The organism is Streptomyces graminofaciens, from assembly GCF_030294945.1.
Taxonomy (GTDB): Bacteria; Actinomycetota; Actinomycetes; order Streptomycetales; family Streptomycetaceae; genus Streptomyces; species Streptomyces graminofaciens.
The window spans coordinates 8,179,740-8,641,112 of sequence record NZ_AP018448.1 but is presented as its reverse complement, the minus strand read 5'-3'; the positions used below and the strand labels follow the sequence as shown (position 1 = coordinate 8,641,112).

386 protein-coding genes, 5 tRNA genes and 12 pseudogenes (2 of these 403 running past the window's edge) are annotated in these 461,373 nt (G+C 70.5%); 191 read left to right on the top strand and 212 right to left on the bottom strand.

Annotated elements, in window-relative coordinates:
- A protein-coding gene (gene leuA, locus SGFS_RS37980) for a 2-isopropylmalate synthase (RefSeq protein ID WP_286256722.1) crosses the window boundary here: on the bottom strand, nucleotides 1–594 show its 5' portion. 1,128 nt of this gene lie to the left of the window's left edge; 594 of the gene's 1,722 nt are visible here — the first part of the coding sequence; its start codon is at nucleotides 592–594; its stop codon lies off the left edge, out of view.
- Between the two features lie 422 nt (nucleotides 595–1,016).
- Between leuA and SGFS_RS37975 the strand changes: the two genes are divergently transcribed.
- The 4 genes from SGFS_RS37975 to SGFS_RS37960 all read left to right on the top strand — a co-directional run bounded on the left by SGFS_RS37975 (nucleotide 1,017) and on the right by SGFS_RS37960 (nucleotide 5,064).
- On the top strand, nucleotides 1,017–2,087 hold the full coding sequence (locus SGFS_RS37975; protein WP_286256721.1) for a M4 family metallopeptidase: 1,071 nt from the start codon (nucleotides 1,017–1,019) through the stop codon (nucleotides 2,085–2,087).
- Nucleotides 2,088–2,118: 31 nt separating this feature from the next.
- On the top strand, nucleotides 2,119–2,385 hold the full coding sequence (locus SGFS_RS37970) for a protealysin inhibitor emfourin (protein ID WP_286256720.1): 267 nt from the start codon (nucleotides 2,119–2,121) through the stop codon (nucleotides 2,383–2,385).
- A 79-nt stretch (nucleotides 2,386–2,464) separates the two neighbouring features.
- Nucleotides 2,465–3,805 (top strand): GH1 family beta-glucosidase, encoded by a 1,341-nt coding sequence (locus SGFS_RS37965; protein WP_434028118.1) that lies wholly within the window; start codon nucleotides 2,465–2,467, stop codon nucleotides 3,803–3,805.
- The gene (locus SGFS_RS37960; protein ID WP_286256718.1) at nucleotides 3,802–5,064 is read left to right on the top strand and encodes an MFS transporter; all 1,263 of its coding nucleotides are present in this window, start codon (nucleotides 3,802–3,804) and stop codon (nucleotides 5,062–5,064) included. Before SGFS_RS37965 ends, SGFS_RS37960 begins: the two co-directional genes overlap by 4 nt.
- A gap of 62 nt (nucleotides 5,065–5,126) precedes the next feature.
- On the opposite strand, the gene era is transcribed toward SGFS_RS37960, so the two are convergent.
- Together era and SGFS_RS37950 are read right to left on the bottom strand one after the other, a co-directional pair.
- Entirely contained in the window at nucleotides 5,127–6,089 is a 963-nt protein-coding gene (era, locus tag SGFS_RS37955) for a GTPase Era (protein WP_286256717.1), read from the bottom strand.
- 84 nt (nucleotides 6,090–6,173) lie between these two features.
- Entirely contained in the window at nucleotides 6,174–7,412 is a 1,239-nt protein-coding gene (locus tag SGFS_RS37950; RefSeq protein ID WP_286256716.1) for an RNA-guided endonuclease InsQ/TnpB family protein, read from the bottom strand.
- Between the two features lie 87 nt (nucleotides 7,413–7,499).
- On the opposite strand from SGFS_RS37950, the pseudogene SGFS_RS37945 reads away from it, so the two are divergent.
- Together SGFS_RS37945 and SGFS_RS37940 are read left to right on the top strand one after the other, a co-directional pair.
- Nucleotides 7,500–7,670, top strand: a pseudogene (locus SGFS_RS37945) (ammonium transporter); the annotation flags it as partial.
- Nucleotides 7,667–8,005 (top strand): P-II family nitrogen regulator, encoded by a 339-nt coding sequence (locus tag SGFS_RS37940; protein ID WP_286256715.1) that lies wholly within the window; start codon nucleotides 7,667–7,669, stop codon nucleotides 8,003–8,005. The pseudogene SGFS_RS37945 and the gene SGFS_RS37940, both read left to right, overlap by 4 nt.
- A gap of 19 nt (nucleotides 8,006–8,024) precedes the next feature.
- Here SGFS_RS37940 and SGFS_RS37935 read toward each other — a convergent pair whose 3' ends face one another.
- The 4 genes from SGFS_RS37935 to SGFS_RS37920 form a co-directional block, all read right to left on the bottom strand.
- On the bottom strand, nucleotides 8,025–9,041 hold the full coding sequence (locus SGFS_RS37935) for a WxL protein peptidoglycan domain-containing protein (protein ID WP_286256714.1): 1,017 nt from the start codon (nucleotides 9,039–9,041) through the stop codon (nucleotides 8,025–8,027).
- Between the two features lie 71 nt (nucleotides 9,042–9,112).
- Nucleotides 9,113–10,483: a beta-xylosidase gene (locus SGFS_RS37930; protein WP_286256713.1), complete on the bottom strand. Its 1,371-nt coding sequence runs from the start codon at nucleotides 10,481–10,483 to the stop codon at nucleotides 9,113–9,115.
- A 188-nt stretch (nucleotides 10,484–10,671) separates the two neighbouring features.
- Complete coding sequence (locus tag SGFS_RS37925; RefSeq protein WP_286256711.1) at nucleotides 10,672–11,181, bottom strand: hypothetical protein; 510 nt, start codon at nucleotides 11,179–11,181, stop codon at nucleotides 10,672–10,674.
- 301 nt (nucleotides 11,182–11,482) lie between these two features.
- Nucleotides 11,483–11,836, bottom strand: coding sequence for a cytidine deaminase (locus SGFS_RS37920; RefSeq protein ID WP_286256710.1), 354 nt, complete (start codon nucleotides 11,834–11,836; stop codon nucleotides 11,483–11,485).
- A gap of 220 nt (nucleotides 11,837–12,056) precedes the next feature.
- Between SGFS_RS37920 and hemA the strand changes: the two genes are divergently transcribed.
- Genes hemA through SGFS_RS37905 form a run of 3 tightly spaced genes read left to right on the top strand, consistent with a single transcriptional unit; the run spans nucleotide 12,057 to nucleotide 16,557 of the window.
- Nucleotides 12,057–13,301, top strand: coding sequence for a 5-aminolevulinate synthase (gene hemA / locus SGFS_RS37915; protein ID WP_286260269.1), 1,245 nt, complete (start codon nucleotides 12,057–12,059; stop codon nucleotides 13,299–13,301).
- Between the two features lie 54 nt (nucleotides 13,302–13,355).
- Complete coding sequence (locus SGFS_RS37910; RefSeq protein WP_350284046.1) at nucleotides 13,356–14,999, top strand: AMP-binding protein; 1,644 nt, start codon at nucleotides 13,356–13,358, stop codon at nucleotides 14,997–14,999.
- A 7-nt stretch (nucleotides 15,000–15,006) separates the two neighbouring features.
- Nucleotides 15,007–16,557: a long-chain-fatty-acid--CoA ligase gene (locus SGFS_RS37905; RefSeq protein ID WP_286256709.1), complete on the top strand. Its 1,551-nt coding sequence runs from the start codon at nucleotides 15,007–15,009 to the stop codon at nucleotides 16,555–16,557.
- Between the two features lie 6 nt (nucleotides 16,558–16,563).
- On the opposite strand, the gene SGFS_RS37900 is transcribed toward SGFS_RS37905, so the two are convergent.
- From SGFS_RS37900 to SGFS_RS37885, 4 genes are read right to left on the bottom strand one after another with little or no spacing between them, the layout of a single operon-like run.
- Nucleotides 16,564–16,923: an MmcQ/YjbR family DNA-binding protein gene (locus SGFS_RS37900; RefSeq protein WP_286256708.1), complete on the bottom strand. Its 360-nt coding sequence runs from the start codon at nucleotides 16,921–16,923 to the stop codon at nucleotides 16,564–16,566.
- A complete protein-coding gene (locus SGFS_RS37895) occupies nucleotides 16,920–18,230 on the bottom strand; it encodes a hemolysin family protein (protein ID WP_286256707.1) in 1,311 nt (436 codons plus the stop codon). Before SGFS_RS37895 ends, SGFS_RS37900 begins: the two co-directional genes overlap by 4 nt.
- A complete protein-coding gene (gene ybeY / locus SGFS_RS37890; protein ID WP_286256706.1) occupies nucleotides 18,227–18,724 on the bottom strand; it encodes an rRNA maturation RNase YbeY in 498 nt (165 codons plus the stop codon). The genes SGFS_RS37895 and ybeY overlap by 4 nt, the downstream gene beginning before the upstream one ends.
- 12 nt (nucleotides 18,725–18,736) lie before the next feature.
- The gene (locus SGFS_RS37885) at nucleotides 18,737–19,816 is read right to left on the bottom strand and encodes a PhoH family protein (RefSeq protein ID WP_286256705.1); all 1,080 of its coding nucleotides are present in this window, start codon (nucleotides 19,814–19,816) and stop codon (nucleotides 18,737–18,739) included.
- A 198-nt stretch (nucleotides 19,817–20,014) separates the two neighbouring features.
- Between SGFS_RS37885 and SGFS_RS37880 the strand changes: the two are divergent.
- Together SGFS_RS37880 and SGFS_RS37875 are read left to right on the top strand one after the other, a co-directional pair.
- A pseudogene (locus SGFS_RS37880) lies at nucleotides 20,015–20,605 on the top strand (enolase C-terminal domain-like protein); the annotation flags it as partial.
- A 184-nt stretch (nucleotides 20,606–20,789) separates the two neighbouring features.
- Nucleotides 20,790–21,902, top strand: a complete 1,113-nt coding sequence (locus tag SGFS_RS37875; protein WP_286256704.1) for a carbohydrate kinase family protein — start codon at nucleotides 20,790–20,792, stop codon at nucleotides 21,900–21,902.
- Between the two features lie 218 nt (nucleotides 21,903–22,120).
- Here SGFS_RS37875 and SGFS_RS37870 read toward each other — a convergent pair whose 3' ends face one another.
- Nucleotides 22,121–22,273, bottom strand: a complete 153-nt coding sequence (locus tag SGFS_RS37870; protein WP_286256703.1) for a hypothetical protein — start codon at nucleotides 22,271–22,273, stop codon at nucleotides 22,121–22,123.
- Between the two features lie 267 nt (nucleotides 22,274–22,540).
- On the opposite strand from SGFS_RS37870, the gene SGFS_RS37865 reads away from it, so the two are divergent.
- Nucleotides 22,541–23,734, top strand: coding sequence for an MFS transporter (locus SGFS_RS37865; RefSeq protein WP_286256702.1), 1,194 nt, complete (start codon nucleotides 22,541–22,543; stop codon nucleotides 23,732–23,734).
- A 24-nt stretch (nucleotides 23,735–23,758) separates the two neighbouring features.
- On the opposite strand, the gene SGFS_RS37860 is transcribed toward SGFS_RS37865, so the two are convergent.
- The 9 genes from SGFS_RS37860 to hrcA form a co-directional block, all read right to left on the bottom strand.
- Nucleotides 23,759–24,751 (bottom strand): adenosine deaminase, encoded by a 993-nt coding sequence (locus tag SGFS_RS37860; protein WP_286256701.1) that lies wholly within the window; start codon nucleotides 24,749–24,751, stop codon nucleotides 23,759–23,761.
- 20 nt (nucleotides 24,752–24,771) lie between these two features.
- Nucleotides 24,772–25,677: a ribonuclease Z gene (locus tag SGFS_RS37855; RefSeq protein WP_286256700.1), complete on the bottom strand. Its 906-nt coding sequence runs from the start codon at nucleotides 25,675–25,677 to the stop codon at nucleotides 24,772–24,774.
- A gap of 6 nt (nucleotides 25,678–25,683) precedes the next feature.
- Nucleotides 25,684–26,037: a histidine triad nucleotide-binding protein gene (locus tag SGFS_RS37850; RefSeq protein WP_286256699.1), complete on the bottom strand. Its 354-nt coding sequence runs from the start codon at nucleotides 26,035–26,037 to the stop codon at nucleotides 25,684–25,686.
- 144 nt (nucleotides 26,038–26,181) lie between these two features.
- Nucleotides 26,182–29,400 (bottom strand): S41 family peptidase, encoded by a 3,219-nt coding sequence (locus SGFS_RS37845; protein WP_286256698.1) that lies wholly within the window; start codon nucleotides 29,398–29,400, stop codon nucleotides 26,182–26,184.
- 79 nt (nucleotides 29,401–29,479) lie between these two features.
- Nucleotides 29,480–30,019, bottom strand: a complete 540-nt coding sequence (locus tag SGFS_RS37840; protein WP_286256697.1) for a hypothetical protein — start codon at nucleotides 30,017–30,019, stop codon at nucleotides 29,480–29,482.
- Nucleotides 30,020–30,152: 133 nt separating this feature from the next.
- The gene (locus tag SGFS_RS37835; RefSeq protein WP_286256696.1) at nucleotides 30,153–30,896 is read right to left on the bottom strand and encodes a 16S rRNA (uracil(1498)-N(3))-methyltransferase; all 744 of its coding nucleotides are present in this window, start codon (nucleotides 30,894–30,896) and stop codon (nucleotides 30,153–30,155) included.
- Nucleotides 30,896–31,981: a nitronate monooxygenase gene (locus tag SGFS_RS37830; RefSeq protein ID WP_286256695.1), complete on the bottom strand. Its 1,086-nt coding sequence runs from the start codon at nucleotides 31,979–31,981 to the stop codon at nucleotides 30,896–30,898. Before SGFS_RS37830 ends, SGFS_RS37835 begins: the two co-directional genes overlap by 1 nt.
- 202 nt (nucleotides 31,982–32,183) lie before the next feature.
- Entirely contained in the window at nucleotides 32,184–33,323 is a 1,140-nt protein-coding gene (gene dnaJ / locus SGFS_RS37825) for a molecular chaperone DnaJ (protein WP_286256694.1), read from the bottom strand.
- A 1-nt stretch (nucleotide 33,324) separates the two neighbouring features.
- Nucleotides 33,325–34,341, bottom strand: a complete 1,017-nt coding sequence (gene hrcA / locus SGFS_RS37820; protein ID WP_286256693.1) for a heat-inducible transcriptional repressor HrcA — start codon at nucleotides 34,339–34,341, stop codon at nucleotides 33,325–33,327.
- Nucleotides 34,342–34,621: 280 nt separating this feature from the next.
- Between hrcA and SGFS_RS37815 the strand changes: the two genes are divergently transcribed.
- The gene (locus SGFS_RS37815; protein WP_286256692.1) at nucleotides 34,622–35,356 is read left to right on the top strand and encodes an MBL fold metallo-hydrolase; all 735 of its coding nucleotides are present in this window, start codon (nucleotides 34,622–34,624) and stop codon (nucleotides 35,354–35,356) included.
- Between the two features lie 47 nt (nucleotides 35,357–35,403).
- Nucleotides 35,404–36,210 (top strand): DUF3097 domain-containing protein, encoded by an 807-nt coding sequence (locus SGFS_RS37810; RefSeq protein ID WP_286256691.1) that lies wholly within the window; start codon nucleotides 35,404–35,406, stop codon nucleotides 36,208–36,210.
- Between the two features lie 111 nt (nucleotides 36,211–36,321).
- On the opposite strand, the gene hemW is transcribed toward SGFS_RS37810, so the two are convergent.
- The gene (gene hemW, locus SGFS_RS37805; protein WP_286256690.1) at nucleotides 36,322–37,554 is read right to left on the bottom strand and encodes a radical SAM family heme chaperone HemW; all 1,233 of its coding nucleotides are present in this window, start codon (nucleotides 37,552–37,554) and stop codon (nucleotides 36,322–36,324) included.
- 163 nt (nucleotides 37,555–37,717) lie between these two features.
- Between hemW and SGFS_RS37800 the strand changes: the two genes are divergently transcribed.
- The gene (locus SGFS_RS37800) at nucleotides 37,718–37,846 is read left to right on the top strand and encodes a hypothetical protein (protein ID WP_286256689.1); all 129 of its coding nucleotides are present in this window, start codon (nucleotides 37,718–37,720) and stop codon (nucleotides 37,844–37,846) included.
- Between the two features lie 15 nt (nucleotides 37,847–37,861).
- Nucleotides 37,862–38,095 carry a hypothetical protein gene (locus SGFS_RS37795; RefSeq protein ID WP_286256688.1) on the top strand — a complete coding sequence of 78 codons (234 nt, stop codon included), beginning with the start codon at nucleotides 37,862–37,864 and terminating at the stop codon, nucleotides 38,093–38,095.
- 21 nt (nucleotides 38,096–38,116) lie between these two features.
- Here SGFS_RS37795 and SGFS_RS37790 read toward each other — a convergent pair whose 3' ends face one another.
- Nucleotides 38,117–40,333 (bottom strand): ATP-binding SpoIIE family protein phosphatase, encoded by a 2,217-nt coding sequence (locus SGFS_RS37790; RefSeq protein ID WP_286260267.1) that lies wholly within the window; start codon nucleotides 40,331–40,333, stop codon nucleotides 38,117–38,119.
- 235 nt (nucleotides 40,334–40,568) lie between these two features.
- Here SGFS_RS37790 and SGFS_RS37785 point away from each other — a divergent pair, with 235 nt between their 5' ends.
- Both SGFS_RS37785 and SGFS_RS37780 read left to right on the top strand, forming a co-directional pair.
- On the top strand, nucleotides 40,569–44,735 hold the full coding sequence (locus SGFS_RS37785; RefSeq protein ID WP_286256687.1) for a HAMP domain-containing protein: 4,167 nt from the start codon (nucleotides 40,569–40,571) through the stop codon (nucleotides 44,733–44,735).
- Nucleotides 44,732–45,304, top strand: coding sequence for a response regulator (locus SGFS_RS37780; RefSeq protein WP_286256685.1), 573 nt, complete (start codon nucleotides 44,732–44,734; stop codon nucleotides 45,302–45,304). The genes SGFS_RS37785 and SGFS_RS37780 overlap by 4 nt, the downstream gene beginning before the upstream one ends.
- A gap of 115 nt (nucleotides 45,305–45,419) precedes the next feature.
- Here SGFS_RS37780 and SGFS_RS37775 read toward each other — a convergent pair whose 3' ends face one another.
- Together SGFS_RS37775 and lepA are read right to left on the bottom strand one after the other, a co-directional pair.
- Entirely contained in the window at nucleotides 45,420–47,297 is a 1,878-nt protein-coding gene (locus SGFS_RS37775; protein ID WP_286256684.1) for an AMP-dependent synthetase/ligase, read from the bottom strand.
- A gap of 273 nt (nucleotides 47,298–47,570) precedes the next feature.
- Complete coding sequence (gene lepA, locus SGFS_RS37770; protein ID WP_286256683.1) at nucleotides 47,571–49,439, bottom strand: translation elongation factor 4; 1,869 nt, start codon at nucleotides 49,437–49,439, stop codon at nucleotides 47,571–47,573.
- Nucleotides 49,440–49,747: 308 nt separating this feature from the next.
- Between lepA and rpsT the strand changes: the two genes are divergently transcribed.
- Nucleotides 49,748–50,014 carry a 30S ribosomal protein S20 gene (gene rpsT / locus SGFS_RS37765; RefSeq protein ID WP_286256682.1) on the top strand — a complete coding sequence of 89 codons (267 nt, stop codon included), beginning with the start codon at nucleotides 49,748–49,750 and terminating at the stop codon, nucleotides 50,012–50,014.
- Between the two features lie 438 nt (nucleotides 50,015–50,452).
- On the opposite strand, the gene holA is transcribed toward rpsT, so the two are convergent.
- From holA to leuS, 8 genes are all read right to left on the bottom strand, one after another.
- Nucleotides 50,453–51,445: a DNA polymerase III subunit delta gene (gene holA / locus SGFS_RS37760; RefSeq protein WP_286256681.1), complete on the bottom strand. Its 993-nt coding sequence runs from the start codon at nucleotides 51,443–51,445 to the stop codon at nucleotides 50,453–50,455.
- Between the two features lie 82 nt (nucleotides 51,446–51,527).
- Nucleotides 51,528–51,773 (bottom strand): hypothetical protein, encoded by a 246-nt coding sequence (locus SGFS_RS37755; protein ID WP_286256680.1) that lies wholly within the window; start codon nucleotides 51,771–51,773, stop codon nucleotides 51,528–51,530.
- A 132-nt stretch (nucleotides 51,774–51,905) separates the two neighbouring features.
- Nucleotides 51,906–52,709 carry an arylamine N-acetyltransferase family protein gene (locus SGFS_RS37750; RefSeq protein ID WP_286260266.1) on the bottom strand — a complete coding sequence of 268 codons (804 nt, stop codon included), beginning with the start codon at nucleotides 52,707–52,709 and terminating at the stop codon, nucleotides 51,906–51,908.
- Between the two features lie 10 nt (nucleotides 52,710–52,719).
- Nucleotides 52,720–55,242, bottom strand: coding sequence for a ComEC/Rec2 family competence protein (locus SGFS_RS37745; RefSeq protein ID WP_286256679.1), 2,523 nt, complete (start codon nucleotides 55,240–55,242; stop codon nucleotides 52,720–52,722).
- Nucleotides 55,243–55,346: 104 nt separating this feature from the next.
- On the bottom strand, nucleotides 55,347–56,405 hold the full coding sequence (locus SGFS_RS37740; RefSeq protein ID WP_286256678.1) for a ComEA family DNA-binding protein: 1,059 nt from the start codon (nucleotides 56,403–56,405) through the stop codon (nucleotides 55,347–55,349).
- 600 nt (nucleotides 56,406–57,005) lie between these two features.
- Nucleotides 57,006–57,851, bottom strand: a complete 846-nt coding sequence (locus tag SGFS_RS37735) for a DegV family protein (RefSeq protein ID WP_286256677.1) — start codon at nucleotides 57,849–57,851, stop codon at nucleotides 57,006–57,008.
- 87 nt (nucleotides 57,852–57,938) lie between these two features.
- Nucleotides 57,939–58,709 (bottom strand): hypothetical protein, encoded by a 771-nt coding sequence (locus tag SGFS_RS37730; protein WP_286256676.1) that lies wholly within the window; start codon nucleotides 58,707–58,709, stop codon nucleotides 57,939–57,941.
- Between the two features lie 229 nt (nucleotides 58,710–58,938).
- Nucleotides 58,939–61,806, bottom strand: a complete 2,868-nt coding sequence (leuS, locus tag SGFS_RS37725) for a leucine--tRNA ligase (RefSeq protein WP_286256675.1) — start codon at nucleotides 61,804–61,806, stop codon at nucleotides 58,939–58,941.
- A 468-nt stretch (nucleotides 61,807–62,274) separates the two neighbouring features.
- Between leuS and SGFS_RS37720 the strand changes: the two genes are divergently transcribed.
- Together SGFS_RS37720 and SGFS_RS37715 are read left to right on the top strand one after the other, a co-directional pair.
- Nucleotides 62,275–63,675, top strand: a complete 1,401-nt coding sequence (locus tag SGFS_RS37720) for a cytochrome b/b6 domain-containing protein (RefSeq protein WP_286256674.1) — start codon at nucleotides 62,275–62,277, stop codon at nucleotides 63,673–63,675.
- A complete protein-coding gene (locus tag SGFS_RS37715) occupies nucleotides 63,672–65,291 on the top strand; it encodes an NADH-quinone oxidoreductase subunit NuoF family protein (protein ID WP_286256672.1) in 1,620 nt (539 codons plus the stop codon). Before SGFS_RS37720 ends, SGFS_RS37715 begins: the two co-directional genes overlap by 4 nt.
- Before the next feature lie 111 nt (nucleotides 65,292–65,402).
- On the opposite strand, the gene SGFS_RS37710 is transcribed toward SGFS_RS37715, so the two are convergent.
- The 9 genes from SGFS_RS37710 to SGFS_RS37670 form a co-directional block, all read right to left on the bottom strand.
- Nucleotides 65,403–65,475 (bottom strand) — tRNA-Ala (locus SGFS_RS37710).
- A 100-nt stretch (nucleotides 65,476–65,575) separates the two neighbouring features.
- On the bottom strand, nucleotides 65,576–65,809 hold the full coding sequence (locus SGFS_RS37705; RefSeq protein ID WP_005479297.1) for a hypothetical protein: 234 nt from the start codon (nucleotides 65,807–65,809) through the stop codon (nucleotides 65,576–65,578).
- A 413-nt stretch (nucleotides 65,810–66,222) separates the two neighbouring features.
- Nucleotides 66,223–66,295: transfer RNA gene (locus SGFS_RS37700), tRNA-Ala, on the bottom strand.
- Between the two features lie 132 nt (nucleotides 66,296–66,427).
- Entirely contained in the window at nucleotides 66,428–67,111 is a 684-nt protein-coding gene (locus SGFS_RS37695) for a histidine phosphatase family protein (RefSeq protein WP_286256671.1), read from the bottom strand.
- Nucleotides 67,108–67,554 carry a ribosome silencing factor gene (gene rsfS / locus SGFS_RS37690; RefSeq protein WP_286256670.1) on the bottom strand — a complete coding sequence of 149 codons (447 nt, stop codon included), beginning with the start codon at nucleotides 67,552–67,554 and terminating at the stop codon, nucleotides 67,108–67,110. The genes SGFS_RS37695 and rsfS overlap by 4 nt, the downstream gene beginning before the upstream one ends.
- A 179-nt stretch (nucleotides 67,555–67,733) precedes the next feature.
- Nucleotides 67,734–69,467: a LytR C-terminal domain-containing protein gene (locus tag SGFS_RS37685; protein ID WP_286256669.1), complete on the bottom strand. Its 1,734-nt coding sequence runs from the start codon at nucleotides 69,465–69,467 to the stop codon at nucleotides 67,734–67,736.
- A gap of 16 nt (nucleotides 69,468–69,483) precedes the next feature.
- Nucleotides 69,484–70,161, bottom strand: coding sequence for a nicotinate-nucleotide adenylyltransferase (gene nadD / locus SGFS_RS37680; protein WP_286256668.1), 678 nt, complete (start codon nucleotides 70,159–70,161; stop codon nucleotides 69,484–69,486).
- Nucleotides 70,162–70,219: 58 nt separating this feature from the next.
- A complete protein-coding gene (locus tag SGFS_RS37675; RefSeq protein ID WP_286256666.1) occupies nucleotides 70,220–70,387 on the bottom strand; it encodes a hypothetical protein in 168 nt (55 codons plus the stop codon).
- Nucleotides 70,388–70,534: 147 nt separating this feature from the next.
- Complete coding sequence (locus tag SGFS_RS37670; protein ID WP_286256664.1) at nucleotides 70,535–70,705, bottom strand: hypothetical protein; 171 nt, start codon at nucleotides 70,703–70,705, stop codon at nucleotides 70,535–70,537.
- Nucleotides 70,706–70,805: 100 nt separating this feature from the next.
- Between SGFS_RS37670 and SGFS_RS37665 the strand changes: the two genes are divergently transcribed.
- Nucleotides 70,806–71,951 carry a M48 family metallopeptidase gene (locus SGFS_RS37665; protein WP_286256663.1) on the top strand — a complete coding sequence of 382 codons (1,146 nt, stop codon included), beginning with the start codon at nucleotides 70,806–70,808 and terminating at the stop codon, nucleotides 71,949–71,951.
- A 50-nt stretch (nucleotides 71,952–72,001) separates the two neighbouring features.
- Here SGFS_RS37665 and SGFS_RS37660 read toward each other — a convergent pair whose 3' ends face one another.
- From SGFS_RS37660 to proB, 5 genes are all read right to left on the bottom strand, one after another.
- Nucleotides 72,002–73,072 carry an SCO2583 family membrane protein gene (locus SGFS_RS37660; RefSeq protein WP_286256661.1) on the bottom strand — a complete coding sequence of 357 codons (1,071 nt, stop codon included), beginning with the start codon at nucleotides 73,070–73,072 and terminating at the stop codon, nucleotides 72,002–72,004.
- Nucleotides 73,073–73,194: 122 nt separating this feature from the next.
- The gene (locus SGFS_RS37655) at nucleotides 73,195–73,794 is read right to left on the bottom strand and encodes an SCO2584 family spore wall biosynthesis protein (RefSeq protein WP_286256660.1); all 600 of its coding nucleotides are present in this window, start codon (nucleotides 73,792–73,794) and stop codon (nucleotides 73,195–73,197) included.
- Nucleotides 73,795–74,047: 253 nt separating this feature from the next.
- A complete protein-coding gene (locus tag SGFS_RS37650) occupies nucleotides 74,048–75,334 on the bottom strand; it encodes a glutamate-5-semialdehyde dehydrogenase (protein ID WP_286256659.1) in 1,287 nt (428 codons plus the stop codon).
- An 88-nt stretch (nucleotides 75,335–75,422) separates the two neighbouring features.
- Nucleotides 75,423–75,890 carry a hypothetical protein gene (locus SGFS_RS37645; RefSeq protein ID WP_286260265.1) on the bottom strand — a complete coding sequence of 156 codons (468 nt, stop codon included), beginning with the start codon at nucleotides 75,888–75,890 and terminating at the stop codon, nucleotides 75,423–75,425.
- A gap of 228 nt (nucleotides 75,891–76,118) precedes the next feature.
- Complete coding sequence (gene proB, locus SGFS_RS37640; RefSeq protein ID WP_286256658.1) at nucleotides 76,119–77,225, bottom strand: glutamate 5-kinase; 1,107 nt, start codon at nucleotides 77,223–77,225, stop codon at nucleotides 76,119–76,121.
- A 417-nt stretch (nucleotides 77,226–77,642) separates the two neighbouring features.
- Here proB and SGFS_RS37635 point away from each other — a divergent pair, with 417 nt between their 5' ends.
- Complete coding sequence (locus tag SGFS_RS37635) at nucleotides 77,643–79,739, top strand: hypothetical protein (RefSeq protein WP_286256657.1); 2,097 nt, start codon at nucleotides 77,643–77,645, stop codon at nucleotides 79,737–79,739.
- Nucleotides 79,740–79,940: 201 nt separating this feature from the next.
- On the opposite strand, the gene obgE is transcribed toward SGFS_RS37635, so the two are convergent.
- The 19 genes from obgE to SGFS_RS37540 form a co-directional block, all read right to left on the bottom strand.
- The gene (obgE, locus tag SGFS_RS37630; RefSeq protein WP_286256656.1) at nucleotides 79,941–81,377 is read right to left on the bottom strand and encodes a GTPase ObgE; all 1,437 of its coding nucleotides are present in this window, start codon (nucleotides 81,375–81,377) and stop codon (nucleotides 79,941–79,943) included.
- A 117-nt stretch (nucleotides 81,378–81,494) separates the two neighbouring features.
- A complete protein-coding gene (gene rpmA, locus SGFS_RS37625) occupies nucleotides 81,495–81,749 on the bottom strand; it encodes a 50S ribosomal protein L27 (RefSeq protein ID WP_286256655.1) in 255 nt (84 codons plus the stop codon).
- A 14-nt stretch (nucleotides 81,750–81,763) separates the two neighbouring features.
- Nucleotides 81,764–82,084 (bottom strand): 50S ribosomal protein L21, encoded by a 321-nt coding sequence (gene rplU / locus SGFS_RS37620; RefSeq protein ID WP_007381993.1) that lies wholly within the window; start codon nucleotides 82,082–82,084, stop codon nucleotides 81,764–81,766.
- A gap of 205 nt (nucleotides 82,085–82,289) precedes the next feature.
- On the bottom strand, nucleotides 82,290–83,522 hold the full coding sequence (locus SGFS_RS37615; protein ID WP_286256654.1) for a phospholipase D-like domain-containing protein: 1,233 nt from the start codon (nucleotides 83,520–83,522) through the stop codon (nucleotides 82,290–82,292).
- Nucleotides 83,523–83,954: 432 nt separating this feature from the next.
- A complete protein-coding gene (locus tag SGFS_RS37610; protein ID WP_286256653.1) occupies nucleotides 83,955–88,007 on the bottom strand; it encodes an Rne/Rng family ribonuclease in 4,053 nt (1,350 codons plus the stop codon).
- 250 nt (nucleotides 88,008–88,257) lie between these two features.
- Nucleotides 88,258–89,055, bottom strand: coding sequence for a TIGR03936 family radical SAM-associated protein (locus tag SGFS_RS37605; protein WP_286256652.1), 798 nt, complete (start codon nucleotides 89,053–89,055; stop codon nucleotides 88,258–88,260).
- Nucleotides 89,056–89,103: 48 nt separating this feature from the next.
- Nucleotides 89,104–90,279: a hypothetical protein gene (locus SGFS_RS37600; protein WP_286256651.1), complete on the bottom strand. Its 1,176-nt coding sequence runs from the start codon at nucleotides 90,277–90,279 to the stop codon at nucleotides 89,104–89,106.
- A gap of 90 nt (nucleotides 90,280–90,369) precedes the next feature.
- On the bottom strand, nucleotides 90,370–92,295 hold the full coding sequence (locus SGFS_RS37595; RefSeq protein ID WP_286256650.1) for a TIGR03960 family B12-binding radical SAM protein: 1,926 nt from the start codon (nucleotides 92,293–92,295) through the stop codon (nucleotides 90,370–90,372).
- Nucleotides 92,296–92,405: 110 nt separating this feature from the next.
- On the bottom strand, nucleotides 92,406–93,956 hold the full coding sequence (locus SGFS_RS37590; RefSeq protein WP_286256649.1) for a CYTH and CHAD domain-containing protein: 1,551 nt from the start codon (nucleotides 93,954–93,956) through the stop codon (nucleotides 92,406–92,408).
- Nucleotides 93,957–94,052: 96 nt separating this feature from the next.
- Nucleotides 94,053–95,249 carry a rod shape-determining protein RodA gene (gene rodA, locus SGFS_RS37585; RefSeq protein WP_286256648.1) on the bottom strand — a complete coding sequence of 399 codons (1,197 nt, stop codon included), beginning with the start codon at nucleotides 95,247–95,249 and terminating at the stop codon, nucleotides 94,053–94,055.
- Complete coding sequence (gene mrdA, locus SGFS_RS37580; RefSeq protein ID WP_286256647.1) at nucleotides 95,246–97,510, bottom strand: penicillin-binding protein 2; 2,265 nt, start codon at nucleotides 97,508–97,510, stop codon at nucleotides 95,246–95,248. Before mrdA ends, rodA begins: the two co-directional genes overlap by 4 nt.
- Before the next feature lie 62 nt (nucleotides 97,511–97,572).
- Nucleotides 97,573–98,241: a rod shape-determining protein MreD gene (gene mreD, locus SGFS_RS37575; RefSeq protein ID WP_286256645.1), complete on the bottom strand. Its 669-nt coding sequence runs from the start codon at nucleotides 98,239–98,241 to the stop codon at nucleotides 97,573–97,575.
- 22 nt (nucleotides 98,242–98,263) lie between these two features.
- Nucleotides 98,264–99,208, bottom strand: coding sequence for a rod shape-determining protein MreC (mreC, locus tag SGFS_RS37570; protein ID WP_286256644.1), 945 nt, complete (start codon nucleotides 99,206–99,208; stop codon nucleotides 98,264–98,266).
- Between the two features lie 175 nt (nucleotides 99,209–99,383).
- Entirely contained in the window at nucleotides 99,384–100,403 is a 1,020-nt protein-coding gene (locus tag SGFS_RS37565) for a rod shape-determining protein (protein ID WP_004931372.1), read from the bottom strand.
- Nucleotides 100,404–100,722: 319 nt separating this feature from the next.
- Nucleotides 100,723–101,136, bottom strand: a complete 414-nt coding sequence (gene ndk / locus SGFS_RS37560; protein ID WP_286256642.1) for a nucleoside-diphosphate kinase — start codon at nucleotides 101,134–101,136, stop codon at nucleotides 100,723–100,725.
- Nucleotides 101,137–101,211: 75 nt separating this feature from the next.
- Entirely contained in the window at nucleotides 101,212–101,571 is a 360-nt protein-coding gene (locus SGFS_RS37555; protein ID WP_286256641.1) for a DUF4233 domain-containing protein, read from the bottom strand.
- A 9-nt stretch (nucleotides 101,572–101,580) separates the two neighbouring features.
- The gene (gene folC, locus SGFS_RS37550) at nucleotides 101,581–103,098 is read right to left on the bottom strand and encodes a bifunctional tetrahydrofolate synthase/dihydrofolate synthase (protein WP_286256640.1); all 1,518 of its coding nucleotides are present in this window, start codon (nucleotides 103,096–103,098) and stop codon (nucleotides 101,581–101,583) included.
- Between the two features lie 312 nt (nucleotides 103,099–103,410).
- A complete protein-coding gene (locus tag SGFS_RS37545) occupies nucleotides 103,411–106,041 on the bottom strand; it encodes a valine--tRNA ligase (protein WP_286256638.1) in 2,631 nt (876 codons plus the stop codon).
- Complete coding sequence (locus tag SGFS_RS37540) at nucleotides 106,038–107,681, bottom strand: transposase (RefSeq protein WP_286256637.1); 1,644 nt, start codon at nucleotides 107,679–107,681, stop codon at nucleotides 106,038–106,040. The genes SGFS_RS37545 and SGFS_RS37540 overlap by 4 nt, the downstream gene beginning before the upstream one ends.
- Before the next feature lie 222 nt (nucleotides 107,682–107,903).
- Here SGFS_RS37540 and SGFS_RS37535 point away from each other — a divergent pair, with 222 nt between their 5' ends.
- Nucleotides 107,904–108,857 carry a hypothetical protein gene (locus SGFS_RS37535; protein ID WP_286256636.1) on the top strand — a complete coding sequence of 318 codons (954 nt, stop codon included), beginning with the start codon at nucleotides 107,904–107,906 and terminating at the stop codon, nucleotides 108,855–108,857.
- Between the two features lie 111 nt (nucleotides 108,858–108,968).
- Here the strand turns inward: SGFS_RS37535 and SGFS_RS37530 are convergent, their stop codons facing one another.
- Nucleotides 108,969–109,145: a hypothetical protein gene (locus tag SGFS_RS37530; RefSeq protein ID WP_286256635.1), complete on the bottom strand. Its 177-nt coding sequence runs from the start codon at nucleotides 109,143–109,145 to the stop codon at nucleotides 108,969–108,971.
- 35 nt (nucleotides 109,146–109,180) lie between these two features.
- Here SGFS_RS37530 and SGFS_RS37525 point away from each other — a divergent pair, with 35 nt between their 5' ends.
- The gene (locus SGFS_RS37525; protein ID WP_286260472.1) at nucleotides 109,181–109,495 is read left to right on the top strand and encodes a hypothetical protein; all 315 of its coding nucleotides are present in this window, start codon (nucleotides 109,181–109,183) and stop codon (nucleotides 109,493–109,495) included.
- Here SGFS_RS37525 and SGFS_RS37520 read toward each other — a convergent pair.
- Nucleotides 109,387–110,225, bottom strand: a pseudogene (locus SGFS_RS37520) (IS5 family transposase). The gene SGFS_RS37525 and the pseudogene SGFS_RS37520 sit on opposite strands and share 109 nt — an antisense overlap.
- On the opposite strand from SGFS_RS37520, the gene SGFS_RS37515 reads away from it, so the two are divergent.
- Both SGFS_RS37515 and SGFS_RS37510 read left to right on the top strand, forming a co-directional pair.
- The gene (locus SGFS_RS37515) at nucleotides 110,226–110,603 is read left to right on the top strand and encodes a hypothetical protein (RefSeq protein WP_286256634.1); all 378 of its coding nucleotides are present in this window, start codon (nucleotides 110,226–110,228) and stop codon (nucleotides 110,601–110,603) included. It begins immediately after the preceding pseudogene.
- A gap of 142 nt (nucleotides 110,604–110,745) precedes the next feature.
- On the top strand, nucleotides 110,746–111,522 hold the full coding sequence (locus tag SGFS_RS37510; protein WP_286256633.1) for a hypothetical protein: 777 nt from the start codon (nucleotides 110,746–110,748) through the stop codon (nucleotides 111,520–111,522).
- Nucleotides 111,523–111,853: 331 nt separating this feature from the next.
- Here SGFS_RS37510 and SGFS_RS51530 read toward each other — a convergent pair.
- The 6 genes and pseudogenes from SGFS_RS51530 to SGFS_RS37485 all read right to left on the bottom strand — a co-directional run.
- A pseudogene (locus tag SGFS_RS51530) lies at nucleotides 111,854–111,999 on the bottom strand (IS5/IS1182 family transposase); the annotation flags it as partial.
- A gap of 166 nt (nucleotides 112,000–112,165) precedes the next feature.
- Nucleotides 112,166–113,452: an ATP-dependent Clp protease ATP-binding subunit ClpX gene (gene clpX, locus SGFS_RS37505; protein WP_286256632.1), complete on the bottom strand. Its 1,287-nt coding sequence runs from the start codon at nucleotides 113,450–113,452 to the stop codon at nucleotides 112,166–112,168.
- A 227-nt stretch (nucleotides 113,453–113,679) separates the two neighbouring features.
- Nucleotides 113,680–114,360 (bottom strand): ATP-dependent Clp protease proteolytic subunit, encoded by a 681-nt coding sequence (locus tag SGFS_RS37500; protein WP_286256630.1) that lies wholly within the window; start codon nucleotides 114,358–114,360, stop codon nucleotides 113,680–113,682.
- Between the two features lie 75 nt (nucleotides 114,361–114,435).
- Nucleotides 114,436–115,044: an ATP-dependent Clp protease proteolytic subunit gene (locus SGFS_RS37495; RefSeq protein WP_286260264.1), complete on the bottom strand. Its 609-nt coding sequence runs from the start codon at nucleotides 115,042–115,044 to the stop codon at nucleotides 114,436–114,438.
- 381 nt (nucleotides 115,045–115,425) lie between these two features.
- Nucleotides 115,426–116,820 (bottom strand): trigger factor, encoded by a 1,395-nt coding sequence (gene tig / locus SGFS_RS37490; RefSeq protein WP_286256629.1) that lies wholly within the window; start codon nucleotides 116,818–116,820, stop codon nucleotides 115,426–115,428.
- A gap of 217 nt (nucleotides 116,821–117,037) precedes the next feature.
- Nucleotides 117,038–117,114 (bottom strand) — tRNA-Pro (locus SGFS_RS37485).
- 223 nt (nucleotides 117,115–117,337) lie between these two features.
- On the opposite strand from SGFS_RS37485, the gene SGFS_RS37480 reads away from it, so the two are divergent.
- Nucleotides 117,338–117,411: transfer RNA gene (locus SGFS_RS37480), tRNA-Gly, on the top strand.
- Between the two features lie 91 nt (nucleotides 117,412–117,502).
- On the opposite strand, the gene SGFS_RS37475 is transcribed toward SGFS_RS37480, so the two are convergent.
- The gene (locus SGFS_RS37475) at nucleotides 117,503–117,697 is read right to left on the bottom strand and encodes a hypothetical protein (protein ID WP_286256627.1); all 195 of its coding nucleotides are present in this window, start codon (nucleotides 117,695–117,697) and stop codon (nucleotides 117,503–117,505) included.
- 580 nt (nucleotides 117,698–118,277) lie between these two features.
- Between SGFS_RS37475 and SGFS_RS37470 the strand changes: the two genes are divergently transcribed.
- A complete protein-coding gene (locus SGFS_RS37470; RefSeq protein WP_286256625.1) occupies nucleotides 118,278–119,567 on the top strand; it encodes an acyltransferase family protein in 1,290 nt (429 codons plus the stop codon).
- Between the two features lie 6 nt (nucleotides 119,568–119,573).
- Here SGFS_RS37470 and SGFS_RS37465 read toward each other — a convergent pair whose 3' ends face one another.
- Together SGFS_RS37465 and SGFS_RS37460 are read right to left on the bottom strand one after the other, a co-directional pair.
- Nucleotides 119,574–120,122, bottom strand: coding sequence for an HD domain-containing protein (locus SGFS_RS37465; RefSeq protein WP_286256624.1), 549 nt, complete (start codon nucleotides 120,120–120,122; stop codon nucleotides 119,574–119,576).
- A 278-nt stretch (nucleotides 120,123–120,400) separates the two neighbouring features.
- Nucleotides 120,401–121,573 carry a PP2C family protein-serine/threonine phosphatase gene (locus SGFS_RS37460; RefSeq protein WP_286256623.1) on the bottom strand — a complete coding sequence of 391 codons (1,173 nt, stop codon included), beginning with the start codon at nucleotides 121,571–121,573 and terminating at the stop codon, nucleotides 120,401–120,403.
- Between the two features lie 203 nt (nucleotides 121,574–121,776).
- Here SGFS_RS37460 and SGFS_RS37455 point away from each other — a divergent pair, with 203 nt between their 5' ends.
- Nucleotides 121,777–123,009, top strand: coding sequence for a GNAT family N-acetyltransferase (locus tag SGFS_RS37455; protein ID WP_286256622.1), 1,233 nt, complete (start codon nucleotides 121,777–121,779; stop codon nucleotides 123,007–123,009).
- 16 nt (nucleotides 123,010–123,025) lie between these two features.
- Here SGFS_RS37455 and SGFS_RS37450 read toward each other — a convergent pair whose 3' ends face one another.
- Entirely contained in the window at nucleotides 123,026–123,838 is an 813-nt protein-coding gene (locus SGFS_RS37450) for an Fpg/Nei family DNA glycosylase (RefSeq protein ID WP_286256621.1), read from the bottom strand.
- A 161-nt stretch (nucleotides 123,839–123,999) separates the two neighbouring features.
- Nucleotides 124,000–124,485, bottom strand: a complete 486-nt coding sequence (locus SGFS_RS37445) for a ribose-5-phosphate isomerase (protein WP_286256619.1) — start codon at nucleotides 124,483–124,485, stop codon at nucleotides 124,000–124,002.
- A 209-nt stretch (nucleotides 124,486–124,694) separates the two neighbouring features.
- Here SGFS_RS37445 and SGFS_RS37440 point away from each other — a divergent pair, with 209 nt between their 5' ends.
- The gene (locus SGFS_RS37440; protein ID WP_286256618.1) at nucleotides 124,695–126,125 is read left to right on the top strand and encodes an amino acid permease; all 1,431 of its coding nucleotides are present in this window, start codon (nucleotides 124,695–124,697) and stop codon (nucleotides 126,123–126,125) included.
- Between the two features lie 93 nt (nucleotides 126,126–126,218).
- Here the strand turns inward: SGFS_RS37440 and SGFS_RS37435 are convergent, their stop codons facing one another.
- Nucleotides 126,219–128,096, bottom strand: a complete 1,878-nt coding sequence (locus SGFS_RS37435; RefSeq protein ID WP_434028233.1) for a serine/threonine-protein kinase — start codon at nucleotides 128,094–128,096, stop codon at nucleotides 126,219–126,221.
- Nucleotides 128,097–128,395: 299 nt separating this feature from the next.
- Here SGFS_RS37435 and SGFS_RS37430 point away from each other — a divergent pair, with 299 nt between their 5' ends.
- Nucleotides 128,396–129,127 carry a cell wall protein gene (locus SGFS_RS37430; RefSeq protein ID WP_286256616.1) on the top strand — a complete coding sequence of 244 codons (732 nt, stop codon included), beginning with the start codon at nucleotides 128,396–128,398 and terminating at the stop codon, nucleotides 129,125–129,127.
- Nucleotides 129,128–129,237: 110 nt separating this feature from the next.
- Nucleotides 129,238–130,548, top strand: coding sequence for an FAD-binding oxidoreductase (locus SGFS_RS37425; protein ID WP_286256615.1), 1,311 nt, complete (start codon nucleotides 129,238–129,240; stop codon nucleotides 130,546–130,548).
- A 123-nt stretch (nucleotides 130,549–130,671) separates the two neighbouring features.
- On the opposite strand, the gene SGFS_RS37420 is transcribed toward SGFS_RS37425, so the two are convergent.
- Nucleotides 130,672–131,274 carry a sugar O-acetyltransferase gene (locus SGFS_RS37420; RefSeq protein ID WP_286256613.1) on the bottom strand — a complete coding sequence of 201 codons (603 nt, stop codon included), beginning with the start codon at nucleotides 131,272–131,274 and terminating at the stop codon, nucleotides 130,672–130,674.
- Nucleotides 131,275–131,391: 117 nt separating this feature from the next.
- A complete protein-coding gene (locus SGFS_RS37415; RefSeq protein ID WP_286256611.1) occupies nucleotides 131,392–131,982 on the bottom strand; it encodes a biotin transporter BioY in 591 nt (196 codons plus the stop codon).
- A gap of 475 nt (nucleotides 131,983–132,457) precedes the next feature.
- Here SGFS_RS37415 and SGFS_RS37410 point away from each other — a divergent pair, with 475 nt between their 5' ends.
- From SGFS_RS37410 to SGFS_RS37375, 8 genes are all read left to right on the top strand, one after another.
- On the top strand, nucleotides 132,458–133,735 hold the full coding sequence (locus SGFS_RS37410) for an ROK family protein (RefSeq protein ID WP_286256610.1): 1,278 nt from the start codon (nucleotides 132,458–132,460) through the stop codon (nucleotides 133,733–133,735).
- 299 nt (nucleotides 133,736–134,034) lie between these two features.
- The gene (locus SGFS_RS37405) at nucleotides 134,035–135,411 is read left to right on the top strand and encodes an IS1380 family transposase (RefSeq protein WP_286253570.1); all 1,377 of its coding nucleotides are present in this window, start codon (nucleotides 134,035–134,037) and stop codon (nucleotides 135,409–135,411) included.
- A gap of 404 nt (nucleotides 135,412–135,815) precedes the next feature.
- The gene (locus SGFS_RS37400) at nucleotides 135,816–136,883 is read left to right on the top strand and encodes an ABC transporter substrate-binding protein (RefSeq protein ID WP_286256609.1); all 1,068 of its coding nucleotides are present in this window, start codon (nucleotides 135,816–135,818) and stop codon (nucleotides 136,881–136,883) included.
- Nucleotides 136,884–136,890: 7 nt separating this feature from the next.
- Nucleotides 136,891–137,733 (top strand): ABC transporter permease, encoded by an 843-nt coding sequence (locus SGFS_RS37395; RefSeq protein ID WP_286256608.1) that lies wholly within the window; start codon nucleotides 136,891–136,893, stop codon nucleotides 137,731–137,733.
- On the top strand, nucleotides 137,709–138,443 hold the full coding sequence (locus SGFS_RS37390) for an ABC transporter ATP-binding protein (protein WP_286256607.1): 735 nt from the start codon (nucleotides 137,709–137,711) through the stop codon (nucleotides 138,441–138,443). Before SGFS_RS37395 ends, SGFS_RS37390 begins: the two co-directional genes overlap by 25 nt.
- Nucleotides 138,440–139,810, top strand: coding sequence for an LLM class flavin-dependent oxidoreductase (locus SGFS_RS37385; protein WP_286256606.1), 1,371 nt, complete (start codon nucleotides 138,440–138,442; stop codon nucleotides 139,808–139,810). Before SGFS_RS37390 ends, SGFS_RS37385 begins: the two co-directional genes overlap by 4 nt.
- A gap of 20 nt (nucleotides 139,811–139,830) precedes the next feature.
- The gene (locus tag SGFS_RS37380) at nucleotides 139,831–140,721 is read left to right on the top strand and encodes a TauD/TfdA dioxygenase family protein (protein ID WP_286256605.1); all 891 of its coding nucleotides are present in this window, start codon (nucleotides 139,831–139,833) and stop codon (nucleotides 140,719–140,721) included.
- Between the two features lie 220 nt (nucleotides 140,722–140,941).
- Entirely contained in the window at nucleotides 140,942–141,175 is a 234-nt protein-coding gene (locus SGFS_RS37375; protein WP_286256604.1) for a hypothetical protein, read from the top strand.
- Between the two features lie 138 nt (nucleotides 141,176–141,313).
- On the opposite strand, the gene SGFS_RS37370 is transcribed toward SGFS_RS37375, so the two are convergent.
- Complete coding sequence (locus SGFS_RS37370) at nucleotides 141,314–141,967, bottom strand: DsbA family protein (protein WP_286256603.1); 654 nt, start codon at nucleotides 141,965–141,967, stop codon at nucleotides 141,314–141,316.
- A 244-nt stretch (nucleotides 141,968–142,211) separates the two neighbouring features.
- Here SGFS_RS37370 and pepN (SGFS_RS37365) point away from each other — a divergent pair, with 244 nt between their 5' ends.
- Nucleotides 142,212–144,815, top strand: coding sequence for an aminopeptidase N (gene pepN, locus SGFS_RS37365; RefSeq protein ID WP_286256602.1), 2,604 nt, complete (start codon nucleotides 142,212–142,214; stop codon nucleotides 144,813–144,815).
- 300 nt (nucleotides 144,816–145,115) lie between these two features.
- Nucleotides 145,116–146,171, top strand: a complete 1,056-nt coding sequence (locus SGFS_RS37360) for a hypothetical protein (RefSeq protein WP_286256601.1) — start codon at nucleotides 145,116–145,118, stop codon at nucleotides 146,169–146,171.
- A 113-nt stretch (nucleotides 146,172–146,284) separates the two neighbouring features.
- Here the strand turns inward: SGFS_RS37360 and SGFS_RS37355 are convergent, their stop codons facing one another.
- The 4 genes from SGFS_RS37355 to SGFS_RS37340 form a co-directional block, all read right to left on the bottom strand.
- Nucleotides 146,285–147,460: a serine hydrolase domain-containing protein gene (locus SGFS_RS37355; protein WP_286256600.1), complete on the bottom strand. Its 1,176-nt coding sequence runs from the start codon at nucleotides 147,458–147,460 to the stop codon at nucleotides 146,285–146,287.
- 31 nt (nucleotides 147,461–147,491) lie between these two features.
- Complete coding sequence (locus SGFS_RS37350; protein WP_286256599.1) at nucleotides 147,492–148,628, bottom strand: serine hydrolase domain-containing protein; 1,137 nt, start codon at nucleotides 148,626–148,628, stop codon at nucleotides 147,492–147,494.
- Between the two features lie 112 nt (nucleotides 148,629–148,740).
- Nucleotides 148,741–150,513, bottom strand: a complete 1,773-nt coding sequence (locus SGFS_RS37345; protein WP_286256598.1) for a TIGR03767 family metallophosphoesterase — start codon at nucleotides 150,511–150,513, stop codon at nucleotides 148,741–148,743.
- A 361-nt stretch (nucleotides 150,514–150,874) separates the two neighbouring features.
- Nucleotides 150,875–151,336 carry an NUDIX hydrolase gene (locus SGFS_RS37340; RefSeq protein WP_286256597.1) on the bottom strand — a complete coding sequence of 154 codons (462 nt, stop codon included), beginning with the start codon at nucleotides 151,334–151,336 and terminating at the stop codon, nucleotides 150,875–150,877.
- 184 nt (nucleotides 151,337–151,520) lie between these two features.
- Between SGFS_RS37340 and SGFS_RS37335 the strand changes: the two genes are divergently transcribed.
- On the top strand, nucleotides 151,521–154,847 hold the full coding sequence (locus SGFS_RS37335) for a S8 family serine peptidase (protein WP_286256595.1): 3,327 nt from the start codon (nucleotides 151,521–151,523) through the stop codon (nucleotides 154,845–154,847).
- 135 nt (nucleotides 154,848–154,982) lie between these two features.
- Here the strand turns inward: SGFS_RS37335 and SGFS_RS37330 are convergent, their stop codons facing one another.
- Entirely contained in the window at nucleotides 154,983–155,486 is a 504-nt protein-coding gene (locus SGFS_RS37330) for a hypothetical protein (RefSeq protein ID WP_286256594.1), read from the bottom strand.
- The gene (locus SGFS_RS37325) at nucleotides 155,483–156,202 is read right to left on the bottom strand and encodes a hypothetical protein (RefSeq protein WP_286256593.1); all 720 of its coding nucleotides are present in this window, start codon (nucleotides 156,200–156,202) and stop codon (nucleotides 155,483–155,485) included. Before SGFS_RS37325 ends, SGFS_RS37330 begins: the two co-directional genes overlap by 4 nt.
- 325 nt (nucleotides 156,203–156,527) lie before the next feature.
- Here SGFS_RS37325 and SGFS_RS37320 point away from each other — a divergent pair, with 325 nt between their 5' ends.
- From SGFS_RS37320 to SGFS_RS37310, 3 genes are all read left to right on the top strand, one after another.
- Nucleotides 156,528–157,508, top strand: coding sequence for a helix-turn-helix domain-containing protein (locus tag SGFS_RS37320; protein WP_286256591.1), 981 nt, complete (start codon nucleotides 156,528–156,530; stop codon nucleotides 157,506–157,508).
- Nucleotides 157,509–157,658: 150 nt separating this feature from the next.
- Nucleotides 157,659–158,066 (top strand): hypothetical protein, encoded by a 408-nt coding sequence (locus SGFS_RS37315; protein WP_286256590.1) that lies wholly within the window; start codon nucleotides 157,659–157,661, stop codon nucleotides 158,064–158,066.
- Between the two features lie 147 nt (nucleotides 158,067–158,213).
- Nucleotides 158,214–158,450 carry a hypothetical protein gene (locus SGFS_RS37310; RefSeq protein ID WP_286256589.1) on the top strand — a complete coding sequence of 79 codons (237 nt, stop codon included), beginning with the start codon at nucleotides 158,214–158,216 and terminating at the stop codon, nucleotides 158,448–158,450.
- A gap of 112 nt (nucleotides 158,451–158,562) precedes the next feature.
- Here SGFS_RS37310 and SGFS_RS37305 read toward each other — a convergent pair whose 3' ends face one another.
- Both SGFS_RS37305 and SGFS_RS37300 read right to left on the bottom strand, forming a co-directional pair.
- Entirely contained in the window at nucleotides 158,563–159,558 is a 996-nt protein-coding gene (locus tag SGFS_RS37305; RefSeq protein WP_286256588.1) for a hypothetical protein, read from the bottom strand.
- Between the two features lies 1 nt (nucleotide 159,559).
- Nucleotides 159,560–160,180, bottom strand: a complete 621-nt coding sequence (locus SGFS_RS37300; RefSeq protein ID WP_434028117.1) for an RNA polymerase sigma factor — start codon at nucleotides 160,178–160,180, stop codon at nucleotides 159,560–159,562.
- A gap of 398 nt (nucleotides 160,181–160,578) precedes the next feature.
- Between SGFS_RS37300 and SGFS_RS37295 the strand changes: the two genes are divergently transcribed.
- Entirely contained in the window at nucleotides 160,579–161,595 is a 1,017-nt protein-coding gene (locus tag SGFS_RS37295; protein ID WP_286256586.1) for an aspartate-semialdehyde dehydrogenase, read from the top strand.
- 96 nt (nucleotides 161,596–161,691) lie between these two features.
- Here SGFS_RS37295 and pepN (SGFS_RS37290) read toward each other — a convergent pair whose 3' ends face one another.
- Nucleotides 161,692–164,265, bottom strand: coding sequence for an aminopeptidase N (gene pepN, locus SGFS_RS37290; RefSeq protein ID WP_286256583.1), 2,574 nt, complete (start codon nucleotides 164,263–164,265; stop codon nucleotides 161,692–161,694).
- Between the two features lie 113 nt (nucleotides 164,266–164,378).
- Between pepN (SGFS_RS37290) and SGFS_RS37285 the strand changes: the two are divergent.
- Nucleotides 164,379–164,843: pseudogene (locus SGFS_RS37285) on the top strand (DUF1203 domain-containing protein); the annotation flags it as partial.
- Nucleotides 164,844–164,941: 98 nt separating this feature from the next.
- Here SGFS_RS37285 and SGFS_RS37280 read toward each other — a convergent pair.
- A complete protein-coding gene (locus SGFS_RS37280) occupies nucleotides 164,942–165,883 on the bottom strand; it encodes an EamA family transporter (protein WP_286256582.1) in 942 nt (313 codons plus the stop codon).
- Between the two features lie 177 nt (nucleotides 165,884–166,060).
- Here SGFS_RS37280 and SGFS_RS37275 point away from each other — a divergent pair, with 177 nt between their 5' ends.
- Nucleotides 166,061–166,579, top strand: a complete 519-nt coding sequence (locus SGFS_RS37275) for a MarR family winged helix-turn-helix transcriptional regulator (protein ID WP_286256581.1) — start codon at nucleotides 166,061–166,063, stop codon at nucleotides 166,577–166,579.
- A gap of 246 nt (nucleotides 166,580–166,825) precedes the next feature.
- Here SGFS_RS37275 and SGFS_RS37270 read toward each other — a convergent pair whose 3' ends face one another.
- From SGFS_RS37270 to SGFS_RS37260, 3 genes are all read right to left on the bottom strand, one after another.
- Nucleotides 166,826–167,077, bottom strand: a complete 252-nt coding sequence (locus SGFS_RS37270; protein WP_286256580.1) for a hypothetical protein — start codon at nucleotides 167,075–167,077, stop codon at nucleotides 166,826–166,828.
- A gap of 207 nt (nucleotides 167,078–167,284) precedes the next feature.
- Nucleotides 167,285–169,354 carry a 4-alpha-glucanotransferase gene (gene malQ / locus SGFS_RS37265; RefSeq protein ID WP_286256579.1) on the bottom strand — a complete coding sequence of 690 codons (2,070 nt, stop codon included), beginning with the start codon at nucleotides 169,352–169,354 and terminating at the stop codon, nucleotides 167,285–167,287.
- Nucleotides 169,355–169,570 (bottom strand): hypothetical protein, encoded by a 216-nt coding sequence (locus SGFS_RS37260; RefSeq protein ID WP_286256578.1) that lies wholly within the window; start codon nucleotides 169,568–169,570, stop codon nucleotides 169,355–169,357.
- Between the two features lie 196 nt (nucleotides 169,571–169,766).
- Here SGFS_RS37260 and SGFS_RS37255 point away from each other — a divergent pair, with 196 nt between their 5' ends.
- Genes SGFS_RS37255 through SGFS_RS37245 form a run of 3 tightly spaced genes read left to right on the top strand, consistent with a single transcriptional unit; the run spans nucleotide 169,767 to nucleotide 172,371 of the window.
- On the top strand, nucleotides 169,767–170,300 hold the full coding sequence (locus SGFS_RS37255) for a PadR family transcriptional regulator (protein WP_286256577.1): 534 nt from the start codon (nucleotides 169,767–169,769) through the stop codon (nucleotides 170,298–170,300).
- A complete protein-coding gene (locus SGFS_RS37250) occupies nucleotides 170,297–171,010 on the top strand; it encodes an ABC transporter ATP-binding protein (RefSeq protein WP_286256576.1) in 714 nt (237 codons plus the stop codon). Before SGFS_RS37255 ends, SGFS_RS37250 begins: the two co-directional genes overlap by 4 nt.
- Nucleotides 171,007–172,371 (top strand): ABC transporter permease, encoded by a 1,365-nt coding sequence (locus tag SGFS_RS37245; RefSeq protein WP_286256575.1) that lies wholly within the window; start codon nucleotides 171,007–171,009, stop codon nucleotides 172,369–172,371. The genes SGFS_RS37250 and SGFS_RS37245 overlap by 4 nt, the downstream gene beginning before the upstream one ends.
- 190 nt (nucleotides 172,372–172,561) lie before the next feature.
- Here the strand turns inward: SGFS_RS37245 and SGFS_RS37240 are convergent, their stop codons facing one another.
- Nucleotides 172,562–173,671, bottom strand: a complete 1,110-nt coding sequence (locus SGFS_RS37240; protein WP_286256574.1) for a mechanosensitive ion channel family protein — start codon at nucleotides 173,669–173,671, stop codon at nucleotides 172,562–172,564.
- Nucleotides 173,672–173,993: 322 nt separating this feature from the next.
- Here SGFS_RS37240 and SGFS_RS37235 point away from each other — a divergent pair, with 322 nt between their 5' ends.
- The 15 genes from SGFS_RS37235 to SGFS_RS37165 all read left to right on the top strand — a co-directional run bounded on the left by SGFS_RS37235 (nucleotide 173,994) and on the right by SGFS_RS37165 (nucleotide 194,018).
- Nucleotides 173,994–174,530 carry an HNH endonuclease gene (locus SGFS_RS37235; protein ID WP_286256573.1) on the top strand — a complete coding sequence of 179 codons (537 nt, stop codon included), beginning with the start codon at nucleotides 173,994–173,996 and terminating at the stop codon, nucleotides 174,528–174,530.
- 245 nt (nucleotides 174,531–174,775) lie between these two features.
- Nucleotides 174,776–175,612, top strand: coding sequence for a hypothetical protein (locus SGFS_RS37230; protein WP_286256572.1), 837 nt, complete (start codon nucleotides 174,776–174,778; stop codon nucleotides 175,610–175,612).
- Between the two features lie 165 nt (nucleotides 175,613–175,777).
- A complete protein-coding gene (locus SGFS_RS37225; RefSeq protein ID WP_286256571.1) occupies nucleotides 175,778–176,977 on the top strand; it encodes an ROK family transcriptional regulator in 1,200 nt (399 codons plus the stop codon).
- Between the two features lie 158 nt (nucleotides 176,978–177,135).
- Nucleotides 177,136–178,473: an ABC transporter substrate-binding protein gene (locus SGFS_RS37220; RefSeq protein WP_286256569.1), complete on the top strand. Its 1,338-nt coding sequence runs from the start codon at nucleotides 177,136–177,138 to the stop codon at nucleotides 178,471–178,473.
- 6 nt (nucleotides 178,474–178,479) lie between these two features.
- Nucleotides 178,480–179,421 carry a carbohydrate ABC transporter permease gene (locus tag SGFS_RS37215; protein WP_286256568.1) on the top strand — a complete coding sequence of 314 codons (942 nt, stop codon included), beginning with the start codon at nucleotides 178,480–178,482 and terminating at the stop codon, nucleotides 179,419–179,421.
- On the top strand, nucleotides 179,421–180,311 hold the full coding sequence (locus SGFS_RS37210) for a carbohydrate ABC transporter permease (RefSeq protein WP_286256567.1): 891 nt from the start codon (nucleotides 179,421–179,423) through the stop codon (nucleotides 180,309–180,311). Before SGFS_RS37215 ends, SGFS_RS37210 begins: the two co-directional genes overlap by 1 nt.
- Before the next feature lie 7 nt (nucleotides 180,312–180,318).
- On the top strand, nucleotides 180,319–181,584 hold the full coding sequence (locus SGFS_RS37205) for a 6-phospho-beta-glucosidase (RefSeq protein WP_286256566.1): 1,266 nt from the start codon (nucleotides 180,319–180,321) through the stop codon (nucleotides 181,582–181,584).
- Complete coding sequence (locus SGFS_RS37200; RefSeq protein ID WP_286256565.1) at nucleotides 181,575–182,552, top strand: N-acetylglucosamine kinase; 978 nt, start codon at nucleotides 181,575–181,577, stop codon at nucleotides 182,550–182,552. Before SGFS_RS37205 ends, SGFS_RS37200 begins: the two co-directional genes overlap by 10 nt.
- 342 nt (nucleotides 182,553–182,894) lie before the next feature.
- Entirely contained in the window at nucleotides 182,895–184,403 is a 1,509-nt protein-coding gene (locus SGFS_RS37195; RefSeq protein ID WP_286256564.1) for a hypothetical protein, read from the top strand.
- A 20-nt stretch (nucleotides 184,404–184,423) separates the two neighbouring features.
- Nucleotides 184,424–185,464, top strand: coding sequence for a glutamate ABC transporter substrate-binding protein (locus tag SGFS_RS37190; protein ID WP_350284045.1), 1,041 nt, complete (start codon nucleotides 184,424–184,426; stop codon nucleotides 185,462–185,464).
- A gap of 63 nt (nucleotides 185,465–185,527) precedes the next feature.
- On the top strand, nucleotides 185,528–186,856 hold the full coding sequence (locus tag SGFS_RS37185) for a hypothetical protein (protein ID WP_286256562.1): 1,329 nt from the start codon (nucleotides 185,528–185,530) through the stop codon (nucleotides 186,854–186,856).
- On the top strand, nucleotides 186,853–189,519 hold the full coding sequence (locus SGFS_RS37180; RefSeq protein ID WP_286256561.1) for a serine/threonine-protein kinase: 2,667 nt from the start codon (nucleotides 186,853–186,855) through the stop codon (nucleotides 189,517–189,519). The genes SGFS_RS37185 and SGFS_RS37180 overlap by 4 nt, the downstream gene beginning before the upstream one ends.
- Nucleotides 189,520–189,522: 3 nt before the next feature.
- Nucleotides 189,523–190,842, top strand: a complete 1,320-nt coding sequence (locus SGFS_RS37175; RefSeq protein ID WP_286256560.1) for a PP2C family serine/threonine-protein phosphatase — start codon at nucleotides 189,523–189,525, stop codon at nucleotides 190,840–190,842.
- A gap of 127 nt (nucleotides 190,843–190,969) precedes the next feature.
- Nucleotides 190,970–192,316, top strand: a complete 1,347-nt coding sequence (locus SGFS_RS37170) for a vWA domain-containing protein (RefSeq protein WP_286256559.1) — start codon at nucleotides 190,970–190,972, stop codon at nucleotides 192,314–192,316.
- Nucleotides 192,317–192,458: 142 nt separating this feature from the next.
- A complete protein-coding gene (locus SGFS_RS37165; RefSeq protein ID WP_286256558.1) occupies nucleotides 192,459–194,018 on the top strand; it encodes an FHA domain-containing protein in 1,560 nt (519 codons plus the stop codon).
- 24 nt (nucleotides 194,019–194,042) lie between these two features.
- Here SGFS_RS37165 and SGFS_RS37160 read toward each other — a convergent pair whose 3' ends face one another.
- Nucleotides 194,043–195,023 carry a methyltransferase domain-containing protein gene (locus tag SGFS_RS37160; protein WP_286256557.1) on the bottom strand — a complete coding sequence of 327 codons (981 nt, stop codon included), beginning with the start codon at nucleotides 195,021–195,023 and terminating at the stop codon, nucleotides 194,043–194,045.
- A gap of 109 nt (nucleotides 195,024–195,132) precedes the next feature.
- Between SGFS_RS37160 and SGFS_RS37155 the strand changes: the two genes are divergently transcribed.
- Nucleotides 195,133–195,546, top strand: coding sequence for a globin (locus tag SGFS_RS37155; protein WP_286256556.1), 414 nt, complete (start codon nucleotides 195,133–195,135; stop codon nucleotides 195,544–195,546).
- 16 nt (nucleotides 195,547–195,562) lie between these two features.
- Here SGFS_RS37155 and SGFS_RS37150 read toward each other — a convergent pair whose 3' ends face one another.
- The 7 genes from SGFS_RS37150 to SGFS_RS37120 form a co-directional block, all read right to left on the bottom strand.
- Nucleotides 195,563–196,258 (bottom strand): hypothetical protein, encoded by a 696-nt coding sequence (locus tag SGFS_RS37150; protein ID WP_286256554.1) that lies wholly within the window; start codon nucleotides 196,256–196,258, stop codon nucleotides 195,563–195,565.
- Nucleotides 196,255–196,665, bottom strand: a complete 411-nt coding sequence (locus tag SGFS_RS37145) for an acyl-CoA thioesterase (protein ID WP_286256553.1) — start codon at nucleotides 196,663–196,665, stop codon at nucleotides 196,255–196,257. Before SGFS_RS37145 ends, SGFS_RS37150 begins: the two co-directional genes overlap by 4 nt.
- A 6-nt stretch (nucleotides 196,666–196,671) precedes the next feature.
- Complete coding sequence (gene ettA / locus SGFS_RS37140) at nucleotides 196,672–198,336, bottom strand: energy-dependent translational throttle protein EttA (RefSeq protein WP_286256552.1); 1,665 nt, start codon at nucleotides 198,334–198,336, stop codon at nucleotides 196,672–196,674.
- A gap of 204 nt (nucleotides 198,337–198,540) precedes the next feature.
- Complete coding sequence (locus SGFS_RS37135; protein ID WP_286256551.1) at nucleotides 198,541–199,959, bottom strand: TQXA domain-containing protein; 1,419 nt, start codon at nucleotides 199,957–199,959, stop codon at nucleotides 198,541–198,543.
- Nucleotides 199,960–200,246: 287 nt separating this feature from the next.
- Nucleotides 200,247–200,738, bottom strand: coding sequence for a single-stranded DNA-binding protein (locus SGFS_RS37130; RefSeq protein WP_286256549.1), 492 nt, complete (start codon nucleotides 200,736–200,738; stop codon nucleotides 200,247–200,249).
- Nucleotides 200,739–200,990: 252 nt separating this feature from the next.
- Nucleotides 200,991–203,042 carry a GTP-binding protein gene (locus SGFS_RS37125; RefSeq protein WP_434028116.1) on the bottom strand — a complete coding sequence of 684 codons (2,052 nt, stop codon included), beginning with the start codon at nucleotides 203,040–203,042 and terminating at the stop codon, nucleotides 200,991–200,993.
- Nucleotides 203,039–204,649, bottom strand: a complete 1,611-nt coding sequence (locus SGFS_RS37120) for a dynamin family protein (RefSeq protein ID WP_286256547.1) — start codon at nucleotides 204,647–204,649, stop codon at nucleotides 203,039–203,041. The genes SGFS_RS37125 and SGFS_RS37120 overlap by 4 nt, the downstream gene beginning before the upstream one ends.
- 310 nt (nucleotides 204,650–204,959) lie before the next feature.
- On the opposite strand from SGFS_RS37120, the gene SGFS_RS37115 reads away from it, so the two are divergent.
- The 4 genes from SGFS_RS37115 (at nucleotide 204,960) to SGFS_RS37100 (ending at nucleotide 209,310) form a co-directional block, all read left to right on the top strand.
- Nucleotides 204,960–205,032: transfer RNA gene (locus SGFS_RS37115), tRNA-Arg, on the top strand.
- Between the two features lie 293 nt (nucleotides 205,033–205,325).
- Nucleotides 205,326–207,245, top strand: coding sequence for a TerD family protein (locus SGFS_RS37110; RefSeq protein WP_286256545.1), 1,920 nt, complete (start codon nucleotides 205,326–205,328; stop codon nucleotides 207,243–207,245).
- 423 nt (nucleotides 207,246–207,668) lie between these two features.
- Complete coding sequence (locus SGFS_RS37105; protein WP_286256544.1) at nucleotides 207,669–208,172, top strand: DUF4365 domain-containing protein; 504 nt, start codon at nucleotides 207,669–207,671, stop codon at nucleotides 208,170–208,172.
- A gap of 1 nt (nucleotide 208,173) precedes the next feature.
- The gene (locus SGFS_RS37100) at nucleotides 208,174–209,310 is read left to right on the top strand and encodes a hypothetical protein (RefSeq protein ID WP_286256543.1); all 1,137 of its coding nucleotides are present in this window, start codon (nucleotides 208,174–208,176) and stop codon (nucleotides 209,308–209,310) included.
- A 97-nt stretch (nucleotides 209,311–209,407) separates the two neighbouring features.
- Here the strand turns inward: SGFS_RS37100 and SGFS_RS37095 are convergent, their stop codons facing one another.
- From SGFS_RS37095 to SGFS_RS37080, 4 genes and pseudogenes are all read right to left on the bottom strand, one after another.
- Nucleotides 209,408–209,797 carry a hypothetical protein gene (locus SGFS_RS37095; protein WP_286256540.1) on the bottom strand — a complete coding sequence of 130 codons (390 nt, stop codon included), beginning with the start codon at nucleotides 209,795–209,797 and terminating at the stop codon, nucleotides 209,408–209,410.
- Nucleotides 209,794–211,046, bottom strand: a pseudogene (locus SGFS_RS37090) (IS256 family transposase). Before SGFS_RS37090 ends, SGFS_RS37095 begins: the two are co-directional and overlap by 4 nt.
- 518 nt (nucleotides 211,047–211,564) lie before the next feature.
- Complete coding sequence (locus SGFS_RS37085; RefSeq protein WP_286256539.1) at nucleotides 211,565–213,091, bottom strand: tyrosine-type recombinase/integrase; 1,527 nt, start codon at nucleotides 213,089–213,091, stop codon at nucleotides 211,565–211,567.
- On the bottom strand, nucleotides 213,088–213,288 hold the full coding sequence (locus SGFS_RS37080) for a helix-turn-helix transcriptional regulator (RefSeq protein WP_286256537.1): 201 nt from the start codon (nucleotides 213,286–213,288) through the stop codon (nucleotides 213,088–213,090). Before SGFS_RS37080 ends, SGFS_RS37085 begins: the two co-directional genes overlap by 4 nt.
- A 751-nt stretch (nucleotides 213,289–214,039) precedes the next feature.
- Between SGFS_RS37080 and SGFS_RS37075 the strand changes: the two genes are divergently transcribed.
- The 4 genes from SGFS_RS37075 to SGFS_RS37060 all read left to right on the top strand — a co-directional run bounded on the left by SGFS_RS37075 (nucleotide 214,040) and on the right by SGFS_RS37060 (nucleotide 218,502).
- Entirely contained in the window at nucleotides 214,040–214,882 is an 843-nt protein-coding gene (locus SGFS_RS37075; protein ID WP_286256536.1) for a helix-turn-helix domain-containing protein, read from the top strand.
- Nucleotides 214,883–214,888: 6 nt separating this feature from the next.
- On the top strand, nucleotides 214,889–215,578 hold the full coding sequence (locus tag SGFS_RS37070; protein WP_286260261.1) for a zinc finger domain-containing protein: 690 nt from the start codon (nucleotides 214,889–214,891) through the stop codon (nucleotides 215,576–215,578).
- Nucleotides 215,579–216,433: 855 nt separating this feature from the next.
- On the top strand, nucleotides 216,434–216,775 hold the full coding sequence (locus SGFS_RS37065) for a plasmid mobilization relaxosome protein MobC (protein ID WP_286256535.1): 342 nt from the start codon (nucleotides 216,434–216,436) through the stop codon (nucleotides 216,773–216,775).
- Nucleotides 216,772–218,502, top strand: coding sequence for a relaxase/mobilization nuclease domain-containing protein (locus SGFS_RS37060; RefSeq protein WP_286256534.1), 1,731 nt, complete (start codon nucleotides 216,772–216,774; stop codon nucleotides 218,500–218,502). Before SGFS_RS37065 ends, SGFS_RS37060 begins: the two co-directional genes overlap by 4 nt.
- A 129-nt stretch (nucleotides 218,503–218,631) precedes the next feature.
- Here the strand turns inward: SGFS_RS37060 and SGFS_RS37055 are convergent, their stop codons facing one another.
- On the bottom strand, nucleotides 218,632–219,318 hold the full coding sequence (locus SGFS_RS37055) for an SPDY domain-containing protein (RefSeq protein WP_286260260.1): 687 nt from the start codon (nucleotides 219,316–219,318) through the stop codon (nucleotides 218,632–218,634).
- A 346-nt stretch (nucleotides 219,319–219,664) separates the two neighbouring features.
- On the opposite strand from SGFS_RS37055, the gene SGFS_RS37050 reads away from it, so the two are divergent.
- The 9 genes from SGFS_RS37050 (at nucleotide 219,665) to SGFS_RS37010 (ending at nucleotide 225,087) form a co-directional block, all read left to right on the top strand.
- Complete coding sequence (locus SGFS_RS37050; protein ID WP_286256533.1) at nucleotides 219,665–220,498, top strand: alpha/beta fold hydrolase; 834 nt, start codon at nucleotides 219,665–219,667, stop codon at nucleotides 220,496–220,498.
- A gap of 9 nt (nucleotides 220,499–220,507) precedes the next feature.
- Nucleotides 220,508–221,389, top strand: a complete 882-nt coding sequence (locus tag SGFS_RS37045; RefSeq protein WP_286256532.1) for a helix-turn-helix domain-containing protein — start codon at nucleotides 220,508–220,510, stop codon at nucleotides 221,387–221,389.
- Between the two features lie 365 nt (nucleotides 221,390–221,754).
- Nucleotides 221,755–221,985: a hypothetical protein gene (locus SGFS_RS37040; RefSeq protein ID WP_286256531.1), complete on the top strand. Its 231-nt coding sequence runs from the start codon at nucleotides 221,755–221,757 to the stop codon at nucleotides 221,983–221,985.
- Nucleotides 221,966–222,475 carry a DUF6879 family protein gene (locus SGFS_RS37035; protein WP_350284044.1) on the top strand — a complete coding sequence of 170 codons (510 nt, stop codon included), beginning with the start codon at nucleotides 221,966–221,968 and terminating at the stop codon, nucleotides 222,473–222,475. The genes SGFS_RS37040 and SGFS_RS37035 overlap by 20 nt, the downstream gene beginning before the upstream one ends.
- Nucleotides 222,476–222,502: 27 nt before the next feature.
- Nucleotides 222,503–223,348 (top strand): helix-turn-helix domain-containing protein, encoded by an 846-nt coding sequence (locus tag SGFS_RS37030; protein WP_286256530.1) that lies wholly within the window; start codon nucleotides 222,503–222,505, stop codon nucleotides 223,346–223,348.
- A gap of 211 nt (nucleotides 223,349–223,559) precedes the next feature.
- A complete protein-coding gene (locus tag SGFS_RS37025) occupies nucleotides 223,560–223,835 on the top strand; it encodes a hypothetical protein (protein ID WP_286256529.1) in 276 nt (91 codons plus the stop codon).
- Entirely contained in the window at nucleotides 223,832–224,374 is a 543-nt protein-coding gene (locus tag SGFS_RS37020; RefSeq protein WP_286256528.1) for an NUDIX hydrolase, read from the top strand. Before SGFS_RS37025 ends, SGFS_RS37020 begins: the two co-directional genes overlap by 4 nt.
- 83 nt (nucleotides 224,375–224,457) lie before the next feature.
- A complete protein-coding gene (locus tag SGFS_RS37015) occupies nucleotides 224,458–224,703 on the top strand; it encodes a hypothetical protein (RefSeq protein WP_286256527.1) in 246 nt (81 codons plus the stop codon).
- Nucleotides 224,704–224,763: 60 nt separating this feature from the next.
- On the top strand, nucleotides 224,764–225,087 hold the full coding sequence (locus tag SGFS_RS37010; RefSeq protein ID WP_286256526.1) for a diaminopimelate epimerase: 324 nt from the start codon (nucleotides 224,764–224,766) through the stop codon (nucleotides 225,085–225,087).
- On the opposite strand, the pseudogene SGFS_RS37005 reads toward SGFS_RS37010, so the two are convergent.
- The 6 genes and pseudogenes from SGFS_RS37005 to SGFS_RS36980 all read right to left on the bottom strand — a co-directional run.
- Nucleotides 225,018–225,167, bottom strand: a pseudogene (locus SGFS_RS37005) (sulfite exporter TauE/SafE family protein); the annotation flags it as partial. The gene SGFS_RS37010 and the pseudogene SGFS_RS37005 sit on opposite strands and share 70 nt — an antisense overlap.
- Nucleotides 225,168–225,211: 44 nt before the next feature.
- Nucleotides 225,212–225,874: an ABC transporter ATP-binding protein gene (locus tag SGFS_RS37000; protein ID WP_286256525.1), complete on the bottom strand. Its 663-nt coding sequence runs from the start codon at nucleotides 225,872–225,874 to the stop codon at nucleotides 225,212–225,214.
- Nucleotides 225,867–226,778, bottom strand: a complete 912-nt coding sequence (locus SGFS_RS36995; RefSeq protein ID WP_286260258.1) for an ABC transporter ATP-binding protein — start codon at nucleotides 226,776–226,778, stop codon at nucleotides 225,867–225,869. Before SGFS_RS36995 ends, SGFS_RS37000 begins: the two co-directional genes overlap by 8 nt.
- 44 nt (nucleotides 226,779–226,822) lie before the next feature.
- Nucleotides 226,823–227,701 (bottom strand): ABC transporter permease, encoded by an 879-nt coding sequence (locus tag SGFS_RS36990; RefSeq protein WP_286256524.1) that lies wholly within the window; start codon nucleotides 227,699–227,701, stop codon nucleotides 226,823–226,825.
- Nucleotides 227,702–227,715: 14 nt separating this feature from the next.
- On the bottom strand, nucleotides 227,716–228,684 hold the full coding sequence (locus SGFS_RS36985) for an ABC transporter permease (RefSeq protein ID WP_286260257.1): 969 nt from the start codon (nucleotides 228,682–228,684) through the stop codon (nucleotides 227,716–227,718).
- Between the two features lie 20 nt (nucleotides 228,685–228,704).
- On the bottom strand, nucleotides 228,705–230,303 hold the full coding sequence (locus tag SGFS_RS36980) for an ABC transporter substrate-binding protein (RefSeq protein WP_286256523.1): 1,599 nt from the start codon (nucleotides 230,301–230,303) through the stop codon (nucleotides 228,705–228,707).
- A gap of 126 nt (nucleotides 230,304–230,429) precedes the next feature.
- Here SGFS_RS36980 and SGFS_RS36975 point away from each other — a divergent pair, with 126 nt between their 5' ends.
- On the top strand, nucleotides 230,430–231,188 hold the full coding sequence (locus SGFS_RS36975; protein ID WP_286256521.1) for a metallophosphoesterase: 759 nt from the start codon (nucleotides 230,430–230,432) through the stop codon (nucleotides 231,186–231,188).
- 56 nt (nucleotides 231,189–231,244) lie between these two features.
- Here SGFS_RS36975 and urtE read toward each other — a convergent pair whose 3' ends face one another.
- The 5 genes from urtE to urtA form a co-directional block, all read right to left on the bottom strand.
- The gene (gene urtE, locus SGFS_RS36970) at nucleotides 231,245–231,937 is read right to left on the bottom strand and encodes an urea ABC transporter ATP-binding subunit UrtE (protein ID WP_286256520.1); all 693 of its coding nucleotides are present in this window, start codon (nucleotides 231,935–231,937) and stop codon (nucleotides 231,245–231,247) included.
- Between the two features lie 5 nt (nucleotides 231,938–231,942).
- Nucleotides 231,943–232,740: an urea ABC transporter ATP-binding protein UrtD gene (urtD, locus tag SGFS_RS36965; protein WP_286256519.1), complete on the bottom strand. Its 798-nt coding sequence runs from the start codon at nucleotides 232,738–232,740 to the stop codon at nucleotides 231,943–231,945.
- Entirely contained in the window at nucleotides 232,737–233,885 is a 1,149-nt protein-coding gene (urtC, locus tag SGFS_RS36960) for an urea ABC transporter permease subunit UrtC (protein ID WP_286256518.1), read from the bottom strand. Before urtC ends, urtD begins: the two co-directional genes overlap by 4 nt.
- Nucleotides 233,882–234,769 (bottom strand): urea ABC transporter permease subunit UrtB, encoded by an 888-nt coding sequence (gene urtB / locus SGFS_RS36955; protein ID WP_286256517.1) that lies wholly within the window; start codon nucleotides 234,767–234,769, stop codon nucleotides 233,882–233,884. Before urtB ends, urtC begins: the two co-directional genes overlap by 4 nt.
- 90 nt (nucleotides 234,770–234,859) lie before the next feature.
- On the bottom strand, nucleotides 234,860–236,113 hold the full coding sequence (gene urtA / locus SGFS_RS36950) for an urea ABC transporter substrate-binding protein (RefSeq protein ID WP_286256516.1): 1,254 nt from the start codon (nucleotides 236,111–236,113) through the stop codon (nucleotides 234,860–234,862).
- 405 nt (nucleotides 236,114–236,518) lie between these two features.
- Between urtA and SGFS_RS36945 the strand changes: the two genes are divergently transcribed.
- The gene (locus SGFS_RS36945; protein ID WP_286256515.1) at nucleotides 236,519–236,992 is read left to right on the top strand and encodes a MarR family winged helix-turn-helix transcriptional regulator; all 474 of its coding nucleotides are present in this window, start codon (nucleotides 236,519–236,521) and stop codon (nucleotides 236,990–236,992) included.
- Here the strand turns inward: SGFS_RS36945 and SGFS_RS36940 are convergent.
- Nucleotides 236,949–238,064: a substrate-binding domain-containing protein gene (locus SGFS_RS36940; RefSeq protein ID WP_286256514.1), complete on the bottom strand. Its 1,116-nt coding sequence runs from the start codon at nucleotides 238,062–238,064 to the stop codon at nucleotides 236,949–236,951. The genes SGFS_RS36945 and SGFS_RS36940 overlap by 44 nt on opposite strands.
- Nucleotides 238,065–238,269: 205 nt before the next feature.
- Complete coding sequence (locus SGFS_RS36935) at nucleotides 238,270–238,911, bottom strand: superoxide dismutase (RefSeq protein WP_286256513.1); 642 nt, start codon at nucleotides 238,909–238,911, stop codon at nucleotides 238,270–238,272.
- Nucleotides 238,912–239,053: 142 nt separating this feature from the next.
- Here SGFS_RS36935 and SGFS_RS36930 point away from each other — a divergent pair, with 142 nt between their 5' ends.
- A complete protein-coding gene (locus tag SGFS_RS36930; RefSeq protein ID WP_286256511.1) occupies nucleotides 239,054–239,506 on the top strand; it encodes a Fur family transcriptional regulator in 453 nt (150 codons plus the stop codon).
- 230 nt (nucleotides 239,507–239,736) lie between these two features.
- Here SGFS_RS36930 and SGFS_RS36925 read toward each other — a convergent pair.
- Nucleotides 239,737–240,403, bottom strand: a pseudogene (locus tag SGFS_RS36925) (cobaltochelatase subunit CobN); the annotation flags it as partial.
- A 197-nt stretch (nucleotides 240,404–240,600) separates the two neighbouring features.
- Between SGFS_RS36925 and tsaD the strand changes: the two are divergent.
- From tsaD to SGFS_RS36905, 3 genes are all read left to right on the top strand, one after another.
- Complete coding sequence (gene tsaD, locus SGFS_RS36915; RefSeq protein ID WP_286256510.1) at nucleotides 240,601–241,674, top strand: tRNA (adenosine(37)-N6)-threonylcarbamoyltransferase complex transferase subunit TsaD; 1,074 nt, start codon at nucleotides 240,601–240,603, stop codon at nucleotides 241,672–241,674.
- On the top strand, nucleotides 241,674–242,240 hold the full coding sequence (locus tag SGFS_RS36910; RefSeq protein WP_286256509.1) for a GNAT family N-acetyltransferase: 567 nt from the start codon (nucleotides 241,674–241,676) through the stop codon (nucleotides 242,238–242,240). Before tsaD ends, SGFS_RS36910 begins: the two co-directional genes overlap by 1 nt.
- A 131-nt stretch (nucleotides 242,241–242,371) precedes the next feature.
- Complete coding sequence (locus tag SGFS_RS36905; RefSeq protein ID WP_286256508.1) at nucleotides 242,372–243,082, top strand: MucR family transcriptional regulator; 711 nt, start codon at nucleotides 242,372–242,374, stop codon at nucleotides 243,080–243,082.
- A gap of 117 nt (nucleotides 243,083–243,199) precedes the next feature.
- Here SGFS_RS36905 and SGFS_RS36900 read toward each other — a convergent pair whose 3' ends face one another.
- Both SGFS_RS36900 and SGFS_RS36895 read right to left on the bottom strand, forming a co-directional pair.
- On the bottom strand, nucleotides 243,200–243,880 hold the full coding sequence (locus SGFS_RS36900) for a class F sortase (protein WP_286256507.1): 681 nt from the start codon (nucleotides 243,878–243,880) through the stop codon (nucleotides 243,200–243,202).
- Nucleotides 243,877–244,701 carry a hypothetical protein gene (locus SGFS_RS36895; protein ID WP_286260256.1) on the bottom strand — a complete coding sequence of 275 codons (825 nt, stop codon included), beginning with the start codon at nucleotides 244,699–244,701 and terminating at the stop codon, nucleotides 243,877–243,879. Before SGFS_RS36895 ends, SGFS_RS36900 begins: the two co-directional genes overlap by 4 nt.
- A gap of 192 nt (nucleotides 244,702–244,893) precedes the next feature.
- Here SGFS_RS36895 and SGFS_RS36890 point away from each other — a divergent pair, with 192 nt between their 5' ends.
- From SGFS_RS36890 to SGFS_RS36870, 4 genes and pseudogenes are all read left to right on the top strand, one after another.
- A complete protein-coding gene (locus tag SGFS_RS36890) occupies nucleotides 244,894–245,628 on the top strand; it encodes a GntR family transcriptional regulator (RefSeq protein WP_286256506.1) in 735 nt (244 codons plus the stop codon).
- Nucleotides 245,629–246,348: 720 nt separating this feature from the next.
- A pseudogene (locus SGFS_RS36885) lies at nucleotides 246,349–246,561 on the top strand (low molecular weight phosphatase family protein); the annotation flags it as partial.
- Between the two features lie 232 nt (nucleotides 246,562–246,793).
- Complete coding sequence (locus SGFS_RS36875; protein WP_286256505.1) at nucleotides 246,794–247,753, top strand: D-2-hydroxyacid dehydrogenase family protein; 960 nt, start codon at nucleotides 246,794–246,796, stop codon at nucleotides 247,751–247,753.
- A gap of 365 nt (nucleotides 247,754–248,118) precedes the next feature.
- On the top strand, nucleotides 248,119–248,415 hold the full coding sequence (locus SGFS_RS36870; RefSeq protein WP_286256504.1) for a chaplin: 297 nt from the start codon (nucleotides 248,119–248,121) through the stop codon (nucleotides 248,413–248,415).
- 182 nt (nucleotides 248,416–248,597) lie between these two features.
- Here the strand turns inward: SGFS_RS36870 and SGFS_RS36865 are convergent, their stop codons facing one another.
- The 3 genes from SGFS_RS36865 to SGFS_RS36855 all read right to left on the bottom strand — a co-directional run bounded on the left by SGFS_RS36865 (nucleotide 248,598) and on the right by SGFS_RS36855 (nucleotide 251,320).
- Complete coding sequence (locus SGFS_RS36865) at nucleotides 248,598–250,412, bottom strand: hypothetical protein (RefSeq protein ID WP_286256503.1); 1,815 nt, start codon at nucleotides 250,410–250,412, stop codon at nucleotides 248,598–248,600.
- A gap of 244 nt (nucleotides 250,413–250,656) precedes the next feature.
- A complete protein-coding gene (locus SGFS_RS36860; RefSeq protein ID WP_286256502.1) occupies nucleotides 250,657–250,926 on the bottom strand; it encodes a hypothetical protein in 270 nt (89 codons plus the stop codon).
- Between the two features lie 154 nt (nucleotides 250,927–251,080).
- Complete coding sequence (locus SGFS_RS36855; RefSeq protein WP_286256501.1) at nucleotides 251,081–251,320, bottom strand: hypothetical protein; 240 nt, start codon at nucleotides 251,318–251,320, stop codon at nucleotides 251,081–251,083.
- Between the two features lie 475 nt (nucleotides 251,321–251,795).
- Between SGFS_RS36855 and SGFS_RS36850 the strand changes: the two genes are divergently transcribed.
- Together SGFS_RS36850 and SGFS_RS36845 are read left to right on the top strand one after the other, a co-directional pair.
- Nucleotides 251,796–252,158 (top strand): cold-shock protein, encoded by a 363-nt coding sequence (locus tag SGFS_RS36850; RefSeq protein ID WP_286260255.1) that lies wholly within the window; start codon nucleotides 251,796–251,798, stop codon nucleotides 252,156–252,158.
- Between the two features lie 162 nt (nucleotides 252,159–252,320).
- Nucleotides 252,321–253,697, top strand: coding sequence for an IS1380 family transposase (locus SGFS_RS36845; protein ID WP_286253570.1), 1,377 nt, complete (start codon nucleotides 252,321–252,323; stop codon nucleotides 253,695–253,697).
- A gap of 224 nt (nucleotides 253,698–253,921) precedes the next feature.
- Here SGFS_RS36845 and SGFS_RS36840 read toward each other — a convergent pair whose 3' ends face one another.
- The 5 genes from SGFS_RS36840 to SGFS_RS36820 all read right to left on the bottom strand — a co-directional run bounded on the left by SGFS_RS36840 (nucleotide 253,922) and on the right by SGFS_RS36820 (nucleotide 256,870).
- A complete protein-coding gene (locus tag SGFS_RS36840; protein WP_434028115.1) occupies nucleotides 253,922–254,548 on the bottom strand; it encodes a vitamin K epoxide reductase family protein in 627 nt (208 codons plus the stop codon).
- Nucleotides 254,548–254,769, bottom strand: a complete 222-nt coding sequence (locus SGFS_RS36835) for a DUF5949 family protein (RefSeq protein ID WP_286256499.1) — start codon at nucleotides 254,767–254,769, stop codon at nucleotides 254,548–254,550. The genes SGFS_RS36840 and SGFS_RS36835 overlap by 1 nt, the downstream gene beginning before the upstream one ends.
- Nucleotides 254,770–255,030: 261 nt before the next feature.
- A complete protein-coding gene (locus tag SGFS_RS36830) occupies nucleotides 255,031–255,321 on the bottom strand; it encodes a hypothetical protein (RefSeq protein ID WP_286256498.1) in 291 nt (96 codons plus the stop codon).
- A gap of 342 nt (nucleotides 255,322–255,663) precedes the next feature.
- Nucleotides 255,664–256,395: a hypothetical protein gene (locus SGFS_RS36825; RefSeq protein ID WP_286256497.1), complete on the bottom strand. Its 732-nt coding sequence runs from the start codon at nucleotides 256,393–256,395 to the stop codon at nucleotides 255,664–255,666.
- A 232-nt stretch (nucleotides 256,396–256,627) separates the two neighbouring features.
- Nucleotides 256,628–256,870: a chaplin gene (locus tag SGFS_RS36820; protein WP_286256496.1), complete on the bottom strand. Its 243-nt coding sequence runs from the start codon at nucleotides 256,868–256,870 to the stop codon at nucleotides 256,628–256,630.
- Between the two features lie 259 nt (nucleotides 256,871–257,129).
- Here SGFS_RS36820 and SGFS_RS36815 point away from each other — a divergent pair, with 259 nt between their 5' ends.
- The 9 genes and pseudogenes from SGFS_RS36815 to SGFS_RS36775 form a co-directional block, all read left to right on the top strand.
- Entirely contained in the window at nucleotides 257,130–258,233 is a 1,104-nt protein-coding gene (locus SGFS_RS36815; RefSeq protein WP_286256495.1) for a DUF3344 domain-containing protein, read from the top strand.
- Between the two features lie 41 nt (nucleotides 258,234–258,274).
- Entirely contained in the window at nucleotides 258,275–259,510 is a 1,236-nt protein-coding gene (locus SGFS_RS36810) for a glycosyltransferase (protein ID WP_286256494.1), read from the top strand.
- Nucleotides 259,507–260,946, top strand: coding sequence for an exopolysaccharide biosynthesis polyprenyl glycosylphosphotransferase (locus SGFS_RS36805; protein ID WP_286256493.1), 1,440 nt, complete (start codon nucleotides 259,507–259,509; stop codon nucleotides 260,944–260,946). Before SGFS_RS36810 ends, SGFS_RS36805 begins: the two co-directional genes overlap by 4 nt.
- A gap of 63 nt (nucleotides 260,947–261,009) precedes the next feature.
- Nucleotides 261,010–262,353, top strand: coding sequence for an O-antigen ligase family protein (locus tag SGFS_RS36800; protein WP_286260254.1), 1,344 nt, complete (start codon nucleotides 261,010–261,012; stop codon nucleotides 262,351–262,353).
- Nucleotides 262,350–264,008, top strand: a complete 1,659-nt coding sequence (murJ, locus tag SGFS_RS36795; protein ID WP_286256492.1) for a murein biosynthesis integral membrane protein MurJ — start codon at nucleotides 262,350–262,352, stop codon at nucleotides 264,006–264,008. Before SGFS_RS36800 ends, murJ begins: the two co-directional genes overlap by 4 nt.
- A gap of 58 nt (nucleotides 264,009–264,066) precedes the next feature.
- Nucleotides 264,067–264,759, top strand: a complete 693-nt coding sequence (locus SGFS_RS36790; protein ID WP_286260253.1) for a polysaccharide deacetylase family protein — start codon at nucleotides 264,067–264,069, stop codon at nucleotides 264,757–264,759.
- Nucleotides 264,760–264,763: 4 nt separating this feature from the next.
- Nucleotides 264,764–265,909, top strand: a complete 1,146-nt coding sequence (locus SGFS_RS36785) for a glycosyltransferase (RefSeq protein WP_286256491.1) — start codon at nucleotides 264,764–264,766, stop codon at nucleotides 265,907–265,909.
- Nucleotides 265,906–266,589: a YveK family protein gene (locus tag SGFS_RS36780; protein WP_286256489.1), complete on the top strand. Its 684-nt coding sequence runs from the start codon at nucleotides 265,906–265,908 to the stop codon at nucleotides 266,587–266,589. The genes SGFS_RS36785 and SGFS_RS36780 overlap by 4 nt, the downstream gene beginning before the upstream one ends.
- Nucleotides 266,590–266,618: 29 nt before the next feature.
- Nucleotides 266,619–267,731: pseudogene (locus tag SGFS_RS36775) on the top strand (GNAT family N-acetyltransferase); the annotation flags it as partial.
- A gap of 21 nt (nucleotides 267,732–267,752) precedes the next feature.
- Here SGFS_RS36775 and SGFS_RS36770 read toward each other — a convergent pair.
- Nucleotides 267,753–269,093 carry a glycoside hydrolase family 26 protein gene (locus SGFS_RS36770; RefSeq protein WP_286256488.1) on the bottom strand — a complete coding sequence of 447 codons (1,341 nt, stop codon included), beginning with the start codon at nucleotides 269,091–269,093 and terminating at the stop codon, nucleotides 267,753–267,755.
- Between the two features lie 176 nt (nucleotides 269,094–269,269).
- Here SGFS_RS36770 and SGFS_RS36765 point away from each other — a divergent pair, with 176 nt between their 5' ends.
- Both SGFS_RS36765 and SGFS_RS36760 read left to right on the top strand, forming a co-directional pair.
- Nucleotides 269,270–270,526, top strand: a complete 1,257-nt coding sequence (locus SGFS_RS36765; RefSeq protein ID WP_434028114.1) for a carboxylate--amine ligase — start codon at nucleotides 269,270–269,272, stop codon at nucleotides 270,524–270,526.
- A gap of 28 nt (nucleotides 270,527–270,554) precedes the next feature.
- Complete coding sequence (locus SGFS_RS36760; protein WP_286256486.1) at nucleotides 270,555–271,823, top strand: NAD(P)-binding domain-containing protein; 1,269 nt, start codon at nucleotides 270,555–270,557, stop codon at nucleotides 271,821–271,823.
- A 54-nt stretch (nucleotides 271,824–271,877) separates the two neighbouring features.
- Here SGFS_RS36760 and SGFS_RS36755 read toward each other — a convergent pair whose 3' ends face one another.
- From SGFS_RS36755 to SGFS_RS36745, 3 genes are all read right to left on the bottom strand, one after another.
- Complete coding sequence (locus tag SGFS_RS36755) at nucleotides 271,878–272,723, bottom strand: chaplin (RefSeq protein WP_286256485.1); 846 nt, start codon at nucleotides 272,721–272,723, stop codon at nucleotides 271,878–271,880.
- Between the two features lie 105 nt (nucleotides 272,724–272,828).
- Nucleotides 272,829–273,086 carry a chaplin gene (locus tag SGFS_RS36750; protein WP_286256483.1) on the bottom strand — a complete coding sequence of 86 codons (258 nt, stop codon included), beginning with the start codon at nucleotides 273,084–273,086 and terminating at the stop codon, nucleotides 272,829–272,831.
- A 216-nt stretch (nucleotides 273,087–273,302) separates the two neighbouring features.
- The gene (locus tag SGFS_RS36745) at nucleotides 273,303–275,249 is read right to left on the bottom strand and encodes an AMP-dependent synthetase/ligase (protein WP_286256481.1); all 1,947 of its coding nucleotides are present in this window, start codon (nucleotides 275,247–275,249) and stop codon (nucleotides 273,303–273,305) included.
- A gap of 111 nt (nucleotides 275,250–275,360) precedes the next feature.
- Between SGFS_RS36745 and SGFS_RS36740 the strand changes: the two genes are divergently transcribed.
- The gene (locus SGFS_RS36740) at nucleotides 275,361–275,975 is read left to right on the top strand and encodes a chorismate mutase (protein WP_286256480.1); all 615 of its coding nucleotides are present in this window, start codon (nucleotides 275,361–275,363) and stop codon (nucleotides 275,973–275,975) included.
- 185 nt (nucleotides 275,976–276,160) lie between these two features.
- Here the strand turns inward: SGFS_RS36740 and SGFS_RS36735 are convergent, their stop codons facing one another.
- On the bottom strand, nucleotides 276,161–277,105 hold the full coding sequence (locus SGFS_RS36735; protein WP_286256479.1) for an ABC transporter permease: 945 nt from the start codon (nucleotides 277,103–277,105) through the stop codon (nucleotides 276,161–276,163).
- Nucleotides 277,102–279,759: an alpha/beta fold hydrolase gene (locus SGFS_RS36730; RefSeq protein ID WP_286256478.1), complete on the bottom strand. Its 2,658-nt coding sequence runs from the start codon at nucleotides 279,757–279,759 to the stop codon at nucleotides 277,102–277,104. The genes SGFS_RS36735 and SGFS_RS36730 overlap by 4 nt, the downstream gene beginning before the upstream one ends.
- A gap of 237 nt (nucleotides 279,760–279,996) precedes the next feature.
- Here SGFS_RS36730 and SGFS_RS36725 point away from each other — a divergent pair, with 237 nt between their 5' ends.
- Entirely contained in the window at nucleotides 279,997–280,167 is a 171-nt protein-coding gene (locus SGFS_RS36725) for a hypothetical protein (RefSeq protein ID WP_286260471.1), read from the top strand.
- 141 nt (nucleotides 280,168–280,308) lie between these two features.
- Here the strand turns inward: SGFS_RS36725 and SGFS_RS36720 are convergent, their stop codons facing one another.
- From SGFS_RS36720 to iolC, 6 genes are all read right to left on the bottom strand, one after another.
- Nucleotides 280,309–280,584, bottom strand: a complete 276-nt coding sequence (locus tag SGFS_RS36720; protein ID WP_286256477.1) for a hypothetical protein — start codon at nucleotides 280,582–280,584, stop codon at nucleotides 280,309–280,311.
- Between the two features lie 214 nt (nucleotides 280,585–280,798).
- Nucleotides 280,799–282,301, bottom strand: coding sequence for a CoA-acylating methylmalonate-semialdehyde dehydrogenase (gene mmsA / locus SGFS_RS36715; RefSeq protein ID WP_286256475.1), 1,503 nt, complete (start codon nucleotides 282,299–282,301; stop codon nucleotides 280,799–280,801).
- 16 nt (nucleotides 282,302–282,317) lie between these two features.
- Nucleotides 282,318–284,201 (bottom strand): 3D-(3,5/4)-trihydroxycyclohexane-1,2-dione acylhydrolase (decyclizing), encoded by a 1,884-nt coding sequence (gene iolD / locus SGFS_RS36710; protein WP_286256474.1) that lies wholly within the window; start codon nucleotides 284,199–284,201, stop codon nucleotides 282,318–282,320.
- Nucleotides 284,198–285,046, bottom strand: coding sequence for a 5-deoxy-glucuronate isomerase (gene iolB / locus SGFS_RS36705; RefSeq protein ID WP_286256473.1), 849 nt, complete (start codon nucleotides 285,044–285,046; stop codon nucleotides 284,198–284,200). Before iolB ends, iolD begins: the two co-directional genes overlap by 4 nt.
- A 7-nt stretch (nucleotides 285,047–285,053) precedes the next feature.
- Complete coding sequence (locus tag SGFS_RS36700; RefSeq protein WP_286256472.1) at nucleotides 285,054–285,938, bottom strand: Cgl0159 family (beta/alpha)8-fold protein; 885 nt, start codon at nucleotides 285,936–285,938, stop codon at nucleotides 285,054–285,056.
- Nucleotides 285,935–286,885: a 5-dehydro-2-deoxygluconokinase gene (gene iolC / locus SGFS_RS36695; RefSeq protein WP_286256471.1), complete on the bottom strand. Its 951-nt coding sequence runs from the start codon at nucleotides 286,883–286,885 to the stop codon at nucleotides 285,935–285,937. Before iolC ends, SGFS_RS36700 begins: the two co-directional genes overlap by 4 nt.
- Nucleotides 286,886–287,009: 124 nt before the next feature.
- On the opposite strand from iolC, the gene SGFS_RS36690 reads away from it, so the two are divergent.
- From SGFS_RS36690 to SGFS_RS36680, 3 genes are all read left to right on the top strand, one after another.
- The gene (locus tag SGFS_RS36690; protein ID WP_286256470.1) at nucleotides 287,010–287,927 is read left to right on the top strand and encodes a sugar phosphate isomerase/epimerase family protein; all 918 of its coding nucleotides are present in this window, start codon (nucleotides 287,010–287,012) and stop codon (nucleotides 287,925–287,927) included.
- 373 nt (nucleotides 287,928–288,300) lie between these two features.
- On the top strand, nucleotides 288,301–288,501 hold the full coding sequence (locus SGFS_RS36685; protein ID WP_286256469.1) for a helix-turn-helix transcriptional regulator: 201 nt from the start codon (nucleotides 288,301–288,303) through the stop codon (nucleotides 288,499–288,501).
- A gap of 61 nt (nucleotides 288,502–288,562) precedes the next feature.
- Nucleotides 288,563–289,153 (top strand): GNAT family N-acetyltransferase, encoded by a 591-nt coding sequence (locus tag SGFS_RS36680; RefSeq protein ID WP_286256468.1) that lies wholly within the window; start codon nucleotides 288,563–288,565, stop codon nucleotides 289,151–289,153.
- Here SGFS_RS36680 and SGFS_RS36675 read toward each other — a convergent pair.
- Nucleotides 289,134–290,177, bottom strand: coding sequence for a zinc-dependent alcohol dehydrogenase family protein (locus SGFS_RS36675; RefSeq protein WP_286256467.1), 1,044 nt, complete (start codon nucleotides 290,175–290,177; stop codon nucleotides 289,134–289,136). The genes SGFS_RS36680 and SGFS_RS36675 overlap by 20 nt on opposite strands.
- A gap of 639 nt (nucleotides 290,178–290,816) precedes the next feature.
- Entirely contained in the window at nucleotides 290,817–293,075 is a 2,259-nt protein-coding gene (locus SGFS_RS36670) for an MMPL family transporter (protein ID WP_286256466.1), read from the bottom strand.
- A gap of 200 nt (nucleotides 293,076–293,275) precedes the next feature.
- On the opposite strand from SGFS_RS36670, the gene SGFS_RS36665 reads away from it, so the two are divergent.
- The 3 genes from SGFS_RS36665 (at nucleotide 293,276) to SGFS_RS36655 (ending at nucleotide 296,662) form a co-directional block, all read left to right on the top strand.
- On the top strand, nucleotides 293,276–293,965 hold the full coding sequence (locus SGFS_RS36665; RefSeq protein WP_286260252.1) for a TetR family transcriptional regulator: 690 nt from the start codon (nucleotides 293,276–293,278) through the stop codon (nucleotides 293,963–293,965).
- Between the two features lie 157 nt (nucleotides 293,966–294,122).
- Nucleotides 294,123–294,362 (top strand): heavy-metal-associated domain-containing protein, encoded by a 240-nt coding sequence (locus SGFS_RS36660; RefSeq protein WP_286256465.1) that lies wholly within the window; start codon nucleotides 294,123–294,125, stop codon nucleotides 294,360–294,362.
- A 32-nt stretch (nucleotides 294,363–294,394) separates the two neighbouring features.
- Nucleotides 294,395–296,662: a heavy metal translocating P-type ATPase gene (locus tag SGFS_RS36655; RefSeq protein WP_286256464.1), complete on the top strand. Its 2,268-nt coding sequence runs from the start codon at nucleotides 294,395–294,397 to the stop codon at nucleotides 296,660–296,662.
- Between the two features lie 578 nt (nucleotides 296,663–297,240).
- On the opposite strand, the gene SGFS_RS36650 is transcribed toward SGFS_RS36655, so the two are convergent.
- Together SGFS_RS36650 and recD2 are read right to left on the bottom strand one after the other, a co-directional pair.
- The gene (locus SGFS_RS36650; RefSeq protein ID WP_286256463.1) at nucleotides 297,241–298,530 is read right to left on the bottom strand and encodes a citrate synthase; all 1,290 of its coding nucleotides are present in this window, start codon (nucleotides 298,528–298,530) and stop codon (nucleotides 297,241–297,243) included.
- Between the two features lie 252 nt (nucleotides 298,531–298,782).
- A complete protein-coding gene (recD2, locus tag SGFS_RS36645) occupies nucleotides 298,783–301,047 on the bottom strand; it encodes an SF1B family DNA helicase RecD2 (RefSeq protein ID WP_286256462.1) in 2,265 nt (754 codons plus the stop codon).
- A gap of 224 nt (nucleotides 301,048–301,271) precedes the next feature.
- On the opposite strand from recD2, the gene SGFS_RS36640 reads away from it, so the two are divergent.
- The 17 genes from SGFS_RS36640 (at nucleotide 301,272) to SGFS_RS36560 (ending at nucleotide 323,453) form a co-directional block, all read left to right on the top strand.
- Nucleotides 301,272–302,312 carry a LacI family DNA-binding transcriptional regulator gene (locus SGFS_RS36640; RefSeq protein ID WP_286256461.1) on the top strand — a complete coding sequence of 347 codons (1,041 nt, stop codon included), beginning with the start codon at nucleotides 301,272–301,274 and terminating at the stop codon, nucleotides 302,310–302,312.
- Nucleotides 302,309–303,844: a sugar ABC transporter ATP-binding protein gene (locus SGFS_RS36635; RefSeq protein WP_286256460.1), complete on the top strand. Its 1,536-nt coding sequence runs from the start codon at nucleotides 302,309–302,311 to the stop codon at nucleotides 303,842–303,844. Before SGFS_RS36640 ends, SGFS_RS36635 begins: the two co-directional genes overlap by 4 nt.
- Complete coding sequence (locus tag SGFS_RS36630) at nucleotides 303,834–305,792, top strand: ABC transporter permease/substrate-binding protein (RefSeq protein WP_286256459.1); 1,959 nt, start codon at nucleotides 303,834–303,836, stop codon at nucleotides 305,790–305,792. Before SGFS_RS36635 ends, SGFS_RS36630 begins: the two co-directional genes overlap by 11 nt.
- Nucleotides 305,793–305,957: 165 nt before the next feature.
- A complete protein-coding gene (locus tag SGFS_RS36625) occupies nucleotides 305,958–306,950 on the top strand; it encodes a ribokinase (protein ID WP_286256458.1) in 993 nt (330 codons plus the stop codon).
- Nucleotides 306,947–307,336, top strand: a complete 390-nt coding sequence (gene rbsD / locus SGFS_RS36620) for a D-ribose pyranase (protein ID WP_286256457.1) — start codon at nucleotides 306,947–306,949, stop codon at nucleotides 307,334–307,336. The genes SGFS_RS36625 and rbsD overlap by 4 nt, the downstream gene beginning before the upstream one ends.
- Nucleotides 307,337–307,684: 348 nt before the next feature.
- Nucleotides 307,685–308,017: a hypothetical protein gene (locus SGFS_RS36615; protein ID WP_286256456.1), complete on the top strand. Its 333-nt coding sequence runs from the start codon at nucleotides 307,685–307,687 to the stop codon at nucleotides 308,015–308,017.
- A gap of 14 nt (nucleotides 308,018–308,031) precedes the next feature.
- Complete coding sequence (locus SGFS_RS36610) at nucleotides 308,032–308,340, top strand: pore-forming ESAT-6 family protein (protein WP_286256455.1); 309 nt, start codon at nucleotides 308,032–308,034, stop codon at nucleotides 308,338–308,340.
- A 30-nt stretch (nucleotides 308,341–308,370) separates the two neighbouring features.
- Nucleotides 308,371–308,643, top strand: coding sequence for a hypothetical protein (locus SGFS_RS36605; protein ID WP_286256453.1), 273 nt, complete (start codon nucleotides 308,371–308,373; stop codon nucleotides 308,641–308,643).
- A gap of 16 nt (nucleotides 308,644–308,659) precedes the next feature.
- A complete protein-coding gene (gene eccD / locus SGFS_RS36600) occupies nucleotides 308,660–310,009 on the top strand; it encodes a type VII secretion integral membrane protein EccD (protein WP_286256452.1) in 1,350 nt (449 codons plus the stop codon).
- A 15-nt stretch (nucleotides 310,010–310,024) separates the two neighbouring features.
- Entirely contained in the window at nucleotides 310,025–311,380 is a 1,356-nt protein-coding gene (locus SGFS_RS36595; protein WP_286256451.1) for a hypothetical protein, read from the top strand.
- Between the two features lie 58 nt (nucleotides 311,381–311,438).
- On the top strand, nucleotides 311,439–315,437 hold the full coding sequence (gene eccCa, locus SGFS_RS36590) for a type VII secretion protein EccCa (protein WP_286256450.1): 3,999 nt from the start codon (nucleotides 311,439–311,441) through the stop codon (nucleotides 315,435–315,437).
- A 55-nt stretch (nucleotides 315,438–315,492) separates the two neighbouring features.
- Nucleotides 315,493–316,914 carry a DUF6177 family protein gene (locus SGFS_RS36585; RefSeq protein ID WP_286256449.1) on the top strand — a complete coding sequence of 474 codons (1,422 nt, stop codon included), beginning with the start codon at nucleotides 315,493–315,495 and terminating at the stop codon, nucleotides 316,912–316,914.
- A gap of 128 nt (nucleotides 316,915–317,042) precedes the next feature.
- Nucleotides 317,043–318,260 (top strand): ABC transporter substrate-binding protein, encoded by a 1,218-nt coding sequence (locus SGFS_RS36580; RefSeq protein ID WP_286256448.1) that lies wholly within the window; start codon nucleotides 317,043–317,045, stop codon nucleotides 318,258–318,260.
- Between the two features lie 32 nt (nucleotides 318,261–318,292).
- Nucleotides 318,293–320,065, top strand: coding sequence for an ABC transporter permease (locus SGFS_RS36575; RefSeq protein ID WP_286256447.1), 1,773 nt, complete (start codon nucleotides 318,293–318,295; stop codon nucleotides 320,063–320,065).
- Nucleotides 320,058–321,179, top strand: coding sequence for an ABC transporter ATP-binding protein (locus SGFS_RS36570; protein ID WP_286256446.1), 1,122 nt, complete (start codon nucleotides 320,058–320,060; stop codon nucleotides 321,177–321,179). The genes SGFS_RS36575 and SGFS_RS36570 overlap by 8 nt, the downstream gene beginning before the upstream one ends.
- Nucleotides 321,180–321,415: 236 nt before the next feature.
- Complete coding sequence (locus tag SGFS_RS36565; RefSeq protein ID WP_286256445.1) at nucleotides 321,416–322,717, top strand: hypothetical protein; 1,302 nt, start codon at nucleotides 321,416–321,418, stop codon at nucleotides 322,715–322,717.
- Between the two features lie 16 nt (nucleotides 322,718–322,733).
- On the top strand, nucleotides 322,734–323,453 hold the full coding sequence (locus SGFS_RS36560; RefSeq protein WP_286256444.1) for a hypothetical protein: 720 nt from the start codon (nucleotides 322,734–322,736) through the stop codon (nucleotides 323,451–323,453).
- On the opposite strand, the gene SGFS_RS36555 is transcribed toward SGFS_RS36560, so the two are convergent.
- Both SGFS_RS36555 and SGFS_RS36550 read right to left on the bottom strand, forming a co-directional pair.
- Entirely contained in the window at nucleotides 323,401–324,168 is a 768-nt protein-coding gene (locus SGFS_RS36555) for a hypothetical protein (protein WP_286256443.1), read from the bottom strand. The genes SGFS_RS36560 and SGFS_RS36555 overlap by 53 nt on opposite strands.
- Before the next feature lie 51 nt (nucleotides 324,169–324,219).
- Nucleotides 324,220–324,714 (bottom strand): ATP-binding protein, encoded by a 495-nt coding sequence (locus SGFS_RS36550; protein ID WP_286256442.1) that lies wholly within the window; start codon nucleotides 324,712–324,714, stop codon nucleotides 324,220–324,222.
- Nucleotides 324,715–324,871: 157 nt separating this feature from the next.
- Here SGFS_RS36550 and SGFS_RS36545 point away from each other — a divergent pair, with 157 nt between their 5' ends.
- The 3 genes from SGFS_RS36545 to SGFS_RS36535 are packed head-to-tail and all read left to right on the top strand — an operon-like array spanning nucleotide 324,872 to nucleotide 326,897.
- The gene (locus SGFS_RS36545) at nucleotides 324,872–325,678 is read left to right on the top strand and encodes a helix-turn-helix domain-containing protein (RefSeq protein ID WP_286256440.1); all 807 of its coding nucleotides are present in this window, start codon (nucleotides 324,872–324,874) and stop codon (nucleotides 325,676–325,678) included.
- Nucleotides 325,675–325,863, top strand: coding sequence for a DUF397 domain-containing protein (locus SGFS_RS36540; protein ID WP_286256439.1), 189 nt, complete (start codon nucleotides 325,675–325,677; stop codon nucleotides 325,861–325,863). Before SGFS_RS36545 ends, SGFS_RS36540 begins: the two co-directional genes overlap by 4 nt.
- A gap of 8 nt (nucleotides 325,864–325,871) precedes the next feature.
- Nucleotides 325,872–326,897 carry a helix-turn-helix domain-containing protein gene (locus tag SGFS_RS36535; protein WP_286256438.1) on the top strand — a complete coding sequence of 342 codons (1,026 nt, stop codon included), beginning with the start codon at nucleotides 325,872–325,874 and terminating at the stop codon, nucleotides 326,895–326,897.
- 52 nt (nucleotides 326,898–326,949) lie between these two features.
- Here SGFS_RS36535 and SGFS_RS36530 read toward each other — a convergent pair whose 3' ends face one another.
- From SGFS_RS36530 to SGFS_RS36500, 7 genes are all read right to left on the bottom strand, one after another.
- A complete protein-coding gene (locus SGFS_RS36530) occupies nucleotides 326,950–328,530 on the bottom strand; it encodes a sodium/solute symporter (RefSeq protein WP_286256437.1) in 1,581 nt (526 codons plus the stop codon).
- Nucleotides 328,527–329,177, bottom strand: a complete 651-nt coding sequence (locus tag SGFS_RS36525) for a DUF485 domain-containing protein (protein WP_286256436.1) — start codon at nucleotides 329,175–329,177, stop codon at nucleotides 328,527–328,529. The genes SGFS_RS36530 and SGFS_RS36525 overlap by 4 nt, the downstream gene beginning before the upstream one ends.
- Before the next feature lie 309 nt (nucleotides 329,178–329,486).
- Nucleotides 329,487–329,939 carry a hypothetical protein gene (locus tag SGFS_RS36520; protein WP_286256435.1) on the bottom strand — a complete coding sequence of 151 codons (453 nt, stop codon included), beginning with the start codon at nucleotides 329,937–329,939 and terminating at the stop codon, nucleotides 329,487–329,489.
- 56 nt (nucleotides 329,940–329,995) lie between these two features.
- On the bottom strand, nucleotides 329,996–330,616 hold the full coding sequence (locus SGFS_RS36515; protein ID WP_286256434.1) for a hypothetical protein: 621 nt from the start codon (nucleotides 330,614–330,616) through the stop codon (nucleotides 329,996–329,998).
- Between the two features lie 72 nt (nucleotides 330,617–330,688).
- Nucleotides 330,689–331,486: a sugar phosphate isomerase/epimerase family protein gene (locus SGFS_RS36510; RefSeq protein WP_286260250.1), complete on the bottom strand. Its 798-nt coding sequence runs from the start codon at nucleotides 331,484–331,486 to the stop codon at nucleotides 330,689–330,691.
- A 29-nt stretch (nucleotides 331,487–331,515) separates the two neighbouring features.
- Nucleotides 331,516–332,667, bottom strand: coding sequence for a dihydrodipicolinate synthase family protein (locus SGFS_RS36505; protein WP_286256433.1), 1,152 nt, complete (start codon nucleotides 332,665–332,667; stop codon nucleotides 331,516–331,518).
- Nucleotides 332,664–333,815 carry a Gfo/Idh/MocA family protein gene (locus SGFS_RS36500; protein WP_286256432.1) on the bottom strand — a complete coding sequence of 384 codons (1,152 nt, stop codon included), beginning with the start codon at nucleotides 333,813–333,815 and terminating at the stop codon, nucleotides 332,664–332,666. Before SGFS_RS36500 ends, SGFS_RS36505 begins: the two co-directional genes overlap by 4 nt.
- 282 nt (nucleotides 333,816–334,097) lie before the next feature.
- Here SGFS_RS36500 and SGFS_RS36495 point away from each other — a divergent pair, with 282 nt between their 5' ends.
- The 4 genes from SGFS_RS36495 (at nucleotide 334,098) to SGFS_RS36480 (ending at nucleotide 337,634) form a co-directional block, all read left to right on the top strand.
- Entirely contained in the window at nucleotides 334,098–335,138 is a 1,041-nt protein-coding gene (locus tag SGFS_RS36495) for a LacI family DNA-binding transcriptional regulator (protein WP_286256431.1), read from the top strand.
- A gap of 117 nt (nucleotides 335,139–335,255) precedes the next feature.
- Nucleotides 335,256–335,447, top strand: a complete 192-nt coding sequence (locus SGFS_RS36490; RefSeq protein WP_286256430.1) for a CsbD family protein — start codon at nucleotides 335,256–335,258, stop codon at nucleotides 335,445–335,447.
- Between the two features lie 196 nt (nucleotides 335,448–335,643).
- Nucleotides 335,644–336,444, top strand: a complete 801-nt coding sequence (locus tag SGFS_RS36485) for a sugar phosphate isomerase/epimerase family protein (protein ID WP_286256429.1) — start codon at nucleotides 335,644–335,646, stop codon at nucleotides 336,442–336,444.
- Between the two features lie 200 nt (nucleotides 336,445–336,644).
- A complete protein-coding gene (locus tag SGFS_RS36480; RefSeq protein WP_286256428.1) occupies nucleotides 336,645–337,634 on the top strand; it encodes an MHYT domain-containing protein in 990 nt (329 codons plus the stop codon).
- A gap of 493 nt (nucleotides 337,635–338,127) precedes the next feature.
- On the opposite strand, the gene SGFS_RS36475 is transcribed toward SGFS_RS36480, so the two are convergent.
- Together SGFS_RS36475 and aroA are read right to left on the bottom strand one after the other, a co-directional pair.
- Complete coding sequence (locus SGFS_RS36475) at nucleotides 338,128–338,871, bottom strand: Type 1 glutamine amidotransferase-like domain-containing protein (protein WP_286256427.1); 744 nt, start codon at nucleotides 338,869–338,871, stop codon at nucleotides 338,128–338,130.
- A gap of 58 nt (nucleotides 338,872–338,929) precedes the next feature.
- Nucleotides 338,930–340,183 (bottom strand): 3-phosphoshikimate 1-carboxyvinyltransferase, encoded by a 1,254-nt coding sequence (gene aroA / locus SGFS_RS36470; RefSeq protein WP_286256426.1) that lies wholly within the window; start codon nucleotides 340,181–340,183, stop codon nucleotides 338,930–338,932.
- Between the two features lie 366 nt (nucleotides 340,184–340,549).
- Between aroA and SGFS_RS36465 the strand changes: the two genes are divergently transcribed.
- The 3 genes from SGFS_RS36465 (at nucleotide 340,550) to SGFS_RS36455 (ending at nucleotide 345,629) form a co-directional block, all read left to right on the top strand.
- Nucleotides 340,550–342,346 carry a glycoside hydrolase family 3 protein gene (locus tag SGFS_RS36465; RefSeq protein WP_286256424.1) on the top strand — a complete coding sequence of 599 codons (1,797 nt, stop codon included), beginning with the start codon at nucleotides 340,550–340,552 and terminating at the stop codon, nucleotides 342,344–342,346.
- Nucleotides 342,347–342,485: 139 nt separating this feature from the next.
- Nucleotides 342,486–343,136 carry a hypothetical protein gene (locus SGFS_RS36460; RefSeq protein ID WP_286256423.1) on the top strand — a complete coding sequence of 217 codons (651 nt, stop codon included), beginning with the start codon at nucleotides 342,486–342,488 and terminating at the stop codon, nucleotides 343,134–343,136.
- 87 nt (nucleotides 343,137–343,223) lie between these two features.
- Nucleotides 343,224–345,629: a protein kinase domain-containing protein gene (locus SGFS_RS36455; RefSeq protein ID WP_286256422.1), complete on the top strand. Its 2,406-nt coding sequence runs from the start codon at nucleotides 343,224–343,226 to the stop codon at nucleotides 345,627–345,629.
- Between the two features lie 74 nt (nucleotides 345,630–345,703).
- On the opposite strand, the gene SGFS_RS36450 is transcribed toward SGFS_RS36455, so the two are convergent.
- The 5 genes from SGFS_RS36450 to SGFS_RS36430 form a co-directional block, all read right to left on the bottom strand.
- Complete coding sequence (locus tag SGFS_RS36450; protein ID WP_286256421.1) at nucleotides 345,704–347,128, bottom strand: S28 family serine protease; 1,425 nt, start codon at nucleotides 347,126–347,128, stop codon at nucleotides 345,704–345,706.
- A gap of 267 nt (nucleotides 347,129–347,395) precedes the next feature.
- Nucleotides 347,396–347,770 (bottom strand): hypothetical protein, encoded by a 375-nt coding sequence (locus tag SGFS_RS36445; protein ID WP_286260248.1) that lies wholly within the window; start codon nucleotides 347,768–347,770, stop codon nucleotides 347,396–347,398.
- A gap of 176 nt (nucleotides 347,771–347,946) precedes the next feature.
- Nucleotides 347,947–351,633 (bottom strand): ABC transporter ATP-binding protein, encoded by a 3,687-nt coding sequence (locus SGFS_RS36440; protein ID WP_286260247.1) that lies wholly within the window; start codon nucleotides 351,631–351,633, stop codon nucleotides 347,947–347,949.
- 213 nt (nucleotides 351,634–351,846) lie between these two features.
- Entirely contained in the window at nucleotides 351,847–352,884 is a 1,038-nt protein-coding gene (locus SGFS_RS36435; RefSeq protein ID WP_286256420.1) for an esterase-like activity of phytase family protein, read from the bottom strand.
- A gap of 4 nt (nucleotides 352,885–352,888) precedes the next feature.
- Entirely contained in the window at nucleotides 352,889–353,818 is a 930-nt protein-coding gene (locus SGFS_RS36430) for a serine hydrolase (RefSeq protein ID WP_286256418.1), read from the bottom strand.
- A gap of 261 nt (nucleotides 353,819–354,079) precedes the next feature.
- Here SGFS_RS36430 and SGFS_RS36425 point away from each other — a divergent pair, with 261 nt between their 5' ends.
- The 5 genes from SGFS_RS36425 to SGFS_RS36405 all read left to right on the top strand — a co-directional run bounded on the left by SGFS_RS36425 (nucleotide 354,080) and on the right by SGFS_RS36405 (nucleotide 359,192).
- Entirely contained in the window at nucleotides 354,080–354,601 is a 522-nt protein-coding gene (locus SGFS_RS36425; protein ID WP_286256416.1) for a GNAT family N-acetyltransferase, read from the top strand.
- 85 nt (nucleotides 354,602–354,686) lie between these two features.
- On the top strand, nucleotides 354,687–355,466 hold the full coding sequence (locus tag SGFS_RS36420) for an SDR family NAD(P)-dependent oxidoreductase (RefSeq protein ID WP_286256415.1): 780 nt from the start codon (nucleotides 354,687–354,689) through the stop codon (nucleotides 355,464–355,466).
- A gap of 64 nt (nucleotides 355,467–355,530) precedes the next feature.
- Complete coding sequence (locus SGFS_RS36415) at nucleotides 355,531–356,532, top strand: aminoglycoside phosphotransferase family protein (RefSeq protein WP_286256414.1); 1,002 nt, start codon at nucleotides 355,531–355,533, stop codon at nucleotides 356,530–356,532.
- A 411-nt stretch (nucleotides 356,533–356,943) separates the two neighbouring features.
- Nucleotides 356,944–358,311, top strand: a complete 1,368-nt coding sequence (locus tag SGFS_RS36410; protein WP_286256413.1) for an FG-GAP repeat domain-containing protein — start codon at nucleotides 356,944–356,946, stop codon at nucleotides 358,309–358,311.
- 23 nt (nucleotides 358,312–358,334) lie between these two features.
- Nucleotides 358,335–359,192 (top strand): 8-oxoguanine DNA glycosylase OGG fold protein, encoded by an 858-nt coding sequence (locus tag SGFS_RS36405; RefSeq protein ID WP_286256412.1) that lies wholly within the window; start codon nucleotides 358,335–358,337, stop codon nucleotides 359,190–359,192.
- On the opposite strand, the gene SGFS_RS36400 is transcribed toward SGFS_RS36405, so the two are convergent.
- Together SGFS_RS36400 and SGFS_RS36395 are read right to left on the bottom strand one after the other, a co-directional pair.
- Entirely contained in the window at nucleotides 359,136–359,477 is a 342-nt protein-coding gene (locus SGFS_RS36400) for a hypothetical protein (protein WP_286256411.1), read from the bottom strand. The genes SGFS_RS36405 and SGFS_RS36400 overlap by 57 nt on opposite strands.
- Nucleotides 359,468–359,716, bottom strand: a complete 249-nt coding sequence (locus tag SGFS_RS36395) for a hypothetical protein (protein WP_286256410.1) — start codon at nucleotides 359,714–359,716, stop codon at nucleotides 359,468–359,470. Before SGFS_RS36395 ends, SGFS_RS36400 begins: the two co-directional genes overlap by 10 nt.
- Before the next feature lie 170 nt (nucleotides 359,717–359,886).
- Between SGFS_RS36395 and SGFS_RS36390 the strand changes: the two genes are divergently transcribed.
- Nucleotides 359,887–360,681 (top strand): helix-turn-helix domain-containing protein, encoded by a 795-nt coding sequence (locus SGFS_RS36390; protein WP_286256409.1) that lies wholly within the window; start codon nucleotides 359,887–359,889, stop codon nucleotides 360,679–360,681.
- Nucleotides 360,674–360,916, top strand: coding sequence for a DUF397 domain-containing protein (locus tag SGFS_RS36385; RefSeq protein ID WP_286256408.1), 243 nt, complete (start codon nucleotides 360,674–360,676; stop codon nucleotides 360,914–360,916). The genes SGFS_RS36390 and SGFS_RS36385 overlap by 8 nt, the downstream gene beginning before the upstream one ends.
- Here the strand turns inward: SGFS_RS36385 and SGFS_RS36380 are convergent.
- Nucleotides 360,870–361,223 carry a VOC family protein gene (locus tag SGFS_RS36380; protein WP_286256407.1) on the bottom strand — a complete coding sequence of 118 codons (354 nt, stop codon included), beginning with the start codon at nucleotides 361,221–361,223 and terminating at the stop codon, nucleotides 360,870–360,872. The genes SGFS_RS36385 and SGFS_RS36380 overlap by 47 nt on opposite strands.
- 99 nt (nucleotides 361,224–361,322) lie before the next feature.
- Between SGFS_RS36380 and SGFS_RS36375 the strand changes: the two genes are divergently transcribed.
- From SGFS_RS36375 to SGFS_RS36355, 5 genes are all read left to right on the top strand, one after another.
- Nucleotides 361,323–361,697, top strand: a complete 375-nt coding sequence (locus SGFS_RS36375; protein WP_286256406.1) for a DUF4180 domain-containing protein — start codon at nucleotides 361,323–361,325, stop codon at nucleotides 361,695–361,697.
- A 138-nt stretch (nucleotides 361,698–361,835) separates the two neighbouring features.
- A complete protein-coding gene (locus tag SGFS_RS36370) occupies nucleotides 361,836–362,159 on the top strand; it encodes a hypothetical protein (RefSeq protein WP_286256405.1) in 324 nt (107 codons plus the stop codon).
- Between the two features lie 324 nt (nucleotides 362,160–362,483).
- On the top strand, nucleotides 362,484–363,287 hold the full coding sequence (locus SGFS_RS36365) for an endonuclease I family protein (RefSeq protein WP_286256404.1): 804 nt from the start codon (nucleotides 362,484–362,486) through the stop codon (nucleotides 363,285–363,287).
- Between the two features lie 146 nt (nucleotides 363,288–363,433).
- The gene (locus SGFS_RS36360; RefSeq protein WP_434028232.1) at nucleotides 363,434–365,719 is read left to right on the top strand and encodes a mannosyltransferase YkcB-related protein; all 2,286 of its coding nucleotides are present in this window, start codon (nucleotides 363,434–363,436) and stop codon (nucleotides 365,717–365,719) included.
- A gap of 154 nt (nucleotides 365,720–365,873) precedes the next feature.
- A complete protein-coding gene (locus SGFS_RS36355; RefSeq protein WP_286256402.1) occupies nucleotides 365,874–367,370 on the top strand; it encodes an FG-GAP-like repeat-containing protein in 1,497 nt (498 codons plus the stop codon).
- Nucleotides 367,371–367,419: 49 nt separating this feature from the next.
- Here SGFS_RS36355 and SGFS_RS36350 read toward each other — a convergent pair whose 3' ends face one another.
- The 3 genes from SGFS_RS36350 to speB are packed head-to-tail and all read right to left on the bottom strand — an operon-like array spanning nucleotide 367,420 to nucleotide 370,472.
- Nucleotides 367,420–367,785 carry a DUF3349 domain-containing protein gene (locus tag SGFS_RS36350; protein ID WP_286256401.1) on the bottom strand — a complete coding sequence of 122 codons (366 nt, stop codon included), beginning with the start codon at nucleotides 367,783–367,785 and terminating at the stop codon, nucleotides 367,420–367,422.
- A 12-nt stretch (nucleotides 367,786–367,797) separates the two neighbouring features.
- Entirely contained in the window at nucleotides 367,798–369,486 is a 1,689-nt protein-coding gene (locus SGFS_RS36345) for a thiamine pyrophosphate-binding protein (RefSeq protein ID WP_286256400.1), read from the bottom strand.
- The gene (gene speB / locus SGFS_RS36340; RefSeq protein ID WP_286256399.1) at nucleotides 369,483–370,472 is read right to left on the bottom strand and encodes an agmatinase; all 990 of its coding nucleotides are present in this window, start codon (nucleotides 370,470–370,472) and stop codon (nucleotides 369,483–369,485) included. Before speB ends, SGFS_RS36345 begins: the two co-directional genes overlap by 4 nt.
- Before the next feature lie 156 nt (nucleotides 370,473–370,628).
- Between speB and SGFS_RS36335 the strand changes: the two genes are divergently transcribed.
- Nucleotides 370,629–372,164 carry a PucR family transcriptional regulator gene (locus SGFS_RS36335; RefSeq protein ID WP_286256398.1) on the top strand — a complete coding sequence of 512 codons (1,536 nt, stop codon included), beginning with the start codon at nucleotides 370,629–370,631 and terminating at the stop codon, nucleotides 372,162–372,164.
- A gap of 82 nt (nucleotides 372,165–372,246) precedes the next feature.
- On the top strand, nucleotides 372,247–373,035 hold the full coding sequence (locus tag SGFS_RS36330) for a phosphatase (RefSeq protein ID WP_286256397.1): 789 nt from the start codon (nucleotides 372,247–372,249) through the stop codon (nucleotides 373,033–373,035).
- 156 nt (nucleotides 373,036–373,191) lie between these two features.
- Here SGFS_RS36330 and SGFS_RS36325 read toward each other — a convergent pair whose 3' ends face one another.
- From SGFS_RS36325 to SGFS_RS36305, 5 genes are all read right to left on the bottom strand, one after another.
- Complete coding sequence (locus SGFS_RS36325; RefSeq protein ID WP_286256396.1) at nucleotides 373,192–373,506, bottom strand: hypothetical protein; 315 nt, start codon at nucleotides 373,504–373,506, stop codon at nucleotides 373,192–373,194.
- A gap of 9 nt (nucleotides 373,507–373,515) precedes the next feature.
- Nucleotides 373,516–375,162, bottom strand: a complete 1,647-nt coding sequence (locus SGFS_RS36320) for a M6 family metalloprotease domain-containing protein (protein WP_286256395.1) — start codon at nucleotides 375,160–375,162, stop codon at nucleotides 373,516–373,518.
- A 100-nt stretch (nucleotides 375,163–375,262) separates the two neighbouring features.
- Nucleotides 375,263–376,129, bottom strand: a complete 867-nt coding sequence (locus SGFS_RS36315) for an acyl-CoA thioesterase (RefSeq protein ID WP_286256394.1) — start codon at nucleotides 376,127–376,129, stop codon at nucleotides 375,263–375,265.
- Nucleotides 376,130–376,164: 35 nt separating this feature from the next.
- Entirely contained in the window at nucleotides 376,165–377,322 is a 1,158-nt protein-coding gene (locus tag SGFS_RS36310) for an acyl-CoA dehydrogenase family protein (RefSeq protein ID WP_286256393.1), read from the bottom strand.
- 376 nt (nucleotides 377,323–377,698) lie between these two features.
- Complete coding sequence (locus SGFS_RS36305; protein WP_286256392.1) at nucleotides 377,699–378,304, bottom strand: SACE_7040 family transcriptional regulator; 606 nt, start codon at nucleotides 378,302–378,304, stop codon at nucleotides 377,699–377,701.
- Nucleotides 378,305–378,390: 86 nt separating this feature from the next.
- Between SGFS_RS36305 and SGFS_RS36300 the strand changes: the two genes are divergently transcribed.
- From SGFS_RS36300 to SGFS_RS36285, 4 genes are read left to right on the top strand one after another with little or no spacing between them, the layout of a single operon-like run.
- Complete coding sequence (locus tag SGFS_RS36300; protein ID WP_286256391.1) at nucleotides 378,391–380,007, top strand: carboxyl transferase domain-containing protein; 1,617 nt, start codon at nucleotides 378,391–378,393, stop codon at nucleotides 380,005–380,007.
- Between the two features lie 6 nt (nucleotides 380,008–380,013).
- The gene (locus SGFS_RS36295) at nucleotides 380,014–381,933 is read left to right on the top strand and encodes an acetyl/propionyl/methylcrotonyl-CoA carboxylase subunit alpha (protein ID WP_286256390.1); all 1,920 of its coding nucleotides are present in this window, start codon (nucleotides 380,014–380,016) and stop codon (nucleotides 381,931–381,933) included.
- Nucleotides 381,930–382,874 carry a hydroxymethylglutaryl-CoA lyase gene (locus SGFS_RS36290; protein WP_286256389.1) on the top strand — a complete coding sequence of 315 codons (945 nt, stop codon included), beginning with the start codon at nucleotides 381,930–381,932 and terminating at the stop codon, nucleotides 382,872–382,874. The genes SGFS_RS36295 and SGFS_RS36290 overlap by 4 nt, the downstream gene beginning before the upstream one ends.
- A gap of 5 nt (nucleotides 382,875–382,879) precedes the next feature.
- On the top strand, nucleotides 382,880–384,040 hold the full coding sequence (locus SGFS_RS36285) for an acyl-CoA dehydrogenase family protein (protein WP_286256388.1): 1,161 nt from the start codon (nucleotides 382,880–382,882) through the stop codon (nucleotides 384,038–384,040).
- Nucleotides 384,041–384,094: 54 nt separating this feature from the next.
- Here the strand turns inward: SGFS_RS36285 and SGFS_RS36280 are convergent, their stop codons facing one another.
- The 8 genes and pseudogenes from SGFS_RS36280 to SGFS_RS36245 form a co-directional block, all read right to left on the bottom strand.
- Nucleotides 384,095–385,297 (bottom strand): NAD(P)/FAD-dependent oxidoreductase, encoded by a 1,203-nt coding sequence (locus SGFS_RS36280; RefSeq protein WP_286256387.1) that lies wholly within the window; start codon nucleotides 385,295–385,297, stop codon nucleotides 384,095–384,097.
- Nucleotides 385,294–386,703, bottom strand: coding sequence for an FAD-dependent oxidoreductase (locus tag SGFS_RS36275; protein WP_286256386.1), 1,410 nt, complete (start codon nucleotides 386,701–386,703; stop codon nucleotides 385,294–385,296). Before SGFS_RS36275 ends, SGFS_RS36280 begins: the two co-directional genes overlap by 4 nt.
- Before the next feature lie 515 nt (nucleotides 386,704–387,218).
- Nucleotides 387,219–389,297: pseudogene (locus SGFS_RS36270) on the bottom strand (molybdopterin oxidoreductase family protein); the annotation flags it as partial.
- Nucleotides 389,290–390,666 (bottom strand): nitrate/nitrite transporter, encoded by a 1,377-nt coding sequence (locus tag SGFS_RS36265; protein WP_286256385.1) that lies wholly within the window; start codon nucleotides 390,664–390,666, stop codon nucleotides 389,290–389,292. The pseudogene SGFS_RS36270 and the gene SGFS_RS36265, both read right to left, overlap by 8 nt.
- A gap of 48 nt (nucleotides 390,667–390,714) precedes the next feature.
- A complete protein-coding gene (locus tag SGFS_RS36260) occupies nucleotides 390,715–391,722 on the bottom strand; it encodes a methyltransferase (protein ID WP_286260245.1) in 1,008 nt (335 codons plus the stop codon).
- A 2-nt stretch (nucleotides 391,723–391,724) separates the two neighbouring features.
- Entirely contained in the window at nucleotides 391,725–393,383 is a 1,659-nt protein-coding gene (locus SGFS_RS36255) for a class I adenylate-forming enzyme family protein (protein ID WP_286256384.1), read from the bottom strand.
- 16 nt (nucleotides 393,384–393,399) lie between these two features.
- Complete coding sequence (locus SGFS_RS36250; RefSeq protein ID WP_286256383.1) at nucleotides 393,400–394,638, bottom strand: FAD-dependent monooxygenase; 1,239 nt, start codon at nucleotides 394,636–394,638, stop codon at nucleotides 393,400–393,402.
- Nucleotides 394,639–395,217: 579 nt separating this feature from the next.
- The gene (locus SGFS_RS36245) at nucleotides 395,218–396,501 is read right to left on the bottom strand and encodes an MFS transporter (RefSeq protein ID WP_286256382.1); all 1,284 of its coding nucleotides are present in this window, start codon (nucleotides 396,499–396,501) and stop codon (nucleotides 395,218–395,220) included.
- Between the two features lie 91 nt (nucleotides 396,502–396,592).
- Here SGFS_RS36245 and SGFS_RS36240 point away from each other — a divergent pair, with 91 nt between their 5' ends.
- Both SGFS_RS36240 and SGFS_RS36235 read left to right on the top strand, forming a co-directional pair.
- Nucleotides 396,593–397,072, top strand: coding sequence for an RrF2 family transcriptional regulator (locus SGFS_RS36240; RefSeq protein WP_286256381.1), 480 nt, complete (start codon nucleotides 396,593–396,595; stop codon nucleotides 397,070–397,072).
- Nucleotides 397,073–397,134: 62 nt separating this feature from the next.
- A complete protein-coding gene (locus SGFS_RS36235; protein ID WP_286256380.1) occupies nucleotides 397,135–398,181 on the top strand; it encodes a ParB/RepB/Spo0J family partition protein in 1,047 nt (348 codons plus the stop codon).
- Nucleotides 398,182–398,337: 156 nt separating this feature from the next.
- Here the strand turns inward: SGFS_RS36235 and SGFS_RS36230 are convergent, their stop codons facing one another.
- Nucleotides 398,338–399,114, bottom strand: coding sequence for an AfsR/SARP family transcriptional regulator (locus SGFS_RS36230; RefSeq protein WP_286256379.1), 777 nt, complete (start codon nucleotides 399,112–399,114; stop codon nucleotides 398,338–398,340).
- A 447-nt stretch (nucleotides 399,115–399,561) separates the two neighbouring features.
- Between SGFS_RS36230 and SGFS_RS36225 the strand changes: the two genes are divergently transcribed.
- The 3 genes from SGFS_RS36225 to SGFS_RS36215 all read left to right on the top strand — a co-directional run bounded on the left by SGFS_RS36225 (nucleotide 399,562) and on the right by SGFS_RS36215 (nucleotide 402,010).
- Nucleotides 399,562–400,377: a 2-amino-3,7-dideoxy-D-threo-hept-6-ulosonate synthase gene (locus SGFS_RS36225; protein ID WP_286256378.1), complete on the top strand. Its 816-nt coding sequence runs from the start codon at nucleotides 399,562–399,564 to the stop codon at nucleotides 400,375–400,377.
- Nucleotides 400,374–401,477 (top strand): 3-dehydroquinate synthase II family protein, encoded by a 1,104-nt coding sequence (locus SGFS_RS36220; RefSeq protein ID WP_286256377.1) that lies wholly within the window; start codon nucleotides 400,374–400,376, stop codon nucleotides 401,475–401,477. The genes SGFS_RS36225 and SGFS_RS36220 overlap by 4 nt, the downstream gene beginning before the upstream one ends.
- Nucleotides 401,478–401,560: 83 nt before the next feature.
- Nucleotides 401,561–402,010, top strand: coding sequence for a hypothetical protein (locus SGFS_RS36215; protein WP_286256376.1), 450 nt, complete (start codon nucleotides 401,561–401,563; stop codon nucleotides 402,008–402,010).
- A 190-nt stretch (nucleotides 402,011–402,200) separates the two neighbouring features.
- On the opposite strand, the gene SGFS_RS36210 is transcribed toward SGFS_RS36215, so the two are convergent.
- The 4 genes from SGFS_RS36210 to SGFS_RS36195 all read right to left on the bottom strand — a co-directional run bounded on the left by SGFS_RS36210 (nucleotide 402,201) and on the right by SGFS_RS36195 (nucleotide 406,176).
- Nucleotides 402,201–403,460, bottom strand: coding sequence for an MFS transporter (locus tag SGFS_RS36210; protein WP_286256375.1), 1,260 nt, complete (start codon nucleotides 403,458–403,460; stop codon nucleotides 402,201–402,203).
- Complete coding sequence (locus SGFS_RS36205; RefSeq protein ID WP_286256374.1) at nucleotides 403,457–404,743, bottom strand: JmjC domain-containing protein; 1,287 nt, start codon at nucleotides 404,741–404,743, stop codon at nucleotides 403,457–403,459. The genes SGFS_RS36210 and SGFS_RS36205 overlap by 4 nt, the downstream gene beginning before the upstream one ends.
- Before the next feature lie 63 nt (nucleotides 404,744–404,806).
- On the bottom strand, nucleotides 404,807–405,904 hold the full coding sequence (locus SGFS_RS36200) for a SagB/ThcOx family dehydrogenase (protein ID WP_286256373.1): 1,098 nt from the start codon (nucleotides 405,902–405,904) through the stop codon (nucleotides 404,807–404,809).
- A gap of 98 nt (nucleotides 405,905–406,002) precedes the next feature.
- Nucleotides 406,003–406,176, bottom strand: a complete 174-nt coding sequence (locus tag SGFS_RS36195) for a hypothetical protein (protein ID WP_286256372.1) — start codon at nucleotides 406,174–406,176, stop codon at nucleotides 406,003–406,005.
- Between the two features lie 527 nt (nucleotides 406,177–406,703).
- On the opposite strand from SGFS_RS36195, the gene SGFS_RS36190 reads away from it, so the two are divergent.
- The 6 genes from SGFS_RS36190 (at nucleotide 406,704) to SGFS_RS36165 (ending at nucleotide 413,943) form a co-directional block, all read left to right on the top strand.
- Nucleotides 406,704–407,750, top strand: coding sequence for an ABC transporter substrate-binding protein (locus tag SGFS_RS36190; RefSeq protein ID WP_286256371.1), 1,047 nt, complete (start codon nucleotides 406,704–406,706; stop codon nucleotides 407,748–407,750).
- A gap of 139 nt (nucleotides 407,751–407,889) precedes the next feature.
- The gene (locus SGFS_RS36185) at nucleotides 407,890–408,747 is read left to right on the top strand and encodes a siderophore-interacting protein (RefSeq protein WP_286256370.1); all 858 of its coding nucleotides are present in this window, start codon (nucleotides 407,890–407,892) and stop codon (nucleotides 408,745–408,747) included.
- 181 nt (nucleotides 408,748–408,928) lie between these two features.
- On the top strand, nucleotides 408,929–410,371 hold the full coding sequence (desA, locus tag SGFS_RS36180) for a lysine decarboxylase DesA (RefSeq protein WP_286256369.1): 1,443 nt from the start codon (nucleotides 408,929–408,931) through the stop codon (nucleotides 410,369–410,371).
- Nucleotides 410,355–411,632 carry a lysine N(6)-hydroxylase/L-ornithine N(5)-oxygenase family protein gene (locus SGFS_RS36175; protein ID WP_286256368.1) on the top strand — a complete coding sequence of 426 codons (1,278 nt, stop codon included), beginning with the start codon at nucleotides 410,355–410,357 and terminating at the stop codon, nucleotides 411,630–411,632. Before desA ends, SGFS_RS36175 begins: the two co-directional genes overlap by 17 nt.
- The gene (locus SGFS_RS36170; protein ID WP_286256367.1) at nucleotides 411,629–412,174 is read left to right on the top strand and encodes a GNAT family N-acetyltransferase; all 546 of its coding nucleotides are present in this window, start codon (nucleotides 411,629–411,631) and stop codon (nucleotides 412,172–412,174) included. The genes SGFS_RS36175 and SGFS_RS36170 overlap by 4 nt, the downstream gene beginning before the upstream one ends.
- On the top strand, nucleotides 412,171–413,943 hold the full coding sequence (locus SGFS_RS36165; RefSeq protein ID WP_286256366.1) for an IucA/IucC family protein: 1,773 nt from the start codon (nucleotides 412,171–412,173) through the stop codon (nucleotides 413,941–413,943). The genes SGFS_RS36170 and SGFS_RS36165 overlap by 4 nt, the downstream gene beginning before the upstream one ends.
- A gap of 129 nt (nucleotides 413,944–414,072) precedes the next feature.
- Here the strand turns inward: SGFS_RS36165 and SGFS_RS36160 are convergent, their stop codons facing one another.
- Nucleotides 414,073–414,762: a TetR/AcrR family transcriptional regulator C-terminal domain-containing protein gene (locus SGFS_RS36160; RefSeq protein ID WP_286256365.1), complete on the bottom strand. Its 690-nt coding sequence runs from the start codon at nucleotides 414,760–414,762 to the stop codon at nucleotides 414,073–414,075.
- Nucleotides 414,763–414,832: 70 nt separating this feature from the next.
- Here SGFS_RS36160 and SGFS_RS36155 point away from each other — a divergent pair, with 70 nt between their 5' ends.
- Nucleotides 414,833–416,314: an FAD-dependent oxidoreductase gene (locus SGFS_RS36155; protein ID WP_434028110.1), complete on the top strand. Its 1,482-nt coding sequence runs from the start codon at nucleotides 414,833–414,835 to the stop codon at nucleotides 416,312–416,314.
- 22 nt (nucleotides 416,315–416,336) lie between these two features.
- On the opposite strand, the gene leuE is transcribed toward SGFS_RS36155, so the two are convergent.
- From leuE to SGFS_RS36140, 3 genes are all read right to left on the bottom strand, one after another.
- Complete coding sequence (leuE, locus tag SGFS_RS36150; RefSeq protein WP_286256363.1) at nucleotides 416,337–416,993, bottom strand: leucine efflux protein LeuE; 657 nt, start codon at nucleotides 416,991–416,993, stop codon at nucleotides 416,337–416,339.
- Nucleotides 416,994–417,068: 75 nt separating this feature from the next.
- Complete coding sequence (locus tag SGFS_RS36145; RefSeq protein ID WP_286256362.1) at nucleotides 417,069–417,890, bottom strand: hypothetical protein; 822 nt, start codon at nucleotides 417,888–417,890, stop codon at nucleotides 417,069–417,071.
- A gap of 168 nt (nucleotides 417,891–418,058) precedes the next feature.
- The gene (locus SGFS_RS36140) at nucleotides 418,059–419,639 is read right to left on the bottom strand and encodes an acyl-CoA mutase large subunit family protein (RefSeq protein WP_286256361.1); all 1,581 of its coding nucleotides are present in this window, start codon (nucleotides 419,637–419,639) and stop codon (nucleotides 418,059–418,061) included.
- 228 nt (nucleotides 419,640–419,867) lie between these two features.
- On the opposite strand from SGFS_RS36140, the gene SGFS_RS36135 reads away from it, so the two are divergent.
- Nucleotides 419,868–420,725, top strand: coding sequence for a L,D-transpeptidase family protein (locus SGFS_RS36135; protein WP_286256360.1), 858 nt, complete (start codon nucleotides 419,868–419,870; stop codon nucleotides 420,723–420,725).
- 238 nt (nucleotides 420,726–420,963) lie between these two features.
- On the opposite strand, the gene SGFS_RS36130 is transcribed toward SGFS_RS36135, so the two are convergent.
- From SGFS_RS36130 to SGFS_RS36115, 4 genes are all read right to left on the bottom strand, one after another.
- Nucleotides 420,964–422,163 carry a hypothetical protein gene (locus SGFS_RS36130; protein ID WP_286256359.1) on the bottom strand — a complete coding sequence of 400 codons (1,200 nt, stop codon included), beginning with the start codon at nucleotides 422,161–422,163 and terminating at the stop codon, nucleotides 420,964–420,966.
- On the bottom strand, nucleotides 422,163–422,849 hold the full coding sequence (locus SGFS_RS36125) for an RNA polymerase sigma factor (RefSeq protein WP_286256358.1): 687 nt from the start codon (nucleotides 422,847–422,849) through the stop codon (nucleotides 422,163–422,165). Before SGFS_RS36125 ends, SGFS_RS36130 begins: the two co-directional genes overlap by 1 nt.
- A 383-nt stretch (nucleotides 422,850–423,232) precedes the next feature.
- On the bottom strand, nucleotides 423,233–424,102 hold the full coding sequence (locus SGFS_RS36120) for a hypothetical protein (protein ID WP_286256357.1): 870 nt from the start codon (nucleotides 424,100–424,102) through the stop codon (nucleotides 423,233–423,235).
- Between the two features lie 117 nt (nucleotides 424,103–424,219).
- Nucleotides 424,220–424,837, bottom strand: a complete 618-nt coding sequence (locus SGFS_RS36115) for an RNA polymerase sigma factor (protein ID WP_286256356.1) — start codon at nucleotides 424,835–424,837, stop codon at nucleotides 424,220–424,222.
- Between the two features lie 308 nt (nucleotides 424,838–425,145).
- Here SGFS_RS36115 and SGFS_RS36110 point away from each other — a divergent pair, with 308 nt between their 5' ends.
- Nucleotides 425,146–427,665, top strand: coding sequence for an FG-GAP-like repeat-containing protein (locus tag SGFS_RS36110; protein WP_286256355.1), 2,520 nt, complete (start codon nucleotides 425,146–425,148; stop codon nucleotides 427,663–427,665).
- 99 nt (nucleotides 427,666–427,764) lie between these two features.
- Here the strand turns inward: SGFS_RS36110 and SGFS_RS36105 are convergent, their stop codons facing one another.
- The 3 genes from SGFS_RS36105 to SGFS_RS36095 form a co-directional block, all read right to left on the bottom strand.
- Nucleotides 427,765–428,328, bottom strand: a complete 564-nt coding sequence (locus SGFS_RS36105) for a hypothetical protein (RefSeq protein WP_286256354.1) — start codon at nucleotides 428,326–428,328, stop codon at nucleotides 427,765–427,767.
- Nucleotides 428,329–428,568: 240 nt separating this feature from the next.
- Nucleotides 428,569–429,375 carry a DUF4328 domain-containing protein gene (locus SGFS_RS36100; protein WP_434028231.1) on the bottom strand — a complete coding sequence of 269 codons (807 nt, stop codon included), beginning with the start codon at nucleotides 429,373–429,375 and terminating at the stop codon, nucleotides 428,569–428,571.
- A gap of 203 nt (nucleotides 429,376–429,578) precedes the next feature.
- Nucleotides 429,579–431,255 (bottom strand): beta-N-acetylhexosaminidase, encoded by a 1,677-nt coding sequence (locus SGFS_RS36095; protein ID WP_434028109.1) that lies wholly within the window; start codon nucleotides 431,253–431,255, stop codon nucleotides 429,579–429,581.
- 145 nt (nucleotides 431,256–431,400) lie between these two features.
- Here SGFS_RS36095 and SGFS_RS36090 point away from each other — a divergent pair, with 145 nt between their 5' ends.
- The 5 genes from SGFS_RS36090 to SGFS_RS36070 all read left to right on the top strand — a co-directional run bounded on the left by SGFS_RS36090 (nucleotide 431,401) and on the right by SGFS_RS36070 (nucleotide 435,706).
- Entirely contained in the window at nucleotides 431,401–432,018 is a 618-nt protein-coding gene (locus tag SGFS_RS36090; protein ID WP_286256352.1) for a 2-oxo-4-hydroxy-4-carboxy-5-ureidoimidazoline decarboxylase, read from the top strand.
- 275 nt (nucleotides 432,019–432,293) lie between these two features.
- Nucleotides 432,294–432,674, top strand: coding sequence for a succinate dehydrogenase, cytochrome b556 subunit (gene sdhC, locus SGFS_RS36085; RefSeq protein ID WP_286256351.1), 381 nt, complete (start codon nucleotides 432,294–432,296; stop codon nucleotides 432,672–432,674).
- A 5-nt stretch (nucleotides 432,675–432,679) separates the two neighbouring features.
- A complete protein-coding gene (locus tag SGFS_RS36080) occupies nucleotides 432,680–433,171 on the top strand; it encodes a succinate dehydrogenase hydrophobic membrane anchor subunit (RefSeq protein ID WP_286256350.1) in 492 nt (163 codons plus the stop codon).
- Between the two features lie 19 nt (nucleotides 433,172–433,190).
- On the top strand, nucleotides 433,191–434,945 hold the full coding sequence (gene sdhA, locus SGFS_RS36075) for a succinate dehydrogenase flavoprotein subunit (RefSeq protein ID WP_286256349.1): 1,755 nt from the start codon (nucleotides 433,191–433,193) through the stop codon (nucleotides 434,943–434,945).
- Entirely contained in the window at nucleotides 434,945–435,706 is a 762-nt protein-coding gene (locus SGFS_RS36070) for a succinate dehydrogenase iron-sulfur subunit (RefSeq protein WP_286256348.1), read from the top strand. The genes sdhA and SGFS_RS36070 overlap by 1 nt, the downstream gene beginning before the upstream one ends.
- A 106-nt stretch (nucleotides 435,707–435,812) precedes the next feature.
- Here the strand turns inward: SGFS_RS36070 and SGFS_RS36065 are convergent, their stop codons facing one another.
- From SGFS_RS36065 to SGFS_RS36050, 4 genes are all read right to left on the bottom strand, one after another.
- Nucleotides 435,813–436,076 (bottom strand): TM2 domain-containing protein, encoded by a 264-nt coding sequence (locus tag SGFS_RS36065; protein ID WP_286256347.1) that lies wholly within the window; start codon nucleotides 436,074–436,076, stop codon nucleotides 435,813–435,815.
- 309 nt (nucleotides 436,077–436,385) lie between these two features.
- Nucleotides 436,386–436,784 carry a DUF2752 domain-containing protein gene (locus SGFS_RS36060; RefSeq protein WP_286256346.1) on the bottom strand — a complete coding sequence of 133 codons (399 nt, stop codon included), beginning with the start codon at nucleotides 436,782–436,784 and terminating at the stop codon, nucleotides 436,386–436,388.
- On the bottom strand, nucleotides 436,777–437,280 hold the full coding sequence (locus SGFS_RS36055; RefSeq protein ID WP_286256345.1) for a TM2 domain-containing protein: 504 nt from the start codon (nucleotides 437,278–437,280) through the stop codon (nucleotides 436,777–436,779). Before SGFS_RS36055 ends, SGFS_RS36060 begins: the two co-directional genes overlap by 8 nt.
- A gap of 146 nt (nucleotides 437,281–437,426) precedes the next feature.
- The gene (locus SGFS_RS36050; protein WP_350284043.1) at nucleotides 437,427–437,642 is read right to left on the bottom strand and encodes a DUF7737 domain-containing protein; all 216 of its coding nucleotides are present in this window, start codon (nucleotides 437,640–437,642) and stop codon (nucleotides 437,427–437,429) included.
- Nucleotides 437,643–437,774: 132 nt separating this feature from the next.
- Between SGFS_RS36050 and SGFS_RS36045 the strand changes: the two genes are divergently transcribed.
- The 3 genes from SGFS_RS36045 to SGFS_RS36035 all read left to right on the top strand — a co-directional run bounded on the left by SGFS_RS36045 (nucleotide 437,775) and on the right by SGFS_RS36035 (nucleotide 439,820).
- Nucleotides 437,775–438,341 carry a hypothetical protein gene (locus SGFS_RS36045; RefSeq protein ID WP_286256344.1) on the top strand — a complete coding sequence of 189 codons (567 nt, stop codon included), beginning with the start codon at nucleotides 437,775–437,777 and terminating at the stop codon, nucleotides 438,339–438,341.
- A 69-nt stretch (nucleotides 438,342–438,410) separates the two neighbouring features.
- Nucleotides 438,411–439,202 carry a LamG domain-containing protein gene (locus tag SGFS_RS36040; RefSeq protein ID WP_286256343.1) on the top strand — a complete coding sequence of 264 codons (792 nt, stop codon included), beginning with the start codon at nucleotides 438,411–438,413 and terminating at the stop codon, nucleotides 439,200–439,202.
- Between the two features lie 60 nt (nucleotides 439,203–439,262).
- Nucleotides 439,263–439,820 (top strand): hypothetical protein, encoded by a 558-nt coding sequence (locus SGFS_RS36035; protein WP_286256342.1) that lies wholly within the window; start codon nucleotides 439,263–439,265, stop codon nucleotides 439,818–439,820.
- A 57-nt stretch (nucleotides 439,821–439,877) separates the two neighbouring features.
- Here the strand turns inward: SGFS_RS36035 and SGFS_RS36030 are convergent, their stop codons facing one another.
- The gene (locus SGFS_RS36030; protein WP_286256341.1) at nucleotides 439,878–446,750 is read right to left on the bottom strand and encodes an RHS repeat domain-containing protein; all 6,873 of its coding nucleotides are present in this window, start codon (nucleotides 446,748–446,750) and stop codon (nucleotides 439,878–439,880) included.
- 484 nt (nucleotides 446,751–447,234) lie between these two features.
- On the opposite strand from SGFS_RS36030, the gene SGFS_RS36025 reads away from it, so the two are divergent.
- The 5 genes from SGFS_RS36025 (at nucleotide 447,235) to SGFS_RS36005 (ending at nucleotide 453,398) form a co-directional block, all read left to right on the top strand.
- Nucleotides 447,235–450,789 (top strand): DNRLRE domain-containing protein, encoded by a 3,555-nt coding sequence (locus tag SGFS_RS36025; RefSeq protein ID WP_286256340.1) that lies wholly within the window; start codon nucleotides 447,235–447,237, stop codon nucleotides 450,787–450,789.
- 116 nt (nucleotides 450,790–450,905) lie between these two features.
- Nucleotides 450,906–451,337 carry a VOC family protein gene (locus SGFS_RS36020; RefSeq protein ID WP_286256339.1) on the top strand — a complete coding sequence of 144 codons (432 nt, stop codon included), beginning with the start codon at nucleotides 450,906–450,908 and terminating at the stop codon, nucleotides 451,335–451,337.
- 100 nt (nucleotides 451,338–451,437) lie between these two features.
- Nucleotides 451,438–451,863 (top strand): hypothetical protein, encoded by a 426-nt coding sequence (locus SGFS_RS36015; RefSeq protein ID WP_286256338.1) that lies wholly within the window; start codon nucleotides 451,438–451,440, stop codon nucleotides 451,861–451,863.
- Nucleotides 451,864–451,868: 5 nt separating this feature from the next.
- On the top strand, nucleotides 451,869–452,495 hold the full coding sequence (locus SGFS_RS36010) for a thiol-disulfide oxidoreductase DCC family protein (RefSeq protein WP_286256337.1): 627 nt from the start codon (nucleotides 451,869–451,871) through the stop codon (nucleotides 452,493–452,495).
- A gap of 222 nt (nucleotides 452,496–452,717) precedes the next feature.
- The gene (locus SGFS_RS36005) at nucleotides 452,718–453,398 is read left to right on the top strand and encodes a TetR/AcrR family transcriptional regulator (protein ID WP_286260241.1); all 681 of its coding nucleotides are present in this window, start codon (nucleotides 452,718–452,720) and stop codon (nucleotides 453,396–453,398) included.
- Nucleotides 453,399–453,435: 37 nt separating this feature from the next.
- On the opposite strand, the gene SGFS_RS36000 is transcribed toward SGFS_RS36005, so the two are convergent.
- From SGFS_RS36000 to SGFS_RS35990, 3 genes are all read right to left on the bottom strand, one after another.
- Nucleotides 453,436–454,992 carry an ABC transporter substrate-binding protein gene (locus SGFS_RS36000; RefSeq protein ID WP_286256336.1) on the bottom strand — a complete coding sequence of 519 codons (1,557 nt, stop codon included), beginning with the start codon at nucleotides 454,990–454,992 and terminating at the stop codon, nucleotides 453,436–453,438.
- 213 nt (nucleotides 454,993–455,205) lie between these two features.
- The gene (locus SGFS_RS35995) at nucleotides 455,206–456,504 is read right to left on the bottom strand and encodes a metallophosphoesterase (protein WP_286260240.1); all 1,299 of its coding nucleotides are present in this window, start codon (nucleotides 456,502–456,504) and stop codon (nucleotides 455,206–455,208) included.
- Nucleotides 456,505–456,558: 54 nt separating this feature from the next.
- Nucleotides 456,559–456,801: an SCO4848 family membrane protein gene (locus SGFS_RS35990; RefSeq protein WP_286256335.1), complete on the bottom strand. Its 243-nt coding sequence runs from the start codon at nucleotides 456,799–456,801 to the stop codon at nucleotides 456,559–456,561.
- Nucleotides 456,802–456,970: 169 nt separating this feature from the next.
- Here SGFS_RS35990 and SGFS_RS35985 point away from each other — a divergent pair, with 169 nt between their 5' ends.
- The gene (locus SGFS_RS35985) at nucleotides 456,971–458,266 is read left to right on the top strand and encodes a D-alanyl-D-alanine carboxypeptidase family protein (protein ID WP_350284042.1); all 1,296 of its coding nucleotides are present in this window, start codon (nucleotides 456,971–456,973) and stop codon (nucleotides 458,264–458,266) included.
- Between the two features lie 83 nt (nucleotides 458,267–458,349).
- Here SGFS_RS35985 and SGFS_RS35980 read toward each other — a convergent pair whose 3' ends face one another.
- The 3 genes and pseudogenes from SGFS_RS35980 to SGFS_RS35970 all read right to left on the bottom strand — a co-directional run.
- Nucleotides 458,350–459,279, bottom strand: a complete 930-nt coding sequence (locus SGFS_RS35980; RefSeq protein WP_286256333.1) for a YihY/virulence factor BrkB family protein — start codon at nucleotides 459,277–459,279, stop codon at nucleotides 458,350–458,352.
- Between the two features lie 58 nt (nucleotides 459,280–459,337).
- Nucleotides 459,338–460,279 (bottom strand): decaprenyl-phosphate phosphoribosyltransferase, encoded by a 942-nt coding sequence (locus tag SGFS_RS35975; protein ID WP_286256332.1) that lies wholly within the window; start codon nucleotides 460,277–460,279, stop codon nucleotides 459,338–459,340.
- 396 nt (nucleotides 460,280–460,675) lie between these two features.
- Nucleotides 460,676–461,188, bottom strand: a pseudogene (locus SGFS_RS35970) (phosphatase PAP2 family protein); the annotation flags it as partial.
- A 143-nt stretch (nucleotides 461,189–461,331) separates the two neighbouring features.
- Here SGFS_RS35970 and SGFS_RS35965 point away from each other — a divergent pair.
- Nucleotides 461,332–461,373, top strand: partial view of an FAD-binding oxidoreductase gene (locus SGFS_RS35965; RefSeq protein ID WP_286256331.1) — the 5' end (the start) only. It continues 1,386 nt past the right edge of the window; 42 of the gene's 1,428 nt are visible here — the first part of the coding sequence; the start codon lies at nucleotides 461,332–461,334; its stop codon lies off the right edge, out of view.

Here is a 461,373-nt window from a genome sequence, read left to right as displayed (position 1 = left end):
CTCCAGGGCGAAGTCCAGCTCGGTGTCGGTGAAGATCTCCGGGCTGTACTGGTAGCCGAACTCGGTCTCCGGGCCCAGCAGCTTCTCCGCGTACTCCATCACCAGGCGGGTGCCGTCGACGGCGATCTGCTTGATGTCGTCCTTGGAGCCGCGGAAGACGACGCGGCGGAAGACGGGGGCGGTGGCGTTGTACAGGTGGACGGTCGCCCGCTTGGCGCCCTTCAGCGACTCCACGGTCCGCTCGATCAGGTCCTCACGGGCCTGGGTCAGTACGGAGATGGTGACGTCGTCGGGGATGGCGCCGGGCTCTTCGATGATCGACCGTACGAAGTCGAAGTCGGTCTGGCCGGAGGCCGGGAAGCCGACCTCGATCTCCTTGTAGCCCATCTTGACCAGTTGGTCGAACATCCGGCGCTTGCGCTCGGGCGACATCGGGTCGATCAGGGACTGGTTGCCGTCGCGCAGGTCGGTGGAGAGCCAGCGGGGGGCGGCGGTGATCCGGTTGTTCGGCCACGTGCGGTCGGGGATGTCGACCTGCTCGTACTGCCCGTACTTGTGGACCGGCATGGACGTGGGCTGCTGGCGGTTCGCCATGATGCGTGGGCTCCTCGATGGTCCGAAAAAGGACGGCCGACAAGCAACGCCAAAGCACCGCGGGGAGGGGGTCGGCCTCGACTACAGGCCCTCGCCGCGGCAGCTAAGGAGAAGCAGCCCGAAACGCATGATGCGACGCAGCCTAACCGAGTCACGTTTCCGAGGGAGGGCTGTATCAGTATGCGGGACGAGACCAGCAATGGGTTCAATTAGTGCAAAGGCTCACAATCACGCCCTTCAGGGGCGCGGGGCTGTATCGATTTGCGGCTCCGCCGCGTGGGCGCGAGCAACCACAACGCACGGAAAGCCCGAACACAACCCCAAGTAACACGGCGACCACGAAACGCAACCCATACGGCAACATTTCACCAATCACGGTTGCCCCTAGTGACATGCCCCTAACGGAGTGCAATCGTGCGGGGATGACGACAAACGGGGGCCATGAGCCCGTCTTCTGCACAGTCGTACCACCCCACGTCCTCGACAAGCTCGCCCAGGCCGAGGACTCCGCGCTCGCCGGCGCCGCGCGCCGGACCCTGGAGCGAGACGCCTTCGAGCGCACGCACCGACGGCTGACCACCGTCATCGGCGCCGCGGCCGTCGCCACCCCCGCCGGAGCCGAGGCCGGCAAACCGCACCGCTCGATCTACGACGCCGCACACGGCACGAGCCTGCCCGGCAGGAAGGTGCGCGACGAGGGCGAGGAGCCCGGCAAGGACGCCACCGTCAACCGTGCGTACGCGGGCCTGGGCGCGACCTTCGAGCTGTTCCTCACCGCGTTCGAGCGCGACTCGATCGACGGCAACGGGCTGCCGCTCGACGCGACCGTGCACTACGAACGCGACTACAACAACGCCTTCTGGAACGGCGAGCAGATGGTGTTCGGCGACGGCGACGGCGAGATCTTCCTCGACTTCACCCTCCCGGTCGACGTCATCGGCCACGAGCTGAGCCACGGCGTCACGCAGTACACGGCGAACCTGACGTACTTCGGCCAGCCGGGCGCGCTCAACGAGTCCATGTCGGATGTCTTCGGCTCGCTGATCAAGCAGTACACGCTCGGCCAGACCGCCGGCGAGGCGGACTGGCTGATCGGCGCGGGCCTGCTCGCCCCGCGCGTCACGGGCACGGCGCTGCGTTCGATGAAGGCCCCGGGCACGGCGTACGACGACGACGTCCTCGGCAAGGACCCGCAGCCGGCGACGATGGACGACTACGTCCGCACGGGCCGCGACAACGGCGGTGTCCACATCAACTCCGGCATCCCCAACCACGCGTTCTACCTCGCGGCCACGGCCCTCGGCGGCCACGCCTGGGAGCGGGCGGGCCAGATCTGGTACGACGTGCTCACGGGCGGCGAGCTGAAGCAGCAGTCGATGTTCGCCGAGTTCGCCACGCTGACGGTCGCGGCGGCCAGGGCCCGCTACGGGCAGGGCGACGAGCTGCAGGCCGTGCAGAAGGCGTGGGAGCAGGTGGGGGTGCGGACGCTGTAGTTCTCCGTCGATCCGTACTAGACATTGACCCATGCGTATTCAGGTGAGGCGCACGGGCGGTTTCGCGGGCATCGAGCGGTTCGCCGAGGTGAACACCTCGGGACGGCCCGACGCCTACGACTGGCACGCCCTGGCCGAGCGGGCACTCGCCGCCGGCCGGGGCACGCCACCGCTCGGCGTGCCGGACGGCTTCGCGTACGAGATCACGGTGGACGGGAAGACGGTGTACTGCGCCGATCCGAGGCTGACGGACGAGCAGCGGACGCTGATCTCGCGCGTGCTGAAGGAAGGGGCGTAAAGGACATGGGCGGGGCGTAGGTAAGGGGCGTAACGGGTCCTTCTCCCTGGGGCGTTGACTTCCGTTACCCGTGGTACGGATGATCCCGCCCATGGCGACGAACCCGATACCCCAGTTCCCGGCCGACTTCCTGTGGGGCGTCTCGACCTCCGCGCATCAGATCGAGGGCGCGGCGGACCGGCGCGAGCCCTCCGTGTGGGACGCCTTCTCGGCCGAGGCGGGCCACATCAAGGACGGCTCGACGGCCGCGGTGGCCTGCGACCACTTCCACCGCTACCCCGAGGACGTGGCCCTGCTGCGCGACCTGGGCGTGGGCGCGTACCGCTTCTCGATCTCCTGGCCGAGGGTGAACGCGCCGAACGGCCTCGACTTCTACGACCGCCTGGTGGACGAGCTGGCCGGGGCGGGCATACGCCCGGTCCCGACCCTCTTCCACTGGGACCTGCCGAGCTCTCTGGCCGAGTCGGGCGGGTGGCTGAACCGGGACACCGCCGAGCGTTTCGCCGAGTACGTGGCCGTCGTCGCCGACCGCCTCGGCGACCGCGTCACCAAGTGGATCACCCTCAACGAGCCAGCCGAGCACACCCTGCTGGGCCACGCGCTCGGCACGCACGCGCCGGGCAAGCAACTGATGTTCGACGCGCTCCCGGTGGCCCACCACCAGCTGCTGGGCCACGGTCTGGCGGTACGGGCGCTGCGCGCGGCCGGCGCCACGGACATCGGCATCGCGAACTCGCACGGCCCGACGTGGGCGGCGTCGCAGGAGCAGCCGGACGTGGAGGCGGCGGCCTTCTACGACCTGCTCCTGAACAGACTCTTCGCGGAGCCGATCCTCTTGGGCGAATACCCCGACGGAATAGGCGATTTGATGCCGGGCACCGACATCTCGTCGGACCTGAAGATCATCTCGGAGCCGATCGACTGGTACGGCGTCAACTACTACGCGCCGACGCGGGTGGCCGCCCCCGAGGGCGAGGACATCGAGTTCGGCGGCATCACGATCCCCGCCGAACTCCCCTTCACGGTGAAGCAGATCGAGAACGTCCCGACGACGGACTTCGGCTGGCCGGTGGTACCGGAGGGCCTCACGGAACTACTGACCACCTTCCGCGACCGCTACGGCGACCGCCTCCCCCCGATCGTCATCACCGAGAACGGCTGCTCGTACGAGGGCGTCGACGACCAGGAGCGGATCGCGTACCTGGACGGCCACGTCCGCGCCCTGCACCGCGCGTCGGAGGCGGGCGTGGACGTCCGCGGCTACTTCGTGTGGTCCCTGCTCGACAACTTCGAGTGGGCGGAGGGCTACGCACGGCGCTTCGGCCTGGTCCACGTGGACTTCGACACGTTGGCGCGGACGCCCAAGGCGTCGTACGGGTGGTACCGGGAGTTGCTGCGGGCGCAGAACGAAGGACGATGACGGAGGCCACCGAGCGCGACCCGTCAGCGGTCCTCGCAGAGCCCGTCGCGCGGGTCGGCCGGGGCTGGACGGCCGCCCTGTCCCTCGCCAACTGGGCGATCTGGGTGGGCTGGTACGGCCCGCTGCAGATCCTGCTGGCCGCCCAGGCGGAGGACTTCGCGCCCGGCGCCGGGATGTCGAAGGAGACGATGCTGGCGTGGGTGGCGGGCGCGGGAGCGGTTGTCTCCCTGTTCGCCACCCCGGTGTTCGGCGCCCTGTCGGACCGTACGACGTCCAGGTGGGGCCGCCGTACGCCGTGGATCGTGGCGGGGGCGGTGGGTGGCGCGCTGTCGTTGGTGCTGCTGGCCGGAGCGAGCGGGCTGTGGACGCTGATCGCCGGCTGGTGCCTGGTCCAGCTGGCCCTGAACGCGTCCTGGGCCGCGGTCACGGCGGCCGTACCGGACCGGGTGCCGCGGCTCCAACGGGGTGCCGTCGGCGGCTGGTTGGGCGCGGCGCAGATCCTGGGCGTGGTCGGAGGCACCGCCCTGGCCACGGTCGGGGGAAGCGTCGGGGCGGGGTACGCGGCGTGCGCGCTGTTCACCCTGGCGGGCGTGGCGCCGTACGTACTCGGCCACCGGGACCTGCGCCTGCCCCCGACGGCCCGGCCGCCCTGGTCCTGGCGGCGGTTCCTGTCCTCCTTCTGGCTGAGCCCACGCCGCCACCCGGACTTCGGCTGGGCCTGGCTGACCCGCTTCCTGGTCAACCTGAGCAACAGCATCGGCGTCCTGTACCTGCTGTACTACCTGCGGGACCGGGTCCACCACCCCGACCCCGAGCGGGGGGTGCTGATCCTGACGGCGGTGAACGCGGGGATGCTGCTCGCGACGGTCGTGGTGGCCGGTGTGTGGTCGGACCGAGAGGGCCGCCGGAAGCCCTTCGTGACCTGGTCGGGCCTGGTGATGGGGGTCGCGGCGGGAGTGATCGCGGCCTGGCCGACCTGGCCCGCGACGGTCGTCGCCGCCGCGCTCCTCGGCCTCGGCTTCGGTGTCTTCGCCTCGGTCGACTTCGCCCTGATGACGGACGTACTCCCCGAGGCCCGTGACCACGGCAAGGACCTGGGCGTCATCAACGTGGCCAACTCCCTCCCCCAGGTGGCCGCCCCGGTCCTGGCCGCACCGATCGTGACGTATCTGGGCGGCTACCGGACCCTGTACGCGGTGTCGGCGGTCATCGGACTGGCGGGGGCGGTGTTCGTGAGGCGGATTCGGGGGGTGGAGTAGGGACACGGGGGGTGAGGGTCCGTACGCCGAGGGCGCTCACACCCACGAAGACCGCGCCCGTCTCAGAATCCCAGTTTCCGCAGCTGCCTCGGGTCCCGCTGCCAGTCCTTCGCCACCTTCACGTGGAGGTCCAGGAAGACCGGGGTGCCCAGCAGCGCCTCGATCTGCTTCCTCGACTTGATGCCGACCTCCTTCAGGCGCTTGCCCTTGGGGCCGATGATGATGCCCTTCTGGCTGGGGCGCTCGATGTAGACGAAGGCGTGGATGTCGAGGAGGGGCCGGTCGGCGGGGCGGTCCTCGCGGGGGAGCATCTCCTCGACGACGACGGCGATGGAGTGGGGGAGCTCGTCGCGGACGCCCTCCAGGGCCGCCTCGCGGATCAGCTCGGCGATCATGACCTGTTCGGGCTCGTCGGTGAGGTCGCCCTCGGGGTAGAGGGCGGGGCCCTCCGGGAGGAGGGGGACGAGCAGGTCGGCCAGCAGGTCCACCTGCTTGTCGGCGACCGCCGAGACGGGCACGATCTCGGCCCACTCGAAGCCCAGCTCCTTGCCGAGCTGGTCGATGGCGATCAGCTGTTCGGCGAGCTGCTTGCTCTCGACCAGGTCGGTCTTCGTGACGATCGCGATCTTCGGCGTCTTCTTGATGGACGCCAGTTCCTTCGCGATGAAACGGTCACCGGGGCCGAGCTTCTCGTTCGCCGGCAGGCAGAAGCCGATCACGTCGACCTCGGCCCAGGTGGTGCGTACGACGTCGTTCAGGCGTTCGCCCAGCAGCGTGCGCGGCTTGTGGAGGCCCGGCGTGTCCACCAGGATCAGCTGGGCTTCCGGCCTGTGCACGATGCCTCGTACCGTGTGCCGCGTCGTCTGCGGCTGGTTCGCGGTGATCGCCACCTTCTGGCCGACCAGAGCGTTCGTGAGGGTGGACTTGCCCGCGTTGGGGCGGCCCACGAAGCAGGCGAAGCCCGCGCGGTGGGCGGCCTCGGCCGGCTGCTCGGATGACTGGGTACGCACGCTCATGGCGCCCATTGTCCCTGATCGACAGAGCCCCGCCGTACGCGAAGCCCTCTCTCGTACGTCGTGAGCTGGAAGTTCAAGGTCAACTACCCGGCGTTAAAGCGCCGGGCTTGCACAACGGGCATCACTGGCAGTGATGCGTCGCTTGCGTCCAGCTCCACCCGGCTGTTGTGGTGGTGGAGCAGGGGCCGTTGACTGGGCCCCGCGTCGCCACAATTCCCACGCACGGGCGCGGATGTTGCGGGAGCCGTTCCGGTCTGCGTGATCAACGAATCCGCACGACCGGCACGCGAACCAGGCCTGGGAGACCCGGTTCGCCTTGTCGATGTACCCACATTCGGCGCAGGTGCGCGAGGTGTACGCCGGATCGACGTACACCACCGGCACTCCCACCTTGCGGGCCTTGTAAGCGATGAACTGCCCCAGCTGGGCGAAAGCCCAGCTGGAGTGGGTGGCCCGTTGGGGCTTGCGAAGCCGTACCCTCTCACGGATCCCACCCAGGTCCTCCAGGGCGATACCACACGAGGTGCGTTCTGCCTCGGCCACCACATGTTTCGCGATCTTGTGGTTGACGTCTTTGGCCCGCCGCGCCTCCTTGCGCCGCCGCTTCTTCAGTCGGCGTTTGGCGGACGGAGTGTTCTTCTTCTGGAGTTTCCGCCGCAGACCGCGTTCCCGTGTCCGGACGCGGTTGAGTTCACGCCCGGCCAGGATCTCACCGTCCGAGGTGGTGGCAATGTTCACGATGCCCAGGTCGATGCCAAGGAAGTCCACCGGCTCGGTGTTCAGCGATGCCTCGGGCACCTCGCAGGTGGCGTTCAGGAACCACATGCCGTCCCGGTACACCAGATCGGACTCGCCCCTGCGGTGCTGGGCCAGGGTGGCCACCTGTTGTGCGGATGCAGTGAACGCCACCTCCTTCACCCGCCCCCGCACCGTCCAGACCGACACCGTGCGGTCGTGGATCTGCCATGAGAGCATGCGGTCGTCATAGGGCTGCGCGCCCTCGGGGCGGAAGGAGACCGGCTTCTCGGCCGCCCGGCGGTACCGCTTCGAGCCCGGCCTGCCCAGGTTCCCGGCCCGCAGGTTCGCCTTCAGAGCTGCGTACGCGTCGCATGTCTTCTTGATGACGTGCTGGGCGGCCTGCGCCCCGAGCCCCCACCGCTCCTTGGCCTGGTCACAGGTGGCCTTGCGCAGTGCGAAATTCTTGAACTCGCCCCGTGTGAAGGCGACCTCGCTCACCCAGGTGGCAGCCTCGTTGCAGGCGGCGAGGGTCGCTTCAAGCGCCGCCGCCTGCCCAGGCGTCGGCAAGAGTCTGACCTGCACCACCAGCTTCACGATCACCGAATGTACGCACCCGTGCGAGATGCCACCGGCGTTCGGGACCGATCACCGGATCGGGTGACGGCTGCTCGACAATGCCATGGCTTCCGTACGGACGAGGACGAGGAGCACACCGGTCTCGACCTTACGGTGCACGCCGAGACGGCATACGATCACGGCGTCCTGGGCCATGGCGCCCCGGTCAGCTCCTCCCTCGTGATCCCCTCCGCCCCCTCCGCCCCCTCCGCTCAGAAAGCCAAGAGCCAGGCATGAAGCTCATCACCGCGATCGTCAAGCCGTACCGCCTCGACGAGGTCAAGACCGCCCTGCAGGAAATCGGCGTGCACGGTCTGACCGTCACCGAGGCCAGCGGCTACGGCCGGCAGCGCGGCCACACCGAGGTGTACCGCGGCGCCGAGTACCAGGTCGACCTCGTCCCCAAGGTCCGCATCGAGGTCGTCGTCGAGGACGCCGCGTCGGACGACGTCATCGACGCGATCGTCAAGGCCGCGCAGACGGGGAAGATCGGGGACGGGAAGGTGTGGGCCCTGCCGGTGGAGACGGTGGTGCGGGTGCGGACGGGCGAGCGCGGCCCCGACGCGCTCTGAGACGGAGGCGTCATGGGGATCAGCGTCGCGGAGCTCGAGACGACACGTGAAGCGCCTCCCGCGGCTCCCCCGCCGGCACGGCGTTCGCGCTGGTCACGCTCCTGGCCGAGGCTCGCCTCCGCCGCGACCTGACCAGCAGGAACGTTCCTACGGCCGCCGCGGCCAGCAGGATCGCCGCCATCAGCCACGGCACCGCCAGGAAGGACGCGCCCGCCGACTCCCGGGTGTCCTTCGCGCTCGCCGTGAGCGTCACGTCGCCCCAGTCGAGCTGAGGCGCGCCCCGCCACTGTTCGCTGAGCCGTACGCTCTGGCCGGGCAGCAGCTCGGAGGGGACCTTCGTCAGGTCGCGGGCCAGCAGCGTACGGCCGAACAGGCCCTCGGCCCTCAGCTCCACCTTCGGGCTCAGGGTGACGTTGCCGGTGTTGTGGAGGGTGTAGGAGACCGTCGCCGTGCTGTCGCCGAGGCCGGGGACGAGAGGCTGGTGGCGGGTCAGGCGGAAGTCCTCGACGGCCAGCGCGGGGAGGGTCGGGCCGCCCACGCGGAGGTAGATCCGGGCGCCGACGGCACGTTGCACGCCGAGCGCCACCGAGCCCTCGCCGCGGTCGACCCGCTCGTCCAGCGCCACCAGCGCGCCCGGATGGTCGCCCGGTTCGGCGTCCTCGGGCACCCGGATCGTGACGGGAACGGTGACCCTGCCGTGGGCGGGCACGGTCACCCGGGACTTCGCGGGCTTCGCCCACGCCCCCACGCCCCGCATCCGCTCCTTCAGCGTCCGCACGGCGAAACCGCCGTCACGCGCGGTGTTGTAGGCATCGGCCGCGTACAGCCGGAAGGTCAGCGGCTTCCCCGTCTTGTTGGCGACGACCACCTTGTCCTCGACGGTCTGCCCGGGGTCGGCGGTGAGGACGAAGTACGGGCGCGTGGAGATCTGCGAGGAGATCGGGTACACGGACCAGCTGCCGTTGTCGGCGGCGTACGCGGGGCCGGCGGCGGCCGTGAAGAAGAGGCAGAGCAGCAGGACGTACAGCTTGCGCATGGGTGCGGACCCCCACGTGAGCGAGGACGGACGGGCGGGTGCGGACCCGTCGGGGACGGGCGCCCGTACGGTCACGTGAGCGTGAGGGTGAGGACGCCGGAGTACGAGCCCACGGGCGTGAACGCCGGTACGTCCAGGGAGAGCTTGGCGTCGACGGTGAACTCGCCGCCGGTGAGCGTGGCGTCGGGGGTGGACGCGAGGGTCGCCCCCGAGGTGCCGACCGTGCCGGCGGAACCGGCCCGGCAGGTGCTCGGGCTGCCCGCCTGGGTGACGCACGCCGGGGTCCAACTGAGCTTCCCGGCGTCGATCTTGGCGCCTGGACCGGTGAAGTCGGTGACCTTGCCGGTCAGGGACCAGCCCGCGGGGCCGCCGCGGAAGTCCTTGACGGTCACCGTCCGCAGGTCGCCGGTCGACGCCCCGCCCTTGCCGTACTCGACCGGTGACAGCTGGACGGTGTCCCCGGTCTGGGTCATGGAGAGGGTGCCCGCGCGCACGGTGGTGGTGATCTTCTGGCTCCCCTCCGGGACCGGGGTGTCGTCGACGACGACGTACACGGCGGGACCGGCGCCCTTCTCCGCGCTCCACGCGCTCCCCTCGTACGCGACGACACCGGTCGTCGTGCGGTCGTTGACGACGAGCGAGCCACTGAAGGCGCCCGAGCCGTCGGCGGTCACGGTCGCCGTGTCAGCGGTCTGGGTGTCCCCGGCCCGGCCGGCCAGGGTGACGGTGGCGCCCGGCGTGAAGTCGCTGCCCGTGACGGTGACGGCGTCACCGGGGGCGCCGGAGGCCGAACCCAGCTCGATGGCACGGGTGTTGGGCTGACCGACCTCCGTCGCGGTGACGCTCTCCGACACCGGGGCGGGCGGGTTGGTCACCGTGCAGGGGGTGTCCAGCTCCAGGATGTAGCTGGTGTGGATGTTGTAGTCGCCGGGCGACAGGGTGATCGTGCCCGGCTGGGTGACCGTGAAGGTGCCGGTCATCGAGAACGACGGGAAGGCGCCGCGGCCCGGCACCGGGTCGTTCTTCTTCGGGCCCGCGACCGTGACGTCACCGGTCTGCGCGCCGCCGAGGGCGACCTTGCCGGTGGGGGTCATGATGTCGGCCGGCAGGGCGAGGTCGGTGGGGTTGCTCGCGGCCGGTTTGACCACGGTGTAGGTGACGGTGACCGTGTCGCCGACCTGGGGCGTCGTGTCGCTCACGGCGATGTTCGCGGTGGTGGTGCCGTCGATCGCGGGGAGGCCCGCGATGGGCGGCGGGACACAGTGCGTCGCGAAGTCCACGTCGGTGGACTGGGCGGAGGCGGCGCCGGCCGGGGCGGCCAGCGTGCCGCCCGCGGTGACCGCGAGCGCGGTCGCGCCGAGCAGCGCGGCGATACGCCGTCTTCGGGCGGCCGGTGGCGGCCTCCCCGTACCCCTGGTGTCCCTTGTATCCCTAGTACCCATGGGAAGCCCCTCCTGAGGGATGCGTGCGCAGCGGCTCTTCTGCGCCGACAGGGGGCCATTGACGGGTGGGTCGGGTGAGAAGTCAATGGAGACGCGGAAATTTGGTGATGACCCGTCAGTTCTGGTGCGGAGGGCCCCGCGTCCCCCTCTCAGGGACGCGGGGGCTGATGCGTGGAACGGGGTCGGGCTCAGTCGAACACGAAGGGGCCGGGCAACTGCGGTCCCTGCGCCCTGCAGGTCACGGTGATCCCGAAGATGACCATCTTCAGGGAGCCGCCGTACGCGTCCAGGCTGTCGCCGGGGGCCACCGTGCCGGAGAGCGGGCCCACGGTGACGGCGTCGCCGGTGGCCATCGCCGGGTTCTTGGTGCCACTGAACACGGTCGTGCCGCCGCTCGCCTTCACAAAGGTGAGCGTCGAGGTGATCGAGTCCGCGGAGAGGGCGAGCGGGGCGGCGATGGAGGAGGTGAGGGTGATGGTGGCGGCCGTGCCGGACTGGGTCGCCGTGAGCGTGGCCTGGCCGGAGCCGTAGATACCGCAGTTCGCGGTGATCGTGGCGGTGGCCGGGGTGACGGCGGCGGCGCCCGGTGCGAACGCGAGGGCACCTGTGGCGAGGGCCCCCGTGGCGAGGGCCACGCCGAGGGTGCGGTGTTTGCGCGGGTGCGGGCGTGTACGTGAGCGGGTGAGTGAGCGTCTCATCGGTGGGCTTCCCTTTCCTCGTACGGGCCGGGTGGGGGGCCGTGCGGGACCTGCCGTGTGGGGACGGTGCAGCGGGTGGCCCGCGCGGAGCGGTCCGACGGTGGTCGTGGTGTGGCCTCGGGGGCGACGGTCCACGGCCAACTACCGCCGGTGGAACGGAATCTGACGGTCCGTCGGATCGGCGGGTTCCATTGAGACGTGGAGGGCCTGCGATTGCAAGAGACGGGGTGCGGGTTGTGGTTGCGGCGGGGAAAGTGGCCGAAGTCGTTCGGTGGGTGGGGGGCGGCGGGGGCGAGGAAACTCAACCCGCCGTGAGCGTCACCCGCACCACACCGTCCACCCCGGCCACCAACACCGGCGTCCCCACGCCACCGAGGTCCCGCACGGCCGCGCGGTCCTCCTCCGGGACGGTCCCCGCGTCCGTCACCACCGCCGCCGCCTCCAGAGACTTCGCCCCGGACGCCACCGCCATCGCCACCGCCGTACGGAGGGCGCTCAGCCGGAGGGAATCCAGGGCCACCGTGCCGGCGACATACGTACGCCCCGTGTCGTCGCGCACGGCAGCGCCCTCGGGCACACCGTTGCGGGCCCGCGCGGAACGGGCCAGGGTCACGATCTTGCGGTCCTCGGGGTCGAGCGCGCTGCTGTCGTTCATGAGCCGAGCATACGTAGCCGTACGGAACACTCCACCGCTCCCCCACCCCTCCCCGGACCATGAACCACCCCGCACGTCGGGCCCCGTGTCGCGGCCCGCGATACCCAGACGATATGGCCCGCCGGGAGAATCTCTTCCGACTCGGACAATGGTGACCGCCCATTGCCCAATGGTGACCCGCCCATTGCCGACGCAAAACGGGATGGAGCTGCATTTCGTCATGGCCCAGTACATGCCTGCCTTTTCCCAGCACATGAAGGAATTAGAGGCCGCCGGAGGAAAGCGGGAATTCCTGGAGATCGGCCGACTTGCCGGTCGCTTTCCGGCGGCATCGAGCACCCTGGACGGCACCTCCGCAGAGATCAGCGTCTGGTGCAGCAACGACTATCTGGGAATGGGACAGCATCCCAGCGTACTCACCGCGATCAAGGAAATAATCGACGAGTACGGCGCCGGAGCAGGCGGCTCCAGGAACATCGGCGGCACGAACCACTATCACGTACTGCTCGAAAAGGAACTCGCGGACCTGCACGGCAAGGAGGACGCGCTGCTCTTCACCTCCGGCTACACCGCGAACGACGGCGCCCTCTCCGTCCTCGCCGGGCGCCTGAAGGACTGCGTCGTCTTCTCGGACGAGCTGAACCACGCCTCGATCATCGACGGCCTCCGGCACAGCCGCGCCGAGAAGCACATCTTCCGCCACAACGACTGCGCCCATCTGGAGGAGCTGATCGCCGCGGTCGACCCCGACCGCCCGAAGATGATCGTCATGGAATCCGTCTACTCCATGGCGGGCGACATCGCGCCACTCGCGGAAATCGTCGACATCGCGAAGCGGTACGAGGCGATGACCTTCCTCGACGAGGTCCACGCGGTCGGAATGTACGGGCCGCAGGGCGCGGGCATCGCCGCGAGTCTGGGAATGGCCGACGAGTTCACCGTGATCATGGGAACGCTGGCCAAGGGATTCGGCACCACCGGCGGCTATATCGCGGGCCCCTCCGTCCTCATCGACGCCGTGCGCGGGCTCTCCCGCTCCTTCATCTTCACGACCGCGCTGCCCCCGGCATTCGTGGCCGGCAGTCTCGCCGCGGTCCGGCACCTGAGGAATTCGGACACGGAACGCGACAAACTGCGCGACAACGCCCAGTCGATGCACCGGCTCCTCAAGGAGCACGGAATTCCCTTCATCTCGGACAGGTCCCACATCGTGTCCGTCCTCGTGGGCGACGACACCACCTGCAAGAAGGCCTCCGACATCCTGCTGGAACGTCACGGCATCTATGTCCAGTCGATCAACGCGCCGAGCGTCCGGGTCGGCGAGGAGATCCTGCGGATCGCCCCCGGAGCCGTGCACTCCGCCGAAGAGGTGCGGAAATTCGTCGAGGCGCTGGACGGCATCTGGACGGAACTGGAGCTGCCCCGCGCGCAGAACCCCGAGCAGGCCTCGGCGGCACGGGTCTGACGTCGACTCGGCACGACCTCAAGCAGCCGACCTACGCCAGATCGGGACTCTTCCATGCCTGAGAACGAATCCATGCCCGAGGACGACTCCATGCCCAAGGAAGGATCCACGCCCGAAGACGGATCCACGCCTGCGCACGCGTCCATTTCCGCGCGCGAGACGTACGTCAGCCAGATCCTCGAGGTGATGTCCGCCGAACCCGAGCAGGTCGTCCTGTCGTGCCGCGACGAGACCTTGACCGGGGACGAGCTGACCCGCTCGGTCCGCTCCGCCGCACAGGTCCTGCGCCGACACGCCGGCGAAAGCTCTGATGACGCGGACGCACCCGTCGTCGCCATCCTGACCGTCACCAACTCCCCCGCGACCCTCATCCTCCGGTACGCGGCCAACCTCACCGGCGCCACCGTCGTCCATCTCCAGACCACCAACGCGGTCGACCCCGGCGACCGGATCGCCACGGACGCCAAGCTCACCATCCTCGCGGAGACGGGGGCGACACATCTGGCGGTCGACGCCGAGCACCTCGCTCTCGCCCGCGAGCTGTGCGACCGGCTCCCCGCTCCGCCCACCCTCCTCGGCTGGGGCGACCTCGCCGCCGACGTGCTCGACGTGACTGCGGGGGACGCCGACGCGTTCGACCCGTCCGCCGTCGAGATCCCGCTCGACCGGGCCGCCGTGGTGACGTACACCAGCGGTACGACGGGCAGGCCCAAGGGCATCGCCGTCGACTTCCGTACGCGCAACGGCTACATCACCGCCGGACTGACGATGGCCTGGCGGGGCGCCTATCTCGCCACGCTGCCGATGAGCCACTCCAGCGGCGCGCTGGCCGACGACTCGCTCGCGTCCGGCGGATCGGTGGTCATCCACGACGGCTTCGACGCGGGCGCGGTCCTGCGGGCCGTGGCGGAGCACGGGATCACCCGCACGCTGCTCTCGCCCCCGCAGCTCTATCTGCTGATGGACCACCCGGAGGTCACCACCACCGACCTCTCCAGCCTCCAGATGCTCTGCTACACCGGCTGCCCCGCGTCCCCGGAGCGGCTGGCCGACGCCGTCAAGATCTTCGGCGAAGTGCTCTTCCAGATCTACGGCACGAGCGAGGCCGCCGCGATCAGCATGCTCACCCCGGCCGAGCACGCGGACCCCGAGCTGCGGCTCACCGTGGGGCGCCCGATGGCCGGGGAGATCCGGATCCGCGACGAGCACGACCACACCGATCTGCCGGCCGGGGCGACCGGGGAGATCTGTGTGCGCTCGCCGTTCGCGATGCGCGGGTACGTGGGTGACCCGGAGCTGACCGCCCGTACGGTCAGGGACGGTTGGGTGCACACCGGCGACCTCGGCCGCGTCGACGAGCGCGGTTACATCCACATCCTTGGCCGGGTCGCCGATGTGATCAAGACCAACGGGATCAAGATCCAACCCCTGACGGTCGAGAACACCCTCATGGCCCATCCGGACGTCGTCCAGGCGGCGGTGTTCTGTGTACGGGACAAGGACCGGGTCGAGCACATGCACGCCGCAGTCGTCCTGCGCGACGGCGGCACCGCCACGGCCGCGGAGCTGAGCGACCATGTGAGCACCGCGCTCTCCCCGAAGCACGTCCCGGCCGAGATCGGCATCCGCCCGGAGCTGCCCCTCACCCGTGTCGGGAAACCGGACAGGGCGCGGCTGGCGGCGGGTGCGGGCGGCTGAGGCGCGGATGTCCCTGTCCGTAGCCGCCGTACTCGCCGAGTCCGCCCTGCGCCGCCCGGACCACCCGGCGGTCGTCTTCGACTCGCGGAAGTTCTCGTACCGCGACCTGTGGGCCGGCGCCCGGCGTTACGCCGCCGTGCTGCGCGACCACGGCATCGGCCCCGACGACAAGGTCGCCCTGCTCCTGCCCAACACACCGCACTTCCCGATGGCGTACTTCGGCGTCCTCGCCCTCGGCGCGGTGGCCGTACCGGTGCACGCGCTGCTCCGGGCCGACGAGATCGCCTACGTCCTGCGCGACTCCGGCGCGAAGGCGCTGATCTGCGCCGCGCCCCTGCTGCCCGAGGGCGGCAGAGGCGCGGCGGCCACCGGCACCCCCGTGTTCACCGTGGCTAAGGAGGAGAACCAGGAGAGCGGGGGTCCGCCGCGTCTCGACGCGCTCGCGGAGTCGGCCACGCCCATCGAGCGGTACGTCCCGCGCGCCCCCGGTGACCTCGCGGTCGTCCTCTACACCTCAGGCACCACCGGGCGCCCCAAGGGGGCGATGATCACCCATCTCAACGTCGTGATGAACGTGACCACGACGCTGCACTCACCGTTCGACTTCCGGCCCGACGACGTGCTGCTCGGCGCGCTGCCGCTGTTCCACACCTTCGGCCAGATCTGCGGGATGAGCACCTGCTTCCAGGCGGGTGCGACTCTGGTGCTGATGCCGAGGTTCGACGCACGCCAGGCGCTCGACCTCATGGGGAGCGAGCACTGCACGCTGTTCATGGGCGTCCCGACCATGTATCTGGCACTGCTCGCCGAGGCCCGGGCCGACCCCCGGCCGACGAAGCTGGACCGCGCGTTCTCGGGCGGCGCGGCGCTGCCGGTGAAGGTGCTCGACGAGTTCGAGGCGACGTTCGGCTGCCCGGTCTACGAGGGCTACGGCCTGACCGAGACCTCTCCGGTGGTGGCCTACAACCAGAAGGCGTGGCCGCGCAGACCGGGCACCGTGGGCAGACCGATCTGGGGTGTCGACGTCGAGATCGCCAGAGCGGACGTCGAGGACGCGATCGAACTGCTGCCCGCCGGTGAGCGGGGCGAGGTCGTCATCCGGGGGCACAACGTGATGGCCGGCTATCTGAACCGGCCCGAGGCGACCGCCAGGGCGATCGTGGACGGCTGGTTCCGCTCCGGCGACATCGGCGTCAAGGACGCCGACGGCTGTCTGACCATCGTCGACCGCAAGAAGGACATGGTGCTGCGCGGCGGCTACAACGTGTACCCCCGCGAGGTGGAGGAGGTGCTGACCCGCCACCCGGCGATCGACCAGGTCGCCGTCATCGGCATCCCGCACGAGGTCCATGGCGAGGAGGTGTACGCGGTGGTCGTGGCCCGGCCGGGCACGAAGCAGGACGCCGCGCTCGCCGCGGAGATCGTGGCCTGGGCGAAGGAACGGATGGCGGCGTACAAGTACCCGCGCGAGGTGCTGTTCGTCGACGCCTTCCCCCTCGGCCCCAGCGGAAAGGTCCTCAAGAGGGAACTGATCGCCCGGGTCGCCCACCCCGGGTGAGCGACCTCAGGGACGGTCCAGGCGCAGCCGGTCCGCTCTCGGCAGACCGGCCACGACCAGGTCGTACGAGTCCTCGATGAGCTCCCGGACCAGCTGGTCCGGGAGCTCGCCGTCGACCGTCACCGTGTTCCAGTGGCGTTTGTTCATGTGGTAGCCGGGAGCGATCAGACCGGGGTGCTCGCCGCGCTGCCGGACCGCGTCCTCGGGGTCGCACTTGAGGTTGACCTTCAGGGGCCGCTGGTCCGTCCAGCTCAGCGCGAACATCTTGCCCAGCACCTTGAAGACGGAGATCTCGGGGCGGAAGGGGAAGTCCTCGACGGCCTCGTTGAAGGACAGACAGAAGGCGCGCAGGTCCTCCGGGGTCACTCGGACTCCTTCTTCTCCCCGTCCACGGCTCCGGCGGGCCCGACCGGCTCCACCAGCACCGTGACGATCTTGTTCCGGCGGCCGGCCGCGGCCTCCGCCGTGAGCCGCAGCTCCCGCTGGTCCGGCAACTCGACGACCGACGAGGCGCCGGCGATCGGGACGCGGCCCAGCGCCTTGGCGAGCAGCCCGCCCACCGTCTCCACGTCCTCGTCGTCGTACGCGTCCAGGCCGTACAGCTCGCCGAGGTCGGTGATGTCGAGGCGGGCGGTGACCCTGTAACGGTCCTCGCCCAGCTCCTCGACCGGCGGCAGTTCACGGTCGTACTCGTCGGTGATCTCGCCGACGATCTCCTCGAGGATGTCCTCGATGGTGACGATGCCGGCCGTGCCGCCGTACTCGTCGATGACGACGGCGACGTGGTTGCGCTCCTGCTGCATCTCGCGGAGCAGGTCGCCGGCGTTCTTCGTGTCGGGGACGAAGACGGCGGGGCGCATGGCCGTGGACACCAGTTCACTCTCGGCGTCCCGGCTGATGTGCGTCTTGCGGGCCAGGTCCTTCAGATAGACGATCCCGACGATGTCGTCCTCGTTCTCACCCGTGACCGGTATGCGCGAGAAGCCGGAGCGCAGGGCGAGCGTGAGGGCCTGGCGGATGGTCTTGTAGCGCTCGATGGCGACCAGGTCGGTCCTCGGGACCATGACCTCGCGTACGAGGGTGTCGCCCAGCTCGAAGACCGAGTGCACCATGCGGCGCTCCTCGGCCTCGATCAGGGACTCCTTCTCGGCGAGGTCGACCATCGCGCGCAGCTCGGCCTCGGAGGCGAAGGGGCCGCGGCGGAAGCCCTTGCCGGGGGTGAGCGCGTTGCCGAGCAGAATCAGCAGGGGCGGGATCGGGCCCATGATGCGGGCGAGCGGCAGCAGCACGTAGGCCGCCGCCGTGGCCGTGTTCAGCGGGTGCTGGCGGCCGATCGTGCGCGGCGAGACGCCGACGGCGACGTAGGAGACGAGGACCATGACGCCGATGGCGATGGCCAGGGCCTGCCCTGTCCGGTCGAACTCCTGGAGGCAGGCGTAGGTGACCAGCGCGGCGGCGGCCATCTCGCAGGCCACGCGGACCAGCAGGGCCAGATTGAGGTAGCGCGTGGGGTCGGCCGTGACCTGGGCGAGCTTGGCGCTGCCGCGCCGACCGGACCGTACGGCCTCCTCGGCGCGGAAGCTGGACATGACCGCGAGGCCGGCCTCCGCGCAGGCGGCGAGCCAGGCGACGACGACCAGGGCGACCGCGCCGGTGAGAAGCGAAGCGCTCATGACACGGTCGGAGCCGGGGACGGGCCGGTGTGGCCCTTCTCCGCGCGCCAGCCGTCCACGATGGCAGCCTGGAGGCCGAACATCTCGGCCTTCTCGTCGGGCTCCTCGTGGTCGTACCCGAGCAGGTGCAGCACTCCGTGGACGGTGAGGAGCTGGAGCTCCTCGTCCATGGAGTGCTGCGTGGGCGCTTCCTTGCCCTGCCGTTCGGCGACCTCGGGGCAGAGCACGATGTCGCCGAGCAGGCCCTGCGGGGGCTCGTCGTCGTCCTTCGACGGCGGCCGCAGCTCGTCCATCGGGAAGGACATGACGTCCGTGGGCCCCGGCAGGTCCATCCACTGGATGTGCAGCTGCTCCATGGCGTCGGCGTCCACGACGATCACCGAGAGCTCGGAGAGCGGGTGGATGCGCATCCGTGCGAGCGCGTAGCGGGCGATGTCGAGGATCGCCTGCTCGTCGACCTCGGTTCCGGACTCGTTGTTGACGTCGATCGACATGGTCGTGCTGGTCTACTTCCCCTTGTGCCCGTGCCCGGACGCCTTGGGGCGGTCGCCCTTGTGCGTGCCGTTCTCGGTGCCGTTCGCGCTGTCGTACTTCTCGTACGCGTCGACGATACGGCCGACCAGCTTGTGCCGTACGACATCCTGCGACGACAGCCGCGAGAAGTGCACGTCGTCGAGGCCTTCCAGGATGTCCTGGACCTGACGCAGACCCGACTTCGTGCCGTTCGGCAGGTCGACCTGCGTCACGTCACCCGTGATCACGATCTTCGAGTCGAAGCCGAGGCGGGTGAGGAACATCTTCATCTGCTCGGGCGAGGTGTTCTGGGCCTCGTCGAGGATGATGAAGGCGTCGTTGAGCGTGCGACCACGCATGTACGCCAGAGGCGCGACCTCGATCGTTCCGGCCGCCATCAGGCGGGGGATCGAGTCCGGGTCGAGCATGTCGTGCAGCGCGTCGTACAGCGGGCGCAGGTACGGGTCGATCTTCTCGTACAGCGTGCCGGGGAGGAAGCCGAGGCGTTCGCCGGCCTCGACCGCCGGGCGGGTCAGGATGATGCGGTTGACCTGCTTGGACTGCAGGGCCTGGACGGCCTTGGCCATGGCCAGGTAGGTCTTGCCGGTGCCGGCGGGGCCGATGCCGAAGACGATGGTGTGCTTGTCGATGGCGTCGACGTACCGCTTCTGGTTGAGCGTCTTGGGGCGGATCGTGCGGCCGCGCGAGGACAGGATGTTCTGTGTCAGCACCTCGGCCGGGGTCTCCTGGCCGTCGCTCTGCCCGTTGTCACTGGCTCTCAGCATGGCGATCGAGCGTTCCACTGCGTCCTCCGTCATCGGCTGTCCGGTGCGGAGCACCAGCATCATCTCGTCGAACATGCGCTGGACGAGAGCGACTTCGAGGGCGTCGCCGACCGCGCTGATCTCATTGCCCCGGACGTGGATGTCGACCGCCGGGAAGGCCTTCTCGATCACGCGCAGGAGGGAGTCGCCCGAACCCAGCACGGTGACCATGGGGTGGGCCGCCGGGACGGTGAACTGCGCTCTCGCCTTCCCCTGCGCGGGGGTCTGAGCTGTGGGTGTCTGAGTCATGGGCCGGCTCTGGGGCCGCGGTTCCTCCTTGAAGCCGTGGGGCTCGATTGCCCTTTCCAGAGTACGACGAGGCACTGACAGTGCCGTAGGGCTTTTCGGCGGTACGGAAGAGCTCGGGGCTTGCCGCGGTCTTCGGGCTGCGGGCTGTGCGCGGCTGGGCGCGGACGGCTCTCAGCGCCAGATCGGCCCCCCTGACCGGAGACCTCCCTCAAGGTGGCGAAGGAGCTCGGGGAGGTCCTGGAGTAGATGGAGGACCCGGCGCTCGGTACGACCGCGATGGCCGAGGTGTCCGCCGGGACCGACGTCCCCCTCGCCACCAGACATGTGCGTGACGACCTTCGCGGAGATCAAGGAGGCGTTCGAGCGTGACGCCGTCCAGGTAGTCCTCTCCGACCACCACTACTGGGGCGGTCTGCGCAACACCCTTCAACTGGCCGCCATCTGCCGCACGTTCGAGGTCGGGGTGTCGATGCACTCCAACACGCATCTGGGGATCTCCCTGGCCGCGATGACCCATGTGGCGTCCACGGTCCCGGATCTCCACCATGCCTGTGACTCCCACTACCCCTGGCAGTCGGAGGACGTACTGGCCGAGCGCCTCACGTTCGAGGACGGGCGGGTACGGGTCTCCGACGCGCCGGGTCTCGGAGTGGACTCGACCGGGCCAAGCCGGCGTTCCTGCATCAGCGGTGGCTGGACGACGACGGTTCACTGCGGGAGCGGGACGATGCGGCGGCGATGCGGGTCGCGGAGCCGGGGTGGGTGACACCGACCGTTCCCCGCTGGTAGCACCGAGTCCTCTCCCGCCCCCGCAGCCCCTGCCCGTCCCCTCCTCCAGGGGCTGCCGCCCCCCTTCGACCCCGCCGACGCGTATGAGCTCGGGGGTGAAGACAGAAGCACGGCGTGACCGACGTCACCCCACCCCGCGATTGGTGCACACTGGCCTGATCCGCACCACGCCAGGGAGCACATCGTGACCGCGTCCAAGGGAGAGCGCCCGTACCTCCGGCCCCAGGTGGACCCCCTCATGGGTCTGCGAACGCCGGACGACCCGCCCTGGGACGTGTACCTGACCGGCACCGTCTTCCTCGACATCATCTTCACCGGCCTCGACTCCGCCCCGGTGCGCGGCACCGAGTCCTGGGCGCGCGGCATGGGCCAGAGCCCCGGCGGCGTCGCGAACATGGCCACGGCCCTGGCCCGCCTGGGGCTGAGAACCTCCCTCGCGGCGGCCTTCGGCGACGACCACTACGGCGAGTACTGCTGGGACACCCTGGAGCGCGGCGAGGGCATCGACCTGTCCGCGTCCCGTACGGTCCCGGGCTGGCACTCCCCCGTCACGGTCTCCATGGCGTACGAGGGGGAGCGCACGATGGTCTCCCACGGGCACGCGGCGCCCCCGGAGGAGCCCGCGCCGGAGTGCCCGCCCCGCGCCCGCGCCGCCGTCGCCTCCCTCGAACCCGGCGTGCACTCCCCCTGGATCACACAGGCCGCACGCGAGGGCACCCGGATCTTCGCGGACGTCGGCTGGGACGAGACCGGCGCCTGGGATCTGGCCGGGCTCGCCGACCTCGGACACTGCGAGGCGTTCCTGCCGAACGCCGACGAGGCCATGCGCTACACCCGCGCCGAGTGCCCCCGCGCCGCCGCCCACGCCCTCACCGAGCACGTACCGCTGGCGGTGGTGACGCTGGGCTCGGAGGGGGCGTACGCGGTGGACGGGCGTACCGGCGAGACCGCGGAGGTGCCGGCGATCGCCGTGGAGGCGCTCGACCCCACGGGGGCGGGCGATGTGTTCGTCGCCGGTTTCGTGGCCGGCACCCTGGCGGACTGGCCGCTGGCGGACCGGCTGGCCTTCGCCGGTCTCACGGCCGCGCTCTCCGTCCAGGAGTTCGGCGGTTCACTCTCCGCCCCGGGCTGGGCCGAGATCGCCGCCTGGTGGCGCCGGGTGCAGTCGTTGGAGGGCCAGGACCCGGCCGCCCTGCGCCGGTACTCCTTCCTGGAGGACCTGCTCCCGAAGGAGGCCGCCAAACCGTGGCCCCTGCGCCGCGCGGTCCCCACGATCGGCTTCCGCCACTCGGCCTGACGCCTGCCCGGCCCTAGGGCGTGTTTCGAAAGTCCCGTCTGCCCCGCGACGCCTGGCACGGCACCTCGCCGCGTTGTCGGGATCATCCGCGTACACCCACGCGGACGACCCTCCGCCCTGCGACGCACCGCACCAGACGCCGCGGGCCCCGCCCTCCGGGCCGACGACGCCACTTTCGAAACACGCCCTAGTGCGATCCGGGGCAGGCCGTCGCCGATTCAGAGCGTGCAGCGACGCATCAGCTCAGGCCGCTCCCGCAGGCGCCGCATCGTATCGGGGTGCCGGACGCGGGTCCGTACGGCGTGCGGCAGGAACACACAGGTGCTCATGTCGCCCGCGCCGAACGGGAAGGTGACCACGGCCGCGAGCATCTCCTCGGTCAGGGTCGTGCCGTCCCGCGTGGGGTCGTCGCGCAGTAACAGGCCGATGAGTCATGCCCGTTGGGGGCGGCAGGCGTGTAAGCGGCGACGCCATCCGCTACCCGGCCACGCCCACCCCAAACCCGACGTGCCCCACATCACACCCCCCGCTCTCAGTCCCTCCTCCACCCCTTGATACAAATTCTTCGCGCGTACCTGTCCGTCGACAGCCGCCCAGCCCCCTCAATGAGCCGCACCTTCGCACGTCCAGGAACGCCCGTGTCCCCCCGCGCCACCACCCCGCCGTGGCCCCTCGTCGCCCTTTTCACGGCTGGGTATCTCGCCGCGTATCTCCTGCCCACCACGGTGGGCAGACTCGACTCGGCCCTCCCCCTCACCGCCACCGAGGCGGGTGCTGTCGGCAGTGCGCTGCTGCTGGGCTCGGCCATGGCGGGCTTCACCCTCGCCGCCCGGGTGGACCGGATCGGCCCCGGTCGGCTCGCCCGCGCGGGGCTGCTGCTGGCCGCCGCCGGGTACGGCACCGCCGCGCTCACCACCGCCCTGCCCGTGGTCGTCGTCGGCTCGGTCCTCGGCGGCTTCGGCTCGGGCACGGCGACCGCCGTCGCCGCGAGGGGCATCGCCGCGCAGCGCGACCCGCACCGGGTCTCTACGCTCGGTCTGCTGGGCGTCTCCGCCCTGGCCGGCGCGCTGTATCTGACGATCCCCCAACTGGGCCCCGGCCACGGCCTCCCCCTGGCGGCGCTGGCCCTCACGGCCCTGCTCACCTGGCCCGCGACGAGCCGGCTGACCACCACCACGGCCGTCAGGGCCGCCCAGGACAACGGCCCCCTCCCCCACCGCCGTTCCGGCCTGACCCTGGCCGTCACCCTCCTGCTGTGGTCCCTCGCCCAGAACTCCCTCTGGGGCGTCAGCGGCCGTATCGGCACCACCCAGGCCGGGCTCTCCGAGGTCACCGTCGGCGCGGTGTTCGCGACGGCGCTCGGCGCGGGTCTGCTGGGTGTGCTGGGGGCGGGTGCGCTGGGCGCGCGTCTGGGCCGTGCGCTGCCCATCGGCGGCGGCACGGCGCTCATCGCGGCGTGCATCGTGCTGAGCGCCTCCGCGACCGGCCTCACGACCTTCGCGACGGGTGAGATCGCCTGGAACGTGCTCTACCCGGTCGTGCTGTCGTATCTGATCGGCCTCGCCGCCTCGCTCGACCCGCGCGGCCGGTGGGCGGTCCTGATCGGCTCCGCGTCCTCGCTCGGTACGGCGGCCGGCCCGTTGACCGGCAGCCTGCTCTCCGCCCACGCGGGCTTCCCGGCGATGGGCACGGTCCTGGCCATCGGCCTGCTGCTGATCGCGGTGCCGATGACGGTGGTCGCCCGGCGCACGACCACGACCACGCACGCCACCTACCGAGGCCAGGAAACCGTCGAACAGCTCGAACAGACCGAGTACCGCCCCGTGGCCTGAGGGACCGTCACTCGAACGCGACCGTCATCCGAACTCGTACGCCTCCACCTCCGCGAGATACCGCGTCCGCCGCTCCTCGTCGTGCTCCAGGAAGGACGCGACGAAGGAGTTGCGGGCGAGTTCGCGCAGCCGGTCCTCGCTCAGGCCGAGCGTGGCTCGTACGGCGTCGAAGTTGTCGCCCGCGTAGCCGCCGAAGTAGGCCGGGTCGTCGGAGTTGACCGTGCACAGCAGCCCGGCGTCGAGCATCGCGGGCAGCGGGTGCTCGGCGAGCGTGTCGACGGTCCGCAGCCTTACGTTGGACAGCGGGCAGAGGGTCAGGGGCACCCGGTCCCGGACCAGCCTGGCCACCAGTTCCTCGTCCTCCATGCACCGCAGCCCGTGGTCGATCCGCTCGACACCGAGGACGTCCAGGGCCTCGGTGATGTACGCCGGCGGCCCCTCCTCACCAGCGTGCGCCACCCGCCGCAGACCGAGCGCGGCGGCGGCCTCGTACACCTCGCGGAACTTCACCGGCGGATGCCCGACCTCGGCGGAGTCGAGCCCGATCCCGACGATCCGGTCGAGGTACGGCCCCGCCGCTTCGAGCGTCTCCATGGCGGACTCGGCGGACTCGTCCCGCAGAAAACACATGATCAGCTGAGTGGAGACGCCATGCCTCTCCTCGCTCTTCTCCAGCGCCCGCCACAGCCCGTCGACGACCGTGCCCATGCCGACGCCCCGGGCGAGGTGTGCCTGCGGATCGAAGAACATCTCGACATGCCGTACGCCCTGCGCGGCGGCGCGGGCGAGATAGGCGTCGGCGAGGTCGGCGAAGTCCTGCTCGGTGCGGAGCACGGCCATCAGCTCGTAGTACAGGTTCAGAAAGGACTGGAGGTCCTCGAACCGGTACGCCTCGCGGAGCGCGTCCGTGTCGGCGTACGGCAGCGCGACCCCATTGCGCGCGGCCAGCTCGAAAGCCAGCTCCGGCTCCAGGGTGCCTTCGATGTGCAGGTGCAGTTCAGCTTTGGGGAGGGACATCAAAGCATCGTACGGGTGTGTTACCGCCGTTTCGGCAACGGCACCCGCAGCAGGTCGTGCGCGACCGTCAGCTCCCCCTCGAACCCGGCGGCCCGCGCCTGCCGCTCGAATTCGTCCGGCTCGGAGTAGCGCTGGCTGAAGTGGGTGAGCACGAGATGCCGTACGCCGCAGTCCCGGGCGACGGAGGCCGCCTGGCCCGCGGTCAGGTGCCCGTGCTCGACGGCGAGTTCGACGTCCTCGTCCAGGAAGGTGGACTCGATGACGAGCATGTCGGCGGCGTCCGCGAGCGCGTACACGCCGTCGCACAGCCGGGTGTCCATGACGAACGCGAACCGCTGCCCGCGCCGCGGCTCGCTCACGTCTTCCAGCGCCACACCGTCGACGGCGCCCTCCCGCTGGATCCGGCCGATGTCCGCGCCCCTGATCCCGCGCGCGGCGAGCCGCTCGGGCAGCATGCGGCGCCCGTCGGGTTCGATCAGCCGGTAGCCGTACGACTCGACGGGGTGGGAGAGCTTGCGCGCGTCGAGGGTGTAGGAGGAGGTGGCGGCGAGTACGCCGTCCTCCTCGACCGGTGCCTCGATCAGCCGGACCGTCTCGCGGTAGGCGGTGGCGTAGCGCAGCCGGTCGAAGAAGCGCTGGCCGGAACGCGGGTAGTGGGCCGTGACGTCGTGCGGGACGCGGTCGAGGTTGATGCGCTGGATGACGCCGGCGAGGCCGAGGGAGTGGTCCCCGTGGAAGTGGGTGACGCAGATCCGGTCGAGGTCGTGCGCGGCGACCCCGGCTCTCAGCATCTGCCGCTGGGTGCCCTCGCCGGGATCGAAGAGGATCCCCTGTCCGTCCCAGCGCAGGAGATAGCCGTTGTGGTTGCGGTGCCGGGTCGGGACCTGGCTGGCGGTGCCGAGGACCACGAATTCGCGTACGGACACGGCTCGTTACCCGGGGGGCCACTGCAGGCCGCGGCCGCCGAGGACGTGGGCGTGGGCGTGGAAGACGGTCTGGCCGGCGCCGGGGCCGGTGTTGAAGACGATGCGGTAGCTCTCCAGCTTGTCCTCGTCGGCGACCGTCTGGGCCTCGCGCAGGAGGTCCGCGGCGATGGTGGGTTCGGCGGCGGCGAGTTCGGCGGCGGTCGGGTAGTGCGCCTTCGGGATGACCAGGACGTGGGTGGGTGCCTGGGGGTTGATGTCGCGGAACGCGACGGTCGTCTCCGTCTCACGGACGATCGTCGCGGGCACGTGTCCCTCGACGATCTTGCAGAACAGACAGCCGTCCTGCGGCTCCCCTGCCATGTGTTCCTCCTCGCGCCGCGGGTGATCGCGTACGGGGGGCATCGTATCGGGGGAGTTCGTCGACTGCGGCCCGGTGGCGGCTTGTCGCGCGGTTCCGCGCGCCCCTCGAAGGGCGCGCGGAACCGCGCGAGCGACCACGACGAACTACGCTCCCGGCAGCTCCGGTGCCGCCTTCGCCGGCCGTTCCTCCAGCCCCTCCAGCGCCAGCCGGATCGCCGCGTCCAGCTGGACATCCCGCCCGGCGGCATGGTCGTGCGGCGCCTGGACGACCTCCACGTCCGGATCGACCCCGTGGTTCTCGACGCCCCACCCGTACCCCTCCAACCAGAAGGCGTACTTGGGCTGCGTCACCAACGTCCCGTCGACGAGCCGGTAGCGGCTGTCGATCCCGACCACCCCGCCCCACGTCCGCGTCCCGACGACCGGCCCGATCCCGAGCGCCTTGATCGCCGCGTTCACGATGTCCCCGTCGGACCCGGAGAACTCGTTGGCGACGGCGACGACGGGCCCGCGCGGCGCGTCGTCGGGGTAGCTGGACGCCCGCATGCCGCGCGGCAGGTCCCACCCGACGATCCGCCGGGCCAGCTTCTCCACGATCAGCTGGGAGGTGTGCCCGCCCCGGTTCTCCCGGACGTCCACGACCAGCCCTTCCCTCGCCACCTCGATCCGCAGGTCGCGGTGGATCTGCGCCCAGCCGGGCGCCTGCATGTCCGGTACGTGCAGATAGCCGAGCCGGCCCCCGGACCGCTCGTGCACATAGGCCCGCCGGTCCGCCACCCACGCGTGGTACCGCAGCGGCTCCTCGTCCGCGATGGGTACGACGACCGCGTGCCGGGGGTCCCCGCCGCCGGACGGCGAGACGGTCAGCTCGATCGCCTTGCCCGCCGTACCGACGAGCAGCGGCCCGGGCCCCGCCACGGTGTCGACCGGCTGCCCGCCGACGGCGACGATCGCGTCCCCGGCCCGCACGGCCACCCCGGGCGCGGCGAGCGGCGAGTGCGCGTCGGGGTCGGAGGTCTCCGAGGGCAGTACCCGGTCGATGCGCCAACTGCCGTCCTCGTGCCGGGAGATGTCCGCGCCGAGCAGCCCCTGCCGCCGGTCGCCGGAGCCACCGCCGCCGCGCGGGGTGACGTACGCGTGGGAGGTGCCCAGCTCGCCCTGCACCTCCCACAGCAGGTCGACGAGGTCGTCGTGCGTGGCCACCCGGTCCAGGACGGGCCGGTACCGCTCCAGGACCCCGTCCCAGTCCACCCCGCCCAGGTCCGGCCGCCAGAAGTTGTCGCGCATGAGGCGGCCGGTCTCGTCGTACATCTGGCGCCACTCGGCGGCCGGGTCGACGGTCTGGCGTACGCGGGTGAGGTCGACGGTGATGTTGCTGTCGCTCTCGTCGTCGTTCGAGGCGCGCCGGTCGCTGGGGACGACCTTGAGCTTGCCGTCGGTCCACAGCAGGACCCGCTTGCCGTCGCCGCTGACCGAGAAGTGGTCGGCGTCGGAGGCGAGGTATTCGAGGCGCCGCTGGGCGAGGTCGTAGCGCTCCAGGGAGGTCTTCGGGTCCGGGTCGTCGGGCGTGGCCCGGGAGTGGCCGAGGACGCCGGTGACCGGGTGGCGCAGCCACAGCACGCCGTCCTTGGCGGCGCGGAGCGTCGAGTAGCGGGCGGCCTCGACGGGGAACGGGACGATCCGGTCGCCGAGTCCGTCGAGGTCGATACGGGTCGCGGGGGCGCCCTCGCTGTCCGGGGTCTCGTCCTTCTCGGGCGCCTCGAACGGGCGGCCGTGGCGCTGCGGCCCGAAGGGGGACGGGGTCGTCGCGGCGAGGGTGATGAGGTGCGGACGGGCGCCGCTGACGAAGTGCAGGTCGAAGACGTGTTCGTCGTAGACCGGGTCGAAGGCGCGCGCGGAGAGGAAGGCGAGGTGTTTGCCGTCGAGGGTGAACGTCGGCGAGTAGTCCTGGAAGCGCAGCGGGGTCGCCTCGGTGACGGACAGGTCGGCGGTGTTGGCGAGCTTGAGCTGGCGCAGCGGGCGCGGGCCGGGGTGCGACCAGGCGAGCCAGGCCGAGTCGGGCGAGAAGACGAGCCCGGAGACCTCCCCGTCCTCGCTCCGGTCGACCTCCCGGACCTCTCCTGTCTCCCGCTCGACGAGCAGGACACGCCCGTCGTGTGTGGCTACGGCGGCCCGGCTGCCGTCGGGTGCCATGGCGAGTCCGAGTACGCGGCCCATCTGTCCGGCGGCGAGGCGGCGCGGGGTCGCGCCGGGCCCGACACCGGTCGCCGGGGCGAACTCCAGCGCGTCGTCGCCCTCCGCGTCCGTCACCCACACCACCCACTCCTCGCCCTCCACCCGGAAGGTGCGGGGCAGCCGGGCGCGCACCCCGGGCTCGGCGGCGAGCGCGCGGGCGGGACCGGAGCGGTGGGTGACCCAGTGGACGGAGCCGCGCACGGAGACCGCGCTGCCGCGGGCGGTGTGGTCGGGCGCGGCTGCCCCGAACCAGCGCGAGGCGTTCACCGGGAACGGCTGGAGATCCACGCGCTGCCCGCCGAGCCGGATGTCGAGCCTGCGCGGCTCGGCCCCGTCCAGATCGTCGAGCAGCCACAGCTCACCTGCGGAGGCGTACACGACGCGGGTGCCGTCGGTGGCCGCGTGCCGGGCGTAAAAACCGTCGACGGGCGTGTGCCGCCGTAGATCGGACCCGTCGGAGAGGGAGGTGTAGAGCGCCCCGACCCCCTCGTGATCGGAGAGAAAGGCGATCCGCTCCCCCACCCACGACGGGTACTCGAGATTCCCGTCGAGATCGGCATGCAGCCGCACGAACTCGCCGTCGCCGCTGTCGCGCTGGATCCACAACTTGCCTGCCGTGCCGCCCCGGTACCGCTTCCACCAGGCGGCCTCGCGGCCCATCGGCGCGGACAGCAGCACGGTGGCCGGGCCGTGGGCGACATGGCCGACGGGCCCGTACGGCAGGGTCGTGGCCGGGCCGCCGTCGAGCGGGATCGCGCGGGCCCAGGAGCGGCGGAGGCTGGCCTGCCCCTGCGTACTGACCGCGAGGACCCGGCCGTCCGGGGTCCAGCCGCGCACCTGGGTGCGTGAACTGCCCCAGTACGTGAGGCGCTTGGCGGGGCCGCCGTCGATCGGGGCGATGTGCACCTCGGGCGCGCCGTCGCGGGTGGAGGTCCAGGCGAGGGTCGTGCCGTCCGGGGAGATACGCGGATGGTTGACGGGTACGTTGTCGGCGCTGACCCGCCAGGCGCGGCCGCCGTCGAGGGGGGCGACCCAGACGTCGTCCTCGGCGGTGAAGGCGACCAGATCGCCGTGCAGGTGCGGATACCGGAAATAGGCGGCGGATGCAGACGGTGCGGACTCAGTCACCTGACTCACTGTAGGCAGCGGGCGGGATTCTGGGGAGGGGTTTGGATCATGTCGCCCACGGAGGGCCTGTCGTGGGGCCTCACTTGCCCTCGGGCCAGCACTCCGGGTCCCTCTGGCACCAGATGGTCTGGGTGACGGTCACGGTGGGTCCGGGCTGGTTCGGCTGGTCGGTGACGGGCGAGTTGGGAGTGGGCGTGGCGTCGGGTGCGTTGCAGTTGCCCAGGACGTCGACGCGGAACCACTCCTTGCCGTCGACCTTCGCGGTGAGATCCCCGCGTACGCACTTGCCGCTGACCTCCTTGGTCACCTTCCCGGTGACCTTGATCTCGCGGCCCTTCTTGTCCTCGCCGGTGCAGTCGACGTTCGCGACGGTGTGGGCTGAGGGCGAGGACTTGTTCCCGGCCTGCTTGTCGTCGCTGTTCTTGCTGTCGTCGTACGACGCGGTGCAGGTGAGCCACCGCACGTCGAGGCCCTGCTTCTCCAGTTCCCTGGTCGCCGTCTGATCGGTCGTGAACGCGACCGCGCCGGTGCTGAGCCCGGCCCCCGGCTCACAGCCCACCAGAGCCACGACGACCCCGACGCCGACCACCGCACCCGACAGAACCCGAAATGCCCCCATGGACGGCAGCCTGCCACCACCCACCGGAACACGAAAGACCGCATGCGGCCATCTCTGGGGGCGCGCCCCTTCGGATGCGCGGGGAACCGCGCGAGAAGCCGCACCGGGCCGCGGCCGACAGACCGCTCCCCGCCTACGACCAGCGCCCCGTACGCCCCAGCAACAAGGCTGCCGCAGCCGTCCCGGCCGTCGACGTACGCAGCACGCTCGGCCCCAGCCGATACGCCCGCGCCCCCGCCTCCTCGAACAACGCCAACTCCTCCGGCGACACGCCCCCTTCAGGACCCACCACCAGCACGATCTCCCCCGAGGCCGGCAGTTCGGCAGTCGCCAGCGGCTCCTCACCGCTCTCGTGGAGCACGCCCGCGAACCCCGCCCCAGCCAACAGCGCGGCGACCTGCTTGCTGCTCGCCGCCTCCGCGACCTCGGGGAACCGCACCCGACGGGACTGCTTCCCCGCCTCCCGAGCCGTGGCCCGCCATTTGGCGAGCGCCTTCGCCCCCCGCTCGGCCTTCCACTGGGTGATGCACCGGGAGGCCGCCCACGGCACGATCGCGTCGACCCCCACCTCGGTCATGGTCTCGACGGCCAACTCGCCCCGGTCTCCCTTGGGCAGGGCCTGCACGACGGTGATCCGCGGTTCGGCGACGGGCTCCTCATGAACGGACTCCAGGTCCATGACGACCAGCCGGTCCTTGCCCTCGGCGGCCTTGACGACCCCCTCGGCCCACCGCCCGCGCCCGTCCGTGAGCACGACGTCCTCACCGGCCCGCAGCCGCTTCACGGAGACGGCGTGCCGCCCCTCCGGCCCGTCGAGCACGAACATCCCGCCGGGCAGACGCCCGAGCGAATCGACCACGAAGACGGGAGCGGTCATCAGCCCTCACTCCCGCCCGCACGCCCGGCGGTGAACTCGGCCTTCGCGGCGGCGAGTTCGGCGGCCAGCACCCGCACCAGCTCCCCGGCGGGCAGCGCGCGGGCCATCCGGTGCCCCTGTCCGGCCCACAGGGCCATGCCCTGCGCGTCCCCGGCCTTGGCGGCGGCCTTGCGCAACGGCGAGGTGAGGTGGTGGACCTCGGGGTAGGCGACCGGCGCGTACGGGCCGTGCTCGCGCAGGAAACGGTTGACCAGGCCGCGGGCCGGGCGCCCGGAGAAGGCGCGGGTCAGCTCCGTACGGACGAAGAGCGGGTCGGTCAGCGCCTGCTTGTGCACGGCCTGCGCCCCGGACTCGGGGGTGGCGAGGAACGCGGTGCCGAGCTGGGCCGCGCTCGCGCCCGCCGCGAGGAGGGCGGCGATCTGGCTGCCGCGCATGACGCCGCCGGCGGCGACGATCGGCAGGGCCACGGCCTCGCGGACCTGAGCGAGCAGGGCGAGCAGCCCGATGCCGGCGCAGTCCCGCTCGGGGTCGTCGCGGTGGGTGCCCTGGTGGCCGCCGGCCTCGACGCCCTGCACGATCACGGCGTGCGCGCCGGACCGCTCGACGGCCTGGGCCTCCTCCGCCGAGGTGGCGGTGACGAGGGTGAGCGTGCCCTTGCGGGCGAGGGACTCGATGACCTCGGGGGTCGGGCAGCCGAAGTGGAACGACACCACGGGCACCGGATCGTCGAGGAGTACGGCGAGCTTGGCGTCGTACCCGTCGTCGCGTCCGCTGTCGGGGTCGCCCAGCTCGGTTTCGTACCAGGTGGACTCACCGGCGAGTTGTTCGGCGTACACCTCGACGGCGCCGGCGTCGGCGTACTCGGGCTGCGGCATGAACAGATTCACACCGAAGGGACGCGAAGTGAGGCCCCTCAGCGTCTTGATCTCCTGATACATCCCGTCGGCCGTCTTGTAACCGGCGGCGAGGAACCCGAGCCCACCGGCCTCGGACACGGCGGCGGCCAACGGCGGCACGGAGACACCGCCCGCCATGGGGGCCTGCACGATCGGAAGCGGAACGAGATCGGTCAGCGCGGAGGACATGACGGCATGGTGTCATGCCCCTCGAACAACACCGAATTGCCCCCGCCAGCCGCGTTGCCGGATTGCGGCCCGGTGGGGGCTTGTCGCGCGGTTCCCCGCGCCCCTCAAAGGGACGCGGGACTGTCGACATGCGGCTCCGCCGCGTGGGCGCGAGCAACCACCGCGAGCAACCACAGGGAACCCGCACCCGCCGAACGACTCCTCAGCGCCCGTTGAACGCGTCCTTGAGCCGGGAGAACAACCCCTGCTGCCCGGGCTGGAACTGCCCCGTGGGCCGCTCCTCGCCACGCAGCACGGCGAGCTGCCGCAGCAGGCCCTCCTGCTCGGGATCGAGCTTCGCGGGTGTCTGCACCTCGACATGCACGATCAGATCGCCACGCCCCCCGCCCCGCAGATGCGTGACGCCCCGCCCGTGCAGCGGAATCGACTGCCCGGACTGGGTCCCGGGCCGGATGTCGACCTCCTCCAGCCCGTCCAGCGTCTCCAACGGCACCTTCGTGCCCAGCGCCGCCGCGGTCATCGGAATCGTCACCGTGCAGTGCAGATCGTCGCCGCGCCGCTGGAACGTCGGGTGCGGCAGCTCGTGGATCTCGACGTACAGGTCACCGGCGGGACCGCCACCGGGGCCGACCTCGCCCTCACCGGCCAGCTGGATCCGCGTGCCGTTGTCGACACCGGCCGGGATCTTCACCGTCAGCGTCCGCCGCGACCGGACCCGCCCGTCGCCCGCGCACTCGGGGCAGGGGTTGGGCACGATCGTGCCGAACCCCTGGCACTGCGGGCAGGGCCGGGAGGTCATGACCTGGCCGAGGAAGGACCGCGTGACCTGCGAGACCTCACCGCGGCCCCGGCACATGTCACAGGTCTGGGCGGTGGTGCCCGGAGCCGCGCCCTCACCGCTGCAGGTGGTGCAGATGACGGCCGTGTCGACCTGGATGTCCTTCGTCGTGCCGAAGGCCGCCTCGTCGAGGTCGATCTCCAGCCGGATCATCGCGTCCTGGCCCCGGCGCGTACGCGACCGCGGCCCCCGCTGGGACGCCGTACCGAAGAACGCGTCCATGATGTCCGAGAAGTTCCCGAAGCCACCGGCGCCGAAGCCGCCCGGGCCCGCGCCGCCGCCGCTCTGCGAGAGCGGGTCGCCGCCGAGGTCGTAGACCTGCTTCTTCTGCGGGTCCGACAGCACCTCGTAGGCGGCGTTGATCTCCTTGAACCGCTCCTGGGTCTTCGGATCGGGGTTGACGTCCGGGTGCAGCTCGCGCGCGAGCCTCCGGAACGCCTTCTTGATCTCGTCCTGAGACGCGTCGCGGCGCACGCCGAGTACGGCGTAGTAGTCCGTGGCCACTTTAGGACTCCGCCAGGATCTGTCCGACGTACCGTGCCACCGCTCGTACCGCTCCCATCGTTCCCGGATAGTCCATGCGCGTAGGTCCGACCACGCCCAGTTTCGCTACTGCCTCGCCGCCCGAACCGTAGCCGACCGAGACGACCGAGGTGGAGTTGAGTCCCTCATAGGCGTTCTCGTGACCGATCCGTACGGTCATGCCCGAATCCCCCGCCTCACCGAGCAACTTGAGGAGCACGACCTGCTCCTCCAGTGCCTCCAGCACGGGCCGGATGGTGAGGGGAAAGTCATGTCCGAAGCGGGTGAGATTGGCCGTTCCGCCGATCATCAGCCGCTCCTCGCTCTCCTCCACGAGTGCTTCGAGGAGCGTGGAGAGCACGGTCGCGACCGTACCCCGGTCCTCCACGTCGAACGCCTCGGGGAGGTCCTCGACCAGGCGCGGTACGTCCGTGAAACGACGGCCCGCGACCCGGCTGTTCAGCCGTGCCCGCAGATCCGCGAGAGACGTTTCTCCGAACGGCGCCGGGCAGTCCACCAGCCGCTGTTCCACCCGGCCCGTGTCCGTGATCAGCACGAGCATGAGGCGGGCGGGGGCGAGCGACAACAGTTCCACGTGCCGCACGGTCGAACGCGTGAGCGAGGGGTACTGCACGACGGCGACCTGCCGCGTCAGCTGCGCGAGCAGCCGAACGGTCCTGGCCACCACGTCGTCGAGGTCGACCGCGCCGTCCAGGAAGTTCTGGATGGCGCGCCGCTCGGGCGGGGTCATCGGCTTGACGCCGGCGAGCTTGTCGACGAAGAGGCGGTACCCCTTGTCGGTGGGGATGCGGCCCGCACTGGTGTGCGGCTGCGCGATGTACCCCTCGTCCTCCAGGGCCGCCATGTCGTTGCGGACGGTCGCCGGGGACACGCCGAGGTTGTGCCGCTCGGTGAGCGCCTTGGAACCCACCGGCTCCTCGGTGCCGACGTAGTCCTGGACGATGGCGCGCAGCACTTGCAGCCTGCGTTCACTGAGCAACGCGCACACCTCCAGCTCTCGTCTCTCCCGCCACTCCCCCTTGGCACTCGCCCCGGGCGAGTGCCAGCACTCCCGCGCCCAGTGTACGGCGGTGGGGTACGGCCACGGCAAGGCCGGTCCAGCCATGCCATGCCGACGTGTACCGACCTGTCCGGCGATGTCGCACCACTGCTCCTCCGCGTTCCGGCCGCTTTCCGGCCGTCTTCTACTCGCGAGTAGGTGATGGTTGTGGCGCTTTCGCCTCGGCGGGGTGCGGAGGGGCTACGGCTAGCGTCGAGGTATGACGGTGACTTGGGAAGAGTCCGGGTGGGAAGAGGTGACGCGCCGGGTCGGGCGGTGCCGGCTGCCCGTATGGGACTGCACGGCCGGGCTCGTGGTCGGGGACGGGGCGGTCCTCCTGATCGACGCGGGATCGAGCCTCGGAGAGGGCGCGCGGTTGCGCAACGAGGCGCGGCGGCTGCTGGGCGGCGCCCGTGTGACACATCTCGCGCTGACGCACTCCCACTTCGACCATGTCTTCGGGGCGGCGGCGTTCGCGGGGGTGGAGGTGTTCGGCGCGGTGGGCCTGGACAAGGCCCTCGCCCGCGACCGGGAGGAGCTGCGCGCCGACGCCGTACGCAACGGTCTCGACGCCGGGGAGGCCGCCGAGGCCGCTGACCTCCTGGTGCGCCCCCACCACCATGTCTCCGGCGAGTGGACCCTCGACCTCGGCGGTGGCGTGCAGGTACTGCTGGCGAACGTGGGCCCGGGCCACACGGCGCACGACCTCGCGGTGCTCGTGCCGGGTTCCCCTTCGTCCCCGGAGGTGGTGTTCTGCGGCGACCTGGTGGAGGAGTCGGGTGATCCGCAGGCCGGCCCGGACGCGGTCCCCTCCCACTGGCCGGCGGCCCTGGACCGCCTGCTGGACCTGGGCGGCGAGGACGCGCTGTATGTGCCGGGGCACGGGGCGGTGGTGGACGCGGCGTTCGTCAGGGCCCAGCGGGACGCGCTGGCGGTCCGCTTCGGCGTGTCGTAGGGCCTCTTCGACGGCTTCTCCGATCGTCATCTCCTATCGTCATCCGAATGCGCCAGTACTCACCGGACCTGACCCCTCCCTGGAAGAAGCCCAAGCCGGTACCGGAGGTCCCGGCCGACCCCGGTCTGGTGGTCGAGGAGCCCGGCACGGGTTTCTGCGGCGCGGTGATCCGCTGCGAGGCGGGCACGGTCACGCTGGAGGACCGCTTCGGCAAGCACCGGGTGTTCCCGCTGGAGCCGCGGGGCTTCCTGCTGGAGGGCAGGGTGGTGACGCTGGTACGCCCGTCCTCCTCGGCCCCGGTCCGCCCGTCCCGCACGGCCTCCGGGTCGGTGGCGGTCCCGGGTGCACGCGCGCGCGTGGCCCGCGCCGGGCGCATCTATGTGGAGGGGCGCCACGACGCCGAACTGGTCGAGAAGGTCTGGGGCGACGACCTGCGCATCGAGGGCGTGGTGGTGGAGTACCTGGAGGGTGTGGACGACCTCCCCGCGATCGTCGCAGCCTTCGCGCCCGGCCCCGACGCCCGCCTCGGAGTCCTGGTCGACCACCTGGTCCCCGGCAGCAAGGAGTCCCGCATCGCGGCGTCGGTGACCAGCGAACACGCCCTGGTGGTCGGCCACCCGTACATCGACATCTGGGAGGCGGTGAAGCCGTCGTCGTTGGGCATCCCGGGGTGGCCGCGCGTCCCTCACGGCCAGGACTGGAAGACGGGCGTGTGCCGAGCACTGGGCTGGCCGGAAAACACCGGGGCGGCGTGGCAGGGGATTCTGGGGCGGGTGCGGTCCTACAAGGACCTGGAGCCGGAGTTGCTGGGGCGGGTGGAGGAACTGATCGACTTCGTGACGGCTCCGCGGTAGCCGTCCTGTCCGACCTGGCTGCGGGCAGTCGTGCCGCTGGGGCGGCACGGGTGGGCGCAGCGGCACCTCGTAGCCGCCGAGCTGCGGGCCTCCCCGCCCCGCCCCGGCGCCTCAGTCCACCAGGTCCCGCACCACCGCGTCCGCCAGCAGCCGCCCGCGCAGCGTCAGCACCGCCCGCCCCTCCTCGTACGGACCGGCCGCCAGCAACCCGTCCGTCAGGGCCCGCCCGGCCGCCGTCAGCCCATCCGGCCGCAGCAGCGCCAACGGCGCCCCCTCCCGCAGCCGCAGCTCCAGCAGGATCCGCTCCACGCGGCGGTCCTCCTCCGTGAGGAGTTCGCGCCCGGCGCCCGGTGAGCGGCCCGCCGCGAGGGCCCCGGCGTACGCCCCCGGATGCTTCACGTTCCACCAGCGCACCCCGCCCACATGGCTGTGCGCCCCCGGCCCCGCACCCCACCAGTCGGCGCCGCGCCAGTACAACTCGTTGTGAAGGCAGCGGGCGGATGCGGACGTGGCCCAGTTCGACACCTCGTACCACTCGTAGCCCGCCCCGGACAGCGTCTCCTCCGCGATCAGGTAGCGGTCCGCGTGGACGTCGTCGTCCGTCATCGGGACCTCGCCCCGGCGGATACGGCGGGCGAGCTGTGTGCCCTCCTCGACGATCAGCGCGTACGCCGAGACGTGGTCGGGGCCGGCGCCGAGCGCGGCGTCCAGGGAGGCCCGCCAGTCGTCGTCGGACTCGCCCGGTGTGCCGTAGATCAGGTCGAGGTTGACATGCTCGAAGCCCGCCGCCCGCGCCTCCGCGACGCACGCCTCGGGGCGCCCGGGCGTGTGCGTACGGTCCAGCACCTTCAGGACGTGCTGCCGCGCGCTCTGCATGCCGAAGGAGATCCGGTTGAAGCCGCCGGCCCGGAGGGTCGCCAGGTACGCCGGGTCCACCGACTCCGGGTTCGCCTCCGTCGTGACCTCCGCGTCGTCCGCGAGGCCGAACTCGTCGCGGATCGCCCCCAGCATCCGTACGAGGTCGTCGGCGGCCAGCAGCGTGGGTGTGCCGCCGCCGACGAAGACCGTGCGGACGGGGCGCGGGTCGTCGCCGAGGACCTTGCGGGCCAGGCGGATCTCGTCGATCACGGTGTCCGCGTAGTTGTCGCGGGAGGCCAGCACCCCACCTGTGCCGCGCAGCTCGGTCGCGGTGTACGTGTTGAAGTCGCAGTAGCCGCAGCGGGTCGCGCAGTAGGGGACGTGCAGATAGAACCCGAGGGGACGCGCCGCCGCCCCGGCCAGGGCGTGCGCGGGCAGCGCCCCGTCGTCGGGGACGGGCTCACCGTCGGGGAGTGCGGAAGGCATGCCTTCCATTGTCCACGGTCCAGGTGCGAGCCCACAAACGAGGCCCTTCGAAAATCAGCGGATCATTAAGAGAATCCTGGATTTCATTGAGCAGCCTCCTGCCACGACCTACGTTTTCCTTGCTGTTGAGATCAAACTCTCGATCGGTTTCGCAAGGAGTGACATGTCGAATACCAGGAACGCGCTCCGGTACGCGCTGGCGGGCTCGATGCTCGCGTCGGTGCTGTCGGTGGGCGCGCTGGCGGGCCAGGCGAGCGCCGCCGACCGCTACTGCGGCGCGCCGAGCGGCTGATACTGCATCGCGGTCGTGAACAAGACGAACGACGTGCACAGCTGGCGCAACCCCCGCTGGAACAACCAGTGCATGCCCAACAGCGCGCCCGGGTCGAAGAAGTATTACCAGTCCTACACCGACAGGCCGTCGCTCGCCCTGATTCCGTACGCGGACGCCAATTGCGGAAAGGCGATCCACAACGACTACACCCGCGGTTACGACGCGGACGAGGGCCGCTTCGTCGTCCCCCGTTACTTCGCGCGCTGACCCGTCCCGGGCGGGTGAGCGCTACTCCGCCTGCAGCACCAGCAGCGCCAGGTCGTCCTCCGGCGGCCGTTCCCCGAACTCGTGCACGAGCCGCCGGATGCGCTCGGCGATCAGCTCGGCGCCGAGCCCGGCGCAGCCGCACAGCGCGTCGGCGAGACCGTCGCGGTCGTCGAACATGTGCGGGCCGGAGCGCCGCTCGGTCACCCCGTCCGTGACGCACAGCAGCGTGTCGCCGTGGCGCAGCTCGAACGTCTCGGAGGCGTACGTCTCGTCCTCGATCACCCCGAGCAGGGTCTGTGGCTCGGCCATGGTCCGTACCTCGCCGTCGGCACCGAGGAGCAGCGGCAGCGGATGTCCGGCCGAGGCGAGGGTGCAGCGGACGCCGCCGTCGAAGGGGACGAGTTCGCCGTAGAGGAGGGAGAGGAAGCGGGTCTGGGGGCCCTCGTCCGCGCCGAGCCCGGGTCCGCCGGCGGCCACGAGGGCGCGGGCGGCGGCGTCGGCGGCCTCGGTGGCGTCGTCGAGGAGGAGCTGGTTGAGGCGGTCCAGGACGTCCGGGACGCCGTATCCCTCGCGGGCGAGCAGCCGCAGCCAGGGGCGGGCGAGGCCGATGACGACCGCGGCCTCGGGGCCCTTGCCCTGGACGTCGCCGAGCGCGAAGCACCAGCGGCCCCGGCCCGCCGGGAACAGGTCGTAGAAGTCGCCGCTGGGGCCGCCCTTGTCGCACGGCTCGTAGACGAGGGCGCTCGCCACGCCGGGGATCTCGGCGACCGCGCCGGGCAGCAGCCCGCGCTGCAGGACCCGGCTGATGGTGGCCTGCCGGGCGTACTGGCGGGCCGCCCCGATGGCCAGCGCGACCCGGCGGCTGAGGTCCTCGACCAGGCCGGTGACCTCGTCCGGGAAGCGGAGCAGTCCGGCGCGGCCGATGACCAGCGTGCCGAGGGGGCGTCCGCCCGCGATCAGCCGGTAGGCGAGGGCGGCACCCTCCGCCTCACCGTCGCCGCCTGCCTCACCGTCCCCGGCCGCGTGACCCACCTCGCCCGAAGCCCTCTCCTGCCCTCCCGACCGCTCTTCCCACCGTTCTTCCGGCAGACCCGGCTGTTCCTCCGGCAGCCCCGGCCAGGGCACGACGACCGCCCGCGAGCGCACCGCGTCCGGCAGCCGGGGCGGGTCCTTCTCCAGGGCCCGCCGAAGCTCCTCGATGCGGTTCTCGCTGCCGTGCCAGACCCGGGCGAGCCGCTGGCCCGCCCCGTGCGACCCCTCGCCGCCGCGCCAGCCCAGGCCCTCGTCCTCCAGCCACACCGCGCACCAGTCGGCGAGGCGCGGCACCAGGAGCTGTCCGGCGAGCGCGGCGACCAGATCCTCGTCGAGCTGTCCGGCGAGCAGATCGGAGGCCTCGGCGAGGAAGGAGAGAGCACCGCGGTTCAGCCACTCCGGGTCGCGCTCGACACCGTGGCGGGGAGCGGGGGCGATGATGCCGAGCGGGGCCCGACCTGCGTCGAGGACCGGTTCGGCCGGTTCCGCCGGTTCGGCGCGTTCGGTGGGTTCGATCCGCCACGCCGGTTCCGTCCTCCCGCCGGGTTCCGTCGATTCCGTCCGGGCGGGCTCGAAGCCGTACGTCCCCGCCGCCCCTCCCTCCCGTTCCGCACCGGCGTACGCCCGCGCCCCCTCCCCATGGCCGCGCGCACCCCCGTACGCCTCCCCCGCCCCCTCGACGACCCCCATCCCGCCGTCCACCGACAACCGCGCCCACACGGCCTTCACCCCGGTGCGATAGGTGATCCCCCAGGCCTCGGAGAGGGCGGCGACGAGGCGCAGGCCCCGCCCGTACTCGGCGGCCTCATAAGGGCGTTCGACCAGGTACGGGCGCTCGGCGCCCTCGTCCCTTACGGGGCGGGAGGGGTGGTGGTCGGAGACCTCGACGACGAGGCGGCCGGGTGCCGTGTCGGGGTGGCGGTGGTCGTGGTCGAGCCGACAGAACAGTTCGACCTCGGTGCCCGCGTGCACGACCGCGTTGGTGACCAGCTCGCTGACCACGACGAGTACGTCCTCGGCGAGACGGGCGGGGAGGTCGGCGGCGCCGGGCAGACCGAGTTCGGCCCACTCCGCGAGCGCGGCACGGACGAAACGGCGGGCGGCTCCCGGCGCGAGCGGGCTGCCGGGCAAGGTCGCACGCGCCACCGCACGCCGGTGCACTCCGGCGCGCACCACCACGTCCCCCAAGCCTCCCGGGCCACCCATGTCCACCTCGACTCCCGTGCCGTCCACGCCTCCCACGACCTCCAGTTCCCCTCCGTGCACGCCCCCTTCCCCGTACGCGAGCGTGCCGGGAGCACACGACGCGCTCTCCCGTTGCGTCGGAACGGCACCCATTGCGCGGCTCCCCGAGAAGTTCGGACGAATGGGCCTCAGGTGGCACGGACAGAGTGACAGACTGGCCACGCCCATAAGCGCCGAGTTACCGAAGTGGGCCACCATGAGTGAGAACAGTGCTACGCGGGCACACGAAGTCGGTCAAAAAGACAGCGAAACGGACGACCGGATCCGCGCATCCGATCTGCGTGCCCTGCTCGCCGCGATGACCGCGGCCAGGGACGGCAGCTTCACCAAAGTGGCGGAAACGGGGCCCGCGCCGGTCGCGGAGCTGTGCGCCCTGTTCAACCAGATCATCGACCGGAGCACCCACTTCGGTACGGAAGTGCAGCGCGTCCGGCGGGAGTTGGTCCGCCACGGCCGCCTGGACGAGCGGCTTTCCGCCAGTCCCGGGCAGGGCGCCTGGGCCACCCGGGTCAATGACGTGAACCAGACCCTCGACGCGCTGGTCGCCCCGGCCGCGAACGCGACCCGTGTGCTGGACGCGGTGGCCGGCGGCGATCTCACCCAGCGCGTCGACCTGCACGACGGCAATCGCCAACTCCGGGGTGATCTAAGGCGGTTGGGCCGGGCCGTGAACAAGATGGTCGACCAGTTGTCGTTGTTCACGGGCGAGGTGACCCGGGTCGCGCGCGAGGTCGGTACGGAAGGGCGGCTCGGCGGTCGCGCCAAGGTGCGGGGGCTGTCCGGAAGTTGGCGGGATGTGACCGAGGCGGTCAACACCATGGCCGCCCGGCTGACCGCGCAGGTCCGTGACATCGCCCTGGTGACCACGGCCGTGGCGCGCGGCGATCTGACCCGTACGGTGACCGTGGAGGCGACCGGCGAGTTGCTGGAGCTGAAGCTCACGGTGAACACGATGGTCGATCAGCTCTCCGCGTTCGCCGACGAGGTCACGCGCGTGGCCCGCGAGGTCGGCACCGAGGGCCAGTTGGGCGGCCGGGCCCAGGTCAGAGGCGTGTCCGGGGTCTGGAAGGACCTCACCGACAACGTCAACTTCATGGCGTCGAACCTGACCTCCCAGGTCCGCAACATCGCCCAGGTGACGACGGCCGTCGCCAACGGCGACCTCAGCCAGAAGATCACCGTCGACGCCCAGGGCGAGATCCTCGAACTGAAGTCGACGATCAACACGATGGTCGACCAGCTCCTCGCCTTCGCCGACGAGGTCACCCGTGTCGCCCGCGAGGTCGGCACCGAGGGCAACCTCGGCGGCCGGGCCCAGGTCAGAGGCGTGTCGGGCGTCTGGAAAGACCTCACCGACAACGTCAACTTCATGGCGGACAACCTGACTTCGCAGGTCAGGAACATCGCGCTCGTCTCCACGGCCGTGGCCCAGGGCGATCTCGGCAAGAAGATCACGGTGGAGGCGAAGGGTGAGATCCTTGAGCTGAAGTCCACGATCAACACGATGGTCGACCAGCTCTCGGCGTTCGCGGACGAGGTGACCCGTGTGGCCCGCGAGGTCGGCACCGAGGGCAACCTCGGCGGTCAGGCCCAGGTCAGAGGCGTGTCGGGCGTCTGGAAAGACCTCACCGACAACGTCAACTTCATGGCGCTGAACCTCACCTCTCAGGTCCGCAACATCGCCCAGGTGACCACGGCCGTCGCCAACGGCAACCTCTCCAAGAAGATCACCGTCGACGCGCGCGGCGAGATCCTCGAACTGAAGGACACCGTCAACACGATGGTGGACCAGCTGCGCGCCTTCGCCGACGAGGTGACGAGGGTCGCCCGCGAGGTGGGCACCGACGGCCGGCTCGGCGGCCGCGCCCAGGTGCTGGGCGTGTCCGGTGTGTGGCGAGATCTGACCGACAACGTCAACTACATGGCCGACAACCTCACATCTCAGGTCAGAAACATCGCTCAAGTGGCCACGGCGGTGGCGCAGGGCGACCTCTCGAAGAAGATCGACGTCGACGCCCGCGGCGAGATCCTCGAACTGAAGACGACCATCAACACGATGGTCGACACGCTCTCCTCCTTCTCCTCCGAGGTCACGCGCGTGGCCCGCGAGGTGGGTTCGGAGGGCCAGCTCGGCGGTCAGGCACGGGTCGAGGGCGTGTACGGCACCTGGAAGCGTCTGACGACGAACGTGAACGAACTCGCGCTGAATCTGACCACTCAGGTCCGAGCGATCGCCGAGGTCGCCTCCGCCGTGGCCCAGGGCGACATGTCCCGCTCGATCTCGGTGGAGACGCGCGGCGAGGTCGCGGAGCTGAAGGACAACATCAACCTGATGGTGGCCAACCTCCGTGAGACGACCCGTGCGAAGGACTGGCTGGAGTCCAACCTGGCCCGGCTCGCCGCCCTGATGCAGGGCCACCGCGACCTGATGGAGGTCGCCGACCTGATCCTGCGCGAGCTGACCCCGCTGGTGAACGCCCAGTACGGCGCCTTCTACCTGGCCGACCCCGAGGAGGACGGCACGACCCTGCGCCCGGTGGCGCCCACCAAGGGCCTGGCCTTCATCGCCGGCTACGGCGCGGCACAGGGCGCGACGGTCGAGACCGGGGGCCTGCCGGTGCACGGCCTGGTGGCCCAGGCGGCCCGGGAGAAGAAGCGCATCCTGGTCGAGGAGGCCCCGCCGGACTACATCAAGATCAACAGCGGTCTGGGCGAGGCGGCCCCCTCCAGCGTCGTCATCATCCCGATCCTCTTCGAGGACACACTCCTCGGCGTGATCGAACTCGCCTCCTTCTCCCGCTTCTCCGACGTCCACCTGGCCTTCTTCGACCAGTTCGTGAACACGATCGGCGTCGCGATCAACACGATCATCGCCAACTCCCGTACCGAGTCACTCCTGGGCGAGTCTCAGCGCCTGGCCATGCAGCTCCAGGAGCGCTCCGACGAACTCCAGAAGCAGCAGGCGGAGTTGCAGCACTCGAACGCCGAACTGGAGGAGAAGGCAGCCCTGCTGGCCACGTCCTCCCAATACAAGTCGGAGTTCCTGGCGAACATGTCGCACGAGCTGCGCACGCCGCTCAACTCGCTCCTGATCCTGGCCAGGCTGCTCTCCGACAACCCGGACGGCCATCTCTCCGACCAGGAAGTGCAGTTCGCGGCCACGATCCACCGCTCGGGCTCGGACCTCCTCCAGCTGATCAACGACATCCTGGACCTGTCGAAGATCGAGGCGGGCCGGATGGACGTACGCCCGAAGAAGCTGCCGCTGATCAAGCTGCTGGACTACGTCCACGCCACATTCCGCCCCCTCACCCTCGACCGGGGCCTGGCCTTCGAGGTGACGGTCGGCGCGGACGTACCGCGCGAGATGTACTCCGACGAGCAACGCCTCCAGCAGATCCTCCGCAACCTCATCTCCAACGCGATCAAGTTCACCGCGTCCGGCCACGTCGAGCTGACCGTACGCAGGCTCAGCGACCCGGACCACCTCTACACCCGCGAGAACAGCGACGACGTGATCGCCTTCGCGGTCTCCGACACCGGCATCGGCATCGCGGCCGAGAAACTCCCGGTGATCTTCGAGGCGTTCCAGCAGGCCGACGGCACCACGAACCGCAAGTACGGCGGCACGGGCCTCGGCCTGTCCATCAGCCGGGAGATCGCGGGTCTGCTGGGCGGCAGGATCATCGCCGAGAGCGTCCCGGGCAGGGGCTCGACGTTCACGCTGTACGTGCCGGTCTACAGCCCCGGCCACTCGGCGCCGGGCCCCGCTCCCGAGGACCGCGGCGCGCTCGCCCTCGTGCCCGAGCAGCTCACCGCCGAGCCGTACCCCGCGGCGCACGACAGCGACGACACCTGGCCCGCGCCGACCAAGCTGGAGGCCTGGAAGTCGGGCCGGGCGGGCCAGGTCCTGCCCGGCCGCCGCGTACTGATCGTGGACGACGACATCCGCAACGTCTTCGCGCTCACCCATGTCCTGGGCCGCGTCGGCATGCCGGTCCTGTACGCGGAGAACGGCCGCGAGGGCATCGAGACCCTGGAGCGCAACCCGGACGTCGAACTCGTCCTGATGGACATCATGATGCCGGAGATGGACGGCTACGAGACGCTCTCCGCCATCCGCCGCACCCCGCGCTGGGCGGGCCTGCCCATCGTCGCGCTGACCGCGAAGGCGATGCCCGGCGACCGCGAGAAGTCCATCGCCCGGGGCGCCAACGACTACGTGCCCAAGCCGGTGGACGTCGACCAGCTGCTCACCGTCGTCTGCGCGGTCCTCGACCCCGACGGCACGGCTGGCCCGGTGGGCGCGGCAGGCACGGAACCAGAGAAACCCACCGAAGAGAACGAGACACCTTCACCATGAGCACTCAGGACCGGGCCGACGGACGCGCGGGAATACTCCTCGTCGACGACATGGAGGACAACCTGATCGCCCTGGAGGCCGTCCTGGCGTCCCTCAACGAGCCGCTCGTACGGGCCCGTTCGGGCGAGGATGCGATGAAGGCGCTGCTCAGACAGCGCTTCGCCGTGGTCCTCCTCGACATCCGCATGCCGGGCATGGACGGCTTCGAGACGGCCGCCAACATCAAACGCCTCGACCAGACCAAGGACGTCCCGATCATCTTCCTCACCGGCACGGACGCCGACGCCGGCTACGCCTTCCGCGGTTACGCGACGGGCGCGGCCGACTATCTGACCAAGCCGTTCGACCCCTGGGTGCTACGGGCGAAGGTGAGCGTGTTCCTGGACCTGTACAGGAAGAACCAGCAGTTGGAGCGGTTGCTGGCACAGCGACAGGAGCACGCTCAGCAGGTCACCGCGCGCTTGGCATCGTTGGAGAAGCACCTGACCGAGCCCGCACCCGACTTGGCGGAGCTGCGGACACAGGTCAGATACCTACGGGACTTGATAGCGGGCGATCAGGGCACGTGACCCAGGGGCGCGGGGCTGTGTTGAATGTGCGGCTCCGCCGCGTGGGCGCGCCCAGCCAGGTACGCCCCGCAGCCTGCCGACGGTCCGCAGTTCCCCTCGCCCCCCGAGCGGAGCGCTACGCCTCCCGCGCTCCGGCGTACATCTCGTCGATCAGATGCTTGTACTCCCGCTCGACCACCGGCCGCTTCAACTTCAGGCTCGGCGTCAACTCCCCGTGCTCCACATCCAGATCCCGCGGCAGCAACCGGAACTTCTTGACCGTCTGCCACCGCTGCAGCCCCTCGTTGAGCCGCTTCACATGCCCCTCGATGAACTCGACCGTCACCGGCGCCGCGATGACCTCCTCGTACGACTTGCCCACCAGCCCGTTCTCCTTGGCCCAGCCGAGGATGGACGGCTCGTCGAGGGCGATGAGGGCGGTGCAGAAGTTGCGGTCGGCGCCGATCACCATGACGTTGGACGTGAACGGGCACAGCGCCTTGAACTGGCCCTCGATCTCGGTCGGCGCGACGTACTTGCCGCCGGACGTCTTGAACAGGTCCTTCTTGCGGTCGGTGATCCGCAGATAGCCGTCGGGCGACAGCTCGCCGATGTCACCGGTGTGGAACCAGCCGTCGGCCTCCAGCACCTCGGCGGTCTTCTCGGGCAGCCCGTGGTAGCCCTCCATGATGCCGGGGCCGCGCAGCAGGATCTCGCCGTCGTCCGCGATGCGCACCTCGCAGCCGGGCAGCGGCTTGCCGACCGTACCCGTGCGGTACGCCTCGCCGGGGTTCACGAAGGAGGCCGCCGAGGTCTCGGTCAGGCCGTAGCCCTCCAGGATGTGGATGCCGGCGCCGGCGAAGAAGTAGCCGATGTCGGGGGCGAGCGCGACGGACCCGGAGACACAGGCGCGCAGCCGGCCGCCGAAGGCCTCGCGGAGCTTCTTGTAGACCAGCGCGTCGGCGACCTTGTGCTTCGCGGTCAGCGCGAAGGGCGCGGAGGCGGTGCCGGTGCGGCGGAAGCTGTCCTGGCTGGCCTTGGCGTACTCGCGGGAGACCTCGGCCGCCCACTGGAAGATCTTGTACTTGGCGGGGCCGCCCTCGCGGGCCTTGGCGGCGACGCCGTTGTAGACCTTCTCGAAGATGCGCGGCACGGCCGCCATGTACGTCGGCTGGACGACCGGCAGATTCTCGATGATCTTGTCGACACGGCCGTCCACGGCGGTGATGTGCCCGATCTCGATATGCCCCGAGGTCAGCACCTTGCCGAACACATGGGCGAGCGGCAGCCAGAGGTACTGCACATCCGCGTCGGTGAGCAGCCCGGTCGCGGCGATCGCCTTCGCCATGTACGACCAGTTGTCGTGCGGCAGACGCACACCCTTGGGGCGGCCGGTGGTGCCCGAGGTGTAGATGAGGGTGGCGAGCTGGTCCTTGGTGATCGCCGCGACCTTCTCCTGGACCAGGTCGGGGTCCTTCTCCAGCCGGGCCGCGCCCCGCTTCTCCAGCTCGGCGAGGGACAGCACCCAGTCCTCGGAGAGGTCCGCGCCCTCGGTGTCGATGACGACGACATGGGTCAGCTCGGGCAGCTCGTCCTTCTTCTCGCGCGCCTTGGCGAGCTGCGCCGCGTCCTCCGCGATCAGTACACGGCTGCCGGAGTCGGCGAGGATGTACGCGGACTCGTCGGCGTTGGTCTGCGGATAGACGGTGGTGGTGGCCGCGCCCGCGCACATGATGCCGAGGTCGCCGAGGATCCACTCGATCCGGGTCGCGGAGGCGAGGGCGACGCGCTGCTCCGGCTGCACACCCAGTTCGACCAGCCCGGCGGCGATCGCGCGCACCCGCTCGGCCGTCTGGGCCCAGCTCAGCGACTTCCAGTCGGCCGGGCCCTCGCCCGAGGCCGTCGGCACCGGGTAACGGAAGGCTTCGGCGTCGGGCGTGGCCGCCACGCGCTCCAGGAAGAGGGCCGCCACCGACGGCGGCCGGTTTTCGATCAGGGTCTGTGTGTCGCTCACGACATCCTCCGGGGCCCGCGACAGTGCGGCTGGCTCATGGACTGTGTGCACAAGGACTGTGTGCTCAGGGACTGTGCGGCTGGCTCAATGCGACTGTTGTTTAACTCGCGAGTAACTAGCGAGTGGTGATCAGGGTAGAGCGCGACTGGCCTGTTCGTAAGGGGCGGCGGCCCGTCACTTTCCACCGGGAACGACCGTACCGACGCACACGGCCCCGTCGCGTAGTGACGCGACGGGGCCGCACTCTGCCCAAGTTTCCGGAGTTGACGGCGACTACTTCTTGCCCTTGCCGCCACCCGCGCTGTCGTCGCTGGACAGCACGGCGATGAAGGCCTCCTGCGGAACCTCCACAGAGCCCACCATCTTCATCCGCTTCTTGCCTTCCTTCTGCTTCTCCAGCAGCTTCCGCTTCCGGGAGATGTCACCGCCGTAGCACTTGGCGAGGACGTCCTTGCGGATGGCGCGAATCGTCTCGCGGGCGATGACGCGGGAGCCGATGGCGGCCTGGATCGGCACCTCGAAGGCCTGCCGCGGAATCAGCTCGCGCAGCTTGGCGACGAGCCGCACCCCGTACGCGTACGCCGCGTCCTTGTGGGTGATCGCCGAGAAGGCGTCCACCTTGTCGCCGTGCAGCAGGATGTCGACCTTGACGAGGCTGGAGGTCTGCTCGCCGGTGGGCTCGTAGTCCAGCGACGCGTAACCACGCGTCTTCGACTTCAGCTGGTCGAAGAAGTCGAAGACGATCTCGGCGAGCGGCAGGGTGTAGCGGATCTCGACGCGGTCCTCGGAGAGGTAGTCCATGCCGAGGAGGGTGCCGCGCCGGGTCTGGCAGAGCTCCATGATCGAGCCGATGAACTCGGTCGGTGCGAGGATCGTGGCGCGCACGACGGGCTCGTACACCTCATTGATCTTCCCCTCGGGGAACTCGCTCGGGTTGGTGACGACGTGCTCGCTGCCGTCCTCCATCACGACCCGGTAGACCACGTTGGGCGCGGTGGCGATCAGGTCGAGGCCGAACTCGCGCTCCAGCCGCTCGCGGATCACGTCGAGGTGCAGCAGCCCCAGGAAGCCGACGCGGAAACCGAAGCCGAGGGCGGCGGAGGTCTCCGGCTCGTAGACCAGCGCGGCGTCGTTGAGCTGGAGCTTGTCGAGGGCCTCGCGCAGCTCGGGGTAGTCGGAGCCGTCCAGCGGATAGAGCCCGGAGAAGACCATGGGCTTCGGGTCCTTGTATCCGCCGAGGGCCTCCGTCGCCCCCTTCTGCTGGCTGGTGACGGTGTCACCGACCTTGGACTGACGGACGTCCTTCACACCGGTGATGAGGTAGCCCACCTCGCCGACGCCGAGGCCGTCGGCGCCGAGCATCTCGGGCGAGTTGGTCCCGATCTCCAGCAGCTCGTGCGTGGCGCCCGTGGACATCATCCGGATCCGCTCACGCTTGTTGAGCTGCCCGTCGATGACACGGACGTACGTCACGACACCTCGGTAGGAGTCGTAGACGGAGTCGAAGATCATGGCGCGGGCGGGCGCGTCCTTGACGCCGACCGGCGCCGGCACCTCGCGTACGACCTTGTCGAGCAGCGCGTCGACGCCCACGCCCGTCTTGGCGGAGACCTTGAGGACGTCCTCGGGGTCGCATCCGATGAGGTTGGCGAGCTCCTCGGAGAACTTCTCCGGCTGGGCGGCCGGCAGATCGATCTTGTTGAGCACCGGGATGATCTTGAGGTCGTTCTCCATCGCCAGGTACAGGTTGGCGAGGGTCTGCGCCTCGATGCCCTGAGCCGCGTCGACGAGCAGGACGGTGCCCTCACAGGCCGCCAGCGACCGCGACACCTCGTACGTGAAGTCGACGTGCCCCGGGGTGTCGATCATGTTGAGGATGTGCGTCTTGCCCGGATCGGTGGTGGGCGCCCAGGGCAGACGCACCGCCTGGGACTTGATGGTGATGCCGCGCTCACGCTCGATGTCCATGCGGTCGAGGTACTGAGCACGCATCTGCCGCTGATCCACCACACCGGTCAGCTGGAGCATCCGGTCGGCGAGCGTGGACTTGCCGTGGTCGATGTGGGCGATGATGCAGAAATTGCGGATCAGCGCCGGGTCGGTACGGCTCGGCTCGGGCACATGGCTGGGGATCGCGGGCACGCAGGGTCCTGATTCTTGAGGCGTCCGCATCGTCTGCGGTCTCGGGTCGGATCGATACGTAGGCTCCATGGTCCCACGGGTACGGGCCTGAAGCGGGTCCGGGCCGTGCGGGCACCCCCCGCCCGATCGTCACGGAGGCCGGTTTGGGCTGGCCGGAGGGCGACTGCTAGCCTGGGTGGCTGTGTCTCATGCCCTCTCAGCAGGAGGCACACCCCAAAGAAACCAAGCGGTTCCCGAGGCGTGTCCGGCAGTCCTGCGTGGCCTGTCTGTTCACGTCCTCGTGCACCAGTAGCTGAAAAGGCTCATTCGTGGCGAACATCAAGTCCCAGATCAAGCGGAACAAGACGAACGAGAAGGCGCGCCTTCGCAACAAGGCCGTCAAGTCGTCGCTCAAGACCGCGATCCGCAAGGCCCGCGAGGCCACTGCCGCGGGTGACGTGGAGAAGGCCACCGAGCTGCAGCGCGCTGCCGCTCGTGCGCTCGACAAGGCCGTCTCCAAGGGCGTCATCCACAAGAACCAGGCCGCCAACAAGAAGTCGGCGCTTGCTTCGAAGGTCGCCACCCTCAAGGGCTGAGGCCGGCGGAGCCACTACGGCTCCACCCCCTCCGACTTGACCGCCGGCTGGACCCAGAGCGGGCCCTCTCTCTCCGCTCCCACCCGGCACCCGAACCTGTACGCGGCCTGCGTTCGCCACGCGGGTACAGGTTCACCATCTTTGACCGAGACCCCGCTTCCCGCCCCTTCCCCGGGGTGGGGGTGGGGTTTTTGGGTTTGTGGGGTGGGGTGGGGTGGTGGGGGGGCTTCGGTGGTTGTGAAGTTCAGCGGGGCTGTCGGCGACTCGGATTGTGCCTCCGGGGCACGCCTTCCAGCCGGGTCCAGGCACACTCAGCCCGTCCGGCGTTCGAGGACGAGGCCGTCCAGGCCGAAGCGGGGGTCTGGGGGCGGCAGCCCTCAGGTTCAGGATGGGACGGGTAGGGGCGGCGGGGGCGACCCCCTCCACGCCAACCCCCCGCTACGCAGCCCCTCGCCGAGCCCGAGCCGCCCGAGCAACCGCCACAACCGCCTTCTCCAACGCGTACTCGGGATCATCCCCCCCGCCCTTCACCCCGGCATCCGCCTCCGCGACCGCCCGCAATGCGATCGCCACCCCGTCCGGCGTCCACCCCCGCATCTGCTGCCGCACCCGATCGATCTTCCACGGCGGCATCCCCAGCTCCCGAGCGAGATCCGCCGGCCGCCCACCCCGCGCGGACGACAGCTTCCCGATGGCCCGCACTCCCTGCGCCAACGCACTGGTGATCAACACCGGCGCCACCCCGGTCGCCAGCGACCACCTGAGCGCTTCCAGCGCCTCCGCGGCCCGACCCTCGACCGCCCGGTCCGCGACCTCGAAGCTCGACGCCTCGGCCCGCCCGGTGTAGTAGCGCCCGACCACGGCCTCGTCGATCGTCCCCTCGACATCCGCGACCAGCTGCGAGGCCGCCGAGGCAAGCTCCCGCAGATCACTCCCGATCGCGTCGACCAACACCTGGCACGCCTCAGGCGTCGCGGACCGTCCGAGCGCCCGGAACTCGCCCCGCACGAACGCCAGCCGATCCGCCGGCTTCGTCATCTTCGGGCACGCCACCTCCCGCGCCCCCACCTTGCGCGCGGCGTCCAGCAGCCCCTTGCCCTTGGCCGCACCCGCGTGCAACAGCACAAGGGTGATCTCCTCGGCGGGCGCCCCCAGATACGCCTTCACATCCTTGATCGTGTCGGCCGAGAGATCCTGCGCGTTGCGTACGACCACGACCTTGCGCTCCGCGAAGAGCGACGGACTCGTCAACTCGGCGAGCGTGCCGGGCTGCAACTGGTCCGGAGTCAGGTCACGTACGTCCGTGTCGGCGTCGGCGGCCCGGGCGGCGGCCACCACCTCCTGCACGGCACGGTCGAGCAGGAGGTCCTCCTGGCCCACGGCAAGCGTGACGGGGGCGAGAGGGTCGTCATGTGCGGTCTTCTTGGCCATCCCCGAAAGCATCCCACGACCCACTGACAACGCGACCCTCGCGGCAGCCCCGCCCCAGCCCGGCTCCAGCCCCGGCGGAGCGCTACGGCTCCTCCCGCCACCCGTCCCACTCCCCCGCGAACTCGTCCAACGCCGCCGCGTCGAGCCGCCCGTCCTCGTCCCGCAGCACCACGAGCCACTGCGCGTCCTCCGCGTCGTCCTCCCCGGCCAACGCGTCCCGCACCACCTGCGGCTCCTCGTCGACCGCGAACCGCTCCCGGAGCGCCTCCACCGCCTCTTCCGCGGCCTCACGGTCGGGCAGCACCAGCACATGTCTCACATCACTCACGAGAACATTTTCCGCTACGGCGGGGTCCCCTCATACCGGCCGGGTCACCTCATACCGGGGTGGGGGGCTCCCCCCTCCCCCTCCCCCGCGCCCACCCTCCCCATCACCCCTCCCCCACTCCCCACCCCTCCCTCACTCCCGAACCTCGGGCACCCGCCGAAGCTCCACCCCGAACCGCTCCCGGTACACGGTCAGGATCTCCTCGTCCGTGCCCAGGTCCGTCACCTCGCGGTCGCCTCCGGGGGACGTGAGGGTGAGCCGACGGCCGCCGAGGGTGATCCGGCCTCCGTCCTCGGTCACCAGTGAGCAGACGAGCGACTGGGTGAAGTGCGAGGCCGGCGACGTGCTGTGCCACCAGGCTCCGGCTCCGAAGTCGCCGAGTGCTCTCGGGCGCACCTCCAGCCGGTACTGCGGTGTGCCGTCCCACAGCACATCCAGGTCTCCGAACTCCCGTGCCTCCCCCTCCCCTTCCGCCCCGACCACGCGGAACGTGCCGCACGGGTCCTTCTGCTCACCCCGCTCCCCGAACCGCAGCGGGTAGTGGCTGTGCGCCCCGAACCCCACGTCGGCCAGCCATTCACCGCCGTCCACGGTCCGCACCCGCAGCGCGAGATGGTCGTACGGGATCCCGAGCCTGCCCTCGTCGCCGTACACCCGCGCCGCGAGCAGCGCCACGTCGAAGCCCAGTGCCGCGAGCAGCGCCGCGAACACCCCGTTCAGTTCGTAGCAGAAGCCTCCCCGGTGCTCGCCGACGACCTTGTCGAGCAGCCGTTTCTCCTCCAGCACGATCTCCTCTCCGAGGTGGATCGAGAGATTCTCGAACGGCACCGTCCGCAGATGGCGCAGATGCAGCTCACGCAGTGCGTCGGCGGTGGGCCGGGCGGGGCGCTCGGCCCCGATCCGGCGGAGGTAGGCGTCGAGCTGTGCGGGATACATGGACATGGACTCAGTCTCTCGCCACTCGCAGTTCCCGCGCCGTCCCCGCGACGGCGATCGCGCCGTCCTCGTCCGTACGCAGCACCGTGGCACCCTGGGCCCGGAGCGCCGCGACCGTGCCGGGGGCCGGGTGCCCGTAAGGGTTGTCCGAGCCGACCGAGATGAGCGCCAGGCGTGGGGCCATCGCACGTATGAGGTCCGGGTCCTGGTACGCCGACCCGTGGTGGGCGACCTTCACGACGTCCACGGCTCTCAGGTCAGCGGGCGCCGCCGATCTCAACAGGTCCCGCTGGGCGGGCGGTTCGAGGTCGCCGAGGAGCAGCAGGGTCAGTCCGGCGGACCGTACGAGCATGGTCACGCTGGCGTCGTTCGGCCCCTCCGGGACGGGCCCCGAGTCCGGTGGCGGCCACAGCACCCGCCAGGCGAGCCCGCCCGTGCGCCGCTCCTCTCCGGCGACGGCACGCGTCACCGGGATACGCCGGGCCGCGGCCTCCCTGTGCACGAACTCGGCCTGGTCGACGGGCTCCTCGTACCCGGTCGTCTCGATCGCGCCGACCGTGCGCCCGCGCAGTACGCCGGGCAGCCCCGCCACATGGTCGGCGTGGAAGTGGGTGAGGACGACGAGCGGCACTCTGGTGATGCCGAGGGTCGTCAGACAGCGGTCGATCAGCGTCGGGTCAGGACCGGCGTCGACCACCACTCCCGTGCCCTCGCCCGCCGCGAGCACGGTCGCGTCGCCCTGACCTACGTCGCACATCACGAACCGCCAGCCGGGCGGCGGCCACCCCGTGATCACCCTGGTGACCGAGGGTGGCTGCACCACGACCAGCAGGAACGCCACGAGGCAGATCCCGACCGGCCAGGGGCGGCCCACGAGCCGCCGCCCGACCAGTACGAGAGCCGCCGTGACCAGGGCCAGCAGCAGCGCGCCCGGCCAGCTTCCCGGCCAGTCCACTCCCGCGCCGGGCAGGGACGCTCCGGTGCGTGCGATGTCCGCGATCCACCCGGCGGGCCAACTCGCGCACCATGCGATGCACTTGGCCACGGGCATCGCCACCGGTGCGGTCGCCAGCGTGGCGAACCCCAGTACGGTGGCCGGCGCCACGGCGAACTCCGCCAGGAGGTTGCACGGCACCGCCACCAGGCTCACATGGGCCGACAGCACGGCCACGACCGGTGCGCACACCGCCTGCGCGGCCCCCGCCGCGGCCAGCGCCTCGGCCGGGCGCGGCGGCACCCGGCGCCGCTGCAGCGCGGCACTCCAGCGCGGAGCGAGGGTGAGCAGGGCACCGGTGGCGAGGACGGAGAGCAGGAAACCGTAGCTACGGGCGAGCCACGGGTCGTACAGCACCAGCAGCAGTACCGCAGTCGCCAGCGCGGGAATGAGAGACCTGCGGCGCCCTGTCGCGATGGCCAGCAGCGCGATCGACCCACATGCCGCGGCCCGCACCACGCTCGGATCCGGCCTGCACACGATCACGAAGCCGATCGTCAGCGCGCCGCCGACCAATGCGGTCACCCGCAACGAGATCCCGAGCCGGGGCGCGAGCCCTCTCCGCTCGGCACGCTGGGCGAGCCCGGGCGGCCCGATGAACAGGGCAAGCAGGATAGTGAAATTTGCTCCACTTACAGCCAGTAGATGAGTAAGGTCCGTGGCCTTGAACGCCTCGTCCAGCTCGGCCGGTACCCGTGACGTGTCGCCGACCACGAAGCCCGGCAGCAGGGCCCTTGCGTCCGGTTCCAGTTCGTCGGTCGCCTCTCGCAGCCCGGCACGCAGCCGCCCCGCGAGCCTCTGGGCCGCGCTCGGCTCCTCGACCACCTCGGGCGGGCCACCGCCCCGTACCCGCAGTACGGCCGCGACCCGGTCGCCCCCGGCCAGCGCCGGCACCGCCTGCGCGGCCACCCGTACCCGCGTGGAGGGCAGCAGCGACAGCCAGGGCGAACGGGCGCGCTCGTCCGGCGGGGCTTGCGCTTCCCGTCCGGGGGCCGAAGGCGGACCACTCCTTCTGCCCCTGCCCGATGACACGTCGACGATGACCAGGACCGGCGTCCGCGTGGCCGTCGTCCTCCCGTCCGGCCCCCGTACCCGCCGTACCTCGGCCTCGACGACCACGGCACTCGGAGCGGCGTGGTTCCCCTTGATCCGGGGGCGGGTGAGCCTCGGGTCGGCGGTGAGTTCGATGTCGGCGGTCACATGGGCGTAGTGGCGTGCCAGGACGGGAACGGGTCCACGGCGCAGATCCGCCCCGTGCAGCCCGGCCGAGGCGGCTGCCGCGGCGATGCAGAGCAGCATCGCGGCGACGGACACCTGCGTCCAGACCGAGCGGGTCCTGCTCCGGCGTCGAGTCATGAGCAGCGCCCCGCCCGTGACCAGGCAGACCGTCGCCACACCCGCGGTCCACCCGGTCGAGGCGTCCAGCATCAGCGCCGCCGTCCCCCATGCGGCCAACGCGGGTGGCACGAGCCGCAGATCCGTCGGCCCTTCCTGCCTCGGATTCGCCACCCCGAGCCGCGACGCGGAGGCCGCGTGCACGGCTGGGCGAGGGGAGTGGGTGCTGATGACCTCTGGTGCCGCATGAGTCTCGGAAGCACCACTCACCCCGGCCACCCCCGCCGAACCCCCGCTCTCCGGCGCCCTCATGGCCGGACAAGGTTTCGCAGATCGGCGAAGCGGCGGTCTCCGATGCCGTTGACCTCGCGGAGTTCGTCGACCGAGCGGAAGCCGCCGTGCTGGGTGCGGTAGTCGATGATGTGCTGGGCCAGTACGGGGCCGACGCCGGGCAGAGTGTCAAGTTGGTCCGTGGTGGCCGTGTTGAGGGAGACGGGCGCGGCGGGGGCCGCTCCGGCGGCGCCACTCGTCCCGCCCGCGCTGGCCCCGCTCCCTCCGCCGGGCCCCGGACCCGCCCCGGTCACCGGCACCGCACCGCCCACCACGACCTGTTCGCCGTCGACCAGGAGCCTGGCCCGGTTGAGTCCCTCGGTGTTCGTGCCCGGTCGCACGCCACCCGCTGCCCGCAGCGCGTCGGCGACTCGCGAACCCGCCGGGAGCCGTTGGATCCCGGGGTTCCGCACTTTTCCACTGACGTCCACCACGATCGGCGGTGCCGCGGGAACAGCCGTGGCTCCGCCCGCCGTGCCACCCGGTACGGCCTCCCGCTCGCCGCCCGACGCGCCGTGGGACACCACCGACCGCACCACCTCGGGCGCGCTCACCGATTGCACCCGGCCCGCCCAGAAGTGCTGCGCGGCGAACAACGCTGCGACGACCAACACCACGCTCAGCGCGATCACGCTCTTGCGTTCGAGACCGCACCGCGCCTGCAACCACAACGGCAGCCGCTCCCGCACAGCCGGCCCGACCCGCTCCCGCCAGGCCCCTCCGGGGCTGCGGCCCACAGCACCGTCCCCGCCGCCGACCACAGCCTCGCCGCCACCGGTCGCTTCGTCTCCACCTCCGACCAATGCCGTGCTCTCACGCGGAAGGTCCCGCTCCCCCACCTCCCCGAAGGCGCCACTCAGCCGGCCTACGCGCTCCGCGAGCTCCCTGCGCCCCGCGCGCTCGCCCCGGCCCACGCGCCCCGTGGCCTCAACGCCCCGACCCTCGTCGGCCCACGCCTGATCACGACCGAAGCTCCGAGCCACACCGACCCCCAGCCCCGTCGCACCGACCGGCTGCCCGAGCCTCGTCCTCCCCATCGCCTGCCCGAGCCCGGCCGCGCCCTCAGCGCCGCCAACGCCTCCAGCACCCACAGTGCCCTCAGCACCGTCAGTGCCCTGAACACCCCCCGCCTCCCCCGGCGGCCCATGCCCCCGTTCCCCCAACTCCCGCCGCTCCCCACCCCTCTCCGAGACTGCCCTCTCCGGGACCGCCCTCTCGGGGAACAGCGTCTCCACGCGCAACCTCAATGCCTCCGCCGAGGCCTCGCGGCGCCGCCCTGCCCGCCCCCTGGGCGGTCGGGACCGGTATCGGGAACGGCCGTCGGAGGCAGGTCCCCGGCCCGGCCCGCTGCTGACTGTCGCTGTACGTGAGCGTGATCGAAGTGCCATGCGACGAGGATGGAACGACTCCGCGCCCTCGCGATGATCATGCTCAATTTCCGTGGATTACCGCCCAGTTGTGGATAACTCCGTCACCCACACGAGCGATCGACCCTTCTGAATCGGACCCTCGGAATCGGCCCCTCAAGCGATCGACATCCGACTCTCAAGATCTGACCCTCAAGACCCGAGATCTGACCCCCGAGATCGGCCCTCAAAACAGCGGCACGAACCCAAGACCCACCGCAGCGTTCACCCTCACTTGGGCGAGACGACCGCCCCGAGCAACCCGGGCCCGGTGTGCGCCCCGATCACCGCCCCGACCTCGCTCACATGCAGATCGGCCAGCCCCGCAACCCGCGCCCGCAACCGGTCCGCGAGCGCCGAGGCCCGCTCCGGCGCGGCGAGGTGATGCACGGCGATGTCCACCTGTGCGCTGCCTGCCCGTTCGACGACGATCTCCTCAAGGCGGGCGATGGCCTTGGACGCCGTACGCACCTTCTCCAGCATCTCGATGCGCCCGCCGTCGAGTTGCAGCAGCGGCTTCACCGCGAGCGCCGAGCCGAACAGCGCCTGGGCCGCGCCGATCCGTCCGCCCCGGCGCAGATAGTCCAGTGTGTCGACGTAGAAGTACGCGGACGTGCCGGCGGCCCGCTTCTCCGCCGCCGTGACGGCCTCGTCGACCGTGCCGCCCGCCTCCGCGGACTCGGCGGCGGCCAGCGCGCAGAAGCCGAGCGCCATCGCGACCATCCCGGTGTCCACCACCCGCACGGGCACCGGGGCCTCACGAGCCGCGAGCACCGCCGCGTCGTACGTACCCGAGAACTCGGCGGACAGATGGAGCGAGACGATGCCCGTGGCACCGGACTCGGCGACCTCGCGGTAGGTCTGCGCGAACAGCTCGGGGCTGGGGCGGGAGGTGGTGACGGACCGTCTCTTCTGCAGTGCCTGGGCCAGGGAGCGGGCCGAAATCTCGGTGCCCTCCTCCAACGCCTGGTCGCCGAGGACCACGGTCAACGGCACCGCGATGATGCCGTGACGCTCCATCGCCGGCGGCGGCAGGTAGGCCGTTGAATCGGTGACGATCGCGACATGGCGGGACATGAGCTGGAGGTTACCCGCCAAGCCGCACCGACGGCAGCCCGGCCCCTCCGACCTACGGCCGGGCAATCACGCACAAGGGGACCGGCATCAAGTCGTGCTCTCCGGGCGAGGCTTCTTCTGCCACGGGTACGTGGGTTGCGGCTTCGGCGGAGTGATCGCGGGCTTCGGCGGCTCCCCGGCCTTACGAGACTCCGCCGCACGGGACTGCGAGGGACGTGGCTCCGCCGTCCTCGACCCGGCGCTCCCGGGCCAGGTCTGCCCCGTGGAAGCCATGGGCTCGGGCTTCGGTGCCTCGGGCCACACGGGCGTCGGCTCCGTCGTCCAGTGCCGCAGCGCTCCCGCCTCGACGTCGATCTGCGCGCTGAGCGTGTCCAGGTCGTCCTCGGCGAAGCGGCGGGCGCGGTCGTTGGCGGCCCAGCGCAGCGAGTCCGCCGACTCGATGACCTTCTTCGTGCGCTCCCGCAGGTCGGGCAGCCGGTCGGCCAGCTGGCCGCGGTTCGGCTCCGCCTCCAGGCGCTTGAGTTCGTCGTCCAGCTCCCGGCCGTGGCGGCTGAGCCGCTCGAAGAGGGCCAGGGACTCCTTCAGGGACTCGTCCTCGCCGACGCCCGCCCGCAGCGCGTCCTGGGTGGCGCGCATCGATGTGCGCAACTTCAGCCGCAGGTCGGCCAGTTCACCCGCCGGGCCCGGCTGGGCGAGGCTTCTCGCGCGCAGTGTCGTGTCCTCGACCGTGCGTTTGGCCTGCGAGATCGTACGGTCCACGCCTCGCTTGGCGGCGCCGACCGCCTTCACCGTGGCGTAGGCGCCCAGTACCACGAGCAGCACGAAGAGCAGGGCGACGACTGCGATCACGGCTTCCACGGCGCGCTCCTACCTCCGGCCTGCGACGACACGTCTCGATGTCTCGACACACATCCCACATCGCGACGCTCTTCAACGGTAAACGCAACGGGCAGATCCAGAGTTCCACCGGAACCCTGGATCTGCCCGGACACAACCCTGGCTCTGCCCGTAGGGGACGACCCTCACGGCCCTGACCGGCGCTTACAGCGCTTACAGCGCTTACAGCGCTTACAGCACCAATATGGATCTACGTGACGATGTTCACCAGCTTCGGTGCCCGCACGATCACCTTCCGGATGGGCGCCCCACCCAGCGCGGCCACCACCCGGTCGTCGCCCAGGGCCACCTTCTCCAGCTCCTCCTCGGAGATGGCCGGCGACACCTCCAGGCGGGCCTTGACCTTGCCCTTGATCTGGACGACGCAGGTGACGGCCTCGTCGACGACGTACGCGGGGTCGGCGACCGGGAAGTCCTGGTGGACGACGGAGTCGGTGTGGCCCAGCTTGCGCCACAGCTCCTCGGCGATGTGCGGGGCCAGCGGCGCGACCAGCAGGACCAGGGCCTCGGCGACGGAACGCGACACCGGCCCGCCGACCTTGGTCAGGTGGTTGTTCAGCTCGGTGACCTTGGCGATCGCGGTGTTGAAGCGCAGGCCCGCCAGGTCCTGGCGCACCCCGTCGATCGCCTTGTGCAGGGCGCGCAGGGTGTTTTCGTCGGGCTCGGAGTCGGCCACCGCCAGTGAGCCGGTCGTCTCGTCGACGACGTTGCGCCACAGCCGCTGCAGCAGCCGGAACTGGCCCACCACCGCGCGCGTGTCCCACGGCCGGGAGACGTCCAGCGGGCCCATGGCCATCTCGTACAGGCGCAGGGTGTCGGCGCCGTACTCCGCGCAGATCGACTCCGGAGTGACCGCGTTCTTCAGGGACTTGCCCATCTTGCCCAGCAGCTTGGAGACCTTCTCGCCCTGGTAGTAGAACGCGCCGTCGCGCTCCTCCACCTCGGCGGCCGGCACCGGGAAGCCACGGCTGTCGCGGTAGACGAAGGCCTGGATCATGCCCTGGTTGAACAGCTTGTGGAACGGCTCGGCGGACGAGACATGCCCCAGGTCGAACAGGACCTTGGACCAGAAGCGCGCGTACAGCAGGTGCAGCACGGCGTGCTCGGCGCCGCCGACGTACAGGTCGACTCCGCCGTGCGGCTGCCCCTCGCGCGGGCCCATCCAGTAGCGCTCGATCTCCGGGTCGACCAGCTTCTCGGAGTTGTGCGGGTCCAGATAGCGCAGCTCGTACCAGCAGGAACCGGCCCAGTTGGGCATGGTGTTGGTCTCGCGTGTGTACCTCTTGGGACCGTCACCCAGGTCCAGGGTGACGTTCACCCAGTCCGCGTTGCGCGACAGCGGCGTCTCCGGAGACGTGTCCGCGTCGTCCGGTTCGAACGTGCGCGGCGAGTAGTCCTCGACCTCGGGCAGTTCCAGCGGCAGCATCGACTCGGGCAGCGAGTGGGCGACGCCGTCCTCGTCGTAGACGATCGGGAAGGGCTCGCCCCAGTAGCGCTGGCGGCTGAACAGCCAGTCGCGCAGCCGGAAGTTGACGGTTCCCTGGCCGATGCCGGACCGCTCCAGCCACTCGGTGATGCGCGCCTTGGCCTCGGCGACACCCAGACCGTCCAGGGAGACGCCGTCACCGGTGGAGTTGATGATCTTCGCGTCGTACGCGCCGAAGGCGTCCTCCCAGGTGGAGGTGTCCGTGCCGCGGCCGTCCGTCGGCTCGACGATGCAGTGGATCGGCAGCTCGAAGGCGCGCGCGAACTCGAAGTCGCGCTGGTCGCCGCAGGGTACGGCCATGATCGCGCCGGTGCCGTAGCCCATCAGGACGTAGTCGGCGATGAAGACCGGGATCCGCTCGCCGTTGACCGGGTTGGTCGCGTACGAGCCGATGAAGACACCGGTCTTGTCCTTGGCCTCGGCCTGCCGCTCGACGTCCGACTTGGAGGCGGCCTGCGCGCGGTAGGCGGCGACGGCCTCGGCCGGGGTCGCGTGCCCGCCGGTCCACACGTCGTGGGTGCCCTCGGGCCAGGTGTCCGGGGTGAACTTCTCGACCAGGGGGTGCTCGGGCGCCAGGACCATGTAGGACGCGCCGAACAGGGTGTCGGGGCGGGTGGTGAAGACGGTGATCTTCTCGCCGTCGATCGGGAAGTCGACGCGGGCGCCCTCGGAGCGGCCGATCCAGTTGCGCTGCTGCAGCTTGATGGCCTCGGGCCAGTCCAGCTCGTTCAGGTCGTCCAGCAGCCGGTCGGCGTACGCGGTGATGCGCATGTTCCACTGGCGCAGCTTGGCCTTGAAGACGGGGAAGTTGCCGCGCTCGGAGCGGCCGTCGGCGGTGACCTCCTCGTTGGCCAGCACGGTGCCCAGGCCGGGACACCAGTTGACCGGCGAGTCGGAGGCGTACGCCAGGCGGTACTCGCCCAGGACGTCGGCACGCTCGGCGGCGCTCAGCTCGCTCCAGGAGTGCCCGCCGGGCAGCGCGCGCTCACCGGACTCGAACTGGGCGATCAGCTCGGCGATCGGGCGGGCCTTCTTCGCCTCGTCGTCGTACCAGGAGTTGAAGATCCGCAGGAAGATCCACTGGGTCCACTTGTAGTAGTCCGGGTCGATCGTGGCGAACGACCGGCGCTTGTCGTGGCCCAGGCCCAGCCGGCGCAGCTGGGACTTCATGTTGTTGATGGCGGCTTCGGTGGTGACCCGGGGGTGCTCGCCGGTCTGTACGGCGTGCTGCTCGGCGGGCAGGCCGAAGGCGTCGAAGCCCAGGGTGTGCAGGACATTGTGGCCGGTCATGCGCTGGTAGCGGGCGAAGACGTCGGTGGCGATGTAGCCCAGCGGGTGGCCGACGTGCAGGCCCGCACCGGAGGGGTACGGGAACATGTCCATGATGAACTTCTTGGGCTTGGCGGCCAGCTCGGGGTCGTCCGCCAGGTCACCGGTCGGGTTCGGCGCCGCGTAGGTGCCCTCGGCGTCCCAGAAGTCCTGCCAGCGTGCCTCGATCTCGGCGGCCACGGCTGCCGTGTAGCGGTGCGGCGCGGCCACCTCAACGGCGGCAGCGGGGTTCGTCTCGCTCATGATCCTCAAAGCTCCATCGATCGTCTCTGCCAGCGGCTGTGTCGTTCCGGAAACGAAAAATCCCCTCGCACAGGAGGGGACGCCGCGCCGATTCCGACCCATCCGGCTCACCGGTGGTCGGGACTGATCAGCGCGGCTCGCTAAGCAGAAGGCGTACGGCACGCATGCGATCAGGGTACCGCAGGGCCCGCGCGCGCCGCGACGCGGTTCCGGGCCCGCGCGCCCCCGGAACGCACACAGAATCCGCCCCTTGCCGACACGGACCCTCCGCGTTTCGGCCACGAGATCCGGCCAAAAAAGTTGAACAAGATTCAAATCTTACTTCGCGTAACAACCCCTAAGGGGCAAGCCGGATGTGAGATTGGTCTTTGATAACAGCGCAATAACTCAAATCTCGTACCGGCCGGTTTGCTCTCACTTACAGTGCGACGACGGGACCGCTTTCCCGAACTGTTCGGAGTTGCCCCCATGAACCCTCGTCGCAGTAACAGCTCGCTCCCCCCGGCAGGCCGCTCGGCCTACGGGGTGGCGACCGCTGCCGCTCTGCTGCTGATACCCGTAAGTGTGCTGGTCGGAGGTGATGCCTACCGGGAATTCATCAACTTCGGCGCGGGCGTTCTGTCGCTCGTCTCGCTGACATGCTCGGTGCTCTGGGGACTCGTCGCCCAGGACCGGTCCCTCCTCAACACGCGCCAGCGGATCGTCGGTCAGGCCATCCACCGGACGACCGCGATCGCCTCGGTCGCGTTCCTCGTGCTGCATGTGACCGTCAAGCTGGCGCTGTCCCACGTGTCCGCGATCGCCCTGTTCCCCTTCGCGCTCGGCGTCACGGGCGCGGGCGCGCTCATCGGCTTCGGCGCCCTCGCCGGATCCCTCATGATCTTCGTCGCCATCACCGGCGCGCTGCGCAGCAATTTCGCGTCCCCCGCGCCGGTCGCCGCGCGCTGGCGGGCGATGCACATGATGGCCTACCCGGCCTGGTGTTTCGCGCTGGTCCACGGACTCTACGCGGGTCGAGAGGCCAAGCCGGTCTTCACGATCCTCTACAGCCTGGGCCTCGCCGCCGTCGCCGGCGCCCTGCTGCTGCGCGCGGCCCCACGCCCGGTCAAGCGCCAGGTGGTCGACTCGATCACCGCGATCCTGGGCACGGGCGGCCAGCGGCCGCCCGAGGTCGAGGAGCTCGTGAAGTCCCGTTCGTCGCTGCAGTCCGGCGGAGAGCCGGGCGAGCGGCGCGAGTCCGGACGGCGTGACGGCGGCGAGCGCGACTCGGGCCGGGGCGGCGAGCGCGACTCGGGCCGGCGCGACACCGGCCAGTTCCCGCTGCCCGGCTTCGGCGGCCAGACCCCGTCCCCCGCGCTGGGCGACTCGCTGGTGCCCCCGCCGCGCACGGCCGCCGCCGACTCCGGACCCGGCTTCGCGGCCGCCTACCGCGCGGTGTCGATGACGCCCCGCGCGCCGGAGCCGATGGCGCCCTACCTGACCCAGTCGCAGCCGCCGCTGGACCTCGGCATGCAGCCCACGCAGGCGATGCCCCGCATGGACGACGGCTCGACCACGGGCAACACCCGCTGGCCGTCGCCGTCCCCGCCACCGGTCGGCGAGGCGCCCCCGTCGGCGTACGACCCGATGCAGGACACCTTCGCCGGGCAGGCGTTCACAGGTGGCGGCCAGACCTACCCGGGCCAGGCGTACGCGGCGGGTCCGGAAGTTTCTTACGGAACGGCTGAGACGAACGCCCCCTACGGCACGTACAACCCGAACGACACGTACAACAGCGGTCCCGCCACTGAAACGCTGCCCGGTTACGACGAGTACAACCAACCGGGCTCAGGCGAACCCTGGAACGCGCCTTCCGGAGGCTTTAAGTGAACGAGGCCCTTCCCGACGTCCCCGAGGTCCGAGTGGTGGGGCTCCCTCAGCTCACCTCGGGCTTCGATCTCGTCGAGAGACTCGATCTCCCCATGCACCTGAAGGTGCACGGTCCGCTCGAACCCATGGGCGGCGAGCAACTCGCCCAGCTGTCCGAGCGGATCAACCTCAAGGGCAGGGGGGGCGCGGGCTTCCCGTTCCACAAGAAGCTGCGCTCGGTCGCCGAGTCGGCGATCAAACGCGGCATCCGTCCCGTCGTCGTCGTCAACGGCAGCGAGGACGAGCCGGCCTGCCGCAAGGACACGGTGCTCATCAACCGTGCCCCGCATCTCATCCTGGACGGCGCCCTGCTGGTCGCGGAGGCCCTGGGCGCCCGCCAGCTGGTCATCGGGGTGACACGTGAATCCACCGAACGGTCGATGGAGGCCGCCCTCGCCGAGCGCGGCCTGAGCAACCGGCGCGGCGCGGCCATCCGCGCGAGCGTGCAGCGCAACCCGGTCCGCATGGTCACCGGCGCGGCCGGGTCGCTGATCCGTTCGATCGACGGCGGCCCGCCCATCCCGCCGGGCCGCAAGACCAGCGCGTCCAAGAGCGGTGTCGGCGGCGCGCCGACCCTGCTCTCGAACGCCGAGACCTTCGCCCAGCTCGCCATCGGCGCCCGCATCGGCTCCGAGCGCTACGGCAACACCGGTCTGTACGACGAGCCGGGCACCGTCATGCTGACGGTCTCCGGCGCGGTCGCCCGCCCCATGGTCATCGAGGCCCCCACCGGCGTGCCGCTGCGCTACATCCTGCAGCTCGCCGGCGCGCCGCCGGTCCCGCAGGGCGTGCTGACCGGCGGCTACCACGGCAAGTGGATCGACGCGGCGACGGTCAACGAGGCGGTCGTCTCGCGCAACTCGCTGGACGCGGTGGGCGGTGCGCTCGGCGCGGGAGCGATCCTGCCGATCAGCCAGGACACCTGCCCGCTCGGCGAGTCGCTCCAGGTCGCCAAGTGGCTCGCCGAGGAGAGCGCGGGACAGTGCGGTCCCTGCTACCTCGGTCTGCCGGCCGCCGCGCGCGGCATGGAGGACATCCTCAACGGCGGTGGCCCGGCCGCCCTGGAGGCCCTCAAGCAGGTCGCGAAGAACGTGAAGCGGCGCGGCGCGTGCTCACACCCCGACGGCTCCGCGATGTTCCTCGAGTCGACCATCAAGGCGTTCACCGACGACCTCGCGGCACACGTCCTCGGCAACGGCTGCGGACGCCCCGTGGAGGGCGTGCTGCCCCTCTTCGAGGGCGGCAGGATGCCGACGGGCATCCCGGGTGGCGCGGGCGCCGAGGAGGAGAACGGGGCCAGCCGCCAGAAGATCTTCGTCGACTGGACGCTCTGCCGGGGTCACGGCCTGTGCGCCGACATCCTCCCCGAGGTCTTCCAGCTCGGCGCCGACGGCTTCCCCACCGTCGCCCAGGCGAAGGTCCCCCAGTACGCCGAGGCCAAGGCCCTGCGCGCGGTCCGCCGCTGCCCGGCCCTCGCCCTGCGCATCGAGGAGGACACCCGGGGCTCCGCCCCGTCCCGCAACCTCCCGGTCCTCTCCCAGGGCCGCGGCCGCCGGGCACTGGGCAGCGGTCGCTGAGCCGAGCACGGACGAAGGGGGGCCACCATCCCGGTGGCCCCCCTTCGTCGTATCCGACGTACCGTCAACAACGCGAAGACCCCATCCGATTGGATGGGGTCTTCGTTTCTGTGGAGCTAAGGAGAATTGAACTCCTGACCTCCTGCATGCCATGCAGGCGCTCTACCAACTGAGCTATAGCCCCTTGCGGTCCGCCGCCTGGTCTCCCTGGCGACGACGCAAACATTACCGGTCCCCCGCGCCCACCACCAAATCGTTTCCGATCTGCGCCGATCAGTCCCGTTTCAGGCCGTCACGAACGAGTAGAAGCGCTTGAGCGTGCAGTGCTCTTCGAGGAGCCGGCCGTAGATCGGCTCGCCCTCCAGCTCACGGTACGTCTCGATCGGGTCGCCTTTTATGATCAGCGCCCGTGCGCATTCCTCGCACCAGTACTGGTAGTCGGCGTTGACGGGTTCCATGTCGCGGACGATCGGCGTGCCGCTGCCGCACCAGTCGCATTTCCTCCTGTGTGCACCCATCGATCAGCTCCAGCTGTGGCCGCAGGCCGTGCACACGTAGGAAACCCCTCCGTTGTCACCGAGGACTTGAGCGACGTGCAGCGAGCCGCAGGAAGGGCACAGGAGGGTGGTCTTGCTCCGTATCGCCACCAGTGCGGGGCAATCGTCGACCGCCCCACGGATGCTCTCAGGCATCGCTTCTCCCTCCCGTCGGGCCGCGCCCCCCTTCCGGCCGTTTGATTCTGCCACGGCCGGACCAATACGGTCAGCGACGCCTTCGTACCAGTTCCGGACAGGGCAGCCGGGATGAAGGTCGTCCGCGGAGGTATACGCCTGCGGGGCCACGACTGACTCAAGACGAGAGGAAGGTCACATGCAAAAGATCCCGCCCCCTGCCCGGGAACGGGATCTTCGAACTGATCTGATGCGATCTGTGGAGCTAAGGAGAATTGAACTCCTGACCTCCTGCATGCCATGCAGGCGCTCTACCAACTGAGCTATAGCCCCTCGTACCACGCGGCGTAAGCCGCATAGTGTTTCTGCCCCGCTCCGCGGTGCGAACAAGAAGAACTTTAGCCTGCGCCCAGCCGGAAAGTGAAATCCGGGCCCCAGCCCCCGCTACGGCCCTTCCACGGCCGCTCAGTCGTCGTCGCCGAGCACCGGTTCCGGCAGGGTGCCGGCATTGTGCTCGAGCAGGCGCCAGCCGCGGGCGCCCTCGCCGAGGACGGACCAGCAGCAGTTGGAGAGGCCGCCGAGGCTCTCCCAGTGGTGGGGTTCGAGGCCCAGAAGTCGCCCGATGGTGGTGCGGATGGTGCCGCCGTGGCTGACGACCACGAGGGTGCCGTTCTCGGGCAGCTTGTCGGCGTGCCGGAGCACCACCGGGGCGGCCCGGTCGGCGACCTCGGTCTCCAGCTCACCGCCGCCGCGGCGAACCGGCTCGCCGCGCTTCCACGCCGCGTACTCCTCGCCGTGGCGCTCGATGATCTCGTCGTGCGTGAGGCCCTGCCAGACGCCCGCGTAGGTCTCGCGCAGGCCCTCGTCGTGCGTGATCTCCAGGCCCGTGAGCACGGCCAGCTCGGCGGCCGTGGCGGCGGCGCGGCCGAGGTCGGAGGCGAGGATCGCGTCGGGCCCTAGGGAGGCCAGCAGCCGGGCGGCGCGGCGGGCCTGGCCGACGCCGGTCTCGGTCAGCGGGACGTCCGTGCTGCCCTGGAAGCGGCGCTCCACGTTCCACGAGGTCTGGCCGTGGCGCCAGAGAATGAGGCGGCGGCCACGGCCCTTCCGGTCGGCCGAGTCGACGCCCGCGGGGGCCTCGGCGGCGGTCAACGCAGCTCCCCGCCCAGCTCGGCCGCCTCCTCGGCGGCCCGCAGCTTGGCGTGCTCCTCGGCCTTGCCGCGGGTCGCCTTGGCGTCGGCGGGCAGCTCCAGCTCGGGGCAGTCCTTCCAAAGCCGCTCCAGGGCGTAGAAGACACGCTCCTCGCTGTGCTGGACGTGGACGACGATGTCGACGTAGTCGAGCAGGATCCAGCGGGCGTCGCGGTCGCCCTCGCGGCGGACGGGCTTGGCGTCGAGCTCCTTGTTCAGCCGCTCCTCGATCTCGTCGACGATCGACTTGACCTGGCGGTCGTTGGGTGCGGAGGCCAGCAGGAAGGCGTCCGTGATGGAGAGCACATCGCTGACGTCGTACGCGATGATGTCGTGCGCGAGCTTGTCGGCGGCCGCCTGTGCGGCGGTGGCGAGGAGCTCGAGGGAGCGGTCGGTGGCGGTCACTACCAGGACTTTCCGTCGGCGGTCAGGAACCCTCACGGGCTGCCTCAAGGGTCTCACGGACCACCGACAGCGCCCCACGGGTTTGCACTGGACCGACGGCGCGCCCCCGCTCACCCCCGGATGGGCCCCGAAGCGGCGCCGACACGGCGGCTCCGGGGCCCGTTCTCCGTGCGACGCGGTCAGCCCGTGGAGCCCGTCGTGTCGGTCGTCTCGTAGTCCTGGCCCAGTACGACCGAGACGTCCGCGTTGGACGTGGTCTCGCCCTTCTTGACGGCGCCGGCCGGCAGGCCGAGCGTCTTGGCGACCTCGACGGCGTCCTGCTTGCGGGCCGCGTCGGAGTAGGTGACCTGGGAGGTCGCCCGGGCTGCGTCGACCGTTCCGGCGTCGAGGAAGGTGTAGCCGCCGTTCAGCAGGACCACGCGGGCCTCTTCGGTGGCGTCCTTGTCGCCGGTGGCGTTCCTGATGCCGACCCGGACGGCGCTGCCCGCGTCGGGGCTCTTCGCGGTGCCGCCGAGCAGGTCCTTGACCACGCTGTCGGAGTCCTCGGCGCTGAGGGTGCCGTCCTGCTGGGCCGGGAGCAGCTCCGTCTTGTAGTCGCCGCCCTTGGCGCGCTCGGCGAGCCCCGCGAGGAAGGCGCCGAGGTCCTTGTCGCTGAGCGAGGGGTCGAGGATCTGGGCCAGCGACTGCACGGTGACCGTGGCGGCCTCCGAGTCGGAGGACAGCTTGCGCAGCACGCCCCGCATGACCTGCCCGAACCGCTTCAGCTGTGCGTTCTGCGACTCGCCGGAGGCCCGGTAGGTGGCGTAGGCGACGGCCATCTTGCCGCTGAGGGTCTGGCCCTTGCCCTCGTGGACCAGCGGGGCCTCGGTCTTCTTCTTGGCCCCGGGGTCGGGCACGTCCGTGTCGGTGTCGATGTCGATGTTGCCGACCAGCTCGACGAGGTTGTTCAGGTACGGGGTGTCGAGGCGCCAGGTGCCCTCGATGTCCGTGCCGAGCACGGTGTCGAGTTCGTCACGGGTGCCGGAGGAGCCGTCGTCCTCGACGGACTTGGCGAGGGTGGTCGTGGTGCCGTCCTCGGCGGTCAGGGCGAGGGAGTTGGGCAGCAGGACGGTGGCGCCCTGCTCGGTGGTGGTGTTGTCGACGAGCAGCGCCGTGGAGGTGCCGCCGTTCTTGGTGTCGTGCAGGTGGACGACGACCACATCACGCTTCTGGGCCGCGGCCGAGGTCGTCGTGCCGGACTTCCCGTCCGAGGACGAGCCGGGCAGCATGCCCGCGTACCAGAGGTAGCCGACACCGCCGACCACGACCAGCGCGAAGGCCACGACGAGGGCGACGAGACGGCTCTTGGCCCGGCGCTTGGCCTCCTCGCGCCGCTCGGTGCGGTTCTCCGTGAAGTTCAGCCAGTCGATGACGTCCTCGGAGTCGCCGTCGGGCTCCTCGACGAAGGCGAACTGCTCGGTGCGGTACTCCCGTTCCGGGGCGGTGTCACCGGCCCGGGGCTCGCTCTCCTCGGCCGGCCTCGCGGCGGTCGGCTCCACGGGTCCCCCCTGCTGGGGGACGTACGCCGTCTGTTCCGTGACCCGTGCCTGGGGCTGGTGGCCGGTGGCGGTGGCCTGCCCGTAGGGGTCGTACGCCGTGGAGGTCTGCTGCGTGGCCGTCCCGTACGGGTCGTAGGGGTCGTACTGGGGTGCGGGGGCCTGCTGGCCCGTGTCATAGGACGGCGCGGCCTGCTGCTGACCGGCGTACTGGTCATAGCCGCCGTAGCCGGCGTACCCCTGGCCGTAGGGGTCGTACGCCTGCTGAGGCACCTGTTGGGTGGGCACCTGCCGGTACACAGGCTGCCCGAACTCGTCGTAACCCACGAGTTCGTACTGGTCGCCGCCCCCGTATCCAGCGTCGTATCCGTTGTTCACCGGTGCCCCTCTCGGCTCACTCGCCGCGGTACAGCTGCCGTTTGTCGATGTAGCGCACCACGCCGTCCGGCACCAGATACCAGACGGGGTCGCCCTTGGCGACTCTCGCACGACAGTCTGTGGAGGAGATGGCGAGAGCGGGAACCTCGACGAGCGAGACACCGCCCGCGGGCAGGCCGGGGTCGTGCAGCGTGTGGCCCGGACGAGTGACCCCGATGAAGTGCGCCAGGGAGAACAGCTCTTCGGCGTCGCGCCAGGTGAGGATCTGGGCGAGCGCGTCGGCGCCGGTGATGAAGAAGAGGTCCGTGTCGGGGTTGAGCTGGTGCAGCTCGCGCAGGGTGTCGATGGTGTACGTCAGGCCCCGGCGGTCGATGTCGATGCGGCTCACGGAGAACTGGGGGTTCTCGGCGGTCGCGATCACCGTCATCAGATAGCGGTCCTCGGCGGCCGAGACCGAACGGTGGGACTTCTGCCACGGCTGACCGGTCGGCACGAACACGACCTCGTCAAGACCGAACTGCGCGGCGACCTCCTGGGCCGCGACGAGGTGCCCGTTGTGGATCGGGTCGAACGTCCCGCCCATGACGCCGAGGCGGCGCCGGCCGGGTGTGGACGGGCCGTTCCCGGGGCCGTTCGGCGCCTGGTCGCTGGTCTTGTCGTGCTCCGGACCGGTAGGCACTTCCTGCTCCTCCATGCGTGCAGACCCTACCGGCCCGGCCACCGCGTCCCGGTCGAACGTCTTTTTGTAGGGATTAGCGATCCCGGTTGAAACGGGTCGTGATCCACAGGAGCAGCAGAAGGATGAAAAGGGCTCCGCCGCCGGTCAGATAGGGGCTGAGGCTCTCGTGGTTGCCGCCGTGCTCCCCGCCGCCCTCGGCGGCGAAAGTGACCAAGTCGGCAGCGGTGCTGTGGAAGCTCATCGTCGGCAGAACCTATCCGGGTGTGGGATCGGAATAAAGACTCCGGCACATCGTAAGCGGGGTCCTTCGCCGCGATCACGTCGACTCCTCCTTGAGGAGGAGGGCCGTACTCAAGGGGGACGGCCGTGTACGGAGCCCGCGGAACCGTCAGTCGTCCCGCTTGTATCCCCGCAGGAGGAACCACCCCAGCAGCACGGATCCCAGGACCATCACGACCAGCACGATGCGCAGCAGGTTGCCCGGGCCCTGCTCCTTCCCCGCGGCGCTCGCGGCGTCGGTCAGCCAGGCGGCCGCCGGCAGGTGCGGCAGATGTCCCATTGAGATCGCTCCTCACGGTTGATGCCCTGCCACGGTAACTCCGCCTAGGCTGGACTCCGCTTCGGGGGCAACATGGGCCATCAGACGCATGGGGGAGAACATGACCGACGACAACCATGAGCAGGACGGGCACGAGAACGTGCCCAGCAGGCAGCGCAGGCGCTTCGAGGGGATCTCCTCGCGGGCGTACGAACATCCCGCGGACCGCTCGGCGCTGGTGGCGCTGCGCAAGCTCAGCGGTTTCGACACGGTGTTCAAGGCCCTCAGCGGTCTGTTGCCCGAGCGCAGCCTGCGGCTGCTGTTCCTGTCCGACTCGGTACGGGTCTCGGACCAGCAGTTCACCCACCTCAACGACATGCTGCGGGACGCCTGTTACATCCTGGACCTGGAGAAGGTCCCGCCGATGTACGTGAACCAGGACCCGCAGCCGAACGCGATGTGCATCGGCCTGGACGAGCCGATCATCGTGGTGACGACCGGGCTCGTCGAGCTGCTCGACGAGGAGGAGATGCGGGCGGTCATCGGCCACGAGGTGGGCCACGCGCTCTCCGGCCACGCGGTGTACCGCACGATCCTGCTGTTCCTGACGAACCTGGCGATCAGGATCGCCTGGATCCCGCTGGGCAACATCGCGATCCTGGCGATCGTGACCGCGCTGCGCGAGTGGTTCCGCAAGTCGGAGCTGTCCGCCGACCGCGCGGGCCTCCTGGTCGGCCAGGACGTCCGGGCCTCGATGCGCGGCCTGATGAAGATCGCGGGCGGCAACCACCTGCACGAGATGAACGTGGACGCGTTCCTCGCGCAGGCCGAGGAGTACGAGGCCGGGGGCGATCTGCGCGACTCCGTGCTGAAGATCCTGAACGTGCTGCCCCGCTCGCACCCCTTCACCACCGTGCGCGCGGCCGAGCTGAAGAAGTGGGCCGAGTCCCGCGACTACCAGCGGATCATGGACGGTCACTACCCGCGGCGCAGCGAGGACAGGGACACCTCGGTGACCGACTCCTTCCGTGAGTCGGCCGCGCACTACACGAGCACTGTCAAGAACTCCAAGGACCCGCTGATGAAGCTGGTCACCGACATCGCGGGCGGTGCCGGGGACCTCGGTGGCCGGGTGCGTCGCGGCTTCGGCGGGTTCGCGAACGGTGGCGGGAGCGCCGGCGGCTCGGGGTCGGGCGGCACCGGTACCGACACCGACACCAGGCCCGACACCGACACCACCGAGGACAGGCGTCCGGACGGCGAGTGAGGTGACGGCCACGGTCGTGGCCGTCCGCGGGGAGCGCCCGGTCCGGAGGGTCACACCTTCGGCTGGGCGCTCTGTGCGAGGGAGCCGCACAGGGCCGTGGTGCCGCCGTTCGCGTACGGGTCGGTGCCGGCGGGGCCGCCCGCCTTTGCCGTGCGGCCGGCGAGCAGCGGCCGCAGGTGGTTCGTGGCGTCCTCGGCGCAGGCCAGGGGTCCGGCCTGGACGTACGACACGGCGAGGGCGGCCTGGCGGGTGCGGAGGTCGTTCTCGTCGAAGCGGAAGTGCAGCTCGCGGCGGACGGTGAAGAGGGAGGCCTCGGCCGTCTTGTCGGCGCCGGCCGGGCGCAGCGCGTACACATAGGTGTGGTCGGCGACGACCTCAAGAGTGCCGGAGTCGAATTCCGCGGCCTGGAGTGTGCCCTGGACGCGGATGTCGGTGTCGGCGAGCTGGGCGCGTGAGGGGTCGAAGCGGACCAGCCAGCCGGTGGGGGCGTGCCGTCCGTCGGCGGCCGGGTGGTCGAAGCTCTGCTGGAACTGGTCGAGCTGCTCCGAGTCGAGCAGTCGCCGCACGGGCTGGACGGTGCTGCCGTCGAGGACCTCCGGGTCGAGCGCGGAGGCGACGAGGTAGTCCTTGGCGGTGGTCAGGGCGGTGACGACCTGGCTGTCGGAGAAGTGCTGGGTGCGGCGGGTGGCCGGCATGGTGATGCCCTCGGCGCCGATCCGGAACCGGGCGGCCGGGCTGGCCGCGTACAGCTTCTCGGGGTTCTCTGCGCCGGGCACGGCGGCCTGCGGCGACAGCGGGATCACGGTCATCCGCAGCGGCTCGGTGGGGCCGGCGGCGGCCGGGGTCGCGTACGGGTGGCGGACGCCCATGTAGATCGCGGTGCCGAAGGCGAGGGCGATCAGTACGACGAGGATCAGGGCCTGCTTGGAGAAGCCTCTGCGCGGGGGCGGGAGATGGCGCACGGCCGGGGCGTGGTCGGTGAGGCGTTCCTGTGCGGAGAATTCCTGGAGGCGGGCAGCGCGGATGAACGACTCGTCGAAGACGACGGATCGGTACTCGTCCTCGCCACCGCCGGGAGCGCCCTCGGGTGGCCCCTCAGGTGGGTCTCCAGGTCCGCCCATACCTTCAGAGTAGGTCTCCGGGGGCCTCGGTAAACGCGCTGGTACGCGACAAGTTCTGACAGGTCCCCACCAGGTTTTCGAATGGGTGTCGAACCGTCTGCGGGTGCTGTCCGACGCGGCTGTCAGGGTGTGCGCGGTACCGCCGAGACTGCCGGCTGGGAGTAGTCGGCGGAGGCAGACGGGCCTGCGGAGGCGTCGATCGACGCGCCTGGTTCGACGCCCGTGGTGGCGGGGGGCGGGACCTGGTCCTGACGGTCCGAGGAGGCGCCTCGGTAGACGGCGGTGAAGGCGAGCGCGACCATGCCGATGCCCATGACCAGGGCGAGTACCCAGGCGACCGGGCGGTGCCAGCGGGCTTGCTTGCCGTACGGCCTGCCGAAGGGGCCGGTGGAGCCGTAGCGGCCGTAGCGGCCCTCCAGGATCTCCGCGTCGTCCAGATCGGGGTCGTGGCCGAAATCGGGGCCGAAGGGGTCCTCGAAGCGGTCGTCGTCGCGGGCGCCTCTGGAGTGCGCCCGGCGGGCCTCGGCCTCCTGTGCCGCGGCGCGGGCCTCGGCGGCGGCCAGGAGGCGCTCGACGGCGGTCGGCTCATGGACCGCAGCCGCCCGTACGAAGGCCTCGTCGAAGACCACGGAGGCGAACTCTTCGTCCATACCCCCGCGGTCGCGGTCGTCGTCGGGCTCCCAGCCGTCCGGGAACGGCGTGCCCCCCACGTCCTCCGGCACGGATCCAGAGTAGACCGGGGTGGTCAATTTGGGCAGACGGTAAGGAAATTCATCCGTTGTGCCAAGCGACTCACAGGAAGGGGGCGGAGCCCCAGGCGGCGCGGGGCCGTACGCGGGAACCGGGAGCTGCCGGTCGGCCCCTCGGGCGCCCCCGCGTCGCCCCTGCCCGTACGGGGAAACCCCGCCCGGCCAGACGCGCGCGGGAAACCCGAGGCTCTGCGCCCCCGCCCGGCTCGGCCCCCTTCGGACCGGCTCAGCGCCGCACGTGGCCGTCGCCCGTGACGATGTACTTCGTGCTGGTGAGTTCGGGCAGGCCCATCGGGCCGCGGGCGTGGAGTTTCTGGGTGGAGATGCCGATCTCGGCGCCGAAGCCGAACTGGCCGCCGTCGGTGAAGCGCGTGGAGGCGTTGACCGCGACCGTCGTGGAGTCGACCAGCTGGGTGAAGCGGCGGGCCGCCTGCTGGGAGGTGGTCACGATGGCCTCGGTGTGGCCCGAGGTCCACAGGCGGATGTGTTCGACGGCCCTGTCGAGGGAGTCGACCACAGCCGCCGCGATGTCGTACGACAGGTACTCCGCCTCCCAGTCTTCGGCCGTGGCCTCCACCACCGTCGCCTTGGAGTCCTTGGCGTAGGCCAGCACGCGCTCGTCGGCGTGGACCGTGACGCCCGCCTCGGCGAGGGCGTCGAGGGCGCGGGGCAGGAACTCGGGGGCGATGTCCTGGTGGACCAGGAGGGTCTCGGCGGCGTTGCAGACGCTGACCCGCTGGGCCTTGGAGTTGATCAGGATCTCGACCGCCATGTCGATGTCGGCCTGGGCGTCGACGTAGACGTGGCAGTTGCCGGTGCCGGTCTCGATCACCGGGACCGTGGACTCGGAGACGACCGTCCGGATCAGCGAGGCGCCGCCGCGCGGGATCAGGACGTCGACCAGGCCGCGGGCGCGCATCAGCTCGCGCACGGACTCGCGGCTCTCGCCCGGTACGAGCTGGATCGCGTCGGCGGGCAGCCCCGCGCCGCCGACCGCGTCGCGCAGCACACGCACCAGCGCGGTGTTCGATTCGTACGCGGAGGACGAGCCGCGCAGCAGGACCGCGTTGCCGGACTTCAGGCAGAGGGCGGCGGCGTCGACCGTCACGTTCGGGCGGGCCTCGTAGATGATGCCGACCACGCCGAGCGGAACGCGGACCTGGCGCAGGTCGATGCCGTTGGGCAGGGTCGAGCCGCGGACGACCTCGCCGACCGGGTCGGGCAGCGCGGCCACATCACGCACATCGGCGGCGATCGCGCGGATCCGCTCGGGCGTGAGCGTCAGCCGGTCGATGATCGACTCACTGGTACCGGCCTCGCGGGCGCGCTCGATGTCCTTGGCGTTGGCCTCGACGATCTCGCTCGTACGGACCTCCAGCGCGTCCGCGATGGCGAGCAGCGCGTCGTCCTTGTCGGCGCGCGGGAGCGGCGCGAGGTCGGCGGCGGCGCCCTTGGCGCGGTAGGCGGCACGGGTGACCGGGGACATGGAGTCGTACGGCGAGAGCGTGGTCATGAGGGAAGCGTAGTGCGCCCCGTGGAGACGTCCATCTGCTATCCCAAAGCGCGAGACAGGGAGGAAAGCCGCGAAGCGGGCATCGGGGCTAGAAGGGGTGGACTCCCACCGGGGTCGCCGGGGGCGGGCCGTACCCCTCGGCGACGCGCTGGTGGTACGTCTGGCGGTCGATGACCTCCAGGCCGACGATCTCCCAGGGCGGCAGCCCGGCCGTACGGCGGTGCTCACCCCACAGGCGCAGGGCGACGGCGGCGGCGTCGTGGAGGTCGCGGGCCTCTTCCCAGTAGCGGATCTCGGCGTGGTCGCTCGCGTACCTGCTGGTCAGCAGAAAGGGGTGGTCGTGGGCAAGCTGTTCGAGGCCGCGCCTGACCTCCTTCAGCGGGGTCTCGGGGCCGGAGACGCTGAGCGTGACATGCCACAGCCGGGGCACGTCCTCGGGCTCCTTCCCGTGGCCGCCCTCGTACGTGTCCGAGGCGGCGACGCTGGTGAGCGTCCGCTCCTCGCCGGCCGCACGGGAGGTACCACCACCACGGGACGCCGCGGCCCCGGGGCGCACTCGTCTCACGACGGCCTCCTTCGCTCACTCGGTCGCACTTCGCAATGGGTCGGGCTCGGCGACGGGGGCCGTGTCGGGCCCCCGTCGATGGTGCGTGTCGTGCTCGTCAATGGGTCGTGCGGAATCTCCCTGAGACAAAGTTGAGCAGGCTCAAGGGCTTCGCGTGGCGGTTTTACGGAACGTCTTCCACCGGAGGCCGGCCTTTTGCCACCCACGCAGGGCCGCTGGTCAGGGGTGCAGGAGGACCAGATCGTCCCTGTGTACGACCTCTCGTTCGTACGCGGGACCCAGCTCGCGCGCCAGTTCCCGCGTCGAGCGCCCGAGCAGCTGGGGGATCTCCTTGGCGTCGAAGTTCACCAGCCCGCGCGCCACCGCCCGGCCCGTGCCGTCCCGCAGCTCGACCGGGTCGCCCGCGACGAAGTCGCCCTCGACCGCCGCGATTCCGGCCGGCAGCAGCGACTTGCGGCGCTCGACGACCGCGCGCACGGCACCGTCGTCGAGGGTGAGCGAGCCCTGGGGGGTGGAGGCGTGCTGGAGCCAGAGCAGCCGGTCGGCGGAGCGCTTGCCCGTGGGGTGGAAGTACGTGCCGGTGTCCCGGCCGGCGAGGGCGTCGGCCGCGTGGACGGCGCTGGTCAGCACCACGGGGATGCCCGCCCCGGTGGCGATCGCGGCCGCCTCGACCTTGGTGACCATGCCGCCGGTGCCGACGCCCGCCTTGCCGGCGCTGCCGATCTCGACGTGCGCGAGGTCCTCGGGACCGCGCACTTCCGCTATGCGTGACGTACCGGGCTTGCTGGGGTCGCCGTCGTACACGCCGTCGACGTCCGAGAGCAGGACCAGCAGGTCGGCGCGGACGAGGTGGGCGACGAGGGCGGCGAGGCGGTCGTTGTCGCCGAAGCGGATCTCGTCCGTGGCGACCGTGTCGTTCTCGTTGACGACCGGGAGGGCGCCCATCGCGAGGAGTTTGTCGAGGGTGCGGGAGGCGTTGCGGTGGTGGGCGCGGCGGCTCATGTCGTCGGAGGTGAGGAGCACCTGGCCGACGCGGATGCCGTAGCGGGCGCAGGAGGCGGTGTAGCGGGCCACGAGCAGGCCCTGGCCGACGCTGGCGGCCGCCTGCTGCCGGGCGAGGTCCTTGGGGCGGCGGCGCAGGCCCAGCGGGGCGAGGCCGGCGGCGATGGCGCCGGACGAGACCAGCACGACCTCCTTCTCACCACCGCTGCGGGTCTTGGCGAGGACGTCCACGAGGGCGTCCACCCGGTCCGCGTCGAGGCCTCCGGAGGCGGTGGTGAGGGACGAGGACCCGACCTTGACGACGATCCTGTGGGCTTCCGCCACGCCCGCCCTGTGAGCCTGCGCCACGCCTTGCCTTGCCGCTGACACGCGTATCCCCAAATTGTTCCGACGAGTCCGGTGTGTGCGTTCCGCAATCTACGTGAGGATGCGGATCGGGCGCGTCGCCATTTCGCTGGGCGGACGGCGCGATGTCGCTCCCCGGGCCGGGTGAACGACATGCGGCCTTTATGAGGAGACGGTGAGAAGAGCACCGAAGTTCCGAGCGCTTTGCCCGTTTCCCGGTGATTATCCCCACGGAAGATTGCTCCCCGGGCGCCCTAGGTCATACGGTCAGGGATCGGCCTTCCTTATTCCGGGCCCCGGGGGCGGAAGGCGCCCGGGGGCGCGCGTACGGAGGCGGGCCGCTCCCACTACTCTCTTTTCTCCCTTCCGTCGCACCCCTCCGCAGGAGCCCCGCCCGTGCCCTCCGCAGGCCTCGTACCCCGCCGCGTCGCGCAGCTCTCCGCGCTGCTCGCGATGTTCGCGCTCTTCACGGCCCAGATCGTCTCCGCGCTGCTGCCGAACATTCCCGTGTTCGTCGCCGCGAGCGCGGCGGGCCTCGCTCTGGACACGTACTTGCAGTACCGGGACCCAGGGCTGCTCGCGCTGCTCGGCAAGGTCCGCTTCGACGCGCTGGTACGCCAGCTGCTGCGCGACATGATGATCCTCGTGGGGCTGCTGCGCATCGACGGCATCGACCCACTGCGCGAGCAGGCGCCGCTGCTGATCGGCCTGTGCGTCTTCTACGCGGTGCACTTCGCCTGCCAGGGCGTCTCCGTCCTGGTGCGCCGCAGCCGGACCCTGCCGATCGTCACGCGCAACATCGACGCCTCCGCACTGCGCCTGAGCACCGCCCCGCCGCGCATCCTGGCCCGCCGCCAGGCCCACCGGCTGCTGACGTTCTCCGTCCCGATCACCACCGGTCTGTTGGTCACCGCGGCCACCCAGGACGCCACGTGGGGCGGCATCGGCCTCGGCGCCTCCCTGACGCTGCTGGTCGCCGGCACCGCCTACCTGGCCTCCTGGCTGCTGCCGAAGAAGCGGGCCAAGAACGAGCAGCAGGTCATGGAGTGGCTGGACGGCTGGCTGGAGAAGTACCGGCCGACGACGGCCATGTACTTCTCCGGCGGTACGTCCTCGGCGTACCAGGCGAACATGTGGCTCTCCACGCTCTCCCAGTTGGAGAAGCCGCTGATCGTGCTGCGCGAGCGCTTCATGGTGCAGAAGATCGACGCCACGGACGTGCCGGTCATCTGCTTCCCGAAGGTCTCGACGATGTTCTCCCTGGAGAACTCGACGCTGAAGATGATGCTGCACCCGGCCAACGCCGCGAAGACCTCCCAGGTCCTGCGCATCCCCACGATCAAGCACGCCTTCATCAACCACGGCGAGAGCGACAAGCTGTCCTCCTGCAACCCGTACGCGAAGGCGTACGACGAGGTGTGGGTCGCCGGTCCCGCCGCTCGCGACCGGTACGCGCTCGCCGAGGTCGGCGTCGAGGACAAGGACATCGTCGAGGTCGGCCGCCCGCAGCTCGCGCCGATCCGTCCGTACGCCGGTCCGCCGACCCGCCCGTTCACGACCGTCCTGTACGCCCCCACCTGGGAGGGCTGGGACGGCAACCCGGGCAACACCTCGGTGGTCCTGGCCGGCGAGAACATCGTCCGGCGGCTGCTCGCCGACGAGAAGGTGCGCCTCCTCTACAAGCCGCACCCGATGACCGGTTCGGTCGACCCGCGCGCGGGCGTCGCCAACGAGCGCATCAAGGCGATGATCCGCGAGGCCAACACCAAGCGGTCGGGCGCCCGGCCGAGCGCCGAGGCGGCGGCCGAACTGACCCGCCGCACGGCCGATTTGGACAAGCTGACGTCGACGTCGTTCCGTTCCAGCGCGGACGAGATGGAGCGGATGCTGCTCCAGGGCACGCCGAGCGGTGACCGCGAGGCCGCCATCGCCGAGGCCACGCTGGCCTGGGAGAAGGCGTACTGGGCGTCCTTCCCCGAGTGGGAGCACCTGATCGTCACCGAGGCGCGTCCCGCGATCTTCGCCTGCTTCAACGAGGCGGACCTGCTGATCAGCGATGTCTCGTCGGTCGTCTCCGACTGGCTGTCCAGCGAGAAGCCGTACGCCGTCGCCAACACGTCGGGCATGACGGAGACCGCGTTCCGCACGGGCTTCCCGACGGTCTCGGCGGGTGTCGTGCTCACCCCGTCCGCCGCGGAGGTCCCGGCCCTGCTGGAGGCGGTCCGCAACCCGGAGAAGGACCACTTCACCCAGGCGCGTGCCGATCTCAAGGAGCACCTCCTCGGCCCGTCCGACCCGCCGTCCCTCGTCCGCTTCGACGCGGCGGTCAGGACTCTGTGCGCCAAGGCCGACGACCGCCGGGTACGGATGGAGTCCCGCCTCGCGGCGGAGATCCCCTCACCTCGGGGCGCGGCCGACGAGCTGACGGGCGAGCCGTCGGAGGCCGAGCCGAGCGACGCGGAGGATGCGTTCAGCTCCGCGGAGAGCAGGTAGTAGGAAGGCGAAGGGCCCCGGAGGTCACCTCCGGGGCCCTTCGTCATGTTGTTCGCGTAGCGGCACCCCCGTGAGCGCCGGGCCGCGCGACCTGCCTTCGGTCAGCGGCGGTGCCGGGCGCCCGATGGCTCGGGGGCGCCTGCCGGTCGTACGCGGCTGGTCGCGCAGTTCCCCGCGCCCCTCACGGACGCCCGACAGGCCCTAGAACGGCTCGAAGTCGTCGTACTCCTTCTGGACCTCGTCCAGCTCCGCCTGGCGGTCCCGGCGGCGCTGTACCGCCGGTCGGGGCGCCTCGAAGCGGTGGTCCTCCCCACGGCGGCCGAGCATCTCCGCGCCGGCCATCACGGTCGGCTCCCAGTCGAAGACGACCGCGTTGTCCTCGGGGCCGATGGCCACGCCGTCGCCGGAGCGGGCGCCCGCCTTCATCAACGCCTCCTCGACACCGAGGCGGTTGAGCCGGTCGGCGAGGTAACCCACGGCCTCGTCGTTGCTGAAGTCGGTCTGGCGTACCCAGCGCTCGGGCTTCTCGCCACGCACCCGGAAGAGACCGTCCTCCTCCTGTACGACCGTGAAGCCCGCGTCGTCCACGGCCTTGGGCCGGATGACGATCCGGGTCGCCTCCTCCTTCGGCTTGGCGGCGCGCGCCTTGCCGACCAGGTCGGCGAGGCCGAACGACAGCTCCTTCAGACCGGTGTGCGCCACCGCGGACACCTCGAAGACCCGGTAGCCGCGTGCCTCCAGGTCCGGCCGCACCATCTCGGCGAGGTCCTTGCCGTCGGGTACGTCGATCTTGTTGAGGACGACGATCCGGGGCCGGTTGTCGAGGCCGCCGTACTGCTTCAGTTCCTCCTCGATGATGTCGAGGTCGGAGAGGGGGTCACGGTCCGATTCGAGCGTCGCCGTGTCGAGGACGTGCACGAGGACGCTGCAGCGCTCCACGTGACGGAGGAATTCCAGGCCCAGGCCCTTGCCCTGGCTGGCGCCGGGGATGAGACCGGGCACGTCGGCGATCGTGTAGACCGTCGCGCCCGCCGTCACCACGCCCAGGTTCGGGACGAGCGTCGTGAAGGGGTAGTCCGCGATCTTCGGCTTGGCGGCGGACAGGACCGAGATCAGCGAGGACTTGCCCGCGCTCGGGTATCCGACCAGCGCCACGTCGGCGACCGTCTTCAACTCCAGGACGATGTCCCGGAGATCCCCGGGCACACCGAGCAGCGCGAAACCGGGCGCCTTGCGGCGGGCGGAGGCCAGCGCCGCGTTGCCGAGGCCACCGCGGCCGCCCTGCGCCGCGACGAACGAGGTGCCGTGGCCGACGAGGTCGGCGAGGACGTTGCCCGCCCTGTCCAGCACCACGGTGCCGTCCGGGACCGGCAGGACCAGGTCCTGGCCGTCCTTCCCGGAGCGGTTGCCGCCCTCGCCGGGCTTGCCGCTGGTGGCCTTGCGGTGCGGCGAGTGGTGGTAGTCGAGAAGCGTGGTGACGGACTGGTCGACGATCAGGATGACGTCACCGCCACGCCCGCCGTTGCCGCCGTCGGGGCCGCCGAGCGGCTTGAACTTCTCACGGTGGACGGAGGCACAGCCGTGACCTCCGCTACCCGCGGCGACATGCAGTTCGACGCGGTCCACGAAGGTGGTCATGGGATGTGCCTCCAGTTACTACGGGGTACTACAGGGATGTGCTCTGGGTCCAACACGCGAAAGGCGGACCCGCCTTCCCGACCGGGAAGTGAGGTCCGCCTCGCGAAAGACTTCCGGTCAGCCGACCGGAACGATGTTCACGACCTTGCGGCCACGGCTGGTGCCGAACTCGACCGCTCCGGCGTTCAGCGCGAACAGCGTGTCGTCCTTGCCACGGCCGACGCCCGCACCCGGGTGGAAGTGGGTGCCGCGCTGGCGGACCAGGATCTCACCGGCGTTGACGACCTGACCGCCGAAGCGCTTCACGCCGAGCCGCTGAGCGTTGGAGTCGCGACCGTTCCGAGTGGACGATGCGCCCTTCTTGTGTGCCATCTCTCCTCAGTCCCTTACTTCGCAGCCGCGGGGATCTCAGTGACCTTGATCGCCGTGTACTGCTGGCGGTGGCCCTGACGACGGCGGTAGCCGGTCTTGTTCTTGTAGCGAAGGATGTCGATCTTGACGCCCTTGTGGTGGTCCACGACCTCGGCCTGGACCTTGATGCCGGCCAGCACCCACGGGTCGCTGGTCACAGCGTCGCCGTCGACAACGAGCAGGGTCGAGAGCTCGACCGTGTCGCCAACCTTGGCAGTGGAAATCTTGTCAACCTCAACGATGTCGCCGACAGCAACCTTGTGCTGGCGACCACCGCTGCGCACGATGGCGTACACGCGGATCTCACTCTCTCGCTCGGGAACGGCACCCCCGCAGTCCAGCCGCCCGACACGCGAACGGCCTCTCCCGGGGCGCCCGGCGCCCGGAAGGATGAGGTTTACGGAGATGTGACGCGTCTCTACCTACGGACACGCCGACGGTCAAGGTTACGGGGCGTGCCCCGAAAGGGTCAAACCGAGCCCCGCCCGCCCCACCGGCCGCTCACGCGGCGGGCTTCTCACCGTCCGCGGGCAGCGGCTTCACACCCTTGCAGAGGTCCGTGGTGTCCGCCTTGCCCGGGTACGCGACTCCGATGACCTTGTTGAAGTGGGCCTTGTACATCTCGTGCACGGCGTCGTCGTCGACCTTGACGATCGACTCGTCGTTCTCGCGCAGCGCGGGCCCGGTGTAGTTGCCGGAGCCGGTGAAGCTGACCTTGTTGCGCACCCCGTCGTACATACCGTCCACCAGGATGTACTTGGAGTGGATGATGTACGGCGTCGTCAGCTTCTGACCGGGGTTCACGGGGTCCCGGTCGTCGTTGTAGCACCGCACCGTCGGCCCGCCGGACGTGTGCATCTTCTCCCACGTCCCCGCCGTCCCGCCCGAGCTCTTCGCGCTGTCGGACTCGGCGTACACGATGCTGACGTTGCAGCCCGCCTTCCTCAGCGAGACCAGCTTGCTCGCGATCGCCATCCGCGTGATCTTGAAGATGGCGACCCGCACCCAGGTCTTCTGTGTGACGCCGGCGCTGTCCTTGTACGTGCACTGCACGTTGTTGAGCACGGAGTACACGGTGTCGGTGTCCCGTGTGCTCCCGGCCCGGGGGAAGAAGTACGCCTTGTACAGCCCGTTGCTGACGGTCCGGTACTCCCAGCTCGCCCAGTCCCGGGCGGCCATCGTGTCGAAGTAGTCCGCGTAGGCGTCGTACATCGTCGGGTTGTCGGGCAGCAGCAGCGCGTCGTTGAAGAACCTGGTGTGCGCGGAGGGAGTGGAGTTGGAGGTCGTCTGCACGACGACGTTCGTCGCCCCCTCGACCGCCGAGAACAGCCAGAACTTGTTGTGCATGATCGACTGCCCGTACTTCGGGTCCCCGAGGCAGGACTTGTCGACGGGGCAGGTCGCTATGTACGACCTCTTCGTACGGTCCGTGCCGAGCGCGTCGGCCAGGCTGTCGTACGAGGTGTTGGTGGGCCGGTCGCTGACGCTCGACTCGTCCAGCAGCACCTGGACGTTGACACCGCGGTTCTTGGCGGCGACCAGCGCGTTGACGACCGACGCCTCCCACACGTGGTAGACGGCGACCTTGATGGTGGAGCCGGGGAGCGCGGCTGCGGTCAACTCGATGAGCCGATCCCGGATCGCGTACTGCTCGTCCGTGTCCAACGGGTCGTTGAAGACCGGGCCTTCGGTCCAGGTGGGCGGGTCGTCGGCGGTCGCGGTGCCGACGGACATGAGGCTCTGCACACCTGCCGCCGACAAGACCGTGGCGAGCGCCACAGCCCGCCGCCCCCTCCTGACGCGCACGCGCGCCATGCGATCCCCTCCCCCGGTTCCCCGATCACGACTACGTGAGTTTTACAGGCGTTTTGGGGCCCTCCAAGCGCCAGAAGAGGCCTCCGTGACAAAACCGGGACGCGAAATCGGACGATCCCCCACCAACTCCCCCGCCCAACGTGAGAATTCCCTCGCACAACGCCCCGTAAGGGGCACGGGGAACCGTGCGCCCAGCCCCCACAAACCCGCACCCGACAGACCCATCCAGGGGGGCGGGGGGCGCGGCCCCCTGGATGGGGAACGGGCAGGGGCGGCGGGGGCGGAAAACACAAGTGCCCCTGCCCGACGGAAACCGCCGGGCAGGGGCACCGAGTTGAATCAGACGAACCGTCAGCCTTCGTCGGTGGAAGCCGTGACCGTGGCCGGCGAAGCCTGCTCCGCCGCGGCCGTCGTCTTCTTCGCCGCCGTCTTCTTCGTCGCGGCCTTCTTCGCCGTGACCTTCTTCGCAGCCGTCTTCTTGGCCGCCACGGTCTTCTTCGTCGCGGCCTTCTTCGCCGTCGCCTTCTTGGCCGTCTTCCGCGCGGCCTTCTTGGCGGGCGCCTCAGCGACCTCAACGACCTCAGCGACCTCCTCGGAGACCGAAACCTCAGCCTCAGCCTCGGCCGCCGGGCTCTCCGCCCCAGCCGACGGAACGACCACGACGGCCGCCTCCTCGGACGCGGTCGGTGCCGTGGCCTTGCGCACCGCACGCCGCCGCGGACGAGCCGGAGCGGCGCTCTCGGCGACCACCTCGGCCACGGGCTCGGCAACCGCCTCGGCGACGGGCTCCGCGACGGGCTCGGGCGCCGCCACCGGCTCCGCCACCGTCACCACGGCCACCTCGGCCTCGGCCGGCGCGCCCGCCGGAGCGGACACCTTCCGGGTCGCACGACGACGCGTACGCCCCTTGGGCGCGGCCTCCTCCACGGGCTCGCTCGGCGCCGGCGCCTCCACGACCGGGTCCTCCACCGCGACCGGCTCGGCCTCGGCGGCCTGCCGCGACTTCGGTGCCCGCTCCTCGACGACATCGGCCACGGTCACGGTGTCCCGCTGCCGGGGCGCACCCGAGGGCGCCGAGGCCCGCCGGGTCGCACGGCGCCGCGAACGGCCGCGCGTGACCGCGGCCTCCGCCTCGGCGACGCTGCTGTACAGATCCTCGTCCGGCTCGAACTCCGGCCCGGGCAGCGCGACCGGCTCGGCGACCTCGGCGGCCACCTCGGCCTCGGACTCGACGGCCTCCAGCGGCTCCACGACCTCGGCCGCCTCGACGGCCTCCGCCACATGCTCGTGGTCGTGCTCGGCGCCGCCACGCCCACGCTTGCGGCGCTTACCGCCTCCGCCGCCACCGACCGCGGACGGCTGGTCCATGTGGACGATCACACCACGGCCGTTGCAGTGGACACAGGTCTCGGAGAACGACTCCAGCAGCCCCTGCCCGACCCGCTTGCGGGTCATCTGGACCAGGCCCAGCGACGTGACCTCGGCGACCTGGTGCTTCGTACGGTCGCGTCCCAGGCACTCCAGGAGGCGCCGCAGCACCAGATCCCTGTTGGACTCCAGAACCATGTCGATGAAGTCGATGACGACGATGCCGCCGAGGTCGCGCAGCCGCAGCTGGCGCACGATCTCCTCGGCCGCCTCCAGGTTGTTCCTGGTGACCGTCTCCTCGAGGTTGCCGCCCTGGCCGGTGAACTTGCCGGTGTTGACGTCGACCACGATCATGGCCTCGGTCTTGTCGATCACCAGCGAACCGCCGCTGGGCAGCCAGACCTTGCGGTCCAGCGCCTTGGCGAGCTGCTCGTCGATCCGGTACGTCGCGAAGACGTCGACCTCGGAGGTCCACTTCGACAGCCGCTCGGCGAGGTCGGGCGCGACGTGCGAGACATATCCGTGGATGGTCTCCCACGCCTCGTCGCCGCTCACGATGACCTTGGTGAAGTCCTCGTTGAAGATGTCGCGGACGACACGGACGGTCATGTCCGGCTCGCCGTAGAGCAGCGTCGGTGCGTTGCCGCTCTTCGCCTTCTTCTGGATGTCCTCCCACTGCTCCTGGAGCCGCTCGACATCCCGGCGCAGCTCGTCCTCGCTCGCGCCCTCGGCGGCGGTGCGCACGATGACGCCCGCGTCCTCGGGGACGATCTTCTTGAGGATGGTCTTCAGCCGGGCCCGCTCGGTGTCGGGCAGCTTGCGGCTGATGCCGGTCATCGAGCCCTCGGGGACGTACACGAGGTAGCGGCCCGGCAGCGACACCTGGCTGGTCAGACGGGCGCCCTTGTGCCCGATCGGGTCCTTGGTGACCTGCACGAGGACGGACTGCCCGGACTTCAGCGCGGACTCGATGCGCCGCGGCCCGTTGGCCATGCCCAGCGCCTCGAAGTTGACCTCACCGGCGTACAGGACGGCGTTGCGGCCCTTGCCGATGTCGATGAAGGCGGCCTCCATCGAGGGCAGCACGTTCTGGACCTTGCCCAGGTAGACGTTGCCGACGTACGAGGTCGACTGCTCCTTGTTGACGTAGTGCTCGACGAGCACGTTGTCCTCGAGGACGCCGATCTGGGTGCGCTCGCCGCTCTGCCGGACGACCATGACGCGCTCGACGGCCTCGCGGCGGGCCAGGAACTCGGCCTCGGTGATGATCGGAACGCGGCGGCGGCCCTGCTCGCGGCCCTCGCGGCGGCGCTGCTTCTTGGCCTCCAGACGGGTCGAGCCCTTGATGGACTGCACCTCGTCGGAGGGCTCCGCCTTCGGGCGGGGCTCGCGGACCTTGACGACCGTGCGCTCGGGGTCGTCGGACGCGGCCTCGGCCTCGGTGCCCGAGTCACCGGCGCGACGACGACGGCGACGGCGACGGCGGCTGCTGCTGGAGCCGGACCCACCGGCGTCCTCGCGCTCGTCCGCCTCGTCCTCGGCGTCCTCCTCCGCCTGCTCGGCGGCGTCCTCGGCGTCCTGCGCGGCCTGCTCGGCGGCGAACTCCTCGCCCTCACCGGCCTCGGCGGACTCGCCCCGGCGACGGCGACGGCCGCCCCGGCGACGGCGACGACGCGACCCGGTGGACTCCTCCTCGCCGAACTCGTCGCCCTCGGCGGACTCCTCGGCCTCGAAAGACTCGTCCGTCTCCTCGATGTCCTCCGCCTCGTCGGTCTCCTCGACCTCGTCGACGGTCACGGCGGCGGCCACGGGCTCCGCCTCGGCGGGCTCGCCCCGACGGCGACGGCGACGACGCGATCCGCCGGTCTCCTCCTCGCCGTACCCACCGAACCGTGCGGGCTGGGCGGCCTCGGGAGCCTCGACGACCTCCGTGGCCTCCTCCGCCTCTGCCGCGGCCTGGGCGGCGGCGCGCTCGGGCGTCTGGAACATCGGCTCGGTGAAGACGGGCGCCTGGAACACGGCCACGGCGGGCCGCGCGGGCCGGGCCGGGGCCTCCTCGGCGACCGGCGCGGCGGGCGCGGAGAAACCACCGGCGGCCTTGCGGGTGGCGACCCGCCTGCGGGCACGGCGCGGCGCGGCCTCCTCGTCCTCGACGGCCGGCGCGGCGGCGACAGCGGGAGCGGCGGGCTCCGCCACGGGCTCCTCCGCGACGGCGGCGCTCTCGGGCTCACCGGCGGGCGCGGAGACCCGGCGCGTGGCACGCCGACGCGTACGACGCGGGGCGGCGTCTTCGGCCACGTCCTCGGCGACCTCGGCCGCCTCGACCGGCACGGCAGTCTCTTCAGCCACCGGAACGTCCTCCTCCACGGCCTCGGCGGCCTTCGGCTCACCGGCGGGCGCGGCCGCACGGCGGGTGGCACGACGACGCGTACGAGCAGCCGGGGCTGCCTCCTCGACCGGCGCGGCCTCGGCAGCGGGCGCCTCGACGACGGCCTCGGCCACTTCGACGGCCTCGGTGGACTCGACGGTCTCGGCCGCCTTGGGCGCACCGGCGGGCGCCGACGCACGACGGGTCGCACGACGACGCGTACGAGCGGCGGGGGCGGCCTCCTCGACGGGGGCGGGCTCCGCGGCAGAAGCGACGGTCTCGGCGGCGGCGACCGGCGCCACGGTCTCGACGACCTCGGCGGCCTCCGCCTCCTTCGGCGCACCGGCCGGTGCGGACGCCCGGCGCGTCGCACGACGGCGCGTACGCCCGGCGGGCGCGGCCTCCTCGACGGGGGCGGGCGCCTCGGCCACGACCTCTTCGGTCTCCTCGACCTCTACGGCCTCGTCCGCCTCGTTCGTCACGAGGTCCTCGGACTGGGCGGCCGGTATGGCCGGCGCGACGGTCTCGGCAGTGGCCTCGGCCTCGGCCGTGGGCGGTCCCGCCGGGCGCGACGCGGCGCGACGGCGGCGGCGCGGCGGCAGGGTGTCGCTCGGCGTGTTGTGTTCGGAGCCCTGAGCGGACTCTGTGGGTTCGGTCGGTTCGAGCATGCGGGCGTTTCTCCCGTCAGGCTCCCGGGCGCCGCGCCTGGTCCGGCGATCAGCCGGTGACGTCCGCGGCTCGCGCGATGCGCGACTGCCGCCGTCCGGGGCGCGGGCGCCGCACGGGAGCTCTCTGTGTCCTGTCTCGCCGGTTCCGATACGCCATGTTGCGTATTGGCCTGGCGAAAGTCTTGTGGTCGGTGCGCTGCCCGACCCAGGTGGCTCCCGGATACGAGGGCGGCGCTACGACGTTTCGTCCCTACGCGGGGCCTTCCGACGCCGGCGCCTTCGCGGCGGCAGTGGGAGCGGCCGTTGTGAGGGCCGCTGCTGCCTCGCGGTCGGGCGCGAGCGGGTCGGTCACCGTGCCGGTCTCTTCATCGAACAGCCCCTGCGCCAGCCTGGTCACCGCTGCGGGGACCGGCGGCGCCAGGTCGGCCACGGCGCGAAGACCGGACAGGACGTCGTCGGGTCGTACGGCAGGCGTCACGTGCCGAACAACCAGCCGCAGTATCGCACAGGGCTGGTCGCTAGGCCTATCAGCCTGTGGACTGTGCGTCTCATCACCGTCGCGAATGTCGAGGTCGACGACGGCCGCACGGGCGTCGAACGTCCGTACACCGTTCTTGGTCCTGCGCTGGACCTCGACGAGGTCCGCCGCCTTGAACGCGGCGACCGCGCGCTCGGCGTCCGCCGGGTCCACGCCGTCCAGTCGCAGTTCCCACACGGAAGCCGTGAGCCGGTCGGCGAGGCCGGAGGTGCGGGCCTCGACCGCGTCGACGACGTCGAGCCCGGCGGGCAGCGACTCGTCGAGGAGGATCCTGAGTTTCTCCGGGTCGCGCGCGTCGGTGAGCGCGATCTCCAGATACTCCGCCTCACTGCCCGTGCCGGTGGGTGCGGCATTGGCGTACGACACCTTCGGATGCGGCGTGAACCCCGCCGAGTACGCCATCGGCACTTCGGCACGGCGCAGCGCACGCTCGAAGGCGCGCTGGAAATCACGGTGGCTGGTGAACCGGAGGCGGCCGCGCTTGGTGTAGCGCAGTCGGATGCGCTGCACCGCGGGTGCGGGCGGCGGGCCTTCGGGCTGTCGCTTGCCCAGTGTCGTTCAGTCCTTCGTGAGAGCGGTCGTACTGCTACCAAGAGTACGTGTGTCGGCGGCTCCCGGTTCCCGTCGGGCCACCGGCTCCGGCTCCGCGGGCTTCCCGAACAGCGCCCACCGCACGCTCGCACGTGCCTGCCGTACGGATTCGCGGGCCGTGGCCAGGGCCTGTCGGGTGGCGCGCCCCACAGCGCGGGCGACCTCGGTGGCGGGCTTCCAGATCACGTCCCGTACGACATGGCCGGCGGGGGTGAGGACGGTCCGGTACACCCAGCGCGAGGGCTCGACGAGGATCCAACGGAAGAAGGTCGCGATGGCCCGCCCGAGGACCAGCGAGATCCGGCCCGCGACGCGCCACGCGTGTCCGAGGGCGTCCCAGATCTCCCGCCCGACGACGGCGAGGAACCGTCCGGCCGGCGCGAGCACCCAGCGCCAGAGGGCGATGGCGGGCAGCACGAGCAGCACGCGCAGCGTCCAGTAGATGCCGAGCCCGATCCCCGTGAAGATCATCCGTACGAGCCATACGACACCGCCGGCCACCCATGCGATCGCGTGCCCGAGGGGCGTCAGCGCGTAGGTGTAGAGCCAGACGGCCGGGGCGACCAGCAGATATCGCACGAGCCAGGCGACGACCGTGAACACCCCGAGCCCCGCGGCCGCGATGCCCCGCCCGATCCACCTGGCCAGCCACGCGACTCCGCGCCCGAGCGGCGCGAGCGTCCAGGTGTACAGCCAGACGAGCCCGGCGCCGATGCCCTTGGCCGCCCACACCAATCCGGCCCAGAGACCCCGCGCGAGCCAGGTGATCGCATGCCCGACCGGTGTCAGCACCCACCGGTACAGCCACACCAGCGGCACCACGAGCAGCCAGTACCCGAGCCAGGCCAGCGCCTTGCCGACCGGCACGACGACGTACCGCCACAGTGCCACCCACGGCCACACCAACACCGCCCGGGCGACCCACAGCAGCGCCCGCCCGACCGGCCGCAGCACGGTGTCCAGCAGGAACCGCCCCACGACTACCAGCGCGTCCCACACGATCCGCACCGGCACGACGAGCACGAGCACGACGATCCGCACCGGCAGCCGGACGGCGACGACGAGGCACCCCTCGGGCGCTCCGGAGGGTGGGCCGCCGGGCGGCCTGGCGGGCGGCCCGGCCTGCGGCTTTTCGAGATCCATGAAGACCAAGACACACCAAGGGCCCCCGTCCGTTGCAGCGGGGGCCCTGGTCGTCACCAAGGTGTTACTCGAACTCCTGGCCTACCTCGGCTACTTCACGACCGACAGCGGCAGCAGCTTCTTGCCCGTGGGGCCGATCTGGATGGCCGTGTCCATCTGCGGGCACACACCGCAGTCGAAGCACGGCGTCCAGCGGCAGTCCTCGACCTCGGTCTCGTCGAGGGCGTCCTGCCAGTCCTCCCAGAGCCAGTCCTTGTCGAGGCCGGAGTCCAGGTGGTCCCAGGGCAGGACCTCCTCGTAGGCGCGCTCGCGGGTGGTGTACCAGTCGACGTCGACGCCGAAGTCGGCCAGGGCCTTGTCGGCGCAGGCCATCCAGCGGTCGTACGAGAAGTGCTCGCGCCAGCCGTCGAAGCGGCCGCCGTCCTCGTAGACGGCGCGGATGACGGCGCCGACGCGGCGGTCGCCGCGGGAGAGCAGGCCCTCGACGATGCCGGGCTTGCCGTCGTGGTAGCGGAAGCCGATGGAGCGGCCGTACTTCTTGTCGCCGCGGATCTTGTCGCGGAGCTTCTCCAGGCGGGCGTCCGTCTCCTCGGCGGAGAGCTGCGGGGCCCACTGGAAGGGCGTGTGGGGCTTGGGGACGAAGCCGCCGATCGAGACCGTGCAGCGGATGTCGTTCTGGCCGGAGACCTCGCGGCCCTTCTGGATGACGTTCATCGCCATGTCGGCGATCTGCATGACGTCCTCGTCGGTCTCCGTCGGCAGGCCGCACATGAAGTACAGCTTCACCTGACGCCAGCCGTTGCCGTACGCGGTCGCGACGGTCCGGATCAGGTCCTCCTCCGAGACCATCTTGTTGATGACCTTGCGCATGCGCTCGGAGCCGCCCTCGGGGGCGAAGGTGAGGCCGGAGCGACGGCCGTTCCGCGTCAGCTCGTTGGCGAGGTCGACGTTGAAGGCGTCCACGCGGGTGGAGGGGAGGGACAAGCCGATCTTGTCCTCCTCGTACCGGTCCGCCAGGCCCTTCGCGATGTCGCCGATCTCCGAGTGGTCGGCGCTCGACAACGACAGCAGTCCGACCTCCTCGAAGCCCGTCGCCTTCAGGCCCTTCTCGACCATCTCGCCGATGCCGGTGATCGAGCGCTCGCGCACGGGGCGCGTGATCATGCCGGCCTGGCAGAAGCGGCAGCCGCGGGTGCAGCCGCGGAAGATCTCGACCGACATGCGCTCGTGGACCGTCTCGGCGAGCGGCACGAGGGGCTGCTTGGGGTACGGCCATTCGTCGAGGTCCATGACCGTGTGCTTGGACACGCGCCACGGGACGCCCGACTTGTTGGGGACGACCCGGCCGATGCGGCCGTCCGCGAGGTACTCCACGTCGTAGAACGCCGGGATGTAGACCGAGCCGGTCTTCGCGAGGCGGAACAGGACCTCCTCGCGGCCACCCGGGCGGCCCTCCGCCTTCCACGTGCGGATGATCTCGGTCATGTCGAGCACGGCCTGCTCGCCGTCGCCGATGATCGCCGCGTCGATGAAGTCCGCGATCGGCTCGGGGTTGAAGGCCGCGTGGCCGCCGGCCAGGACGATCGGGTCGTCGAGGCCGCGGTCCTTGGCCTCCAGGGGGATCCCGGCCAGGTCCAGGGCGGTCAGCATGTTCGTGTAGCCCAGCTCCGTGGAGAAGGACAGGCCGAACACGTCGAAGGCCTTCACCGGGCGGTGGCTGTCCACCGTGAACTGCGGCACCCTGTGCTCACGCATCAGCGCTTCCAGGTCCGGCCAGACGCTGTAGGTGCGCTCGGCGAGGACGCCCGCGCGTTCGTTGAGTACCTCGTAGAGGATCATGACGCCCTGGTTGGGCAGACCGACCTCGTAGGCGTCCGGGTACATGAGCGCCCAGCGCACGTCGCAGGACTCCCACTCCTTGACCGTGGAGTTGAGCTCGCCGCCGACGTACTGGATCGGCTTCTGCACGTGCGGGAGCAAGGCTTCGAGCTGCGGGAAGACCGACTCGACAGACATCGCGGGGTTACCTTCGTGAGCATGAGCTGACAGGGGTGACCACCCAGCCTAACGCGACCGGAGGTACCACTCGTACGCGTCGAGGGCGTCCCCCCTGTCCCCCGTTCGGCTCAGAGGGCCACCCTGGCCCTGACCGTCTCCCACGCGCCGGGCAGTTCGTCCTCCCCGGCCGCGGCGGCCCGCTCCTCGCGCCCGTAGAGGATCCCGTAGGTGAAGGCGCTCTCCCCCGCCTCGTGGGCCTGGAAGGCGATGTCACGCAGGGTCTCGCGGGCCATCACGCTGTCCTGGTGGTCGCCGAGGAGGGTCTGGAGGGACTTCATGTCCTTGACCAGGTGCTCCGCCGGTTTGCCGAGGACGGGCGCGGCGGCCTCCGCCGCGTACCGGGTGCGCTTGGCCTTCTTGCGGGCCTCGTGCATGGCGGTCGATCGCTCGTGGCCGGGTGGCTGAGCGAGGGCCTCCTCGATCAGGGCCTCCACCTTGGCCAGGTCGCGCTTCACCGCCTTGCGGAGCACCTTCTCCGGGTCGCCCCCGGCGGCCTTGGCGAGCGGCGGGTCGGCGATGAGGACGTCGAGGGACTCAAGCAGCGCCAGATACCGCTCTCCGTCCAGTACGCCGATGAGTCGCTGCCGGGAGCCGGCGCCCCGGGAGTGCGCCCAGGTGCTCAGGCGGGTGCGGACCGGGCCGGTGATCAGGCCTTCGGTGAGGTCGTCGAGCGCGGCCGTGAGGCGTTCGGACAGGACCTCCTGGTCGCGGTCGACGCCGAGTTCGGCGGCCAGCCACTTCAGTTCGTCGCCTATGGGGTCGGTGACGGTGCGGTCCAGGACCTTGCCGAACGACTTGAAGGTGCTGCGCAGGCGGCGGGTGGCGACGCGCATGCTGTGCACGGAGTCGAAGAGGTCACGGCGGACGGCGGGGTCGAGGTCGACGATCGCGTCGCGCTGGGTGCGGACGTAGGCGAGGACGTGGTCGGCGGGGGTGACGGGCTTGCCGGGTTCCTCGGCGGCCTCGGCCCGCTGGCCGGCCTGCTTGCTCTTCTTGCCCTTCTTTACCTTCTTGCCCTTCTTGGGCGCCGTCTCCTGCAGTGCCCTGGCCAGCTTGGACGGGGACTCCGAGGGCCGTACGCCCGCCTTGCGGAGCTTCTTGTCGACCTTGGTGAGGAAGGCCGGGTCGCCGTCGTCGGCGAGTTCGACCTCGATCTCGGACCACTGGGCGGTGCGGCCGCCATCGGTGAGCCGTTCGGCGACCACGGCGTCCACGCTGACCTCGGCGAGGAGGGTGCCGTCCGCGTCCAGCAGGTCGCTGACGTCACGGGAGGAGAGCAGGCGGACCAGGGGGATCAGCTCGGCCTCCCGGACCCGGGAACGCACGAGCCCCGCGAAGTCGCGGGGCAGGTCGTCGGAGAGGGGGGCGCGGATCTCGTCGCGTACGCCGGAGGAGACGGGGAACTTCAGGTGCCAGCCCGCGTCGCTGCCTCCGGTGCGGCGGCGCAGAGTGATCCCGGCGGCGGCGAGGCGTTCGTCGGGGGTGTCGTAGTAGACCGCGTCGAGCTCGGCCACACCCTTGTCCAGGACCGTGGCGACCCCGGCCACCCCGGTCAGGTCGGGCAGGCCGCTCTCGTCGGACTCGTACTTACGCTCGATCTCGCGCTTGGTGTCCGCCATGAATTGAATCTAGTCGGATATCCGTTCCCTGGGCAGCCCCAAGCAGGTCGAACGGCCGATACCTGGCGTTTCCCTCCTGTACACCTGGGCTTGTGGCTACGCCGACATCGGGCGCTCCACCCTGATCGACTGCAACAGCCCCACCGCCACCCACACCGCGAACATCGAGGACCCGCCGTACGACACGAACGGCAGCGGCAGGCCCGCGACCGGCATGATTCCGAGGGTCATGCCGATGTTCTCGAAGGCCTGGAAGGCGAACCAGGCGATGATGCCGGCGGCGACGATCGTGCCGTACAGCTCGGTCGTCTCGCGGGCGATGCGGCAGGCGCGCCAGAGCACGACACCCAGCAGCAGGATGATCAGACCCGCGCCCACGAAGCCCAGCTCCTCGCCCGCCACCGTGAAGACGAAGTCGGTCTGCTGCTCGGGGACGAACTGGCCGGTGGTCTGTGAGCCCTTGAACAGGCCCGTGCCGAGCAGTCCGCCGGAGCCGATGGCGATACGGGCCTGGTTGGTGTTGTAGCCGACGCCGGCCGGGTCCAGCTCCGGGTTGGCGAAGGCGGCGAAGCGGTTGATCTGGTACTCGTCCAGCACCCCGAGCTGCCAGACCAGCACCGCGCCGAGCGCGCCCGTGCCGATGAGGCCGAAGATCCAGCGGTTGGAGGCGCCGGAGGCGAGCAGCACGCCGAGCACGATGACCACCATGACCATGACCGAGCCGAGGTCGGGCATGAGCAGGACGATCACTATCGGGACGGCGGCGAGACCGAGGGCCTGGACGACCGTGCGGTGGTCGGGGTGGGTTTTGTCGCCCGCGTCGACCCGGGCCGCGAGCAGCATCGCCATGCCGAGGATGATCGTGATCTTCACGAACTCGGAGGGCTGGAGCGAGAAGCCGCCGCCGATGACGATCCACGCGTGGGCGCCGTTGATGGTCGCGCCGAGCGGGGTCAGCACCGCCAGGATCAGCAGCACCGACAGGCCGTAGAGGATCGGGACGGCCGTGCGCAGGGTGCGGTGGCCGAGCCAGACCGTGCCGATCATCAGGGCGAAGCCGATGCCGGTGTTGAGCAGGTGCCGGAAGAGGAAGTAGTACGGGTCGCCCTGGTTGAGCTCGGTGCGGTTGCGGGTCGCCGAGTAGACGAGGGCCGCGCCGATCAACGAGAGCGCGATGGCCGAGAACAGTATCGGCCAGTCGAGCCTGCGGGCGAGCGAGTCACGGGCGAACAGGCGGGTCCAGCCGGAGCGTTCGGGCCCGTACCCGGAGACGGAGAAGCTGTTGCCGGTCATACGGTCCTCGTCCTCCGCCTCTTGCCGCGGCAGGCACCGCGCCTGCGTGCGTCGCGGTTGCCGCTGCCACCACGGGTACCGACGATCGCCGCCACATCGCCTGCGGCGAGCGTCTGGATGTCCTCCTCCGCCGCCAGTTCCTCCGCGGTCTTCTTCGGCGGGTACTCCCCGACCTTCGGAGCGTCGATCGAGCCGTCGGACTCGATCTTCGGCAGGCCCTTCTGCGGGGTGTAGAGCAGCGCCTTCTTCTTGTCGATCTTGCCTGCCTCGGAGATGCCGTAGAGCGCGTTGTAGATCTTGCGCACGGCGGGCGCCGAGGCGCCGGAGCCCGTACCACCCTGGGAGATGGTCATGACGACCGAGTAGTCCTTGGTGTACGTGGCGAACCAGGAGGTCGTCTGCTTGCCGTAGACCTCGGCCGTACCCGTCTTGGCGTGCATCGGGATCTCGTCCTGCGGCCAGCCGCCGAAACGCCAGGCGGCCGTACCGCGGGTGGCGACTCCCGCGAGGGCTTCGTCTATCTCGTCGCGGGTCGTCCGCGTCATCGGCAGCTTGCCGTGCGACTTGGGCGCGATCTTCTGGACCGTCTTGCCGTCGGCGCTGACGACGGCCTTGCCGACCGTGGGGTCGTACAGCGTGCCGCCGTTGGAGATGGCCGCGTAGATGGTGGCCATCTGGATGGGGGTGACGAGGGTGTCGCCCTGGCCGATGGAGAAGTTGACGGAGTCACCGGCGCGCATGCGGTTGCCCTCGAGGCAGTTCTCGTAGGCGATCTGTTCGGCGTACGTCCCGCCCTTCTTGCCGTACTTGCACCAGGCGTCCTTGTTGGCCTTCCAGTACGACTGCTTCCACTGGCGGTCGGGGATGCGGCCGGTGACCTCGTTGGGCAGGTCGATGCCGGTCTCGGCGCCGAGGCCGAACTGGTGGGCGGTCTTGTAGAACCAGTCCTTGGTGTTCTTCTTCGGGTTGATGCCGCCGTCGCGCTTCCACTCCTCGTGGGAGAGGCGGTAGAAGACCGTGTCGCAGGAGACCTCCAGGGCGCGGCCGAGGCTGATCGGGCCGTACCCCTTGGACTCGAAGTTCTTGAAGACCTGGCCGCCGATCGAGTACGAACTGGAGCACTCGTAGGGGCCGCCGAAGGAGTAGCCCGCGTTCACCGCGGCGGCCGTCGGGACCACCTTGAAGATGGAGCCGGGGGCCGACTGGCCCTGGATCGCGCGGTTCAGCAGCGGGTAGTTGGACTTCTTGCCGGTGAGCCTGGCGTAGTCCTTGGCGGAGATGCCGCCGACCCAGGCGTTCGGGTCGTAGTCAGGGTTGGAGGCCATGGCGACGACGCGGCCGGTCTTGGCCTCCATCACGACGATGGCGCCGGAGTCCGCCTTGTAGTTCGTCCCCGTGTTCCGGTCGACCTGCTTGCGGGCCTCGATCATCGCCTCGTTCAGCTCGTACTCGGCGATGCGCTGCACGCGGGAGTCGATGCTGGTGACGAGGTTGGCGCCGGGCTCGGCCGGGTCGGCCTCGGCCTCGCCGATGACGCGGCCGAGGTTGTCGACCTCGTACCGGGTGACGCCGGCCTTGCCGCGCAGCTCCTTGTCGTACTCCCGCTCCAGGCCGGAGCGGCCGACCTGGTCGGAGCGCAGATACGGCGAGTCGGTGTCCTGCGCCTTGGTGATCTCCTCGTCGGTGACGGGCGAGAGATAGCCCAGCACCTGCGCGGTGTTGGCGCCGCCGGGGCTGGCGTAGCGCCGTACGGCCTGGGGCTCGGCGGTGATGCCGGGGAAGTCCTCGGAGCGCTCGCGGATCTGGAGGGCCTGCTTGGCGGTGGCCTCGTCGGTGATGGGGATCGGCTGGTAGGGCGAGCCGTTCCAGCAGGGCTGCGGGGTCTCGGAGTCGCACAGCCGGACCTTGTCCATGACCTCCTTGGGCTTCATGCCCAGGACGCCGGCGAGCTTGGTGAGGACGCCCTTGCCGTCGTCGGCCATCTTCAGCAGCTCGGTGCGGGAGGCGGAGACGACGAGACGGGTCTCGTTGTCGGCGATCGGCACACCGCGCGCGTCGAGGATCGAGCCGCGTACGGCGGGCTGCACGACCTGCTGGACGTGGTTGCCCGACGCCTCCTTGGCGTAGGCGTCGCCCTCGCGGATCTGGAGGTACCAGAGGCGGCCGCCCAGGGTGCCGAGGAGGGAGAAGACGAGGATCTGGATGATGACGAGCCGGATCTGGACCCGTGGGGTCCGTCCGGTCTCCGGGATGTTGGTCACTGTCTCCCCCTCTCAGCGCGTGTACGGGTGGTGCGGGTACGGGTGGTGTTTCTGACGTGCCCTCACAGCCGCTTGACCCCCTTGATGCGGCCCGCGCGGGCCATCCGCGAACGCGCGGCCTTGATACGGAGTCCGCGCTGGTTGCCGATGCGCAGCCCCGTGCCGGAGGAGAGCCAGCCCGAGGAGACGTCGGCCGCCTTGCCGGCGCCGCCCGTCTCGGAGAGCGGGTTGTTCTCGGCGCGGCGTGCGAGCGCCATGATGCCGGGGACCACGAAGGGCGCGAGCAGCAGGTCGTACAGCGCGGCCGTGAACAGCAGGCTGGGCAGGCCGACATGACGGGCCGCGTCGTCGCCGACGAGGGCGCCGACACCCGCGTACAGCAGGGTCGAGCCGATCGCGGCGACGACGACCACGGCCATCGGGCCGGTCGCCGACTTGAGCCGTCCGGACTCGGGCTTCGCGAGGCCCACGAGGTAGCCGATGACGCACAGCACCAAGGCGTACCGGCCGGCCGCGTGGTCGGCGGGTGGCGCGAGGTCGGACAGCAGTCCGGCGCCGAAGCCGATGAGGGCGCCGCCGACATGGCCGTAGACCAGGGCGAGCCCGAGGACGGTGAGGAGGACGAGGTCCGGTACGGCGCCCGGGAGATGGAGTCGGGCGAGGACGCTCACCTGGATCACCAGGGCGACGATCACCAAGGTGCTGGAGAGCAGCATCCGGTTGAAGCGCATGGGGTGTCAGCTCCTGTGTGTCCTACTGCTCTTGCTGCTGTCCGTCGAGGGGCGCGTCCGCCTCCGGTGTGACCGTCACCGTCACGGTCGGCGTCGGGGTGGGCTTCGGCTTGTCCGGAAGCACCGTGTCGCGCGGGTCCTTGCGGGGCGGCTGGACGACGACGCCGACGATGTCGAGCTGGGTGAAGGCCACGTACGGCCTGACGTAGATCGTGCGGGTCAGGTCGCCGCCGGAGGGGTCGACGCGGGAGACGACACCGACGGGGACGCCCGGCACGAACGGCTTGTCGGCCTGCGAGCCGAAGGTGACGAGCCGGTCGCCCTTCCTCACCTTGGCCTTGCCGTTGAGGAGTTCGACGCGCAGCGGGCGGTCGCCCTGCCCGGAGGCGAAGCCGAGTTCGTCGGTGGCCTCCATGCGCGTACCGACGGTGAAGTCGGGGTCGTTGGCGAGGAGGACGGTGGCGGTGTTCGGGCCGACGGTGGTGACCCGCCCGACCAGCCCGTCGCCGTTCAGGACGGTCATGTCGCGGGTGATGCCGTCGTTCGAGCCGATGTCGATGGTGACGGTCCAGGAGAAGCCCTGGGCCGCTCCTATGGCGATGACCTCGGCGCCCTTGATGCCGTACTGGCCGTTCGCGGCGGTCTTCAGCATCTTGTCGAGCTGCTTGACCCGGCTGCGGTTGCGGTCGTCGCTGCCGAGCCGCGCCTTGAGGGCCGCGTTCTCCTTCTCCAGGGCGGCGAGCCGGTCATGACGGGAGCCGGAGTCGCGGACGGCGCTGACGGCGTTGCCGATCGGGTCGACGGCGGTCGCCACCCCGTCCTCGATCGGGCCGAAGACGGCGGACGCGGCGTGTCGGGCACCGTCGACCGGTGAGTCCTCCCCGCCGCGGATGTCCACCGTGATCAGCGCGAACGCGACGGCGACCAGCAGCACCAGGAGCAGCCGGCTCTCTCGTGTGTCCCTCACGTGCGGCGGCCGTGCCTTCCTCATAGGAATTCAACAGGGGTTCGGGAATTCGGGTAGCCCCTGGAACACCCGGGGCGGGTGAAACGAGGGGCGCTTTGTGGGAGCTTATGCCTGAATATCAACGATCCGCCGCACGAGAGGAGATCGTCTCGTACGGCGGAATCGACGGGTCACGTCATCTGCGGGGCTGGGCGTCGAGCACCTGCTGCAACGCCTCGAACTCCTCGACGCACTTGCCGGAACCGAGCGCCACGCTGTCCAGCGGGTCCTCGGCGATGTGGATCGGCATACCGGTCTCCCGGCGGAGCCGTTCGTCGAGGCCGCGGAGCAGGGCTCCGCCGCCGGTCAGAACGATTCCTCGGTCCATGATGTCGCCGGACAGCTCCGGCGGGCACTTGTCGAGGGTCGTCTTCACCGCATCGACGATGGCGTTGACGGGTTCCTCGATCGCCTTCCGCACTTCGGCCGCGGAGATGACGACGGTCTTGGGCAGACCGGAGACCAGGTCCCGGCCGCGGATCTCGGTGTGCTCGTCGGCGTCGAGGTCGTACGCCGAACCGATCGTGATCTTGATCTGTTCGGCCGTCCGCTCACCGAGAAGGAGCGAGTACTCCTTCTTGATGTGCTGGATGATCGCGTTGTCCAACTCGTCGCCCGCGACGCGGATGGACTGGGCGGTGACGATGCCGCCGAGGGAGATGACCGCGACCTCCGTGGTGCCGCCGCCGATGTCCACCACCATGTTGCCCGTGGCCTCGTGAACCGGCAGGCCGGAGCCGATGGCCGCGGCCATGGGCTCCTCGATGATGTGCACCTGGCGGGCACCGGCCTGGGACGACGCCTCGATGACGGCGCGCCGCTCGACACCGGTGATCCCGGACGGAACACAGACGACGACCCGAGGACGGGCGAGATAACGCCGCTTGTGGATCTTCAGAATGAAGTAGCGGAGCATCCGCTCGGTGATCTCGAAGTCGGCGATGACACCGTCCTTCAGCGGACGTACGGCAACGATGTTGCCCGGCGTCCGCCCGATCATCTTCTTCGCCTCCGCGCCGACCGCGAGGATGCCACCGGTGTTGGTGTTGATCGCGACGACGGACGGCTCGTTCAGTACGATCCCGCGACCCCTGACGTACACCAGCGTGTTGGCGGTCCCGAGGTCGACAGCCATGTCACGGCCGATGAACGACATTGAGTTCCCCATCAGGATTCGTCTGGCCTTCCCTGGTAGAGCACTGACAGCTTTTGACAGCTTTTCAGGGCTTTTCGGGTCGGCGAAGTGGGTGCTGTGACGTGAAGGCTTACATCGTAGTCTCGCCCGCACGAACACTGCGCGAGGGTCTTCGCCATTGTGGACACGCGATGCGCCGCCTCGCCTGTGGAGACGGTCCATCGGGGGTGCGCGTTCCCCCGATCGGCACGCATATGCCGCGATACGGCGGAGTTTCCGGCCCTGGCCATGAGCCCCGCGCCCCTGACGGGGGCGGGGCTCTCGCAGTCCGTACCGGGAGTTACACCAGGCCCGGGAAGAAGATCTTCAGCTCGCGGGCCGCCGACTCCTCGGAGTCCGACGCGTGGATCAGGTTCTCGCGGACGATGACGCCGTAGTCGCCCCGGATGGAGCCCGGCGCGGCGGCGATCGGGTCGGTCGGACCGGCCAGCGCGCGAACGCCCTCGATGACCCGCTCACCCTCGACGACCAGCGCCACGACCGGCCCGGAGGACATGAACGCCACCAGCGGCTCGTAGAACGGCTTGCCCTCGTGCTCGCCGTAGTGCTGCTCCAGCGTGTCCTGGTCCAGCGTCCGCAGTTCCAGCGCGGTGATCTGCCAGCCGGCCTTGCGCTCGATACGGCTGATGATCTCGCCGGTCAGGCCGCGACGGACGGCGTCGGGCTTGAGCAGGACGAGGGTGCGCTGGCTCACGGTGCTGACTCCTTCATTCACAGGTGTGCGGAGCTCAGAGGCTACAGGGCGCCTCCGGCACGGCGTCACGCAGCGTCAGGACGCCCCGGCTCCGGCCCCGGTGGCCGTCTGCGCGGCGAACCGCGCCTTCGCCTCGTCCACCTTCCGCCCGAAATGCACCGAGGCCCACCACAGGACCGCGAACACCGCGCCCATGAAGAACATGGTCGGCACCAAGAAGCCGAAGGCGATCAGCCCCACCTGGAGCGCCCAGCCGAGCTGGATGCCACCGGGCCGGGTGACGAGGCCGCACAGTACGACGCACAGGAACATGGCGACACCGCTGACCGTCCACACCGTGGTCATGGACAGGTCGGGGTCTTTCATGGCGACCAGCCCGGCGAAGCCGATCACGAAGAACTCGCCGATCAGGGTCGAAGCACAGAGGGTACGCATGCTCGAAACTCAGCCCTTCCCCAGCAGCAGCCGGGCCTCACCGACGGTGATGACGGAACCGGTGACCAGGACGCCACCGCCCGCGAACTCGCCCTCCTCCTCGGCGAGCGTGATCGCCGCCTCCAGCGCGTCCGGCAGCTGCGGCTCGACCTGCACCCGCTCCTCGCCGAACACCTCGACCGCGATCGCGGCCAGTTCGTCGGCGTCCAGCGCGCGATGGCTGGAGTTCTGGGTGATCACGACCTCGGCGAAGATCGGCTCGAAGGCCTCAAGGAGCCCCCGTACGTTCTTGTCGCCGCTGGCCCCGACCACACCGATCAGCCTGCTGAAGTCGAACGCCTCACCGACGGCCTCGGCGGTGGCCCGGGCCCCCGCCGGGTTGTGGGCGGCGTCCAGGACGACGGTCGGGGAGCGCCGTACGACTTCGAGGCGGCCCGGCGACGAGACGGTCGCGAAGGCCTTCCGGACGGTGTCGATGTCGAGCCGCTCCGGCCGCTGCGCCCCGACGCCGAAGAACGCCTCGACGGCGGCGAGGGCGACCGCCGCGTTGTGCGCCTGGTACGGGCCGTGCAGCGGGAGGTACACCTCCTCGTACTCCCCGCCGAGCCCGCGCAGGGTGACCAACTGCCCGCCGACGGCGACCTGCCGTGCGACGACCCCGAACTCGAGCCCCTCACGAGCCACGGTCGCGTCGACCTCGACGGCCCTCTTCAGCATCACCTGAGCGGCGTCGACCGGCTGCTGGGCGAGGATCACGGTCGCGTCCTGCTTGACGATGCCGGCCTTCTCCTGGGCGATCTCGCCGGGGGTGGTGCCGAGCCGGTCGGTGTGATCGAGATCGATGGGGGTCACGACGGCGACGTCACCGTCGATCACATTGGTGGCGTCCCAGGTGCCACCCATCCCCACCTCGACGACGGCGACATCGACGGGCGCGTCGGCGAAGGCGGCGTAGGCCATGCCGGTGAGCACCTCGAAGAAGGACAGCCGGTACTCCTGCTGGGAGTCGACCATCTCGATGTACGGCTTGATGTCCTCGTACGTCTCGATGAACCGCTCGGCGGAGATGGGCGCGCCGTCGAGGCTGATGCGCTCGGTGATCGACTGGACGTGCGGCGAGGTGTACCGCCCGGTGCGCAGCTCGAAGGCACCGAGGAGGGCCTCGATCATGCGGGCGGTGGAGGTCTTGCCGTTGGTGCCGGTGATGTGGATGGAGGGGTACGACCGCTGCGGCTCGCCGAGCACGTCCATGAGCGTGGCGATCCTGGTGACCGAGGGGTCCAGCTTGGTCTCGCCCCAGCGCGACGCCAGCTCCGTCTCGACCGCGCGCAGGGCCTTGTCGAGCTCGGGGTCGGCGGGGCGGGTGGGGACGTCGGCCTCCGCCGCGCCGCCCTGGGTGCGCAGGGTACGGCTGCCGGCCTCGATCACCGCGAGATCCGGGTCCCGGTCCGTCTCGGCGGCGATGATCTCCTCGAAGGGGTCGATCTCGTCGGGCTGCTCACTGCGGTCGTACGGGGGCTCACTCACGGGGTCCAGTCTACGGGTGGGGCTCTGCCGGACCCGGGGCGCCCGGCAGCTCGGGGGTGCGGGTTGTGTGGCGGCTTCGGCTGAGTGGGGGTTGGTCCGCGCGGTTCCCGCGCCCCTGAAAAACCTGGGGGTGCGACCCGGGCCACGTTGCCCGCCGTTGCCCGCCCCCTCTGCGGGCAATCGTGCCGCTGGGGCGGCACGGGTGGGCGCGGCGGCGCCCCGTGAGTGCCGGGCCGCGCGATCCGCCCCCCGCTCAGCCGAAGGCCCCCGGTGCCTGAGAAGCACCGGGGGCCTTCGACGACGTACGACTTGCTACGCCTGCGGCAGTCGCTCCAGCTGCGCGGCGATCCGGGCGATGTCCTCGTCCGCCTTCGCCAGACGCCCGCGGATCTTGTCCACCACCTGGTCCGGCGCCTTCGCGAGGAACGCCTCGTTGCCGAGCTTGGCCGTGGCCTGCGCCTTCTCCTTCTCGGCGGCGGCGAGGTCCTTGGCGAGGCGCTTGCGCTCGGCGGCGACGTCGATCACACCGGAGAGGTCCAGCGCGACCTCGGCCCCCGCCACCGGCAGGGTCGCGGTCGCCGAGAAGCCCTCGCCCTCGGGCTGGAGACGGAGCAGCTGACGGATCGCGGCCTCGTGCGGGGCCAGCGCCGTACCGTCGAGCGTGAGACGGGCCGGGACGCGCTGGCCGGGCTGGAGGCCCTGGTCGGCACGGAACCGGCGGACCTCGGTGACGACCTGCTGGACCAGCTCGATCTCGCGCTCGGCGGCGTTGTCACGGAAGCCGCTGTCCTTCGGCCAGTCGGCGATGACGAGGGACTCGCCGCCGGTGAGCGTGGTCCACAGCGTCTCCGTCACGAACGGCACGACCGGGTGCAGGAGCTTCAGCGTGACGTCGAGGACCTCGCCGAGGACACGCTTGGAGACCTCGGCCGGCTCGCCGCCCGCCTGGAACGTCGTCTTGGAGAGCTCGACGTACCAGTCGAAGACCTCGTCCCAGGCGAAGTGGAACAGGGAGTCCGAGAGCTTGGCGAACTGGTAGTCCTCGTAGTACGCGTCGACCTCGGCGACCACCGAGTTCAGGCGGGAGAGGATCCAGCGGTCCGTCGACGACATCGCCGACGGCTCCGGCAGCGGGCCCTCGACCGTCGCGCCGTTCATCAGCGCGAAGCGCGTGGCGTTCCAGATCTTGTTGGCGAAGTTGCGGGAACCCTGGACCCAGTCCTCGCCGATCGGGACGTCGACGCCCGGGTTGGCGCCGCGGGCGAGGGTGAAGCGCAGGGCGTCGCTGCCGTACTTGTCCATCCAGTCCAGCGGGTTGACCGCGTTGCCGAAGGACTTCGACATCTTCTTGCCGAACTGGTCGCGGACCATGCCGTGCAGGGCGATGGTGTGGAACGGCGGGGTGCCGTCCATCGCGTACAGGCCGAACATCATCATCCGGGCGACCCAGAAGAAGAGGATGTCGTAGCCGGTGACCAGGACGGAGTTCGGGTAGAACTTCGCGAGCGAATCGGTCTGTTCGGGCCAGCCGAGTGTGGAGAAGGGCCACAGGCCGGACGAGAACCAGGTGTCGAGGACGTCGGTGTCCTGCTTCCAGCCCTCGGCCTCGGTGCCCGGCGGCTGCTCGTCCGGTCCGACGCAGACGGTCTCGCCGTTCGGCCCGTACCAGACCGGGATGCGGTGGCCCCACCACAACTGCCGTGAGATGCACCAGTCGTGGAGGTTGTCGACCCAGTCGAAGTACCGCTTCTCCATCTCCTGGGGGTGGATCTTGACCCGGCCGTCGCGGACCGCGTCACCGGCGGCCTTGGCGAGCGGGCCGACCTTGACCCACCACTGGAGGGACTGGCGGGGCTCCAGAGTGGTCTTGCAGCGGGAGCAGTGGCCCACGGAGTGGACGTACGGCCGCTTCTCGGCGACGATCCGGCCCTCGGCACGCAGGGCGGCGACGATGGCGGAGCGGGCCTCCAGCCGGTCCAGGCCCTGGAAGGGGCCGTGGGCGGTGATGACGGCGTGCTCGTCCATCACGGCGATGGACGGCAGGTTGTGACGCTGGCCGATCTCGAAGTCGTTCGGGTCGTGGGCCGGGGTGACCTTGACGGCACCCGTGCCGAACTCGGGGTCGACGTGCTCGTCGGCGACGACCGGGATGGAGCGGTCGGTCAGCGGGAGCCTGATGAGCTTGCCGACGAGGTGCTTGTAGCGCTCGTCCTCGGGGTGAACGGCGACGGCGGTGTCACCGAGCATGGTCTCGGCGCGGGTCGTCGCGACGACGATGGTCTCGTCGCCCTCGCCGTACTTCATGGAGACGAGTTCGCCGTCGTCGTCCTGGTACTCGACCTCGATGTCCGAGATGGCGGTGAGGCAGCGCGGACACCAGTTGATGATGCGCTCGGCGCGGTAGATCAGCTCGTCGTCGTAGAGCTTCTTGAAGATGGTCTGGACGGCCTGGGACAGCCCCTCGTCCATGGTGAAGCGCTCGCGGGACCAGGCGACGCCGTCGCCGAGGCGGCGCATCTGGCCGGAGATCTGTCCGCCGGACTCGCCCTTCCACTGCCAGACGCGCTCGACGAACGCCTCACGGCCGAGGTCGTGGCGGGACTTGCCCTCCTTGCCCAGCTCGCGCTCGACGACGTTCTGCGTGGCGATGCCGGCGTGGTCCATGCCGGGCTGCCACAGCGTCTCGAAGCCCTGCATGCGCTTACGGCGCGTCAGGGCGTCGATGAGGGTGTGCTCGAAGGCGTGCCCGAGGTGCAGGCTTCCCGTGACGTTCGGCGGCGGGATGACGATGGTGTACGCGGGCTTGTCGCTCTTCTCGTCCGCCTCGAAGTAGCCCTTCTCCACCCAGCGCTCGTACAGCGTCCCCTCTACCTCGGCCGGCGCGTACTGGGTCGGCAGATCGGTGGCGGGCGCTGGTGGCTGCTGCTGAGCGTTCTCGGTCACGGGGTCAGTTTAGAGGTGCGAACCTCCCCGGCGAAAACGCCGGAGTTCCTGCCTTCTGTTGCCTTTCGGGCAGTGTGGGCAAGAGCCCGGCCGGTACCGGATGAGGTAGCGGCTCCGCCGTCGTGGATCACAGCGCTCCCCTTGAAGAGAGCGGCAGCATCATCAGCATCGATTGGAGCATCGGCGCCGATGGCCCGGTTCCGGGCACTACTACGTGCTTCACGCCTCCGCCCCGCACCAGCACGCACCTGTGCCTGCTGGTGGAAGCCATGGCGTTCCCGTTGGTCGGATGACCAGCCGGGTTGGGCCCGTAGATACTTCACCCGCATCTTGGTGCCGGGTGAGACCGGGACGAAGGTCCCGTCGTTGACGGCGAGGGTGTGGATGTTCACCCCGCCCACCGCGTCCCTGTGTAGAACCAGGGCACAGCTCGTGTTCACGCAGACGTACGTACGCCCACGCACCTTGCGGCGGCTTAGGCAGTAAGGGCAGGTCTGTGAGGAGTTCGCTTCGCTGATGTGTTGGATCGGCAGCCCGGTTTTGTAGATGAGTTGGCGCTCTTGGACTCCGCGCTCCCACTGCGAAAGCTGCTGCCTGGTTGAACGGGAGGCACGGCGTCGCTTCTCCGTGTTCTTTTCGATTCCACGGACATCGCCCACGACCAGCCGCGCCACCACCTGGACGCCTTCGGGAGCCTCTTGCTGGTGTGCCGCCACCACCTCGCGGATGAACCGGTTGGCCTTTGCGGTGACCTGGTGGTTGAAGTCGCGTAGTCGACGGTCGGTCTTCGCCTTGAGTTTCTTCCTCGCCTCTGCCAACTTGCGGTGCCGACGCGAGCCAACGCGACAGCGGGACATCTTGGACTGCACCTGAGCCATGCCCTTGTTGCGCGCCTGCTTGACCGCGCGAGCGCTACGCCCGTTGAGGACGAGAGCTTCGTAGCCGCCGTCCGGGGCGACGGTGGCCAATGTCATGGGGTTGATGATGCCTTCGTCCACCGCGATGGTCACCACTTGTTGTGTCTCGCCGGGTTGATCTCCCGCTGCGGGGCCCGAAGCGCTGGGCAGGCTGTCATCAAGGGAGCGATAGGAGATGTGAAGCGCCCATCTGCGAGCCGAGCTGCCCCAGCACAGTTTCATCTCGCCCCAACGGTCCGGTGTGACCACCAGACCGAACCTGTCAGCGAACTCCGGCACTGGCAACACAATCCGTTCGCGAGACTTCCCCAACGACAGAACCAGACGAGCGTGATCCTTGACCTTCCAGCCGAAACGGGCGGTGAACACAAGGGGCCTGTAGCTCTTCTCTCGCCACGGGAACTTCACGCCGCTGATCCCCTGCGCTTTGTTCGTCCGCGCCAGGGCGATGGCATCCGCCAGATCGTAGGCAACGGCCTGCGCGGTGTGGGCGTGCACTGGACGCACTTCGCCCGGCAGCGAGGTGACGTGACGCCGGATGTCTTCCCGGCCAGGAGACCGACCCGCCGTCCACTCCTCACGGACCCAGGAGACCGTCCGGTTCCACAGCAACGCCGAAGCGTGGCAGGCCTCGTGCGCCCGCTCATGCTCCGCACGGTTCAGCCAGACGGGAACGACCGCGGTCAGAACCCGCAGCCGAGCGGCCCCACCCGTCTCGTCCACTGCCCACCCCTCCTCGTACGCAAGCCCCACACCCGCATGAAGGTACGACCACGTTCTGCCTAACGCCGCACCTGCGGATCAGGTCACGGTGAAGGACACACCTGTCACAGACGTGTGGTGAAACCAGAGCAGTTGGTAACGGTGGCGCCCCCGGTGCTTCGCATGAGCGATCCGTACGTCAGGATGTCGGGAACGCATAAGCATCTGGAGGGGAACCCAGAAATGAGCTACAACCAGCCGGGCCCGTACGGCGGGCAGCCCCAGCAGCCCGGACCGTACGGTCAGCCGGGCCCCTACGGCCAGCAGCCGCCGCAGGCCGCCCCCCAGCCCGGCTACGGCTACCCGCAGCAGGCGCCCCCACAGCAGCCCGGCTACGGCTACCCCCAGCAGGCGCCCCAGGCCCCCCAGGGCGTCCCGCCCCAGACGCAGCCCTACGGCCAGCCCGGCTACGGCCAGCAGCCCCCGTACGGTCAGCAGCCGCCCTACGGCGCCCCGCAGCCGCCGGCGCCCGGTGGCAAGAAGAAGCTCGGCATCATCCTCGGCTCGGTGGCGGTCGTGGCCGCGATCGCGGTCGGCGCGTACTTCGTCATCGGCGGCGCGGACATCGCGGACGACGGCGCCCACAAGCTGACGACGCCCGCGACGGTGCTCACCGAGTACAAGAAGGACAGCAGCGCCGACGACACCATGACGTCGGACGACATCAAGGACGCGAAGAAGTGGGGAGTCAAGGACCCCACGGATGTCTCCGCCGGCTACATGTCCGGCAACAAGGACAATCCCCTGTCGCAGAAGATGATCAAGTTCGGCGGGGTCTACGGCGAGATCGAGGACCCTGAGAAGGTCGTCGACGCCTTCCTGGCTCACATGAAGTCCGAGTCCGGGAAAAGCGACGACGACGTGAAGGTCACCATGATCGGTGAGCCGAAGTCCTACGACAACGCCGAGGGCGCGGTCCTCAAGTGCCAGGACGCCAAGATCGAGCCCACCGACGGCGCGTCCGGCGACGGCCCTAGCGAGATGAACGTCTCCTACTGCGCGTGGGGCGACTACAGCACGCTGGGCATCGTGATGCCGATGGACCTCGCAAGCATCGTCGCCGAGAAGCCGACCGACCAGGCGACCGCCGCGGACATCACCGCGAAGTTCCGCGACGAGGTGCGCGTCAAGGCGTGACGTCCGACCGGTGACAACAGCCGTCGAGGTGTGAGAGGGCGGTATGAGACCTGATGCGCGATTCTTCGTTTCGTGCGGGACAAGCGGGCGGGTCGTAGCGACGTCGGTCGACTACGGCCAAGGCTGGGGGAACAAGCCTGACTCGGTCTCGGTCAGGATCCCGCGGCCGGCCAGCCGCTTGAGCTTGAGGCGGACGTTGTTGATGTTGTTGGGCGCGACCGCCACGTCCATCGCCTCGCACACCTGCCGCGCACGCAGCGGATGGTCGGCCGCGGTGAACACCGCCATGATCTGCTGGTAGGCCGGATGGTCTGGCAGTTTCGGTGCCGGCGGCGCGGGCGGTTGCGGTCGGGCAGCTCCAGCAGTGTCTTGCGGGTGATCCGGACTTCTTCGGCGGCCCGGACGAGTTCGTCGAGCTGTGTGGTCAGCTGCGTGATCTGTTCCCGCGTGGTCTCGGCCTGCGCGGTGATCTCGCGTTCCCGCTCCTCCAGCCGTGCCAGCACCGCGCCGAGGGTCAGCTCCCCGCCGGTCATGCGGTGCGCCAGGCGGGCACGGTCGCCGAGGTCAGCCGGCGCAGTATCACCGCGGTCATCGCCCAGTACACCCGCGACTCCGAACTGCGGGGCAGATGCTCGTAGTCGCGCACCAGCCTGCGGTGCAGCATCAAGATCCCATAGGCGCGTTCCACGACCCACCGCTTGGCCTGGGGAACGAACCCGGTCCGCGCGGGGTTGCGCTCCACGACCTCGACCTCGATGCCCACCTTCTGACCGTGCGCGACGACGGCTTCTTGAAGCCCTGGTCGACCAGGACCTTCCGCACGGTGTCGGTGTCGGCGGCGACCTTGTCCAGCAGCGCGATGCCGACGGCGTTCTCGTGCGCCGACGCGGCCGCCACGACCACCGCGATCACCGCGATCACCGCGATCACCGCGATCACCAGCCCCAGAACGTCAACGGCCAGGCCGCGCTTGCGGCCCGGTACCTTTTTTGCCGCATCACGCCCCGTCGACTCAGCGGGCACCCCAGCCGCCGCGTGCACGCTCTGGGTGTCGAGCACCACCAGGCTCGGATCCGCCTTCCGGCGCGCCATTTCCCGCACCTGCCAGCGCAGCAGGTCGTGAATGGTCTGGTCGACGCCGTCGTCACGCCAGGTGTAGAAGTAGTACTTCACCGCGCCGGGCGGCGGAAAGTCGTGCGGGAGCAGCTCCCACTGGCAACCAGTCCGGCCCTGGTAGAGCAGCGCGTTGACGACCTCCCGCATCGCGTACCGGCCCAGATGGCCGCTGACCGAGGGATGCGCGGCCTTCCACGCGGCGATCACAGGCTCGACCAGCGCCCACTGATCCTCAATGACGACCACTACCACGTGGGCTCGAACAAGCCCGGACGCGAACCTGAGCACCGGGTGGAGTGCATAGCCACGCTGGCCGATGCCCTGGAGTGGCTGGGCTGGGATGTGGAGTCCGTGATGGGAGACCTGAACGACCAGCACCGTGAGGCGGTCAGCGTGTCCCTGGACCCCGACCGTCTGCGCGAGTGCGAGCGAGGCAAGGTGTACCGCCAGGCGCTGGAGCTGCTGGAGCTCTGCGAACGGGGCGAGCCCATCCCGAGCTTTGTCATCGGGGAAGAGGACTACTGGTTCCGCCCCGTGGACGACTGCAAGTGCCCCTGCAACTGCGACGAACCGTGCGACGGCAGCGACCATCACGAGGCCGTGGGGCCGTTCGTCGTGCCGACCGCGTGACCCCGTGATGTGAGGAGCCCCCGCCGGCGGGGGTTTTGCAGGAAAACCTCAGATGTCCCTCAGATCTCTGGCTGGACGTTCACACGGGCCCCTAAGTTCTCCCGTGGTACGCGACACTTGTTCGATTCACGGAGGATTTTTGATGCTTATACGTTTACGTTCGACGCTGGTCACGGCCGTGGTCATGGCCGTCGGGGCCAGTCTGACGGCGGCTGCCGCTCCGGCTGACTCGGAAACTCCGGAACAGGCGTATCGCCGTCACCTCGACGCCCACGAGCCGACTCCCCTCACGCGTGAGGAGGCTGCTCAGCACAAGGAATCAAGCATCTTCCTGGCGGCGGCGAAGAACGATCAGCTCAGTGAGCACGACACGGACGAGCTGCTGTCGTCGGGTTACTGGATCGGGTACCCAGTGGGGTCCACGACCGAGGAAACGACCGTCGACGCGGAGGCGGAGACGATGACGACCACCACGACGGTCGAGAATTTCGCGTCCGCCGGACCGGCGAAGTCGACGTCGACGACGACGGCTCTGGCGGCTACAGGGTGCAAGAGCCGGGGAACGACGTACTGGCTGTGGGCCGCCGACAAAAGGAAGTTCGCGTACTTCCAGGTCAACGAGCGGTTCTGCTTCAACGGCAAGCGGGTCACGTCCTACGGGACACCGAACGTCAACCACAAGGTCTACGACTGGGCGGCGGTGCTGGGCTGGTCGTGGGAGGGACTGGACCGGAGCGGGTCGAAGGGTCCGGAGTATTACAAGTGGAAAGGGGACAGTCACGGGGGCTTGCGGACCTGGCGCAGGGGCGACTTCCAGTACTCTCAGCTCCACATCGACCTCGGGGCGATCCACCGGTACCCGTGGATCCACATCTACGAACGTGGTGACGGGACCATGAAGGCGAAAACGGGTATGTAAGCAGAAGGTTCGGGGCCAGGGCATCTGCGGGTGTCCCGGCCCATTCGATGTGAGGTTCCCCCGAGATGCGGAATGTGTTGGCAGAGGGTCAGATGGGACTCATGAGAGGGCGGTATGAGACCTGATGCGCGATTCTTCGTTTCGTGCGGGACAAGCGGGCGGGTCGTAGCGACGTCGGTCGACTACGGCCAAGGCTGGGGGAACAAGCCTGGCTCGGTCTCGGTCAGGATCCCGCGGCCGGCCAGCCGCTTGAGCTTGAGGCGGACGTTGTTGATGTTGTTGGGCGCGACCGCCACGTCCATCGCCTCGCACACCTGCCGCGCACGCAGCGGAGCGCGTTGACGATCGCCCGCATCTCGTACCGGCCCTGATGGCCGCTGACCGAGGGAGCGCGGCCTTCCACGCGGCGATCACAGGCTCGACCAGCGCCCACTGCTCGTCGCTCACGTCGGTCTTGTAGGGCTTGCGCTCGCTCACGGCGACCAGCCCAACATGCCCATGGCCGCCGACCGGCCAGGATGCCGCACCGCCACACGTTCAGGTGACGACAAAACCCCCATGCACTCTCATACCGCCCTCTGAGACCTCGGCAAACAGCAAAGGGCCCCTGCCGGTTGGCAGGGGCCCTTCTGTGTTCCTCGGGTTACGCCGTCTTCTGCTCCCCCGGCCCCCGCCCGCGCGCGTCGCGGGGGATCAGGGTCGGGTTCACGTTCGAGTGGACGACGTCCGCCGTGATGACGACTCGGGCCACGTCCTTGCGGGACGGGACCTCGTACATCACCGACATCAGGACCTCTTCCATGATGGCGCGCAGGCCGCGGGCGCCGGTCTGGCGGAGGATGGCCTGGTCGGCGATGGCCTCCAGGGCCTCGCGCTCGAAGTCCAGCTCCACACCGTCGAGTTCGAAGAGGCGCTGGTACTGCTTCATCAGCGCGTTGCGCGGCTCGACGAGGATCTGGAGGAGGGCTTCCCGGTCCAGGTTGTGCACCGAGGTGATGACCGGGAGACGGCCGATGAACTCGGGGATCATGCCGAACTTGACCAGGTCCTCGGGCATGACGTCCTCGAACTGGTCCTTGGACTCCAGCTCCCGCTTCGAGCGGATCGTCGCGCCGAAGCCGATGCCCTTCGCGCCCGCCCGGGACTCGATGATCTTCTCCAGGCCGGCGAACGCGCCGCCCACGATGAACAGGACGTTCGTCGTGTCGATCTGGATGAACTCCTGGTGCGGGTGCTTGCGGCCGCCCTGCGGCGGGACCGAGGCCGTCGTGCCTTCCAGGATTTTCAGGAGCGCCTGCTGGACGCCTTCGCCCGACACGTCACGCGTGATCGACGGGTTTTCGCTCTTTCGGGCCACCTTGTCGATCTCGTCGATGTAGATGATGCCCGTCTCGGCCTTCTTGACGTCGTAGTCCGCCGCCTGGATGAGCTTCAGGAGGATGTTCTCGACGTCCTCGCCGACGTAGCCCGCCTCCGTGAGCGCCGTCGCGTCGGCGATGGCGAACGGGACGTTCAGCATGCGGGCCAGGGTCTGGGCGAGGAGCGTCTTGCCCGAGCCCGTGGGGCCCAGCAGCAGGATGTTGGACTTCGCCAACTCGATGGCGTCCTCGCGGCCTTGGCCGCCGCCGTTCTCACCGGCCTGGACCCGCTTGTAGTGGTTGTACACCGCGACGGAGAGGGCCTTCTTGGCCGCCTCCTGGCCAACCACATAGCCCTCGAGGAACTCGTAGATCTCGCGGGGCTTCGGGAGTTCCTCCCAGCGGACCTCGCTGGTCTCCGCGAGCTCTTCCTCGATGATCTCGTTGCAGAGGTCGATGCACTCGTCGCAGATGTACACACCGGGCCCTGCGATGAGCTTCTTGACCTGCTTCTGGCTCTTGCCGCAGAACGAGCACTTGAGCAGATCGCCGCCGTCACCGATGCGTGCCACGGTGTGCTTCCCCTTCGCCTGGGAGACGCCTGGACGATGAGAAGTCCAGCGGCTCCTGGTGCTGCCTTATGTCGACGGTACCTTGCCTGGCCCCCCGTTCGGGCCCCCCTTGGCACGGTTCGCTTTGACGTGCACCTTGTCGTGCACCGAGTCGAACCGTTCGCGGTCCATGCGCAAACCGTGCGCAAACCGCGCCAAGGGGGTGGCAGATCATACTGCCTTCCGCGTCAGCGGACCGAGGCGTTGTTCATCTTGCGGGTGGAGATGATCTGGTCGATCAGGCCGTACGACAGGGCGTCCTCGGCCGTGAGGATCTTGTCGCGCTCGATGTCCTCGCGGATCTTCTCGATCGGCGTGGTCGAGTGCTTGGCCAGCATCTCCTCCAGCTGCGCGCGCATCCGGAGGATCTCGTTGGCCGCGATCTCCAGGTCGGAGACCTGGCCCCGGCCCGTCTCGCTGTACGGCTGGTGGATCAGCACACGGGCGTTCGGCAGCGCCATGCGCTTGCCGGGCGTACCGGCGGCCAGCAGGATCGCGGCGGCGGAGGCCGCCTGGCCCATGCAGACCGTCTGGATGTCCGGCTTCACGAACTGCATCGTGTCGTAGATGGCCGTGAGCGCCGTGAAGGAGCCGCCGGGGCTGTTGATGTAGACCGAGATGTCCCGGTCGGGGTCCATGGACTCCAGGCACAGCAGCTGCGCCATGACGTCGTTGGCGGAGGCGTCGTCGATCTGGACGCCGAGGAAGATCACCCGCTCCTCGAAGAGCTTCGCGTACGGGTCGTACTCACGAATGCCCTGGGAGGTGCGCTCGACGAAGCGCGGGATCACATAGCGGGACTCGGCCGTGGGGCCGTTGTACTGGGCCTGGGGGCGGTCGTAGAGGCTGCTGCCGGGGAAGTCGTTCACTGTGGTCTCCTGGGAGCCTGAGAGGGGCTTGTGCGGTCGGCTGGGGTGTTTCTGGGGCGTGTCGGCATACGCCGGCTACGCCGCCCCGGTGCCGCCGCCGCCCGGCATACCCGCGGCCGTGGGGATGACGTCGTCGATGAGGCCGTAGTCCTTGGCCTCGTGGGCATCGAACCAGCGGTCCCGGTCGGAGTCGCGGGTGATCTGCTCGACCGACTGGCCGGTGTGCAGGGACGTCAGCTCGGCCATGCGCTTCTTGGTGTGCAGCAGCCGCTCGGCGTGGATCTTGATGTCCGAGGCCGAACCGGCGAGGCCGGCGGAGGGCTGGTGGATCAGGATCTCGGCGTTCGGCAGCGCGAAGCGCTTGCCGGGCGTCCCCGCGCTGAGCAGGAACTGGCCCATCGAGGCCGCGAGGCCCATGGCGATGGTCACCACGTCGTTCTTGATGAACTGCATGGTGTCGTAGATCGCCATACCGGCCGTGATCGAACCGCCGGGGCTGTTGATGTACAGGTAGATGTCCTTGTCCGGGTCGGCGGCAAGGAGCAGCAGCTGTGCGGTGATCTTGTTCGCGATGTCGTCGTCGACCGGCTGGCCGAGGAAGATGATCCGCTCGTTGAGCAGCCGGTTGTAGACCTGGTCGCCGAGGCCACCACCGATGGAAGGCTCGCCGGCGGCGGAGGGCATCAGATTCGTCACGTATCCACCTGCTCGTCTTGACGACGGCGCCGGGCCGTCTCACGTGTTCCCTGCGGAGGGCCGGAGTCACCGGCGGTCACGCCGACAGCCCTGCCCTCGTATTCATGGACCCTAACGCGCGGGTCCCTCCGGGGAATCCCGCAAAGGGAACTGTTCGCTGTCAGCGCATGTGCTCCGCTGGTGGGGCTTGGGAAGGAATACGCCCCGTCGAGGGCGCCGCAGGCCGCAGACGCGTCTGCCACGGGCTGCATATCGGCGGGCGCGGCGTGTAGTGGGTTGCCCGCGCAGTTCCCCACGCCCCCCCAAAAGAACGGGCCCCCGGGGTCACAAGTGTCCCGGGGGCCCGTCACGGCCTTACGAGCGGAGCGCTCAGGCCTCGTTCTTCTCCTCGGCGGCCTCGGTGGCCTCGGTGGCGGCTTCCTCGGCGGAGGCCTCGGCCGTCTCGTCCTCTTCCTCGTCTTCGAGGTCGACGATCTCGCCGTTGGTGTCCTTCACCGTGGAGGCCTCGACCACGAGGGCCAGGGCCTTGCCGCGGGCGACCTCGCCGACCAGGAGCTGGACCTGGTTCTGCTGGACGACCGCCTGGGCGAACTGGTCGGGGGACATGCCGGAGGAGGCGGCACGGCGGACCAGGTGCTCGGTGAGCTCCTCCTGGTTGACGTTCAGCTTCTCCTTGGCGACCAGCTCGTCGAGGACGAACTGGGTCTTGATGCCCTTGACCGCGGCTTCCTTGGTCTCGGTCTCGAACTCCTCCTCGGTCTTGCCCTGGATCTCCAGGTACTTCGCGAGGTCGAGGCCCATCTGGCCGAGCTGGTGGTGCTCCAGGTTGTGCTTGCGGGTGTTGATCTCGTCCTCGAGCAGCTTCTCGGGGACGGGCACCTCGACGATCTCCAGCAGCTTCTCGAGGACGCGCTCCTGGGCCTGCGTGGCCTGGTCGTACTGCTTCATGTTCTCGAGGCGGGTGCGGCTGTCGGCGCGCAGCTCCTCGAAGGTGTCGAACTCGGAGGCAAGCTGGGCGAACTCGTCGTCCAGGGCCGGGAGCTCGCGGGCGGCGACCTGGGTGACCTTGACGGTGACCTCGGCCTCCTTGCCGGCCGCGGAGCCGCCCTTGAGCTCGGAGGTGAAGGTGGCCTCGGCCCCGGCCTCCAGGCCCTTCACGGCGTCGTCGATGCCGTCGAGCAGCTCGCCGGAGCCGATCGTGTAGGAGACGCCCTCGGCGACGCCGTCCTCCAGGATCTCGCCGTCGACCTTGGCCTGCAGGTCGATCGTGACGACGTCGCCGTCCTCGGCGGCGCGCTCGACCGGGGAGGTGGAGGCGAAGCGCTCGCGGAGCTGCTCGACCGCCTTGTCCACGTCCTCGTCGCTGACCTCGATGGCGTCGACCTCGACCTCGATGCCGGAGTAGTCCGGGATCTCGATGGTCGGGCGGACGTCGACCTCGGCGGTGAAGTTCAGCGTCTCGCCGTCCTTCAGCTCCGTGATGTCGACCTCGGGCTGGCCGAGGACGTTCAGCTCGGCCTCGTTGACCGCGTCGGTGTAGAACTTCGGAAGCGCGTCGTTGACCGCCTCCTCCAGGACCGCACCGCGGCCGAACCGCTGGTCGATGACCCGGGCGGGGATCTTGCCCTTACGGAAGCCCTTCACCGTGACCTGCTGGTTGATCTTCTTGTACGCCGCGTCGAGGCTGTCCTTGAGCTCCTCGAAGGGCACCTCAACAGTGAGCCGAACCCGGGTCGGGTTCAGGGTCTCCACGGCGCTCTTCACGGTTCGGTCTCCTTGTGGCTGACTTCTTGGGGGGTCTGCTTGTGCCCTCTGCCTGATCGGGCAGGGCCTGAAGCTGATTAGCGGCCCTTGAGAGAGACGTAACTGTGCAGACACACGGGCGCGCAGCTTGCATAGTAACCGCAGGGCGTACAGGCCCCAAAAGGCGATCTTGAGAAGTCGGCCGTGCCACGGGGTCTCCCCGGCGGATTTCGGCTGGTGGTCGGGGTGGCGGGATTTGAACCCACGGCCTTCCGCTCCCAAAGCGGACGCGCTACCAAGCTGCGCCACACCCCGTCTGGTGCGACACGTAGGGTACATGCCCACAGGCAGTGCGGCTGCCGCATTTCCCCGGTGCGCCACCGGTCCGCTCCGCTGCGCGCCGGCCGGTACACCGCGAGCGTCGTACGGCGACGGGGCACCGGCGGGGCGTCGGCGGGAATGGGGTGTGCGGTGTGGGTGCGCGAACCGCTACGATGCCTTCTGTGCCGCCGGTCGTCCGACCTGCGGCGCGAGCTGTGCGGGCGTAGCTCAATGGTAGAGCACTAGTCTTCCAAACTAGCTACGCGGGTTCGATTCCCGTCGCCCGCTCCAACGGCCTCCGGCCCGGTTCCGAGGGATTGCTCCCCGAACCGGGCCGGAGGTCTTTTTGTCGGCTTGTTCACGGTACGCATCCGGCCAGTCACTAGAACTGGATCGAGTTGATCGTCTCGGCTATCGAGTTGAGGAACCGTTGAATGTCGTCGGCCATGCCGGTCGAGGCGAGGAAGAAGCCGAAGAGGATGGCGACGACCGCCGGTCCGGCCTTGATCGTCCCTCCTCGCATCAGTACGACGAGGATGATCCCCAACAACAGCACCACTGACAGCGATATGGCCACAACAGATCACACCCTAGGTCGGTCCGCTCTCCCGGCCCGGGGGCGCCAACCCCGCACGCACCCCGCCAGAACCATCGTGCCACCAACAAGGCCCGCCTATGCGGCAGGTGGGACAACGTCGGCCACGCGGACGGGGATCCGTCACAGTCGCGCCCGTCGGGTCCCTCAACCACCGGGGCGCGTACGGGAATTCGAACGGCCATCCACGGCAGGGGCCTCGTCGAAAATTTCGAGCTGATCGTTTCCGTACACACACATCCCGTTCGCAGGTAATTCGAATTGTTGCCACAGACACAGTGGGAAGCGTGAAGTGGCGTGACGAATCGGACATATCACCAGAGTCGCCTGCGCATGTTATGCACCATTTAGTCGGGATGAATGCGGACAGAGGGGGCGCGATGACCGAGGTGCACTTCGCCGAATCCGGGGTACTCGCAGTCGTCAATACCGCATTAACGTCGAGGGTTTTACGGAATCGCACAGACAACGCTAGGGTGCCTCAGATGTTCACCGCTGCCTCGTCCCCCGCTTGTGCAGCGAGTACTCGGACCGCCCGACGGAGTTTCCGCTCGGAGGGTCTGTGACGAACTCGCTGCGACCGCAAGGCCAACGCCAACACGGAGTGCCGCTACCCCCAGTACAGCCATCACCATCACCACCGTCGTCGGTGGAGGGAGTGCCGAGTCCGCGCTCGCCTCGGTCGTCGCCCTCGTCCTCACCGTCGTCGGCGCGGCCTGTCACGAGAGCCGCCGTCGGCCCGGGCGGCGCGCCCGTCAAACAGCGCGACTCGTTCTTCGACAACGCCAAGTACCTGGCCATCGTGCTCGTCGCGATGGGGCACGCGTGGGAACCGCTGACCGACCACAGTCGAACCGCCGAGGCGCTCTACATGGTCGTGTACTCGTTCCACATGCCGGCGTTCATCATCATCTCCGGCTACTTCTCGCGCAGCTTCGACATGCGCCCCGACCGGCTCAAGCGCCTGGTCACCGGCATCGCCGTCCCATATGTGCTGTTCGAGATCGCTTACTCCTTCTTCAAGCGCTGGGCCGACGACGATCCGTCCCATCCGATCAGCCTGCTCGACCCCTGGTATCTGACCTGGTTCCTGATCGCGCTGTTCGTGTGGCGGCTGACGACGCCGTTGTGGAAGGTGGTGCGCTGGCCGGTGCCGCTGGCGCTCGCCATCGCGGCGCTCGCGTCCGTGTCGCCCGACATCGGCGACGACCTCGATCTGCAACGTGTGCTGCAGTTCCTGCCGTTCTTCGTGGTGGGGCTGTGTATGAAGCCCTCGCACTTCCAGTTCATGCGGCGGCGTGAGGTACGGATACTGTCGGCGCCGATCCTCGCGGCCTCGCTGGCGCTGGCGTACTGGCTCGGGCCCGATATGAACTCGGCCTGGTTCTACCACCGTGACAGCGCGCAGGAGTTGGACGCGCCGTGGTGGGCCGGGATCGTGATGACGCTCGCGCTGTTCGGCTTCTCGATGGTCCTCACGACGTGTTTCTTCTCGTGGGTGCCGCGGCGGAAGATGTGGTTCACGGCGCTGGGGGCCGGGACGCTGTACGGCTATCTGCTGCACGGCTTCCTCGCCAAGGGCTCGCGCTTCTGGGACTGGTACGACGGCCATGCGTGGGTCTATCAGCCGCTGGGCGAGGTGTTCGTCACGTTCTTCGCGGCGGCGGTCATCACCGTGCTGTGCACTCCGCCGGTGCAGCGGATGTTCCGGTTCGCGATGGAGCCGAGGATGGAGTGGGCGTTCAAGCGGGATGCGGCGGAGTTGGCTCGGGAGCGGGGGGCCGGGGTCGGGTCCGTGACCCGTTCCGGTGCCGGTTCCCACGCCGGGGGCAAGGTCGGGGCCAAGGTTTAGGCGTCGTCATTCGTTTCCGTTGTCCGTGGTTGTAGTCGTAGGTGTGGTCGCAGCCTCCTCGGTCGCCGTGTTCGGCAGGCCGAGGAGGTTTCGCATGTGGGCGTACTTGTGGGTCAGGCGGGTGCGGGTGGGTTCGTCGAGTACGGCCAGGCGGGCCGGGTCGGCGTTGTGGGCGAGGTCCGACTCCTTGACGAGGAGGGCGCCCGGGGTGGCGAGGATGCGGGCGGCGTAGGTCTCCGGGGGTTCGCCCGGGCGTTTGGTGAGTGCCAGCACGATGTTCTTCGTGCGGGGGGTGAGGGGGGCGTCGGTCAGCCACTGCTCGGTGAGGGCGTTGTCCTCGATGGCGTCGTGCAGCCAGGCTGCGGCGAGTTGGTCGGGGTCGCCGCCGCGGGCGTTGACTCCGTCGGCCACGGCCTGGAGGTGCTCGGTGTAGGGGTGGCCGGCCTTGTCCGTCTGGGAGGCGTGGGCTGTGCGGGCGAGGGTTTCGATTTCGGGGAGGGTGAGGGGGTTTGGGGCGGGGAGTGGGACGGGGGTTGGGGCGGGGGTTTCGGGCATGGGGTGAGTGTCTCCTGTTGCCGGTGGTCGGAGGTACTGCCGGGATTTCTCGCCCCCGCCGCCCCTACCCGTCCCATCCTCCAGGGGCTCCGCCCCTTCGACCCCGGGTGGGGGCTGGGTGGGTTTGTTGGCTGCAGGCCGGTGGGGGCTTGTCGCGCAGTTCGCCGCGCCCCTCCTGCGGGCCCACAGGCCTGCGGGCCTGAAATGGTCGGGGGGCGCAGCGGGGGGCGAAGGGGCGGAGCCCCTCGGGGTGGGAGGGGTGGGACGGGGGACTCCGGTCAGCGTGGAGTCGTGGAGCCCTCTCGGCAGATCAGGAGCAGGGCTCGGTCGTCGTTGACGTCCTTGGCCACCGCTTCGATGAGGTGCCAGGCCGCGCCGTGGAAGCCGCCGGAGACATAGCGGTCGGCCTCGCCCGTGAGGCGGTCGATGCCCTCGACGATGTCGCGGTCGGACGTTTCGACCAGGCCGTCGGTGAAGAGCATCAGGACGTCGCCGGGGCGCAGGGAACCCTTCACCGGGTCGAACTGGGCGCCGTCGTAGACACCGAGGAGGGGGCCCTCCGATGCCTTTTCCTCCCAGCGGCCCGTGCCCGCGCTGAGCTGGAGGCCCGGCGGGTGACCGGCCGAGAAGAGCTCGTAGTCGCCGGAGTCGAGGTCGAGGACCAGGTGGATGGAGGTCGCGAAGCCCTCGTCCCAGTCCTGGCGGAGCAGATAGCCGTTCGCCGCCGGGAGGAACGCGTGGGGTGGGAGCGATCCCAGCAGGCCGCCGAAGGCTCCGGACAGCAGCAGGGCGCGGCTGCCCGCGTCCATTCCCTTGCCGGAGACGTCCGTCAGGACCACCTCCAGCGTGCGGCCGCCGTTCGTGCGGGCCGCGACCACGAAGTCGCCGGAGAAGGACTGGCCGCCGGCCGGGCGCAGCGCCATCTCCCGGTGCCAGCCGGCGGGCAGCTGCGGCAACTTGCTCTGGACCCGGATGCGTTCGCGGAGGTCGAAGAGCATCGTGCCGCCGCGCCGCCAGGGCACACCGACCCGGCTGCGGAACTGGGCGATGAGGAGGCCGAAGAAGCCGCAGGCCGCCACCACCAGGACCGTGCCGGGGGTCACGCGGGCCGGGCCCTCCGTGTACGGGCCCAGTTTCACGGACTCCACGATGAGCGCCGTCGCGGCGGCCGCGTACAGCGCGAGCAGGCTGGCGGGGCGGAGCAGCAGGCCGCCGGCGACGATCGGGAGGACCAGCAAGGCGGGGGCGAACCACACCTCGTCGAACATCGAAAAGGCGGCGATCAGCGGGATCATGAGCATCAGACCGGCCAGCGCGACCCAGTCCGAGCCGTCCCCGCGGAAGTAGTCGACGGCGGATTTGCGCACGCCGGTGCGGACCCGGTGAACCAGCTTCTTCATCCGGGCCGTGAACGTATCGGCCGCCGCGCGCCGCTCTCGTCCTGATGCCATTGTTCGGGACCTTATCCATCGGACCTGCTCCTGTGCACGGGAGGTCCCACTTGTCCCCCTTCCGAGGGCCGGTTCACGACGAATCTCACACAGATCTCACACGGGAGAGCGCTCAAGACCCCCGCAGGGCCTCCAGAGCGTGCACACAGCCGGTTGGGCGAAAACCGTTCGCTCGCCCTGGATCGCCCTGCTAGGCATGGTGTATGAGGACTGAGCTTCAGGTGCTGCGCGAGGACGACTGGAACGTCTGGTACGACACCTTGCTGCGCGCCTTCGGCGGCATGCCCGAAGCGAGCGAGAAACGGGAGTTGGAGGGCCGGCTCACGGAACACGACCGGTGCCTCGGTGCCTGGGACGACGACCAACTCGTGGGTACGTCAGGGGCGTACACCTTCCGGATCACGGTCCCCGGCGGAGCCGCCGTCCCGGCCGCCGGGATCACGATGGTGAGCGTCGCGGCCACGCACCGGCGGCGCGGGGTGCTGACGTCCATGATGCGGCGGCTGTTGGACGACGTCCGAGCCAAGGACGAGCCGTTGGCCGTCCTGTGCGCCTCAGAGCCGGAGATCTACGGCCGGTTCGGGTACGGCCTGGCCACGCACCGGCTGAGCGTCGAGGTGGACACCACCCGCGCCCGGCTGTCCGTACCGCCCGGCACGGACGACGTACGGCTGCGGTACGCCGCTCCGGCCGAGGTCCTCGACGCGTGTGAGGCGGTCTACGCCCGGCAGGTGCCGCGGCGGCCCGGGATGCTGGCGCGGCAGCCGGGTTGGGAGCGGCTGGAGTTGCTCGACACCGAGCGGCACCGGGACGGGGCGTCGCCGTTGCAGTGCGTGGTGGCCGAGCGGGACGGCGAGGGTGTGATCGGGTACGCGCGGTTCCGGGTGAAGCCCGACTGGGACCACTCCGGGCCCAAGGGCACGGTGCTCGTGTCGAGCTCGGAGGCGTTGGACCCGGCTGCGCACGCGGCGTTGTGGCGGTTCCTCTTCGACCTCGACCTGACCTCGACGATCGTCGCGCGGGGGCGTCCCCTGGACGAGCCGTGGGTGCAGTTGGTCAACGACATCCGGCGGTGCGATCTGCGGGTGCGGGACGAGTTGTTCGTACGGCTGGTGGATGTGGGTGTGGCGCTCGCGGCGCGGACGTATCAGGTGCCGGTGGATGTGGTGCTGGAGGTCGAGGACGCGTTCTGCCCCTGGAACGAGGGGCGTTGGCGGCTCACGGGTGACGCGAAGGGCGCGAGCTGTGAGCGGACCGCCGATGCCGCCGATCTCGTGCTTTCCGTACGGGAGTTGGGGGCTGCGTATCTGGGCGGTGTCGGGCTGGCCACGCTCGGGGCGGCCGGGCTGGTGCGGGAGGTACGGCAGGGGGCGCTGACGGAGGCGTCGGTGGCGTTCGGGTCGACCGTGGCGCCGTGGCTGCCGCACGGGTTCTGAGTTCCTCGGGGAAGGCTCAGGGTTTCTGGCAGGTCGGGCACCAGAAGAGGTTGCGGGCGGCGAGGTCGGCGGTGCGGATCTCGCAGCCACAGATGTGGCAGGGGAGATCGGCCCTGCGGTACACGTAGACCTCGCCGCCGTGGTCGTCGACGCGGGGCGGGCGGCCCATCGCCTCCGGGGTGTGTTCGGGGCGGACGGTGTCGATGCGGTTGTTGCGGACGCCCTCGCGCATGAGGGCGACGAGGTCGGCCCAGATCGCGTCCCACTGGGTGGGCGTGATGTCCTTGCCAGCTCGGTACGGGTCGATGTTGTGCCGGAACAGGACCTCCGCGCGGTAGACGTTGCCGACGCCCGCGATGATCTTCTGGTCCATGAGGAGGGCGGCGATCGTCGTACGGCTGCGGGAGATGCGGCGGTAAGCGGCTGCCGGGTCCGCGTCCTCGCGCAGGGGGTCCGGGCCGAGGCGGTCGTGTACGGCCTGCTTCTCGGTGTCCGTGATCAGTGCGCAGGTCGTGGGGCCGCGGAGGTCGACGTACGCGGTGTCGTTGCGCAGGCGCAGGCGGACGGTGTCCGTGGGCGGGGGTGCGGGGGCGCCGCCGAAGTTGACCTTGCCGAAGAGGCCGAGGTGGATGTGGACCCACTCGTCTCCGTCGCCGAAGCGGAGGAAGAGGTGTTTGCCGTGGGCCTCGGCGGTGGTGAGGGGGGTGCCGTCGAGGAGGGCGGCGGCGTCGGCGAACTTGCCCTGGGGGCTGGTGACGTGGGCCTGCCGGCCGCCGAAGTGGGCGAGGTAGTCCTCGGCCAGGCGGTGGATGGTGTGGCCTTCCGGCACGGGGTCCCTCCGGGGGTCGGCCGTGGGGGTGGGGGGGTGAGTGGGAGTGGGTGGGGGTGCGTTGTCGGCCGCGGGCCGGTGGGGGCTTGTCGCGCGGTTCCCCGCGCCTCTGAGAGCAACGGCCCCTGCGGGCCGTTGCTCTCAGGGGCCAAGGACGTGCCCTACTGCTGCGGGTGGTGCGCCGGGATCGGGGGGAGGTCGCCCGTGGTCTCGTAGGCCGAGAGCATGTTGATCCGGCGGGTGTGGCGGGGGTCGCCGGAGTAGGGGGTGTTGAGGAAGGCTTCGATGAACTTCGTCGCCTCCTCCGTGGTGTGCATGCGGGCACCCACGGAGATCACGTTCGCGTCGTTGTGCTCGCGGCCGAGCGACGCCGTCTCCACGCTCCACGCCAGGGCCGCGCGGACGCCGGCCACCTTGTTCGCCGCGATCTGCTCGCCGTTGCCCGAGCCACCGATCACCACACCCAGCGAGCCGGGCTCGGCCGCCGTACGCTCCGCGGCGCGCAGGCAGAACGGCGGGTAGTCGTCCTGGGCGTCGTAGATGTGGGGCCCGCAGTCGACGGGCTCGTGGCCGGCGGCCTTCAGCCACTCGACGAGGTGGTTCTTCAGTTCGTAACCGGCGTGATCGGAGCCGAGGTAGACGCGCATGGTCCGAGTGTGACACGGCTGTCCCGCCCGGGCGCGACGGGGTGTCGGGCGGGAAGACATCGACTCACGCCACCGAACCTCAAGTAAACCTCAAGTAACGATCTGGATTCAAAGGTTCACGAATCCATTTACCTCCGATTCACTGGGTTGATCCTTTCGGGCATCCCCACTTGCTCGGAAGTACCCACAACGGCGCAAAGGATTCCCCCATGACCTCGTCGCCCTCCCCCGGTCTGCAGGCCGGGCTGAAGAACCGCCATCTGTCGATGATCGCGATCGGTGGTGTGATCGGGGCCGGCCTCTTCGTCGGGTCCAGTTCCGGCATCGCCACCGCCGGCCCCGGCATCCTGCTCTCCTACGCCCTCGTCGGCACCATGGTCGTCCTGGTCATGCGCATGCTGGGCGAGATGTCCGCCGCGAACCCCTCCTCGGGTTCGTTCTCCGCGCACGCCGACCGGGCGCTCGGCCGCTGGGCCGGGTTCTCCATCGGCTGGCTGTACTGGTTCTTCTGGGTGGTCGTCCTCGCGGTCGAGGCGACCGCCGGCGCGGTGATCCTGGAGGGCTGGGTCCCGGCCGTGCCCCAGTGGGCGTGGGCGCTGATCGTGATGGTGGTGCTGACCGCCACGAACCTGGTCTCGGTCGGCTCCTACGGCGAGTTCGAGTTCTGGTTCGCCGGTATCAAGGTCGTCGCGATCGCCGCGTTCATCGTGGTCGGCGGGCTCGCGATCTTCGGGCTGCTGCCCGGTGTCGACGCCGAGAAGGCCGGCCTGTCCAACCTCACGGATCACGACGGGTTCCTGCCGAACGGGCCCGGCGCGATCCTCGTCGGAGTCCTGCTGGTCGTCTTCTCCTTCATGGGCAGCGAGATCGCCACGCTGGCCGCCGGTGAGACCGAGGACCCGCAGAAGGCGATCACGAAGTCCACCAACAGCATCATCTGGCGCATCGGTGTCTTCTACCTCGGCTCGATCTTCGTCGTCGTGGCGCTGCTGCCCTGGAACGACCCCTCGATCAAGGAGAAGGGCTCGTACGTCGCCGCCCTGGACTCCCTCGGCATCGCCCACGCCGGTCAGATCATGAACTTCATCGTGCTGACGTCGGTGCTGTCGTGTCTGAACTCCGGCCTCTACACGGCCTCTCGGATGGCGTTCTCGCTGGGTGAGCGCGGGGACGCGCCGCGCGTCTTCGCCCGGACCAACGCGCGCGGTGTGCCCTTGGCCGCGATCCTCGCCTCGGTCGTCTTCGGCTTCGTCGCCGTCGCCTTCAACTACTTCTTCCCCAAGAGCGTCTTCCTCTTCCTCGTCAATTCCTCCGGTGCGGTCGCCCTGTTCGTCTGGCTCGTCATCTGCTTCTCGCAGCTGCGGATGCGGAAGATCATCGAGCGTGAGGCGCCGGAGAAGCTGGTCGTACGGATGTGGCTGTACCCGTATCTGACCTGGGCCACCATCGCCCTCATCGTCTTCGTCCTCGGCTACATGCTCACCGACACCGAGCACGACAACCGCGAGATCCTGTTGCTGTCACTGCTGGTGGCCGGGGTGGTCGTCGCGATCGCGCTGGTGAAGGAGAAGCTGCGGGGCGGCGGCCGTCAGGGCTCCGTCGGCGAGGTCTCCGACAAGGTGGGCGACAAGGTTCACTGAGCCGCCGGTCCGGTCTTCGGTCGGTTCACAGCGGCGGGAGCCCGGTGGCGCGTGCGTGCGCCACCGGGCTCCTGTCGTTCCGCCGGGGCCTGCTCACAGGGGTCTGAAGGACTTCTCGACCGCCTCGTAGACCGGGAGGGCGCGGTCCTCGACGTCCGGGTGGTACCAGGTGGTGAGCTGGTACGACTTGCCGTTGGTGTTGAAGCCCAACGACCGTACGCGCCAGGGCAGTTCCTGGGCCGTGACCCGGTACTCCCAGACGACCGCGGGCATTCCCCTGAACGTGCTCTCCTCCAGGCGGATCCGCTCGTAGCCCGCCCCCTCGCTGGTGCTCCGCTCCGTCTCCTCCCACTGCGTCATCAGGTCGCCGCGGGCCAGGGACGCCTTGCCGACGATCTCCTGCCTGCCGTCCGGGGAGGTGTAGTGGACCTCCGCACCGGCGTGCACCTCGCGCGAGAAGCCGTCGGGCGGGACCCAGGAGAACACCCCGGACTCCGTACGGGATCCCGGCGGGAGCGTCGGCGAGGGCGGGCGCGAGGTCCCCTCGACCGTGGAGCCGGGGCTGGGGCTGGGGCTGGACTTGACGCCGGGCGAGCCGCCGTCGGTGTCGTCCCCGCCTCCGGGGGAACCGCCCAGCGACGGTACGACCAGCCCGGCGACGGCTCCGGCGAGGACCACCCCGGCGGCCGCGACGAGGGCGATACGGCGCCGCCGGCGCGGGCCGGGTGACTGCGGTACGTCCCCGGGCGGCGTGGGCGTCGGCCTGGGCCGCGTCGGCAGCGAGGAGGGTGGCTCGCCCTGGGGGCCGGGGTCCGGGTTCTCGCCGACCGCGGGGCGCTGGGAGGCGTACGGCGACTCCGGGGTGCCGGGGAGCGGTGGTGCGGCCTCGCGGTTGAGGACCGGGGTCGTCGCGCGGTCGGGGAGTTGAGCGTCGGGGGTGAGGGGCTCGGGCCGTAGGTCGTGGGTGGCGGGGTCGACCGGTTGCCGGGGTACGGGCTCGGAGCCGGGCTCCTCGGTGCGTACCGGCTCCGGTGCGGACGCCGCCTCGGGCTCCGACGGGTTCACCAGCGTGGGCGGGTGCGGCGCGGGGGTCGACTGCGGCGCGGGCCGTCCCGGTACGGAGTGTCGTACGGAGTGCTCCGGCGCGCGCTCTTCGGGGTCCGGCTCGGGCGCCGGTACCTGCGGTGCCTCCTCCTCGCGGGCCTGGCCGGCGGTCGTCGCCGTCGCGATCGCCCGGAACACCGTCTCCAGTTCCTCCAGGCCGGGCCGTACGTCGGGCTCCTTCTCCAGCAGGGCCGCCAGTATTTCGCGCAACTCACCTGTGGTGGGCGGGAGTTCCGGCTCCTCGTACAGGACCGCGTGGAGGGTCGCGAGGGTCGTGGTGCGGGAGAAGGGGGAGCGGCCGCCGAGGGCGGCACAGAGGGTCGCCCCCAGGGACCACAGGTCGGACGGCGGGCCCTGGGGGCGGCCCGAGACGCGCTCGGGGGCCATGTAGTCCGGGGAGCCGACCAGCATGCCGACCATCGTCAGGGCCTCGGTGTTCTGGATGGCCGCGATGCCGAAGTCGGTGAGGACGACCCGGTGGTTGCCGGTGCGTTCGACGAGGACGTTGGCCGGCTTGATGTCGCGGTGCAGGACTCCCCCGGCATGCACCTGGACCAGCGCGCCGACGAGTTCGAGGCCGATGCGGGCCGTCTCGCGCACGTCCAGCGGGCCGTCCTCGTACAGCAGCCGTTCCAGGGAGCGGCCGTCGACGAGTTCCATGACGATCCACAGCAGCTCGCCCTCGTCGACCACGTCGTAGACGCGGACGACGCCCGGGTGGTCGATGCGGGCCGTGGCGCGGGCCTCGCGCAGGGTTCGTTCGCGGCGGGTGCGGGTGTCCTCGGGGTCGAGGCCGTCGATCCGCATTTCCTTGACCGCGACCTGTCGGTCCAGCATTTCGTCGGTGGCCCGCCACACCCGGCCCATTCCGCCCTGGCCAATGCTCTGGACCAGTCGATAACGGCCGGTCACCAAAAGCCCCGGTACACCGCCCCTCGCTATTTCCGGCACCCCCATGCCCCCTTCAACACCTGACCACCATCGACAACTACCCACATCTGCCACAGCAGAACCAGAAAAGTCGCGCATTGGTCACACTTCGTTCCGGACCAGCATAGTGCGGAGAAATCTTGTGGTACCTCTTCAAGAGCCGCGAATTCAGGGCGCGGCCGGGGGGACGCAAGCGGAACACAAAGGAACACAAGGGAACACAGGGGGGATGGAACATGAGTTCTCGTCGCAGGGCTGCCGTCACGGGATCGCTGCTCACCGCATCCGTCTCGACGGTGATGATCCTCGCCTTCGGCGCTTCGGCGGACGACAAGGGGGAATTGAGCGACCACGGCGGAAAGGCCATGGTGGACGCGCCCGCGGGCGTGAAGCTGTCGACGCTGCTGTCCAAGGAGATCGAAGTCGACAACAAGTCCCAGGAAACCGAGATCTCCGGCGTCGTGAAGAACGACGGAACGAAGGACAGTGGGAAAATCCGGTTGCTCGTGGTCGGTTTTGACGGCCTGACCGTCAAGAACGTCGAGGGCTGTTCGGAAATCGCCGCGGGGGATCTTCCGGATGGTGCGAACAGTGGTTTCGTCTGCTCGATCGACAATCTGGCCGCCGGAAAGTCGAAGTCGTACGCGATCGACGCCACGTTCGATCTGAAGAAGGAGGGCAAGATCTGTCTGCCCGTCCAGAACCCCGACGGTTCGAAGACGTACTGGCAGCAGGGCCCGGTGCCGTTCGGAGCGAACAACCCCAAGCCGAACGAGCCGGCCACGCCGCTGCTCCTCGGCACCGACAACAGCCCGGTCACTCCCGGCGCCGACGACAAGCCGGACAAACTGCCCGACACCGGTCCGGCCGACCGGATCCTGCCGCTCGGCATGACCGGCGCGGCACTGATCTCGGCGGGCGCGGCGGGCCTGTGGTGGAGCCGGCGGCGGGCCCGGCAGGAGTCGTGACCGTCGCACGCGTTCTCCACAGAGCAGGGAAAAGCTGACGGGAGGTGTCAGGTTTTCGGCGCAGGGTGCTCCTCGTCCGTACAAGAACAGCAGTACTACGGAGGAGTTCCGTGCAGCTCGACGCCCTTGAAGCAGCGGTCGGTCTCGTTCTGGAGCCCGGTGACGTCGGGTACGAGGACGAGGTCGCCGGGTTCCAGACCGGTTTCGCGCAGCGGCCCTACGTGGTGGTCGGGGCGGCCTCGGCCGCGGAGGTCGCGGCGGCGGTGGGGTACGCGGCCGGTGCCGGGCAGCCCGTCCGGGTGCAGGCGACCGGGCACGGGCTGCCGGGGGCGTACGAGGGCGGGGTGCTCGTCACCACCCGGCGGATGGACGGGGTCGAGATCGACCCGGTGGCCCGAACCGCGCGGGTGGCGGCGGGAGTTCGCTGGGGGCAGGTCGTCGCGGCGGCCGAGCCGTACGGGCTGGCCCCGCTGAACGGCTCGTCGCCGGGCGTGGGCGCCGTCGGATTCACGCTGGGCGGTGGACTGGGCATCCTGGCCCGGGAGTTCGGGTACGCGGCGGATCATGTGCGCTCGCTCGACGTCGTCACCGCCGACGGCCGGTCGCGCCGGGTGACGCCGGAGTCCGAGCCCGACCTGTACTGGGCGCTGCTCGGCGGCGGGCCCGGCCTCGGGATCGTGACCGGGATGGAGATCGGGCTCGTACCGGTGGCCCGGCTCTACGGGGGCTCGCTGTCGTTCGACGGGCGCGAGGTCGATCCGGCGGCCGTGCTGGCCGTGTACGAGCGCTGGACGCGGACCGTGCCCAGCACGCTGACCTCGTCGTTCGCGGCGGTCCCGTACCCTGACGCGCCGGGGCTGCCGCCGGAGCTGCGGGGGCGGTACGTCGTGTCCGTGCGGGTCGCGTACACGGGGGACGACGGTGAGCGGCTGGTCGCGCCGCTGCGGGAGGCGGGGCCGGCGTTCGCGGACACGCTGCGGTGGATGCCGTACGGGGACAGTCATACGATCCACAGCGATCCCGCGGTGCCGCACACCAATTACGGGGACAGTGCCGTGGTGAGCGAGCTGGAGGTCGGGGCCGTGGCTCGGGTGCTCACCCGTACCGGGCCCGGCGCGGGGGCGATGTGTGTCGTGCAGGTCAATCAGCTGGGCGGGGCGCTCGCTCGGCCCGCCGGGAACGCGGTGCCGTATCGCGAGGGGCGGTTCCTGGTGCGGCTGGTCGCGATGGCCGGGCGGGCGGAGGCCCGGCGGATTCTGGACCCCGCGTTCGCGGAGCTGGCTCCCCGGACACTCGGGCGGGCCGTCAACTTCGCGTTCGGCGCGGGCGATCGTACGGAGGGGCTGTACGACGCGGAGACGCGCAAGAGGCTCGCCGCGGTGAAGTCGGAGTACGACCCGGCGAACCTCTTCCGTGGGTAGCCACGCGCTGGGGCCTGTCGTCGAATTCCCGTCGTGGCGTACTCGTCTCACGCCAGCCTCAAGCACCTCGACCGCGGGACCTACGCACTTGCTCCGGTCCGCCCGCCGAGCCGACCGAACTCTCTAATGTCCGGCAGTACGTGTGGTGAGGTCCTCGTCCGTGATGGGGCGGACCACCCGGCAAGGTGTTCCGAGCGCGACGGTCATCGGGGGAATGCTGCGGCTGACGACGCTGCCGGCGCCGATGACCGACCCGTATCCGATACGGACGCCGGGCAGGACCACCACATTGCTGCCGATCCACACCTTGTCCTCGATCACGATCGGCTCGGAGAATCGCCCGAAGTCAGCGCGTCGCGAGGGATGCACCGGGTGTCCCGTCGTGGTCAGTGTCACGCTGGGAGCGATCATGACACCGTTGCCTATGCGGATGTCCACGTCGTCGACGAACGTCAGGTTCACGTTCCCGAAGAAGTCGTCGCCGATGTGGACGTTGCTGCCGAACCCGGCGTGGAACGGCGGCATCAGCACCGTGCGTTCACCGACCGAGCCGAAGATCGCGACGAGCAGTGATCGACGCTTCTCCGTTTCGCTCGGTGGTGTTTGGTTGTACTCGAAGATCTGCTCTGTGCGGCGCCGAGGGGCCTGAAAGGCGGCTTCCGACTCGGTGTAGACGAGCCCCTTCGCGATCCGGGCCAGGACTTCTTCCTCGTGAGTATCCGTCACAGAAGGACGCTCCCTTTGTCGAATTCTCGGGCACAGGCCCGACGCGCCCCGGTCGACCGCGCGCCCCCGGAGCCTATGTGCACCCGCGAAGACACCATGAAGGACCCATGGCGGGGGCTACTTGTCGAGCAGCTTCCAGGCCGTGGGCAGTGCGCCCATCGCCAGCGCGGCCTTCAGCGCGTCGCCGATGAGGAACGGGGTGAGGCCGGCCGCTATGGCCGCGCTGAAGGAGAGGTCGGCGGCGAAGGCCAGGTACGGCACGCCGATCGCGTAGATGATCGCCTCGCCGACGAGCATCGTGCCCGCCATGCGCAGCATCGAACGGTCGCCGCCGCGGCGGGCCAGCGCGCCCACGACGGTGGCGGCGAGCAGCATGCCGAGGATGTAGCCGAAGGACGGCATGGAGGCGATGGCCGTGCCGGACTTGCCCTCGGCGAACCACGGCACACCGGCGAGGCCGGCCACCGCGTACAGCGCGAAGGAGAGGAAGCCGCGGCCCGCGCCGAGGGCCGTGCCGACGAGCAGGGCCGCGAAGGTCTGGCCGGTGACCGGGACCGGGGAGCCCGGGACGGGGACGGAGAGCTGAGCGGCGAGCCCGGTGAGCGCGGCGCCGCCGACGACGAGCGCGATGTCGCGGACGCGGGAGGCGGGGAGGAGGTCGGCGAGGACCTCGCCGGTGCGGGCGGACGTGGCGGTCGCGGTGCTCATCTTCGGGCTCACTCCGGCGGGTGGAGGCGGTTGGGAACACGGTGACGCTATCCCAGGGGTCGTCAGCCGATCACCGTCAGTGCTCGACAAAGGGGAGAACACGGGGTTGGTTGACTTCGGACAAAGGATGCGGGTTACACCCGGTTCGGCGTGATGCCGGTCACTGAGGTGGCGTGGGGTGAATCACCTGGGAGTGGTTCGGCGGGATCTGTAGGGTTCCGCCAATCGGGCCGGAAGGGAGGCTCGGGGATGGACAGGTGTCGTCTCGCCCGTCGGTCGCCTTCTGGGCAGCGGTGGGCCCCTTTGCTAGCTTCGACGCATGGTTGCTCAGGCCCGGTACTTCTCGTCGCGTCGCTACGTCGACCTGCGACGCGTGGGCGCGGCCACCTGTCGCCGACCCGGGTGAGGCGGCTCCGGCGCGCCTGAACCTTCACGAGACGGCGCAGTGTCGGACCCGTTCCCGAGGATGATCGCCATGCCCCGTGCCGCGACAGCACTCTCCCCCTCCCTTTCCTTCTCCCCTTCCCGTTCCCGCTCTTCCTCCGCTTCCCCTCCTTCCCGTCCTTCCCCTTCTTTCTCGTCGCCCGTGCCGCGTGCCGCCGACAGCGACCGGCGGCGGACCAGCGCGAGCGTCGTCCTGCGGTCCGTGCTGGAGCACGGGCCCGTCGCGCGCAGCACCATCGCGCGGGTGACCGGGCTGTCGCCGGCCTCGGTGACCGACTACTGCGCCCGGTTCGCCCGGCTCGGACTCATCCGAGAGGCCGAGCCGCCGCGGCAGTCCAAGGGGTCGGGGCGCCCGCATGTGCCCCTCGATCTGGACGACGCCCGGTTCGTGGTGGCCGGGGTCCATGTGGCCGTGCCGTACACCACGGTCGCGTTGCTCGATCTTCGGGGGCAGGTGCTGGCCGAGCGGCAGGTGAAGCACGATTCCGTCGACCCCGCCCGGGTGCTGGCCCGGGCCGGTGACGAGACCGCGGCCCTGCTGGCCGGGGCGCCCGGCTGCCGTCCGCTCGGCGTCGGCTTCGCGGCCGGCGGCTGGGTGGACCGGGAGACCGGGACCGTCGTCGAGCATCCGCTGCTGGGCTGGCGCGAGGTGCCGGTGCGGGAGGTGATCGGCGCCCGCACCGGGCTGCCGGTCCATGTGGACGGGCACGCGCGGGCGTTGGTCGACGCCGAGCAGCTCTTCGGGCGGGCACGGGGCAGCCGGAGCGTGCTGCACCTGTTCGTCGGGAACATGGTCGACGCGGCGTTCGCGACCAACGACGAGGTGCATCACGGGCCTCGTTCGCAGGCCGGGGCGATCGCCCATCTGCCGCTGCCCGGCGGCACGGAGCCCTGCGACTGCGGCCGGACCGGCTGCCTGCAGGCCGAGTTGAGCGAGCGGACGCTGTGCCGGCGGGCCCGGGCGGCGGGTGTCGACGCCGGGGTGAACCCCAAGCACGTGGTCGACGCGGCGGCGGACGGCGACCCGGTGGCCGTACGGCTGCTGGTGGAGCGGGCGCGGATGGTGGGCCGGGCGGCGGGGCTGCTGCTCGATGTGCTGAACCCGGAGACCGTGGTCGTCACCGAGATCGGGATCATGAGCCGTAAGGACTGCCTCGCCGCGTTGCACGAGGCCGTCGGACCGGACCGGGCGGCGGCCGTGGGGCCGACGAGCTTCCCGGATTCCGTGCTGGCCACGGCGGGCGGCGCGGTCGCTCTGAACGTCCTCTACCGCGATCCGCTGGGCGCCACGACAGAGGTTTCGGCCTAGGGCGTGTTTCGAAAGTCCCGTCTGCCCCGCGACGCCTGGCACGGCACCTCGCCGCATTGTCGGGATCATCCGCGTACACCCAGTACGCGGACGACCCTCCGCCCTGCGACGCACCGCACCAGACGCCGCGGGCCCCGCCCGCCGGGCCGACGACGCCACTTTCGAAACACGCCCTAGCCTCGCGCTTTCACGAGGCGGGGTGTCCGAGGCTTGATCAAATAAGCGGAGAGTGCTCCTGACCTGCAACGATGGGACTTGTCTAGGGTCCTGTTGGCTGCACGGAAAGAAGCACTCTCCAGGTGAAGAAGCGTATCGGGTCGTACCCGCGTGTCCGCATCGAGGGCGGCGGCCGGGCGGTGGTCTCGCAGGCCGGGGGCGTGCTGCTGGTCGAGACCGTCCGCAAGGCCGGCCTGGACACCGCGATATCAGCGGCGCTGACGCCGTGGCGGAAAGCTCGGGCGGTGCACGATCCGGGCAAGACCCTGCTGGACGTGGCCCTGGCGGTCGCGCTGGGCGGGGACTGCCTCGCGGATGTCGCCATGCTGCGGGCCGAGCCGGCCGTGTTCGGGCCGGTGGCCTCCGACCCGACGGTCTCTCGTCTCGTCGAGGCCCTGGCCACCTCCGGGGAGAAGGCCCTGCGGGCCATCCGTGCCGCGCGGGCTGAAGTCCGCCGACACGTCTGGCGGTTGGCCGACCGGGAAGCGCCTGACGCGGGCGGGACGGTGACCGTGGACCTCGACGGGGTGCTGGTGATCGCGCACTCGGACAAGGAGGACGCCGCACCCACGTGGAAGCGAACCTACGGCCACCACCCGCTGATGGGGTTCGTCGACCACGGACCGGGCGGCACGGGTGAACCGGTCGCGGCCCTGCTCAGAGCAGGCAACGCGGGATCGAACACGGCCGCTGACCACATCACCGCCGCCCAACTGGCCCTGGCTCAGCTGCCGAAGAAGTACCGGCGCGGACGCCGGACCCTGATCCGCACCGACTCCGCGGGCGGCACCCACGACTTCGTCGCCTGGCTCGCCCGGCGGGGACGGTGGCTGTCCTACTCGGTCGGCATGGTGATCACCGAGGCGATCCACCAGCACGTGCTGAGCGTTCCGGCATCGGCCTGGACGGCGGCCGTCGAGGCGGACGGCGAGATCCGCGACGGCGCCTGGGTCGCTGAACTCACCGGCGACGTTCTGGACGGCTGGCCGGAGGGCATACGGCTGATCGTCAGGAAGGAACGACCGCACCCCGGGGCCCAGTTGCGGCTCACGGATGCGGACGGTATGCGGCTGACCTGTTTCGCCACCAACACCTTGGGCCGGCCGATCGCCGAGCTCGAGCTCCGCCACCGACTGCGGGCCCGGGCCGAGGACCGCATCCGCGCCGCCCGGGCCACCGGCCTGCGCAACCTGCCCCTGCACCGCACCGCCCAGAACCGGATCTGGCTGGAGATCGTGCAGATCGCTCTCGACCTGCTGGCCTGGATACCGATGCTCGCCCTGACCGGCAAAGCCAGGCTCTGGGAACCCCGCCGACTACGCCTCCGCTTGTTCACCGCGGCCGGACAACTCGTGACCACCGGCCGCCGACGGATCCTCCGCCTTGCCCGGCACTGGCCCTGGACCGGCCACATCACCGCAGCCCTCGACAGGCTCACCCACCTGCCCGACCCTGGCTGACCAGCGGATTCCCCGTCCCTTCGACAGCACCTCAACACCCGGAGCAGTGGAATCCGGCGCCATCCCGAGGCGGCACTCGGGCCTTCGGCCTGCGCAAGCTCAGTCCACGGCACGAAAACGGTCCACCGACTCCGTCGGCGGACCGTCAAGAAAGATCGAGGCTAGGTCGATTAATTCAGAAACTCCGAATGTTGACAGGCATCACGAAAGGCCAGGAACATCGTGTTCATGCAGCTCACGACCTGTCGCACCCTCTGTTGCTGACTCTCGTCCACGCCCGCGGTCATGTACGCGGGGCGCCTGCTTCCTCCTGCGTGAATTCCTCTTTCCCGGCTTTCTCCCGCCCGGAATTCCGCATGCGTTCCTCCCGCTCGCTCCACCCTGTGAACTCACGGAGTCCTCCCATGCCTTCTTCCGCTGTGCCCGGATTCGACCGAAGAGTGTTCCTGACCTCCCTGCTCGGGGTCACCGCCGCCGCGGCCGGCCTCAGCGGCTGCGCGGAGAGCAGCGCCGCCTCCGGCGCCGAGAAGGCCTCGGCCGCCCCGCTGGCCGACAAGGTCCCGGCCGGTACGAGTCTGAAAATCGCCTCGTTCTCGAACACCCAGCAGTTGCAGTTCAAGCTCGCCAAGCTCGGTGAACTGCCGTTCGAGGTGTCGAGCTGGGTGAACATCGGCGCCGGTCCCGATGTCATCAACGCCTTCCGCGCGGGCTCGCTGGACCTCGCCAACAACGCGGGCATCCCGCCGATCCAGGCGCACTTCCAGGGTTATGACGCGAAGATCGTCGCGATCAACATCACCCGCAAGCCGAACTACCTCTTCGCCACCAAGCCCGGCAGCGACATCCGCTCGGTCGAGGACTTCAAGGGCAAGAAGCTCGCGTTCTCGCAGGGGCAGGCGCAGGGCGTCGTACTCCTGCGGGCGCTGAAGAAGGCGGGGCTCGCCTACGACGACGTGAAGCTCGTGCCGCTGACCAGCAACCAGTTCCTCACCGCTCTGCAGTCGGGCCAGGTCGACATCGCGCCGCTCGCCAACAACCAGTCGCCCGCCTATCTGAAGCAGTACGAGTCCAAGGGCGCCCGTGCGATCACCACCGACGTGGTCGACCTGCTCAACCTGCTGTGGGCACCGACCTCCGTGCTGAACGACGAGGCGAAGGCGGCCGCGGTCGCCGCGTACATCCCGTACTGGGCCAAGGGCCAGGTGTGGGCGTACGAGAACCCGGACATCTGGAACGAGGAGTTCTATGTGAAGACACAGAACCTGACCTCCGCCCAGGCGAAGTCGATCAGTGATCTCGCCAACAAGCCCCTGTTCCCGCCGAGTTGGGACGAGGCGATCAAGTGGGAGCAGGAGACCGCCGATCTGCTGGCGGAGGGCGGCTTCGTGAAGAAGTTCGACGTGAGCTCGCTCTTCGACCATCGCTTCGAGGGCATCGCGGCGAAGTCCGTGGCCGCCGAGTACCGGAGTTGATACCGCCATGACCACCACCACTCTGGGCACGGCCGCCCCCGTCGCCGTGGCCGTCGAACAGCCGCGCCGGCGCCGCCGCGGCCTCGCCCCGGGCAAGCGCCTGCCCGCCGCACGCCTCGTCGGCCCCCTCGTCCTGCTCGCCCTCTGGGCCGCCGCCTCCGCCGCCGGCCGGCTCGACCCCGGCGCGGTCCCGGCGCCCTGGACGGTTCTGCGTACCGGCGCGCATCTGTGGACCGCCGGGACCCTGCCCACCGACGTCCTCACCTCCCTGGAACGGGCCGGATACGGCTTCGCGATCGGTCTCACCGCCGGAGTGCTGCTCGCCCTCGCGTCCGGGCTCAGCCGGACCGGGGAGGCGCTGATCGACGGGACCGTGCAGCTCAACCGGGCGATCCCGGTCCTCGGTCTGATTCCGCTGTTCATCCTGTGGCTGGGCATCGGCGAGACCTTCAAGATCGCGATCATCGCCATCGTCGTCTACATCCCGATCTACCTGAACACACATGCCGCGCTCGCCGGGATCGACAGCCGGTTCGTCGAACTCGCCGAGGTGCAGGGCCTGTCGAGGTTCCGGTTCATCCAGCAGATCGTGATCCCGGGGGCCCTGCCCGGCTTCTTCGTCGGGCTGCGGCTCGGGGTGACCGGCTCCTGGCTGGGCCTGGTGGTCCTGGAGCAGATCAACGCCACCAGCGGCCTCGGCTACATGATGTTCCAGGCCCAGAACTACGGCCAGTCGGACGTCATCCTCGTCGGCCTGCTCATCTACGGCGTCTTCGGCCTCGTCTCCGACAGCGCGGTCCGTCTCGTCGAACGGAGGGTGCTGTCATGGCGCCGCACACTGAGCAACTGACCCGTCCCGCCGTGCGGCTGCGCGGGCTGACCCGCTCCTTCGACGGGCGTACCGTCCTCGACGGCATCGACCTCGACATCCCCGCCGGGCAGTTCGTCGCCCTGCTCGGGCACAGCGGCTCCGGCAAGAGCACCCTGCTGCGGGCGGTCGCGGGCCTGGATCACGAGGTCACCGGAAGCGGGCAGCTCACCGCCCCGGCCCGGGTGTCCGTCGTCTTCCAGGACTCCCGGCTGCTGCCCTGGCGCCGGGTCCTCGACAACGTCCTGCTGGGCACCGAGGGCAAGGAGGCCGCCGCCAAGGGGCGCGAGGCCCTCGCCGAGGTGGGCCTGAAGGGCCGTGAACGCGCCTGGCCGAACGAGCTGTCCGGCGGCGAGGCCCAGCGCGCCGCCCTGGCCCGCTCGCTGGTCCGCGAACCCGAACTGCTGCTCGCCGACGAGCCGTTCGGCGCCCTGGACGCGCTGACCCGGATCAGGATGCACACCCTGCTGAGGGAGCTGTGGGAGCGCCACAAGCCCTCTGTCCTGCTCGTCACCCACGACGTCGACGAGGCGATCGTGCTCGCCGACCGGGTGCTCGTGCTCGACCACGGCCGAATCGGCCTCGACCTGACCATCGACCGCCCGCACCCGCGCTCGTACCGGGATCCGCTGCTGGGCGAGTACCGGGAGCGGCTGCTCGCCGCCCTCGGCGTCACGGAGGACCACAAGTGACCCGTCAGCTCCACCTCAACGCGTTCCTGATGAACACCGGCCACCACGAGGCGTCGTGGCGGCTGCCCGAGAGCGACCCGTACGCGCACGTCGAGCTGGACCACTACGTGCGGCTCGCCCGGATCGCCGAGCGCGGCACCTTCGACTCGCTCTTCCTGGCCGACGGGCCGCAGCTGTGGGGCAGCGTGGGCCAGCGTCCGGCGGGCGCCCTTGAGCCACTCACCCTGCTGACCGCCCTGGCGACGGCCACCGAGCACATCGGCCTGATCGCCACCGCCTCCACCTCGTACAACTCCCCCTACAACCTGGCCCGCAAGTTCGCCTCGCTCGACATCATCAGCGGCGGCCGGGCGGGCTGGAACATCGTCACCACCGCCGGCGCGGAGGCCGCCCGCAACTTCGGGCTCGACGCCGAGCCCGCCCACGCCCAGCGGTACGCCCGGGCCGCCGAGTTCCTCGACGTGGCCCTGAAGCTCTGGGACAGCTGGGAGGACGACGCGATCGTCGCCGACAAGGCGTCCGGTGTCTGGGGCGACGACACGAAGATCCATCCGCCCCGGCACACGGGGACGTACTTCAGCGTCGAGGGCCCGCTCAACGTGCCGCGCACACCGCAGGGTTACCCGCTGCTCGTGCAGGCCGGGTCGAGCGAGAACGGCAAGGCGTTCGCGGCACGGTACGCGGAGGCGGTGTTCACCGCGCAGCAGACCATCGAGGACGCGCAGGCCTTCTACGCCGACCTCAAGTCCCGTACGGCAGCGGCCGGCCGCGACCCGGACCACATCAAGGTGCTGCCCGGCATCGTCCCGGTCATCGGCTCCACGGAGGCCGAGGCACTCGCGCACGAGCAGGTCCTGGAGGACCACATCGTGTACACGCACGGGGTGGGCAATCTGGAACGGCTGCTGCAACTGGAGCCCGGCAGGCTGGAGTTGGACGCCCAGCTCCCGGCAGATCTGCCGCCCGAGAGCGCGATCGAGGGGGCCAAGAGCCGCTACACGCTCGTCGTCGAACTGGCCCGGCGCGACCGGCTCACCGTACGGCAGCTGATCGGCCGGCTCGGCGGCGGACGCGGGCACCTCACCTTCGCGGGGACGCCCGAGCAGGTCGCCGACAAGATCGAGAGCTGGTTCACGCGGGGCGCCGCCGACGGCTTCAACATCATGCCGGCCGTCCTGCCCTCCGGCCTGGACACGTTCGTCGACCACGTCGTCCCGATCCTGCGCACCCGTGGTCTGCTCCGCGGGGAGTACGGCCCCCGCCGGACCCTGCGGGAGCGGTACGGCCTGCCGCGCCCCGCGAACCAGCACGTCAAGCCCGTCGAGCCCGCCGAGCCCACCGAGCCCGTCGCACCCGTCCTCGTCTGACACCCGAAAGGAACCACGCCATGACCATCGACATCCGCAAGGTCACCGGGAACATCGGCGCCCGCGTCCTGGGCGTAGACATCTCCAAGCCCCTCGACGAGGAGACGGCCGCCGCGCTGCGCGAAGCCCTCAACGTCCACAAGGCACTCGTCTTCGACGAGGTGAACCTCGACGACGAGAGCCACCAGGCCTTCGTCCGTCACTTCGGCGACATCACCACCGCCCATCCGACGGTGTCCGCCGTCGAGGGTGCCGCGAACGTCCTGCCCGTGGACAGCGAGCGGGGACGCGCGAACCACTGGCACACCGACGTCACGTTCGTCCTCAACCCGCCGCAGGCCACCACCCTGCGCAGCATCACGATCCCGCCGTACGGCGGCGAGACCCTGATCGCCAACTCGGCGGCGGCCTACCGGGACCTGCCCGAGCCGCTGCGGCGGCTGGCCGACGGCCTGTGGGCCGAGCACACCAACGACTACGACTACGCGGTGCCCGACGAGGAGATCGACGCCGAGCGGGCAGAACAGCGCGCCCAGTTCACCTCGATCAAGTACCGCACGGCCCACCCGGTCGTCCGTGTCCACCCGCTGACCGGCGAACGCGGGCTGTTCGTCGGCGGGTTCGCGCAGCGGATCGTGGGGCTGTCCGCGGGCGAGTCCCGCAAGATCCTCGACCTGCTCCAGTCGTACGTGACCCGGCCGGAGAACGTGCTGCGTCACCACTGGTCGGAGAACCAGCTCGTCATCTTCGACAACCGCATCACCCAGCACTACGCCATCGACAACTACGACGGCCTGCCGCGCCGACTGCACCGGGTGACCGTCGCCGGTGACGTGCCGAGGGGCATCGAGGGCAAGGAGAGCTACTCGATCGAGGGGGACGCCTCGCACTACACGTCCGTGGCCGCGTAGGCACAACCGCGCGTGCCGGCCGTGACCCACTTCGCGCGCCCGGTCACACATCCACGCCCTCTTGCTGATCACACGCACTTGCAATTTAATTGCAATAAGAGTCGCGCTCGTGATCGTCTTCTCAACCTTCACCGGGCAGGCGGATGAACGGAAGACCCCCGCGGGGACGTGACTCGCGAGGGTCTTCCGGTATGGGGTGGTTTCGGGGCATCGTTGCGGGATGCCGAAGCCGAAGACACTGTCGTGCCAGACGTGCCGCTCACGGGAACCGCATGAGCCCCTGACCGCCGAGGAGAAGAAGTGGCTGGAGGGGCAGCTCGGCAACCGCATCGGGGACGACTTCTACAAGTGCGTCAATCCCCTGCCCGACGGAAAGGTCTGCCTGAATCTGCGCAGAGATTCCGTCGAGAAGCACTTCAGACTCACCAAGCGACTGCCGGAGAAGCTCGAATGACCTCGTACTCCAGGGCCGCGACACGACTTCGGCGACTGGGCGGAGACGGAACGCCGGCTGCCGCCCCTGGCCGCGCCGTACGCGCGGCACCGGGTGGGCTGAGCCGGCGTCCCGTGACGACCGCGTCGGCGCCGTGTCTCAGACCAGGTTGCTGAAGTCCGGGCCCTTGGTGCGGGTGCGCTTGATCTCGTAGAAGCCGGGGACAGAGGCGACGAGCAGGGTGCCGTCCCAGAGCTTGGCGGCCTCCTCGCCCTTGGGGGCGGGGGTGACGACCGGGCCGAAGAAGGCGATCTGCTCACCGTCGGCGCCGGGGACGGCGATGACGGGGGTGCCGACGTCCTGGCCGACCTTGTCGATGCCCTCCTTGTGCGAGGCGCGCAGCTCGGCCTCGTACGGGGTGGAGTCCCAGTGGTCGAGCAGGGAGGCGGGCAGGCCGACCTCCTCGACCGCGGCGGCTACGACCTCCTTCTCGATGCCGAGGCCCTGGTTGTGCGCGCGCGTGCCGATCGCGGTGTAGAGGTCGCCGAGGACCTCGGCGCCGTGCTCCTGCTGGGCGGCTATGACGATGCGTACGGGACCCCAGGCCTTGGTGGCGAGCAGCTCGCGGTACTCCTCGGGCAGTTCGTCGATCTTGGGCTCGTTGAGGACGGCGAGGCTCATCACATGCCAGCGGACCTCGATGTCCCGGACCTTCTCCACCTCCAGCACCCACCGGGAGGTCATCCAGGCCCAGGGGCACAGCGGGTCGAACCAGAAGTCGACGGGGGTCTTGCCGGAGGTCTGCTCGGACATGGTTCTCCTCGAAAGGCAGAGGGGACGGGCATACCGTCATACGGTCGTCAGGGCGGGCGTCGCACAGATGCTCTACAGGGCGACAACCCGACAACACCAGCGACCACCGTCGCCATTCCCGCCCCGCACGCCGATGCGTGGCCGTGCCGCGCCCGCGCCCCCGCCGGAGTCCGTCCGGCGTGAGGGGCGCATGGGAGGATCGGGCCTGTCCGCATACTGAAACACCGCCCGAGGAGTGCCGCCCGTGTCCGGTGAGAATCTGTCCCGCGCAGAGGCCCAGGAACGGGCCGCGCTGCTGTCCGTGGAGGGGTACGAGGTCTTCCTCGACCTGCGGTCGGCGGTCGGGAACCCGGGCGGCGAGCCGCGCACCTTCCGTTCGGTCACCACGATCCGCTTCCGCTGCTCCGACCCGGGCGCCACGAGCTTCGCCGACCTGATCGCGCCGAGCGTGACCGCCGTCACCCTCAACGGCCGGGATCTGGACCCGAGCGAGGTCTTCGACGGCTCCCGGATCGCCCTGGAGGATCTGGCCGCCGAGAACGAGCTGGTGGTGGACGCCCAGTGCGCCTACTCCCGCACCGGCGAGGGCATGCACCGCTTCGTCGACCCCGAGGACGGCGAGGTCTACCTCTACACCCAGTACGAGCCGGCCGACTCGCGCCGCGTCTTCGCGAACTTCGAGCAGCCGGATCTCAAGGCCCCGTTCCGCTTCGAGGTACGGGCGCCGGAGGGCTGGGTCGTGTGGAGCAACGGGGTGGGTGAACTCACCGACGGGGTGTGGCGGTTCGCCGAGACGAAGCCGATCTCGACGTACATCACGGCCGTCGTCGCGGGTCCCTACCACTACGTGACGGACACCTACGAGCGGGTCTTCGAGGACGGTACGCGGCTGGAGATCCCCCTCGGCGCGATGTGCCGCAAGGGTCTCGCCCCCTACTTCGACGCCGACGACGTCTTCCTGGTCACCAAGCAGGGCCTGGACTTCTTCCACGACAACTTCGACTACCCGTACCCGTTCGGGAAGTACGACCAGGCCTTCGTGCCGGAGTACAACCTGGGCGCGATGGAGAACCCGGGGCTGGTGACGTTCCGCGAGGAGTACATCTTCCGGGGCAAGGTCACGCAGGCGTCGTACGAGCGGCGGGCCAACGTCATCCTGCACGAGATGGCGCACATGTGGTTCGGCGACCTGGTGACCATGGTGTGGTGGGACGACCTGTGGCTGAAGGAGTCCTTCGCCGACTTCATGGGCTCCTTCTCGATGGTCGAGGCGACCCGGTTCACCAACGGCTGGATCACCTTCGCCAACAACAGGAAGGCGTGGGCGTACCGCGCGGACCAGCTGCCCTCCACGCACCCGATCACGGCCGACATCCGTGACCTGGAGGACGCGAAGCTCAACTTCGACGGGATCACGTACGCCAAGGGCGCCTCGACGCTGAAGCAGCTGGTGGCGTATGTGGGGCGCGACGCGTTCCTGGAGGGCGCGCGGCGCTACTTCAAGCGCCACGCGTACGGCAACACGCGGCTCGGCGATCTGCTGTCGGTCCTGGAGGAGACCAGCGGACGGGACGTGACGTCCTGGTCGCGGGCGTGGCTGGAGACGACGGGGGTCAACTCCCTCACTCCGCAGGTGCTGCTGGACGCGGACGGCAGGGTGGACGAGCTGGCGGTGGTGCAGGAGGCGGCGGAGTCGCACCCGACGCTGCGGCCGCACCGGGTGGCGATCGGGCTGTACCGCCGTACGGACGCGGACGCGGGCGCGGGTGCGGGTGCGGGCGCGTTGGAGCGGTACGCGCGGGCCGAGGTGGATGTCGACGGGCCGCGTACGGTCGTGGGTGAACTGGCCGGGGCCGAGGCGCCGGAACTGGTGCTGGTCAACGACGACGACCTCACGTACTGCAAGATCCGCTTCGACGAGGGTTCGCTGGAGACGCTGCGGGGCGGCCTGGGTGACATCTCGGACCCGTTGGCGCGTGCGTTGTGCTGGTCGGCGCTGTGGAATCTGACCCGGGACGCGCTGTTGCCCGCGCGCGAGTTCGTGGAGCTGGTTCTGCGGTTCGCGGGGCGGGAGTCCGACATCGGTGTGCTGCAGATGCTGCACGCGTGGGCGAACTCGGCATTGACGCACTACGTGGCGCCTCAGTGGCGTGAGACGGGTGCGCGGCTGCTGGCGGAGGGCGCCGAGCGGGAGCTGCGGGTGGCGGAGCCCGGGAGCCAGCATCAGCTGACGTGGGTGCGGTTCTTCGCGTCGGTGGCGTCGAGTGAGGGCGAACTGCGGGTGTTGCAGGGGCTGTTGGACGGCACCGAGAAGGTCGAGGGGCTGGAGGTCGACCAGGAGCTGCGGTGGGCGTTCCTGGAGCCGCTGGCGACGCACGGGCTTGCCGACGAGCGGGTGCTGGCCGCCGAACTCGCGCGCGACGACACGGCTTCCGGCAAGCGGCATCAGGTGCGGTGCCTGGCCTCGCGGCCGTCGGCGGCGGTGAAGGCACAGGCGTGGGCGACGGTCGTGGAGTCGGACGTGCTGTCCAACGCGTTGGTGGAGGCGACCATCGCGGGGTTCGTGCGGCCGTCGCAGCGGGAGTTGACCGCGCCGTATGTCTCGAAGTACTTCGAGGTGATCGAGCGGGTGTGGGCCGAGCGGTCGATCCAGATCGGGATGGATGTGGTGCGGGGGCTGTTCCCGTCGCTGCAGGACTCGGAGTCGACGCTGGCGGCGACGGACGCGTGGCTGGCCTCGCGCGAGGGGGCGGCGCCGGCGTTGCGGAGGTTGGTGCTGGAGGCTCGGGACGATTTGGCTCGGGGACTTCGGGGGCAGGGGTGTGACGCGGCGGCCGGTGGGCAGTAATTGCCGCTGACGCGCTGGCCGTTGGGGCGCTCGGGGGCTGTTGCCGGGCGGGGGTCGGTCGCGCGGCCCGGCGCTTACGGGGTGCCGCTGCGCCCACCCGTGCCGCCCCTGGGGCACGACTGCCCGCAGCCGTGAAGTTACGAAACGCGGGTAGCCGGAGCCGTAACCTTCGATGATCCCCATCCGGACCAGCGGCTATCGGTAGTCGAACGTGCGTACTTTAGCTCCATCTTGTCCCGATTTGTCGACGAGCGTGTAACAGGGGTTAGGGGGCGGATCGGACACGGGAATCTGCGGGGCATGAACCACAACACCCCGCTCTCCCCCCGCGCCCTCCGCTCCCCCTCCGACATCCACCGCCGTGTGGTCACGGCCGCCCAGTTGCGTGCCGAAGGTGTCGGTGCCGCCGAGGCGAACGAGCAGTGCCGGCCCGGTGGGCCCTGGCAGCAGATCCTCCCGGGTGTGTTCCTCGTCCACCCCGGTCCGCCCACCTCCGAGGAGCGGCTGCACGCGGTGCTGTCGTACGCCGCCCGGTCGGCCGCCTCGCGCCGGCCCGCCGCCGGGGTCCCGGCCCAGCCCGGCGCCGGCGACCCGCGCCCCGCCCCCCGCTACACCGACGCGGTGATCACCGGCCTGGCCGCGCTGACCCTGCACGGCTTCTCCTCCGCTCCCCCGCTGCCGTCCCTGGAGACGATCGACGTCCTGGTCCCGCGCCTGCGCCGCCTCCGTTCCACCGGCTGCGCGCGGATCGTCCGTACGTCGTCGATGCCGACCCCGTCGTACGTCACCGGTCTCCCCGTCGCCCCCGTGCCGCGCGCCCTCGCCGACGCGGTCGCGGAGCTCTCCGACGCGAACGCCGTACGCCGCCTGCTGACGGAGGCGGTACGCGGCGGACACACCGAACCGTCCGCCGTCGTAAGGGAGCTGACGCAGGCGCGGCTGCTGAACCGGCCGCATGTCATCGACGCCGTGGACTCGCTGGTCGCGGAGGGGCGGGCGATCGCGGAGGACCAGCTGTACCGGATGGTGCGCGAGTTCGGCCTGCCCGATCCCGTGTGGAACGTAGACCTCCGGCTGCCCGGCGGTCCTGACCTCGGCGGCGTCGACGCGTACTGGCCCGAGCAGGCCGTGGCAGTCGAGCTGGACACCCGCGCGCCCCGCCAGGACGAGGACGCCATGTGGTCCGAGTACGCCCGCAAGCGAGAGACGCTGGAGCGGCTCGGCATCACCGTCGTCCACATCACTCCCAAGAAGCTCCGCGATTCGCTGGAGCAGCAGGCGACCGTCGTGCGCACCGCGCTGATGGCGTCGTGCGATCGGGATCCGGCGGCGTATGTCGCGGTGCTGCCCCGGTGAGGCCCTGAGCCGTCAGCCCGGGATCAGGAGGGGAGAGGAGGGGCCGCCGAGACGCTCGGCGGCCCCTCCTCACGTGTGCCCCGTCCGGTGGTGGCGGGAGGCAATGACTTCGCTCACCTCGCTTCGGGAGACCGGTCGAGCCCCGGAGTGAGGCTTCCGCAGAACTCCGCCTCCACGATCGCCTGGCTGCCCTCCACCCAGTCGCTGTTGAAGTTCAAGGTCAGGGAGTGGGCGCCGTCCGTGGTGGTGACGGAGTCGGAGAGCGAGCCGTGGATGCCGCCGGCGTGGCCCCAGAGTCGGACTCCGCAGGAGAGGGTCCGTTCGATGAGGCCCAGGCCGTAGCGGGCGTTCGGGACGCCGGTCACCTCTGTCGTGGTCTTCATCTCCGACAGTTGCCTTCGGGGCAGGAGCTTGCCGTGGAGCAGGGCCGAGTAGAAGCGGTTCAGGTCGGCCGCGTTGGAGACCAGTTCGCCCGCCGCGCCCGCCAGCGAGGGGTTGAACTCCGTCACGTCGTAGGACTTGGCGGTCGTCGTCTCGGTCAGCTTCGAGTACGCGCGGCTGTGGGGGTTCCCCAGTGTCTCGTCGGTGCCGGGGATCTTCGTGGCGCGCAGGTCCAGGGGCTCGATGACGCGGTGGCGGATTTCGTCGCCGTACGGGTTGCCCGTGACCTTCTCGATCACCATGCCGGCCAGGATGTAGTTCGTGTTCGAGTACGAACCGGAGGTGCCGGGCGCGAAGTTCGGCTTGTGCTTCATCGCGACGGAAACCAGTTCTACCGGTTTCAACGTGCGGTGACGGTTCTTGTAGAAGCCGTCCGCCTGGAAGATCTCGCGTGCGAAGTCCTCGTCGTCGGTGTAGTTGTAGATGCCGCTGGTGTGGTTGAGGAGCTGGCGGAGGGTGATCTTGCGGCCGTCGTGGCCCCGGCCGTGCACCATGCCCGGCAGCCACCTCTCCACCTTGTCGTCCAGGGACAGTCGGTCCTCCGCCTCCAGTTGGAGCAGCACCGTCGCCACGAACGTCTTCGTGATGCTGCCCGCGCGGAAGCGGTCCCGGGCGCTGCGCGGGGCGCCCGTCCTGAGGTTGCCCACCCCCTCCGTCGCCCTCCAGACGCCCCGTTCGTCCTTGGACTGGAGAGCCACCCCCGGTACGCCCGCCTTCACCGCCGCCGCCATGGCCTGCCGTGTCGCCTTGTGGTCGGTTCCGGTGGGCGCCGCCAGCGCCGTCGGGGTGGCCAGGGCCAGCGACGCGGTCAGCGCCACCAGCCCGGCCCGTACGGTTCGTTTCGTCATGCCCTCTCTTCGTCACATCAGCCCGGCGTCTTTATTTCCCGCAGAACTCCGCCTCCATGATCGGCCTGCTGTCCCCGGCCCAGTCGCTGTTGGCGTTGAACGTGAGGGTGTGGCTGCCGTCGGCGGTGGTGACCGTCTCGGAGAGGGAGCCGTGGATGCCGCCGCTGTGGCCCCACAGCTGGACTCCGCAGGAGAGCTTCTGTTTGAACAGGCCGAGGCCGTAGCCGCCGACTTCCTCGCCGAACTCGATCGTGGTCTTCATCTCCTTGAGCTGCTTCCTCGGAAGGATCTTGCCGCGCAGCAGGGCCGAGTAGAAGCGGTTCAGGTCGGCCGGGTTGGAGACCAGCTCGCCCGCCGAGCCCGCCGCCGAGGGGTTGAACTCCGTCACGTCGTACGTCTTGCCGGTCGCCGTCTCGGCCAGCTTCGAGTACGCCCGGCTGTGCGGCTTGCCGAGGGTGCGGTCGGTGCCGGGGATCTTGGTGCCGTGGAGGCCGAGCGGCTCGATGATGCGGTGGCGGACCTCGTCGCCGTACCGGTTGCCGGTGACCTTCTCGATCACCATGCCGGCCAGGGTGTAGTTGGTGTTGGAGTAGTTCCAGTCCGCGCCGGGCTCGAAGTCCGGCTTGTGCTTCAGGGCCAGGGAGACCAGCTCGCGTGGGGTCCAGGTGCGATAGCGGTTCTTGAAGAAGCCGTCCGCGAGGAAGACCGCCTTCTGGAAGCCCTCGTCGTCGGTGTAGTTGTAGATGCCGCTGGTGTGGTTGAGGAGTTGGCGGAGCGTGATCTTCCGGCCGTCGTTGCCCTTGCCGCGCACCACGCCCGGCAGCCACTTGTCCACCTTGTCGTCCAGCGACAGTCTGCCCTCCGCCTCCAGTTGGAGCAGCACCGTCGCCACGAACGTCTTGGTGATGCTGCCCGCGCGGAAGCGGTCGTGGGCGCTGCGCGGCGCGCCCGTCTTCAGGTTGCCGACGCCGGCCGTGGCTTTCCAGACGCCGTTCTTGTCCTTCACCTGGACGGCGAGGCCTACGACGCCGTCCTTGATGTTGGCGTCCATGGCCGCCCGGGTCGCCTTGTGGTCATCTCTCGCGGGTGCCGCCGTCGCCGCCGGGGCGGCCAACGCCACCGCCGCCACCGCCGCTGTCGCCGCCACCAGTCCCGTACGTACTGACATGGGTCCACCCCTTCGTCCCGGAAGATCGGTCGCGAAGGGGGACACCGGGCGGTGACCGCGAGTTGAGTCGCCGTACGGCAGTTGGGCTGTTTTCGGCCGCCTCTCCAAAGGGTCAGCCCTTTCTCAGGACCAGTTCCGTGTTGCGGTCCCCGGAGGTGCCCGTGAGGTCCGTGCGCGAACCCGGCGCGTTGAAGGACAGCTCGCGGTAGAGGGCCGCCAGGCCTGTCTGGGAGAGGTCCGCGAAGTCCGTGGCGTGCGGGGCGGCCGACTCGATCAGGGTGGTGAACAGGGAGATCGTGCCGTCCTTGTTGTCCACCAGCTCGATCACCCGGGCGAGCTGGGGGAAGTCGATGTGCGAGGCCGTCGAGATCTCCCAGAAGGAGCCGCCGTCGCCGTACGCGTGAGGGGTGATGCGGTTGCGGTGGCTGTGGCCGTTCACCCAGGCCAGAACATTGCGGTGCCGTCCGAGCAGATCCAGCACCTCCTTGCCGCCGTGACGCGCCTCGCCCGGGCGCGCCGGGTCCTTTCTCAGGTTCCGCATCGTCTTGCTGGTGTGGTGGCTGAAGACGATGGCGTACGAGCCGTTCTTGGCGTTCTCCTTCAGCGTCCGGTCCAGCCACTTCAGCTGTGCCGCGCCGAGTGAGCCCTCGTAGTGGCCGCCGGGGTCCGTGGTGTCGAGGCTGATGCCTATGACGTCGTCGGCTATGCGGAAGACGTAGTACTGGGTGCGGTTGTCGACGTTCGCCTGCGAGTAGCCGTGGCCGACCGGGCCGGGGCCCGTGTGGGCCGGGTCCAGGTGGGCCTTCAGGTACTCCAGCGGGGTGAACGGGGCCCGGTTCTCGTCCGGGGTCACCGAGCGCATCTTCTTAGCCTGGGCCTTCAGCATCGCCTTCCAGTCGGCGCCCTTGGGATCGCCGCCGCTCCTGACGTTGTCCCAGATGGCCTTGCCGGTCCGCTCGTCCAGGGTCATCAGCTTCCTGCCGCCGGTCGCGAAGTCGGCGAAGAAGGAGTCGCCGGGGGCGTAGCAGCCGCCGGGGAGGGCGTCGTGGTTGCCGACCGTGGAGTACCAGGGGAGCTTCAGACCGGGGCTGTTCACCTCGCGGATCGCCGCCGCGAGGAAGCCGTCGAGGCGGGGGAAGCCGCGCTGCTTATCGGCGTCGCGCAGGGCCGCGTCGGGCTGCCAGTAGAGCTTCAGACCGCTGTTCTGGACGCCCTCGTAGCGGCGCGGGTCACCGGAGTTGGGGGTGACGCGGCCACCGCTCATCACCTTGAGGAACCAGTCCAGTTCCGTCTTGGAGTTGTTGTCGGTGTTGTCGCCGGTCGTCATCACGAAGTGCAGCGGGGTGCCGGTGACGGGGGCTCCGCGCAGGGCGTTCACCCGTTCGACCAGGGACACCGCGCCGGCCACCGACAGGGCCTCCTGCGGGCGCCAGGCGCTGGCGGTCTGGGCGCGCAGATACTCGTAGCGCAGGGGGTGCTGGACGTCCACGATGTGCAGATCCGTGAACTGCACGAACGACGCGAGGGCCGTACGGCGCTTCTCCCGTCCCGCCTTGGCGGCGGCCAGGTCGCCGCGCACGACCCGCTTCCAGGCGGGGCCGTCGCCGAGGCGGCGGTAGCCGGAGCCGCCGCGCGGCGCGGCGACCGAGGCGAGGGTCGTGCCTCGTGTGTACGGCTTGAGGGGGGCGGCCGGGGCCTCGCGGTTGGTGAGGGCGACGGCGGCCGCGCGGTCGTCCGAAGCGGAGGCAGCGGCGGCGTGGGCGTCGGCCTCCGGGCGCAGGGCGAGGCCCACGCCGGCCGAGAGGCCCACCGCTCCGGTGGCGGCCAGGAAGGCCCGGCGGTCAGGGTTGGTGGCGGCGGCAGCGACTGAGCGTATGCGCGGCATGGCGCGGTCTCCCCGAGTGCGAACGCGTCGGCAGTGGTCGCGGGGCCGCTCCGCGGTGGTGGCCGAAGTGGGGTGCCCGCTCGTACTTGATGCTTGGCAGTCGGGGTGACCTGGACGTTAACGAGGTCGCAACGGGTGGCGCCGATCACCGTACGTGGATCTGTTGGTGCCGGGGGTGTTCCTTGGGGGTCGCCGAATGTGAGGGGGAGTGAGGGGAAGCGGTCACACCCCGTTCATCTGGCGGGGTAGGGCGTCTGTTCGCCGCAGCAGCCGACGTGGTTCTGCCACTGCGGCGCCGTCGTGGCCTGTCGCGCAGTTCCCCGCGCCCCTCAAGAGTCTCGAATCGGCCCCCGGCGTCCCCCTACCAGTCCACCGACATCGGGTAGTGGCCGTTCGACGGGCGTTCCCGCCACAGCGTGAGGCCCACGTCCACCAAGCCCACCCGCTCCAAGGTCGGTACGTCCTCCAGCGCGTGCCACGCCGCCATGTCCGTCGAGCCGTTCGTCTCGTGGCGGAGTTCTCCTCCGGTGATCGTCGCCTCGTAGATGATCCGCAGGCCGTGGAAGTCGGCGCGGGTTCCCAGGCGGCGTGGGTACTCGCGTTTGATGGAGTCGATGCCCAGGAGGGCCGTCGGCTCGACCTCGTAGCCCGTCTCCTCGGCGGCCTCGCGGATCACCGTGTCGTAGGGGTCCTCCCCGTGGTCCATGCCGCCGCCGGGCAGGGTCCACTTCTTCTCGCCGTCCCGGGAGACCCAGCGGGCCAGCAGCATCTGCCCGTCGCGTACACACACGGCGTAGGCCGCCACTCTCAACTCCTCGCGCATGTGGAGACGTTACTCAACGGCCATTTGCCCGCATCATCCCCCTGCTCTTTGGCGGGTTTGCGCCATGACAGGATCCCGCCTCGGTCAACTCTCCCCAAACACCGGTCACTTCAGTAAGGCTGAGCGGTCATCCGGGCTCACATACCGGACCCTTCCCTGTCAGGGATCACTACAAGGGATGTCGATGACCCTCACCCCCCAGCGCGCCCCCCGTACGGGCGCGAGACGCGTGGCCCGCATAGCCGTGGCCGCGGGCCTGGTCGCCGCGCTCTCCGCGGCCGGTCAGCTGCCCGTGGCCTTCGCCGCGGACGACCCTGCGGCGCCCGCGAACCCCGCGGCCGACGCGCCCGTGAAGTCCGCCGGCGACAAGCTCGGCTCGGACGACGCGCAGTTGCTCAACGAGGCCCAGGCCGACGGCGACAAGAACGTCACCTTCATGGTGGCGACCAAGCCCGGCCAGACCGAGACGGTCGCGAAGCAGCTCGACGAGCTGGCCGGCGGACTGGTCGGCAAGACCGACGACAAGCTCGGCTACGTGCGGGCCACGGTTCCCACGGCCAAGGCCGAGAAGGCCCTCGCCGCCGCCCAGAAGCTCTCCTCCGTCCAGGCGATCGACCTCAAGCAGGAGATCCCGCTCGACGACCCGGAGCCGACCGGCATCGCCACGAGCCCGACGTCCAAGTCCAGCGGTTCCGCCGCCGGGGCCGGTTACGCGGCGCCCGACAAGAAGACCCCCGCCACCAACCCGTACAACCCGTCCTTCGAGACGGGCGCGGTGTCCTTCGTCGAGGACCACCCGAAGTACGACGGCCGTGGTGTGACCATCGGCATCCTGGACTCCGGTGTCGACCTCGGGCACCCGGCGCTGCAGAAGACCACCACCGGCGAGCGCAAGATCGTCGACTGGGTCACGGCAACCGACCCGGTCGCCGACCGCGACGGCACCTGGCTGCGGATGACCGCCTCGGTGACCGGCCCCGACTTCACCGCCGGGGGCCGCACCTGGAAGGCGCCCGCGGGCTCGTACAAGCTCCAGTTGTTCGCCGAGTCGGCCACCAACGGCGGCGACATGGCCGGTGACCTCAACCGGGACGGCGACAAGACCGACGTCTGGGGCGTGCTCTACGACCCGGCTGCCGGGACGGTCCGCGTCGACCTCGACAACGACGGCGACTTCACGGACAACGAGGCGCTGAAGCCGTACAAGGACAACTTCCAGATCGGCTACTTCGGCACGGACGACCCGGCCACCGCGGTCTCCGAGCGCATCCCGTTCGTCGTCGAGATCCGCAAGGACGTCGTCTACAACGCGGCCGGCGCCAAGGCCGACTACGTCAACATCGGTGTCGTCGAGAGCCGCCACGGCAGCCACGTCGCCGGTATCACCGCGGCCAACAGCCTGTTCGGCGGCAAGATGAACGGCGCCGCCCCCGGCGCCAAGCTCGTCTCGTCCCGCGCCTGCACCTGGACCGGCGGCTGCACCAACGTCGCGCTCACCGAGGGCATGATCGACCTCGTCACCAAGCGCGGTGTGGACATCGTCAACATGTCCATCGGCGGTCTGCCCCCGCTGAACGACGGCAACAACGCCCGCGCGCAGCTCTACACGCGCCTCATCGACCAGTACGGCGTCCAGCTGGTGATCTCCGCGGGCAACGAGGGCCCCGGCACGAACACCATCGGCGACCCCGGGCTCGCCGACAAGGTGATCAGCGTCGGCGCCTCCATCTCCAAGGAGACCTGGGCCGCCAACTACGGCTCGGTCGTGGAGAAGAAGTACGCGATGCTGCCCTTCTCCTCCGCGGGCCCGCGTGAGGACGGCGGCTTCACGCCGACGCTGACCGCGCCCGGCGCCGCGATCAACACCATCCAGACCTGGTCGCCCGGCGCCCCGATCGCCGAGGCCGGCTACAGCCTCCCGCCGGGCTACGCCATGCTGCAGGGCACCTCGATGTCCTCGCCGCAGGCGGCGGGCGCGGCGGCGCTGCTGATCTCCGCCGCCAAGCAGAAGAAGATCGAGCTGTCGCCGCTGACCCTGCGCACCGCGCTGGTGAGCACCGCCCGCGAGATCAAGGGTGTCCCGGCGCACGTCCAGGGTGCCGGTCTGATGCGCATCGTGCAGGCCTGGGACGCCATCAAGGACGGCGCCACCGCCCACGACTACACGGTCAGGGCCCCGGTCGACACCGCGCTCGACCAGGCCCTGAAGGACCCGGGCTTCGGCACCGGCCTCTACGACCGCGAGGGCGGCCTGAAGACCGGCCAGAGCAGGACGTACGACATCACGGTCACCCGTACCGACGGGCCCGACCGCGCCATCGAGCACGAGCTCGAGTGGCGCAACAACGACGGCACCTTCCGGCTCGTCGGTGACGACGAGATCGCGCTGCCGCTGAACAAGCCCGTCACCGTCAAGGTCCGCGCGAAGGCGAAGACCGCCGGGGTGCACAGCGCCATCCTGGAGCTCGACGACGAGCGCACCGAGGGCGTCGACAAGCAGATCCTCAGCACGGTCGTGGTCTCGCACCCGCTGGCCTCACCGGCGTACTCCTTCTCCGCCTCCGGCTCGGTGCAGCGCAACAGCAGCACGTCGTACTTCGTGACCGTGCCCGAGGGCGCCAAGACCCTGGAGGTCGCGCTCGGCGGTCTGAAGGGCGAGAGCCAGACGCGGTTCATCTCGATCCACCCGCAGGGCGTGGCCGTCGAGGACAGCGCGACGATCTACTGCTACCCGCACTACTCGAACCCGAGCGACCCCAACACGTGCCGTCCCGACCTGCGGACGTACACCGACCCGATGCCGGGTGTCTGGGAGATCGAGGTCGAGTCGCGGCGTACGTCGCCGGAGCTGAACAACCCGTACAAGCTGGACGTCTCCGTGCTCGGCACGGTCTTCGAGCCGGCCGTCGCCACGATCCCCGAGGCGAAGATCGGTACGCCGGCCACCGCCGAGTGGACCGTGAAGAACGACTTCGCGGCGCTCGAGGGCAAGCTGGAGGGCGGCTCGCTGGGCTCCGCGAAGCTCGCGACGCCGACCATCGCCCACCAGGCCACTCAGGAGACCACGGTCGTCGTGCCGGAGGGCGCCGAGCGCTTCGACGTCTCCATCGGCGGTGTCTCCGACAAGGGCGCGGACCTCGACCTGTACGTCCTGAAGGACGGCGTGGTCGTCGGTCAGGCCGCCGACGGCGACTCGGAGGAGGCGGTCAGCATCGACAAGCCGGCCGCCGGTACGTACACCGTGCGGGTCGAGGGCTACAGCGTCCCGGCCGGGACGACGACGTACGCCTACAAGGACGTCTACTACTCCGCCGCGCTGGGCTCGCTGAGCGTCGACACCGCCAAGACGGTGTCCATCGCCAGCGGCGCCTCCGCGAAGATCTCCGGCGACGTCACGGCGAAGACCGCGGGCCCCGAAGGCCGGCAGTTCTTCGGCGAGATCAAGCTGATCAACGCGCGGGGCACGGCGGCCGGAGTCGGGACGGTCGTGATCGAGAAGACCACCGAGTAACCACCGCTGCCGTCGATGACGGCGGCGAGAAAGGGGCGGGCGCTCCCCAAAGCACCCGCCCCTTTCCCATGGCCGGGCGGCGCCGCCCCCCGCGCGGCGCCATCCGGCTCCCGAAGTCCCGCCACTCGCCGTCCGTCACTGTCCGACGGACAGCGCCCAGCGCACTCCGGAGCCTGCGGTCACCTGAAGCCAGGCCTCTTCGCGTGCCTTCTTCAGGTCGATCTGGTTGTACGTGCTGCTGATCTCGCCGGCGACGCACTTCAGCGGGAAGCTGAGCCCGACCGGGTGCAGCTCGACAGTCAGCGTGCCCTCACCCCGGCAGTTCACGGCGATGCCCACCGCTCCCGGCCGTACCCCGCCCTTGATCTCGACGGCCTGGCTCCCCCGCACGTCGGTCACCGACGTCACGATCTCGCCGTCGATCAACTGCGGTGCCTCGGTCACCGACTCGCCCTCGACGTTCTCCGCCCGCCGGGTGGCTTCCGGCGTGGACTTGGGGTGCGCGGACGTGGCGTTCCCCGGAGCCGTGGCCGAACGGCCGCTCCCCGCCTCGTCCTTGCCCGAGCAGCCGCTGCTCAGTGCCACCGCCAGGCAGGCCGCCGCCAGAACGGCGGCCCGGCCCGGGCGGCGGAGGATCATCCCTCCCACAGGTACCAGCCGACCTTCATCGGCGTGTAGCTGGTGACGGTCTTCTTCGGCGACACTTCGCAGTTCTCGTAGATCTTGTAGCTGGTGCCGGTGTTCTTCAGCCGGTAGACGCCGTACTTGGCGTTGGTCGTCGTCCTCGGCGGGGTGTCCACGCTGATGCTGTTGCCGAGCTTGGCGGTCATCGACGCGGACAGGGTGACGTCGTACTTGGCCTCGATCTTGGCGATCATCGCGTCGACGCTGACCGAGAGACCGGCCGTGACGCTGACGCCGACCGTGCCGGACACCTCGGAGGTGAACGTCGACTTCGCCGTACGCGAGGTGTTGTTGGTGTTGGAGAGGGTCGCGCCGACGCCCTTGTGGTACTTCGAGCCCTTGGTCGTCGGCGTGTAGATGTTGGCCCGGTCGCAGATCGGTCTGTTGGTCGTGTCGCCCGGCTTGGTCGGCTTGGTGGGCAGGGGCAGATCGAGGTCGTCCCCCGTACCGGTGGCCGGCGGCTGGGTGGCCTCCGACGGGGGAACGTCGACGACGTCCTCCTCGGGCTCGGCCGGCGGCTGGGTGCCGACGACCACCTCGTCGGTGGCGGGGTCGGTGCCGTCCGCGAACGCGGCGCTCGGGGCCACGGCGGCCAGAGCGGTGACCGCTGCGACGGTCATGACGGTACGGGCGGCGATACGCCAGGAGTTGTTGGGCTTGGTCAGGGCCACGACTGAACTCCCTTTCATACGTAGGTAGTTGGATGTTCTTCACCGGCCGGCTCGGAGCGGAATCCGCGTCCTCGCTTCCCGGTGAGCAAGACATTAGGCCCCCGCAACCCCCCACCGACCGTCTGTCGACTGGCACCCGGTGGCCATGGCCGGGGGCTGCCAGCGGAGCCCGTCGGCGGGCGAGTCCAGGTACCGCCGGGCAGAACACGGGGCACACTCACCCACCCCAAACGGACGATCGGATACCGTCGGCCCATTCGTACCGACCAGTCACCGGGCCCGACCAGTCACCGGACGGCCGGTCACCGACCTTGCAGGGGGATCAGTGCTGGAAACCATCGGCATCGACAGATCGACCCACGACGTCTATCGAGCCCTGCTGCTGCACCCCTCCTGGACCCTGGAGGACATCGCCCGGGACACCGGCCTCACCGACCCCGAGGTCCGCTCCGCGCTCGACCGGCTGACCCAGCTGTCCCTGCTGCACGAGGCCGCCGACCACCAGTTCGTGCCCGTGAGCCCCGAAGTCGGCCTCTCCCCCCTGCTGTTGCGCCGGGAGGCCGAACTCGACGAGCAGCGGGCCCGGTTGTCCCAGGAGCGCGCCGCGCTCGCCACCCTCGCCACCGAGTACGCGACCCTCGCCACCCACCGCACCGACAGCGGAGTGGAACGGCTCGAAGGTCTCGACGCGGTACGGGTCCGGCTGATGGAGCTGGCGCACCGGGCCAGCGTCGAGGTGCGCACCTTCGTGCCCGGGGGCGCGCTCAGCGCCGCCGCCCTGGAGGCGGGCCGGCCGCTGGACGAGCAGAACCTCGCGCGCGGCGTCCGCATGAAGACGGTGTACCTGGACAGCGTCCGCAACGACACCCCGACCGTCGAGTACGCCACCTGGCTCGCCTCGGTCGGCGGCGAGACCCGTACGGTCCCCACACTGCCGATGCGGATGATCCTGTGCGACCACACCGCCGCCGTGATCCCCATAGACGCCGACGACAGCAGACAGGGTGCGCTGCTGATCCGGTACCCCAGCATGGTGCGGGTGCTCGAGGAGCTGTTCGACCTGGTGTGGGAGAGCGCCGTACCGCTCGGCACGACTCCGCAGGAGCTCGCCGACGACGTGCCGACCGACCGGGAGGCGGCCCTGCTCAAGATGCTGGCCGCGGGCCTCACCGACGAGGGCATCGCCCGCAAGATGGGCGTCTCCCTGCGCACGGTCCGCCGCAACACCGCCGACCTCCAGAAGCGACTGGGGGTGCAGAGCCGCTTCCAGGCGGGGGCGGAGGCGGTTCGGCGAGGGTGGTTGTGACAGGGAGGTGCACAAGTGGTGGCAAAAAGCGGGGTTGTTGTGGCGACTGAGGCATAGGTGGCGTCGGTTGCGTGGCCGCTCCCTGCCATGACCGGGGGCTGACAGACTCCCCGCAGTGGTCCAGTCCGGTCTCTTGCCTAGGTTGGGCGGGTGTACGCAGTCAAGGTCGTTCTCCTGCCCTCACCGGACCCCGCGTTCCCTGACGCCCCGAGCCCTCCGCCCGCCATACCCAGTGACCAGCGGCTCGACGCGATCGCCCAGTGCGCGCGGACCGTCCCGCAGCCGGGCATCGCCCATGTCAGCCTGGCCCGCTGGGGCCGGCGCCTGATCGGCATGACCTTCGTCGAGGCCGCGAGTCTGGACGAGGCGGTGACCCGGGCACGGTACGGCTGGAACCGGTGGCTGGGTTCGGGGTTGCTGCCGGACTGGGTGATCGGTGACTGCCACCCCGACCGCTACTTGAGCGGGCCGACGTACGGCTACAGCTGGCAAGAGACTGCCATGTCCGCCTCAGGCCACCCTGAATCCAATGACAGGGACATGAACGCCACGGAATAGTCGGTCTCGCAGGAAGCGCAGCACAAGCACCACGCGCACCACAAGCACCGCAGCACCGCACGCACCGCACGCACCGCAAGCACCGCAAGCACCGCAGTTGTCGCGGTCACAGCAGTACGCAGGAACAAGGATTGAAGAGGCGGGGAAATGGGACACATCACCGGGCGAGTCGTTCGAACGGCCATCGGCACCGCGGCAGCCCTCGCGACGCTGGCGCTGCCGCTGGTCCTCGGCATCCACAGCGCCTCCTCCGCACCGGCCGGCCAGACCGTGGTCACGGCCGTCGACCTGGACGGGGACGGCATCGACGACGGGGCCCTGCCCAAGCCGCCGAAGAACGACACCGACAAGGGCAGCTGGGTGTGGGACAAGGAGCCCATCTAGTACGGACCGGTGAGGACCGACGTACACGACGGGGTACGGGGGAAAGGGGCGGGCGCCTGGGGGGCGCCCGCCCCTTCGTCGTACCGGCAGCGACGACAGCCCTAGGCCGTTCTCACTCGCACGGAATCTTCCTCGCCGCCGGCAGCGCGCCCAGGATCATCTCCCGCCTGCTGTCGATCTCGTCCTCGCCCGTGGCCCAGAGGTCCGGTTCGGCGGCGTTCCTCGAGATGCCGATGAGGACGTGGTCGCCCTCCTTCAGCCGGGGGTCGACGTTCATGTCCATGGGGAAGACGATCTCGTCGGCGCCCTTGTCGGGCTTGTAGTAGCGCTCCACATCGAAGGTGATCCGGTCCTGCTGGGTGCCGGAGACGGGCGTGACGTCCACGACGGTGCCCTCGACGATGAGCCGGGCGCAGGCGACGTACCCCTCGATGCTCGACTTGTTGTCCTGACGCTCGGTGGAGCCGGACCCGGCACCGGCGTCGCTGTCGGCGCTCGAGCGGGAATCGTCCGACGACGCGCCGCCCCCCTGGGAGATCACCCAGCCGAGCCCGACGACCACGACGAACGCGGCGGCGGTCGCCGCGAAGGCGGCGAGGGCCACGGGGAGGGAGCGGCGACGCACGCGGGCGGACCGCGCGGACAGGGGGATCACCGGCGCGGCGGGGGCCTTCTCGGACTCCGGTTCGTGCCCGGAGCGCGTCTCGGCAGCGGCCTCGCGGCCGGGCAGCCCCTCGGCACCGGCCTCGTCCTGCGACCGCGCGGCCACGGGTCGCCCCGGCGGGGCCCCGGCTTCCGTGTCCGCCGCCTCACCCGACTCCCCGGCGTCCGTCTCCGTGCCGGCCAGGGCCTCGCCGATCAGTCCCAACTGTTCCCGCAGCAGGGCGATGTCGGCGGCGGCGGCGCGCCGGGCGGCCATGAACTGCCCGTCCCGCAGGGCCTCTTCGGGCAGCGGTTCGTCGACGAGCGCGGCCATGAGCGCGTCCATGCCGTCGTACTCGGGGCCGTCGAACTCCATGTCGTCCTGCCCGACGCGTCCGTCCTCGTACTCGTACTCGTCCTCGTACTCGTACTCGGCGTCGCGTCGGCTGTTGTCCCGGGCGGCCACCTCACACCACCTCGTCCTCGTGCAGGCGGGCGCGCAGGGCGCGGACCGCCGAGTGGAGCCTGCTCTTGACCGTGCCCTCGGGAATGCCGAGTTCGTCGGCGATCCCCCGTACGGGCAGGTCGGCGTAGAAGCGCAGGACGAGCACCTGGCGCAGGGCGTCGGGCAGCTCGTCCAGACCACGGGCGACGGCGAGCGAGAGCACCTTGGAGTCCTCGCCGGAGGGTTGCGCCGGCTGGCGCAGCGAGGCCAGCCGCTCGCCGAGGCGTTCCTGGCGGCGCTTGGCGCGGTGCCAGTCCATCGCCAGGTTGGAGGCGACCACCGCCGCCCACGCCGACACGTCCCGCGGCGCCTCCCGCCCGTCGGCCGCCCGTTCCAGAAGCCTCAGCCGTACCTGTTGCACCCCGTCCAGCAGGTCCGACTGCGGTACGCCACCGAGGGCGAGCACCGCCCGTACCCGGCGTTCCTGGGCCGCGTCCAGTGGGTCGACCGCTTCCGGCGGCCCGGCCACCTCCAGCCGGTCGCCGCCGCCCGCCACCGAGTCGCCGCCCGTGTCACCCGGGCCGACACCCGCGCGCAGCGGATCGTCCACCTCCTGGACGCGGCGCGCCTTTCTGCGCAGCACAGCCACCCCTCCCCTCGCCGCGTTTCCCCTACGACGCCGCCGCGGGCCGAAACGTTCACAGCCCACGCCCGATCTTCCCCGCCCGATCTTCCCCGCCCGATCTTCGCTGCGATCTTCGCCGGTGGATCACAGAGGCGTACGTCACACCTTCGCGTGCACCCGAGTGCCGCGGGCAGGGTGGAGGCAGCACAGCTTGCGGTACGGGACCGCCGTAGGACGAATTTATCCAGCTCAGGCGGGGTGGCGGCCAAAGAAGCGGCTTCGCCGTCGGGGGTGGTCGCGTCCCATGGTTCGAGCGTCCTGGTCAAACGATTGGACAGGCGGACCCGGGCTGGCCGCATGATGGAAACGCCTCGGCCATGCCGCAGACACAGACAAGCCACGTAAAAGGAGTCGCCGTGAGGGTCGGAATCGTCGGAGCCACCGGTCAGGTCGGCACGGTCATGCGCAGGATCCTCAAGGAGCGGAACTTCCCGGTCACCGAACTGCGCCTGTTCGCCTCCGCCCGTTCGGCGGGGTCGGTCCTGGACGGCGTGACCGTGGAGGACGCGGCGACGGCCGACTACACCGGCCTGGACATCGTCCTGTTCTCCGCGGGCGGCGCCACGTCCAAGGCCCTGGCCGAGAAGGTCGCCTCGCAGGGCGCGGTAGTGATCGACAACTCCTCGGCCTGGCGCAAGGACCCTGAGGTCCCCCTGGTCGTCTCCGAGGTCAACCCGCACGCGATCGTGGACCGCCCCAAGGGCATCATCGCCAACCCGAACTGCACGACGATGGCCGCGATGCCGGTCCTGAAGCCGCTGCACGAGGAGGCGGGCCTGGAGGCCCTCGTGGTCGCCACCTACCAGGCGGTGTCCGGCTCGGGTCTCGCGGGCGTGGCCGAGCTGCACGGCCAGGCGCAGAAGGTCGTCGCCGACGCGGACAAGCTGACCCACGACGGCGAGGCGATCGACTTCCCCGAGCCGCAGGTCTACAAGCGCCCCATCGCCTTCAACGTCCTCCCCCTCGCCGGCTCGATCGTCGACGACGGCCTGAACGAGACCGACGAGGAGCAGAAGCTCCGCAACGAGTCCCGCAAGATCCTGGAGATCCCCGGCCTCAAGGTCTCCGGCACCTGCGTCCGCGTCCCGGTCTTCTCCGGCCACTCCCTCCAGGTGAACGCCCGCTTCGCCCGCCCCCTCTCCGCGGAGCGCGCGACGGAACTCCTCGCCGGTGCCGAGGGCGTCGTCCTCAGCGACATCCCGACCCCCCTCCAGGCCGCCGGCAAGGACGTCTCGTACGTCGGCCGCATCCGCGCCGACGAGACGGTCGACCACGGCCTCGCCTTCTTCGTCTCGGGCGACAACCTCCGCAAGGGCGCGGCCCTGAACGCGATCCAGATCGCGGAACTGGTGGCGGCGGAGCTGAAGGGCTGACCTTCACCGTCCAGGACGACGGCCTTCACCCCCCAGGACAACGCGATGGGGCGCCCGGCGTAGGAGCCGGGCGCCCCATCGGCGTGCTGTCGGCGGCTACTCGGCCGCCGCGTCCGCCTCCTGCGCCCGCAGCGCGCGCTCCACGCCCGAGCGGGACTCCGAGACCAGGCGGCGCAGGGCCGCGTTGGGCTCGGTGTCCGTCAGCCAGGCGTCCGTCCTGGCCAGGGTGTCCGCCGAGATCTGGAGGGACGGGTAGAGGCCGATGGCGATCTGCTGGGCGATCTCGTGGGAACGGGCCTCCCAGATGTCGCCCACGACGGCGAAGTACTTGTCCGTGTACGACGCGAGCAGTTCGCGCTGGTCGGTCTGGACGAAGCCGCCGATGATCGCCTCCTGGACGGCGTTGGGCAGCTTGTCCGAGTCGATGACCGCGGCCCAGGCCTCCGCCTTGGCCTCCGGGGTCGGGCGGGCCGCGCGGGCGGTCGCGGCGTGGCGCTCCCCGGCCGCCGTCTTGTCGCGCTCGTACTCCCCGGCGATCTCCGCCTCGTCGAAGCGGCCCACCGCCGCGAGTCGCTGGACGAACGCCCAGCGCAGCTCGGTGTCGACGGCCAGACCCTCGATCGTCTGCGTGCCCTCCAGCAGGGCCTCCAGGAGGTCCAGCTGCTCGGGTGTGCGGGCGGTCGCGGCGAACGCGCGGGCCCAGGCCAGCTGGTGGTCGGAGGCCGGAACCGCCGCCCGCAGATGGGCGAGGGTGGCGTCGGTCCAGCGGGTCAGCAGCGCCTCGCGGCCCGTCGGGTCCGCGTACAGGTCGATGGCCAGCTTCACCTGGCGGTGCAGCGACTGCACGACACCGATGTCCGACTCCTTGCCGATGCCGGAGAGGACGAGGGAGAGGTAGTCGCGGGTGGCCAGCTCGGCGTCCCGGGTCATGTCCCAGGCCGAGGCCCAGCACAGGGCGCGGGGAAGGGACGACTGGAAGTCGCCGAGGTGCTCCGTCACGAAGGCCAGCGACTTCTCGTCGAGGCGGACCTTCGCGTACGACAGGTCGTCGTCGTTGAGCAGGAACACCGCCGGGCGGCGCGTGCCGACCAGCTGCGGTACGGCGGTCAGCTCGCCGTCGACGTCCAGCTCGATGCGCTCGTCGCGGACCAGCTTGCCGCTGTCGTCATCGAGGTCGTAGAGGCCGATCGCGATGCGGTGCGGGCGCAGCGTCGGCTCGCCCTTCGCGCCGGCGGGCAGCGCGGGGGCCTCCTGGCGGATGGCGAAGGAGGTGATGACACCGTGTTCGTCGGTCTCGATCTCCGGGCGGAGGACATTGATGCCCGCCGTCTCCAGCCACGCCTTCGACCAGGCCTTCAGATCGCGCCCCGAGGTCTCCTCCAGCGCGCCCAGCAGGTCCGACAGGCGCGTGTTGCCGTACGCGTGCGCCTTGAAGTACGCCTGTACGCCCTGGAAGAACTCGTCCATGCCGACGTACGCGACGAGCTGCTTGAGGACGGACGCGCCCTTGGCGTACGTGATGCCGTCGAAGTTGACGAGGACGTCGTCGAGGTCGCGGATCTCGGCCATGATCGGGTGGGTGGACGGCAGCTGGTCCTGCCGGTACGCCCAGGTCTTCATGGAGTTGGCGAAGGTGGTCCAGGAGTGCGGCCAGCGCGAGCCGGGGGCGTACGCCTGGCAGGCGATGGACGTGTAGGTGGCGAACGACTCGTTCAGCCACAGGTCGTTCCACCACTCCATGGTCACGAGGTCGCCGAACCACATGTGGGCCAGCTCGTGCAGGATGGTCTCGGCGCGCACCTCGTACGCGGCGTCGGTCACCTTGGACCGGAAGACGTACTGGTCGCGGATGGTGACGGCACCCGCGTTCTCCATCGCGCCCGCGTTGAACTCCGGTACGAACAGCTGGTCGTACTTCTTGAACGGGTACGCGTAGTCGAACTTCTCCTGGAACCAGTCGAAGCCCTGCCGCGTGACCTCGAAGATCGCGTCCGAGTCGAGGAACTCGGCGAGGGACGGCCGGCAGTAGATGCCGAGCGGCACGTTCTGCCCGTCCTTCTCGTACACGCTGTGGACCGAGTGGTACGGGCCGACGATCAGCGCCGTGATGTACGTGGAGATCCGGGGCGTCGGCTCGAAGACCCAGACGTCGTCCTTGGGCTCCGGCGTCGGCGAGTTGGAGACGACCGTCCAGCCCGTCGGTGCCTTCACGGTGAACTGGAAGGTGGCCTTCAGGTCCGGCTGCTCGAAGGACGCGAAGACGCGGCGGGCGTCCGGGACCTCGAACTGGGTGTACAGATAGGCCTGGTTGTCGACCGGGTCGACGAACCGGTGCAGACCCTCGCCCGTGTTGGTGTACGCGGCGTCGGCCACGACCCGCAGGATGTTGCGGCCCTCCAGAAGGCCGGGCAGCGCGATGCGGGAGTCCTTGAAGACCTCGGCCACATCGAGCGCGTCGCCGTTGAGCGTGACCTCGTGGACGGTCGGGGCCACCAGGTCGATGAAGGACGTCGCGCCGGTTCCGGCGACGTCGAAGCGCACCGTCGTCACGGACCGGTAGGTGCCGCCCTCCTGCGCACCGGAGAGGTCGAGATCGATCTCGTACGAGTCAACGCTCAGCAGCGCCGCCCGCTGCTGAGCCTCTTCGCGGGTCAGGTTTGTGCCAGGCACGCGGTCATCTCCTCGTTATGTGTGGGTTGCGCCATCCTTCCACGGGATCTGTTCGGAACGCGATGTCCATTACCCGCCGGTGAGCAGGTCGTACGCGCGCAAGCCTGGAGGACATGACGACATGGACCGCACGACCCATCACCCAGGCGGCGCTGAAGGAACTGCGGGGTGCCGACGACGCGGGGAACGGGATCCTTCCCGAACCCGACCACGAGGGCGGGGCCCCGCTCCGCTGCTGTCTGCGCCACAGCACCCCCGGCGAGACGATCGCCCTCGTCTCGTACGCCCCACTGCGGAGGTGGGCGGTGGCGGCGGGCGTCGATCCGGGGGCGTACGACGAGCAGGGGCCGGTGTTCATCCATGCGGAGGAGTGCGGCGGCCCGGAGCGGGACTTCCTCCCGTTCACGAACGTCCACCGCACGGTCCGCCGTTACTCGGCCGGGGGCCGAATCCTGGGCGGGCGGCTCGTGGAGCGGCCGGAGGAGTTCGGGGCGGCGTTCCAGGAGGCGTTCGCGGATCCGGAGGTCGCACTCGTGCATGTCAGAGCGGTGGAGTACGGGTGCTTCCTGTACGAGGTCGTCGCGTCCGGCGGCTCCGCCGCAGCCGGCGGCCAGGGCCTGTCCGACGATTCCCGTCGTCGCCCGCAGACGGGACTTGTCGGATTGTCAGACAGGCCTTAGGGCCGGCTTCCCGCCGGGACCTCCGGCGTCGTGGGAGCCGAACGGCGGTTCCCCTTCGCCGCGCTGACGGCCTTCGGTCCCGTCCCCGGCCGCAACTGCCCCAGCACCGTCGCCCCGAACGCCACCGCCATCCCCAGGAGCTGGACCGGTGTGAGTGCCTGGCCCAGTGCCGCCCAGCCGACGACCGCTGCGGTCAGCGGGGAGAGCGGGCCCAGGAAGGTGACCTGGGTGGCGGCGAGGCGGCCGATGCCGCGGAACCAGAGCCAGTAGGAGACGGCGGTGTTGGCGAGGGCGAGGTAGAGGTAGCCGCCGATCGCGCGGCCGTCCAGCGCGGGCGGCGGGCCCTCGACCAGCAGGGCGATCGGGGCGATCAGCAGGCCGCCGGCGGTCAGTTGCCAGCCGGTGAGGGCGAGGGGGCCGACGCCTTCCGGGCGGCCCCAGCGCTTGGTGAGGACCGTGCCGGTGGACATGGACGCGGTGGAGGCGAGCGCCGCGAGCAGGCCGACCGTGTCGAGCGAGCCGGCCGCCTTGAGAACGACCAGGCTGACGCCGAGGGCCGCCGCGATTCCGGTGAGCAGTGTCCGTACGGTCGGCCGCTCGCCGAGCAGCACGGTGGCCAGCCCGGCGACGAACAGCGGCCCGACCGACCCGACGACCGCCGCCATCCCTCCCGGCAGCCGGTACGCGGAGAGGAAGAGAAGCGGGAAGAACGCGCCGATGTTGAGCGCGCCCAGCACCGCCGCCTTCCCCCACCAGACGCCGCGCGGCAGTGTGCGCGAGATCGCCAGGAGCAGCAGACCCGCCGGGAGGGCCCGCACCAGCCCGGTGAACAGGGGGCGGTCCGGCGGCAGGAACTCCGTGGTGACGGCGTAGGTCGTGCCCCAGGAGATGGGAGCGAGAGCGGTGAGGGCGATGTGGGTGGCGCGGTTCGCGGCCATGCGGGCGGGCCCTTCACGGAGAGGACGGACTGGACGACGAGCGGTCACTCGACGATAAGTAGCTTACTGCTAAGCTACTTATCGTCAAGCCGCTCATCATCGATCCACTTTTCATTGAGCTACTTTCCACTGATCTACTTTCTTGCGGGCAACCGGAAGGCGGCCGATACTCCCCTCATGAGCACCGGCCCCGAAGCCCCCAAGCCCCTCCGTGACCCCGTCGACGCGATCGTCGACCAGTGGGCCGCCGTACGGCCCGACCTCGACACCACCGCGATGGAGGTCTTCGGACGCGTCTACCGGCTCTCGCGGGTGCTCGGCGACCGCATGGAGAAGGAGTACGCGCGGTTCGGGATCTCACGCGGGGAGTTCGACGTGCTGGCGACCCTGCGCCGCTCCGGCGAGCCGTACACCCTCTCGCCCCGTCAGCTCTCGGCGACCCTGATGCTCACCACCGGCGGTATGACCGGCCGGCTCGACAAGCTGGAGCGCGCGGGTCTGCTGCGCCGCTCCCCCGACCCGCACGACCGTCGCGCGCTCCAAGTCACACTGACGGAGCAGGGGTTGAGCATGATCGACGACGCGGTCGAGGCCGGTCTCGCCGTTCAGACGGAGGCGCTGACCCATCTGGGCGAGGAGCAGGCCGGGCAACTGGTCGAGCTGCTGCGGATGTTGGTGGTGGGGACGGGGGCCTGAGGCATCTGGGGCAACGCAAGAGCCCCACCCCGTGGGTCACGGGGTGGGGCTCTTGATCACTGGAGCGCCGGGCAGGCCTTGCACCTGCATCTCCCCGCAGGAAGCGGGACGTCTTTCCTTGGACCACCAACGCATGAGCCGCGAGAAGTTCGGGATGTCCCGGCCAGCAGCTCAGGAAAATCATAGCGCAGGCTCGGCGCCCTCATCGACTTCGCGGCCTCGACGGAAGGCCGGGTGAGGCGGAGGTCAGGCCTTCGCCTTGGTCTTGGACTGCCGGTCCGAGGACTTGTCCAGGACCATGACGAGGCCCGTGATCACCGCGAAGATCGCGAGCGGCGCCACGACATAGAGGCCGATCGTCTCCATCACGCTCAGACCGGGGCCCGGGTCGTCACCGTCATCCGGGATCACCGCGAGCGCCGGGGACGACATCAGCAGCATCATCAGCGTCGTACCGGCGGCCAGGGCGCCTACGCGCAGGGCGTTCTTCTTGTCCACGAGCCAAAGGTAACCAACACGGATGCGCTCCGCTTGTCCGGGGGGTGCCTAGTGGCTCGGGAGTGCGCGCGATCCGGCGGGTGCGGCCCGGCGGGGGGCGTGTCGCGCGGTTCCCCCGGGCCTTGAAAGCACAGGCCGGCTCCGTCGCGTGGGCGCGAGCGACCACACACCACCCGCACCCGCCGACGCGCGCTCGCTCCCGGGCTCTCACGCGCCCCTCAGCACATCCACCAGCTCATGCAGCCGAGATGACGCCGCCAAGTCCTCCAACGTCACCGGGCGGCCCGTCGCGTCCGCGATCGGCAGACGCCAGTTCGGGTACTGGTCCCAGGTGCCGGGGAGGTTCTGGGGGCGGCGGTCGCCGATCGCGTCGGGGAGCCAGAGGCCGATCATGCGGGCCGGGGTGCGCAGCAGGAAGCGGTGGACGGCCGCGATCTCGGCCTCCTCCGAGGCGGCCGAGATGCCGCCGCCCGCGCCCTTCAGCAGGCCCAGTCGGGACAGCAGGGCCAGCCACTCCCCCGTGTCGGCGGCGGCCTCGGCCCGTTCCGCGGCGAGGGGGCGGGTCAGCAGGCCGAGGCGGTCGCGGAGCTCGACGTGGTCGCCGGTGAGGCGGGACGCGGTGGGCGGCAGGTCGTGGGTGGTGGCGGTGGCCAGGCAGTTCGCGCGCCAGCGGGCCGGGGGCAGGGGGCGGCCGTCGCCGTCCCAGTCCCGCTCGAACCAGAGCACCGACGTGCCCAGCACGCCTCGCTCGTCGAGCGCCTCGCGCACGCCCGGCTCGACCGTCCCCAGGTCCTCGCCGATCACCAGGGCCCCGGCCCGCGAGGCCTCCAGGACCAGGATCGCGAGCATCGCGTCGGCGTCGTAGCGGACGTATGTGCCCTCCGTGGGCGCCTGGCCCTGGGGCACCCACCAGAGGCGGAAGAGGCCCATGACGTGGTCGATGCGCAGGGCGCCCGCGTGGCGGAACAGGGCACGCAGGAGGCGGCGGTAGGGGGCGTAGCCGGAGGCTGCGAGGCGGTCGGGGCGCCAGGGGGGCAGGCCCCAGTCCTGGCCCCGGGAGTTGAAGGCGTCCGGGGGCGCGCCGACCGACATGCCGGCGGCGAAGTACTCCTGCTGGGCCCAGGCATCCGCGCCGCCCGGGTGGACGCCCACCGCGAGGTCGTGGACGAGGCCGACGGGCATGCCGGCGTCGCGCGCGGAGCGTTGGGCGGTGGCGAGCTGGGCGTCGGTCAGCCAGGCCAGCCGGGTGTGGAAGTCGACCCGGTCCATCAGCTCGGCGCGGGCGCGGGCGGTCTCGGCGGAGCGCGGGTCGCGCAGGCCCTGCGGCCACCGGGGCCACTCGGGGCCGTACACCTCGGCGAGCGCGCACCAGGTGGCGTGGTCCTCCAGCGCCTGGCCCTCCTCGGCGAGGAAGTCGCAGTACGCGGCCCGCCGCCCGGGCCCGAGCGGCACCTGGCGCACGGCCTCCAGGGCCTGCCGCTTCAGCTCCCACACGGCGTCGCGGTCGATCAACTCGCCCTTGGAGAGGACGGATTCACGCAGGCGGGCGGCCCGGTCGAGCACGGCGCGGAAGTCGCCGTCGGCGTACGGGAACTCGGGGATGTCCTCGATCCGCAGGTGGACGGGGTCGGGGTAGCGGCGGGAGGAGGGGCGGTACGGGGAGGGGTCGGTGGGGGTGCCGGGGACGGCCGCGTGCAGGGGGTTGACCTGGACGAATCCGGCGCCGAGGGCACGGCCCGCCCAGGCGGTCAGCTCGGCGAGGTCGCCGAGGTCGCCCATGCCCCAGCTGCGGCGGGAGAGGAGGGAGTAGAGCTGGACGAGCAGGCCGTACGTCCGGCCGGGCGGGGCGGGGAGCCGGGGCGGGGCCACCACGAGGTGGACGTCGGCGGTGCGGCCGTCGGGGGCGGTGGCGCGCAGGGTGTGGACTCCCGGGGGGAGTTTCTCGGCGTTGGAGCGGAGTTCGCCCTGTTCGGTCTCGACGCGCAGCATGGTGCCGTCCGGGAGGGCGGCCAGCGCGGCGGGGGTCGTCTCGCCCCAGCTCACGAGCGTCGGCGGCAGCAGCCGTTCGCCCAGGTGTCGTTCGCGGGCCGCGAGGGCGCCGGCCACGGCCTCGGGGGTGCTCGCGTCGACGTCCAGCGCGGCGAGGGCGGCGACGACCGCGCCGTCCGAGGCCGCGACCGTACGGTCCGGGGCGGGGCGGTAGGAGGTGGCCACGCCGTGCAGTTCGGCGAGCCGGGCGAGGGGGGTGTCGGGCGGATCGCCCGGGAGTGGTGGCATCTAGACCCCCGCCGCGGCGCCGTGGGAGGTCGGTTCGCTGGTCAGCGGGGCCGCGTCCGCGAGGGGCGGCTCGCTGGTGAGCGGCTCGGCGTCCGGGAGCGGGGGCTCGCTGGTCAGCGGGGCCTCGGCGCAGGCGCCCTCCGCGCTGAAGCTCGCGAGGACGCAGGCGGGGCGTTTGGAGCGGGTCGGGAACACGACGTGGGCGGGTACGGCCATGAGGGTCTCCTTGTCGTCGTACGGCGGTTCGTCGTCGGACGACGGTGGGGTGCGGGTTGGGTTCGCGGTACTCCAGCCCTACCCAATGGGCGGCCGGGCAGACGCGGCAGGGCCCACAACGTGACCCCGGTCACCTCTCGTGGGAAATCCGAGCCACTATTCACTCAGTACATGTACTCGGTGCATACTGATCACCATGAGCACCCGCCACATCCTGTTGGGGCTGCTCGCCGGAGGGCCGAGCCATGGCTACGACCTCAAGCGACGGCACGACGAACGATTCCCGCAGGCCCGGCCGCTGGCCTACGGGCAGGTCTACACGACCCTGCAGCGGCTGGTCCGCGACGGGCTCGCCGAGGTCGACGGCACCGAGGCGGACAGCGGTCCGGAGCGGACGATGTACCGCTCGACGGACGACGGATCGCACGAACTGACCAAATGGGCCGGGGAGATCGCCCCGCCCGCCCCGTTCGTGACGAACGAGATCTTCGCCAAGGTCGTCGTCTCGATCCTGGCCGCCGGCGACCCGGCAGCGTATCTGCGGAGGCAGCGCGCCGCGCACATGGCGCGGATGCGGGAGCTGACGGCCGTGAAGACCGCGCCGGGCGCCGATCTCGCGACCGTGCTCTCGGCGGACTACGCCCTCAACCACCTCGACGCCGATCTCCGCTGGATGAACACCACCGCGGGCCGGCTGACCACCCTGACCGCGGAGGTCGACGCAGCATGAGCAACGACAACCAGAGCACGGTGCCGCTTCTTGCGGCCCGTGGCCTCGTCAAGGACCACGGCAGGTCGCGGGCGCTGCGCGGCGCCTCCGTGGAACTGCGGGCCGGCGAGATACTCGCCGTCACCGGCTCCAGCGGCAGCGGAAAGTCCACGCTGCTGCACTGCCTGGCGGGCATCGTCCGCCCGGACGAGGGCTCGGTGGTGTACGCGGGGGAGCGGCTGGACCAGCTGTCCGAGGACCGGCTGAGCGAGCTGCGGCGCACGGAGTTCGGGGTCGTGTTCCAGTTCGGACAGCTGATACCCGAGCTCTCCGCCGTCGACAACGTGGCGCTGCCGCTGCTGCTGGCGGGCACGCCCCGGGAGCGGGCGCGGGCGCGGGCCGGCGAGTGGCTGGAGCGGTTCGGCGTGCGCGGTCAGGAGGAGCAGCGGCCGGGCGAGATGAGCGGCGGCCAGGCGCAGCGGGTGTCGCTGGCGCGGGCCCTGGTGACCGGGCCGAAGGTGGTGTTCGCGGACGAGCCGACGGGGGCGCTGGACTCCCTGGCGAGCGAGCAGGTGATGGCGGCGCTGATCCACACGGCCCGCGAGTCGGGTACGGCGGTGCTGCTGGTCACGCACGACGCGCAGGTGGCGGCGTACGCGGACCGTGAGGTGACGCTGAAGGACGGGGCCGTCGTGTCCGAGGCCGACGCGGCGCTGGAGGCGTCCCTGTGACCGGTCTCGCGAACGACCTGCGGCTCGCCGTGCTGCTGACCCGGGGCTCCGACCGGCGTGAGTGGTGGCGGGTGTCGCTGACCGCGCTGGGGGCCGCGCTGGCGACCGGGTTCGGCATGGCGGCGGCCGCGCTGGCCTCGCTCACGGGCCGGTACCAGGTGCCCGTCGCCGACGGTCTGCTGGACCAGCCGAGCCAGCGTTCCGGGGTGATCCTCACGCTGCTGCTTCTGCTGGTCCCGGTGATCGGGCTCCTCGGCCAGGCCACCCGGGTCGGTGCCGTGCACCGCGACCGGCGGCTGGCCGGGTTGCGGCTGGCGGGCGCGTCACCGCGGCAGGTGCGGCGGATCGCCGCGCTGGAGACGGGGCTGGCCTGTCTGCTCGGCTCGGTGGTGGCCGCGCTCGCCGCCGTGGTGGTCCTGCTGGGCGAGTGGCGGAGCCCCTCGGTCGTGGCCTGGGCCGGGATCGCGCTGGTTGCTCTGGGTGTGCCGGTGCTGGGCGCGATGGCCGGTGTGCTGGCGCTGCGCCAGGTGGTGGCCTCTCCGCTGGGCTGGGTACGACGGACGGGGTCCCGCTCGGGGCGTGGGGCCGCGATCGTGCTCCTGGCGGCGCTGGGACTGCTGGTGGTCGCGGGTCTGGCCGCCGTCGTCAACACCTCGCGGGACGTGCCCGGCGGCTCGTACACGCAGACCCCGCTACCGATCTTCGCCGCGCTGCTCGCCGTCGGCGGGGGCGCGATCCTGCTCTCGGGCGTCACGGCCAAGCTCACCGGCCGGCTGCTGGCCGCCCGTACGGGGAACCCGGCGGTGCTGATCGCCGCCGAGCGACTGCGTGACGACCCGTGGTCGGCGGCCCGCACCCACGCGGCCGTCCTCATGGGCACCGTCGTCGGCTCGGGCTACCTGGGCGTACGGCAGGGACTGCTCGCGGAACTGGCCACGGGGGAGCACTTCGCGGCCCCCAAGTCCTTCTACACGACGGGGCTGGACCTGGCCGGAGCCGCCGTCCTGGTCGGTTTCGCGATCACCCTGTTCGGGCTCGCCGTCGGCACCGCCGAGTCGCTCGCCACCCGCCGCCGGGGGCTCGCCGCGCAGGTCGCCGCCGGAGTGCCGCACGACACGCTGAGCCGGGCGCTGCTCCTGGAGACCGCGCTGCCCTTGGTGCCCGCGGTGCTGACGGCCGGGACCGGGGGCCTGGCGATCGCCGTCTGGTACACGACGGCCGTCTCCGACAGCGACTCGGGACTGCCGTACACGGCCCTGCTGTTCCCCGTCGCCGTCTTCGTGGCCTGCCTGCTGGCGGCGGCCACCTCGCTGCCGCTGCTGCGCAGGTCGGTCCGGCCGGCTGAGCTGCGGTACGTGTAGCCCACGCGTCCCAGGAGTCACGGGGGTGCCCTGGGGCGGGTGGAAGCACCAGGGCCTGTCGTCACATTCCCGTCGTTCGCCCGGAGGGCGTGCATGGCGTCGCGCGGCAGACGGGAATGTGACGACAGGCCCTGAGGGGCGCCCGGCAGATGCCGGGCGCCCCTCGGTGTCGTACGCGATCGGTCGCCGCCTACTTCTGCGGGACCGCCGGGGTGATCGGTGTGGCCCGCTCGCCCTGGGGGGACGACGTGGAGGCGTACACCGACGGGGCGGCCACGGCGGCGGTCGGGTCGTCGGCCGGGACGCCGTCGGACTGGGCCGGGAGGCCGCCGACGATTCGGATGTCGGCGGCGTCGAAGGCCTTCTTGATCCGCCAGCGCAGCTCGCGCTCGATGGTGAGGGCCTTGCCGGGCATGGTCTTGGCGGAGACACGGACCACCATCGAGTCCAGCGCCACACTGTCCAGGCCGAGGACCTCGATCGGGCCCCAGAGCAGCTCGTTCCAGGGCTCTTCCTTGCTCATCGTCTCGCCGACTTCGTTCAGGATGCGGCGGACGTGGTCCAGGTCCTCGTCGGCGCGGACGGTGACGTCCACGCCGGCCATGGCCCAGCCCTGGGAGAGGTTGCCGATGCGCTTGACCTCGCCGTTGCGGACGTACCAGATCTCGCCGTTGTCGCCGCGGAGCTTGGTGACGCGCAGGCCGACCTCGATGACCTCGCCGGAGGCCACGCCCGCGTCCACGGTGTCGCCGACGCCGTACTGGTCCTCCAAAATCATGAAGACACCGGAGAGGAAGTCCGTGACCAGGTTCCGGGCGCCGAAACCGATGGCGACGCCCGCGACACCGGCGGAGGCCAGCAGCGGGGCGAGGTTGATCTCGAAGGTGGCGAGGACCATCAGGGCGGCGGTGCCCAGGATGACGAACGACGCCACCGAGCGCAGCACCGAGCCGATGGCCTGGGAGCGCTGGCGGCGGCGCTCGACGTTGACGAGGAGACCGCCGAGCGTGGTGTTGTCCTCGCCCTGGGGAGTGCGGCTCATGCGGTCTATTAGCTTGGTGATCGCCCGCCGGACCATCACTCTCAGGATCACCGCGATGACCACGATCAGCAGGACGCGCAGTCCGATCGCCAGCCACGTGGACCAGTTCTCCTCGACCCAGCTGGCGGCGTTGGTCGCGCTCTCCTGGGCGTCCTGGAGCGAGGGCACCGCAGGGGTCGTCGAGGTCTCCGAGGGAGAGGGCGACGGCGACGGTGACTCGGCGGCCAGCAGGGCGGACAGGGACGATGCCGACGACACGGGCGACACTGCGGTACCTCCAGGTGCGATATCTGCCCTCCGGTACGGCGGTCAAGATCCGTCGGATCACGGAAAGGTCACCGAACGGGCAGACCCACCACACTAACGGGGCATTGTGTGGAGGTTCGCCGGGTGTCCGAAGCAGAGAGGGCGCTCACCTGGGAGTGAAGGGGGCACGAAGCGGGGGATGAATTCAGGTGTGGTCGAAAACACTCCCAGCCCGTTACCGGGACATGGTGGCGCGCCCACCAGGCAAGAGGGGAGACTGGCCACAGATCGTCCCGGCGCGAGCCACGCGCCGCCGACGCCCAAGGAGGCATCCGTGCCGCATGTCCTGGTCCTCAACGCGTCGTACGAGCCGCTCGGCGTCGTACCGCTCCGCCGCGCGCTCGTCCTCGTCCTTGAGAACAAGGCCGTCTCTCTCGAGGAATCCGGCGCCTATCTGCACAGCGCGACCGTCACACTCCCCGCACCCAGCGTGGTCCGGCTCAAGCGATTCGTCCGGGTTCCCTATCGGGGGCCCGTTCCTCTGACCCGTCGGGCGCTGTTCGCCCGTGACGGGGGCCGGTGCATGTACTGCGGTGGCGTCGCAACCAGCGTCGACCACGTCATCCCGCGCAGCCGCGGGGGCAAGCACGTCTGGGACAACGTGGTGGCGTCGTGCCGCCGCTGCAACCATGTAAAGGCCGACCGCCATCTCTTCGAGATCGGCTGGCGGCTCCGTCACAAACCCGCCCCGCCGACCGGCCTGGCCTGGCGCATCATCGGCACGGGCCATAGGGACCCGCGTTGGCTGCCCTACCTGCAGCCGTACGGCGCGGACGACGCGTTGGCCCGGATCGACGGCATCTCAGCCTGACGGTCCGGGCTTTTGTACAGCCGGGCGCCCTCACTCGGGGGCGTCCGGATCACGCGCGACCGGGCGTCCGGATCGCCCGCTCGGGAGTCGCCCGGAACACGAACGTCCGCTTGACCTGCGCTTCTTTACCTTCTTCACAGGTACCCCCCGTTCCCCACACAAGACCGATCACCTAGGGTCAGGCCTACGGCAGGCCCTTGTTCTGGAGCGCAATGCCCGGGGGCCCGCTCGAATGTGGGGAATTCATGCGAAAGCTCGCCATAGGCGCCGCCGTGTCCGGCGCCCTGGCCCTGACCGGCCTGGCCGCGCCCGTCGCGTCGGCCGACTCGCCGAACCTGAAGTTCGGCGACGTCGTGGTCAACAGCGGCAAGCCGATCGTCGTCGGCACCAAGACGAAGGTGACCGTTCCGGTCACCTACAAGCTGACCCGTCCGGCCGACCTGGTCATCGACTACGAGAACAACTTCCTGGGCATCATCGCCTACCGCGGCCGTCTCCTCGAGCCCGACAACGCCCTGGAGCCGACCACCAAGGCACCGGTCTGCACCCCGGTCGTGGACTCGGACATCACGGTGATCGAGTCCTGCACGACGACGCTGAGCGTGCGCCCGAGGTCGCAGTTGTTCAGCGGCTCGGACGCCACCACCTGGAAGATCGGCGCGTTCTACGGCCACGGGGCCATCGACGTCGACGACTCCGACGACCACGTCAGCTTCGAGACCGGGTACGACCTCTGGGGCGGCCTCGGCACCACCAAGCTGCAGCGCACGGCGAAGCTGACCGTCAACGCCTCGCCGGAGCCGGTCACCAAGGGCAAGACCCTGACCGTCAAGGGGCAGCTGACCCGCGCCAACTGGAGCACCCGCGCGTACTCCGGCTACCAGGGCCAGGCCGTGACCCTCCAGTTCAAGGCCAAGGGCGCCACCGCCTACACGGACGTCAAGACGGTGACCTCCGGCACGGCCGGGACCCTGTCCACCACCGTGAAGGCGTCGGAGGACGGCTCGTTCCGGTTCAAGTTCGCCGGTACGTCCAGCACCGCGGCCAAGACCTCCGTCGGGGACTTCGTCGACGTGAAGTAGTGATGTGACGCCGCCGGTCCGCCGGCCGACAGACCGCCCCCGGTTAACGACTTCGTTGCCCGGGGGCGGTTTTCGTTTGGCTTGTATTGACTCCTCTCTGGTCTAGTCCTATCTTCCTGGCATCCGACAGGAAACTTTCCTAACAGTTCGGGAGGCCGCGTACCCATGGCAGGAACCCCGCGCGTACTGCGCGCCATGAACGACCGCGCCGCACTCGACCTCCTCCTGACCCACGGCCCGCTCTCACGCACCCGCCTCGGCAAGCTCACCGGCCTGTCGAAGCCGACCGCGTCACAGCTCCTCGCCCGCCTGGAGGCGGCGGGGCTGGTCGTCGAGAGCGGAAGCGGGGAGGGCCGACCCGGCCCCAACGCCCAGCTGTACGCGGTGAACCCGACCGTCGCGTACGCCGCCGCCCTCGACGTCACCCCCGAACGCGTCCTCGCCGCCGTCGCCGACATCACCGGCCGCACGGTGGGCGAGCACGCCGTCCCCACCCATGGCCGCCGCCCGGCCGAACCCGTCGTACGGCAGGTCACCGCCGCCCTCGACGGGGCGGTCAAGGCCGCGGGGCTCGTCCGGTCCGACGTGCGCCGCCTGGTCATCGGCACACCCGGCGCCTTCGACCCCGGCACCGGACGGCTGCGCTACGCCTCCCATCTGCCCGGCTGGCACTCCCCCACCCTCCTGGAGGAGCTGGCCGCCGCACTGCCGATGCCGGTCGAGTACGAGAACGACGTCAACCTCGTCGCCCTCGCCGAACAACGGCTGGGCGCGGCCAGGGGCCACGACGACTTCGTCCTGCTGTGGAACGAGGGCGGTCTCGGCGCGGCCCTCGTCCTCGGCGGGCGGCTGCACCGCGGCTTCACCGGCGGCGCCGGCGAGGTCGGCTTCCTGCCGGTGCCGGGGGTGCCGCTCGCCCGCCGGGTGACCAGAACGGGCAGCGGCGGCTTCCAGGAGCTCGCCGGTTCCCAGGTCATCCCCGGGCTCGCCCGGGAACTGGGGGTGCCGGACATCCCCTCCGGGCCGTACGCCGAGGTCGCCGCGGTTCTTCTCGGCCGGGCGGCCGACCTCGACACCGATCCGTACCGTCGACTTCTGGCCACCTATGCGACGGGGCTGGCCACCGGGCTCGCCTCGCTGGTCTCCGTGCTCGACCCCGAACTCGTCGTACTCACCGGCAGCGCGCTGACCGCAGGGGGCGAGCGGCTGCGTGCCCTCGTCCAGAGCGAGTTGGCCGAGCTGGCCGCGTCCCGGCCGCGGCTGGTCATCGGTGACGTGCGTGAACAGCCCGTTCTGCGCGGCGCTTTGGAGAGTTCGCTTGCGGCTACTCGCGACGAAGTCTTCGACACGTTGGCGCTCCGCTGAGCAGCGCCGGGTAACCGCTGGTCGTCCTCATACTGCGGGCCGTTCGTGGCTGGTCGCGCCCACGCGGCGGAGCCGCATGTCGATACTGCCCCGCGCCCCTTACGGGGCACGGTTTCGCACCCCCTTCCATACCTCACCCTGCCTAGGGAGGCCCCGCCATGCCCGGAATATCCAAGAACGCGGCGATCGCGTTCGCCGCCACCGTCTCTCTCGCTCTTCTCTCCACGGCCTGTACCGGTCAGTCCGGTTCCGAGGCCGCCGATGACGCCTCGAAGGAGACGACCATCAACTTCTGGCACGCCTGGAGCGCGCCGGCGGAGGTGAAGGCCGTGAAGGCGCTGGTCGCCGGCTTCGAGAAGGCTCATCCGAACATCCACGTCAACGTCGTCGGCAATATGACCGACGACAAGATCAACCAGGCGCTGCGCGCCGGCGGCGACAAGGCCCCGGACGTGATCTCGTCGTTCACCACGAACAACGTCGGAAAGTTCTGCACCTCCGGTGCGCTGGTCGATCTGAACCCCTTCTTCGAGAAGTCGGACATCGACCCGGAGAAGACGTTCCCGAAGGCCATGAACGAGTACACCCAGTTCGACGGGAACCGGTGTGCCGTACCGCTGCTCGGTGACGCGTACGGGCTCTACTACAACAAGACCGCGTTCGAGAAGGCGGGAATCAAGAGCCCGCCGAAGACATGGTCCCAATTCGAGGCCGACGCCAAGAAGCTGACCATCACCAAGGGCGACAGCTACTCCCAGCTCGGATTCATGCCGAACTACCACGGCTGGGAGACGACGACCGAGCATTACCTCGGCCAGTTCTCGCCGACGTACTTCGACGGCGACGGAAAGTCGAACATCGCCAAGGACCCGGCTTTCGCGTCCGCCTTCAAGCTCCAGAAGAAGCTGGTCGACGAACTCGGCGGCTACAAGAAGCTGGAGACCTACCGGTCCGGGCTGGGCGACGAATGGGGCCCCAAGCACCCCTTCCACACCGGCCAGGTCGCGATGCAGCTCGACGGCGAATGGCGGCTCGGCATGGCGGTGGACGCCAAGCCGGACTTCGAGATCGGGGTCGCCCCGCTGCCCGTGCCCGACGACCAGGCGGACCAGTACGGCAAGGGCTACATCACCGGCACCATCGCCGGGATCGCCGCCACCAGCAAGAAGCAGAACGCGGCCTGGGAGCTGGTGAAGTACATCACCACGGACACGGACGCGGTGGTCGGTTTCTCCAACGCCATCCACAACGTGCCCTCCACGCTGGCCGCGCTGAAGTCGCCGAAGCTGAAGTACGACCCGCGTTTCAAGACGTTCCTGGAGATCGCGGCGAACCCGGATTCGACCACGGCACCCGCGTCCGTCAACGGCGGTGTGTATCTGACGACGATCCAGCAGTTCGGATACGACTACGAGAGCGGCAAGGCCACCGATCTGAAGGCGGGTCTCAAGGACACCGCGAAGCAGATCGACACGGACATCGCGCAGGCGAAGTAAGAGCCCATGAGCACCTACACGTTGCGTGCGAAGCACCGGCGCTCGGCGCTGCGCACGGCGGCCTTCATGTCGCCCTGGCTGATCGGTTTCGCGGTCTTCTTCGCGTATCCGCTGATCTCGACGGTCTATTTCTCGTTCATGCACTACGACGGCTTCCGGCCGCCGACCTGGAGCGGGACGAAGAACTGGACTTACGTCTTCGAGAGTTACCCCTTCTTCTGGCCCGCCCTGCGCAACACCCTGTGGCTGGTGATCGTGATGGTGAGCCTCCGGGTCCTGTTCGGGCTCGGCGTCGGACTCCTCATCACGAAGATCAAGACGGGCACCGGGGTTTTCCGCACCCTCTTCTATCTGCCCTATCTGGCCCCGCCGGTGGCCGCGACCATGGCCTTCGCTTTCCTGCTCAACCCCGGCACGGGCCCGGTCAACTCGATCCTAGAGAAGTTCGGGCTCCCGGCGCCCGGCTGGTTCAACGACCCGTCCTGGTCCAAGCCGGCACTGACCCTGCTCGCCCTGTGGGGCATCGGCGACCTGATGGTCATCTTCATGGCGGCGCTGCTCGACGTACCGAAGGAGCAGTACGAGGCCGCCGAGCTGGACGGTGCCTCGGCGTGGCAGCGGTTCCGGTTCGTGACGCTGCCGAACATCTCGCCGATCGTGATGTTCGCGGTCGTCACCGGGGTGATCCAGGCGATGCAGTACTACACACAGCCGCTCGTCGCCGGGAAGGTCGCCTCGGGGGTGATCCAGGGCGCGGGCACGCAGTTCGAGCCCGGCTACCCGGAGCGATCCACCCTGACCCTCCCCCAACTCGTCTACAACCTCGGCTTCCAGCGCTTCGACTACGGCTCCGCCTGTGTGGTCGCGCTGGTGCTGTTCGCCCTGTCGATGGTGTTCACGGCGCTGCTGATGCGGCGCCGGGGCGGACTGATCGGAGCGGCTGACTGATGGCCCAAGTGCTCGACAAACCGGTGCTGGTGGACATGTCGTCCACGAGTGCCCGGACCGCCCGCCGCAAGGCCCTGCTGGAGTGGATCGCGGTCCACTCGCTCGGCGTCGCCGCCGCCCTCTTCTTCACCCTCCCCTTCGTCTTCGTGTTCCTGACCTCGCTGATGAGTGATCAGCAGGCACTCTCCCGGGACCTGGTCCCGGACACCTGGGAGTGGGGGAACTACGCCAGGGTCTTCGACACCCCGGGCTTTCTGACCTGGTGGCGCAACACCCTGCTGTACGCCGTCGCCGGGTCCGCGCTCACGGTCGTGTCGTCCGTCCCGGTGGCGTACGCGCTCGCCAAGTTCCGCTTCCGGGGCCGGAATCTGTCGCTGATGCTGGTCATCTCGATGATGATGCTGCCGCCGCAGGTGGTGGTCATCCCGATGTACCTGTTCTGGGCGAAGCAGCTGGACCTGTCGGGTTCGCTGTGGCCGCTGATCATCCCGATGGCTTTCGGGGACGCGTTCTCGATCTTCCTGCTCCGGCAGTTCCTGATGACGATCCCGAACGAGTATCTGGACGCGGCGCGGGTGGACGGCTGTGGTGAGCTGCGGACCCTGCTCAGGGTGGTGCTGCCGATGGCGAAGCCCGGGATCGCCGCCGTCGCCCTCTTCCAGTTCTTCTACGCCTGGAACGACTACTTCGGCCCGCAGATCTACGCCTCCGAGAACCCCGCCGCCTGGACGCTCTCCTACGGCCTGGAGTCCTTCAAGGGCGCGCACCACACCGACTGGAATCTGACCATGGCGGCGACGGTGCTGGTCATGGCCCCCGTGATCGTCGTGTTCTTCTTCGCCCAGAAGGCGTTCGTCGAGGGCGTGACATTGACCGGAGTGAAAGGTTGATACACCCGTGAAGCTCACCGTGGTCGGCGGAGGCTCGACCTACACACCCGAACTCGTGGACGGGTTCGCCCGGCTCCGGGACACCCTGCCGATCGAGGAGCTGGTCCTCGTCGACCCGGCCGCCGACCGGCTGGAGCTGGTGGGCGGCCTGGCCCGCCGTATCTTCGCCCGCCAGGGGCACACGGGCCGGATCGTGACGACGTCCGACCTGGACGCGGCCGTCGACGGCGCCGACGCGGTCCTGCTGCAGCTGCGGATCGGCGGACAGGCCGCCCGCGAGCAGGACGAGACCTGGCCCCTGGAGTGCGGCTGCGTCGGGCAGGAGACCACGGGCGCGGGCGGGCTGGCGAAGGCGCTGCGCACGGTCCCGGTGGTGCTGGACATCGCCGAACGGGTCCGCCGTACCAACCCCGACGCGTGGATCATCGACTTCACCAACCCGGTGGGGATCGTGACCCGCGCCCTGCTCAACGCCGGTCACAAAGCGGTCGGACTGTGCAATGTGGCGATCGGACTGCAACGGAAGTTCGCGGCCCTGCTGGGGGTGGCCCCGGCCGAGGTGCACCTGGACCACGTGGGCCTCAACCACCTGACCTGGGAGACGGGCGTACGGCTCGGCGGCCCGGAGGGCGAGGACGTACTGCCGCGTCTCCTCGCCTCGCACGGCGACACGATCGCGGGCGACCTGCGCCTGCCCGGGTCACTCCTGGACCGCCTGGGCGTGGTCCCCTCCTACTACCTCCGCTACTACTACGCGCACGACGAGGTCGTACGGGAGCTGCGTACGAAGCCGTCGCGGGCGGCCGAAGTGGCCCGGATGGAGCGGGAGTTGCTGGAGATGTACGCCGACCCGACGCTCGACGAGAAGCCTGCGCTGCTCGCCAGGCGGGGCGGGGCGTTCTATTCGGAGGCGGCGGTCGACCTGGCTGCGTCGCTGCTGGGCGACGGGGGCAGCCCGTACCAGGTGGTCAACACGTACAACAACGGGACGCTGCCCTTCCTCCCCGACGACGCGGTGATCGAGGTGCAGGCGGCGGTGGGCCGCAAGGGTGCGACACCGCTGCCGGTGCCGGCCGTGGATCCGCTGTACGCGGGCCTGATGGCGAACGTGACGGCGTACGAGGACCTGGCGCTCGACGCGGCGCTGCGGGGCGGCCGGAACCGCGTCTTCCGAACGCTGCTGGCCCATCCCCTGATCGGGCAGTACGCGTACGCCGACGCCCTCACCGATCAGCTGATCGCGCACAACCGGGAGCACCTGGCGTGGGCGTGACGCGTGGTGCCGTCCTCGCGATCGACGCGGGCAACAGCAAGACCGATGTCGCGGTGGTCGCGCCGGACGGGGAGGTGGTGGGCGAGGCGCGGGGCGGGGGGTTCCGGCCCCCGGCGGTGGGGGTGACGGCGGCGGTGGACGCCGTGGCGGAGGCCGTACGGCAGGCCTTCGCGGCGGCGGGGGTCTCCGCGGTCGACCATGTGTCCGCGTGTCTCGCGAACGCCGACTTTCCCGTCGAGGAGGAGGAGCTGGCGGCCGCGCTGCACGCGCGCGCGTGGGGCACGACGGTGGAGGTCCGCAACGACACCTTCGCGATTCTGCGGGCGGGGGTGGCCGAGCCCCGGGGGGTGGCCGTGGTGTGCGGGGCGGGCATCAACTGTGTGGGGATGCGCCCCGACGGCCGCACCGCCCGCTTCCCGGCGCTCGGGCGTATCTCGGGCGACTGGGGCGGAGGTTGGGGGCTGGCGGAGGAGGCGTTGTGGCACGCGGCCAGGGCGGAGGACGGCCGGGGCGGCCCGACGGCGCTCGCGCGCGCCCTGCCCGGGCACTTCGGCCTGGACTCGATGTACGCCCTGATCGAGGCGCTGCATCTGGAGCGGATCCCGGTGGTCCGGCGGCACGAGCTGACGCCGGTGCTCTTCGACACCGCGGCGGAGGGCGACGCGGTGGCGTGCGGGCTCGTGGAGCGGCTGGCGGAGGAGGTGGTGGCCATGGCGACGGTCGCTCTGACCCGCCTGGACCTCCTCGGCGAGGAGACACCCGTCCTGCTCGGCGGCAGCGTCCTCGCCGCCCGGCACGCCCTTCTCGACAACCGCGTACAGGAGTTGCTGGCGGCGTCGGCGCCCAAGGCGGTAGCACGGGTGGTGACGGCGGCGCCGGTGCTGGGGGCGGTGTTGCTGGGCCTGGACCGGGTGGGCGCGGAGGGGGTGGTGCACGCGCGCGTGCGGGCGCATTTCGACTCCGCCTGACTTTCTTCGCCCCCGCCGCTCCGGATCCCGTTCGCGCGGTTCCCCGCGCCCCTTCAGGGGTGTGGGGAACCGCGCGATCGCCATCCATCCGCCCGCCCCGAACACGTTCGAACGCCCAGGGAACCGAACCCGATCAGGGCGCGTATTCATGGGCGGGGGTGGTGCGGAGCTCTTCGCGTTGCGCCGGGAAACGACGAGTGCGCCGGGTTACGGACACGATCGGGGAACAAGATCGAGACAAGCCCTGTGCGGATGTCAGTCCCGACGGCGATACTTGCGGCCGTGCACCTCTGTCCGCACAGCGGGCGGAAGTGACGGACGGATGACCATGGGGGAGGTCAGGTGACATACACACCGAAGGGCAATCCGGCACCACCGACACCGGCCGCAGGCCAGGGTCCGGGACCAGGACCGGTGCCGGTACCGGGCGCGGCCGTACCGCCGCAGGCGACCCGCGCGACCGGCCGGCCCACCCCGAACGGCCCGGCCCCCGCCCCCCGCCGCACCGCCTTCGCCGAGGGCCTCGACCAACTGCGGGCCGCCGCGACGACGGAACCGGGCCGGCTGCGCATCATCGGCGCCGTCCTCGCCTTCCTCGTCGTCGCGTTCGGCTCGGTCACCGCCTGGCAGATGAACGACCGCTCGGCCGCCGCCGACGACGTGCTGAACAGCAGCCAGCCCCTCAGCTCGGCCGCCGCGGGCATCTACCGCTCCCTCGCCGACGCCAACACCGCGGCCTCCAGCGGCTTCCTCGCCGGCGGCCAGGAGACGAAGGAGTCGCGCGACAGATACGAGCGCGACATCAAGAAGGCCGCGGAGGGCCTGGCCGACGCCGCCACGGCCTCCGAGCCGGGCTCCGACTCCGCGGAGCTGGTCGCCCAGCTGAACGAACTGCTGCCGGAGTACAAGGGCCTCGTCGAGCGGGCCCGCGCCAACAACCGGCAGGGCTACCCCCTGGGCGGCGCCTACCTGCGGTACGCCAACCAGAAGATGCAGAAGCAGATGCTCCCCAAGGCGGAGCGCATCTACAACAACGAGAACAAGCACCTGCGCGACGACTACGCCGACGCGACCCCCTACCCCTGGGCCGCGATCGGCCTCGGCGTCCTGGCCCTCGCCGCCCTCGGCTGGGCCCAGCGCCGCAACTACCGGCGGACGAACCGGGTGTTGAACCACGGCCTGGTCGCGGCGACGGCCGCCTCCACGATCGTCCTGCTGTGGCTGGTCGTCGGCCACACCGTCGCCCGCTCGGGGCTCAACGACTCCTACGACCACGGCGTCCGCTCCCTGAACGTGCTGAACGACGCGCGTATCGCCTCCCTCAAGGCCCGCGGCAACGAGAACCTGACGCTGATCAGCCGGGGCGCGCAGACCATCGAGGTCGAGGTCGACGGCGTGAAGAAGGACGTCGACGAGTTCGACAACAGCTTCAGGGGCGACATGGGCACGCTCAAGAAGAAGCTGGCCGCCGCCGAGAAGATCTCCGACGACCAGGCCGGCGAGAAGCCCGTGAAGGCCGCCGCCGCCAACATGGAAGTGTGGCTGGAGCGGCACAAGAGCGCCCGCAAGGCCGACGACGAGGGCAACTACCAGTGCGCCCTCAACCAGGTGATCGGCGGCAAGGCCACGGCCGACTGCCCGCAGGGCGACAAGCCGACCGGCGAGTGTTTCGACGGCGTCGACACCAACCTGGACGACGCGCGCGAGCACGAGGAGGCCGAGTTCGAACTGGCGGCCAGGGACGGCCTGGACGCGATGGGCGGGCTCCCGGTGGGCACCGCCGTACTGGCCGTGCTGGGCGCGGCGGGCGCGCTGCTCGGCATCGGACGCAGGCTTTCGGAGTACCGGTGACAGCGGCGGGAAGGGACGCGGTGAGAGGGGGAGCGATGAATGCGGTACGACGCCTGAAGTCAGGCCTCAGGGGCTGGGGCGGCGTGGGTGCCATGGCGGTTCTCTGCGCCCTTGCCGCCGTCTTCGCCCTGGTGCTGCCGGTGAGCGGGACCCGTGACGACGGTGTGTCCACCGGCGGCCAGGGGGCCGGCCGCGGCGTCCAGGTGCGGGCCGAGGAGGACTGCGAGGATCCCCAGGACCAGAGCCTGCGGCCCTCCGGGTCCGAGTCCGGCGACACGATCACGAAGATCAAGGAGCGCGGCTACCTCCGGATCGGCGTCGACCAGAACAGCTACCGCTGGGGCTACCGCGACCCGAACAGCACGCAGGACGGCGCCGAGCTGGAAGGTTTCGACATCGACCTGGCGCACCGCATCGCCAAGGAGATACTGGGCGACCCGGCGAAGGTGCGGTTCCGGGCGATTCCCACGAACCAGCGCATCCCGGCGATCCAGTCGGGGCAGGTCGACATGGTGGTCCGCACGATGACGATCGGCTGCAAGCGCCTCGGCCAGGTCGCCTTCTCCCAGCCGTACTTCAAGACCGGCCAGCAGCTGCTCACCCCCAAGTCGTCGTCCATCAAGGGCTACGACAAGACGCTGGCCGACAAGAAGATCTGCTCGGCGACCGGCTCCACCGCCCTGGACACCCTGAAGGCCGACAAGACGGACGGCAAGCTCGTCGCGTCCGCCGACATCAAGTCCGTCAACGTCCCCAACCAACTCGACTGTCTGGTGCGGCTCCAGCTCGGTGAGGTCGACGCCGTGGTCACCGACGGCGCGCTCGCCGCGAGCCAGGCGGCGCAGGACCCCACGGTCAAGCTGACGGGCGAGCCGTTCACCACCGAGTACTACGGCGTGGCGATGAAGCTGAAGTCGGACGACCTGGTACGCCGGGTCAACCAGGTCCTGGAGGACTATCTCAAGGACGGCTGGCAGGCCTCGTACAACAAGTGGCTGTCCCCGACCCTCGGCGACGACTCGGGGCAATCCCGGCCGCCGACCCCGCGGTACAAGGACTGACAGGGACCGAAGGCAGGAAACCGAACTCCAATGACGGACACCGACAGCAGCGAGGGGTGATCGATGGGCGGCGTCGCGGGATCCACCGGGCCGGTGATGGACCGGGACGAGGTGGACCGTGCGCTGGCGCGGCTCGGCGCGGAGCACGAGGCCATCGAGACCTCGCTCCTCGCCCTGCAGGACCACGCGGGCCGCAGACTCCTCGAAGGCGCCGAGCTGACCGGCGTCACCAAGGAGCGCTGGACGTCCACCGATGCGTCGATCACGCTGCTGTGGGCGTACTTCGACGCGTACTCGGACGCGCTGCGCTCCGCCCGCGAGGTCCGTTCGCGGCGCCGCTGGTCCAGCCGTGAGGACCTGGTGGAGCTGACCGAGCTGCTGCGCGGCGAGGCGGTCACCGTCGCGGGCTCCGCCACGGCCATGGCGAACGCGCCGTCGCTGCAGGGCGCGAGCCGGCTCAGCGAACAGTTCTCGCTGATCACGCTGGTGGACCGGATGAACGACCTGTACGCGTCCTCGCTGGACATGGTCGTGGCCGCCGACGCGGTGTGGTCCGCGCTGCCCGCCCGCATCGATCTACTGGCCGCCGAGCTCCAGCGCACCCGCCAGCTGGCGCACTCCGTGGGCGTACGCCCCGGGGAGCACCCGGCGGGCGACGACCTGGAGCGGATCACGCGCACCCTGACCAGGCTGCGCGAGCAGGTGGTCTCCGACCCGCTGGCCTTCTGGGCGCCCGCGCCGGGCAGTTCGGCCCCGGGCGGCGGCCGTCCCGACACCTCGTCGTACGACCGTGAGGCACGCGCGCTGGACGACGTACGGCGGGAGATCGAGGCCGTGCTGACGGTCCGGCAGGACGCCGAGGCGCGGCTGGTCAGGCTGCGGGACGTGCTCAGCCGCGCGGACCGTACGCTCGCCGAGGCGCGCAGTGCCCGCGGTGAGGTCCTCGCGAAGATCGCGGCGACCGAGGTGCCGGTGGTGAGCGGTCCGCCGACGGTGTTGCAGGAGCAGTTGTCGATGGCTGCCGAGTACAGAAGACACGCGCAGTGGCACCGGCTGTCGCCGCTCCTGGAGTCCCTGGAGCAGAAGGCGGACGACGAACTGCTGCGGGCGCGTGAGTCGTTGACGGCGGTCACCGCGCCGCTGGCGGTCCGCGCCGAGCTGCGCGGCCGGCTCGACGCGTACAAGGCGAAGGTCGCCCGGCACGGCCTCGCGGAGGACTCGCTGCTGGTCGAGCGGTACGAGAGGGCGCGCCGCATGCTGTGGAGCGCGCCGTGCGATCTACGCGTCGCCGAACAGGCGGTGCTGCGCTATCAGCAGGCCGCGGCCGAGTTGATGGGCCAGTCGGTGCCCGGCCAGGGCGGGCCCCAGGACCGGCGGGAGGGGGAATCATGAGTCCAGAGGAAGAGGGGCAGGGCCCGCAGGGGTCGTGCCAGCGGCCCGGTTGTGAGGGCTCGTACGAGGACATGGGCGGCGGCGAGCTGTACTGCGACACCTGCGGTCTGGCGCCGGTCGTCTCGCCGGACGGCATGGTCACCTCCCCGCCCACCGGTATCACCGGCAACAGAGGCTCACGCGGCTCCGGCTCGAGCAGCAGCTCGCGCTCCGCGCGGTCGTCCGGGCGCTCCTCGCAGTCCCGGCGCTCGGTCTCGGGGCGGCTCTCGCGCGCCCTGTCGGGCACGACGACGGGCCGTTCGGTGTCGGTGCGCAGCTCCGGCAAGACTGCCGGCACGTCCGGGCGCGCCCGGCTCGGTGTCGGGCTCGTCCAGGTCCCGGACGTACCGCGCCCGGACCCGCGTTCGATGGTCCTGGAGACCGCCGAGGTGCCCGAGCGGAAGCGGTTCTGCTCGCGCTCCGACTGCGGGGCCCCGGTGGGCCGGGCGCGCGGCGAGCGGCCGGGGCGCACGGAGGGCTTCTGCACCAAGTGCGGCCACCCGTACTCGTTCGTGCCGAAGCTGCACGCGGGCGACATCGTGCGCGGCCAGTACGAGGTCGTGGGCTGTCTCGCGCACGGCGGTCTGGGCTGGATCTATCTGGCCATCGACCGGGCGGTGTCGGACCGCTGGGTCGTGCTGAAGGGCCTCCTCGACACCGGCGACCAGGACGCGATGGCCGCCGCGATCTCCGAGCGCCGCTTCCTCGCCGAGATCGAGCACTCCAACATCGTCCGCATCTACAACTTCGTCGAGCACCTCGACCAGCGCACCGGCTCGCTGGACGGGTACATCGTCATGGAGTACGTCGGCGGCAAGTCCCTGAAGGAGATCGCCAACGGCCGTCGTACGGCGGACGGGCGGCGCGATCCGCTGCCGGTCGAGCAGGCGTGCGCGTACGGCATCGAGGCACTCGAGGCGCTCGGGCATCTGCACAGCCGCAATCTGCTGTACTGCGACTTCAAGGTCGACAACGCGATACAGACCGAGGACCAGCTCAAGCTGATCGACATGGGCGCGGTGCGCAGGATGGACGACGAGGAGTCGGCCATCTACGGCACGGTCGGGTACCAGGCGCCGGAGGTCGCCGACGTCGGCCCGTCGGTGGCGTCCGACCTGTACACGGTCGCGCGTACGCTCGCGGTGCTGACCTTCGACTTCCAGGGCTACACGAACGTCTTCGTGGACTCCCTGCCCGACCCCGACAACATCGAGGTCTTCCGGCAGTACGAGTCGTTCTACCGGCTGCTGGTGCGGGCGACCGACCCCGATCCGGCGCGTCGGTTCGCGTCCGCGCAGGAGATGGCGGAGCAGCTGACGGGTGTGCTGCGGGAGGTCGTGTCGCTCCAGACGGGGCGGGCGCGGCCCGCGCTGTCCACGCTGTTCGGGCCCGAGGTGAAGGTCACGGACACGGAGTTGTTCGCGGAGCTCGACGGGGAGGTGTCCCGGCTGGGGGCGCGCCGCGACAAGCCGGCCGCGAAGGGTGGTGGCAGGAACGGTGGCAAGAACGGTGGTTCGCCTTCCGGTTCGGCCTCCGCGCCGGCTGCCGGGAACGGAGCTTCACCTTCCGGGAACGCGTCTTCGCCGGCCGGGAACGGATTTTCACCTTCCGGTACGCCCGCCCTGCTGACCGGCGGGGCGGCCGCCGCCTCCCCGGCCCGGCTCACCAAGTCCCTGGACACCGCCGCCGCGGCCCTCGCGCTGCCCGTCCCCCGCGTGGAGCCGGGTGACCCGAACGCCGGGTTCCTGGCGGGGCTCATCGCCTCCGCGCCCGGCGAGCTGATCACCGCGCTGCACGCGGCCCCCTCCGGCTCGCTGGAGCTGCGGCTGCGGGAGCTGCGGGCCCGGCTGGAGATGGCCGAGTTCCCGATCGCGCTCGGCACGCTGGACGCCCTGGAGCGGGACCACCCCGACGACTGGCGGGTCGTCTGGTACCGCGGCGTGGCCGCGCTCGCCACCGGCGACCACGAGAACGCCGCCCTGTCCTTCGACGCGATCTACGACGCCTTCCCGGGCGAGCCGGCCCCCAAGCTGGCGCTCGGCCTGTGCGCCGAGGTGCTCGGTCAGCTGGACAACGCCGCCGAGTACTACCGCCTGGTGTGGACGACCGACCCCAGCTTCGTCAGCGCCGCGTTCGGCCTCGCCCGGGTGCGGCTGACCGCCGAGGACCGGCGCAGCGCCGTGGAGACCCTGGAGTCCGTGCCGGAGGCGTCCATCCACTACACCGCGGCCCGCGTCGCCGCCGTACGGGCGCGGCTCAGACACCGTACGGCCGTACCACCAGCGGCCGCCGCCGCGCCCGACACACCGTTCCTGGACGACCTGACCGCCGCCGCGGGCCAGGTCGAGGCGCTCGACGGGTACGGTCTGGACGCCGTGCGCCGCGAGCAGTTGTCCACAGAGGTCCTCGGCTCCGCCCTGGACTGGGTAATCTCCGGTAGCCAGGGCGCCGCGCCCCCGGCGGGCGGCGGACCCTTGCTGCTCGGCAGCGCCCTGGACGAGCGCGGCCTGCGCTTCGGACTGGAGCGCTCGTACCGCACGCTGGCCCGGCTGGCGCAGGGCGGCGAGGAGAGGATCGACCTGGTGGAACGTGCCAACCGTTACCGCCCCCGGACGTGGGTGTAGTTCATGTCGCAGATGCCCCAGCCGACCGCGCTGACGAAGTGCCCGATCTGCGAGTGGCCCCTCGCCTCGGACGACCGCTTCTGCGGTGCGTGCGGCCATGACCTGTCGCTCGCGCCCGCGCCGCGGCCCGACCACCCGACCCTCACCATGAACGGCGCGGCGGGTGACACCCCGCCGGAGGCCGCCGCCGTGGACTGGCCCGGCGCCAGAGAGTCGGGCAGCGCCCAGCCGCACGCGCCGGCGCATGTGCCCACCGACATCCAGGGCACCGACTCCGGTGGCGGCGAACTGCCCGGCCCCGGCCGGGGCGTACGGTTCGACCGGCCCAGTGAGCCCGACGAGTACCCGCTGGCCGCGCCCCTGCCGCCGGACCCGCGCACCACCGACCTGGCCACGCCCCCCGCGGGCACGAAGCTGTGCGTGGCGTGCCGCGCGGGGCATGTGGACCACGACGGCTACTGCGAGAACTGCGGGCACGCCCAGCCACGGGAACGCGACCACATGGAGCAGGAGTTGGGCGCGGTCGCGGCCGTCAGCGACCGCGGGCTGCGCCACCACCGCAACGAGGACGCGTTCGCCGTGTCCTCGACCGCGCTGCCGGACGGCCAGCCCGCGGTCGTCGCGATCGTCTGCGACGGCGTGTCGTCCGCGACCCGCCCCGACGACGCCTCGCTCGCCGCGGCCCGCGCCGCCAACGAGACGCTCCTTGAGTCACTGCCGCGCGGCACCCACCCGCAGCAGGCCATGCACGACGCGATCATCGCCGCCTCGAACGCCGTCAACGCCCTGGCGGACGAACCGGAGACGGCCGCGCAGCACGCCCCGCACCAGAACGCGCCGGCGTGCACCATCGTCGGCTCCGTCGTCACCCCGGCCCTGCTGATCGTCGGGTGGGTCGGCGACAGCCGCGCCTACTGGGTGCCGCTCGACCGCAGCGCGCCCCCGGCCCGGCTGACGGAGGACGACTCGTGGGCCGCGCAGATGGTGGCCGCGGGACTGATGAACGAGGCCGAGGCGTACGCCGACGAGCGCGCCCACGCGATCACCGGCTGGCTCGGCGCGGACGCGTACGAACTGGAGCCGCACACCGCTTCCTTCAAACCGGACCGGCCGGGTGTAGTGGTGGTATGCACCGACGGACTGTGGAACTACGCGGAGGCGGCTCAGGAGATGGCCGAGGTCGTGCCGCTCGACGCGGCCGAGCGTCCGTTGCACTGCGCCCAGGTTCTGGTGGGCCGCGCCCTCGACGGTGGTGGCCACGACAACGTAACAGTGGCCGTCCTGCCGTTCCCGGCCCCGCCCCAGGGGGCAGGATCGGCCTGAGGGTGCTCGCGGGCACCCCCGTGGCCGGACGGGAACGGCCGACGGACCGGAGGGGAACGGTCCGGGTACGGGCACGCACAGTCGTCACCCCACGGGTTGTGGGGCCGCTAGGGGGATCAGAGTAGGCATGGCCAATTTCTCGAAGTCGAACGTGCCGCAGTTCTCGGTGGACGTGTACCAGAACGAGTACCTGCCGGAGGGCGGCCGCGAGGTCAACGCCATCGTGACGGTCACGGCGACCGGCGGTGGCACCATCGGCAGCGCGCTCGCCGCGCCGCACCTCTACTCGCCCGGCCAGGGGCCGTCCGCCGCCGTCGCGATCATGGTCGACTGCTCGGGCTCGATGGACTACCCGCCGACCAAGATGCGCGGCGCGCGGGACGCCACGGCCGCCGCGATCGACTCACTGCGCGACGGCGTGCACTTCGCGGTGATCGGCGGCACGCATGTGGCCAAGGAGGTCTATCCGGGCAACGGGCGGCTGGCGGTGGCCGACGCCACGACCCGTGACCAGGCCAAGCAGGCGCTGCGCAAGCTGAGCGCCGGCGGCGGCACGGCCATCGGCACCTGGCTGCGGCTCGCCGACCGGCTGCTGTCCTCGGACGACGTCGCCATCCGGCACGGCATCCTGCTCACCGACGGCCGCAACGAACACGAGGCGCCGGAGGACCTGCGGGCCGCGCTGGACGCGTGTGCCGGACGGTTCACCTGTGACGCGCGTGGAGTGGGCACGGACTGGGAGGTCAAGGAGGTCACCGGCATCGCCTCCGCGCTGCTCGGCACCGCCGACATCGTCGCCGACCCGGCGGCCCTGTCCGCCGACTTCACGCAGATGATGGAGACCGCCATGGGCAAGGAGGTCGCGGACGTCGCGCTGCGGCTGTGGACCCCGGTCGGCACCGAGATCAAGTTCGTGAAGCAAGTCGCGCCCACGGTCGCGGAGTTGACCGGCCGCCGCACCGAGGCCGGACCGCGTGCCGGGGACTATCCGACCGGTTCGTGGGGAGACGAGTCTCGTGACTACCACGTGTGCGTCGAGGTCCCGGCCGCGAACCTCGGCCAGGAGATGCTGGCCGCCCGGGTCTCGCTCGTCATACCCCAGCCCGACGGCACCACGCAGAACCTCGGCGCGCAGGGCCTCGTGAAGGCCGTGTGGACCGATGACATGGCCGCGTCCACATCGATCAACCCCCAGGTCGCGCACTACACAGGTCAGGCGGAACTGGCACAAGCCATCCAACAAGGTCTCGACGCTCGCAAAGTGGGCGATATCGACGGCGCAACGGCCAAGCTGGGGCGGGCCGTTCAGCTCGCCAGCGCCTCGGGGAACGCGGATACTGCGAAACTGCTTGCGAAGGTGGTGGACGTGGTCGACGCGGCGGCAGGTACTGTGCGACTGAAAGCGAAGGTCACGGAGGCGGACGAGATGACTCTCGAGACGCGGTCCACAAAGACTGTTCGTGTAAAGAAGTAACGGCTCCCCCAGCTGGGGATCCTGACAGAAACGGCCACACCGGCCCGAAAACGGCTACACCGGCCCGAAGTGGCCGCCACGGCCCGACGGTGGGCCACAGGACCCGGCCGAGAGGCCGGAAAGGAGAGGGGGAAGCGCCGACATGCCGACCTGCCCGAACGGACACCAGTCGGGTTCCGACGACTGGTGCGAGGTCTGCGGTCACCGTATGGCCGGTGCCGTACCCCCGCCGCCTCCACCGCCGCCGCCTCCGGGTGCCGGTTACGGCTATCCGCCGCCCGGCTCGCCTCCCCCGCCTCCGGGCGCGGGCGGACCCGGTGGGCCCGGTGGCCCTGGCTTCGGTGGCCCCGGTGGGCGACCTCATTTCGCAGCCGAGCCCGAGCTGTGCCCGCAGTGCCGTACGCCCCGCGAGGGCAGTACGCCGTTCTGCGAGGAGTGCCGGTGGAACTTCCTGACGAACACGGCGACGACGTACACACCGGCCGCGCCCCGGCCTTCGGCGCCCTCGGGTGGTCCCGGCGGCGCGCCCGGGCCGGGGCCCGGCCCCGGCCCGGGTGTCGGTCCTGGTCCCGGCGCGGGTCCGGGCGGGAACCCGGCGCCCCGGTACCAGCAGCCGCCTCCGCCGTCCTTCGGGGGCGGTGACGGGTACGACTACCAGAGCTCGCGTCCGTCGCAGATGAACCGGCCCGCGGAACCGATTCCGTCGGGCCCGGGAGCCGGACAGGGTCCTGGCCCCGGTGGTCCTTCGCTGTTCGGCGAGCCGCCGCGGCCCGGGGCCGGGGGTCCGCCTCCGTCGGGGCCGGGGCCCTCGGGCTTCGGCGCCGATCCGTCCCGACCGGTTCCGCCTCCGCCCGGGCCCACGCCCGGGATGCCGGGTGGGCCTGGTGGTCCGGGTCTCAGCGCTCCCGGTGGACCTGGTGGCCCCGGCGCTCAGGGGCCCGGTGGTGGCGCTCCGCAGGCGTTCCAGCAGGCGGGGGCGGCGGCTCCGCCCGCGTTCCCGCAGGCTCCGGGGCGGCCTCAGCCGCAGCCGACGTCGCCTGGGCCGGGTGGCCCGGGTGGGCGCGGCGGCCCTGGTGGTCCCGGCGCGGGCCCGCAGTCGGGTGGTCCGTCCTTCGGGGGCGGGGACGACGACTGGGTGATCTCTCCGCCGTCGAACGGTCCCGGTGGACCCGGTGGGCATGGTGGACCCGGCGGGCATGGCGGACCCGGTGGTCCGGGACCGCGCTCCGGTGGTTACGGCTACCCGCAGCCCGGTGTCACCCAGGCCCCGCCCAACCAGGCGTATCCGCAGGCGCCGACGACATGGACCATGACGATCGGCCCGGACCGCGACTACTTCATGGCGATGATGCAGCGCTCGGGTCCCGAGGCCGCGGGGCTGAACCTGCCCGCGTACTCCCCCGAGCAGCAGCGCCCCCTCACCGGCAACCAGATCACCATCGGCCGCCGCCGGCACTCCACCGGCGACACCCCCGACATCGATCTGTCGGTGCCGCCGGAGGACCCGGGTGTCTCGCACCAGCACGCGGTGCTGGTGCAGCAGCCGGACGGCAGCTGGGCGGTCGTCGACCAGAACTCCACCAACGGGACCACGGTCAACGGCGCCGAGGAACCGATCCAGCCCTTCGTGCCGGTCCCGCTCCGCGATGGGGACCGGGTGCACGTGGGGGCGTGGACGACGATCACGATCCGGCGGGGCTGAGCGAGCAGCCCCACACGGCCGGGGTCACGGGAGGGGCCAGGAATACGGCCCCTCCGGGTCGTCCAGCCATGCCCAGGCAGTTTCGCCGCTGACCGTGATCCCGTACCGCTCGCGCGACGGCATGCGCTCGCGCTCCCAGAGCGCGAGCGCCTCGCGGGGGTCGAGGCTGCCCGCGGTCAGGGAGATCAGGAACCGGAAGAGTTCATGGTCCCTGGCCCGGCGCGGCAGCCCGCCCAGGTGCGGATGGGCCGCTTCGGGCTCGCTGCCGCCGCGCAGCGGTACGAAGTACGCCGGTGTGTGCAGGAACCGCCCCTCGGCGTGCCCGCCGTCCCGCACCCGCAGCCGGATCAGCCCCGTGGCCATCGGCGCCAGGATGCGCGCGCCGGGGGTGCACTGGGCGAGCCAGGGGCGCGGGATCGAGTGCAGCGTGCAGGTCGCGATGATCCGGTCGTACGGGGCGCGCTCGGGCACCCCGCGCGCCCCGTCCCCGGTGACGACGCTCGGGTGGTACCCGGCGGCGGCCAGATGCTGCCGCGCCGACTCCGTGATGTCGATGTCCAGGTCGACGGTGGTGACGAGTTCGTCGCCCAGGCGGTGCGCGAGCAGAGCCGCGTTGTACCCCGTCCCCGCGCCGATCTCCAGCACCCGGTCGCCGTCCGTCACCTCCAGCTCGACCAGCATCTTCGCCATCAGCGAGGGCTGGCTGCTGGAGGAGATCAGCTCCCCGTCGCGTACGCGGGTGGCCAGCGGGGTATCGGCGTAAGCGCCCCGCAGCCAGCGCTCGCGCCGCCGGGGGTCGCGCTCCTCGCCCCAGAGCCGCTCGAAGCCGCCCAGGGCGCCGACGTAGTAGTACGGCACGAAGAGGTGACGCGGCACCGCCTCGAACGCCTCCCGCCACACCGGGTCGGCCTCCCAGGCCCCGCTCGCCTCGATCTCGCGCACCAGCGCCGCCCGGGCCTCGGCGGCGACGCGCTCCAAGCCGTGGTCCACAGCGTGCGTGCCCATACCTCCACTGTGCTGCGAGTCGCCCGCCGAGGCGAGTGCCGGAGCGCATCGGTGTTCCGGGAGAGCTCTGGTCCTAGGCCTTGAGTCCTCGGTCACCGCGTCTGAGACCATGGGGTACGTGAATGAGATTCGGCGGGGCACGCTTCAGGAGCAGACCTTCTACGAGCAGGTCGGTGGCGAGGAGACCTTCCGGCGTCTCGTGCGCCGCTTCTACGAGGGTGTCGCCGAGGACCCGATCCTGCGGCCCATGTACCCCGAGGAGGACCTGGGCCCCGCCGAGGACCGTCTGACGCTCTTCCTCATCCAGTACTGGGGCGGCCCCACCACGTACAGCGAGAACCGCGGCCACCCCCGCCTCCGGATGCGGCACGCCCCGTTCGTCGTCGACCGCGCGGCGCACGACGCCTGGCTGAAGCACATGCGGGACGCCGTGGACGAGCTCGCCCTCTCCGAGGAGCACGAGCGCACGCTGTGGAACTACATGACCTACGCCGCGGCGTCGATGGTGAACGCCCCGGGCTGACCGGGCCCGGCGGACCTCAGCGGACGCTGACGTCCAACGCCCCGAGTCCCGCCCTGCGCACGGCGATCGACCCGTACGGCGTGCGCAGTCTGAGCCATGCTCCCGACGCGACCAGTGCGAGCGGCGTCTCGTCGGGCGCGCCGACCGTCCGCGTCGCGGGGCGGAGGAAGCCGAGCGACTGGGCCGCGTGCACGGCCCGTACCGGCAGATGCGTGTCCCCGACCGTCCGGGACCAGATCTCCCGTCCGATCCGGTCGAGTTCGGCCCGCGTACGCCGCTCGGGCGCCAGCTCCTCCGTACGGGACCGGAATTCGGTCACCGCCGCCGCGACCATCGCCCGCAGCCCGTCGGGCGCGGGCAGCCCGGCCTGGGGCCGCCAGCCGCCACGCGGGGGCAGTACCCCGGCCCACGGCGGCCCGGTGACGGCGGAAGGCACGACGACCGTGGCCGCCGACTCGTCGATGGACTCCAGGATCTCACCGGCCGACACGGTCACGTCGAGCGTGACGTCGAGCCCGTGTTCGTACGGCTTGGCGAGCCGGACCGCGCGGATCGCCAGGACCTCGAAGGACGGTGGTCGGCCGAAGACGGCGAGTGCGGTGCCGGCCGCCTGGAGGCGGACCGCTGCTCCACGGTCGTAGTGGAGCAGCCGGGAGAGGAAGGCCGCGAAGTCCGCCGCCTCCCCCTCGTCGGCGAGGTGGAGCACCGTCATGCGGCGACGGCCTCCGCCTCGTCATCCCTGTACTCCTCCAGGAACTGGCGTTCCTCGGAGGTGATCCGGCGGGGCCGCTGGGTCGCGAAGTCGAACGGCACTATCACCGTCGAGGCCCGGACGTAGACCTGGTCCGGGTCCTTGACCTCGTAGGCGATCGTGAACGACGCCGCCCTTATCTGGGTGACCCACAGCTCGATGTCCACCGGCTGGTGGCGGTGGACCAGCTGCCGCTTGTAGTCGATCTCATGGCGTGCCACCACGGACCCCTGCTTGAAGTCCTTCTCCGGGCGGAACAGGAAGTCGATACGGGCTTCCTCCAGGTACCGGAGGAAGACCACGTTGTTGACGTGGCCGTACGCGTCCATGTCCGCCCAGCGCAGCGGGCAGCGGTAGATGTGCCGCAAGATCGATCAGCCCCGGGTCAGCTTCTTGTAGGTGGCGCGGTGCGGACGGGTCGCGTCCGCACCGAGCCGCTCGATCTTGTTCTTCTCGTACGACTCGAAGTTGCCCTCGAACCAGAACCACTTGGAGTCACCCTCGTAGGCGAGGATGTGCGTCGCCACCCGGTCGAGGAACCAGCGGTCGTGGGAGACGACCACGGCCGCGCCCGGGAACTCGAGCAGCGCGTTCTCCAACGAGGACAGGGTCTCGACGTCGAGGTCGTTCGTCGGCTCGTCGAGGAGCAGCAGGTTGCCGCCCTGCTTGAGGGTCAGCGCCAGGTTGAGGCGGTTGCGCTCACCACCGGAGAGGACGCCGGCCGGCTTCTGCTGGTCCGGGCCCTTGAACCCGAAGGCGGAGACGTACGCCCGCGAGGGCATCTCCACCTGTCCCACATTGATGTAGTCCAGCTCGTCGCTGACGACGGCCCACAGCGACTTCTTCGGGTCGATGTTCTCGCGGCTCTGGTCGACGTACGAGATCTTGACGGTCTCGCCGACCTTGATGGTGCCGGAGTCGGGCGTCTCCAGACCCTGGATCATCTTGAAGAGCGTGGTCTTGCCGGCGCCGTTCGGGCCGATGACACCGACGATGCCGTTACGCGGCAGCGTGAAGCTGAGGTCGTCGATGAGGACCTTGTCGCCGAAGGCCTTGGAGAGGTTGTTGACCTCGACCACGATGGAGCCCAGGCGCGGGCCCGGCGGGATCTGGATCTCCTCGAAGTCCAGCTTCCGCATCTTGTCGGCCTCGGCGGCCATCTCCTCGTAGCGGGCCAGACGTGCCTTGGACTTGGCCTGCCGTCCCTTGGCGTTGGACCGGACCCAGTCCAGCTCCTCCTTGAGCCGCTTGGCGCGCTTGGCGTCCTTCTGGCCCTCGACCTTGAGACGGGTCTGCTTGGTCTCCAGGTACGTGGAGTAGTTGCCCTCGTAGCCGATGGCACGGCCGCGGTCGAGCTCCAGGATCCAGCCCGCGACGTTGTCGAGGAAGTACCGGTCGTGGGTGACGGCGACGACGGTGCCGGGGTACTTCGCGAGGTGCTGCTCCAGCCACTGCACGGACTCGGCGTCCAGGTGGTTGGTGGGCTCGTCGAGCAGCAGCAGGTCGGGAGCTTCGAGGAGCAGCTTGCAGAGCGCGACGCGACGGCGCTCACCACCGGAGAGGTTGGTGACCGGCCAGTCGCCGGGCGGGCAGCCCAGGGCGTCCATGGCCTGCTCCAGCTGGGTGTCCAGGTCCCACGCGTTGGCGTGGTCCAGGTCCTCCTGGAGCTTGCCCATCTCGTCCATGAGCGCGTCCGAGTAGTCGGTCGCCATGAGCTCCGCGACCTCGTTGAAGCGGTGGAGCTTGCCCATGATCTCGGCGGCGCCGTCCTGAACGTTCTGCAGGACCGTCTTGGACTCGTCCAGCGGCGGCTCCTGCAACAGCATGCCGACGGAGTAGCCGGGAGACAGGAACGCGTCACCGTTGGAAGGCTGCTCAAGGCCCGCCATGATCTTGAGAACGGTGGACTTACCGGCACCGTTAGGGCCGACCACACCGATCTTCGCGCCGGGCAGGAAGCTCAGCGTGACGTCGTCAAGGATCACCTTGTCGCCGTGCGCCTTGCGCGTCTTGCGCATGGTGTAGATGTACTCAGCCAAGAGAAACCGTCCGGCAGCTTGAGATCTGGCAGTGGGCAGTACCACCCATCTTGCCGCACGGCCAGCCCTCGACGGAAACCGGAAGGTGAGGCCCCGTTCAGGCCGGGACGAACGTGGCCCCGGCGCCTGGGGAGGCGTACCGGGGCCACGTCACGCGAGGGTCACTACGCGGTCACTCGCTGTTGAATTACCAAGGTTCGGTCATCACTGGTTCCGCTTGCGCAGGAGGACCATCACCGCGCCGCCGACCACGACCAGGGCGATGGCGATGCCCCCGATCACCGGGGTCGCGCCGGAGCTGCCGGTCTCGGCGAGATCGGTGGACACGGAGGTGGCGTTGCCGCCCACGGTCGCCGGGCTCGGCTCGCTGAGCGTCTGCACGGACTCGCCGCCCGCACTCGCCTCGGTCTCCGTCCGGCAGTCCAGGACGCCCTTGAACTGCCGCGCGAAGCCGCTCGACCCCTTGATCGTGAAGTCGTACGCCTGATCCTCCTGGAGCGGGATCGTCACCGTGTGGGTCTCGCCCGCGTCGATGGCGTACTCGATCCCCATCAACGCGAAGGTGAAGGTCTCGTCCCCCTTGTTGGCGGCCGTGATGTCCAGGCCCCCATCGGCGCAGTTCTTCTCGGCGGACAGTGCCGGTATCGCACCCTCCTCCGCCCAGCTCGCGGTCGCCGTCGCCGAGACCGTGGACTCGCTGGACCCCGCGAGGATCTGGGTCTGGCTGTGGGTCTCGGAGGTGAAGGCACGGCCGACCGGCACGGTGGTGGAGGCCTGCACGGTCAGCTCGGCCGAGCCGTCCGCCATGTCCTCGGGCACCTGGAAGTACAGCTCGCCGCCATCAGTGGCCGAGGTCACGGGCTTGCCGTCCGCGTCGACGACCTTCACACCGGCCTCCGTCGCCTCCGAGGGCGGAGTCAGGGTCACCCCGTCCGCGTCGGTGTGCACCGTGACCGGGCCGAGCCGCTCCCCGGGCCGGCCGGAGACCGCCGACGGGGCGAGGGTCAGCGAGGCCGCCGGCTCCGCCACATTCCGCGCGCTCTTCTGCAGATAGTCGGCGAGCTTCTCCGCCTCCGGGTCCACCGCCGTCACATCGACGCCGTCCGAGTAGCGCCAGATCGCCACCTGCGTGCCCGCCGCCGCGTCCTGCTCGGTGAGGCTCTTCGCCCCAGCCTTCGCGGCGAGCGCGGCGAGGTCGTTCACCTGCGGGTAGGAGTTCTGCAGGATCCAGCGAATCCTGCCCGCGTCCTTGTTGCCGTCCAGCGAGGTGCCGCTCCAGGGGGTCTCCTGGTACTTGGCTTCCTTCTGCGTGGGGTTCAGGACGTCGACGCAGTAGGTCTGGAGGGTGCCACCGCCGTCGACGAACATCTCGAACAGGCCTGCGGGGAGCTGCTGTTCCCCGTCCCCGTCGTGGATCACGGCCCCGCCGTACGTCGTCAGGCCGCCTATCGTGGCCGTCGCCCCGCCCGGTCTCTGCGCCGTGTCATCGGCGGCGGCCGTCGTCGCGGTGGCGATCGAGCCCGCGACGACGAGCCCGGAGGCAACCGTCACAGCAGCAACGCGGACCGCCCCTCGCCTGCACGAAGACCACCTGAAGAACGACGCCGAGAACGAAGAAACCACAGAAATTCCCTTCGAGCAGGACCCGTTGACGTGGGGGGTTGTGGTCCCACCAGCAGAATCAGAAGCCCCGTGAGCTATGCCCGGCATCCTAGGGAAGCGGCGCACCCCTCTTCCCAGTCGTATGGTCGGACAACCGATCCGACTCGGAATCGTTATCGCGCGCACAGCCGGCGGACAACACTTATCGACAAATCGATGGGGCCGACATGGGTCCGTACCGGAACTCTCGCAACGCATGTGTCGATAAACCGTAGTTCAGTCGCTGATGGCGGTCATCAGAGCTGATGTCACGTCACTCCGGCTGTCTGTCGCCGCAGTTGAGCCGCCTCCTCGCGCTCCGGTGACGTCGGGGACGTCGGGGACGTCTCCCAGTTCGGCTCGGACTGGGACTGCGTCTGAGATGCCGTCAGCGTGCCCTCACCCCTGGGCGTCCGCCGGAACGCCGACGTACCTCGCGACAGATCGTGGCCGATCGCCACCGCGTCGACGTCCGCCGAGGCCCAGCTCTGTCCGTCCCGCTGCTCGGTGCGCACCTTCAACCGGCCGTGCACCACCACCGGATCGCCCAGTGACACGGACGAGCCGACGTTGGCGGCGAGCGTGCGCCTCGCCCACACCGTGAAGAAGTTGGTGTGGCCGTCCGCCCACTCGTTCTTCTCCCGGTCCCAGTACCGCGAGGTCACCGCCAGCCGGAACCGGGCCGACGAGCCCGTCGACGACTCCCGGCAGACCGGCTGCGTCGCCACGTTCCCCACCACGCACACCATCGTCTCGTTCATGCGCGAACCCCTCCTTCGGGCCGGCGCCGCAGTCGGCACCGGCCGGATACGCGTACGGGCCCGTCCCGTACGGCTGCGTCTGCTCGCGGTGATCGCGTCGGCCACGCCATGTGGTGTGTTCCGTTGCGGTGCGATCGCCGCGGGTTCAGACTGCCGCCGTCGGGCCGAGCCCGCTGAGCGCTGTGTGCTACTCGCCAGTTGTGGACAACTCCGTCACCCGACCGGGTGAACTCCTCATCCGGCGAGGGCCTCTCATCCCACCGGCGCCGCCCCCAGCACCCGCCCGTACTGCTCCCGGACCTCCCGGTAGCGCAGCAGCTCCGCCGCCACCGGGTCCAGCACGCGGGCCCGGCCGCACGAGGCCGCCGCTCCCCGCAGCCGCCGTTCCGCTTCGAGGCCGTAGCGCCGCGCCGGCCCCCGTGCCGCCATTCTGCAGCTCCACTCGACGGTCGGGCCGCCGACGATGCCGATCGCCATCAGCAGCACCGGCACCCCGAGGTTCGGTGCCATGACACCGATGATCTGCCCCAACAGCCACAGTCCGCCGACGACTTGGAGGATCGTCATGGACGCCTGCGCGAGCACCGCGACCGGCCACCAGCCGGGCCGCGGCGGCCGTCCGGCCGGCGTACCGGCCCGCACCGCCAGCTCGTCCAGCGCCTCCGGCAGCCCCTGGGCCCCGCGCACGGCGGCCTCGCGCACCGCCAGGGCCCAGGGCGCGGGCAGCCCCGCCACGGCCCGCTCCGACAGCGTGCGTACGGCGTGTTCGACGCGCTGACGCGCGGTGGCCTCCTCGTCCACGGGCGCCGGCACCGCGAGCCGCCCGGTCGGGGGTTCGGTCCGGTCCTGGTACCACCGCCACAGCCGTAGCCAGGGCGTGCCGCACGCGCGGTTGGCATTGCGCAGCCACGCGCGTTCGGCGGCCTCGCCGGCCGCGGTGGCGCCGACGGCGTCCGCGAGCCGGGCGGCGAACTCGTCGCGGGCCCGCTCGCTGAGCCCGGTCCGTCGCCGGGTCGCGTACACGGGCCACAGCCGCGCCGCGGCCGCGTCCAGGTCGGCCGAGACGCGGCGGGCCGGGGCGCCTCGTTCGGCCACGAACTGCCCGAGCATCTCGCGCAGTTCGCCCACCCCGTCCCCCGTGAGCGCGGACAGCGCGAGCACGGTGGCGCCCGGTTCGCCGTACTCCCGGAGCGGGATGCCGTCCTCGTCGAGCAGTCGCCGCAGGTCGTCGAGGACCTGGTGGGCGGCCTCCCCGGGCAGCCGGTCCACCTGGTTGAGGACGACGAACATGACCTCCGCGTGGCCCGCCATGGGCCGCAGATAGCGCTCGTGGAGGACGGCGTCGGCGTACTTCTCCGGGTCGACGACCCAGACGACCGCGTCCACGAGCGCGAGGACCCGGTCCACCTGCTCCCGGTGCTGCACCGCCGCCGAGTCGTGGTCGGGCAGGTCCACCAGGACGAGCCCGCGCATCCGCGACTCCGCCTCCGGGCTCTGCAACGGCCGCCGTCGCAGCCGCCCGGGAACGCCGAGCCGGTCGATGAGGCTCGACGCGCCGTCGCTCCAACTGCACACGATGGGCGCCGCGGTGGTGGGCCTGCGCATCCCGGTCTCCGAGATCGCGACCCCGGCGAGGGCGTTGAAGAGCGTGGACTTGCCGCTGCCGGTGGCACCCGCGATGGCGACGACGGTGTGCTGCCCCGACAGCTTGCGCCGGGCCGCCGCCTCGTCCAGCACTCGCCCCGCCTCGGCGAGCGTCCCGCTGTCGAGCCGGGTACGGGAAAGCCCCACGAGCTCCCGCAACGCTTCGAGCCGCGACCGCAGGGCCATGTCGTACGCGAGGGGAACGGCGGGCTGCGTTTGGGAAGCCCGGCTCTCCACGACCACGGCCTGCCCGGCGGCGGCATCGTCCACCTCGGACACACGCCGGGCGATCAGCCCGTCGTGCCAGGCGTCGCCGCCGGATTCCTCGCCCGCGGAGACGCCGTCGTCGGCCACGCGCGCGTGGGCGCCGTTCTCGGACTCGTCGGCAGCCTCGGCATCGTCGCTGTCGCCGCTTCCGGAGTCGTCCCCGTCCGCTCGTACGCCGTCGAATGTGCCCTCTCCGGGGAGGCCGTTCTCAGAAGGGCCGTCTTCAGGGGAGCCGTTCTCGCAATCGTCCCCCTGGGTGTCGCCCCCTCCCCCGTGACCAGCGTGACTGGCGTGACTGGCGTGATCGGTGTGCTCGGTGTCGTCGGCGTGCTCGGTGTGATCGGTGTCGTCGGCGTGATCCGCGTGGTTGGTGAGGGCAGTCACCGCGGTCACCTCTCCTTCTGCAGTACGGACAGCGCGGCGATGAGCTCGGCCTGCGGCTCCGGGCGTACGTCCAGTGCGTCGAGGGGGGCGAGACGGCGCTCGCGTTCGGTGCTGAGGGCCTTGTCGAGGTACTCGGTGAGCAGCCGTCCGCCCCGGTCGCGCAGCCGCAGCGCGCCATGGGCACCGATACGCTCGGCGAGCCTCTCACCGGCGGAGCGGGCCCGTCGCCCGCCGAGCAGGGCGGTGGCGACCAGCGCGGCCACCACCTCGGCGTCCGGTGCGGCGCCCTTCTCGAGGTCTCGCACCTCCTCCTCGGCGTACTCCTCCAGGACCCGCCGCCAGCGCCGTACGGCCATGCCGATCCGGTGCTCGGCGCTGTTCGCGGTCGGGTCACGGCCCGTCAGCCCGAGTCCGGCGGCGGCCGGTTCGCGCCGCCAGGCCTCGTCGATCCGCTCGTCGGCGGCGGTGACGGCGCACAACAGCAGCGTGCCGAGGCTCTCCACGAGGGCGTCGAGGAGCTCACGGGCGGTGCAGTCGAGGGGGTAGCTGCGCCACCGTTTGAGGGCGTCCCCGGCGAGTACGGCCCCGGCCTGCAGACGCCCCTTCACGCGCGCGTGCTCGCTGTCATACGCCGTGTCGACGGCGGCGGTGAGCCGCAGGGCGGCGGAGTGCTGCTGGGCCACCGCGCCGGCCAGCTCGGGCATCCGGGCCTTGAGCGAGTCGAGCACCCCTTGGGCGGTACGGGCCACGGCCTGGTACCGGGCCCCCGGATCGGTCACCTGGTGGACGAGCCAGGTCCGCAGCGGCGCGACCGCGGAGGCCGGCAGCAGCCCGCCGCCCCAGGCCGACTCGGGCAGCTCGGGCACGGTGAACCGGGGCACGTCCCCGAGTCCGGCCTTGGCGAGCAGCGCCCCGTACTGCCGTGACACCTCGGACACCATCTGGTGGGGCACCCGGTCGAGCACGGTGATCAGGGTCACCCGTTGCTCCTTGGCGGTACGCAGCAGATGCCAGGGCACGGCGTCCGCGTAGCGGGCGGCCGTGGTGACCATCACCCAGATGTCGGCCGCGCAGATGAGCTCGGCGGCGACCACGCGGTTCTCGGCGACCAGGGAGTCGATGTCCGGGGCGTCGAGGAGAGCGAGCCCGCGCGGCAGCGACTCGGCGATCTCGATGCGCAGTACGCGCTCGCCACCCACCCCGCCCGACGGGAACGACTCTTTCCCCGGCTCCCGCTGAGGCATCCACACGCGCGTGAGGTTGGGTAGCACACGCATCCCGCTGAACCAGTGATGGTCCTCGGGATGGCACACCAGCACCGGCGTACGAGTGGTCGGCCGCAGCACGCCGGCCTCGCTCACCCTCGTGCCCACCAGAGAGTTGACGAGGGTCGACTTGCCGGCGCCGGTGGAACCGCCGACGACGGCGAGCAACGGCGCTTCGGGTTCCCGCAACCGGGGCACCAAGTAGTCGTCGAGCTGTGCGAGCAGTTCGTCGCGGTTGGCACGCGCGCGTGGAGCCCCTGCCAGGGGCAGTGGGAAGCGCGCGGCGGCGACACGGTCGCGCAGGGCGGAGAGTGCGTCGAGCAGCTGAGGCCGTACGTCCAAGGTCACCACATGCGAAGAATGCCCAATTTTGTGGACTTTCTGAAGCATATAAGTACGCCTGCGCGCCGAGAGGACACACGGGACGGAGGGGACGACTGGGGCGCAGGCATAACGAGTGCACAACACCCGGGGCGCGAGACGGCAAAAGAGGTGCACGATTCGTACCTGCCTGCGATTATCAGGACCGCTTCACCGAACCTCCACATTGAGCCACGGAGGCGAAGCAACAGGGACATGGACTCGGGAGCCCTATCCTTGTCCCCGGCAACGTCACGGATCAGCCCACACCCGGGCACCACGACACAGGCCACCACACCCGGCCCCCGTAGCTCAGTGGATAGAGCAGGCGCCTTCTAAGCGCTTGGCCGCAGGTTCGAGTCCTGCCGGGGGCGCTCTGCACACACATCGCTTCCACCCTCCCCCTGGGAGGGCGTTTTTGCTGGTCAGCGGCATTTTGGTGGACACGACATCACAGCGGCGCGAGATCGGACCGACTCCCTGACGGAGAGTGCGGCAGTCCGGTTGAGAGCGGTTCCGCACGGCTTTTGGCGGGTGTTCTTCCCGAAAACTTCCCGAAGTTTTGGTGCGGTCTCTCTGCGGTCGGCAGGGCAGTACGTCATTCCAGAGCAGGGCAATTCGGCATACAGGTTGAAGGAGGGCCGCATATCGGATCATCCTTGGCGCCATGAGTCTCGCCTCCGCCTCCTTAGACCTGCCCGCCATGGGCGACTACGCCCGCGACTGGGCGCTGGTCGACGTGGAGACTTCCGGGCTCGTGGCCAGGCGGGACAGGGTGCTGTCCGTCGCGGTGGTGACAATCGGACCGGACGGCGAGCAGACCGGGGAGTTCTCCACCCTGCTCGACCCGGGATGCGATCCGGGACCGGTGGAGGTGCACGGACTGACCGTCGAGCGACTGCAGGGTGCGCCAACCTTCGACCAGGTTGCCGGGCGGATCGGAGCGATGCTCCAGGACCGGGTCCTGGTCGCTCACAACGCTCAGTTCGACTACGACTTCCTGGCCTACGAGTTCGCCCGTGCCCGGATGTGGCTGCCGGTGTCCCAGCGGCTCTGCACCTTGGCTTTAAATCGTCAGGTGGATCCGCCGACGGACGACATGAAACTGGGCACGCTCGCCGCCCACTACGGCGTACCGCAGCAGCGCGCGCACGATGCGCTGGACGACACCCGGGTGCTTGCCGGGATCCTGCGGGCTTCGCTGCGCGAGGCGGCGCGGCTCGATCTGCCCTTGCCTCTGGTGAGTTGCCCACCGCGGGCGGAATCGCAGTTCACGCCGAAGCCGCCCAAGACCCCGTGCGCCTACCGCAATCCGGGGCGCATGGCTCCCGGCGGGCCTCTGTTGCAGGGGATGAAGATCGCGATTACCGGTGAGACCGCACACGCGCGGGCGGAGCTGGTCGGGCGGGCCGTTGCCGCCGGGCTGAACATGATGACCTCCGTGAGCCGGCACACCAGCGTGCTCGTCACCAACGAGTCGGCGTCCCGGTCCGCGAAGGCCCGGCGCGCAGCCGCCGAGGGCGTGCCGGTCATCGACGAGCACACCTTTCTGCGGCTGCTGGCCGACGTGCGGGCCGGGACAGTACATGAGGCGACGACCACTTCCGCCGCGATCGCACCGGTGAAAGAGCCGGTGAGCGAGCCGACAATGGCAACAGCTCGGGCCCCCGAACCCGAATCCACCCCAGCGCCTGTCCCGGAAGTGCCTGTCCTGCCGCCACCCTCCCGCGGCGCAACCGTCCCCGCTCCGCACCCACCGGGCGACTCGACAGGCACCTTGGCCAAGCCGCTGGTGAGCCGCCGGGTGCTGGTGCTTGGCGGTACTCATGCCGATGCCGCCGCGGCTCGTACGCGCGTCGTCGAGCTGGGCGGATCCGCAGCGGTCAACCTGTCCGCCAGTGTCACCGACGTCATCCTTCTCGCCGGCGGTGAGAACGACCACCGCATGAGCCGTATCACCGCCCTTGAGCTCCCCCTGCACGACGCGGACTGGCTCATTTCTCCGACTGCCACCGACCCTGCTGCGGCGGCGGCTGTCCGGCCGAAGGAGCCGCACGTGATGCCGAGGGGCGGCGTCATCGACCTGCCCATCCCCTACGTCAGACCCTCGCCCGAGTGGTACGTCACCGCCAGTTGGGCTCCGCAGGCAGACTGTGAGATCGACGTCGTCGCCTTCATCCTCGACGATGACGAGCAGGTGACCTTCGACGAGGACTTCATCTTCTACGGCGCCCCTGAAAGCCCCGCCGGCACCGTGCGGCTCCTCACCGGCGGTCCCGCCGAACAGACCATCGCCCTCGATCTCGCGTCCCTGCCGCCCGCTACCCGCAAGGTCGTCGTCGCCGCGGCCATCGACGGCCCGGCCACCTTCGGGACGGTCGGCGCGATCCAGATCAGTGCGGCTCCCGGCAACAGCGGATCACCCCTCACCCGGGCCACCCTGGACGCCGCGACAACCGAACGCACCATGCTCCTCGCGGAGATCTACCGCAGGGGCCCGGCGTGGCGCCTGCGCGCCGTCGGGCAGGGCTACGACCACGGCCTCGATGCCCTCGCACGGGGATACGGGGTCGACATCGCCGACTGAACGAGGGGGTTGGAGGCGGAGGTCTGTCCGTCCCCTGGATCAGGAACGGCGACGCGGTGTGGGTGAGAAATCAGGCGTAGGAATCCGCAGGCTTGGGGACGGCCCAGCGGGCAGTTGCTGGGGGCAGTCGATGCGCTGCTGGAGCATGCCTGCCGACGACTGACCGGGCGTTCGCAACTCCCAAAGACGCTGGAGCCCCCGCTTCCGCTCTTGCGTGACCGTCGCCAGCCCTGCCGAGTCCTTCCACGCGGCTTTGGAGGGCCGCGACGACGCCAGCCACTGCGGAGAAGCGCGGAGAGGACGTGCCGGCCGCGCACTCGCCCGCCCGTAGACCCGTAGACCTGCGCAAGCAGTCGTGAGGCCCTATTCCCCCGAAGACCCCATCCGCCTATCCTCGCGATCACGCCAAGGGGAGGGGGACCAGTGGCTGCAGAGGCGACGAGCTGGCAGAAGGAGCAAGTCAGCCGTGCTTACGTACATGTCCTTGCCACCCAGGGCGGTTACACGATCTGCGACTGGAACGTCGACAAAGACGGTGTCGACGTCACCTTGCGTTCGCACGGTCTCATGGTCGACATTCAGCTCAAATGCACACAGAGCCCGCGCATCGTTCGAGGTGGCTACAGCTTCGACCTCGACGTCGAGACGTACGACAAGCTGCGAAACCCGGAACGCTCGGCCCCTGGCCACCTTGCCTTACTGATAGTCCCTCCGGACATCGGTCGTTGGGTGACTCATCAGCCGGAGTCGATCGTCCTGGCCTGTCATGGGTACTGGGCGTCCTTACAGGGCAGGGGGAAGGCCAATGGCAGCGTCACAACCGCGATCAGCCTCCCCGAGCATCAGACGCTCACAGTGAAGGCCATGGGCGCCATGTTCGACGCGGCGCGTCGGCTGACCAACGCCATCGGTCGGGAGGTGGACTGAGGTGGTGCACAGCGAGCCCGACTTCGGTCCCGAGGAAATCCGCAGCTACCTCAAGGTCACCGGCTGGACTCCGGTTTCCGGCGGCACCGTTGCGGAGCTGTGGAGTCTGCCCGGACCATCCGAAGAGGTTGTCCTGGTGCCCATGAAGCCAGGAGCCCCGGACTTCGCCAAGCGAACCCAAATCCTCCTCGCAGATCTCGCACGCATCGAGTCCCAGGACGCACGAACCGTCCACGACGCCGTCGCCACCGTCTTCAACGACGTCACAGACCTCAGGGCCTCCCACCCCTCGCTCAGCGACGGATCAATCCCGTTGGAGGCCGGCTACGAATTGTTCATCTCCGCCAAGCGTTTGCGTGTAGCGTCCGCAGCCGCCACCATCCGACGCCAGGGCCACTTCCGTAACTTTCCTACCCGCGCACGGGAACAGGCACGAGAGGTCCGGCTGGGACAGACCCGTCGAGGGTCGTACATCGTTCCCATCATCAGCCAGGCGCGCTCCCCCGAGGACGTGTACTCCCCCGGTCAGGAGTACATCGAGGTCGGGGTGGAGGAGACGCTCTTCGACCGACGCGTCACTGCCACAATGTCCCGCGCTCTCGGCGTACTCGAAGACATGGCGAGCGCGGAGCGGGAGCCCACCCCCAGCGAGATCACCGATTCGATCGGCGAAGGCGTCTCGTACGAATTGTGCCAAGCTCTCAGCAAAGTGGTTAACACAGACTCCGTCGGTTCCCTCGACGTCTCCTTCAACTGGTCCCGGGTAGCCGCGCCGCCGCCAGGCACTCCTCCGCAAGTGGAGTTCAACCAGGCAGCCATCGACATCGTGGACCGGGTGTCCGCGCAGTTGAAGACCCGCATCTACACAAGCCAACACCTGATCTACGGCATCGTCACCGATCTCAGCCGCCATCCAGAGGACGAAACCGGCCGGGTAGGGGTCCAAACAGTGATCAAGCGACGCGGCAGGACCGTCTGGATGGACCTGCCCGACAGCAATTACCACACGGCCGTCCGCTGCCACGACGACGGCATTCCCGTCCGCGTCCAAGGCAGACTCACCAGCCCACCCGGCGGGCACGCCACGATGGAGGTAGACGACTTCGGACCCGATCCCTCGCTCGGTTCGGATCAATGAGCGACCCAGGGTTGTACAAGCAACGCGGACTCTGCTTGGAAGAGCGAGCAATCGTCAAGACCTGTGGATGGACGTTCGTGGATTCCGTCCGATGCGGCTACCTCGGGTCGTCGGTTTGCCAGGGGTAGAGGAACTGGTCGGGACGCAGATCCCAGGCTTCAAGAACGGTGGCGAGCTCCGACTCGTCAGCGGCGGTTGCTTCTCTGACCAGGACGGCTCCGATGTCGTAGTCGAAATCGAGGATGCGGGCGGCGTCGTAGTCCCAGTGCCGCATCCGGAACCGGCGAGCGAGATCGGTTCGCTTCCAGCCCTGCTGGCGGGCTTGAATGTCGGCCTGCGTGGTGACGGGTGTGACGTCGACGAACGCTCTGCGACCAGGGCCGACGGAGGGGACCTCGGTGACCAGGCGCTGGCCGAGACGCAGCGCGGTCAGCTTGTCCGTGGGCCACCGCCGCCCGTCAGCGGCGGAAGGGGTGGGCGTACTCATGCGGCCTGTTCCCCCTCCCCCTCGCTGAGTTGTCCGTTCGTGAAGCTCGCACCCGCTCGGACCAGGGCGACGAGGTGGGCGCCGGTGATCGCGCGCCAGCGTTCCTGGGCGGACTCGACGAGCTTGAACACCATGGCGAGCGCCGCGGCCGGGCTGCCGGCGCCGCGGGTGACCTTGGTCCGGAGCTTGACCGTGGAGAAGGTCGACTCGATGGGGTTGGTCGTGCGCAGATGGATCCAGTGCTCCGCGGGAAACGCGTAGAAGGCGAGTAGTTCGTCGCGGTCGTCGGTGATCTTCGCGACGGCCTTCGGCCACTTCGCGCCGTAGGCCTTGGCGAACGCCTCGATCGCCTTGTCCGCGTGGTCGCGGTCCTCGGCGTTGTAGATCTCCTGGAGGGCCTTGAGTGCGCCGGGTTGCGCGGACTTAGGCAGCGTGTTCATGACATTTTTGCTTTTGTGGACCCAGCACCTCTGGTGCCGGGCGGCGGGGAACACCTCGGCCAGTGCCCTCCACAATCCCATCGCGCCGTCCCCGACGACGAGTTCGGGGTCGCGCATGCCGCGTCGGCGGCAGTCGCGCAGCAGGTCGGCCCACGACTCCGTGGACTCCCGCAGCCCCTCGGCCAGCGCGATCAGCTCCTTGGTGCCGTCCAGCCGGACGCCGAGCAGGACCAGGACGCAGGAGTGTGCCTGGCCGAGCCGGACCTTGGGGTGGACGCCGTCGGCCCACACGTAGACGAAGTCGCGGTCGGACAGGTCGCGGGTCTGGAAGGCGGCGTGGTCGTCCTGCCACTGGCGTGTCAGCCGGGTCACCGTGGCCGGGGACAGTCCGGCCGTGCCGCCGAGGAACTGCTCGAGCGCGGGCACGAAGTCCCCGGAGGACAGCCCGTGGAGATAGAGCAGCGGCAGGACCTCGGAGATCTTCGGGGACTTGCGGCACCAAGGCGCGAGGATCTTCGAGGAGAACCGCTTGCGCTCCCCGGTGGCCTCGTCGACGCGCCGGTCGTTCACCGCGGCGCGGTGACCTCGACCGGCCCGGCCGCCGTGACCACGGTCCGGGGACGGTGGCGGCCGTTGCGCACGACCAGTCGCCGGCCCGTCTCGTCGGTCTCGGCCGCCAACTCAGCTATGTACTGGTTGACTTCCGCCTCCAGCGCGGCGGCGAGCATGCGCCGGGCACCCTCCCGGACGATCTCGTCGATCAAGGATCCGGAGTCGGTGGAGCCGTCGTCGGTGACTACGCTGAGCACGTGCGTGCCTTCCCGACCCGCGCTGCAACGCGGGCCTACTCGGAGACCATCAAAGGATCATTCGGGAAGGTACGCCCTCCGCGTCCCTCCCCGCACCGATCCACAGGTTCCGAGCATTGCTCTGGAAGAGCGCCAGGACCACCCACCTGTGGCCGTCCTCAGGGATGTCGTCGTGGGTATGCGCGGCGGCTTCCAGCGGCTTGCGGCGAGGAAGACTTCCACGCCACGGCCAGTTGGAGAAGAGCTGTTGGACAACCGCCGTCAGTTCCAGGTGCGAGCTGCCGCCCTGAACTGCGTGACTGGCTTGTCGCTGGTCCGTGCGTGTGTGGACAACTCGACGTCGCCATCTTGGACTCGGAAGACGGTGTCCCTCGATCACGATGGTCAGGGTCTTCCCGGCGTAGCTGCGGCCCACCCGCAATCGCTGGCCGGCCACCATGACGACGCCGTCGGCGGGAACTCGCCGCTGGGCTCGCAGGGCCTGGGCGGACGGCGGGATGATGGTGGGCACGGGCATGTCAGCGGGTGCGATTTCGCGGTACCCCAAGGCCGGGCCGACTCCCTGGTGTCGAGGGTGGCAGTCCGGTTGGGACCGGTTCAACACGGCTCTTGGCGGATGTTCTTCCCGAAAACCTCCCGAAGTTCTGGGTTCGGTCTCTCTGCTCAGGAGATACCGGCGGGAGCCGCTGAGGACCTTCGATGCGCTCCTGGAGCGCGGCCAGCTGGCCTGTGACGCAGCGGGCATACGTGGCAAGCAGGACCGGCACGCTGTTGCCGGCCCACTCGGCGACCTGGGCCGGCGGGACGCCGTTGTTCAGCCAGGTGGTCAGGCAGGTGTGCCGCAGGTCGTACACGCGCTTGCCGGTCGGCGAGTTGTACTCGTGCTCGGGCAGGACCGCTGCACGGGCCTTGTTCCAGGCGCGCCGGAAGACCGACCCGGCCAGCAGTCCGCCCTTCTCCCCGGGGAAGAGGAGGCCGCCGGGCTTCAGGCCGTCCGCCTCGATCAGGTCTCGCAGGGTGGCGACCAGGGCGGGGTGGACGGGGACGGGGCGGGTGTCGCCTTCGGCGCGGCCCTTGAGGTGGCGGGTCTCATGGACCTGGCCGTCGTCGGTCCACTGGCTGCCGACCTCGGGTTCGGCGGTGTGGACGAGCAGCTGGCCCCAGCCCTCGGCGGGCAGCGTGGCATCGCCGACCCGCAGCGCGACGGCCTCCTCGGGGCGCAGACCTGCGTAGTAGAGGGTGGCGAAGAACGCGTGGAGTCGGTGGCCGGTGCGGGGGCGGGCGTAGATCCAGGCAAGAACTGCGGCGACTTGGCCGGGGTTGAGCAGGGAGCGCTTGTCGACGGCCTCGGCGACCCTGGGCGCCGCGTCCTCGTCCTTGCCCGTGGGCAACGGGTTGTCGGTGAGGTTCTTCTGGCGGACGGCGTACTTGATCGCCACGTTCAGGATCCGCCGCTCACGTCTGACCGAGCTGGCGGCGGCCGGGGTGCCGTCCAGGAGGGTGTCGAGCGCTCGCAGGACCGCGTCGAGGTGCCTCGTGTCCTCCCAAGCCGTCATGGGAAGGGAGTTGCGGCCGATCCAGGACAGGATCGTGCGGACCTCGGGTGGGGCCTCGTCGCGCCTCAGATTGTTGAAGGCGTACTCGCGCAAGGCCCGGCGCACGTCGACCGGGTCGAAGCGGCCGGGGAGTTCGGCGCGCAGGAGAGCGAGTGTGGCCTTGGTGAGGGCCTTGGCCGTGTTCTTGCGGTTGTTCGCCGAGATACGGGGCCACTTCGCGTCGATGTATTGGAGGGCGAACTCGTACCAGGTGAGTTCGGCCGCCGGCGCGACCTGGGAGACCGGTAGTCCGGTGTCCACGTCGAACGGTTCGCCGTTATTGGCAGCGACGCGCAGTGTCGCGCGAAACGATTCCGCGAGTGCGCTCGTCTCGAAGCTTCGGCCTCGGCGGTTGCCGTTGACCGACCAGCGGACGGTGTAGGTGGTCTTGCGCTTTCCCTTGTAGACCTCCGTGTCGTAGAAGCGGACCTTGAAGGACCGGCTGCTCACACGTTGGCCTCGCAGTCGGTGAGCCAGTTCTCGTAGTCACTGCGGCGGATGCGCAGGGCGCCGTTGGGGATGCGTATGCAGCGCGGGGCGCGGCCCTTCTTGCGCCAGTCATAGAACGTGGAGCGGGAGATGCGGAGGTCGGCGCAGAACTCGTCGACCGTGAGCTTGTCGGTGGGACGGCGGGACTGGGACGTCAAGCGATGTTCCTTGGGCAGGGAGCGGGGAGTCCTGCGCTTGCTCCGGGACGGTGCGAAAGGCAGGCGGAATTGCGGAGCTGCAAGCCAATAGCGACGTAGATCCGCGGGTGGGATCAGCCTCAATTGGCACCACAACTCTCCGGAGAATCGCCGGTTTCGCAAACCGGCGATGTGATGCTATATTCCCTGCCCCTATTGTTCGATTTGCCGGGCTTGTCGTCACGAAAGTAACGGGACGCAGCTGAACGCAGCACGGAATCCCGGATTGACGACAGCGGCACTTCAGGTCAGCTACACCGGTGAACGCGCCAGCACTGCCGAGCCTCCTGACCTGCCCAGAGACGGTGTTCCACAATGCGGACGGGGCGCCACAGCGCGAGTACCGAAGGGTTACGAGTTGTCCCGGTTCGACCTACCGGATTCCGGCACTATTTCGTCAACCGCCAATCCGGGCTTACTGTTTTTGAACCCCACTCATGATGTGTTCGCCGTGGGCTGCTTGCTTTCTCCACGGAATGCTGGACTTGTCCGGGGTGGGTGTGGCTGTCTTGCTCAGGCGCCCGGAATCCTGATTCCGGGCGCCTGAGCAAGCTCGGTAATCGATGGCCTGGACCGGATGCCCTCGTGCACCCGCCTGCGGCCCTCGTCGGCGCCACCAGACCGGGAACGCCACGCCGCACCCTTCCCTGCACCACCCCGAAGCGGGCTGGTGCCGCCCCCTCCCCACCCCGAACCCAGGAGCCGCAACCCGATGAGCCACGACGCCCGCGCATGGGTGTGGGACCACAGCCGAAGCAAGGGCACCGCCCGCATGGTCCTCACCCTGATCGCCGACCGGTGCCTCGACCTCCGCTGCGTCGCGTACGCATCCGTCCCCACCCTCATGAAGCGGGCGAACGCGTCTCGTACCGCGGTACGGGACGCCATCGACAAGCTGATCGCCAGCGGCGAACTGGTGCAGCTCGACGGCCGCAAGGGACCTCGCGGGGAGACGTACTACCAACTCCCGGCCGCCGCCCGGTTCCTCGCCGAACGAGCCACCGACGAGGACCGGAATCCGACCCCGCAGGGGGACCGGATACCGACACCCCCCGGACCGGAATCCGACCCTGCCGACCCGCTCGAAAGGGGGCCGGATACCAGTCCCCGGGGCCGGATTTCGACCCCCGGCGGGAGCGGATTCCGGCCCGGAGGAGGCACGGATTCCGGCCCCCAGAACAGTAGAGAACCAAAGGTGAACGGTAAGAGCAGCAGCTCACTCCTCACCCCAGCCACCGAGTGGCAGGTCGACGACGAAGCCCACGCCTGGTTGGGGCAACAGGGGCATCTGGCCCGGCTCGGTGAGCACGGGCTGCGGGCCGCCGACGAGAAGTGGCGTGCCTACCGGGCCACATGGCCGCCCCGCCCAGCCGCCGCCTGGGCTGCTGACTGGCGCGCCTGGATCACCAACGAACGCCCAGCCGACCATGGCCGCCGACATCTGCGCGGCATACCCGGCGGAGGCACGCCGACCAGGGCCCCCGGCATGACGCGCTCCGAGGAGCACATGGCCGCCTTGCTCGCCGCCCTCGACGAACCGAACGGAACGGAGTAACCCACCCTGGACCCCCGCGAAACCGCCGCTGTCCTCGCCTACATCGGCCGCCTCGACCCCCGCACGATCCGGACCGCCACCGGCGAGGCCCGCGACCAGATCGCCCAGTGGCACGAACTGCTCAGCGACGTGCCCCTGACCACTGCCCACGGCTGGGATGTCCGCGAGGCGATACGGACCCACGTCCTCGACTCCCCGTACCCGATCCTGCCAGTGGACGTCGTCCGCAAATGGCGGGCCTATCGCCGCGACCGCCTGGATCGGCACACCGACCCCACTCCGTCCGCCAGTCCGGACGACGAAGCTGCCTGGCGTGCAGAACTCCTCGCCGCCCGGCACTCGGTCGCCACTGGCACGGCCGCGCCGTCGACCCACCGGCAGATCACCAGCGGCGGCCCGAGTCCCGACCTCGAAAACCGCCTGCGCGCCCTCGGTACGTGCATCCCACCTGCCGCCCGCGCCGAGCTCGCCCAGTACCGGCCGACCCGAGCCGCCCGCGAGACCGCCGTCGCCGAGGGACGCCCCGACGCCCTCAGCGTTCCGTGCCAGTGGTGCCACGCCGCCGAGGGCGAGCCCTGCCGCGCCCGGCGCGTGAGTCTCGACGGCCGCGCCAGGGGCAACGCACCCCGCGCCACGCCCCACCCGACCCGCGTAGACCTTGCCGCTGCGGAACTCACCCGGCAGAAGGCTGCGTGACCTTCCTTCGGCGCTCTGTCTCCCGCTGTCACTCCGCGACGAGGGAGCCCATGGGGGCCGCATCTCCGACACCTTCGGTCTCCGAGACCGGCCGGGAACCGTACGCCGACGGGGACCGGTCCCGCAAGGGACCTCGGAGACTGAGGGACGGTCCCCGCGCAACTCGGCGGGACGGTCCCCGTGACAGCTCGTCAGGGGGACCGTCCCCTTGACGAGGTGTCAGGGGGACCGTCCCCACCCACAGCACCGCCTGGTCTCGCATTCCGGGGACCGGTCCCAATGGCCCGGTCCCCGGATCAGTTTGTACGCAGGTCAGCGGCCTGAACGTCTCGACGACCCGTCGGTCCGCACCTTGATCTCTCTGGGGACCGGTCCCCAGTCGGTTCGGAACCACAAGGCCGGGGACCGGGCAGGGCCCGGCTACTGAGCTGCGGGTTGAGGACCACGAACCGCTCTGGTCCCCAACCTGGCACGGTCCCCGAATCGTCCCCGCCCAGCCAAGCCAGAAGCGACACCTCGTCCTGACGCCACAGCACAGCCACCCCCACCACCGCCAACCCGACGGAGAACCACTACATGCACGACCGGCACCACGAGGACCCCACCCGCCACGAGCGGCACGAGAAGCCCACCAGTCCCACAGCGCCAGCAAGTTGTACCGGGAGCAATGCTCCCGGGATTCCCGCCCCAGGGGTGGCGGGAACAGCCCGGCGCCAGGGGGCACCGGACCGTCAGGCAGCGACCGAGGGCGGACCGCAGCCAGGAGGAGACTGGCGGGCCGAGTCCCTCGCGAAGAGACGTCAGCGCCCGCGTCAGCCGAAGTCGCGCAAGCGTCTGCACCAGCCCAGCTGCCGTATGAACGACGCCGAGTTCAAGCGTTTCGCCGATGCCGCCGCCCACTGCCAGATGTCCAACGCCGCCTTCCTCGCCTACGCCGTCGACAAGGCCGCCCGCGACCTGACCCGCACCGCCGCCGAGATCGCCACCGAACGCGAGGTCATCGACGAGCTGTTCGCCGCCCGCCGCCACCTGGGCCGCATCCACGGCCTGTTCAACCAGGTCGCCAAGGCCCTCAACTCCGGCGCCGACGCACCCCACCTGGACGCCTCGGCCGAGGCCGTCCGCAGCGCCGCCCGCCGTATGGAGGCCGCCGCCGATGCCCTGCTCGCCCACCGCGACGGCGGTGTCCCTGCGTGATCCCCAGCATCCACAAGCGCGGCAGCGAGACGATCGGGCTCATCAAGTACCTCTACGGCCCCGGCACCGACGAGGTGCACATCGACCCGCACCTGGTCGCCGCCTTCGACCCGCTCACCCCCGACCCCGGCCGCAATCCGAAGGCCACCTACGAGCAGCTTGAGCATCTGCTCGACCAGCCCGTCAACGCCCTGCCCGCCAGCAAGCGCCCCGAGAAGCACGTGTGGCACCTGTCGGTGCGGGCCGCCCCCGAAGACCCGATCCTGTCCGACGAGGACTGGGCGGCCATCGCCCGCCGCATGGTCGCCGCCACCGGCATCGCCCCCGACGGCGACGAGCAAGCCTGCCGGTGGGCAGCCGTCCGCCACGCCGACGACCACATCCACATCATCGCCACCCTGGTCCGCGACGACGGCCGCCGGCCCCGCCGTCACAACGAGGCTCGCCGGGCCCAGGCTGAATGCCGCCGTATCGAAGTCGACTACGGGCTGCGCCGCGTGCCGCCCGGGGACGGCACCGCCGCCAAGCCCCCCACCAGCGCCGAACGCCACAAGGCCCAGCGCGAGGGCAGGGAGCAGGCGGCACGCGAGGAGCTGCGGGAAGCCGTACGGCGGGCTGTGGCGGGAGTCATGAGTGAGGAGGAGCTTTTCGACCGGCTGGCCGCCTCCGGCCTACTGATCCGCAAGCGCGTCGCACCCTCCGGCGACCTGCTCGGCTACAAGGTCGCCCTCCCGGACAACCGCAACGGCGAGAAGGAGCCCGTGTTCTACGCCGGCTCCACCCTCTCCCCCGACCTGTCCCTGCCCCGCATCCGCAAACGCTTCTCCGGTGGCAGTTCCCCCTCCGGCCAAAGCGACAACGGACCGTCCCCTCAGTCCTCCGGCCCAGCGCCGACCGGTCCGGCCGCCGTGCGACGCGGTGCTGCCACCGCAGCATGGCAAGCTCTGCTGATCATCGACCACGGTGAGGACAGCCAGGTGGCCGCGCACATCGCGGCAGCCGGAGAGGTCCTGGACGCGCTCGCCAAGACCTCAGCCGCCCACACCCGCGAGCAACTACGCGCGGCAGCCTTCACGTTCGAGCGGGCAACCCGCTCCCACATCCAGGCCGAGCGCGGACACGACCGGGCCCTGCGCAAGGCCGCCCGCGACCTGATCTACAGCGGGCCGGCGCTCGGCCGCGGGGAAGACGGCGCGACCACCGCGATGGCGATCGACATGCTGTTCTTCCTCGTCACCGCCGCCGCCCACTGGCATGCGAAGAAGGACCATGCCCAGCAGGCCGCCGCAGCCCGCGAGGCCGCCGAACACCTACGCATCGCCTACCAAGCCGCCGCCAACGTCCCGTTGGGCATGCTGTACCAGCGGGGGCATCGCCTGTCCCAGCCCCTGCGCCAGAAGCAGGCCGCCCATCTGCGGGCGGCCGTGCCGGAGCTGGCCGAGCAGATCCTGGCCGAGCCAGGCTGGCACGCCCTGGCGGCCACCCTCGCCGATACCGAGAGCGCCGGCCACGACCCGGCCACTCTGCTGATGGAGGCTGCCGGACGGCGGGAGTTGGGCAGCGCCGGTTCGATTAGCGACGTGCTGGTGTGGCGGCTGCGCCGCCTGGCCGACCTGCCCGCCGACGCCACCGCGATGCCCGACCTCACCCCCGCTGCGGCCAAGGGCAGCGGGCGCGTAGCCTCGCCCGCCCCGAGCCAAGACGGCCAGCCCCGCAAGACGCGGTGATGCAGCACATACGCCGGTGCCCCTCTGCCAAGGACAGGCAGAGGGGCACCGGTGAGTAAGGGAGGTGGGTGAGCGACCCGGTCCCTAGCCAGCGCCATCACACCTGCGGCTCCGTCAGGGCGCGGTTCGTCAGCTGCGGCGGACGACGGTGAGCCGGCCCTCGCCGCTCTTGGGCACGGTGCGGCGGGGAACCGGGACCGGTGAGGCAAGCGATGACGCGAACACAGCCACCAAGTCGTTCGGAACGCTGGCGCTGAAGCTGGCACACCACAGATACGAGGCGCCGAGCACGGGTTCCGCCCACGCCTGCCAACCCACCAGGTCAGGGCGCGGGTCGGCGTCCTCAATGAGCGGCGGCACCATCTCCAGGGAGACGCTGGAGGACAACCCGGGGTCCATGGCGGTGGTGCGGGGGCGGTCCACATCGCGGATCCAGCCCCAGGCACTGAGCGCGTTGATGACCGTCTCAGGCCCGTCGAAGCCCGCGTCGGGTGCCTCACGGGCGTCGATCGCCAGGAGGATATCGGCGAGCGCCTCGTACGGAACGCCGGTGGTGAAGTACGCATTCCACTCCGCCAGCGCGGAGGCAGCATGCGGGCGGGCGCTCAACTGCCAGGCAACGGGCAATCCGCCCAGCTCGAACGGGTGGGCCGCGAGGATCCACTCGGCGCCACGCAGCCCATCCGGGCTCACGTACAGCAGGCTGTGGCGCGAGGTGGGCCACATGCGCCAGCCAAGGCCGGTCAGGGTGTCGCCGATCCGCTCGGCGAGAACGCCGTCATCACCGGCGAGGTGACGCGGGGTGACCCAGTACACGGGGACCGGCAAGTCGGGACGGGAAGGATCGCTGGAGTGGTGCGGGTGCAGGGGCGCCTCCGTGCGGTCGAGACGGGTTACTGACGGTCGTTGACCTGCGGTTTCATGAGGTCGTCCACGTTGACATGCCCATCTGCGGAGCACCAGTAGTTTCCAGATCTTCCCTGTCTGCCGTCGGCGAACTGGTGTCCTTTGTCATCCAATCGAGGCGTTTGACTACGAACCCAGTCCCGACAGCGCCAGCACGAGCAGAATCGTTGACATCCAGATGCGGGGCGCGCCTGCCGCGGGCCGTTGGCGACATTCGTACAAGACCGGCAGCCGCCGCCCCCCGCACTATCGCTCTATGAACGCCCACGACGCACAGCACGCGCAGCCGATGCATGTGGACCGTGACGGACCGCGGGACGCGCCGCCACTGCTGCTCATCCACGGGTCTGGAGCCTCGGGCGCCTCCTGGGGGCCGGTGGTCCCGGCCCTCGCCGCCCGTCATCATGTCGTCCGGATAGACCTCCCGGGCTGCGGCCAGTCCCCGCGCGCCAGGTCCTACAACGTTCCGGCGCAGGCGGGCCGCGTGGCGGCGCTGCTCGACGAACTCGGGCTGCGCGCCGTCACCGTGGCCGGCCACTCCAGCGGCGGATACGTCGCCACCGCGCTCGCGGAGCAGCGCCCCGACCTGGTGAGTTCGCTGGCGATGATCAGCACCGGCCCGCACCTCGACGCGCTCCTGCCGCAGCCAGCCATCCTTCGCGTGCTGCTGGCACCGCCCTTCGGGCCGCTGCTGTGGTGGCGGCGTTCGGATGCGATGATCCGCAAAGGCATCGGCGCCACGCTCGCCGGGCCTGCGCCCATTCCGCCCGGCATGGTCGCCGACGTGCGGAGCACCACGTACCGCGCGTTCCGCAAGGTGCTGCGCGAGAACACCGCGTACCTCGCCGAGCAGTCCGTGCCCGAGCGGCTCGCCGCCCTCGGGCTCCCGGTGCTCGTGGTCTTCGGCGCCGCCGATCCCCGGTGGGATCCGACGTCGGCACGCCAGTACGACGTCGTGCCGGACGTGCGGGTCGAGATGCTGCCGGGCGTTGGGCACATGCCCATGCTGGAAGCGCCCGAGCCGGTGGGCCGGCTGCTGCTGGACTTCGCGACCCTGAGCGCCGGAACCCCGCCGGCAGGCCCGGCCTAGACTGGCGCCGTGTTGTCGCAGGGCGTGCCTCCCGCGTGGTCGGGCGTTGACATCGCAGTACCGGAGCCCTCGGACCGGCTGCCGGGCATCAGCATGGCCGGATTCCGCCACCGTGTCCCCGCCCCCGTCGACATCGCGATGGTCGCGCATCCGTCCGTCACCTTGCTGATCGATCTGAGCGACGATGACGGCCTGGCTTACGACACGCAGGGGCGGCACGGACGCGGCAGTGTCGTGATCGGCCTGGCCCCCGGGGAGCTGCGGGCGTCCGGCCTGGTGGGCGAGTGCCTGCAGATCCGGCTGCAGCCGGGTGCGGCGGCCGCAGTGCTCGGCTCGTCGGCCGGGGTCAGCGGGAGCGTGGAGTCCTTGGCGGACGTCTGGGGCCGCGGCGCCGGGCGCTTGGAGGAGCGGCTGCGTACAGCCGGATCGTGGGACGAGCGGTTCGCGATGGCGGCGGACGCCGTCCGCCGGCGGATCGGGGACGGCCCGCGGGTCGATCCGGAGGTCGCCCACATCTGGAGGCGGACGGTCGCCGGCAGGGGCCGGATGCGTATCGACGGCCTGGCGGACGAGGTCGGCTGGAGCCGCAAGCGCCTGTGGGCGCGTTTCCGGGCGCAGCTCGGCGTCACCCCCAAGCGGGCCGCCCAGCTGGTGCGGTTCGACCATGCGGCCCATCTGCTCGCGGCGGGTGTCCCTCCCGCCGGTGTCGCGGCCGAGAGCAGTTACGTCGACCAGTCCCATCTGCACCGCGAAGTGAAGGCGTTTACGGGGCTCACGCCGACTGCCGTCGCCGCCGCGCCGTGGCTGGCGATCGACGACGTCGCGTGGCCGAACTCCTGGCGGGCAGGGAGGCCCGTGTCAGGTGGCGCACGCGGTTCCGGCCGGCGCTGAACCGCCCAGCCGCGGCCCTCACATTGCTCCCGACCGACAACTGTCCTTTGACATCCAACCTAGTCGCCCCAGGTCAGGGCATCGCACCGGACTAACTTGGCTGTCAAAGGACAACTGGCGAATCGTCGAAGGGACCCGCGCCCACCTGCACTGACCACGGTTTCCCAGCGGAGAGGGGCAGACAGCAATCGAATCCGACCATCCCCAGAGTCCCCGGCTGGCCTACGGCCCGTCGCTCTACCCCCCCCGGCCGCGCAGGGTCAACTTCCGTACTCCTGGCAAGTTTCGGCAAGTTCCTCGTTTCACGGCACCGTCGCGGGCAAGCTCTGGCACAGAGATCGTTACCGGCATCCGAGGAGGACATCATGGCCCTGCGTAAGCTCGGTAAGGACCCGGAGAGTCCCAGTGGCGGTTCCCCCACCATCTACCTCGACGAAGAGAAGGACAGTTACCTCGTGCAGGGGCTGAAGGTGGAGGACATCGAGCGCCTCGGGCAGATGGACATCCCCGGCCATGAGTCGGTGGTGGAGATCCCCCGGCGCATGGTGCAGTTTTTCCTGGAGGTGAAGAAGGCCGATGAGGACCCCCACGTTTGAGGAACTGTTCCGCGACTGCCAGCGGACGGCCGTCCATCTGGAGATGCGCGACGCCTACATGAAGTCGGACCCGGCCTTCATCGACTGGAAGGCCGGCGCGACGCTCGACCCGGCCGAGCGCTGGTCCGACTGGCTCAGCCTCGTCACGCAGGCGACCTCGCGAGGCGTCGAGGTCCGCCGGGCCCGGGTCGTCTCGACGCCCGTCAGCGAGTACATCCGCTTCGAGTACGACGTGACCGACGGGCTCAACATCGCCGCCGGCGAAGACGTGCGCTGGCTCTCCCGCCGCAACGCAACGGGCCTCGCGCTTCCGGGCAACGACTTCTGGCTCTTCGACTCCAGCCTCGTCCTCGTCAACCACTTCGACGGCGAAGGCGAGAACATGGAGATGGAACTCACCGATGATCCTGAGGCCGCGAAGCTCTGCGAGTCGGCCTTCGAAGCCGTGTGGACGCGGGCAACACCCCACGCAGAGTTCCAGCCGGCCTGACAGCTCGAACAACATCACCGCAGCGACATGACATCGCCATCTTCGAGCGTTCAGGAAGCCCGCAGGGCCCTGGGGAAACGCCTGAGCGAAATCCGGCTCGAAGCCGGGCTCACCAAGCGAGCCTTGGCCACCAGCCTCGGCTGGCACGAGTCGAAGTGTTCGCGCTTCGAGAGCGGCACCCGGCCACCCTCGGAGCGCGACCTGCGTGCGTGGGCCGCCGCTTGCGGCGCACAGAGCGCGGCCGAGGATCTCATCTCGACGGCCCGAGGCATCGAGGGCATGTACGTCGAGTGGCGCCGGATGGAGCGCACCGGCCTGAAGCAGGCCCAGGAGTCCGTCCTCCCGCTGTGGGAACGCACTCAGCGCTTCCGCATCTACTCACCGTGGCTGATTCCCGGCCCGGTGCAGACAGGCTCGTACATCACCGCGCTGCTCACCTCCATTCGCGACCGTCGCGGCCTCATCGATGACGTGCCGGCGGCCGTCAGGGTGCGTGTGGAGAAGCAGCAGATCGTGTACGGCAACCACACGTTCGCGATCCTCCTGGAAGAAGGAGCGCTCCGAAAGCGCATAGGCAGCACTGAGGTGATGGCCGGTCAACTCGGCTACCTGCTCAGCGTCATGGCGCTTCCCTCGGTGAGCCTCGGCATCATCCCTGAAGACGCCGACCGCTCCAGCCTCTGGCCTGTCGAGGGCTTCTTCCTGTACGACGACCACACGGTCCACGTCGAACTCGTCTCGGCCCACCTCGCCGTGACGCAGAAGCACGAACTTGCCATGTATGCCCAGACGTTCACGGATCTCGCCGAACTTGCCGTCTACGGCCCGGCAGCACGCGAACTCATCACGGCAGCCATCGAATCCCTGGGGTGAACGCCGGGCAAGTTCCGGCACACTCATAGAGCCCCTCCCGTCTCTCTTCCTAGCGTTACCGGCACGGCTGGAACACGTGCGCTGAAGGGGCGAAGCGGTGATCACTGTGGCAAGTAGTGGCAAGGCATCGAGAGCAACCGACAGCGCGGGAAACGAAGTTCTCCCAGTCGACGTCGAGACAATCTCCGAAAGCACCGACGCGGTCCTCGCCATGCAGATGGCCACCTCCACCCGCAAGGACATGGACAGGTCCCTGCCCGAGATCATCGGGCACCTCAACCTTCTCCTCGGTGAGGATCTGGGGGCAGACGAGGACGAGGACGTGCGGGAACTGTTCCGCACGGGGTACCGGCTCCTCGACCTGCAGAACCGTCCGACCGCAGAGACCCCGTCGTTCGGCGCCTTCATCTACCTCCGGGATGCCGCCGACATCACGCGAAGGCTCCTGTGGATCTATACCCAGCGCCACGGGCTCGGTGCCCCGTGAGTGTCCGGGAGGACCAGATCATCCGGGAGCTGTCCCACTACATCCATGAGCACCCTGACGAGAAGATGGCGCTGATGCCGGTGTACGACGCCGCCCGCGACCACGCACAGCGCGGGACCTGCGCCCACAGCCGGCGCTGCCCCCTCGTGACAACGGGCGCGGTCGTCGTCGATGAACGCAATCGCGTCCTGTCCCTACGGCACGAAGGAGCCTTCGCCCTTGCCGAAGCGGAGCCGGATGCGCAGGACGACTCGCTCAGCGGGGCCGCCCTGCGCCTGTTGGCCGAGGCAGTCGGCATTCGGGATGTGTGGACGGAACCCGACAGTGCAGGCCCCTTCCTGATCGACGTGACCAGGGCCGGGCAACACAGGTATGGCCCCCGCCTCCGGATCGGCTTCCGATACCTCTTCCGGGCCCACTCCGGCGCCATCGCTCCGCTGGTGATCGAAGCCGGCGCGGCGGCCTGGACGCCCCTTGGGGAGATCGGTATCCCGTCAGTCCGCGACCGCCTTCACGGCCACCTCGTCGGTGTTCCGTGAGCCCCCGGAACCAGCAACTCGCCTACCTGGCATGCCTCTTGGCGCTCGGCGGCTCGATCCTCCTGGCCATCTGGAGAGGCTGAATGTACGAGCGCCGCACCACCGAACCAACCTCTACGCCCCCTCCCCCACTCGGCACCATCGCCGGTCAGAGGCAGCCCAGTGACGTCCGCATAGGCGACTTCGTGTGCCTCGACGGGCTGTACCTGCCGGTCCGCGACATGCGGTCCGCCGGCACCTCGGGGCACCGGGTGCTGATCTTCGACGGGCACGCCCCGTGGGTCATGAACAAGCCGACGACCACATATCGGCCCATCGAACTCCTGTGACCCCGGGCCCTATTGGGCCATCACGAGAACCGTCACCTCACCCCAGCGAGGAGCTTTGCCATGCGCTTCCGCAAGATTCACGGAGCGGGGAACGACTTCGTCCTGTTATCCGATCCCGCGCCGGACGGCGAGAAGGACTGGTCGAAGGAGGCCGAGCGCCTCTGTGCCAGGCGCACCGGCGTAGGCGCGGACGGCCTTGTCATCAGCAGCCTGATCAGCATCAGCCCGTTCGTCCTCGAAGTCGGTTGCTTCAACGCCGACGGCTCGGTCTCAACGATGTGCGGGAACGCCCTGCGGTGCACCGCCTGGGCAGTGGCCAGGGTGCCGAGGAGGACGCGGAGGAAGGTCTCGGGCAGGTGCGGCTGGAGGTGTGCGCCGAGGTAGCCGCCGATGAGGCCGCCCAGGCCGCAGGCGAGGCCAATGAGCCAGTCGGGGGCGATGTCGCCGGTGTGGGCCAGGGACAGGGGACGCGCAGCCGGTTACGGATCCGCTCGCCAGGCCGAGACGCTCAACCAGACCGCTTCAGGGCGTCCCAGTGGACCGTCCGTCCGCACCAGCGGCCGAGGAGTACGTGGTCGTGGCCGACGGCGAGCAGGCCGGCGCCGGTCGCGGCGCGGTAGTCCTCGACGGCCGTGACGAGCGCGGCGCTCGTGGAGGCGTCGAGCATGGCGGTCATCTCGTCGCAGATCAGCCAGCGGGGGCGTAGGACGAGGGCGCGGGCGAGGCAGGCGCGTTGGAGCTGGCCGTCGCTGACCTCGTGGGGGCGTCGGGTCAGCAGGTCGGGGGTCAGGCCCACGGTGGGGGCGAGTTCGGCGACCCGGTCGGGCGCTTCGTCCCGGCGGCCGTTCGCGCGCAGTGGCTCGGTGATGAGGTCGGTGAGTGGCAGTCGGGGGTCGGCGGAGAGTCTGGGCTGTTGGAAGACGACGCCGATCGTGGTGCGTTGGGCACGTGGGGCTCGGTGGCGCCAGTGGTGTACCGGCTCGCCGTCCAGGAACAGGGTGCCGGTGTCGGGGCGGTGGAGGAGGGCCGCGACGCGGGCGAGGGTGGATTTGCCGCAGCCGCTGGGGCCGAGGAGTCCGACGGCCTCGCCGGGCTCGATGGTGAGGGAGACGTCCCGGACGACGGGGGCGTGTCGGTCGTATCCGGCGGTGATGGCGCGCAGTTCAAGCACGGATGTCCTCCGGCACGTACGGGTGGTGGCAGGCGACCGTGTCCGTCAGTTGCGGTACGGCGGCACAGGCCGCGGTGGACAGGTGGCAGCGGGCGGTGAAGGCGCAGCCGTCGGGAAGGTCGCCGAGTTCGGGGGGCATGCCTGGGATGGGGGTGAAGTCGCGGTCGGGCAGGGCTTGCAGGAGGCCGCGGCTGTAGGGGTGGCGGGGGCCAGGGGTGCCGAAGAAGGTGGCCGCGTCGGTGAGTTCGACGATGCGGCCCGCGTACATGACCGCCACGCGGTCGGCGATGCGCTCGGCTGCCGCCAGGTCGTGGGTGATCACCAGGAGGGCTCGGTCTGCGGTGTCCACGTGGCGGCGCAGTTCGTCGACGGTGTGGTCCACGAGGTCGCGGTCGAGTCCGGTGGTCGGTTCGTCGGCGAGGAGCAGGGGCGCGTCGCCGACGAGGGCGAGGGCTGTGGCGGCGCGTTGGGCGAGGCCGCCGGAGAGTTCGTGCGGGTGGCGGTCGAGGTGGTCGGACGGGAACGCCGCCCGTTCGGCTGCCGCCTCGGCGGCGGTACGGACGGCCGCGCGGCCCCGTATCCCGGTCAACTCTGCGACTGTTTCCTGTAGTTGGGAGCGGATGGTGCGGACGGGGGTCAGGTGGGCGGCGGGGCTCTGCGGGATGAGGCCGATACGGCGGCCACGGACCGTGCGGGCCAGGGTGCGTTCGTCGGCCGCGAGGAGGTCGAGGTCTCCGAGGCGGGCCTCACCGGCGGTCTGGGCGTTGGCGGGGAGCAGACCGAGGAGGGCGGAGGCGAGGACGGACTTGCCGCAGCCGCTCTCGCCGATCAGGGCCAGGCACTCCCCCGCCGCCACGTCGAAGTGCGCGTCGGTGACGGCGGCGACACGGCGCCCGCCGGGCATCAGGAAGCGCACCGACAGTCGGCGCACGGACAGGACAGCGGCTTTCACAGCATCAGCTCCGATCGGCGGCGTGGGTTGATCCGCTCCCGCCAGGCTCCGGCGAGGCCGGCGATGGCGAGGGTGGGGACGATCAGGAACAGGCCGGGGAAAAGGGTCGGCCACCACTGCCCGGCGAGCAGCGAACCGCGGGCGTTCTGGATGAGGTTGCCGAGGCTGGCCATGTGCGCGGGCAGGCCCAGGCCGAGGAAGGACAGGGCCGACTCGTGCCACATGGCGTGCGGCACCATCAGTACGGCGGCCAGCGCGGCCTGCGGCAGTACGGCGGGCAGCAGATGTCGTACCGTCACCCGCCACCTCGACGCGCCTCCCGAGATGGCGGCGTCGATGTACGGGCGGGAGCGCAGGGACAGCACTTCGGCGCGGACGATCCGGGCGGTGGACAGCCAGTGGGTGAGCCCGACCGAGACCACCACCGGCCAGACGCCGGGGCGGAACATGGCGACGATGAAGATGCCCAGCAGCAGGTGCGGGACGGAGGAGAAGGTGTCGACCAGCCGCATGATGCCCCGGTCGGCCCAGCCGCCGAGTGCTCCGGCCGTGGCGCCGACGGCCGTGCCGATCACCGTCGCCGTCAGCGCCGCCACGACACCGACGAACAGGGACACCCGCAGGCCGTAGACGCAGCGCAGCAGCAGGTCGCGGCCGACGTCGTCGGTGCCGAACGGGTGGGCCCAGGAGGGTGGTTGGAGTTTGGCGGCCAAGTCGACCGCCTGTTGGTCGAGTTGGACCAGTGGCGGGACGAGCAGGACCGCGAGGACCGTCACCGCGACCAGGGTGACGGAGGTGCGCACCCGGACGGTGCGGGTGGAGCGGCGGCGGGTGCCGTACGACCGCCACTTCGGCTCAACTGCGGCCTCAGTCATGGGAGCCACCAGAGTCACATGTCACTGAGCTTCACCCTCGGGTCGAAGAGGCCGTAGAGCAGGTCCGCGAGCAGGTTGCCGGCCAGGACGGCGACGGTGGCCAGCGCGGTGAGGGCGGCCAGCAGCGGGAAGTCGACGGCGGTGGCCGCCTCCACCGTGGCCGCCGCGATGCCGGGCCAGCTGAAGACGCTCTCCACCAGCAGGGCACCGGTGATGAGTTCGGGCACGCGGGAGCCGATCAGGGTGAGGACGGGGAGCAGGCCGGAGCGCAGGGCATGGCCGAGCAGGACGGTGCTCTCGCTCAGGCCCCTTGCCCGGGCGCCGCGTACCGGGTCCTCGGCCAGGGCGTCGGCGACGCCCTGGCGGACGTACAGGGTGAACCACGGGAGTTGGGAGACGGCGAGGACTCCGGCGGGCAGTACGAGGTGACTTGCCACCTGGCCGGCGGTGACCTGTTCGCTGGCGGTGTCGGTCAGGCCGCCCGCCGGCAGGAGGTCCAGGCGGAGGGCGAACAGCCAGATGGCGAGCAGCGCGGTCCAGAACACCGGGGCGGCGGAGAGGGTGTAGGCGAGCGAAGTGACCGTCCGGTCGAGCCATCCGCCCTGCCGGCGGGCGGCCAGCACACCTAGCGCCGTGCCCGTCAGTACAGCCGCCACGAACGCGACCGCGCACAACAGCGTGGACCAGACGAGGCGTTCGCCGAGCACCTCGGCCACCGGCTGGCGCATCACGCTGGACTGGCCGAGGTCGCCGGTGAGGGCCGAGGTCAGCCAGTGCCACCAGCGCTCGGCGAAGGGCTGGTCCACGCCGAGGTTGGCGCGCAGCCGGTCCAGGGTGGCCCGGTCGGCGCCGAGGGCGGCGGTCCCGGCGTACGCCCGTACCGGGTCGAAGGGGGAGGCGGCGGCGATCGCGAACATGCCGAAGGTGACGACGAGCAGGACCGGGGCGGCGAACAGGGTCCGCCGCCCGGCCAGCCGGGCCATGGGCCCCCAGGGCAGTGGGCTCACTGCTTGGGCTGCCAGTCCTCAAGGTTCCACCAGGGGCCGCTGGCAAATCCGTGCTCGTGCGGCTCCAGTTGGGTGGTCAGGCCGGTCCAGCGGTCGGCGAGGACGTAGACGTGGTCGATGTGGGTGAGGAAGGTGTAGCCGGGGTCCTTCACCAGTTCGCGCTGGATCGTGTCGTACGCCGCCCTGCGTGTCGCTTCGTCCTGGCTGCGGCGGCCGGTGTCGAGGGCCTTGTCGACGGCCGGGTTGTCGTAGCGGCCCATGTTGTTGAAGCCGTCACCGGCGAGGGAGGAGTGCAGGAGGGTGTAGAGGGCGAAGTCGGGGTCGCCGGTGCTGCCGCCGCCTGCCAGGACCGCGTCGTCCTTCATGCGCGGCTCGATGACCTCCCAGGTGGCGCTCTCCACCTTCACGTCGATGCCGGCCTTCTTGGCGTCGGAGGCGTAGGCGAGGGCATGGTCCTGGCGGACCTTGTCGCCCGAGGGGTAGAGGAGGGTGAAGGCGGCTCGTTGGCCGCTCTTGGCGCGGACGCCGTCGGCGCCGGCCTTCCAGCCCGCCCGGTCCAGGATCTGCTTGGCCTTGTCCAGGTCCTGGGGGCGTTCGATGCCCTTCGTGAACCAGGGGTCGTCGACGGGCAGCGGCCCGTAGGCCGGGCGGCCGGCCCCGTCGAGGATCTTGTCCGCCATGGCCTCGCGGTCCACGGCTGCGTCCAGTGCCTGGCGGATCGCCCGGTCGCCGGTGACCTTGTTCGTGGTGGGGAGGGTGACGGTGCGGAAGTCGTAGGACTTGGCGTCGTAGGTCTTCCTGTCGCTGTCGTTCTTGAAGGCGGCGGCGAGGTTGGGCGGGAGGATCGCGCCGTCCAGGTCGCCGGAGCGCAGCCGGGTGGCGCGTACGTCGTCGTCCTCGATGATCGCCATGGTGAGCGTCTTCACCTTCGGCGCGCCGCCCCAGTAGTGGGGGTTGGCCTTGAAGGTGAGCTTCTCGCCCTTGCTCCAGGCGGACAGGACGTAGGGGCCGGTGCCGATCGGCTCGGTGTTGAAGGAGCCGGTGTTGGGGTCCTGCTTCCCCGCGATGTGTTCGGGGACGATGGGCAGGACCGTGCGGCCGGCGAAGGGCGCGTAGGGGTACTTGAGGGTGAAGGTGACCTTGTCGTCGCCGTCCGCCTTCACTTCCTTGATGGCGTCGAGTTCGGTGCGGGAGGTGTTGTTGGTCTTCTCGTCGAGGACGGTCTCGTAGGTGAAGACCACGTCGGCGGCCGTGAGCGGCTCACCGTCGCTGAACTCGACCCCGTCGCGCAGGGTGTAGGTGTAGGTCAGGCCGTCGTCGGCGACCTCGGGCAGCGCTTTCGCCAGGGCGGGTGTGAGCTTCAGGTCGGCGTCCCGGGCGAGCAGACCGTCGAAGAGCTTGGAGTTGCCGTCCTTGCCGTAGCCGAGCAGAGGGCTGAGCGTGTCCGGCTCCGAGGCCACTCCGATCACCACCGAGTCGGCGGACGTGCCACCACCGGAACCGCCGCCGGTACCACCGCCGGGCGCCGAGCATGCGGCGACCCCGCCGGCCATCGCCGCGGCCACGGCGGCGCCTCGTATCCAACGGGTCGTCATGCGTCCACCCCTTATTGCAGCCAAAATGTTTTTGCATACTAGTTGCAATTGGGATTACCCACGACAGTCGCAGATCAGTCCATAGACTGATCTACGCAATTCGGCAGTCCTGCCCTGGGAGGCACCGTGCTCGTGGCCCACGTGAGCGACATCCACATCGGCGGCAGCAAGCAGAGCGTGGAACGGGCCATGCGGGTACGGGACTACCTCAACGGGCTCCCCACCCCCGTCGACGCCGTCGTCGTCACCGGGGACATCGCCGATCACGGCCTGGTGGAGGAGTACGAGATCGCCCGTGAGGCGATGCGGTACGCCGCGCCCACCCTCGTCTGCCCCGGCAACCACGACTCCCGGCCGGAGTTCCGCAAGGTGCTCCTGGATCACGTGGGGAGGGACGGAGCCGGGCCGGTCAACCAGACGCTGCGCATCGACGGGCTCACGATCCTGCTGTGCGACTCCAGCATCCCCGGACGCCACGACGGCCACCTGGACGACGCGACGATCGACTGGCTGGAGTCGGAACTCGCCCGCGCACAAGGGCCGGTGTTCGTCGGTATGCATCACCCGCCGATCGCGCTGGGCCTGCCGTCCGTCGACGCGATCAGGTTGAACCACCCGGAGCGGCTGGAGCGGGTTCTGCGCCGCCACGACCAGGTGAAGGCCGTGCTGGTGGGGCATGCCCACACGGCCGCTTCGGCGGTTTTCGCGGGGCTGCCGCTGGTGGTCGCCCCGGGTGTCGTCTCAACGCTGATGATGCCCAGTGAGCTGGTGCTTCCCGAGGAGTGGTCCGAGGACGACGCGCTGGACTTCGAGCGGCCGCCCGCCTTCGTCCTGCACGTCTTCGACGGCGAACGGCTCGTCTCCCACACCCGCGTCGTCCTCTGACGGCAACCGGTGGCGCGCTGAGCGCCACCCATCACCCGTAGACGCTGAGCGCCGCCTCAGACGCTGAGCGCTGCCCGCACGCTCTGCTCGGCGCCCGTTCCGCCCTCGCCCGAGGAGGTCACGCGGCCCGCCTCCAGGACGTAGTAGTGCTGGGCGGCCCGCATGGCGAAGCCGACGTGCTGTTCGACGAGGAGGACGGAGAGACCGCCGCGCCGGGCGAGGGCCAGGATCGTCTCCTCGATCTCGGCGACCACCGACGGCTGGATGCCCTCGGTCGGTTCGTCCAGCAGGAGCAGCCGCGGACGAGTGACCAGAGCACGGGCGATGGCGAGTTGCTGGCGCTGGCCGCCGGAGAGGAGACCGGCCCGGCGCGCCGACAGCTCGCGCAGGACGGGGAAGAGGTCCAGGGCCTCGGCGATCGCCTCCTTGCCGTCCGCCCGTCCGTCGGCAACAAGTTGGAGGTTCTCGGCCGTGGTCAGATGCGGGAAGGACTGCTGGCCCTGCGGGACGTAGGCCATGCCCCGGGCGACCCGCTGGTGCGGGGCGAGGCGGGTGATGTCCTCGCCGTCCAGCAGCATCGTCCCGCCGGTCGGCCTGATCAGGCCCATGGCGGCACGCAGGAGGGTGCTCTTGCCCGCGCCGTTGTGGCCGAGGACCGCCGCGACGCCGTCCTTCGGGACCTTGACGGTCACGCCGTGCAGCACGGTGGTGCGGTCGTACCCCGCCCGAACGGTGTTGATCTCCAGCATGGGTGTCACGTCTCCTCGGTGGCGGGTACGGAAACGGCGGCCGGTTCGGGTGCGGGCTCGGGTTCGGGTTCGGAGGCGCGCCCGAGGTAGACCTCCTGGACCCGGGGGTCGGCCTGGACCTCGGCGACCGAGCCCTCGCTGAGGACCTTGCCCGCGTGCAGGACGCTGACGCTGCGGGCGAAGGAGCGCATGAAGTCCATGTCGTGCTCGATGACGACGACGGTGTGGTCCTCGCTCACCCGTTGCAGCAGCTCGCCGGTGGCCTCGCGTTCGTCGTGGCTCATGCCGGCGACGGGCTCGTCCAGCAGCAGCAGCTTCACGTCCTGGACCAGCAGCATGCCGATCTCCAGCCACTGCTTCTGCCCGTGGGCCAGCACTCCGGCGGGGCGGTCCCGCAGGTCGGTGAGGCCGGTGGTCTCCAGCGCCCTGGTCACCGCCTCCGGTATGTCCTTGCGACGCCGCAGCATCGTCCACACACCCCGTCCGGCACCGGCCGCGATGTCGAGGTTCTGCAGGACCGTGAGCTCCTCGAAGACCGTGGCCGTCTGGAACGTACGGCCGATACCCATGCGGGCGATCCGGTGCACCGGCTTGCCGATGAGTTCCTCGCCGCCGAAGCGGACCGATCCGGTGGACTTCACCAGTCCGGTGACCGCGTCGACGAGCGTGGTCTTGCCGGCGCCGTTGGGGCCGATGAGGAAGCGCAGGTCGCCGGGGCGGATGTCGAGGTCGACACCGTCGACGGCCGTGAAGCCGTCGAACGTCACCCGCAGGTCGCGGACGGTCAGTCCCTCGCCGCTCATGCTGTCTCTCCAGTCGTACGAGTACCGGTGGCGGTACCGGTAGCAGTGCCGGTACGGCGCTTGCGCAGGACGACGCCCAGGGAAGCGAGCCCCCCGGGCAGGAACCCGACCGCCACGACGAACAGCAGGCCCTGGAGGTAGGTCCACGCGGCGGGAAAGGCGTCCGAGAGGGTGCTCTGTGCCCAGGCCACAGCGATCGCTCCGAGCACCGCGCCCACCAGCGAGGCCCGCCCGCCGACCGCGGCGCCGATGACGAAGCCGATCGACGGCACGATCCCGATCAGGGCCGGGGAGATGATCCCGACCGCCGGGACGAACAGGGCGCCCGCCAGTCCCGCCATGCCCGCGGCGACGACGTACGCGACGAGCTTGACGTTGGCCGGGTTGTAGCCGAGGAAGCGGACACGCTCCTCCGAGTCCCGTACGGCGATGAGGAGTTCGCCGTAGCGGCTGACGAACAGCTGGCGGGCGAGGGCCATCAGGAGGAGCAGGACGGCGGCGATGATGAAGTACACCATCCGCTGGTTGACCGGGTCGTCCAGCGAGTAGCCGAAGAAGCCCTGCATGTCGGTGAGGCCGTTGGTGCCGCCGGTGGTGGCCTGCTGGCCGACCAGCCAGATGGCGAGCGCGGCGGCCAGTGCCTGGCTCAGGATCGCGAAGTAGGCGCCCTTCACCCGGCGTTGGAAGACGAAGAAGCCGAGCAGCGCGGCGACCGCCATGGGAAGCAGGACGGTCATCGCGAGCGCGAAGGCCGGGTTGGCGAACGGCGCCCACCACCAGGGCAGGCCGTCGCCGGTGCCGTAGAGCTGCATGAAGTCGGGGAGTGTCTCGCCGGTCGCGGCGGCGTCGGCGAGCTTGAGGTGCATGGCCATGGCATAGCCGCCGAGGCCGAAGAAGACGCCCTGGCCGAGCACCATGAGCCCGCCCCGGCCCCAGGCGAGGCTCACGCCGACTGCCACGATCGCGTAGCACAGGTACTTCGCGAGCAGTGAGAGGCGGAAGTCGGAGAGGGCGAGGGGGGCGATGCCGAGGAGGAGGACAGCGCCCAGCGCGAAGCCGGCGGGGACGCGGAAGCGTTCCAGCAGGGCTACGGGGGGCGCCGTGGAAGTGGTCGTTGGCGTCGTTGTCGTCGTTGGCGTCGTCATGCCAGGCTCCGGGTGCGCAGTGTGTACAGGCCCTGGGGTCGCCACTGCAGGAAGGCGACGATCGCCACGAGCACCATGACCTTCGCGACGCTGACGGTCGTCGAGTATTCGAGGACCGACTGCAGCACGCCGAGCGCGAAGGCCGTGATCACGCTGCCCTTGAGCTGCCCGATGCCTCCGACCACGACGACGAGGAAGGCGTCGACGATGTAGTTGGTGCCCATCGTCGGGCCGATCGGACCGACGAGCGTGAGCGCGACGCCCGCCACGCCCGCGAGGCCCGAGCCGATGAAGAAGGTGATCCGGTCGACCTGCCCGGTGGCGATGCCGGACACCTCGGCGAGGTCCCGGTTCTGCACGACGGCCCGGATGCGCCGGCCGAGTGGGGTGGTCCGCAGGATCAGTGTGAGGGCGAGGACGCTCAGCAGGGCGAGGCCGAGGATGAACAGCCGGCTGTTGGCGAGGGTGATGCCGCCGCCGACCGAGATGTTGCCGGTGAGCAGATCCGGGGCGCGGGTCTGCACGTTGGGGGCGCCGAAGATGTCGCGGGCGAGCTGCTGGAGCATCAGGGAGACGCCCCAGGTGACCAGCAGGGTGTCCAGCGGCCGGGTGTAGAGGCGGCGGATGAGCAGCCACTCCAGGAGCACGCCCATGGCGCCGGCGACGAGGAAGGCGACGGGCAGGGCGACGAGGAGGGAGGCACCCGCGCTGCTGATGGACTTCTGCAGGACATAGGTGGTGTAGGCGCCGGCCATGATGAACTCGCCGTGCGCCATGTTGATCACGCCCATCTGACCAAAGGTCAGGGTCAGGCCGAGCGCGATCAGCAGGAGCACGGCACCGATACTGATGCCGGTGAAGGACTGGTTGAGGATGACCGTCATGAAGCGGCTCCGGGTCGGGGACGGGCGTGCGGGCGCGGGGCGGACCCGGCCTGTGCGGAGGCCGGGTCGCGCCACGGGTGGGGCCGGAGGTCAGGACAGGCCGGAGGCCCAGTCGTAGCCCTTGAGGTACGGGTCCGGCTTGATCGGCTTGCCCGAGTTCCACACCTCGGTGATGAGTCCGTCCGCGCCGACCTTGCCTATCCGGGCCGTCTTGTAGACGTGCTGGGTGGCACCGTCGACGGTGACCTTGCCCTCGGGGGCGTCGAGCTCGATGCCGTCCGAGGCGGCCTTCACCTTCGCCACGTCGAACGAGCCCGCCTTCTCGACCATCTCCTTCCACAGGTAGACGGAGATGTAGGCGGCCTCCATCGGGTCGGAGGTCGGCTTGTCCTTGCCGTACTCGGCCTGGTAGGCCGCCACGAACTTGGTGTTGGCCGCGCCGGGCGTGGTCTCGTAGTAGTTCCACGCGGTGAGCTGGTCCTCCAGGTACTGGGTACCGATGCTCTTCACCTCCTCCTCGGCGATGGAGACCGACAGGACCGGCATGCTCTTCGCGGTCAGTCCGGAGGACTTGTACTCCTTGAAGAAGGCCACGTTGCTGTCACCGTTGAGGGTGTTGAACACGGCGTCCGCGCCGGAGTCCTTGACCTTGTTGACGATCGTGCCGAACTCCGTGGAGCCCAGCGGGGCGTAGTCCTCGCCGACCACCGTCATGCCCTTGGCCTTCGCGTACGCCTTGATGATCTTGTTGGCGGTGCGCGGGAAGACGTAGTCGCTGCCGACCAGGTAGAGCTTGGTCAGGCCCTGCTTCTTCAGGTAGTCGAGGGCCGGGACGATCTGCTGGTTGGTGGTCGCGCCGGTGTAGAAGATGTACGGCGACTCCTCAAGGCCCTCGTACTGCACGGGGTAGAAGAGCAGCGACTTGTACCGCTCGAAGACCGGCTTGACCGCCTTGCGGCTGGACGAGGTCCAGCAGCCGAAGGTGGCCACGACCTTGTCATCCTTGATCAGCGCCTCCGCCTTCTCCGCGAAGGTCGGCCAGTCGGAGGCGCCGTCCTGGCTGATGGGGTTCAGCTTCTTGCCCAGCACACCGCCGGCCGCGTTGATCTCCTTGACGGCCAGCAGCAGCGAGTTGTGGACGGTGACCTCGCTGATCGCCATCGTGCCCGACAGCGAGTTGAGCAGACCCACCTTGACCGTGCTGCCGGAGGTGTCGGCCTTGGCGGCGGAGTCCGACGACGCGTCGCTGCCGGTCTTCGCGCCACAGGCGCTGAGGGCCGCTGCCGCGCCGGCCGCCGAGATACCGGCCAACAGGCCACGTCTGCTGATGCTGAGCCCGGACATACAAAACCTCCATGCCCCGAAGGGGCGGTGCGAAGAGAGCGGAAAAACTCTGGGGAGGGAATCGACGGAGCACGCTTCAGAAACGGCGGCTTTGGCGCGCGGATCCCCCAGCCGTATCGGGGTGCCGTCCGGGCTGGTCGCTGAAGTGCGTCCACAGCCTGCGGCGGAACTGTTTCCGCTGCGTTTCGGCGTAATTTAGGAACAGTTTCCAGTGGAAGTAAAAATGCGGTCAAGGAGAAATGACTATCGCCGATGATGCACAGCAGACGGCATCTCACCGACGGCAATTAACGCTTCCTGCGGAAAGGATCTGTTTTCCCATACCTCTTGTCAGGCGTGAGGTGCTCGACGGTAGGCTCCGTTCAACCCCTCACCGGGGACCAGGGCTTCGAGCGGAGGAGTGCGATGGCAAGGCGGCCCCAGGAACTGCTCCATCTGCTGACACGGGCCGAACGTCTCTCCGTTCGCCGAGTGCAGTCCGTACTGGACGAGTTCGACTGCTCGGTGGAGGCATGGCGGGTCCTCGACCTGCTCTCCGACGGGCAGGGCCACAACATGACGGCCCTCGCCGAACACGCCTTCCTGCCGGCGCCGAGCCTCACCAAGCTGATCGACCAACTCGTCGACCAGAATCTGGTGTTCCGTCGTGTCGATCCCGCCGACCGGCGCCGTGTCCTGGCCCACCTCACACCGCGGGGCACGCAACGCTGGCAGCAACTGGTCCGCGGAGTACGGGCCGACTGGGCGGAGCTGGAACCCCTGCTCGCGGACGAGGCCGGAGAGCGGCTGGACACCCTGCTGGACCGGCTGGCCCAAGCGCTGGAGGGCGGCAGGATCACAACAGGTCGTGGGGAGGGCGCAGTTGGGCGAGGACGTTGAAGTCGAGCCCGTCCGCCTCCGCCAGGTAGATGCGCTGGCGCACATGCCGGCCGTCCAGACTCAGCAGGCCGCGCGGGCCCTCGTAGGAGACGGTGCCGGCTGCCGCCCCGATGGCGGACACGTCCAGGGTGCGCGCCCGTTCGATGAGCGCGGCGAGCAGCAGGACGCCCTCGTAGCAGGACTCGCCGAGACTGCCCGGGGTCGGGGCGGTCACCCCGAAGCGGTCGGCGTACTGGCCGTGGAAGTCCATGGTGTTCTGGTCGGCCAGTGAGGCGAAGAACCCGGCCGTGCTGTAGAGGTCGACGGTGGCCTCCGGGCCGCTGCCCAGCAGCATGTTCTCGTCCATCAGTGTGCTCAGCCTGAGGCACCGCTGATCCAGCCCGGAGGCGGCGAAGGCCCGGTTGAAGCGGATCGCGTCACTGCCGACCAGCAGCATCAGTACGGCGTCGGCGTCGGCGCGCTCGATCCGGCGCAGCACGTCGTGAAAATCGTCGGCGCCGAGGGGCAGGTACGCCTCGCCGCAGACCCTGCTGCGGGAGTCGCGCGCGTAGCGGCGAGCGGCCCGGGCGGTGTGCCGGGGCCACACGTAGTTGTTGCCGACGACGAACCAGCGGCGCACCCCGCGTGACTCGGCAAGCAGCCGCATCGCGGGCAGCAGCTGCCATGCGGGGGTCTCGCTGGTCATGTAGACGCCGTCAGTGCGCTCGCCGCCTTCGTACAGAGCCGTGTAGACGTACGGCACCCGGTGCGCGATCCGCGGAGCCACCGCCTGCCGCACCGAGGAGATGTGCCAGCCGGTGACACCCTGCACCGTTCCCGTCGACACCAGGGCCTCGACGTCCTCCGCCACCTGCTGCGGCTCGGCCCCGCCGTCGACCTCCAGAAGCCGCAGCTCCTTGCCCAGGACACCGCCCGCCTTGTTGATCTCCTCGGCGGCCAGCCGCGCACACGCCTCGCAGGTGGGACCGAACACCCCTGCGGGCCCCTGCATCGGGTACACGAGCGCGACGTTCAGCGTCGAGTCGTCGGCCGTGAACCACTCGGGGGTATGGAAGCGGACAGGGCGGTACATGGCCTCATGATTGCCGCACCGCCCCCGCAACCCAAGCCGCCGCCCGGATCGAGACCGATTCGTAGAGTTGCGCGGCCCCGGGTCGGCCGCCACGACGGAAGGGCTCCCGCGAGTCACGCTCTTGCGGGAGCCCTTCGTCATGCCGCCTGCCGGTGAAGGTTGAGAAGACGATCACGAGGCAGGACGTTCAGGGGGTGCTACGCCGTCACGGCGTGAGAAGGAGGCTGTCGCCGCGCTCCTTCGCCGCGGCGTAGCGCTTCGCCACGTCCTGCCAGTTGACGACGGCCCACATCGCGTCGATGAAGTCGACCTTCTGGTTCTTGTACTGGAGGTAGAAGGCGTGCTCCCAGGCGTCGAAGACCAGGATCGGGGTGGAGCCCTGGCCGACGTTGCCCTGGTGGTCGTAGACCTGCTCGACGATCAGCCGTCCGCTGAGCGGCTCGTAGGCGAGAACACCCCAGCCCGAACCCTGGGTCGTGGCCGCCGCCTTGGTCAGCTGCGCCTTGAAGCCGGCGTACGAGCCGAAGGACTCGGCGATCGCGTCCGCGAGCTCACCGACACCGTCCTTCTCCAGCGGCTCGCCGCCGCCGTCGCCGGTCATGTTGTGCCAGTAGATGGAGTGCAGGATGTGGCCGGAGAGATGAAAGGCGAGGCTCTTCTCCAGGCCGTTGATGGAGCCCCAGGACTCCTTGTCGCGTGCCTCCGCGAGCTGCTCCAACGTGTCGTTGGCGCCCTTCACGTACGCCGCGTGGTGCTTGTCGTGGTGCAGCTCGATGATCTCGGGGCTGATGACCGGGGCGAGCGACGCGTAGTCGTACGGGAGCTCCGGGAGCGTGTAAACCGCCATGTCCGACGTCCTCCGACGTTATTGCCATTGGTATGCAACTGCACGCTAGCAGCAGGAAGGGTACCTTGCGGATCAGGCATTGGACCTAGGATTTTCGCCGTGTCACAGCGGGAGCGGTCCCACACGAGGAAGGTGGCATGGCGTGAACAGGGGCTCCCGGTCGGCGCGTCACGACTTGACGGCACGGTCCGAACCCCGTGCGCTGCTGCGGCTGCACGGTCTGCGCTGCACCCCGAGCCGACTGCGGATACTGGGCTTGTTCAGCACACCGGAACACCATCTCTCCACCACCGAAGCGTGCGCCCGGCTGGCCCGGTCCGGGGAGGCGGTGCACTACACGACGGCCTATCGGACGCTGGAGTCGCTGACGGCCGTGGGCCTGACGCATGCGGTGCACGGCCTCGGAGCGGTGCGCTACGGCATCACCGGGGAGCCGCACCACCACGCGGTGTGCCAGGAGTGCGGCGCTGTCGCGGCGGTCGCGAGCGAGCATCTGACGGAGGCGGTGGGAACGATCGAGTCGCTCACCGGACTGCGGCCCGACGCCTCGGGATCGCTGCTGGTCTACGGCCGGTGCGCACGTTGCGGCCGCTGAAGGAGGCCGGACGGGTGCGAGGCGGCGTCCATGGAACGGACGCTGTCAGGCGGGACGACGCCCCGCACCCACGACGTGTCGGCAGTTCCGATCCGATGAGATCGACCGGCCGGCCACTTGTTGCAATCTAGAGGCTATTGCGAATAGTTCGCAATAGCCTCCGTGTTCGTCATCCCTCACCTTCGAGGTCGCCCTCCGTCTCCAGGTACACCCGACGCAGCTCCTCCAGTACCGCCGGATCCGGCGGTCGCGCGGATCGGCTCGTCGCCGCCGCCGGAGGCCAGCCCGGGTACGCCCGTGTCGCCGAAGCCGTAACCCTCCTCGCGAAGTCGACGCAGGAGTGCCACCGCGCTGGCGGGCGCGTCCAGGCCGACGGCATGGCCGGTGCGGGAGTGCTTGGTCGGATAGGCGGACAGGACGAGCGCGAGGCGCTTCTCGGCGGACGTGATGTGCCGAAGTCGCGCGTGACGTACGGCGATTCCGGCGACGCGGGCCGCTCGCTCGGGGTCGGCGACGTGTGCCGGAAGACCGTCGGCGTCGATCTCCTTGAAGGAGAACGGCACGGTGTCAGGCGGCCGTCGAACTCGGGCACGGCCATCTGGCTGGCCACGTCGAGCGGGGGGACACCCTTGCCACTCCCCTCCCAGGGGCGCGCGAGCCGGTCAGGCACAGGGCCTGGAGGATCGGTACGTCGAGGCCGGTCAGGGCACCCGCGCCCCAGGACTCGTCGCCGCTGGCCGACGCCTCGGCGGGCCTGGCGCCGCCCACGGCCAGGACGGTGGTGACGATGACGTCGGCGGCGAGTTCGTCCCTGCCGCACACTCCGGCGGCAGCAGATCCAGCCGGCGCGAGCCCCCGATCAGGACCTCGGCCTCGCGCAGTGCCACGCGGGAGGGGTCCGGGAGCCCCTGCCAGCCGTCGGCACCGATCCCGACGACGGTGACGGCAGGGGCTGGAGCTGGTCGAGCTCTGGAGGACAACAGGGGCGCACTCTACTGGGCGGTGACCAGCACTTCCCTGATCGGGTACACAAGACAGGCTTCTTATTGCACACTATTCGCAATAACTATTGCTATGCAGGAAGGGGTGGAGGGGTGAGTTCACCTGTCGTGCTCGGGATCGAGTCGTCCTGCGACGAGACCGGCGCGGGTCTGGTCCGGGACGGTCAACTGCTGGGCCACGCGCTGGCGTCGAGCATGGACGAGCACGCCCGCTTCGGCGGCGTCGTCCCCGAGATCGCCGCCCGCGCGCACGTACACGCCGTACGGCCGGTGATCCGGCAGGCGCTGGACATGGCCGGGCTGCGGCTGTCCGACGTCGGCGCTGTCGCGGTGACCACCGGGCCGGGCCTGTCGGGGGCCCTTCAGGTGGGCCTGGCCGGAGCGAAGACCATCGCGTACGCGCTCGGCGTCCCGCTGTACGGCGTCCACCACCTCGCCGGTCACGTGGCCGCCGACACCCTGGAGCACGGGCTGCTGCCGGACCCCTGCATGGTGCTGATCGTCTCCGGCGGTCACACCTCGCTCCTCCTCGTCCGTGACCTGGCCCGCGATCCGATCGTCCACCTCGGTGACACCCTCGACGACGCCGCCGGGGAGTGCTTCGACAAGGTCGCGCGGGTCTTCGGGCTGCCGTATCCCGGCGGTCCGGCCATCGACCGGGCCGCGCGCACAGGGGATCCGCGCGCCGTTCCCTTTCCCCGCCCGCTGACCGGCTCGTCCGATCATGCGTACGACTTCTCCTTCTCGGGGCTGAAGACGGCCGCAGCGCGCTGGGCGGAGGGCCACACGGGCCGTGAGCTGCCGGTGGCCGACGGCGCCGCCTCGCTCCAGGAGGCCATCGCCGACGTGCTGACCCGCAAGGCGGTCGCGGCCTGCGTCGAGCACGGCGTCGGCACGCTCGTCGTGGTCGGCGGGGTCGCCGCGAACTCGCGCGTGCGCTCCCTCGCCGAGGAACGCTGCCAGAAGGCAGGCATCACCCTGCGCGTACCGCCCCTGAAGCTGTGCACCGACAACGGCGCCATGATCGCCGCCGTCGGCGACCTCCTCGTACGCTCCGGCGCCGAACCGGCACCACTCGACGTGTCGATCGACCCGTCGGCGCCCCTGGAGTACGCGGCCCTGCGCCCGGCGGCCTCCCCGGCGGCCTCCCTGGCGGGGGTGGCCTGATGAGCATCCGGATCTTCAAGGGCGCCGACCTCCTCGCCCACACCACCGCCCTGCACTCCCTCTACGTCGACGCCTTCTGCGCCCCGCCCTGGAACGAGGACCCGGAGAAGGCTGTCGAGTTCGCGGGCCGCCTGCCGACGAATGTCCGGCGCCCGGGATTCACCGCCGCCCTCGCCTTCACCGGCCCGGAGGTCATCGGCTTCGCCACCGCCTGGACGACACTCGCCCCCTTCCCCACCGAACGCTGCTATCCGCAGGCCGCCGCCGGTCTCGGCACCCGGCACACCGTGGAATGGCTCTGCGGCTCCCGGGAGATCGACGAACTCGCCGTCCGCTCCGAGGCCCGCGGCACCGGTCTCGCGGGCGAACTGCTGGAGGCGGTCACCGAAGACGCCCCCGAGGGCCGTTCCTGGCTGCTCACCTCCGTCCGGTCACCGCGGGCGGTCACCTTCTACCGCAGCCAGGGCTGGACCCAGGCCACCCACCCCTCCCCCGACGGCAAGGGCATCGTCGTCTTCCTCGGCCCGCGTCATCCCGCCCGGGCTCTGGCCGCCGAGCCCCTGTGAGGTGCGGGAGCGCGCGGTCGGGCGAGAGACGGCCATGACCCGCCCCCCGGACACGGGACGGCGACCAGGCCGAACTCCGGGAAGGCCACCCCGACTTCGGCCGCCTGATCCGCGACGAGGCCACGGACACCGTGATCTGCCATGTGTGCGGGCGGGCCTTCCGCTCGCTCGGCGCGCACCTGCGCGCCCACAGGATGACCGCGGCGGAGTACCGGCAGGAGTTCGGGCTGCTGCGCACCCGGGCACTGAGCGCGCGATCCTTCTCCGGGGAGCAGTCCCGTTCCCGGCGTGCCGGATACCGGGCCTCACCGGAGGCACAGGAGCGCTTCGCGGCGGGCCGCGCGATGGCCCGCTCCGGTGAACTGGCCCACAGACGCCGGGACTCCGCCCGTAGACAGGCGGAGCCGGAGGAACTGCGCCTGGTGCGCCGGGAGAGCCTGGCCTCCGGCCGGCGTACCCAGGACCGGGCCGCCATCGACCGGACAATGGCAGCGCTGCGGGCGGCGGGATTCACCGACCTCGGGCAGGCACTGCGCGTCGTGTACGTCGAGCGGCAGAACAGCATCGAGGCCACGGCACGCTCCCTCGCCATCGGCAAGGCCCGGCTGCGGCGTCTGCTGGTCGAGCACGGCATCGAGATCCGCCCGACCGGACAGAACTCCGCCGCCGGGCGACGCTCACGCGTCCTGCTCAACGAACGGGCCGCCGCCGAGCGGGTCGGCGCCCGGGACATCAAGCTGTGGCTGCGCGAGCGGAGCGACGAAGGCGCCACCCTGCGGGAGTTGGCGGCGGTCACCGGCCGCAGCATCCCCTGGGTGGCGGCCCGGATCGGCGCCCGGTGAGCCTTCGGCGATCCTCTGCGCCGACCGCTCGACCACTCGGCCGCTCGGCCGCTCGGCCGCTCGGCCGCTCGGCCGCTCGGCCACCCGACTGCCCGACTGCCCGAACCGCCCGACCGCCTACACGACGCCCGTCATGGTGGCGAACACCACGACGTTGTTGGGGTAGTAGTGCCGGTCCGCGTCGAACTCGCCACCGCAGGTGACCAGTCGCAGCCCCGCGTGGTCGACGTTCTTGTAGACCTCCAGGGTGGGGAACGCCTTCTTCTCGTACTCCTCGACGCGGTCCACCGTGAAAGAGGCGATCTTGCCGTCCTCGCGTTCCACCTCGACGACAGCCCCGACCTCGATCGTCTTCAGCTTCTTGAAGACCGCGTCCGCGCCGTTGAAGGTGACATGCCCGGCGATCACCGCGGGTCCCTGGGAACCGGGGGTCGTGCCCGGCTCGTACCAGCCCGCCAGATCGGGGTCCTTCGGGGTCGTCATCGCTCCCTCGGCGTTCTGGCCCAGCGTCTCCAGCTTGCTCGACACACCGAGGGAGGGGATCACGACCCGCTGCGGCACCGACCGGTCCAGCGCCGCGACGGCCTGACCGGCGCCCGAGCCCGTGGCCGGTGCCTGGCCGTCGGCCGTGGTGCCGTTTCCCGTGGCGAGGCCCGCGCTCTGCCCCGGGGACGTCTGCGAATCCGCCGTGTCCTGGCCCGCGCAGCCGCTCAGGAGCAGCGTCGCGGTGGCAGCGGCGATCACGGCGACGGGGACGCGCCGCCCCCGGGCCCGTGCGCTCGTGGCCGAGTGGTTCACGCGGCACCCCCGGTCTCCACCGCCGCGCTGCCGGACACCGTCCGCCGACGGACGGCGAAGAGTACGCCGGCCACCATCACCGAGGCCGCACCGGCGGCGCCGATCATCACGCCCGGGGACATGCCCGCCCCGGTGGCTCCGCCGCCGGTCTCGATCCCGCCGACCGGGACGGAGCCGACCGCCGCGCCCTTGACCTCACCGCAGTTGGTCGGGGCCGTGGCCTCCTGGGGCAGCGTGGGGTCGAGTTCACTCTTGCCGGCGCCCTCGAAGTCGTACTTGTCGTTGCCGTTGCGGTCGATGCCGTGCTGGACGACGTGCAGGTCCTTGATGTGGTCGATCACGTCCTGCGAGACGGGGATCGTCCGCTTGTAGGCGATCTTCCCCTCCGCATCGGCCACCGGCATCCGGTCGACCGCCAGGCCGCTGGTCGCCGCGTCGGTGTCCCCCGAGACGGTGAGCGCGATGTTGATGTCGCCGTAGTGGACCGTGGCCTCGGTGTTGTTCAGGATCCCGTCGCCGTCGGTGTCCGCGCTGTCGTCCGGGCACACGAAGTCGTGCCCCTCCGTCGACCCGTGCAGATGCTGCGCGGAGGGCTGGCCGGGCACCATGCCCTCGGACTTGATCCACACGGTGAGCTCGGTCCCGCGCGCGCTCAGCAGCACCGTTCCCTTGGAACCGGAGTCGTTCAGCTGCTCCAGGTCGATCTGGTAGGCCGGGGTGTCCTCCTCCGCGAGCGCCGGGGAGGACCCGGCGACGGTGAGGAGGACGGCGGCGGGCAGAGCGGCGAGCGCCGCGAGACGGCCGGTTCGCTTGGACATCAGTTCGTTCCTTTTCCAAGGGGGCGGAGACCCTTTATTGCAAGTCATTCGCAGTTACTCATGGAACGCAGCAAGGCGTCCGCGTGTTCAAAGGAGCCGGTACGAAGCGGGTGAACGTCGGTCGAGGGCACGGAAACAAGCCGTTCACGGCCCTTGGACTCCTCGGGAAACAAGCGGTTTCTAGCGTGTCCACCCATGGATTCGCAGCTGTATACGCACTCGGACACCTCGCCGGACGCGGTTGCGCCACCGGCTCCCTCCCTGCGTGAGGCGGTCTACGCGAAGCTCCACGCGGCCGTACTCGACGGCGAGTTCGGCCCACGCGAGAGGCTGGCCGAAATGCGGCTGGCCGCTCGGTTCGGGGTGTCGCGAACCCCGGTGCGCGAGGCACTGGCGCGGCTGGCCTCCGACGGTCTGATCGAGCACGGTGACGGCGGGTACTTCGTCACGATCCCCAGCCTCACCCGGCTCAAGGACTTCTACGAACTCCGGATCACCCTGGAACTGCGCGGGATCGCCCGCGCGATCGAGGACCCCTCCATCCGTCACGATCCGGCCGTCATCGCGACCGAACTGGACCGCTGGTACGCGATGCGCGAACAGCCGCCGACACCGGACACACGCTTCGTCGCCCAGGACGAGCGCTTCCACGCCGAACTCTCGCGCGCCTCCGGCAACCCCGCCCTCACGGACGCGCTCGTGGCGGCCGGCGAGCGCGGCCGGCGGGTTCGGATGTACGACTTCCTCACCCAGGACCGCGTCAAGGCCACCGTCACCGAACACATCGAGATCATGGAATTGGTCCGCGCCGGCCACCTAGACGCCGCCCACCACGCCCTGCACGCCCACCTCGGCGACTCGACGGCCGCGGTCCTGGAACACGCCCAGCGCGCCATGACACAGATGGCCCTGCACGCCGACCGCTCCTGAACGCCCGGGAACCGCGCCCGGGCCCCTCAACTCCCCGGCTGCCGGAGCCCCTTGCCGGAGCCGCCCCACCGCCCACCGCACCCACACCCACCTGTACGCAGCACCCCCACATCCCCGAAGGGCCGCCCACGAGTACCTCTGAGTCACCTCAGACCGCCGCCGCACCGGACTCCCCGACCAGCCAGGCGACCAAGGAGACCACCCGGTCCCTACGGTGTTCGTGCCACGTCTACCGACCCAGTCGAGCAAGGGCGAACCGACGTGGCTCGGGGTGCTCCTGCCCGGCCCGAAGAAGCCCACCACTCGGGGCCGGTGCAATCCTTCCCGAGAAAGCCGGAAAATTCGCTGACGGCCGGTCAGGGCATTACGTAGGCGCAGGTCAGAGGCACAGCAGCCATGTCCTCGCCAAGCGCCTTCTAAGCGCTTGGCCGCAGGTTCGAGTCCTGCCGGGGGCGCCCCTCTCTCCGCCCTCCTTCGGGAGGGCATTTTTGCTGGTCAGGGTCGGTTCAGCGGGCTCGACGGGAAGCTTGAGGCAAGCACAGAAGAGACCGCGGGTCATACCCGCAGAACGGCTTGTTCCGCATGCCACGGTCCCCGGGCGCGGGGGCCGGGACCCCGTTTCCGCACCCTCGGCACCAGGCTCGTCGAACAGCCCCGATCCCCCGCACACCCCGGTCTCCGGCAACGTCAGCTCCACCCGCTCGGCGGCCTCCCCCTCCCCGGCCCAAGGTGCTCACCGCCGAGGCCGTCCAGGCCTCCGACCACGTCATCACCATGGGCTGCGGCGACGCATGCCCGGTGTTCCCCGGCCGGAAGTACCTCTACTGGCCTCTGGAGGACCCGGCAGGCAAGGGCATCGAGTCCGTACGCCCCATCCGTGACGAGATCAAGAAGCGTGTCGAGGCTCTGATCACGGAGATCGACTCCGGCCAGGGCCTGTCGTCACATCCCCGTCGTCCGCCCGGCGGGCGGGCCGCGCGGACACGCTCGACCAGCAGCCGCCCGCCGTGAACGGTCAGCCGCGCATTACGGTGAGACACGAAGACCTCGGTGTGCGGTGCCGTCCTGGACGGCTCCACCACACCGACGGTGTTCGCCCGGAGACAGTCTCCAGAGGCCGGGTAGGGTCCCCAAGCGCCCGCAGGCCTGACCGGAAGGCACCACCATGCGACTCCGCTGCGCCGTACTCGACGACCACCAGGCCGTCGCAACCGAGATCGCGGACTGGTCCCCCGTCACCGACGACGTCGAAGTCGTGAGCTTCGCGGAACACTTCGCCGACGAGGACGCTCTGGCGGTGGCCCTCGCCGAGTACGACATCGTCGTCACCCTGCGTGAACGCGTCCCCTTCCCCGCCTCGCTGCTCGCCCGCCTCCCCCGGCTGAAGCTCCTGATCGCCTCCGGCATGCGCAACTCGGTGATCGACTACGCGGCCGCCGAGACGCACGGGGTGACGGTCTGCGGTACGGCCAGTTCCGCCACCCCGCCCGTCGAGCTGACCTGGGCCCTCCTGCTCGGCCTGGCCCGCGGCCTGGTCACCGAGAACAACGCCCTGCGCACCGGCGGCCCCTGGCAGAGCACGGTCGGCGTCGACCTGCACGGCGCCCGGCTCGGTCTGCTCGGACTCGGCAAGATCGGCAGCCGGGTGGCCCGGGTCGGCCTCGCCTTCGGTATGCGGGTGACGGCGTGGAGCCAGAATCTCACCAAGGAGTACGCCGACGAGGTGGGCGTCCATCTGGCCGCCTCCAAGGAGGAGTTGCTCGCGGACAGCGACTTCGTCTCCATCCACCTGGCACTGAGCGACCGCACCCGTGGTCTGCTCGGCGCTCCCGAACTCGCCCTCCTCAAGCCGAGCGCCTACCTGATCAACACCTCCCGGGCCGCCATCGTCGACCAGGACGCCCTGATCACCGCCCTGCGCGAGGAGCGCCTCGCCGGAGCCGGCATCGACGTCTTCGACATCGAGCCGCTCCCCGCCGACCACCCGATGCGTACGGCTCCCCGCCTCCTCGCCACGCCACACCTCGGCTACGTCTCCCGCGCCAACTACGGCACGTACTACGGCCAGGCGGTCGAAAACATCCAGGCCTACCTGGCGGGTTCCCCGGTACGACTCCTCGGCTGAGGCACCCTCAGCACCACGGCCTCACCCACTCCCGCTCGCCAGTAGAACCCGTACGGCCGGTGCAGATGCCACGGCGGCGAAACGCGCGGGGACCCTGCCCTCGTCGGGGAACAGACGGATCAGTGGGTCGGTAGCCATGCTCCGGGAGATCAACCGCCGCGCCCCTGGAGTCGAACCGGATCTCAGCACTGGGCCGCCGCCCGGCCGGATGTGTCCGGGGGCCTGAGAGGCCCGTACAACGGAACTCCCTGCTTAAAAAGGGTGATTCCAGGATGAACACCGTGACCCGCCGTACGCCGACGCGTTGAAGGGGCGTCCGGTCGCGTTCGTGCGGCCGAGTTCATCGAATCACTAAGGAGAACGTGATGTCTCGCATGGTGAAGGTGGCCACCGTCGCCCTGGGTACGTCCGCCGTGGTCCTCAGCGGGGCCGGGCTGGCCTCGGCCGACGCGGATGCCACCGGCGCGGCCATCGGCTCGCCCGGTGTGCTGTCGGGCAACGTCATCCAGGTTCCCATTCACTTGCCGGTCAACATCTGCGGGAACACCGTGAACATCGTCGGCGCGCTGAACCCCGCCTTCGGCAACAAGTGCGTCAACGAGGAGCACGACGACAAGAAGGACGGCAAGAAGAGCAAGAAGAGCCACCGCCACGGCCACTGACCCCGGGCCGACGCGACAAACGGGCAACACGCGGCTGAGCTCCCGACGGTGTCTACCGTCGGGAGCTCAGCCGTACCTCGTGCGGCTCGCGCGTAGCGGCGGATCCCGCCGACGTCTTCTCCACACCCGTACAGCGAAGGACCCGGCACACCACCGTGTGCCGGGTCCTTCGCTCGTGCGTGTCAGGGGCAGATGGTGAGTACGCCGACCTCGACGACAGGCACTCTCACGAGGGGAGGACAGACGACGTCGGGAGAGCGGCCCGGGCCGGAGGCGTGGTCTCCGGCGTGCGGCTCAGGCCTTCCATGGTGGGCGTTCCGGGCGTCGGCCCTGGTGCCGGTGTGGGCGGGGGTGCCGCCTTCTGTGCTGGTCCGTGCTCTGTGCCGGCGGTCGGACGACTCGGAAGCCGTACGGGTTTCGGCAGTTGTCCCGCTGAGGTCTCGCAGGGAGACGGGACCGTGGGCGATGCCGGTGGGTCCGGAGGGCCCCTCAGGGCGTGCGGGGGAGCGTACGTCGGCGGGTGGTGTTCCTGGCGGGGCTGTCGGCTCCGCTCCGGTGGCGTGGAGGGCCGCCCGGTCCTTGGACAGCCTTGCCGCGGGGTGGACCAGGGTCCACAGCAGATAGGCCAGGGCGAGGGCGCCGACGGTGGCGAGAGCCCCCCACAGCAACAGCGACAGGGTGCCGTGCCCGTGGCTTCGGTGGCCGCGCCGGTCCCGCGGCTCGGCCGCGGGCTTGCCGAAGCGCTTGCGGAGCAGCCGGACCGCCAGATTGACCAGTTGCCAGAGGATGAGCAGGATGCCCACCAGCGGCAGCAGAAGGAAAAAGATCTGCACGGAGGCCGCCGCGGTGCTCAGCACGGGGGTGGTGCTGGTGGTGGCGCTGGTGATGAGGTTGGTGGCGGTGCCCCATGCCGTGGTCGCCATCTGCGGCGTTTGGAAGAGAACCATGCCGAGTTGCAGGACGAGGACGGGCAGCACCGTGAGCACCCAGATCGTGACAACGACCTGAGGCCACCGCTTGAGGGCCTGGAGCCGTTCCTCCGCCGGGCGTCGCAGGATGGTGCGGCGCAGGATGGGACCGATGTACTTGAACAGGTCCGGGATACCGACCAGGTCGGAGATGATGTAGTAGCCGTCGAACCGGAGGGTCGGCAGAAGCTGCTGGACCATTTCCAGATTGACGAGCAGGATCGCCGCCAGCAGTACCGGGGACGGACTGTGGCTGTACAGCGCGGCCAGGCCGAGGACGAACAGACTGTTGAAGTAGACGCCGCCCAGGTCGGTGCGCAGCCGTCCGCCGCGGCCGAGTCGGTAGGAACTGGTGACGTCGGTGTAGAAGGCCGGCCACACCAGGTAGAGCCCGCACCCCATGACCCCGGGGCGCACCTTGCCGTAACGGCAGGCCGCGGCGTGGCCGACCTCGTGGAAGGCGGCGGAGGCCAGGGTCAGTCCCAGCATGATGAGGATGCCGGCGGGGTCGGCCATCACCTGAGCCATGGCACGGCCGGCGTTCTCGGTGGAGAACAGCCAGATCTCGGTGGCCAGGAAGGTCGACACGGCCAGGAGTACGAGCAGGGGCTGGAACAACCAGGCGAAGATGCCCGCGATGATCCAGGAGACGTTTTCGGAGATCAACGCCGCGCGATAGCGCAGACCGAGGAACAGGTGATCGGCCTTGGCGAAGTCGGCAAGGGTGCCGTCGCTTCGGGTGGTGATCCCCAGCGGTGCCAGTTTGTTGTCGAGCACGAAGGCCACGTGGTCGGCGGTGAACGCACGGCCCGTGTTCCTGGTGAGCTCCTGCGCCACGCGGTCGAGGAGGTGAGGGCCGCCGCCGGATCTCGTCGCTGCGTCCTGGTGCCGCTCCAGGCTCTTGGCTGTCTCGTAGAGCAGCTCGGGCAGGTGGATGACCTGCCCGTCGAAGCGGTGCACCAGGTGGGGTGGGTGGCGGTATCCGGAACCGGCGAACTCGCCCACCAGCTCGGTTCCCTCGGTGAGCATGGGGCCCGCCTCCGCAGGGACAGGCGACTCCTCGTGGACCGGCGTGGGTGTTTGCGTACTGATGGCGATCTCCCAAACGGATAGTTCTCCCGCCGAGGCCTTGCGGCGGGAGGACCCGGGTGTGTTCCACCGCCTGCGACGGGGCGTTCTCTGGCCGCCGACCGCAGTCCCGGCCGCGATGGCCTTTCCGGCGCACCGGTGCTTCCGTCACGGTGAACGCGGCCGGCTGCGGAGGGGGTGCGTCTCAGCGGGTGACGACCGCAGCCGGGACGCACGTCATGCTGCTGCTGGCCGGCGTGCCCAGGCCCAGGGCGGCGAGCAGGCCCCCTGACGCCTGCGTCTGCTGTGCCTGACAGGCATAGGCGACCGTGGTTCCGCCCTTGCCGTCACCACCCGAGGGAAAGTTATACGTATTACGAGTACTGTTGTCGATAATTACGATGGAAAGCAGCATCCTCTCGGGGAGCAGCTCGCCGGACAGAGCGTTGAGTTCCTCATAACCAATGCCGGACATGACTTTCCTTCCTCATGCCAAAAAGCGGTGCCGCGGTGCCTTCGAGCAGGCACCAGCACCGCTTTTGGCGCCGAAAGCACACGCTTCGATAAGCGTGTGCTGGGGGGTACGGCCAGCGGCCGGGGACAGGGTGCCCCGGCCGCTGCCGTTGTTATCAGAACGCGACAGCGTTACCCGGCGCGCAGGTGATGCTGGACTGGGCACCGCCGTTGCCCGTGAGGCCCAGGTTGAGCAGGCCCTTGTCCGTGTCCGAGTGGTGCGAGACGCAGGCGTTCGTCACGACGGCGCCGTCGTTGCCACCACCGTGGACGGGGGCGAAGGTGGACAGGACCGAGCGCTCCGGGAGCATCTCGCCGGTCAGACCGTCCAGCTCTTCGAAAGTGATCTTCGACACGGAATTTCTTCCTTTCGGTTTTCCACTGCGAGGAAACGCTGTTGCGATCCCCTTGAGTAGAATTGAACACCCCGATCAACGATCAGCGCGTGCTGACAGTGCGGCCATTCACCCGTATGGCCATAAGTTACGGCAGACGAGGGAAGCCGGGTCAACGGGGCGGGAATGCGTGGCGCTTCTCGTCGTCGGCGCGGATTCCGTGCGGACAGGCGGCCGGACTCCGGTTTCGCCTTGTTATTACTGGGCGGTCGAAGGTGAGGGCGGGCCACCGCGCACCTCGACAACACGGATCGTCCGGCCGTCGGTCCGACACTCCGAGTGCGGCGAAGTCGGGCAGGTCCCCGTGCGACACGCCTACGCGGCAGTCGGCGCGCCGTCTGCGACGGGCCGAGTCGCTCAGCTCGGCCGGTGCCGTCGGGCGGCGGCGTGGTGATGAGCGCCCCGAGCGCAGAACGGTTGCCTCGTGCGCCAGGGCATGCGCTGGTTGCGGCGGAGGGGGTGCGGGTGGACGCTGAGCCCTCCGATCCGAATAGGACGACGTCGGAGGTGGGCTGTGCCAAGTGGCGTGGTGAAGTGGTTCGATCCTTGCGGGGTCGTGGGCGTCATCGCCCAGGAGGGCGGGGCGCCCGATGCGGTCGCCTACCGCTCGGCGATTCACGGCTGTGCGGATGCCACGCTGGTCGAAGGCGATCGGGTCTGCTTCGACGTCACTCAGGACTCCGCGGGGATCAGGGCGGACAACGTCCACCTTCTGACCTGTGAGGCGGGCTGTCCCCCGGCCGAGGAAACGGCAGGTCGGATCGGTGCGGCGCGACTACCGAGGCCCGCGTGGCCGTGAGGCGGGACGCTCACCGCCGTCGCACACGAGCCGGGCCTAGCCTCGCGCTTTCACGAGGCGGGGTGTCCGAGGCTTGATCAAATAAGCGGAGAGTGCTCCTGACCTGCAACGATGGGACTTGTCTAGGGTCCTGTTGGCTGCACGGAAAGAAGCACTCTCCAGGTGAAGAAGCGTATCGGGTCGTACCCGCGTGTCCGCATCGAGGGCGGCGGCCGGGCGGTGGTCTCGCAGGCCGGGGGCGTGCTGCTGGTCGAGACCGTCCGCAAGGCCGGCCTGGACACCGCGATATCAGCGGCGCTGACGCCGTGGCGGAAAGCTCGGGCGGTGCACGATCCGGGCAAGACCCTGCTGGACGTGGCCCTGGCGGTCGCGCTGGGCGGGGACTGCCTCGCGGATGTCGCCATGCTGCGGGCCGAGCCGGCCGTGTTCGGGCCGGTGGCCTCCGACCCGACGGTCTCTCGTCTCGTCGAGGCCCTGGCCACCTCCGGGGAGAAGGCCCTGCGGGCCATCCGTGCCGCGCGGGCTGAAGTCCGCCGACACGTCTGGCGGTTGGCCGACCGGGAAGCGCCTGACGCGGGCGGGACGGTGACCGTGGACCTCGACGGGGTGCTGGTGATCGCGCACTCGGACAAGGAGGACGCCGCACCCACGTGGAAGCGAACCTACGGCCACCACCCGCTGATGGGGTTCGTCGACCACGGACCGGGCGGCACGGGTGAACCGGTCGCGGCCCTGCTCAGAGCAGGCAACGCGGGATCGAACACGGCCGCTGACCACATCACCGCCGCCCAACTGGCCCTGGCTCAGCTGCCGAAGAAGTACCGGCGCGGACGCCGGACCCTGATCCGCACCGACTCCGCGGGCGGCACCCACGACTTCGTCGCCTGGCTCGCCCGGCGGGGACGGTGGCTGTCCTACTCGGTCGGCATGGTGATCACCGAGGCGATCCACCAGCACGTGCTGAGCGTTCCGGCATCGGCCTGGACGGCGGCCGTCGAGGCGGACGGCGAGATCCGCGACGGCGCCTGGGTCGCTGAACTCACCGGCGACGTTCTGGACGGCTGGCCGGAGGGCATACGGCTGATCGTCAGGAAGGAACGACCGCACCCCGGGGCCCAGTTGCGGCTCACGGATGCGGACGGTATGCGGCTGACCTGTTTCGCCACCAACACCTTGGGCCGGCCGATCGCCGAGCTCGAGCTCCGCCACCGACTGCGGGCCCGGGCCGAGGACCGCATCCGCGCCGCCCGGGCCACCGGCCTGCGCAACCTGCCCCTGCACCGCACCGCCCAGAACCGGATCTGGCTGGAGATCGTGCAGATCGCTCTCGACCTGCTGGCCTGGATACCGATGCTCGCCCTGACCGGCAAAGCCAGGCTCTGGGAACCCCGCCGACTACGCCTCCGCTTGTTCACCGCGGCCGGACAACTCGTGACCACCGGCCGCCGACGGATCCTCCGCCTTGCCCGGCACTGGCCCTGGACCGGCCACATCACCGCAGCCCTCGACAGGCTCACCCACCTGCCCGACCCTGGCTGACCAGCGGATTCCCCGTCCCTTCGACAGCACCTCAACACCCGGAGCAGTGGAATCCGGCGCCATCCCGAGGCGGCACTCGGGCCTTCGGCCTGCGCAAGCTCAGTCCACGGCACGAAAACGGTCCACCGACTCCGTCGGCGGACCGTCAAGAAAGATCGAGGCTAGGGCCATGGGCTGTGCGACGAGGGGCGCGAGCTGTTCGTGGCCGCAGGTCCAGGGTCGCCTCAGCTCGTCCAGAAGTCCCACCACCGCGTCAGGATCAGCATGCCGATGACGCCGGTGTGCACCACCGGGAGGACCCAGGTGAACTCCCCGAGGAATCCGCGCAACCAGCCCGGCGCGGGCAGGAATTGACGCCGCACGTTGAACGACGTCACGTACCAGAACATGACGATCGTGGCGACCCACGCCAGACAGCACCACAGGCACAGGGCGTTGATCCGGTACAAGGACTGAAACTGCAGCCAAGTGCAGAAGCCGACGCCGAAGAGCGTGCCGGCGTTGAAGGTCAGCCAGTACCAGCGTGGAAACTCCGCCCCGGCCAGCAGGCTGATGCCGACGCAGATGACGATGCCGTACGCCACCAGGCCCAGCATCGGGTTGGGGAAACCGAAGGCCGAAGCCTGGTCGCTCTCCATGACGTTGCCGCAGGAGACGACGGGGTTCAGGCTGCACCCGGGTGTGAAGTCGGGGTCCTCCAGCAGCTTGAACTTGTCGATCGTGATGACCCAGGAGGCCAGCAGCCCGGCCGCGCCCGTGATCACCAGCAGCAGGGCGAGCCCTCGGCTGCCGCCCGCCATCCGCCCGGAGGCTCGTGCCGCCCACCCGGGCCGCGACCCAGCGGTTTCCATCAGGCGCGCGGGCTGCGGGCCGGCAGGAGAACGCGCGCCGCGCCGGTCGGCGTCTCTGTGGCGGCCGGGGACGCCTCCGGGCCGTTCCCGCCGTCGCCCGGAGTGTGGCCGGGAGGGTGGGGCATGTCGCCGTCCAGGGCTTCGCCACTCCGGGCCAGGACGACGAGCGTGCCGAGTTCGCCGGGGCGGAAAGAGCGCGTTTCGGTGGGAATTGAGGTCACCACGGAATCCTATCCGCGCCCTCGGACGCACCCCGCCGCGTTTTCACCCGCCCGGCGATATACAGGAGTCCGCACACGAAATGAGAAACCGCGTCGAACACCGCTGCGGGTACGGCCTGCGGACAGCGCGGAGGGCCGACTCCGCGCCATTGCGAAATCGGCCCTGACGGTTCGTGCACGCGGAATTCGTCTGCGTGCGAGGTCGCTTGCTCGCGCGCGAAGTTCCGGAAATCCGGTCCCGCGCGACTGTTCACAAAACGATCAGCGCTGGAGGGGAAGACCGCCGAGGAGTTGGGTGGGGCCGCCGCGCGAGTTGAGGGACGTTGTCGTGCCCTTCACGGCGTGGAGCACGGAGTCCTTGTTCTCGGTGTCGAGCTCGTTCGACTGGTGCCGCATGGGGACGACGTCGAGGGAGTTCTCGGGGGTGGTCTCCATGGCGCCGGTGAGGCTGGGGCGTGTGAGATCCGCGGTGTTGTGGGCATGGGCCGGCGTGGCAGCACCAGCGATGGCCATGGACCCGGCGACGACAGCGGCGGCCGTCAGCGACTTCATCGTGTTCCTTTCTTCGGCGACTCATGTCGTCAGGGGGAATTCACTGCGTGGACAGGGGGAATGCCTGACGTCTCCCTGCCCCCCTGCCCAACGAGCCCCGGCCTCCTCGGAAACCCCATGGAGGGAAAATTCCGCGACTCACCCGAACGAACGGCCTATCGCATTCTCATACAAGTCGGTACGGGTGAGTCGGTGGGCGCGATATAGCCGTCGGGCCGACCATGAGGGTCTCCCCTGCTCGAGCGGAGCCGAGAGTTCGGGGAAGGCCGGCCCGACGGCTGGGGTGGCGCCTGCTTCGCCTCAGGCATCACCCCGGTCTTGGGTGGGCACTCGGCACGGGCGTCAGGACGGTCGCAGAGCACCGGTCGGCGGGTTGAGCGGGGGCAGACCGGGGAGGTTCGCCTTCGGCAGACCGCCGCCGACCAAGCTGGCCGTCATCACGTTGACCATGCCGGTCAGCACGTCTCCGGCCGCGGGCGTCACCTTTTCGCGATCATCAGAAGTGGCCGCCTCGAGCAGGGCGTCGACCTTCTTCCGGAGGTCGGCCACCGCGTCGCGCTTGAGGTCGATCGGGAGCATGGGCCTGTCCACCGCGCCGCTTCCGCCCTGCACGGGCATCGAGGGTGCGGTCAAGGGCTGCGGCAGCGTCGATGCCGTGGGCGCGGCCGGCGTGACCGGTACCGAGGGCTTGACCGGTGCCGCGGGCTTGACGGGTGCCGCGGGCTTGGCGGGTGCGGGCTTGGCGGGCATGGCCGGCGGGGTCACCGGAGCCGCAGCGGTGAACTCGGCGAGCGACTTCTTGACGTCGTCGCCGAGTTCGGCTGCCTGCTCGGCGGAGAGCCGGCCATTGTCCGCCTTGAGTACGGAGTCGAGCAGAGCGGTGACCGGTTTCAGTACGCCGGCGAGGTCGTCCAACGACTTGACTTGCGTCATGAGCGCATCCGCGGTGGGGGCGGGCGCCGTCGCCCGGCTCGAGTCCCTGTCGACCGCCAGCGCGGCGGGGGCTGTGATCCCGAGCGCGAGAGCGACAGAGAGGGCGGAGGACGCGAGGCGGCGGGCCGGCAGAGCACGCATGGGTGTTCCCCTTCGATCGGTGTGACGGATCTTGATACTCACCGTGTGATCCGCCGTCACCATCTGCAACATCTCGGTCGCCGCATGTAACGATCAGCTGCCCATGTCACCGCCGTCGCCGCTGGTGAGGCGCCCCTCGGGGGAGCGCCGCACCCTTCCCTCCATTCGGGGCAACGCGGACCGGCCGCCCTCCCGCTCGGGGAGGACGGCCGGGGGAACGCCGCGGAAGGTGTCAGCGGTTGAGGCAGTTGTTGCCGAAGGCGGGGTTCAGCAGAGCGAGACCGTTGACGGTGTTTCCGCAGAGGTTGATCGGGATGTGGATCGGGACCTGGATGACGTTGCCCGACAGCACGCCCGGGGAGTGGGCGGCGACACCCTTCGCGCCGCTGTCGGCAGCGGCGACGCCGGCGGTGCCCACCACAGCGGTGGCGGCGGCAACGGAGGTCAGGGCCAGGCCCTTCGCGATACGCGACATGGAGAAATGCTCCTTGGTAGTGACGCAGTACATCCGGGCGGTGCGCCCGACGCTCGATCAACGCGTGGCGCGCGCGGGGGTTGTGCCGCCGAAAGAGTGATCCACGGAACGCACGGTTTCACGATTTCAACACGCATGTCGGGTTTCGCCGATATATACGGATTGACGGATACCGTTGCGATTCTCCGCGGCCTCAGGCCGTGTGCACAGGTCGGGGCGCCCCTCGGCCAATGAGCATCCCGAAAGGGCACCGCCGGTCATGCGCCATAACCCGGGTCTTCTGCTGCGCCACGCCATCGTGTGCTGCTGTGCTCTCGCGCCTCTCTGGACACCCGGCACCTCCGCGACTGCCAGGTCCATCGCGCCGCCGGCCGAGGCGGCGAGCCTCGCGTTCCAGCAACGCCACCACGCCGTGCAACACGGCGGGATCGTCCGCGCCGCCAACTCGTCCATCACCTGCCGCACGGCCGTTGCGCGTGCGGACGCGCCGTCGTGCCAGGACGCACGCGGGGGCGGTGCGGCGGCGAACGGCGACTTCGACATGTCCTACATCGATGTGGACAGCGACCCGAACACCTACAACTCCAGCCACGGCGAGGTCCGTCTGCCGCAGGGGGCGCGGGTGACGTACGCCCGTCTGTACTGGGGCGGCAACCTACGCGCAGGGGAGCAGAAGCCGCCCGAGGACAACGGGCGGGTGCTGATCGCGGAGCCCGGCGGCGCGTACAAGGAAGTGGTTGCCGACACGCTGGTCGGGCACCGCGTGGCGCGCGGCGCGGACGCCTTCCAGGCCTCGGCGGACGTCACGAAACTGGTCCGGTCCAGCGGTCCCGGGCTCTACACCGTGGCGCAGGTCAACGTGGCGAGTGGCCGCTCGGCCGCCGGTGCCTGGGGCGGCTGGACGCTGGTGGTGGTGTACGAGAAGGAGTCGGAGCCGCTACGGCACCTGGCGGTGTGGGACGGCTTCGACGCACTCGCGGCCGACCGGGACCAAGAGGTCCGGCTGCCCGGCATGGCGTTCCCCAGGGGCGCGGGTGGGCAGGTCGGTCTGGTCGCCTACAACGGGGACCGCGGCACGCGCGGCGACACGCTCACCGTTTCCGTCGGTAACGGGGAGCCGATCGCACTGGGCGACGCGGCCAACCCCCGGGACGACGTCCTGAACTCGACGATCAGCGACCCGGGGTCGAGCGGCCCGGATCGTTCGCCCGCCTATGCGAACACGCTCGGCTACGACTCCGACGTCCTCGATCTGAGCGAGGAGCTCCGGCCCGGCGGTGACCAGTTGGTGTTCCGGATCGCTTCGCAGCGGGACGCCGCCTGGGTCGGAGTGTTCTTCGTCGCCGTGGACGCCAAGCCATGACGCACGCCGACCCGCGCCGTGAACGTGCGCAAGGAATCCCCATGCACCTGTCGCCGATGGACCCTCCGTCGCGCATCCTGCACATCACCCAGCCCGTGGACGGCGGGGTGGCCCGAGTCGTGACGGACCTGATGCGGGCCCAGCTCGCCGAGGGACTGCACGTCACCGTCGCCTGTCCCGGAGGCGGTCTCGCACCCGCCCTCCGGTCGCTCGGCGGGAACGTACGGCACTGGCACGCGACGCGTTCGCCGGGGCCCACTCTTCTCCAAGAGGTACGACACCTCCGGCGCGTCCTCGCCGACGTGCGGCCCGACCTGGTCCACGCGCACAGCGCCAAGGCCGGGCTGGCCGCGCGGCTCGCCGTACGCGGGCGGATTCCGACCGTGTTCCAGCCGCACGCCTGGTCGTTCGAGGCGGTCGGCGGGGTCACCGCCTCGCTCGCCCTGAAGTGGGAGCAGTGGGGCGCTCGTTGGGCCGACCGCGTGGTCTGCGTGAGCGAGGCCGAGCGGGTCACCGGAGAGCGGGCCGGAGTGCGGGCGCGGTGGCGGGTGATCGCCAACGGAGTCGATACGCGGCGCTTCAGCCCCGCGGCCCTCGGTGCCGCACGGGCCGGGATTCCGCTGCTCGCCGGTCTCGGGGCCGACGCTCCGCTGGTCGTGTGCGTGGGGCGGCTGTGCCGGCAGAAGGGGCAGGACATCCTGCTGGAGGCGTGGAGGGCGGTGGTCCGGCAGGTGCCGGGGGCCCGGCTCGTGCTGGTCGGCGACGGGCCGGACAACCAGGCGCTGCGGGGGCTCGCGCCCGACGGGGTGCTGTTCGCCGGGGCCGCCGCCGATGCCGTGCCCTGGTACCAGGCCGCCGATCTCGTCGTCCTGCCGTCCCGCTGGGAGGGCATGGCGCTGGCGCCGCTGGAAGCCATGGCCTGCGGGCGGCCGGTCGTGATCACGGATGTGGACGGCGCCCGCGAGAGTCTGCCATCGGGTCAGGAACCCGTGCCCCCCGAGGATCCGGCAGCGCTCGCCCGCACGATCACCGGGCTGCTGCGCGATCCGTCCCGGCGCGAGTCGCTCGGTCACCAAGGGCGCCGCCATGTCCTGACCACCCACGACGTGCGGCACACGGCCGGAGCTGTGGCGGACGTGTACCGCGAACTGCTGGCCGACGGAAGCGATGCGAGAGGCGAAGGTGCGTCGCGCGACGGTCGCGCGCCGGACTCCGCGTCCGTCGGGCACGCCCCGTGCGGGGAAGCCACCGAGTACAGGAAGACCATCCTCACGTGACTGCGGAAAGCACCGTTCCCTCCCCTGGCGGACAGCCACCGGAGTACGGATTCTCGAGCGTCTCGGTCATCACTCCACGCGGAGCCGGCGGCGGCACCGATCTCCCGGCCGCGCGGCCCGCCATACGGCGGCACGCCTCACGGCTCGCGCTGCTCACGGTGGACGCGGGCGCGGCGCTCCTCGTCGCGCAGGTGCTCACCGACGCCAGGACACCAGGGCGCCCGCTGCTGGTCGCCGGGCTGCTGCTGGCCGTTGTGTGCCTGAACGCGCGGGCACGGCTGTACCGGCCGCCCGCTGTACCTGCCGTGCTGGACGAACTGCCCGCCGTCTGTGCGCGGATCGTCGTCTGCTGGTGCGTGCTCGCGGCGTCGGTGGCGGCCTACTCCCCGGACCACTCCCTGTCCGTCGGCGCCCTGGTCCTCGGCTGTGTCCTGCAGTCGGCGGCGAGCTGCGCGGGCCGGGGCACGGTGCACTGGCTGCGGCGCCGGGCGCTCGTGCGCAGGCCCCGTGCGGCCCTGGTGGTCGGTCCCGCGACGACCGCGCAGCGCGTGGCCGCCGCGTTCCTCCGGCGCCCGGGGTGCGGACTGCGGCCCGTGGGCGTGGTCGCCGACCAGTCGGCCGGGGGCGAGGGCCTGCCGGTGCTGACCACGGACGAGGAGGTACGGCGGGCGATCGTCCAGAACGGCGTCCAGACCGTCCTCGTCGTGGGCTCCCGCGCCGAACGCGGACCGCTGCTGCGGGCGTTGGCCGAGGCGGGCTGCCAGCTGTGGCAGGTGGACGCGGAGTCGCCGTCGTACGACCGGAGCGGTGAGCGTCTCGCCGGGTTCCCGTGCCGTCGGCTGCGATTGACGAACCGTCACGAAGATGTCGGCAAGCGGGTGTTGGACATCGCCGTCTCCGGGACCCTGCTGCTGCTGGTCAGCCCGCTGCTGCTGGTCACCGCCGTGGTGCTGCGGCTGAGCGACGGGCCCGGGGTGGTGTTCCGCCAGGAGCGGATCGGCAGGGGCGGGCGGTCGTTCACTCTGCTGAAGTTCCGTACGCACCGCCCGGCCGACGCGCACGAGGCCGCGACCCGGTGGAGCGTGGCGAACGAGCAGGAGATGCGCTGGTTCTGCCGCTTCCTGCGGCGCTCCTCGCTGGACGAACTGCTCCAGCTGTGGAACGTGCTGCGCGGCGACATGAGTCTGGTCGGGCCTCGCCCCGAACGGCCTTACTTCGTCGGCAAGTTCAGCCAGGCGTACCCCGGCTACACAGACCGCCACCGGATGCGGACCGGCATCACCGGCCTCGCCCAGATCCACGGGCTGCGGGGCGACACCTCGATCGAGGACCGCGCCCGCTTCGACAACGCGTACATCGACGACTGGTCGCTGTGGCAGGACGTCTGTGTCCTGCTGCGCACGGCGGCCGCACTCGTCCGGCCCACGGGGAGCTGAGCCGTGACCCGGTCGGCTGCCAGTGCCGCATCGTCCCTCCTGCCGGTGCTGGCGGTGATCGCCATGCTGGCGCTGCCCGTCTCCCCCGGCGGCGAGGACGGGCCGACCGCGGCCGACGCCGTCTCCGGGCTGCTCGTGCTGTGGTGCGGGATCCGTCTCGTACGGGAGCGGCGGCGCCCGCTGGCCCGGAAGACCGCCATGGTGCTGGGGCTGCCCGTCGTGGGCCTCGCCCTGGCGGCAGCCGGGGCGATCTCGCCGTCGGCCGGGATCTCCGGGCTCGCCCGGTATCTGCAGATCTTCGTGCTGGTGCCTGCGGCGGTCCTGCTGAGCGTGCGTGGCCGCGCGGACTTCCGGGTGGTGGCCTGGGCATTCGTCGGGCTGGCGCTGTGGCAGGGCGCCGTGGGCGTACACCAGTACGTCACCGGGACCGGGGCCTCGTACGTGGGTGAGAACATCCGGGCGGTGGGGACCTTCGGGCCGGCGGACGTCATGGGGATGGCGACGGTCGTGTCGTTCGGGCTGGTGTGCGCGGTGGGGCTGGCGCTCGGGCCGGCCCCCACCGGGCAGCGGGCGACGGCCCTGCTCTGCGCGCTGGTGCTGGTGGTGCCGCTCGCTGTGTCGTTCAGCCGGGGTGCGTGGATCGCCACAGCGGCGGCCTGCGCGCTCCAGGTGGTGCTGGCGGGGCTGCGGCGGGCGGTCACGGTGTTCGCGGCGGTGGCCGCCATGGGCGTGGTCCTCGCCGGCGGGCTCGGCATCGGCTCCGCCATGCTCCAGGACCGGATCGGCAGCATCACGCAGGTCGCGGACGCCCCGGACCAGTCGGTCACCGACCGGTACACGATGTGGGCGGCGGCCGTCGACATGTGGCGCGAACAGCCGCTGACCGGCGTGGGATTGAAGGGCTTCCCCGAGTACCGGGACGGGCGCGCCTCGCTGGCGCTGTCGTCCGGGAGCGACATCGGGGGCGCCGGGACGGTGTACCACAAGCAGTCCCTGCTGTCGCCGCACAACATGTACCTCCTCGTGCTGAGCGAGCAGGGGCTCGTCGGCCTGCTGACCCTGGCGGGGAGCTGGCTGGCGCTGCTGGTGTGCGCGGCACGGGGGCTGGTGCGACTACGACGTGAGCCGGGCGCGCCCGCCCGTGGGCCTGGTGGGCTCGTCCCTGGACCCGGTGGGCGCGCGCACGGCCCCCGCGGCCTCGACTGCGGGCTCGTCGCGTGCGGGGTGCTCGTGTGGATGCTGGTCGACTTCGTGTACGCCGACATCGGCGGGCCCTCGACCGCGCTGACCGCCGTGGCCTTCGGGCTGGTGGCGTGGTGGGCCCTGGCGGACACCACGTCCTCCTCCCGTGCGTCCGCCGAGCAGCGGGCCGGGGCCGCCGTACCGCAGGGGGCCGGAGCGCGATGACCGTGACGCCTCCTCGGACGACCGGCGGAGCCCCGGCGGTACCTGGGTCCGTACCCCCGCCCGTGCCCTCCGCCCGGGCCACTGCCGAGCCCACCGATGTCGCCCCGCCGACCGGCCGGTTCCTCGCCAAGGCGACCCTCGTCACAGCCGCGCTCACGGCCATCGGGTCCCTGTTGGGCCTCGGCCGCGACCAGGCCCTGTCGTACCTGTTCGGAGCCGGTCCCGAGACGGACGCCTTCCTGGTCGCCTGGACCGTGCCGGAGTTCGCGGCGACGCTGCTCATCGAGGACGGCCTGGCCATCGTGCTGGTGCCGATGATCAGCGTGGCCGTGGCCCGCCGTGCGCAGGGCGCCCCCGGCGATCCCGTCCGCTCGGTGGTGGCCACCACGCTTCCCCGGCTGTCGCTGGCCTTCACGGCGGTGGCCGCGCTGCTGATGGCCGGGGCGCCCTACCTGGTGAGGGTGCTCGCGCCCGGCCTGCCCGATCCGGCGCTCGCGGTGTACTGCACCCGGCTGACGGCGACCTGTGTGTTCACCTTCGGGCTCGCCGGGTTCTGCAGCGCGGCGCTGCGCGCCCACCGCCGGTTCATGGCACCCGCGGCGATCTACGTGGCGTACAACACCGGGATCATCGCGGTGATGTTCGTCCTCGGCGGACGTTGGGGGGTACGCGCCGCGGCGATCGGGGTCGCGGTGGGCGGCGTATTCATGATCATTTCCCAACTGCCCTCTCTGCTCAGGGAGTTGCGTCGAAAGTCGGCGACAGTCGTGGAAGCGGTGGAGCCGGAGCGTCCGATGGATCTCGCTCTCGTCAGCACCGTCCTCCTCTTCGGACTGTGCCGCCAGTCCCAGGTACTCATCGAGCGCTTCCTCGGCTCCACACTCCCGGCCGGGGCCATCTCGCACCTCAACTACGCGCAGAAGGTGGCCCAGATCCCCATGACGTTCTCGCTGATGCTGTGCACCGTCACCTTCCCGGTGGTGGCGCAGGCGGTGGCCGCGGGCGACTCCGAGCGGGCCCGCAGCCGGGTCGAGAAGGATCTGGCGCTGGTCTCCTGCATCGTGCTGCTCGGCGCGGCGCTGATCGTCGCCTGCGCGCCGCAGATCATCGAACTCCTCTTCCAGCGCGGTGCGTTCACCGCCCACGACACCGCTGCCACGGCCGCCGTGATGCGCGTGTACGCCCTCGGGCTGCTGGGCCACGCGATGGTGGGCGCGCTGGTCCGTTCGTACTTCTCCACCCGGCGCCCCAGCTGGTACCCGCTCGCCGCCATGGCCACCGGGATCGTCGTGACCTGCTGGATCGGCGCCGTCACCGCCGCCCACTGGGGCGTGCTCGGACTCGCGGCCGCCAACGCCACCGGGATCACCGTCACGGCCCTCCTCCTGCTCCACGGCATCGGCGGGCGCGGGGTGCCGATCCGCGTCCGGCAGGTGGTGGCCGAGATGAGCAGGCCGGTGCGGGCGGCCGCGGTCGCCGCCGCGATCGGAATGTTCTGCGCGAGCCGCATGGACACACCTCTGCTCGGGCTCGCCGTGGGATCCACGGTCGTGTCCGTCGTCTTCGTCGCGCTGGCTCGGGCCCTGGGGGCCGCCGGCTTCACACCCGCACTCCACTCCGTCACACGAAGGCTCCCGCATGTCCGTAACCGCTGACCCGATCCCCCCCGCCGACCGCACCAGACCCGCCATCGGCACAAGCCTGTGGGTGGCGATGTACCACTCCGTCGGCGACTGCTCCGACGACCCGTACCGCGTCACCGTCTCCCCCGAACGCCTCCGTCTGCAGCTGCGCTGGCTGCGCCGCAGGGGGCTGCGCGGGGTGAGCGTGGCCGACCTGCTCGCCGCCCGGGCGCGCGGCGAAGGGCGGAAGCTGGTGGGGCTCACCTTCGACGACGGGTACGCGGACTTCGTCGACGCCGCCCTGCCGCTGCTGCGCGAGCACGGTTGCGGGGCCACCGTCTTCGTCCTGCCGGGGCGGCTGGACGACGAGAACCAATGGGATCCGCTCGGCCCGCGCAAGCCCCTGCTGAGCAAGCAGGGCATCCTGACCGCCGCCGCCACGCCGGGCATCGAGATCGGCTCGCACGGGCTCGCCCACATCGACCTCACCAAGGTGGACGACGAGACACTGCGCGCCGAGACCGCCGGGAGCAGAGCACTGCTCTCGGAGTTGATCGGCGCTCCGGTACAGGGCTTCTGCTACCCGTACGGCACCGTCGACCAGCGGGCCGTCGACGCCGTACGGGACGCCGGCTACGGGTACGCCTGCGCCATCGACCCCGGCCCGCTGAACGGCCCGTACGCCCTCCCGCGCGTCCACATCGGCGAGCAGGACACCGCCGTGCGCCTCTTTGTCAAGCACCGGCTGCACCGCCTGCGCCGCCGCCCCGTCGAGGGGGTCTGAGGACGTGAAGGCCCTGCACATCATCACCGGCCTCGGAGTCGGCGGCGCGGAGCAGCAACTCCGGCTGCTGCTGCGGCATCTGCCGGTCGACTGCGACGTGGTGACGCTCACCAACCCGGGCCCGGTCGCCGACGACCTCACCGCCGACGGCGTACGCGTCACCCACCTCGGTATGTCCGGCAATCGCGACCTCACGGCCCTCCCCCGCCTGGTGCGGCTGATCCGCGCGGGCGGCTACGACCTCGTGCACACGCACCTGTACCGGGCCTGCGTGTACGGCCGGCTCGCCGCGCGCCTGGCCGGTGTGCGGGCGGTCGTGGCCACCGAACACTCCCTGGGCGAGTCGCAGATGGAAGGCCGTCGGCTCTCCGCAGGGGTCCGCGAGCTGTACCTCGCCAGCGAACGCCTGGGCCGCGCCACGGTCGCCGTCTCCCCCACGGTCGCCGAACGGCTGAAGCTGTGGGGCGTGCCCGGGCCGCGCATCGAGGTCGTGCCGAACGGCATCGATCTCGCCCGCTTCCGCTTCGACCCGGCGCTGCGCGAACGCACCCGCAGGCGGCTCGGGCTGCCGGAGGGCGCGTACGTCGTCGGCGGCGTCGGACGGCTCACGGCGGGCAAGCGGTTCGACGTCCTGATCCGCGCGCTCGCCCAACTCCCCCCCGATTTCTGGCTGTTGCTGGTCGGTGGCGGCCCGGAGGAGAACGTGCTGCGGCGGGCAGCCCAGCGGGCGGGGGTCGCCGACCGGGTGCTGCTCACCGGCGAGCGGGTCGCGGGCGGCCGCCCGGGCGCCGATCTGCCGTCGCTGCTGACCGCCATGGACGTCCTCGCCTCGCCCAGCACCGAGGAGGCCTTCGGGCTGGCCGTCGTGGAGGCCATGGCGGCCGGGTTGGCCGTGGTCTACGTGTCGTGCCCCGCGATCGAGGACCTGCGGGCAGGTACGGCCAACGGCTCCCGGCGCGTACAGGGGAGCGCAGGCTCTTTCGCACGCGCCCTCCTCGGCATCCGCGCCGAGGGCCCGCGGCCCCGGACCGTCCCCGCCGCCGCCCACCACTACTGCATCACCCGCAGCGCCGCCCAGCTCATGGACGTGTACGCGGCCGTCTCCAGCACGCCTTCCGGAAACCCGCCTTGGGGAGTGAGTTCCGTATGACCGACATCGCCGACAAGACAGACCGTACGCCCGCCCCGGCGCCCGGAAACCCCCAGGGTGCCGCCCCGTTCGCCCGAGTGAAGGCCCTGCCGCCCTGGTCCCTGCTCGCGGTCGGCGTCCTGCTCGGCGGGATGCTCGGGGGCGCGTACGGCGTGGTGACGCCTCCGACCTACACGGCCACGAACTACGTCGTCGCCGTGCCCGCCCAGCAGGCGGACGCACAAACCGCACTCGGCTTCGCACAGGCGTACGGGCGGGTGGCCACACAGCTCGCGGTGCTCGGGGACGCGCAGGTGTGGGCCGGAGTGCCGGTCAGGACTCTGCGGGACAGCGTACGGACGGCGACCTCGCCGGACGCGCCGATGGTCGCCATCTCGGCCACCTCCACCCGGCCCGACCTCGCCGTCGACATGGCCAACGCCGTGTCGCGCTCCCTGACCCGGCACGCGAACCTCGCCGAGGACAGCACACGCGTGGAGCTCCAGCAGTTCGCGCGCGCCACCAAGCCCAACGAGGCCTCTTCGGCCTCGCCGAAGGTGACGGGCCTGGTGGGCGCCAGTGCGGGCGGACTGCTCGGTGGGCTGCTCCTGCTGGTGCGCCCACGACGCACCGCGGACTCCCCTCCGCTGGCCTCCGTACCGGGCCCGGCCACCGCCGCCGACGCCCACCGGCATCTGTGACCGGCGCACCCCAGGCCGTGGGCAACGGCATCGGCACCCTCCGTACGGACGGCGTCCTGCACGCCGAACTCTGCACCGACGAACGCGAGTTCGCCGCGCTCGGTGCCGCCTGGACCCGCCTCCACCGGAGGTGCTCCGCCGCCACACCGTTCCAGAGCCACGCCTGGCTCCACTCCTGGTGGCTGTCCTACGGCAAGCCCGGTCGGCTCCGGGTCGTGCTGGTGCGCGAGGGCGAGGAACTGCTCGCCGCCGCTCCCCTCACGCTCGTACGGCTGCCGCTGCCCGCCCTGGTCCCCCTCGGCGGTGCGATCTCCGACTACGCGGACGTCCTCATCGACGACGAGCACGCCGAACGCGCGACGGAGGCGCTGACCGAGGAACTGTTCGCCCTGGCCCGCACCGCGCTGATCGACTTCCGCGAGGTGCGACCCGGCGCCGCAGTCGAGCAAGTGTACGACCGGTGGCGCGGCCCCCGGCGGCGCGCCCCCGACTCGGTGTGCCTGGAGCTGCCGGCCCGGCCGATGGACGAGCTGCTCACGCGGTTGCCGACCGCCCGGGCCCAGCGCGTCCGGGCGAAGATCCGTAACCTCGGCAAACTCGGCGTGGAGCCGCGTGTCGTACCGCACGACGAGGTGCACACGGCCCTGGACACCATGCTGGACCTGCACCGGTTGCAGTGGCAGGGCCGCAAGGTGACCACCGAGCACCTCCGGCCCCGGTTCCACGAGCACCTGGCCCGTTCGATCGGCCCCATGGTCAGATCCGGGGACGCCGTGGTGACCGAGTTCCGGGTCGGCGGTGACGTCCTGGCCGTCGACGTGACCCTGCTGTCGCGGCATCTGGCGGGCGGCTATCTGTACGGCGCCCATCCCCTGCTGCGGAAGTGGAAGGCGGACGTCGCCACGATGGTGCTGCACGCCTGCGCCGAGTACGTGAGCGGCGGCGGCCGGCAGGTGCTGAGCCTGCTGCGCGGGGCCGAGTCGTACAAGTTCCACTGGCGCCCGGACACCGTGGTCAACCAGCGGCTCCTCCTCGCCCGGCGGCGTACGGCACCGCTGGTGTCGGCGGTCGTCCGGGAAGCGGCCGCGCAACGCCAGGGCAAGAAGCTCATCCGTCGCTGGAGGGAACGCGGTGGGGCGGGCCGTGACCGGCCCGCCCCCGCGTCACCGGTCGCTCGACACCCAGTCGAAGCGCAGGCAGAGCTTCCCGCCGAGCCAGTACTCGACCCACTCCCCCAGGTTCAGCGGCGAGCAGGTGGGCGGGAGCACCGGAGCGGTGGGCGTGGGCTGCGGAGTCGCCGGCACCGGGACCGGCGCGGGGTCGGTGCGCCCGGACAGTACGGACCGGTAGACCTCGGACGCCTTGGGGTTGGCCGTGCACTGCCACACACCGTGCGGGCAGTAGTCGGTGAGCGTGTTGTAGAGCGGCCTGTGCTTGTCCATCCAGGCGAGCATGCCCCTCATGTACTCCGCGTTGTCCCCGTTGTGGAACAGCCCCCATTCGGCGTACGAGATGGGCTTGCCGTGGGCCTTCGCGAAATCGACGTGCGCCTGGAGCCCGTACGGCTCCGTCACCTGCTTGTCGAACGGCAGTCCGCGCGGCTGGTCGTACGAGTCCATGCCGATGATGTCGACCGTGTCGTCCCCCGGATAGCACCGGGGCCAGGGGATGGCGTCCCGGCCGCGGTTCGGCGTCCAGTCGAACGTGAACTTCTGGCCCGGCACCGACCGCATGGTGGTGACGATCCTGTTCCAGTACTTCTTCCAGCTCTCCGGGTCCGGCCCGCAGCGATGGGTGTACGTGATGCCGTTCATCTCCCAGCCGAGCACGATGACGGTGTCCGGCAGCTTCAGCTCGACCAGCCGCTCGGCCAGCGTGCGGAAGTGGTGGTCGAATTCGCCTTCCGCCCCGTGCCGCAGCAGTCGGCGGACCTCGGGGTCGGAGACGCCCTCCTCATTGCGTTCCAGCATGGGCACGTTGAGGACGAACGTCCGGTCGTCCCTCTCCCGCCGCCAGTCCGCCCACGCGCCGAGGAAGCCCGGCCGGCCCTCGATGTTGCTCCACCGGTCGCCCGGCAGATACGTGTGCGCCACGCGCAGCTCCGCCCCGCCCAGCCAGTCGCTGAGCCAGGCCATCCGGGCCAGGCCGAGGGGGCCGTAGTCGAGGTAGGCGCCGAAGGCCGGGAAGTCCTCGACGGGGTCGGCACCCTGGGCGACAGGGGCGACCGGGGTTGTCCGCGAGGGAGCGGGCGACCCGCCCGGGACCGACGGCACGGCAGGGGCGGCCGACGAGGAAGGCACCGGCGGCGAGGGCACCACGACCGGCTTTGTCTGAGTTCCGGAGGTCGTCAGCGCTGTCGGCCCGGGTGTCGAAGCGTCATCGGCCCGCACCGGCCCGGCGCCGACGGCGTACCCAGGTCCCGAGACGAGGACGACCCATGCAACGACACCGGCCGCGACACACGCAGGCCGTCCGCTTCGGCGTCGCCGCCGTTGTGGGGCCATGCCCACTCCTTTCCGCGGCTCCCGCGCTGTCCCCGCCGCTTTCGCTTCCACCGCTTTGCTTTTCACCTACTGACACACAGTCATACGAACACGAAGCCCGCCAGCCGAGGCTCCGTCGTTCGGGTGGTCGGAGCACCCATGCGGGTGGTCAGACCACCCGAACGACCTGAAAGGAAATGTCCGTGTCACTGCTCGACACCCGCGTCCCCGCCGTTCTGCTGCGGATCGACCGGAATCCCTTCCACCACGGAACGCTGGGGGCCGTACGCACCCTGGGCCGAGCCGGCGTGGAGGTGCACGTGGTCGCCGATTCCGCCGGCAGCCCCCACGCCCGATCGCGTTACGTGGCCGAGACGCACTCCCCGCCGCCGTCCGACGCGACGACCGCGGAGATCGCCGCCGTCCTGCGCCGTGTGGCCGACCGGATCGGCCGACGCTCCGTCCTGATCCCCATGGACGACGCGAGCGCCATCGCCGTGTGCCGTCTGGGCGCGGACCTCGCGTACGGCTATCTACTCCCCGACCAGCCCGTCGATCTCGCCGAGCGGGTGGCCGACAAGGCCGAGCTCGCCGCCGTGTGCGGGCGCGTGGGCGTTCCGCATCCGGTGACTCTGATCCCGGACAGCGCGGCCCAAACGGCCGCCTTCGCCTGGCAGCTGGGGCTCCCTCTGGTGGCGAAGTGGAGCCAGCCGTGGTGGGTGCCCGCCGGGTCGGGACTGCGCAGCACGGTGGTGGTGCACTCGGCGGACGAGGCTCAGGCCCTGTTCCGGCGGACGGAGGAGGCGGGCAGCAGGCTGCTGCTCCAGTCGTTCCTGCCCCCGGGCCCGGACCGTGACTGGTTCTTCCACGGGTACGTCGACCGGGCCGGCGTGGTACGCGGCGGAGGCCCAGGCCGCAAACAGCGCGCCTGGCCGCGCGGCGCGGGTCTGACCACCGTGGGGTGCTGGACGCCCAACCCCGAGGTACAGGCACTGGCGGAGCGGCTGGTGAGCACAATCGGCTACCGAGGGGTCTTCGACCTCGACTTCCGCCGGGACGGCACGACCGGGGCGTACCACCTGCTCGACTTCAACCCGCGTCCCGGCGCCCAGTTCCGGCTCTTCGCGGACACCGCCGGAGTGGATGTCGTCCGAGCCCTGCACCTGGATCTGACGCATCGCCCGGTCCCGGACGGAGACCCGCTTCCTGGCCGGGACTTCGTCGTTGAGAACTACGCGCCCCTGGCCGCGCTGCGTCCGCGCCGGGGGCGCGAGTTCGCCTGGCACGCCCGCGACGACCTCGCGCCCAGCTTCGCGCTGTGGGCGCTGTGGTGCCGGCACGCGGCCCGGCGCCTGTCGGACCGCCGGCCCACTCCCGAAGTGCGGATCGTACGACAAGCGGGCGCCCCGACCTCCCTGCCGTCCCCCACATACCCGACGTCCCCGACCGACTGACCGACGACGAGAGAGCGAGTAACCGCTGATGTACGACCTGCTGGTAGTGGGTGCCGGACCCTATGGACTGTCCATCGCGTCCCATGCCGCGGCCGCCGGGCTGAGCCTGCGCATCGTCGGACGGCCCATGGCGTCCTGGCGCGACCACATGCCCCGCGGCATGTTCCTGAAGTCGGAGCCGTGGGCCTCCAACCTCTCGGACCCGGAGGGCAAGTGGCGCTTGGAGGTCTACTGCGCGGAGCAGGGCATGACGGCCCGGCACGGCGAGCCGATCCCGGTGGAGACATTCGCCTCGTACGGCCTGTGGTTCACGAGCCACGCCGTACCGCCCGTCGACGAACGGATGGTGAAGGCGCTCCGGTTCTGCCCCGGCGGCTACGAAGCGCTTCTGGAAGACGGTGAGGCGTTGCGCGCGAGGACGGTGGCGCTGGCCATCGGCGTCCTGCCCTTCACCGAAGTACCGTCCCCGCTCAGGGCGTTGACGCCGAGCCATGTTTCGCACAGCAGCGACCACAGTGACCTCGAGCGCTTCCGGGGCCAGGACGTCACGGTGATCGGCGGCGGACAGGCGGCCCTGGAGACGGCCGCGTTGCTCGCCGAACAGGGCACACGGGCAAGGGTGTTGGCCCGCGCCCCGCAGCTGAACTGGAACGAGGTTCCCCCGCTCCAGGAGCGCTCGTCGTGGCAGTCGGCCCGCTCCCCGCTCACCGGCCTGGGCATCGGCTGGCGCAACTGGCTCTACGCCGAGCGGCCGGGCTGGTTCCGCCGCCTCCCGGAGGCCAGGCGGGCACACATCGCGAAGACCGCCCTCGGCCCGGCGGGCGCCTGGTGGGTACGTGAGCGGTTCGAGCCGGCCGTCGAGGTGCGGCTGGGGCAGCGGATCACGTCCGCGTACGAGTCGGACGGCCGCGTGCGGCTGGAGACGGTGAGCCGGAACGGCGAGTCGACGTCTCTGGAAACCGACCACGTCATCGCGGCCACCGGCTTCAAGGCCACCTGCGGCCGACTGGGAGTACTGGCGGAGAACGTACGCGAGGGCCTGGAGGCCGTGTCCGACGGGTCGCCCGCGGTCGGCCGGGACTTCGAGTCGTCGGTACCCGGACTGTTCTTCGCGGGTCTGACCACGGCCGCCGGCTTCGGCCCCGCGATGCGCTTCGTGCACGGTGCGACGTTCACGGCGGGGACGCTGGTACGAGGGGTACAACGGCGACTGCGCTCGGGAACGCCGGGCAACCGGATCCCGGCGCCGGGAGGCGGGGTGCGGGTGGCCGGGAACGGGATCGTCATCCGGAACTGAGGAAGGCACCCAGGGCCTCGGGTGCCGGACGCGGGGCGTCCGGCACCCGTGGTGTCACAGGCGGGAGGACACTCGGTTCCGCCGGTACAGAACGGCTCCGCCCGCGATCAGCGCGACGCTGGCGGCCGAGCCCGCGAGCAGACCGTCACTGCCGGTCTCCGCCATGGTCGGCGGCTTCGTCGGCGGGGTGACGGGAGGCTTGGCCGGTGGGGTCGTGGGCGGCTTGGCGGGCGGAGTCACCCGAGGGGGCGTGGGCGGCTCGTCCCGAGGCTTGTCCGGCGGAGTGGGGCGGTGCTCCTCGGGGGGAGCTTCGTGGCCCTTCGGGGACTCCACGTTGACGCACTCGTTGCCAAAGGCGGGGTTGAGCCCGGCGATCACGTCCACCGTGTTGCCGCACGCGTTGACCGGAACGTCCACCGGCACCTGGACGGTGTTGCCCGACAGGACGCCGGGCGAGCCTTGGGCCACGCCGTTCGCCGAGGCGCCGGAGGCGTTGTGCGGGCCCGAGGCGTCGTGCTCCTTCGCGGGACCGGGCGCCTCCCAGGGAGCCGGCTTCTCAGCGGGACCGTGCTCGCCCGAGGGACCGTGCGCGCCCTTTCCGTCGTCGTGGCCGGGAGCGCCATGGGTGGGGGCGTCATGGGACTTCGATGACGTCGAGTCCTTGTTGGCACAGGCGTTGCCGAAGGCCGGGTTGCCGATACCGGCGACGTCGACGGTGTTGCCGCACACGTTGACGGGAACGTGCACGGGAACCTGGACGTTGTTGCCCGACAGGACGCCGGGCGAGCCTTCGGCCACGCCGTTCGCGCCCGAGTCCGCGAGCGCCGTGGTGCTGTACAGGGACAGGATGCCTGTCGCGGCCGCCGCCGCAACCATTCCCTTGCTCAGGGTCTGTCGCAAGATCTTGTTGTCTTCCTGCTTGTGAAAGGGGGAAAGGCCGGCCTTGGCACCGTGAGGACGATCCAAGGCCGACCAGGACACAGCCGGGGCGGCTGACGCGCTACATCACTTGTTGGCGCACGCGTTGCCGCCTGCCGGGTTCAGCAGTCCGACGATGTTGACGGAGTTGCCGCACACGTTGATGGGAGCGTGCACGGGAATCTGGATCACGTTGCCGGAGAGAACACCCGGGGAGTGGGCGGCCACCCCCTTGGCGTCCGCGTCGGCCATGGCCGGAGTGGCCATGCTGATGGCGATGATCGCGCCGGCGGCGGCCGCGGCGCTCTGCTTGAGCTTCACGTGTTTTCCCTTCTTCGCGGTCATGCACCCATGACGGCCGAAACCGAGCGAGCACAGCTTGAACGGCTCGCACCATGACCCGCAGGCTGTAAACGAGGGATGGACAAGTGAAGAAACCGCGGAACGTGGCGCACTTCGGAATTCACCCGAACGCCGAGCCGGGGGCAACCGACCGGATCAACCACGGGGCTCCCGCTCCGCTCACGCGGTCACCGTGGCACGGCGGTGCCATACGGCCCCTCAGGCGCCGTACAGCGCGTCGATCTCCGCCGCGTACGCAGCCGTCACCCGGTGGCGCTTGATCTTGAGGGACGGGGTGAGCAGGCCGTTCTCCTCGGTGAAACTACCCTCCACCAGCCGGAACTCGCGAATGGACTCGGCGCGGGAAACCGCCTGGTTCGCGTAGTCCACGGCCTTCTGCACGTCGGCGCGCATCCGGGGGTCGTGGACCAACTCGGCCGGCGGGGTGTCCGCGGGCATCCCGTTGACGTAGAGCCAGTGGGTGACGTCCTCGGGGTCGAGGGTGATCAGGGCGGCGACATAGGGTCGGTTGTCGCCGACGACGATGCACTGGCCGACCGGCGGGCGGCTGCGCAGGCGGTCCTCCAGGACGGCCGGGGAGACGTTCTTGCCGCCGGAGGTGACGAGGATGTCCTTCTTGCGGCCGGTGATGGTGAGATAGCCGTCCTCGTCGAGCGCGCCGAGGTCGCCGGTGGCGAACCAGTCGTCAACGAGGGCGGCGTCGGTGGCGGCCGGGTCGTTCCAGTAGGTACCGAAGACGATGGAGCCCTTGATCAGGACCTCGCCGTCGGCGGCGATACGGACCGCGGTGCCGGGGACGGGCTGGCCGACCGTGCCGGGGCGGGGTCTGAGGGGCGGGACGATGGTGGCGGCCCCGGTCGTCTCGGTGAGGCCGTAGCCCTCGTAGACGATGATCCCGGCGGCATAGAAGAAGAGGTTGAGGTCGCGGTCCAGCGGGGAGCCGCCGCTGATGGCGTAGCGCATACGGCCGCCGAGTTCCGCGCGGATACGGCGGTAGACCAGCAGGTCGTACAGGGCCCAGGCCGCGTACAGGGCGGGGCTCGGACCGGGGCCGCGGTCGAGGAACTTCTCCAGGTAGGCCGTCGCGAAGCGGACGCCGAGGCGGTGGGCGCGGTCGAAGGATGCGCCGCGGCCGATGCGTTCGGCGGTGGCGCGGCCCGTGGCGTGGATCCGCTCGAAGAGATAGGGCACGCCGACGAGGAACGTGGGGCGGAACTGCTTGAGCGCGGGCCGCAGTTCGGCGGGTTTGATGCTCGGGCAGTGGCCCAGCTCGATCCGGGCCATCAGACAGGCGATCTGGATCGTACGGCCGAGGATGTGGGCCAGCGGGAGGAACAGCAGCGTCGAGGCGACCTGGCCCGTGACCTCCTTGAAGACGGGGTGCAGCAGCTCGACCGAGTTGGCGGCCTCCGCGTGGAGGTTGGCGTGGGTGAGGACGCAGCCCTTGGGGCGGCCGGTGGTGCCCGAGGTGTAGCAGATGGTCGCGGGGGTGTCGGGAGTGAGGGCCGCGCGGCGCCTGGTGACCTCGCCCTCGGCGATGTTCCGGCCCAGGTCGGCGAGTTGGGCGAGGGCGCCGCCTTCTTCGCCCGCCCCCTCGGCCTCGTCGAGCTGCCAGACGTGCGGCGGCTGGGCGTGGCGGGCCGTGGCGGTGGCGACGGCGTCCGCGTTCTCGGCGGTCTCCACTACCACGATCCGGGCGCCGGAGTCGCGGACGATCCACTCGATCTGCTCGGGCGAGGAGGTGGCGTAGACGGGGACGGACTGGCCGCCGGCCGCCCAGACGGCGAAGTCCAGGACCGTCCACTCGTAGCGGGTGCGGGACATCAGCGCGACCCGGCCGCCCGGTTCGAGGCCCGCCGCGATCAACCCCTTGGCGACGGCGGTGACCTCGCGGGCGAAGGCGGTGGCGGTGACCGGGCGCCAGTTGCCGTGGTGGTCGTCGCGGCGCAGGACCACGGCGGCGGGGGCCTCGGTGGCGTTGACGAAGGGCAGGTCGGCGATGCTGCCGGTGGTGGCGCGGGGGGCGAGGGCGGGTGTGCGGGCCTCGCGGACGATGCCGTCCGCGTCCTTGACGACCTCGACGTGGACGCGGTCGAGCAGGTCGGTGCGCTGCTTCGCCTGCTTCAGGTCCTTGCGTACTCCCATGACGGCCCCCGATGTTGATTACCGGTGAGTCAACTTACCCAGGCGTAAGGATTTTTCAATGGGGGCGACCCCTCCGTGGTACGGATGAGGCCGGAGTGATAAGGGTGATTCATGCGCCCCCACCACCTCAGGTCCGCCCTGCTCGCCGTCTGTGTCTCGGTCACCGTGGGTCTCGCCGGTGCCGTACCGGCCGCCGCCCACGCCGCCACTCCCCCTCCTCATACGGTCGCGGCCGCCCACTCGCTCACCGTGCTGACCGACCTCTTCGCCGAGCGGCTGCTCGTCGCCGACAAGGTCGCGGCGGCCAAGTACGGCACGGACAAGCCCATCGACGACCCCGTGCGCGAGAAGCAGATCCTGGACGACGTGGCCGCGCGGGCCACCGGGCTCGGGCTCGATCCGGATGCGGTGACGGCTGTGTTCCGCGACCAGATCGAGGCCAACAAGCTGGTCCAGCGCGGTCTCTACGCCCGCTGGGACGCGCATCCCGAGGAGCGGCCGACCGAGCGGCCCGACCTCGTGAAGGACGTACGGCCCGTGCTGGACCGCATCACCACGCAGTTGCTGGACGCGCTGGTGACGACGGAGGCGGCGCGGGCCGGGGCGTCCTGTGAGCCCCGGCTGCGGGTGGCCGCGGTGCGGTCGGCGTACGGTCACCGGCTGGACGGGCTGCATGTGGAGGGGCTGGTGCGGGCGTTGCCGTCCGTGTGTGCGACGTCGTCCTAGGGCCTTTCGTCACATCCCGTCGTCCGCCCGGAGGGCGGGACGCGCGGCGTCAGGTGCGGCGAGTGGGGGCACCTCCCACGCCCTTGAGGCAGGTGGGGGGGAGCGTGCGTGGCGTCGCGCGGCAGACGGGAGTTCGACGACAGGGCCCAAGGCCCGCCGAGACCGGTGGGTGATCCTCCGTTGTCCTAGGAGACGACGTCCTTGCGGCCGAAACCCCTGAAGGCCAGGGCGAACAGCACGAGCGCGTACGTTATGGAAATCGAGACGCCCTGGATCATGTCGGTGTACTCGGGCTGCGGGCGGACGACGTCGAGCCAGGCGTACTGCCAGTGCGCGGGCAGGAAGTCCCGCCAGTCGCCGAGGGCGGTCACCGAGTCCAGGACGCTGCCGATGATGGTCAGGCCGACCGCGCCGCCGACCGCGCCGAGCGGTGCGTCGGTCCTGGTGGAGAGCCAGAAGGCCAGGGCGGCGGTGACCAGTTGCGACACGAAGATGTACGCCACGGTGATCAGCAGTGCCTGGGCCGCGGTCCCCGTGGCCAGCTCGCCGCCCGTGGGCAGCTCCAGCGGGCCCCAGCCGTACGCCACCGAACCGATGGCGAGCGCCACGACCGGCAGCAGCACGATCGCCGCCAGGCTCATGCTCAGCCCGACGACGAGCTTGGACCACAGCAGCCGGGCGCGCGGCACGGGCGCGGCGAGGAGGTAGCGCAGGGAGGACCAGCTGGCCTCCGAGGCGACCGTGTCCCCGCAGAACAGCGCGACGGGGATGACCAGCAGGAAGCCGGCGGCCGCGAACAGGTTCACCGCGGCGAAGTTCGCGCCCGACGCGGTGGCCGTGTCCATCAGGTTCACCCGGGTGTTGCCCTCGCCCGGGGTGCCGCCGATCTGGAAGGCGATGAGCAGGATGATCGGCAGGGCGAACAGGATGCCGCCCATGACCATCGTGCGCCTGCGCTTCAGCTGGCGGACCAGCTCGACCCGCAGGGGCAGGGTGTGGCCCGCGCGGTAGCCCTCGGCGACCTCGACGGGCGGTTCCCCGGACGGCGGCTGCGAGAGGTAGCCGCTTTCGGCGCGCTCTCCGTGTTCGGCGGGGTCGCCGCGTTCGGCGCGCTCGGCCAGCGTGCTCATGCGGACTCTCCGATCAGGGTGAGGAAGGCGTCTTCGAGGCGGCGGTGGGGGCCCACCGACGCTACGGGGATCTCCAGCCGGACCAGCTCGGCGATCAGGCGCTGTGCGCTGCCGCCCGCGTCGAGGCGGACCACCAGGCCCTCGTCGGTGCGGACGGCCGACTCGATGCCCGGCAGGGCCGCGACCTTGTCGACGAGCGGCTCGTCCACGGGCTCGGCCGTGCCGACCAGGAGCGTGTCGCCTGAGCCGACGATCTCGCCGACCGGGCCCGCCTGGACGAGCTGTCCGTGGTCCATGACGACCAGGTGCGTGCAGGTCTGTTCGACCTCCGCCAGCAGGTGGCTGGAGACGATGACCGTGCGGCCGGCCGCCGCGTACCGGATCATGACCTCGCGCATCTCGCGGATCTGCGGCGGGTCGAGTCCGTTCGTCGGCTCGTCGAGTATCAGCAGGTCGGGCAGGCCGAGCATGGCCTGGGCGATGGCCAGGCGCTGGCGCATGCCCTGGGAGTAGGTGCGGACCGCGCGGGCGAGCGCGTCGCCGAGACCCGCGATCTCCAGTGCCTCCTCCAGGTGGGCGTCCTGCGGCGGGCGGCCGGTGGCCTGCCAGTACAGCTCCAGGTTCTCGCGGCCGGACAGATGCGGGAGGAAGCCCGCACCCTCGACGAAGGCGCCGACGCGGGAGAGGACCGGGGCGCCGGGCACGATCACGTGGCCGAAGACGCGGATCTCGCCGCCGTCCGGCTGGATCAGGCCCATCAGCATGCGCAGGGTCGTCGTCTTGCCCGCGCCGTTCGGCCCGAGCAGGCCGAGGACCTGGCCCTTCTCCACACGGAAGGAGACGTCGCGGACGCTGTAGCGGTCGCCGTTCCTGTACTTCTTGCTCAGGTCGGTGATCTGCAGCGGGACCTCGGCCAGCGCCGGGTCGGCGGGGGCGGGCGGTGCCGCGCGCCGGCGGCCCGACAGCAGCAGGGCGGCGGCGATCGCCGCGCCGGCCAGCGGCAGGTACCAGACCCAGGCGGGCAGCGTGCCCGTGCCGTCGAGACCGCCGAGCGGCGTCGGGACCTTGAGGTCGCCCTTCAGGGAGACCGTGTACGTCGCCGGGGCGGTCGGGGAGGCGTAGCCGAGGTCGGTGGGGGCGAGGACCAGACGGAGGCGGTGGCCGTCGTCGAGGTCGTGGTCGATCGCCGGGAGGGTGAGCTTCACGTCCTTGCCGGACCTCGCGCCCTCGACCCGGAGGGGTTCGACGAGGGAGGAGGGCAGCACCTGGGAGCGGCCGTCCGGGCCGACGTCGTAGACCTTGGCGAAGAGCACGGCGTCCTCGCTGGTCGACTTCACATGGACCGTGGCCGTCGGCGAGCCGGTGATCTGGACGTCGTCCGCCACGGGCTTCGACTCGAACGCCGCGTACTGGCCCGGGAAGTCGAGGGAGATGCTCACGCCGAGCGAGGAGAGCTGGGCGAGGCCGCCGGCGCCGGAGCCGAGGCCGGGGAGCGCGGACACGGCGGGCGGGTTGGCACCGGCCGGGTTGTCGAACGTCTGCTCGCGACCGCTGAGGGCGAACGACCGCGTCTCGCTCTCCAGACCGGGGTACTTGTCGGCGTTCTCGCCCTCGATCCGGGTCTCGCCGTCGCCGCTGCCCGTGCCGCGGGTGCGGCTGACGCGGAACTCCGGGCCGGTGTCCGCGCTCTTGTCGTCCTTCAGATAGCGGTCGAACCAGGCGGTGACGCGGGACTGGACGCGGTCCGTCTCCATGTCGCCGCCGTCGTGGCCGCCCGAGATCCAGTCGACGTCGACGGGCGCGCCGTTGGCCTTGATCGCCTTGGCCGCCGCGTCGGCCTGGCCGAGCGGGAAGAGGGAGTCGGTCTGGCCCTGCATCAGCAGCGTGGGCACCTTGATGCGGTCGCCGACGGCCTCGGGGCTGCGCTCTTCGAGGAGCTTCACCGCGTCGGCGTCGGGCTGCCCGGCCTCGGCGACCCGCTCGTACATCTGGCAGAGCTGGGTCTCGAACTTGTCGCAGCCGCCGCCGGTGTTGAAGAAGAGGCCGGTCCACAGCTTCTTGTAGACGCCGTTCGGGAACAGGGCGTCCGACAGGTTCCAGTACGTGATCGCCGGGGCGATGGCGTCGATCCGGTCGTCGTACCCGGCGGCCAGCAGGGAGACCGCGCCGCCGTACGAGGCTCCGGCCGCGCCCACGCGTGGGTCGCCGCTCCTGTCCAGCTCGACCTCGGGGCGCTTCGCCAGCCAGTCGATCAGCTTGGAGACGTCGGCGACCTCGCCTTTCGGGTCGTTGAGGCCGATCTTGCCGGTGGACTCGCCGAAGCCGCGGGCCGACCAGGTCAGGACCGCGTACCCGTCGCGCGCGAGGTCCTCGGCCTGGCGCCGTACGTCGCCCTTCTCCCCGCCGAAACCGTGCGTGAGCAGGACGGCGGGGCGGCGGCCGGAGGAGCCCGAGGTGAAGTACGAGGTGTCGATGCGGACGCCCTTGGCCGTGTCCATGACCTGGTCGGTGCGCTTGACCGGCGCGGCCTCGTCGGAGGCGGTGGCCGTCCACGTGCCGGCGCCGGCGAGCACGACGACGGCGGCCGCGGCGGCGATGGTCCGTCGCGGCCTTCGCGTCAGCGCCCGCCGGAGTGCGGGCAGTCGAAGATCCATGCGTCAACGGTACGGGGCGTCACCCACAGGCGACGGCAGCCTGTGGATGGAGCGACGGGCCATCCCACGGTCGTACGGGAGGAATTCGGCATACAGCGGTCGCGGTATGCCGGAGTGGGGGGTGGACTGACAGCAACCTGATAACTGGTGGCGGCGATGTCAGTGGGTCCGGATGGAGTCGCCGCTCACAGTTGACACACATGTCCACAAGGGACACACACCTTCGGGGCGGGGCACATGAAGCTGCGACGGACCGCGGCCTGGGCGGGGGTCACGGCGGCGGCGCTCGTGGCGACGACGGCGTGCGGCGCGGAGACGGCGAAGCTCGCGGCCGAGGCGGTGGACAAGTCCGACGCGATCATGGCGGCGTCGGCCCGGGCCACGGACCGGACCCAAGAGCTCGGGTGACGTGGCTGGGCCCGGGCACTTTTCGCACCCGGGCCCAAAGGGGGCGGCCATCAGGAACGGCCCTGGACGACGCCGGTGAGGAAGGCGACTCGGCGCACGAGGTCGACGACGGTCTCGATCACCGCCTCCCTGACCCGCCGGTCATCCGGCCTTCTTCTGCTCCCGCAGCTCGTGGACGCTGGCGGTGAGGGTGCCTTCCTGCTGTTCGTAGTGGGAGAGGGCGACGCCGAGGCCGAAGAATGTGGGTGCCCATTCGCCGATGAAGATGCCCCACCGGTCGGCGCGGGCGAGGCCGGTGCCCGGTTCCACCCGGAGGCTGGCTACCCAGGTGGCCACGGACAGGCCGATGGAGGCCAAGGCTGCCGTGTAGGCGTGTTCGCTGCGGATGCCCATGTCGTGCATTTTCTTGATGACCATGCCGGCACTCCGTTCGAAGTGGGGGATTCCCGGACGAAGTACCCTCAATCGGCACGGCTAACCAGAGCTTGACCTTGAGCGCCTACAGCCACCTGTGGCTCGACCCCGAGGACAGGATCATGCGGACTCTGTGCGGACTCCGTGCGGACTCCTGCGGACAGATTGATGCCCGCCGACCAGAAGTTCGCAGGTCAGCGGGCATCTAAGGGGGTGATCAGTGGTTGCGCGGGAAGCCCAGGTCGACGCCCGTCGGGCCGTCGGCCGGGTCGGGCCAGCGGGTCGTGACGACCTTGCCCCGGGTGTAGAAGTGGGTGCCGTCGTTGCCGTAGATGTGGTGGTCGCCGAAGAGGGAGTCCTTCCAGCCACCGAAGGAGTGGTAGCCGACGGGGACCGGGATCGGGACGTTGACGCCGACCATGCCGGCCTCGACCTCCATCTGGAAGCGGCGGGCGGCGCCGCCGTCACGGGTGAAGATCGCGGTGCCGTTGCCGAACGGCGAGGCGTTGATGAGGGAGATGCCCTCCTCGTACGTGTCCACGCGGAGGACACAGAGGACCGGGCCGAAGATCTCGTCCTGGTACGCCTTCGCGGAGGTCGGCACCTTGTCCAGGAGCGAGATGCCGATCCAGTGACCGTCCTCGAAGCCGTCGACCGTGTAGCCGGTGCCGTCGAGGATCACCTCGGCGCCCTCGGCCGCCGCGCCCGTGACGTAGGACGCCACCTTGTCGCGGTGCACGGCGGTGATCAGCGGGCCCATCTCGGAGGTCGGGTCGTTGCCGGGGCCGATCTTGATCTTCTCGGCGCGCTCGCGGATCTTGTCGACCAGCTCGTCGCCGATCGCGCCCACCGCGACGACCGCGGAGATCGCCATGCAGCGCTCGCCCGCCGAGCCGTACGCGGCGGAGACGGCGGCGTCGGCCGCCGCGTCCAGGTCCGCGTCCGGGAGGACCAGCATGTGGTTCTTGGCGCCGCCGAGGGCCTGGACGCGCTTGTGGTTGGCGGAGGCCGTGGTGTGGATGTAGCGGGCGATCGGGGTCGAGCCGACGAAGGAGATCGCCTTGACGTCCGGGTGCTCCAGGAGGCGGTCGACGGCCACCTTGTCGCCGTGGACGACGTTGAAGACGCCGTCGGGGAGACCGGCTTCCGCCAGCAGTTCGGCGATCTTGATCGACGCCGACGGGTCCTTCTCGGACGGCTTCAGCACGAACGTGTTGCCGGTCGCGATGGCCATCGGGAACATCCACATCGGGACCATCGCCGGGAAGTTGAACGGCGTGATGCCGGCGACGACACCGAGCGGCTGGCGGATGGAGGAGACGTCCACGCGGCTCGCGACCTGCGTGGACAGCTCGCCCTTCAGCTGCACGTTGATGCCGCAGGCCAGGTCGACGATCTCCAGGCCGCGCGCGACCTCGCCGAGCGCGTCCGAGTGCACCTTGCCGTGCTCGGCGGTGATCAGCTCCGCGATCGCGTCGCGGTTGGCGTCGAGCAGCGCGCGGAACTTGAAAAGGATCGAGGTGCGCTGCGCCAGTGAGGACTGGCCCCAGGTGACGAAGGCCTCCTTGGCGGTCCGTACCGCCGCGTCGACCTCGTCCACGGTCGCGAAGGCGACCTTGGTGGTGACCGCGCCGGTCGCCGGGTCCGTGACCGGCCCGAACGTACCCGACGCGCCTTCGACGGTCTTGCCGCCGATCCAGTGGTTGACGATCTTCGTCATGCCAGAAACTCCTTGCTTACAGATGGCGGCGTCGGGTTGAGACGTGCCGGTCGTACTCCTCGCGGGCCTTGACCGCCGACGAGCGGGTCGCGGTCTCGGCCACAGGAACATCCCACCAGGCCTGCGCGGGAGGCGGGCCCGACACTGTGTCTGCCGTTTGGGTCTCCACGTAGACACATGTGGGAGTGTCGGCGGCCCGTGCCTCGGCGAGGGCCGTCCGCAGGTCGCGGACGGTCTTGGCACGCAGGACGCGCATGCCGAGACTGGCCGCGTTGGCGGCGAGATCCACGGGCAGCGGGGCGCCCGTGAACGTGCCGTCGTCGGGGTTGCGGTGCCGGTACGCGGTGCCGAACCGCTCACCGCCCACCGACTCGGAGAGGCCGCCGATGGACGCGTACCCGTGGTTCTGCACGAGCAGCACCTTGATCGGGACGTTCTCCTGCACGGCCGTGACGATCTCCGTCGGCATCATCAGATACGTGCCGTCGCCGACCAGCGCCCACACCGGGCGCCCGGGAGCGGCCATCCGGACGCCGATCGCGGCCGGGATCTCGTACCCCATGCAGGAGTAGCCGTACTCCAGCTGGTACTGGTCCCGCGACCGCGCCCGCCACAGTTTGTGCAGGTCACCGGGGAGGGAACCGGCCGCGTTGATGATGATGTCGGTCTCGTCGGCGATCTCGTCGAGGAGGCCGAGGACCTGCGCCTGGGTGGGCCGGGTGTCCGGCTCGTCGGCCTCGTAGCAGGCGTCGACGCGGTGCTCCCAGCGCTGCTTGTCCTCCGCGTACTCGGCGACGTACGCGCCCGCCACCCGGTGCCCGTGCAGCGCCAGCCCCTGGGTGAGCGCTTCCAGCCCGGTGCGCGCGTCGGCGATCAGCGGCAGCCCGGAGAGCTTGTGGCCGTCGTAGGGCGCGATGTTGAGGTTGAGGAAGCGGACGCCGTCGGCGGTGAAGAGGGTGCCGGAGGCGGTCGTGAAGTCGGTGTACCGGGTGCCCACGCCGATCACCAGGTCGGCCGTGCGGGCGAGTTCGTTCGCGGTCGCGGTGCCGGTGTGGCCGATGCCGCCCACGTCCTGCGGGTGGTCGTAGCGGAGCGAGCCCTTGCCCGCCTGGGTGGAGGCGACCGGGATGCCCGTCGCGTCCGCGAGTTCGGCGAGCGCCTCCTCGGCGCGGGCGTGGTGGACACCGCCGCCGGCGACGATCAGCGGGCGGCGGGCCGCGCGGATCGCCCTTACGGCGGCGGTCAGTTCGGTCGGGTCGGCCGCCGGGCGGCGTACGTTCCAGGTGCGCTCGGCGAAGAACTCCTCCGGCCAGTCGAAGCCTTCCGCCTGCACGTCCTGCGGAAGGGCGAGCGTGACCGCGCCTGTCTCGACCGGGTCCGTGAGCACGCGCATCGCCTGGAGCGCGGCCGGGATCAGGGCCTCGGGGCGGGTGATCCGGTCGAAGTACTTCGACACCGGGCGCAGCGTGTCGTTGACGCTGATGTCACCCGCGTACGGGACTTCGAGCTGCTGGAGGACCGGGTCGGCCGGGCGGGTGGCGAAGATGTCGCCGGGGAGGAGCAGCACCGGGAGGTGGTTGATGGTGGCGAGGGCGGCGCCGGTGACGAGGTTGGTGGCGCCGGGGCCGATGGACGTCGTCACGGCGTGCGTGGAGAGGCGGTTGGACTGCCGGGCGTAGCCGACGGCCGCGTGCACCATCGACTGCTCGTTGCGGCCCTGGAGGTACGGCATGTCGTCGGCGTACTCGATCAGCGCCTGGCCGAGTCCGGCGACGTTGCCGTGGCCGAAGATGCCCCAGGTGGCGCCGATCAACCGGCGCCGCTCGCCGTCGCGTTCGGTGTACTGGGCGGAGAGGAAGCGGACCAGCGCCTGGGCGACCGTAAGCCGGATCGTGCTCATCGGTACCCCTCCGTGTGATCCGGGTGGAAGCAGATCCGCCACTGCCGCTCGGAGCCCGGACCGGCCATCACGTTCAGGTAGTACATGTCGTGGCCGGGCTGCGCGATGGACGGACCGTGCCAGCCGTCGGGCACGAGCACGGCGTCACCGGAGCGGACCTCGGCGATCACCTCGGACCCGCCCTCGCGGGAGGGGGACACGCGCTGGTACCCGAAGCCGTGCGGGCCGTCGATCTCGAAGTAGTAGATCTCCTCCAGCTCGGTCTCCTCCCCCGGCCGGTTCTCGTCGTGCTTGTGCGGCGGGTACGAGGACCAGTTGCCACCGGGGGTGATGACCTCGACGGTGATGAGCTTGTCGCACTCGAAGGCGTCGGCGGAGGCGAAGTTGCGCACCTGGCGGGCGCAGTTGCCGCTGCCTCGGTCTTCGACGGGGACCTCCGGCGCGGGGCCGTAGCGGGCGGGGAGTCGTCGCTCGCACTTCGCTCCTGCCAAAGCGAAGCGGCCTCCCACGCCGGAGGCGATCTGTACCCGGGCGTCGCGGGGCGCGTACACGAAGTCGGAGACTCCGGCGAACACGCTCTCCCTGCCCAGGATCTGAAACTCTTCGTCCTCGCCGCCGACCGATTCGCCGGATTCGCCCGATACCCGGACCGTACAACCGCCGTTGAGGGACAGCACGATCCACTCACTGTCCCCGGTCGTGAACGTGTGCGTGGCGCCCGGCCCCAACTCCACGATCCGCAGGCTGCTGTGGGTCCAGCCGGCCCGCTTGGGGTCGATGTCGACGGCGTACTGCGCGTTCGCGGTGGCGCCCTTGGGTACGTACAACTCGGTCTTCTGTGTCATGCGGCCCTCACAACAGTCCTACGGCGGTGTCCACGGCGGCGCTCACGTCGTCGTCCGCCGGGTAGAGCAGCGAACGGCCGACCACCAGGCCCTGCACGGTGGGCAGTTGCAGCGCGCCCCGCCACTTCTCGTAGGCGCCCTCCTGGTCCTCGCCGACATCGCCGCCGAGGAGGACGGCGGGCAGCGTCGAGGTCTCCATGACGCGCGCCATGTCGTCGGGGTTCTCGGTGACGGGCACCTTCAGCCAGGTGTACGCCGAACTGCCGCCGAGCCCCGCCGCTATGGCGATCGACTTGGTGACGGCGTCGGCGCTCAGGTCGTTCCTGACCTTGCCGGTCGCGGGGTCGCGGCGGCTGAGGAACGGCTCGACGAACACGGGGAGCCCGCGCTCGGCCATGGCGTCCACGGCACGGGCGGTGGACTCCAGGGTGTTGAGGGAGCCCGGATCGTCGTAGTCGACGCGCAGCAGGAGCTTGCCCGCGTCGAAGCCGAGGCGCTCGATGTCCTGCGGGCGGTGGCCGGTGAAGCGGTCGTCGAGCTCGAAGCTGGCGCCGGCGAGGCCGCCGCGGTTCATCGAGCCCATGACGACCTTGCCGTCGAGGGCGCCGAGGAGCAGCAGGTCGTCGAGGATGTCGGCGGTCGCGAGGACACCGTCGACACCGGGTCGGGAGAGCGCCAGGCACAGTCGTTCGAGAAGGTCGGCGCGGTTCGCCATGGCGAGCTTGCGGTCGCCGACGGAGAGCGCGCCACGGGCCGGGTGGTCGGCGGCGACGATCATCAGCCGCCCGGAGTCGCCGACGAGGGGGCGCCGGATGCGGCGGGCGGCGGCCTCGGCGATCGCCTCGGGGTGGTGGACGCGGGTGCGGACGAGGGCGGAGACGTCGATGCTCACAGGACTGCTCCCGCCGCGACCGCCGCCTCGATCTCTTCCACCGTGGGCATCGCGGAGGAGCATTCCAGGCGGGAGGCGACGATGGCGCCGGCGGCGTTGGCGTACCGCATGATCTTCTCCAGGTCCCAGCCTTCGAGCAGGCCGTGGCAGAGGGAGCCGCCGAACGCGTCTCCGGCGCCGAGGCCGTTCAGAACGTTGACGGGGAGGGGCGGGACCTCGGCGGACTCGCCCTTGCTGTTGACCGCGAGGACACCCTTGGGGCCCTGCTTGACGACGGCGAGTTCGACCCCGGCGTCGAGGAGCGCCCGGGCGGCGGCGTGCGGTTCGCGGACGCCGGTGGCGACCTCGACCTCGTCCAGGTTGCCGACCGCGACGGTCGTGTGCCGCAGGGCCTCCTCGTAGAACGGGCGGGCCGCGGCCGGGTCGGTCCAGAACATGGGGCGCCAGTCGAGGTCGAAGACCGTCGTACCGGCCTTGGCCCGGTGGGCGAGGGCCGCGAGCGTCGCCGTACGGCTGGGCTCCTCGCTCAGGCCGGTGCCGGTCACCCAGAAGATCCGGGTCCCGGCGATGGCGTCGAGGTCCAGTTCGTGGGCGTCGATCTCCAGGTCCGGGGCCTTGGGGCGGCGGTAGAAGTACAGCGGGAAGTCGTCCGGCGGGAAGACCTCGCAGAAGGTGACCGGGGTCGCGAGACCCGGGACCGGGGTGACCCAGCGGTCGTCCACACCGAAGTCGCGCAGCGCCTGGTGGAGGTAGTCGCCGAAGGGATCCTCGCCCGTGCGGGTGATGACGGCGGTGCTCCGGCCGAGACGGGACGCGGCCACCGCGACATTGGCCGCCGAACCGCCGAGGAACTTCCCGAAGGACGTCACCTGCGACAGTGGGACGCCCGTCTGCAGCGGGTAGAGGTCCACACCGATCCGCCCCATGGTGATCAGGTCGTACGCCATCGAGTTCCCTTCGTGCTCCGGTCCTGTCAAGGTCTAGTCCCGTCGGAGCGGGCCTGTCAATACTTTGTCCAGACATTCGGACTACCTATTGACACCCTCCACTTCCGGCCTGAAGCTGACTCCCATGACGTCGTTGTCACCTCAGTCCTCACTCTCCCGCATCCGGATCGGGTCGGCCCCCGACTCCTGGGGCGTGTGGTTCCCCGACGATCCCCAGCAGGTTCCCTGGCAGCGCTTCCTCGACGAGGTCGCCGCGTCCGGCTACGAGTGGATCGAGCTCGGCCCCTACGGCTATCTGCCGACCGACCCGGCGGTCCTCGCCGAGGAGACGGCGAAACGTGGCCTGAAAGTGTCGGCCGGCACGGTCTTCACCGGGCTCCACCACGGTCCGGACGTCTGGGAGAAGACCTGGGCGCACGTCGCCGACAACGCGGTTCTCGCGCAGGCGATGGGCGCGAAGCACCTCGTCGTGATCCCGTCCTTCTGGCGGGACGACAAGACGGGCAAGGTGCTGGAGCCCAGCGAACTCACCGTCGAGCAGTGGCGGCACCTCACCCACCTCACCGAGCGGCTCGGGCGGGAGGTGCGGGAGAAGTACGGCCTGCAGATCGTCGTCCACCCGCACGCCGACACGCACATCGACAGCGAGGAGAACGTCGCCCGCTTCCTCGACGGGACCGACTCGTCGCTGGTGTCGCTGTGCCTCGACACGGGCCACTACGCCTACTGCGGCGGCGACAGCGTCAAGCTGATCGAGACCTACGGCGAGCGGATCGGGTACCTGCACCTCAAGCAGGTCGACCCCGAGATCCTGGCCGAGGTCCGCGCGAACGAGATCCCGTTCGGGCCGGCCGTCGCCAAGGGCGTCATGTGCGAGCCGCCGACGGGTGTGCCCGCGCTGGGGCCGGTGCTCGCGGCCGCGCAGAAGCTGGATGTGGATCTGTTCGCGATCGTCGAGCAGGACATGTACCCCTGCGAGCCGGACAAGCCGTTGCCGATCGCTCAGCGGACCCGGGCGTTCTTGAGGTCCTGCGGAGCCTGAGACTTCTGCCGATAAGCGTCGGGGGACCGCGGGACCGTTGAAGGCTGCGCATTCGTCGCGGCCGGTCGCGCAGTCCCCCGCGCCCCGTTTTGGGGCACAGCCGCCGGCCGGTGCCGTCGGCCGCTGCCGCTGATCGGTGCCGCTGATCGGTGCTGCCGCCGGTGCTCAATTCGTCAGCCGTGTCACAAATAACACCTTCTTGTCACATCTGTCACGTGTACGCATGTCTTGGGTCACACCTGACCTACAGGCACTTGCTGGTGACCGCTCCGTGTCGTTCGCCGGGCACAGGATCTGTGATCGCCAGCGCGGCGCCCGGCTCCCCCGACGGCCTTCCCGGTCGCCGCCGTGGTGCGCGCGGGGAGGTGCACTGATGACCGACCGTCACCTCTGGTCGTACAAGGACATCGCGGCGCACATCCGTGTGCAGCCCGACACCGTCCGCTCCTATCGCAAACACGGGCTGCTGCCGCCACCCGACCATGTGGAGGGCGGGAAGCCCTACTGGTACGCGGACACGATCCGTGCCTGGGTCGCCTCCAGACCCGGCAACCGAGGGCGCAAGGGCGACTGATTCGTGCCACACCACGCTTATTCGTTTGTCCCCGGGTCCGTCCGCGCTCCAGGATCCGGGGATGAGCTTCTCCGTCAAACCCGTTCTCACGGGCGAGCAGGCCGTGCTGCGGCCGTTCACCGACGACGACGTGCCGGTGATGGCGCGGATCCTGGCCGATCCCGAGGTCGTACGGCTCACGGGTAGCCCTACGGAGCCGTTCACCTTGGAGCGACTGCGTTCCTGGTACGGCAGCCGCAACGACCAGGCCGACCGGCTCGACCTCGCCGTCGTGGACCGGGCGAGCGGTGAGGTCGTGGGCGAAGCGGTGCTGAACGAGTGGGACGAGGCGAATCGCAACTGCTGTTTCCGGATCCTGATCGGTCCCGGCGGGCAGAACCGGGGCCTGGGCACGGAGGCCGTCCGGCTGATGACCGGCCACGCCTTCGAACAACTCGGGCTGCACCGCGTCTCGCTGTACGTCTTCACCCATAACCCCCGGGCCCGGCGCGCCTACGAGAAGGCCGGTTTCGTGGCCGAGGGCGTCGAGCGGCAGACCCTGTGGCAGGGCGGCGAGTGGATCGACGCGGTGCGTATGTCGGTCCTCGCGCCGGAGTGGGCCGCCCATCGGGGGCACCCGGAAGCGGATCGCGTCAGCTCCACGGCTCGATGACCGTGACACCGCTGCCCGGTGCCGTGCCCAGCGCCGCCAGCGACTCGGGTGCCGCGTCCAGCGGGATCGTCGAAGTGACGAGGAGGTCGGGGCGCAGGACGCCCGCTCTCACCAGCTCCAGCATCCTCGGGTAGGCGTGGGCCGCCATGCCGTGGCTGCCCAGGAGTTCCAGTTCGAGGGCGACCGCGCGGGCCATGGGCACGGGGGTGGTGCCCGTTTCCGAGGGGAGCAGGCCGACCTGGATGTGGCGGCCCCGGCGGCGGAGACTGTTCACCGAGGCCGCGCAGGTGACCGGGGAGCCCAGGGCGTCGAGGGAGAGGTGGGCGCCGCCGCCCGTGAGGTCCCGTATCGCCGCGGCCGTGTCCTCGGTGCGGGAGGCGTCCACGCATTGCGCCGCGCCGAACTTCCGGGCCAGGTCCAGCGCCTGCGGCGATACGTCGACGGCGACGACCCGCGCGCCCGACGCCGCCGCGATCATCACCGCCGAGAGGCCCACGCCGCCGCAGCCGTGCACGGCCACCCACTCCCCCGCGGCGACGCGGCCCTGTGCCACGACCGCGCGGAACGCCGTCGCGAAGCGGCAGCCGAGTGAGGCGGCCGTGCCGTACGACAGCTCGTCCGGGAGGGCTACGAGGTTCACGTCGGCGTGGTCCAGGGCCACGTACTGGGCGAAGGAGCCCCAGTGGGTGAAGCCCGGCTGGGTCTGGTGTGCGCACACCTGCTGGTCGCCTGCGGTGCAGTCGGCGCAGCTGCCGCAGGCGCAGATGAACGGGACCGTGACGCGGTCGCCGGGGCGCCAGCCGGTCACCCGGGCGCCGACCGACTCGACCACTCCGGCGAGCTCGTGGCCCGGGACGTGCGGGAGGGTGATGTCCGGGTCGTGGCCCATCCAGCCGTGCCAGTCGCTGCGGCAGAGGCCGGTGGCTTCGACCCGGACCACGACTCCGTGCTCCGCCGGGGCGGGGTCCGGGACCTCCCGCACCTCGGCCGGCTCACCGAACCGCTCGAACACCACCGCGCGCATATGTCTCACCTTTCGACACCGGGGCCATATGGGCCACCTGAACCGCCGGGGCTTCCCTGCCCTCGGCTTGGGCCCTGGTCAGCATGGCACCCGGGGGTGGGGCGGGTTTCTCGCCCCCGCCGCCCCTACTTACCCGTCCCATCCCCCAGGGGCTGCCGCCCCTTCGACCCCGGGGAGGCGGGGTGGGTGGGTAGGGCTTCCGTGGGTGGGAGGGCCTCCCGGGCGGATGGGAGGGCCTCCCGGGCGGATGGGAGGGCTTCCCGGGCGGGTGGGAGGGCTTCCCGGGCGGGTGGGGTGGCTTCCGGGTGGGTGGGGTGGCTTCCGGGTGGGTGGGGTGGCTTCCGGGTGGGTGGGGTGGCTTCCGGGTGGGTGGGGTGGCTTCCGGGTGGGTGGGGGGTGCCTAGGGAGGTGGGGGCGTGGGTGTTTGGGTGGATGCGGGTTGTGTGTGGCTGGTCGCGCAGTTCCCCGCGCCCCTGAAAAGACCGGGCTGCGCCCCGGTCTTTTCAGGGGCGGCCGTCGCTTTACGGCCCGCAGGGCCGTTGCTTCAGGGCCACGGGGAACTGTGCGGGCAATCGACCGCAACCCGCACTCGACCACGCACGGCCCGCCGTCCCCGAGCTTCGCCCTTCGGGCTCGTCCTCAGACGCCGGACGGGCTGGATATGGCCTCGGTCTCGTTGGGCTCGTTCTGCTTCGGGGTGGGCTCCGGCTTGTCCGGAGCGTCCGGCTCCGTCGGCCGCCCCTCGCCCTCGCTCAGACCGAAGCGCTCGTGGAACCTTCGAAGGGGGCCCGGGGCCCACCACGTGGCGCGGCCTGTGAGGCGCATGACCGAGGGGACCAGGAGGCTGCGGACGACCATGGCGTCCATCAGGACTGCCAGGGCAAGGCCCAGGCCCAGCATCTTGGTGTTGGTGACTCGGGACGTGCCGATCGCGATCATCACCACCGCCAGGATGACCGCGGCCGCGGTGATCAGGCCGCCGGTGCGCTGAAGGCCGAAGCGGACGGAGGCCGTGTGGTCGCCCGTGTGCTCGTACTCCTCCTTGATGCGGGAGAGCAGGAAGACGCCGTAGTCCATGGAGAGTCCGAAGGCCACGCAGAACATCAGGACCGGGAGGGTGGTCTCTATCGAGCCGGGGCTGGTGAAGTCGAGGAGGCCCGAGAGGTGGCCGTCCTGGAAGACCCAGACCATCGCGCCGAACATCGCCGTCAGGCTGAGCGCGTTGAGCAGAACCGCCTGGACGGGGATCAACACGCTGCCCGTGAGGAGGAAGACCAGGAGGAGGGTGACGATCGCTATGAAGGAGAGGGCCCAGGGGAGGCCTTCGGCGATGGCCGACTTCGTGTCCACCAGCACCGCGGCCGTGCCCGTCACCGAGGTGTCGAAGGGGACGTCCGTCGCCCGGATCTCGTCCACCAGGCGCTGCGCGCCTTCGTCGACCGCCTCGCCCCTCGGCTGCACCGTGAAGTAGGCCGCGTCGCCCTTCACCAGGGGGCCGTCCACGCGAAGCACCTCGGGGAGATCGGCGATGCGGTCCTTGTACGCCGCGTACTCGGACTCCGTCGCCTTCCCCTCCGCGAGCACCTCCAGGCCGCCGCCGGGGCTGCCCGGGAAGCCGTCCCTGATGTGCTGCTGCACGACATGGGACTCCGCGGTCGAGGGCAGCTGGCGATCGTCCGCCGTGCCGAACTTCACGCCCAGGAAGGGCAGCCCGAGGAGGACCAGACCGGCGGTCGTGGCCACCGCGAAGTAGGGGGCACGGCGCATGACGAGGTTCGCCATACGGCCCCAGGCGGCGCCTTCCTCGGCCTCGCCGCTCGACGGCCGGCTCTTCTTCCGCCTGAACAGCCGCCGCATGTCGAGGGCGTTGACCCGCTCGCCGAGCAGCACCAGAGCGGCCGGGAGCAGGATCAGCGCGGCTGCCGCGGCCAGCAGGACCACCGCTATGCCCGCGTAGGCGAAGGAGCGCAGGAAGTACTGCGGGAAGATCATCATGGCCGCCAGGGAGACGGCGACCGTGAGGGCGGAGAACAGGACCGTACGGCCGGCCGTGCGCATGGTCGTGGCCACGGCGGCCAGGGGCTCGGCTCCGGTGGACAGCTCCTCGCGGAAGCGGCGCACGATGAACAGGGCGTAGTCGATCGCCAGGCCGAGACCCAGCGCCGTCGTCAGGTTCAGCGCGAAGACCGAGACGTCCGTGACCTCCGTGAGGCCGCGCAGGACCGCGTTCGTGCCGAGGATCGCGACGATGCCCACGCCGAGCGGCAGCAGGGCGGCGACCGCGCTGCCGAAGACCATCACCAGCAGCACGAGCGTCACCGGCAGGGCGATGATCTCGGCCCGGAGGAGGTCCTCCTGGATGATCGTCTGCATCTCGTGCCGCACGGCGATCATGCCGCCGATCCTGACCTCGACCGGGCCGTGCGTGCCGCGGAACTCGGGCGCGATGCGGTCCAGCGTCTTGTTCATCGCCGTCTCGTCGCCCGTCAGACGGGCCGCTATCAGCGCCTCGTGGCCGTCCTCCGCGCGCAGGGTCGGCAGGCCGGACTGCCAGTAGGAGCCGACCCCCGTGATGCCCTTCTCGGCGGCGAGCCCCTCGGCCAGCTTCTTCGCCTCGGCGGCGACCGCCGGATCGTCGACCGAGGCCCCGCCCGCGTCGACCAGCAGCAGGAAGTTCGGCTGGGAGTCGGGGAACTCCCGCTCCAGGGCCTTCGTCGCATACGTGGACTGGGCGCCCGGGTCCTCCCAGCCGCCGCTGCCCAGGCGGTCCGCGACTCCACTGCCCGCGGCCACCGCGAGGGCGGTGAGCACCAGGGCGAACAGCAGGGTGAGCCGGGGACGCCCGGTCGCGAAACGGGTCCAGCCGCCCACCCGGGGTGGCCTGTTGACTTCGGTCATCTTGCGGTGTCCCCTTCACCGTGGTCCGTGCTGCGCGCAGGCAGGCGGCAAGGACGCACCATGGCCATAGACTGGTCAAATACGAGAGATCGCTCGCGTTTCACTAGAATGCGAGCGACCGCTCGTGTTTGTCAATCGCGTTCGGGAGAGCTGGGGATAACCGCGTGCCCACCAACCAGGAGAAGAACCGGGAGCAGAGCCTGGCGAAGGGCCCGGAGGCCGACCGGGGCACGGGCCAGGACAAGGAGCAGCCACGCCGCCGCCAGGCCCGTGGCGAGCGCCGTATCGCACAGCTGCTCGAAGCCGCCGCGTCCGTCTTCTGCACGACCGGCTACACCGCCGCCAGCACCAACGCGATCGCCCGCGAGGCGGGGGTCTCGCCGGGCACGCTGTACCAGTACTTCCCGAACAAGGAAGCGATCGCGATCGAGCTGGGCGACCGGCTCCTGCACGAGATGCGGGAGACGTTCGGCGAGGCGCTGGCGCCGGTCGCGCCGAACACACCGCTGGAGCAGGCCGTCGCGGCCGCCGTCGACCGCTTCATCGAGTTCAACTGCGAGCACCCCGTGGTCTTCGCGCTGATGCACGGCCCGGACATCCCCGGCCGGATCGCCGAGGAGCACGACGCCCTGCACGTGACGCTGGTCGCCCGGATCGAGGCGCTGCTCTCGCCGTTCCTGCCCGACGCGCCGGCCGCCGACCTCACGCGCACCGCACACGTCTGCGTGGGCGTCTACAAGGCCGGCCTGGAGCTCGTGCTCGCCCACGAGGGCACCGAGCGCGACGCATACATCCAGGAGCTGAAGAACGTCCTGTTCCGCTACCTGGAGCCACTGGTGGGCGTCCAGCTGACCGTCGCCGCGAACGCCGGCACGACACCGACCCCCTGACCCCGCGAGCAGCCGTCGTCCACCGCCACGCCCGCCCCACCCTTCGGGGCACCCTCGCCGACATCTCTTGGATTCATACCCCCTAGGGGTATATCCTGGGTCACCTGAGGGTCGACTGGACCCCACAACCCCACACGCCTCGACGAGGAGCAACCACATGACCGCCCAGACCGACACCCCGGGTTCCGTCACCGCTGTCTACAAGGTGAGCGGAATGAGCTGCGGGCACTGCGAGGGTGCCGTCTCCGGTGAGATCTCGGAACTCGCCGGTGTCACCTCCGTGAAGGCCGTCGCCTCCAGCGGCGAGGTCACCGTGGTCTCCGCCGCCCCGCTCGACGAGGAGGCCGTGCGCGCCGCCGTCGACGAGGCCGGCTTCGAGCTGGTCGGCAAGGCCTGACCCCCCTCGCCGTTCGTTCCGGGAGTACGGACATGAGCAGCACCACCGCAGAGGCACCCACAAGTGAGCCCCTCCATGAGGTCGAGCTGACGATCGGCGGGATGACCTGCGCCTCCTGCGCGGCCCGCGTCGAGAAGAAGCTCAACCGCATGGACGGGGTCACCGCCACGGTGAACTACGCGACGGAGAAGGCGAAGGTGACGTACCCCGTAGGGGTGGGCGTCTCCGATCTGATCGCCACCGTGGTGAAGACGGGCTACACGGCCGAGGAGCCGCCGCCACCGGCCCCGCCCCAGCAGGAGGAGCCCGCACCGGAGGCCGATCCCGAACTCGCCTCCCTCCGTCAGCGGCTCACCGTCTCCGCGCTGCTCGCCGCCCCCGTGATCCTCATGTCCATGATCCCGGCGCTGCAGTTCGACAACTGGCAGTGGCTCTCGCTGACACTGGCCGCCCCGGTCGTCGTCTGGGGCGGGCTGCCCTTCCACCGGGCCGCCTTCACCAATCTGCGGCACGGCGCGGCCACCATGGACACGCTCGTCTCGGTCGGCACGCTCGCCGCGTTCGGCTGGTCCCTGTGGGCGCTCTTCTGGGGCCACGCGGGCATGCCGGGCATGCGGCACGGCTTCACTCTTCCGGCAATTCAGAACGGCACCGCGTCCCGTACGGACGGCTCGTCGACGATCTACCTGGAAGTGGCCGCCGGGGTCATCGCCTTCATCCTGCTCGGCCGCTATCTGGAGGCCCGCTCCAAGCGTCGCGCCGGGGCCGCGCTCCGGGCGCTGCTGGAGCTGGGCGCCAAGGAGGTCGCGGTGCTGCGCGGAGGGCGCGAGGTGCGGATCCCCGCCGGTCAGCTGGCCGTCGGGGACCGGTTCGTCGTACGGCCCGGCGAGAAGATCGCCACCGACGGCACGGTCGTCGAGGGCTCCTCGGCGGTCGACGCGTCCATGCTGACCGGCGAGTCGGTGCCGGTGGACGTGATGGTCGGGGACGCCGTCACGGGTGCGACCGTCAACGCCGGGGGCCGGCTCGTCGTCGAGGCCACCCGGGTCGGCGCCGACACCCAGCTCGCCCGGATGGCGAAGCTGGTGGAGGACGCGCAGAACGGCAAGGCGGAGGCGCAGCGGCTCGCCGACCGGATCTCGGCCGTGTTCGTACCCGTCGTGCTGGTGATCGCGGTCGCCACGTTCGGCGCCTGGCTCGGGGCGACCGACGACACCGCCGCCGCGTTCACCGCGGCCGTCGCGGTGCTGATCATCGCCTGCCCGTGCGCGCTCGGCCTCGCCACCCCGACCGCCCTGCTGGTCGGCACGGGGCGCGGCGCGCAGCTCGGCATCCTCATCAAGGGCCCCGAGGTCCTGGAGTCCACGCGCCGCGTCGACACGGTCGTCCTGGACAAGACCGGCACGGTCACCACCGGCCGGATGACCCTCCAGGAGGTGCACGCGGCCGAGGACGCCCTCGAAGAGGACGTCCTGCGCCTCGCGGGCGCCGTCGAACACGCCTCCGAGCACCCGGTGGCCCGGGCGATCGCCGCGGGCGCCGAAAAGCGCCTGGGCACCCTGCCTGGCGTGGACCACTTCGAGAACGTGCCCGGGAAGGGCGTACACGGCCGCGTGGAGGGCCACCACGTCCAGGTGGGGCGGATCTTCGACGGGCCCCTCCCCGAGGCGCTGGAGGCCGCCAAGGAGGCCGCCGAGGACGCGGGGCGCACGGCGGTCGTGGTCACCCGGGACGGAGTGGCGCTCGGTGTCGTCACCGTCGCCGACGCGATCAAGGAGACCAGCGCCGAGGCCGTCCGGCGGTTGCGGGCGCTGGGGCTCACTCCGATGCTGCTGACCGGGGACCACGCGCGCGTGGCGCGTTCCGTGGCCGCGGCGGTCGGCATCGCCCCCGAGGACGTGATCGCCGAGGTGCTGCCCGAGGACAAGGTCGACGTCGTACGGCGGCTCCAGGGCGAGGGCCGTACGGTCGCGATGGTCGGTGACGGCGTGAACGACGCGGCGGCGCTCGCCACCGCCGATCTGGGGCTGGCGCTGGGCACGGGCACGGACGCGGCGATGGAGGCGGGGGACCTGACGCTCGTCCGCGGTGACCTGCGGGTGGCCGCCGACGCCATCCGGCTCTCCCGGCGGACCCTGGCCACGATCAAGGGGAACCTGCTCTGGGCGTTCGGATACAACCTGGCCGCGCTGCCGCTGGCCGCCGCCGGGCTGCTCAACCCGATGATCGCGGGGGCGACAATGGCCTTTTCGTCCGTATTCGTGGTCACGAACAGCTTGCGACTCAGGGCATTTTCATGACGACGAGGTAAAAGTCCCTCTAGAGTCCGGACTCAGCCTCACATAAGCTCTTCACAAGGCTCGCGCATCATCCTTACGCTGGGGTCTCGATCACCGTTTTGAGTCTCTTGCGTATCTTCAGGACATATGCCGAGAGACGCAGATCACAGTGATGTGAACGTAACCAACGAAGGGGTTCGTGAGTCTAAGTTGGCGATGTCAGAAGCGTCTTGGGGGGCGTGACTGGCATCTGGGGATGTCTTGGGGGACGTTCCCGGAATTGCGTTGCCGGGGCACGTACACCGGGGAGCTTTGAGCGGCCCTCCCGTACGTACGCGTCCCGGCAGACCGCAGCACAGCAGTACCTCAGCACAACAACCGCACACAGTGGTACGACGAGCTCTGCTCGTCCTGCTCAGCGATTCAGGCGCTGTGCCCACCAGACGCCCGGCCGGATCCCGTGGGGGGAATCCGCACCGGGACATGGGAAGGCGCCCTGCTCGCCGGCCCGTGGGGGGACCAGCGTTGCAGGGCGCCTTTTCCATACACGGAAACCACAAAGCCCCGTACGGCACGCCGTACGGGGCTCAGCAGTATGGCTATCGCGCCTCGACCGGCACGAAGTCGCGCTCGACGACGCCCGTGTAGATCTGGCGCGGGCGGCCGATGCGGGAGCCGGGCTCCTTGATCATCTCGTGCCACTGGGCGATCCAGCCCGGGAGGCGGCCGAGGGCGAAGAGGACCGTGAACATCTCGGTCGGGAAGCCCATGGCGCGGTAGATCAGACCCGTGTAGAAGTCCACGTTCGGGTAGAGGTTGCGCGAGACGAAGTACTCGTCGGAGAGCGCGTGCTCCTCGAGCTTCAGCGCGATGTCCAGCAGCTCGTCGGACTTGCCGAGCGCGGAGAGGACGTCGTGCGCGGCGGCCTTGATGATCTTGGCGCGCGGGTCGAAGGACTTGTACACCCGGTGGCCGAAGCCCATCAGGCGGACGCCGTCCTCCTTGTTCTTCACCTTGCGGATGAAGGAGTCGACATCGCCGCCGTTGACCTTGATGCCCTCCAGCATCTCCAGGACGGACTGGTTGGCGCCGCCGTGCAGCGGGCCCCAGAGCGCGGAGATACCGGCGGAGATCGAGGCGAACATGTTCGCCTGCGAGGAGCCGACCAGGCGGACCGTGGAGGTCGAACAGTTCTGCTCGTGGTCCGCGTGCAGGATCAGAAGCTTGTCGAGCGCGGAGACGACGACCGGGTCGAGGTCGTACTCCTGCGCCGGGACCGAGAAGGTCATGCGCAGGAAGTTCTCGACGTACCCGAGGTCGTTGCGCGGGTAGACGAACGGGTGACCGATCGACTTCTTGTACGCGTACGCCGCGATCGTCGGGAGCTTGGCGAGCAGGCGGATCGTGGAGAGGTTGCGCTGCCGCTCGTCGAACGGGTTGTGGCTGTCCTGGTAGAACGTCGACAGGGCGCTGACCACGGACGACAGCATCGCCATCGGGTGGGCGTCGCGCGGGAAGCCCCGGTAGAAGTTCTTGACGTCCTCGTGCAGCAGGGTGTGCTGCGTGATCTCGCCCTGGAAAGTGGCGAGCTCGTCGACGGTCGGAAGCTCACCGTTGATGAGCAGATACGCCACCTCAAGGAAGGTGGAGCGCTCGGCCAGCTGCTCGATCGGGTACCCGCGGTAGCGCAGGATGCCCTGCTCACCGTCGAGATAGGTGATGGCGGATTTATAGGCGGCCGTGTTGCCGTAGCCGCTGTCCAGGGTGACCAGACCGGTTTGGGCCCGGAGCTTCCCGATGTCGAAGCCCTTGTCGCCGACGGTGCTGTCGATCACCGGGTAGGTGTACTCGCCGTCGCCGTACCGCAGTACTACAGAGTTGTCGCTCACGTCATCCCTCACCGACGTAGTGCCTCATCTTCGAGGTGCCCTGACTGTCTCTACCATCCCCCAATTGGCTCAGGAGAGTGCACTCGGGGTCGACCATCGGGCCTATTGGCGGCACTCAGTGCCGCCAACTTGCTCATCCTGCCCGCTCCGTCCGGCATCTGGAAGAGCTGTGTGACCTTTGCGACTCATTTGATCGATCAAATTTCACTCACGTGACGCGTGAACGTCACGAGAGGGCACTTGGTGCCAGTCTCAGGGCTCCAGGGCCCGGGGCGCCAGTCGGAAGTCGAGGGCCGTGCATCTGCGGCCGCCCGAGACCGTGCGTACCGCCTGGCCTATGGCCTTGCGGGAGCCGACCAGGACGACCAGTTTCTTGGCCCGAGTCACCGCCGTGTAGAGGAGGTTGCGCTGGAGCATCATCCACGCGCCCGTGGTGACCGGGACCACCACCGCCGGGTACTCGCTGCCCTGTGAGCGGTGGATCGTCACCGCGTACGCGTGCGCCAGTTCGTCCAGCTCGTCGAACTCGTACGGCACCTCCTCGTCCTCGTCCGTCAGCACCGTCAGGCGCTGGTCGACCGGGTCCAGGGCGGTGACCACGCCGACCGTGCCGTTGAAGACGCCGTTCTCGCCCTTCTCGTAGTTGTTGCGGATCTGCGTCACCTTGTCGCCGACGCGGAAGACCCGGCCGCCGAAGCGCTTCTCGGGCAGGTCGGGGCGGGCCGGGGTGATCGCCTGCTGGAGCAGGCCGTTGAGGTTTCCGGCGCCGGCCGGGCCGCGGTGCATGGGGGCGAGGACCTGGATGTCCCGGCGCGGGTCGAGGCCGAACTTGGCGGGAATCCGACGGGCGGCCACGTCCACGGTGAGCCGGCCGGCCTCCTCCGTGTCGTCCTCGACGAAGAGGAAGAAGTCCTTCATGCCGTCGGTGACCGGGTGCTGCCCCGCGTTGATCCGGTGCGCGTTCGTCACCACACCCGACTGCTGGGCCTGGCGGAAGACCTTGGTGAGCCGGACCGCCGGGACCGGACTGCCGTCGGCCAGCAGATCGCGCAGGACCTCGCCCGCGCCGACGCTGGGCAACTGGTCGACGTCCCCCACGAACAGCAGGTGCGCCCCCGGCGGCACCGCCTTCACCAGCTTGTTGGCCAGCAGCAGGTCCAGCATCGACGCCTCGTCGACCACCACCAGGTCGGCGTCCAGCGGCCGGTCCTTGTCGTACGCCGCGTCGCCGCCCGGCCTCAGCTCCAGCAGGCGGTGGACGGTGGAGGCCTCGGCGCCGGTCAGCTCGGCGAGGCGCTTGGCGGCGCGGCCGGTGGGGGCGGCGAGCACGACCTTCGCCTTCTTGGCGCGGGCCAGCTCCACGATCGAGCGGACCGTGAAGGACTTGCCGCAGCCGGGGCCGCCGGTCAGGACGGCCACCTTCTTCGTCAGCGCGAGCTTGACGGCGGCCTCCTGCTCGGGGGCCAGATCGGCGCTCGTACGCCCCTTCAGCCAGGCCAGCGCCTTGTCCCAGGCCACGTCGTGGAAGCCCGGCATACGGTCCTCGCCGGTGCGCAGAAGGCGCAGCAGCTGGGCGGAGAGGGAGAGTTCGGCGCGGTGGAAGGGGACCAGATAGACGGCGGTCACGGAGTCGCCGTCCGGGCCCGGCACCTTCTCCCGTACGACACCGGGGTCGCCGGAGTCCTCGTCCGGCAGGGTCAGCTCGGCCAGGCACTCGATGACCAGGCCCGTGTCGACCTGGAGGAGCTTGACGGCGTCGGCGATCAGCCGCTCCTCGGGGAGGTAGCAGTGGCCCTGGTCGGTGGACTGTGAAAGGGCGTACTGGAGGCCCGCCTTCACGCGCTCCGGGCTGTCGTGCGGGATGCCGACGGACTGGGCGATGCGGTCGGCCGTGAGGAAGCCGATGCCCCAGACGTCGGCCGCGAGGCGGTAGGGCTGGTTCTTGACGATCGAGATCGAGGCGTCGCCGTACTTCTTGTAGATGCGGACGGCGATGGAGGTGGACACCTGGACCGTCTGGAGGAAGAGCATGACCTCCTTGATCGCCTTCTGCTCCTCCCAGGCGTCCGCGATCTTCTTCGTGCGTTTGGGGCCGAGGCCGGGGACCTCGATCAGTCGCTTCGGCTCCTCCTCGATGATCTGGAGGGTGTCCAGGCCGAAGTGCTGCGTGATGCGGTCGGCGAAGACCGGGCCGATGCCCTTGACCAGGCCGGAGCCCAGGTAGCGGCGGATGCCCTGGACGGTGGCCGGGAGGAGCGTCGTGTAGTTCTCCACCGTGAACTGTTTGCCGTACTGGGGGTGGGAGCCCCAGCGGCCCTCCATGCGCAGGGACTCGCCGACCTGGGCGCCGAGGAGTGCGCCGACGACGGTGAGGAGGTCGGCGGCGCCTCGGCCGGTGTCCACGCGCGCGACCGTGTAGCCGTTGTCCTCGTTGGCGTACGTGATGCGTTCGAGCACGCCTTCGAGCGTGGCCAGTCGCCGTTCTCCCGTCTGAGGGGTCCCCGCCTGATTCGACATGATCCGACGCTACCGGGTGCCACCGACAGGGCACCGGGCCTGTGGACGAGGGGTTCGTCGACGAGAGCGGGTGAGTGGGGGCCGGTCGCGCAGTTCCCCGCGTCCCTGCGGGGCGCTCAGCTCATCACGATCTGGTCTCGGGGGCTTGATTAACCCCCGTGTAATCGATTCCAATCCTCCCTACAACGTCGATGTAATCGATTCCACGAGGAGGTGGAGCGGCGATGGCGAGCATCAAGGACGTCGCTGCCGAGGCGGGGGTCTCCGTCGCCACGGTCTCGCGTGTCCTGAACGACCATCCGTCGGTCAGCGACGACGCACGCACGCGCGTGTTGGCCGCCGTCGAGACGCTGGGCTACCGCCCGAACGCCGTCGCCCGTTCGCTGCGCACCGACCAGACCCACACCCTCGGGCTGGTCATCAGCGATGTGATGAACCCGTACTTCACCGAGCTGGCCCGGTCCGTCGAGGAGGAGGCCCGCGCGCTCGGCTACAGCGTGATCATCGGCAACGCCGACGAACGGCCCGACCTCCAGGACCACCACGTACGGAGCCTGCTGGACCGCCGTATCGACGGTCTTCTCGTCTCCCCGACGGACGGTGGTTCGCCCCTGATGGTCGACGCCGTGCGCGGCGGGACGCCCATGGTGTTCGCCGACCGGTGGATCCCGGGGGTGGACGTGCCCGTCGTGCGGGCGGACGGGCGCGGTGCCGTACGGGATCTCGTCGCACACCTGCACGGGCTGGGGCACCGGCGGCTCGCCATCATCGCGGGGCCCGCGGCCACCACCACCGGCCGGGAGCGTGTGGAGGCCTTCAGGGAGGCGCTGCACGCGTACGGGCTCGAACTGCCCGACGCCTACATAGGCCAGGGCGACTTCCAGGCCGAGAGCGGGCGGCGGGTCACCGAGGGGTTCCTCGATCTGCCCGAGCCGCCCGAGGTCGTGTTCGCGGCGGACAACCTGATGGCCCTCGGCGCGCTGGACGCCGTACGCGCGCGTGGGTTGCGCGTTCCGGACGACATCGCGCTGGCCGCGTTCGACGACATCCCCTGGTTCGTGCACACCGATCCGCCGATCACCGCCATCGCCCAGCCCACGGGCGAGCTGGGGCGGGCCGCCGTACGCGCGCTGGTGGATCTCATCGAGGGGCGGCCGCCCAAGTCGGTCACCCTCCCCGCCCGGCTCGTCGTACGCCGCTCGTGCGGCGAGCCACCTGCGCAGGACCCAGCCGCGCAGTCCCCCGTGAGAAGGAGCCAGTCGTGAGCAACCAGGACGAGTTGCTGCGCATCGAGGGCATACGGAAAGCCTTTCCCGGCGTGGTCGCGCTCGACGGCGTCGACTTCGATCTGCGCCGGGGCGAGGTGCACGTACTCCTCGGTGAGAACGGCGCGGGCAAGAGCACGCTCATCAAGATGCTCTCCGGTGCCTACACGCCCGACGCCGGGCGGATCCTGGCCGGTGGCGAGGAGGTGCGCATCCAGGGTGCTCAGGACTCCGAGCGCCTCGGGATCGCCACCATCTACCAGGAGTTCAACCTCGTTCCCGATCTGACGGTCGCCGAGAACATCTTCCTGGGGCGGCAGCCGCGCCGTCTCGGGATGATCGACCGGAAGAAGATGGAGGCCGATGCCTCCGTCCTGCTGGAGCGGGTCGGCGTCCAGGTGTCTCCACGCGCGCGTGTCCGTGAACTCGGTATCGCCCGGCTCCAGATGGTCGAGATCGCGAAGGCGCTGAGTCTGGACGCCCGCGTGCTGATCATGGACGAGCCGACCGCCGTGCTCACCTCCGAGGAGGTGGAGAAGCTCTTCGTCATCGTGCGCAAGCTGCGCGAGGACGGGGTGGGTGTCGTCTTCATCACCCATCACTTGGAGGAGATCGCCGCCCTCGGAGATCGCGTCACCGTCATCCGGGACGGGAGGAGTGTGGGCCAAGTACCCGCGTCCACTCCCGAGGACGAGCTCGTACGGCTCATGGTGGGGCGGTCGATCGAGCAGCAGTACCCGCGTCAGCAGGCCGACACCGGGGCCGCGTTGCTCACCGTCGAGGGGCTCACGCGGGACGGCGTCTTCCATGACGTCGGCTTCGAGGTGCGGGCCGGTGAGGTCGTCGGGATCGCGGGGCTCGTCGGGGCCGGTCGTACCGAGGTCGTGCGGGCGGTGTTCGGCGCGGATCCGTACGACAAGGGGGCCGTGAAGGTCTCCGGGGCGCCGCTGAAGGGTCATGACGTCAACGCCGCCATGGCGGCCGGCATCGGGCTGATCCCCGAGGACCGCAAGGGGCAGGGGCTCGTGCTCGACGCGTCCGTCGAGGAGAACCTCGGGCTCGTGACCCTGCGGGCCTCGACCCGTGCGGGGATCGTCGACCTCAAGGGGCAGCGGGCGGCCGCCGCGCGGATCGCCGAGCAGCTCGGCGTACGGATGGCCGGGCTCGGGCAGCAGGTGCGGACCCTCTCCGGTGGTAACCAGCAGAAGGTCGTCATCGGCAAGTGGCTGCTCGCCGACACCAAGGTGCTGATCCTCGACGAGCCGACGCGCGGTATCGACGTGGGCGCCAAGGTCGAGATCTACGAGCTGATCAACGAACTGACCGCCGCCGGTGCCGCCGTCCTGATGATCTCCAGCGACCTTCCCGAGGTGCTCGGTATGAGCGACCGGGTCCTGGTGATGGCCCAGGGCCGGATCGCCGGCGAACTCCCGGGCGCCGAGGCCACTCAGGACGCCGTGATGGCTCTCGCCGTCTCCAACCCGAACACGATCGACTCCGTCACCGAAGTGGAGGCCCCCCGTGGCCGCTGACACGCTCAAGAGCACGACGGGCGCGGGTGGCGCCCCGGGGCTGCGCCGCCTCCTGCTCGACAACGGGGCGCTCACCGCGCTCATCGTCCTGGTCATCGCCATGTCGGCGCTGTCCGGCGACTTCCTGACCGCCGACAACCTGCTGAACGTCGGTGTCCAGGCCGCCGTCACCGCCATCCTCGCCTTCGGCGTGACCTTCGTGATCGTCTCGGCGGGCATCGACCTGTCGGTCGGCTCGGTCGCCGCGCTGTCGGCCACGGTCCTCGCCTGGAGCGCCACCTCGCAGGGCATACCGGTCGCGATAGCGGTCGTCATGGCGATCGCGACGGGCATCGTGTGCGGCCTCGTCAACGGTTTCCTGGTCTCGTACGGGAAGCTGCCGCCGTTCATCGCGACGCTCGCGATGCTGTCGGTGGCGCGCGGTCTTTCGCTCGTGATCTCGCAGGGTTCGCCGATCGCACTCCCGGACTCGGTGTCGCACCTCGGTGACACGCTCGGCGGGTGGCTGCCGGTGCCGGTGCTCGTGATGATCGTCATGGGGCTGATCACGGCGTTCGTGCTCGGCCGGACGTACATCGGGCGTTCGATGTACGCGATCGGCGGCAACGAGGAAGCGGCCCGGCTCTCCGGGCTGCGGGTGAAGAAGCAGAAGCTCGCCATCTACGCCTTCTCGGGGCTGTTCGCCGCCGCAGCGGGCATCGTGCTCGCCGCCCGGCTCTCCTCCGCGCAGCCGCAGGCCGCGCAGGGCTACGAGCTGGACGCGATCGCGGCGGTCGTCATCGGCGGTGCCTCCCTGGCGGGCGGTACCGGCAAGGCGTCCGGCACGCTCGTCGGCGCGCTGATCCTGGCGGTGCTGCGCAACGGCCTCAACCTGCTCTCCGTGTCCGCGTTCTGGCAGCAGGTCGTCATCGGTGTCGTCATCGCGCTGGCGGTGCTGCTGGACACCGTCCGCCGGAAGGCCGGGGCGACTCCGGTCGCGGGCGGTGCGGGTGCCGGCGGGTCCGGCAACCGGGGCAGGCAGGCGGCCACGTATGTGCTCGCGGCGGTCGTCGCGGCGGCCGTGGTCGGTGCGATGTCCTTCCTGCACAGCGGTTCGTCGGAGGCGAAGACCCAGAAGATCGGGCTGTCGCTGTCGACGCTCAACAACCCGTTCTTCGTGCAGATCCGGGCCGGGGCGCAGGACGAGGCGAAGAAGCTGGGCGTGGACCTGACGGTCACCGACGCGCAGAACGACGCCTCCCAGCAGGCCAACCAGTTGCAGAACTTCACCAGCGAGGGCCTCGGCACGATCATCGTCAACCCGGTGGACTCCGACGCGGTGGCCCCGGCGGCGAAGGCCGTGAACAAGGCGGGCATCCCGCTCGTCGCCGTCGACCGCTCGGTCAACGACGCGAACACCACCGCGCTCGTCGCCTCCGACAACACCGCCGGCGGCAGGCAGGCGGCCGAGGCGCTCGCCGAGAAGCTGGGCGGCAAGGGCAGGATCGTCGTCCTGCAGGGTCAGGCGGGCACCTCCGCCAGCCGTGAGCGCGGCGCGGGCTTCGCCGAGGGGCTGAAGGCCTACCCGGGTATCGAGGTGGTCGCCAAGCAGCCCGCAGACTGGGACCGCACCAAGGGCCTGGACGTGATGACGAACCTGCTCCAGGCCAACCCGGACGTCGACGGCGTCTTCGCCGAGAACGACGAGATGGCGCTCGGCGCGATCAAGGCGCTGGGCTCCAAGGCCGGCAAGTCCGTCCAGGTCATCGGCTTCGACGGCACGCCCGACGGTCTGAAGGCGGTCGAGGCGGGCACGCTGTACGCGTCGGTGGCGCAGCAGCCCGCCGAACTGGGCCGGATCGCGGTACGGAACGCGCTGAAGGCGGCCGAGGGCAAGGACGTGAAGAAGACGGTGATGGTGCCGGTGAAGGTGGTCACGTCGAAGAACGTGGCCGCGTTCGGCGGCTGACCGACGAGGGCCTGTCGTCCGGCATGTTTCGGCATGATCCGAACGACGGGCCGCCAGTCGGCCGGACGGGTGCGGGTCCGACAGGGCCCGGCCCGTCCGGCCGTTTCGGCTTTGCGCCCGCCGGTGCGACCGGCCGGTGGGCACCTCTGCATAGGGAGAGAGTTCATGTACGACTACGACCTCCTGGTCGTGGGTTCGGCCAACGCCGACCTGGTGATCGGTGTCGAGCGGCGGCCGGGGGCCGGGGAGACGGTGCTCGGCTCGGATCTGGCCGTCCACCCCGGCGGCAAGGGCGCCAACCAGGCCGTGGCCGCCGCCCGGCTCGGGGCCCGTACGGCCCTGCTGGCCCGGGTCGGCGACGACGGGAACGGGCGGCTGCTGCTCGACTCGCAGCGGGACGCGGGGGTCGACACCGTGGGTGTGCTGGTCGGCGGGGCGCCCACCGGGGTCGCGCTGATCACGGTGGACCCGTCGGGGGACAACAGCATCGTGGTGTCGCCCGGCGCGAACGGGAAGCTCACTCCCGAGGACGTGCGGGCGGCGAGCACTCTGCTGCACGCCTCCCGGGTGGTCTCGGCGCAGCTGGAGATCCCGTTGGAGACGGTCGTGGAGGTCGTACGGAATCTGCCGGAGGGCACCCGGTTCGTGCTCAACCCGTCGCCGCCGCGGCCGTTGCCCGAGAAGGTGCTGGCGGCGTGCGACCCGCTGATCGTCAACGAGCACGAGGCGAAGGTCATCGTCGGGGGTGAGCTGGGCGGGTCTCCCGAGGACTGGGCGCGGGCCCTGCTGGCGCTGGGGCCGAGGTCGGTGGTCGTGACGCTGGGCGCGGAGGGGGCGTTGGTCGCCGACGCCGAGGGCAGTGCGCGGGTGGCGGCCGTGAAGGTGGACGCCGTGGACACCACGGGGGCCGGGGACGCGTTCACCGCGGCGCTGGCGTGGAAGCTGGGCGCGGGCTCGGCACCGGCGGAGGCCGCGGCGTACGCGGCCCGGGTCGGGGCCGCCGCCGTGACCAGGGCCGGGGCGCAGGTGTCGTTCCCGACCGCCGAGGAGGTCGCGGCCCTGTGCTGTGCTGTCCCGGGAGACAACCCCCGGACCCCCGGCCGGAAAAACAGGTCGGACGGGCTCGCCGGAGAGCCCTCGCGAGGTGAGGCCCAGTGAAACGGGCCGGGATACTCAACCGTCACCTCTCCGGTGCTCTCGCCGAACTCGGCCATGGGCACGAGGTGCTGATCTGCGACGCGGGCATGCCGATTCCGCAGGGGCCGCGGGTGGTGGACCTCGCGTTCCGGGCCGGGGTGCCGTCCTTCGCGGAGGTGCTGGAGGGGCTGCTGGCGGAACTGGTGGTCGAGGGCGCGACCGCCGCGTACGAGGTCCAGCGGGCCAACCCCGAGGCGCTGGCTCTGCTGGAGGGGCACTTCCCGGAGCTGGAGCTGGTCCCGCACGAGAAGCTGAAGGAGCTGTCGGAGCGGGCGCGGCTGGTCGTACGCACCGGGGAGGCGCGGCCGTACGCGAATGTGCTGTTGCGTTGCGGGGTGTTCTTCTGAGTCCCGGGTGATCCGAGACGAGCTCCGGACGGCCCGAGACGTTTCGAGGGGCCCGGTCGACGACCGGGCCCCTCGGGTTTTCCCCTCCGTGTCGAAACCCCCGCGATCCCCCCAGATCCCCCTCCGAAGGGTTCCGACGCAAGTACGACCCACGGGTGCGCGGAAGGGTTGCACGGCTCCGAGGAGTTTTTTTCGGAGCCGTCGCTGGGCGTCGTGGAGGCGTCCTGGGGGCGTCCTGGTTATGTCCCGATCATGTCACTTCGAGGGCAACTGCGTTGCGGGTGCAACGCGTTGTGCGAGAGCATGTTCGAGACGTAGGTGACCCAGACACACGGGGGTGGACACGACGTGAAGTTCGACATGGGGGCGACGACCCTTGCGGAACTCGGGAAGAGCACGCTGGGGTCGAGTGACGACCTGGGCGGGCTGATCCAGCTGCTGATCGCGGCGGCGGAGCCGCTGGAGGGCAAGTTCAACGGATCCGGCAAGGCCGCGTTCGACTCCTTCAAGAACCGCGCGGACGAGATCACCGGCGATCTGAACAGCTCGCTCGCGGCGATCCTCGGCGGTCAGTCCGGCATGGACAACGCGTTCGGCACCGGTGACGTCGAGACCCAGGACAACGCCCACACGAACATGGGCCAGGCAAACTTCGACGCGGCCCGCTTCGGCGCCCGGTAAGGGGGACTTCGAACATGGCTAACCAGGACCGCCGCTCGTACGACACCGGCGCCTCCGGTGAGGTGCAGACGAGCCTCGGCACCATCGTCGGTCAGCTGGAGCGGGTGCTCGGCGACCGTGACGCCGCGGTGAAGGCCGCGATGACCGAATTCCAGGCCGACGGCGTCTCGGACGACTACCACGGCAAGGAACAGCGCTGGCAGAAGGCGGCGGGCGAGGTCCGCGAGATCATCCGCCTGGTGCGCACCACGCTGGAGCAGAACGACGGCACCGCCCAGTCCACGCTGGCCAAGGCCCGCGCCGCCGTCGACAACATCGGCTGACACGACAGACGTGAGTGGGGTCCCGTAGCCGTGACTGCGCAGGATTACGACAGCCAGTTGCTGGAGTCGGTGTCGGTGCGGCGTCGCAGGCTGCGGGACGCCCTGCTGTTCGGGGCCCAGCGGCAGCGCCGTTCGGTCGACGAGCGGCTCGGGAAGGTCTTCGCCGGCATCGTGATCGCGGCGGTGCTCTGCGCGGGATGTGTGGGGTGGTCGTTCGTGTCGAACAGAATCATCGGCAAGAGCCCGTACGGCACGGTCTCACCCACCCCCACCAGCTCATCTACCAGCACTTCTACCCGGTGATAGGTTCGAACACGTGATGTCTACGGGGGCACTCAGCCGGGTCACGCTGGTCGGTGATCGGCGGCGCGTCGATCTCGTCCTGCCGTCGCGGGAGCCGGTCGGACTGCTGCTGCCGGAGGTCATGCGGCTGCTGGACGACCAGGTCGGTACGCGGCCCGAACTGCGGCATCTGGTCACGGCGGACGGTTCCGCGCTCGCCCACGACAGCACGCTGGAGTCGTCCGGGGTCCCGGACGGCGCCGTGCTGCGGCTGGTGCGGGCCGAGGACGCGCCTTCGGCGCCGGTCGTGCACGACGTCACCGACGAGGCGGCCGAGGACCTCGACTCCCGCGGTTGGCGCTGGCGTCCGGCCGCGCGGCGCGTGACGGCCGGGATCGCCACGGTCGGCTGGGCGTCGGCGGCCGGGGTGTTCGCGCGGATGGCGTACGAGCCCGGGGTCGTCGCGGGCGCCCTGCTGGTCGTGGCCGTGGTGGCCGCGCTCGCGGGCGCGCTGCTGGGGCGGGCCGGGAAGCGTGGCCTCGCCACGACCCTCATCGCCACGGCCGGCGCGCTGAGCGTGCTCGGCGCGGCGACCCTCTCCGACGCGCAAGCCTGGTCCGGTGCACCCCAGGTCGCCGCCATGACGGCCGCCGGGGTCGTCACCCTCGTACTGCTCGGCCTGTTCACCCCGCTCGGGCGGGGCGGGCTGGTCGGCGCCGGGGCGCTGGCCGCCGCCGTGGTGTGCTGGCTGGGCGTCGACGCGCTGGTGGCGGATGTGGCCGAGGCGGTGGCGCGGCCCCGGGTGGGCGCGGTCCTCGCGGTGGTCTCCGTGATCGTGCTCGGGCTGCTGCCGAGGCTGGCGCTGATGGCGTCGGGCCTGTCCGGCCTGGACGACCGGCGCTCCGGCGGTGCCTCGGTGAGCCGCTACCAGGTGGCGGCGGCCCTCACGGCCACGCACCGGGGGCTGGCCCTCGCCACGGTCACGATGGCCGCGTCGGCTGCCGCCGCCGGGTCGTTCGTGCTGCGCACGCCGACGAAGTGGACGGTGCTGCTGGCCGCCGTCACGATGGTCGTCCTCGCGCTGCGCGCCCGGGCGTTCCCGCTGGTCGCCGAGGTCGTGGTGCTGCTGGGCGCGGCGGCCGTGCTCGCCGTGCGGCTGGTCTCGGTGTGGCTGGAGCACTCCGGCGAGGCGGCCGGTCCGCTCGGCGTACTGGTGCTGCTGGCCGTCACACCGCTGCTGGTGCTCGCGGTGCAGCCCGCCGAGCATGTACGCGTACGGCTGCGGCGCGTCGGGGACACGCTGGAGTCCATCGGCGTCATCGCTCTGTTCCCGCTGGTCATCGGCGTGTTCGGCGTGTACGGACGACTGCTCGACACCTTCGCTTAGGAGCTGGGGGCCCATATGGCGCAGGCAGGGGACTGGCAGCGGGATGTGCTCCGCGAGCTGGGTCAGGAGGCGGCCGGTGGCGATTCGGCGCCCGGAGCCACGGCCGGCTCCGGTGGGCCGAGCGAGGTCGAGACCCCGGTTCGACGCGCGGAACCGACGCTGAGGCTGGTGCGGTCGGTGCCGGCTGAGCCTTCGGCCGCTTCGGGCGCGGGTGGGAGTTCGAGCGCGGGTGGGAGCGGCGAGTCGGTGCCGCACATGCCGGTTCCCGTACAGCCCGTACCCGTACAGCCCGTACCCGTGGTGCAGCCACCGGCGCACCCCGCTCCCCCTGTCGTCGACCCCCGTGTGGACTCCCCGCACGCTGCCGCGCAGCCGCCGCCCGGGACTCCCGCGCAGCCCGGTGACCCGCGTCCCGCCCGCCGCGGCTCGCGTGTGCCGCAGTCGCCGATGCCCACCCCCGAGTCCGTCCCGACCATCGACCCGCGCCTCGCGCACGCCCTCGGTCGCCCCCAGCACGGTGACTCGCTCACCCGTCGCACCGGGCGCTCGCTGCGCAAGCTGACCTCGTCCGCCGCGCAGGACGTGGCCGAGGAGACGCGGATCGCGCGGGAGTTGCAGCAGCCGGTGACGACGGGGCGGGTCATCGCCGTGACGTCGATCCGGGGCGGGGTGGGCAAGTCGACGGTGTCGGCGCTGCTGGGGCGGACCTTCAACCACTACCGGCACGACCCGGTGCTCACCCTGGAGGCGGACGCCGCGCTCGGCACGCTGCCGGTGCGCATGGGCGCCGACTCGGTGCGCTGGGCGGCGGCCGACCTCGCACGGATCCTCAACCCCGCGATGCAGCTAACCGATATAACCGGTTACCTCGTGCCGGTATCCGATGGCGGGTGGCTGCTGCCCGCCAGCCAGGGACGCGTCGGCGCTCCCCTGGACGTACGGACGTACCGGACCGTGACCCTCGCCCTGCGCCGCTACTTCGCGGTGACCGTCGTGGACTGCGAGACCCTGCCCGGCGAGGTGGCCCGTACGGCCATGGACACCGCGCATGCCCGGGTGGTCGTCGCGCCGATGACCGCCGAGGGTGTCAACGGAACCCGCCAAGTGCTCGACTGGCTGGGTCAGTTGCCGCACTCCGCGCTCGCCTCGACCGTCGTCGCGCTGACCGCGGGCTCCCCCGACGTGACGCTGGACCGCAAGACGGCCGTCGCGCATCTGAAGGAGTCCGGTGTCCATGTCGTCGCCGTCCCCTACGACCGTCATCTCGCCCAGGGCGGCCCCATCCGTACGGCCCTGCTGGGGCAGGAGACCCGGGACGCGGCCGTCACGCTGGCGGCGGAGGCGTTGAGCCGGGCGGTGAGGATGCGATGAGTACGCCCTCCATGGCCATGAGCGCGCGAGCGACACCCGTGGCAGAAGGGGTCCGTCCGTGACCCAGCAGTTGATCCACCGTCCCGCGCGCAGCACCCGTCCGCTCGCACCCGCGCGGGCCCGGACGATCGAGCCGCCGCCGAACCTCCCGGAGGGCAAGGCGGGCACGGCGGCCACGGCGCTGCTGCCGATGGCCGGTGTCATGGGCTCGGTCGTGATGATGACCGTGATCCGCAACAGCCAGTTCGCGGCCCTCGGCGCGATCGTGCTGGTCTTCGCGCTGCTCGGCGCGGTCGCCCTCTTCCTGTCGCAGCGCGGCAAGGCCCAGCGCACCCGCCGCACCCAGCGCGAGCGCTACCTGGAGTATCTGGAGGAGCTGAGGGAGGAGTTCGGCACCGAGGAGCGTGAGCGGCGGCAGCTCGCCCGGGTGCTGAACCCGCCGCCGGAGGCCCTCTACGACCTCGTGCGCGACCCCGCCCGGCTCTGGGAGCGGCGGCGGCAGGACCCGGACTTCCTGCGGGTGCGGGTCGGCACCGGTGACGTACCGGTCGCCGAACTGGCCATCGGGCAGAACCAGGGCGGTGTGCTGACCCCGCCGGACCCGTTCATGCTCAACGAGGCCCGCGCGCTGCTGGCCCGCTACTCCGTGGCGAACGACTGCCCGCTGACCGTGCCGCTGGACCGCGCGGGCGACGTCAGCGTCGTCGGTGACCGCGAGGGTGTGCTGCGGGTCGCCCGCGCGCTGCTCGTGCAGGTGGCCGTCACACACGCCCCGGACGACGTGGCCGTCGCGCTCGGTGTGCCCGGCGACCGGCTGGCCGACTGGGAGTGGGCCAAGTGGCTGCCGCATGTGCTGGACGGCCAGGAGCACGACGGACCGGTGGCCGCCCGCCGGATCGCGCCGGGTCTGGCGCAGCTGGCCCGGCACTTCCGCCATGAGCTGGGCCGCCGTGCCTCGTACGCGGCGGAGGTCCGCCGGGGTCTCGCCGACCGGGGCGCGCTGCGTATGACCTCGCGGATGCTGGTCGTGAGCGACGAGTACGGGGAGACGGCCGACGAACTTCCCCTGCCGGACTCGGCGGTCGGTCTCGCCGACATGGGCGTCACCGTGCTGCATCTGCTGGAGGAACAGGTGCACGAGCCCGACCAGGTGTCGGTGCGGATCACCGTCCGGGGCGATCAGATCCTCGTGGAGGACCTGCGCGCCGACCAGCACATGACCGCTGGCGGCACCTCCGACGACGTGACCCCCGCCGGCGCCGAAGGGCTCGCCCGGCTGCTCGCTCCCCTCCGCCTCTCCGCGGAGTCCGCCGCCGAGGGCACCCCGGTCACCGGACCCGTCGACTTCCCGGGCCTCCTCGGCATCGACGACCCGGCCGTCCTCGACCTCGCCCGGCTCTGGGCGCCGCGCGGCGAGCGTGAATTCCTGCGCGTACCGATCGGCTTGACGGATCGTCACGAGCCGGTACTCCTCGACCTGAAGGAGTCCTCCGAGCTTGGCATGGGCCCGCACGGGCTGTGCGTGGGCGCGACCGGGTCCGGCAAGAGCGAGCTGCTGCGCACGCTCGTGCTGGCCCTCGTCGCCACCCACTCCCCCGAGGACCTGGCCCTCGTCCTCGTCGACTACAAGGGCGGCGCGACCTTCGCCCCCTTCACCGAGCTCCCGCACGTGGCCGGTGTGATCACCAACCTGGAGAACCAGGCCGGACTCGTCGAGCGCGTGCACTCCAGCCTCGCCGGTGAGGTCAAGCGGCGGCAGCAGGTGCTGAAGGACGCGGGGAACGTGGCCGACATCGGGCACTACGCGGCCCTGCGCGCCACCGAGCGGCCCGACCTCGCCCCGCTCCCCCACCTCTTCGTCGTGATCGACGAGTTCGGTGAACTCCTCACCGCCAAGCCGGACTTCATCGACCTGTTCCTGTCCATCGGGCGCATCGGCCGCTCGATCGGCGTCCATCTGCTGCTGTCCAGCCAGCGGATCGAGGGCGGCAAGCTCAAGGGCCTGGACACCTATCTGTCGTACCGGCTGGGGCTGCGCACCTTCTCCGCCGACGAGTCGCGGACCGTCCTCGACACCACCGACGCCTTCCATCTGCCGCCGCTGCCGGGCTTCGGCTATCTGAAGGTGGACACGTCGACGTACGAGCGGTTCAAGGCGGGGTACGTCTCCGGGGCCTATCGGGGGCCCGCGCTCGCCCTGGAGGCGGACGACACTCCGCTGGCCTGGCCGTATCCGACGTACAACACGCTCGGCGGCGCGCCTGTCGACAACGCCGGGGCCGAGCCCAGGGCGACGAAGCGGGAGACCGGGCCGACCGTGATGTCGGTGATGGTCGACCAGCTCGCCTCCGCCGCGCGGCCGGTGCGCCGGATCTGGCTGGCGCCGCTGCCGGACGCGATCGCGCTGGACACGGCCGCCGGGCCGGTCCAGGTGGACGAGCGGGGGCTGCGCCTGGCCCGTACGCCGGGCCCGATGCGGGTGCCGCTGGGCGTGCTGGACGACCCGGCGAGGCAGTGGCAGGGCGACTGGGTGCTCGATCTGACCGTGGCCGGCGGTCATGCGGCGGTGATCGGCGGCCCGCAGTCCGGCAAGACGACCCTCCTGCGCACGCTCGCCCTCTCCCTCGCGACCACCCACACCCCCGCCGAAGTCGCCATATACGGACTTGACCTGGTCGGCGGCGGCCTCTCCGCGCTCTCCGGGCTGCCGCACGTCGGCGGGATCGCCGGGCGGGCCGACCGGGAGCGGGCCGCGCGGACGATCGCCGAGGTGCGCACGATGCTCGTCGAGCGCGAGGAACTGTTCCGGGAGCACGGCATCGACTCCGTCGACCAGCTCCGCCGGCTGCGCGGGCAGGGCGAGCTGCGTGAGCTGGGCTCCACCGACATCGTGCTGATCGTCGACGGGTTCGGCGCGCTGCGCGACGAGTTCGCCGAGCTGGACGACGCGGTCGTGGACCTGCTCAAGCGCGGCGGCGGCTACGGCATCCATGTCGTCGGCGGCATGCTCCGCTGGAACGACGTACGGATCGCCACGCAGTCGATGTTCGGGACGCGGGTCGAGCTGCGGCTCAACGACCCGAGCGATTCGAGTGTGGAGCGCAAGCTCTCCGAGACCCTGTCCGCCGACACACCGGGGCGTGTGCTCACCGACGGCAAGCTGTTCGCGCAGACCGCGCTCCCCCGGCTCGACGGACGTCCGTCGACGGGCGACCTCGGTCCGGCCCTGGAGAACGCGGCCCGTACGATCCGCTCGACCTGGCACGGTGAACTGGCCGCGCCGGTACGGGTGTTGCCGACCAGGATGCCGGCCGACCGGCTGCCGTCCGTCGTGAGCGAGCCGCGCCGGATCCCCCTCGGTGTGGACCAGGACGCCCTCGCGCCCGTCCTGCTCGACCTGTTCGGCTCGGACCAGCATCTGCTGATCCTCGGCGACAACGAGTGCGGCAAGACGAACCTGCTGAAGCTGGTCGTCGGACAGCTCGTCGAGCGGTACTCGGACGAGGAGCTGGTCTTCGGCGTGTTCGACCCCCGGCGCGGGCTGCGGGGCGTGGTCCCGGAGCCGTACCGGGGCGGCTACGCGCACAACGCCAAGCTCGCGGCCGGGCTGGCCTCGGGCATCGCGACCGAGCTGGAGAAGCGGCTGCCGGAGACCGCCGACCCGGACGCGATCACCGACGAGCCCGCCTTCGAGGGCCCCCGGATCGTGATCCTCGTCGACGACTACGACATCCTCACCACCGCCGGTCAGCAGCCGCTCGCCCCCTTCCTGCCGTATGTGTCGTCGGCGCAGGACATCGGGCTGCACTTCGTGATCACGCGCCGGGTCGCGGGCGCCTCCCGGGCGATGTACGAGCCGCTGCTCCAGACGCTGCGCGAGACCGGTACGGCCGCGCTGCTGATGACCGGTGAGCGCGGCGAGGGCCAGCTCTTCCCGGGCCTGTACGCCTCCGCGCAGCCGCCGGGGCGGGGCACGCTGGTGCGCCGGGGCAGGGCCCACCAGCTCATCCAGACCGCGATCGACAGCCAGGAATCCCAGGAAGCCGAGCGACCGTGACTTCGACCACGCCCTCGACCATGACCTCGCAGACCTCCCAGGAAGCCGAGCGACCGTGACCAAGGACGTCATCGCCCTCACCCCGACCATGCCCGATGTGTGGGCGCTGCTGACGAGTCTGTACGCCGGCGGCTCCGACCTGGACGTTTCGGCGGCGGCCGACGGGGCGGTCGTCCAGTTGCACGGCCCCGGCGGACGCCCCCTCGTGTCCGTGGAGTCGCCGCTGCTCGTACAGGTGCCGGGCGAGGCGGAGCGGCTGCTCGGGCTGACCGCCCGGACGCCGTACTGGTGGACCGAGGCCCGCGCCTCCACGGCCGTACCCGAGGCGGAGAAGCTCGCGGGAGTGGTGTGCGGCCGCCTCAACGCCCTGCTGGGCGGGACCACCTGGCCGGAAGGGGCGGCGAGCACGAAGGCCGTCGACATCACCGCCGTACCGTCGGCGGGGGCGGGACAACCCGCCGTGGACGTCGTCACCGACAAGGCCGCCGTGGTGCTGATCGACCGCCCGGTGATCGCCCTCACCAGCTGGCTCGCCGAGATCATGCGCACGGCGGTTGCCTCCCGGCACGCCCTCCAGATCGTCACACCACCCCATGTGCGCCTGAGCGCCCCCGCCCGTACGACCCTGGCCCGCGTCCCCAACCGCTGGGTCGTGCAGGACCCCGACTGCGGCTACTACGACGGCCTGTCGGGGGCGGTGCTGCGCTGGCAGGACGGGGCGTTCTCGCCCGCGCTCTCCACAGAGGGCAGGGCCACGGTGGCGGAGGCCTTCACACGCACCCCCGATTCGGCTGTGGGCCGTCAACTGGTCGTCGCGTTCCGCACGGTCCACAAGGCGGACGATGGGCTGTTGCTGGGCGGGGCGCTGGAGAGCGTCTGGGAGGCCCTGACCGGGTCGGCGCCCGGCGGCTGGGGGACGGCCGAGCCCGTCAACCTCCCCTGGTCGCCACGCCAGTTGACCGACCTCGCCCGTGCGCGCGTGCCCGAGCCCTCGCAGCTGATCGTGGTCGGCAGGCCCGAGCGCCCGGCCCTCGCGACGGTCCGCATCACGCGTACGACGGCGGGCGTCGAGGAGGACGTGGTCCTGACGGTCGGGTACGGCCCCGACGAGGAACTGCCCCTGGACCTCGTCCGGCCGCTGGCCGAGGCCCTGGTCACGGGCCACTCGCTGAAGACCATGCTCGTCTCCGTCCGCCGGGCCCGCCAGGACCTGACGGCCGCGCCCCGGCTGGAGGGCCCGCCGATCCCGTACGCCTTCACGCTCGGCCCGGAGGACGTGCACGCCATCGGCGTCGACCACGCGCGCCGGCCACCGGTCGAGGTGCGTCCCGTGTCACTGGGGGCGGCGGCCCGCCCGGCACTGCACTTCCCGCTCGGGGAGGCGGAGGACGTGGCGGCGTGGGGGCGGTTGCAGCAGCTCACGGCACATCTCAAGGGCGATCGATCTCAGCCATCCACCGGCGTTCGGAGAGGGTGACTCGCGTCACTAACACAACGACCAATACGAGCAGTACGAGCTCTGGCCGTTGAAGGATTTACCGCTCCGACCTGGGTCCATAACCTCCCGGCAACAGCTGCCAGCAGGCACGCGCCAGGAGGAGAACCATGGCAAGATCCAGCCACTTCGGCACCGGAGACCACGCCGGGCACATCGCCGTCGCCGGCACGGCACCCGCGTACAGGCGTCCCTTCCGGCGTCCCCTCGCGGCCGCCGCCGTCGCGACCCTCGCGCTCGGCACCCTGGGCGCCTGCGGCGGTGGCGGTGGCGACGACAAGCCCAAGGTGGCGGAGAACAAGATCTCCGCGGGCGAGGTGCCGGACTACTACCCGGCGGACTACTCCGACCTGATCGCGGCGGCGAAGAAGGAGGGCGGCAAGCTCACCGTCTACTCCAACCTCGGCGACGAGAACATGGCCCCGATCGTCCGTGACTTCAAGAAGAAGTACGACTTCATCAAGACCGTCTCGGTCAACGAGCTGGACAGCGACGAGCTGTTCCAGAAGACCCTCTCCGAGAACGCGGCCGGGTCCTCCCCGGCGGACGTCCTGATCTCCAGCGCGGCCACCGCGTGGGCGGACTTCTCGGCCCGCAAGGACACGGTCCTCACGTACAAGTCCCCGGAGCTGGAGGAGCTGGGCGAGAGCGCGGAGCTGCTGCCGAGCGTGTACTCGATGTCGCAGGACCCGATGACGATCGCGTACAACACGTCGCTGCTGGAGACCCCGCCGACCACGCTGACGGACTTCGCGAAGATCGTGACGTCGGACGAGGACAAGTTCAAGAACAAGGTGACGGTCCGCGACCCGGAGGGCTCGTTCGGCTTCACGGTCACGCGTGCGCTCACCGAGGGCAACCCGGAGTCGTGGAACGACCTGAAGAAGATCCTTCCGCTGACCCGCCCGGAGACCTCCTCCGGCACCCAGCTGGAGAAGATCGTCTCCGGTGAGTACACGGCGGGCTTCCTGATCAGCGCCTCCCCCGCGTACCCGGTGGTCGAGGACAGCGCCGGCCTGGTGAAGATCGTCTTCCCGAAGGACGGCACGGTCGTCCTGCCGCGCGGTCTCGGTATCGCCGCCGAGGCGCCGCACCCGGCGACCTCGAAGCTCTTCCTGGACTTCGCCCTGTCGGACGAGGGCCAGCGCGCGGTCGCCGAGGGCGGTCTGGCCTCGTACCGCGAGGGCGTGAAGGGCGAGGGCCTGCACACCTACCAGGAGGTCGTCGACGCGGTCGGCGAGGAGAACATCATCCACGTCAAGTACGAGCAGGTCACGAAGGACGACGCCGCCGCCTGGCTGGAGCGCTTCGACGGAATGCGCAAGTAGGCAGCCTCCAGGGACGATCGGAGTCAGAGCAGATGTCAACCCTCACCCAGCCGCCCCGCACACCGGCCGGCGAGTCACCCACGGAAACGTTCAGGCCGCCGCGCTACCGCCGCCCCCTGGGCATCGGACGGGACACGGTCGTCCAGTACGCGGTCCTGGCGTTCCTCGCCGTCCTGGTGCTGGCCCCGATCGTCCCGACCCTCTACCAGAGCATCCGCAACCGCCCGCTGTACGAGGCGGGCGGCGCCTTCACCCTCAGCGGCTACACCGAGCTGTTCACCGACGCGGGCTTCGGTGAAGTCGCCCTGAACACGCTGCTGTTCGCCTCGCTGACGACGCTTCTGAGCCTGGCCATCGCGATCCCGATGGCGATCGTGGTGGTGCGCACGAAGCTGCCCGGCGGCCGGCTGATCGCGCTGGCGATGCAGTGGCCGTTCTTCATCTCGTCGCTGATCCTGGGCTTCGGCTGGATCATCATGTACGGCCCGGCCGGGTTCGTCAGCGTCAAGGTGCAGCAGGTCTTCGGCGGGGTGCCGTGGAACCTGTACTCGATCCCCGGCATGGCGCTCACGGAGGCCGTGGCGCTCGCCCCGATCGCGTACGTCTTCTGCGCGGGCGCGCTCCGCCAGTCGGACGCGTCGCTCGAATCGGCGGCCCAGGTCTGCGGCGCCGGACCGCTGCGCATCCTCGGCCAGGTGGTCGTACCGCTGCTGCGCCCGCCCATGGTCTACAGCGCGATCCTGGTCTTCTCCGTCTCGATCGAGACACTGAGCGTGCCGCTGCTGTACGGCCAGCCGGTCGACATCGACGTCTTCTCAACCTTCCTCTACCACAACGGACTTCAGTCGGTGGACCCCGACTACACGATGCTCGGCGCGGCCTCGACCATCATCCTGCTGGTCACGCTGAGCCTGGTGGCCGTGCAGGCGAAGCTGCTGAAGGACGCGGCCCGGTTCGTGTCCGTGCGCGGCAAGGTGACCCGCCCGCGCAAGCTCGACCTGGGCTGGCTGAAGTGGGTGAGCATCGCCTGCATCTGGTTCTACGTGATCGCCGGCGCGCTGATCCCGATCGCGGGCCTGGTGATGCGCTCGTTCACCCTCGTCTTCACCCCGCTGCAGTCGCCGTTCAGGACGGTGACGACGAAGAACTACGAGCTCGTCTTCGACTCCGACAACTACGTGCAGTCGATGTGGAACAGCCTGATCGTGGCCGGTGTCGGCTCGGTGGTCGTCAGCGTCCTCGCCGTGTTCGCGGTGATGGTGTCCCGCCGCTCCACCTTCCGCTGGGGCCGGGCGGTGGAGTACCTGGCCCTCATCCCGCAGTCCCTGCCCGGCATCATCATCGGTATCGGCTTCTTCTGGGCCTTCGCGCTCGCCCCGTTCGGGATGGGGTCCGTCCTCCAGGGCACGATCTACGCCGTCATCATCGCCTTCGGCATGCGGGCCCTGCCCAGCGCGTTCGGCTCGGTCGCCCCGGCGATCATGCAGATCGGCGGTGAGCTGGACAACGCGGCCCGGGTCTCCGGCGCCGACTGGCTCATGACCTTCTTCCGTGTCCTGCGGGCCCTGATCACGCCGGCGTTCGCCGGAGCCCTGGTCCTCACCTTCGTGATCATGCTCAAGGAGTACTCCCCGGCCGTCTTCCTCAGCTCGGCCGACAACAACATCCTCGGCACCACCATGCTCAGTCTCTGGACGCAGGGCAGGGCCGGATCCGTCGCCGCGCTGGCCACCCTCCAGATCGGCATCACCGCGGTCTTCGTCGCACTCGCAGGACTGCTCATGAAGGGAAAGCATCATGCCTGAGGTGACCGTTAGGAACCTGGCCAAGACGTTCGGCGACAACTCCGTTCTGCGCGATGTCACCTTCACCATCCAGGACGGCGAGTTCTTCACACTGCTCGGCGCGAGCGGCTGCGGCAAGTCGACGACGCTCAACTGCATAGCGGGCCTGGAGCAGCCGACGGAGGGCTCGATCTCGGTGGGCGGCAGGCCGTTCGTGGACGCCGGGGCGGGCGTGTTCCTCCCGCCCGAGGAACGCAACCTCGGCATGGTCTTCCAGTCGTACGCGCTGTGGCCGCACATGACGATCGCGAAGAACCTCGCGCTGCCGCTGAACATCCGCAAGGTCCCCAAGGACAAGCAGAAGACGCTGATCCACGAGGCGCTCGACAAGGTGGGCCTCGCGGAGCTGAGCGGCCGTTACCCGCACCAGCTCTCGGGCGGCCAGCAGCAACGGGTCGCGCTGGCCCGCGCGTTGGTCTACTCCCCCACGGTTCTGCTCCTGGACGAGCCCCTCTCCAACCTGGACGCGAAACTCCGCGAGCAGGCCCGCGCCTGGCTGAAGCGCCTTCAGGAGGACCTGGGCATCACGACGGTCTACGTCACCCACGACCAGGAGGAGGCGCTGGCGTTGAGCGACCGGATCGCCGTGATGGAAGGCGGCAACATGATCCAGATCGGCACCCCGCACGAGATCTACGAGCGCCCCGCGGCCCCGGCCGTGGCCGCGTTCGTCGGCCGCTGCAACTTCCTCACCGGCAAGGTCGTCGGCCAGGACGGCACCCGGCACAGCATCCGTCTCGACGCCAGCGGGGACGTGGTGCGGGTCGACAGCGAACGGCCCGTCGTGGTCGACGACTCCGTGACCGTGGCGATCCGCCCCGAGCGCCTGGAGATCACCACCACGGGCCGGGCCCCCGGCGTCAACAAGCTCACCGCCGAGGTCATCACCAGCTCCTACGTCGGCTCCCGCTACGAGTACGACGTCCGCCTCGGCGACCAGATCGTCCAGGTCCTCGGCACCCACGGCGGCCTGACCGGCGAGGTGGTACTGGTCTTCGACCCGGCCCAGGCACTGCTCTACGCGGACAGGGTGGAACTCCCGGCGGACCAGCGGGACCTGCTGACGGTGACGTAGTTGAATTTCGCCCGTCTTCACCGGAGTCGCGCGGAGGCTGACGATGAGCGAAGAGTGACAGAACGGAGGAGAATGGAACAGGCGATACCGCGATACCCGAGCGCCGGGTGTCCAAGTGTCCAGGTGTCCTCGGCGCCGTATCGCCCGGCTCCTTCTCGTTCCACTTTCATCTTCACTTCCTTTGACTCATGTCATCCCCCGCGCGATTCATCCGGCAGTCGCTGACCGCAGTGCTGATGAGCATTACGGTGGCTTGGGCGCCGACGGCGTTCTCGGCGCCGGGTGCGGTGGCGAAAGTGGAGACGATCACCCTCGCCCCGGATCACGGGCCGCCGAAGACCGTCGTTCACGTCGGTTTCAAGGCCTGCACCCAGAGCAGCCCCGAACCGGAGGACTCGCCCTCTCCGTCCCCCTCGACCTCCACCCCTCCGCACCCTTCGCCCTCCACCTCTCCGCCGGATGTGTTCGAGCTGCCGGATGTCCGGCCGGCGCCGGTCCCGGCCCTCGACATCAGCCAGATCAAGTGGGACGGCAAGCCCATCGGCTCCGGTTCCACGTTCAAGGTTCCGGAGAACGCCGAACCAGGCCCCCATCAGGTGTGGGCGACCTGCAGCAACAGACTCTTCGGTTATGAGACGTTCACGGTGACGGAAACGGAAACCGATAAGCCCGAACTCGAACTGGATCCCTCCGACGGCTCACGGGGGACGGACGTCACGGCGAAAGGTTCCGGTTTCAACTGCTCGCAGGTGCGTCTGACATGGGACGACGGCAGCAGTCTCGCCACTTCCAAGGTGTCGACCGACAAAACCTTCAAAGAAGACTTCGACGTACCAGCGAACGCGACCGAAAAGGCCCACAAGGTGCGGGCCACATGCACGAAGTACCCCGACCGGTATGCCGAGGACGATTTCAAAGTAACGAGCCCGAAAACTGACGGGAACCCGAACGGGGATCCGAACAACGGCGGAACCACGAACGGCGATACGAACGGGAACACCATCGGCGACACAAATGGAGACACGAACGGAGACACGAACGGCAACGGCAACGGCGACACGAGCGGAGACACCAACGGAAACGGCAACGGCGACACGAGCGGAGACACCAACGGAAACGGCAACGGCGACACGAGCGGAGACACCAACGGAAACGGCAACGGCGACACGAGCGGAGACACCAACGGAAACGGCAACGGGACCAGCAACGGCAATACGAACGGAAACGGCAACGGCACCGGCAACGCCGACGGGAACGTCGGCGGAAACGGCAGCGGGGGCAACGGTGACGGCCCGACAACCCCTGTCGGATGGGTGGTCGGACCTTCCCTGTTCGGGGCCGTCCTGCTTCTCGCCGCCCTCTTCTCCCTGATGAACCACCGCCACCGCGGACCTCGCTGGGCCCGCGACCACATTCGTACGGCACTGCGCCCGGGGGCCGGTACGGCCGAGCTGCGTGAGCGGCGTGACGGACGTTCGGCGGATCGCACCGTGCGGCTCGAACCCCACGCGGATCCGGGCGCCCAGCACCTCGACTAGAAGGTGAGGTGAAGCCATGACCACGACCGCCCCGGCGGAGCCGTTCACGGTTCGGGCCTTTCTGCTCGGGCCGGAGTGCCCCGACCCGGCCGACGCGCTCGCCGGCCCGCTGCACGGAGGCGAGACGGCCAGATCACTCCTCGACGGCAGCCGCCGGCTGAGCGCGGCGGCCGATCAGGCCGTCGAACGCGAACTGGCCGGTGTCGTCGACTCCTTCCTCTCCCTCGACATCTTCGACGTCGTAGCCGGCGGCTGGCGCAAGCACGCCGCCCTCACCGCCGCCGCGCACCGCACCCGCGCCACCCCCGGCAGCGAGGAGGTCGTCGCGCTCGCCAACCACGAGATCACCTCCAGCCACCGGCCCTACGTCGACGTCTTCCTGGACGGCGCCAAGATCGGCACCCTCGACGTCTGCCTCGACCTGCAGTTCCGCATCGGCGCCCTCGTCACCGTCATCCGCGAGGCCAACCTCGTCGCCGTACGCAGCGGGGAGTGCGAGTTGACGGGGCGTCTCACCGTGCAGCAGATCCTGCTGGCGGAGCGGCAGGGCACGCTGGACCTCGCCGGCGTCTGGCACCTGCACACCCCGATCCCGCTGCTGGGCGCCCAGTCGCCACCGCCGCCCCCTCCGCCCCCACCTCCACCCCCGCCCTCATCCACGTCTTCGCCGACGAGAAGCCTTTTCAGTAGCGGTGGTTGGGCCAGTGCGGGTCCTCCCAGCGGGCGGGGCCGGTGAGGCCTATCAGCCGTATGCGGTGAAGCAGTTCCTCGGGGGCGTCCACCGCGCGCAGCCGGGCGGGGGCGTGGCGGACCAGCCAGGCCGCGAGTTCGGACCGCAGGACGCCGTCGTCGTCCGGAGTGTCCCAGGCCTCCCAGGGGAGTTCGTCTCCCAGCAGGTCGTACTCCCACTGGGCGGCCGCTTCTGCCAGGTGCCGGTCGGACACGGGGTCGTCGATCGCCTCCCAGGCGGCGAGCCACGGGCCGAGCGTGCCGGAGGCCTCCACGCACAGCGCGAGAAGCTCGTACACGGGGACAGCCGGAGCCGGTTCGGTGAGGCTGTACGCCCACCAGGCGTGCAGGAACTCCCACACCGCCGCGCTCTGCCGCTCGGGCCACCGCACCCAGTGGCCACGGGAGAACGATCGTCCGGCCTCGCTCATGCCGAAGATGGGCTCCGCAAGGCCGTCGACCAGCGCCGTGGCGAACTGCGGCAGGACGCGGCGCAGCACCGCGCCGTGGTCGCTCCAGTCGGGGGCGCTCCAGGTGCGACGCAGCAGGTCCGGATCGAGCTCCACGTCCGGGACCTTCAACCGCGCAAGCTCTTCCTCGCTGCCCCAGTGACAGTCGCACTGGGTCTCGTCGGCGCGGGCGGTCTCACCGCGAAAGGTGACGGCCAAGCCGTCCAGGGCCCGGTCGAGCCGGAGCCGGGCGGGGGTGTCGTCGAGTTTCATCGTTCGGCACAGCCTCAAAAAGGACTCCGGGTGGCTTCCGCCAGCCGAAGGTCACAACCTTACCGACAGTCGTCTGATCAGCGACAGCCAACGCGGCAGATCGATCTCGGCCAGTACGGTCTTGCCGGGCGGGTCGCGGTCCAGCACGTCCCAGCGGTCGGCGAGCGCGTCGACGAGGACCAGGCCGCGCCCCGACTCGTCGAGGGGCCGGGCGTGGCGTACGGCGCCGGGGCCGGGCGGGAGGCATTCGGCGCGGGTGTCGGTGACCTCGATACGGAGCGAGCCGGTGGGCAGGGAGAGGCGCAGTTCGAAGTCCCGCCCCGGTACACGGCCGTGCGTCACCGCGTTCGCCGCCAGCTCCGCCACGACCGCCACGGCCCGGTCGGAGGCGTCCGAGCCGTGCGGGATGCCCCAGACGTGCAGTTGATTCAGCGCCAGGTGTCTCGCCAGGCGGGCGCCGAGCGGGGTCGAGCTGAAGCGCTGGGTGAACGTGTGCACGCCGGCCGGGAGTTGTCGGGCCGACGGTCGAGCGGGTGGTGCGGTCATGCCGCCAATCTGGCCGGTCCGGGGGCCGGTTCACCAGCTCCGCGCCGCGTACGCCGCGCGAGCGTACGTGGTCACTCGCTGGACAGTACCGGTGACGTGCCGTGACGATGGGCGTTGAACGGTGCGGTTCGGTGGGCGGGTGCGCGGGAGGTGGCCGATGGTGGAGTCGTCCGACAGTTTGCGGACGTTCGGGGCGATGGTCCAGGCGTTGCGGGAGCACGCGGGGCTGAGCCGCGAGGAGTTGGCCGAGGTCATCGGGTACTCCAAGCACATGGTGGCGTCGGTGGAGCTGGGGCGCCGGATCCCGGACGTGGCGTTCGTGGAGGGCGTGGATCGGGCGCTGGGCAACACGGGGGCGTTGATTCGGGCGGCTCAGCATCTTGGGAGGCAGCCTGGGTTGGCGGCGTGGTTCAGGAAATGGGCCAAGTTGGAGGTGGCGGCCATCACGCTCTACACGTACGAGTGCCGCATGATCCCAGGGCTGTTGCAGACGGAGGCGTACGCCCAGGCACTGTTCGCCGACCAACTTCCGCCACTGGACGACGAGCAGATCGAGGAGCGATGGGGCGCCCGTGCCGAGCGACAGCGGCTGTTCAGGGAGCGCGCGAACACGGCCTTCGGCTTCATCCTCGAAGAGCACCTGTTCCTGCGGCGCACCGGAGGGCCAGCAGTCACGCGTGGGCTCATCGACCGCGTATTGGAGGTCTCCGAACTGCGGAATGTCGATATCCAGGTCATGCCCCTGGTGCAGGAGTCGCACTCCGGGTTGCAGGGGCCGATCCGTCTGTCGGAAACCCCGGAGAACAGGTGGTTCGCCTACCTCGAAGGGCAGGAAAGCGGTCAGCTGGTCTCCGACGCGAAAGTGGTCAGCGTCCTTAAGCAGCGGTATGTCAGGATGCGTTCGCAGGCTCTCACCATCCGTGACTCCATGAGCCTGTTGCAGCGGATGCGAGGGGACCTATGAGCACGACCCGACTGGCCTGGTTCAAGAGCAGCTACAGCAGCGCGTCCGGCGATGACTGCGTAGAAGTAGCCATAGCCCTCCCCCACACCATCCACATCCGCGACTCCAAGAACACCACCGGCCCCCAGCTCACCCTCTCCCCCACCGCCTGGGCCGACTTCGTCCCGTACGCCGCTCAGGACTGACCCTCACCATGATCGGAACGGTCTTCCGGAGCGACGACGTGCCCAAGGAGCACCGGTTCGAGTACTGGGGCGAGTTGATGCACCGGGCGATCGCGCCCAGTCACATGAGCAGCCTGTTCGCCGACGACTTCTGGGCGGAACAGCGGCTGCTGGAGCTGGGCCCGGTGCTGGCGTGGCCGACGTCGCACCTGCCGACGGGGTTCCGGCGTACCGAGAAGCTGGTGCGGCAGTCCGACCCGGAGATGTACCACCTGTCGCTGGTGCTCGGCGGCGACCTGGGGTTCGAGCATGCGGGGCGGGCCGAGGCGTACGGCCCGAGCGACCTGTGGGTGAGCGACACGTCACGGCCGTACGAGGTGCACCTGCCGGCCGACCGGGGCCGTCAGGTGATCACGGGCGTGGGCGTGGACTTCCCCAAGTCGCTGGTGCCCCTGCCGCCCGCCCGTATCCAGCAGTTGCTGGGGCGGCGGCTGCCGGGGCGGGAGGGGGTGGGCGCCCTGCTGACGGGGTTCCTCACCGGCCTGGAGCGGCAGGCCGACGTCCTCCAGCCGTCCGACGCGCCCCGGCTGGGCACGGTCCTGATCGGCCTGTTGTCCGCCTGGTTCGCCCAGGTGCTGGAGGTGGAGGACACCCTGGCGCCGGAGACCCGCAGGCAGGCCCTGACGACGCGCATACGGGCGTTCGTCAGCCAGAACCTCCACGATCCGGCGCTGACTCCGCCCGCGATAGCCGCCGCGCATCACATCTCGGTGAGCTACCTGCACCGGCTGTTCCAGGAGGACGCCCCGGGCGAGACGGTCGCGGCCTGGATCCGCGGGCGACGGCTGGAGGGCGCCCGTCGTGATCTGGCCGACCCGGCCCTGGCGTCCACTCCCATCCACGCCATCGCCGCCCGCTGGGGCCTGCCGCGTGCCTCCGACTTCACCCGTGCGTTCCGGGGCGCGTACGGGGTCTCGCCGACGGAGTACCGCGTACAGGCACTGTCGGCGGGCGGGCCGGAGCAGCCCCGGCGGTGTGCTGTGGGCAGCGACTGACGGCGCCCGCATGCGGGTACCGGACGCCGTCAGCCGCTGGTGTCGTACGGCCTCAGCGGTGCCGTGCGTAACCTTGCTGCTCGGTCCGGGGACTCGGTACGGCTTCGGTCCACTCGGCTGATTCGGAGCGTGAGGAGCGTACGGAGCCGAGCCAGCCGAGGAGGAATCCGGCCGGGATCGCGACGAGCCCCGGGTTGCGCAGCGGGAACACCGCGAAGTCCAGGTCGGGCAGCAGCGCGGTCGGGCTCCCGGAGACCTGCGGCGACAGCGCCACCAGCACCACGGAGATCAGCAGACCGCCGTAGATGCTCCAGGTCGCGCCCCGGGTGGTGAAGTCCTTCCAGAACATGCTGTACAGCAGGGCGGGGACGATCGCCGAGGCGGCCACGGCGAACGCCAGTCCGACGAGGAAGGAGACATTGAGGCTGCGCGCGAACACGGCCAGCATCGTGGCGGTGGTGCCGACCACCACGGCCGCCACGCGCGCGACGAACAGCTCGCGCTCCCCGGAGGCCGTGCCACGGGTGATGAAGGCGCCGTAGATGTCGTGGGCCAGTGAGGTCGCGGCGGCGAGGGTGACGCCCGCGACGACGGCCAGGACGGTGGCGAACGCCAGGCAGGCGACCAGGGTGAGCAGGAACGAACCGCCGATGTGCGCCGCGAGCAGGAGCACGGCGGTGTTGCCGGAGGGGTGGTCCCCCGCGATCACCTGCGTGCCGACGAGGGCGGCGGCCCCGAAGCCGAGGACACCGGCGGCCGTGTAGAACACGACCGTCAGCAGGGCCGCGTACTGGACGGATCGGCGTGCGCCGCTCGGGGTGGGCACGGTACTGATCCGCATCAGCAGGTGCGGCAGACCGGCGGCGCCGATCAGCAGGGCCATCTGCTCGCTCAGGGAGTCCAGTTTCGTCGCTCCGCCGCCGCCGAAACGGAGCCCCGGGCTCAGGAAGTCGTCGCCGTGGCCGCTTCCGTTGGCGGCCGCGCTCAGCAGCGCGCCCGGGTCGAAGTCGAACCTGGCCAGGACCAGCAGCGCCAGGGCGATACCGCCGCCCACCAGCATGACCGCCTTGACCGTCTGGACGAGCGTGGCGGCTCGCATGCCGCCCAGGACGATGTACAGGATCATGAGCAGGCCGAGACCGGCGGTCACGGCCTGTTCCATGCCCTGCCCGGCCGAGCCCAGAATGCCCACCGTGAGCGCGCTCGCTCCGACCAGTTGGGCGATCAGATACAGCAGGCAGACGAGGAGTGTCGCGACGCCCGCCGCGAGATGCACCGGGCGGGACCGCAGTCGGCGCGCGAGGCGGTCACCGATGGTGAACTCGGTGGTGCTGTGGTAGCGCTCCGCCACCAGGAGGAGGATGACGATCCACGAGACGGCCGGTCCCAGTACGGAGAGCGTGCCGTCGTACCCGGTGAGCGCGATCAGGCCGGGGCTGCCCAGCAGGGCCGCCGCGGACATGACGTCCCCGAAGAGGGCGACGCCGTTGTGGGCGGGCTTGAGGAGGCCGTCGCTGACGTAGAACTCGGTCACCGTCCCGCGCTGGGGCCCGGCGAACATCACGAGGAACAGGGCGCAGACGAGGAAGACGAAGAAGACCGGCAGATCGGCGGTGACGTAGTCGGTCCTCATGGGCGGTGCTCCAGTCGCTCGACGTTCGTTCCCAGGCTCTCGACGAGCGGGTCGACGGAGGTTCCGCAGTACCGGGCGTACCACTGGACCCAGGCGGCGACGGCGACGAGCTGGACCAGGCCGAGCAGGAGACCCACGTTCAACGGGCCGGCCACCGACACGGCCATGAAGTCCCTGGCCACCTCCGACAGGCCGCTGATCATCACGTACAGGACGATGACGGGGGCGGCGACGAGGAACGCGTGGCGGCGCACGCCCCGTAACGTGCGCCGCGCGCCCGTCTGCAGGGCGTCGGACAGGGTGACGCCCGAGGCCCAGGGCAGGGAGCGGTCGTGGGGATGGCGGTGAGCCAGGTCGGCGGCGATCCGCAGGGCCCATGCGCGCCGCGCCCGAACGGTGGCCGCCGCCTTCTCGGTCCCCCCGGCATTCAGCGACTGTCCGTACCAGGTGCCGAGGTCGACGGGGTTTCCGTACGAGCGGTGACAGTCGTTGATCGCCCGGGCCAACTCTCCCTCGGAGTACAGGAGCCCGTGGTCGAGATGGCCCAGGTACAGGAGCACGGCGGCGAGCGGGTCCTGTAAGTGGTCGTGGGACTGCGGGGGTTGTTGAGGTGGGGGATCTTGGGGACGTTTCTTCTGGGGATACATGAGCGGCTCTTCGTGTGGTCGGTTGCGTGGATGACGCCGAACCCCCCGTAGGGGCGTCGTGACGCATGGTGGCGTCGCGCCGCACATCACACAGCATGTGACCGGTCGCTCATAGAGCGCGTGCCATGGTGCGGCACGCGGACTTGCCGCCCAGAGAAAGAGCAGGTCAGAGGGGCACTCGTCGGGGCCGACCCGGGGTCGGATTGAGGGTGGGTTCTGGGGAGATTCCGTACGGTGCGGGGACATGTCCGTACGGCTGCCGGGGCGCCGGGCGGGGCCGACGCGGACGAGTTCGACACCTCATGGCACTCAGCCCCGCGCGGGCGACGCACCGCCCTCAGGGGTGGCCGGCGGCGGGGGCGGGTTGGTGATGAAGGAGAGCCCGGAGAAGTCCCTGCCCTGCACCACCGGTCCGTACTGGGTGCCGCCGCTGATGGTGTTGTGCACCTCGCCGTCGCCGGTGCGTACCAGCTTCGCCTGCTCGTGCCACTGCTGCAGACCGGCGTGGAACTCCGCGTCCAGCGCGGCCCGTACGGCGAGGGCGGTGCTCAGTGCCTGTGCGCGTGCCGCGTCGGCCGGAGCCTGTCCGAGGGCCGCCAGTTCCACCTCCCCGGAGCTGATGCCGCGAGCGTGCGCGGCGTCCTCCCCCCGCCGGAACGGGCGCCGCACCAGCTCACCCAGCCCCACCCACGACTGCCGCCCCACCTCGCCGCCGGCGCCACCCGCCAACGCCACCAGCAGCCCCACCGATACCGGATCCATACCGAGACCACCCTCCGTACGCGCACGCTCACCAGAGGTGTACACGTTACGAGGAACTACGGTTCCCCTGGAGGCGAATCAGGCCATTCCGCATCCGCCCCGAAGGGAGGACGGACCTCCCGTACGACCGCCGTCCCGGCCACCGTCCGGTCCTCGTGCATCGTGATCACCCGGCCCGGCAGCACGTGCCTCCAACGAGCGGGGTCGAGGGGGGCCAGGCGTACGGTGGCCCGGTCGCCGGGGCCGAGCGAGTGGGTGAACTCCGCCCAGAGCGCGGCGATGTCGACGACCGGTTCGCCCGTCGGGGTCCGATGCCCGAGGTCCCACATCGGGCGCAGGACGCCGGCTCCGGAGAAGGGGGTCTGCCGTCGGTACTCGCCTGTCGGGCGGAGGGTGAGGTCGGCGCGGACGACGCCGTGCTCGGCCTCGTAGGACCGCCAATGGCACCAGGCCGCGCTCCTGCCCATCAGAAGCTGCCCGGCGGCTTCGCCCAGGGTGTCCCAGAAGTCGGGCGGGAGGGGGCGGGCCTCACCCAGTTCTTCCAGGAGGCCGAGGGCCACTTCCCACTCGTCCGCGACCAGGTAGGGCCAGACGTCCCGCACCGTGATGTCGTTCTCGGTGGCGGTCTCCTCCGGGACCAGCAACGAGGCCGCTTCGAGCAGCTTGGGGACGTCCATGCGCTGATTCTGGACCACGGTCCCCACGTGCGCGTGGGGCGCCCTTCCCATCGAAAGGGCGCCCCCCACACGTCAGGCCGCGTGTTCCACGAACCGCTCCGCCGTCTGCTTCAGCAACGCCCGTCCGTCCCCGGCCCACAGGTCGTCGTTGAACAGTTCGACCTCGATGGGGCCGGTGTAACCGGCCGCCTCGACGTACGCCTTCCACTCGCGCATGTCGATCGCGCCGTCACCGATCTGGCCCCGGCCGTTGAGGACGCCCTCGGGCAACGGGGTGATCCAGTCGGCGAGCTGGAAGGTGTGGATGCGGCCGCCCGCGCCCGCCCGCGCGATCTGCGCGGGCGCGTTGTCGTCCCACCAGATGTGGTACGTGTCGACCGTCACGCCCACCTGCTCCGCCGGGAAGCGTTCCGCGATGTCCAGGGCCTGGGCCAGGGTGGACACCACGCAGCGGTCCGAGGCGAACATGGGGTGGAGGGGCTCGATCGCCAGGCGTACGCCCCGTTCGAAGGCGTACGGGCCCAGTTCCGAGAGGGCGTCCGCGATGCGCTCCCGTGCGCCGTGCAGGTCCTTCGAGCCCGCCGGGAGGCCGCCCGAGACCAGGACCAGCGTGTCCGTGCCCAGGGTCGCCGCCTCGTCGATCGCCCGGCGGTTGTCCTCCAGGGCCGCGGCCCGCTGCGTCGGGTCGATCGCCGTGAAGAAGCCGCCTCGGCAGAGGGTGGTGACCGCGAGACCCGCGTCGCGGACCAGCTTGGCGGTCGCCTCCAGGCCGTGGGCCGCCACCGGGTCGCGCCAGAGGCCCACGCCCGGGATGCCCAACTCGACGCAGCCTGCGACCAGTTCGGGCATCGACAGCTGCTTGACCGTCATCTGGTTGATGCTGAAACGCTCAAGACCGGTCACTGGGCCACCCCGTACAGGGAGAGGAGGTTCTTCATACGGGTCTCAGCCAGCGCCGGATCCGGGAACAGGCCCAGGCCGTCGGCCAGCTCGTACGCCCGGGCGAAGTGCGGGAGCGAGCGGGCGGACTGCAGACCGCCGACCATCGTGAAGTGCGACTGGTGGCCGGCCAGCCACGCCAGGAACACCACACCCGTCTTGTAGAAGCGGGTGGGGGGCTGGAAGAGGTGGCGGGAGAGTTCGACCGTCGGGTCCAGCAGCTCCCGGAAGCCCTTCACGTCGCCCGTGTCCAGGACGCGGACCGCCTGTGCCGCCAGCGGGCCCAGCGGGTCGAAGATGCCGAGCAGCGCGTGGCTGAAGCCCTGCTCGTCGCCCGCGATCAGCTCGGGGTAGTTGAAGTCGTCGCCCGTGTAGCAGCGGACCCCGACCGGGAGTCGGCGGCGGATGTCGATCTCGCGCTGGGCGTCCAGCAGCGAGACCTTGATGCCGTCCACCTTGTCCGGGTGGGCCGCGATGACCTCCAGGAAGGTGTCCGTGGCCGCGTCCAGGTCGGACGAGCCCCAGTAGCCCTCCAGCGCCGGGTCGAACATCGGGCCCAGCCAGTGCAGGACGACCGGCTCGGCGGCCTGGCGGAGCAGGTGGCCGTAGACCTCCAGGTAGTCCTCGGGGCCCTTCGCGGCCGCCGCGAGCGCGCGCGAGGCCATCAGGATCGCCTGGGCGCCCGACTCCTCGACGACCGCCAGCTGCTCCTCGTACGCCTCCCGGATCTCCTTCAGCGAACCGGAGGGGATCTGGTCGGTGCCCACGCCGCACGCGATCCGGCCGCCGACCGCCTTCGCCTCGGCCGCGCTGCGGCGGATCAGCTCCGCCGCGCCCGCCCAGTCCAGGCCCATGCCGCGCTGGGCGGTGTCCATCGCCTCGGCGACGCCGAGCCCGTGCGACCACAGGTGGCGACGGAAGGCGAGGGTCGCGTCCCAGTCGACGGCGGCGGGCGAGTCGGGGGACACGTCCGCGAAGGGGTCCGCGACGACATGCGCCGCCGAGAAGACCGTACGGGAGGTGAGGGGGGTGCCGGGAGTGGCCACCAGGGGTTCGGTGCGGGGCTCGTACGCCCTCAGCCCGCCCTTGGGGTCCGGCAGTCGGATCGTCACAGCGAGATCTCCGGTACGTCGAGACGGACGCCCTCGGCCGAGGACTTCAGCCCCAGTTCGGCGAGCTGGACGCCGCGGGCGCCGGCCAGCAGGTCCCAGTGGTAGGGCGCGTCGGCGTAGACGTGCTTGAGGAACAGCTCCCACTGGGCCTTGAAGCCGTTGTCGAAGTCCGCGTTGTCCGGGACCTCCTGCCACTGGTCGCGGAAGGAGTAGGTGGCCGGGATGTCGGGGTTCCAGACCGGCTTGGGGGTGGCGGAGCGGTGCTGGACACGGCAGTTTCGGAGGCCTGCCACCGCCGAACCCTCCGTTCCGTCGACCTGGAACTCCACCAGCTCGTCGCGGTTGACGCGCACGGCCCAGGAGGAGTTGATCTGGGCGATCGCGCCGCCGTCCAGCTCGAAGATGCCGTACGCGGCGTCGTCGGCCGTGGCGTCGTAGGGCTTGTCCTGCTCGTCCCAGCGCTGCGGTATGTGGGTGGCGGTGAGGGCCTGGACGGACTTCACACGGCCGAACAGCTCGTGCAGGACGTACTCCCAGTGCGGGAACATGTCGACGACGATGCCGCCGCCGTCCTCGGCGCGGTAGTTCCAGGACGGGCGCTGGGCCTCCTGCCAGTCGCCCTCGAAGACCCAGTAGCCGAACTCGCCGCGGACGGAGAGGATCCGGCCGAAGAAGCCGCCGTCGATCAGACGCTTCAGCTTCAGCAGGCCCGGGAGGAAGAGCTTGTCCTGGACGACGCCGTGCTTGATGCCGGCGGCGTTCGCGAGGCGGGCCAGCTCCAGGGCGCCCTCCAGGCCCGTCGCCGTCGGCTTCTCGGTGTAGATGTGCTTGCCCGCCGCGATCGCCTTCCTGATCGCCTCCTCGCGGGCCGAGGTGACCTGGGCGTCGAAGTAGATGTCCACGGTCTCGTCGGCGAGGACCTCGTCCACGTCCGTGGCCCAGCGCTCCAGGCCGTGCCGCTCGGCGAGCGCCTTCAGCGCGTGCTCGCGGCGGCCGACCAGGATCGGCTCGGGCCACAGCACGGTGCCGTCGCCGAGGTCGAGGCCGCCCTGCTCGCGGAGGGCGAGGATGGAGCGGACGAGGTGCTGGCGGTAGCCCATGCGTCCGGTCACGCCATTCATGGCGATCCGTACGGTTTTGCGTGTCACGACCGGCCCCTTCTTCTTTGTTTGGTTTTCGTACGCGTCCGGCGCCGCGTACGCCCGGAGAACCCGTGAAGAGGCGAGCGTTACAGCAAGCGCTTTCTATCTACTGAGAAGCTAGCCTCTGACCAGCGGTCCGGACAAGACCGTAGGGGGGTCGAGTTGTTCGAGGGGGCGAACGGTGATCGCGGCCGTATGGTTCCCCGGACGAGCCGTGAGGCTCCCCGGACGAGCCGCGAGGCTCCCCGACGACTCGAACGAGACGTGTGACCGGAGGACGAGGAAACGATGACTGTGACCCTGGCGGACGTGGCGGCCCGTGCGCAGGTGTCGCCCGCGACCGTCTCCCGGGTGCTGAACGGCAACTATCCGGTGGCCGCGTCGACGCGCGACCGGGTGCTGAAGGCCGTGGACGAGCTGGACTACGTCCTCAACGGTCCGGCCAGCGCCCTCGCCGCCGCCACCTCCGACCTGGTCGGCATCCTGGTGAACGACATCGCCGACCCCTTCTTCGGGATCATGGCGAGCGCGATCCAGGGGGAGATCGGCGGTCCGGGGGGACGTGCGGGCGGCGAGCGGCTGGCGGTGGTGTGCAACACCGGCGGCTCCCCGGAGCGCGAGCTGACGTATCTCACCCTCCTTCAGCGCCAACGCGCCGCCGCGGTCGTGCTGACCGGTGGGGCGATCGAGGACCCGGCACATCTGACCGCCGTCTCCAACAAGCTGCGCAGGCTGGCCGAGGCGGGCACGCGGGTGGTGCTGTGCGGCCGGCCGCCCGCGCCGGAGGCCATCGCGATCACGTTCGACAACCGCGGGGGCGGGCAGCAGCTCACCGAGCACCTCATCGGGCTCGGACATCGGCGGCTCGGGTACATCGCGGGCCCACAGGAGCGGACGACGACCCGGCACCGGCTGGAGGGCCACCGGGCGGCGCTGGCGGCCCACGGCATCGAGGACGACCCCCGGTGGACCGTGTACGGCCGCTACGACCGCCGCTCCGGGTACGAGGCCACGCTGGAGCTGCTGCGGCGGGACCGGACGCTGACGGCCGTGGTCGCCGCCAACGACACGGTGGCACTGGGCGCGTGTGCCGCGCTGCGGGACTCGGGGCTGCGCATCCCGGACGACGTGTCCGTGGCCGGGTTCGACGACCTGCCCTTCAGCATCGACGCGATGCCCGCGCTGACGACCGTACGGCTGCCGTTGTCGGAGGCGGGGGCGCGGGCCGGGCGGATCGCCATGGGGCGGGAGGAGCCGCCGCCGGGCGGGATCGCCACCGTGCGGGGGGAGTTGATGGTGCGGGGGTCCTCCGCGGCGCCTCGCTCCTGAGCGACGATTACGCGGCGTGACTCTTCGGCGCGCGAGGGTGACGACTCCGTCTTACGTTGGGTGGGACGGAAACCCCACCCCGAGTGGGGCGGAATCCCCCCACCCCGAGGAGGAACCATGGCCGCCAAGGGCCGTACCGAAAAGATCAAGGGCAAGGCCAAGGAGATGACCGGCAAGGTCACCGGTGACCGCGGGCAGCAGGTCGAGGGCAAACTCGACCAGGCGCGCGGCGAGGCCAAGGAGCGGCTGGCCCGCACCGAGGAGCGCGGCGAGGAGGCCCGGCGGGCTGCGAAGCGCGACCGCGCCTGACCGCGCGCGGCCGTGCGAACGGCCGCATGAACGCCGAGGGGGTTCCCGTGCGAACGGGAGCCCCTTCAGCGTGTCCGGAGGTGCCGCGCCGGGTGTGGGCCGACAGGATGACGTGACGCCGTGGACGGACGGGGGCGGACCGGACCCGGTGCTCCGGCCCGCGCCGGGCGGTGGTCCGGCGAGTAGTGTCCGAGACATGAAGCTGGCGTTCTCCACACTCGGTGTGCCCGGTCTGTCCGTTCCCGATGTCGTGCGGCTGGCCGTCGCGCACGGCTATCACGGTGTCGAGTTGCGTGCCCATCCCGAGGAGCCCGTGCATCCGGGGATCGGGAGTGCGGAGCGGGCCCGGGTCGTCGCCGAGTTCGAGGGGGCGGGGGTGCGGGTGCTGGGCCTCGCCGGGTACGCCCGGGTCGCGGCGCCCGGGGAGGACGGGCCGGTGATCGAGGAGATCCGGGGGCTCGTGGAGCTGGCGCGGGACCTGGGGGCGCCCTTCGTCCGGGTCTTCCCCGGGGCCAGTGCCGAGCAGGATGCCGCCGAGGCCGACGCCGTGGCCGCGCGGCGGCTGGGCACAGCGGCGGAGTTCGCGGCCGACGCGGGCGTACGCGTCCTGCTGGAGACCCATGACTCGCACCGCACCGGCGCCGACGCGATCCGGATCCTCGGCCCCGTCGGACACCATCACATCGGCTCGCTCTGGGACGTGATGCACACCTGGCTCGGCGGCGAGCAGCCCGCGGAGTCGTACGCGGCCCTCTCCCCCTTCCTCGGCTACGTCCAGGTCAAGGACATCGCCTCCGCCGACGACACCACGCCGCTGCCGCTCGGCGCGGGCGTGCTCCCGCTGACCGAGTGCGTGGAGCTGCTCTCCCGCAAGGGGTGGGACGGGTGGCTGTGCTGGGAGTACGAGAAGCGGTGGTACGAGGCCGCCGCGCCGCTGCCGGAGCTGCTGGGAGCGGGGCGCGAACACCTCGGGCGACTGCTGAACGACGCGGCGTAAAACCATGGCCTGAGCTTGAACTCTCAAGCGCGGGATGGATTTTGACGGCGAATCAGTCCCCACTCACCCAAAGTCGATCACCAGCCGGACAAGTACCGACAGTAACTCTTGGAAAACGGAGCGCGTCGCCCCCTCTTTACTCCAGACTTACCTCCCGACCAGCCACGACCAACTGGCTATGTATCGGGGGGATTTGGCATATGCAGCATGGCACAGTCGACGATTTCAGCTACGGAGCTGTCACCCCGGTGGCCGCCTACCTCATGGCCTGCCTGGGCGCCGCGCTCGGGCTGCGCTGTGTCGTCAGATCCGTCTACAACGACAAGTCGTGGAAGCCCGGTTGGCTCGCGCTCGGCGCGGCGTGCATCGGCTGCGGCATCTGGACGATGCACTTCATCGCGATGATCGGCTTCCGGGTCCAGGAGACCGCCATCCGTTACGACGTCGGGCTGACGGTGCTGAGCCTGCTCGTCGCGATCGCCGTGGTCGCCGTCGGCGTCTTCGCGGTCGGGTACCGCGGGGTCACCACCTCCAGCCTGTGCGCGGCGGGCTGCGTCACCGGGCTCGGGGTGGCCGCGATGCACTACATGGGCATGGCCGCCATCCGCCTCAACGGCTACATCCACTACGACACCCCGACCGTCGCGCTCTCCGTGCTGATCGCCATCGTCGCCGCGACCGCCGCGCTGTGGGCGGCCGTGTCGATCCGGGGCTTCCTCACCAGCCTGGGCGCCAGCCTCGTGATGGGCGTCGCCGTGTCCGGCATGCACTACACCGGCATGGCCTCCGTCGGCGTGTGGCTGCACAGCTCGACCGGTGGCAACTCGTTCGGCACGTTCGAGGGCGAGTCGCCCATGTCGATCCTGCTGCCGATGCTGATCGGGCCGGTCCTCTTCCTGCTGCTGGCCGGTGTGGTGGTGATGTTCGACCCGATGCTCGTACTGGGTGACGGCGACTGGAACCGGTCCGCCGGCGCGTCACGGCGCAAGCCGCAGCCGGAGCCCGCCGGGAAGACCGAGCGCCCCGCCTTCCGGGCCGATGTGTTCGGGCCCCGCTCACCCGCCGGGGGCCAGGCGCAGGGCCAGGGGTCCCGGGCCCAGGAGGAGGCGCCCGTCTCGTTCTTCGACCCCCCGGCCCGCAAACGGCACCAGGAGCCGCAGGGAGCGGCACAGCGCACGCAGGAGTGGTGAGACCAGCGGGGCGCCGGCGGGCGCGGGGCGTTGCGCTGCCGGATGGGGAGCTGGGCGGGTGCCGCCTGGCCGCAGGCCTGGGCGGGTGCCGCCGGACCGCGGGCCTGGGCGGGTGCCGCCGGACCGCAGGCCTGGGCGGGTGCCGCCTGGCCGCAGGCCTGGGCGGGTGCCGCCGGACCGCATGGCCTGGGCGGGTGCCGCCGGACCGCATGGCCTGGGCGGGTGCCGCCGGACCGCATGGCCTGGGCGGGTGCCGCCGGACCGCATGGCCTGGGCGGGTGCCGCCGGACCGCATGGCCTGGGCGGGTGCCGCCGGACCGACTGGGCGGGTGCCGCCGGACCGCATGGCCTGGGCGGGTGCCGCCTGGGCTCGGGGCGAAGACCTGCCGCTCGGACCGCATGATCTGCCGGGCAGCCGCCAAGGCATGCCCTCGCGCCGCATCACCCGCCCCGGCCGGGGCCGAGGCCGGGGCCTTGATCCGTCGGATGAGGGCTACGCCTTCGGTTCGGGCAGGCGGCGTGGTTCGATGCGTTCCTCCAGGGGCGGGGCGTCGCCGTTTCGGCGGACTATGTAGGCGGCCTTGCCCGGGAGTTCGCTGACGGCCTCCACCAACTTGGTGCCCTGGTAGACCAGTCCGACGCCGTCGTCGGTGCAGTGGGTCTCCGGGAGGGTGCCCTCGGCGACGAGGTCGTGCACCAGGGGCCGACGGCCCGCGTCGCTGTCGTAGTGCACGCCGTTGCCGTACGGGAGATAGCCGAGCGCGTTGGTCACCGGGCGCAGGCGGGGGCCGAACGAGTCCGTCGTGCCGCCCTGGAACCAGCAGATCGAGCCCGCGCTGACGCCGCTGAGGACGACCCCGGCCGCCCAGGCGCGGCGGAAGATCTCGTCCAGGCCGTGGACCCGCCACACGGCCAGCAGGTTGGCCACCGAGCCGCCCATGACCCAGATCGCGTCCTGTTCGAGGACAGTGCCCTCGATGTCGTCGAGGTTGGGCATCGGGAACAGCTGAAGCGGGGTCAGATCGAAGCCCGCGACCCGGGCCGCCTCGGCCATACGGGCGGCCATGTGCTCGGCGTCGCCGACGGCCGTGCCAACGTACATGACCTTCGGCCGGCGTCCGTTCACCCCCGACAGCTCCACCGCGTGGTGCACGAGCGCGTCGAAGCCGACCCAGATGCGGCTCCCCTTACGGTGGCCGCCCGAGGTGGCGAGGATGGTGGGTTCGGGCGCGGTCATGGCCGGGAGACTAGCAAGGCGCCGCCACCCGGCCCGACCTGCACTCCTGTACGGCCGGTCAGTTGACCGGTCCCATGCCGGACATTCCCCGGCGAAGCTCCGCGAACGCGTCGTGGAACCCGGGGAACGTCTTCCGTACACATCCCGGATCGTCGAAGGTGATGCCGGGAACGCGAAGTCCCGCGACGGCGAAGGACATCACGATCCGGTGGTCGCCGAATGTCTTCACCTCCGCGCCGGTCGTGGGAACACCGGGTTCGATCTCGATCCAGTCGGGACCGGTGGTGACCCGTACCCCCAGCCGCCGCAGGTTCTCCGCGCACGCCTCCAGCCGGTCGCACTCCTTCACCCGTGTGTTGGCGACGTCCTCGATACGGACCGGCCCGGAGGCGAAGGGGGCGATGGCGGCGAGCGTCGGCATGGTGTCGGAGATGTCCCGCATGTTGACGGTCAGGCCGCGCAGTTCGCCGGTGCCGCTCACGGTCGTACGGTCCTCGGCGACGTCCACCCGGGCGCCCATCCGCCGCAGTACGTCCACGAAGCCCAGGTCGCCCTGGAGGGCGCCGGTGCCGAGGCCGGGGACGGTGACCTCGGTGCCGGTGAGCGCGGCGGCGGCGAAGAAGTAGCTCGCCGTGGAGGCGTCGGGTTCGACGGCGTAGGTGGTGGCGCGGTAGCCGCCGGGCGCGACGACGTAGGTGTCGCCCTCGCGGTGCACGTCCGCCCCGAAGGCGGCCATCATCGCCGTGGTGATCTCGACGTACGGCTCCGAGACCAGGTCGGTGACCGTGATGCGCAGGCCCTCGCGGGTCAGCGGGCCGAGGAGCAGCAGGGCGGTCAGGTACTGGGAGGACTGGCCCGCGTCGAGGGTGACGTCGCCGCCGGTGACGCCGTTCGCGGCGATCCGCAGCGGGTGATGGCCCTCGGCCTGCTCGTGGACGAGGTCGACACCGAGGTCGCGCAGGGCCCGGGAGAGCGGGGCGAGCGGGCGGCGGCGCATCTGGGCGGAGGCGTCGAAGCGGTAGGTGCCGTGGCCGGCGGCGGCCAGGGTCGGCAGGAAGCGGGCGGTGGTCGCGCCGTCCCGGCAGTAGACGTCCGCCTCCGTGACCGCCGGGCCCTGCGGGCGGCCGTCGATCCGCCAGGCGTCGGGGGCCCGCCCGACCCGGTACCCGAGCCGGACGAGTCCCTCGGCGAAGCCCTCCGTGTCGTCGGACCGCAGCGGCCGTACGAGGGTGGTGACACCGTCGGCGGCGGCCGCGAGGAAGAGGGCACGGGCGGTGATGGACTTGGAACCGGGGATGTCGACGAGGGGCATGGGCTCCATGCTGGCCTGCGGCGCGGGGTGCGTGTGGATGCGTCCGCTGGGTGGAACGGCCCGGCTTTCGGCTAGGGGGGACGCGGGTGCGGGTGAGTGGGGGTTGGTCGCGCAGTTCCCCACGCCCCTTGAAAACCGGGCCGCACCCCATGCTTCTGAGGGGCGCGGCGATCTGCGCGAGCGACCACGACGAACCCGCACCCGCCAACGCGCCCCGGCCCCCCCGAGCTCTCCCGCGCGTCCGCTTTCCCGGCCGTGGCAACTTCCAGAAGACAACGGATCCTTGGGAACCGCGCCGGTGGCGGCCCCTCGGCCTCGCGCGGGCTAGTGTGCGTTCCTCACCGGTTCACCTCCGGAAGGAGCGACGTGCCCTCCAGACGTACCGTTCTCGCCGCCACGGCAGGCGTCACCGCGGCCCTGGCGACCGGCACCGAAAACGCACACGGCGACAGCCGCGACGACCGCCGGCTGCGCACCCTCGTCTCCCGTATGTCCCTCGAAGAGAAGGTCGGCCAGCTCTTCGTGATGCGGGTCTACGGGCACTCGGCGACCGCGCCCGACCAGGCCGACATCGATGCCAACCTCAAGGAGATCGGCGTACGGACGGCCGCCGAGCTCATCGCCAAGTACCGGGTCGGCGGGATCATCTACTTCTCCTGGGCGCACAACACCCGCGACCCGCACCAGATCGCCGGGCTGTCGAACGGCATCCAGAAGGCCTCCCTCCGCCTCCCCCGCGGGCTGCCCGTGCTCGTCTCCACCGACCAGGAGCACGGGATCGTGGCCCGGGTGGGCAGACCCGCCACGCTGCTGCCGGGCGCGATGGCGCTCGGCGCGGGCGGTTCGCGGGCCGACGCCCGTGAGGCGGGGCGGATCGGCGGTGCCGAGCTGCGCGCGCTCGGTGTCCGTCAGGACTACGCGCCCGTCGCCGACGTGAACGTCAACCCCGCCAACCCGGTCATCGGCGTACGGTCCTTCGGGGCCGATCCGACGGCGGTCGCGGGGCTCGTCGCCGCGCAGGTGAAGGGCTATCAGGGCAGTGGGGTGGCGGCGACCGCCAAGCACTTCCCGGGGCACGGGGACACCGCCGTCGACAGTCACTACGGCTTCCCCGTCATCGAGCACACGCGCAAGCAGTGGACGGCCCTCGACGCGCCGCCGTTCCGGGCCGCGATCCGGGCCGGGATCGACTCGATCATGACCGCGCACATCATGGTCCCCGCCCTCGACCCGTCCGGCGACCCGGCCACCCTCTCCCACCCGATCCTCACCGGTGTACTGCGCGGCGAGCTGGGCTACGACGGGGTCGTGGTCACCGACTCGCTCGCCATGGAGGGCGTCCGCACGAAGTACGGCGACGACCGGGTGCCCGTGCTGGCGCTGAAGGCCGGGGCGGACCAGCTCCTCAACCCGCCCTCCCTCGACGTGGCGTGGCATGCCGTACTGAACGCCGTACGCGCGGGCGAGCTGACCGAGGCGCGGCTCGACGAGTCGGTCCTGCGCGTCCTGCGGCTCAAGGCGAAGCTCGGGCTGTTCGAGCAGCCGTATGTGAGCAAGGCGGGCGTCGACCGGGTCGTGGGGACCGGCGCGCATCTCCGCGCGGCCGACCGTATCGCCCAGCGGACCACGACACTGCTGGTCAACAAGGGCCGGCTGCTGCCACTGTCCCGGCGTACGCACAAGAAGGTGCTCGTGGTCGGCGCCGACCCGGCGTCCCCGTCGGGCACCACGGGACCTCCGACGACCGTCCTCGCCGCCGAACTCACCTCCCTCGGCTTCACGGCGACCGCGCTGTCCACGGGTACGGCGCCCACCCGGGCCACCATCGACCAGGCGGTCGCGGCCGCGGCCGGCAAGGACGCGGTGGTCGTGGCGACGTACAACGTCACGGCGGGCAGCAGCCAGCGGGCCCTTGTCTCCGCGCTGCTCGCCACCGGGGTGCCGGTGGTCGCCGTAGCCGTGCGCAATCCGTACGACGTGGCTCAACTCCCTGATGTGAAGGGCTACTTGGCGGCGTACTCATGGACCGATGTCGAGGTGCGGGCGGCGGCGCGCGTGCTCGCCGGGCGGGTGGCGCCGCGCGGGAAGCTGCCGGTTCCGGTGCAGCGGGCGGACGATCCGGCACGGGTGCTGTACCCGATCGGGCACGGCCTGACGTACTAGGTACGCGGGGCCGGCCCTGACGTACTGGGTCTACGCCGCCCGCTTCGTACACACCGTACCCAACTGACGCAAAGCACCCGGACTGTCTGACGTGGCCCCCGGTGGGGGGTCACGCTGGACGGGTTCAACGGGGGGTGCCATGCGGAGGGTGTGTACGGGGCTGCGGGCCGCGGCCGTCGTGCTGGGCGTGGTGTCCGCGCTCTCGGGCTGCCAGGCCCTGTCCGGCGGTTCGGGTGACGGAACCGGTGAAACAAGGGAGAAGACGGCGGCGACCGGCGCGCCGGCGGATCCCTCCGGGTACGGCACGGTGTTCCTGGGGATCGACGAGTGCAGCTCGTTCGGGACGACCAGCTTCACCGAGGTGCCCTGTGCCAGTGAGCGTGCCGCCGCCCGGGTGGTCGCGCGGCACGAGGGCCGGGGATCACAGGGGCCGCCCTGCCCGCCCACCACCGACTTCGTCCTGCACATCAGCGAGTCCCGCCCCTCCTTCGACAGGGACGAGGACGGCGACGGGTCCGTGCCCCAGGGGTACGCCTGTATGCGCAAGCTGCAACCGCCCCACCCCGGTGACCCCGGCGGCGGGGGCGGGCCCCGCACGATCGTCGGCGACTGCGTCTACGGCGCCGGGCGGGGCGAGGTCCGCGAGACCGCCTGCGACGGCAACGGCAGGCACGACCCGGAGTACCGGGTCACGGCGGCCGTGGCGCGCAAGGCGCAGTGCGCGACCTCGACCGAGCTGTATGTGCAGTTGGGCGGCACCAGGCCGGTGGGCTGCGCGGTACCCGTCTGAGCCCCGGCCCCCGGCCCCCGACCCCCGTCCGCCCGCGGGTCCTTCCCCCGTCCCCGTGCGGCGTCACCGCGGATGGATATCATCCGCTTGGACCCGTACGAACGTACGAAGATGGGGGAGATGATGGCCCAGGATCCTCAGGGCGCTCCGCACAAGAAGGAGGAGCTGCCGGAGATTCCCGGTTACCGAGTCGACTCGCTCATCGGCTCCGGCGGCATGGGCCACGTCTATCTCGGCACTTCGCCCTCCGGCCGCCAGGTCGCCATCAAGGTGATCCGGGGCAATCTCGTCGGGCAGCCCGACTTCCGGAGCCGTTTCCGGCGCGAGGTCACCGCGTCCCGCCAGGTCAGCGGGGCGTTCACCGCGCCGGTGCTGGACGCCGACCCGGACGCCGACCCGCCGTGGATGGCGACCCTGTACGTGCCGGGCAAGCCGCTGGACAAGCGGGTCAACGAGGGGCCCGCGCTCACCGACGAGGAGCTGTACCGGCTCGCCACCGGTCTCGCGGAGGCGTTGCGGGACATCCACCGCGTCGGGATCGTGCACCGCGACCTCAAGCCGGGCAACGTCCTGCTCGCCGACGACGGCCCCCGCGTCATCGACTTCGGCATCGTGCGCGCGGCCGTACCCGATCCGAACGCGATGACGGGCGTCGGGCTCACGGGCACCGGTGTCACGGTCGGCACGCCGCCGTTCATGTCGCCGGAGCAGATCCGCGCCCAGAAGGACGTGGGGCCGCGCAGCGACATCTTCTCGCTGGGCTCGGTGCTGACGTACGCGGCGAGTGGCCATGTGCCCTTCGACGCGACGGACGTGTACACGATGGTGTACCAGCTGGTCCACGAGCCGCCGAACCTGAAGGACCTGCCCGAGTGGCTGCGGCCTACGGTCGAGCGCTGTCTGGCCAAGGAGCCGGACGAACGCCCGGACGCCGGTGAGCTGTTGGGGCTGCTGAGCGCCTCCTGCCCGACGATCCTGTCGGCGCTGCCGTTCCCGGCCGCGCCGACCGCTCCCATGACGCCGGACTCGGCGGCCCCGGACGCCGACACTGCCACGGCCGTCCCCGTCTCCGTCCCCGCCCCTGTCCCCGTGCCCGATGTGGGGTCGGTGAGCACGGATGTGGGTTCCGTCCTCGCTCCCCCGCCCCGGCGGCTTCGTCGACGCCGGGTGCTCACCGTGGCGGCGACCGGCGTGGCCGTGGCCTCACTGACGGGCGGGCTGCTGTACGGGATGCAGACGCAGAACTCCGCTACGGGCTCCACCGGTGGCGGTTCCTCGGCCCGCACCACCCCCGGTACGCGTACCGTCACCCAGCCCAAGGGATCGGCCTCGTACCTCAGTTCGGTGTCCGGCTCGGCCAACTTCTCGTTCGCGTACCACGACACCCCCGAGCGCCGCCCGGACGGCTGGCGGCCGTGGCAGTACAACCTCCAGGACAGCGAGTGCGTGTACGCCGAGTCGTCGCTGCTCTGCGCCGGCGAGGTGACGGTCCGGCTCGACGCGGCCACCGGCAAGGTGCTGTGGAAGAACAAGGAGGCGCAGGCGTACGGGCACAACGTCCCGGTCGTCGTCGGCAAGATGGTCCTCGTCAACACCGGCGACCGCGTCCTCGGGATGTCCCTCGCCACCGGCGATATCAAGTGGCGTTACGCGACGCAGACGCCCACCGAGAACCTGATGAGCGACGGCGAGCGGGCGTACATCTCCGGCGAGGGCGGCGTGGTGTTCTCACTCGACGCCCGCACGGGCAGGAACGGCTGGCTGGAGGGCGCGGAGTCCGACCAGTACGGCGGCTCGGGCGCGTCCGAACTGCGGGTCGTCGGCGACCGGCTCTACGCGTTCACCACCGTCGACGACGAGGCCGGAGCCGACAACCACGTCACGGTCTTCGACAAGGACAACGGCGAGAGGCTCAGGGACTTCGCACTGGTCGCGGGCTGTGTCCCCGGCACCGAGGCCCTGCTGGAGGAGGACGGCAAAGTCCAGTTGTACTGCTCCTGGATGGACCCGAAGCAGGCGCCGTTCGCCGACGCCATCCTGCGCCAGGAGCTGAAGAAGGGCGCCAAGGGCATCCGTACCGAGGCCGGGGCCATCCTGGGCGGTGGTCAGATGGGCGCGCCCCAGCTGTCGGTGACGCCCGGCCGGGTGATGTACATCGGGCCCACGTCGACGGGCGGCGAACTGGTCTGTGTCGACGCGGCCCGGCAGAAGGAGCTGTGGCGCACGAAGCTGCCCAGTCTGGGTTTCGCCAACATCGCGCCGGTCCAGGCGGGCGACCGTGTCTACACCGTCAACACCCGGGGCGTCGCCGCCTTCGACGCGAAGACGGGCAAGGTGCTCTACCGGCACAGCCTGCCCCACATCGAGAGCCAGAGCGACGCCGAGGTGAGCCTGGCCGTCGAGCCTCTGGTGGCGGGCGGCGTCATCTTCACCCCGTCGAACAAGGCGGGCTGGATGAGCCTGGACACAGAGGCGGACGACGAGCAGAGCTGAGCCCCGGCACCGCGTCACGGCGGTACCAGGGCTCAGCTCACCGACCGACACAACTCGCTAACCGATATAACCGGTTACGGCCGGAGCGACATCTCCCGCTCGACGTCCCGCTTGTCGAGCCTGGAGTCGTACTTCGCCAGCGGCTTCGCCTTGCTCGGGTCGTCCTGGACGGCGGCCGGGGCGACGCCCGCCCACTTCAGGATGCGGGCCGTGGCCAGGTCCTTCTCCGCCTCGACGAGCCCGGCGACACGGGCGCCGTGGTTGGCGCCGGGGGCCGTGAAGACGTACGAGTCACGGGCGCCCTTGCCGACGTGGAACGGCTCGGCGCCCCACGGGTCGTTCTCGCCGTACACGAACAGCATGTGGCGGGCGTTGTGGCGGACCCAGGTGTCGACGCCGCGCATCACGCCCGGCTGGAACTTCATCTTGATGTCCCGGGGGACGAAGTTGCGCGGCGGCTGGTAGCCGTAGCGGATGTACTTCTTCTCGATGTGCGGGAACTTGATCGTCGGCGCGCCGAGCTGCGTCCCGGCCTGGTAGTAGTACGGCGTGTACGGCTCCAGGCCCTGGTCGGTGTACGAGGAGAAGCCGGCGATCGAGTCGACGGACGCCCAGATGTCCTCGTCCGACGCGTTCTTGGCGTCGGCCGGGATGGCGCCGCAGTCGGCGAGGAGGCTGTACTGCCAGAAGCCCCAGACGTAGTCGAGCACGACGGCCTCGTACGCCTTGTCCAGGCTGCCGATGGTGGTGAAGGTGAAGCCCTCGGCGGCGGCGACCTCCGCGTACTTCTTCTCCAGCGGCTCGCGGCGCACCAGCGCCTCGCGCTGCACGGCGTTCAGCCGGTCGCGGCACTCCTTGGTGCCGACCTTCGCGAAGAAGCGGTCGTAGGCCGAGTCCTCCTTGTTCACCACGTCGTTGGGGGCGACGTAGGCGACGACCCCGTCCATGTCCTTGGGGTAGAAGCGCTCGTAGTAGGTGGCGGTCATGCCGCCCTTCGAGCCGCCCGTCGAGAGCCACTTCTGCCCGTAGATCTTCTTCAGCGCCTTGAAGATCCGGTGCTGGTCGCTCGCCGCCTGCCAGATGTCGAGCTTGGACCAGTCGGCCGGGGCGGGCCGGGACGGGGTGAAGAAGCGGTACTCCATGGAGATCTGGTTGCCGTCGACGATCTGGGTCGGCTCGCGGCGGCTGGGGGTGGTGGAGACGTTGTAGCCGCCGGTGTAGAAGACCGTCGGGCGGCTGACGTCCTTGTGCAGCACGGTGATCCGCTGCTGGAAGGTGCCCTTGGCGGGGTGCCGGTGGTCGACGGGCTGGGTGAAGTTGAGGACGAAGAAGCGGTAGCCGGGGTACGGCTTCTCCTCGACCAGGCTGACGCCCGGTATCGCGAGCAGTCGGTCCTTGATGTCAGCGGTGTCCGGCTCCGCGGCGGTGGCCGCGCCCGCCGTGCTCAACGTGCCTATGAGCACTACGAGCGACAGCACCCATCTGAGCGCTTTGCGCATGCGTCTCTCCCCTATGGAACAGCTGTGACCGCCGGAAACTATCGGAGCGACTGCCGACGGCACCAGGGAAGAATGGGGCCAACTGGACTGCTTTCAGGCCGAGATGGGAGAGGTAGGGAAAACCCTGCACGCGAACGGATCACGGGTTACGGGTACGGGTGACGGCCGGCTGGCGGCTAGCGGCTAGCGGCTAGCGGCTAGCGGCTAGCGGCTAGCGGCTAGCGGCTAGCGGCTAGCGGCTAGCGGCTAGCGGCTAGCGGCTAGCGGCTAGCGGAGGATCCAGCCCGAGCTGTATGTCTCCGTGCCGACCCGCGCCTCGATCCACACACACCGCCGGCCGGCGTGCACGGTCACGGGGCCGACGGGGCTCAGCGGGTTCACGGCCGGGCGGCCACCCCACGCCCGTACGCTGACGGACGCGCCCTTGTAGCCGTTCTTGGTCCCCTTCTTGCCGCCCTTACCGGGGGCCCGCTTCCGAGGGGTCAGGACGGCGCACACATGTCTGCCGCGCTTGTGCACCCGTACGGTCCCGCCCGCGAAGGTCAGCGTGCGCACCTTGCGCCCAGCGCAGGAGGAGGCCACCGAGGCCGCCGCCTCCGCGCCGCCCACCGCCGGGCCGGTCATCGTGAGCAGCCCGGCCATCGTCAGCACGGCCAGCACCAGCGCGATCGAACGCCGTTTCCCACCCCTGCCCACCGCTGCCCCTCCCACCACCAAGAGCGTACTGATGTACGGACGCACCAACCGGGTCGAACGGTTGCCCGCCCCCCGGGGACAACAGGCTACGGAGGGCGGCTACGACGTCGAAACCGGCTCGCCTACGACTTCAGCGCGGGCTCCCCCACGAATGTCCGCCACAGCTCCGCGTACCGGCCGCCGAGCGCCAGCAGTTCCTCATGGGTGCCGTCCTCGGCGACACGGCCGTGGGCCATGACCACGACACGGTCGGCGCGGGCGGCGGTGGTGAGTCGGTGGGCGACGACGAGGGTCGTGCGGCGGCCCGCGAGGCGGTCGGTGGCCTGGTTGACCTGGGCCTCCGTGGCGAGGTCCAGGGCCGCCGTCGCCTCGTCGAGGAGCAGGATGTCCGGGTCGACCAGTTCCGCGCGGGCCAGGGCGATCAGCTGGCGCTGGCCCGCCGAGAGGTTACGGCCGCGCTCGGCGACCTCGTGGAGGTAACCGCCGTCGAGGGTGGCGATCATGTCGTGCGCGCCCACGGCACGGGCGGCCGCCTCCACCTGGGCGTCGGTGGCGTCCGGGCGGCCGTACGCGATGGCGTCCCGGACCGTGCCCTGGAAGAGGTACGCCTCCTGCGGGACGACGCCCAGCCGGTGCCGGTACGACGTGATGTCGAGGTCGCGCAGGTCCGAGCCGTCGACGGTGACCCGGCCGCCGGTGGGGTCGTAGAAGCGGGCGACCAGCTTGACGAGGGTGGACTTGCCCGCGCCGGTCTCGCCGACGAAGGCGACGGTCTGCCCGGCGGGGATGTTCAGGGCCACCCCGGTGAGCGCCGCTTCCCCTTCGATGTCGGCGCCGTACGCGAAGTCCACGTCCTCGAAGGTGATCTCCCCGCGCAGGGACAGCACCTCCAGCGGCTCGTTGGCGGCCTTCGTGGACGTGGGTTCCTGGAGGAGTTCCTGGATACGGCCGAGGGAGACCGTGGCCTGCTGATAGCCGTCGAAGACCTGGGAGAGCTGCTGCACGGGGGCGAAGAACAGGTCGATGTAGAGGAGGTACGCGACCAGGGCGCCCGTGGTGAGGGTGCCCGCGTCGACCCGGTGGGCGCCGACGATCAGTACGGCCGCGGCCGCCACCGACGACAGGAGCTGGACGAACGGGAAGTACACCGAGATCAGCCACTGGCCGTGGACGCGTGCCTGGCGGTAGCTGTCGCTGCCCGCCGCGAACCGCTCGCCGCCGTCGCGCTCACGCCGGAACGCCTGCACGATCCGCAGCCCGGCCACCGACTCCTGGAGGTCCGCGTTGACGACCGAGACCCGCTCACGGGCCAGCTCGTACGCCTTCACGCTCGCCCGGCGGAAGAAGACCGTACAGATGATCAGCGGCGGGAGCGTGGCGAAGACGACGAGGGCGAGCTGTACGTCGATCACGACCAGCGCGACCATGATGCCGAAGAAGGTGACGACCGAGACGAACGCCGTGACCAGGCCGGTCTGGAGGAACGTCGAGAGGGCGTCGACGTCCGTCGTCATCCTCGTCATGATCCGGCCGGTCAACTCCCGCTCGTAGTAGTCGAGTCCGAGCCGCTGGAGCTGGGCGAAGATCTTCAGGCGCAGGGAGTACAGGACGCGTTCGCCGGTACGGCCGGTCATGCGGATCTCGCCCACCTGCGCCGCCCACTGGGCGAGCACCGAGAGCAGGGCGAGCCCGGAGGCCGCCCAGACCGCGCCCAGGGCCAGCTGGGAGACGCCCTGGTCGATGCCGTGCCGGATCAGGACGGGGAGCAACAGCCCCATGCCCGCGTCGAGGGCGACCAGGGCCAGGCTGAGCAGCAGAGGCGCACCGAAGCCCCGGAGCAGGCGCTTGAGGCCGTACGAGTCCTCCGGGGTGACCGCCCGTGCCTCGTCGACGCCGGGGGTGTCGGCGGCCGGGGGCAGCGCCTCGACCTGGGCGAGGAGTTCGGGGGTGGCGGGGGTGCCGTCGAGGGCGAGGTCGCGCGGGGAGCGGTCGCCGCTCCACAGGCGGGGGGTGATACCGCGTTCCGCGTCGAACTCGGCGTCCAGTTCGTCCCGTATCGAGTCGCGTATGGCGTTGTCCTGCGTCGCGGCCCGGCTGATGTGGCCGGGTGAGACTCCGCCCATCTCGTCCGGGTCGGTGAGCAGGCGGCGGTAGAGGGCCGAGCGCTGTTCGAGCTCCTTGTGGGTGCCGATGTCGGCGAGGCGGCCCTCGTCGAGGACGGCGATGCGGTCGGCGAGGCCGAGGGTGGAGCGGCGGTGGGCGATCAGCAGGGTCGTCCGGCCCTCCATGACCTGCTTCAGCGCCTCGTGGATCTCGTGCTCGACGCGGGCGTCCACGGCGGAGGTCGCGTCGTCGAGGACGAGGAGGCGCGGGTCGGTGAGGATCGCGCGGGCGAGCGCGACGCGCTGGCGCTGGCCGCCGGAGAGGGTCAGGCCCTGCTCTCCGACCTTGGTGTCGTAGCCATGGGGCAGCTCGGCGATGAAACGGTCCGCCTGGGCGGCGCGGGCCGCCGTCTCGATCTGCTCGTCGGTGGCGTCCGGGCGGCCGTACGCGATGTTGTTGCGGACCGTGTCGGAGAAGAGGAACGAGTCCTCGGGGACCAGGCCGATCGCGGCGCGCAGCGAGTCGGTGGTCAGCTCGCGGACGTCGTGGCCGCCGATGAGGACGGCGCCGCGCGTGACGTCGTAGAAGCGCGGGAGGAGGAGGGAGACCGTGGACTTGCCGGAGCCGGAGGAGCCGACGACGGCGAGGGTCTCGCCGGGGCGGATCTCGAAGCTGAGCCCGTCCAGGACCGGGCGCTCATGGTCGTAGCCGAACGACACGTCGTCGAACTCGACCGTCGCGGGCGCGTCGGCGGGGAGGGTCTTGGTGCCGTCGGTGAGCGTCGGCTCGGTGTCGATCAGCTCCAGGACGCGTTCGGTACCGGCCCGTGCCTGCTGGCCGACGGTGAGGACGAGCGCGAGCATGCGGACCGGGCCGACGAGCTGGGCGAGGTAGGTGGAGAAGGCGACGAACGTACCGAGCGTGATGTGCCCGCGCACGGCCAGCCAGCCGCCGAGCGCCAGCATCGCGACCTGGCCGAGGGCCGGTACCGCCTGGAGGGCCGGGGTGTACCTGGAGTTGAAGCGGATCGTGCGGAGGCGGCCGGCGAAGAGCTTCCGGCCCACTTCGCGCAGCTTGCCGGTCTCCTGGTCCTCCTGCCCGAAGCCCTTCACCACGCGTACGCCGCTGACCGCGCCGTCGACGACGCCCGCGACGGCGGCGGCCTGCGCCTGGGCGTACCAGGTGGCCGGGTGCAGCTTGGTGCGGCTGCGCCCCGCGATCCACCAGAGGGCCGGGGCGACGGCGAGGGCGACGAGGGTGAGGGGGAGCGACAGCCACGCCATCACGACGAGGGAGATCAGGAAGAGGAGGGCGTTGCCGATCGTCATCGGCAGCATGAAGAGCAGGCCCTGGATCAGCTGGAGGTCGCTGGTGGCACGGCCGACGACCTGCCCGGTGGACAGCTCGTCCTGGCGGCGGCCGTCGAGGCGGGTGATCGTGCCGTACATCTCCGTACGGAGGTCGTGCTGGACGTCGAGGGCGAGGCGGCCGCCGTAGTAGCGGCGGATGTAGGTGAAGACGTAGACGAGGACGGCGGAGCCGATCAGGGCGCCTGCCCAGGGGGCCATGCCCCGGGTGTGGTCGCTGACCACGTCGTCGATGATCACCTTGGTGATCAGGGGGACGAGGGCCATGAGGGCCATGCCGGCGAGCGAGGAGCCGAGGGCCAGGACCACGCCCTTCTTGTAGCGCCAGGTGTAGCCCATGAGCCTTCGGGCCCAGGTGCCCTTGCCGTCCCCCGCTTGCGCTGCCACGCCGGTGTCCTCCTTCAGGCCTGATCTTCCGGAAGACACCAACGCGGACCGAGGCGGATTTCATCCCCCCGCAACAAATGGGCGCGTTTTCGGGTGCGGGTGCGGGTGCGTGGGGGCTTGTCGCGCCCACGCGGCGGAGCCGCACATCGATACGGCCCCGCGCCCCTAACGGTGCGCTGTCCTTACCCGGAGGCTGTAGAAGCGGGTCGTCTGCACTGCGTTCTGGTTGTCGTCGCTCACCAGGAGGACCTTCAGGTGGCCCTTCTCCCGGCCTGTGATCGTCATTCCCTCGATGTTGTCCAGCAACGGGTTCGGCTGGGGCTGCTTCGCCGTTGCTCCCAGTGACGGGCAGGTCACCAGGTCGGTCAGGAGGGTTTTCCCGAGGGGGTGCTCCGGGTCGCTGTGGCGCAGGGTGGTCTCGTAGAGGCGGACCGTGTTGCCCACGCCCGCGGTGAAGCCTCGTTCCAGGACCAGGAGGTGGTTGGCCGGGAGGGCGGCGACCTCGACCACGCCGAGGTTCGGGTCGGCCTGGTACGCGTACTGGGTGGAGAGCTTGAAGTCGCGGTGGGCGTGGCGGTCCCAGGTCTGGAGGCGGACCAGGCCCGGCGGGTCGCCGGCGAGGGCGCCCTCCATCGAGGCGAGGAGGGTGTGGCCGCCGGGGAAGAGGGTGAGGCCCTCGAAGGTCTGGTTCGCGGTGGCGCGGCCGGCCGGGGCGACCTTCAGCTCGTCCGGTACCGGGAGGCTGCCCAGCAGGGTGCCGGCGCGGTCGTAGCGGCGTATGGACGGCTCGGTCTCGGAGGTGACCAGGCGGGTGCCGATGGGGGTCCCACCGCTTGAGCGAAGCCGGGAGTGGGGGATGTCGACGGCCAGGCCCTCGGAGTCGAGTGCGGCGCCCGTCTCGGTGGTGAGGGGGACGACGGCCTTCGGCCGGAGCGTCCGGCGGTCGAGGGTGAAGAGCGAGGAGCGGTCGGAGAGGGCGAGCACGGAGCCGTCGCGGGCCGTGGCGAGGGCGGAGATGTTGCCGACGAAGGTGCCCTCGTAGGTCGTCTTGTCGAGGGCGTCCGAGTAGCCGTCGATGGAGACGGACGGCGAACAGGCGTTGTCGGCGCGGGCGTCGGCCGGGCCGGCGGCGGTCAGGGTGGTGGCCGCCGCCAGCCCGGCTGTGATGGTCGCGAGGAGTGACCTCAGGGTTCTCGGGCGCATGCCGTCACGGTACGGGGACGACTGCCTCCTGCGGCTGGGTCGTGGGAACGTACCGCTCAACACTGGCCGAACTCGTGGTGCGCGGGGCCGGCACGAGGTCCTTGTGGATGGCCTTGGCGACGGCCTGGATGGTGTTGACGCCGTACTGCATCGTGCTGTTGCCGTGGGTGAGGACAGTAATGGTGTAGTCGTGGCCGTCACCCTGGAAGGCGCCGATGCTGTGGACGCGCCAGCCGTGCGTGGCGCGGGACAGCCAGCCGTTCTTTACGTGCACCTTCACCGTGGAGGGCGCCCCGGCCGGGGTTCCCCAGCGCTGCGCGGCGACGACCTTGTTCATGAGCTTGAGGACGTAGGCGCGGGCCTTGTCGGTGAGGACGGTGTTCTTCGCGGTGAGGAGCGCGAGGAGCTTCTGCTCGTCCTGGACGGTGATCTGGGTGAGGCCCCAGTAGTTGTTCGCGCCCGGCTTGGTCTGCGTCATCCCGGCGGCGGTCAGGAAGCCCTTGATCTTCTTCAGGCCGAGCTGCCTCCAGAGCTTGCTGGTGGCGTCGTTGTCGGACTTGGTGATCATGGCGGTCGCGAGGGTGGCCTCGCGGTCGGTGAGGGTGCGGTTCTGCTTCTTGGCGTCCCAGAGGAGGGCCGCGAGTACGGTCACCTTGACCACGCTGGCGGAGTCGAAGGCGGTGGCGGCTCTGAGCGTGCAGGTGGTGTTGGTCTCGCGGTCGTAGAGGCCGACCGCCACGGTGCCCTTGCGGCCACTGAGCGCCTTCGTGATGTCCTTCTGCAACTTCGTGGCGAGTTCCGGCTGTTCGGAGGTGCAGACGACCTTCGGCGTACCGGCGGCCGTGGCCGGTCCGGCGGCCGCCAGCGGCACCAGCACCCCGGCCCCGAGGATCGCGGCGAGCACACGCGTGCCCCGGGATATCCGGTGAGTCATGGAGGCTTCCCATTCCTTCGACGATGACGAGTGCGCTCGTGGCGCAGTCGCTTCAGTTGACTCGCAAGGATGACCGAAAGTTGTACGTGCGTGTGTACTCGGGGGCAGCGAAAGGGACTTGAAGGGCAGTCGGCCTTCCCTTTGAGGGCCGTTGAAGGCAGTTGAAGGCAGCTGAGGACCGTTGAAGGCCGTTGAGGGCGCCGCTGAAAGGCGCTCTTGAACGGGCGGTCGTCGGTTCGGGCTCGGTGTTAGCGTCGCGCCATGCACACCTCGTGGATCACACGCGCCGAGACCGGCGCGGACGTCCCCGCCATCCGTACCGCCGTCGCCACCGCGTTCGGGCGGACGGAGGAGGCCGACCTCGTCGAGGCGCTGCGCGCAGACGCGGCCTGGATCGACGGGCTGTCCATCGTCACGACCGAGGAGGACGGCACGGTCGTCGGCCACGCGCTGCTGACCCGCTGCCACATCGGCGAGACCCCGGCCCTGTGCCTGGGGCCGGTCGCGGTCCTGCCGGAGCGGCAGAAGACGGGCGCCGGTTCGGCGGCGATCCGCGCCGCGCTGACGGCCGCCAAGGACATGGGTGAGCGCTTCGTCGTCGTCCTCGGGCATCCGACGTACTACCCCAGGTTCGGCTTCAGCCGTGCGTCCCGGTACGGCATCGGGCTGACGATCGACGTGCCGGACGAGGCGCTGATGGCGCTCGCCCTCGCCGAGGCCGACGCCGACGCCGACGCGCTGCCTAGCGGGACCGTCCGTTATGCGGCGCCGTTCGGCATCTGACGGACCTGCCTCCCGACGGTCCGACGAGGGCTTCGCCCAGGACTCTGCCCAGGACTCCGCCCAGGACTTTGCCTAGGGTTCGGGCATGAGTTCGCAGACGTATCTCTCCTCGTTGTTCTCGTTGGACGGCCGGGTCGCCGTGGTGACCGGTGGCAGTTCCGGTATCGGGCGGGCCATCGCCGGGGCCCTCGCGCGGGCCGGGGCGAGCGTCGTGATCGTGGCCCGCAAGGAAGCTCAACTGGTCGCCACGGTCGAGGAGTTGACGGCCGAGGGATGCCGGGCGGCGTGGGTGAGCGGTGATCTGGGCAGCCGGGAGGGCGTGCGTACGGCGGCCGAGCGGGCGGTCAAGGCGCACGGCGAGCCCGACATCCTCGTCAACTCCGCCGGGATCAATCTGCGGCCCCCGATGGGCGAGTTGAGCGAGGAGGTGTGGGACTCGACCATGGCGGTGAACCTGGAGGCGCCGTATCTGCTGGGCGAGCGGTTCGGGCCGGGTATGGCCGAGCGGGGCTTCGGGCGGATCATCCACATCACCTCGCAGCAGGCACACCGGGCGTTCGTGCGGAGCGGGGCGTACGGGGTCTCCAAGGGGGCGGTGGAGTCGCTGGCCCGTTCGCAGGCGGAGGCGTGGTCGCCGTACGGCGTCACCTGCAACACGCTCGTGCCGGGTTTCGTCCCGAGCCCGCTCAACGCGCGGTTGTCGTCCGACCCGGAGATGGTGGCGGCGCTGGCCGCGCGGACGATGGTCGGGCGCAACGGCTTGGCCGAGGACTTCGCGGGCGCGGCGGTGTTCCTGGCGAGCCGGGCGTCGGCGTACGTCACCGGGCAGGCCGTGTTCGTCGACGGCGGGTTCTCCGTTCACTGAGCGGGCGGGCGCGACGCGGAAAATAGGGTGGCCCGCTGTCCGCCGCCGGTGCTGGGATGGCGCGATGCGGGACGAGACATCGACGAGTGTGGACCGGGGTCAGTACGAGGACGCGGTGACGCCGTGGGAGCAGGAGGCGTGGCGGGCGGCGGCCCTCGACTGGGTGGCGGACGGGCTCGCCGCGCACGGACTGCGGGAGAACGGCCGCCGGGAGGTACGGCTGCGGCCGTGGTCCGTCCTGATCCGCGTCCCCGTGGAGGGGCGTGCCCCGGTCTGGTTCAAGGCGAATCCGCCGGCCAGTGTGTGGGAGGGCGCGCTGACGGAGGCGTTGGCCCGGTGGGTGCCGGAGCATGTGCTGGAGCCGCTCGCCGTCGACGCCGAGCGCGGCTGGTCCCTGCTGCCCGACGGGGGCGAGCTGTTCCGGCACGTACTGGAACGGGACGGGGCCGGCCCCGAGGTGTGGGAGGACGTCCTGCGCCGGTACGCGGCGATGCAGCGGGCCCTGGTGCCGTACGCCGGGGACATCGAGCGGGTGGGCGTACCCAGCGCGCGTACGGCCGCGCTGCCCGAGGTCTTCGACAGGCTGGTGGCCGAGAACACCGTGCTGCGGCCCGACCAGCGCGGGAGCCTCGCGGCACTCCGGCCCCGCCTCGTGGACTGGTGTGCGGAACTCGTGGCCCTGAGCGTCGCCGACTCCCTCGACCACGCTGACCTCCACGACGGCCAGTTCTTCCACCCGGCACCGGCCCGCTTCACCTTCTTCGACTGGGGCGACGCGTCCGTCACCCACCCGTTCTGCAGCCTGCGGATCCCGGTGGCGAAGGCCGGGGAGCGGTACGGGGCGGAGGTGATGGGGCGGCTGCGGGACGCGTATCTGGAGCCGTGGACGGACGCCGGGCGGACGACGTCGACGGAGCTGCGGCGGGCGGTGAGCCTGGCGTGGCGGCTGGCCGCGCTCGGGCGGGCGGCTTCCTGGGGGCGCGTCTTCTCCAGCGCGGGGTCCGGCGCCGTCGAGGAGGCGAGTGCCCGCTGGCTGCTGGAGCTTCTCACCGCCCCACCGGTCTGAGGAGCCGATCCGACGGTAACCGGTAATACCGGTTACCGGTTATGGGTTACATGTACCCGGCCGTCGGCTCTCCGGACGGGCCGGGTGGCGGCCGTAGTCGCGGGCGTGCGGTCCGCGCGGGGTTGGCTCGCCTGGGGCGCGGGCCACCTGCCGTCGTGGGCGGCAACCTTTTCGGCCTGTCGGCGGTCCAGTGTGTGTTTCGGCGTCGTGGATGTGCGAGGTCCCATGGAGTGGCTGGTGCGGGTGGCACGGAGGGCGGGGCTGTCGCCGCCGGCGGCAGTCCCGAGAGCCGACCCGCGTCCGGGCGCGGGGCGCGGGCACAGGCCTCCGGCGCCCCTGGCGGTTCGCGTCGCCGCACGCCCGCTCGCCGGACGCCCGCGCGCCGGACGCCCGCGCGGATTCGCCGCCGTCATGCTGGCAGCCGCGCTGCTGGCGGCCGGGTGCGGCCCTGCGGAGCGTGCGGCCGACGGCGACAGCGACGACAGCGACGACGGGCGGCGGCACACGGCCCGCTCCCGGGGTGAGCGGCCACCGGCCGGCAAGCCTTCGGAGCACCCACGGCCCGGGGATCTCAACGGCGACGGTTACGACGACTTCGCCGCGGTGGTGGCGGGCCCGAGCCTGGTGGTGGTGTACGGCTCGGCGGACGGACTGGATCCGCGCCTGCGCACCGTAGTCCCGCTGCCGACCTCGAAGAGGGGGCCCGAGCAGATACAGCTGTTCCGCGCCGATCTGGACCACGACGGCTACACCGATCTGGTCCAGGCCCCCCAGGACCGCGACCCGGCCGTACTGTGGGGCGGGCCGCGCGGCGTGGGCGACCCGCAGCCGCTCACCGGGGCGCCGAGAAGCCCCGCGGCCACCGGGGACTTCGACGGGGACGGCAACGCCGACCTGTTCGTCCCGGGCGGGGCCACAGGCCCGGAGGGCACGGTGTGGTACGGCCCCGTCGAGCGCGGCGGCGCACCCGCCCGCCGCCAGAACCTGACCGGCGGCCGTTGGCCGGACTCGGTTCCGGCCCGCTTCCTGACCGGCGACTTCGACGGCGACAAGGCGACCGATCTGGCGCTGTGGTTCCACTGGACCGATCCGGACATGGAGGGCGACGGCGATGTGGTCGTCAGCGGTCTGCAGTATCTGCGCGGCGGCCCGCAAGGGCTGAGGCTCACCGAGCGCCGCGAGCCGCCGGACATCGGCCTGGAGGGGCAGCCGGGCGACGTGGACGGCGACGGCATCGACGACCTGTTCACGGCGGGCTTCAGCGCGCCTCGAAAGCAACTGGCCGTCGGCTACCGGCTCAGCACCCGTTCCGGGCCCGAGAGCGGCAAGCAGGACGGGGTGCTCACCGGCTCGCCGCCGGGACTGACGGACGCGACGCAGTACGGCGGTATGGGCGGCACCGCGCTGGGTGACGTCACCGGCGACGGCAGGGCCGACCTGGTCACCTCGGCGACCGGCGCCAACGACAACAACGGTGTGGTCTGGCTGGTCCCCGATCTGCTCGCGGCGGACGCCGAGGCCGTCCAGGCGGTGAACCTCGACAGCCCCGGCGTCCCCGGGAGCGACACCCCCGCCACCGGCCGAGGCCCGACCCGTAACCGCATCACCGTCGTGGGCCCGCTTCTCGACACCGACGGCGACAAACACGTGGACGTGGTGTTCGGCGCGCCCGGCTTCCTGGACGCGAAGAAGCAGGACCTGGACGCGTTCTGGGTGTTGCGCGGCACCGACGGAGGGATGAAGTATCACCGGCACTTCACCACCGAGGACCTCGGCTGAGGATCGGAGAGAGGAGACCGGGCGTGCGACGGCAGGAAGTGGCGGACGTGATGGACGCCGAGTCGCTGAAACGGCGGTTGCCGGACTCCGCGGTGCGGGACCTCGGTGAATGGCTGGTCGGCGTCGGCGCGCGCTGTGCGGCGGGCGCCGGGACGCATGCCGTCGACTACGTCCCGGCACACTGGTCGGGGATCGAACCGTGGCCCGACCGGCTTCTTGACCGCTCGCACGCCCAGCCCGTGGCACTCAGCCGCACCCGGGTGGCCGAGGCCGTGCGCGAGGCGACGGAGCACGCGGAGTGGTCCGAGGCTCTCGTGGCCCCGTATGTCTGGGGCCAGGGCCGAAACGGCTACGGCCCCCACCGGCTCAAGGAGATCCTGGCTCAGCCGTCCACCGCCGACGCGTTGAACCGGGCGGGGATCGCTCTCCGGTCGGAGGGGGCCGTCGCGGCCTATCGTGCGTTGCACGGCGCGGTGAAGGGACTGGGGCCGGCGTTCTTCACCAAGTTCCTCTACTTCCTCGACCTGGCGACGGACGCTCCGCACACTCCTCGTGCGCTGATCCTGGACCAGAGAGTCGCACGCGTCATGCGCGACCACGCCTCGCGGGTCGGAACGGACATCGGGCTGACGTCCGCGCCGGCCGTGGCGACGTGGATCTGGTCGGACGGCGGCTGGACGCCGCATCGCTACGAGGTCTACCTGCGCTGGATGACCGCCGCCGCCGACCAACTCGCGTCCGCCGGGATCGGATGGCCCAGGTCGAGCCCCGACCTGCTGGAACTGGCCGTCTTCAACGGCGTATGGAAGCCGGCCGGGTCATGGTCACCGGACGGCTCCGGCGTCCGACACGGAGGCCGCGTTCGTCGGCGGCACGGATGACAGCCGAGCGCCCCGGCTCTCCGCGATCCGGTGGACGTCGGTCAGCGACTCCGTCATCCGGGCGAGCAGGAAGCGGAGTTCCGCGCCGGTGACGCGGTGGTCGGCCAGTATGTCGGCCGCGTGGCCCAGCAGTTCGCCGGCCATGCCGAGCTGCACGCTCTCGATGTCGTCGGCCAGCCGGGACACGTAGCCCTCGCCGTCGCCCACGACGTAGCACGGCTTGCCGCCGGCCTCGGTCCAGGGCAGCAGCCGCGCCACGGTTCCGTTCCCGTGGCTCACCCCCATGCCGCCACCTCCCTCTCGTACAGCGCACGGGCCCGGGCCAGTTGGAGCCTGAACTCCGGGGTGTGGCCATCCTTGAGCCAGGGTCGCGTCAGGGCGTTGTCCTCGCCGCGCAGCGGGGGTGAGCCGAGGTGGCGGACGGTCGGACCGGTGGGGTGGGGGAAGACGACCGGAGGGAGGCTCGGCTCCAGGATCCGGCGTTTCCGGAGCAGCATGAAGAAGCGGGCGATAAGGTTGCCCATGTCGTCGTTTCCGTCCTTGTGTAGCGGTTGATGACCACGCCCCCGGACCGGTCGTACGGTCGCGGGGGTTTTCGCTTTGTGTAGCGATCCGCTCACAGCCTGAGACATGCCGGGCTACGCTCGCCAGGGGTCGGCTGGTGACAGCGCATTTGTCACAAGGGAGTTGGGCGATGGGCACGATCTACGGCGACTGGCTCAAACAACAGCGCGAGACGGCGGGGCTGACGCAGCAGCAACTGGCCGACATGGCGGTCATGACGCGCTCCCACGTGGCCCACATCGAGGCGGGCCGCCGAGTGCCGTCGAAGGAGGACGCGCGGCGGTTGGACAGGGCTCTGAACACGGGGGATGTGTTGAGCAGCTTTCTGCCGCAGGACGATGTGGCGGTTACGGATTACTTCGAGTCCGTGCGCCTACTCGAACAACAGGCCATGACGATCAGGGAGTACGCCAGCGCGTTCGTGCCAGGCGTTCTTCAGACGAAGGGGTACGCACGTGCGGTTCTGAGCGCGACCTTCCCTCCTGTGAGTGAAGAGGAATGTGACAGGCGCGTTGTCACACGCCTTGAGCGCGCGAAAATCCTGGACGATCCGGTGACACCCGTGTTTTGGGCGGTGCTGGACGAGGCAGTTCTGCGTCGCTCCGTCGGGGGGCGAGACGTCATGGCGGAGCAGCTCATGCACATGGTCCGCCTGACGGAGAGCGGCCGGGTACGTATCCACGTACTGCCGTTCGGAGTCGGCGCCTACCCGCTCCTACAAGGCATGTTGACGCTCATGGCGTTCGAGGATCAGCCGCCGGTGGGCTACGGCGAGGGCGTAAGCATGGGCAAAATCCACGACACACCCGCCGTCGTCAAGCGACTCGAAGACGTCTACGCTCTCGCATTGAGCGACGCGATGCCACTGAGGGAGTCAATCGCCCTGCTGCGGGCCACAGCAAAGGATTACGGACGCCATGACTGAACACACCATCCCCGACGCATCCACCCTCACCGGCTGGCGAAAGTCCTCGCACAGCTCAACCAACCCCGACAGTTGCGTGGAAGTCCTCGACGACCACCCGTCAGGCATCCCCGTCCGCGACTCCAAGAACCCCCACGGCCCCGCCCTGCTCATCTCACGCCCCGGCTGGGCCTCGTTCATCGCGTCGCTCACACCGGCTGCCACAGCTCGACCCGATTGCCCTCCGGATCGGTGACCCAGCCGAATCGGCCGACGCCCTCCATGTCCTGCGTTTCCCCGGCCACGTCCGCTCCCTTGGCGCGCAGTTGCGCGAGCATCGCGTCCAGGTCGCGGACCCGGAAGTTGAGCATGGTCTGCTGGGTGCGGGAGCCGAAGTAGTCGGTCTCGGACTCGAACGTCGCGAACACCGTCGGCCCGGTTCCCTGACGCCACAGGCCGTGCTCATCGGCGTCCAGGCCCAGGCAGTCGCGGTACCACGCGTTCAGGGCCGCCGGGTCGGCAGCCCGCATGAAATATCCACCGATTCCAAGCACACGTTCCATGCCGTCATGGTGCCAGCACGGAGATCGAGCAGGTCGGCACCACACCATCGCCCGCTTCACCCCGCCCCATCGCGGGAAAACTCGTTAGCCTCGGTCTCCATGACCACTCTGCAGACGATCCACGACGTGCCCGTTCTGATGTGCGACCCCGAGGGCGACGCGATCGGCAGTGAAGGCGACGCCCTGGACCTGGTGGGCAATGCCGGCTATCTGGGCGCCCAATGGGTCGCCATCCCCGTCGGACGGTTCGACGAGGCTTTCTTCGAACTCCGCACCCGCGTCGCCGGCGACATCATCCAGAAGTTCGTCAACTACCGTGTGGGAATCGCCGTCATCGGCGACATCTCCCATCACACGGCCGCCAGTTCGGCGCTGCGCGACTTCGTCCGCGAGTGCAACCGAGGACGGCAGACATGGTTCCTCGCCGATGTCGAGGAACTGCGGGAGCGATTGAAGGGTCAAGGCCTGTCCTAGGTACGGCCAGCCCCGCCAAAAAGTCATGGACACGCTGATCAAATCGCGAGTAGCCTCCCCGTGACCATTGCCTGGGCCCCGTCCAGGGGGTCCTCGCCGCCTGCCTGACCAGCAGGCCCGGAGAAGGGGGAATCACCCATGAACAAGAAGAAGCTGACCTCGCTCGCCATGACGCCGCTGGTGGTGGCGGGCATCGCCGTCGCCCTGCCGATCGCGGGCGCGACCGCTGCCAGTGCAAAGCCGAGCCAGTGCCAGGTGGGCAAGCCCGACGAGAACACGGGGCTCGCGATCTGCCACGCCGGTACCGGTCAGGTGCGGGTCAAGGTGACCTGCGAGGACGGCGTCACGGGCAGCTCGCACTTCGCGTACGGCCCGTGGGTCGGCGTCGACAAGACCTCGAAGGTCGCCTGCGGTGCGGCCCAGCGGTACTTCGTCTCCCTGGTCGACTACCAGCTCCGCTGAATCGACCGCACCCACCGGGGTGCATGACACGAGCCGCCGACACATGTCGGCGGCTCGCTGTCGTTTCCGCGTCAACGGCCGTGCAGCACAGCCGATTTCCCACGTCAATCAGGGTCTGCCCTCGACGTGGAGCAACGAGGGGGGAGTTGGGGCACGAAGGTTGTCCCGTTCTCCATAACGTCACCAAATCGCCTTCCCGCCGTAACACATGCGCTGACCCGTCCATGCCAATCTCTCGGTTACCCACACAGTCAACCCGCGTAGAACGAGACTCCCTCCAGCAACTCCTCGTACTTCGCGGCCCTCTGGGAAGGGACACCCCTCATGCCCGCTGCGCGGATACGCAGTTGGAAGACGGTCGCTCTCGCGACGTCGGCTGTGCTCGTCGGCATCGTTGTGCCGGCCGCCACCGCCACCCCCGCCTCGGCGACGACGACCGCGTACGACACCACGTACTACGCGAACGCCATCGGCAAGACCGGCACGTCGCTCAAGTCCTCGCTGCACACGATCATCAGCGACCAGACCACGATCTCCTACTCGGCGGTCTGGAACGCGCTGAAGGTCACCGACCAGGACCCCAACAACAGCAGCAACGTGAAGCTGCTGTACAGCGGCATCTCCCGCAGCAAGTCCCTCAACGGCGGCAACTCCGGCAACTGGAACCGCGAGCACGTGTGGGCCCAGTCCCACGGTGACTTCGGCACCTCCGCCGGTCCGGGCACCGACCTGCACCACCTGCGCGCCGAGGACGTGTCCGTCAACTCCACGCGCGGCAACCTGGACTTCGACAACGGCGGCAGCAGCTTCACCAACAGCGGTGGCAGCCTCGTCGACTCCAACTCGTTCGAGCCGCGCGACGCGGTCAAGGGCGACGTGGCCCGCATGATCCTCTACATGGCCGTCCGCTACGAGGGCGACGACAGCTGGCCCAACCTGGAGCCCAACGACTCCGTCAACAACGGCGGCACCCGCTTCCACGGCCGCCTCTCCGTACTGAAGGCCTGGAACGACGAGGACCCGCCGGACTCCTGGGAAGAGCGCCGCAACGACCTCATCTACAACGACTACCAGGGCAACCGGAACCCGTTCATCGACCACCCGGAGTGGGTCGAGGCGATCTGGTAAGCCCTGAGCAACGGCGAACCCCCCAGCCCCACGCCGGGGGGTTCGCCGTTTTCACGGGCCCCGTTTTACTTCCCGCAGTGTGAATTCACAGGCCGCTGCCAGGTACGCCACAGTGCGCGCCCATGCCCTCGTCGGACGGTGCGATGGTGACATCTGCCACCGAACCGCACCCCCACACCGCCGACAGTCCCGAAGCCACGGTGACCTCGGCGGCCCCACCGCCCGCCACGCCCGTACAACCGCCGGAAAGCGCGCCGCGCTGGTCGCTGCCCGCCCTGATCGGGATCATGATCCTGGCCGCGGTTCTGTACTCCTGGAACCTCTCCTCCTCCAGTCTCAACAGCTTCTACAGCGCGGCCGTGCTCAGCGGTACGCAGAGCTGGAAGGCGTGGTTCTTCGGTTCGCTGGACGCGGGCAACTTCCTCACCGTCGACAAGCCGCCCTTCGTACTGATGGTGATGGGCCTGTCCTGCCGCGTCTTCGGCTTCGGGACGTGGCAGATGATGGCCCCGCTGATCGCCTCCGCGCTCGGCACGATCTGGATCCTCCATTCGTCCGTGAAGTGGGTGTGGGGGCACGGGGCCGCCGCGATCGCCGCGCTCGTCCTCGCCCTGACCCCGATCACGGTCGCCATCAACCGCGACAACAACCCCGACACCCTCCTCGTCTTCCTGATGGTGGCCGGTGCCGCCCTCGCCCTGCGGGCCGTGCACGACGGCAAGCTGCTGCCGCTGCTCGGCTCGGCGGTCTACTTCGGGCTCGCCTTCAACACGAAGATGCTCCAGGGCTACATCGCCCTGCCCGCCGTCTTCGCCGTGTACCTGTACGCGGCCAACGTCGGCCTCGTGAAGCGGATCGTGAACCTTCTGCTCGCGGGCCTCGCCCTCGCCGCCGCCAGCTTCTGGTGGGCGGCGGCCGTCTCCCTCGTACCCGCCGACGAGCGGCCGTACATCGGCGGCTCCACGGACGGCACCGCCTGGGACCTGATCATGGGCTACAACGGCCTCGGCCGGATCCTCGGCGGCGAGGGCAACGGCGGAGGCGGGGGCGGTGGAGGCGGCGGCTTCTCCGGCACCGCGGGCCTCGGCCGGATGTTCAACGACGTCCTCGGCGGCCAGATCTCCTGGCTGCTCCCCTTCGCGGCCATCGCGCTCGCCGGCGGGCTGCTGCTGCGCGGCCGTGCCCCGCGTACGGACCCGGCGCGGGCCGCGCTCGTGCTGTGGGGCGGCTGGACGGTCCTGCACTACCTGACCTTCAGCCTCGCCGAGGGCACCATGCACCCGTACTACACGACCGCGCTCGCCCCGGGCGTCGCGGCGCTGTGCGCGGGCGGCGGGGTCATGCTGCTGCGCGCCTTCCGCGCCGACAAGCGCTGGCTGTGGGTGCTGCCGGGCGCGTTCGCGGTCACGGGTGTGTGGGCCGTCGTCCTGCTGCGCCGGGCGACGGACTGGAACGTCTGGCTGTGGCCGACGATCGCCGTCGTCATGGCCGCCTCGATCGTGGGCCTGATCGTCTTCCGCTCCGGCGGGTCCGGGCGGAGCGTACGGCTGCTCGCGGCCTCCCTCGCCGCCGCGATCGTCGCGTCGGTGGCGGGACCGGCCGCGTACGCCGCGACCGAGCTGTCCGGGACGGGGGGTGGCATGGGCGGTACGAACCCCACGGCCGGGCCTTCGACGGGCGGTGGCATGGGCGGTCCCGGTGGTGGGGGTGGCGGCCGCGGTGGCTTCCCCGGAGGCGGTGGCGGTGGCGGCCAGGGCGGCGGGCCCGGCGGCCAGCAGGGCACTCAGCAAGGCGGTCAGCAAGGCGGTACGGGCAGCCAGAGCGGGCAGGCCGACGGTCAGCAGCAGGGTGGCGGGCAGATGGGTACGCCTCCGAGCGGCGCGCCGGGCGGTACCCAGCAGGGCGGCCAGGCCCAGCAGGGCGGCAGCCCCGGTGGCGGCGGCGGTGGCATGGGAGGTGGCGGCGGCATGGGCGGTGGCGGCGGCATGGGCGGTGGTGCCGACAGCGAGCTGATCTCCTATCTGAAGAAGAACCAGGACGGCGCCACGTGGCTGCTGGCGGTGTCCAGTTCGCAGAGCGCTTCCCAGCTCATCCTGAACAGCGGCGAGCCCGTGATCTCCATGTGGGGCTGGTCCGGCAGCGACCGGGCCATGACCCTCACCAAGCTCAAGGAACTGGTGAAGAAGGGCGAGCTGCACTACGTCCAGCTCGGCGGCGGCATGGGCGGCGGTCCCGGCGGGGGCTCCGGCCTCAGCTCGGAGGTCACGGCCTGGGTGCAGGAGAACGGCACGGCGGTGGAGGCGAGCGAGTACGGCGCCGGTTCGTCCGCCGACTCCGACAGCTCCGCCGGTTCCGGCAACTCCACCGGTTCCGGCAACTCCGACAGCTCGACCGCGTCGATCTACCGGCTGGACCCGGCCGACGTCGGCTGAGCACAGCCGCAGCCCCCGCGACCCCTGGAGACCGAGGTTTCCAGGGGTTGCCCTTTTTTACTGCCCCTCCGGTCATACAACCCCCGCACCCACTTTCGAGTCGCACTCCCTGAACACCCCACCGGGGGCATTCACCGACTCGAAAGGCACCGCCATGTTCCGTTCGCGCAGGGCGCCCCGACGCCGCAGGATCACGCTCGGCAGCGCCCTCCTCGCCGTCCCCCTGGCCGCCTCCGTCGTCCTCACCGGCGGCCTCGGCTCCGCGTCGGCCGCCCCCAAGTCCGTCCCGGTCGCCGACGACTTCAACGGCGACGGCTACGCCGACCTGGTCGTCGGCGCGCCGAACGCGACGGTGTCCAGCAAGGCGAAGGCCGGCTACGTGGAGGTCCTGTACGGCTCCTCCACGGGCCTGTCGACCACGAACACCGCCAAGCGGAAGCTGATCAGCCGCTCCACCAGCGGGGTCCCCGGCGCCGCCACCGCCAACCAGCGCTTCGGCACGACCTTCGCCAAGGGCGACCTCGACCGTGACGGCTACGGCGACCTCGTGATCTCCGGCGGTCCGGCGGGCTCGGTCGTCCTGTGGGGCTCGAAGTCCGGCCTGACCGGCGGTACGAACCTCGCCGGGTACGGGGCGGCGCCCCAGGCCGGCGACTTCGACGGCGACGGCAAGACCGACCTGGCCCTGTTCTCCGTGAAGGATGTCGGCGGCGACGACCCCGAGGGCTCCCCGGCCGCGCTGTGGAAGGGCCCCATCTCGCGCGCGGGCAAGCCGGCCGCCGTACTGCCCCTCCTCGACAAGTCCCTGTGGTGGGGCTGGGAGGCGGACGACGCGTCCTGCAACACCAAGGGCGGCTGCGAGGACGGCCCGTCCTCGATCACCGGACCGGTCGTCTCCGGCCAGGTCGGCGACGTCAACGGCGACGGCCGCGACGACATCGTCCAGTGGCACTACACCGGCGACGGAACGTGGGGCAACCGCCTCCTCCTGGGCGCCGCCTCGGGCTTCACCCGCGGCTGGACACCCGGCGACACCACGGGCGGCGCGGCCGGCACGGGCATCGGAGACGTGAACGGCGACGGCTTCGACGACATCGTCGTGGGCGCCGACGACTGGTCGGAGCAGGTGCGCGTCGCGTACGGCTCGGCCACCGGCCCCTCCGAGGCCAACACGGTCTCCTTCGACCAGGACCTGCCCGGCTTCCCCGGCGTCCAGGAGTCCGGCGACGTCGTCGGCTCGTCGGTGTCGGTCGCCGATGTCACCGGTGACGGTTACGCCGACATCGCGCTCGGCATCGCGTACGAGGACCTGGGCAAGCTGACCAACGCCGGTTCGGTGGCCCTGCTCCACGGCAGCGCCTCCGGCGTCACGGGCACGGGCGCGCAGGCCTTCACCCAGGACACCGCCGGGATCCCCGGGGCGGCCGAGTCGGAGGACAAGTTCGGCGCGTCCACCGCCCTGGTCGACGTCAACGGCGACGGCCACCGCGACCTCGCCGTCGGCGCCCCCACCGAGAACAGCGACAACGGCGCGGTCTGGCTCCTGCGCGGCACGGCCTCCGGCCTCACCACGAAGTCGGCCCTCGCCTTCGGCGCGAAGGACCTCTCGGCCCCGTACACGGACGCCCTGTTCGGCCAGTCCCTGCGCTGACCGCCTGACGGCGCACCCGGACGACGGGGACGACCGGGACGACAGGGGCTCAGCCCTCGTCGTCCCGGTCGTCCCCGTCGCCCCCGTCGTCCTCGTCGTCCAGCTCCCAGCCCCGCTCCACCATCCGCGCCTTCAGCCGCCCGACCCGCCCGGGCGCCGGCCGCCGCACGGACAGCGCCGCGGCCATGTCGTTCCGCGCCACATGCCGATCGACCCCGAACGCCGCCTCCACGACCACGCCCAGGTTCCGCTCCGACAGCGACTCGGAGAGGATCACGAGCAGCGGCGGGTAGTCCTCGTCGGCGACACCGTCCGGGAACACCGACGCAAGCCCGTCGACGACCTCGGCCAGGTACGACTCCATGGGCGACTCCACGGACGGCTCCACCGGCGACTCCATGGACGGCTCCCCCATGTACCGCTCTCCTTACGTGGGCAGGTGCGTCGGTGCGAACATCCGCAGCAGCGCCGGAAGCACGACCACCGAAGGGCCGGGCGTCGCGAGGGACTTGGCCAGGTCGGCCGTGAGCGTCTCGGGGGTCGTCCGCACGCCCGGGACGCCGAACGACTCCGCCAGGGCCACATAGTCGGGGCGTACCAGCTCCGTCCCCGTCGCCTCCCCGAACGCGTCCGTCATGTATTCGCGCAGGATGCCGTAGCCGCCGTCGTCGACGATGAGCCACGTCACGGGGAGGTCGTACTGCTTCGCCGTGGCCAGCTCGGCGATCGAGTACAGCGCGCCGCCGTCGCCGGAGACTGCGAGTACGGGTGCGGTGGGGTCGGCGACCGCCGCGCCCAGGGCCGCGGGGAAGGCGTAGCCGAGGCCGCCGGCGCCCTGGGCGGAGTGCATGCGGCCCGGGCCCTTGGCGTCGAAGGCCGACCAGGCCCAGTAGGCGAGGATCGTCATGTCCCAGAAGGACGGGGAGTCGGTGGGGAGGGCCGTGCGGATCGATGCCAAGAGCTGCTGTTCCAGGGTGAGTTCCTGGGACGCGATGCGGTCGGCGACCTTCGCGAGCAGTGTGCGTACGCGATCCGGGGCGGAGTCGTCCGTGCGCTCCTCCACCGTCTCCAGCAGCGCCTGCAACGCCAGGCGGGCGTCCGCGTGGATGCCCAGCGCGGGGTGGTTGGACTCCAGTTTGCCAAGGTCCGCCTCGATCTGGACGACCCGGCCGCGTGGCTTGAACGTGTGGTAGTTGGAGGAGAGTTCGCCGAGCCCGGAGCCGACGACCAACAGCACGTCCGCGTCCTCCAGGAAGTCCGTCGTGTGGCGGTCCTCCAGCCAGGACTGGAGGGACAGGGGGTGCTTCCAGGGGAAGGCTCCCTTCCCGCCGGGCGTGGTGACCACCGGCGCCTTCAGCACCTCCGCCAGCTGCTTCAGCTTGCCCGAGGCGTCCGCGCGTACCACTCCCCCGCCCGCGATGATCGCCGGACGGACCGCCTTCGACAGCAAGTCGGCTGCCACAGCGGTCAGTTCGGGGCGGGGAGGCAGGTCCTCGGGGAAGGCGTCGCCGCCCGTCACCACCGGGATCAGGGTCTCGGCCAGCAGCACGTCCTGCGGGATCTCCACCCACACCGGGCCGTGCGGGGCCGACAGCGCCGACTTCCAGGCCGCCTCGATCGCGGACGGGATCTGGGACTGCGTACGGACGGTGTGGACGGACTTGACCACGCCCCTGAACGAGGCCGACTGGTCCGGGAGTTCGTGGAGGTAGCCGTGGCGGCCGCCGCCGAGGCCCGCCGTCGGGATCTGGCTGGCGATGGCGAGGACGGGCGCCGAGGCCGCCGCCGCCTCCTGGAGCGCGGGGAGCGAGGTCAGCGCGCCCGGGCCCGTCGACAGCAGCAGGGGGGCCGCCTCGCCGGTGATCCGGCCGTACGCGTCCGCCGCGAAGCCGGCGTTGTTCTCGACCCGCAGGCCGATATAGCGGAGGTCCGAGCGGCGCAGGGCGTCGAACATGCCGAGCGCGTGCTGGCCGGGGAGACCGAACACGGTCGTCGTGCCGAGCGCCGCCAGGGTCTCCACGACCAGGTCTCCGCCGGTGCGGCCGGGGGGAGGGTTCAGCGCGGCCTCCGTCTGGGCGGCCGTCGGGCGGAGTACCAGGTCGTGGTCGTGGGTCACTTCGCTGCCTTCTCCTGCTTCGACTGCTTCGCCTGCGCGATCTGGCGGGACATGATCGTGGTGAGTTCGTACGCCGTGTGCGAGGCGGCCACGGCGGTGATCTCGGCGTGATCGTACGCGGGCGCCACCTCGACGACGTCGGCGGAGACCAGGTTGCAGGACGCCAGGCCGCGCAGGATCTCCAGCAGCTCGCGGGAGGTCATGCCGCCCGCCTCCGGGGTTCCCGTGCCCGGCGCGTGGGCCGGGTCGAGGCAGTCGATGTCGATGGAGATGTAGAGCGGACGGTCGCCGATGCGCTGGCGGAGCTGGTCCGCGACCTCGTCGGCGCCCCGGCGGTAGATGTCGGCGGAGGTGACGATCCCGAAGCCCATCTTCTCGTCGTCGGTGAGGTCCTGCTTGCCGTAGAGCGGGCCGCGCGTGCCCACGTGGGACAGCGCCTCCGTGTCCAGGATTCCCTCCTCCACGGCCCGCCGGAACGGGGTGCCGTGCGTGTACTCGGCGCCGAAGTACGTGTCCCAGGTGTCGAGGTGCGCGTCGAAGTGGAGCAGGGCGACCGGGCCGTGCTTCTTGGCCACGGACCTCAGCAGCGGGAGCGCGATGGTGTGGTCGCCGCCCAGGGTCATCAGCCTCGCCCCCGTCCCCAGCAGCTCGTCCGCCGCCGCCTCGACCGTCTCCACCGCCTCGTCGATGTTGAACGGGTTGGCGGCGATGTCACCGGCGTCCGCGACCTGGGCGAGGGCGAAGGGGGAGGCGTCCTGGGCCGGGTTGTAGGGGCGCAGCAGCCGGGACGCCTCGCGGATCGCGTTGCCGCCGAAGCGGGCGCCCGGCCGGTAGGAGACGCCGGAGTCGAACGGCACGCCCACGACCGCGACGTCCGCGCGGCCCACCTCGTCGAGGCGGGGCAGCCGGGCGTAGGTGGCGGGCCCGGCGTACCGGGGGATGCGGGAGGAGTCGACGGGGCCTCGGGGCGTCTCGATGCCGCTCATGATGTTCTGCCTTCTTTCCTGTGCTTCATCACATATGTACTACTTCAGTACATGCTCGGTGGCGGGCGACGAGCACTGACCTTAGGTGGCCGGAAAGCGGCTGCGAAGTGTACGTTTCATCCATTCGGGCCGATGAGGATGAAGGAAACGCACATCATGCCGGACCCCGTGGTTCCCCCCACTCCACCCGTGCCCCTCTCGGCCCTCCTCGCCCGCGAGGACCTGGGTCTGCGGCAGATCGCCGGCCCGGTGGACGAGGACACGGCGATCCACTGGGCCCACACCTCGGAGATGTCCGACCCCTACCCGTACCTGCTCGGCGGCGAGCTGCTGCTGACGGCCGGGATCCATGTCCCGGAGCCTGCGGGTTCGGGGACGTACTTCGACGACTACGTCTCCCGCGTCGTCGCGGCGGGCGGGGCGGCCCTCGGCTTCGGGGTGGCCCCGGTGCACGACACGGTGCCGAGGGCGCTCGTCGAGGCCTGCGACACCTACGGCCTGCCGCTGATCGAGGTGCCGCCGCGGACGACCTTCTCGGGTGTCGCCCGCGCCGTCTGGCAGCTCATGGCCCGCGCCCGCCACGCCGAACTCCGCCGTGTCACCGAGGCCCAGCAGAGCCTGGCCGCAGCGGCGTCCCGCCCGGACCCGGTACGCGCGGTACTGCGACAGCTGGCCGGACGGGTCGGCGGCCGAGCGGTGCTGTACGGGCCGGAGGGGGTGGAGCTGGCGTCGGCGGGACGGGGCCCGACACCGGCCGCCCTGGCCGACCTGGCAACAGTGGTCGGCCCCCACGAACCCGCACCCGCCGGAACACCCCGACCCCCCGAGCTCTCCCCGCACACATCCACATCCACACCCGCCCCCACTCCCGCCCCCATCCCCGCCTCCGCCACCGACACTGTCGACGGCACGCACCTCTCCGCGTACGCCCTCGGCGCCGGGCAGGGATTCGTGCTCGGGGTGGCCACTCCATGGCGCGAACACGGCGACCACACCATCGCCGCGGTGGCAGCCGTACTCCTCTCCCTCCTCACCGGCGAACAGCAGAGCGGCACCGGCGCGGCCCGGGCGGCGGCGCTCGTGCGGCTGCTCCTCGGGGCGTCCCCGGAGGACGTCGCGCCGCTGCTCGGCGCCGGGCCGTGGCTGGTCGTGCACGCCCGCCCGGCGGACGACGGGCCGCCGCCGGACACCGTCTCCGCCGCAGCGCTCGGCGCAGCCCTCGGCTCCGCGCTGGTCGACGCCCACGGCGATGTCGTACGGATCCTCGTCCCCGCCGACCACGAGGTCACCGCCCAGCCGGGCTGGACGCTCGGGGTCGCCGCCCCGGCCGCCCCGCACGAGTGGGCCGCCGCCGACACCCACGCGGCCCGCGCCCTGGCCCGGGCGAGGGCCACCCGTACGGCGCTGGTCCGGCACGGGGCCCGTACCGCGCTGGCCGACCTGGTCCCGGCGGTGGACGCGGCCGCCCACGCCCGCGCCCTCCTCGCGCCCCTCGCCGACTCCCCCGCCCTCGGCGAGACCCTGCGCACCTGGCTCTCCCTGCACGGCAGTTGGGACCGGACGGCCGTGGCGCTGGCGGTGCATCGCAACACCGTGCGCCAACGGATCGGCCGCTGTGCCGCGTTGCTGGAGGCGGATCTCGACGACCCGGACGTACGGATGGAGTTGTGGTTCGCGCTGCGGACAGGCTGAACGGCGCGGTGGGTGGAGTGACGCAGGTCGCAGCGCCCGGGACGGCCGGGACTCCCGCAGTTGTCTGCCTCACAATGGAGGCATGCCGATATCCGGGACCCCCAGCCGCGCCGAGCTCGTCGAGCACCTCGTACAAACGCGTATCGCGGGCGACGTCGCCACGCCGCGCGAGAACAACCTCTCCCACTACCGCGAACTGGCCAACGGCAACCGCCACTACTGGCTGGGCCTGGAGCTGGGCGACCGCTGGAGCGACGAGCAGGACGTACTCGCCGTGATGGCCGAGCGCGTCGGCGTGAACGACGACCCGGGGCACCGCTACGGCCAGGACACCATCGACCCGGACCTGACGGTCGACGCCCTGGAGCGCATGGCCGCCCGGCTCCGCAAGGCGGCGGCCGGCAAGCAGCGCGTCCTGTTCGCCACCGGCCACCCCGGCGGCCTCCTCGACGTGCACCGGGCGACGGCGCAGGCGCTGCGCGCGGCGGGCTGCGAGATCGTCGTCATCCCGGACGGGCTGCAGACGGACGAGGGCTACGTCATGCAGTTCGCGGACGTCGCCGTCCTCGAACACGGCGCCAGCCTCTGGCACACCCACTCCCCCGAGCCGATGCGCGCCATTCTCAGAGGCATGGAGGGCGCCGGCCGTCCACTGCCCGACCTGGTCGTCGCCGACCACGGCTGGGCGGGCTGCGCGGGCCAGCTCGGCATCGACTCCGTCGGCTACGCGGACTGCAACGACCCGGCCCTGTTCCTCGCCGAGTCCGAGGGCACCCTCCAGGTCGCGGTCCCGCTCGACGACCACGTCCTCAGCCCGCGCTACTACGACCCGATGACGGCGTACCTGCTGGAACAGGCGGGGCTGGCGTAGGCCTCCGGCCGGCGGGGAGCGCCCGACAGCTCGGGGGAGGGAGAGTTCCTCGGCGGCCGCGGGTCGTGTGTGGTCGCTCGCGCAGTTCTCCCCGCGCCCCTGAAAGCACGGGGCGCGGGCCCATGAGCCGACCACTGTGTTTCGTCATGACCGGCCTCACGCACCTCCCGGCGCCGGTTCGACGGCGAAGGTGCCCGGTGTCGGTCTGCGCTCGGCCATCGCCTCACCCGCGGCCAGTCTGGCCCGTACGCGGATGACGGACCCCGGTGCCGCGTCCGCCAGAAGCGGGCGCGGCACCGCGAGCAGCAGGCGGTGCCCGACGTTCCGCGACAGCAGGTCGGCGTAGCCGGCCACCGGCTCGGCGGCGAGCACCTCCACCTCCGCCCGGTCCCAGTCGGCCAACCGTGGGTGCTGCTCGGTCCCGACCAGCCGCGTGGTCAGATCGGTCCGGTTGTCGATCGCCTGCACCATGGCCGGCGGTCACCGATGGGGTGGGCCCTGGTGCCGGTGCCTGGCCTGCGAGTTGCTCGCCTTGGCCGGGGACTGCGGGCCGCCCGCCGCAGCCTTGGGCTCGGGCCGCGCGCTCTGCCGGAGGTAGGCCTCGGCGCCCGCCCAGGGGTAGTTCGCCACCGTCTGCTCCAAGGAGGCGAGCCGTTCCTGCAGTTCATGGATGGTCTCGACGAGCGCGGACATGTCCTCCGCCTCGGGCCCGGCGGCGACGGCGACCGGCATGCGCACGGCTTGTGCCGAGGACACCGACACCCTGGCCGTCATCGTGGCGCCGGACGCCGAGATGTCCGTGACGGAGACACCGGTCGGGGCCCCAGCGTACGACTGGGAGCTGGGGCTGCTCCGGTCGCCGAACGCGGTGTTGCCGGTGCTCCCGGGGTAGGGGTCGCCGCTGTCGCCGCGGTTCGTGCCCCATTCCAGGTCGCGCTGGTCGTCGGCCTGGACCAGGCCCACCATGAAGTGGTTCTCGTTCGAGTTGTCCTGCTGACCCTCGTCGACGTGCCAGATCAGCAGGCCGGATTCGGGCAACGAGGTGTCGTACCCGGTGCGTTGGCGGTTCTCCACCAGGAAGTACTCGTTCCCCGGCAGGCCGTCGGTCCACAGCCGGTGCGCCTCGAAGCCGCTCTTGACGTCGGGGATGGACAGCGTCGTGTCGTTCGTGACGTTGACGGCCTTGGCCCAGCCCTGCTGGACCTTGCACCAGGCCGAGGGGTGCGTCGGGATGTCTCCGCCGCCGCCCCATGAACCGCCGCCCATCAGACACCAGTCGCCGACACCCTCCGATGAGCCGTCGATGTCGTACAGGTCGGGGAAGCCGAACAGCAGGTGCCCCAGCTCATGGGCGCAGACCCCGATCTTGGCGTCCTCGGGAATCGTGAGGTAGCCGAAGATCCGGGCGCCGTCGGCGTTGTACGCGCTCGGCAGGACCCACTTGTGCGACCAGATGTCCCCGGGGTCACCGGTGGCCTCGCCGCCGGAGCCGGCGTGCAGGACCATGAACGCGTCGACGAAACCGTTGCCGTCGTTGTCGTACGGCGCGTAGTTGACGAGGGGGTCGGCCAGGACGGCGGCGTCCCTGGCCATGAGCCGGGCGCGTGCCTCACCCCTCGGGCGGCCGATGCCGAAGTTGTTGTTGGCGTACCAGGAGAGCTTCTTCGGCAGCCGGACGGGACCGATGACCTCGCCGACGATGTCCACCAGGCCATGGGTCACCTCGCGGAAGTAGTCCCGGACACTGCCGTGCCGCAGCTCGCCCACGGAGAAGAACAGCTTCTCGAAGTGCTCCTTCTCGGCGGTCATCGGCTTGTCCTGGAAGTCCGCCAGGACGACGACGACCCGGACCGCGCCGGTCAGCGGCGTGCGGGTGGCGGCCGCGTTCCGGATGGCCTCGTGCGGTGTGCCGGGCGGGAACTCGCCCGCCGGGATGATCGTGCCGTCGTCGAAGCCGAGCCTGCGGGGGGCGCCGTTGGTGCGGAACATGCTGCCCAGGTCCGACTCGCCGCGGACCCGCTCCAGTTCGCGGCGCACTCTCTCGCGCAGCTCCGGGCTGGGGGCGATGGCGCAGAACTCCGACCAGACCGCGACGGCGGAATTCCCACCGGTGAAGGGTTCAACCATCTTGATTCCTCCCAAAGGGATTTTCTGGTTGTTTCCTTCGCCAGTGACGCATGTCACCCAAACGCCCGCAACACGGTCCGCGCGGTCCGCATTTCGCCCCTCACCGGGGTACGCGGACCACGCCCTCCTGGATCACCGAGATGGCGAGCCGCCCGTCCCGCGTGTAGATCCGGCCCTGGCCGAGGCCGCGGCCGGCCGACGCGGACGGCGACTCCTGGTCGTACAGCAGCCACTCGTCGGCCCGGAACGGGCGGTGGAACCACATGGCGTGGTCCAGCGAGGCACCGACCACGTCACCGACGGCCCAGCCGCCGCGCCCGTGCGCCAGCAGGATGGAGTCGAGGAGCGTCATGTCGGAGACATAGGTGGCGAGGACGACATGCAGGAGCGGGTCGTCGTCCAGCTTGCCGTCGGCGCGGAACCACACCTGCGAGTGCGGCTCGCGCGGCTCGCCGTACCGGCCGAACGGCGGGTCGTCGACGTAGCGCACGTCGACGGCGGCCCGCGACTCCAGCATCTTCTGTACGACCTCGGGGGCGAGGTCGTACCCCGCGAGCCGTTCCTCGGCGGTGGGGAGGGTCTCCGGGTCGGGCGCGGACGGCATCGGAGCCTGGTGTTCGAGCCCCTCCTCGTACCGCTGGAAGGACGCCGACAGGGCGAAGATGGGCTGCCCGTGCTGGACCGCGAGGACGCGGCGCGCGGTGAAGGAGCGGCCGTCGTTCATACGGTCGACGGTGTAGACGATGGGTGCGCCGGGGTCGCCGATGCGCAGGAAGTACGCGTGCAGGGAGTGGGGCAGCCGGTCCCTGGGGACCGTGCGCCCGGCGGCGACGAGCGCCTGGGCCGCGACCTGCCCGCCGAAGACCCTGGGGACGATGGCGGGCCGGGACTGACCGCGGAAGATGTTCTCCTCGATCTGCTCGAGGTCGAGCAGATCGAGGAGATCCTGAAGTGGTGCCTGACTCATGAGGTCAGTTGTACTGGATGGTAATTTCCGGTGCCTTACAGACCCATGTCCTTCGCGATGATCGACTTCATGATCTCGCTGGTGCCGCCGTAGATGCGGTTGACGCGGTTGTCCGCGTACAGGCGGGCGATCGGGTACTCGTTCATGAAGCCGTAGCCGCCGTGCAGCTGGAGGCAGCGGTCGATCACGCGGTGGGCGACCTCGGTGGCGAAGAGCTTCGCGGAGGCGGCCTCGGCCGGGGTCAGCTCGCCGGCGTCCAGGGCCTCGGTGGCGCGGTCGACGACGGCCTCGGCGGCGTCCACCTCGGCCTGGCAGGCGGCCAGCTCGAACTTGGTGTTCTGGAACGCGGCGACCGGCTGCCCGAAGACGACACGGTCCTTGACGTACTGCTTGGTGAACCGGATGGCCGCCTTGGCCTGCGCGTACGCGCCGTAGGCGATGCCCCAGCGCTCGGAGGCCAGGTTGTGGCCGAGGTAGTAGAAGCCCTTGTTCTCCTCGCCGAGCAGGTCCTCGACCGGGACCTTGACGTCGACGAAGGCCAGCTCGGCGGTGTCGGAGGTGCGCAGCCCGAGCTTGTCGAGCTTGCGGCCCACCGAGTAGCCCTCGGCCTTGGTGTCCACGACGAACAGGGAGATGCCGTGGCGGCGGTCCTCGGCGGTCGCCGGGGAGGTGCGGGCGCAGACGATCATGCGGTCGGCGTGCACACCACCGGTGATGAAGGTCTTGGAGCCGTTGAGGACGTAGTGTGTGCCGTCCTCGCTCAGCTTGGCGGTGGTCTTCATGCCCGCGAGGTCGGAGCCGGTGCCCGGCTCGGTCATCGCTATCGCCCACATCTCCTCGGCGGAGACGAACTTCGGCAGGTAGCGCTTCTTCTGCTCGTCGGTGGCGAGCAGCTTGACGTACGGCAGACCGAGCAGCACGTGCACGCCGGAGCCGCCGAACTGCACGCCCGCGCGGGCGGTCTCCTCGTACATCACGGCTTCGAACTTGTACGAGTCGATGCCGGCGCCGCCGAACTCCTCCGGCACGGTGATGCCGAAGAGGCCCAGCTCGGCAAGCTTGTAGTAGAACTCGCGCGGCGCCTGGCCGGCGGCGAACCACTCGTCGTAGACGGGCACGACCTCGGCCTCGATGAAGGCACGCAGGGTCTCCCGGAACGCCTCGTGATCCTCGTTGAACACCGTACGGCGCACCGCCGGCCCCTCTCTGCGCCTAAGCCGGCGCCGCTCTCGCGGGTGTGGTCGCTCGCCGTAGGGGGCCTCAATCGTTGGTTGCGCCCCTCGGCTAAGCGCTTGCTCAGAACAACCGTACCGGCGGGTAGGGACAGCCGTCCAGAGAGTCACCCGTAACGCTCGTCACGCCCGACGGCCCGCCGACGGCGGGTCAGCAGGCCGCGCGGGAGACGGTTCCGGAGCCGCCCCGGCCGCTCTCATGGCCATCGTCATGGCCATAGCCGTCGTCGCGGTCACAGCCGGCGACCTGGCGCAGGGCGCGGACGCCGAGGAGGGAACAGGCTGCGCGGCGATCCGCCGACCTTCCGGGCGCGTCCACGGTCGAGGGTTCGGCGTATCACCCGGCGGTCGTCGGCTCCGCCGCCGCGAACGCCCCCCGGGCCATCCGGTGCAGCAGGGCCGCCGTGGTCGCCCGGCCGGGCAGGGCCCCCGGTCGGCCGAGGTGGGGTGTGGAGTTCAGGAGGCCGAACACCGAGTGCACCGCCGAGCGGGCCGCGGGCTCCGCCAGGGCCGGGTAGACCTCCCGGAGCACCTCCACCCACAGCTCGACGTACTGCCGCTGGAGCTGGCGGACCAGCTTGCGGTCGCTGTCGCGGAGGCGGTCCAGCTCGCGGTCGTGCAGGGTGATCAGGGGGCGGTCGTCCAGCGCGAAGTCGATGTGCCCCTCGATGAGCGAGTCGAGGACCGCCTCGGCCGCCACCCCGTCGGCCTCCTGGAGCCGCCGCTTCGCGCCCGTCAGCAACTGCCCGCTGATCCCCACGAGCAGCTCGGCGAGCATGGCGTCCTTGCCCGCGAAGTGGCGGTAGAGACCGGGGCCGCTGATGCCGACGGCCGCTCCTATCTCGTCGACCCCGACCCCGTGGAAGCCGCGCTCGGCGAAGAGTCGGGCGGCTTCCTTGAGGATCTGCTCGCGGCGGGTCGGGGCGTCGGTTCTGGTGGCCATGAAGTCGATTCTAGACAGGGAGGTTAGCGCTCGTTAACCTGGAGGAAATGCGTTAACGCTCATTAACAAGGTGAGGGGATCGCAGGATGCATCAGGCACCGGAGCTGACGAGCGCGGCAGACCCCGCGTCGGAGGCCTGGCGGGCCAACGAGGAGGCGCATCGCACCCTCGTCGAGGAGCTGCGCGGCAAGCTCGGCGCGGCGCGGCTGGGCGGGGGTGAGAAGGCCCGGGCCCGGCACACCGCGCGCGGCAAGCTGCTGCCCCGGGACCGGGTCGACACCCTCCTCGACCCCGGCTCCCCCTTCCTGGAGCTGGCTCCGCTGGCCGCCGACGGGATGTACGACGGGCAGGCCCCCGCCGCCGGTGTCGTCGCCGGGATCGGCCGGGTCGCGGGGCGCGAGTGCGTGATCGTCGCCAACGACGCGACGGTCAAGGGCGGCACGTACTACCCGATGACCGTGAAGAAGCACCTCCGCGCGCAGGAGGTGGCCCTGGAGAACCGCCTGCCCTGCCTGTATCTCGTCGACTCCGGCGGCGCCTTCCTGCCCATGCAGGACGAGGTCTTCCCCGACCGCGAGCACTTCGGGCGGATCTTCTACAACCAGGCGCGGATGTCGGGCGCGGGGATCCCGCAGATCGCGGCCGTCCTCGGCTCGTGCACGGCCGGCGGGGCGTACGTCCCGGCCATGAGCGACGAGGCGGTGATCGTCCGCAACCAGGGGACGATCTTCCTGGGCGGGCCGCCCCTGGTGAAGGCCGCCACCGGCGAGGTCGTGACCGCCGAGGAGCTGGGCGGCGGCGACGTCCACGCGCGCGTGTCGGGCGTCACCGACCACCTCGCGGAGGACGACGCCCACGCGCTGCGGATCGTCCGGACGATCGTCTCCACCCTCCCGTCCCGAGGACCGCTGCCCTGGTCCGTCGAACCTGCCGTCGAGCCGAAGGTCGACCCGTACGGGCTGTACGGCGCGGTGCCGGTCGACTCGCGCACGCCGTACGACGTGCGGGAGGTCATCGCGCGCGTGGTCGACGGCTCGCGCTTCGCGGAGTTCAAGGCGGAGTTCGGGCAGACGCTGGTCACGGGCTTCGCGCGGATCCACGGCCACCCGGTCGGGATCGTCGCCAACAACGGCATCCTGTTCTCCGAGTCCGCCCAGAAGGGCGCCCATTTCATCGAGCTGTGCGACCAGCGCGGCATCCCGCTCGTCTTCCTGCAGAACATCTCCGGCTTCATGGTCGGCCGGGACTACGAGGCCGGTGGCATCGCCAAGCACGGCGCCAAGATGGTGACGGCGGTCGCCTGCACGCGCGTACCGAAGCTGACGGTCGTGATCGGCGGCTCGTACGGCGCGGGGAACTACTCGATGTGCGGCCGGGCGTACTCACCGCGCTTCCTGTGGATGTGGCCGGGCGCCAAGATCTCGGTGATGGGCGGCGAGCAGGCGGCGTCCGTGCTCGCGACGGTCAAGCGGGACCAGTTGGCGGCGCAGGGCCAGGAATGGCCCGCGGAGGACGAGGACGCCTTCAAGGCGCCCATCCGCGCCCAGTACGAGCGCCAGGGCAACGCCTACTACGCCACCGCCCGCCTCTGGGACGACGGGGTCATCGATCCCCTCGACACCCGCCAGGTGCTGGGACTCGCCCTGACCGCCTGTGCCAACGCGCCGCTGGGCGACCCCCAGTTCGGCGTCTTCCGGATGTGAGGACCCATGTTCGACACAGTGCTTGTCGCCAACCGCGGCGAGATCGCGGTCCGCGTCATCCGCACCCTGCGCGCGCTGGGCGTCCGCTCGGTGGCCGTCTTCTCCGACGCGGACGCGGACGCGCGGCACGTCCGGGAGGCCGACACGGCCGTACGGATCGGCCCGGCGCCGGCCACCGAGAGCTATCTGTCCGTGGAGCGCATCCTCGACGCCGCCTCCCGCACCGGCGCCCAGGCCGTCCACCCCGGGTACGGCTTCCTCGCCGAGAACGCGGCTTTCGCACGGGCGTGCGAGGAGGCGGGGGTCGTCTTCATCGGCCCTCCCGCTTCGGCGATCTCCCTCATGGGCGACAAGATCCGCGCCAAGGAGACGGTGCAGGCGGCCGGGGTGCCGGTCGTCCCCGGCGGCCGTGACCCCGAACTGGCCGACGCGGCCCGTGCGTTGGGCGCGCCCGTGCTGCTGAAGCCCAGCGCGGGCGGCGGCGGCAAGGGCATGCGCCTGGTCCGGGACCTCGGCGCCCTGGAGGAGGAGATCGCCGCCGCCCGCCGCGAGGCCCGCGCCTCCTTCGGCGACGACACCCTCCTCGTCGAACGGTGGATCGACCGGCCCCGGCACATCGAGATCCAGGTCCTGGCCGACGGGCACGGGAACGTCATCCACCTCGGCGAGCGCGAGTGCTCTCTCCAGCGCCGGCACCAGAAGGTCGTGGAGGAGGCGCCGAGTGTGCTCCTCGACGAGAAGACGCGCGCCGCGATGGGCGAGGCGGCGGTCCAGGCGGCCCGCTCCTGCGGCTACCGGGGCGCGGGCACGGTCGAGTTCATCGTCCCCGGCGGCGACCCCTCGTCGTACTACTTCATGGAGATGAACACCCGCCTCCAGGTCGAACACCCGGTGACCGAGCTGGTGACGGGCCTGGACCTGGTCGAGTGGCAGCTGCGGGTGGCGGCGGGCGAGCCGCTGTCCTTCGGCCAGGAGGACGTACGCCTCACCGGGCACGCCGTGGAGGCCCGCATCTGCGCCGAGGACCCGTCCCGCGGCTTCCTGCCGTCCGGCGGCACGGTGCTGAAGCTCCGCGAACCGCAGGGCGACGGCGTACGGACGGACTCCGGGCTCAGCGAGGGCACGGAGGTCGGGTCGCTGTACGACCCGATGCTGTCCAAGGTGATCGCGTACGGACCAGACCGGGCGACCGCGCTGAGGAGGCTGCGGGCCGCCCTGGCGGAGACGGTGACGCTCGGCGTGCAGACGAACGCCGGGTTCCTGCGACGGCTGCTGGCCCATCCGGCGGTCGTCGCCGGGGAGCTGGACACCGGGCTGGTGGAGCGGGAGGTCGAGGGGCTGCTCGCGGGTGACGTGCCGGAGGAGGTGTACGAGGCGGCGGCGGCCGTACGGCTGTCGGGGCTGACCCCGGTGGCGGACGGCTCCTGGACCGACCCCTTCTCCGTGCCGAGCGGCTGGCGGCTGGGCGGCACCCCGAAGCCCGTCGCCTTCCACCTCCGCGTACAGGACCCCGTGGAGCACGCCCCGCGCGGCACCCACACCGTCACCGACGACCATGTCTCCGTCACCCTCGACGGCGTCCGCCACACGTTCCACCGGGCCGCCGACTGGCTGGGCCGCGACGGCGACGCCTGGCACGTACGCGACCACGACCCGGTGGCGGCCTCGCTCACCGGCGCCGGGGCGGGCGGCGCCGACTCGCTGACCGCGCCGATGCCGGGCACGGTGACGGTGGTGAAGGTGGCCGTCGGGGACGAGGTGACCGCCGGTCAGAGCCTGCTGGTCGTGGAGGCGATGAAGATGGAGCACGTCATCTCCGCACCGCACGCCGGGACGGTCACCGAGCTGGACGTCACCCCCGGCACGACGGTCGCCATGGACCAGGTGCTCGCGGTGATCGCACCCCACGAGGAGGCGGCGGAATGACACCACCCACGGCACTGCCCATGGTCGTACCGGCCCCGGGTCTGCCCGCCCGCGTCCGCGTCCACGAGGTCGGCGCACGCGACGGCCTGCAGAACGAGAAGGGCACGGTCCCCACGGAGGTCAAGGCGGAGTTCGTCCACCGTCTCGCCGAGGCGGGCCTGACGACGATCGAGGCCACCAGCTTCGTCCACCCGAAGTGGGTGCCCCAACTGGCCGACGCGGAGCAGCTGTTCCCGCTCGTCAGCGGCCTCCTGGTGGCGCTCCCGGTGCTCGTGCCGAACGAACGCGGACTGGACCGCGCGCTCGCCCTCGGCGCCCGGCGCGTCGCCGTGTTCGCCAGCGCCACCGAGTCCTTCGCCAAGGCCAACCTCAACCGCACGGTCGACGAGGCACTGGCGATGTTCGAGTCGGTGGTGGCGAGGGCGAAAACACAGGGCGTCCATGTCCGCGGCTATCTGTCGATGTGCTTCGGCGACCCCTGGGAGGGCGCCGTCCCGGTCCCCCAGGTGGTGAGGGTCTGCAAGGCGCTGCTGGACATGGGCTGCGACGAGCTGAGCCTGGGCGACACGATCGGGGTGGCCACGCCGGGGCACGTACGGCGGCTGCTGACCGCCCTCGTCGAACAGGGCACTCCCGTGGAAACCCTTGGCGTCCACTTCCACGACACCTACGGCCAGGCACTGGCCAACACCTATGCCGCCCTGGAGCACGGCGTCACCACCGTCGACGCCTCCGCCGGCGGCCTCGGCGGCTGCCCCTACGCCAAGAGCGCCACCGGCAATCTCGCCACCGAGGACCTCGTGTGGATGCTGCGCGGCCTCGGCATCGACACCGGTATCGACCTCGACCGTCTCACCGCCACCAGCGTGTGGATGGCCGACCGATTGGGCCGACCCAGCCCGTCCCGCACCGTACGAGCCCTCTCCCACAAGGAGCAGTAAGAGCGATGGACCACCACCTCTCCCCCGAACTGGATGAACTCCGCCGTACGGTCGAGGCGTTCGCGCACGACGTCGTCGCCCCCAAGATCGGCGACTTCTACGAGCGGCACGAGTTCCCCTACGAGATCGTCCGCGAGATGGGCCGCATGGGCCTGTTCGGGCTGCCGTTCCCCGAGGAGTACGGCGGCATGGGCGGCGACTATCTGGCGCTGGGCATCGCCCTCGAAGAGCTGGCCCGGGTGGACTCGTCCGTGGCCATCACCCTGGAGGCCGGTGTCTCCCTGGGCGCGATGCCGATCCATCTCTTCGGCACCGAGAAGCAGAAGGAGGAGTGGCTGCCCCGCCTCTGCTCCGGCGAGATCCTCGGCGCCTTCGGTCTGACGGAACCGGACGGCGGCAGCGACGCGGGCGCCACCCGTACGACCGCCCGGCTGGACGAGTCGACGAACGAGTGGGTGATCAACGGCAGCAAGTGCTTCATCACCAACTCCGGAACGGACATCACGGGCCTGGTCACGGTCACGGCGGTCACGGGCCGCAAGCCGGACGGCAGGCCGCTGATCTCGTCGATCATCGTCCCGTCGGGCACGCCCGGCTTCACGGTGGCGGCCCCCTACTCCAAGGTCGGCTGGAACGCCTCCGACACCCGCGAGCTGTCCTTCTCCGACGTACGGGTCCCGGCGGAGAACCTCCTCGGCGAACTCGGCCGCGGCTACGCCCAGTTCCTGCGCATCCTCGACGAGGGCCGCGTCGCGATCTCCGCCCTCGCCACCGGTCTCGCCCAGGGCTGTGTGGACGAGTCGGTGAAGTACGCCAAGGAGCGGCACGCCTTCGGCCGCCCGATCGGCTCCAACCAGGCCATCCAGTTCAAGATCGCCGACATGGAGATGAAGGCCCACACGGCCCGCCTGGCCTGGCGCGACGCGGCCTCCCGGCTGGTCAGCGGCGAGCCCTTCAAGAAGGAGGCGGCGCTCGCGAAGCTCTACTCCTCCACCGTCGCCGTCGACAACGCCCGCGACGCCACCCAGATCCACGGCGGCTACGGCTTCATGAACGAGTACCCGGTCGCCCGTATGTGGCGTGACTCCAAGATCCTGGAGATCGGCGAGGGCACGAGCGAGGTGCAGCGGATGCTGATCGCCCGGGAGCTGGGGCTGGTGGGCTGACGTCGGTCCGCGCCGCCGCCTGCCGGGCTCCCGTCCGTCCGCGCCGGGGGCCCGTCAGGGGAGGAGGAGCCGTTCGAGATCGGCCGGGGGCGGACGGCCGACCAGCGGACCGAGCTCGGTGCGTGAGCCCGTGTCGCCCGCGAGGATGCCGCCGAGGAGGCTGCCGGTGTCGTGGTGGAGGAACACCTTGGCGTAGCGGGCGGTGCCCTCGGCGAAGACGACTTCGACGGCCCAACGGTCCCCCGGATCCGTGGTGCCGAACGTGGCCACGCGCACGCCGAGGAGTTTCAGCTCCGTCGACGTGTCCAGGGCACCGACGTGTGCGACACGGTGGCCGGCCAACTGGCGGGCCACCGTGTCGGCCATCGCGTACCCCGGGGCGAGCAGGCCGTGGCAGCGCCCGCGCACGGCGGCGCACTCTCCGACGGCCCAGACACGCTCGTCGGCGGTACGGCAGTGCTCGTCGACCAGGATGCCGCCCCGCGCTCCGCGTTCGAGGCCCAGCCCGGCGGCGAGTTCGTCCCGTGGGCGGACACCCGCGGCGAAGACCGTCAGATCGCAGTCCAGGACCGTGCCGTCCGTGAGGACGACGGCCCGTACGGTGCCGTCGGGGTGGCCCTCGACCGAGGCGACGGCACTTCCGCAGCGCAGGTCGAGGCCGAGTTCGGCGGCGCCCCGGTGGAGCACCCGTGCCGCACCGGGATCGAGCTGGGCCGGCATCGGATGAGGCGCGCTCTCCACGACATGGGGGCGCATCCCCAGCCGGCTCAGCCCATGGGCCGCCTCCAGGCCGAGGAGTCCGCCGCCGACCACCACGCACGGGCGGCCGGGGCGTGCCGCGCCCCGGATCGCGTCCAGGTCGTCGAAGGTCCGGTAGACGAAGCAGTGCGTCAGGTCCCGGCCAGGAACGGGGGGAACGAAGGGGCGCGAGCCGGTCGCGAGGACCAGCGCGTCGTACGGGACGACGTCGCCCCCGGCGGTCACCACCGTGCGCGTGGCGCGGTCGGCGGAGACGGCGGGGCAGGCGAGGCGGAGGTCCACCAGGGGGTCGGCGAGGAACTCCCGGTCGGCGAGGGCGAGGTCCTGCTTCGTCCGGCCGGTCAGATACGAGGACAGTGCCATGCGGTTGTAGGCGGGGTGAGGTTCCTCGGCCAGGACGACGACCCGCCAGTCGCCGGAGGTGTCCAGGACGCGCAGCCGGTCGACGAGCCGGTGCCCGACCATGCCGTGTCCGACGACGACCAGGGTGCGCGTCACCGGGCCCCCTCCGGTGCGTTCCGGTCCGCGCGCTCCCAGGTGTCGCACAGCCGCGCCACCGCGGGGCCGCAGCCGCCGCACCCCGTGGCGACCCGGGTCGCGTCCGCCAGCGCCGTGACGGTACGGGCCCCCGCCCGCCAGGCCTTGGCCAGGGCCCGGCGCCGGACGCTGTTGCACAGGCAGATCAGGGCGTCCTCGTCCGTCTCGGCACCGGTGGGCGCGGGTGTCACCGGCCGACCGAGGAGCAGCCCCAGCCGGTCGGACGGAACCCGCCGGCCCTGCCGATGGGTGACGCCGAGGGCGGCTATGGCCTCCGGCACGCCGAAGAGCACCGCGGCGATCAGGTGTTCGTCGCGCAGTGCGAGGCGTGCGTGGCGGCGGCCCGACCGGTCGGTGAAGGTGACGGTGCGGGCGCCGGGTTCGTCGAAGTCGGCCGGGGAGCCGATGCAGGACACGTCGACGGCTCGGGCGCGCAGCCGGAACGTGGACGCGGCAGGCAGGTAGGCCGTGGCACGGCCGGTGAGGATGCCCGCCAGCGCGTCGGCCTGCGCGTGGGCGACCTCGATACCGCCCAGGGTCCGGCCGTCGTGTTCGGCGCAGTCCCCGACGGCATGGACATGGGGGTCTCCGGCGCTCAGTCGGTCGTCGACCAGGATCCCGTGGCGCACCGGCAGACCGGCGGCGCGGGCGAGCCGTACGTCCGGGGTGGCGCCGGTGCACAGGACGAGTGTGTCGGCGCGCAGTGTCGTTCCGTCGTCCAGGAGCACCCGGCCGGGGGTGCGGCGCACCACCGTGCGACCGCCGAGCACGGTCACACCGGCCCGCTCCAGCTCCTCGGTGAGCATGCCGGAGCAGGGTGCGCCGAGCCGCTCGTGCAGGGGATGGGGGTGGGCGCAGACCAGCGTGGTGTGGGTGGACCGGGCCGCGAGGGCGAAGGCGGTCTCCACGCCCAGGGGCCCGCCGCCGAGCACCACCACGCTGTCCCCGGTGATCCGGGCGCAGTCCGCCGCCGTACGCAGGGTGGTCACGCCCGCCGCGAGGCGTCCGTCGGCGCCGGTCGCGCCGACGACGGCGGGGACGACGGCGCGGGCTCCGGTGGCGAGGACCAGGGTGTCGTAGGAGTGGACGGTCTCGATCCCGTCCCGCTCCGCCCGTACTTCGTGCCGTGGCCGGTCGATGCCCGTCACCACCGTGCCGGTGTGCACCCGGGTGTCGGGCGGGGGCGGCAGGCGGACGGCTTCGGCGGGGAGCAGGCCGGCGACGACGTCGGACAGCAGCGGCCGGTGGTGGACGGGGCTGGGTTCGGCCCCGAGGACGGTGAGGGGTCCGGTGTGGCCGTGGTGCCGCAGGCGGTCGGCAAGACGGTGCGCGGCCGGGCCGTTGCCGACGACGAGGATCCGACTCATGGCGTCACCTCGGGCATCGCGTCCAGGGCCTGTGCCGGAAGTGGCGTCGTCCGCCCGGAGGGCGGGGCGGGGAGTGGTCCGGGCGGCGGGCCGAGGAGCGGGTCGGGCGGCGGGCCGGGGAGCGGGCCGGAGAGCGGGCCGGGCGGCAGGCCGAGGAGCGGGCCGGGCGGCAGACCGAGGAGCAGGCCGGAGAGCGGGCCGGGCGGCAGGCCGGGAAGCGGGCCGGGCGGCAGACCGAGGAACGGGCCGAGGAACGGGCCGGGCGGCAGACCGAACAGCAGGCCGGGCGGCAGACCGAACAGCAGGCCGGGCGGCAGACCGAGGAGCAGGCCGGAGAGCGGGCCGGGGAGCAGGCCGGAGAGCGGGCCGGGGAGCGGGCTCTCGGCGTGGCGGGTGGAAGCGCTCGTACCGGATGTACCTGGGCTTTCGCCCGGTGCGTCGGGTGGGGGCGCCTCCCACTCCCTTGAGGCAGTGGGGGAGCGTGCCGGGCGCCGGCCGCCGGGCGCCCCTTCCGACACGGGCTCCAGTCGTACGGCGCTCACCTTGAACCCGGGCATGCCGCTGCGTGGGTCCAGGGCGGGGTGGGTGAAGAGATTGGCCCGCCCGTCCCCGGGAAAGTGGAAGGGCGCGAAGAGGGTGTCCGGGCGCATCGTCGGGTCCAGTCGGACCCGGGCGGTCATGCTGCCCCGTGGGGACGTGACGCGGGCGAGGCCGCGGTCGACCACCCCCGAGCGGGCCGCGGTGTCGGGGTGGACCTCGATGAAGGGCTCGGGGACGGCCGCGCTCAGCTCCGCGACCCGGCGGGTCTGCGCCCCGGACTGGTAGTGCGCCAGGACCCTGCCGGTCGTGCCGTGCAGGGGGTACGCCGAGCTGATGTCCTCGGCGGGACCGCGATGGTCGACGGCGGCGAACCGTGCCTTGCCGTCGGGGTGCGCGAACCGGTCCAGGAAGAGTCTGGGCGTGCCCGGATGACGCTCTTCGGTGTCCGGGCAGGGCCAGTGCAGGCACTCGCCGGCGTCCAGCCGTTCGTAGGTGATGCCGGAGTAGTCGGCCCGTCCGCCCCGGGACGCCGCGCGCAACTCCTCGAACACCTCCCTCGGATCGCTCGGGTAGCGGTCCGGGGGCTGGCCCAGCCGCACGGCGAGGTCGCGCAGCACCCGCAGGTCGCTGCGGGCCTGCGCCGGGGGCGGTATCACGGCGCGGCGGCGCAGTACGCGGCCCTCCAGACTGGTCAGCGTTCCCTCCTCCTCGGCCCATTGGGTGACGGGCAGCACGACGTCGGCCATGCGGGCGGTCTCGGAGGGAACGAAGTCGGCCACCACGAGGAGCTCGAGGGACGCCAGCCGTTCGGTCACGTGGGCGGCGTGCGGCGCCGAGACCGCCGGGTTCGACCCGAAGACCAGCAGGGCACGCGGCCCGTGGTCAGCGCCCAGCGCGTCCAGGAGCTCGTAGGCGCTGCGCCCGGGGCCCGGCAGGTCGTCCGGCGCCACTCCCCATACGCCGGCGACGTGGGCGCGTGCCGCGGGGTCGGTGAGGGAGCGGTAGCCGGGCAGTTGGTCGGCCTTCTGTCCGTGTTCCCGGCCTCCCTGACCGTTGCCCTGTCCGGTCAGGCACCCGTACCCGCCGCGCCCGGATCCCGGCAGGCCCAGGGCGAGGGCCAGGTTGATGAACCCGGCCGCGGTGTCGGTGCCCTGGCTGTGCTGCTCGACGCCCCGGCCCGTCAGTACGTACGCGTTCCGGGGCCGGGCGAGCAGCCGGACGGCCGCGCGCTGGTCGCGGGCGGGTACGCCGGTGACGGACTCGACCCGCTCGGGCCACCAGGCCATCGCCCGGCGTGCCGCTTCCTCGAAGCCGTGGGTGCGCCGCCGGATGTAGTCCTGGTCGAGCAGCCCGTCCACGACGGCGATGTGCAGGAGCCCGAGGGCGAGGGCGAGGTCGGTGCCGGGCACGGGCTGCAGATGCAGGGTGGCGCGGTGTGCGGTGGCGGTGCGCCTCGGGTCGATGACGATCAGTTCGGCCCGGTCGAGGTGTTGCAGCAGGGGCGGCATGGTCTCGGCGACGTTCGCGCCGGCCAGCAGCACGGTCCGCGCGTCGCGCAGGTCCGCGACGGGAAAGGGCAGGCCCCGGTCCACGCCGAACGCCTCGTTTCCGGCCGTGGCGGCGGACGACATGCAGAACCGGCCGTTGTAGTCGATCTGGCTGGTCCCGAGGGCGAGACGGGCGAACTTCCCCAGCAGGTAGGCCTTTTCGTTGGTCAGGCCGCCTCCGCCGAAGACCGCCACCGTGTCCGGACCGTGCCGGGCGCGCAGGGCGCGTATCCGCTCGGCCACCGTGTCCAGCGCGGTGTCCCAGGAGGTGCCCGTGAGCCGGCCGTCCGGGCCCCTGGACAGGGGGCGGGTGAGCCGGTCGGCGGCGGTCAGCACGTCGGGGGCGGTCCAGCCCTTCTGGCACAGCTTGCCCCGGTTCACCGGGAAGTCCGCCGGTCGCACCCGCACACCTGTCTCCCGGTCGCCGTGCAGGAGCGTGCCGCACTGCAGTGCGCAGTACGGGCAGTGGGTGCGCGTCCGCGGGGTGGGAAAGGGCGGTTCAGACACGGCTGGTCTCCTCGATGCCGCGGGACGCGCGCGTGACCGGTGCCGGTGGGCGGTGTGGACGGGTGAGCCGCAGCAGGACCAGGCACAGGGCGTAGAAGGCGAGGAACGCCACGAAGGCGGGGGCTCCGGAGCCGGAGCCGTCGGAGTAGGAGAGCTTGAAGGCGAGGTTGATGGCGGCACCGCCGAGGGCGCCCACCGCGCCGGCGATCGCGATGACCGCGCCGGACAGCCGACGGGCGCGGGCGAAGGCGTCGGCCGCGTCGCATCCGGCGGTGACGGCTCGCTCCGCCTTGTGCGCGTGGATCGCCGGGATCATCTTGTACGTCGAGCCGTTGCCGAGGCCGCTGAGCACGAACAGCACGATGAACCCGGCGACGAACAGGCCGAAGGAGTGTGCGCGGGAGGCGAGGAGGAGCACGAGCGTGCCGGCGGCCATGCCGAGGAAGTTCCAGAAGGTGACCCTCGCTCCGCCCGCCCGGTCGGCCAGCCATCCGCCGAGCGGGCGGGCGCAGGAGCCCAGGAGCGGGCCGAGGCAGGTGTATCCGACCGCGGTGATCGGGGTGGTGTCGAACTCGTTCTGCAGGACGAGGCCGAAGGCGAAGCCGTAGCCGATGAAGGAGCCGAAGGTGCCGACGTAGAGGAGGGAGATCCACCAGGTGTCGGGGTCGCGGACCGCCTCGCGCTGGGCGCCGGGTGCGGACCGCACGGTGTCCACGTTGTCCATCTTCCACGCCGCGAGCAGGGCGACGACCACGATCAGCGGAAGGTAGACCGCCGCGACGTACGAGGGGTGTGTCCGCCCGGCCACCGAGGTGACCGCGAGTCCGACGAGCTGGACCGCCGCGACGCCGAGGTTTCCGCCGCCCGCGTTGAGACCGAGGGCCCAGCCCTGGCGGCGCTGCGGATAGAAGGCGGTGATGTTCGTCATCGACGACGCGAAGTTGCCCCCGCCGAGGCCGGCCACGGCGCCGATGAGCAGGAACACCCACAGCGGTGTGCCGGGGCGCTGGACGAAGTACAGGGCGAGCAGGGTGGGCACGAGCAGGACGGCGGTGGCGAACACGGTCCAGTCGCGTCCGCCGAACCGGGTCACCGCACGGCTGTAGGGCAGCCGCAGCACAGCGCCCACGACGGTGGGGACCGCCACGAGCAGGAACTTCTCCCCGGAGTCGAATCCGAGCCCGATCTCGGGGGACATGAACAGGACGAGGACCGACCACAGCGTCCACACCGAGAACCCGATGTGTTCGGAGAGGACGGAGAGGACGAGGTTGCGGCGGGCGATACGGCGGCCGTCCCGTTCCCAGCGGTCCTCGTCCTCGGGATCCCAGCCGGTGAGCCATTTTCCCTCGACGGGTCTGTCAGCCATGCTGCGCTCCCACGGCGTCGGTGTCACGTCATCGAGCGTTCCGGCGGGTCAGCTCGGTGCCGCGACCATGAGATGCGTCTCCAGGGGAAGGCCGTGGATGGATTCCACGGTGAAGCCGGCCTTGTCGAGGAGCGTGCGGTACTGCGTCTCGTCCCGCTCCCGGCCGCCGCCGAGCACCACCAGCATGTGCATGTTGTAGCCCTGGGTCAGCGAGGAGCCGGTGCCCCGGGTCAGTACGCGTTCCAGGATCACCAACCTGCCGCCGGGGGCCATCGCGCGACGGCAGTTGGTGAGGATCCGGTGACACGCCTCGTCGTCGAAGCAGTGCAGGATGCGGGAGAGGAGGTAGACGTCGCCGTCGGCCGGGATCGACTCGAAGAAGTTTCCGGCGACCCGTTCGCACCGGTCCGCGTGGTCCGTGGCGATCGGGCGGTCCCTGGTCTCCTCGATCACGTGCGGGGCGTCGAACAGTACGGCGCGCGGGCCCTCGTTCGCGTTGAGGATCTCGTTGAGGAGTGCTCCGTGGCCGCCGGCGACGTCCACGATCCGCCGCGCCCCGGAGAAGTCGTAGGCGCCGCTGACCTCCGCGAAGAAGGGGGTGCCCGCCACCATGGCCCGCTCGTAGGTCAGCGAGACCTCGGGGTTCTGGTGCAGGTACGAGAACAGGTCGGAGCCGTAGACGTGTGCGAACGCCGAGCGGCCGGTGCGCAGCGAGTGGGACAGCGCGCCCCACGCCGGGTAGAAGTGCGAGCCGTAGATGCGCACATGGTCGCGCATCGAGTCGCGGGTGTCGGTGCGCAGCAGTTCGCCGACCTCGGTCAGCGCCCAGCCGCTCGCCTCGTCGCCCTCGACCACGCCGAGGCTCTCCAGGAACAGCAGGAGCCGCCCCAGCGCGTCGGCGTCGGTCCTGGTCTCCAGGGACAGATCGATGGTCCGGGCACGGTCCGCCGCCGCGATGGCGTCGACGACGCCCGACTCGGTGGCGAGGTAGACGGCCTGGGTCTTCCAGAACCCGGCCATGAGCTCGAAGAGTCGACTTCCTGCCGTGTCCTTCATGGTCACGCCCCCACCGTCTTGTCCGACGCCTCGTCCGGCCCGGTGGCCGGCGGGTTTCCTTCCCTGACCAGCTTGGCCAGCTCGGACCGCTGGACCTTGCGGGTCGAGGTGCGCGGCAGGTCGTCGAACCCGAGCTGGCGGAAGGGGCTCATCGGGGGCAGGTCGAAGGTCGCCCGCCGCCACCGCTTCTCGTCGAGGGGCAGCTCGCCCCGGGTGGCCACCACGGGGACGGGCTCGCCCTGTTCGCCCGCCACGATCACCACTTCGCGCAGTTCTTCGAGGCGGCTCATCAGGAGGTCCTCGACGGCGAGGTTGCTGTCCACGGTGTCGATCCGGTCGACCTCGCGGTCCATCAGGTGCAGCAGGCCCCAGCGGCTGAGGTAGCCCATGTCGCCGACCCGCCACCAGCCGTCGCGCAGTTCGCTCCGGAACCGTTCGTCCTCGCCCAGGTAGGTGAGGATCCGGGTGCGGCTGCGCACTTCGAGGTGGCCGGTCCGTCCGGTGCCGAGCCGCCGGCCCGTGTCGTCGACGACGCGCATGGAGATGAAGCCGGGCAACGGCATCCCGACGCACCGGCCGTCGGCCTTGTGGGCGGTCTGGCGTGTGTACCAGCGTCCGGCCATGGGGCCGATCTCGGACTGCCCGTAGAACTGGACGAAGACCGGCCGCTTGTGTCGTGAGGCGGCGAGCATCCGCTGGATGGTGCGCGGGTGCATCGCGTCGAACGTGGCGCCGAAGACCCGGACGCTGGACAGGGGGGCGCCCGGCGCGTCGTCGAGTTCCTCCCAGTCGACGTACGTGTTGGGGTGGGTCTCGATGTATCCGGGGCGGGTGCGGACGAACAGCGGGCCGATGCGGTCCGGGTCCGGATCCACGGCGATCACCATCGGGTTGCCGTGGCTGAGGAACATGGCGAGCCCCTGGTAGAAGCGGGAGTGCACGAACGTCATGCACAGCGCGGCCGTCTCCTTGCCCCGGATGGGCCAGGACACCAGCCGCTGCGGCACGAGCCGGTGCCAGCCGGTCTCCGGGCAGTGCACGGCCAGCTTCGGGATGCCGGTCGTACCGGAGCTGTGCGTGATCAGCGACGGCTGGCGCGGGTGGAGGAACACCGGCTCGCGCCGGGGAGCGTCCGCGTACTCGGCGAGCGCGACCACCTCGGGGATGCGCTCGGCGGTCTTCGCCGCGAGCTCGGCGGGCGTCGTACCGGCGGACAGCAGGACCTCGCGCACATCGTCGGCCAACGGCACGCCATGCAGCTTGCCCGCCAGGGTGTCGCCGTCCGTGAGCAGCCACGGCTGTTCCAGCCGGACGAGCAGTTCGTGCGCCACCGCGCCGTCGAGCGCCGGTGACAGCAGCGCGGGTACGGCGCCGATGCGGGCGGCGGCGCAGGCGAGCAGCGCGATGTCGAAGTTGTCGGTCTTGTACAGCGCCACCCGCTCGGTGGGCCTGACTCCGGCCGCCCACAGCCTGGCCGCCAACTCGTCTATCTGGTCCGCCAGTTGCCCGACGGTGAAGTGCGTACCGCGCTCGGGGGCCCACTGCGGGGGGCGATCGAGCGTCACCTGCGTGGTGGCGTCGCGGCGCGCGGCGGCATGGAAGATGTCGCCGATGTAGAAGCCGTTCCCGCGGGTGACCCGGCTCAACAACGTGTGCAGCACTGGTTCTCCTCGTAGGTCAGGGGCGATGGGTGAGACGAGCGGCCGAGGGCTCCCGCCCGGAAGCCGGTTCGGGGGGCGTGGCCGCCGCCGCGGCGTCGTGGCCGTACAGCCAGTCGAGGTGCTCCAGGCTCTGCCGTGCGCGCATGTCACGGTCGCGCCGCTCCTGGTGCGCGCCGTCGGGCAGGTGGAACGTCCGCCCCAGTGCGCGGGCGCGCCGGTGGATGTCGGCGGTACGGGGCATGCGGAGCCCCTGGTAGCGGCGTACGGCCCCGGTCGGCGTGCCGGGGCCGGCCTCGCGGAGGCAGCGCGCGAGGACCACGGCGTCCTCCAGGGCCTGGTTCGCCCCTTGCGAGAGATAGGGAAGGGTGGGGTGCGCGGCGTCGCCCAGCAGCACCACCCGATCGGTGGCGTAGCGGCAGGCCATGTCACGGTCGTACAGGTCCCAGCGGGTGACCGACTCGGCGGCGGTCACCACCCGCCGGACCTCCTCGTGCCAGCCGGCGAACGCCGCGTCGAGGTCCTCCGTCGTACCCGGAACGGACGAGGAACCGGAGCGGGCGTCCGGGCTGACGCCGACGGCGCTGAAGTGGACCATGTCGCCGCCCACGATGGGGTAGTACGTGACGTGCCGCTCGGGGCCGAGCCAGAACACGACCCGCGGGTCATGGGTGAAGGAGGGCATCACCTCGGCCGGTACGAGGCCGCGGTGCACCGAGTAGCCCGAGAACCGGGGTTCGTCGTCGACGACCGCCCTGCGGGCGACGGAGTGCACGCCGTCGGCCCCGATCACCAGGTCGGCGGTGGTGACGGAGCCGTCCGTGAGGTGGAGTTCGACCGTGTCGGGCCGCTCCACCAGGCGGACACAGCCCCTGCCGAGTTCGACGACGTCCTCGGGCAGGGCGGACACCAGACAGCGCTGCAGGTCCGCGCGGTGGATCAAGTAGTACGGGGCGCCGAACCGTTCGTCGCACCGGGCGCCGTGCGGGACCCGGGCGATCAGGCTCGCGTCGTCCCACCGCCGGGTCTCGATGGCCCCGGCCCGCACCCCGGTCCGGGCGAGGGCGTCCGCGAGTCCGAGCCGGTACAGGACGCGCACCCCGTTGGGTGAGAGCTGGATGCCCGCGCCCACGGCCCCGAACACCGGTGTCTGCTCGAAGAGCCGGACATCCATGCCGTGACCGTGCAGCAGCGTGGCGGTGACCAGGCCGGCGACGCCACCTCCCACGATGGCTACCTGTGCCTTCGACGGGGCCATGCGCATCCTCTCGACCAGGGGGAGGTTGGTCCGGGCGACGCCGTGAGGGCCGGCGCGCCACCCGGACCGCAGGGTTCCGTCAGCGTCGCAAACACCTGTCGAGGTCGAGCAGAACGCCTGTCGAGGTCAAGCAGTAGAAGTGCTCAAGCCATGGGCACACGCGGGGAAAGAGGCAGGAGCCCACCCCGGGGGATTAGGTGGACTCCTGCCGGTCTATGGGAACCGCCGGGCCTGCCGGTCTATGGGAACCGCCGGGCCTGGTGGTCTATGGGAACCGCCGGGCCTGGCGGTCTCCGGGAACCGCGCGGCCTGGCGGTCTCCCGGAACCGCCCGGCACCCGGCCGGTTTACGGGACCGCGCGGCCTGGCGGTCTCCGGAATGCGCGACACCCGGCCGGTCTACGGGTGCCGCGTGGCCTGCCGGTTTACGGGAACCGCGCGGCCTGCCGGTCTACGGGTGCCGCGTGGTCGGCCGGTCTACGGATGCCGCGCGGCCTACCGGTTACGGGTACCGCGCGGCCCACCGGTCAACGGATGCCGCGCGGTCGGCCGCAACGGACCGGCGGCCGACGCACCGGCCTCAAGCGTCGGCGCGTCGGTCCTTCTCGATCCGCCGCGGCGACAGCCGGGCGATGGGCAGCAGCATGAGCAGCGTCGCCGCGGTGAGCAGGCCGAAGGCCAACCGGTAGTCGCCGGTGGCGTCGCGCAGGCCGCCCACGACGACCGGCCCTACGGCCGCGCACGCGTAGCCGACGAAGAACGCCATCGCGGCGAACCGCCCGGCCTGCGCGGCATCACGGCTCGCCGAGACGGGCAGCGTCAGCACCAGCGTGAACAGTCCGCCGTGTCCGACGCCCATCGCGAGGACCCAGAGCCAGGTGCCGGTGCCCGGGCTGAAGGCGAAGCCCAGGAAACCCACGGCGGTCAGCACCGTCGTCACCGCCAGCCCGAGGCGTTTGTCCTCGCGCTCGCCGAGCAGGACGGGAACGCCCAGCATCGCGACGACCTGGATGGAGATCATCACCGTCAGCATGAAGCCGGCCCGGGCCTCGCTCAGTCCGCCGTCGTCGTGGAGCAGCGGCGCGATCCACGCCAACTCGCAGTAGTACAGGGCGGAGTTGCCGGCGGAGATCGCCGTGATCCGCCAGGCCAGGCCGGACCGCCAGGGCAGGCCGGTGGTGGCCGGGCCCTTCGGGCCGTCGATGTGCGCGAGGCGCAGCTGTCCCTTCGCCGCCGACCAGAGCACGATGCCGGCGACGGCGAGGACGGCCCACGACGCCAGGGCCGCGGGCCAGGAGTCGAGCGCGTCGGCGAGGGGCGCGCTGGCGCCGGCCGCCACCGCGCCGCCGAGTCCGAGCCCCGCCGTGTAGATCCCGGTCACCAGGCCGGCGCGGTCGGCGAAACGGGTCTTCACGACGGCCGGCAGCAGCGTCTGGGAGATCGCGATGCCGGCGCCCACGACGGCGGCACAACAGAGCTGCAGCCAGGTGGCCCCGCCCAGGCCGCGGGCGGCGGTCGCCACGGCGACGACGACCAGGCCGATCAGCACGCCTCGCTGCAGTCCCCACCGGCGGCCCACGGACGCGGCCAGCGGAGCGCACAGGCCCATGGCCAGGGTCGGGATGGTCGTCAGCAGCGCCACCGCGGTCGCCGACAGGTCCAGGTCCGCGCGGATGCGGTCCACCAGAGGGGAGACCGCGGCGATCGCGGGACGGAGGTTGGCCGCCGCCACGAACAGGGCGACGGCGGCGAAACCGAGGGCGGCCCGCTCCTGGCCGGATGGCGGAGCGGAGGGTTCCGAGCGGCGACCAGGTGCCGCGACGGCGGGGGACGCAGAGGATAAACGATCTTCAGTCTCGCTCATGACCTGCACCTTCGTCTATCTCGGATATTTTCCATCCTTGTTTATACCAGGATCTCGGATATTCGGGGTCCGAGATTGCTATCCTGGCGTCATGAAGCTGTCCAATGGCGTCGAGTGGGCCCTGCACTGCTGCGTCTCGCTCGGTCAGAGCCAGGCCCCGGTACCGGCCGCCCGGCTCGCGAAGCTGCACGGCATCCCCCCGGCCTATCTCGCCAAGCACCTGCAGTCGCTCTCCCAGGCCGGCATCCTGCGCTCCACGCCCGGACCGGTCGGGGGGTACGCGTTCACCCAGCCCCCCGCACAGGTCACCGTCCTGGACGTCGTACTGGCGATCGACGGCCCGAAGCCGGCGTTCCGCTGTACGGAGATCCGCAGGCAGGGCCCGCTCGCGCTGGGCCCCGAGGAGTGCCAGAAGCCCTGCGCCGTGTCGCGGGCCATGGCCGCCGCCGACGCCGCGTGGCGGGCGGCCCTGAAGAGCATCACGATCGCCGACCTCACCCGGGACATCGAGGCCGACAGCGCGGGATCGGCCATGGGGTCGGTACGACAGTGGCTGGCCGGAACGGGATAACCCGCCGCTCGTTCCGCCCGGCGCCGCCCCTTTACCGCATGTGCCCGGAGGTGCATCGAGCAATGAGCCGCCCCGACGAGTGCCTCGTGTCCACGTTCGACTCCGAACTGTCCACCGTGGAAGTGGTGCCGATCGCCCGCCTGTTACCCGCCGACTCCCCTCGCCAGTGGGGCGAGGACGACGAACACGTCCGTCTGCTCGCCGAATCGGAGGCGCCGCTGCCGCCGATCATCGCCCACCGTCCGTCCATGCGTGTCATCGACGGCATGCACCGACTGCTGGCCGCCCGGTGGCGCGGCAGGCACGAGATCCAGGTGCGGTTCTTCGACGGCCCGGCGGAGGACGCGTTCATCCTCGCGGTCAAGGCCAACGTCAGGCACGGGCTGCCACTGTCCGCGGCCGAGCGCACCGCCGCCGCGATCCGCATCATCCGCGCGCACCCGGAGTGGTCCGACCGCGCCATCGCCGCCACCACAGGTCTGTCGGCCAAGACGGTCGGCGCCCAACGCCTCAGGATGCAGGGCGATCCCGGTCGGCCGGCCCGCATCGGCAAGGACGGCAGGGTCCGCCCGCTCAACAGCGCCGAGGGACGCAGGATCGCGGCTCGGCTCATCGCCGAGGACCCCACCGCGTCCCTGCGCAGCATCGCCAAGAGGGCCGGCATCGCGCCGGGGACCGTCCGCGACGTGCGCTACAGACTGGAGCGCGGCGAGGACCCGGTGCCGTCGAGACCTCAGGCGGCGCCGACGACACCGGTGACACCGACGACCGCGCCGGGGTCGCCGCGTCCCGCCCCGCCGCACCTGACGGCCCACCGGGACACGGCGCCCATGTCGGCCGAGGCCCGTGAGGCGATGTTCCGCAGCCTGTGCCGGGATCCGTCGCTGCGGATGAACGAGACCGGGCGTCTGCTGCTGCGGATGATGGAGATCCACATGGCCGCGGACCACCGGCACATCGCCGCGGCGGTGCCGGCCCACTGCGCGGACTCGATCTCCGCGATGGCCACGGCCTGCGCGGAGGTCTGGCAGGAGCTGGCCACCCTGGTCAGGGCCTCCGCGCAGCCGTTCCACCCGGCGACTTCGTGGGACACCGTCACCGCCGTCTGACGGAGCCGGGGGAAGGTGCGTCGGGCGGGTGCGGGCGAGCAACCACACGCCCCTCACCCGCCGCACAGCCCGCACCCCCGAGCCACAGGGCGCCCCCCGCGGCGGCGCCTCTCGGCCGACGACGCCTCACATGGTCCCGGGGTCGGCGTCGATGCCTCACATGGTCCCGGGGTCCGAGTTCAGGATGGCCAGCTGAAGGTCCCGGAGCGGGGCTCCCGGTTCGATTCCGATCTCGTTCACGAGGCGCACCCGCAAGCCGCGCAGCACTCCCAGGGCCTCGGCCCGACGGCCCCCGAGCGCGAGCGCGCGTACGTACTGGTGGTGCAGGCCCTCGTGGAGCGCGTGCTCCCGGGTGACGGCGGCGAGCTGAGTGATGGCCCGTTGGTGCAGCCCGGCCTTGATGTGGGCCTCGGCCCGTATCGCTATGGCGTCGAGTCTGGACTCTTCGAAGAGCCTGCGCTTGGAATCGAGCACGGGGCCGGCCGGGGCGTCCGCCAACGCGTCTCCCCGCCACAGCTCCAAGGCCTCGTCCAGCAGTCTGATGCCCTCAATCGTCTTCCCTTCCTCCAGCGCCTTGCAGCCGTCCTTCGTCAGCTGCTGGAACTCCAGCCAGTCGAGCTGGATCTGGTCGCCTTTCAGGCTGTAACCACCGGAACCGGTTACCAGCATCTCCTGGGAGATCTGGGCGGCCGGGCGGCCGGTGACTCGCGCCAGCAATTTGCGGCAATTAAGGATGTACGTCTGCAGGGTGCGCAGACCCGTCACGGGCGGGTTGTCCTGCCACAGTTCCCGCACCAGGACCCGGACCGGGACCACCTGGTCGGCATGGACCAGCAGCATGGCCAGGACCGTTCGGATCTTCGGTGCCACCGCGACGGGTTCCACCGCCCCCTCCACACCGATGTGCAGGGCGCCCAGGGCTTTGACCTGCACGCGGGGGTGAGCATGCTCGGCCCGGGGGGCCAAACATGCGATGTGGAAATCGAGACCGAGTTCGGACGCGTCCTTCAACTGGTACACATTTCCCCCATCACTCAAATCCGGTCACCAATTGCCAGTGAATCGGCCATGGATTGACTGAAACGATTTCAATGTAACAGCCCCCCATCATCGAGCCGGACTGGTTTCAGCCGACCTGGCCGTAAACATGCGAAAGGTTTACGCCAGCCGGTTCTACGCTGTGCAACCGAGGAACTTCCTCAGTTGCACGGGCAACCGCGCGACCTGCGGTTCGAGCGGTGCGAGGCGGCCGTCCCGCAATCGCAAGCTGTAATTCAACGATTTCTTCAACTGTTTCTTGAACGGCCTCTGTGACGCTGCAAGCACCCCGCCGAAACCGACCTCCGTCTGTTCGATATCAACCGGCAAAAGGAGCACCCGATGGCGCGCGCACCATTAACCGGTAGATCCATACGTTTAACGAGACTGTCCGGCCATGACGACGGACGACTTCTTCTCGTCCCCCTGGACCACTCGGTGTCCGACGGCCCCATCACCACGGCCGCGGGCTTCTACGACCTGATTCGCGACATCGTGGACGGCGGAGCGGACGGCATCGTCGTGCACAAGGGCCGGGCCCGACTGCTCGCGCCCCACCTGTTCACCACCTGTTCGCTGATCGTGCACCTCAGCGCCGGCACCTCGCTCGGCCCCGACAGCAACGCCAAGGTCCTGGTCGGGGACGTGGAGGAGGCGGTCCGTCTGGGAGCGGACGCGGTCAGCGTCCATGTGAACATCGGCGCCGACACCGAGTCCGCGCAACTCGCCGACCTGGGCGCGGTGGCGGCGGCCTGCGACCGGTGGAGCATGCCGCTGCTCGCCATGGTCTACCCGCGCGGTCCGCGACTGACCGGCCCTGCCTCCCCCGAGCAGGTGGCACACGTGGCCAACATCGCGGCCGACCTCGGCGCCGACGTGGTGAAGACGGTCTTCGCGGGCCCGGCGGAACGCATGGCCGAGGTCGTCGCCGCCTCACCCGTGCCGATCCTGGTCGCCGGTGGTCCCGACAGCGAGCAGAGCCTGAACGAATTCGCCCGTACGGCGCTGGCCACCGGTTGCCAGGGCCTCGCGGTGGGACGGCGTGTCTTCTCCTCCCTCACGCCGGGCCGTGTGGTCCGGGAACTCGCCGACATCGTGCACGGACCGACCGAGACCCCCGCAGCCCTCCCTTCCCGACGCATGGCAGGTGTGATGTGAAGCTCAGCTGGATCGACATCCGTAACGTCGGCTCCGCGAAGGAGGCCATCCTCCAAGAAGCGATTCACGCGCGCGTCGACGGCGTCCTCGCCGCGGTCCCCGAGGATCTGGAGCCGCTGCCGCCGACCGTGAAGAAGATCCTGTTTCCCCAGGACCGTCCACTGCCGGAGGACTTCGGCGCCGCCGACGTGGTCGTGGTCGATCCGGCCAAGCACGGCGACCCCGTAGAGCTGGCGGGCCGACACCCGGGCGTCGAGTTCGGGCGGTACGTGGAGATCACGGATGCCGCGACCCTGGAGGATGCCTGCCGGTCCGGCCGCACGGACAAGTGGAGTCTGCTGTTCTTCCGTGATCCCACGAAGATCCCGCTGGAGATCGTGATCGCCGCGGCGGCCGGGGCGAAGGGCAGCCTGATCACGGTCGCGCAGGACGTCGAGGAAGCCGAGATCATCTTCGGCGTGCTGGAACTGGGCTCGGACGGAGTGCTCATGGCCCCGGCGCGCGTGGGCGACGCCACGGCGCTGAAGCAGTCGGCCGAAGCCGGCGTACCCGATCTGGAACTCGTCGAGCTCGAGATCACGGCGACCGCCCATGTGGGCATGGGCGAGCGGGCCTGTGTGGACACCGCCGCCTATTTCCGGAAGGACGAGGGGATCCTCGTCGGCTCGCACTCCAAGGGCATGATCCTCTGCGTCAGCGAGACCCATCCGCTGCCGTACATGCCCACCCGCCCGTTCCGCGTCAACGCCGGGGCGATCCACTCGTACACCCTCGCCAAGGACCAACGCACCAGCTACCTCAGCGAGTTGACGTCGGGCAGCAAGGTCACCGCAGTGGACATCCACGGCCGGACCCGGCTCGTGACCGTGGGCCGCGTCAAGATCGAGTCCCGGCCCCTGCTGTCCGTCGACGCCGTCGGGCCCGACGGCCGCACCGCCAACCTGATCCTGCAGGACGACTGGCACGTACGGGTCCTCGGACCGGGCGGTTCGGTGCTCAACAGCACCGAGCTCAAGCCCGGCGACAAGGTACTCGGCTACCTGCCCGTGGAAGACCGTCATGTCGGCTACCCGATCGACGAGTTCTGCCTGGAGCAGTGAGTCCACCCGGCCGGGGTGGGATCCCCCGCCCCGCCCCGGCCGGGTCCACCCGGACCGCACGGAAGCCACAGGGAGAGTGACTCATGCTCGGCACCCGCACTTCCCCGCACCCGACGGGCCCGCGACCGGCGCGGCGGCGACCGGTGGCCTTCGAACGGCGCGGTCTCGCCCTCCGGTTCGTCATGATCATCGGGGACCGGCGGCTGGCCGAGGCCCACCACGTCCTGTGCGACCAGGACACCGTGGTGGTGGACTTCCCGGAGTCGTCCGTCCGCATCGGCCTGTCCCGGCTGCTGCCCGAGCCGGACGGAGGCATCGTGCTGGACTGCCGCGTCGACCACCACGCCGAGGACGGCGTACCGCCCGGATCCGCATCCACCTCGTGGCAGCGGGTGCTCACCGGCCGCCCGGGGGCCCTGCACCAGAGGGAAGCACTGCTGCGGGAGGTCCTGGCGGCCAGAAGCCGGGCACCCGGCAGAACGGTCGCCCACCCGGCACTGGCGTCACTGCGTTACCTGGCGGCGGCGGTGTGAACAACGCCCGGATGCGCCCGGCCCACCGGTCGGCGGGTCCGGGCGCACGTCAAAGCACAGCAGGCCGCTCGACAGGTCCCAGGACCCAGGCGGCTCAACAGGCCCCAGGCCCCAAGCCGCTCGACAGGCCCCAGGACCCAGGCTGCTCAACAGGCCCCAGGACCCAGGCGGCTCGACAGGCCCCGGAACCCTAGGCCCCGGGGTTCTCGAAGCGCGCCACGCCGGGCACGGCCAGGCACAGCAGGCTCGACGCGGCGACCACGACGCCTCCGGCGACGAGGGTGCCGGTCATGCCCAGCCAGGCGACCATGGGGCCGACGAGCGCGAATCCGACGGGCAGGAGCGCGTACGCGCCGAGTTGGTCCAGTGCGAAGACCTTGCCCAGGAGTTCGTCGGGGAAGGCGCGCTGCAACGCGGAGAGCCAGTAGACGAAGTAGAGCTCGACCACGAAGCCGCCCAACGCGAAGCACAGGATCACCACGGGCAACGGGAACGGCGCGGCCAGGCTCAGTGGCACCAACGCGTACCCGGTCAGCGCGAGCATCGACACGGCTCCCCGCGCCTTGGGCTGCCAGCGCCCCGCCAGCGCGATGGCCGGGAGGGCGCCGACACCCATGGCGGCCAGCACGGCGCCGTACGCCACATCGCCGCCGAAGTCGCGCCGGGCCACGATCGGCAGAAGCGTGAGCGCGGTCGCCGAGCCGGCGAACAGGTGCAGACACACCGTTCCCATGACGGCCATCACCCAGGGGCGCCGACGAATGGCCCGGAGCCCGGCGGCGGCCTCACCGAGCACCGACGCCCGGGCAGCCGCCGACGGTTTGGAGTCCGACACCCGCAGCACACAGAACGCGGCCAGCGCGAACACGGCGCTGGTCACCAGCAACGCGGGCCGCACCCCGATCAGGGTCACCGCGGTCACACCGACCAGCGCGCCGCAGACGGCCGCGCTGCGCTGCGCCGCGGACACCAGGGCGTTGCCGCGCTCGAGGAGGGCGTCGGGCAGCAGGTTCGGCAGCAGTGAGCGCGACGCCGGCCGGGACAGGGCCTCGCCGGCCCCGACCACGGCGGTGACCAGGGGCAGCAGACCGAGCGGCAGCCAGGGCAGGCACAGCGCGGTGGCGAGCAGGACGACCGCGCGGAAACCGTCGGCGGCGATCAGGATGCGGGTGCGGCGCAACCGGTCCGCGATCACACCGCCGACCAGCAGACACACGACCAGGGCCACGGCCCGGCCGGCCAGCACCAGGCCGACCTGGGCCGCCCCGCCTCCCTCGTGCAGGACGTACAGGCTGAGCGCCACCGGGAACACCTGGTCGCCCACGGCCCCGCTGGCCTGCCCCGCCCACATCCGCAGGAACTGCGGGTGATCCCGTAACTTCCCGCCGGCCGACGCGTCCCGCGCCGCGTCCTCGTCGACACGGCCTGCCGCAGTGGTGTCTTCCGTCATGAGTCGTCCGGGTCGCTTTCTCTCCTCGGCGCGCCGTCCGGCGGCGCAGCCTCGTCCGATGCGGCGGCATGCCAGGGCGCGGCGGAGGGAGGCAGCAGCAGACCGATGTCGACCAGCGCCGCGGCCACCTTTCGCGCGTTGTCCTCGCCCAGGGCCGCGGTGAGCCCCGCCATGTCCGCGACCTGATCACGGTGCAACGCCGCCAGGAAGGGCGACACCGCAGTGGGCAGCCGCACCCGACGGTTTCCCACCGACAGCTGAACGCCATCCTTCACAGAAGCCGTGTGAAAGTACACGCCCGCTCGCAGCCGGTGAACACCCTGGGGCCGTACGCCGTCGGGCATGGGCAGAATCGGCACGGGCTCGGGAGTCTGCTCCCGGAACGCCGATTTCCGCAGCGACCACATCACCTCTTCGGGGGCCGCGCCGGCGGCCAGCGCCGCGAGCCGTTCGCCGACTTCGGCGAGCAGGTCCCGGGCGAGCTCGGAGTCGGCGACGAGCCGGTCCGTGTCCACGCCGACGCGCATCCATTCGTCGTCGGCCGCTCCGCGCACGAGTTCGGTGAGCAGATCGTGACGGGTGATCGTGGAGAAGGCGACGGTGAGATGGATGGACAACGTGTCCCGTGCCATCGGTGAGTGCATCGTCCCCCGGGGCAGGTACAGGCTGTCGCCGGCCCGCAGCACCAGATCCGCGAGCGGTCGGCTGGCCTCGCGCATTTCCTCCCGCCGCCGTGCCGGAACGTCGAACCAGGCATGCGCGGAAAGGGGGTCGGGCAGGGGCGGCGTACGCAACAGCCACCGCTTGTCACCTGCTATCTGCAGAACCAGCACGTCCTGGACGTCGAAATGCAGATCCACTCCTTGGGACCCCGGTGGTGTGACGAACGCGTTGACCTTGACGGGGTGACCCATTTCGGCGGCGAGTTCATGCGCGAAGCGCCGTATCGGAGGGTGAAAGCGGTGCAGGGAGCGCACGATCAGGGTCTGTCCGGCGGCGAGCGCCTGACGAATTCCGTCGGTGTTGGGGAACGGGGTGGTTCCGGGAGCGTCACCGGACTCGGGAATGCAGCCCTGGGTCACATCGCGTTCCACGCCGTCGCGCACCAGTCGCAGCGAAGACGTGCGCAACCCGCCCGAGACCAGTTCCTCCAGCGCTTGCGGGGAGAACAGATCGGTGAAGTCACCCGCCAGATCGGCGGCCGGGGTGTGCAGATATCCGTGACCGAACACCGACGCGCGAAACTCGTCCGGCGGCAGCGCGACACAGCGTTTCAGACTCATGACCCACTCCTGCGGCTGGGGGGAAGCCCGGTGCGGGGGGACGAACCGCTGTGAACCGCTGTGTCATCGCACCGCTCCCGGGCGTGGGAAGGCGAAGTCGGCCGGGAGGAGCGAGGCGGGCCCCTCCGGAACCCCCGCGGCCAACAGGTAGACGGTGAACTCGTCATCGGGGTCGACGCCCAGGAACCGCTCCATCCGGCTGTCGGCGAAGGCGACGGTCTGGAAGGGACCGAGCCCCAGAGCCGTGGCGGTGAGCGCGAAGGTCTGCCCGTAGTGCCCGGCGTCGTACATCCACAGGCGATAGGCGCGTGGGTGACGGTACTTCCAGGCCAGGCGATTGGCGACGGCCGTGGTGACGACGGTGAACGCGCCCTGGTACGAGGCCTCCTGGTGATAGGTCAGGTCGGCCAGTCGCGCACGGTCCGCCTTGGCGTCCAGGAGTTCCAGCGCATGGCGCACCACCGAGTAGTGGTACAGGCCGGGCGGTACGCCGGTGACGTTGTGGACGACGATGTACGCCTCGACCTCGTGCCGGCCCCCGGCCGAGGCGCTCACCCGGCACTGCTGCACCCCGAAGTCCGCGCCGTCGATGAACCGGTGCGGCGCGAAGCTGTGGAAGAGCAGCGTCCCGAGCTGGTCGAGGGAGACGGGAACGTCCGCGAACCGGCGATGGGTACGCCGTCCGGCGAAGACGTCGTCCACGGGCTTCGTCAGCGGCAGGGGCCGACGCGGCAACAGCACGACGGGGCTGTCCGCGTACTCCTTGTAGGCCGGAGGGGCGTCGCCCTCGGCGAGGATCGCCTCCACCTCGTCGGCCCGCCGGGGTGAGTCGACGAGATAGTCGACGTCCCGTGCCTCGATGTGGAAGCGCTCCGCCAGACCACCCCAACGCTGCCACAGGGGTGGCACTTGACGGGTGTCGTCCACGGCGGCGAGGACGCCGAGCCGGAGCAGACCGGTCACCGCCCGGCGCACCTGCGCCTCGTGCTCCGGGCCGAACGCGCCTGCCAGTTCGTCCAGGTCGATTCCGTCACCGGCCCGGTCGAGCACCTTGCGCAGATCGTCCGAGAGCCTGACCCACTGCGCCCGCCCCGGGACGCCGGCCTCCAGTCCCTCGGGAAGCCATCGCAGAACCAGGTGTTCGGGACGGCGGACCTTCATTCACGTCTCCCTCTCAGCGACTGCGCTCTCGGGTGTGGTCCGACTGTGATGCCGTGAGGCATCACAGTCGGACTTACCGTTCGTCCGCGCGGGACGAATCAGAGGGACGGGTGGTGCAGCAGCACCTGGCCGTCCTCGATGATCTCGATGTCGAGGTCCATTTTCGTCACCTCCTCCGCAATTGTTCGCAGTTCTCCGACAGGCCGGCCGGGAGAGAAGAGAAGCCCTTTTGCAGCCTGGGCCGCTATTCGTCCTGCCGACGCATTGGACATTAGATCCGGCGTTTCCGCCCCGGCAAGACCCCCAACGATTCCTGGCTAAAAAAGCCCATCGCTTCCGGAATCAGCCTTCGCAGAATCGCGAAAAGGTCTTGAGCGGTTCTCGACAGGGTTCCACTAGGATCCCCGGTCCATGAATTGAATTCCCGAAGAGCACGGAATTCGAAACGAATTCACTTGGCGTGCGGCGCCCCGCCCGAACAGTGGCTGAACTTCGACCGGACCATGACTTGCGGTGCAGGCGTGCGCATGCCAGGACAGCGCCCGGGCGGGCCACCGATCGGCCACGTGGAACGCCCGAGCCACCCTCGGCCCTGCTCCACACCCCTCACGCGGACCTTCGCATTCACATCACAAGCGACGGCACACACATCTAATGGACGCCGGTCGGCGCCATACGCCTTCGATTCACAGGGAACTCAAAGATGGAACCGCCCCCTGGACAAGCAGTGAGGTTAGGCTAACCTACCTTCGAACTCACCCCCGGGCGATCACCGCCCCGTTCGAAAGTAGCCACACACATGTCCAACGCCAGAGCCGCCCATCTCACCCGTCGTGGCCTCCTCGCCGCCGGTGGCGCACTCGGCCTCGGTGCCGTGCTCGCCGCCTGCGGTGACGAGTCGAGCGACAGCGCCGGCTCCGGCAAGGAGACGCCCGCGGCCAAGTCCGGCCCCTGGAGCTTCAAGGACGACCGCGGCACGACCGTGAAGACGGACAAGACCCCGGCGAACATCGTCGCGTTCGTGGGTGTCGCCGCCGCGCTGTACGACTACGGCGTCGACGTCAAGGGCGTCTTCGGCCCGACCAGGACGCAGGACGGCAAGGCCGACGTCCAGGCCGGCGACCTCGACATCAGCAAGGTCACGGTCCTCGGCAACACCTGGGGCGAGTTCAGCGTCGAGAAGTACGCGGCCCTCTCCCCCGACGTCCTCATCACCACGATGTTCGACGACGCGGGCACCCTCTGGTACGTGCCCGAGGAGTCCAAGGACAAGATCGCCAAGCTCGCCCCGAGCGTCGGCATCTCCGTGTACGACCGCCAGCTGACCGAGCCGCTGCAGCGCATCTGGGAGCTCGCGGAGTCCCTCGGCGCAGACATGAAGGCCTCCTCCGTCACCGAGGCGAAGAAGAAGTTCGAGGCCGCCGCGACCCGGCTGCGCGCCGCCGCCAAGGCGAAGCCCGACCTCAAGGTCCTGGCCGGTTCCGCCAGCCAGGACATCTTCTACGTCTCCGGCACCAACCTCTCCATCGACCTGGAGTACTTCAAGGCCCTCGGCGTGAACTTCGTCGAGCCCTCCGAGAAGGCCAAGGCCGAGGGCGGCGGCTGGTACGAGAGCCTCAGCTGGGAGAACGTCGACAAGTACGAGGCCGACATCATCATGATGGACGACCGGTCGTCGACGATTCAGCCGGCGGACATCACCGAGGCCACATGGAAGAAGCTGCCCGCGGTGAAGGCCGGGCAGGTCATCTCCCGTTCGCCCGAGCCGATTCTGTCGTACGACAAGTGCACGCCGCTGCTCGAAGAGCTGGCGGAAGCGATCGAGAACGCCAAGAAGGTCGGCTGAGCGTGGCATGTGAGCCGCGGACCGACTGCGGCTCGTCGCGCCCGCGCGGCGGAGCCGCATAGTGTCCCGGCCCCGCGCCCCTGAAGGAACCGGGGCGCGGGCCTCCACGACTCGCTGACGTCGACTCAGGAGCCATCTCATGACGACGGCCGTAGCCGCCCCGTTCCGTTTCTTCTCCCTTCAGGTCGTGCGGACGACGCGGCTCGGGCCGTCGCTCGTCCGGGTCTCGTTCGCGGGGGACGACCTGCGGCACTTCCACTCCGACGGCCGGGACCAGTCGCTCTCCCTCTTCCTGCCGCACCCGGGGCAGGACGCCCCGGCCGTGCCCCACGAACTGGGCGAGGGCTGGTGGCAGGGATGGCGTGAACTGCCGGACGACGTACGGGCGGTGATGCGCTCGTACACCCTGCGGGCCCTGCGCACCGACGCCCACGGTACGACCACCGAGATCGACATCGACTTCGTGCTGCACGGCGTGGAGCCGGGCGCCGCCGTGCCCGCCGGACCCGCCTCCCGCTGGGCCTCGGCCGCCGGGCAGGGCGACCGTGTCGTCCTCCTCGGCCCCGCGATCGCCGACAACCGCGCCATCCGTTTCCGTCCGCCCGAGGACACCGACCTGGTGCTGATCTGGGGCGACGAGACGGCCCTGCCCGCCGCCTCCGCGATCCTGGAGTCGCTGCCCGCCGGTACGCCGGCCCGGGTGTGGCTGGAGGTCCACCACGCCGGGGACGTCCAGGACCTGGTCAGCGCGGCCGACGCCCACATCACCTGGCTCGTGCGCGACGAGGGTGCCCCAGCCGCGCTCGACGCGATCCGCGCCGCCCGGCTGCCGCCCGCGGAGCTGCCGTACGCCTGGATCGCCGGTGAGTCCGGGCGGGTCAAGGAGCTGCGCCGGCATCTCGTGCGGGAGCGCGGGATCGACAAGCGGCGGGTGACGTTCGTCGGTTACTGGCGTGAGGGCCTGACCGAGGAGCAGTTGCGGGAGCAGGGCGACTAGTCGGCGGACGCGTATACGGCGTGGCCTGAGTGACCGGAGTGACCGAAGTGACGACAGTCACGGGTGAGTCAGGCCTTCGCCCACATTAGTTAGGTTAGGCTTACCTAAGTTGGACGATGTGATCATCCCCCGCACTCACCTCTCCGTCCCACCCGGACCGCCCCGCTCGGAGGACCTCCCCATGCGCTCGCACCTGCTCAATGACACGACCGCGGAGCGGTACCGCCGCACCGTGACCGAAGGCGTGGAGCGGGTGGCGGCCAAACTCGCCACCACCGACCGACCGTTCACCGGTGTCACCGTCGACGCCCTCTCCCCCCGCATCGAGCAGATCGACCTCGACAAGCCGCTGCACGACACCACCGCGGTGCTGGACGAGCTGGAGGACGTCTACCTCCGCGACGCGATCTACTTCCACCACCCGCGCTACCTGGCCCACCTCAACTGCCCGGTCGTCATCCCGGCCGTGCTCGGCGAGGCCGTCCTCTCGGCCGTCAACTCCTCCCTCGACACCTGGGACCAGTCGGCCGGCGGCACCCTGATCGAGCGCAAGCTCATCGACTGGACGAACGAGCGCATCGGCTTCGGCGAGGCCGCCGACGGCGTGTTCACCTCCGGCGGCTCACAGTCCAACCTCCAGGCGCTGCTGCTCGCCCGCGAGGAGGCCAAAACCGACTCCCTCGCCAAACTGCGCGTCTTCGCCTCCGAGGTCAGTCACTTCAGCGTCAAGAAGTCGGCGAAACTGCTCGGCCTCGGTCAGGACGCGGTCGTCTCCATCCCCGTCGACGCCAACAAGCGGATGCAGACGGTCGCCCTCGCCCGTGAGCTGGAGCGCTGCACCAGCGCCGGCCTCGTCCCCATGGCCGTCGTCGCCACCGCCGGCACCACCGACTTCGGCTCCATCGACCCGCTGCCCGAGACGGCCGAGCTGTGCGCGCAGTTCGGGGCCTGGATGCATGTCGACGCCGCGTACGGCTGCGGTCTGCTCGCCTCGCTGAAGCGCCGCGACCTCCTCGACGGCATCGAGCGCGCCGACTCCGTCACCGTCGACTACCACAAGTCCTTCTTCCAGCCGGTGAGTTCCTCCGCCGTACTGGTCAAGGACGCCGCCACCCTGCGCCACGCCACCTATCACGCGGAGTACCTCAACCCGCGCCGCATGGTGCAGGAGCGCATCCCCAACCAGGTCGACAAGTCCCTCCAGACCACCCGCCGCTTCGACGCGCTCAAGCTGTGGATGACGCTGCGCACGATGGGCGCCGACGGCATCGGCCGGCTCTTCGACGAGGTCTGCGACCTGGCCGGGGAGGGCTGGCAGCTGCTCGCCGCAGACCCGCGCTACGACGTGGTCGTCGAGCCCCGGCTGTCCACTCTGGTCTTCCGCTACATCCCCGAGACCGTCACCGACCCGGCGGAGATCGACCGCGCCAACCTGTACGCCCGCAAGGCCCTGTTCGCCTCGGGCGACGCGGTGGTCGCGGGCACCAAGGTCGCCGGTCGCCACTATCTGAAGTTCACCCTGCTCAACCCCGAGACCACGGCCGAGGACATCGCCGCCGTACTCGATCTGATCGCCGGCCACGCCGAGCAGTACCTTGGAGAGTCCCTTGACCGCGCTTCCTGAACCCGCCGTGAAAACGCACGACTTCATCGGCATCGGACTGGGACCCTTCAACCTCGGCCTCGCCTGCCTCACCGAGCCCATCGCCGAGCTCGACGGGATCTTTTTGGACTCGAAGCCGGCCTTCGAGTGGCACTCGGGGATGTTCCTCGACGGCGCCCACCTCCAGACCCCGTTCATGTCCGACCTGGTCACCCTCGCCGACCCGACCTCCCCGTACTCCTTCCTCAACTACCTGAAGGACTCGGGCCGCCTGTACTCGTTCTACATCCGCGAGAACTTCTACCCCCTGCGGGTCGAGTACGACGACTACTGCCGCTGGGCCGCGAACCGGCTGAGCAACGTCCGCTTCGACACGACGGTGACGGAGGTGACGTACGAGGACGACGTGTACCTCGTACGCACCGAGGCCGGTGACGTGCTCCGCGCCCGCCACCTCGTCCTCGGCACCGGCACGCCGCCGCACATACCGGGGGCCGCGCAGGGTCTGGGCGGCGACTTCATCCACAACTCCCGCTATGTGCAGCACAAGGCGGAGCTGCAGAAGAAGGACTCGATCACGCTGGTCGGCAGCGGCCAGTCCGCCGCCGAGATCTACTACGACCTGCTCAGCGAGATCGACGTCCACGGCTACCGGCTGAACTGGGTCACCCGCTCCCCGCGCTTCTTCCCCCTCGAATACACCAAGCTCACGCTGGAGATGACCTCCCCGGAGTACATCGACTACTTCCGCGAGCTGCCGGAGGCCACGCGCTACCGGCTCACGGCCCAGCAGAAGGGCCTGTTCAAGGGCATCGACGGAGACCTCATCAACGAGATCTTCGACCTCCTCTACCAGAAGAGCCTCGGCGGCCCGCTCCCCACGCGCCTGCTCACCAACTCCGCGCTGACCAGCGTGAGCCACGAGAACGGCACCTACACGCTGGGCCTGCGCCAGGAGGAGCAGGAGAAGGACTACGAGATCAGCTCGCAGGGCCTGATCCTGGCGACCGGCTACAAGTACACCGAGCCGGAGTTCCTGCGGCCGGTGAGAAGCCGCCTCCGCTACGACTCCCAGGGCAACTTCGACGTGGCCCGCAACTACGCCATCGACACCACCGGCCGCGGGATCTTCCTGCAGAACGCGGGCGTCCACGCGCACAGCGTCACCTCGCCCGACCTGGGCATGGGCCCGTACCGGAACTCGTACATCATCCGCGAGCTGCTCGGCACCGAGTACTACCCGGTCGAGAAGACGATCGCGTTCCAGGAGTTCGCCGTATGAACCTCACCTTCCGTCCCCTCGACCCCCTCAAGGACGCCGAGCTGCTCCACGGCTGGGTCACGCACCCCAAGGCCGCGTTCTGGATGATGCAGGACGCGAGACTGGAGGACGTCGAGCGGGCCTATATGGAGATCGCGGCGCACGAGCACCACGACGCGTTCCTCGGTCTGCACGACGGCGAGCCGGCGTTCCTGATGGAGAGGTACGACCCCCGGTACGTCGAGCTGGTCGGCCTGTACGAGCCCGAGCCCGGCGATGTCGGCATGCACTTCCTGGTCGCCCCCACCGACCGCCCCGTCCACGGTTTCACCAAGGCCGTCATCACCGCCGTGATGGCGGAGCTGTTCGCCGATCCGTACACCCGCCGGGTCGTCGTCGAGCCCGATGTCACCAACAAGGCGGTCCACGCCCTCAACGAAGTCGTCGGTTTCGTCCCCGAGCGCGAGATCGACAAGCCGGAGAAGCGCGCGCTGCTCAGCTTCTGCAGGCGAGAGCAGTTCTTCGAAAGGCACAGCCTGGCCGCACGAGGAGTGGCTGTATGACCCTGTCCGATGCCGTGGCGCATCTGTCCCCCCACCACTGGGCACGGGCCAACCGCCTGCTCATCCGCAAGGCCCTCGCCGAGTTCGCCCATGAGCGGCTCATCACGCCGGAGGCCACCGCCGACGGCCGCTTCGAGGTCCGCAGCGACGACGGCTCGACCCGCTACGGGTTCACCGCCGTCCGGCGCGCCCTCGACCACTGGCAGGTCGACGCCGACTCGATCTCCCGTCAACGAGACGGCGTCGACCTCCCTCTGGCCGCCCTGGACTTCTTCATCGAGCTGAAGCGGTCCCTCGGCCTGAGCGACGAGATCCTCCCGGTCTACCTGGAGGAGATCTCCTCCACCCTGGCCGGCACCTGCTACAAGCTCACCAAGCCGCAGACGCCGGTCTCCGACCTCGTGGACAGCGGCTTCCAGGCGATCGAGACCGGGATGACCGAGGGCCACCCCTGCTTCGTCGCCAACAACGGCCGCCTCGGCTTCGGCGTCCACGAGTACCTGTCGTACGCCCCCGAGACGGCGAGCCCGGTCCGCCTGGTCTGGCTGGCCGCGCACCGCTCACGGGCGGCGTTCACGGCGGGCGTCGGCATCGAGTACGAGGCGTTCCTCCGGGACGAGCTGGGCGCGGAGACGGTCACCCGCTTCAACTCCGTGCTCACCGAACTGGAGCTGAACCCCGCCGACTACCTCTTCATCCCGGTCCACCCCTGGCAGTGGTGGAACAAGCTCACCGTCACCTTCGCCGCCGAGGTCGCCCAGCGGAACCTGGTGTGCCTGGGTGAGGGTGACGACGAGTACCTCGCCCAGCAGTCGATCCGGACCTTCTTCAACAGCTCCAGCCCCGAGAAGCACTACGTGAAGACGGCCCTGTCCGTCCTCAACATGGGCTTCATGCGCGGCCTCTCGGCGGCGTACATGGAGGCGACCCCGGCCATCAACGACTGGCTGGCCGGACTCATCGACAGCGACCCGGTGCTGAAGTCGACGGGCCTGTCGATCATCCGCGAGCGCGCCGCCGTCGGCTACCGCCACCTGGAGTACGAGGCCGCCACCGACAAGTACTCCGCGTACCGCAAGATGCTGGCCGCGTTGTGGCGCGAGAGCCCGGTCGCCTCGCTCCTGGAGGGCGAGTCGCTGGCGACGATGGCCTCGCTGGTCCACGTCGACCACGAGGGCAACGGCTTCGCCGCCGCGCTGATCGAGCGCTCGGGCCTGACCCCGACGGAGTGGCTGCGCCGCTATCTGAAGGCGTACTTCACCCCGCTCCTCCACAGCTTCTACGCCTACGACCTCGTCTTCATGCCGCACGGCGAGAACGTCATCCTCGTCGTGAAGGACGGTGTCGTCGAGCGGGCGATCTACAAGGACATCGCCGAGGAGATCGCGGTCATGGACCCGCAGGCGGTGCTGCCGCCGGCGGTCGAGCGGCTGCGCGTGGAGGTCCCCGAGGACAAGAAGCTCCTGTCGATCTTCACGGACGTCTTCGACTGCTTCTTCCGCTTCCTCGCCGCGAACCTGGCCGAGGAGGGGGTCCTGGAGGAGGACGAGTTCTGGCGCACGGTCGCCGAGACCGTCCGCGACTACCAGCACTCGATGCCCGAACTCGCCGACAAGTTCGCCCAGTACGACATGTTCGCCCCCGAGTTCGCCCTGTCCTGCCTCAACCGCCTCCAGCTCCGCAACAACAAGCAGATGGTGGACCTGACGGACCCGGCGGGCGCCCTGCAACTGGTCGGCACCCTGAAAAACCCGATAGCCCCCCTGTAACCCCCAGACCGACGGGCACCCCGGAGTACGGTCCTCCGGGGTGCCCGTCGTATGCCCGGCCGCAGACCGGTGGGGGCCTGAAAAGACCAGGGCGCGGCCCGGGCCTTTCGGGGGCGCGGGGTCGTAGTCCTAGGGCGTGTTTCGAAAGTCCCGTCTGCCCCGCAGCGTCTCCCGAATCCCCACCAACACCGCCTCCAGGCCCACCTCGAACCCCCGTTCGTGGTCCACGAACATCTCCCGCCCCGCCGCCGCGGCCAGCGGATACTCCGCGAGCCGTGCCGCCCGGGCGTCGAGGTCGTACCCCTCGGCGCCCGAGGCCGGGTCGGGCCCCATGGCCTGCTCCTCGATGACGTAGCCGATCGTGTAGCTGTACGCCGTGAACCAGGCCCGCGCGGCCCCCGCCGGTGTGAACCCCGCGGCCGTGAGCATGCGCAGGTTCGCCTCCATGGGCTCGGCGTACGACATGTCGGTGAAGTGCGTGCCGCTGTAGACCTTGGCGCCGTCGCGGTAGCGCAGCAGGTGCTCGCGCAGGCCGCGCATCCTCGCGCGGAACCCCTCCAGCCAGTCCCCGTCGGGGCCCGGCGAGCCCGGCGGCAGCCGCGCCCAGTCCGCGGCCATCCGGCGGACCATCTCGGTCGCCATCTCGTCGAGCAGGTCCTGCTTGTTCTTGAAGTGCCAGTACAGGGCGGGGGCCTGGACGTCCAGCTCCTTGGCGATCGCTCGCAGGCTCAGGCCTTCCAGCCCGACCTCGTTCAGCAACCGCAGGGCCGTGTCGGCGACCTGCTTCTTGTCCAGCCTGGGGGAGTTTCGGGGAACCACGTTGACAGTTTAACGGCGTTAAGTACATGCTCGGAAGCGCCAGCAATTTAACGCTGTTAAGGAGATGGCCATGAAGAGCGCGGAAGACATGGAAACGGGCACCGAGACGGCTGCCTCCCCGGACGTCCTCGTCGTCGGCGCCGGCCCCACCGGCCTCGCCCTCGCCGTCGACCTGGCCCGGCGCGGGGTGCGCGCCCTCGTCGTGGAGCGGGCCGCCGAGCTGTTCCCGGGCTCGCGCGGCAAGGGGATCCAGCCGCGCACGATGGAGGTACTCGACGACCTGGGTGTCGTCGACGAGGTCCGCGCGTCCGGCGGCCCGGCCCCCGTGGGCATGGTGTGGGCGAACGGGCAGCGGCAGGGCGAGCACCGGATGTTCGAGTACGGGGAACCGACGGAGGCCGAGCCGTACCAGGGCCCGTGGCTGCTCCCCCAGTGGCGTACGCAGGAGATCCTGCTCGCCCGGCTGCGGGAGCTGGGCGGTGGCGTGGTCCTCGGCCGGGAGCTGACGGGCCTCGCCCAGGACCCGGACGGCGTCACCGCGTCCTTCACCTCGGGCCCCGAGGTCCGCGCCCGGTACGCGGTGGCCGCCGACGGCGGCCGTTCCACCGTGCGCCGGCTGCTCGGCATCGGCATGACCGGCGAGACGGTGGACCCGAACCCCATGCTGGTGGCCGACGTCCGCATTCGTCCGGCCGCGCTCGACCGGGACAACTGGCACTTCTTCCCGCCGGCCGCGGAGACCGACGGTTTCCTGGCGATCTGCCCGCTGCCGGGGACGGAGGACTTCCAGCTGGCCGCCCAGTTCCCGGACCGGGACGCGTCGGTCGACCTGTCCCTGGAGGGCGTACGCAAGGTCGTCGCCACCCGTTCCCATCTCGCCCCGGAGGATGTGACCGAGGTGCGCTGGGCCTCGGACTTCCGGCCCCGGGCGGCGCTCGCGGACCGCTTCCGGGAGGGCCGCGTGTTCCTCGCCGGGGACGCGGCGCACGTCCACTCGCCCGCCGGGGGCCAGGGGCTCAACACCAGCGTCCAGGACGCGTACAACCTGGGCTGGAAGCTGGGCGCGGTGCTACGGGACGGGGCGGACCCGGCCCTCCTCGACACCTACGAGGAGGAGCGGCGCCCGGTGGCCGCGCACATGCTCGGGCTGTCCACACGGGTCCACCGCGGCGAGGAACAGCGCGGCCGGGCGACAGAGCAACTCGGCCTCGGCTACCGCGACTCGTCCTTGTCCGTCGACACCCGCTCCGGCCTGCCGGCGAACGGCCTCCACGCGGGCGACCGCGCCCCCGACGGCCACCGCGGCGGCGTACACCTCTTCGACGCCTTCCGCGGCCCGCACTGGACCCTGCTGACGGTCGGCACGGACACACCTCTGCCGCCGCTCACTGTCCCGACCGTGCGCATCCCCGCGTACGAGGCGTACGGCACCGGCGTCTTCCTCGTCCGCCCCGACGGCTATGCAGGCTGGGCGGGTGCGACGGCGGACGGCCTGGCCGAGTACGCGACGCGCGTCGGAGTCGTTGTCGGGCGTGGCCGGCAGCAGGGCTAGGGCCCTAGGGCCCTTCTGGGCCCTAGCCGCTGGTGGCCAGCGACAGCTTCATGGCGAACCCGAGGAACAGTGCCCCCGCCGCCGAGGTGGCCCCCGCCGACAGCCGCTTCCGGCGGCGGAAGGCGGCGGCCAGCTTGGTGCCGCCGAAGATCAGCGCGCTCAGGTACAGGAAGCTCGCGAGCTGCGCGAGCGTGCCGAGCACGACGAACGAGAGGGCCGGGTAGGCATAACCCGGGTCCACGAACTGCACGAAGAAGGCGACGAAGAACAGGAGCGCCTTCGGGTTGAACAGGCTGATCACCAGCGCGCGCCGGAACGGCCGCTCCCCGGCGACGGCCACCTCACCGGCGGCCCCTTCCACCGCTTGCTCCCGCCGACTGCGCCACATCCCCCACGCCGCCCGCAGCATGCCCACCGCGAGCCACGTCAGATACCCCGCGCCCACGTACTTCACGATCCCGAACAGCACGGCATTCGCCTGCAACAACGAGGCGACGCCTGCGGCGCAAAGGGTCATCAACACGGTGTCCCCGCACCAGACGCCGACCCCGGCGGTGTACCCGGCCCGGATTCCGCGGCGGGCGGCCACGGAGAGCACGTACAGCGAGTTGGGCCCGGGGAGCAGGACGATCAGGACGAGGCCTGCCAGGTAGGTGGGGAGATCGATGACGCCGAACATGAGAAGGAGTGTCGCACGCGGGTACGACACTCCTTTTCGGGTTTCACGGGGCGAGACGGGCGTCCTGCGGACGGCTCACAACTCGAAGGAGATATCGCCGTCCCAGCCGGTGTCCGAGACGTCGGGCGTACCGTCGGCGACCTCCGACGACGTTCCGGGGCTCTCGAACGACCACCGGTCCCCGTCGATCTCCGCGTGGCGCACCGACTCGGCGATCCCCTGCGTCTGCACGAAGTCCTTGGCCGCCTCCAACTCCTTCTGCTCAGCCTTCTCTCGCATGCCCCGCACGGCGTCACTGAGCATCGTCACCGTCTTCCCGATCACCGAGGTCGGCATCATGTGGATGAGAAAGCCGCCGATCACACACCGAGCCGCCTCTGCCGCCAGGCCCTCGTGGTTCTTCAGCTCGGCGTGGACTCCTTGCAGCAAGGCGGCGTCGATGTCGCCGTGCAGGGCCGTGATGGTCGCCGACGCCGCGTCGTAGACCGTGGCGCCCTCCGGTTCCATGGGACACGTCAGGGCGATGACCGACTCGTTGCCCTCGCCGATTTCATGGAACTCGATCGCGAGATGCCGGGTCCGCTCGTTGACCCTCGCGATGGTCCACGGGGGCTCCATGTCCTCGATCAGGGACAACGCTTTGTCGAGGACCTTCTTCTCGTTGGCCAACGGGCCGACGTCGAAGGACAGACCCTCGAGGTCCGGTGAGGGCTTCTCGACGAACGGAAGGTCGAACTCGGGCTCGGGAACGGGAACGGGCTCGGGGACGGGCTCGGGAACGGGGACGGGGACGGGGACGGGAATAGGGACGGGACCGGGAATGGGACCGGCACCGGGAACGGGCTTGCGGCCCCGGGGCGACAACGGCACGTCCGGCTCGGCCTTCGGCCGCGGCACGCTTCTCGGCATCGATCGTCCGACGTTCTCCGTCCTCGGCCGCGGCATGTTCCGGCGCGGCCCACCCCATTCGAACCTCATCCGAGCCTCCCTGGGACAGCGGCCATGTGTCTCCTTGAGACGCCGCGGCCCGACTCCCGGGTTCCCGGGTTCCCGGGAAATCCCTGCTCAGAAGGCGTCCGACGGCACGTACGTCCCCCACACCTCACGCAGCGCGTCGCACACCTCGCCGACCGTGGCGCGGGCCTTCAACGCGTCCTTCATCGGATAGAGGACGTTGTCCGTGCCCTCCGCCGCCTTCCTCAGCTCCGCCAACGCCCTGTCCACCGCCGACTGATCCCGCTCCGCCCGCAGCCTCGCCAGCCGCTCCGCCTGCCGCGCCTCGATCGCCGGGTCGACACGCAGCGGCTCGTACGGCTCCTCCTCGTCCAGCTGGAAACGGTTCACGCCGACCACGACCCGCTCGCCGGAGTCGGTCTCCTGCGCGATCCGGTACGCGGAGTGTTCGATCTCGCCCTTCTGAAAGCCCTGCTCGATCGCCGCGACCGCCCCACCGAGATCCTCGACCCGGCGCATCAACGCGACCGCCGCCGCCTCCACCCCGTCCGTCATCTTCTCGATCACATACGAACCCGCGAACGGGTCCACGGTCGCCGTCACATCCGTCTCGTACGCCAGCACCTGCTGCGTACGCAACGCCAGCCGCGCGGACCTGTCCGTCGGCAACGCGATCGCCTCGTCGAAGGAATTCGTGTGCAGCGACTGCGTACCGCCCAGCACCGCCGCCAGACCCTGCACCGCCACCCGCACCAGATTCACCTCAGGCTGCTGCGCCGTCAGCTGCACCCCCGCCGTCTGCGTATGGAACCGCAGCATCAACGACTTCTCGTCCCTCGCCCCGAACTCCTCCCGCATCACCCGCGCCCAGATCCGCCGCGCCGCGCGGAACTTCGCCACCTCCTCCAAAATCGTCGTACGCGCCACGAAGAAGAACGACAGACGCGGCGCGAAATCGTCCACATCCATGCCCGCCGCCACCGCCGTACGCACATACTCGATCCCGTCCGCCAGCGTGAACGCGATCTCCTGCGCCGGCGACGCACCCGCCTCCGCCATGTGATAACCCGAGATCGAGATCGTGTTCCACCTCGGGACCTCAGCCCGGCAGTACTTGAAAATGTCCGCGATCAGCCGCAACGACGGCTTCGGCGGGAAGATGTACGTCCCCCGCGCGATGTACTCCTTCAGCACATCGTTCTGCACCGTGCCCGTCAGCCGGTCGGCGCCCACCCCCTGCTCCTCCGCCACCAGCTGATACATCAGCAACAGCAACGCCGCCGGCGCGTTGATCGTCATCGACGTCGACACCCTGTCCAGCGGAATACCGCCGAACAGCACCCGCATGTCCTCCACCGAATCGATCGCCACACCCACCTTGCCGACCTCACCGTGCGCGACCGGCGCGTCCGAGTCGTACCCCATCTGAGTCGGCAGATCGAAAGCCACCGACAGACCCGTCGTGCCGTTCGCGATCAACTGCTTGTAACGCGCGTTCGACTCCGCCGCCGTACCGAAACCCGCGTACTGCCGCATCGTCCACGGACGACCCGTGTACATCGACCGATACACACCCCGCGTGAACGGGAACCCACCCGGCTCACCCAGCTTCTCCGCCGGATCCCAGCCCTCCAGAGCACCCGGACCGTACACCGGCTCGATGGGCAGGCCCGACTCAGACTCGCGCGCCATGATCCATGCCTCCGCGTTGCTTGCCGCTCACTTGTTACTCGCCGGTACGGCGACCTTCGCGACGGACTGCAGCCGCGGCCGTGCACCCGGCGGAGGTCCGCGGGCTGGGACCTTGCTCACAACGATGCCCTGTAGTTCGGGGTCGCTCACCCCAGGGAAACATCTCCCTCAGGACCAGGCATGGGTGCGTCCGTTCGGCGGCGCACCGATGAGACGACGGGGGGCGCGATGCGTACCACGGGCATGCGGAAGTCGGTGGCCGCGGTCGCGGCACTCGTCCTGGCCGGAGCCTGCACGGCCCAGGCCGTGAACGGCGGTGGGGACGGAGACCGGCGCGGCCCGGTGCACATCGACGTCCCCAGCACGCCGAAGCAGGACGAGAAGAAGGAGAAGGAGAAGGACGGCGAGGGGGGTTCGTCCCGGGCGCCGAGTGCCTCGCCCGACGCGCCCGCCCCGGCGGTCCTGTGGTCCGAGGGCGACACGGGCCGGGACATACGGGAGCTGCAGGCCCGGCTTCGGCAGGTCGCCTGGCTCTTCGTGGGGCCGACGGGCACGTACGACGAGCTGACCGTCCGGGCCGTCAAGGGGTTCCAGGGCAAGCGCGGGCTGCCGCAGACCGGGAAGACGGACAGCGTCACCTGGGCGCGGCTGCTGAAGATGACGCGGGAGCCGGGCAAGTGGGACCTGTACGCGTACGGCGGGCAGCCGGCCGCCGCGCCGGACCCGCGCTGTGCCACCGGCCGTGTGCTGTGCATCAGCAAGACGAGCCGCACGCTGCGCTGGATGGTGGACGGTCGGACGCTGATGACGGTCGAGGTGCGGTTCGGCGCGCAGTACACGCCGACCCGCGAGGGCGTGTTCAGCGTCTACTTCAAATCCCGCCACCACTGGTCGACCCTGTACGACACGTCCATGCCGTACGCGATGTTCTTCAGCGGCGGCCAGGCCGTCCACTACTCGTCCGACTTCGCGGCCCGCGGCTACTACGGCGCCTCGCACGGCTGCGTCAACGTCCGGGACGAGACGAGGATCGCGGAGCTGTTCGCGCAGGTGCGGAACGGGGACAAGGTCGTCGTCTACTGGTGAGCGACGCGCGCCGCGACTTCGAGTGCTTCGGATTCTTCGACTTCGCGAGGGATTTGGGGCGCGGGCGGGACCGGGGGAACGTGTCCCACCCGCGCCTGGTGCACGAGCCGTAGGTACGGGGGGAACCCCGGCTCTGTGCGACGGCCGATGACCAGTCGGCTCACTCTCTACTGCGCTTCGACGGCCGAAAGTGTTACCCGCTTCGCCAAGGAATTTTTTGGGCTTGAGAAACCGCAGGTCACAGGCTTGCGGGAGTGGCGAGCTGGGGGGAAGCGGCCTCGATCTCGGTGCCGGCGCCGCCCTGGCCGTGGGGCTTGTTGCCGCCACCCTTGCCATTGCCGCCCTTGGTCTTGCCGCCACCCTTGTTCCGGTGGCCGTTGCCGCCGCCGCTGTTGCCGCCGTTGCCCTTGTTCCAGTGGCCGTTGCCACCGCTGTTGCCGCCGTTGCCCTTGTTCCTGCCGTTGCCCTTGCCGGTCTTGTCCTTGGCGGGGCGTGTGTAGTCGTCGCGGGAGTCGGCGTCGCCGCCGGAGGAACCGGCCGAGCCGGACGTGTTGCCGCCCCTGCCCTTCCCGCCGGAGCCGCCGGACACGCCGGAGCCGGGCTTCGCCCCGCCGCCGACGGACAGCAGGCCGTCGCAGTACTTCTTCACATGGCCCTTCGCGTCGCCGCCCGCCGCGTCCTCAAGGCTGCGCCGACGGTCCGCGTCCATTTCGTCGACGTTCTTGCCGTCGCGCACCTCACGGCACACGGCGAGCATCTCCTGCCACCACTGCTGGGAGCGGCCCTTCCCGTCACTGGTGTCGTCGGGCTGCCCGGTCTCGGCGGAGTCGTCCGGCGCGGCGCCCGCGTCGGCGCCGCCGTCCGGGGACTCGCCGGGCTCCGGCTCGCTCCGGACCAGGCCGCCGTCGGACGTGTCCTCGGGCGAGGGCGACACCAGCGGCCGGTCGGACGTACCGGCCGCGGGGACCGACACGGAGGGTTCCGGTTCGTCGTCGCGGAAGAGGGGCGGCAGCGCCCCGGTGCCGGCGGCCACGGCGATCCCGCCGAGCATCCCGGCGGCCAGCGCCGCGACCAGCCCGTATCGCGCGGGTCTGCCCCAGCGGGCCCGGCGGCCGCCCGGCGCGGGGCGCCCGAGACATACGAGACCGGCGTCGTCGGCGGGCGCGGAGTCATGCGTACGGCTGACCCGGCCCAGTGCCGTGGCCTCGTCGCCCTTGCCCGAGCGGGCCAGCCGGAACGCGGCCAAGGCGGCTTCCTCGCCGGGCAGTTCGGGATGTTCGGGGCTCTCGGCGGGCAGGTCGGCGGTGAGTGCGCCGAGCGCCTCGGCAAGCCGGTCGGCACGGTCGCGGACGTCGGCGTCGACGGCCTCCAGCGGCTCTCCGCGCAGCAGACGCTCCGCGGCGTCACGGTTGAGCCACTTGTACTGCTCGTCGGCCATCACATGTCCTTCTGCGTCCGCGAACGCGTATGCGTCACACCCGCGGACGTGGCCGCGCGTGCACGCGCTGCTCTCGGTGGGGGCACGGCGTCGAGGGCGCCACCGGATTCCGGATCCGTCTCCGACCCCCTCTCCGGATTGTCCCCGATCAGCTCGGCGAGCCGCTTCAGCCCCCGGTGCGCGGCCGTCCGGACGGCTCCGGCGCGCTTGCCCAGCGTCTCGGCGGCCGTCTTCGCGTCGAGGCCGACCACGACACGCAGCACCACCGCCTCCGCCTGGTCCTGCGGCAACTGGGCTATCAGCGACAGGGCGTGATCGGTGGCCAGGGCCTCCATCGCCTCACCCGCGGTGTCCGACTCGGCGGCCTTCCCGGTCAGTTCGGTCTCGTCGCCGCCTATGGCCGGGCGGCGGCCACGCATCCGTATGTGGTCGAGGGCGCGGTTGCGGGCGATCCGGGCGGCCCAGCCCCGGAACCGGTCGGCGTCACCGCTGAACCGCTCCAGGTCGCGGGCGATCTGCAGCCACGCCTCGGAGGTCACGTCCTCCGCCTCCGGATCACCGACCAGCGTCCGTACGTATCCGAGCAACCGTGGGTGCACGGCGCGGTACACAGTCCGGAACGCGGTCTCGTCCCCGGCCTGTGCCGCAAGCACCGCGGCGGTCAACTCCGCGTCGTCCCCCAGCACCCGTACGCGCTCCTCTTTGCGCCTAGACCGGCGCCGCTCTCGCGGACCGGGTTCTCGCCGTCGTGGTTCCTCAATTGCTGGTCGCGGTCCACAAGACCGCAGGTGGTGCGGTGGTCTTCCGCCCTGCGCGATCCGGCGCGAATGGCACGTTACGGCCTGAAACTGTTCCCCGTCCATGTCCGTAGAACATGCAACTAACTCGTGATGACGGCAGGTGTGACAGAAAACGCGGGCGCGGCGCTGTAGGTAGTACGGGTCGCCGCGCGGCCCGTGCCGCGCGACGGTCGGGGCCTCTCCTGTGGGGGGTGGCGGCCCCGACCGTTGCCATCGGCGGAGTCGGCCGGGTGTCTTGCGAGTACGGGGGTCTCGCGAGCACGCCGGCCTTACTTCGTTCTCCGGGCCTTGCCGCCCGAACCGTTGACCGAGCCGTTCGCCGAGCCGCCCTTCGCGCCGCCGTCCTTCGCGCCGCCGCCGGTCGTGCCCTCACCGGTGCCAGGGCCGGTGTCGGTGCCGGTATCCGTCGTTCCGTTGCCGGGCTTCTTCTCCGTACGTCCCTGCCCGCCGTCCACGGCCTCGTCGAGCCGGTCGGCGCAGTACGCGGCGACCTTGTCCGTGCCGCCCGCCGCGTCGGCCAGGCGCTTCCAGGCGGTGGAGTCCATGGCGTCGCCACGACCCTCCACCTGCTCGTACGCCCGGCAGTGGGCCTCGATGTCCTGAGCCGGGGAGGGGTCGCCGGCGGCCGAGCGGGCCCGGCCCGGAGCGGAGGCGGAAGCGGAGGCGGTGGGGGCGGGGGCGTTCGAGGCGCCGGGCTCGGCTTGGGCGCTGTTCGACGGGCGGGGCCGCGCGCCGTCGCCGCCTTCGTGGCCGGCGTCGTCGCGCGTGGCCGTGCCGACCGCCGCGTAGGCGACCCCGCCCACGGTCAGGCCCGCCAGGAGTACGGCCAGAGTGGTGCGGACGGTGTGCCGGGTGCGGCGCCGCGCGGCCGGGCGCCAGTCGTCGCGGCGCCGGGTGCGCGCGGTCCTGGCCCCCTGTTCGCGGGCGGCCAGGAAGGCGGCCACCGCACGTGCCTCGCCCTCGCTGTCGGCCTCGGCACGGCCGCGCACGGCGGCGACGAGGAGGGCGTCGACGGTGGAGACGGAGACGCCGGGGCCGGAGGCTCCCGGACCGACCGAATCGAACGTGTCGTCGGATGCGAAAGCGCCGTCGGATATGAAAGCGCCGTCGGCGGACGTACCGCCCTGCCGTTCACCCATGTCCGACTCCGCCCCTGCACGACGGCTTCCCGCACTGTTCGCCGTACTCGCTGATCCCGCTGTACTCGCTGATCCCGCTGTTGTCCCTGTGTTCGCCGTGCGTCCCGGCGCCGTCGTTCATCCCGACTCCCCCAGCGTCCTGGGGCCGTCTTCCGTCACACCTTCGGCGCGGAGCAGCTGGGCCAGTCGCTTCAGGCCCCGGTGGGTGGAGGTGCGGACCGCGCCCGGGCGTTTGCCGAGGACCCGGGCGGCGGCCGGGCCGTCGAGGCCGACGACCACGCGCAGCAGGACGGCCTCGGCCTGCTCCCGGGGCAACCGGGCGACCAGGGCCAGGGCCTGTCCCGTGGAGAGGGATTCGAGGGCCTGGTCGTGCGTACTGGCGGTGCCGGGAAGTTCCAGCAGGTCGGTCTCCAGGGCGGTGCCGCGCGGTCTGACCTTCTGGCGGCGCAGGTGGTCCAGGGCGCGGTGCCGGGCGATGGTCGCGGTCCAGCCGCGGAAGCCCGCCCCGTCGCCCTTGAACCGCCCGAGGTCCCGGGCGATCTCCAGCCAGGCGTCCGAGGCGACGTCCTCCGCGTCGTCCCCGACGATGCCGCGCAGATAGCCCAGCAGCCCGGGCTGCACGAGCCGGTACGCCACGGCGAACGCGGCCTCGTCGCCGGCCTGGGCCCGCGCGACGGCCGCGCCCAGCTCCCCGTCGTACGCCTGTACGCGGCGAGCTTCGCCTCCGTGGCCCAAGAGCTGTCCCCGTCAGTACGTAGTCCGTGTCCGGGGCCCCGGTGCATGGCTTCAGGTCCCCACGATGATCTGCGCCGGGCCCCGGCGAAGTGTCACAGCACGGTTCACGCAACCGAGCACCGGGCACTCCTCGTGACATGCACCACACGCGCCGCGCACGATGATGATGTTTGCGGCGCCCTGTGTGCTGAATGGAGGGCCGCCCGTGTGCCGGGCGGCGTGGCGGTGCTGTTCATCTAGGGGTGGGGCATTTGAAGCGCGGGAGTCGCGACAGCCAGGGTCGGAGCCGTGCGTACGAGCCGGTCGGCGTGAAGCGCAGGGCGTGGCTGACGCTCGGGGCGGTCGTCGTGGGCGGCGCGGGCGTGGTGTCGTACGACGTGGTGAGCCCGGAGGGCGGCGCGGGCACCTTCGACGCGCGGGCCGGGCGCCCGGCCGAGGTGCGCGAGCTACCGCTCACGGGCGACGGGCACAACCGACGCGTCCTGGCCCGCACCGACACCGAGCCGTTCTCCCTGCTCGGCGTCTCCTGGACCGGCGCGTCCACCGCGCTCGACGGCACGGCACAGGTGCGGACCCGCAGCGGCGGGACCGGTGCTTGGAGCGCGTGGCGGACCCTGGAGCCCGGGGCCGGGCGCGGGGCGTCCGAGCCGCTGTGGGTGGGCCCCAGCGACGGCGTCGAGGCCCGCGTCATGGCCGCCGGCGGTTCGTCGAGGGCCGGGCTGCCGAAGGGGCTGAAGGTCGACCTGGTCGACCCCGGGGTGACGGCGACGGAGCACAGGTCTCCGAACGCGTCCGGCACGGACAACAGGGCCGAAAACCCGGTCAACGTGGCCTTCACGGTCGACGGCCCGCCGACGGACCCCGCCGACTCCCCGGCGACCGCGCCGACCCCCCTCGCCTCCACGGTCACCCGTCCGCCGATCGTCAGCCGGGCCCGCTGGGGCGCCGACGAGTCGACGGTGACGGGCACCCCGGAGTACCTCGACAAGATCAGCGCGGTCTTCGTCCACCACACGGGCGGCACCAACTCCTACAGCTGCGCCGACTCCCCGGCGCTGATCCGCGCGCTGACGGCGTACGACGTCGAGGGCGGGCTCGGTGACCTCGGCGCCAACTTCGTCGTCGACAAGTGCGGCCGCATCTACGAGGGCCGCGCGGGCGGCACGGACGTGTCGGTGCGCGGCGCGCACACCCCCGGTTTCGACGACGACTCGGTGGGCGTCGCGGTCCTCGGCGACTTCGAGGGCACGGCCAAGCCGTCGCGGGCCGCCCTGGAGTCCGTGGCGCGGCTCGCGGCCTGGAAGCTGGGCCAGTACGGCGGCGACCCGACGGGGACGGTCACGCTGACCGCGTCGGAGGACACCGGCACGTACGCCAAGGACGAGCAGGCCACGCTGGACGTGATCTCCGGCGGCAAGGACGCGACGACGACCCTCTCTCCCGGCGCGAACCTCTACGCCGATCTCGCCGAGGTCCGCCGCTACGCCGCCTCCCCCGGCCGCAACTCCGCGATCCCGACCGCCGACTACAACGGCGACGGCACGGCAGACCTGGTCGCCGCGACCCCGAAGCCGAGCAGCGGCTCGATCACCCTCGTGCCGGGCGGGGTGAGCGCCCCCGTCTCCTCCTCGAAGGTGCAGCTCACGCAGTCCAGCACGGGTGTCCCGGGCGCGTCGGAGTCCGGCGACCAGTGGGGCGCGGCCACGGCGTGGGGCGACATCAACGGCGACGGGTACGCGGACCTCGCGATCGGCGCGCCCGGCGAGGACGACACCACGGGCCATGCGGACCGCGGGGCCGTGACGATCCTCTACGGCCCCTCCTTCACCGCCGGCGCCGACACGATGGCCCTCGGCGACGACTACAACCCGAACAGCGCGCGGTTCGGCGCGACGGTCGCCGTCGGCGACTTCAACGCCGACGGCAGGGCGGACGTGTTCACCGCGGCCACCGGTACGGGCGGCAACTGGGCGGCGCGTTTCAACGACGGCCACGAGGTCGCCGGTGACATCACCACCGTGACGGGTTCCCTGGCGTACGCGGACGCCACGTCCGGCGACTTCAACCGGGACGGCTACGCGGACGTGGCGCTGAACTACCGGGACGCGTCCGGCGTCAGCAAGGTGGTGTGGTTCAAGGGTTCCAGGTCGCTGGGGCTGACGAAGGTGGCCACGCTGACCGTGAAGGGCGGCCGCGCGATCGCCGCGGGCGACGTCGACGGGAACGGCTACGACGACATCGTCATCGGCCAGCCGTACACGTCCGAGTCGGGCGGCAGCGCGGGTGGGCAGGTGACGATGCTGCCGGGCACGTCGACGGGCTTCACGACCACGGGCATGACCACGATCCACCAGGGGACGGCGGACGTGGAGGGCGCGTCGGAGTCGTCGGACGCGTTCGGTGCGTCGGTGTCGGTGGGTGACGTGGACGCGGACGGGTACGCGGACGTGCTGACGGGCGCGCCCAACGAGGACATCACCCGTGCCGGGATGAACCGCGCGAACGCGGGCTCGGTGTGGCTGCTGAAGGCCACGTCCGCCGGGCTGACCGGCAAGGGTTCGCTGGCCCTCTCCCAGGACTCCCCGAACATCGCCGGTTCCACGGAGACGGACGACAAGTTCGGCTCGGCGGTGTCGCTGACGGATGTCACGGGCGACGGCTGTGCCGACCTGTTGATCGGCGCGGAGGGCGAGGACACGGGCAACGGCACGATCCTGTACGTGCCGTCGGTCAACGGCACGCCGACGACGACGAAGTCGACGTACTACGGCCTCGCCCAACTCGCCACGGCAACGGCAGCCCGCCTGGGCCAGTCGCTGACCCCGTAGGTCCCCCTGGGCGGTGCCTTTCGTCTGTCGGCTGCGAGCCGCCCCCACCGGCTCGCAGCCGCCGACGAACCCCACCCGCCCGAGCTCAAAGGCGCACGTTCAACCCCGCCCTCGTGCCCGTCGCGACACGACGGCCCGCAACACCCGCCGCCCCTCCGTGGACACCTGCAGCGCCTGCCGCACCCCTGCCACCCCATGCCCCGCGAGCAGCTCCAGCACAGCGACCTGCCGTCGAAGCTCGGCAGCGACAAGGTGCGACATCTGCTCCGTGCGCCCCTCCCGCCCATCCACCACGGAGTCCGCACCGCCACCACTCCCCGGATCCAACAGCACATGAATCCGGAGCGCGGCCAGGGAACAGTCGTCGGCCCACTCCCGCAACGCCTCGACAGACCGCTGGTCCGGAACAGCCGCGAGCATCCGCCGCGCGAGCACGACGGCCTCCTCCACGGGCTCGGCGCCGCCCGAAGCGACCGACGCCAACTCCCCCCGCACCTTCGCGACCCGCTCCCCCCACTCCTGTCCGTCCACCAGGCTCGCCCACAACGGCCGCAGCACGTCGTCGTCTCCCCCGAGAAGCGGTACGCAACGATCCAAACAAGCCAACCCGCTTGCCGCCAGACCGCGTTCGTCGGCCTGGGCGATCAGCTCCACCAGGCTCATCACGCCTCCCTCGATCCCAGCTCGATCCCAGTCGATTCCGTATGACGCACAGGACGCATATACGGAACTCGCACTTCCCCTTACTGCGTGCGACGGCCCGGGAGTGTCACAGGGACATCCCACGAGCCGGTCGAGCAACCGGAAGAGGATGTTTTCAGCCAATGGGCCCACTGGTCCAGGCTCCGAGGCAAGTACGTCACCCGGCCGCTCCCGCCCCCACGGTCCACCCGACGGCACTGCTCACACGGCGGACACGGCCTCGCCCTCGGGCGCACGCGGCCCGCTCTTCGCCTTGGCGTCCTGCATCCGCGTGAGCACCAGCACGAAGAGGATGGCGAACACGGCGGAGACGATGTCGAAGGCGTCCGAGAACAGCATCCGCTCGGTCGCCGCCACGATCTCCTCGGGCGTCTCGGCACCGCGGTACCCACGGGTGGCGACCTGGGAGGAGATCTGGTTGATCAGCCACAGCGTCCACCAGGCATTGACGAGCGCGTGCGACCGGGGCTTCTCCCAGGGGCTGCTCGCGTCCCAGGTGTCGATCGCGATCCGCCGCGGGAACCAGAGGTTCGCGAACGGCACGAACCAGCCGCCGATCGCCCAGCCCCGCTTCTTCTGATGCCCGAACGGCTCGAACACCTCGGCGTTGACCCGCACCCGGTGGAACCAGATCAGGAACACCACCGCGGTGGCGACATAGGAGGCCATCTGCGCGCTGCCCGCGATGCCGTTGAGCCAGTCAGCGCGTTCGGCCTCGTGAAAGGCCGCCTCGTACACGCCGTACGGCGACGGGCCCAACGCGTCGAGCAGCGTGAAGTCCGCCCACACGGCGAACAGGTCGGCGGCGATGACCGCGCCCAGCAGGACGGCGACCGCACGCCCCAGCCCCACCGGCGACCGCAGCCACGCGTCACCGTGCGGTGTCCGCACCGGCAGCCCCGCGCTCCCCGGCAGTCCCGGCGCCGGATGCAGATCCGCGGCCTCGCACCGCCGGCACAGTTCGCTCCCGAGTGGCGCGGCGTACTCGTCGCAGCGCTTGCACAGCATGGTGAGGCCCCCCGATGTGGTCACAGACGGAATGCGCGCTCCAAGCCGTGCCGGACCACCCGTTCCTCCCCAGAACCCCACGTCCGGCACACAGAGCGGCACAGCGACAGAACAGGCGGAAGATACGGTTCTTCCGCCCGGTCCGTCCACCGGTTTCAGCCCACCGGCCGCCGCACCACCCTCACCTCACCGGTCGTCCCGGCTCAGCTCACCCGCCCCGCCAGCGTCTTGAACTGCGTCCAGGTCAGCCCCGGCTTCGCCGGGTCCCACACCTTCTGCGCCAGCGCCCGCAACGGCATCCGCACCCCGGCGGCCACCTGCGCCTCGGTCTGCCGGTTCGCGAGGTCGCACCACACCGCGAAGGAACCGCCGAGGATCTGGCCGTCGTACTTCGCGGCGACAGCCGTCGTGCCGCGCAGCACCCTCGGCGTCCACTGCTCGTAGATGCGCTGCCCGGTCGGGTACTTGAAGGCGTTGGGCTCGCCGAGGACGTAGTACAGGAACTCGTCGTTGTAGTTGACGACCTTCCGCCCGGCGCTGAGGTACTCGACCGGCGGTCGCGCCCCGTACTCCTTGCCCGTCCAGTACGCCACCTGGAGCGACTTCGACGCCTGCACCGTGCCGCCCCGGAAGAACCCGTCGTTCCAGGCCCGCAGGGTCCGGTCGTGCGCGGCCATCACCTTGGCCCGGTCGTTGAGCCAGCCGGTGGCGAGGTCCTTGACGGTCGCGTTCGACCCGTACTTCTGCCGCGCGGCGGTGGCCAGCTGCGGATACGACGCCTCCGGGTTCGACACCACCAGCGCCTGGTACTCGTCCGCGCCGAGGTGCCAGTAGGCGCCGGGGAAGACGTCCGCGTACTCGTTCAGCAGATCGTCGATGATCTTGGCGGCGGCCGGCTTGGAGATGTCCACGGCCCCGCGCGTGGCGACCCCCTTCGCGTTGCGCAGCTGGAGGTCGGGGTGCGCGGCGATCACGGCCCCGAGGTGCCCGGGCGAATCGATCTCCGGCACCACGGTGATGTGACGGGCGGCCGCCAGCTGCACGATCTTCTTCACCTGCGCCTTGGTCAGGTGCTGCTGCGACACCACCTCGGGGTGGCTCGTGGACTCGATACGGAAGCCCTGGTCGTCGGAGAAGTGCAGTCCGAGCTGGTTGTACTTGAGGTCGCCCAGCTCACGGACGCGGTCCTCGATCCAGCCCGCGGTGAAGTGCTTGCGCGCGATGTCCAGCATGAACCCGCGCTGCGGCTTGGCCGGCTGGTCCTTCACGACGCCCTCGGGCGCCGTACGGCCACCGCGCACCTCCTGCTTGAGCGTCCGGGTCCCGTAGAAGACACCGGCCTCGGCGGGCGCGGCGATCCGCACCTTCCCGCCCTTCACGGTCAGCGTGTACGCCTCCGAGACCGACGGCTTCGTCCCGGTGAGCGCCAGCTCCACGTCCCCGGCCCGCGACTGCGCCTCACCGCCGTACGTGAGCCCCAGTTCCTTGGCGGTCAGCTTCCCCTCGTCGGCGAGCGCCCCGTTCCGTACGACGACCCGGCCGCCCTCGGCCGGCTTCCACCCGGGGCCCCGGGCCGCCTCGAAGCCCCGTACGGCCGGAATGGTCTGCGGCTTCTTGGAGAGGGCGTACGTGCGGGTGGGCGTCGGGGAGGGCGCGGGCGCTGCGGCCTCCTCGCTCACCGGCGCCTCGCGTGCCGCCGTCGAGGCGGCTCCGCCCGGTGTCTCCTTCGCGCCGTCCGGCCACACGGTCACGCCCACCGCGACCGCGCCGCCCGCCAGGACGACACCCACACCGAGAAGCAACCCCTTCGACGTCACAGACGTCTTCCTGCGGGGCGCCCGTCGCCGACCGCCGCGGCTCACGACGCACCTCCCACACATATCCGGCCCATGTCACGTACCTCTCCCGCACTTCTCCGTCACGACCTGCCTTCTCGAACCTACGCCGCCCAGCCGCCTCAACCGTCCACAACACGTTCTGAAACTCTGCCGTCCGGGTGAATTTCGGGCAGCGAACGGACAGCTCATGACCCACCTCGATAACGTGGTGGCACTTCTCGCGCATTTTTCCCTGCCGACCCCTACGCACCGCCGAGGATCCACGCTGCCTCCGCACCGTCTCCCGCACCTCCCCGGCCAGGTCGCCATACCGGAGCAGATCCACACCCCGAGCCAGACGGCCCTGGAGTGGTTCAACCACGCCCCCGCCGACGGCGTCGAGCAGACCCTCCTCACCTGCCTGCGCAGCCTCCGCTGGGCCCACCGCATCGCCGAGCACCGCCCCTACCCCGACCTGGACGCCCTCCTCGCCGCCGCGGACGAGGCGGCGTACGACCTGGCCCACGCGGACCTGGCGGAGGCACTGGCGGGCGAGCCGATGCCGACCCTCCCGGCAGACACCTACGGCGCCGCCCACACCGCCCTGAGCGCGGCCCACGCCGCCTACGAGGCCCGCTTCGGGCACGTGTTCGTCATCTGTCTCGACGGCGTCGCGCCGGACGAGCTCCTGGACCGCGTCCTCGAAGGCATCCGGTCACGATTGACAAACGATCCGGAAGACGAGCGGGTGGTGGCGGCAGAGGAGCTCCGGCGCCTCGCGAGACAACGGCTGACCAGCCTCCTCAGGGGTGCGAGGCCGTATTGATATGCGGCTCCGCCGCGTGCCGGCTCCGCCGCGTGGTCGCGACCAGCCGCAAATGACCCGCACCCGGCATACAACCCATAACCCCACCCCGGCCGCCGCCCGGTAGTCACCCTTACGTGCACCTTTGCATGCCGGTTTGATCACACCACCCTGCCCCGCGTAAGCGCCACAGGCAGTCGTCGCTACCATGGCCGGGGCCGGTGGACCGTACCCGGCCGGGTCAGACCGACAAGCAAGCCGGCCGGCCCCAATCCCCGCTCCCGGAGGGTTCTTCCGTGCCGGCTGGAACGCTGTACCGCGGCCGGGAAGGAATGTGGTCCTGGGTGGCTCATCGAGTCACCGGCGTCCTCATCTTCTTCTTCCTGTTCGTACACGTGCTGGACACCGCTCTCGTCCGTGTCTCCCCCGAGGCCTACGACAAGGTCGTGGCCACGTACAAGACGCCGATCGTCGCGCTGCTGGAGTACGGCCTCGTCGCCGCCATCCTCTTCCACGCGCTCAACGGTCTTCGGGTCATCGCCGTCGACTTCTGGTCGAACGGCCCCCGTCACCAGAAGAAGATGCTCTGGATCGTCGTCGGCATCTGGCTCGCGCTGATGGTCGGGGCCCTGTACCCCGTCCTCGGCCACGCCGCTCGTGAAGTCTTCGGGAGCTGAGGCAGATGTCCACCACTGAAACCACCGCAGCCGGCATCGGCCCCGTCGAGGGCGCCGGCGCGCTGTCGGGCTACAGCCCCGACAACCCGGCTCCGCTCATCGAGCCGCCCCGCAAGCGGACCAAGAAGACCCCGAAGTCGACCCGCGGCAACTTCGAGATGGCCGCGTGGCTCTTCATGCGACTGTCCGGCGTCGTCCTGGTCGTCCTGGTCATCGGCCACCTGCTGATCCAGCTCGTCCTCGACGGCGGTGTCTCCAAGATCGGCTTCGCCTTCGTGGCCGGCCGCTGGGCCTCCCCGTTCTGGCAGGTCTGGGACCTGCTGATGCTGTGGCTCGCGATGCTGCACGGCGCGAACGGCCTGCGCACGGTCATCAACGACTACGCGGAGCGCGCGAACACCCGGCTGTGGCTGAAGGGCCTGCTCTACACCGCCACGGTGTTCACCATCCTGCTGGGCACGCTGGTGATCTTCACCTTCGACCCGAACATCCGCTAGGCACGGGGTTGCGAGAATCATGAAGATCCACAAGTACGACACCGTCATCGTCGGCGCCGGTGGCGCCGGTATGCGCGCGGCCATCGAGTCGACGAAGCGCAGCCGTACCGCCGTGCTGACGAAGCTCTACCCGACCCGCTCCCACACGGGCGCCGCGCAGGGCGGCATGGCCGCCGCGCTGGCCAATGTGGAGGAGGACAACTGGGAGTGGCACACCTTCGACACGGTCAAGGGCGGTGACTACCTGGTCGACCAGGACGCCGCCGAGATCCTGGCGAAGGAGGCCATCGACTCGGTCCTCGACCTGGAGAAGATGGGCCTGCCGTTCAACCGGACGCCCAACGGGACGATCGACCAGCGCCGCTTCGGCGGTCACAGCCGGAACCACGGCGAGGCCCCGGTCCGCCGGTCCTGCTACGCGGCCGACCGCACCGGCCACATGATCCTGCAGACGCTGTACCAGAACTGCGTCAAGCACGGCGTGGAGTTCTTCAACGAGTTCTACGTCCTGGACCAGCTGATCACCGAGGTCGACGGCGTCAAGAAGTCCGCCGGTGTCGTGGCGTACGAGCTGGCGACCGGCGAGATCCACGTCTTCCAGGCGAAGGCCGTGATCTACGCGTCCGGCGGCTGCGGCAAGTTCTTCAAGGTGACGTCGAACGCGCACACGCTGACCGGTGACGGCCAGGCGGCCGTGTACCGCCGGGGTCTGCCGCTGGAGGACATGGAGTTCTTCCAGTTCCACCCGACCGGCATCTGGCGCATGGGCATCCTGCTGACGGAGGGCGCCCGCGGTGAGGGCGGCATCCTCCGCAACAAGGACGGCGAGCGCTTCATGGAGAAGTACGCGCCGGTCATGAAGGACCTCGCGTCCCGTGACGTCGTCTCGCGCTCCATCTACACGGAGATCCGCGAGGGCCGTGGCTGCGGTCCCGAGGGCGACCACGTCTACCTCGACCTCACCCACCTTCCGCCGGAGCAGCTCGACGCCAAGCTCCCGGACATCACCGAGTTCGCCCGGACGTACCTCGGTATCGAGCCCTACACGGACCCGATCCCGATCCAGCCCACCGCGCACTACGCCATGGGCGGCATCCCGACGAACGTCGAGGGTGAGGTCCTGAGCGACAACACCACCGTCGTGCCGGGTCTGTACGCCGCCGGTGAGGTCGCCTGTGTCTCCGTGCACGGCGCCAACCGTCTCGGCACCAACTCGCTGCTCGACATCAACGTGTTCGGGCGCCGGGCCGGTATCGCGGCCGCCGAGTACTCCCAGAAGGCCGACTTCGTCGAGCTGCCGGAGAACCCGGAGTCCCTGGTCGTCGAGCAGATCGAGCGGCTGCGCTCCGCCACCGGCAACGAGCGCGTGGCCGAGCTGCGTCGTGAGCTGCAGGAGACCATGGACGCCAACGTCATGGTGTTCCGCACCGAGCAGACGATCAAGACGGCCGTGGAGAAGATCGCCGAGCTGCGCGAGCGCTACAAGAACGTCTCGATCCAGGACAAGGGACGTCGCTTCAACACCGACCTCCTGGAGGCCGTCGAGCTGGGCAACCTGCTCGACCTCGCCGAGGTCATGGCCGTGTCCGCGCTCGCCCGCAAGGAGTCCCGCGGCGGTCACTACCGCGAGGACTACCCGAACCGCGACGACGTCAACTTCATGCGCCACACCATGGCGTACCGCGAGGTCGGCGACGACGGCACCGATTCCATCCGTCTCGACTACAAGCCGGTCGTCCAGACCCGCTACCAGCCGATGGAGCGTAAGTACTGATGGCTACCCCTGTTCTGGACAAGGTCGAGGCAGAGTCCGCGGCCTCCCCGTACATCACGGTCACCTTCCGGATCCGCCGTTTCAACCCGGAGGTCTCGGCTGAGGCCGAGTGGCAGGACTTCCAGCTGGAGATCGACCCCAAGGAGCGCGTCCTCGACGGTCTCCACAAGATCAAGTGGGACGTCGACGGCACCCTGACGTTCCGCCGTTCCTGTGCGCACGGCATCTGCGGCTCGGACGCGATGAGGATCAACGGCAAGAACCGTCTTGCCTGCAAGACCCTCATCAAGGACATCAACCCCGAGAAGCCGATCACGGTCGAGCCCATAAAGGGCCTCACGGTCCTGAAGGACCTGGTCGTGGACATGGAGCCGTTCTTCCAGGCGTACCGCGACGTGATGCCCTTCCTGATCACGAAGGACACCAACGAGCCGACGCGCGAGCGCTTCCAGACCGCCGAGGACCGCGAGCGGTTCGACGACACGACGAAGTGCATCCTGTGCGCCGCCTGCACGTCCTCGTGCCCGGTGTTCTGGAACGACGGCCAGTACTTCGGTCCGGCCGCGATCGTCAACGCCCACCGCTTCATCTTCGACTCGCGTGACGAGGCCGGAGAGCAGCGCCTGGAGATCCTCAACGACAAGGACGGCGTGTGGCGTTGCCGCACGACGTTCAACTGCACGGACGCCTGCCCGCGCGGTATCGAGGTCACCAAGGCGATCCAGGAAGTGAAGCGCGCGCTGATCACGCGCCGCTTCTAGGCTTCCCCGCCGTACGACGCTGAGGGCCCCGCTCCGGGATCGGAGCGGGGCCCTCAGCGTGTGTCACCGAGCCCTGCCTGCGGGCAGAGGCCCTGTGGGCAGAGCGTCAGCCGCGCAGGACGCGGCCCTGCGAGTCGGTGCGGTCGTTGCTCGTGAGGAACAGGATGCCGTCGATCAGGGCCCAGATGCCCAGACCACCGCAGGTGAGCAGCTGAGCGACACCCACACCCGCGTTACCGACGTAGAAGCGGCCGATGCCGAGGGAGCCCAGGAAGAGCTGGAGGATACCCGCGACGATCTTCGACTTGTCGGAGTACGGGCGGCCCTGCGGGTCGTAGCCGAAGGGAGCGTCAGGGGTGGGGACGGTCATGGAAGTAACTCCTGGAAGCGGTACAGATTCAGACACCGGAGCGGTTTTGCTCCGGGGGAGTCCAGGAGGGACGGCACGGCAGACACCGGCAGCGGCTGGGCACGGCGAACACCGGCAGCCATTGAGCACGACGATCCCCCGTCATCCCCCCTGTCGTCCGTGCAGCGTAGGGAGAGTCGTGGGGTCGATGGGAGGGGAACCGGGCGATCGTTCCGATTCCGTGATCCGGTTCCAGCCAAGTTGCGACAACTCGCCGACATAAAGGGCGCGTAAGGGATTTACGGGAGCGGTGGCGGGAAGGCCGGCGGTTCAGTGGAGGTTGCGGACGACCGTCCAGGTCACCGCGATGCCGAGGATCACGGCCTGCGTGCGGGGCTTCAGCCGGGGCCGCCAGCGGCGTCCGCGCAGCCCTTCCACGGACCAGCGGCCGAGCAGGGCGAGCGCGAAGGGCGCGGCGAGCAGCAGCGCCCGGTTGTCGTGCCAGGCGGCGGTGAACTGGCCGTGCATCAGGTCGTACACCATGCGGGTGCCGCCGCAGGCGGGGCAGAGCAGCCCCGTGACATAGCGGAACGGGCACTGAGGCAGCAGGTGGCCGGGCTCGTGCGGGTTGGTGCCATACAGATACGCGGCACCCGCCAGCCCGGCGACGGCCACCGCGAGGGGGGCCGCCGCCGGATGCCGGAGGGCGTTCAGGCCACGCTCAGCCACGCAGGACCCGGCCGTTGGAGTCCGTGGTGTTGCTGGAGGTCAGCAGGATGATGCCGTCGATCAGCGACCAGATGCCGAGGCCGCCGCAGGTGAGGAGCTGCGCGACACCGAGGCCGACATGGCCGATGTAGAAGCGGCCGACACCGAAGGCGCCCAGGAACAGGGAGAGGATGCCCGCGACGATCTTCGACTTGTCGGAGTACGGGCGGCCGTACGGGTCGTAGCCGTACGGGGCGTTGGGGTCGCCGGTGTACATGCCGCCGGTCGGGGGCGCCTGGTAGCCGTAGCCCTGCGGAGCGCCCTGCTGGGGGTATCCGTAGCCCGGCGCGGCGCCCGGCTGCTGGTATCCGCCCTGCGGGGCAGCACCGTAGGGGTCACCCTTCGGGGCGCCGTACGGGTTGGCGCCCGGCGCCTGGCCCGGAGCCTGGTTGGGGTACCCGTATCCGGGCTGCGGCGGCTGCGGGGGCTGAGCGGGCTGCTGGGGCTGCTCGGTCACGGTACTGACTCCTGCGGAATTGGTTGCTTGAGCGGCTGAATATGGGCTGTCCGTCATATTGCAGGAGAGAAGGGCCCGGAGAGAAGTTGTTACTTCGGCCGGTACCCGCCTGGCACCCGCGTGTGCGCGGAGTCACAGGCCCCTGATCAGAGTTGGCCGAGGATCGTCGGGTCCGTGATCTCCGTGTTCTTGGCGAGCAGCATCGCCTTGCTGAGGATGACTGCGAGCATACGGTCGTCCTTGTAGGGGAGACAGCCGGTGTGCGGGGTTCCGTTCCCCCAGCTCGCCGAAGCCGTACGACGGCCGGTACTCGCGGAAGCGGCCCGGGGCCGCCGTCCTGCCAGGTCGGGTCGCTCGCCCACGCCGGCGACGCCCACGAACAGGTCGACGTCGGGCAGGACTTCGGAGAGGACCAGCGGCGGTATCTCGTTGCCGTGGGAGGACAGTAAGGGGGACCACTGACAACGGCTCCAGGACCGCTCTGGATTGCGGGGATGAGCAACTCCCGCGCGGCCGCCGTCCTCACCACCCCCGACCTGGCCGAGGCACTGCATGCCGTCCGTACGCTGCTGGGCCTCGCGGACCTCAGCCAGGCGGAGGTGGACTTCGAGGCCACGCTCCGCACTCCGCAGGCGCTGACCCGCGTGCTGCGGCTGATGCCCGACCTGAAGTGGCGGGCCCTGGCCGGGGAAGAGCACGGCTCGTCGGAGTCCGGCGCCGACCCGTTGGTGTGCCTTCCGGTCTCGGTGCACGACTGGTGCCACCCCCTCGACCTCGCCGAGCCGTTCATCGCGGCTCTCGGACGCGACTCGGCGGGCGTCCGCTGGGATCTGAACGGCTGGCCGGAGGTCCCCGAGGCGGGACTGTGCCTGATCACCCAGAAGTACGCGTACCTCACGCTGTCGGTGAACTCCCGCGACCTGTACCAGGACGAGCCCGCCCCGGACCACACGGTGTACGTACACGTACGGGACGTCGGCCTGGACCTGGACCGGGTGGAGTGGCTCGCGGCGCGGGCCGGTGGGCGGTTCGAGGGGAAGGTCGAGCTGTCACCTTTGTGAGGCCCGGCCGTGGCCGAAACGCTGTGCAACTTCTGTGGCGGATGGGGCTGTTGGTTACAGACTTCCCGCATGAACGTTCTGAGGAAAGCCGCCGCCGCGCTGTCGGCCGCGGCCGCGGTTCTGATCGCGATACCCCCCACTGCCTCGGCAACGCCCGCCTCGCACGACGCGTACGGCCGGACCCTCGTGAAGGAGAACTTCAACCGCCTGCCCCTCGGCCCGGTCACCCGGGGCCGGGGCTGGACCACCGACGCCTCGAACGGCTCGCTGACCGTCGAGCCCAGCGCCGACGGGCACGGACGTGAGCTCCGTATCCGTACCGAGGGCAACGGCCGGGCCTTCGTCGTCTTCTCCGACCTGGCCCCTCCCGGCAACAGCTACTGGGCCCGGGTGCGGCTGCGGGTCGCCGAGTTCCCCACCGCCCCCGACTGGGCCCACTGGACCCTCGCGGAGGCCTCCGGCTCCGGCTCCCCCACGCTGGTCCGGCCGCTCGGCGGGCAGTACGCCCCCACCGACAAGGGCAACTTCTACGGCGTCGGCTCCGATCTGGGGCCGACCGGTGACTGGACGAACTGGCGGACGTCGGCCCCGGCCGCCGGCGGTGCGTGGACCTGCGCCGAGTTCCATCTCGACGCCACGGACAACCGGGTGAGCGTCTATCTCAACGGTGTCGAACAGTCCGACCTGACCGTCTCCACCAAGCAGCACGGCGGCACGTCCGACGACTTCGTCTTCCCCTCCTTCGACAAGCTGAAGCTGGGCTGGCAGCTGTATCAGGGCGGGCCCACGCCGTCGTCGTACGACATCCGGATGGATGACATCTCGGTGAGCGAGCGGCGGGTGGGGGGCTGCGGAGACTGAGCGTGGTGGGCGTGGCGGCCGGGGAAGTACCGGGAGAGTGCCGGTGGCAGACTGGCCGCCATGTCCAATTCCTACGCACAGCCCATCCTGCGGACAGCGGATCTCGCGGAGGGTCTGCGCATTGTCGAGCGGTTGCTCGGGATCGCCGATCTGCGGGATCTCGAGGTCGATTTCGAGGTTCGGGTCTCCTCGGCGGACGTGCTCGTACCGTTGCTGGAACTGCTTCCGCGCGCCAAGTGGTTCGCCGAAGGGGACACGGGCGGCTCGTCGGCGAAGGGGGACGATCCGGCGGCGCATCTCCCCGTCTGGCTGAGGGCCTTGGGTCGGCCGCCGGAGACGGTCCAGCCGTTCCTCGACGCGGTGGGCGGCAGCCCGGCCACGGTTCGGTGGGACTTCATGGGCTGGCCCGAGGCGCCGGAGGTGGGGCTGGGGGTCGGTGGCGCGAGGGGTGCGTTCGTGACGCTGTGCGTGAACGTCCGCGACCTCGAACTGGAGGAGCCCGCGAGCGATCACACCGTTTTCGTCCACGTCAAGCAGGTCGAGGCCGAACGCGCGCCGTGGCTCGCGGCCCAGGTCGGTCTGACGGTGATCGGCGACCTGGAGATGGCCCCGTACTGAACGGGTGTGGCCCCGCCGGAATTCTCCGGCGGGGCCACACCCGTGAGGTCTCGTTTCCTAGATCGGCGGATTCTCTGTGGTCGAGGGCTCCAGAGCCTCATGGAATCCGAACGGGTCGAAGAAGTCCTTGCCCATCTCCGCGATTCCGCCCCAGACGCCGAAGCTCCGTACATAGCTGTTGGTCTGGGCGAACGGCATCAGTGATCCCGCGATACCGAAGATGCGGCCACGGATTCTCGGACTGACCCGAGCGGTGTTCGCCTTGCCGGTCACGGCGTTGAACACCCTGCCCGTGTCGTAGCCGCTGTCCGGATGGATCACCCGGACCCGGGAGTCATGGGTGTACTCGTTGGCGACCTGGTTGGCCTGTGCCTCGCTCGCGGCGACGAAGACCACGTTGTTGGCCTGTTCCTTGCCGTCCAGCGCCTTCGGGGTCATCTTGCCGTCGATGTCGCCCTTGATCCAGTCGAGTCTCTTGGTCGGGGACTTGGCGCTCGTGGCGTCGAAGTCGATCACGTCGACGATCTTGCCGTTCTCGTAGGTGACCTTGATGAAGTCGGACGTCGTTCCGTTGTACCGCCGATTTCCGTCGTTGTCCGTGAAGTACCCCTTGTCCACGAGCACATTTTTGTCGTTCTGCGACAAGTAGATCTCGCCGGTGCCCTTGTTGGAGCCGTCGGTGTAGAGCCCGGCCGCAATGAGGTCGTCGTTCAGGTACTTCAGAGCGCGTCGCGCGGCGTCGTTGTCGGGCGTGCCGCCGATGACGTGCCCGATTCCGTACTCGTCGTAGATCGCCGTGCGGCCGTCCGGCAGTCTCTTCTGCGTCAGCTTGGGACCGGACGGAACAGGACTGCCCCCTCCGCCACCGCCCATGGCCGAGCCCGGAATGAGGATCGGGAAGAGACCGCTCGGGTCGGCCTTGCTGACCGGGCTGTTGCCGCTGTACGCGTACCCGTTCATCTGCAGCGGGTCCGCGATGTCGATGACCGGGTCGGCGGAGAGGAAGCGGCCGGAGGCCTGGTCGTACTCGCGGGCGCCGATGTGGGTCAGGCCGGTCGCCGCGTCGTCGATGCCGACGCCGAGGTAGCCGCGCTTGTTCGGCCAGCCGGAGGGCTTGGTGCCGCGGATCTCGCCGTACGGCTTGTAGGCGCGGCGTGCCACCGGCTGGGTGCCGGCGAGTTCGACCGCGGTGTTCGCCGTGCCGAGGTGGTCGGCGAGCAGGACGTTGAGCTTGTGGCCGGTGGTCGCGCCGTTCGCCGTGGTGCGGATGACCGTCGGGGCGCCGGACTGGGCGTAGGACCGGGCGGCCTTGGTGATCGCCCCGCTCGCGTTCGTCGTCACCTCGGTCTCGCCGAGGTACAGGGTCGAGCCGGTCGGTGAGTTCTCCAGGACACGGTTGCCGTCGGCGTCGTAGACGTAGGTCGTCCTGGTGCCGTCGTCCGTGATCGTGTCGAGGCGGTTCTCCTGGGTCCAGGTCAGGTTCTGTGTGGTGTTCGACAGGTCGCGGACCTCGGTGTTGCCGGCCGCGTCATAGGTGTACGAGCTGCCCTTGCCGGTCGGGCTGGAGCTGATCCAGTCGACCGTGTGGGGCTGCTTGCTGTCGTAGCCGTAGCTGTAGCCGACGTTCTTGGTGGCGTCCGCGGGGTCGTGCTCCGTCATGGCGGCGCGGTTGCCGAGCCAGTCGAAGGTGAAGGACTGGCGGTAGGCGGTGGCGCCCGTGGCGACGGTGGCGGAGGCGGGCGCGGCGGCGGTCAGGGTCGACGACAGCGAGGTGTCCGGGCTGGACACGTCCGTCGCGGCGTCGGGGGCGTCGGCCACCGGGCCGGTCGAGGCCTCGTAGTCGGTGCGGGGGCCCCAGGTCGTGCCGTTCGAGGCCTTGCAGCCGGTGGCCTTGCCGTCGGGGGTGACGTTCGACGTCCAGGCGTTCACCATCTCGCCCATGGCGTCGTAGGTGAAGCACTGGGTGTCCCAGGTGGTGCCCGAGGCCTCGGTCAGGCTGCGGGCGTTGGAGGTGATGGTGCCGGAGGCGTCGTAGGAGTAGTAGCTGTCGGAGATGCGGTGCGGGCTCGCGGTCTCGCGGTCGGCGACCGTGCGCTGGAGGCGTCCGGTGTGCGGGTCGATGAAGTTGGTCGTCCACACCCGGGACGGCTGGGAGCCGGAGACCGTGCGCAGCGGCTCGCCGAAGGGCGAGTAGGTGACGTCCGAGGTGTACCAGGCGCGGCCCGAGGTGGACTCGGCCAGGCCGTCGCTGTTGTAGCGGGTGATGACCTTCTCGGCGGGGAGTCCGCCGACGGCGGGCATGGTGTACGACAGCGGCTGTCCGGTGACCGGGGTGTAGGTGTACCCGTAGGTGTAGGTGCCGGAGACGCCCGTGGTCATGGTGTTGGACGGGATGACCGTCTCGCGGCCGGTGACCCGGTACTCGCTGTCGTAGCCGGTGACCCGGCTGATGTAGTCGCCGTTCGCGGTGTGCCGGATCGAGGCGACCGGCCTGCCGAGCGCGCCGGTCAGGGAGTCGTAGGTGAACTCCTTGACGGGGGTCGCGGTCTCGGAGCCCTCGCGGACCTTGGTGGGCCGGCCCAGGTCGTCGTACTCGGTGTACGTCGTCTTCCCGCGCGAGTTGGTCGTCTTGTTGGGCCGGTCGGCGGCGTCGTACCAGGTCTCCGTCTTGCCGGTGTCCGGGTCGGTGGCGGAGGTGACTCGGCCGCGCGCGTCGAAGGTGTACGACCAGTTGTTGCCGGCCGGGTCGGTGACCTTGGTGCGGTAACCGCGGGCGTCGTACTCGTAGGCCGTCGTACGGCCGGTGTCGCTCTCGGAGTCGTCGCGGCTGTAGTGCTTGACCGAGGTGATCCGGCCGAGGGCGTCGGTGTAGGTGCGGGTCCGGGGGGCGGTCCCGCCGGCCGGGTTCACATAGGTGCTGGTGTCGGAGTAGCTGGTGTAGGTGGCGTACCGGTAGTCGCCGTCGAAGTAGGTCGAGTGGCGGACCGGCCGCTCCAGGCCGTCGTAGCGGGTCTTGGTCCAGCTCGGGATCGACGTGGTCGACTTGGGGGCGAACAGCTCGGCCGCGGGATCGCCCTTGGCGAGGTATCCGGCGGTCTGCTCGTCGACGAGTCCGTGGTCGTTGTACGAGGTGTCCGTGACGATCCGGCCGGGGCCGTGGGCCTCCTCCTGGGTCTGGACCTTGCGCATCAGGCCGTCGTAGATCGTGACCTGCTTGCTGTAGGTGCCGTCGTCCTTGAGGGTCCTGATGGTGACCGCCGCCGGACGGGTCGTCTCGGACGTGGCGATGGCGTTCTGGTAGTCGATCAGGACGTCCGCGGACTTCCCGCCGGACGACCGGGACGCCGACCAGCCCTTCACCGAGCGTCCGAGCGCGTCGTACTCGGTCTTCATCACCCGGCCGTTGGGGTCGGTGACGGTGAGCGCCAGGCTGCGGCCCGGGTCGAAGGTCGTGGTGGTGGCGTGGCCCTTGGTGTTGATCACCTTGATCGAGGTGACCGGGCCGCCGTCCGCCGGGACGTACTGGGTCTCGGTGGAGCCCTCACCGGGCGCGGTGACGACGCGCTTGCGGCCCAGGTCGTCGTAGGTCGTCGTGGTGACCTTCGAGTACGAGGTGCCGGCGCCGTCGATCTCGGCCACGGAGGTGATGTCGCCGTTCGTCGGGGTGGCTCCGTGGTCCAGCTTGTCGTAGCTGTAGCGCACCGCGGACTTGAGCTGCTTGGCCGGGTCGGCCGAGTCGTGGTTCGCGCAGGAGGTGCCCGTCGTGCGCTGTTCCTTGGTCAGGCCGATGAGCCAGGCCGAGGTGTTGTGGACGTACGACGTCTTGGTGCAGGTCTGGTCGGAGAGGGTCTCACCGCCGGAGCCGTTCGGCTTCACCACGGCCGTCTCGACCTGGTAGGGCAGGCTGTAGGTGTCGTCGAACGAGGTGAGCGTGCGGACGGCCCGCCAGCTCGAGTCGACCGTCTGGATCTCGTCCGAGCGCTTGATGCCGCCGCGGTGGGCGAGCAGCGGTTCGAGGTCGGTGCCGGTCTCGGCCTCGCGGGCACGGGACGCGGTCTGCTTCGACCAGGGGTAGCTCAGGACGCGCTTTTGGACCCGCTTGTCGGAGTTGAGGTAGGTGATGGACTCCGCCGTCAGGCCCGCGTACTGCGGGGCGTCGTCCTCGACCAGCGTGTACGTGCCGGTGGAGTCCTTGACCGCGCCGCCGACGCCCTGGAAGTAGCGCGTCACGGAGTACGACTGGGACTGCGGGTCGCCCTGCTGGGAGCTGGACTTGCTGCCCTTGGTGACCGCCACCTGGCGGTAGCCGCGCCAGTCGCTGTACGTCTGCAGGGCGGGACGGGTGAACTCGTCGACGCTCTTGGCCCAGGCGGAACCGGAGTAGGCGTACTTGGTGACGACGGGCTTGCCGTGCGAGGTCACCTTGTCGGTCTCGGTCACCGAGTGGACGACGTACTTGTTGAACCAGGACTTCGCCGGAGTCTTCTCGTCACCGTCCGGCGACCAGCGCACCGGGTAGCAGGTGCCGTTGCTCTTGCCCTTGTCCTCGGCCGGCTCGCTCGCGCAGCCGCCCTTGTACTCGACCTCGATGTCACCGCCGTACTCCGTGGCGACCGTACCGATGCGCGGCCGGGTGAAGCCCGGGCGCTGGTCGTTCGGGCCGGTGAGGACCAGGTTCGGCAGCTGGCGGTCCTGGAGGCGGGTGCGCAGCGGAGAGTTGGAGCCGACGGAGTACTCGGCGAAGCTGACGCCGTCCTTGTGCTGGAGAGTGCCGGTGGTGTCGCCGGGGGCGAAGCCGCGCCGGGTGATCGAGTTCAGCCACAGCCCAGGGGAGGTGTCGTACCAGTCCTCCGGGAACGACTGGTGCAGCTCGTACGTGTCCACCTTGCCGAGACCGCTCTGGCCGGCACGCGCACCCTTCGTCGTCACCGCGTCCAGGCGCATCTGCGTCCAGAACGAGGGGAAGGGCGGGCACAGCTTCGACGACGACTTGCAGTTCAGGTTGCCCGGGGTGTCCCACCACGGTCGGTACGCACCCGGGTCGTCGGTCTTGTTGAAGTTGTCCGCGGTGCAGGCGGCCTCGGACTTCAGGCAGCGCTGCTTCACCCCGAACTCGACCGTCGCCGACGGCTTGGTCAGGTCCGAGCGCATGCCGTACTCGATGACCGTCGGGTAGGCGAAACGGTCGTACTGCTCGGGGTTCTTGAACTTCTTCTTGACCGCGTAGTAGTTCGTCTCCTGCTTCCAGCTCACCACCATCGCATTGCCGTGCACGTCGACGACCTTGTCCAGACCCCAGCGCCAGGCCTGCTTCTTGCCCGAGCCGCAGCGGGAGTCGGCGAAGGCGTCCGCGTGGCAGGGCTCGCCCGGGTGGTTACCGAAGACGGGAACCGTGGAGACCGAGTCCGTGTTGGCGTGACCGCCGCCGACCTGGTTCTGGCCGAAGTAGTACTTCGTGCCGTCCGCGGTGGTGACGATCCAGTACTCGCCGTTGTTGTCGCCGTTGCTGCCGCCCGTCTTGTGCTCGACACGGGTGCCGTCGTCCTGCGTGGGACGGTAGATCTCGGTATCGGTCTCGGGGTTGCTGCCGGCCGCCGCGTCCCGGACGAGGTCCATGGTCTTGCCGTTGAGGGACATCACGGCGTTGTACGACGCCCAGCACAGGTCGGACGTCTTGTCCTTCTTGGCGGTGTTGTTGGGCGTACCGGAGTTCAGCTTCTTGCGGTCGTCCTGGCAGGTCCGGTAGCGGCGCTCGATGTGGCCGGGGTCGTAGTCCCAGCCCTCGCCGATCCAGGAGGACTGGGGCGAGGCGATGGCGGTACGCCCGTCCACCGACTGGGAGTTGTAGGTGAAGGAGACACCGGGGACCGGGCCGGCCGGAGCCGCCGGGATCGTCAGCGGGTACGACCAGGCGAAGGCACCCGAGGAGCCGCCTGCCGACCACTTGCCGTTGGAGACCAACGGCGTCGCCTTGAAGGTGCCGCCCGCGCCGCCGCCCGAGTCGACCGCGCCGACGACCGCGCTGTCACCCGTCGCCGCGACCGGGGTGACCGAGGACGTCTTCGACGTGCGGTACGCGGCCTGGGCGACGGAGGGGCCGTCGGAAGTCGGTGCGGTCGGCGCGGTCGGCGCGGTCGGCGCCTCGGTGGCCGAGGCCTGGGAGACCGTGCCGTCCGCCGCCGTGTCGACGGTCGCCGTGATCGACTGCGTCTTGGTGTCGTTGGTGGTCTCCAGCTCCTCGTACTCCTGGCACGCCTCGACATCCGGCGTGGTCAGGTAGCACTCGGGGAACTGCACGAAACGCAGCCGGGAAGCCCAGTCCGCGCCATAGAGGTTCTTGAACTTGGCGTAGTCGAGCTTGACCGAGATCGGCACGGAACCCGTCGCGGGCGCCTGGACCTTGACGACGGCGCCGTCGACACCCTGGGAGACGGCGGCGGCCCGGTCGTAGACCTGGACGTTCCACGTGCCGCTCGGCGCGGCCTGGTCGGGGGCCTGACCGAGACTGACGGGGAGGTCCTCGACGGGCTTGAGGTCGACCTGCTGGGCGGAGGTGCTGGTGCGGGTGGTCGTGCCCTTGGGAGCGGAGGCCTGGCTCGTGGTCGCCGTCGAGCCGAAGCTCACCGTGCCGACGTCGGAGGCCGGGGCCGTGGCCGTACCGGCCGGCGCCTGCTCCAGGTCCTCGGGGACCTCGACCTTCAGGGACTCCAGGTCCCGCTCGAAGACCTCGCCGGTGAGGACCTCGTCCTGCTCCAGCGCCTCCAGGTCCAGGGTCTCGCGGCCCTTCTCGGCAACCGACGGATCGGGCGGCAGGGCCATCGACTGGGCCGGCAACAGGGTGATGAGCAGGGCCGCGCCGATGGTGGGCACGGCTGCCGCGCGCAGACGGCGCAGGCGGCGACAGCGGACATACGAATGGCGACCGAACACGGCGAGGTCCCCCCGGACCACTCGAGGCGGGACCGGGAACGGACCACGCGTGATGGCGTATCAGATGCCGGGAATTCTGTGATGGCTCTGTGAAGTTCCGCTAGATCGTCTGTACGGATGTGATGACAGTCACGGTGCGTAACAGAAAATAAGGTCTGGTTAAACTCAGACCCGCTTTTTGGAGAGGTAAGGGAAGGCTCCACCCCACTGAGATCAATCGCTTAATTCACCAGTTCCCCTGGCAAATAACCATCGAATCAGGGGAGTTGGGAACCGGTTCGGGCGGTTTTGCTCTCGCCACCGGTGGCTGATACCGCAGTTGTCGTTCGATCCCCTCAACCCCCATTACGGACCGCCCGGTTGATCCACTCAATACCCGGCCGCGCTCGCAATGCGTGACGACAGCCCGCTCATAGGTCATCATCGGCTCGCCCGGCCGAGCCCTGTGCCGTGCCGGTTCCAAGGGGGAAGGGGAACCCGCCCGATGACGCGCAAGGAGCGCAACCGGCCTCGCATGCCCGGAAGACGGACGACGGCCGCCGTACTCACCGCGGCTCTCGCCGCCACCGGCATCACCTTCATCGGCCTCGGCCTGGACGACTCGGACTCCGGGGGCGGGTCGGGGGGCGACCGGAAGGCCAAGCCGGTCACCGAGGGCGCCGCACTGACCAAGGCGGCGAAGACCGGGAAGAACGTCGAGGTCACCGCGTTGCGCACCGCGCGGTCGACGACCTGGGCGCGGCCCGACGGCTTCCTGGCGAAGAGGCTGTATTCCTCCCCCGTCCGGGCCAAGGTGGGCGGCGAGTGGAAGCCCATCGACTACGACCTCCGGCGCACGGAGGAGGGCTGGGAGCCGAAGGCGACGAACGCGCGGATGGTGTTCTCGGCTGGGTCGAAGGCGGGCGGTTCGAAGGCGGGCGGTTCGAAGGCTGGCGGTTCGAAGGCTGGCGGTTCGAAGACCGGTGCCTCGAAGGCTGGCGGCACGAGTGAGCGGGCTTCCCGTTCCGCCGTGCGCCGGGTCTCCCTCGTCAAGGGCGTCCGCACCGCCGCCGCGGCCGACACCGCGTCCCCCCTGGTCACCCTCACCGTCGACGGCTACACCGTCCAGCTGACCTGGCCCGGCCCGGTCCCCACCCCGATCATCGACGGCTCGCGCGCCCTGTACCCGGAGATCTTCCCGGGCGCCGACCTCGTGCTGACCGCCGACGACGAGGGCTTCGCCCAGCTGCTCGTGCTCAAGAACCGCGCGGCCGCGGCCGACGCCCGAGCCCAGCAGCTGTCGTACGGCATCACCTCCGACGATCTGACGTTCCGCCTCGACCCGGTGACCAGCGTGCTGAGCGCGGAGAACGCGTACGGCAACGAGGTCGCCGTCTCGCCGACGCCGCTGATGTGGGACAGCAGTGGCTCCCCGGCGGTCACCGACGGCGGGGTCGGGGCGAGCGCGCAGCCGACGACCGAGGAGAGCCCGGAGCCCAGCACGTCGGCCTCCGACGAGCCGAGCGACAGCGCGAGCCCCACGGAGGGGCTGATCGAGACCGACGAGCAGGGCGACACCAACCCCGAGACGCTCCCGCCCGCCACCGACGGCCCCGCGCCGACGGTCTCGGAGTCGCCGCTGCCGTCCGCCCCGGCCGAGCCGACGCCCGCGCCCACCCAGAGCGGCTCGGCGGCCACGCTCAGCCTGTCCGGACTGGACGGGCCCTCGCCCGACTCGCGCGGTGAGCTGGTCGACGTCGACCTGTCCGGCTCGAACTGGGTGCTCACCCCCAACCTGGACTTCCTCAACGACTCGGCCACCAAGTACCCGGTGTTCGTCGACCCGTCGGTGAAGAAGCACACGCAGAACTGGACCACCGCGTACAGCCGCCACCCCAACGCCACGTTCTACAACGGCAAGGGCTTCAACAAGGGCGGTACGCACGAGGCCCGGGTCGGCTTCGAGTCGGACACCTGGGGCACCTCCCGCTCGTACTTCAACATCGCCTTCGACAAGGACCTCAAGGGCACGAAGATCACGACTGCGAAGCTGCGCATGCTGGAGACGTACTCCTGGTCGTGCAGCGCCCGTTCGATGAGCGTGCACCTCACCGGCAAGGTCGACGGGCACACCAACTGGAAGAACGCGCCGAAGCTGAGCGACGGCAACAAGTTCGCGACCAAGAGCTTCGCGCACGGCTACAAGTCCGGCTGCCGGGACGCGTACGAGACCTTCGACGTGCGCAAGGCCGCGCAGAAGCGGGCCGACGAGGGCAAGGACAGCATCACCTTCGGGATGCGTGCCCGGGACGAGCACTCGCAGTACTCGTGGAAGAAGTTCCAGGCGAACGGCGACAACGCGCCGGTGCTCGAACTCGTCTACAACCGCAAACCGACCATCGACTCCAAGTCGCTCGACCTCGGCCCGGACGCCAAGTGCACCACCACCGAGCCGTACGTCCGCATGGGCTCGGGGAACCTGACGTTCACCGCGCGGGGCGCCGACAAGGACAAGAACCTCGACTTCCTCGACTTCGACCTGTGGGCGACCGGCAAGTGGGACACCACCGGTGATCTGCTGGGCTCCACCGGCAAGGTCTCGGTCGGCGGCGACAAGGACGTGGCGCTGCGCACCACCAGCGGCTTCGCCACGAGCAAGCTCACCAACGGCACCCTCTACTCCTGGCGGGTGCGGGCCGTGGACGACGCGAACGCCAGCTCCGGGTACGCCCCGGCCACGACCCCGTGCCGCTTCGTCCTCGACACCACCGCGCCCAAGCCGCCGAAGGTCAGCTCCACGGACTTCCCGAACGCGGACGGCGCCGAGAACGGCTTCGGCAACGACGCCGAGGACGCCAACTGGTCGACGAAGAAGTTCGGCACGGCGGGCTCCTTCAGCGTCCGCGCGCTCAACACGGACGTGATCCGCTACGAGTACGGCTTCAACGCGCCGAGCTACCCGTTCTCCCTGGGCCGCACCTCCGGCACGGCGACGACCGTCAGCGCGACACTCTCGAACGCGAAGCCGCCGACAGCGGGCCCGAACGTGCTGTACGTCCGCACGGTCGACGGCGCGGGCAACGTGTCCCAGCCGACGAAGTACTTCTTCTACGTCACCCCGCGCGACCAGGCCGACTCCCCCGGCGACTTCACGGGCGACAAACTCCCCGACCTGATGGTGGTGACCAACGAGGGCAACCTGGTCATGTACCCCTCCCAGGCCACCGACGACCTGGCCAAGGGCACGGGCGACCTGGACTACTCGATGCCGGGCGCCTACCGGGCCAACCCGAACAAGGACCCGAACGGAGACGACCTACCACCGTACGTCTCGGCTCCGGCCGGCCACTTCAAGGGCGCCCTGATCACCCACAACGGCGACATCTACGGCGGCGACGGCCTCCAGGACCTGGTGGTGAGACTCGGCGACAAGCTGTGGATCTACCCTGGCGACGGCTACGGCGCGGTCAACATCGACAAGCGGGTGGAGATCCTGCTCCCGAGCAACGCGCCCTCCCCCTCCGCCCTCACCCAGATCGTCTCGGCGGGCGACGCCACCGGCGACGGCCGCACGGACTTCTTCGCCACCGTCGGCGACGCGCTGTGGGCCTTCACCGGCTACCACGGCGGCAGCATCGACCAGGCGATCCAGCTCTCCTCGGCGCCCTGGACCGAGCGGGACATCGTCTCCGTCATGGACATCAGCGGCGACGGCGTCACGGACATGGTGTACCGCACCGACGTCTCCGGCCGTCTCCTCTACCGCAAGGGCATCAAGGCGAGCAGCGGCACCGGCGTCGACCTCAACTCCCTGGCCGCCGCCGCCAACTCGGCCGACGGAGAGGACGGCGTCTACGGCGCCTCCGCCTGGGGCAGCGGCAACATCTACCTGCTCATCGGCACCCCCGACGCCAACGGCGACGCCATCCCCGACATCTGGACGGCCCGCACGGACGGCACGGTCCGCTTCTACGCCGGAGGCCGGACGGTCCTGTCGGGCTCGGGCACGGAGATCATCGGCACGGCGAGCTATTGGAAGAACCGGGTCGCCATCGGGTAGGGCGACGGGTGAGGTAAGGGCCGAGGGGCCGACCGCGGAGGATCACTTCTCCGGGGTCGGCCCCTCGGCGTTTGTCGTTCCCCGGCGTCGGCGAACCGGCGCTCTAATCTGACGGCATGTCAGATAAATCGAGTGAAGAACCGCATGAAGAGCCGTACGAACTGCTCGGCTTCGACAACGTCCTGCTGCCCGTCGGGGACCTCAGTGAGGCCGTCGCCTTCTACGGGCGGGCCGGGTTCGGGCTGGGGTTCCGGCTGGACGAGGCCGGGATCGCGTTGCTGAAGGTCGGCAAGGAGACACCGGCGCTGGTGCTGCGACTGGAGGAGGCGCTGGGGCATCGGCCGCCGGTGTGGGGCGCCGCCCGGGTGTGGCTGGAGGTGCGGGACGCGCGGGGGGCCGCGCGGGCACTCGAAGCCGCCGGGGTGCCGCCGCTGGACCATCCCTTCCCCGTCGCCACCGGCTGGACCGTCGAGTTCGCCGACCCCTGGGGCAACGTCATCGGGCTCACGGACTACAGCCGTCGGCCCGAGTTGGGACGTACGTCATAGCCGCACGCCCGCCACTCGCTTGAACGTGTTCAAAAACAGCGCTACATTCTCACCACAGCGTTTTGAACGTGTTCAACAAGGCTCTGGAAAGGGCGGGGGCATGGACCTCACGGTCGTCGCGTATGTCATCTATCTGCTGGTCAGCGTGGGTCTGACGGTGTGGGTGGCGCGCACTTTGAGCAAGAACGGGCGGATCTTCCTCTCGGATGTGCTGCAGGGGAACGAGAAGCTCGCGGACGCCGTCAATCACCTGCTGGTCGTCGGCTTCTACCTCGTGAACCTCGGGTTCGTGGCGCTCTACCTGAACGAGGACGGGGCCATCACCAGCCCCCGTGAGGTGTTCGAGGCCGTCTCGACGAAGCTCGGGGTGGTGCTGCTCGTGCTCGGCGCGCTGCACCTGGGGAACGTGTTCGTGCTGAACAAGTTCCGGCGCCGGGGGGTCATGGAGCGGGAGCAGCTGCCGCCGGTCGCGCCGCAGGGCTGGGTCGCGCCGACGATGCCCGTCGCGCCCCAGGCCGGGGCGTGACATCAATGGCGGCGGTCACAGCCGCCGGGGGCCGGGACGCCGAGCGCGCCCCGGCCACCCCGGCCGCCCCGGCCACCCCGGTGGTTCCGGCGGTTCCCGCGGTCCCGGCGGTTCCGGTGGGCCCGGCGGTTCCGGTGGGCCCTGTCCTCGTACCCGTCCGTGGGCTCACCGTGCTGTACGACGACCGGTGTTCGCTCTGCACGTTCGTGCGGGAGTGGCTGGGCAGGCAGCGGCAGTTGGTGCCGCTCGGCTTCGTGGCGGCGGGGTCGCAGGAGGCCCGGGACCGGTTCCCCACACTCGACCACCAGGCGACTCTCCAGGAGATCACCGTCGTCGGGGACGGCGGGCAGATCTATCAGGGGTCGGCCGCCTGGGTCGTCTGCCTCTGGGCCCTGCGCGAGCACCGGCCGCTCGCCCACCGGCTGAGCACCCCGGCGGGGGCGAGGCTGGCCCGGGGTGCCGTGCTCGCCGCCGCCAAGTGGCGCGGGGCGCACTGGTCGAGGGGGGCGAAGGGCGGGGCCGAGCTGGAGGGGTGGGTGTACGACCGGAGGTCTGGGTGGAGGTACGTCCACCCCGTCGGTCCCCGTGCTTCGGCTGACGGCTGCGAGAGCGGCACCTGCCCGACTGGTTAGGCTCTGCCCGTGCCCGCAGCGAACGAGAACCCCGACGTCAGCACCGGCCCCGGCGGCGAGCCCGGTACGGACTCCGGCCCCGGCTCGGGAGCCGGAACCCCCTCCGGTCCCCCCTCCGGAACCTCCTCCGGGGCCGCCCCCGAAGCCGCCTCCGGCCGCGAAGGGGACCGTACCGACGCGGCCGCCAAGAGCCCCGCCAAGTCCGAGCAGACCCGCGCGCTCATCCTGGAGACCGCCCTGCGGCTCTTCCAGGAGCGCGGCTACGACAAGACGACCATGCGGGCCATCGCCAAGGAGGCCGGGGTCTCCGTCGGCAACGCGTACTACTACTTCGCCGGCAAGGAACACCTGATCCAGGGGTTCTACGACCGGATCGGCGCCGAGCACCAGGCGGCGATCCGGCCCCTGCTGGAACGGGAGAAGGACCTGGAGGCGCGGATCGCCGGGGTGCTGAAGCTGTGGCTGGACGTGGCGGAGCCGTACCACGAGTTCGCGGCGCAGTTCTTCAAGAACGCGGCCGACCCGGACAGCCCGCTCAGCCCCTTCTCGCCCGAGTCGGAGGGCCCGCGTGAGGAATCCATCGCCGTCCACCGCGAGGTGCTCGCCGGTTCCAAGGCCAAAGTGCCGGACGAACTCCGCGACGTGCTCCCCGAGTTGCTGTGGCTCTCCCAGATGGGCCTCGTCCTGTACTGGGTCTTCGACCGCACGGAGGGGCGCGAGCGCAGCTACCGGCTGGCCGAGCGCGGCGCCCGCCTCACCACCCGGGGCGTCTCCCTGGCCCGCTTCCGCGCCCTGCGCCCCCTCGTCCGCGAGGTCCACGACCTGTTCACGGACTTCCTGCCGGGGATGACGAAGGTACTGCCCGCCCCCGGCGACAAGGGGCGGGCAGCGAAGGGGAGTTAGTCAAACCGCATCGGGCGACGGCTTGAGGGGGACGCCGTCACAACCAATGCAACTGCCACAGCCGGAAAACCCCCGTCCCGTCGGACAGATACTGCGCCCCACCCACCTCTTCACTGCTGATGACGTACTCCTTGCGCTGCCACAGAGGCACGAGCGGCACGTCCTGGGCGATGATGTCCTGCAGAGTGCCGAAATCGCCCACGGCCCCGCTGCGGTCGCCGTACCGCTGGCTGTCCTGGACCAGCCGGTCGACCTCCTTGCTGCTGTAGCCGTTGTTCATGGCACCGCCCGTGCCCACGAGCGGCCCGGCGAAGGTGTCGGGGTCGGGGTAGTCGGCGACCCAGCCGACGGCATACGCGTCCAACTCCCCCTTGGCGTAACGCTGCTGGAAGTCGGTCCACTCGTACGCCCTGGTGGTCACCTCGAACAGCCCGTCGGCCTCAAGTTGCTTCTTCAGCTCGGTGGACTCGGCCTCGGCGGCCCCCCGGCCCTTGGCGAACCCGTAGGTGAAGCGCACCGGGAGGCTCACCCCGGCCGCTTGGAGCAGTTCGCGGGCCCGCTCGGGGTCGGGCTTCGGATACATGTCGAAGAAGGAGGTCGTACGGCCCGTCATGCCGGTCGGCATCAGTGAGTACAGGGGTTCGGTGGTGCCGTCGTACACCTCGGTGACGAGTTTCTCGCGGTTGATGAGCGAGGCGATCGCCTGGCGTACGCGGCGGTCCTGGAGCGGTGAGGTGGGGCGGACGTTGAGGACGAGGTTGCGGGTCTCGGCGCTGTCGGACTCGGTGACGCGCTGGTCGGGGTCGCCGGGAGAGAGCTCGGCGAGCACGGCGGGCGGGAGTTGCCGGGTGACGACGTCGACGTTCCGCGCCTGCCAGGCCTTCTCCAGCGCCTCGGAGTCCTTGTAGTAACGGATGAGGACGGGCGTGCCACTGCCCTGCGCCGCGCCCTGGTACGCGTCGTTGGGCGCGAGCCGGACCTGCCCGTCCTTCTCGTACGAGGACAGGACATACCGTCCCGTACCGTCGACACCGTCGTCCGTGCGCAGCGCGTTCGTCGGGTACTTGGCGCTGTCCACGATCGCGCCCGCGCCGGTGGTCAGCTTGAACGGGAACGTGGCGTCCGGCGAGGAGAGCCGGAAGGTGACGGTCCGCCCGTCCGCGTTCACCGAGTCGAGGGTGTCGAGGACGGAGGCGGGGCCGACAGCGGCGTTGATGCGTTTGACCCGGTCGAAGGAGTACTTCACATCGGCGGCGGTCATCTCGCGGCCGCTCGGGAACTTCAGGCCCGGGCGCAGCACACAGCGGTAGACAGTGAGCGCGTCGCCCGCGAACGCGCAGCTCTGTGCCGCGTCCAGCACCGGTTCGGAGCCGCCGGGTTCGAGGGTCAGCAGCGTCTGGAACACATTGCTGAACAGGGCCCAGGACCCGGCGTCGTAGGCGCCGGCCGGGTCGAGCGACGTGATCGAGTCCGTCGTACCGACCGTGATCGTCCTGTTCAGGTTCTGCTGCGCCGGCATCAACTGCCAGCCGCCCACGCCCGCCGCCGCCAACACCAGCAACGACGCGGTAACCCGCACGCGAACCGACAGCATCGGCTCCCCTCCCCAGGTCCCACCCGGCACATCTTCCTCAGTGGTTCCGCGGTGGCGTCGATCACCCAACCACAGGGGTTTCCGCCGGGGGAAGAGGGATTTTGTTGAGTTAATAAATAACTTACCGATGGCGGAATGAGTCCGTCCGGCTTCTTATAGATTCTTCTGAAGTAGCGGAAGTGAACAGTGAGTTGGAGCGGGACGAGGCCGCGACTAGGCCTTCCTGGAAGCCAGCTCCACCACGGTGATGTCGGACGGTGCCCCCACCCGAACCGGCGGCCCCCACGCGCCGGCCCCGCGGCTGACGTACAACTGCGTGTCGCCGTACCTTTCCAGGCCCGCCAGTGTCGGATTCGCGGCCTGGGCGACGTAGTTCATCGGCCACAGCTGGCCCCCGTGAGTGTGCCCGGAGAGCTGCAGGTCGACGCCGTAGTCGATCGCGTCGTGGATCTGAACGGGCTGGTGGGCCAGTAGAACCACCGTGCGCGAGGTATCGCGGTCCGCCAGTGCCTTCTTGAAGTCCGGGCCCTGGCCCTCGTCCTCGCCCGCCACGTCGTTGACGCCCGCGAGGTCCAGGTACGGCAGCTCGGTGCGGTCGTTCTCCAGGGGGGTCAACCCCAGGTCCCGTACCTTCTCCACCCACTGCTCCGCGCCCGAGAAGTACTCGTGGTTGCCCGTGACGAAGAACGAACCGTGACGGGCCTTCAGGTCGGCCAGGGGCGCCGCCGCCGGGCCCAGGTCCTTCACGCTGCCGTCGACCAGGTCGCCCACGACCGCGATCAGGTCGGGCTGGGTCGAGTTGATCGTGTCGACGACCTTCTGGGCGAAGCCACGGCCCAACATCGGGCCCAGGTGGATGTCGCTGACCACCGCGATCCGGAAACCGTGCGCCGCGCGCGGAAGCTTGGCCAGCGGTACGGTGACCCGCTTGATCCTGGGGCCGCGTACGACGCCGTAGGTGCCGTAGCCGACCGTACCCACCGCCGCCGCGGCGACCGCACCGCCGACCACCCGGGAGACGAAGAGCCGCCGGGAGGGGTCGGCGGCGGCCGGGACGGAATCGACGGCGGCCGGGACGGAGGGTTCCGTCACTGTCTCCGGCGCCACCTGCTCGGGCTCGCCCGCCCCCGCGGGCACCGGCTCCGGCTTGCGGACCTCCGACGGGGCCACCACGGGAACCGCCGCCCCCGCCCGCCGCTCGGCCAACCGGCGTACAAGCGGTCGTACGACCTCCCCCGCCAGAAGTGCCAGCAGCAGATACAGCGCCAGGGCCAGCCACATGAAGCCCGGCCAGCCCAGTGTCTGCTGGAGCCAGAAGGGGGCGCCGCCCCGCTCCGCCGCGAACGCGGCGAACAGCAGGACCGGGCCGGCGATGAACACCCCGGTGCCCACACGACGGGCGAGGCCCGGCCCGCGTGTCGTGTCGCGCACCAGGCGACGCCACGCATACCAGTGGAGGGCACCGAAGGCGCCCAGCACGAGCACGGCTACAAGGACGAAGACGATGGCCATCACGGCGTGACTCCTGTTGCTCCTGATACTCCGGTTGCTCCGGGCGTTTCGGCGCTAAGCGGACCGGCGGAGGGCGCGCAGGCCGCGCAACCCGATGACCCCGATGACCGTCCCAAGAACAAAGGAGACGACGGCGAGCGTCAGATGGACCCAGAAGTACGCCGTCGGATCTCCCGCGTCGTCGAACGCGAGGCCGCTGCCGTCCTTCCATAGATTTTTAACGAAAGTGACCCAAATGACCCAGCTCCACGCCCCGAAGGCGAGCAGGAACCAGGAGACGGGGCGGCTGAGCTTCATGCGTTCAGTATCGCCGTCGGCCGCCCGCCTTTCGCGCCGGGGTACGCACGGGGGCGCGGACTTGAGCGGAGACATGAGCGGGGGCGTGAGCGGGGGCGTGAACACAAGTGTGGGCGCCACCGAGGGCCGCGGTGGGATGTACCGGTCGGAGCCATGTACTTTCTCGATCGTGCCCGCCTCCAAGAAGACCGTCAGGCGCCCCCTGCTGGTCACCTCAGCCGCCCTCTTGTCCTTCTCAATGACGGCCACCCCGGCCTTCGCGGCCAAGCCGTCGCCGAGTTCGAGCGCCTCGCCGACCGCGACGCCCCCGGCGACCATGTCCACCCTCGGCGGCGCCCTGCTCGGCAAGCCGGGCACGCAGGCGAACATCGGCAGTGACGCGCCCGTGCTGCCCAAGGACATCAGCGCCCGTTCGTGGATCGTCGCGGACGCCGAGTCGGGCGATGTGCTGGCCTCGCACAACGCGCACTGGCGGCTGGCCCCGGCGAGCACGCTGAAGATGCTGTTCGCGGACACTCTGCTGCCGAAGTTCAACAAGGACGAGAAGCACAAGGTCCTCACCTCCGACATGGAGGGCATCGGCGCGGGTTCCAGCATGGTCGGCATAAAGGAGGACGAGACGTACACGGTCCACGATCTGTGGCTCGGCGTCTTCCTTCGCTCCGGCAACGACGCGGTGCATGTGCTGTCGGCCATGAACAACGGTGTCAAGCAGACCGTCGCCGACATGAACGCCCACGCCGAGGAGCTCCAGGCCCTCGACACGAACGTGGTCAGCCCGGACGGCTACGACGCGAAGGGGCAGGTGTCGTCGGCGTACGACCTGACCCTCTTCGCCCGTTCCGGCCTGCAGAAGAAGGACTTCCGGGAGTACTGCTCGACAGTGCGGGCGAAGTTCCCGGGAGAGACGAAGAAGAGCAAGAAGGGCAAGAAGACCCGCGAGTCCTTCGAGATCCAGAACACCAACCGGCTGCTGACGGGCGACAGCGGTCTCGACCCGTATCAGGGCATCGCGGGTGTGAAGAACGGGAACACGACGAACGCCGGTGCCACGTTCACCGGGGTCGCCGAGCGCGACGGCAGGGTGCTGCTCGTCACCGTGATGCACCCGGAGAAGAACGAGCACAACCAGGTCTACAAGGAGACCGCCGCCCTGCTCGACTGGGGCTTCAAGGCCTCCGGCAAGGTCGAGCCGGTGGGTGAACTGGTGCCGCCGAAGGGGGCGGAGGCCTCGGGTGAGCCGGCCGACGCCGATGCTCAGTCGGGGGCTACGGCGTCCCCGTCCGCGACCGCCTCCGGCAAGGCGGTTGCCGCGGGTGCCTCCGGCGGGGCGAGCGGGGTCGGGACCGCGTTGGGGATCACTGGGGGTGTGCTGGTGCTGGTGGCCGGTGGGGGGTTCCTGGTCAATCGGCGGTGGCCGTCGCGGCGGAAGAAGGCCGAGGAGGAGACGGAAGCGTCTGCCTGACGGACGCGTCCGTCTGACGGGCCCGGCTGCCTGACGGACCCGTCTCTGCCTGACGGAAGCGTCTGCCTGACGGACGCGTCCGTCTAGTCGCTGTCGGCTGCGGGCCGCGGGTCGTCTGTGGCTGGTCGCGCGGTTCCCCGCGCCCCTTCCTGGTCCGGCGGCTCCTCCTTGCTCCCCTCCGCCGTCCAACTCGCGCAGAACAGCAGCAGCTTCGTTGTGAAGTTGATCCACAGGAGGAGGGCGATGGGGACGCCGAAGGCCCCGTACATGCTCTTCGACGCGATGCCCTGCATATAGCCGCTGATCAGCAGTTTCAGCAGCTCGAAGCCGGCGGCGCCGAGCAGCGCGGCGACGACGAGTCGGCGGCGGGGCGGCTGGACGCCGGGGAGCAGGGTGAGGACGTAGAGGAGAAGCAGGAAGTCGGCCAGTACGGCGACGGCGAAGGCGGCGGCCTGGAGCAGTACGCCGCCCCAGCCGTCCCGGTCTATGCCCAGCCGGTCGGCGGACCAGCCGACCGCCGACGACGCCACGGCGGACGCGGCCAGCGAGACGAGGACCGCGCCACCGAGCCCGACCAGCACACCCGCGTCCTTGGCCTTGGCCAGCACGGGGTTCTCGTCGGAGTCCGGCTTCTCCCACACCGCGCGCAGACAGCCGCGCATCTCGCCGACCCAGCCGATACCGGTGAACAGCAGCAGGGCGCCCGCGATGATTCCGACGGTGCCGGCGTTGTCGACGAGGCTCCCGATGTCGAGCTGGTCGGAGATGCCGGGGACCTGCTCGGTGAGCTTCTCCTCCAGATCCTGCCGACGGCCCTCGGTGAGCGTCGCGGCGGCCACGGCCGCGCCGACGGTCAGCAGCGGGAACAGCGCCAGGAAGCTGATGAAGGTCATCGCCGCGGCCAGTCGCGTCCACTTGACCCGCTCCAGCCGCTCGTACGACCGCCACGCGTGCGTCGCCGTCAGCCGCTCGACCACGGGGCCGACCCCGGGGAGTTTCTTCAGCCAGTCCATGATCCGACTCTGCCCTCTTCAAGGTTGCCCGATGCCCGGGTACCCGTAAGAGGGCCGCTCACCAGTCCGCCACCGCCAGCCCGTACATGGCCAGCCACACCACCCCGATCAGGGTGAGCGCGCGGTCGCGCAGGACCACGTCCTCGGGTTCGCCGGCGGTGCCCCGGTCGGCGAAGACGGCGTACCGCAGGACCGCCAGGATGAAGGCGACCATCGACAGTTGCCGCCACGGCAGCAGGCTGGTGCTGGGCACCCCGCCCTCCTCCAGCGCCCACAGGCAGTAGCCGAGCACGGCGACCCCGGCGGCCAACTGCCAGACGAAGCGCAGATATCCGGCCGTGTACTCGGTGAGCAGCGCCCGCGTGGCCCCGGCCCGGCCCGCCATCTGCACGGCCTCGGAGTACCGCTTGGCGGCGACCATGAAGAGCGCGCCGAAGCCGGTGGTGATCAGGAACCAGCGCGACAGCGGGATGCCGAGCGCGAGTCCGCCGATCATCGCCCGCATCAGGAACCCGGTGGTGACGACCGCGAGGTCGACGACCAGGACGTGCTTGAGGCTGACGCAATAGGCGAGTTGGAGCCCAAGGTAGGCGGTGAGCAGCGCTGCGGCCTGCGGCGGGCAGAGCCAGGCGGCGGTCGCGGGCGCGATGACGGCGAGGGTGCCGCCGACGGCGTAGGCGACCGGCACGGGCACCTGTCCGGCGGCGACCGGGCGGTGGCGTTTGACGGGGTGGGCGCGGTCGGCCTCGGCGTCGCGGGCGTCGTTGACGAGGTACACGGCGGCGGCACAGGCCGTGAACAGGGCGAAGACGAGGGGGAGTTGGGTGAGGGCGCGAGGTGTGAAGAGCTCTCCGGCGGCGGCGGGCGCGGCGACGACCAGGGTGTTCTTGACCCACTGGCGGGGGCGGGCGGTCCGGAGAAGGGCGCGGGCCAGGCCGGTCCTCGACGGCGTCGCACCGGGGGCCGCCGGGCGCTGCCGGACGACCGTGCGCTCAGCCATGACCGACCTCGCCGCCCAGCGGACCTCGACCGGTGCCCATCTTCAGGGGGCCTCGGCCCGCTCCCACCTCCCGGGGGCCTCGGCCGGCTCCCACCTCCCGGGGGCCTCGGCCGGCTCCCACCTCCCGGGGGCCTCGGCCGGCTCCCACCTCCCGGTGGCCTTGACCGGTCCCCACCCCCGGCGCACCCTGCCCCGTCGTCCCCACCCCGGGCGCTGCGCCGTGCCCCGCCCCCACCCCCAACGAGCCGCCCCCGGCCTCTACCCCTGCCCCTGCCCCTGCCCCTGCCCCCGGCGTCTCGCGCCGCCCTTGCACGGCCCCGCTCCCCCACCACCCCCGCCCCCGGCCACCGGCAGGGCCTGCCCTCCCGCGCCACCCGACAGCCCCCGGTACGCGTCCCCCCTCATCCACCGCGCCCCCACTCGCACCGTGGCCACCCCGAGCGCCACGCCCGCCGCCACGTCCGACGGATAGTGCACGCCGACCACCAGCCGCGAGACGCACATCGCGGCGGCGAGCGGGGCCACGTACGGGAGGCCGAGCGCGCCGTACGCCACGGCGGCGGCCGCCGCCGAACTCGCGTGCGAGCTGGGGAAGGAGTGGCGTCCGGCGGTGCGGACCAGCGGCTCCACCAGCGCGGGCCGCGGCCGTCGTACGACTCTCTTGACGGCCATGCTCGCCAGGTGCGCACCGGCGGTCAGCGCCGTCCCCCGCAGCCAGGCGCCTCGCCGCTCCCGGTCCACGGCGGCGCCCGTCAGCCCGGCGGCCAGCCACACCACGGCGTGCTCCCCGGCCCGCGACAGAGCGCGCGCGGCGGCCGCCACACACGGGTCCGCGCCGCAGGTGTGGAGCGCGAAGAGCAGCCGCCGGTCCAGGTCGAGAACGCCATCGGCAACGTCAACATCGTCCATGTGATGTCACTCTTCTAGGCAACCGCCGATGAATTACGGCAATCTTGAACGACATCCCATTAATCACCCATTTCGGTGAGGCACCACAAGAGCCACGCCCTTACGCCCCTTTGCCGGCGATGTGCGGCGATACGGTCGCGAGCATGCCAGCCCCCACACCCCCCTCCACCCGCACGGTGCCCCTG

Coding starts and splice junctions, on each gene's coding strand:
- SGFS_RS36480 (WP_286256428.1), top strand. CDS start 336,645: ATGCAGCATGGCACAGTCGACGATTTCAGCTACGGAGCTGTCACCCCG.
- SGFS_RS37220 (WP_286256569.1), top strand. CDS start 177,136: ATGCCCGGAATATCCAAGAACGCGGCGATCGCGTTCGCCGCCACCGTC.
- SGFS_RS36065 (WP_286256347.1), bottom strand. CDS start 436,076: ATGACCGTCCCCACCCCTGACGCTCCCTTCGGCTACGACCCGCAGGGC.
- rpmA (WP_286256655.1), bottom strand. CDS start 81,749: ATGGCACACAAGAAGGGCGCATCGTCCACTCGGAACGGTCGCGACTCC.
- iolC (WP_286256471.1), bottom strand. CDS start 286,885: ATGGCGTACGACCTGATCACCATGGGGCGGATCGGTGTGGACCTCTAC.
- SGFS_RS37790 (WP_286260267.1), bottom strand. CDS start 40,333: ATGGGTGGCCCGGGAGGCTTGGGGGACGTGGTGGTGCGCGCCGGAGTG.
- SGFS_RS37705 (WP_005479297.1), bottom strand. CDS start 65,809: ATGGGTGCACACAGGAGGAAATGCGACTGGTGCGGCAGCGGCACGCCG.
- SGFS_RS36675 (WP_286256467.1), bottom strand. CDS start 290,177: ATGCGCGCGGTGGTGTTCGAGCGGTTCGGTGAGCCGGCCGAGGTGCGG.
- SGFS_RS36430 (WP_286256418.1), bottom strand. CDS start 353,818: ATGACTCACCGGATATCCCGGGGCACGCGTGTGCTCGCCGCGATCCTC.
- SGFS_RS36045 (WP_286256344.1), top strand. CDS start 437,775: ATGAGCAACTCCCGCGCGGCCGCCGTCCTCACCACCCCCGACCTGGCC.
- urtC (WP_286256518.1), bottom strand. CDS start 233,885: ATGACGACGCCAACGACGACAACGACGCCAACGACCACTTCCACGGCG.
- SGFS_RS37750 (WP_286260266.1), bottom strand. CDS start 52,709: ATGTATCCCGCACAGCTCGACGCCTACCTCCGCCGGATCGGGGCCGAG.
- SGFS_RS36305 (WP_286256392.1), bottom strand. CDS start 378,304: ATGGCCACCAGAACCGACGCCCCGACCCGCCGCGAGCAGATCCTCAAG.
- SGFS_RS35980 (WP_286256333.1), bottom strand. CDS start 459,279: ATGGACTGGCTGAAGAAACTCCCCGGGGTCGGCCCCGTGGTCGAGCGG.
- SGFS_RS36550 (WP_286256442.1), bottom strand. CDS start 324,714: ATGACCGCACCACCCGCTCGACCGTCGGCCCGACAACTCCCGGCCGGC.
- SGFS_RS36325 (WP_286256396.1), bottom strand. CDS start 373,506: ATGGTGCAGGCGATCGACAACCGGACCGATCTGACCACGCGGCTGGTC.
- SGFS_RS36375 (WP_286256406.1), top strand. CDS start 361,323: ATGACCACTCTGCAGACGATCCACGACGTGCCCGTTCTGATGTGCGAC.
- SGFS_RS37925 (WP_286256711.1), bottom strand. CDS start 11,181: ATGAGACGCTCACTCACCCGCTCACGTACACGCCCGCACCCGCGCAAA.
- SGFS_RS36890 (WP_286256506.1), top strand. CDS start 244,894: ATGGATTCGCAGCTGTATACGCACTCGGACACCTCGCCGGACGCGGTT.
- SGFS_RS36985 (WP_286260257.1), bottom strand. CDS start 228,684: ATGGCCCGGCTGGCCGGGCGGCGGACCCTGTTCGCCGCCCCGGTCCTG.
- SGFS_RS37930 (WP_286256713.1), bottom strand. CDS start 10,483: ATGGGTACTAGGGATACAAGGGACACCAGGGGTACGGGGAGGCCGCCA.
- mmsA (WP_286256475.1), bottom strand. CDS start 282,301: ATGACGAAGATCGTCAACCACTGGATCGGCGGCAAGACCGTCGAAGGC.
- SGFS_RS36295 (WP_286256390.1), top strand. CDS start 380,014: ATGTTCGACACAGTGCTTGTCGCCAACCGCGGCGAGATCGCGGTCCGC.
- SGFS_RS37670 (WP_286256664.1), bottom strand. CDS start 70,705: ATGGGACATCTGCCGCACCTGCCGGCGGCCGCCTGGCTGACCGACGCC.
- SGFS_RS36100 (WP_434028231.1), bottom strand. CDS start 429,375: ATGCTGTGCAAGCGCTGCGACGAGTACGCCGCGCCACTCGGGAGCGAA.
- SGFS_RS36840 (WP_434028115.1), bottom strand. CDS start 254,548: ATGGAAACCGCTGGGTCGCGGCCCGGGTGGGCGGCACGAGCCTCCGGG.
- SGFS_RS35975 (WP_286256332.1), bottom strand. CDS start 460,279: ATGGCTGAGCGCACGGTCGTCCGGCAGCGCCCGGCGGCCCCCGGTGCG.
- SGFS_RS36025 (WP_286256340.1), top strand. CDS start 447,235: ATGACGCGCAAGGAGCGCAACCGGCCTCGCATGCCCGGAAGACGGACG.
- SGFS_RS36200 (WP_286256373.1), bottom strand. CDS start 405,904: ATGAAGGTCCGCCGTCCCGAACACCTGGTTCTGCGATGGCTTCCCGAG.
- SGFS_RS37355 (WP_286256600.1), bottom strand. CDS start 147,460: ATGACGAAACGAACCGTACGGGCCGGGCTGGTGGCGCTGACCGCGTCG.
- desA (WP_286256369.1), top strand. CDS start 408,929: ATGCGCTCGCACCTGCTCAATGACACGACCGCGGAGCGGTACCGCCGC.
- urtE (WP_286256520.1), bottom strand. CDS start 231,937: ATGCTGGAGATCAACACCGTTCGGGCGGGGTACGACCGCACCACCGTG.
- speB (WP_286256399.1), bottom strand. CDS start 370,472: ATGAGCGGCATCGAGACGCCCCGAGGCCCCGTCGACTCCTCCCGCATC.
- SGFS_RS36510 (WP_286260250.1), bottom strand. CDS start 331,486: ATGACGGTCAAGCAGCTGTCGATGCCCGAACTGGTCGCAGGCTGCGTC.
- SGFS_RS36870 (WP_286256504.1), top strand. CDS start 248,119: ATGTCTCGCATGGTGAAGGTGGCCACCGTCGCCCTGGGTACGTCCGCC.
- SGFS_RS37185 (WP_286256562.1), top strand. CDS start 185,528: ATGGGCGGCGTCGCGGGATCCACCGGGCCGGTGATGGACCGGGACGAG.
- SGFS_RS37260 (WP_286256578.1), bottom strand. CDS start 169,570: ATGGCCGTACCCGCCCACGTCGTGTTCCCGACCCGCTCCAAACGCCCC.
- SGFS_RS37815 (WP_286256692.1), top strand. CDS start 34,622: ATGACGGTGACTTGGGAAGAGTCCGGGTGGGAAGAGGTGACGCGCCGG.
- SGFS_RS36530 (WP_286256437.1), bottom strand. CDS start 328,530: ATGAGGACCGACTACGTCACCGCCGATCTGCCGGTCTTCTTCGTCTTC.
- SGFS_RS36370 (WP_286256405.1), top strand. CDS start 361,836: ATGAACAAGAAGAAGCTGACCTCGCTCGCCATGACGCCGCTGGTGGTG.
- SGFS_RS36770 (WP_286256488.1), bottom strand. CDS start 269,093: ATGGCCCCACAACGGCGGCGACGCCGAAGCGGACGGCCTGCGTGTGTC.
- SGFS_RS37615 (WP_286256654.1), bottom strand. CDS start 83,522: ATGTCCGTCGGCACCGCGACCGCCGACGACCCGCCCACCTGGACCGAA.
- SGFS_RS36090 (WP_286256352.1), top strand. CDS start 431,401: ATGACCCACCTCGATAACGTGGTGGCACTTCTCGCGCATTTTTCCCTG.
- SGFS_RS36815 (WP_286256495.1), top strand. CDS start 257,130: ATGCGCCATAACCCGGGTCTTCTGCTGCGCCACGCCATCGTGTGCTGC.
- SGFS_RS36130 (WP_286256359.1), bottom strand. CDS start 422,163: ATGGCCGACGAGCAGTACAAGTGGCTCAACCGTGACGCCGCGGAGCGT.
- SGFS_RS36460 (WP_286256423.1), top strand. CDS start 342,486: ATGCGGAGGGTGTGTACGGGGCTGCGGGCCGCGGCCGTCGTGCTGGGC.
- SGFS_RS37665 (WP_286256663.1), top strand. CDS start 70,806: ATGACCGACGACAACCATGAGCAGGACGGGCACGAGAACGTGCCCAGC.
- urtB (WP_286256517.1), bottom strand. CDS start 234,769: ATGACGGTCATCCTCAACCAGTCCTTCACCGGCATCAGTATCGGTGCC.
- SGFS_RS36275 (WP_286256386.1), bottom strand. CDS start 386,703: ATGAGTCGGATCCTCGTCGTCGGCAACGGCCCGGCCGCGCACCGTCTT.
- SGFS_RS37920 (WP_286256710.1), bottom strand. CDS start 11,836: ATGAACGACAGCAGCGCGCTCGACCCCGAGGACCGCAAGATCGTGACC.
- SGFS_RS37735 (WP_286256677.1), bottom strand. CDS start 57,851: ATGTCCCGCCATGTCGCGATCGTCACCGATTCAACGGCCTACCTGCCG.
- SGFS_RS36860 (WP_286256502.1), bottom strand. CDS start 250,926: ATGTCCGGCATTGGTTATGAGGAACTCAACGCTCTGTCCGGCGAGCTG.
- SGFS_RS36780 (WP_286256489.1), top strand. CDS start 265,906: ATGACCGACATCGCCGACAAGACAGACCGTACGCCCGCCCCGGCGCCC.
- SGFS_RS37565 (WP_004931372.1), bottom strand. CDS start 100,403: ATGTCGTTCATCGGCCGTGACATGGCTGTCGACCTCGGGACCGCCAAC.
- SGFS_RS36560 (WP_286256444.1), top strand. CDS start 322,734: ATGACCACGACCGCCCCGGCGGAGCCGTTCACGGTTCGGGCCTTTCTG.
- SGFS_RS37895 (WP_286256707.1), bottom strand. CDS start 18,230: ATGAGCGCTTCGCTTCTCACCGGCGCGGTCGCCCTGGTCGTCGTCGCC.
- SGFS_RS36215 (WP_286256376.1), top strand. CDS start 401,561: ATGCTCGGCACCCGCACTTCCCCGCACCCGACGGGCCCGCGACCGGCG.
- SGFS_RS37075 (WP_286256536.1), top strand. CDS start 214,040: ATGAGCCACGACGCCCGCGCATGGGTGTGGGACCACAGCCGAAGCAAG.
- SGFS_RS36395 (WP_286256410.1), bottom strand. CDS start 359,716: ATGGGCAACCTTATCGCCCGCTTCTTCATGCTGCTCCGGAAACGCCGG.
- SGFS_RS37155 (WP_286256556.1), top strand. CDS start 195,133: ATGGGGTACGTGAATGAGATTCGGCGGGGCACGCTTCAGGAGCAGACC.
- SGFS_RS37175 (WP_286256560.1), top strand. CDS start 189,523: ATGTCGCAGATGCCCCAGCCGACCGCGCTGACGAAGTGCCCGATCTGC.
- SGFS_RS37275 (WP_286256581.1), top strand. CDS start 166,061: ATGAGCACCGGCCCCGAAGCCCCCAAGCCCCTCCGTGACCCCGTCGAC.
- SGFS_RS36165 (WP_286256366.1), top strand. CDS start 412,171: ATGACCCTGTCCGATGCCGTGGCGCATCTGTCCCCCCACCACTGGGCA.
- SGFS_RS37905 (WP_286256709.1), top strand. CDS start 15,007: ATGTCCCTGTCCGTAGCCGCCGTACTCGCCGAGTCCGCCCTGCGCCGC.
- SGFS_RS36240 (WP_286256381.1), top strand. CDS start 396,593: ATGAAGCTGTCCAATGGCGTCGAGTGGGCCCTGCACTGCTGCGTCTCG.
- SGFS_RS36140 (WP_286256361.1), bottom strand. CDS start 419,639: ATGGCGCGCGAGTCTGAGTCGGGCCTGCCCATCGAGCCGGTGTACGGT.
- SGFS_RS36725 (WP_286260471.1), top strand. CDS start 279,997: ATGAAGCTGCGACGGACCGCGGCCTGGGCGGGGGTCACGGCGGCGGCG.
- SGFS_RS37375 (WP_286256604.1), top strand. CDS start 140,942: ATGCCGAAGCCGAAGACACTGTCGTGCCAGACGTGCCGCTCACGGGAA.
- holA (WP_286256681.1), bottom strand. CDS start 51,445: ATGGCCAAGAAGACCGCACATGACGACCCTCTCGCCCCCGTCACGCTT.
- SGFS_RS36315 (WP_286256394.1), bottom strand. CDS start 376,129: ATGAGTCAGGCACCACTTCAGGATCTCCTCGATCTGCTCGACCTCGAG.
- SGFS_RS36435 (WP_286256420.1), bottom strand. CDS start 352,884: ATGCGCCCGAGAACCCTGAGGTCACTCCTCGCGACCATCACAGCCGGG.
- SGFS_RS36475 (WP_286256427.1), bottom strand. CDS start 338,871: ATGACCGCGCCCGAACCCACCATCCTCGCCACCTCGGGCGGCCACCGT.
- SGFS_RS36910 (WP_286256509.1), top strand. CDS start 241,674: ATGAGCATCCGGATCTTCAAGGGCGCCGACCTCCTCGCCCACACCACC.
- SGFS_RS36495 (WP_286256431.1), top strand. CDS start 334,098: ATGACTGTGACCCTGGCGGACGTGGCGGCCCGTGCGCAGGTGTCGCCC.
- SGFS_RS37830 (WP_286256695.1), bottom strand. CDS start 31,981: ATGTCCTCCGCGCTGACCGATCTCGTTCCGCTTCCGATCGTGCAGGCC.
- SGFS_RS37460 (WP_286256623.1), bottom strand. CDS start 121,573: ATGGCATCAGGACGAGAGCGGCGCGCGGCGGCCGATACGTTCACGGCC.
- SGFS_RS37010 (WP_286256526.1), top strand. CDS start 224,764: ATGCGCTTCCGCAAGATTCACGGAGCGGGGAACGACTTCGTCCTGTTA.
- SGFS_RS36080 (WP_286256350.1), top strand. CDS start 432,680: ATGTCCACCACTGAAACCACCGCAGCCGGCATCGGCCCCGTCGAGGGC.
- SGFS_RS37165 (WP_286256558.1), top strand. CDS start 192,459: ATGCCGACCTGCCCGAACGGACACCAGTCGGGTTCCGACGACTGGTGC.
- SGFS_RS37650 (WP_286256659.1), bottom strand. CDS start 75,334: ATGACCACGCTCTCGCCGTACGACTCCATGTCCCCGGTCACCCGTGCC.
- SGFS_RS36740 (WP_286256480.1), top strand. CDS start 275,361: ATGCGCCCCCACCACCTCAGGTCCGCCCTGCTCGCCGTCTGTGTCTCG.
- SGFS_RS36205 (WP_286256374.1), bottom strand. CDS start 404,743: ATGAGTCTGAAACGCTGTGTCGCGCTGCCGCCGGACGAGTTTCGCGCG.
- SGFS_RS37250 (WP_286256576.1), top strand. CDS start 170,297: ATGAGCAACGACAACCAGAGCACGGTGCCGCTTCTTGCGGCCCGTGGC.
- SGFS_RS36105 (WP_286256354.1), bottom strand. CDS start 428,328: ATGAGCCTGGTGGAGCTGATCGCCCAGGCCGACGAACGCGGTCTGGCG.
- SGFS_RS36415 (WP_286256414.1), top strand. CDS start 355,531: ATGCGGGACGAGACATCGACGAGTGTGGACCGGGGTCAGTACGAGGAC.
- SGFS_RS37455 (WP_286256622.1), top strand. CDS start 121,777: ATGAGGACTGAGCTTCAGGTGCTGCGCGAGGACGACTGGAACGTCTGG.
- SGFS_RS37180 (WP_286256561.1), top strand. CDS start 186,853: ATGAGTCCAGAGGAAGAGGGGCAGGGCCCGCAGGGGTCGTGCCAGCGG.
- SGFS_RS37370 (WP_286256603.1), bottom strand. CDS start 141,967: ATGTCCGAGCAGACCTCCGGCAAGACCCCCGTCGACTTCTGGTTCGAC.
- SGFS_RS36660 (WP_286256465.1), top strand. CDS start 294,123: ATGACCGCCCAGACCGACACCCCGGGTTCCGTCACCGCTGTCTACAAG.
- SGFS_RS36285 (WP_286256388.1), top strand. CDS start 382,880: ATGGACCACCACCTCTCCCCCGAACTGGATGAACTCCGCCGTACGGTC.
- SGFS_RS37030 (WP_286256530.1), top strand. CDS start 222,503: ATGACATCGCCATCTTCGAGCGTTCAGGAAGCCCGCAGGGCCCTGGGG.
- SGFS_RS37940 (WP_286256715.1), top strand. CDS start 7,667: ATGAAGCTCATCACCGCGATCGTCAAGCCGTACCGCCTCGACGAGGTC.
- SGFS_RS36015 (WP_286256338.1), top strand. CDS start 451,438: ATGGACCTCACGGTCGTCGCGTATGTCATCTATCTGCTGGTCAGCGTG.
- recD2 (WP_286256462.1), bottom strand. CDS start 301,047: ATGTCGAATCAGGCGGGGACCCCTCAGACGGGAGAACGGCGACTGGCC.
- SGFS_RS37430 (WP_286256616.1), top strand. CDS start 128,396: ATGAGTTCTCGTCGCAGGGCTGCCGTCACGGGATCGCTGCTCACCGCA.
- SGFS_RS36485 (WP_286256429.1), top strand. CDS start 335,644: ATGAAGCTGGCGTTCTCCACACTCGGTGTGCCCGGTCTGTCCGTTCCC.
- SGFS_RS36155 (WP_434028110.1), top strand. CDS start 414,833: ATGAAGAGCGCGGAAGACATGGAAACGGGCACCGAGACGGCTGCCTCC.
- SGFS_RS37380 (WP_286256605.1), top strand. CDS start 139,831: ATGACCATCGACATCCGCAAGGTCACCGGGAACATCGGCGCCCGCGTC.
- ybeY (WP_286256706.1), bottom strand. CDS start 18,724: ATGTCGATCGACGTCAACAACGAGTCCGGAACCGAGGTCGACGAGCAG.
- SGFS_RS36210 (WP_286256375.1), bottom strand. CDS start 403,460: ATGACGGAAGACACCACTGCGGCAGGCCGTGTCGACGAGGACGCGGCG.
- SGFS_RS36290 (WP_286256389.1), top strand. CDS start 381,930: ATGACACCACCCACGGCACTGCCCATGGTCGTACCGGCCCCGGGTCTG.
- SGFS_RS36330 (WP_286256397.1), top strand. CDS start 372,247: ATGCCGATATCCGGGACCCCCAGCCGCGCCGAGCTCGTCGAGCACCTC.
- SGFS_RS37390 (WP_286256607.1), top strand. CDS start 137,709: ATGGCGCCGCACACTGAGCAACTGACCCGTCCCGCCGTGCGGCTGCGC.
- SGFS_RS36135 (WP_286256360.1), top strand. CDS start 419,868: ATGCGTACCACGGGCATGCGGAAGTCGGTGGCCGCGGTCGCGGCACTC.
- SGFS_RS36445 (WP_286260248.1), bottom strand. CDS start 347,770: ATGGCCGGGCTGCTCACGATGACCGGCCCGGCGGTGGGCGGCGCGGAG.
- SGFS_RS36250 (WP_286256383.1), bottom strand. CDS start 394,638: ATGGCCCCGTCGAAGGCACAGGTAGCCATCGTGGGAGGTGGCGTCGCC.
- SGFS_RS37095 (WP_286256540.1), bottom strand. CDS start 209,797: ATGAGTACGCCCACCCCTTCCGCCGCTGACGGGCGGCGGTGGCCCACG.
- SGFS_RS37400 (WP_286256609.1), top strand. CDS start 135,816: ATGCCTTCTTCCGCTGTGCCCGGATTCGACCGAAGAGTGTTCCTGACC.
- SGFS_RS36730 (WP_286256478.1), bottom strand. CDS start 279,759: ATGGATCTTCGACTGCCCGCACTCCGGCGGGCGCTGACGCGAAGGCCG.
- SGFS_RS36385 (WP_286256408.1), top strand. CDS start 360,674: ATGACTGAACACACCATCCCCGACGCATCCACCCTCACCGGCTGGCGA.
- SGFS_RS37035 (WP_350284044.1), top strand. CDS start 221,966: ATGAGGACCCCCACGTTTGAGGAACTGTTCCGCGACTGCCAGCGGACG.
- SGFS_RS36020 (WP_286256339.1), top strand. CDS start 450,906: ATGTCAGATAAATCGAGTGAAGAACCGCATGAAGAGCCGTACGAACTG.
- SGFS_RS36095 (WP_434028109.1), bottom strand. CDS start 431,255: ATGTGTGGGAGGTGCGTCGTGAGCCGCGGCGGTCGGCGACGGGCGCCC.
- SGFS_RS35990 (WP_286256335.1), bottom strand. CDS start 456,801: ATGAAGCTCAGCCGCCCCGTCTCCTGGTTCCTGCTCGCCTTCGGGGCG.
- SGFS_RS36535 (WP_286256438.1), top strand. CDS start 325,872: ATGATCGGAACGGTCTTCCGGAGCGACGACGTGCCCAAGGAGCACCGG.
- hemW (WP_286256690.1), bottom strand. CDS start 37,554: ATGCCTTCCGCACTCCCCGACGGTGAGCCCGTCCCCGACGACGGGGCG.
- SGFS_RS36450 (WP_286256421.1), bottom strand. CDS start 347,128: ATGCGCAAAGCGCTCAGATGGGTGCTGTCGCTCGTAGTGCTCATAGGC.
- SGFS_RS36190 (WP_286256371.1), top strand. CDS start 406,704: ATGTCCAACGCCAGAGCCGCCCATCTCACCCGTCGTGGCCTCCTCGCC.
- SGFS_RS36980 (WP_286256523.1), bottom strand. CDS start 230,303: ATGACGACCCGTTGGATACGAGGCGCCGCCGTGGCCGCGGCGATGGCC.
- SGFS_RS36425 (WP_286256416.1), top strand. CDS start 354,080: ATGCACACCTCGTGGATCACACGCGCCGAGACCGGCGCGGACGTCCCC.
- SGFS_RS37110 (WP_286256545.1), top strand. CDS start 205,326: ATGAGTCTCGCCTCCGCCTCCTTAGACCTGCCCGCCATGGGCGACTAC.
- sdhA (WP_286256349.1), top strand. CDS start 433,191: ATGAAGATCCACAAGTACGACACCGTCATCGTCGGCGCCGGTGGCGCC.
- SGFS_RS36520 (WP_286256435.1), bottom strand. CDS start 329,939: ATGGATCCGGTATCGGTGGGGCTGCTGGTGGCGTTGGCGGGTGGCGCC.
- SGFS_RS37780 (WP_286256685.1), top strand. CDS start 44,732: ATGAGCACTCAGGACCGGGCCGACGGACGCGCGGGAATACTCCTCGTC.
- SGFS_RS36350 (WP_286256401.1), bottom strand. CDS start 367,785: ATGGGGGAGCCGTCCATGGAGTCGCCGGTGGAGCCGTCCGTGGAGTCG.
- SGFS_RS37230 (WP_286256572.1), top strand. CDS start 174,776: ATGCGAAAGCTCGCCATAGGCGCCGCCGTGTCCGGCGCCCTGGCCCTG.
- SGFS_RS37445 (WP_286256619.1), bottom strand. CDS start 124,485: ATGCGCGTCTACCTCGGCTCCGATCACGCCGGTTACGAACTGAAGAAC.
- SGFS_RS37840 (WP_286256697.1), bottom strand. CDS start 30,019: ATGGGGGCATTTCGGGTTCTGTCGGGTGCGGTGGTCGGCGTCGGGGTC.
- SGFS_RS37255 (WP_286256577.1), top strand. CDS start 169,767: ATGAGCACCCGCCACATCCTGTTGGGGCTGCTCGCCGGAGGGCCGAGC.
- SGFS_RS36575 (WP_286256447.1), top strand. CDS start 318,293: ATGTCAACCCTCACCCAGCCGCCCCGCACACCGGCCGGCGAGTCACCC.
- SGFS_RS37160 (WP_286256557.1), bottom strand. CDS start 195,023: ATGGGCACGCACGCTGTGGACCACGGCTTGGAGCGCGTCGCCGCCGAG.
- SGFS_RS37935 (WP_286256714.1), bottom strand. CDS start 9,041: ATGCGCAAGCTGTACGTCCTGCTGCTCTGCCTCTTCTTCACGGCCGCC.
- SGFS_RS36225 (WP_286256378.1), top strand. CDS start 399,562: ATGGCGCGCGCACCATTAACCGGTAGATCCATACGTTTAACGAGACTG.
- SGFS_RS37970 (WP_286256720.1), top strand. CDS start 2,119: ATGCGTATTCAGGTGAGGCGCACGGGCGGTTTCGCGGGCATCGAGCGG.
- SGFS_RS36850 (WP_286260255.1), top strand. CDS start 251,796: ATGCGCTGGTTGCGGCGGAGGGGGTGCGGGTGGACGCTGAGCCCTCCG.
- SGFS_RS37660 (WP_286256661.1), bottom strand. CDS start 73,072: ATGGGCGGACCTGGAGACCCACCTGAGGGGCCACCCGAGGGCGCTCCC.
- hemA (WP_286260269.1), top strand. CDS start 12,057: ATGGCCCAGTACATGCCTGCCTTTTCCCAGCACATGAAGGAATTAGAG.
- SGFS_RS37510 (WP_286256633.1), top strand. CDS start 110,746: ATGCTTATACGTTTACGTTCGACGCTGGTCACGGCCGTGGTCATGGCC.
- SGFS_RS36830 (WP_286256498.1), bottom strand. CDS start 255,321: ATGAAGTCGCTGACGGCCGCCGCTGTCGTCGCCGGGTCCATGGCCATC.
- SGFS_RS37800 (WP_286256689.1), top strand. CDS start 37,718: ATGTCGAATACCAGGAACGCGCTCCGGTACGCGCTGGCGGGCTCGATG.
- SGFS_RS36760 (WP_286256486.1), top strand. CDS start 270,555: ATGTACGACCTGCTGGTAGTGGGTGCCGGACCCTATGGACTGTCCATC.
- SGFS_RS36245 (WP_286256382.1), bottom strand. CDS start 396,501: ATGAGCGAGACTGAAGATCGTTTATCCTCTGCGTCCCCCGCCGTCGCG.
- SGFS_RS36610 (WP_286256455.1), top strand. CDS start 308,032: ATGGCTAACCAGGACCGCCGCTCGTACGACACCGGCGCCTCCGGTGAG.
- SGFS_RS37225 (WP_286256571.1), top strand. CDS start 175,778: ATGGCAGGAACCCCGCGCGTACTGCGCGCCATGAACGACCGCGCCGCA.
- SGFS_RS37610 (WP_286256653.1), bottom strand. CDS start 88,007: ATGCTCGAACCGACCGAACCCACAGAGTCCGCTCAGGGCTCCGAACAC.
- leuE (WP_286256363.1), bottom strand. CDS start 416,993: ATGTTCGGCGTCATCGATCTCCCCACCTACCTGGCAGGCCTCGTCCTG.
- SGFS_RS36120 (WP_286256357.1), bottom strand. CDS start 424,102: ATGGGTGAACGGCAGGGCGGTACGTCCGCCGACGGCGCTTTCATATCC.
- SGFS_RS37330 (WP_286256594.1), bottom strand. CDS start 155,486: ATGATCCTCCGCCGCCCGGGCCGGGCCGCCGTTCTGGCGGCGGCCTGC.
- SGFS_RS36580 (WP_286256448.1), top strand. CDS start 317,043: ATGGCAAGATCCAGCCACTTCGGCACCGGAGACCACGCCGGGCACATC.
- SGFS_RS36035 (WP_286256342.1), top strand. CDS start 439,263: ATGTCCAATTCCTACGCACAGCCCATCCTGCGGACAGCGGATCTCGCG.
- SGFS_RS37555 (WP_286256641.1), bottom strand. CDS start 101,571: ATGCGTACCCTCTGTGCTTCGACCCTGATCGGCGAGTTCTTCGTGATC.
- SGFS_RS36525 (WP_286256436.1), bottom strand. CDS start 329,177: ATGTATCCCCAGAAGAAACGTCCCCAAGATCCCCCACCTCAACAACCC.
- SGFS_RS36735 (WP_286256479.1), bottom strand. CDS start 277,105: ATGAGCACGCTGGCCGAGCGCGCCGAACGCGGCGACCCCGCCGAACAC.
- SGFS_RS36765 (WP_434028114.1), top strand. CDS start 269,270: ATGTCCGTGTCACTGCTCGACACCCGCGTCCCCGCCGTTCTGCTGCGG.
- SGFS_RS36545 (WP_286256440.1), top strand. CDS start 324,872: ATGGTGGAGTCGTCCGACAGTTTGCGGACGTTCGGGGCGATGGTCCAG.
- SGFS_RS37600 (WP_286256651.1), bottom strand. CDS start 90,279: ATGGATCTCGAAAAGCCGCAGGCCGGGCCGCCCGCCAGGCCGCCCGGC.
- eccD (WP_286256452.1), top strand. CDS start 308,660: ATGTCTACGGGGGCACTCAGCCGGGTCACGCTGGTCGGTGATCGGCGG.
- SGFS_RS37850 (WP_286256699.1), bottom strand. CDS start 26,037: ATGGCAGGGGAGCCGCAGGACGGCTGTCTGTTCTGCAAGATCGTCGAG.
- SGFS_RS36070 (WP_286256348.1), top strand. CDS start 434,945: ATGGCTACCCCTGTTCTGGACAAGGTCGAGGCAGAGTCCGCGGCCTCC.
- SGFS_RS36260 (WP_286260245.1), bottom strand. CDS start 391,722: ATGAAGGACACGGCAGGAAGTCGACTCTTCGAGCTCATGGCCGGGTTC.
- SGFS_RS37435 (WP_434028233.1), bottom strand. CDS start 128,096: ATGGGCCGGGTGTGGCGGGCCACCGACGAAATGCTGGACCGACAGGTC.
- SGFS_RS36655 (WP_286256464.1), top strand. CDS start 294,395: ATGAGCAGCACCACCGCAGAGGCACCCACAAGTGAGCCCCTCCATGAG.
- SGFS_RS37360 (WP_286256601.1), top strand. CDS start 145,116: ATGAACCACAACACCCCGCTCTCCCCCCGCGCCCTCCGCTCCCCCTCC.
- leuS (WP_286256675.1), bottom strand. CDS start 61,806: ATGAGCGAGACGAACCCCGCTGCCGCCGTTGAGGTGGCCGCGCCGCAC.
- SGFS_RS36990 (WP_286256524.1), bottom strand. CDS start 227,701: ATGACTGAGGCCGCAGTTGAGCCGAAGTGGCGGTCGTACGGCACCCGC.
- SGFS_RS36680 (WP_286256468.1), top strand. CDS start 288,563: ATGAGCTTCTCCGTCAAACCCGTTCTCACGGGCGAGCAGGCCGTGCTG.
- urtA (WP_286256516.1), bottom strand. CDS start 236,113: ATGTCCGGGCTCAGCATCAGCAGACGTGGCCTGTTGGCCGGTATCTCG.
- SGFS_RS36865 (WP_286256503.1), bottom strand. CDS start 250,412: ATGCTCACCGAGGGAACCGAGCTGGTGGGCGAGTTCGCCGGTTCCGGA.
- SGFS_RS37590 (WP_286256649.1), bottom strand. CDS start 93,956: ATGGCGGACACCAAGCGCGAGATCGAGCGTAAGTACGAGTCCGACGAG.
- SGFS_RS36400 (WP_286256411.1), bottom strand. CDS start 359,477: ATGGGGGTGAGCCACGGGAACGGAACCGTGGCGCGGCTGCTGCCCTGG.
- SGFS_RS36800 (WP_286260254.1), top strand. CDS start 261,010: ATGCTGGCGCTGCCCGTCTCCCCCGGCGGCGAGGACGGGCCGACCGCG.
- SGFS_RS36810 (WP_286256494.1), top strand. CDS start 258,275: ATGCACCTGTCGCCGATGGACCCTCCGTCGCGCATCCTGCACATCACC.
- SGFS_RS37965 (WP_434028118.1), top strand. CDS start 2,465: ATGATCCCGCCCATGGCGACGAACCCGATACCCCAGTTCCCGGCCGAC.
- SGFS_RS36335 (WP_286256398.1), top strand. CDS start 370,629: ATGCCGGACCCCGTGGTTCCCCCCACTCCACCCGTGCCCCTCTCGGCC.
- iolB (WP_286256473.1), bottom strand. CDS start 285,046: ATGACACAGAAGACCGAGTTGTACGTACCCAAGGGCGCCACCGCGAAC.
- iolD (WP_286256474.1), bottom strand. CDS start 284,201: ATGAGCACGATCCGGCTTACGGTCGCCCAGGCGCTGGTCCGCTTCCTC.
- SGFS_RS37415 (WP_286256611.1), bottom strand. CDS start 131,982: ATGAGCACCGCGACCGCCACGTCCGCCCGCACCGGCGAGGTCCTCGCC.
- SGFS_RS37150 (WP_286256554.1), bottom strand. CDS start 196,258: ATGACGGTGCTCCACCTCGCCGACGAGGGGGAGGCGGCGGACTTCGCG.
- SGFS_RS37720 (WP_286256674.1), top strand. CDS start 62,275: ATGAACCCTCGTCGCAGTAACAGCTCGCTCCCCCCGGCAGGCCGCTCG.
- SGFS_RS36195 (WP_286256372.1), bottom strand. CDS start 406,176: ATGTCCAATGCGTCGGCAGGACGAATAGCGGCCCAGGCTGCAAAAGGG.
- SGFS_RS37440 (WP_286256618.1), top strand. CDS start 124,695: ATGACCTCGTCGCCCTCCCCCGGTCTGCAGGCCGGGCTGAAGAACCGC.
- SGFS_RS36825 (WP_286256497.1), bottom strand. CDS start 256,395: ATGCGTGCTCTGCCGGCCCGCCGCCTCGCGTCCTCCGCCCTCTCTGTC.
- SGFS_RS37025 (WP_286256529.1), top strand. CDS start 223,560: ATGCAGATGGCCACCTCCACCCGCAAGGACATGGACAGGTCCCTGCCC.
- SGFS_RS37810 (WP_286256691.1), top strand. CDS start 35,404: ATGCGCCAGTACTCACCGGACCTGACCCCTCCCTGGAAGAAGCCCAAG.
- SGFS_RS37535 (WP_286256636.1), top strand. CDS start 107,904: ATGAGCTACAACCAGCCGGGCCCGTACGGCGGGCAGCCCCAGCAGCCC.
- SGFS_RS37015 (WP_286256527.1), top strand. CDS start 224,458: ATGTACGAGCGCCGCACCACCGAACCAACCTCTACGCCCCCTCCCCCA.
- SGFS_RS35995 (WP_286260240.1), bottom strand. CDS start 456,504: ATGGCCATCGTCTTCGTCCTTGTAGCCGTGCTCGTGCTGGGCGCCTTC.
- SGFS_RS36440 (WP_286260247.1), bottom strand. CDS start 351,633: ATGGGCTACACCTGGCGCTACAAGAAGGGCGTGGTCCTGGCCCTCGGC.
- SGFS_RS36640 (WP_286256461.1), top strand. CDS start 301,272: ATGGCGAGCATCAAGGACGTCGCTGCCGAGGCGGGGGTCTCCGTCGCC.
- SGFS_RS36390 (WP_286256409.1), top strand. CDS start 359,887: ATGGGCACGATCTACGGCGACTGGCTCAAACAACAGCGCGAGACGGCG.
- SGFS_RS36625 (WP_286256458.1), top strand. CDS start 305,958: ATGTACGACTACGACCTCCTGGTCGTGGGTTCGGCCAACGCCGACCTG.
- SGFS_RS37280 (WP_286256582.1), bottom strand. CDS start 165,883: ATGGCCGCGAACCGCGCCACCCACATCGCCCTCACCGCTCTCGCTCCC.
- SGFS_RS37910 (WP_350284046.1), top strand. CDS start 13,356: ATGCCTGAGAACGAATCCATGCCCGAGGACGACTCCATGCCCAAGGAA.
- nadD (WP_286256668.1), bottom strand. CDS start 70,161: ATGGAGGAGCAGGAAGTGCCTACCGGTCCGGAGCACGACAAGACCAGC.
- SGFS_RS37050 (WP_286256533.1), top strand. CDS start 219,665: ATGAACGCCCACGACGCACAGCACGCGCAGCCGATGCATGTGGACCGT.
- SGFS_RS37065 (WP_286256535.1), top strand. CDS start 216,434: ATGAACGACGCCGAGTTCAAGCGTTTCGCCGATGCCGCCGCCCACTGC.
- SGFS_RS36010 (WP_286256337.1), top strand. CDS start 451,869: ATGGCGGCGGTCACAGCCGCCGGGGGCCGGGACGCCGAGCGCGCCCCG.
- SGFS_RS36690 (WP_286256470.1), top strand. CDS start 287,010: ATGACGTCGTTGTCACCTCAGTCCTCACTCTCCCGCATCCGGATCGGG.
- SGFS_RS37975 (WP_286256721.1), top strand. CDS start 1,017: ATGACGACAAACGGGGGCCATGAGCCCGTCTTCTGCACAGTCGTACCA.
- SGFS_RS36235 (WP_286256380.1), top strand. CDS start 397,135: ATGAGCCGCCCCGACGAGTGCCTCGTGTCCACGTTCGACTCCGAACTG.
- SGFS_RS36595 (WP_286256451.1), top strand. CDS start 310,025: ATGGCGCAGGCAGGGGACTGGCAGCGGGATGTGCTCCGCGAGCTGGGT.
- SGFS_RS37130 (WP_286256549.1), bottom strand. CDS start 200,738: ATGAACGAGACGATGGTGTGCGTGGTGGGGAACGTGGCGACGCAGCCG.
- SGFS_RS37495 (WP_286260264.1), bottom strand. CDS start 115,044: ATGCCCTCCGCCGCCGGCGAGCCTTCCATCGGTGGTGGCCTCGGCGAC.
- SGFS_RS36420 (WP_286256415.1), top strand. CDS start 354,687: ATGAGTTCGCAGACGTATCTCTCCTCGTTGTTCTCGTTGGACGGCCGG.
- SGFS_RS36720 (WP_286256477.1), bottom strand. CDS start 280,584: ATGGTCATCAAGAAAATGCACGACATGGGCATCCGCAGCGAACACGCC.
- SGFS_RS36945 (WP_286256515.1), top strand. CDS start 236,519: ATGGCAAGGCGGCCCCAGGAACTGCTCCATCTGCTGACACGGGCCGAA.
- SGFS_RS37740 (WP_286256678.1), bottom strand. CDS start 56,405: ATGGGGAGGACGAGGCTCGGGCAGCCGGTCGGTGCGACGGGGCTGGGG.
- SGFS_RS36410 (WP_286256413.1), top strand. CDS start 356,944: ATGCTGGCAGCCGCGCTGCTGGCGGCCGGGTGCGGCCCTGCGGAGCGT.
- SGFS_RS37785 (WP_286256687.1), top strand. CDS start 40,569: ATGAGTGAGAACAGTGCTACGCGGGCACACGAAGTCGGTCAAAAAGAC.
- SGFS_RS37885 (WP_286256705.1), bottom strand. CDS start 19,816: ATGACTCAGACACCCACAGCTCAGACCCCCGCGCAGGGGAAGGCGAGA.
- SGFS_RS37595 (WP_286256650.1), bottom strand. CDS start 92,295: ATGTCTGTCGAGTCGGTCTTCCCGCAGCTCGAAGCCTTGCTCCCGCAC.
- SGFS_RS37960 (WP_286256718.1), top strand. CDS start 3,802: ATGACGGAGGCCACCGAGCGCGACCCGTCAGCGGTCCTCGCAGAGCCC.
- SGFS_RS37530 (WP_286256635.1), bottom strand. CDS start 109,145: ATGGCGGTGTTCACCGCGGCCGACCATCCGCTGCGTGCGCGGCAGGTG.
- SGFS_RS36040 (WP_286256343.1), top strand. CDS start 438,411: ATGAACGTTCTGAGGAAAGCCGCCGCCGCGCTGTCGGCCGCGGCCGCG.
- SGFS_RS36935 (WP_286256513.1), bottom strand. CDS start 238,911: ATGGCGGTTTACACGCTCCCGGAGCTCCCGTACGACTACGCGTCGCTC.
- SGFS_RS36185 (WP_286256370.1), top strand. CDS start 407,890: ATGACGACGGCCGTAGCCGCCCCGTTCCGTTTCTTCTCCCTTCAGGTC.
- SGFS_RS36750 (WP_286256483.1), bottom strand. CDS start 273,086: ATGACCGCGAAGAAGGGAAAACACGTGAAGCTCAAGCAGAGCGCCGCG.
- SGFS_RS37410 (WP_286256610.1), top strand. CDS start 132,458: ATGCCCCGTGCCGCGACAGCACTCTCCCCCTCCCTTTCCTTCTCCCCT.
- SGFS_RS36320 (WP_286256395.1), bottom strand. CDS start 375,162: ATGGTTGAACCCTTCACCGGTGGGAATTCCGCCGTCGCGGTCTGGTCG.
- SGFS_RS36995 (WP_286260258.1), bottom strand. CDS start 226,778: ATGCCCGGCGGGCGCCGTGTCGCCGCCGTCACCGACGCGCACTTCGAC.
- SGFS_RS37675 (WP_286256666.1), bottom strand. CDS start 70,387: ATGAGCTTCCACAGCACCGCTGCCGACTTGGTCACTTTCGCCGCCGAG.
- era (WP_286256717.1), bottom strand. CDS start 6,089: ATGGGCGCCATGAGCGTGCGTACCCAGTCATCCGAGCAGCCGGCCGAG.
- rodA (WP_286256648.1), bottom strand. CDS start 95,249: ATGACCGGCAACAGCTTCTCCGTCTCCGGGTACGGGCCCGAACGCTCC.
- obgE (WP_286256656.1), bottom strand. CDS start 81,377: ATGACCACCTTCGTGGACCGCGTCGAACTGCATGTCGCCGCGGGTAGC.
- SGFS_RS36555 (WP_286256443.1), bottom strand. CDS start 324,168: ATGAAACTCGACGACACCCCCGCCCGGCTCCGGCTCGACCGGGCCCTG.
- SGFS_RS36515 (WP_286256434.1), bottom strand. CDS start 330,616: ATGGACGTCCCCAAGCTGCTCGAAGCGGCCTCGTTGCTGGTCCCGGAG.
- SGFS_RS37465 (WP_286256624.1), bottom strand. CDS start 120,122: ATGCCCGAAACCCCCGCCCCAACCCCCGTCCCACTCCCCGCCCCAAAC.
- SGFS_RS36490 (WP_286256430.1), top strand. CDS start 335,256: ATGGCCGCCAAGGGCCGTACCGAAAAGATCAAGGGCAAGGCCAAGGAG.
- SGFS_RS37210 (WP_286256567.1), top strand. CDS start 179,421: ATGGCCCAAGTGCTCGACAAACCGGTGCTGGTGGACATGTCGTCCACG.
- aroA (WP_286256426.1), bottom strand. CDS start 340,183: ATGCCCCTCGTCGACATCCCCGGTTCCAAGTCCATCACCGCCCGTGCC.
- SGFS_RS36265 (WP_286256385.1), bottom strand. CDS start 390,666: ATGGCTGACAGACCCGTCGAGGGAAAATGGCTCACCGGCTGGGATCCC.
- SGFS_RS37040 (WP_286256531.1), top strand. CDS start 221,755: ATGGCCCTGCGTAAGCTCGGTAAGGACCCGGAGAGTCCCAGTGGCGGT.
- SGFS_RS36565 (WP_286256445.1), top strand. CDS start 321,416: ATGAGCATTACGGTGGCTTGGGCGCCGACGGCGTTCTCGGCGCCGGGT.
- SGFS_RS37835 (WP_286256696.1), bottom strand. CDS start 30,896: ATGACCGCTCCCGTCTTCGTGGTCGATTCGCTCGGGCGTCTGCCCGGC.
- SGFS_RS37170 (WP_286256559.1), top strand. CDS start 190,970: ATGGCCAATTTCTCGAAGTCGAACGTGCCGCAGTTCTCGGTGGACGTG.
- SGFS_RS37340 (WP_286256597.1), bottom strand. CDS start 151,336: ATGCGCGAGGAGTTGAGAGTGGCGGCCTACGCCGTGTGTGTACGCGAC.
- SGFS_RS36940 (WP_286256514.1), bottom strand. CDS start 238,064: ATGTACCGCCCTGTCCGCTTCCATACCCCCGAGTGGTTCACGGCCGAC.
- urtD (WP_286256519.1), bottom strand. CDS start 232,740: ATGAGCGGCGAGGGACTGACCGTCCGCGACCTGCGGGTGACGTTCGAC.
- murJ (WP_286256492.1), top strand. CDS start 262,350: ATGACCGTGACGCCTCCTCGGACGACCGGCGGAGCCCCGGCGGTACCT.
- SGFS_RS36685 (WP_286256469.1), top strand. CDS start 288,301: ATGACCGACCGTCACCTCTGGTCGTACAAGGACATCGCGGCGCACATC.
- SGFS_RS37335 (WP_286256595.1), top strand. CDS start 151,521: ATGACCCTCACCCCCCAGCGCGCCCCCCGTACGGGCGCGAGACGCGTG.
- SGFS_RS36170 (WP_286256367.1), top strand. CDS start 411,629: ATGAACCTCACCTTCCGTCCCCTCGACCCCCTCAAGGACGCCGAGCTG.
- SGFS_RS36745 (WP_286256481.1), bottom strand. CDS start 275,249: ATGGGAGTACGCAAGGACCTGAAGCAGGCGAAGCAGCGCACCGACCTG.
- SGFS_RS36540 (WP_286256439.1), top strand. CDS start 325,675: ATGAGCACGACCCGACTGGCCTGGTTCAAGAGCAGCTACAGCAGCGCG.
- SGFS_RS37395 (WP_286256608.1), top strand. CDS start 136,891: ATGACCACCACCACTCTGGGCACGGCCGCCCCCGTCGCCGTGGCCGTC.
- SGFS_RS36790 (WP_286260253.1), top strand. CDS start 264,067: ATGTACCACTCCGTCGGCGACTGCTCCGACGACCCGTACCGCGTCACC.
- malQ (WP_286256579.1), bottom strand. CDS start 169,354: ATGCCACCACTCCCGGGCGATCCGCCCGACACCCCCCTCGCCCGGCTC.
- SGFS_RS36355 (WP_286256402.1), top strand. CDS start 365,874: ATGTTCCGTTCGCGCAGGGCGCCCCGACGCCGCAGGATCACGCTCGGC.
- mreD (WP_286256645.1), bottom strand. CDS start 98,241: ATGCGCTTCAACCGGATGCTGCTCTCCAGCACCTTGGTGATCGTCGCC.
- SGFS_RS37870 (WP_286256703.1), bottom strand. CDS start 22,273: ATGCTCGCGGCCGTGGTCACCTTCCCGTTCGGCGCGGGCGACATGAGC.
- SGFS_RS37310 (WP_286256589.1), top strand. CDS start 158,214: ATGGGACACATCACCGGGCGAGTCGTTCGAACGGCCATCGGCACCGCG.
- SGFS_RS36570 (WP_286256446.1), top strand. CDS start 320,058: ATGCCTGAGGTGACCGTTAGGAACCTGGCCAAGACGTTCGGCGACAAC.
- SGFS_RS36380 (WP_286256407.1), bottom strand. CDS start 361,223: ATGGAACGTGTGCTTGGAATCGGTGGATATTTCATGCGGGCTGCCGAC.
- SGFS_RS36820 (WP_286256496.1), bottom strand. CDS start 256,870: ATGTCGCGTATCGCGAAGGGCCTGGCCCTGACCTCCGTTGCCGCCGCC.
- SGFS_RS36000 (WP_286256336.1), bottom strand. CDS start 454,992: ATGCTGTCGGTTCGCGTGCGGGTTACCGCGTCGTTGCTGGTGTTGGCG.
- SGFS_RS37215 (WP_286256568.1), top strand. CDS start 178,480: ATGAGCACCTACACGTTGCGTGCGAAGCACCGGCGCTCGGCGCTGCGC.
- SGFS_RS36875 (WP_286256505.1), top strand. CDS start 246,794: ATGCGACTCCGCTGCGCCGTACTCGACGACCACCAGGCCGTCGCAACC.
- SGFS_RS37350 (WP_286256599.1), bottom strand. CDS start 148,628: ATGTCAGTACGTACGGGACTGGTGGCGGCGACAGCGGCGGTGGCGGCG.
- SGFS_RS36300 (WP_286256391.1), top strand. CDS start 378,391: ATGCATCAGGCACCGGAGCTGACGAGCGCGGCAGACCCCGCGTCGGAG.
- SGFS_RS36670 (WP_286256466.1), bottom strand. CDS start 293,075: ATGACCGAAGTCAACAGGCCACCCCGGGTGGGCGGCTGGACCCGTTTC.
- SGFS_RS36365 (WP_286256404.1), top strand. CDS start 362,484: ATGCCCGCTGCGCGGATACGCAGTTGGAAGACGGTCGCTCTCGCGACG.
- SGFS_RS37345 (WP_286256598.1), bottom strand. CDS start 150,513: ATGCCGCGCATACGCTCAGTCGCTGCCGCCGCCACCAACCCTGACCGC.
- SGFS_RS37860 (WP_286256701.1), bottom strand. CDS start 24,751: ATGTCCCTCCCCAAAGCTGAACTGCACCTGCACATCGAAGGCACCCTG.